At 64.5% G+C, this 401899-nt stretch carries 406 protein-coding genes, 9 tRNA genes, 2 pseudogenes and 2 riboswitches; of the genes and pseudogenes, 211 read left to right on the top strand and 206 right to left on the bottom strand.

The features are described 5' to 3' along the window. Positions 1-231: acyl-ACP desaturase (locus CH249_RS14590; protein ID WP_179273255.1), on the bottom strand; the 231-nt coding region annotated here is incomplete at its 3' end. Positions 232-765: 534 nt separating this feature from the next. Between CH249_RS14590 and CH249_RS14595 the strand changes: the two genes are divergently transcribed. Both CH249_RS14595 and CH249_RS14600 read left to right on the top strand, forming a co-directional pair. Next, entirely contained in the window at positions 766-1602 is an 837-nt protein-coding gene (locus tag CH249_RS14595) for a tyrosine-type recombinase/integrase (protein WP_094698958.1), read from the top strand. Between the two features lie 28 nt (positions 1603-1630). Then, on the top strand, positions 1631-1849 hold the full coding sequence (locus CH249_RS14600) for a hypothetical protein (protein ID WP_094698960.1): 219 nt from the start codon (positions 1631-1633) through the stop codon (positions 1847-1849). On the opposite strand, the gene CH249_RS28455 is transcribed toward CH249_RS14600, so the two are convergent. The 19 genes from CH249_RS28455 to CH249_RS14685 form a co-directional block, all read right to left on the bottom strand. Next, positions 1846-1977, bottom strand: coding sequence for a hypothetical protein (locus tag CH249_RS28455; RefSeq protein ID WP_256988321.1), 132 nt, complete (start codon positions 1975-1977; stop codon positions 1846-1848). The two genes, CH249_RS14600 and CH249_RS28455, sit on opposite strands and share 4 nt — an antisense overlap. Continuing rightward, positions 1970-3346 (bottom strand): hypothetical protein, encoded by a 1377-nt coding sequence (locus CH249_RS14605; protein ID WP_094698962.1) that lies wholly within the window; start codon positions 3344-3346, stop codon positions 1970-1972. Before CH249_RS14605 ends, CH249_RS28455 begins: the two co-directional genes overlap by 8 nt. Next, positions 3346-5457 (bottom strand): hypothetical protein, encoded by a 2112-nt coding sequence (locus tag CH249_RS14610; RefSeq protein WP_094698964.1) that lies wholly within the window; start codon positions 5455-5457, stop codon positions 3346-3348. The genes CH249_RS14605 and CH249_RS14610 overlap by 1 nt, the downstream gene beginning before the upstream one ends. Then, the gene (locus CH249_RS14615; RefSeq protein WP_094698966.1) at positions 5450-8224 is read right to left on the bottom strand and encodes a hypothetical protein; all 2775 of its coding nucleotides are present in this window, start codon (positions 8222-8224) and stop codon (positions 5450-5452) included. Before CH249_RS14615 ends, CH249_RS14610 begins: the two co-directional genes overlap by 8 nt. Continuing rightward, entirely contained in the window at positions 8217-8486 is a 270-nt protein-coding gene (locus CH249_RS14620) for a hypothetical protein (RefSeq protein WP_094698968.1), read from the bottom strand. The genes CH249_RS14615 and CH249_RS14620 overlap by 8 nt, the downstream gene beginning before the upstream one ends. After that, a complete protein-coding gene (locus CH249_RS14625) occupies positions 8486-8896 on the bottom strand; it encodes a hypothetical protein (protein ID WP_052070319.1) in 411 nt (136 codons plus the stop codon). Before CH249_RS14625 ends, CH249_RS14620 begins: the two co-directional genes overlap by 1 nt. Continuing rightward, complete coding sequence (locus CH249_RS14630; RefSeq protein ID WP_032377459.1) at positions 8896-9270, bottom strand: hypothetical protein; 375 nt, start codon at positions 9268-9270, stop codon at positions 8896-8898. Before CH249_RS14630 ends, CH249_RS14625 begins: the two co-directional genes overlap by 1 nt. After that, positions 9267-9395: a hypothetical protein gene (locus CH249_RS28460; protein WP_256988322.1), complete on the bottom strand. Its 129-nt coding sequence runs from the start codon at positions 9393-9395 to the stop codon at positions 9267-9269. Before CH249_RS28460 ends, CH249_RS14630 begins: the two co-directional genes overlap by 4 nt. Then, positions 9392-10129 (bottom strand): peptidoglycan-binding protein, encoded by a 738-nt coding sequence (locus tag CH249_RS28465; RefSeq protein WP_094698970.1) that lies wholly within the window; start codon positions 10127-10129, stop codon positions 9392-9394. The genes CH249_RS28460 and CH249_RS28465 overlap by 4 nt, the downstream gene beginning before the upstream one ends. A 133-nt stretch (positions 10130-10262) precedes the next feature. Further along, complete coding sequence (locus CH249_RS27960; RefSeq protein ID WP_032377458.1) at positions 10263-10556, bottom strand: hypothetical protein; 294 nt, start codon at positions 10554-10556, stop codon at positions 10263-10265. Beyond that, positions 10553-10954: a hypothetical protein gene (locus CH249_RS14645; protein WP_032377457.1), complete on the bottom strand. Its 402-nt coding sequence runs from the start codon at positions 10952-10954 to the stop codon at positions 10553-10555. The genes CH249_RS27960 and CH249_RS14645 overlap by 4 nt, the downstream gene beginning before the upstream one ends. A gap of 3 nt (positions 10955-10957) precedes the next feature. Next, positions 10958-11371 carry a hypothetical protein gene (locus CH249_RS14650; protein ID WP_094698972.1) on the bottom strand — a complete coding sequence of 138 codons (414 nt, stop codon included), beginning with the start codon at positions 11369-11371 and terminating at the stop codon, positions 10958-10960. 2 nt (positions 11372-11373) lie between these two features. Next, a complete protein-coding gene (locus CH249_RS14655; RefSeq protein WP_094698974.1) occupies positions 11374-11757 on the bottom strand; it encodes a hypothetical protein in 384 nt (127 codons plus the stop codon). Beyond that, on the bottom strand, positions 11757-12122 hold the full coding sequence (locus CH249_RS14660) for a hypothetical protein (RefSeq protein ID WP_143544481.1): 366 nt from the start codon (positions 12120-12122) through the stop codon (positions 11757-11759). The genes CH249_RS14655 and CH249_RS14660 overlap by 1 nt, the downstream gene beginning before the upstream one ends. After that, on the bottom strand, positions 12122-13819 hold the full coding sequence (locus CH249_RS14665; RefSeq protein WP_179273256.1) for an HK97 family phage prohead protease: 1698 nt from the start codon (positions 13817-13819) through the stop codon (positions 12122-12124). The genes CH249_RS14660 and CH249_RS14665 overlap by 1 nt, the downstream gene beginning before the upstream one ends. After that, positions 13816-14211 (bottom strand): hypothetical protein, encoded by a 396-nt coding sequence (locus CH249_RS14670; RefSeq protein ID WP_094698980.1) that lies wholly within the window; start codon positions 14209-14211, stop codon positions 13816-13818. Before CH249_RS14670 ends, CH249_RS14665 begins: the two co-directional genes overlap by 4 nt. Continuing rightward, the gene (locus CH249_RS14675) at positions 14208-15416 is read right to left on the bottom strand and encodes a phage portal protein (RefSeq protein ID WP_094698982.1); all 1209 of its coding nucleotides are present in this window, start codon (positions 15414-15416) and stop codon (positions 14208-14210) included. The genes CH249_RS14670 and CH249_RS14675 overlap by 4 nt, the downstream gene beginning before the upstream one ends. A gap of 33 nt (positions 15417-15449) precedes the next feature. Next, on the bottom strand, positions 15450-17000 hold the full coding sequence (locus CH249_RS14680) for a terminase large subunit domain-containing protein (protein ID WP_094698984.1): 1551 nt from the start codon (positions 16998-17000) through the stop codon (positions 15450-15452). Further along, entirely contained in the window at positions 17000-17329 is a 330-nt protein-coding gene (locus CH249_RS14685; RefSeq protein ID WP_143544483.1) for a hypothetical protein, read from the bottom strand. Before CH249_RS14685 ends, CH249_RS14680 begins: the two co-directional genes overlap by 1 nt. Before the next feature lie 219 nt (positions 17330-17548). Between CH249_RS14685 and CH249_RS14690 the strand changes: the two genes are divergently transcribed. Continuing rightward, positions 17549-17800, top strand: a complete 252-nt coding sequence (locus CH249_RS14690) for a hypothetical protein (RefSeq protein WP_218828424.1) — start codon at positions 17549-17551, stop codon at positions 17798-17800. Between the two features lie 102 nt (positions 17801-17902). On the opposite strand, the gene CH249_RS14695 is transcribed toward CH249_RS14690, so the two are convergent. The 11 genes from CH249_RS14695 to CH249_RS14730 form a co-directional block, all read right to left on the bottom strand. Next, a complete protein-coding gene (locus CH249_RS14695; protein ID WP_094698988.1) occupies positions 17903-18163 on the bottom strand; it encodes an HNH endonuclease in 261 nt (86 codons plus the stop codon). Then, the gene (locus CH249_RS28775) at positions 18150-18407 is read right to left on the bottom strand and encodes a WhiB family transcriptional regulator (protein ID WP_094698990.1); all 258 of its coding nucleotides are present in this window, start codon (positions 18405-18407) and stop codon (positions 18150-18152) included. Before CH249_RS28775 ends, CH249_RS14695 begins: the two co-directional genes overlap by 14 nt. Further along, complete coding sequence (locus tag CH249_RS14705; protein WP_094698992.1) at positions 18407-18676, bottom strand: hypothetical protein; 270 nt, start codon at positions 18674-18676, stop codon at positions 18407-18409. The genes CH249_RS28775 and CH249_RS14705 overlap by 1 nt, the downstream gene beginning before the upstream one ends. After that, positions 18676-19029 carry a hypothetical protein gene (locus CH249_RS14710; protein ID WP_143544485.1) on the bottom strand — a complete coding sequence of 118 codons (354 nt, stop codon included), beginning with the start codon at positions 19027-19029 and terminating at the stop codon, positions 18676-18678. Before CH249_RS14710 ends, CH249_RS14705 begins: the two co-directional genes overlap by 1 nt. Further along, positions 19029-19379, bottom strand: a complete 351-nt coding sequence (locus CH249_RS14715; protein ID WP_094698996.1) for a hypothetical protein — start codon at positions 19377-19379, stop codon at positions 19029-19031. Before CH249_RS14715 ends, CH249_RS14710 begins: the two co-directional genes overlap by 1 nt. Positions 19380-19383: 4 nt before the next feature. Continuing rightward, positions 19384-19617, bottom strand: coding sequence for a hypothetical protein (locus CH249_RS27620; RefSeq protein WP_143544487.1), 234 nt, complete (start codon positions 19615-19617; stop codon positions 19384-19386). Positions 19618-20282: 665 nt separating this feature from the next. Continuing rightward, positions 20283-20441 carry a hypothetical protein gene (locus CH249_RS27965; RefSeq protein WP_179273258.1) on the bottom strand — a complete coding sequence of 53 codons (159 nt, stop codon included), beginning with the start codon at positions 20439-20441 and terminating at the stop codon, positions 20283-20285. Beyond that, on the bottom strand, positions 20438-20746 hold the full coding sequence (locus CH249_RS14720; RefSeq protein ID WP_094698998.1) for a hypothetical protein: 309 nt from the start codon (positions 20744-20746) through the stop codon (positions 20438-20440). Before CH249_RS14720 ends, CH249_RS27965 begins: the two co-directional genes overlap by 4 nt. Beyond that, the gene (locus tag CH249_RS27970) at positions 20743-20913 is read right to left on the bottom strand and encodes a hypothetical protein (RefSeq protein ID WP_179273259.1); all 171 of its coding nucleotides are present in this window, start codon (positions 20911-20913) and stop codon (positions 20743-20745) included. The genes CH249_RS14720 and CH249_RS27970 overlap by 4 nt, the downstream gene beginning before the upstream one ends. Further along, entirely contained in the window at positions 20913-21173 is a 261-nt protein-coding gene (locus tag CH249_RS14725) for a hypothetical protein (protein WP_094699000.1), read from the bottom strand. Before CH249_RS14725 ends, CH249_RS27970 begins: the two co-directional genes overlap by 1 nt. Continuing rightward, positions 21170-21367, bottom strand: coding sequence for a helix-turn-helix domain-containing protein (locus tag CH249_RS14730; protein WP_094699002.1), 198 nt, complete (start codon positions 21365-21367; stop codon positions 21170-21172). The genes CH249_RS14725 and CH249_RS14730 overlap by 4 nt, the downstream gene beginning before the upstream one ends. Before the next feature lie 85 nt (positions 21368-21452). On the opposite strand from CH249_RS14730, the pseudogene CH249_RS14735 reads away from it, so the two are divergent. Next, positions 21453-21674: pseudogene (locus CH249_RS14735) on the top strand (helix-turn-helix domain-containing protein); the annotation flags it as partial. Between the two features lie 29 nt (positions 21675-21703). Here CH249_RS14735 and CH249_RS14740 read toward each other — a convergent pair. Both CH249_RS14740 and CH249_RS14745 read right to left on the bottom strand, forming a co-directional pair. Then, positions 21704-21779, bottom strand: a tRNA-Lys gene (locus tag CH249_RS14740). A 68-nt stretch (positions 21780-21847) separates the two neighbouring features. Next, positions 21848-23101, bottom strand: coding sequence for a lipase family protein (locus CH249_RS14745; protein ID WP_094683156.1), 1254 nt, complete (start codon positions 23099-23101; stop codon positions 21848-21850). Between the two features lie 665 nt (positions 23102-23766). On the opposite strand from CH249_RS14745, the gene CH249_RS14750 reads away from it, so the two are divergent. The 6 genes from CH249_RS14750 to CH249_RS28215 all read left to right on the top strand — a co-directional run bounded on the left by CH249_RS14750 (position 23767) and on the right by CH249_RS28215 (position 25958). Continuing rightward, positions 23767-24435 (top strand): TetR/AcrR family transcriptional regulator, encoded by a 669-nt coding sequence (locus CH249_RS14750; RefSeq protein ID WP_094612304.1) that lies wholly within the window; start codon positions 23767-23769, stop codon positions 24433-24435. Between the two features lie 79 nt (positions 24436-24514). After that, positions 24515-24587: transfer RNA gene (locus CH249_RS14755), tRNA-Glu, on the top strand. A 124-nt stretch (positions 24588-24711) separates the two neighbouring features. Then, positions 24712-24785, top strand: a tRNA-Asp gene (locus CH249_RS14760). Between the two features lie 56 nt (positions 24786-24841). Further along, positions 24842-24918: transfer RNA gene (locus tag CH249_RS14765), tRNA-Phe, on the top strand. An 84-nt stretch (positions 24919-25002) separates the two neighbouring features. Further along, positions 25003-25572: a DUF6584 family protein gene (locus CH249_RS14770; protein WP_094683157.1), complete on the top strand. Its 570-nt coding sequence runs from the start codon at positions 25003-25005 to the stop codon at positions 25570-25572. 83 nt (positions 25573-25655) lie between these two features. Next, a complete protein-coding gene (locus tag CH249_RS28215) occupies positions 25656-25958 on the top strand; it encodes a hypothetical protein (protein ID WP_032395870.1) in 303 nt (100 codons plus the stop codon). A gap of 21 nt (positions 25959-25979) precedes the next feature. Here CH249_RS28215 and CH249_RS14780 read toward each other — a convergent pair whose 3' ends face one another. Together CH249_RS14780 and CH249_RS14785 are read right to left on the bottom strand one after the other, a co-directional pair. Next, on the bottom strand, positions 25980-26279 hold the full coding sequence (locus CH249_RS14780; protein ID WP_141214673.1) for an ANTAR domain-containing protein: 300 nt from the start codon (positions 26277-26279) through the stop codon (positions 25980-25982). A gap of 91 nt (positions 26280-26370) precedes the next feature. After that, a complete protein-coding gene (locus tag CH249_RS14785) occupies positions 26371-26955 on the bottom strand; it encodes a helix-turn-helix domain-containing protein (RefSeq protein ID WP_094631133.1) in 585 nt (194 codons plus the stop codon). Positions 26956-27066: 111 nt separating this feature from the next. Between CH249_RS14785 and CH249_RS14790 the strand changes: the two genes are divergently transcribed. Then, positions 27067-28185: a hypothetical protein gene (locus tag CH249_RS14790; RefSeq protein WP_094683158.1), complete on the top strand. Its 1119-nt coding sequence runs from the start codon at positions 27067-27069 to the stop codon at positions 28183-28185. On the opposite strand, the gene CH249_RS14795 is transcribed toward CH249_RS14790, so the two are convergent. The 6 genes from CH249_RS14795 to metE all read right to left on the bottom strand — a co-directional run bounded on the left by CH249_RS14795 (position 28112) and on the right by metE (position 34509). Further along, positions 28112-29029: a pseudouridine synthase gene (locus CH249_RS14795; protein ID WP_094658435.1), complete on the bottom strand. Its 918-nt coding sequence runs from the start codon at positions 29027-29029 to the stop codon at positions 28112-28114. The genes CH249_RS14790 and CH249_RS14795 overlap by 74 nt on opposite strands. 90 nt (positions 29030-29119) lie before the next feature. Beyond that, entirely contained in the window at positions 29120-30115 is a 996-nt protein-coding gene (locus tag CH249_RS14800; RefSeq protein WP_094631136.1) for an NADP-dependent oxidoreductase, read from the bottom strand. 10 nt (positions 30116-30125) lie between these two features. Next, positions 30126-30551: an organic hydroperoxide resistance protein gene (locus CH249_RS14805; RefSeq protein WP_027495882.1), complete on the bottom strand. Its 426-nt coding sequence runs from the start codon at positions 30549-30551 to the stop codon at positions 30126-30128. After that, a complete protein-coding gene (locus CH249_RS14810) occupies positions 30548-31006 on the bottom strand; it encodes a MarR family winged helix-turn-helix transcriptional regulator (protein WP_032395865.1) in 459 nt (152 codons plus the stop codon). The genes CH249_RS14805 and CH249_RS14810 overlap by 4 nt, the downstream gene beginning before the upstream one ends. Before the next feature lie 97 nt (positions 31007-31103). After that, positions 31104-32147 (bottom strand): iron-siderophore ABC transporter substrate-binding protein, encoded by a 1044-nt coding sequence (locus CH249_RS14815; RefSeq protein WP_094683317.1) that lies wholly within the window; start codon positions 32145-32147, stop codon positions 31104-31106. A 106-nt stretch (positions 32148-32253) separates the two neighbouring features. After that, positions 32254-34509, bottom strand: a complete 2256-nt coding sequence (gene metE, locus CH249_RS14820) for a 5-methyltetrahydropteroyltriglutamate--homocysteine S-methyltransferase (RefSeq protein ID WP_094683159.1) — start codon at positions 34507-34509, stop codon at positions 32254-32256. Between the two features lie 129 nt (positions 34510-34638). Continuing rightward, a riboswitch (cobalamin riboswitch) is annotated at positions 34639-34837 on the bottom strand. 249 nt (positions 34838-35086) lie between these two features. Here metE and CH249_RS14825 point away from each other — a divergent pair. After that, the gene (locus tag CH249_RS14825; protein WP_094645833.1) at positions 35087-36178 is read left to right on the top strand and encodes a 3-deoxy-7-phosphoheptulonate synthase; all 1092 of its coding nucleotides are present in this window, start codon (positions 35087-35089) and stop codon (positions 36176-36178) included. A gap of 13 nt (positions 36179-36191) precedes the next feature. Here the strand turns inward: CH249_RS14825 and CH249_RS14830 are convergent, their stop codons facing one another. After that, entirely contained in the window at positions 36192-36812 is a 621-nt protein-coding gene (locus CH249_RS14830) for an alpha-ketoglutarate-dependent dioxygenase AlkB (protein ID WP_094683160.1), read from the bottom strand. A 58-nt stretch (positions 36813-36870) separates the two neighbouring features. On the opposite strand from CH249_RS14830, the gene CH249_RS14835 reads away from it, so the two are divergent. Further along, positions 36871-37296 carry a VOC family protein gene (locus CH249_RS14835; protein ID WP_094683318.1) on the top strand — a complete coding sequence of 142 codons (426 nt, stop codon included), beginning with the start codon at positions 36871-36873 and terminating at the stop codon, positions 37294-37296. On the opposite strand, the gene CH249_RS14840 is transcribed toward CH249_RS14835, so the two are convergent. Both CH249_RS14840 and CH249_RS14845 read right to left on the bottom strand, forming a co-directional pair. Next, positions 37289-38314, bottom strand: coding sequence for an AraC family transcriptional regulator (locus CH249_RS14840; protein ID WP_094699004.1), 1026 nt, complete (start codon positions 38312-38314; stop codon positions 37289-37291). The two genes, CH249_RS14835 and CH249_RS14840, sit on opposite strands and share 8 nt — an antisense overlap. After that, the gene (locus CH249_RS14845; protein ID WP_094683319.1) at positions 38311-39483 is read right to left on the bottom strand and encodes a pyridoxal phosphate-dependent aminotransferase; all 1173 of its coding nucleotides are present in this window, start codon (positions 39481-39483) and stop codon (positions 38311-38313) included. Before CH249_RS14845 ends, CH249_RS14840 begins: the two co-directional genes overlap by 4 nt. 62 nt (positions 39484-39545) lie before the next feature. On the opposite strand from CH249_RS14845, the gene CH249_RS14850 reads away from it, so the two are divergent. Next, positions 39546-40532, top strand: coding sequence for an LLM class F420-dependent oxidoreductase (locus CH249_RS14850; RefSeq protein ID WP_094683161.1), 987 nt, complete (start codon positions 39546-39548; stop codon positions 40530-40532). Positions 40533-40551: 19 nt separating this feature from the next. Here the strand turns inward: CH249_RS14850 and CH249_RS14855 are convergent, their stop codons facing one another. From CH249_RS14855 to CH249_RS14865, 3 genes are all read right to left on the bottom strand, one after another. Next, a complete protein-coding gene (locus tag CH249_RS14855) occupies positions 40552-41220 on the bottom strand; it encodes a DUF3239 domain-containing protein (RefSeq protein ID WP_032395859.1) in 669 nt (222 codons plus the stop codon). A gap of 39 nt (positions 41221-41259) precedes the next feature. Beyond that, positions 41260-42915 (bottom strand): DNA repair helicase XPB, encoded by a 1656-nt coding sequence (locus CH249_RS14860; RefSeq protein WP_032396285.1) that lies wholly within the window; start codon positions 42913-42915, stop codon positions 41260-41262. A gap of 88 nt (positions 42916-43003) precedes the next feature. Continuing rightward, positions 43004-45295 carry a helicase-associated domain-containing protein gene (locus CH249_RS14865; protein WP_094683162.1) on the bottom strand — a complete coding sequence of 764 codons (2292 nt, stop codon included), beginning with the start codon at positions 45293-45295 and terminating at the stop codon, positions 43004-43006. 61 nt (positions 45296-45356) lie between these two features. Here CH249_RS14865 and CH249_RS14870 point away from each other — a divergent pair, with 61 nt between their 5' ends. Further along, a complete protein-coding gene (locus CH249_RS14870; RefSeq protein ID WP_032395857.1) occupies positions 45357-45545 on the top strand; it encodes a hypothetical protein in 189 nt (62 codons plus the stop codon). 77 nt (positions 45546-45622) lie between these two features. Here CH249_RS14870 and CH249_RS14875 read toward each other — a convergent pair whose 3' ends face one another. From CH249_RS14875 to CH249_RS14885, 3 genes are all read right to left on the bottom strand, one after another. After that, complete coding sequence (locus CH249_RS14875) at positions 45623-46234, bottom strand: resuscitation-promoting factor Rpf1 domain-containing protein (protein WP_032395856.1); 612 nt, start codon at positions 46232-46234, stop codon at positions 45623-45625. Positions 46235-46242: 8 nt separating this feature from the next. Beyond that, positions 46243-46450, bottom strand: a riboswitch (cyclic di-AMP (ydaO/yuaA leader). Between the two features lie 269 nt (positions 46451-46719). After that, entirely contained in the window at positions 46720-47094 is a 375-nt protein-coding gene (locus CH249_RS14880) for a YccF domain-containing protein (protein WP_032395855.1), read from the bottom strand. A 2-nt stretch (positions 47095-47096) separates the two neighbouring features. Beyond that, complete coding sequence (locus tag CH249_RS14885; RefSeq protein ID WP_032395854.1) at positions 47097-47315, bottom strand: hypothetical protein; 219 nt, start codon at positions 47313-47315, stop codon at positions 47097-47099. A gap of 197 nt (positions 47316-47512) precedes the next feature. Between CH249_RS14885 and CH249_RS14890 the strand changes: the two genes are divergently transcribed. Beyond that, positions 47513-47929: a cold-shock protein gene (locus CH249_RS14890; protein ID WP_008719325.1), complete on the top strand. Its 417-nt coding sequence runs from the start codon at positions 47513-47515 to the stop codon at positions 47927-47929. Positions 47930-47942: 13 nt separating this feature from the next. On the opposite strand, the gene CH249_RS14895 is transcribed toward CH249_RS14890, so the two are convergent. The 3 genes from CH249_RS14895 to CH249_RS14905 are packed head-to-tail and all read right to left on the bottom strand — an operon-like array spanning position 47943 to position 51043. Next, positions 47943-48455 (bottom strand): DUF2771 domain-containing protein, encoded by a 513-nt coding sequence (locus CH249_RS14895; RefSeq protein WP_032395853.1) that lies wholly within the window; start codon positions 48453-48455, stop codon positions 47943-47945. Next, positions 48452-50209 carry an MFS transporter gene (locus CH249_RS14900; RefSeq protein ID WP_179273260.1) on the bottom strand — a complete coding sequence of 586 codons (1758 nt, stop codon included), beginning with the start codon at positions 50207-50209 and terminating at the stop codon, positions 48452-48454. The genes CH249_RS14895 and CH249_RS14900 overlap by 4 nt, the downstream gene beginning before the upstream one ends. 3 nt (positions 50210-50212) lie before the next feature. Continuing rightward, complete coding sequence (locus CH249_RS14905) at positions 50213-51043, bottom strand: glutaminyl-peptide cyclotransferase (protein WP_373453546.1); 831 nt, start codon at positions 51041-51043, stop codon at positions 50213-50215. Positions 51044-51084: 41 nt separating this feature from the next. On the opposite strand from CH249_RS14905, the gene CH249_RS14910 reads away from it, so the two are divergent. From CH249_RS14910 to CH249_RS14920, 3 genes are read left to right on the top strand one after another with little or no spacing between them, the layout of a single operon-like run. Then, positions 51085-52200: a DUF3027 domain-containing protein gene (locus CH249_RS14910; RefSeq protein WP_094683164.1), complete on the top strand. Its 1116-nt coding sequence runs from the start codon at positions 51085-51087 to the stop codon at positions 52198-52200. Between the two features lie 23 nt (positions 52201-52223). Continuing rightward, positions 52224-54926 carry a sacsin N-terminal ATP-binding-like domain-containing protein gene (locus tag CH249_RS14915; protein ID WP_256988327.1) on the top strand — a complete coding sequence of 901 codons (2703 nt, stop codon included), beginning with the start codon at positions 52224-52226 and terminating at the stop codon, positions 54924-54926. Further along, positions 54916-55467: a phosphatase PAP2 family protein gene (locus CH249_RS14920; protein ID WP_176459147.1), complete on the top strand. Its 552-nt coding sequence runs from the start codon at positions 54916-54918 to the stop codon at positions 55465-55467. The genes CH249_RS14915 and CH249_RS14920 overlap by 11 nt, the downstream gene beginning before the upstream one ends. Here the strand turns inward: CH249_RS14920 and CH249_RS27975 are convergent. Continuing rightward, positions 55436-55579 carry a hypothetical protein gene (locus tag CH249_RS27975; protein WP_155289340.1) on the bottom strand — a complete coding sequence of 48 codons (144 nt, stop codon included), beginning with the start codon at positions 55577-55579 and terminating at the stop codon, positions 55436-55438. The genes CH249_RS14920 and CH249_RS27975 overlap by 32 nt on opposite strands. Positions 55580-55720: 141 nt before the next feature. After that, positions 55721-55960: a DUF2530 domain-containing protein gene (locus tag CH249_RS14925; RefSeq protein WP_094631145.1), complete on the bottom strand. Its 240-nt coding sequence runs from the start codon at positions 55958-55960 to the stop codon at positions 55721-55723. 82 nt (positions 55961-56042) lie between these two features. Between CH249_RS14925 and CH249_RS14930 the strand changes: the two genes are divergently transcribed. The 3 genes from CH249_RS14930 to CH249_RS14940 are packed head-to-tail and all read left to right on the top strand — an operon-like array spanning position 56043 to position 59304. Further along, complete coding sequence (locus CH249_RS14930; RefSeq protein ID WP_032395850.1) at positions 56043-57494, top strand: NCS2 family permease; 1452 nt, start codon at positions 56043-56045, stop codon at positions 57492-57494. Positions 57495-57546: 52 nt separating this feature from the next. Further along, positions 57547-57975, top strand: coding sequence for a MarR family winged helix-turn-helix transcriptional regulator (locus CH249_RS14935; RefSeq protein WP_032396280.1), 429 nt, complete (start codon positions 57547-57549; stop codon positions 57973-57975). A gap of 57 nt (positions 57976-58032) precedes the next feature. Beyond that, positions 58033-59304, top strand: coding sequence for an MFS transporter (locus tag CH249_RS14940; protein ID WP_094631146.1), 1272 nt, complete (start codon positions 58033-58035; stop codon positions 59302-59304). Between the two features lie 5 nt (positions 59305-59309). Here CH249_RS14940 and CH249_RS14945 read toward each other — a convergent pair whose 3' ends face one another. From CH249_RS14945 to CH249_RS14965, 5 genes are read right to left on the bottom strand one after another with little or no spacing between them, the layout of a single operon-like run. Beyond that, a complete protein-coding gene (locus CH249_RS14945; RefSeq protein WP_032395848.1) occupies positions 59310-59915 on the bottom strand; it encodes a response regulator transcription factor in 606 nt (201 codons plus the stop codon). After that, on the bottom strand, positions 59912-61048 hold the full coding sequence (locus CH249_RS14950; RefSeq protein WP_094631147.1) for a sensor histidine kinase: 1137 nt from the start codon (positions 61046-61048) through the stop codon (positions 59912-59914). Before CH249_RS14950 ends, CH249_RS14945 begins: the two co-directional genes overlap by 4 nt. Positions 61049-61087: 39 nt before the next feature. After that, positions 61088-61861 (bottom strand): ABC transporter permease, encoded by a 774-nt coding sequence (locus tag CH249_RS14955; RefSeq protein WP_094631148.1) that lies wholly within the window; start codon positions 61859-61861, stop codon positions 61088-61090. After that, positions 61858-62784, bottom strand: coding sequence for an ABC transporter ATP-binding protein (locus CH249_RS14960; RefSeq protein ID WP_094683166.1), 927 nt, complete (start codon positions 62782-62784; stop codon positions 61858-61860). The genes CH249_RS14955 and CH249_RS14960 overlap by 4 nt, the downstream gene beginning before the upstream one ends. Continuing rightward, positions 62781-63008: a hypothetical protein gene (locus tag CH249_RS14965; RefSeq protein WP_082073783.1), complete on the bottom strand. Its 228-nt coding sequence runs from the start codon at positions 63006-63008 to the stop codon at positions 62781-62783. Before CH249_RS14965 ends, CH249_RS14960 begins: the two co-directional genes overlap by 4 nt. Positions 63009-63178: 170 nt before the next feature. Between CH249_RS14965 and CH249_RS14970 the strand changes: the two genes are divergently transcribed. Continuing rightward, a complete protein-coding gene (locus CH249_RS14970; RefSeq protein ID WP_179273261.1) occupies positions 63179-64504 on the top strand; it encodes an MFS transporter in 1326 nt (441 codons plus the stop codon). Here CH249_RS14970 and CH249_RS14975 read toward each other — a convergent pair. Continuing rightward, positions 64485-65684, bottom strand: a complete 1200-nt coding sequence (locus CH249_RS14975) for a GNAT family N-acetyltransferase (RefSeq protein WP_094683168.1) — start codon at positions 65682-65684, stop codon at positions 64485-64487. The two genes, CH249_RS14970 and CH249_RS14975, sit on opposite strands and share 20 nt — an antisense overlap. A gap of 117 nt (positions 65685-65801) precedes the next feature. Between CH249_RS14975 and CH249_RS14980 the strand changes: the two genes are divergently transcribed. Together CH249_RS14980 and CH249_RS14985 are read left to right on the top strand one after the other, a co-directional pair. Next, positions 65802-66605, top strand: a complete 804-nt coding sequence (locus CH249_RS14980) for an RNA methyltransferase (RefSeq protein WP_032395843.1) — start codon at positions 65802-65804, stop codon at positions 66603-66605. Continuing rightward, on the top strand, positions 66602-66871 hold the full coding sequence (locus CH249_RS14985; RefSeq protein ID WP_032395842.1) for a DUF2537 domain-containing protein: 270 nt from the start codon (positions 66602-66604) through the stop codon (positions 66869-66871). The genes CH249_RS14980 and CH249_RS14985 overlap by 4 nt, the downstream gene beginning before the upstream one ends. Positions 66872-66904: 33 nt before the next feature. Here the strand turns inward: CH249_RS14985 and CH249_RS14990 are convergent, their stop codons facing one another. From CH249_RS14990 to CH249_RS15010, 5 genes are all read right to left on the bottom strand, one after another. After that, on the bottom strand, positions 66905-67657 hold the full coding sequence (locus CH249_RS14990; protein WP_045196604.1) for a hypothetical protein: 753 nt from the start codon (positions 67655-67657) through the stop codon (positions 66905-66907). A gap of 93 nt (positions 67658-67750) precedes the next feature. Beyond that, on the bottom strand, positions 67751-68647 hold the full coding sequence (gene sepH / locus CH249_RS14995) for a septation protein SepH (protein ID WP_032395841.1): 897 nt from the start codon (positions 68645-68647) through the stop codon (positions 67751-67753). A 112-nt stretch (positions 68648-68759) separates the two neighbouring features. After that, on the bottom strand, positions 68760-69431 hold the full coding sequence (locus CH249_RS15000) for a rhomboid-like protein (RefSeq protein ID WP_094683169.1): 672 nt from the start codon (positions 69429-69431) through the stop codon (positions 68760-68762). A 126-nt stretch (positions 69432-69557) separates the two neighbouring features. Next, positions 69558-70679 (bottom strand): phosphoserine transaminase, encoded by a 1122-nt coding sequence (gene serC, locus CH249_RS15005; protein ID WP_032395839.1) that lies wholly within the window; start codon positions 70677-70679, stop codon positions 69558-69560. A 69-nt stretch (positions 70680-70748) separates the two neighbouring features. Continuing rightward, positions 70749-71867: a citrate synthase 2 gene (locus CH249_RS15010; RefSeq protein ID WP_032395838.1), complete on the bottom strand. Its 1119-nt coding sequence runs from the start codon at positions 71865-71867 to the stop codon at positions 70749-70751. A gap of 135 nt (positions 71868-72002) precedes the next feature. On the opposite strand from CH249_RS15010, the gene pdxH reads away from it, so the two are divergent. From pdxH to CH249_RS15035, 5 genes are all read left to right on the top strand, one after another. Beyond that, positions 72003-72620 (top strand): pyridoxamine 5'-phosphate oxidase, encoded by a 618-nt coding sequence (gene pdxH, locus CH249_RS15015; RefSeq protein ID WP_143544524.1) that lies wholly within the window; start codon positions 72003-72005, stop codon positions 72618-72620. Further along, positions 72617-73909, top strand: a complete 1293-nt coding sequence (locus CH249_RS15020) for an MFS transporter (protein ID WP_094645691.1) — start codon at positions 72617-72619, stop codon at positions 73907-73909. The genes pdxH and CH249_RS15020 overlap by 4 nt, the downstream gene beginning before the upstream one ends. Further along, entirely contained in the window at positions 73893-74822 is a 930-nt protein-coding gene (locus tag CH249_RS15025) for an aldose 1-epimerase family protein (protein WP_094683170.1), read from the top strand. The genes CH249_RS15020 and CH249_RS15025 overlap by 17 nt, the downstream gene beginning before the upstream one ends. Further along, positions 74819-75790 carry a carbohydrate kinase gene (locus tag CH249_RS15030; RefSeq protein ID WP_094645689.1) on the top strand — a complete coding sequence of 324 codons (972 nt, stop codon included), beginning with the start codon at positions 74819-74821 and terminating at the stop codon, positions 75788-75790. The genes CH249_RS15025 and CH249_RS15030 overlap by 4 nt, the downstream gene beginning before the upstream one ends. 70 nt (positions 75791-75860) lie before the next feature. Further along, positions 75861-77159, top strand: a complete 1299-nt coding sequence (locus CH249_RS15035) for a citrate synthase (protein ID WP_032395834.1) — start codon at positions 75861-75863, stop codon at positions 77157-77159. Between the two features lie 139 nt (positions 77160-77298). On the opposite strand, the gene CH249_RS15040 is transcribed toward CH249_RS15035, so the two are convergent. From CH249_RS15040 to CH249_RS15050, 4 genes are all read right to left on the bottom strand, one after another. Next, complete coding sequence (locus tag CH249_RS15040) at positions 77299-78708, bottom strand: hypothetical protein (RefSeq protein WP_094683171.1); 1410 nt, start codon at positions 78706-78708, stop codon at positions 77299-77301. A gap of 23 nt (positions 78709-78731) precedes the next feature. Beyond that, a complete protein-coding gene (locus tag CH249_RS15045) occupies positions 78732-79271 on the bottom strand; it encodes a hypothetical protein (RefSeq protein ID WP_094631159.1) in 540 nt (179 codons plus the stop codon). A gap of 67 nt (positions 79272-79338) precedes the next feature. Further along, a complete protein-coding gene (locus tag CH249_RS27630; RefSeq protein WP_143544488.1) occupies positions 79339-79536 on the bottom strand; it encodes a hypothetical protein in 198 nt (65 codons plus the stop codon). Between the two features lie 150 nt (positions 79537-79686). After that, the gene (locus tag CH249_RS15050) at positions 79687-80484 is read right to left on the bottom strand and encodes a carbon-nitrogen hydrolase family protein (protein ID WP_256988333.1); all 798 of its coding nucleotides are present in this window, start codon (positions 80482-80484) and stop codon (positions 79687-79689) included. 46 nt (positions 80485-80530) lie between these two features. On the opposite strand from CH249_RS15050, the gene CH249_RS15055 reads away from it, so the two are divergent. Continuing rightward, complete coding sequence (locus CH249_RS15055; protein ID WP_094631274.1) at positions 80531-81172, top strand: GntR family transcriptional regulator; 642 nt, start codon at positions 80531-80533, stop codon at positions 81170-81172. On the opposite strand, the gene CH249_RS15060 is transcribed toward CH249_RS15055, so the two are convergent. Continuing rightward, entirely contained in the window at positions 81144-82493 is a 1350-nt protein-coding gene (locus tag CH249_RS15060) for an MFS transporter (RefSeq protein ID WP_032395832.1), read from the bottom strand. The two genes, CH249_RS15055 and CH249_RS15060, sit on opposite strands and share 29 nt — an antisense overlap. Before the next feature lie 130 nt (positions 82494-82623). On the opposite strand from CH249_RS15060, the gene CH249_RS15065 reads away from it, so the two are divergent. Then, positions 82624-83298 carry a DUF2848 domain-containing protein gene (locus CH249_RS15065; RefSeq protein ID WP_094683172.1) on the top strand — a complete coding sequence of 225 codons (675 nt, stop codon included), beginning with the start codon at positions 82624-82626 and terminating at the stop codon, positions 83296-83298. 85 nt (positions 83299-83383) lie between these two features. Next, positions 83384-83743 carry an FKBP-type peptidyl-prolyl cis-trans isomerase gene (locus CH249_RS15070; protein WP_032377394.1) on the top strand — a complete coding sequence of 120 codons (360 nt, stop codon included), beginning with the start codon at positions 83384-83386 and terminating at the stop codon, positions 83741-83743. Positions 83744-83765: 22 nt separating this feature from the next. On the opposite strand, the gene CH249_RS15075 is transcribed toward CH249_RS15070, so the two are convergent. From CH249_RS15075 to CH249_RS15090, 4 genes are all read right to left on the bottom strand, one after another. After that, positions 83766-84788 carry an isopenicillin N synthase family oxygenase gene (locus CH249_RS15075; RefSeq protein ID WP_094683173.1) on the bottom strand — a complete coding sequence of 341 codons (1023 nt, stop codon included), beginning with the start codon at positions 84786-84788 and terminating at the stop codon, positions 83766-83768. Positions 84789-84850: 62 nt separating this feature from the next. Beyond that, the gene (locus tag CH249_RS15080; RefSeq protein ID WP_179273262.1) at positions 84851-86152 is read right to left on the bottom strand and encodes a sensor histidine kinase KdpD; all 1302 of its coding nucleotides are present in this window, start codon (positions 86150-86152) and stop codon (positions 84851-84853) included. Beyond that, the gene (locus CH249_RS15085) at positions 86149-86877 is read right to left on the bottom strand and encodes a response regulator transcription factor (protein ID WP_045196584.1); all 729 of its coding nucleotides are present in this window, start codon (positions 86875-86877) and stop codon (positions 86149-86151) included. Before CH249_RS15085 ends, CH249_RS15080 begins: the two co-directional genes overlap by 4 nt. Before the next feature lie 10 nt (positions 86878-86887). After that, positions 86888-87094: a hypothetical protein gene (locus CH249_RS15090; RefSeq protein WP_032395828.1), complete on the bottom strand. Its 207-nt coding sequence runs from the start codon at positions 87092-87094 to the stop codon at positions 86888-86890. A gap of 139 nt (positions 87095-87233) precedes the next feature. Between CH249_RS15090 and CH249_RS15095 the strand changes: the two genes are divergently transcribed. Continuing rightward, complete coding sequence (locus CH249_RS15095; RefSeq protein WP_094683322.1) at positions 87234-88562, top strand: deoxyribodipyrimidine photo-lyase; 1329 nt, start codon at positions 87234-87236, stop codon at positions 88560-88562. A 28-nt stretch (positions 88563-88590) separates the two neighbouring features. Here CH249_RS15095 and CH249_RS15100 read toward each other — a convergent pair whose 3' ends face one another. From CH249_RS15100 to CH249_RS15125, 6 genes are all read right to left on the bottom strand, one after another. Further along, a complete protein-coding gene (locus CH249_RS15100) occupies positions 88591-89493 on the bottom strand; it encodes a DMT family transporter (RefSeq protein WP_094683174.1) in 903 nt (300 codons plus the stop codon). Positions 89494-89566: 73 nt separating this feature from the next. Beyond that, on the bottom strand, positions 89567-91423 hold the full coding sequence (locus CH249_RS15105) for a propionyl-CoA synthetase (protein ID WP_094683175.1): 1857 nt from the start codon (positions 91421-91423) through the stop codon (positions 89567-89569). Positions 91424-91433: 10 nt separating this feature from the next. Then, a complete protein-coding gene (locus CH249_RS15110) occupies positions 91434-91931 on the bottom strand; it encodes a hypothetical protein (protein ID WP_179273263.1) in 498 nt (165 codons plus the stop codon). Then, the gene (locus tag CH249_RS15115; RefSeq protein WP_094683323.1) at positions 91928-93175 is read right to left on the bottom strand and encodes a molybdopterin-dependent oxidoreductase; all 1248 of its coding nucleotides are present in this window, start codon (positions 93173-93175) and stop codon (positions 91928-91930) included. Before CH249_RS15115 ends, CH249_RS15110 begins: the two co-directional genes overlap by 4 nt. A gap of 101 nt (positions 93176-93276) precedes the next feature. Next, the gene (locus tag CH249_RS15120; protein WP_256988335.1) at positions 93277-93879 is read right to left on the bottom strand and encodes a TetR/AcrR family transcriptional regulator; all 603 of its coding nucleotides are present in this window, start codon (positions 93877-93879) and stop codon (positions 93277-93279) included. Beyond that, positions 93876-94547: a methyltransferase domain-containing protein gene (locus CH249_RS15125; protein ID WP_032395822.1), complete on the bottom strand. Its 672-nt coding sequence runs from the start codon at positions 94545-94547 to the stop codon at positions 93876-93878. The genes CH249_RS15120 and CH249_RS15125 overlap by 4 nt, the downstream gene beginning before the upstream one ends. 131 nt (positions 94548-94678) lie before the next feature. Here CH249_RS15125 and CH249_RS15130 point away from each other — a divergent pair, with 131 nt between their 5' ends. Continuing rightward, a complete protein-coding gene (locus tag CH249_RS15130) occupies positions 94679-95110 on the top strand; it encodes a hypothetical protein (RefSeq protein WP_094683176.1) in 432 nt (143 codons plus the stop codon). Positions 95111-95147: 37 nt separating this feature from the next. Here CH249_RS15130 and CH249_RS15135 read toward each other — a convergent pair whose 3' ends face one another. From CH249_RS15135 to CH249_RS15165, 7 genes are all read right to left on the bottom strand, one after another. Next, positions 95148-96632, bottom strand: coding sequence for a carboxyl transferase domain-containing protein (locus CH249_RS15135; protein WP_094683177.1), 1485 nt, complete (start codon positions 96630-96632; stop codon positions 95148-95150). A gap of 24 nt (positions 96633-96656) precedes the next feature. Then, positions 96657-97856, bottom strand: coding sequence for an ABC transporter permease (locus tag CH249_RS15140; protein ID WP_094645681.1), 1200 nt, complete (start codon positions 97854-97856; stop codon positions 96657-96659). Continuing rightward, positions 97853-98746, bottom strand: coding sequence for an ABC transporter ATP-binding protein (locus CH249_RS15145; RefSeq protein ID WP_094631169.1), 894 nt, complete (start codon positions 98744-98746; stop codon positions 97853-97855). Before CH249_RS15145 ends, CH249_RS15140 begins: the two co-directional genes overlap by 4 nt. Before the next feature lie 16 nt (positions 98747-98762). Next, positions 98763-99314, bottom strand: coding sequence for a hypothetical protein (locus CH249_RS15150; protein ID WP_094645680.1), 552 nt, complete (start codon positions 99312-99314; stop codon positions 98763-98765). A 4-nt stretch (positions 99315-99318) separates the two neighbouring features. Beyond that, positions 99319-99849, bottom strand: a complete 531-nt coding sequence (locus CH249_RS15155) for a hypothetical protein (protein WP_094683178.1) — start codon at positions 99847-99849, stop codon at positions 99319-99321. Then, positions 99846-100118 (bottom strand): helix-turn-helix transcriptional regulator, encoded by a 273-nt coding sequence (locus CH249_RS15160; protein WP_032372936.1) that lies wholly within the window; start codon positions 100116-100118, stop codon positions 99846-99848. The genes CH249_RS15155 and CH249_RS15160 overlap by 4 nt, the downstream gene beginning before the upstream one ends. Before the next feature lie 64 nt (positions 100119-100182). Then, a complete protein-coding gene (locus tag CH249_RS15165; protein WP_094683179.1) occupies positions 100183-100638 on the bottom strand; it encodes a MarR family winged helix-turn-helix transcriptional regulator in 456 nt (151 codons plus the stop codon). An 81-nt stretch (positions 100639-100719) separates the two neighbouring features. Here CH249_RS15165 and CH249_RS15170 point away from each other — a divergent pair, with 81 nt between their 5' ends. Then, positions 100720-101550: an alpha/beta fold hydrolase gene (locus CH249_RS15170; protein ID WP_094683180.1), complete on the top strand. Its 831-nt coding sequence runs from the start codon at positions 100720-100722 to the stop codon at positions 101548-101550. 61 nt (positions 101551-101611) lie between these two features. Here CH249_RS15170 and CH249_RS15175 read toward each other — a convergent pair whose 3' ends face one another. Further along, complete coding sequence (locus tag CH249_RS15175) at positions 101612-103243, bottom strand: ABC-F family ATP-binding cassette domain-containing protein (RefSeq protein ID WP_094683181.1); 1632 nt, start codon at positions 103241-103243, stop codon at positions 101612-101614. A gap of 59 nt (positions 103244-103302) precedes the next feature. Between CH249_RS15175 and CH249_RS15180 the strand changes: the two genes are divergently transcribed. Together CH249_RS15180 and CH249_RS15185 are read left to right on the top strand one after the other, a co-directional pair. Further along, positions 103303-104151 carry an aldo/keto reductase gene (locus CH249_RS15180; RefSeq protein ID WP_045200257.1) on the top strand — a complete coding sequence of 283 codons (849 nt, stop codon included), beginning with the start codon at positions 103303-103305 and terminating at the stop codon, positions 104149-104151. A 96-nt stretch (positions 104152-104247) separates the two neighbouring features. Then, positions 104248-105075, top strand: coding sequence for a uroporphyrinogen-III synthase (locus CH249_RS15185; RefSeq protein ID WP_094683182.1), 828 nt, complete (start codon positions 104248-104250; stop codon positions 105073-105075). Positions 105076-105079: 4 nt separating this feature from the next. On the opposite strand, the gene CH249_RS15190 is transcribed toward CH249_RS15185, so the two are convergent. Then, positions 105080-106147 (bottom strand): NAD(P)-binding domain-containing protein, encoded by a 1068-nt coding sequence (locus CH249_RS15190; protein WP_094683183.1) that lies wholly within the window; start codon positions 106145-106147, stop codon positions 105080-105082. A gap of 62 nt (positions 106148-106209) precedes the next feature. Between CH249_RS15190 and CH249_RS15195 the strand changes: the two genes are divergently transcribed. From CH249_RS15195 to CH249_RS15205, 3 genes are all read left to right on the top strand, one after another. Further along, positions 106210-106941 (top strand): enoyl-CoA hydratase, encoded by a 732-nt coding sequence (locus CH249_RS15195; RefSeq protein ID WP_094683184.1) that lies wholly within the window; start codon positions 106210-106212, stop codon positions 106939-106941. Further along, positions 106938-108272: an ammonium transporter gene (locus CH249_RS15200; protein ID WP_094631177.1), complete on the top strand. Its 1335-nt coding sequence runs from the start codon at positions 106938-106940 to the stop codon at positions 108270-108272. Before CH249_RS15195 ends, CH249_RS15200 begins: the two co-directional genes overlap by 4 nt. A gap of 191 nt (positions 108273-108463) precedes the next feature. Continuing rightward, positions 108464-109138 carry a hypothetical protein gene (locus tag CH249_RS15205; protein WP_094683185.1) on the top strand — a complete coding sequence of 225 codons (675 nt, stop codon included), beginning with the start codon at positions 108464-108466 and terminating at the stop codon, positions 109136-109138. A 69-nt stretch (positions 109139-109207) separates the two neighbouring features. Here CH249_RS15205 and CH249_RS15210 read toward each other — a convergent pair whose 3' ends face one another. Beyond that, positions 109208-110155 carry an alpha/beta fold hydrolase gene (locus tag CH249_RS15210; protein WP_094683186.1) on the bottom strand — a complete coding sequence of 316 codons (948 nt, stop codon included), beginning with the start codon at positions 110153-110155 and terminating at the stop codon, positions 109208-109210. Positions 110156-110351: 196 nt separating this feature from the next. Between CH249_RS15210 and shbA the strand changes: the two genes are divergently transcribed. Continuing rightward, complete coding sequence (gene shbA, locus CH249_RS15215) at positions 110352-110933, top strand: RNA polymerase sigma factor ShbA (RefSeq protein WP_094683187.1); 582 nt, start codon at positions 110352-110354, stop codon at positions 110931-110933. A gap of 114 nt (positions 110934-111047) precedes the next feature. Further along, positions 111048-112694, top strand: a complete 1647-nt coding sequence (locus CH249_RS15220; protein WP_045196556.1) for a cytosine permease — start codon at positions 111048-111050, stop codon at positions 112692-112694. A 70-nt stretch (positions 112695-112764) separates the two neighbouring features. On the opposite strand, the gene htpG is transcribed toward CH249_RS15220, so the two are convergent. Further along, complete coding sequence (gene htpG, locus CH249_RS15225) at positions 112765-114690, bottom strand: molecular chaperone HtpG (protein ID WP_045196555.1); 1926 nt, start codon at positions 114688-114690, stop codon at positions 112765-112767. A gap of 85 nt (positions 114691-114775) precedes the next feature. On the opposite strand from htpG, the gene CH249_RS15230 reads away from it, so the two are divergent. The 14 genes from CH249_RS15230 to CH249_RS15295 all read left to right on the top strand — a co-directional run bounded on the left by CH249_RS15230 (position 114776) and on the right by CH249_RS15295 (position 131661). Continuing rightward, positions 114776-115900 (top strand): MBL fold metallo-hydrolase, encoded by a 1125-nt coding sequence (locus CH249_RS15230; protein ID WP_373453547.1) that lies wholly within the window; start codon positions 114776-114778, stop codon positions 115898-115900. 23 nt (positions 115901-115923) lie between these two features. Next, on the top strand, positions 115924-118338 hold the full coding sequence (locus CH249_RS15235) for an HAD-IC family P-type ATPase (protein WP_094683189.1): 2415 nt from the start codon (positions 115924-115926) through the stop codon (positions 118336-118338). Positions 118339-118378: 40 nt separating this feature from the next. Next, positions 118379-118567, top strand: a complete 189-nt coding sequence (locus CH249_RS15240) for an antitoxin (protein WP_032395803.1) — start codon at positions 118379-118381, stop codon at positions 118565-118567. A 78-nt stretch (positions 118568-118645) separates the two neighbouring features. Further along, a complete protein-coding gene (locus tag CH249_RS15245) occupies positions 118646-120274 on the top strand; it encodes a Na+/H+ antiporter (protein WP_094683325.1) in 1629 nt (542 codons plus the stop codon). A gap of 13 nt (positions 120275-120287) precedes the next feature. After that, positions 120288-121469: a lipase family protein gene (locus tag CH249_RS15250; RefSeq protein ID WP_094683190.1), complete on the top strand. Its 1182-nt coding sequence runs from the start codon at positions 120288-120290 to the stop codon at positions 121467-121469. Beyond that, positions 121466-122638: a sensor histidine kinase gene (locus CH249_RS15255; RefSeq protein ID WP_032396262.1), complete on the top strand. Its 1173-nt coding sequence runs from the start codon at positions 121466-121468 to the stop codon at positions 122636-122638. The genes CH249_RS15250 and CH249_RS15255 overlap by 4 nt, the downstream gene beginning before the upstream one ends. Next, entirely contained in the window at positions 122635-123438 is an 804-nt protein-coding gene (locus CH249_RS15260) for a LytTR family DNA-binding domain-containing protein (protein WP_094683191.1), read from the top strand. The genes CH249_RS15255 and CH249_RS15260 overlap by 4 nt, the downstream gene beginning before the upstream one ends. Before the next feature lie 13 nt (positions 123439-123451). Then, on the top strand, positions 123452-123811 hold the full coding sequence (locus tag CH249_RS15265) for a hypothetical protein (RefSeq protein ID WP_094683192.1): 360 nt from the start codon (positions 123452-123454) through the stop codon (positions 123809-123811). A gap of 6 nt (positions 123812-123817) precedes the next feature. Beyond that, positions 123818-125560 (top strand): cation acetate symporter, encoded by a 1743-nt coding sequence (locus CH249_RS15270; RefSeq protein WP_094631185.1) that lies wholly within the window; start codon positions 123818-123820, stop codon positions 125558-125560. A gap of 230 nt (positions 125561-125790) precedes the next feature. Next, on the top strand, positions 125791-126090 hold the full coding sequence (locus tag CH249_RS15275; protein WP_045200254.1) for a DUF485 domain-containing protein: 300 nt from the start codon (positions 125791-125793) through the stop codon (positions 126088-126090). Beyond that, a complete protein-coding gene (locus CH249_RS15280) occupies positions 126090-127757 on the top strand; it encodes a cation acetate symporter (RefSeq protein ID WP_045196546.1) in 1668 nt (555 codons plus the stop codon). Before CH249_RS15275 ends, CH249_RS15280 begins: the two co-directional genes overlap by 1 nt. 81 nt (positions 127758-127838) lie before the next feature. Beyond that, positions 127839-128270 carry an SRPBCC family protein gene (locus tag CH249_RS15285; RefSeq protein WP_032395799.1) on the top strand — a complete coding sequence of 144 codons (432 nt, stop codon included), beginning with the start codon at positions 127839-127841 and terminating at the stop codon, positions 128268-128270. 11 nt (positions 128271-128281) lie between these two features. Beyond that, entirely contained in the window at positions 128282-129913 is a 1632-nt protein-coding gene (locus CH249_RS15290) for a substrate-binding domain-containing protein (RefSeq protein WP_094683193.1), read from the top strand. Between the two features lie 92 nt (positions 129914-130005). Further along, complete coding sequence (locus tag CH249_RS15295) at positions 130006-131661, top strand: substrate-binding domain-containing protein (RefSeq protein WP_094645824.1); 1656 nt, start codon at positions 130006-130008, stop codon at positions 131659-131661. 1 nt (position 131662) lies between these two features. On the opposite strand, the gene CH249_RS15300 is transcribed toward CH249_RS15295, so the two are convergent. Continuing rightward, complete coding sequence (locus CH249_RS15300; RefSeq protein ID WP_094631188.1) at positions 131663-132400, bottom strand: energy-coupling factor transporter transmembrane protein EcfT; 738 nt, start codon at positions 132398-132400, stop codon at positions 131663-131665. Beyond that, positions 132397-134427, bottom strand: a complete 2031-nt coding sequence (locus tag CH249_RS15305) for an ATP-binding cassette domain-containing protein (protein WP_256988340.1) — start codon at positions 134425-134427, stop codon at positions 132397-132399. Before CH249_RS15305 ends, CH249_RS15300 begins: the two co-directional genes overlap by 4 nt. Before the next feature lie 39 nt (positions 134428-134466). On the opposite strand from CH249_RS15305, the gene CH249_RS15310 reads away from it, so the two are divergent. Further along, positions 134467-135732: an MFS transporter gene (locus tag CH249_RS15310; RefSeq protein WP_032396257.1), complete on the top strand. Its 1266-nt coding sequence runs from the start codon at positions 134467-134469 to the stop codon at positions 135730-135732. A 27-nt stretch (positions 135733-135759) separates the two neighbouring features. Here the strand turns inward: CH249_RS15310 and CH249_RS15315 are convergent, their stop codons facing one another. Together CH249_RS15315 and CH249_RS15320 are read right to left on the bottom strand one after the other, a co-directional pair. Then, positions 135760-137145: a DEAD/DEAH box helicase gene (locus CH249_RS15315; RefSeq protein WP_094613778.1), complete on the bottom strand. Its 1386-nt coding sequence runs from the start codon at positions 137143-137145 to the stop codon at positions 135760-135762. A 223-nt stretch (positions 137146-137368) separates the two neighbouring features. Next, on the bottom strand, positions 137369-138685 hold the full coding sequence (locus tag CH249_RS15320; RefSeq protein WP_094645823.1) for an HNH endonuclease: 1317 nt from the start codon (positions 138683-138685) through the stop codon (positions 137369-137371). A gap of 370 nt (positions 138686-139055) precedes the next feature. On the opposite strand from CH249_RS15320, the gene CH249_RS15325 reads away from it, so the two are divergent. The 11 genes from CH249_RS15325 to CH249_RS15380 all read left to right on the top strand — a co-directional run bounded on the left by CH249_RS15325 (position 139056) and on the right by CH249_RS15380 (position 146585). Then, positions 139056-140126, top strand: coding sequence for a site-specific integrase (locus tag CH249_RS15325; RefSeq protein WP_179273265.1), 1071 nt, complete (start codon positions 139056-139058; stop codon positions 140124-140126). A gap of 364 nt (positions 140127-140490) precedes the next feature. Next, positions 140491-140655, top strand: coding sequence for an excisionase family DNA-binding protein (locus CH249_RS15330; RefSeq protein WP_094683195.1), 165 nt, complete (start codon positions 140491-140493; stop codon positions 140653-140655). After that, on the top strand, positions 140655-140849 hold the full coding sequence (locus CH249_RS15335) for a helix-turn-helix domain-containing protein (protein ID WP_094683196.1): 195 nt from the start codon (positions 140655-140657) through the stop codon (positions 140847-140849). Before CH249_RS15330 ends, CH249_RS15335 begins: the two co-directional genes overlap by 1 nt. 478 nt (positions 140850-141327) lie before the next feature. After that, positions 141328-142050, top strand: coding sequence for a hypothetical protein (locus tag CH249_RS15345; protein ID WP_094683198.1), 723 nt, complete (start codon positions 141328-141330; stop codon positions 142048-142050). A 1-nt stretch (position 142051) separates the two neighbouring features. Further along, positions 142052-142381 (top strand): hypothetical protein, encoded by a 330-nt coding sequence (locus CH249_RS15350; protein ID WP_094683199.1) that lies wholly within the window; start codon positions 142052-142054, stop codon positions 142379-142381. 558 nt (positions 142382-142939) lie between these two features. After that, positions 142940-143185, top strand: a complete 246-nt coding sequence (locus CH249_RS15355) for a hypothetical protein (RefSeq protein ID WP_094683200.1) — start codon at positions 142940-142942, stop codon at positions 143183-143185. After that, on the top strand, positions 143182-143403 hold the full coding sequence (locus tag CH249_RS15360) for a hypothetical protein (RefSeq protein WP_094683201.1): 222 nt from the start codon (positions 143182-143184) through the stop codon (positions 143401-143403). The genes CH249_RS15355 and CH249_RS15360 overlap by 4 nt, the downstream gene beginning before the upstream one ends. Positions 143404-143653: 250 nt before the next feature. After that, entirely contained in the window at positions 143654-144220 is a 567-nt protein-coding gene (locus tag CH249_RS15365) for an HK97 family phage prohead protease (protein ID WP_094683202.1), read from the top strand. A gap of 13 nt (positions 144221-144233) precedes the next feature. After that, a complete protein-coding gene (locus tag CH249_RS15370) occupies positions 144234-145499 on the top strand; it encodes a phage major capsid protein (RefSeq protein ID WP_094683203.1) in 1266 nt (421 codons plus the stop codon). Then, positions 145499-145687 carry a hypothetical protein gene (locus CH249_RS15375; RefSeq protein WP_094683204.1) on the top strand — a complete coding sequence of 63 codons (189 nt, stop codon included), beginning with the start codon at positions 145499-145501 and terminating at the stop codon, positions 145685-145687. The genes CH249_RS15370 and CH249_RS15375 overlap by 1 nt, the downstream gene beginning before the upstream one ends. Positions 145688-146072: 385 nt before the next feature. Then, on the top strand, positions 146073-146585 hold the full coding sequence (locus CH249_RS15380) for an AAA family ATPase (protein ID WP_094683205.1): 513 nt from the start codon (positions 146073-146075) through the stop codon (positions 146583-146585). A 1006-nt stretch (positions 146586-147591) separates the two neighbouring features. On the opposite strand, the gene CH249_RS15390 is transcribed toward CH249_RS15380, so the two are convergent. Beyond that, positions 147592-147873 carry a hypothetical protein gene (locus CH249_RS15390; RefSeq protein WP_094683207.1) on the bottom strand — a complete coding sequence of 94 codons (282 nt, stop codon included), beginning with the start codon at positions 147871-147873 and terminating at the stop codon, positions 147592-147594. 100 nt (positions 147874-147973) lie between these two features. On the opposite strand from CH249_RS15390, the gene CH249_RS27635 reads away from it, so the two are divergent. After that, a complete protein-coding gene (locus CH249_RS27635) occupies positions 147974-148423 on the top strand; it encodes a hypothetical protein (protein ID WP_143544491.1) in 450 nt (149 codons plus the stop codon). A gap of 74 nt (positions 148424-148497) precedes the next feature. On the opposite strand, the gene CH249_RS27980 is transcribed toward CH249_RS27635, so the two are convergent. Next, positions 148498-148625 (bottom strand) — tRNA-Arg (locus CH249_RS27980). A 231-nt stretch (positions 148626-148856) separates the two neighbouring features. Here CH249_RS27980 and CH249_RS15405 point away from each other — a divergent pair. From CH249_RS15405 to CH249_RS15455, 11 genes are all read left to right on the top strand, one after another. Next, the gene (locus CH249_RS15405) at positions 148857-150065 is read left to right on the top strand and encodes a hypothetical protein (RefSeq protein ID WP_094683209.1); all 1209 of its coding nucleotides are present in this window, start codon (positions 148857-148859) and stop codon (positions 150063-150065) included. A gap of 180 nt (positions 150066-150245) precedes the next feature. Continuing rightward, positions 150246-150602 carry a hypothetical protein gene (locus CH249_RS15410; protein ID WP_094683210.1) on the top strand — a complete coding sequence of 119 codons (357 nt, stop codon included), beginning with the start codon at positions 150246-150248 and terminating at the stop codon, positions 150600-150602. Positions 150603-151208: 606 nt separating this feature from the next. Then, positions 151209-151505 carry a hypothetical protein gene (locus CH249_RS15415; RefSeq protein ID WP_143544493.1) on the top strand — a complete coding sequence of 99 codons (297 nt, stop codon included), beginning with the start codon at positions 151209-151211 and terminating at the stop codon, positions 151503-151505. Continuing rightward, positions 151502-152383 (top strand): hypothetical protein, encoded by an 882-nt coding sequence (locus CH249_RS15420; protein WP_094683212.1) that lies wholly within the window; start codon positions 151502-151504, stop codon positions 152381-152383. Before CH249_RS15415 ends, CH249_RS15420 begins: the two co-directional genes overlap by 4 nt. Positions 152384-152564: 181 nt before the next feature. Further along, positions 152565-154883 (top strand): bifunctional DNA primase/polymerase, encoded by a 2319-nt coding sequence (locus CH249_RS15425; protein WP_179273267.1) that lies wholly within the window; start codon positions 152565-152567, stop codon positions 154881-154883. Positions 154884-155138: 255 nt separating this feature from the next. Further along, positions 155139-155357: a hypothetical protein gene (locus CH249_RS15430; RefSeq protein ID WP_094683214.1), complete on the top strand. Its 219-nt coding sequence runs from the start codon at positions 155139-155141 to the stop codon at positions 155355-155357. An 89-nt stretch (positions 155358-155446) separates the two neighbouring features. Further along, complete coding sequence (locus CH249_RS15435) at positions 155447-156094, top strand: hypothetical protein (protein WP_179273268.1); 648 nt, start codon at positions 155447-155449, stop codon at positions 156092-156094. Between the two features lie 116 nt (positions 156095-156210). Continuing rightward, positions 156211-156447, top strand: a complete 237-nt coding sequence (locus tag CH249_RS15440; RefSeq protein WP_094683215.1) for a hypothetical protein — start codon at positions 156211-156213, stop codon at positions 156445-156447. 2 nt (positions 156448-156449) lie between these two features. Further along, positions 156450-157106, top strand: coding sequence for a recombinase family protein (locus CH249_RS15445; RefSeq protein WP_256988342.1), 657 nt, complete (start codon positions 156450-156452; stop codon positions 157104-157106). Next, entirely contained in the window at positions 157106-157297 is a 192-nt protein-coding gene (locus CH249_RS15450) for a hypothetical protein (RefSeq protein WP_094683216.1), read from the top strand. Before CH249_RS15445 ends, CH249_RS15450 begins: the two co-directional genes overlap by 1 nt. Beyond that, the gene (locus CH249_RS15455) at positions 157297-158733 is read left to right on the top strand and encodes a site-specific integrase (RefSeq protein WP_094683217.1); all 1437 of its coding nucleotides are present in this window, start codon (positions 157297-157299) and stop codon (positions 158731-158733) included. Before CH249_RS15450 ends, CH249_RS15455 begins: the two co-directional genes overlap by 1 nt. Here the strand turns inward: CH249_RS15455 and CH249_RS27640 are convergent, their stop codons facing one another. The 7 genes from CH249_RS27640 to CH249_RS15490 all read right to left on the bottom strand — a co-directional run bounded on the left by CH249_RS27640 (position 158734) and on the right by CH249_RS15490 (position 166088). Beyond that, positions 158734-159933 carry a hypothetical protein gene (locus CH249_RS27640; protein WP_143544495.1) on the bottom strand — a complete coding sequence of 400 codons (1200 nt, stop codon included), beginning with the start codon at positions 159931-159933 and terminating at the stop codon, positions 158734-158736. Beyond that, positions 159930-160421, bottom strand: coding sequence for a DUF4365 domain-containing protein (locus CH249_RS15465; protein ID WP_094683219.1), 492 nt, complete (start codon positions 160419-160421; stop codon positions 159930-159932). The genes CH249_RS27640 and CH249_RS15465 overlap by 4 nt, the downstream gene beginning before the upstream one ends. A gap of 264 nt (positions 160422-160685) precedes the next feature. Then, a tRNA-Arg gene (locus tag CH249_RS15470) sits at positions 160686-160761 on the bottom strand. A 116-nt stretch (positions 160762-160877) separates the two neighbouring features. Further along, on the bottom strand, positions 160878-161504 hold the full coding sequence (locus CH249_RS15475) for an isochorismatase family protein (RefSeq protein WP_179273269.1): 627 nt from the start codon (positions 161502-161504) through the stop codon (positions 160878-160880). A gap of 130 nt (positions 161505-161634) precedes the next feature. Continuing rightward, positions 161635-164052, bottom strand: a complete 2418-nt coding sequence (locus CH249_RS15480) for an FtsX-like permease family protein (RefSeq protein WP_143544497.1) — start codon at positions 164050-164052, stop codon at positions 161635-161637. A gap of 50 nt (positions 164053-164102) precedes the next feature. Next, positions 164103-164804 (bottom strand): ABC transporter ATP-binding protein, encoded by a 702-nt coding sequence (locus CH249_RS15485; protein WP_032396254.1) that lies wholly within the window; start codon positions 164802-164804, stop codon positions 164103-164105. Between the two features lie 84 nt (positions 164805-164888). Then, on the bottom strand, positions 164889-166088 hold the full coding sequence (locus CH249_RS15490) for a CdaR family transcriptional regulator (RefSeq protein WP_230596811.1): 1200 nt from the start codon (positions 166086-166088) through the stop codon (positions 164889-164891). A gap of 367 nt (positions 166089-166455) precedes the next feature. Here CH249_RS15490 and CH249_RS15495 point away from each other — a divergent pair, with 367 nt between their 5' ends. Together CH249_RS15495 and CH249_RS15500 are read left to right on the top strand one after the other, a co-directional pair. After that, positions 166456-167361 carry an acyl-ACP desaturase gene (locus CH249_RS15495; protein ID WP_094683222.1) on the top strand — a complete coding sequence of 302 codons (906 nt, stop codon included), beginning with the start codon at positions 166456-166458 and terminating at the stop codon, positions 167359-167361. Positions 167362-167514: 153 nt separating this feature from the next. Continuing rightward, positions 167515-168375, top strand: coding sequence for a universal stress protein (locus CH249_RS15500; protein WP_094683223.1), 861 nt, complete (start codon positions 167515-167517; stop codon positions 168373-168375). Here CH249_RS15500 and CH249_RS15505 read toward each other — a convergent pair. The 3 genes from CH249_RS15505 to CH249_RS15515 are packed head-to-tail and all read right to left on the bottom strand — an operon-like array spanning position 168368 to position 170052. Then, positions 168368-168694 (bottom strand): cupin domain-containing protein, encoded by a 327-nt coding sequence (locus tag CH249_RS15505; RefSeq protein ID WP_032395790.1) that lies wholly within the window; start codon positions 168692-168694, stop codon positions 168368-168370. The genes CH249_RS15500 and CH249_RS15505 overlap by 8 nt on opposite strands. Before the next feature lie 54 nt (positions 168695-168748). Beyond that, on the bottom strand, positions 168749-169255 hold the full coding sequence (locus CH249_RS15510) for a dihydrofolate reductase (protein ID WP_094645663.1): 507 nt from the start codon (positions 169253-169255) through the stop codon (positions 168749-168751). Beyond that, on the bottom strand, positions 169252-170052 hold the full coding sequence (locus CH249_RS15515; protein ID WP_094683328.1) for a thymidylate synthase: 801 nt from the start codon (positions 170050-170052) through the stop codon (positions 169252-169254). The genes CH249_RS15510 and CH249_RS15515 overlap by 4 nt, the downstream gene beginning before the upstream one ends. A gap of 29 nt (positions 170053-170081) precedes the next feature. Here CH249_RS15515 and CH249_RS15520 point away from each other — a divergent pair, with 29 nt between their 5' ends. Then, complete coding sequence (locus CH249_RS15520; RefSeq protein WP_094631198.1) at positions 170082-170948, top strand: DNA-formamidopyrimidine glycosylase family protein; 867 nt, start codon at positions 170082-170084, stop codon at positions 170946-170948. Here CH249_RS15520 and CH249_RS15525 read toward each other — a convergent pair. Beyond that, positions 170941-172485, bottom strand: coding sequence for a carboxylesterase/lipase family protein (locus CH249_RS15525; RefSeq protein WP_045196507.1), 1545 nt, complete (start codon positions 172483-172485; stop codon positions 170941-170943). The genes CH249_RS15520 and CH249_RS15525 overlap by 8 nt on opposite strands. Before the next feature lie 74 nt (positions 172486-172559). On the opposite strand from CH249_RS15525, the gene CH249_RS15530 reads away from it, so the two are divergent. From CH249_RS15530 to CH249_RS15550, 5 genes are all read left to right on the top strand, one after another. Next, positions 172560-173120 carry a molybdenum cofactor biosysynthesis protein gene (locus CH249_RS15530; RefSeq protein WP_032395786.1) on the top strand — a complete coding sequence of 187 codons (561 nt, stop codon included), beginning with the start codon at positions 172560-172562 and terminating at the stop codon, positions 173118-173120. Positions 173121-173272: 152 nt separating this feature from the next. Further along, positions 173273-174664, top strand: coding sequence for a GntP family permease (locus CH249_RS15535; RefSeq protein ID WP_094645821.1), 1392 nt, complete (start codon positions 173273-173275; stop codon positions 174662-174664). Between the two features lie 47 nt (positions 174665-174711). Continuing rightward, on the top strand, positions 174712-175932 hold the full coding sequence (locus CH249_RS15540) for a CaiB/BaiF CoA-transferase family protein (protein WP_032395785.1): 1221 nt from the start codon (positions 174712-174714) through the stop codon (positions 175930-175932). Beyond that, positions 175933-176856: a hydroxymethylglutaryl-CoA lyase gene (locus CH249_RS15545; protein WP_094683224.1), complete on the top strand. Its 924-nt coding sequence runs from the start codon at positions 175933-175935 to the stop codon at positions 176854-176856. After that, positions 176853-177842, top strand: a complete 990-nt coding sequence (locus tag CH249_RS15550; protein ID WP_094683225.1) for a D-glycerate dehydrogenase — start codon at positions 176853-176855, stop codon at positions 177840-177842. The genes CH249_RS15545 and CH249_RS15550 overlap by 4 nt, the downstream gene beginning before the upstream one ends. Here the strand turns inward: CH249_RS15550 and CH249_RS15555 are convergent. Both CH249_RS15555 and CH249_RS15560 read right to left on the bottom strand, forming a co-directional pair. Continuing rightward, on the bottom strand, positions 177830-178606 hold the full coding sequence (locus CH249_RS15555) for an IclR family transcriptional regulator (protein ID WP_032395782.1): 777 nt from the start codon (positions 178604-178606) through the stop codon (positions 177830-177832). The two genes, CH249_RS15550 and CH249_RS15555, sit on opposite strands and share 13 nt — an antisense overlap. Before the next feature lie 16 nt (positions 178607-178622). After that, on the bottom strand, positions 178623-179210 hold the full coding sequence (locus CH249_RS15560; protein ID WP_094683226.1) for a TMEM175 family protein: 588 nt from the start codon (positions 179208-179210) through the stop codon (positions 178623-178625). Between the two features lie 38 nt (positions 179211-179248). Here CH249_RS15560 and CH249_RS15565 point away from each other — a divergent pair, with 38 nt between their 5' ends. Continuing rightward, entirely contained in the window at positions 179249-180655 is a 1407-nt protein-coding gene (locus CH249_RS15565; protein WP_094683227.1) for an APC family permease, read from the top strand. Here CH249_RS15565 and CH249_RS15570 read toward each other — a convergent pair. Further along, a complete protein-coding gene (locus CH249_RS15570) occupies positions 180649-182091 on the bottom strand; it encodes an NAD(P)/FAD-dependent oxidoreductase (RefSeq protein WP_094683228.1) in 1443 nt (480 codons plus the stop codon). The genes CH249_RS15565 and CH249_RS15570 overlap by 7 nt on opposite strands. A gap of 29 nt (positions 182092-182120) precedes the next feature. Here CH249_RS15570 and CH249_RS15575 point away from each other — a divergent pair, with 29 nt between their 5' ends. Next, on the top strand, positions 182121-182879 hold the full coding sequence (locus CH249_RS15575) for an SDR family oxidoreductase (protein WP_032395778.1): 759 nt from the start codon (positions 182121-182123) through the stop codon (positions 182877-182879). Between the two features lie 15 nt (positions 182880-182894). Here CH249_RS15575 and CH249_RS15580 read toward each other — a convergent pair whose 3' ends face one another. The 3 genes from CH249_RS15580 to CH249_RS15590 are packed head-to-tail and all read right to left on the bottom strand — an operon-like array spanning position 182895 to position 185165. Further along, positions 182895-183140 (bottom strand): DUF2630 family protein, encoded by a 246-nt coding sequence (locus CH249_RS15580; protein WP_032395777.1) that lies wholly within the window; start codon positions 183138-183140, stop codon positions 182895-182897. Positions 183141-183156: 16 nt separating this feature from the next. Then, a complete protein-coding gene (locus CH249_RS15585; RefSeq protein WP_094683229.1) occupies positions 183157-184404 on the bottom strand; it encodes a hypothetical protein in 1248 nt (415 codons plus the stop codon). Next, the gene (locus CH249_RS15590; RefSeq protein ID WP_032395775.1) at positions 184401-185165 is read right to left on the bottom strand and encodes a crotonase/enoyl-CoA hydratase family protein; all 765 of its coding nucleotides are present in this window, start codon (positions 185163-185165) and stop codon (positions 184401-184403) included. The genes CH249_RS15585 and CH249_RS15590 overlap by 4 nt, the downstream gene beginning before the upstream one ends. 61 nt (positions 185166-185226) lie before the next feature. Between CH249_RS15590 and CH249_RS15595 the strand changes: the two genes are divergently transcribed. Beyond that, positions 185227-185829 carry a TetR/AcrR family transcriptional regulator gene (locus tag CH249_RS15595; protein ID WP_094683329.1) on the top strand — a complete coding sequence of 201 codons (603 nt, stop codon included), beginning with the start codon at positions 185227-185229 and terminating at the stop codon, positions 185827-185829. Beyond that, the gene (locus CH249_RS15600) at positions 185816-187432 is read left to right on the top strand and encodes an acyl-CoA dehydrogenase family protein (RefSeq protein ID WP_094683230.1); all 1617 of its coding nucleotides are present in this window, start codon (positions 185816-185818) and stop codon (positions 187430-187432) included. The genes CH249_RS15595 and CH249_RS15600 overlap by 14 nt, the downstream gene beginning before the upstream one ends. 67 nt (positions 187433-187499) lie before the next feature. On the opposite strand, the gene CH249_RS15605 is transcribed toward CH249_RS15600, so the two are convergent. Both CH249_RS15605 and pgi read right to left on the bottom strand, forming a co-directional pair. Then, positions 187500-188468, bottom strand: a complete 969-nt coding sequence (locus CH249_RS15605) for a type IV toxin-antitoxin system AbiEi family antitoxin domain-containing protein (protein WP_094683231.1) — start codon at positions 188466-188468, stop codon at positions 187500-187502. A 129-nt stretch (positions 188469-188597) separates the two neighbouring features. Continuing rightward, on the bottom strand, positions 188598-190247 hold the full coding sequence (gene pgi / locus CH249_RS15610; RefSeq protein ID WP_094683330.1) for a glucose-6-phosphate isomerase: 1650 nt from the start codon (positions 190245-190247) through the stop codon (positions 188598-188600). Between the two features lie 82 nt (positions 190248-190329). On the opposite strand from pgi, the gene CH249_RS15615 reads away from it, so the two are divergent. Next, positions 190330-191781 (top strand): NAD-dependent succinate-semialdehyde dehydrogenase, encoded by a 1452-nt coding sequence (locus tag CH249_RS15615; RefSeq protein WP_094683331.1) that lies wholly within the window; start codon positions 190330-190332, stop codon positions 191779-191781. 47 nt (positions 191782-191828) lie between these two features. On the opposite strand, the gene CH249_RS15620 is transcribed toward CH249_RS15615, so the two are convergent. Beyond that, entirely contained in the window at positions 191829-192119 is a 291-nt protein-coding gene (locus CH249_RS15620) for a chorismate mutase (protein WP_032396247.1), read from the bottom strand. Between the two features lie 296 nt (positions 192120-192415). Here CH249_RS15620 and CH249_RS15625 point away from each other — a divergent pair, with 296 nt between their 5' ends. Beyond that, positions 192416-194893, top strand: a complete 2478-nt coding sequence (locus CH249_RS15625; protein ID WP_032395773.1) for a UvrD-helicase domain-containing protein — start codon at positions 192416-192418, stop codon at positions 194891-194893. 71 nt (positions 194894-194964) lie between these two features. On the opposite strand, the gene CH249_RS15630 is transcribed toward CH249_RS15625, so the two are convergent. Then, on the bottom strand, positions 194965-195987 hold the full coding sequence (locus tag CH249_RS15630) for a M23 family metallopeptidase (protein WP_094683232.1): 1023 nt from the start codon (positions 195985-195987) through the stop codon (positions 194965-194967). 240 nt (positions 195988-196227) lie between these two features. On the opposite strand from CH249_RS15630, the gene CH249_RS15635 reads away from it, so the two are divergent. The 13 genes from CH249_RS15635 (at position 196228) to CH249_RS15695 (ending at position 212850) form a co-directional block, all read left to right on the top strand. Beyond that, positions 196228-198093 carry a hypothetical protein gene (locus tag CH249_RS15635; protein ID WP_094683233.1) on the top strand — a complete coding sequence of 622 codons (1866 nt, stop codon included), beginning with the start codon at positions 196228-196230 and terminating at the stop codon, positions 198091-198093. A gap of 147 nt (positions 198094-198240) precedes the next feature. Beyond that, the gene (sucC, locus tag CH249_RS15640; protein ID WP_032395771.1) at positions 198241-199404 is read left to right on the top strand and encodes an ADP-forming succinate--CoA ligase subunit beta; all 1164 of its coding nucleotides are present in this window, start codon (positions 198241-198243) and stop codon (positions 199402-199404) included. Positions 199405-199412: 8 nt separating this feature from the next. Beyond that, a complete protein-coding gene (gene sucD, locus CH249_RS15645; protein WP_032381720.1) occupies positions 199413-200324 on the top strand; it encodes a succinate--CoA ligase subunit alpha in 912 nt (303 codons plus the stop codon). Between the two features lie 137 nt (positions 200325-200461). Further along, on the top strand, positions 200462-200803 hold the full coding sequence (locus CH249_RS15650; RefSeq protein WP_094683234.1) for a DUF2200 domain-containing protein: 342 nt from the start codon (positions 200462-200464) through the stop codon (positions 200801-200803). A 77-nt stretch (positions 200804-200880) separates the two neighbouring features. After that, positions 200881-202104 (top strand): acyl-CoA dehydrogenase family protein, encoded by a 1224-nt coding sequence (locus tag CH249_RS15655; protein ID WP_179273272.1) that lies wholly within the window; start codon positions 200881-200883, stop codon positions 202102-202104. A gap of 108 nt (positions 202105-202212) precedes the next feature. After that, positions 202213-203337: a dimethylsulfone monooxygenase SfnG gene (gene sfnG / locus CH249_RS15660; RefSeq protein ID WP_094683235.1), complete on the top strand. Its 1125-nt coding sequence runs from the start codon at positions 202213-202215 to the stop codon at positions 203335-203337. Between the two features lie 94 nt (positions 203338-203431). After that, a complete protein-coding gene (locus CH249_RS15665; RefSeq protein ID WP_143544499.1) occupies positions 203432-204622 on the top strand; it encodes a DUF5336 domain-containing protein in 1191 nt (396 codons plus the stop codon). Positions 204623-204693: 71 nt separating this feature from the next. Further along, a complete protein-coding gene (locus tag CH249_RS15670; RefSeq protein WP_094683237.1) occupies positions 204694-206136 on the top strand; it encodes a DUF6350 family protein in 1443 nt (480 codons plus the stop codon). A gap of 71 nt (positions 206137-206207) precedes the next feature. Next, positions 206208-206831: a phosphoribosylglycinamide formyltransferase gene (purN, locus tag CH249_RS15675; protein ID WP_306436639.1), complete on the top strand. Its 624-nt coding sequence runs from the start codon at positions 206208-206210 to the stop codon at positions 206829-206831. After that, positions 206828-208384: a bifunctional phosphoribosylaminoimidazolecarboxamide formyltransferase/IMP cyclohydrolase gene (purH, locus tag CH249_RS15680; protein ID WP_094631221.1), complete on the top strand. Its 1557-nt coding sequence runs from the start codon at positions 206828-206830 to the stop codon at positions 208382-208384. The genes purN and purH overlap by 4 nt, the downstream gene beginning before the upstream one ends. A gap of 289 nt (positions 208385-208673) precedes the next feature. Beyond that, the gene (locus CH249_RS15685) at positions 208674-209402 is read left to right on the top strand and encodes a hypothetical protein (protein WP_256988343.1); all 729 of its coding nucleotides are present in this window, start codon (positions 208674-208676) and stop codon (positions 209400-209402) included. A gap of 116 nt (positions 209403-209518) precedes the next feature. Continuing rightward, positions 209519-210904 (top strand): ATP-binding protein, encoded by a 1386-nt coding sequence (locus tag CH249_RS15690; RefSeq protein WP_094613808.1) that lies wholly within the window; start codon positions 209519-209521, stop codon positions 210902-210904. Then, complete coding sequence (locus CH249_RS15695; RefSeq protein WP_094683240.1) at positions 210904-212850, top strand: VWA domain-containing protein; 1947 nt, start codon at positions 210904-210906, stop codon at positions 212848-212850. Before CH249_RS15690 ends, CH249_RS15695 begins: the two co-directional genes overlap by 1 nt. On the opposite strand, the gene CH249_RS15700 is transcribed toward CH249_RS15695, so the two are convergent. The 7 genes from CH249_RS15700 to rpmB all read right to left on the bottom strand — a co-directional run bounded on the left by CH249_RS15700 (position 212851) and on the right by rpmB (position 215955). Then, a complete protein-coding gene (locus CH249_RS15700; protein ID WP_094683241.1) occupies positions 212851-213423 on the bottom strand; it encodes a DUF1707 domain-containing protein in 573 nt (190 codons plus the stop codon). It lies immediately after the preceding gene. 25 nt (positions 213424-213448) lie between these two features. Beyond that, the gene (locus tag CH249_RS15705) at positions 213449-213913 is read right to left on the bottom strand and encodes a hypothetical protein (RefSeq protein WP_032395756.1); all 465 of its coding nucleotides are present in this window, start codon (positions 213911-213913) and stop codon (positions 213449-213451) included. Positions 213914-213959: 46 nt separating this feature from the next. Then, positions 213960-214886, bottom strand: coding sequence for an AEC family transporter (locus tag CH249_RS15710; protein WP_094683242.1), 927 nt, complete (start codon positions 214884-214886; stop codon positions 213960-213962). Between the two features lie 85 nt (positions 214887-214971). Further along, positions 214972-215226 carry a 30S ribosomal protein S18 gene (rpsR, locus tag CH249_RS15715; protein WP_008719028.1) on the bottom strand — a complete coding sequence of 85 codons (255 nt, stop codon included), beginning with the start codon at positions 215224-215226 and terminating at the stop codon, positions 214972-214974. Between the two features lie 16 nt (positions 215227-215242). Next, on the bottom strand, positions 215243-215548 hold the full coding sequence (gene rpsN / locus CH249_RS15720; RefSeq protein ID WP_045196459.1) for a 30S ribosomal protein S14: 306 nt from the start codon (positions 215546-215548) through the stop codon (positions 215243-215245). A 3-nt stretch (positions 215549-215551) separates the two neighbouring features. Then, complete coding sequence (rpmG, locus tag CH249_RS15725) at positions 215552-215722, bottom strand: 50S ribosomal protein L33 (protein ID WP_170944568.1); 171 nt, start codon at positions 215720-215722, stop codon at positions 215552-215554. Then, complete coding sequence (rpmB, locus tag CH249_RS15730; RefSeq protein WP_094631225.1) at positions 215719-215955, bottom strand: 50S ribosomal protein L28; 237 nt, start codon at positions 215953-215955, stop codon at positions 215719-215721. The genes rpmG and rpmB overlap by 4 nt, the downstream gene beginning before the upstream one ends. Before the next feature lie 137 nt (positions 215956-216092). Here rpmB and mrf point away from each other — a divergent pair, with 137 nt between their 5' ends. The 6 genes from mrf (at position 216093) to CH249_RS15760 (ending at position 222137) form a co-directional block, all read left to right on the top strand. Next, positions 216093-217325: a ribosome hibernation factor-recruiting GTPase MRF gene (gene mrf / locus CH249_RS15735; RefSeq protein ID WP_094631287.1), complete on the top strand. Its 1233-nt coding sequence runs from the start codon at positions 216093-216095 to the stop codon at positions 217323-217325. Further along, positions 217322-217582: a type B 50S ribosomal protein L31 gene (locus CH249_RS15740; protein WP_032395752.1), complete on the top strand. Its 261-nt coding sequence runs from the start codon at positions 217322-217324 to the stop codon at positions 217580-217582. Before mrf ends, CH249_RS15740 begins: the two co-directional genes overlap by 4 nt. Positions 217583-217585: 3 nt before the next feature. Continuing rightward, the gene (gene rpmF / locus CH249_RS15745) at positions 217586-217753 is read left to right on the top strand and encodes a 50S ribosomal protein L32 (protein ID WP_094631227.1); all 168 of its coding nucleotides are present in this window, start codon (positions 217586-217588) and stop codon (positions 217751-217753) included. A 26-nt stretch (positions 217754-217779) separates the two neighbouring features. Next, positions 217780-218838, top strand: a complete 1059-nt coding sequence (locus tag CH249_RS15750) for a VIT1/CCC1 family protein (protein WP_094683243.1) — start codon at positions 217780-217782, stop codon at positions 218836-218838. Positions 218839-219071: 233 nt separating this feature from the next. After that, a complete protein-coding gene (locus tag CH249_RS15755; protein ID WP_094683333.1) occupies positions 219072-220253 on the top strand; it encodes an RtcB family protein in 1182 nt (393 codons plus the stop codon). Positions 220254-220418: 165 nt separating this feature from the next. Continuing rightward, positions 220419-222137 (top strand): metallophosphoesterase, encoded by a 1719-nt coding sequence (locus CH249_RS15760; protein ID WP_094631229.1) that lies wholly within the window; start codon positions 220419-220421, stop codon positions 222135-222137. Positions 222138-222203: 66 nt separating this feature from the next. Here CH249_RS15760 and CH249_RS15765 read toward each other — a convergent pair whose 3' ends face one another. Further along, positions 222204-223220 carry a magnesium and cobalt transport protein CorA gene (locus tag CH249_RS15765; RefSeq protein ID WP_032396242.1) on the bottom strand — a complete coding sequence of 339 codons (1017 nt, stop codon included), beginning with the start codon at positions 223218-223220 and terminating at the stop codon, positions 222204-222206. A gap of 226 nt (positions 223221-223446) precedes the next feature. Further along, the gene (locus CH249_RS15770) at positions 223447-223764 is read right to left on the bottom strand and encodes a PASTA domain-containing protein (RefSeq protein WP_032395749.1); all 318 of its coding nucleotides are present in this window, start codon (positions 223762-223764) and stop codon (positions 223447-223449) included. Between the two features lie 77 nt (positions 223765-223841). On the opposite strand from CH249_RS15770, the gene CH249_RS15775 reads away from it, so the two are divergent. From CH249_RS15775 to CH249_RS15810, 8 genes are all read left to right on the top strand, one after another. Continuing rightward, positions 223842-224456 carry a trimeric intracellular cation channel family protein gene (locus CH249_RS15775; RefSeq protein WP_032395748.1) on the top strand — a complete coding sequence of 205 codons (615 nt, stop codon included), beginning with the start codon at positions 223842-223844 and terminating at the stop codon, positions 224454-224456. A 56-nt stretch (positions 224457-224512) separates the two neighbouring features. Then, positions 224513-225199, top strand: a complete 687-nt coding sequence (locus tag CH249_RS15780; protein WP_032395747.1) for a response regulator transcription factor — start codon at positions 224513-224515, stop codon at positions 225197-225199. Continuing rightward, positions 225199-226650, top strand: coding sequence for a HAMP domain-containing sensor histidine kinase (locus tag CH249_RS15785; RefSeq protein ID WP_032395746.1), 1452 nt, complete (start codon positions 225199-225201; stop codon positions 226648-226650). The genes CH249_RS15780 and CH249_RS15785 overlap by 1 nt, the downstream gene beginning before the upstream one ends. 102 nt (positions 226651-226752) lie before the next feature. Next, the gene (locus CH249_RS15790; protein WP_082322504.1) at positions 226753-228234 is read left to right on the top strand and encodes a trypsin-like peptidase domain-containing protein; all 1482 of its coding nucleotides are present in this window, start codon (positions 226753-226755) and stop codon (positions 228232-228234) included. An 89-nt stretch (positions 228235-228323) separates the two neighbouring features. Then, the gene (locus tag CH249_RS15795) at positions 228324-228821 is read left to right on the top strand and encodes a molybdenum cofactor biosynthesis protein B (protein ID WP_037191958.1); all 498 of its coding nucleotides are present in this window, start codon (positions 228324-228326) and stop codon (positions 228819-228821) included. An 8-nt stretch (positions 228822-228829) separates the two neighbouring features. Continuing rightward, entirely contained in the window at positions 228830-229033 is a 204-nt protein-coding gene (locus CH249_RS15800; RefSeq protein WP_032395744.1) for a hypothetical protein, read from the top strand. A 564-nt stretch (positions 229034-229597) separates the two neighbouring features. Then, positions 229598-230371, top strand: a complete 774-nt coding sequence (locus CH249_RS15805) for an MspA family porin (protein WP_094683244.1) — start codon at positions 229598-229600, stop codon at positions 230369-230371. A gap of 146 nt (positions 230372-230517) precedes the next feature. Beyond that, positions 230518-230961 carry a hypothetical protein gene (locus CH249_RS15810; protein WP_094683245.1) on the top strand — a complete coding sequence of 148 codons (444 nt, stop codon included), beginning with the start codon at positions 230518-230520 and terminating at the stop codon, positions 230959-230961. A gap of 119 nt (positions 230962-231080) precedes the next feature. Here the strand turns inward: CH249_RS15810 and mscL are convergent, their stop codons facing one another. From mscL to CH249_RS15830, 4 genes are all read right to left on the bottom strand, one after another. Next, positions 231081-231554, bottom strand: coding sequence for a large conductance mechanosensitive channel protein MscL (gene mscL, locus CH249_RS15815; protein ID WP_045196436.1), 474 nt, complete (start codon positions 231552-231554; stop codon positions 231081-231083). 43 nt (positions 231555-231597) lie between these two features. After that, positions 231598-232260: an SAF domain-containing protein gene (locus CH249_RS15820; protein ID WP_094645636.1), complete on the bottom strand. Its 663-nt coding sequence runs from the start codon at positions 232258-232260 to the stop codon at positions 231598-231600. Positions 232261-232349: 89 nt separating this feature from the next. Continuing rightward, the gene (locus CH249_RS15825) at positions 232350-232694 is read right to left on the bottom strand and encodes an FmdB family zinc ribbon protein (RefSeq protein WP_032396238.1); all 345 of its coding nucleotides are present in this window, start codon (positions 232692-232694) and stop codon (positions 232350-232352) included. A gap of 153 nt (positions 232695-232847) precedes the next feature. Next, positions 232848-233444 carry a 5-formyltetrahydrofolate cyclo-ligase gene (locus CH249_RS15830; RefSeq protein WP_094683246.1) on the bottom strand — a complete coding sequence of 199 codons (597 nt, stop codon included), beginning with the start codon at positions 233442-233444 and terminating at the stop codon, positions 232848-232850. Positions 233445-233551: 107 nt separating this feature from the next. Here CH249_RS15830 and CH249_RS15835 point away from each other — a divergent pair, with 107 nt between their 5' ends. The 13 genes from CH249_RS15835 (at position 233552) to CH249_RS15900 (ending at position 243859) form a co-directional block, all read left to right on the top strand. Continuing rightward, the gene (locus CH249_RS15835) at positions 233552-234505 is read left to right on the top strand and encodes a UTP--glucose-1-phosphate uridylyltransferase (RefSeq protein ID WP_032395738.1); all 954 of its coding nucleotides are present in this window, start codon (positions 233552-233554) and stop codon (positions 234503-234505) included. A gap of 33 nt (positions 234506-234538) precedes the next feature. Then, positions 234539-235798, top strand: coding sequence for a gephyrin-like molybdotransferase Glp (gene glp / locus CH249_RS15840; protein WP_032395737.1), 1260 nt, complete (start codon positions 234539-234541; stop codon positions 235796-235798). 72 nt (positions 235799-235870) lie between these two features. Continuing rightward, positions 235871-236518 carry a GNAT family N-acetyltransferase gene (locus tag CH249_RS15845; RefSeq protein ID WP_032395736.1) on the top strand — a complete coding sequence of 216 codons (648 nt, stop codon included), beginning with the start codon at positions 235871-235873 and terminating at the stop codon, positions 236516-236518. 150 nt (positions 236519-236668) lie between these two features. Beyond that, positions 236669-237538, top strand: a complete 870-nt coding sequence (gene glpR / locus CH249_RS15850; protein ID WP_094683247.1) for a gephyrin-like molybdotransferase receptor GlpR — start codon at positions 236669-236671, stop codon at positions 237536-237538. Between the two features lie 55 nt (positions 237539-237593). After that, positions 237594-237666, top strand: a tRNA-Ala gene (locus tag CH249_RS15855). A 353-nt stretch (positions 237667-238019) separates the two neighbouring features. Further along, a complete protein-coding gene (locus CH249_RS15860; RefSeq protein ID WP_052683774.1) occupies positions 238020-238862 on the top strand; it encodes a glycosyltransferase family 2 protein in 843 nt (280 codons plus the stop codon). Then, positions 238859-239503 (top strand): acyltransferase, encoded by a 645-nt coding sequence (locus tag CH249_RS15865; RefSeq protein ID WP_256988344.1) that lies wholly within the window; start codon positions 238859-238861, stop codon positions 239501-239503. The genes CH249_RS15860 and CH249_RS15865 overlap by 4 nt, the downstream gene beginning before the upstream one ends. 145 nt (positions 239504-239648) lie before the next feature. Continuing rightward, positions 239649-240533 (top strand): glycosyltransferase family 2 protein, encoded by an 885-nt coding sequence (locus CH249_RS15870; protein WP_179273273.1) that lies wholly within the window; start codon positions 239649-239651, stop codon positions 240531-240533. Between the two features lie 367 nt (positions 240534-240900). Further along, complete coding sequence (locus CH249_RS15880) at positions 240901-241353, top strand: GyrI-like domain-containing protein (RefSeq protein WP_032395733.1); 453 nt, start codon at positions 240901-240903, stop codon at positions 241351-241353. Positions 241354-241448: 95 nt separating this feature from the next. Continuing rightward, complete coding sequence (locus CH249_RS15885) at positions 241449-241787, top strand: effector binding domain-containing protein (RefSeq protein ID WP_254924311.1); 339 nt, start codon at positions 241449-241451, stop codon at positions 241785-241787. 189 nt (positions 241788-241976) lie between these two features. Then, complete coding sequence (locus CH249_RS15890) at positions 241977-242651, top strand: ScbR family autoregulator-binding transcription factor (protein ID WP_045196426.1); 675 nt, start codon at positions 241977-241979, stop codon at positions 242649-242651. Between the two features lie 59 nt (positions 242652-242710). Beyond that, positions 242711-242881, top strand: coding sequence for a hypothetical protein (locus CH249_RS27985; protein WP_155290802.1), 171 nt, complete (start codon positions 242711-242713; stop codon positions 242879-242881). A 75-nt stretch (positions 242882-242956) separates the two neighbouring features. Next, positions 242957-243859 carry an SDR family oxidoreductase gene (locus CH249_RS15900; RefSeq protein ID WP_045196424.1) on the top strand — a complete coding sequence of 301 codons (903 nt, stop codon included), beginning with the start codon at positions 242957-242959 and terminating at the stop codon, positions 243857-243859. On the opposite strand, the gene soxR is transcribed toward CH249_RS15900, so the two are convergent. Next, the gene (gene soxR, locus CH249_RS15905; protein ID WP_082073774.1) at positions 243775-244275 is read right to left on the bottom strand and encodes a redox-sensitive transcriptional activator SoxR; all 501 of its coding nucleotides are present in this window, start codon (positions 244273-244275) and stop codon (positions 243775-243777) included. The genes CH249_RS15900 and soxR overlap by 85 nt on opposite strands. A 64-nt stretch (positions 244276-244339) precedes the next feature. Here soxR and CH249_RS15910 point away from each other — a divergent pair, with 64 nt between their 5' ends. After that, a complete protein-coding gene (locus CH249_RS15910) occupies positions 244340-245578 on the top strand; it encodes an arginine deiminase (protein ID WP_094631237.1) in 1239 nt (412 codons plus the stop codon). A 4-nt stretch (positions 245579-245582) separates the two neighbouring features. Here CH249_RS15910 and arsC read toward each other — a convergent pair whose 3' ends face one another. Further along, a complete protein-coding gene (arsC, locus tag CH249_RS15915; protein WP_052049600.1) occupies positions 245583-245966 on the bottom strand; it encodes an arsenate reductase (glutaredoxin) in 384 nt (127 codons plus the stop codon). 64 nt (positions 245967-246030) lie between these two features. On the opposite strand from arsC, the gene CH249_RS15920 reads away from it, so the two are divergent. The 3 genes from CH249_RS15920 to CH249_RS15930 all read left to right on the top strand — a co-directional run bounded on the left by CH249_RS15920 (position 246031) and on the right by CH249_RS15930 (position 247567). Beyond that, positions 246031-246699 carry an SDR family oxidoreductase gene (locus tag CH249_RS15920; protein ID WP_094683250.1) on the top strand — a complete coding sequence of 223 codons (669 nt, stop codon included), beginning with the start codon at positions 246031-246033 and terminating at the stop codon, positions 246697-246699. A 10-nt stretch (positions 246700-246709) separates the two neighbouring features. Further along, positions 246710-247078: a GntR family transcriptional regulator gene (locus CH249_RS15925; protein WP_045196418.1), complete on the top strand. Its 369-nt coding sequence runs from the start codon at positions 246710-246712 to the stop codon at positions 247076-247078. A 66-nt stretch (positions 247079-247144) separates the two neighbouring features. Continuing rightward, positions 247145-247567: a DoxX family protein gene (locus tag CH249_RS15930; protein ID WP_094683251.1), complete on the top strand. Its 423-nt coding sequence runs from the start codon at positions 247145-247147 to the stop codon at positions 247565-247567. Positions 247568-247606: 39 nt separating this feature from the next. Here CH249_RS15930 and CH249_RS15935 read toward each other — a convergent pair whose 3' ends face one another. After that, positions 247607-249118, bottom strand: coding sequence for a dolichyl-phosphate-mannose--protein mannosyltransferase (locus CH249_RS15935; RefSeq protein ID WP_094683335.1), 1512 nt, complete (start codon positions 249116-249118; stop codon positions 247607-247609). A 107-nt stretch (positions 249119-249225) separates the two neighbouring features. On the opposite strand from CH249_RS15935, the gene rsmI reads away from it, so the two are divergent. Continuing rightward, on the top strand, positions 249226-250050 hold the full coding sequence (gene rsmI / locus CH249_RS15940) for a 16S rRNA (cytidine(1402)-2'-O)-methyltransferase (protein WP_256988345.1): 825 nt from the start codon (positions 249226-249228) through the stop codon (positions 250048-250050). A 4-nt stretch (positions 250051-250054) separates the two neighbouring features. Here rsmI and CH249_RS15945 read toward each other — a convergent pair whose 3' ends face one another. Both CH249_RS15945 and CH249_RS15950 read right to left on the bottom strand, forming a co-directional pair. Continuing rightward, the gene (locus CH249_RS15945) at positions 250055-250483 is read right to left on the bottom strand and encodes an SRPBCC family protein (RefSeq protein ID WP_032395725.1); all 429 of its coding nucleotides are present in this window, start codon (positions 250481-250483) and stop codon (positions 250055-250057) included. Between the two features lie 14 nt (positions 250484-250497). Then, on the bottom strand, positions 250498-251517 hold the full coding sequence (locus CH249_RS15950; protein WP_032395724.1) for an alpha/beta hydrolase: 1020 nt from the start codon (positions 251515-251517) through the stop codon (positions 250498-250500). A gap of 170 nt (positions 251518-251687) precedes the next feature. Here CH249_RS15950 and CH249_RS15955 point away from each other — a divergent pair, with 170 nt between their 5' ends. After that, positions 251688-253067: a wax ester/triacylglycerol synthase family O-acyltransferase gene (locus tag CH249_RS15955; RefSeq protein WP_094683337.1), complete on the top strand. Its 1380-nt coding sequence runs from the start codon at positions 251688-251690 to the stop codon at positions 253065-253067. A 71-nt stretch (positions 253068-253138) separates the two neighbouring features. Here the strand turns inward: CH249_RS15955 and metG are convergent, their stop codons facing one another. After that, entirely contained in the window at positions 253139-254683 is a 1545-nt protein-coding gene (gene metG, locus CH249_RS15960; protein ID WP_094631240.1) for a methionine--tRNA ligase, read from the bottom strand. A gap of 21 nt (positions 254684-254704) precedes the next feature. Between metG and CH249_RS15965 the strand changes: the two genes are divergently transcribed. The 3 genes from CH249_RS15965 (at position 254705) to rsmA (ending at position 257756) form a co-directional block, all read left to right on the top strand. Then, positions 254705-255532 carry a TatD family hydrolase gene (locus CH249_RS15965; protein WP_094683252.1) on the top strand — a complete coding sequence of 276 codons (828 nt, stop codon included), beginning with the start codon at positions 254705-254707 and terminating at the stop codon, positions 255530-255532. Between the two features lie 102 nt (positions 255533-255634). Beyond that, a complete protein-coding gene (locus CH249_RS15970) occupies positions 255635-256762 on the top strand; it encodes a resuscitation-promoting factor (protein WP_094683253.1) in 1128 nt (375 codons plus the stop codon). 118 nt (positions 256763-256880) lie between these two features. Then, a complete protein-coding gene (gene rsmA, locus CH249_RS15975; RefSeq protein ID WP_094631242.1) occupies positions 256881-257756 on the top strand; it encodes a 16S rRNA (adenine(1518)-N(6)/adenine(1519)-N(6))-dimethyltransferase RsmA in 876 nt (291 codons plus the stop codon). Between the two features lie 7 nt (positions 257757-257763). On the opposite strand, the gene CH249_RS15980 is transcribed toward rsmA, so the two are convergent. Both CH249_RS15980 and CH249_RS15985 read right to left on the bottom strand, forming a co-directional pair. Then, positions 257764-258579, bottom strand: coding sequence for a DNA/RNA non-specific endonuclease (locus CH249_RS15980; RefSeq protein ID WP_045196410.1), 816 nt, complete (start codon positions 258577-258579; stop codon positions 257764-257766). A gap of 12 nt (positions 258580-258591) precedes the next feature. Then, positions 258592-259581 carry a YafY family protein gene (locus tag CH249_RS15985; RefSeq protein ID WP_032395717.1) on the bottom strand — a complete coding sequence of 330 codons (990 nt, stop codon included), beginning with the start codon at positions 259579-259581 and terminating at the stop codon, positions 258592-258594. A 182-nt stretch (positions 259582-259763) separates the two neighbouring features. Here CH249_RS15985 and CH249_RS15990 point away from each other — a divergent pair, with 182 nt between their 5' ends. The 4 genes from CH249_RS15990 (at position 259764) to CH249_RS16005 (ending at position 264299) form a co-directional block, all read left to right on the top strand. Then, positions 259764-260699, top strand: a complete 936-nt coding sequence (locus tag CH249_RS15990; protein WP_032396229.1) for a 4-(cytidine 5'-diphospho)-2-C-methyl-D-erythritol kinase — start codon at positions 259764-259766, stop codon at positions 260697-260699. After that, the gene (locus CH249_RS15995) at positions 260699-262495 is read left to right on the top strand and encodes an ABC-F family ATP-binding cassette domain-containing protein (RefSeq protein WP_032395716.1); all 1797 of its coding nucleotides are present in this window, start codon (positions 260699-260701) and stop codon (positions 262493-262495) included. Before CH249_RS15990 ends, CH249_RS15995 begins: the two co-directional genes overlap by 1 nt. A 76-nt stretch (positions 262496-262571) precedes the next feature. Next, complete coding sequence (locus CH249_RS16000) at positions 262572-263255, top strand: DUF4166 domain-containing protein (protein ID WP_045196406.1); 684 nt, start codon at positions 262572-262574, stop codon at positions 263253-263255. A gap of 45 nt (positions 263256-263300) precedes the next feature. Continuing rightward, entirely contained in the window at positions 263301-264299 is a 999-nt protein-coding gene (locus CH249_RS16005; RefSeq protein ID WP_094683254.1) for an enoyl-CoA hydratase/isomerase family protein, read from the top strand. 10 nt (positions 264300-264309) lie between these two features. Here CH249_RS16005 and CH249_RS28470 read toward each other — a convergent pair whose 3' ends face one another. Then, entirely contained in the window at positions 264310-264657 is a 348-nt protein-coding gene (locus tag CH249_RS28470) for a hypothetical protein (protein ID WP_230596808.1), read from the bottom strand. 70 nt (positions 264658-264727) lie between these two features. Between CH249_RS28470 and CH249_RS28475 the strand changes: the two genes are divergently transcribed. Continuing rightward, positions 264728-264952, top strand: a complete 225-nt coding sequence (locus CH249_RS28475) for a hypothetical protein (RefSeq protein ID WP_230596806.1) — start codon at positions 264728-264730, stop codon at positions 264950-264952. 163 nt (positions 264953-265115) lie between these two features. Here CH249_RS28475 and pnuC read toward each other — a convergent pair whose 3' ends face one another. Then, entirely contained in the window at positions 265116-265769 is a 654-nt protein-coding gene (gene pnuC, locus CH249_RS16015) for a nicotinamide riboside transporter PnuC (protein ID WP_094683338.1), read from the bottom strand. A 7-nt stretch (positions 265770-265776) separates the two neighbouring features. Then, positions 265777-267432 carry a peptide chain release factor 3 gene (locus CH249_RS16020; protein WP_032396226.1) on the bottom strand — a complete coding sequence of 552 codons (1656 nt, stop codon included), beginning with the start codon at positions 267430-267432 and terminating at the stop codon, positions 265777-265779. A gap of 184 nt (positions 267433-267616) precedes the next feature. On the opposite strand from CH249_RS16020, the gene CH249_RS16025 reads away from it, so the two are divergent. After that, entirely contained in the window at positions 267617-269251 is a 1635-nt protein-coding gene (locus CH249_RS16025; RefSeq protein WP_094631247.1) for a fatty acyl-AMP ligase, read from the top strand. Between the two features lie 91 nt (positions 269252-269342). Here CH249_RS16025 and pth read toward each other — a convergent pair whose 3' ends face one another. The 3 genes from pth to CH249_RS16040 all read right to left on the bottom strand — a co-directional run bounded on the left by pth (position 269343) and on the right by CH249_RS16040 (position 271468). Next, the gene (gene pth, locus CH249_RS16030) at positions 269343-269930 is read right to left on the bottom strand and encodes an aminoacyl-tRNA hydrolase (protein WP_230596804.1); all 588 of its coding nucleotides are present in this window, start codon (positions 269928-269930) and stop codon (positions 269343-269345) included. 87 nt (positions 269931-270017) lie between these two features. Further along, a complete protein-coding gene (locus CH249_RS16035) occupies positions 270018-270680 on the bottom strand; it encodes a 50S ribosomal protein L25/general stress protein Ctc (RefSeq protein WP_094645621.1) in 663 nt (220 codons plus the stop codon). A 191-nt stretch (positions 270681-270871) separates the two neighbouring features. Further along, entirely contained in the window at positions 270872-271468 is a 597-nt protein-coding gene (locus CH249_RS16040; RefSeq protein ID WP_045196400.1) for a TetR/AcrR family transcriptional regulator, read from the bottom strand. Positions 271469-271541: 73 nt separating this feature from the next. Here CH249_RS16040 and CH249_RS16045 point away from each other — a divergent pair, with 73 nt between their 5' ends. Then, on the top strand, positions 271542-272522 hold the full coding sequence (locus tag CH249_RS16045) for a DMT family transporter (RefSeq protein ID WP_094683255.1): 981 nt from the start codon (positions 271542-271544) through the stop codon (positions 272520-272522). Here the strand turns inward: CH249_RS16045 and CH249_RS16050 are convergent. Further along, positions 272465-273634 (bottom strand): aminotransferase class V-fold PLP-dependent enzyme, encoded by a 1170-nt coding sequence (locus tag CH249_RS16050; protein ID WP_094683256.1) that lies wholly within the window; start codon positions 273632-273634, stop codon positions 272465-272467. The two genes, CH249_RS16045 and CH249_RS16050, sit on opposite strands and share 58 nt — an antisense overlap. A gap of 147 nt (positions 273635-273781) precedes the next feature. Here CH249_RS16050 and egtA point away from each other — a divergent pair, with 147 nt between their 5' ends. Genes egtA through egtD form a run of 4 tightly spaced genes read left to right on the top strand, consistent with a single transcriptional unit; the run spans position 273782 to position 278051 of the window. Further along, a complete protein-coding gene (gene egtA / locus CH249_RS16055) occupies positions 273782-275038 on the top strand; it encodes an ergothioneine biosynthesis glutamate--cysteine ligase EgtA (protein WP_094683257.1) in 1257 nt (418 codons plus the stop codon). Then, complete coding sequence (gene egtB / locus CH249_RS16060; protein ID WP_179273274.1) at positions 275035-276339, top strand: ergothioneine biosynthesis protein EgtB; 1305 nt, start codon at positions 275035-275037, stop codon at positions 276337-276339. Before egtA ends, egtB begins: the two co-directional genes overlap by 4 nt. After that, entirely contained in the window at positions 276340-277089 is a 750-nt protein-coding gene (gene egtC / locus CH249_RS16065) for an ergothioneine biosynthesis protein EgtC (RefSeq protein WP_094658585.1), read from the top strand. Further along, positions 277086-278051 (top strand): L-histidine N(alpha)-methyltransferase, encoded by a 966-nt coding sequence (gene egtD, locus CH249_RS16070; protein WP_094683259.1) that lies wholly within the window; start codon positions 277086-277088, stop codon positions 278049-278051. Before egtC ends, egtD begins: the two co-directional genes overlap by 4 nt. 12 nt (positions 278052-278063) lie before the next feature. Here the strand turns inward: egtD and CH249_RS16075 are convergent, their stop codons facing one another. Next, on the bottom strand, positions 278064-278915 hold the full coding sequence (locus tag CH249_RS16075; RefSeq protein ID WP_094683260.1) for a helix-turn-helix transcriptional regulator: 852 nt from the start codon (positions 278913-278915) through the stop codon (positions 278064-278066). 102 nt (positions 278916-279017) lie between these two features. Between CH249_RS16075 and CH249_RS16080 the strand changes: the two genes are divergently transcribed. Beyond that, the gene (locus CH249_RS16080) at positions 279018-280013 is read left to right on the top strand and encodes an aldo/keto reductase (RefSeq protein ID WP_094631297.1); all 996 of its coding nucleotides are present in this window, start codon (positions 279018-279020) and stop codon (positions 280011-280013) included. Between the two features lie 73 nt (positions 280014-280086). On the opposite strand, the gene CH249_RS16085 is transcribed toward CH249_RS16080, so the two are convergent. The 8 genes from CH249_RS16085 to CH249_RS16120 form a co-directional block, all read right to left on the bottom strand. Then, positions 280087-281466: an ABC transporter permease gene (locus CH249_RS16085; RefSeq protein ID WP_094631256.1), complete on the bottom strand. Its 1380-nt coding sequence runs from the start codon at positions 281464-281466 to the stop codon at positions 280087-280089. Further along, positions 281463-282215 carry an ABC transporter ATP-binding protein gene (locus tag CH249_RS16090; protein WP_094631257.1) on the bottom strand — a complete coding sequence of 251 codons (753 nt, stop codon included), beginning with the start codon at positions 282213-282215 and terminating at the stop codon, positions 281463-281465. The genes CH249_RS16085 and CH249_RS16090 overlap by 4 nt, the downstream gene beginning before the upstream one ends. 81 nt (positions 282216-282296) lie before the next feature. After that, positions 282297-282956, bottom strand: a complete 660-nt coding sequence (locus tag CH249_RS16095) for a response regulator transcription factor (RefSeq protein ID WP_094631258.1) — start codon at positions 282954-282956, stop codon at positions 282297-282299. Beyond that, a complete protein-coding gene (locus tag CH249_RS16100) occupies positions 282956-284152 on the bottom strand; it encodes a sensor histidine kinase (protein WP_094683261.1) in 1197 nt (398 codons plus the stop codon). Before CH249_RS16100 ends, CH249_RS16095 begins: the two co-directional genes overlap by 1 nt. 18 nt (positions 284153-284170) lie before the next feature. Beyond that, entirely contained in the window at positions 284171-284800 is a 630-nt protein-coding gene (locus tag CH249_RS16105) for a hypothetical protein (protein WP_230596802.1), read from the bottom strand. 137 nt (positions 284801-284937) lie between these two features. After that, complete coding sequence (locus tag CH249_RS16110; protein WP_032395699.1) at positions 284938-285921, bottom strand: ribose-phosphate diphosphokinase; 984 nt, start codon at positions 285919-285921, stop codon at positions 284938-284940. Then, entirely contained in the window at positions 285918-287390 is a 1473-nt protein-coding gene (gene glmU, locus CH249_RS16115; protein WP_094683262.1) for a bifunctional UDP-N-acetylglucosamine diphosphorylase/glucosamine-1-phosphate N-acetyltransferase GlmU, read from the bottom strand. The genes CH249_RS16110 and glmU overlap by 4 nt, the downstream gene beginning before the upstream one ends. 53 nt (positions 287391-287443) lie before the next feature. Continuing rightward, positions 287444-287514 (bottom strand) — tRNA-Gln (locus CH249_RS16120). 257 nt (positions 287515-287771) lie between these two features. Here CH249_RS16120 and CH249_RS16125 point away from each other — a divergent pair. Both CH249_RS16125 and CH249_RS16130 read left to right on the top strand, forming a co-directional pair. Next, the gene (locus CH249_RS16125) at positions 287772-288410 is read left to right on the top strand and encodes a TetR/AcrR family transcriptional regulator (RefSeq protein WP_082073772.1); all 639 of its coding nucleotides are present in this window, start codon (positions 287772-287774) and stop codon (positions 288408-288410) included. Positions 288411-288599: 189 nt separating this feature from the next. Then, the gene (locus tag CH249_RS16130) at positions 288600-289244 is read left to right on the top strand and encodes a ScbR family autoregulator-binding transcription factor (protein WP_032395696.1); all 645 of its coding nucleotides are present in this window, start codon (positions 288600-288602) and stop codon (positions 289242-289244) included. Here the strand turns inward: CH249_RS16130 and CH249_RS28480 are convergent, their stop codons facing one another. Beyond that, positions 289245-289442, bottom strand: coding sequence for an alpha/beta fold hydrolase (locus CH249_RS28480; RefSeq protein ID WP_256988346.1), 198 nt, complete (start codon positions 289440-289442; stop codon positions 289245-289247). It abuts the gene before it with no gap. A gap of 173 nt (positions 289443-289615) precedes the next feature. Between CH249_RS28480 and mfd the strand changes: the two genes are divergently transcribed. Beyond that, positions 289616-293194 carry a transcription-repair coupling factor gene (mfd, locus tag CH249_RS16140; RefSeq protein WP_256988352.1) on the top strand — a complete coding sequence of 1193 codons (3579 nt, stop codon included), beginning with the start codon at positions 289616-289618 and terminating at the stop codon, positions 293192-293194. A gap of 2 nt (positions 293195-293196) precedes the next feature. Further along, entirely contained in the window at positions 293197-294111 is a 915-nt protein-coding gene (locus CH249_RS16145) for a MazG family protein (protein WP_094645610.1), read from the top strand. Between the two features lie 38 nt (positions 294112-294149). On the opposite strand, the gene CH249_RS16150 is transcribed toward CH249_RS16145, so the two are convergent. The 4 genes from CH249_RS16150 to efeU form a co-directional block, all read right to left on the bottom strand. Further along, entirely contained in the window at positions 294150-294791 is a 642-nt protein-coding gene (locus tag CH249_RS16150) for a dihydrofolate reductase family protein (protein ID WP_094683263.1), read from the bottom strand. Between the two features lie 205 nt (positions 294792-294996). After that, positions 294997-296247, bottom strand: coding sequence for an iron uptake transporter deferrochelatase/peroxidase subunit (gene efeB / locus CH249_RS16155; protein WP_094683264.1), 1251 nt, complete (start codon positions 296245-296247; stop codon positions 294997-294999). Next, entirely contained in the window at positions 296228-297367 is a 1140-nt protein-coding gene (gene efeO, locus CH249_RS16160) for an iron uptake system protein EfeO (protein WP_094683265.1), read from the bottom strand. Before efeO ends, efeB begins: the two co-directional genes overlap by 20 nt. A 14-nt stretch (positions 297368-297381) precedes the next feature. Further along, positions 297382-298215, bottom strand: a complete 834-nt coding sequence (gene efeU, locus CH249_RS16165) for an iron uptake transporter permease EfeU (RefSeq protein WP_045200201.1) — start codon at positions 298213-298215, stop codon at positions 297382-297384. A 240-nt stretch (positions 298216-298455) separates the two neighbouring features. On the opposite strand from efeU, the gene CH249_RS16170 reads away from it, so the two are divergent. The 11 genes from CH249_RS16170 to glp (CH249_RS16225) all read left to right on the top strand — a co-directional run bounded on the left by CH249_RS16170 (position 298456) and on the right by glp (CH249_RS16225) (position 309664). Then, the gene (locus CH249_RS16170) at positions 298456-299166 is read left to right on the top strand and encodes a lytic transglycosylase domain-containing protein (protein WP_094683340.1); all 711 of its coding nucleotides are present in this window, start codon (positions 298456-298458) and stop codon (positions 299164-299166) included. A gap of 87 nt (positions 299167-299253) precedes the next feature. Then, on the top strand, positions 299254-300540 hold the full coding sequence (eno, locus tag CH249_RS16175) for a phosphopyruvate hydratase (RefSeq protein WP_008718800.1): 1287 nt from the start codon (positions 299254-299256) through the stop codon (positions 300538-300540). A gap of 34 nt (positions 300541-300574) precedes the next feature. Next, complete coding sequence (locus CH249_RS16180; protein ID WP_230596801.1) at positions 300575-301288, top strand: septum formation initiator family protein; 714 nt, start codon at positions 300575-300577, stop codon at positions 301286-301288. After that, positions 301285-301815, top strand: coding sequence for a DUF501 domain-containing protein (locus tag CH249_RS16185; RefSeq protein ID WP_032395686.1), 531 nt, complete (start codon positions 301285-301287; stop codon positions 301813-301815). The genes CH249_RS16180 and CH249_RS16185 overlap by 4 nt, the downstream gene beginning before the upstream one ends. Beyond that, positions 301812-302756 carry a Ppx/GppA phosphatase family protein gene (locus tag CH249_RS16190; protein ID WP_094683266.1) on the top strand — a complete coding sequence of 315 codons (945 nt, stop codon included), beginning with the start codon at positions 301812-301814 and terminating at the stop codon, positions 302754-302756. The genes CH249_RS16185 and CH249_RS16190 overlap by 4 nt, the downstream gene beginning before the upstream one ends. A 116-nt stretch (positions 302757-302872) precedes the next feature. Then, a complete protein-coding gene (locus tag CH249_RS16195; protein ID WP_045196370.1) occupies positions 302873-304324 on the top strand; it encodes a short-chain fatty acid transporter in 1452 nt (483 codons plus the stop codon). Between the two features lie 44 nt (positions 304325-304368). Then, positions 304369-304442 (top strand) — tRNA-Leu (locus CH249_RS16200). 665 nt (positions 304443-305107) lie between these two features. Next, positions 305108-305563, top strand: coding sequence for a PaaI family thioesterase (locus CH249_RS16210; RefSeq protein ID WP_094645603.1), 456 nt, complete (start codon positions 305108-305110; stop codon positions 305561-305563). A 290-nt stretch (positions 305564-305853) separates the two neighbouring features. Continuing rightward, positions 305854-308142, top strand: a complete 2289-nt coding sequence (locus CH249_RS16215; RefSeq protein WP_094683268.1) for a molybdopterin-dependent oxidoreductase — start codon at positions 305854-305856, stop codon at positions 308140-308142. Further along, positions 308139-308456, top strand: coding sequence for a ferredoxin (gene fdxA, locus CH249_RS16220; RefSeq protein WP_094645601.1), 318 nt, complete (start codon positions 308139-308141; stop codon positions 308454-308456). The genes CH249_RS16215 and fdxA overlap by 4 nt, the downstream gene beginning before the upstream one ends. After that, positions 308453-309664: a gephyrin-like molybdotransferase Glp gene (glp, locus tag CH249_RS16225; protein WP_179273275.1), complete on the top strand. Its 1212-nt coding sequence runs from the start codon at positions 308453-308455 to the stop codon at positions 309662-309664. Before fdxA ends, glp (CH249_RS16225) begins: the two co-directional genes overlap by 4 nt. 15 nt (positions 309665-309679) lie before the next feature. Here glp (CH249_RS16225) and moaA read toward each other — a convergent pair whose 3' ends face one another. The 5 genes from moaA to CH249_RS16250 all read right to left on the bottom strand — a co-directional run bounded on the left by moaA (position 309680) and on the right by CH249_RS16250 (position 314182). Beyond that, positions 309680-310759 (bottom strand): GTP 3',8-cyclase MoaA, encoded by a 1080-nt coding sequence (gene moaA / locus CH249_RS16230; RefSeq protein WP_094683270.1) that lies wholly within the window; start codon positions 310757-310759, stop codon positions 309680-309682. Beyond that, a complete protein-coding gene (locus tag CH249_RS16235; protein ID WP_094683341.1) occupies positions 310759-312165 on the bottom strand; it encodes an FAD-dependent oxidoreductase in 1407 nt (468 codons plus the stop codon). Before CH249_RS16235 ends, moaA begins: the two co-directional genes overlap by 1 nt. Positions 312166-312377: 212 nt before the next feature. Then, complete coding sequence (locus tag CH249_RS16240; RefSeq protein ID WP_094683271.1) at positions 312378-312869, bottom strand: hotdog fold domain-containing protein; 492 nt, start codon at positions 312867-312869, stop codon at positions 312378-312380. Next, positions 312866-313528: an enoyl-CoA hydratase/isomerase family protein gene (locus tag CH249_RS16245; protein ID WP_094645598.1), complete on the bottom strand. Its 663-nt coding sequence runs from the start codon at positions 313526-313528 to the stop codon at positions 312866-312868. Before CH249_RS16245 ends, CH249_RS16240 begins: the two co-directional genes overlap by 4 nt. 12 nt (positions 313529-313540) lie before the next feature. Beyond that, the gene (locus CH249_RS16250; protein WP_094645597.1) at positions 313541-314182 is read right to left on the bottom strand and encodes a TetR/AcrR family transcriptional regulator; all 642 of its coding nucleotides are present in this window, start codon (positions 314180-314182) and stop codon (positions 313541-313543) included. Positions 314183-315188: 1006 nt separating this feature from the next. On the opposite strand from CH249_RS16250, the gene CH249_RS16255 reads away from it, so the two are divergent. Beyond that, positions 315189-316106: a site-specific integrase gene (locus CH249_RS16255; protein ID WP_218828425.1), complete on the top strand. Its 918-nt coding sequence runs from the start codon at positions 315189-315191 to the stop codon at positions 316104-316106. A gap of 763 nt (positions 316107-316869) precedes the next feature. Here the strand turns inward: CH249_RS16255 and CH249_RS16265 are convergent. Beyond that, positions 316870-317729, bottom strand: a pseudogene (locus CH249_RS16265) (CHAD domain-containing protein). 215 nt (positions 317730-317944) lie between these two features. Between CH249_RS16265 and CH249_RS16270 the strand changes: the two are divergent. From CH249_RS16270 to CH249_RS16285, 4 genes are all read left to right on the top strand, one after another. After that, positions 317945-318217: a hypothetical protein gene (locus CH249_RS16270; RefSeq protein WP_256981017.1), complete on the top strand. Its 273-nt coding sequence runs from the start codon at positions 317945-317947 to the stop codon at positions 318215-318217. Positions 318218-318312: 95 nt separating this feature from the next. Continuing rightward, positions 318313-318603 (top strand): hypothetical protein, encoded by a 291-nt coding sequence (locus CH249_RS16275; protein ID WP_143544503.1) that lies wholly within the window; start codon positions 318313-318315, stop codon positions 318601-318603. Between the two features lie 76 nt (positions 318604-318679). Continuing rightward, positions 318680-318874 carry a three-helix bundle dimerization domain-containing protein gene (locus CH249_RS16280; RefSeq protein WP_094645594.1) on the top strand — a complete coding sequence of 65 codons (195 nt, stop codon included), beginning with the start codon at positions 318680-318682 and terminating at the stop codon, positions 318872-318874. A 539-nt stretch (positions 318875-319413) separates the two neighbouring features. Continuing rightward, complete coding sequence (locus CH249_RS16285) at positions 319414-319986, top strand: dihydrofolate reductase family protein (RefSeq protein ID WP_094645804.1); 573 nt, start codon at positions 319414-319416, stop codon at positions 319984-319986. On the opposite strand, the gene CH249_RS16290 is transcribed toward CH249_RS16285, so the two are convergent. The 3 genes from CH249_RS16290 to CH249_RS28490 form a co-directional block, all read right to left on the bottom strand. After that, positions 319924-320592 carry a helix-turn-helix domain-containing protein gene (locus tag CH249_RS16290; RefSeq protein WP_256981016.1) on the bottom strand — a complete coding sequence of 223 codons (669 nt, stop codon included), beginning with the start codon at positions 320590-320592 and terminating at the stop codon, positions 319924-319926. The two genes, CH249_RS16285 and CH249_RS16290, sit on opposite strands and share 63 nt — an antisense overlap. Positions 320593-321812: 1220 nt before the next feature. Further along, positions 321813-323480 (bottom strand): HEPN domain-containing protein, encoded by a 1668-nt coding sequence (locus tag CH249_RS16295; RefSeq protein WP_094645592.1) that lies wholly within the window; start codon positions 323478-323480, stop codon positions 321813-321815. A 1403-nt stretch (positions 323481-324883) separates the two neighbouring features. Beyond that, a complete protein-coding gene (locus CH249_RS28490) occupies positions 324884-325318 on the bottom strand; it encodes a hypothetical protein (protein WP_256988353.1) in 435 nt (144 codons plus the stop codon). On the opposite strand from CH249_RS28490, the gene CH249_RS16305 reads away from it, so the two are divergent. Beyond that, positions 325275-326093 carry an AMP-binding protein gene (locus CH249_RS16305; RefSeq protein WP_256988348.1) on the top strand — a complete coding sequence of 273 codons (819 nt, stop codon included), beginning with the start codon at positions 325275-325277 and terminating at the stop codon, positions 326091-326093. The two genes, CH249_RS28490 and CH249_RS16305, sit on opposite strands and share 44 nt — an antisense overlap. Positions 326094-326529: 436 nt before the next feature. Here CH249_RS16305 and CH249_RS16310 read toward each other — a convergent pair whose 3' ends face one another. Then, positions 326530-327441: a LysR family transcriptional regulator gene (locus CH249_RS16310; protein WP_094645588.1), complete on the bottom strand. Its 912-nt coding sequence runs from the start codon at positions 327439-327441 to the stop codon at positions 326530-326532. 159 nt (positions 327442-327600) lie between these two features. Between CH249_RS16310 and CH249_RS16315 the strand changes: the two genes are divergently transcribed. The 3 genes from CH249_RS16315 to CH249_RS16325 all read left to right on the top strand — a co-directional run bounded on the left by CH249_RS16315 (position 327601) and on the right by CH249_RS16325 (position 331015). Beyond that, complete coding sequence (locus tag CH249_RS16315; RefSeq protein WP_094645587.1) at positions 327601-329052, top strand: amidohydrolase family protein; 1452 nt, start codon at positions 327601-327603, stop codon at positions 329050-329052. Between the two features lie 73 nt (positions 329053-329125). Then, positions 329126-330070, top strand: coding sequence for a fumarylacetoacetate hydrolase family protein (locus tag CH249_RS16320; RefSeq protein ID WP_094683342.1), 945 nt, complete (start codon positions 329126-329128; stop codon positions 330068-330070). 162 nt (positions 330071-330232) lie between these two features. Next, positions 330233-331015, top strand: a complete 783-nt coding sequence (locus CH249_RS16325) for a cyclase family protein (protein WP_094645586.1) — start codon at positions 330233-330235, stop codon at positions 331013-331015. Positions 331016-331656: 641 nt separating this feature from the next. Here CH249_RS16325 and CH249_RS16330 read toward each other — a convergent pair. Further along, positions 331657-333006: an aminotransferase class I/II-fold pyridoxal phosphate-dependent enzyme gene (locus tag CH249_RS16330; protein WP_143544507.1), complete on the bottom strand. Its 1350-nt coding sequence runs from the start codon at positions 333004-333006 to the stop codon at positions 331657-331659. 94 nt (positions 333007-333100) lie between these two features. Here CH249_RS16330 and CH249_RS16335 point away from each other — a divergent pair, with 94 nt between their 5' ends. The 5 genes from CH249_RS16335 (at position 333101) to CH249_RS16355 (ending at position 338080) form a co-directional block, all read left to right on the top strand. Then, the gene (locus CH249_RS16335; RefSeq protein WP_143544509.1) at positions 333101-334078 is read left to right on the top strand and encodes a hypothetical protein; all 978 of its coding nucleotides are present in this window, start codon (positions 333101-333103) and stop codon (positions 334076-334078) included. 20 nt (positions 334079-334098) lie between these two features. Then, on the top strand, positions 334099-335004 hold the full coding sequence (locus CH249_RS16340; protein WP_218828426.1) for an ABC transporter substrate-binding protein: 906 nt from the start codon (positions 334099-334101) through the stop codon (positions 335002-335004). 65 nt (positions 335005-335069) lie between these two features. Beyond that, complete coding sequence (locus tag CH249_RS16345; protein WP_256981015.1) at positions 335070-335939, top strand: amino acid ABC transporter permease; 870 nt, start codon at positions 335070-335072, stop codon at positions 335937-335939. A 33-nt stretch (positions 335940-335972) separates the two neighbouring features. Continuing rightward, positions 335973-336782 (top strand): amino acid ABC transporter ATP-binding protein, encoded by an 810-nt coding sequence (locus CH249_RS16350; protein WP_094683277.1) that lies wholly within the window; start codon positions 335973-335975, stop codon positions 336780-336782. A 59-nt stretch (positions 336783-336841) separates the two neighbouring features. Next, positions 336842-338080: a M20 family metallopeptidase gene (locus CH249_RS16355; protein WP_094683278.1), complete on the top strand. Its 1239-nt coding sequence runs from the start codon at positions 336842-336844 to the stop codon at positions 338078-338080. A 101-nt stretch (positions 338081-338181) separates the two neighbouring features. Here CH249_RS16355 and CH249_RS16360 read toward each other — a convergent pair whose 3' ends face one another. From CH249_RS16360 to CH249_RS16385, 7 genes are all read right to left on the bottom strand, one after another. Further along, entirely contained in the window at positions 338182-338652 is a 471-nt protein-coding gene (locus CH249_RS16360) for a RidA family protein (RefSeq protein WP_094683279.1), read from the bottom strand. Positions 338653-338794: 142 nt separating this feature from the next. Beyond that, positions 338795-339631, bottom strand: a complete 837-nt coding sequence (locus CH249_RS16365) for a PhzF family phenazine biosynthesis protein (RefSeq protein ID WP_218828433.1) — start codon at positions 339629-339631, stop codon at positions 338795-338797. A 14-nt stretch (positions 339632-339645) separates the two neighbouring features. Further along, positions 339646-340875 carry a M20 family metallopeptidase gene (locus CH249_RS28220; protein WP_218828427.1) on the bottom strand — a complete coding sequence of 410 codons (1230 nt, stop codon included), beginning with the start codon at positions 340873-340875 and terminating at the stop codon, positions 339646-339648. Then, positions 340872-341909, bottom strand: a complete 1038-nt coding sequence (locus CH249_RS28225) for a ketopantoate reductase family protein (RefSeq protein ID WP_218828428.1) — start codon at positions 341907-341909, stop codon at positions 340872-340874. Before CH249_RS28225 ends, CH249_RS28220 begins: the two co-directional genes overlap by 4 nt. Before the next feature lie 47 nt (positions 341910-341956). Beyond that, a complete protein-coding gene (locus CH249_RS16375; RefSeq protein WP_094683280.1) occupies positions 341957-342721 on the bottom strand; it encodes an SDR family NAD(P)-dependent oxidoreductase in 765 nt (254 codons plus the stop codon). Beyond that, the gene (locus tag CH249_RS16380; RefSeq protein ID WP_094683281.1) at positions 342721-344040 is read right to left on the bottom strand and encodes an MFS transporter; all 1320 of its coding nucleotides are present in this window, start codon (positions 344038-344040) and stop codon (positions 342721-342723) included. Before CH249_RS16380 ends, CH249_RS16375 begins: the two co-directional genes overlap by 1 nt. Beyond that, a complete protein-coding gene (locus tag CH249_RS16385; protein ID WP_094645577.1) occupies positions 344037-344957 on the bottom strand; it encodes a polysaccharide deacetylase in 921 nt (306 codons plus the stop codon). Before CH249_RS16385 ends, CH249_RS16380 begins: the two co-directional genes overlap by 4 nt. Positions 344958-345129: 172 nt before the next feature. Here CH249_RS16385 and CH249_RS16390 point away from each other — a divergent pair, with 172 nt between their 5' ends. After that, positions 345130-346203, top strand: coding sequence for an Lrp/AsnC family transcriptional regulator (locus tag CH249_RS16390; RefSeq protein WP_094683282.1), 1074 nt, complete (start codon positions 345130-345132; stop codon positions 346201-346203). A 59-nt stretch (positions 346204-346262) separates the two neighbouring features. Here the strand turns inward: CH249_RS16390 and CH249_RS16395 are convergent, their stop codons facing one another. Further along, complete coding sequence (locus CH249_RS16395; protein ID WP_179272713.1) at positions 346263-346766, bottom strand: Lrp/AsnC family transcriptional regulator; 504 nt, start codon at positions 346764-346766, stop codon at positions 346263-346265. A 477-nt stretch (positions 346767-347243) separates the two neighbouring features. Between CH249_RS16395 and CH249_RS16400 the strand changes: the two genes are divergently transcribed. From CH249_RS16400 to CH249_RS16415, 4 genes are all read left to right on the top strand, one after another. Next, on the top strand, positions 347244-347441 hold the full coding sequence (locus CH249_RS16400; protein ID WP_094645573.1) for a hypothetical protein: 198 nt from the start codon (positions 347244-347246) through the stop codon (positions 347439-347441). 133 nt (positions 347442-347574) lie between these two features. Beyond that, entirely contained in the window at positions 347575-348696 is a 1122-nt protein-coding gene (locus CH249_RS16405) for a thiamine pyrophosphate-dependent enzyme (RefSeq protein WP_256981014.1), read from the top strand. Continuing rightward, on the top strand, positions 348696-349718 hold the full coding sequence (locus CH249_RS16410; protein WP_094645572.1) for an alpha-ketoacid dehydrogenase subunit beta: 1023 nt from the start codon (positions 348696-348698) through the stop codon (positions 349716-349718). Before CH249_RS16405 ends, CH249_RS16410 begins: the two co-directional genes overlap by 1 nt. Before the next feature lie 8 nt (positions 349719-349726). Further along, complete coding sequence (locus CH249_RS16415; RefSeq protein WP_094683283.1) at positions 349727-351109, top strand: dihydrolipoamide acetyltransferase family protein; 1383 nt, start codon at positions 349727-349729, stop codon at positions 351107-351109. 472 nt (positions 351110-351581) lie between these two features. Here CH249_RS16415 and CH249_RS16420 read toward each other — a convergent pair whose 3' ends face one another. The 5 genes from CH249_RS16420 to CH249_RS16440 all read right to left on the bottom strand — a co-directional run bounded on the left by CH249_RS16420 (position 351582) and on the right by CH249_RS16440 (position 355840). After that, positions 351582-352763: a lipase family protein gene (locus tag CH249_RS16420; protein WP_094683284.1), complete on the bottom strand. Its 1182-nt coding sequence runs from the start codon at positions 352761-352763 to the stop codon at positions 351582-351584. Positions 352764-352864: 101 nt separating this feature from the next. Beyond that, positions 352865-353092, bottom strand: a complete 228-nt coding sequence (locus CH249_RS16425) for a hypothetical protein (protein ID WP_094645537.1) — start codon at positions 353090-353092, stop codon at positions 352865-352867. Positions 353093-353228: 136 nt separating this feature from the next. Then, on the bottom strand, positions 353229-354413 hold the full coding sequence (locus tag CH249_RS16430) for a PrsW family intramembrane metalloprotease (RefSeq protein ID WP_094645536.1): 1185 nt from the start codon (positions 354411-354413) through the stop codon (positions 353229-353231). Further along, on the bottom strand, positions 354410-355036 hold the full coding sequence (locus CH249_RS16435; protein ID WP_143544513.1) for a hypothetical protein: 627 nt from the start codon (positions 355034-355036) through the stop codon (positions 354410-354412). The genes CH249_RS16430 and CH249_RS16435 overlap by 4 nt, the downstream gene beginning before the upstream one ends. A gap of 525 nt (positions 355037-355561) precedes the next feature. Then, the gene (locus CH249_RS16440) at positions 355562-355840 is read right to left on the bottom strand and encodes a hypothetical protein (protein ID WP_032394877.1); all 279 of its coding nucleotides are present in this window, start codon (positions 355838-355840) and stop codon (positions 355562-355564) included. Positions 355841-356001: 161 nt separating this feature from the next. Between CH249_RS16440 and uvrA the strand changes: the two genes are divergently transcribed. Both uvrA and CH249_RS27990 read left to right on the top strand, forming a co-directional pair. After that, a complete protein-coding gene (gene uvrA / locus CH249_RS16445; protein WP_094683285.1) occupies positions 356002-358452 on the top strand; it encodes an excinuclease ABC subunit UvrA in 2451 nt (816 codons plus the stop codon). 166 nt (positions 358453-358618) lie between these two features. Beyond that, entirely contained in the window at positions 358619-358783 is a 165-nt protein-coding gene (locus CH249_RS27990) for a hypothetical protein (RefSeq protein WP_155290795.1), read from the top strand. A 355-nt stretch (positions 358784-359138) separates the two neighbouring features. On the opposite strand, the gene CH249_RS16450 is transcribed toward CH249_RS27990, so the two are convergent. From CH249_RS16450 to CH249_RS16485, 8 genes are all read right to left on the bottom strand, one after another. Beyond that, a complete protein-coding gene (locus CH249_RS16450) occupies positions 359139-359612 on the bottom strand; it encodes an SPW repeat protein (protein WP_179273276.1) in 474 nt (157 codons plus the stop codon). Positions 359613-359726: 114 nt separating this feature from the next. Then, entirely contained in the window at positions 359727-360197 is a 471-nt protein-coding gene (locus CH249_RS16455; protein ID WP_045196189.1) for an Hsp20/alpha crystallin family protein, read from the bottom strand. A 257-nt stretch (positions 360198-360454) separates the two neighbouring features. Continuing rightward, positions 360455-361381, bottom strand: a complete 927-nt coding sequence (locus tag CH249_RS16460; protein ID WP_143544515.1) for a universal stress protein — start codon at positions 361379-361381, stop codon at positions 360455-360457. A 188-nt stretch (positions 361382-361569) separates the two neighbouring features. After that, positions 361570-362886 carry an MFS transporter gene (locus CH249_RS16465; RefSeq protein WP_094683287.1) on the bottom strand — a complete coding sequence of 439 codons (1317 nt, stop codon included), beginning with the start codon at positions 362884-362886 and terminating at the stop codon, positions 361570-361572. A 21-nt stretch (positions 362887-362907) separates the two neighbouring features. Further along, positions 362908-364137 (bottom strand): alpha/beta hydrolase, encoded by a 1230-nt coding sequence (locus CH249_RS16470; protein ID WP_094683288.1) that lies wholly within the window; start codon positions 364135-364137, stop codon positions 362908-362910. Beyond that, on the bottom strand, positions 364134-364379 hold the full coding sequence (locus CH249_RS16475; RefSeq protein ID WP_032394846.1) for a hypothetical protein: 246 nt from the start codon (positions 364377-364379) through the stop codon (positions 364134-364136). The genes CH249_RS16470 and CH249_RS16475 overlap by 4 nt, the downstream gene beginning before the upstream one ends. After that, positions 364376-365011, bottom strand: coding sequence for a VOC family protein (locus tag CH249_RS16480; protein ID WP_032394845.1), 636 nt, complete (start codon positions 365009-365011; stop codon positions 364376-364378). The genes CH249_RS16475 and CH249_RS16480 overlap by 4 nt, the downstream gene beginning before the upstream one ends. Before the next feature lie 28 nt (positions 365012-365039). Then, complete coding sequence (locus CH249_RS16485) at positions 365040-365792, bottom strand: maleate cis-trans isomerase (protein WP_032394844.1); 753 nt, start codon at positions 365790-365792, stop codon at positions 365040-365042. Between the two features lie 252 nt (positions 365793-366044). On the opposite strand from CH249_RS16485, the gene CH249_RS16490 reads away from it, so the two are divergent. Genes CH249_RS16490 through CH249_RS16510 form a run of 5 tightly spaced genes read left to right on the top strand, consistent with a single transcriptional unit; the run spans position 366045 to position 374436 of the window. Next, a complete protein-coding gene (locus tag CH249_RS16490) occupies positions 366045-368147 on the top strand; it encodes a hydantoinase/oxoprolinase family protein (RefSeq protein WP_032394843.1) in 2103 nt (700 codons plus the stop codon). Between the two features lie 20 nt (positions 368148-368167). Continuing rightward, positions 368168-370489 (top strand): hydantoinase B/oxoprolinase family protein, encoded by a 2322-nt coding sequence (locus tag CH249_RS16495; protein ID WP_094683289.1) that lies wholly within the window; start codon positions 368168-368170, stop codon positions 370487-370489. Beyond that, positions 370486-372165, top strand: a complete 1680-nt coding sequence (locus CH249_RS16500; protein WP_094683290.1) for a (2,3-dihydroxybenzoyl)adenylate synthase — start codon at positions 370486-370488, stop codon at positions 372163-372165. Before CH249_RS16495 ends, CH249_RS16500 begins: the two co-directional genes overlap by 4 nt. Beyond that, on the top strand, positions 372162-373691 hold the full coding sequence (locus CH249_RS16505; RefSeq protein WP_094683291.1) for an FAD-dependent monooxygenase: 1530 nt from the start codon (positions 372162-372164) through the stop codon (positions 373689-373691). Before CH249_RS16500 ends, CH249_RS16505 begins: the two co-directional genes overlap by 4 nt. A gap of 25 nt (positions 373692-373716) precedes the next feature. Next, positions 373717-374436, top strand: a complete 720-nt coding sequence (locus CH249_RS16510) for a TetR/AcrR family transcriptional regulator (RefSeq protein ID WP_045196172.1) — start codon at positions 373717-373719, stop codon at positions 374434-374436. 43 nt (positions 374437-374479) lie between these two features. On the opposite strand, the gene CH249_RS16515 is transcribed toward CH249_RS16510, so the two are convergent. Further along, entirely contained in the window at positions 374480-375316 is an 837-nt protein-coding gene (locus CH249_RS16515; protein ID WP_094683292.1) for an alpha/beta fold hydrolase, read from the bottom strand. Positions 375317-375480: 164 nt separating this feature from the next. On the opposite strand from CH249_RS16515, the gene CH249_RS16520 reads away from it, so the two are divergent. From CH249_RS16520 to CH249_RS16540, 5 genes are all read left to right on the top strand, one after another. Next, on the top strand, positions 375481-376473 hold the full coding sequence (locus CH249_RS16520) for an ABC transporter substrate-binding protein (protein ID WP_094645523.1): 993 nt from the start codon (positions 375481-375483) through the stop codon (positions 376471-376473). Then, on the top strand, positions 376470-377282 hold the full coding sequence (locus CH249_RS16525) for an ABC transporter permease (protein WP_094683293.1): 813 nt from the start codon (positions 376470-376472) through the stop codon (positions 377280-377282). The genes CH249_RS16520 and CH249_RS16525 overlap by 4 nt, the downstream gene beginning before the upstream one ends. Further along, positions 377279-378052, top strand: coding sequence for an ABC transporter permease (locus CH249_RS16530; protein WP_143537921.1), 774 nt, complete (start codon positions 377279-377281; stop codon positions 378050-378052). The genes CH249_RS16525 and CH249_RS16530 overlap by 4 nt, the downstream gene beginning before the upstream one ends. Further along, entirely contained in the window at positions 378013-378915 is a 903-nt protein-coding gene (locus CH249_RS16535) for an ABC transporter ATP-binding protein (protein WP_256988350.1), read from the top strand. The genes CH249_RS16530 and CH249_RS16535 overlap by 40 nt, the downstream gene beginning before the upstream one ends. A 106-nt stretch (positions 378916-379021) precedes the next feature. Continuing rightward, positions 379022-380182, top strand: a complete 1161-nt coding sequence (locus CH249_RS16540; RefSeq protein ID WP_256980310.1) for an alpha-hydroxy acid oxidase — start codon at positions 379022-379024, stop codon at positions 380180-380182. 3 nt (positions 380183-380185) lie between these two features. On the opposite strand, the gene CH249_RS16545 is transcribed toward CH249_RS16540, so the two are convergent. Continuing rightward, on the bottom strand, positions 380186-380761 hold the full coding sequence (locus CH249_RS16545) for a GNAT family N-acetyltransferase (RefSeq protein WP_094683295.1): 576 nt from the start codon (positions 380759-380761) through the stop codon (positions 380186-380188). Positions 380762-380870: 109 nt separating this feature from the next. Between CH249_RS16545 and CH249_RS16550 the strand changes: the two genes are divergently transcribed. Continuing rightward, positions 380871-381359: a nucleoside deaminase gene (locus CH249_RS16550; RefSeq protein WP_045196162.1), complete on the top strand. Its 489-nt coding sequence runs from the start codon at positions 380871-380873 to the stop codon at positions 381357-381359. 28 nt (positions 381360-381387) lie between these two features. After that, complete coding sequence (locus CH249_RS16555) at positions 381388-382770, top strand: alpha/beta hydrolase (RefSeq protein ID WP_143544517.1); 1383 nt, start codon at positions 381388-381390, stop codon at positions 382768-382770. A gap of 11 nt (positions 382771-382781) precedes the next feature. On the opposite strand, the gene CH249_RS16560 is transcribed toward CH249_RS16555, so the two are convergent. The 6 genes from CH249_RS16560 to CH249_RS16585 all read right to left on the bottom strand — a co-directional run bounded on the left by CH249_RS16560 (position 382782) and on the right by CH249_RS16585 (position 390274). Then, positions 382782-383534 (bottom strand): ferredoxin reductase, encoded by a 753-nt coding sequence (locus CH249_RS16560; protein WP_094645517.1) that lies wholly within the window; start codon positions 383532-383534, stop codon positions 382782-382784. A 1-nt stretch (position 383535) separates the two neighbouring features. Next, positions 383536-384135, bottom strand: coding sequence for a sulfite oxidase-like oxidoreductase (locus tag CH249_RS16565; protein ID WP_094683297.1), 600 nt, complete (start codon positions 384133-384135; stop codon positions 383536-383538). Positions 384136-384187: 52 nt separating this feature from the next. Continuing rightward, positions 384188-385060, bottom strand: a complete 873-nt coding sequence (locus CH249_RS16570; protein ID WP_094645515.1) for a helix-turn-helix domain-containing protein — start codon at positions 385058-385060, stop codon at positions 384188-384190. A gap of 156 nt (positions 385061-385216) precedes the next feature. After that, positions 385217-386263, bottom strand: a complete 1047-nt coding sequence (locus CH249_RS16575) for an NAD(P)-dependent alcohol dehydrogenase (RefSeq protein ID WP_094683298.1) — start codon at positions 386261-386263, stop codon at positions 385217-385219. 72 nt (positions 386264-386335) lie between these two features. Next, positions 386336-388912 (bottom strand): AMP-binding protein, encoded by a 2577-nt coding sequence (locus CH249_RS16580; protein WP_094683346.1) that lies wholly within the window; start codon positions 388910-388912, stop codon positions 386336-386338. Between the two features lie 69 nt (positions 388913-388981). Beyond that, entirely contained in the window at positions 388982-390274 is a 1293-nt protein-coding gene (locus tag CH249_RS16585) for a competence/damage-inducible protein A (RefSeq protein ID WP_094683299.1), read from the bottom strand. Between the two features lie 91 nt (positions 390275-390365). On the opposite strand from CH249_RS16585, the gene CH249_RS16590 reads away from it, so the two are divergent. Further along, the gene (locus tag CH249_RS16590) at positions 390366-390773 is read left to right on the top strand and encodes a DoxX family protein (protein ID WP_094683300.1); all 408 of its coding nucleotides are present in this window, start codon (positions 390366-390368) and stop codon (positions 390771-390773) included. 209 nt (positions 390774-390982) lie between these two features. Here the strand turns inward: CH249_RS16590 and CH249_RS16595 are convergent, their stop codons facing one another. Together CH249_RS16595 and CH249_RS27995 are read right to left on the bottom strand one after the other, a co-directional pair. Continuing rightward, complete coding sequence (locus tag CH249_RS16595; protein ID WP_094683301.1) at positions 390983-391741, bottom strand: hypothetical protein; 759 nt, start codon at positions 391739-391741, stop codon at positions 390983-390985. 27 nt (positions 391742-391768) lie between these two features. Beyond that, positions 391769-391924, bottom strand: coding sequence for a hypothetical protein (locus CH249_RS27995; protein ID WP_176459362.1), 156 nt, complete (start codon positions 391922-391924; stop codon positions 391769-391771). A 117-nt stretch (positions 391925-392041) separates the two neighbouring features. On the opposite strand from CH249_RS27995, the gene CH249_RS16600 reads away from it, so the two are divergent. The 5 genes from CH249_RS16600 to CH249_RS16620 all read left to right on the top strand — a co-directional run bounded on the left by CH249_RS16600 (position 392042) and on the right by CH249_RS16620 (position 397331). Continuing rightward, positions 392042-392689 (top strand): hypothetical protein, encoded by a 648-nt coding sequence (locus CH249_RS16600; RefSeq protein ID WP_143544518.1) that lies wholly within the window; start codon positions 392042-392044, stop codon positions 392687-392689. A gap of 127 nt (positions 392690-392816) precedes the next feature. Continuing rightward, positions 392817-393476, top strand: coding sequence for a response regulator transcription factor (locus CH249_RS16605; RefSeq protein WP_094683303.1), 660 nt, complete (start codon positions 392817-392819; stop codon positions 393474-393476). 1 nt (position 393477) lies between these two features. Continuing rightward, entirely contained in the window at positions 393478-394878 is a 1401-nt protein-coding gene (locus tag CH249_RS16610) for a HAMP domain-containing sensor histidine kinase (RefSeq protein WP_256988351.1), read from the top strand. Between the two features lie 124 nt (positions 394879-395002). Beyond that, positions 395003-396367 carry an MFS transporter gene (locus CH249_RS16615; RefSeq protein ID WP_094683348.1) on the top strand — a complete coding sequence of 455 codons (1365 nt, stop codon included), beginning with the start codon at positions 395003-395005 and terminating at the stop codon, positions 396365-396367. Positions 396368-396392: 25 nt separating this feature from the next. Next, a complete protein-coding gene (locus tag CH249_RS16620) occupies positions 396393-397331 on the top strand; it encodes a TAXI family TRAP transporter solute-binding subunit (RefSeq protein WP_094658805.1) in 939 nt (312 codons plus the stop codon). Positions 397332-397340: 9 nt separating this feature from the next. On the opposite strand, the gene araA is transcribed toward CH249_RS16620, so the two are convergent. Genes araA through araB form a run of 3 tightly spaced genes read right to left on the bottom strand, consistent with a single transcriptional unit; the run spans position 397341 to position 401210 of the window. After that, a complete protein-coding gene (araA, locus tag CH249_RS16625; RefSeq protein WP_094645508.1) occupies positions 397341-398825 on the bottom strand; it encodes an L-arabinose isomerase in 1485 nt (494 codons plus the stop codon). A 37-nt stretch (positions 398826-398862) separates the two neighbouring features. Next, on the bottom strand, positions 398863-399540 hold the full coding sequence (locus CH249_RS16630) for an L-ribulose-5-phosphate 4-epimerase (RefSeq protein ID WP_045196143.1): 678 nt from the start codon (positions 399538-399540) through the stop codon (positions 398863-398865). After that, positions 399537-401210: a ribulokinase gene (gene araB, locus CH249_RS16635; RefSeq protein ID WP_032394819.1), complete on the bottom strand. Its 1674-nt coding sequence runs from the start codon at positions 401208-401210 to the stop codon at positions 399537-399539. The genes CH249_RS16630 and araB overlap by 4 nt, the downstream gene beginning before the upstream one ends. Positions 401211-401482: 272 nt before the next feature. Here araB and CH249_RS16640 point away from each other — a divergent pair. Further along, positions 401483-401899 (top strand): alcohol dehydrogenase catalytic domain-containing protein (locus CH249_RS16640; protein WP_179274304.1); only part of this gene is annotated, 417 nt, incomplete at its 3' end.

Raw genomic sequence — 401899 nt, forward strand, 5'->3', positions numbered from 1 at the left:
GTCCTCGGTGAGCAGGTTGGTGATCATCGCGGCCTGTGCGACGTCGGAGAGCTTGGACTGCTCCGGGTCGTAGTCCTGGCCGCCGAGTGCGGCGAAGTTACGACCTTCGTCCCACGGCACGTAGTCGTGAGGGTGCCACTCCCGAGCCATCGAGATGTGACGGTTCACATTGTCCTCGGCAGTGGGCACCAGCTCTTGCAGAAGCTCGAGCTGTGTCAGATCCCTCGCCATTAGATCGCCTCCATAGATTGCGTACGACCGGTCCAGCTTACGGCACCGTAGGTTCGGTGTGAACCTCGTCGTGGCTGTTCACTTGCTGTTCCGGCGGTCGTGATGTTCGGTGTCGATCGGCGCGAAGTCTCCCCCGAGCGTCGATCTTGCGACCGGCCTTCGCGAGTGCACGACCGCTGCAGTTCCCCCAACACGTCGCTCGGTCTCGGCCGATCGTTACGCCCGAGTGTACGTTCCGGACAGGTGTGAGCACTGTTACTCGGACGGTGTGTGGTGCCCCCAGTAGGACTCGAACCTACGACCTGCGGATTAAAAGGTCCATGGTTCACCCTCTGCCACCGACTTTGAAGTCCGTCGCGTGATCGAGCCGTTCAGCAAGGGGGGCGAACGATGTCGACCTGTACTGCGCTGCCTGCGGTGGGTTCGTCGTGTCGGTCCATGGCTCACGGCCTCCGGTACCGGTTCGGCACCGAACGTGCATCGAGTCCGTAAACAATGCCGACCGACCTGCCCGCTTTGGGGTATTTGTGACGCATGAGCACTAACGCGACTATCGACCAGTGGGAGATCTTCCAGCACGGCCAACGCCGATCCGACCTGACGATGTACGAACGAATCAGGGTGCTGCGAACGTTCGAGCGCGAGGCCGGCCTCGATCCGACGTTCGCTCAGCCGCTCGACATCGTCCGCTGGTACGCCTCACACCCCGAGTGGTCACGCAGCACCCACTACTGCTATCACTCGTACCTCACGACGTGGTTCAAATGGCTTCAGGTGCAGGACATTCGAGTCGACAACCCAATGCTGAAAGTCGGCACTGTTCGGCAACCGAAGCGCAAGCCTCGGCCCGTGGCCGATGTCCACCTCATGAAGTTGCTGAAAACGAACATGCACCACCGCACCCGCGTGATGATTCTGCTTGCCACTCTGGCCGGCCTCCGCTGCATCGAGATCGCAGCATTCCGCGGCGAACACGTCGACGTTGCGCGCGGCCGAATGCTCATCCTAGGCAAGGGCGGCGATGAGAAGTGGGTGCCACTGCACCCGATTCTCGCGGCCACCGCCGAAACCATGCCACAGCGGGGCTGGTGGTTCCCCTCGAACAAGACACGGCCGGGGCAGCACGTGACCCGAAAGTCGGTGTCCCAGATCGTCGGTGACGCATTCCGTCGCGCGAACGTGCCCGGTTCGGCACACCCGCTGCGGCACTGGTACGGGACGACGCTGCTGGAGGACGGAGCCGATGTGCGGGTGGTGCAAGAATTGATGCGACACGGCTCCATCACGTCGACGCAGGGCTATACGGGCGTCAGCGATATACGAATGCGCGCCGCCATCGACAAGCTGGACCTGTTCCGCGCCGTCGCCTGATATGTCCGGTGTGTGCTAAGAATCACGCATGACGGTGTTTCAGGAGTCGGTGATTGTTCAGGTTCTGATCTTGCTTACCCTATGGGGGTTCGCAATCGACACGCTGGTTCGCCGGCGGCGTGAGCGCAAGCCAACGACGCCCCCCAACCCGAACGCGGCGCGCGCGACCGCCGTTCTGATTTGGATCTGTGCGGGCGTTGTCCTGTTCTTCGTTGTGATCGGATTCCTGGCTTCGGTCACCAGCTAGGCCAACCAGGGGAACGCTACGAGGTCCGGCTTCAGCGGGTCGGGCAGCTCTTGAGTGGCGTCGACGTCGGGACCGCCGACCACCTCGCTTGCGGCAGCGGACAGTTCGGCCTGTGTGGGTTCAGACATTCGTGGGTTCCTTTCGCAGTGCGGGCACGCGGACCTGACTCAGTAGCAGCGCAATCCAGTGCCCGTACAGCTCGTACAGGTACCAGTTGCCGTGGATGCCGTCCATGCCGACGAGCTTGGACTGAGCGTCGTAGACGTTCGGAGCCGCCTCGGTTCCCGTGCCGGCCCACCATTGCGCACCGGGCTTACCGGGGTCGAGATACACGATCAACCCGCCCTCGGCGCTGTGGTCGATCACGGCGTCAATGAGACCTTGACGGTTGAGATCGTGCAGCCCGTTGGCCGGCGGGTTGTTGATCGGCTCGGGGCCGACGACGACGATCAGGATGCCAGGATCCCAGTCGTGCAACGCTCGGTAGTTCGCGAGTGCCCGTGCCTTCATGGCGGCGCGGCCACCGGACAGCTCGCCGTCGTTGATGGTTCCGTTGACGATGTAGAGGTCGATGTTCCCGATGCCGTGGCGCTTGATGCCGGCGAGGCGGTCGGGGGAGAAGAACCGCGTCGAGCCACCGGGGGCCGGCGCTGCGGAGTCGGCCCCGGTGCCGTTGTTGAACTGCCCGGTACCTCCCTGTCCGTGCCGGCCGATGGCCCAGCCTGTCCTCTCCAGCAGGGCCTCACTGGGGCCGTGTGTCATAAACGATTTCGCGCTGCCCGCGACGTAGGCGCTCGACATGTCGAAGTACGAGTCGCCGTCCGTGATCGCCAGGACACGATCGGGGGAGCGACGGATGACAGCGTTGCCCTCGTGGAGGATCTGCACGAAGTACAGGAACGGCATGACGATGCGGACCCGACCGTGTATGCGCCGGGTGAACTTGACGTCACGGAAGACATAGCCCTCGTGAGACGTCCCCAACGGATCGGCGCGCAGTCGTTTCATCTTGCCGTCGTGCTCGATGTAGATCTGCGTATCGACGTACCCGAATGCTTGCAGGTGCGGTGCAAGCTTGTCGCCGTCGAAGTCGAATTCGAAGTCGATCATCGCACCCACGTTGCGGCTCGTGGGCTTGTTCACACACCCAGCAGCGGGCACGGCAGGGTTGACAGCTTCAATGAGCTGCCCCTGCATGTTGAAATTCGTTGAGTCCCAGCGCGTTCCGGTTATCGCGGCGTAGCCCGCAGGCGCGTTGTCGGGCAGGTATTGATCGACAGCGACCAACGCAGCAGGGAAGACCCCGTCGTAGGGCAGGTACGTCTCCCCCAGCGCAGCCGTCGTGGGGGACGCAGCGAGACTGGACCACCGGTCACTGCCGTTGCCAACCTTGAACACCTCCCGCTCGGTGTCGTAACCGGGCTCGCCAGGGGCGAGGACTGGATCGGCTGCTGCCCACACGGCTGTGGTGCCGCGCCGGACTTGTATGACTCCCATCAGGGTTTACCTCCATCGAGTGGCCTACTTGGACTTGGGTACACATCGCCGCCGTCAACGCCGACAGATGCAGGGGTGAGCGCCGGAACAATATCCGGCACTGGGGTATTGGGTAGCCAGTACACCTGCGAGCCGGTCACGTCGAACCGCAGCTTGACCGTCCACGAGCCCGGTTTGATGTTGTGTGAGATCCGGCGTATCCGTCGTACGTACGCGACACCGAGCCGGCGCACCACGATCGCGTCGAGCACGTTCAGTTTCGACACGAGGGCACGCTGCTCGGCAGTCACGATCGGCAGAGTGATCGCACGAGGGCCGGTCTGCTCACCGCTGTACTGGTCGAGAATCGCCGTCGCCCACGCTGCGAAGTTCGAGCCGTAGTTGCCGGCCGCGATGTCCACCCACGCACCCGACCCACGCACCACGGGGAACGTGCGGGACGACAGGCCCAGCGCCTCTATCGAGGCGTCACGCCGGTACTCGGCGGTCTGGGTGCGGCCGGCGATGAAGTCGAGCTTGGCCGGCGGGTCGTCCGAGCCGACATACCGGTCAGTGAAGTCCTCCGAGTCGAGCAGGTTCTCGGTCACCCGCACAGCGTTCACGAGATCTTTGGTGTCAGAACCGAACTCGGCATCGATCGAGTACGACATATCGGCTTCGCCGGGTTCGTCGGACAGGTCGAGCGCGACGGTGGCCGGCAGTGCGGACAGAACCTCGAGGCGATCCTCGCGGGTGATCCGCAAGTAACCCTTGCGGGCGTTGCGGGCCATCACGAGCGAAGTGAGGTAGGTCAGTCGATCGTCGGCGTACGACGGGTAGGCACCACCCCACGAGGGCAACGGGCGGGGCGGGCCGGACACGTCGACGCCGTCGATCGACACCGGGACACCGAGCCGATTCAGCGCCGGCGCGTACTTCGCGAACGTGTCGAACGCAGCAGGGCAAGGCTCGCCTAGTCGGCCGTGACTGTCGTGCACGCCGATCTCCACCTGTGGCACTGGGCCGATGCCGGGGACGATGCGCCTTGACCGGACGCGGCCGGACGCGATGACTGTCAGACCGACGCCGTCGGGGTGTAGGGCGATGATCCGAACACGTTTGCCGGCAGTGACTTTCGGGTCGACGGTGGCCGACGCGAACTTGATCGTCTGCACTCCGAGATCGGCCTCGATCTTCTCCGTCTTCACCTCCACCACATCGTCGGTGATCGTCTCGTAGGTGTAGCGATAGATCCGGTTCTGCTCCTGCGTACGCGTGTGCCACGTCGCCGCCGGCGCACCAGGATTGACTACCGGGGGTAGGACCGTGAGGGTGAGCGGGTTCGCATTGCTGAAGGTGAAGTAGTTCCACGTCATGCCGATGTATAGAACGCCGGCCTTTTTGGCTGCGTACTGCACTGCGATGGGCTTGCCGGTGGTGTTCGCTCGCAGCCAGATCACCAGGTGCACCTCACTGACGCCGGCAGGGACGACAGCCGGCGACACCGTGGGCAACGTGTGGGTGGTCTGCTGATACCCGACCGATGGCTGAAAGTTTCCGACGTACTCCAGCAGGGGTATCGCGACGGGGTCTGTGGTGCCGTACTCGTCCTCGGTGCGGCTGATGCCGAACAGGGTGCAGACCACCGAGACGCCCGTCTGATTGTCGTTCTCGTCCAGCGCCCACGATGTACCGCTGCGACGGATACCGAACCGGCCGGCGAAGTTCACACGATCGCCAGGCACGACCGGTGTGGGCATGCGGGTCTGCACGATCACCGGACCCAGACTCGTCTCCGACTCGGCACTCACGACGCTCGACGTGGTTCCGCTGATGTCCTTCACGACACGGCTCGATCCGGTGCCGGAGTAGTCGATGTTCAGGTTCAGCGATGTCGCCACGGTCGCGCCGGTCAGAGGCTTGTCGCGGCGGTCAGTGGCAAACATGCCCTTCCCTGCCAATGGTGTTGTGACGTTGCGTAGTTCGGCGTCCTCACGCTTGGCGAGCAGGTCGAGCAGAGCGATGCCGCCAGCAGGGTAGACGTTCGGCGTGATGCCGTCCTGCACCCACACCTGCTCGCGTGCCGTCTCGACCTGCACGGCCACCATCGTGGCGTCGGTGAACTTAGACATTGATCGTTGTCGATCCACCGGCAGCGGATACGTACGCACCGACCGCGTCAACGATCTCGCGGCCGATGATCACAGGGTCGGCCATGAGGCCGGCCTCGACCGTCACGTGCACGACCTGCTGCACGCCGATGCCGCCGGACAGTCCGATGTTCGGCACCAGCTCCTCGTCGAACGTCTTCGTCACAGCCTTCGCCAGAGCCGACGCCTCGGTGATCAGCTCACTCCGATTGCTGCCCAGCCCCTCGATGAAGCCCTTCACCATGGCCTGACCGTGCGGGATGAGCATGATCCGGTCGGCGGCAATTCCCTTGCGGCCCTTGTAGACACCCTTGTTGGCGGCAGCGGTTGCACCCAGCGCGGCGGCGGCGGCAGCGACGGCACCGGTCTGCGATGCGAGGCCGGCCGCGAAGCTGGCGCCCGCAGCAGCACCCTGGCCGGACAGGTTCACCGAGACACCCTCGGCGGCTGCTGCCATCGACGCGGCAGCAGCAGAGACCGCGCCAGCGGAGCCGGCGAGACCGGACGCGAACGATTGGCCGGCGGCAGCACCCTGACTGGACAGGTTCACCTTCGCGCCGGCGGTGTCGATCTGCACGCTCACCGGCACCGGGGCCGGCGCTGGAATGTTGATCGTCGGCAGCGTCACGTTGAACGTGATCGGCACCGGAGGCGGCGGTGTCAGCACCAGCTCCGGTTGGGTCACGTCGAACGTGATCGGCACCGGGGCCGGCGGGGGCACGGTGATCGCTTCGCCTTCAACTACCTCGACGTCGACCTGCACCGGTGGAGGTGGCAGCACCTCCGGGGCCGGCACCGGCGGTGCCGGCGTGACCTCGGGTGCCGGCACGACAGGCGCAGGAATGACCGGCGGCGCGATATTCTCCAGCGCCCCACCGATAGCCGACGTGTCCGGCGGCGTCACTGTCGGGGGCGGCAATACGGCCGCCGGGAGCATCGCGAACGGGTCGTTGATTGCCGATGCGTCCGGTGGGGTCACGATCGGGGGAGGCAGCACTGCCGGCGGCAGCATCGCGAACGGGTCGTTGATGGCTGACGTATCCGGTGGGGTGACCTCGGGTGCCGGGATCTTCGGCGGTTCTGCACCGGGAGGGAACAGTAGATCCGCCAGACCGCCGTCTGCGAAGTTCCCGATTCCATCGAGTACCGACTGCTTCAACCAGTCGGCGGCTTTCGCGCCCCACTCGACTGGACCACCGCCCATGTCCTGCTCATTGGACTGACGGAACGCCTCGTCCATCCGCTGATACTCCGACACCACCTTGTCCGCAACACCCGTCAGGTCCGCGACGAACTGCGTCATGCCTTCGATGTTCGTGGCAAGGTTCTGCGTGTCGATGTTCGCCATGAAGTCACCGAAGGCGTTGCCGGCGTCGGCCAGTCCCGCTGTGACGCCGGACCAGTCGGTGTTGCCCAGGTTCTCGAACAGCTTGCCGATGCCGTCTGTGAAGCCGGAGAGGTTGCCTTCATCGAGCCAGCCCATGATGCCGTTGAAGGCTTCGCCGGCACCGACCAGAGCGTCGCCGGCACCGTCGATGATGCCGGGCAGAGCACCGAAGACCCGTTGTGCGCCTTCGACTATGGCGGGATCTCCGAGCTTGCCGGCGAAGTCTCCGAACGCGCGCACGTACTCGGGAATGTTGCCGATCAGGTTTTTGATGTGAGGCTCTGCGCCGGCGAACATCTTCTCAAGGGCGGGGCCGACTTCGTTCGCGATGGCAGGCATGGAGCCGGACAGCTCACCGACCAGTCGGGCTGCGCCGGCGGTCACCACATCGAGGCTCGGACGGATGGAGTGAAACGCGGCACCGACCGACGTGGCGAGGTCGATCAGTGGCTGCTCGACCGGCTGTGCGATCTCCTTCATGGTGGAGACAACATCGTCGGCCATGAACGAAAAGTGCTCTTGCACTTTCTCGGACGCTGCTGCTGCTGCGATCGGGAGCGCTGCTGCGCCGAGACCGAATGCCACGGACATGCCGCCGGCGGCGGCGGTCACTGCACCGAGTGCTGCGGCAGTGCCGAGTATGCCGGCACCGGCCGCACCGGAGGCGAGTGGCGCGACGGCGAGGGCGAGGGCACCGAGCAGGGGTAGCGACGATCCGGCCGATGCGCCCATTCGTGCGATGCCCGACGCGGCGTTGCCGCCTGTGCTCGTACCGAGTCGGATCGAGTCGTCGTTGAGGGCGAGCATCGCGACACGGAAGGCTGCGAGTTCGGCTGCTGCGCCGGCGGTGTCCACGTCGAGGTTGATCGTCATCGAGCGGGGAACGGCCGCAATGAATGCTGCGAGTTCGCCTGCGGCGGCTGCGGTGTCGAGATCGAGGTTGATTCGTGCGTTCGCGCCGCCGAGCGTGGACGCGGCGAGGGCAGCGCGGAAGCCGGCAAGGTCGGAGTCGATGCCGACATTGATCGAGCGGTCACGGAGGCCGGCCAGTTCGGCCTTGAGAATGTTCAGCTCGGTCCGGTCGACATCGACGGTGACCTTGACTCGCGTGTTGCGGAGGGCGTCCATCTTCGCCCGCAACGCTGCGAGTTTCGCGTCGTTGACCGCAACGTCCACGGTCACGTCACCATCACGCATGGCGGCGAGCTTGGCCTTCAGTACAGTCAGCTCGCCGTCGTCCACGTCGACTGTGACGGTGGCTTTCGAGTCGCGTAGCGAGGCGATCGCGGACTTCGTGCGCTCGATGGCCTGGAGCAGGTCACGCTCGTGACCGTTGATGTAGATATCGACGGAATTACTCACCGCTCAAGTCCTCCCGTAGTTCGGCGGGAAGCGGCAAGGGCTCGATCCCGTTGTCTGCCAACTGCCCTCGCAGTCGAGCAATGTAGTAGCGGCCCGCGATCTTCCATTCGTCGAGTCGTGCGACCTGACTGTTCAGACTCTTGTTCGACTTCACCAGTGCCACAACGTTTTCGGTCTGTATTCGGCCCGTGACCGATACGACGGTGGCGACTGCCGTAGCGAGAGCGCCGATCGCGGCTACGACGATGGAGACGACGTCCATTACTTCACTCCGAGAGCCGCCCAGAGGCGCATAGTTCCGACGTTGGCTGCGAAGCAACAGGCGAAGGCGATGACGCCGACGATGATCGGTGTGGGTGGGACGCTGCGCAGTGGTGCGATGATGAGGCAGAGTCCCCAGAACGACCACGCGAACACCACGAGTCCGTGGGCCACGAGGATCTGTCGTTGCCGCCACGCGCACACCACGAGTACGGTGCCGCTGAGGCAGAACAGGAACGGCCAGACGGGGAACACCGATTCGATGAGGACCACGAGGGTTTCCTGGCCGGCGGGCAGTGGCCGGCGCACCAGGTTCTCAGGGCCGGCGTAGAGGAACCCGACTGCGATCGCGCCGAAGCCGAGCAGCGTCGACAACAGTCGAGCTGCTGCGAGCACGGCGCGTTCGTTCATCAGCGGCCGATCTTCCGTGCACCGAACGCGAGCACCGCCATGATGCCGGCGACGACTGCGCCGCTGCCGAGTCCTTTCCAATCGGTGAGGTCGAACAGCTCGAACTCGTCGCCGCCGATGGTCTCGGCGGCATAGGCGAGCACTGCCGAGAGTGGTAGCGCAATACCCGCTTGGATGGCTGTGCGGGCCGCTGCGGTCTTCGCGGGCACCGTGGCGGTGGGTGGGGGGATACGCACCTCATCGAGCGGCACGTTGTGATTGAGGGCCCGCGCGATGATCGGCGTCAGTTGCTCGAACCGGGCGTCGATCTCTGGACCCATCACGCGCATGATCTCGCGGCGTACCTGATCGAGGGGGCCTTGTGGTGCGGTCATGATTTCTCTTCCATGAGCTGTGCCTCGGTGGGCAGTTCGGTGCGGAGCAGGTAGGTCGCCGCTGCGGTGGTGCCGGCGACAACGCCGATCACCACCGCAGTGGCGAAGGTGTGGAGCGCCCTCACAGTCCGAGAGCCTTGAGCGTGGCCGGCCCAGCGATACCGTCCACAAGCAGATTCGAGCGGCGTTGGAACTCGCGCACGACGTGCTCGGTGGCCGGCCCGAAGTCGCCGTCGACCGCGAGGCGGGAGTACCGGGGGTAGTCCCGGTTGAGCCGTTCCTGTAGCCGGCGCACGCCCTCGCCGGAGGTGCCGCGCATGAGCAGTCCACCGAACGGGTTCAGTGCCGGCGGGACGACTACCGGATCGAGCGTCGGTGCGGTCGCGCCGTACAGGCCGAACTTGCCGGCGCGTAGCTCGTTGGCGAAGTCGACGTACGCCTGCATGGGTTTGCCCTTGGCGACCTGGTAGTGCATCTCGTCCACTGGGTTGCCGCCCCAGCAGTCGCGGCCCCAGTCGATCAAGCCGCGGAATCCTGCCTGGAGCTGCTTCACGCGGCGCACTCGCTCGGCCGGCATCGTCTCGCGCCGGAACGGGTACTTGTTCCAATTCAGGTCGATTGCGGTGCCGGACTTGTGGTTCGAGGTGTACACCGAGTTGGTCTCGGTGTAGCCGCCTTCATCGGATGCGCCACCGGTCAGCGGCTCGATGTCGCGGTTGTACATCGCCGCGAAGCTGATGAGCACGAATCCGCAGTCGTGCGGGTGCAGGGGGAGCACGATGTTCGTTCCGGTGATGCCACGTCGTACGACCTTGCTCGGGGGGATCGACTCCCATCCGTTCTCGGTGGTGACCATCATTTCCTCTTCTTCGCTCGCTTGTTGGCGATCTCGATGAAAGCGTTGCGTTCGAGCAACGTCAGGCGGTAGTAGACCTTGTCGGATTGGCCGGTCAGCATGCAGAATTCGGCCAACCGGCGGGCCTCGAACTTGGCTAGTTCGTGAGCTCGTCTTTTGGGTCGGTGTCCTCGTCCTCGACGCCGGCCGCGATACGTGCGTCGTGGTAGCTGGTGTTGTCGAGGTAGTCGTTCCACCCGTCGACTTCGTTCTTGCCCCAACCCTTGATCGCCTCGGGATGCAGACCGGAGACATAGGCGACGGCGAAGATCAGCTGAATGTTCTCGCTCGCAGCGATTTCCGCGCCGGTGAGCGACTGCACGCGCTTGAGGGCACGGCCGCTGAGCGACTGGAGCTTGTTCTGAAACGGGGTGGTGGGTGTGGCGCTCATAGTCCTGCGTCTCTCTTTCGTTGGATGACTTCGCGTTTGACTCGGAGTACTGCGAAGGGGGTGACTCGCTCTAGGGTGATGAACATGAAGGGGTAGGGCGCTTGCGGATCCCAGCGGGTGCCGGCGTGGTTCATGGCGACGTAGATGCCGCCACCGTGCGACTTCCGGCTAGCGCCACCGGCTTTCGCGTAGGCCCGCATGTTCGAGCCTTTGGCGCGGATCGACTTCTTCGTGCGACCGGAGTAGACCGGGGCGATGGTGTTCGCGATCAGGAATGTTCTCGCCGCGATCTGGTCGAACGCCGGCTTGAGCTGTCGAGCCGTCTTGTAGAAGACCGTCAGCTTGTCGAGCAAGGGTTTCTTACCCTCGATCGACAGCTCGATCTTCATCGTGGCCATGAGCTATGCGGTGACGCGCAGTGGTACGCCGTCGATCGGCCACTCGACCTCGAACTCGTGCTCTTCGTCCGCGTCGCCGCCGAAGCCGGCTTTGCTGACGATGGTGCACGTGCCGGTGAAGTGCGGCTGGTCTGCGGTGGCCACTTCGTTGCCGTACGGGCGGGCGATGAACGGGACGTTCTGGCCGGCGTTGAGCCAGATGTATGTCCAGAACGAGCTGGTCTGGAAGTCCTGAAAGCCGGTGCCGCGAATGAACCACGCTTTCGTATCGCCCTCTTTCATGCGGGCGAAGGTCTTGAACGCGATGTCTTCGCCGTCGTCGGGTTCGCATCGGAACGCCTTGAGGTCGGTGTTGTATTCGGTCCCGTCGATTTCGATCGACAGATCCTTACCCTTGGTGCCCTTGAACGGAGGCATGGTCACTCTTCTTTCTGCATGTCGATGGCGATCGACGCTGTGATTTCAGCGCCGAGATACTTCGGGTCACCCTCGGTGAATTTCGGGGACTCGACTTCGATGTCCCGCATGTACGGCCGCAGTGCGAGCAGAGCGCGGCCGATCATGTCGTTGAGGGCGTCGCGGACCACGACGTCGGTGCCTTTGCCCGCGAGGATCTGAACCGTCCAATTGGTCATGAACGGCTTGCCGTGGGTGACACCGGCCGCTGTGGTCTCCACGGACGGCAGTGCCGGGCAGACCACGACGACGGGAGGTTGCGGCTGCTTGACCTCCCAGCCCTGCACAGTGAGACCTTCCTCGCGCAGGGTGTCGATGATCGTGGTCTGCGTCTGAGTGAGGTCCATCAGAACGCCGGCACGTATCTGCGGACCTGACGAATGATCACGTGCATCGGGTCACGTGACGATCGTGTCTGTCGCGAGTTTCCGAACGCGTCGATACTGGTGGTCGGCCCGTTCGAGGCGTCGAAGATCTCGGACGCGACGAGCAGGTACCAGCGCTTGCGGAGCGCTGCGGGGATCGGGCGTACCGGCTGCCGGCAGAACTCATCGATCGTCGCTACGGCGATGTCGAGATCCTCTTTCAGCTTCGTGGCGTCGGCCGATGTTGCGTTGGCGAACTCCCGGAACTCTTCGACGGTGGGTACCACCGGCGAGTCGGCACTCTCGGGCGTTCCTCCGTCGACGCTTGTGGTTGCGGGAGTTGTCATTACGCGTCCCAGGTGATCCGCGTGATGCCCTTGGGCTGCTCGCTGTAGATGCCCTGGTAGCCGTACAGCGAGAAGTCCTTCGTCAGGTTGATGATGTTCTCGTCCTGGAGGCTGAACGGTGCGCCGGCCGATTCCATCGTCGTGACGGCTTCGCGCGATGCCATCGAGCAGTAGCCGGCCGGCAACTGCGGAATGCAGAAGACCGGACGCTTGGCGATCTCTCCGACCAGTTCGAGGGAGCCGAGATCGAACGAGCCGGCCCAGGTGTTCTGACCGTCGCCGGAGACGTTGAAGACCGGTCGTCCGGTGCTGTCCTCGATCAGGGCCATTCCCTTGGCCACGTCGCGACTGACGAGCACACCATCGGCCTTGAGGCCCTTGGAGTTGTCGTCGATCATCCACGCGGCGTCCATCAGGACAGAGATCCACTCGGGGGCGGTCTCGGGCTTGCCGGCCGCGCCGAGCGGTATGACGTTGGTACGTGCCAGCGGGTCGCCGTCGGTTGTGGGCAACGCAGCGCTGAAGGCGCGGACGTAGAGGTCGAACGCCTCGGCGTACTGGATGCCCATCCAGCGCAGGCCGGTGTCGAGGATCGGAACCTTGGATCGTTCGATCGCCTGCCGGCTGAAGCTGGTGTAGCCACCGACCGTGCGGACAGTGCCAGCTCCGACGCCGAGCTTGATCTCGAGGTACGCGAGGTCGTCGCCTTCGGCGGCCTGCACGGTCACTGCGCCGGTCTCGGCGATCACCTTGGCGTACTCGAAACTGTTGCCGTCCGCCGGCAGTGATTCGCGGCTGAAGAACGTCGACATCGGCCGGCTGCGGTTGGTGAGGCGTAGCTGCTTCTCCAGCCATGCGGGGCGCTCGACGCCGTCTGCGACGACCTGGCCGGTGTAGGCGCGCGTCTCGATCTGCTCGCCCTCGATACCGTCCATTGCTTCGCGGATCTCGGTGACCTTGTCGGCGTCGCCGGCGGCGAGTGCCTTGAGCAGTTCGCCACCGGAGCGGGTGTGGAACTCGCGACGGCCGCGGGTCTGCGTGCCGCCACCTTCTTCGAGTACTCCGATGCGGCGGATCATTTCGGCGTTGTCGGTACGAAGCTGTGTCACCTCGGGGTCGTCCTTGATGCCGGCGGCGACGAGGCGTGCGAGCTCTTCGGGGTCCATACGTGATTCCTGTTCTGTGTCAGCGTTTCTCACGCTTTCGATGACCGCGCCCTTGTAGGCGGGGATTTCTGTGATGGACACTTCAGCGAGTGCCGCTTTGGTGCGGACGAGCACGCCGTCGCGCGTCTCCTGGGTGCCGGGGCGGAAACCCACCGAGAAGTATTTGAGGACGCCGTCCCGTGCGAGTTCGAGCACTTCGTCACCGCGTACGGTGTTGGCGATGCGGCACTCGACGTAGTAGCCGTTGGGGCGGTTCTTGCCGGATATGACGGTGCCGATCGGGAGATCGCCGCGCGTCTTGTAGCTGTGGTTGGCGTGCACGGAGGCCGGCGCGTCGTCCTCGAACACACCCAGCGCGAACGATTCGAGGTAGCTGCCGTTCTTCGTGCGGATCTCGGTCGCCTGGCCGTAGGGGACGGCAATACCGGAGATGATGCGCGTCTGCTCGTCCACGGTACTGACGGGCGCGCTGCGGATTTCGACCTCGGTATCGACTGCGGCAGTGCGGGTTTCGAGCTGCGTGTGCGTCATGCGGTGATCCTCATTCGGTACCATCGTCGGATTTGTTCGGCGGTCCAGTCGGGGCGGTTGTCCTCGGTGGCGCGGGCGAGGCATTCCTCCATGCCGGGGTCGAGCAGGATGATGTTCGCGCCGGCGCGGCGGTACTGCGCTTGCATCATGCGTGTTGGGTCGGTGTCGATGACCCACGCGTTCTCGACGCGGCCCATGAGGATCTGGTGGATGGCTGCGTGCCGTGCGGCTTGGACGACGCGGCGTTGAGACAGTGGGGTGTCGTGGTGGCCGGTCGAGCCGAATGCTGTTGCGAGCTTGTCGAAGTCGACAATGGTGTCACCGGGTTCGGCGTTGTCGGTGATGTAGGTCGACTTGCCGGCGCAGGGCGGGCCGACGATGACGTTGATCATGCCTCGATCTCCTTCGGCTGGTCGGCTCGCTCGGACGGGATCTGCTTCGGTGGTGCCGGCTTTTCGTCGCCGTGGGGGAGCGGGTCCAGTCCGTCTCGGGCGCGCAGTTCGTTGATGGTGCGGGTGCCGTTCGTGACGTTGGCGGTGTCGACCTCGGAGCGTGTCTTGCTGTCCATGCGCAGCAGGCCGGTCTCGTCCAGCTCGACCTTGTTGCCGCGTGGGATGACCTCGGTGAGTCCGCTCTCGACGGCGTTCATGTATTTCGCCAGGGTGGTGGTGAGGTACTGCAGGGTGGACTGTTCGAGGTTCTGGTAGGTCCGAGATTCGGTGCCGCCAGGTACGAGTAGGTCGAAAGCTGGTGTGCCGCAAATTCGTACGATCTTGCGGTCGATGGCATCTTGCACTTCGAGCATCTGTGCATCGGCCGGCTTGAGCTGAATCGAGTCGTACGTGAGGCCGGCTGCGAGCACGACGGCTTGCCCTCGGTGCGATCGCAGGAAGTTGTTCCACCGCTCTTGGAGGTCGTCCTGCTCGATGTTCGACAGGTGCTGGTCGGTGGTGAGGATGCCGGAGGGGACCACGGCGGAGTCGAACCACTCGCGCTGAAACTCGGCCAGCGTGAGCGCGGCGCGTAGCTCGCTCTGTGCGAGCTGACGCGGGCCGATGCCGCGTGCCTCGCCGGTGATGGCGGTGTGCTTTTTGTGGACGACGCGGCTGCGGGGGATCTCACGGCCCAAGTGCCCGTAGCGAGTTCGGCCCCACGTACCATCGGGCAGACGCTCACGAACGATCGTCATCTCGCGAGGCGAGACCGGAATCAGGTTGACCGTCGGATCTCCGACGCGGAGCCACACGTATTCGCCGTGCAGGAACAGGTCGTTGACCGTCGACTGCACAAACTCTTCCCAGTCCATTTCGAGGTTCGGTTTGTTCACGATCGACGGGTACGCGCGATCATCGAACGGGATCAGGCGCTTGCGTGCATCGCGCACGGTGGCAGTCATCGAGGACATCATCGTGTTGGTCTGGTCCATCGACCGGGAGAACGCCGAGACTTTGAGGGCCTCTTCCCACGTGACGCCGAGTTGCATTCGGGGAGGGGGCATTACGGCCGGTCGCGGTGAGTCACCGCCTGCCGAGCCGACCGACCCGCTGCGTGTCTCCACGTCGGTGCCGAATCCGAACCACCTGCCGATTGCGTTCATTGCTGGGGAACGCTAATCCCACGCGTGTGATTCTCATGTAGAACTTTTCGAAAACATTCTCAGTTGCGACACGAACGGCTGCTGCTGTTCGGCCATGAAAACGCCCATGACCGTGGCATACATCGCGTCGATGTCGCCGAGAGATTTGTTCATGTCGATCAGCACACCTTGGCCCACGTTCACGGTCACAGTCTTCGTCAACTGAGTCTTGAGGTCTTTCTGACCGGCGTGCTTCGCGCGGCCATCCTTGATCATCGAGTGCACGGCAGATGTGGCGTTCGCGATGTTCCCTCGGGTCATGTATTCGGCCGGTAGGTGGTGCGTCTTGTCGAGCGCCAGGATCGTCGGCTTCATCGTCTCGGCGTCGGTCACGAACTTCTCCACACGCACCGTACGACTGAGCTGCACAAGCTTTTTCAGCAGCAGCTCGTCGTTGCCGTACGTGATCGTCGCGATGAGCTGCGTGTACACGACGCCGTCGTACTTGGTCGAGGCGACGATCGAGACGTAGTTCCACGTGCGCCGAGAGCGTGCGAACGAGATGATGAGCGGCTGCTTGCGGGCCGACGCGGGCATGGGGCCGTACTCGGCCGCCAGCCATGCCGGCACTGACATCCAGATGCTCTCGACGGACACGAATTCGTTGCGCCGGTAGCGCCGGTATGACGACTCCAGGCGGTTCTTCCCTTGGCGCACTTCGTCTTCGAGGTCGAGTCGGCCGGACGCGATCGCCGGGTTCGCCTGAACGAGGGCCTGCGGATCGTAGAGTTCGAGGTTGGGATCTGCCTCCCAGAGGAAGAATCCGAACCGTGGATCGTGGCCCTCTTCCTTCGCAGCGGCGGCACGGCCGATGCGGTAGAGCAGCTTCAGCAGCTCCGAGTTGTCGTCGCCGGCGGTGGTGAAGCCGGCCACGAGGGCCTTCGGCTGAGCCGACGCGCCCAGGGTAAGTGCGTCCCATGCCTCGGGTTTGAGCAGGTGCAGCTCATCGAGCAGCATCAGGCAGCCGGAGAAGCCCTGCAATCCGTCGCCGTCGCCGGCTGCTTTGACGACGTAGGTCGCCGGCTTCCGGAGGTTCCGCGACTTGATTCCGCTGCGGTCGGTGGTCTTGAACCGGCGTTTGAGCAGCGGCACGTTGTCGACGCAGTACCGGACCTTCGAGTACAAATTCTTCGCCTGGTCCACGACGGCCGCAATCGAGATCACCTCGGGTGCACGGGGCACCATGAGGATGAGCCCGTAAAGCGCCATGACGGCACCGAGCACGGTCTTGCCGTTCTGCCGCCCCATCGAGACGACGACCTGCTTGTACACGAGCTGGCCGCGCAGCTTCTCGACCGGATAGTCCTCGGGGTACTTCTGCAGGATCTCGCGAATGAGCCACTTCTGCCACATGTCCAGGCGCAGCTCGTCGCCCGCAGCGAACCGAAACACTTTCTCCGAGAGCCGAATCAGCTTGTCGGCCTCGGAGTAGTCTGGGTTTTCGATCGGCTGCGTGTAGACGCGAGGCAGCCACGGAGGGACTTCGTCAGTCCAGTTCTCCCGATACTCCTCAGGCAGAACGATCGTCGGGAGCGCCGCGTCCATCAGATATTGGCGATCTCATCATCGAAACCATCGTCGTCCGATAGCTCCTCGGGTGGTTTACGCTTGAGCAGTTCGGAGAACAGCATCCGAAATTCCATCGTGAGGCCCGCCGGAAGTGCGGTGTTGCCCTTCACTTTCACGTCCAGGAGCCGCGCAATGTGGAACAGCGACGCCAAATACGGGGCCTCCGAATCGCTCACCCACTCGTTCACGGACAGGAACGTCTCGAGCGATCCCTCATACGACTCGTTCGTCACGAAGCCCACAACGACCTCCATCCGGCCATGCATAAAATCCGACGAGCATCCAACAACCATCCACACCGCCATGCATATTCATGCATCGTTCTCGTCCCACTCTCTGGAACTAGACCTCTGGAGCCTCTGGGGGGTGTAAATCCAGGAAGCCCCTCGGTGTCACCCGTCCCCGTTACAAAAACCGGGGACCGGATGACACCACCGACCATGCATGACAGTGGATGATTATGCATGGATGAGTATGCACTGCGATGCATTGACTTGTCGACTACGTCAATGCATCCTTGACACGTGAAGCGACCAATGGACACAGCCGAATACATCGCCTTCGTGCGACGCATCGTGAGGGCAGCGGGGCGCAGAGCAGGCACCGACATCGAGTCACTGCCACACCTGATAGCGCTGCGCTCAGAGCTGGATGGGCAGATAGCACAGGCAGTCACCGCAGTACGTGGTGATGGATACAGTTGGGCCGATATAGCCAAGCGCACAGGTGGCACACGGCAAGCAGCACAGCAGCGATGGGGCCAGCTCACGACGTAGGCCCATCATGACCGAGCCACCTGTGACACACGTACAACTGCCACGGCAACAGCGTCGTGGGGTACAGGATGCGCACGATCAGGCGGCAGTACTCGCACTCGATCATAATGACGCACCGAAGAACTCAGGATCGAACCACGTCTTACGGCCATCGGCCTCCACCTTGCCGCCCTTACTGCGGTTGCACGGCAGACACAGCAGTTGGAGGTTGTCCAGCTCGTGCACCTTCACGATGTGCCAGGGCACCACGTGGTCTATCTCGCAGCGGTCGTCACTACCGCACTTGCGACACACATAGCCGTCACGCGCACGCACCGCCTTGGCCATGTCGTCCGGTATCGGAGGACGCCTATCGCTTGCCATACAGAGCCACCTCGGTGAGCAGTTGTCTTGCCTTGCTGGTGTTCCGGTCGTTGTGCTCGGGTGGTATCGGCACACCCGCCCACACCATGCCGAGAGCGTGCTGCTTCAGAGCGTCACGAGCACACCAGGACAGGACAGGACAACCAGCACATAGCTGCTCAGCAGCCACACGCTTCGTACGCCACTGCCCGCCAGGCACATTCGCATACTCGTACTCATCAGCACGCCCTCGACAACGGCTCATTACTCGTAGTACCCCGAGCCGCCTGGACCGCTTATGCGCTCCTCGGCATCGCCGGTTTCACCGTCATGGCCGTTGTCCTCCATGACTAGATCTGCGACAGCGGCTGGCTCTTCGATGATCTCCAACTCGCTGTAGCCCCACGACATCTCAGACATCAAATTGCCCTCGGCATCATCGACCTTGACCACAATCATCTTCCGCTCAGCGTCATACGACACCGACGCGAACCGACCCGGCAGGTTCTCCAGCGGCAACAACTGGCCCGCCATCAGACCTCTCCTACCGAGCCATGGCGTAGGAACTCGGCCATGCGCTTCTTAACCCCAGTCAGATCCTCACCGGGAGGACCTGTAACAGTGCCGCCGTCGACTTCGACTGCGAGCATGTCGGCACCGTCCTGGGCCACGACGTGCAGCAGTGTCTCGGCCGCCGACTGCAACGACTTGCGTGCCGCCACAATCGAACCGAGCGCCTGCGTCACACTCCACCGGTGCTCGTCGGTTTCGGGTAGGCGGGCGAGCAGGTGGTTCGCTGCGCCCTCTATCACGATGGCCGGTCCCACCAGATCCGCTACTTGGAACGACGTCGCATCGAGCAACGTTGCCAACTCCTTGTCCATCATCAGAACAGCACTCCTTCAGGTTCCTTGTTGCCGGGATCTTTACGCCGCACGTGGTCCGACCCGACGAGGGTGAGGCCCCGCGAATATCGAGCCGCCGCAGCCAGATACAGATCACCCTCGGGCAGGGTGATCACGTCGCAGCGCGACAGCGGAGTGCAGTACATGTTCGCGAGAATGACTGTGTCCCTGGTGTGGTCGGCGCACGTGACCACGAACGACGCCGTATCGGGACGGTCGCCCATGTTGATCGCCACCTCGAACTCATGGGTCTCGCAGAACTCCTTCACCGCCTTCATGATCGGTCGGCTACGCGTGTACAGCTTGCAGACGATCTTCTTCGGCTCGGCCATGCCGTCACACCCTCGGAGGCCAGGACCACTCGCCGTCGTCCCTGCCCTCGCACGCCGACACGGTGTACGTCGAACCACGCGGAGGGAAAACCACCAACTCAACCCACGCAACGGTCGGGTTGGCGAAGGTGACCAGTGCCGCGTGCGGTGTGCTGGGGTAGGCAGGGGGCAGACCGGCGTACCGAGCTTGTGTCTCGTGCGGGTGGTAGAGGACTACTCGTCCGACTGTCGGTTTCATTTCAATCTCCTTGGGGTTGTTCGGCTCTCAGCGTTGCGCTGAGAGCCGTTGTGACGCTTCGTAGAGGGAGCGGAGGGAGTTGGGAGGGCAGGGCGTACCCCGTACCGCAAAGGCACGGGATCACCCGATCTCGGTTCCTTCGCGTCGGTCGCGTCGGTCGTCGGTCGGTTGGTATGAACGCAAGCGCGGGAATTACTCGGCTTGCCGGGACTGGGATACTTCGAGCGCCTGATACACCAGCAACGGTGTTCCTGCCCGAGTCCGCCTTAACCAGGTCAGACACTCGAATCGGGATGGGTGCAGTGGCCCCTCTAACGGGCGACGACTACGCGGGCTAAGCGCATCACCCGTACGTGAAAGATCCACGGGCGCAGGGACAACGAGCAAGGCTCAGTCAGGGCGGCACGTCATCACCACCCTCATCGAAGAGAGTCGGCGGCACAGCGTCACGCTCAGCGCGCGCCCGCTCCTCCTGACACTCAGCGCAGATCTTGTCGACCGGCACCCACGCCCTCGGATGAAACGGGCGGGCACACTCAGCGCAATGCTCACGAGCGGCGTGCGGGTCGATCGGCCGGCCGCGACGCCAACGCACCTGCGAGGCATCGACACGGCCCGGTATCGGTTTCCACGGGCCACGCACGACGTCGCCCATCACACAGCGCTCACAGGAACTCGTCCTCGTGCGCGACGACGGGCAGGGTGGGCATATCCCCGAAATTCGCGACGACCGTGACGGCGTCCACCAGCGAGCCGACCAGATGAAAGTCAGTGCCGAACTCGGGGAAGCCCATCAGCTTGTAGCCCCACCGATCCGGCGTCACAGCACGCCGCCGGGAAAGCGGGGCTGATCGGTGGCCTTGCGCATCGGGACCAGGTGCGGGCCACGGACCCCGAGAACGACAGCTACGTCCTCGCAGCCGAGCCACCAGGAGTCAACGTCGATACCGTTGTCCATCGCCACCGAGAATGGGCACGTGCGTATATCGACGCCGCTTTCGATGCACCGCTGGGAATGCAGAATGTAGACGCGCTGGTCTGCCGACACAGCCCGACCGAGATGCAGATTGCGGGCACGGGGCGCGCCGACAATCTGCTCGATCTCATCGGCCGGCACGATCTCGCTCACCCCTGACCACCCGCCAGGACATAGCCGGCCAGTAGAGCGAGCAGGATGCACGCGACGCCACACGACGGCAACAGCCACCAGAAAAACAGCTTGCGTCCCAACTCACGCAACTGTGTCCCGGTGGGCCACTGGGGGCGAGCGGTCGGCGTCACATACCGGCCGGCCATCACCGAACAACCTCGGAGTCGGCATGAATGGCCTCGACAAGCGCCTTCGCTTGCCGGCACAGCTCGGGCTTGCCGGCACTGTCCATGATCAGCGCGACAGCCATCGCAGCGTCACGAGCGAACGTCCAGCCCGTGGTCTGGTCGTCGGACCCATCCGGCACGTCGGCGCTGAGGCCGATACCTGAATCGGTGATCGTGAACTCGTACTTCCGCCAGAACGCAGCACCATCGTGCGGTCCACCGATGATCGTCTCGCTCATTGCGACACCGCCGACTTCATCGCTTCGACCTCATCGCGATCGCACACGTACGAGCCCGTCTGGCCCTGGAGCTTGCCGACGATAGGGAGCCGACCATTGCGCGCCCATCGCTGTGCTGTGGAGAGCGGGAGCCCCAGAATCTCGGCTGCCTCGGTGACACTGCACAGGGACGGAATAACGTCCTTGGGATTCATGCGGTTCAGAATGAAGTAATTAATTCCAAATGGCAAGCCTGGTCACATATTGATGTAGTTGCCTTGATGAGGTAATCTCACCGCTATGACCGAATCAGTGGTTCCGTTTCGCGGGGTGATACCGGACTTCCCGCTGCCTTACCGAGCACGACGTGCACGCGAGTTGCGTGGGCTTAATCAGAAGCAGCTCGCAGACGAGCTGGGCGTAGGCCTGTCGACCGTCCAGAGGGTCGAGCAGGGATCTCGGGAGCCGAAGCGCGCAACTCTGATGGCGTGGGCGATGGCTACCGGCGTAGACGTGGACTGGCTGATCGGTGATGACCAGCCAGGCCCTGGTGGTGCCCCCAGTAGGACTCGAACCTACGACCTGCGGATTAAAAGTCCGTAGCTCTACCAACTGAGCTATAGGGGCGCGGCTCGAAAGTGTAATGGGCCGCGTAGCGCCAACGGGCAGTACCCCCGGCAGTGGGTTCCGACGGGTCAGCGCCCGAAGCTGCTGCATCCGCTCGGCACCGGAATGCCTGCCAGCCGGTCGTCGATCCAGGCGTACGCGCCGGGAATGCCGCTGAGGGCGACGATCAGGTGTTCGCCGAGATATTCCTCGAGTCTGACGTTCGCACCCTGGGCGCACCACTCGTCGTAGAGGGTCTCGGCTCCCTGTCGAGGAATCCAGAACTCCTGCTTGCCCTGATAGATCATGGCGGGGATGGTGGGCGCGAGATCGCCGCCGAGACGTGTCGCGGCGATGATGCTCTCGGCGATCTCGGTGCGATCGACATTCGGAACGTTCGAGAGCGCCTGTGCCGGGATCGGAGCCACCACGCCACCGGGGGCGAGCAGACCGACGCACATGTCCTTGGCGATCGTGGCCAGACGCAGTCCGTCGGCGTTCATCAGCGAGAACATCTCGGGGTACTCCCGTGCCACCCCGAGCGCCGCCGACAGGAAGAGCGTCGATGCGGCCGTGCCGTTCATCGACGTCAGCAGAATCCGGTAATCGGTCGGGGGACCACCGAACGCCGCGCCCACCAGATTCACATCGGGCGCGTACGTGGGGGCCAATTGTGCCGCCCATCCTGTGGCGATCGCCCCACCCGAGTACCCCGTCATGGCGATGGGAGAAGACGCAGGCACGCCGAGCTCGGGCAGTCGAACCATGGCTCGGAGGGCGTCGAGCACCGCGTGTGCGGCCATGCGTCCGGCGGCGTAGGCCTGCCGTGGCCCCTCGTGATCGGTGACGACGACGGCGTAGTTCTTGGCCAGAAACGCCTGAACGGCCGGTATCTCTCGGGCGAGGCCGCGAGGAAGCAGCCACGACGGCGCACAGGTGTTGCCGAGTGAATTGATGGCCATGTTGTATGCCACGACGGGTCGGCTCCCGGCTCCGGTCCACGGTGCGACCGGCACGATCACGGTGGTGGCCGCAGCGACGGGACGGTCCTTGGAATCGTTGGTGCGGAACAGGATCTGAGTCGAGGTGACCGGCGTGAACAACGGTCCGACGGTCACTTGTCTGGTTGCGAGTACGGTCCCGGGAGGTTGTTGTTCGTAGCCTGCAGGGGGATCGAACCAGGGCTCACCCAGTGGGGTGGGTAGATAGAGAGCCGGGTCGGCGACGGGGGCCACGAAGTTGCCAAGGGGGTCTGCAGGCGCCGTGCCGGTCGTCGACAGAGCGAGTACGACCACCGCGAACGACGTTGTGATGGAACGAAATACGCGAATCGACACTTTCATGGCATGCACTCGTTTCCGATCGGCCGAACTACTCCATGTGGTGCATGTCACAGTAATTCAGTGCAGGTGCGAGTTCGGTGCGAGTCCGGGAACGTATCGAAAACGTTACCGACCGGTCTTTCTCGTATCGACTACCGGGCAATGGATTTGACCGAGGGTCGACAGCGGTTTCGGCGTATTCGATTGCCGATCACTAGATTTGAAATGCTAACGAGCAACGTGAATCAGTTCTGGTCCGAGATCCGTTACCGTGAAATGTAATTCGGTTTTCAACCGAAAGTGCGTGGTGTGCTCTGAGCGACGTGAACGATACGTCGATCGTTCGTTTCACGGAACTCGGCTGTACCTCGGTCGCTGCCGCTGGCGAATCGGTCGAGCCGCAAGTCGGCACGGAGTCGGTAAGGGGGGCGGTCCGAACAAGGCCGCGTCGGCGACAGCGGTGGACCGAGTGGAAAGCGGCTCGAGTGCGCACCCCCTGCAGTGCACTCGAGCCGCGCAGATCATACCATCCGGCTTGTTTCGGACGCCTAACCGATTTTTCCGACGGATGTGTGTGGCGAAGCGAACCGTAGGTGAGTCGACTCACGTGTCGTTCGGGTGAAGTACTCTCTATATGTACTACCTGCGGATACGCAGGGCGCTTGGGGCTCGGAGGCACGGAATAAATGGCACAACAAGAGCGCGCACGGCGGACCCGGGCTGCCATCGTGGAGGCGGCGGCGGCGGAATTCGCCAAGCGTGGATACGCAGCGGCATCCGTCAACACCATCTTGGAGGGCTCCAACGCCACCAAGGGTGCGATGTATTTCCATTTCCAGTCGAAGGAAGATCTGGCCCGAGCCGTGCTCGGGGCCGGTCTGGATCGGTACGTCGCCATCACGGAGAAGTGGGCCGACACCACCGCACACCCGTTCTACGTCATCCGCGGGATCGTGGACGACATCGCGCAGAACTTCCAGAACGACGTGATCGTGCGCGCCGAGTTCCGGTTGATAGTCGAGCCGGAGTTCTACGCGGAGGTGCACTCCGGGGGCGGTCGCGTCTGGGGAGCTCAAGGCCACAAGCAAGCCGAGCGCGCTCTCGCGATGGGCGACCTCAAGCCGGAGTTCGACGCAGCCAAGTTCGTGCGGGTGCTTGCCGCGTCGATGGCCGGTCAGCGGTACATGTCGGATCTGGTTGCCGACAACGCAGATCTGCGCGAGCGGTTCGAGGAATCCGTCGAGGTCGTACTGCTCGCCATGGCGTCCGAGCGTTGGCTCGCCGAGTTCAAACTGCACGGGTGGGAGCACTACGGCGAAAACTGCGCGAAAACCACCTCTGACCTGCCGGTTTGAGATTTGCAGCGAAAGTGTCCTAAGCTATCCCAGCTCCCAACGGAACGCCGTTGAGGGTAACGTCAAAGCAGTTCGGCGGGCCCCCTTCGTCTAGCGGCCTAGGACGCCGCCCTTTCAAGGCGGTAGCGCGGGTTCGAATCCCGTAGGGGGTACGTAGGAAGAGATCGGATTGACAATCCGGTCGGCAGTACAGCATTCTTCGTCTCGCTTCCCGCGTGATGCGGATTTGCAGTTCGGAGAGTTGGTGCGCTAGAAATAGCGCGGCAACAACAGCAAGGCCCTGTGGCGCAGTTGGTTAGCGCGCCGCCCTGTCACGGCGGAGGTCGCGGGTTCGAGTCCCGTCAGGGTCGCAACGTCGGTACGAAGGTACCGACATTGCGATGGCATTGTTTCACCGGTGCCGCCCGGCCAGGTAGCTCAGTTGGTACGAGCGTCCGCCTGAAAAGCGGAAGGTCGCCGGTTCGATCCCGGCCCTGGCCACCACGGTGTTGGATCGACAAGCACGATGAAAGCCCCTTCCGGTCGTCCGGCAGGGGCTTTTTCGTTCCCAGGAGTTATTGTCGACGCGTGGACGTGATCGATCGAGCGCAGGAGGATCTGGCGCGCGGAGACAGTATCGCCGCTCGAGATCGGCTTCTCGTCGCACTGGTCCGGAACCCGACGTCGCCCGGCATTCTCGAATTGCTCGCGTACACGTATCTGGTACTCGGCGATCGTGCGGCGGCCGGAGCCGTCTGGTTCCTCACCGACAAGTCCGACGACGATCCGACGGCGTCCGCAGCGTTCGCCGCCCTGGAGAAGCAGTACCGGTCGCCTCTGATGATGGCGCGGGCCCTGCCCATCCACGCGCCCTCCGATTGGTATCCCACCCGCGCTCGGATACGGCTGGAGCGGCTGGGTGCCGCGATCGAAGCCAACGGTCAGCACTGGGTGCCGCCACGAGACGTCGTGTATTTCGACGAGGACGGGCTGAACTCGGACGACTTCTACGGCCGGGACGGCGATCAGGACGACTCGGAGTACGACCGCGCAGGGTCGAGTTACCGAACGGTGCGGCAGCGGGCGATCGCGGCGACCATCGTCATCGCGATCGCTGCCACCTCGGCATCGGTGGTGCTGGCACTCGTCTTCGGGTGACGCCGGTTCACGGACGAAGCGTGCGGCACCGAGCGTAGAGTCGCGAAAGAATTTCCGCCGACGATCGAGGGTGACGAGTTTCCATGGGCACAGCGAACGGTGCGGCGTCACCGGCTCCGCGAGACGACAACTATGCCGTCAACCTCGAGCAGGCGAGGGTGTTCGCGAGAGGGCTGGCCGAACATATCGAGACGTGCTCGGCATCCATCGAACTCGCGCAGTCCAAGGCATTTCGAGCTCGCGCGGATCGCGCCGAATCACGGGCCCGAGCGTTCGAGTCCGAAGCGTCGACGCTCCGAACCGAGCTCTACGAGATGTACCGACACATCGACGCGATGACGGCACGCTTTCCGGAGCTGCGCAGCGACCCATCCGTTCGCGGCTAGCTCTCCGGAGCGCTCGTTCGATCAGAGGGCAGCCGAATCGGTGACCAGGCCGAAGGTCGTCTCTGCGCCTCGACGGCCTAGTGCCGATCCCCAGACCTCGTACACCGCGTCGGTGGCGGAGGATCGCTCGATGTCGCGGCCTTCCGCGACGGTGATGAGCGTGCGAGAGAGCTCGAACAGACTGACCCGGTGATGTCTCGCGGTCGTGAACAGCTCGTCGATGGCGTCGGCAACGGATCCACCGTGGATCCCGATGAGCACTCCGGTTGCGATGTCCACGTGAGTGCGGGACGCAGGCGATTCGGGCAGTCTGTCGGTCATCTTTTTCCTCGAGATGGTGTGTGGTCGGTGCGGATGACCGAAGTGGATCCTGGCGTCGAGCGGCTTCACTGTCTCACACGGACGTGACATTTCATACCGTCGGTTTCGCCCGCACGTGCATCCGCTCGCCCTGGGGTCCGAACAGGCTCAGAAGCTCCACCGGTCGGTTTCCGACGGCACCGAACCAGTGCGGCACACGGGTGTCGAATTCGGCTGCCTCGCCTGCCTTCATCGTCAGATCGTGCTCGCCGAGAATCAGCCGCAGGGTGCCGTCGAGGACGTACAACCACTCGTACCCCTCGTGTGTCCGCGGACGCGGCTCCGAGCCTTCCGGGCGGACCAGGAGCTTGTACGCCTGAAGGCCGCCGGGACGCAGCGTCAGCGGCAGGATGGTCACGTGTTCGCGAACGGTGGCCGTGGTGCGCACCCGAGGGTCCGCCACGGGCGGAGCGGTCACCAGATCGTCGAGTTTCATCTGATGGGCACGAGCGATGGGCCACAGCAATTCGAGGCTGGGCTTGCGGTCACCGGACTCGAGTCGCGACAGTGTGCTGATCGAAATTCCCGTGGTGTCCGACAGCGATGCCAGGGTGGTGTTCTTCTCCATCCTGATGCGCTTGAGGCGGGGACCGAGGCCCGCGATGACCTCGTCCAGGCCAGAGATCGAATCTTCCATGACACCATTGCAGGTTCGGCAACGAGGTTTGTCAACCCAGGAAACATCGAGGCGCGAAAACGGCCCGCGAAAACGGCCCGCGGGCGACGGCAGGCGGCACATACTCGATCGATGACCGGTCGTCCGGGGACCACGTACCGCAGTGGCATGATCCGCGATGCCTACGGAAGCAGTGCATCCGAGGCGTTCATGGTCGTCGCCATCGTGACCATTCTGATCACAAGGGCTTACCTGGAGTTGACCGACTATCCCCAGGTCGGGGGCAAATCGTTGCACATCGCTCACGCCCTGTACGGCGGCGCTGCGATGATGCTCGCGTTGCTGATCGGGTGGATGTTCATCGGGTTCGGCGTTCGAGTGTTCACGGTGGTGCTCGGCGGAATCGGATTCGGGCTCTTTCTCGACGAAGTCGGCAAATTCGTCACCAAGGACAACGACTACTTCTACGGACCCTCGTCGGAGATCATGTACGTCCTGGTGGTGCTGCTGTTGGTGTTCAGCAGGATCGTTCGGGAGTTCCGCCGGCCCTCGGTCGACGAATCGCTGGCCAACGCGGCTGCGATCGCAGCCGACGGCGTCGCGCACGGCCTACCCGAGCATCGACGCGACTGGGCGCTACGCATGGTCGCGCGGGCCGAGGCCGAGGGTGCCGACGCGGACACCGTGGCCGGGATCCGACTGTTGCTCGGCCGCGCTCGACAGTCGACGTCGCGGACCCACTCGCTGAAAAATGTCGTTCCCCGGCTGATTCCCGCGTTCTTCACCAGCGCCCGGTGGATTCCCGTCGTCGGGTGGGGGTTGGTTCTGCTCTCCGGGGCGGGTGTGGTGTTCGGGATCGTCGAGCTCGTCATCGGGGACCTGCACATCGATCGACGCGACCTGACGATCGACGTCGACAGAATGGGAATCGCCAGCGGGATCCTGTTCGTCAGTGCCTGCCTCACCTTCGTCACGGCGCTGCCTGCGATGCTGTGCTTGCGTGCTCGGGGACCGCTCTGGCCGCTGCGAACCCTCCGGGTGTCCGCGTTGATCTTCACTCTTCTCAACGCCCTCGTGGACTTCGCTCAGGAGGGTTTCGCCGCGCTGGGGAATGTGGCGGTGGGACTGTTCGCGCTCGCGGTCATCTCGCATCGAATCACCGTCCGTACCGCCGAGCTCACGTCGGAAGCTGCTGCGACGCAGGCGGATCGAGACTCCGATTGCTCTCGAACCGTCGAATCAGGCCGCTGAGCGGATCGACGAATTCGATCGAACGCGCCAGTAAGCGAAGCGGATCTGAGTAGTCGTCGTCGGCGACCTCACGGAACGAGGGATAGAAATTGTCGCCGACGATCGGAATGCCCAACGAGCACAGATGAACTCGAAGTTGATGCGTCTTCCCGGTTCGCGGACGCAATCGATACAGGCCGTGGGCTCCGAACGTGTCGACGAGCTCGACGAGTGTTTCCGCGTTGGGCTCGCCCGGTACTTCTCGGGCCTGAAGAACGCCGCGCTCCTTGATGATTCGGCTGCGTACCGTCAGCGGGAAGTCGATGTCCCGGGAGCGTGGGGCAATCGCCTCGTACTGCTTGGTGATGGTGCGTTGAGCGAACAACTCCTGGTACGGCCGGCGGGCCTGCTGTCGCACGGTGAACACCAGAACCCCTGCGGTGAGCCTGTCCAGACGGTGCGCCGGGCTGAGCTCGGGCAGGTCGAATCGGCGGCGGAGCAGAACGAGGGCCGAGCGAGCGATGTATGCGCCGCGCGGAGTGGTGGCCAGAAAATGCGGCTTGTCGACGACGAGCAAGTTCTCGTCGCGATGGAGGACGTCGAGTGAGAACGGTACCGTCGGCTCCACCGGCGGGTCGCGGTAGAGGTAGATGTCCGCCCGCGGTCTCGCGACGGTCGTCGAATCGACGGGTACGCCTGCTGCGTCGACGATCTCGCCGCTCGCAACTTTCTCGGTCAGTCGGGCGGCGTCCTGCGGGAACCGGGCGCGCAGGTACTCGAGCACCGTCGCTCCGGTCGCGACCTCCGGCATCCGCACCCGAGTGGGATCGAGGCCGTCGCGCAACGGGAGGGGAGCGGCGGGCATGCACCGACTGTAATCGGTCTGGGCATGGAAACACCCCGGCCGGAAATTCCGGCCGGGGTGTGGTCTGCGGTGACACCGTTCGGGTTCTACCTAGATGGTGACAACCATCTTGCCGGTGTTCTCGCCCTTCATCAGGCCGATGAACGCCGAGGGGGCGTTGTTCAGACCGTCGACGACCGTCTCGTCGAATTCGACTGCGCCGCTGCCCAGCCACTCGGTCATCTTCGAGCGGAACTCTTCGGTCACGTGCGCGTAGGAGCCGACGATGAAGCCCTTGAGCGTCAGTTCCTTGCCGATGGCGAGGGCAAGGTTGCGCGGTGCCGGGGTCGGTTCGGTCGAGTTGTACTGAGCGATGGCTCCGCACATGGCAATTCGGCCGTACTTGTTCATCGAACCGATGGCGGCCTCGAGGTGCTCGCCGCCGACGTTGTCGAAGTACACGTCGATGCCGTCCGGTGCTGCCTGTCGCAACTGCTCGGCAACCGGGCCGTCGTGGTAATCGAACGCCGCGTCGAAGCCGAGCTCGAGCAGGCGAGCCACCTTCGCGGGGGAGCCGGCACTGCCGATGACCCGAGATGCGCCGAGGGCCTTGGCGATCTGTCCGACGAGCGAACCGACTGCGCCTGCAGCGCCGGAGACGAAGACGACGTCGCCCTCCTTGAACGAAGCGACTTCGGTCAGGCCTGCGTACGCCGTCGTGCCGGTCATTCCGAGCGCGCTGAGGTATGCGGACGCCTTCGCGGCCGAGAGATCGACCTTGCTTGCGCCCTTGGCGGGGACGACGGCGACATCGCGCCAGCCCTTACCGTGCAGAACGGCGTCGCCGACAGCGAAACCCTCGGCCTTGGATTCGATGATCTCGCCGACGGCACCGCCGTCGAGTGGGGCGTCGAGCTGGAACGGCGGGACGTACGACTTCACATCGTTCATCCGCCCACGCATGTACGGATCGACCGACATCACGATGTTGCGGACGAGGATCTGCCCGTCGGCGAGTTCGGGAAGGTCGACGACCTCCGCGCGAAAGTTGTCTTCCGTCGGCCAGCCTTCTGGGCGGGACGCGAGGTGAATTTCGTGTGCCTTCAAGGGATTTCCTCTACTCGTCTTCGGTGACTGTGACGGTGACGTCGATGTTGCCGCGGGTGGCGTTGGAGTACGGGCACACCTGGTGGGCCTTGTCGGCCAGGGCCTGGGCGTTCTCGCGGCTCAAATTGGGCAGGGTCACCTCGAGGGTGACGGCGAGCTGGAAGCCGCCCGCGTCGTTGGGGCCGATGTCGACACGAGCGCCGACGGCCGAATCGGTGACGTCGGCCTTGTCCTGACGAGCGACCATCTGCAGTGCGGAGTGGAAGCATGCGGCGTAGCCGGCGGCGAAGAGCTGCTCGGGGTTGGTGCCGTTGCCGCTGCCGCCCATGGCCTCCGGGATGGCGAGGTCGAGATCGAGCCGTCCGTCGGAAGTGCGGGCGTGGCCGTTTCGGCCTTCACCGGTGGCCAGTGCCTCGGCGGTGTAGATCGTCTTCATGATGCTCCTTCTGTCGTGCCGGAATCGGTGTGATGCAGAGCGCTCGTCAATGCGTCGAGCGACTCCTTGAGTTTGACGAGATCGTCGACGTTCATGCCGGTCTTCTCGGCCAGCTTTCGTGGAATGTCGAGTGCCTTTGCGCGCATGGCACTTCCGGTCTCGGTGAGGTGGATCTCGACCCGACGTTCGTCGGTGCTCAGGCGTCGGCGCTCGATGAAACCGAGGCCTTCGAGGCGCTTGAGCATCGGCGACAGCGTGCCGGTGTCGAGATCGAGTTCGGCGCAGATGTCCTTGACGCCGCGCCCGTCCCGTTCCCACAGCACCAGCAGTACGAGGTACTGCGGATACGTGACGCCGAGCTCGTCGAGCATCGGGCGATACACCGCGGTGGTAGCCCGCGATGCGGAGTACAGCGCGAAGCACACCTGACGGTCGAGTGCGAGTTCGTTGGTCACGTCAAGAACAGTAGTGCACGGTTAAGTTGTGCGCAACCTACCTGCTCGATGTGCATGGAACTTCGTAGTGGGCTACGAAGTCCCGTGCACATGGGGGTCAGCTCTGCAGGGCGCTCTTCAGGCCGTCGAGCACGATCGTTGCCGCCGTCGGGCCGGCATTGAGGTACCACGGGTCGTCGTCGACCCGCACGATGTGGTTCCCGGTTGCCGCGCTCATTCCGGTCCACAGCGGGTTGGTTGTGTACGACGCGGCGCTGGAATCGGCTCCGGCGTCCTGGCTCGATACGAACACCCAGTCCGCGTTCGCGAGCTGAATTTCCTCCTCGCTGAAATCCTGCGAGGTCTTGTCGAACTGCTGGCTTTCCGGGCGCGCCAGACCGGCATCCCAGGCGATGTAACCGGCAAACGACGGGACGCCGAACACTCGCGCTCGATCCGCGGTGAAGCGGACGAACGAGACCGTGGGTGCGCCGGTGTCGGCAAACGAATCACCCAGTGCCGCAGCGTCGGAGGCGAAGGTGTCGATGAAGGTCTGCGCCTGCTCGGTTCGGCCCAACGCGTCGGCGAGAAGGAGGAAGTCCTGCTTCCAGTTCACTCCAGTACCTTCGGTGAGCACGGTCGGCGCGATGGTCGAGAGCGTCGGGTAGATGTCCTCGGAGCCGGTCTTGTTCGCCAGGATGAGGTCGGGTTCGATGGCGGCGATGGCCTCGATGTCGACCTCCTGTCGGTTGCCGACATCGACGAACTGCGACATGCGATCCGCGTACTGCGGGAACGAGAAGCTGATGTAGTCCGGGACCAGTGCGGCGCCGTCCCCGTAGGCGACTCCGGTGGGTACGACGCCCAGGGTGAGAGCTGCGTCGAGCTGGCCGGTGGCGATCACGACGATCTTCTTCGGTTCGGCGGGGATTTCGGTCGAGCCTCCGAAGTGGCCGACCGTGCGGGGGAACACGCCGTCCGCGGCACCGGAACCCATGCCGTCGGGGATGCCGGTCGGGCCGGGGGCGTCGGTGGCCGCATCGGCTGTGACCGACGTCGACGCGGTGGAGGGAGTGGCCGTCTGCTCGGCGGTGCCGCCGCAGGCGACAGTGGTCAGTGCGGTGACCGCGGCGATCGTGGTGGCCAGGAGTAGACGTTTCACTTCGTTCTCTTTCACAGATCGGGCGTAGGCAGGTAAGCCTAGCCTGTACCTGGCGAACGAGGTGAGCGGAACTTCGTAGCAGGGGTCGAAGTTCCGCTCACCTGGGTCAGCGCAGCGCGGCCGCCGCCTGCACCATGTTTCTCAGCGACCGCTCGACCTCCGCCACGCCGCGGGTCTTGAGTCCACAGTCGGGGTTGACCCAGAGTCGTTCGGCAGGAACTGCTTTCAATGCCGCCCGCAGCGATTCGGTGATCTCGTCGACGCTCGGCACCCGCGGTGAATGGATGTCGTACACGCCGGGGCCGACACCGAGGTCGAATCCGATCGAGTTCAGGTCGTCGAGTACTTCCATGTGCGAGCGGGCCGCCTCGATCGACGTCACGTCGGCGTCGAGGTCGGCGATCGCGTCGATAATCTCACCGAACTCCGAGTAGCACAGATGCGTGTGAATCTGCGTGTGGTCGGACACGCCGGATGTCGAGATCTTGAACGATCGCACGGCCCAGTCCAGGTACGCCGCTGCGTCTTTCGAGCGCAGGGGGAGGAGCTCACGAAGGGCAGGTTCGTCCACCTGGACGATTCGAATACCCGCTGCCTCCAGATCGATCGTCTCGTCGCGAATCGCCAGGGCGATCTGGGCTGCGGATTCGGCCAACGGTAGGTCGTCTCGGACGAACGACCACGCCAGAATCGTCACCGGGCCGGTCAACATGCCTTTGACCGGCTTGTCGGTGAGCGACTGCGCGTACTCGGACCAGTGCACGGTCATCGGTTTCGGGCGCGAGACGTCGCCGTACAGAATCGGCGGCCGAACGCACCGAGATCCGTACGACTGGACCCAGCCGTTCGACGTGGCCGCGAAGCCACTGAGCTGCTCGGCGAAGTACTGCACCATGTCGTTTCGCTCGGGCTCGCCGTGGACCAGCACATCGAGGCCGATCTTCTCCTGCAGTGCAACGACATCGGCGATCTCGGATTGCATCCGGGATACGTATTCGGCGTCGTCGATCTCACCGGTGCGCAGGGCTGCCCGAGCGAGTCGAATCTGCGTGGTCTGCGGATACGAACCGATGGTGGTCGTCGGCAACGACGGCAAGTCCAGTCGCGCAGCCTGAGCCCGGCAGCGTTCCTCGGCCGGGGTGCGGTCGACGGAGATTCCCGCGTCGAGACGTGCCCGAACGGCCGCGTCGTGCAGACGAGGGTCGGTGCGACGAGTCTCGAGCGCGGCTCGGGCCTGCTCGAGCTCGGACGACACCGATTCGGTGCCCTCTCGCAGCGCCCTCGCGAGGACGGCCACCTCGGCAACCTTCTCGGTACCGAAGGCCAGCCAGGATCGGAGCGGATCGACGATGTCGGTCTCACCGTCGAGGGTGTACGGAACGTGCAGCAGAGAACACGAACTCGACACCGCGAGCGTGCCGGCACTACCCAACAGGCTCGCCAACGTTGCCAGCGCCTTGTCGAGATCCGTCCGCCAGATGTTGCGCCCGTCAACGACGCCCGCGACTATGTGCTTGCTCGCGAGCGCAGGTATCACGGCAACGTGCTCGACGGTGCCCGGCACCGTCAGATCGATCGACAATCCCTCGATACCGGTCGACGCGAGCACGGGCAGTACCGCACCGAGGTCACCGAAGTACGACGCCAGCAGTATGGCAGGCCTCGTCGACACTGCGCTCAGGTAGTCGTAAGCCTTCTTCGCACAGTCGATCTCGTGCTGCGTGCGGTCGGCCACGAGCGCAGGTTCGTCGAGCTGGACCCACTTCGCCCCGGCATCGGCGAGGTGTGTCAGCAGCTCCGCGTACAGCGGCAGAATCTCGTCGAGGCGGTCCAGTAGCGGGGCGCTGCTGCCGACTGCCTTTGACAGCAACAGGAACGTCACCGGTCCCAGGACGACCGGTCGAGCCGGGACATCGAGCGCGCGAGCTTCTTCGAGCTCGGCGAGCACCTTCTCGGGATGCAGTGAAAAGGTTGTCGCCGGGGAGATTTCGGGCACGAGGTAGTGGTAGTTGGTGTCGAACCACTTGGTCATCTCCAGTGGTGCGACGGTCTCGTTGCCTCGGGCGGCGGCGAAACAGCGGTCCAGCTCGCTGTTGATGCTCCGAACCCGCTCGGGTAGTGCGCCGAGCATGACCGCGGTGTCGAGCACGTGGTCGTAGTACGAAAAGGTGTTCACCGGAACGGAATCGAGTCCGGCAGCGACGAGTTCTCGCCAGGTGTTCTCGCGCAACGTCCGCGCGACGGATTCGAGTGCGGCTGCGTCGAGCGTTCCGGCCCAGTAGGATTCGACGGCTTTCTTCAGTTCTCGGTTCGGTCCGATACGGGCGGAACCGAGCACGGTGGCGGTGAATTCGATACTCACGGTAGTTCTCCAGGTGACTGCTGCATCGATGGCGCACCGCCTTCTCGGGCGCGCGAATCCCGGAGAGCCCCACGAGCAGCCGTACCAGGGTTACGCGCCCATTCCACGAGGCGGTGAACCGCTGCGCACGGCGTGCACAGCACAGACGGCAGGTATTCGGACTCGCGGGCACGTGGACGAACAGTCCACTCCTACTGGCCGTCGCTTCCCGAAGAGGCCTCTTCAGTGCTGTTGACGGCGGTCGTTCCTGCATACCGCTGCGGGACAGTCCCGGATTCTCACCGGGTTCCCTCTCACGACGCGCCGTACCGCACGCATCGCTTCGGCGCCGTGGTGAACTTCGGGGCTCCTCATGACCACCTGGCGAACCGACTGCAGGGACGAGCATAGATGCATCGACGAAGCGTCTGCTACGGTGCTCTCATGCAGCGCACGTATTTCTGGTTTAGCAGGCCGGCCCCGGGTGGGTCAGCCAGCGACGCCATGCGCTGAACTTCCACCCCACGAGCCGGATACAGACCGGCTCGAAGTGCGTGTGGAGCATGAGGAGCCGGCCTGGGAACAGGAACGCCCTCTCATGACACTCTCTCTCGACACCCCACCTCTCGACGATCAGCGGACCATCAGCATCAGTCCGTTGATCGCTCCGTCGGTGCTGCGCCGCGAGCATGCCGTCGACGACGCGATCTCGGCCACGGTCCGTACCGGCCGCGCCGGTGTGGTCGACGTGCTGGACGGCCGCGACGATCGGCTGATCGTCGTCGTCGGCCCGTGCTCGGTGCACGACACCGCCGCTGCTCTCGACTACGCCCGACGCCTCGCCGCCAAGGCATCCGAACTGGGCGATCGCCTGCACATCGTCATGCGCGTCTACTTCGAGAAGCCGCGAACGACGCTGGGCTGGAAGGGTTTGATCAACGATCCGCACCTCGACGGCAGCTTCGACATCAACGCCGGTCTGCGAGTGGGACGCCAACTGCTGCTCGACATTTCCGCGCTCGGTCTGCCGGTCGGGTGCGAGTTCCTCGACCCGATCACCCCGCAGTACATCGCAGACCTGGTCAGCTACGGCGCAATCGGTGCGCGAACGGCGGCCAGCCAGGTGCACCGGCAGCTGTGCAGCGCGTTGTCGATGCCGGTGGGGATCAAGAACTCCACCGAGGGGGACATCCAGGTTGCGGTCGACGGCACCCGCGCTGCCGCCGCGAGCCACGTCTTCCCCGGCACCGATCTCGACGGTCAGGCGGCTCTCATTCGCACCGTCGGGAACCCGGACTGCCACGTGATCCTGCGCGGCGGTGTCGACGGGCCGAACTACGACGCCGAATCGGTCGCCGATACCGTTGCGCGACTGCGTAAGTCGGGTCTGCCGGAGCGGGTGGTCATCGACGCCAGCCACGGCAACAGTCGTAAGGACCACAACAAGCAGGTCGACGTGGTCACCGACGTGGCCGCTCGGGTGGCGGCAGGCGAACACGGCATCGTCGGACTGATGCTGGAGAGCTTCCTGGTCGCGGGCCGTCAGGATCTCGAACTCGGCCACCGGGACGAGCTGGTGTACGGACAGTCGATCACCGACGCCTGCCTCGATTGGGACACGACGGCAACGCAATTGGACACGTTGGCCGCAGCGGTGGTGGAGCGACGGAACTCGATCACCGCTCGTTGACGAACCCGGCCCGTCAGCGAACCCCGCGCGGTCGGAACTGCACGCTGATGCGTGGGCCGATCGCGCGGGTCGACTTGGGAATCGCATGCTCCCAGGTGCGTTGGCACGAGCCGCCCATCACCACCAGGTCCCCGTGGGCCAGCGTGAACTTCAGCGACGTTCCGCCGCCACGCGGTCGAAGCATGAGTTGCCGTGTGGCACCCAGCGATACGATCGCGACCATGGTGTCCTCGGTGGCGCTGCGACCGATGTTGTCGCCGTGCCAGGCGACGCTGTCGGATCCGTCGCGGTAGTAGCACAGTCCGGCGGTGGCGAACGATTCACCGAGTTCGGTGCGGTAGTGATCGTCGAGCGCATCGCGCGCGTCGTACAGGGCTGCGTCGGGCCACCGTTCGCGCTCGGCGTAGAACCGAACCAGGCGCGGCACGTCGACCACGCGGTCGTACATCTGCCTACGTTCGGCTCGCCAATCGACGGCGTCCACCAGCGAATCGAACAGGTGGGTACCGGCCAACCAGCCCGGTCGAACGTCCACCCACGCCCCGAGCGTGAGTTCGCGGCGGGTGACGGATTGCAGCGATCCGACGCCACCGTCGTCGTCACCGAACAGGGAGCCTTGCATCGCGAGCGACATGGATCGACTGTATCGAACAGGTGTTCCCATTACCAGTGAGTGGCGGTATCGTGCCCGCATGGGATACGGAATTCAGGTTGTGGTCGACAGCTCGAACCCCCATGCGCTGGCGAAGTGGTGGGCGCAGACACTGGGCTGGCAGGTCGAACCCAGCAACGAGAGTTTCATCCGTGAGATGGTCGCCGCGGGTCACGCCCGCGAAGAGGACACGACCGTCTTCGAGGGCGTTCTGGTGTGGCGGGCGGGCGCCGGAATCTCGGATCCCGAGTCGCCCGGCAGTCCGCGGGTGTTGTTCCAATCGGTGCCCGAACCGAAAACGGTGAAGAACCGGTTGCACCTGGACATCCGCGTCGGCGACGAGCGCGAGACGGTAGTCACGCAACTGCAGGCCCGGGGTGCATCGGTACTGCATCGAGGACACCAAGGCCCCAGTGTCTGGATCACCATGACCGATCCGGAGGGCAACGAGTTCTGCGTCAGTTGAGCCGGTAAGCACCGGGAGTCTGGCCGGTCCATCGCTTGAAGGCCCGGCGGAAGGCACTGGGCTCGGAGAACCCCAGGCGGGTCGAGATGTCGTCGACGCCGTCGCCGCGACTGAGCCCGGAGATCGCCGCATCGCGCAGTACTTCTTCGCGCAGTTGGTTGATGGAGGTGCCCTCCTGCCGAAGAATTCGTCGCAGGTGCGGTGGGCTGATGTTGAGCATCGCCGCGATCTCGTCGGTTCCCGGTGCTCCACCTTTGAAACCGGTTTCCAGGGCGCGGCGGACCTGGCTCGACGCCGTGCTGTCGTAATCTCGAGACGAGAACAGTAGATTGGGCGACTCCGCGAGATAGTCCGCCAGCGTCGCCTCGGTCTGCACGATCGGTGCCCGCATCACTGCGCTGTCGAATTCCAGTGTGGCCAGATCGGTTCCGAACTCCACATGAGTGCCGAAGATGGCGTCGTACATCTTTCCCGCTTCGGGTCCCGGCAGCGGGTAGGGCAGCTGGACCGACAGAAGTTTGACCCGGTTGCCGATGAGCCACGCCGCGAATCGGTGCAGCAGAATCAACAGGAAGTCGGTCAGCAGTCGCTCGGCGAGTTCGTTTCCCTCCGGGCTCAGGTGGGTGGTGGGGGTGACGTGCACGGTCAACACCGTGGATTCCTCGGTTCGGTCCATCGTCATGGGGCGCACCGGAATCAGCACCCGCATGGTCTCGGACATCCGAACCAGCGCAGCCCACAGGTTCTCGGTGTGTATCAGCGTCTGGCACACCACGCGAAAGCTGCCGCGTCGCACCGGAACTGCGGCGAGGCCGAACAGTTCGTCGCCGGTCATCGCCCAGACCGCCTGGGTGAACGCGGTGACCTGCCGGGTGGTCAGGCGCTCCGCAGGATTGTCGAGGATGGTGGAACCGATGCCGGCCATCGACAGCGGGTAGGTCAGGTCCACCCCGCTCTTCGTCGCGAGGTCGACGGCCTGCCTGACGAAGTACGCCGGGATCGTCGGTTGCGCAGTCACAATTTTCGTAGCCTCTCGGCTGCGTCGGCGAGAACCTCGTCCTGCTTGCAGAAAGCGAAGCGCACCAATGATTTCCACGGACCCGGCTCGTCGACGAACGCGGTCACCGGAACCGCCGCCACGCCGACCAGGTCCGGGAGGGCACGGCAGAATTCGTAGGCGTCACCGCGCCCGATCGCCGCGATGTCGGCACAGACGAAATACGTTCCCGCGCTGTACTTCACATCTGCTCCTGCGGCGGCGAGCGCGGCCGAGAGCGTGTCCCGCTTGCGTTGCAGGCCGTCGCGCATCGTGGCTATCCAGGCCTGTTCGTGCTCGAGCGCGTAGGCCACGGCCGGTTGGAAGGGAGTACCGCCGACGAAACTCATGAACTGTTTGGCGGCGCGGACGGCGTCGATCAGTTCGGCAGGCCCCAACGCCCACCCCGTCTTCCACCCGGTGGCGTTGAAGGTCTTGGCGGCGCTCGACACGGTGACGGTTCGCTCGAACATCCCGGGCAGTGTCGCGATCGGCGTGTGTACGCGGCCGTCGAAGACGAGATGCTCGTAGACCTCGTCGGTGAGGACCAGCAGATCGTGTGCCACCGCGATCTCGGCGATGCGGATCATGGTGTCGCGGTCGAAGACCGTGCCGGTGGGATTGTGCGGGGAATTGACGATCAGCATGCGCGTGCGAGGCCCGATGGCGCGTTGGAGGGCGTCGGTGTCGACGGTCCACCCGTTGCCGTCGGCGACCAGCGACACGGCGGTCCGGGTGGCACCGGCGAGAGCGATGGCGGCGGCATAGGAGTCGTAGAACGGCTCGATCAGCAGGACGTCGTCGCCCGGCTCGATCAGACCGAGGAGGGACGCCGAGATCGCCTCGGTGGCACCGACGGTGACGAGTATCTGCGAATCGGGGTCGTAGCTCAGACCGAATCGCGCCGACCGGTCCTCGGCGATGGCAGCGCGCAGCACCGGCATGCCAGGGCCGGGGGAGTACTGATTGAGGCCACTGGCGATGGCCTGGCGCGCGGCTTCGAGCATGGCGGGTGGGCCGTCGGTGTCGGGGAAGCCCTGCCCGAGGTTGACGGCATTCTTCCGGACGGCGAGCGCGGTCATCTCGGCGAAGATCGTCGATGCGAACGGGCGCAACCGTGCCACTGTGCGCGAGGGGAACGACTCGGACATTCCTGCAGCGTAGTTCACAGACGGCAGCCGGTCGTTCGCCCTGCGTCTGTACTGTGCCTGTCATGCAATTCGGATTGTTCGTGCCACAGGGGTGGCGTCTCGATCTCGTCGGTATCGATCCTTCCCGGCAGTGGAGTGCGATGCGCGACCACGCGCTCGCCGCCGAGGCCGGTCCGTGGGAATCTCTGTGGGTCTACGACCACTTCCATACCGTTCCCACCGCGACCGACGAGGCCACGCACGAGGCCTGGTCGCTGATGTCCGCGTTGGCCGCGTCCACCTCGCGGATCAGGCTCGGGCAGATGTGCACGGCGATGGCGTACCGCAACCCGGCCTACCTGGCCAAAGTTGCTGCCACCGTGGACATCGTGTCGGGCGGCCGCGTCGAGATGGGCATCGGCGGCGGCTGGCACGAGCACGAGTTCCGAGCCTACGGCTACGGATTTCCCTCTGCCGGAGAACGATTGGGCAGGCTCGACGAGGGCGTGCAGATCTTCAAGCAGGCATGGACGGCCGGCGAGGTGTTCCTCGACGGAAAGTACTACGAGATCGACGGTGCAGTGGTGCGACCCCTGCCGTTGCAGGAGGGCGGCATCCCGCTGTGGATCGCGGGTGGCGGCGAGAAGGTCACCCTGAAGATCGCCGCGAAGTACGCCGACTACACCAACTTCGACGGAACCCCCACCGGTTTCGCCACCAAATCCGCTCTGTTGCGTGAACATTGTGCAACCGTGGGTACCGATTTCGACGCCATCGTCCGCTCGGCGAACTACAACGTCGCCATCGGTGCAACCGAGGCCGAGGTGGAAGACCGACTGTGCGCCCTCGAAAGCCGCCTGACCGAGTACGTGGGTGCCGAGAAGGCGCACAGTGCCCTCGACGCGTACCGCGGGATGCCCGCAGTGGGAACTCCTGAGCAGATCGTCGAGAATCTGACGGCGCTCCAGGAACAAGGGATGACGTACGGCATCTTCTACTTCCCCGAAGCGGCGTACGACCGGTCCGGTATCGAACTCTTCGAGCGCGAGGTGATCCCCGCCCTGGCCTAGGCCGGGGATGCGGTTCGATTCAGCGCAGGTCGTCGGGAAGATCCGCAGGATCGATGAGCAACTGTTGGTTCTTGGCGGTGCGGACCTTCTCCGACAGGCCGATGTTGGCGTGCAGCAACGCCCACTCGCCCTCGGTGATCTCCTCGACTGCCCGCGCGATGACCCCCGGATCGGTGGTTCCCCATGCGATGGGCATCGCCGTGGCCAACTGCCACGTTCGCCCACCGGTGTTGCGGCCACGGTCCGCGAGAACCGACACCGCAGGTACCTGAGCGCCCCGCTCGACGGCGTGGCCGGGAAGCGTGCGCACGACGCGGGTGATCAACACGTAGTGCGGCTCGTCCACCTCCGGCTTCGCGATGTCGATCAGAGCCAGCAGTATCGCTCCACTCGGTAGCTTCTCGGCCACCATCGCCGGCACCAGATCGCCTGCAGCATATTGCGATTCGATGGAACCCATCTTTCGGGGTGCCCACAGCATCACCCAGAGCGAGGTGGCCGCACCGATCAGGAACACCGCGCCGAGGATGTACGACCACGGAGCGGCGATCCAGATGAACCAGGCCCCGAGCGCGATGAGGAACACGGCGGTCAGCGCTGCGGAGGAACGCAGCCGACGAAGCTCGGTGAACGTCTCGTTGACCGACTTCGCGTGGGCTACGTCTACAGGGAACTCGAACTTGCGCACAGAGGTATTCCTAGCACGGTCCCGAGTGGACCCGACGTCTCAGATCGCCGGACCGAGCAGATCGTCCGCGTCGGTGATGCGGTAGGCGTAGCCCTGTTCGGCGAGGAAACGCTGACGGTGGGCTGCGTACTCGGCGTCGAGGGTGTCGCGGGAGACCACCGAGTAGAAATGCGCCTGACCGCCGTCGTGCTTCGGCCGGAGCAGTCGGCCGAGGCGCTGCGCCTCTTCTTGCCTGGAGCCGAACGTTCCCGAAACCTGAACTGCCACAGAGGCTTCCGGAAGGTCGATCGAGAAGTTCGCCACCTTGCTCACCACGAGCGTCTGGATCTCGCCCTTGCGGAACGCGTCGAACAGCACCTCACGCTCCTTGTTCTTGGTCGAGCCCTGAATGACCGGAGCGTTCAGCGCCTCACCGAGCTCGTTCAACTGATCGAGATACGCGCCGATGACCAACGTCGGAGCGTCCTGATGTTTGGCGAGGATCGACTTCACGACGGCGATCTTGGTGTGCGCCGTCGAGCACAGCTTGTAGCGCTCCTCGGGCTCGGCGACGGCATAGGACATGCGCTCGGCATCGGTGAGGGTGACGCGAACCTCGATGCACTCGGCAGGCGCGATCCAGCCCTGTGCCTCGATGTCCTTCCACGGAGCGTCGTACCGCTTGGGTCCGATCAGCGAGAAGACGTCGCCCTCGCGGCCGTCCTCGCGGACGAGGGTCGCGGTGAGGCCGAGGCGTCGACGGGACTGCAGATCGGCGGTCATGCGGAACACCGGCGCGGGGAGCAGGTGCACCTCGTCGTAGATCACCAATCCCCAGTCGCGGGAATCGAAGAGCTCCAGGTGCTTGTACTCACCCTTGGTGCGACGCGTGATCACCTGATACGTGGCGATTGTCACAGGGCGAATTTCCTTGCGCTCTCCCGAATACTCGCCGATCTCGTCCTCGGTGAGCGAGGTGCGTGCGATGAGTTCGCGCTTCCACTGCCGACCGGCGACGGTGTTGGTGACCAGAATCAGCGTGGTCGCCTTCGCTCGGGCCATCGCGGCTGCGCCGACCATCGTCTTGCCGGCACCACAGGGCAGTACCACCACTCCCGAGCCACCGGCCCAGAACGAATCGGCCGCCATCTCCTGGTAGTCGCGCAACGTCCAGTTGCCGCCCTCGGTGTCGAGCTCGATGGGGTGAGCTTCGCCGTCGACGTAGCCGGCGAGGTCCTCGGCAGGCCAGCCGATCTTGAGCAGCATCTGCTTGACGTGGCCGCGTTCGGACGGATGCACGATCACCGTGTCCTCGTCGACCATCGCGCCGAGCATGGGTGCAATCTTCTTGTGCCGCATCACCTCTGTGAGCACGGCGCGGTCCAGACTGATCAGGACCAGACCGTGTATCGGGCTCTTGACCAACTGCAACCGGCCGTAGCGCGCCATGGTGTCGACGATGTCGACCAGCAGCGGTTGCGGCACCGCGTAACGCGAGAAGTTCACCAGCGCGTCGACCACCTGCTCGGCGTCGTGGCCCGCGGCACGGGCGTTCCACAGGGCCAGCGGGGTGATGCGATAGGTGTGCACGTGCTCGGGGGCACGTTCGAGCTCCGCGAACGGTGCGATGGCCGCCCGCGCTGCGCCCGCGAGTTCGTGATCGACCTCGAGCAACAGCGTTTTGTCGGACTGGACGATCAGCGGGCCGTCGGTCACGGTTCCTCCTAGAGACATCTGCTGCGCCCGAAAGAGCGCAACTTCTCCATTGTCCACAGGTAGGGGCGCGCGTGCACGTGAGCCCGGTCTACTCGACCAGTGCGACCGAGGTGATGCGATGCAGGGTGAAGCGTCGAACCCCACCGGTTGCGGGGTCGAACGCGTCGAGTTGGCCGCCGCCGATGCTGATCGGATCGACGATGCGATGGGTGGCCACGCCCTGGGCGTCGACGTAGCCGATGCTCACGCTCCGTTTGACCTTCGCCGCGGTCTGCAGCAGCGTCATCGTCGCGGTGCTGCTGGCCCGAGATCCGTCGGCGCGCACCACCGCGCCGCCGTTGCCTGCCGCTCTGTCGGCTGCGCGCATTCCACGCACCAACGAACCCAGCTGTTCCTCGGTCGGGACGGCCGGAGTGCGGAACGTCTGGCGTGGCCGCCTGGCCGATACCCTCGACCCGCGGGCACGCAGATCGACGATGGTGCCGGACGAGTCCTCGCCCGCAGGCGCGAATCCCGCCCCGGCCAGGACCGTGAGCACCTCGGCGAGCGGGGCCTGTGAGATCGCGACGGTCGGAGCCAGTGCCCTCAGGGCCAGGGATTCGGCTGCCGGCGACGCCATCACCTCGGCCAGCAGGGCCGGGTCCTCGCATCGAACGAACGACGCGGCGACGCCCGCTCGTAGGCGGCCGTGCCGACGAGCCACGTCGTCGATCAGGTAGGTCAGGGCCTGGGGTACCGGCGTTCGCGAGTGGGTGGCGAACAACGAGTGCAGTTCGGAGGCGGTCAGTCCGACGTCGAGGGCGCGGCGCAGGCTGGTGTCGCTGATCCGGTACATCGTGGCTGCGCCCGCGGACTCCACGTCGGCGACCAGTTCGATTCGATCCTGTAGTTCGGGTTCGAGGGGTCCGGGTGCCACCAGGGTGAGGTCGGCCTGCACCAGGACGTAGTCGATGGGCTCGGGAAGCGTCGCGCGCATGTCGGCCTCGGCGTTGCCGTCGTGCAGCAGGGAGCGTCCCGGGGTCGAGATCGCCCCGCGGGCGACGATGCCGAGAGCCGTTGCTTCGGCGAGAACATGTCCGACGGGGGTGACGCCGAAGCGTCCCGACCACCGGGGTCGACGCCACGCCAGGGTGCGGGCGAGATCGGCGGGCTGCGCTGCGTGTCCGCTGCCGAGTTCGGCGAGCAACTCGAGAATCATCCGTCGATCCCGGGGCGCGGCCGGGGATCGGACTTCGTCGGACAGGGCGGCGATGGGCTTGTCGTTGGGGTCACGCATCCCGATGACCCACGGTGCCCGTGGCACTTCGAGCCAGGCGGAGGCGAGGGTGTGCCAGCGGGCAGCGGGGGCCGCGGTGAGCCACGCGTCGACGGCGGGTGTGGGTGCCCAGTAGTCGTCGCCGTTGTCGGACGCAGGCACCGGGTCCGGTGTTCCGCTCGAGATGAGATGGGCGGCGGCCAGCAACTCGACGAGGATGCTCACTCGATCGTCGTCGAGGCCGGTGGCCTTGGTGATCTTGCGGAGCTCGCGCACTCCGAGGCCGCCGGCCTTGAGGGCGGGTGCAGGCGAGGCCGACAACGCCTCGATCACGGCTACGCAGTGTCGGTTCAGCTCCAGTGCCTCTCCCGCGGCAGCGGCGTCGACATCGGTGAGCGAATAGGTGCTGGTGGCGAGCTTGGGTTCGGCGAGCGAGCGTGGGTCGGACATCGGTTCGCCGCGCAGGATCTGCCCGACCTGGACGGGAAGCTCGACGGTTTGCTCGTCCAACCAGATCAGTAGGCCTGCGGCGAGCAGCTTCTGGACGGGTCGATCGGGCGGTGTTCCCGGTGCGGCGTCTCGGGTGCGGCCGGTCGGGGACGATCTGGCGAGGGTGTCGAGAAGGCTGCGTTCGCCGTCGCCGAGCTCGGCCAGAGCCGCGGTGATGTGTGATTCGGTGAGGTTGTCGACCGGGTCGAGTGCGCGGCCGATGCGCCACGGCACCGCGTCCGCCGCGGTGGCGCTGATTCGGAAGCCGGCTGCATCGCCCCACACCAGCAGGCGTTCGCGCAGCTGGGCCAGTGCCCTGTCCACGCTCTTGGCCGGTGCGCGTTTGGCGACCACTGCCAGCAGCGCGGCGCGAGTGACGGGTCGTTCGTACGCTTCCTCGATGGCGAGGATCTCGAGGATCGTCAGGGCCAGGGTGTCGAGGGTGTCCGCGGTGTGCAGGATCGATCGGCGCTGCTCGGCCCGTCCGGCCAGCACGGCCAGGGATGCGGGCGGCGGCGCGGTCAGATCCGGACGCAGCGACATGGCCTTGATCAGCTCGGCGTCGCTGCGAGCTGCGATCCATTGCGGCAGATCAGGAGGCGTGTCGGTGTGTCGGTGCGCAGTCGTGTCGGTCATCGTCTATCAGATTAGAGACCTGGGCTGGTGCTCGCCGCAGGGCAGGTGTCAAAATGGGCCCATGGTGAACAAGTCGAAGAAGCCCTATGTCGATCCAGGCTGGCCGGACACCGCTCGCGGTGACCACGCGGTGACCGAACTCTCGTCCGCTCGATCGGGTGGCTTGTCACCCTTCGGCGAGGACACCGAGTTCCCGCTGCCCGTCGAAGACCTGCCCTATGCCCACCCGGTGACCGTGGTCAATCGCTGATTGCGGACCTCGAACACGAAAAAGCCCCCGACGATCGTCGGGGGCTTTTCTCGTACGAGCTCGAACTGCCGTGCAGCCTACTGGGGCAGGAATGCCTTGTTGGCCTGGTAGAAGTTCACGATCTGCGGATCGAGCTGGATGCCCTGAGCCGCGTTCTGCACGAACGCTGCGATCTGCGGATCGTTGGTGATGTTCTGGACGGCGGTGACGATGCCTTCGACGACCTCGGCCGAGCTGTCCACGGCCGGGATGGACGTCAGGTCGGGGAGAGCGGGAACCTCCGGTGCCTTCGGGGTGACCGGAACGCTGCGCTCGGTGGGCGCGCTGTTCAGGCCGAGGCTCGAGGAGCAGGACGGCCATGCGCCCCAGCCCTGCGAGTCGAGGACCTTCTCCGCCACTGCGATCTGCTCTTCGCGGCTGGCCTGGTTGGCCGTGGCCGCGTACTGCTGGCCGCCGTGTGCGTTCCAGGTGCTGGGGGAGAACTGCAGCCCGCCCTGGAAGCCGTTGCCGGTGTTGATGCCCCAATTGCCGCCGGCTTCACACTGTGCCAGGCGGTCCCAGTCGGAATCCGGTGCCGCGTTGGCGGTGCCGGTGAAGGCGATGCTCGCGGTGCCCATGATGGCTCCGGTGACTGCGACCTTCGCGACGGTTTTGCCAGTGGTGCTCGGCTTGCGATGACGTCCGCTCATACGAGTTGAAATCCTCTCCACACGCGCCTGCGAGGTCAGCTGTCGGGTTCGGGCTGAGAGGTAGCCCGGCCTTTTCGCTCACTCCTCGGAGTGAGCAATTGGGCTTAACCCCAAGGGAAGTCGGGGCGGCTTCGTGAGCCGCTACAACTTCCCGGTTGTCCGTGGAGGACGTGGGTCCCCCGTCCTCGTCCCCTGGGTGATCGTCGAGGGTGTTCCGGTTCCCGCGGGACGAGGTTTGGCGCTGCGGGTCGGAATTCGGCCGAACTTTCCGGCCGCTGCTGACCGTACTGAAATTCCCGCCTTACGTCACTATTTGGTAACTGTCGATTTCGGGGCGTCGTCGAGAGCGCATTTCGTACCTGTTTCGGGTCTCTCGAGTCGGCCCAGCTAGTGGACGTGCCGGGCATTGAACCCCTGTCCGTTGCCTGTCCGTTACCCGAGCGTGATGTGATGGAAGTCACATCGGTGTCGCCTCGTTCGAGAGGTCACCGAACGGCAACGATGTCCTTGCCGAGGGGCATGAGGGATACGGGAATCATCTTGAGGTTCGCGATCGCCAACGGGATGCCGATGATGGTGATCGCCATCGCGAGCGCAGTGAGCACGTGAGTCAGGGCCAACCACCAACCGGCCAGAATCAGCCAGAGCACGTTCCCGATGAGCGCGCCCGATCCGGACCCCGGCTTGTCGACGATCGTCGACCCGAACGGCCACAGCGCGTAGACGCCGATGCGGAACGACGCGATCCCGAACGGGATCGTCACGATGAGGATGCACAGCAGCAGTCCGGCGAGGAAGTAGCCGAGCGCCAGCCACAGGCCGCCGAAGACCAGCCAGATGATGTTCAGAATCAATCGCATGGTCAGCGCGCCCGTCGTCCGGATGCCAGCGCGTACACCAGTGCCAGCAGGAAGCCGGTCGGCGCGGAGAACATGGCCGTCAGATACAGCCCCAGTGGGGGCTTGGCGTCGGAGAAGATCGGAAACATCAGGATCGCGACGATGGCGACGAGGCCGATCGCGAACAGGGTCAGCGCGATGCGCAGCAGGGCGGTGCTGCTCTTACGGGTCGTTGTGTCCACGTACCCCACGGTAGTGCGAAGCGGGGCGCTGTGAGGAGCACGGTGCGGGAACAACTCGAATGCTCTATCCGGGCTCACCGCGCTAGACTGAAGTATTCGCGTCCTACGTTCTCGTGGGGCGCGAAACTTGTGCGGGCCGACCATCGGTCCCACGACCAACGCAACTAACGACAGCAACAGATGAACGGGTGAGCTCAGTGCCGACCGGCAAGGTGAAGTGGTACGACGTCGACAAGGGATTCGGATTCCTCTCGCAGGAGGAAGGCGAGGACGTCTACGTGCGTTCCTCGGCGCTGCCCGAGGGCGTCGAAGGCCTCAAAGCCGGCCAGCGGGTCGAGTTCGGGATGGCCGCGGGCCGCCGCGGACCGCAGGCACTGAGCCTGAAGGTTCTCGAGCCCGCACCGTCGGTGCGTCAGAACACCGGCAGCACCCGCCGCGAACCCGTCGAGCGCAAGCACACACCCGACGAACTGCACGGGATGGTCGAGGACATGATCACGCTGCTCGAAGCGACCGTGCAGCCCGAGCTCCGCAAGGGCAAGTACCCGGACCGCAAGATCGCGCAGCGCATCTCCGAGGTGGTCCGGGCCGTCGCCCGCGAGCTGGACAGCTGATCCCGGGAACGAACTACGGGCGCGTGCCGATCGACCAGATGGCGTGGCTGACGAAGCCCTCCTGATTGGTGTCGGTGTCGATGATGCCGGTGGGCAGACGAATTTCGATCCCCAGCAGGGTCCGGTCGCTGTCGTCCGTGGTGGGCACCGTGACGCTGAGCCTGGTTCCGGGTTCGTTGAACTCGCTGTCCTCGACGACGTTCCCGCTGTCGTCGCCGTAGACCCGGGCCAGCACCCACGGCGCCGAGTAGACGGCCTCGGGGAGTGAGAGCTGCACCGTCGGGGCCTTGCCGACCTCGATTTCGGTCGTCTCGCCGACATTGGTGCACAGCGGGTCGGTGACGGCGCAGTACAGGTACGGCTCGACCTCGACGGCCCGGCCGTTGGCGTAAGCGGAGACGGTCGGTTCCTTCTCCGGTGCGTTCCCGATCAACAGTGCGAGGACCGCGACGAACGCAGCGGCGACGACGAACAGACCAGCGACGGTCAGGGCGGCGATCTTCTTGGTACGGGGAGCGAGATTCACTTGGTCACGTTTTCGCCGAAGGAACCGTCGGACACTTCTTGTTCGACGTGGTCGGGGCGGTTGCCGCCGAAGCCGGGCAGAAGCGATCTGCCGCGGTAGGTGAGGAATGTCTGCACGAGCCCGATCGTAAGCAACACCGAGACCACCGTGAAACCGAGCCAGTACTCGGTGGGGAGCAGGACGCCGAGCGTGCCGCCGAGGACCCAGCACAGCTGCATGACGGTCTCCGAGCGGCCGAATCCCGACGCGATCGATTCCGGCGGCAGGTCGGCCTGCAGCGATGCGTCGAGGGAGACCTTGGCGAGTGCGCTGGCGCTCGACGCGACGAGCGCGGCCACCGCCGCGGTCAGCAGGCTGTCGGTGATGGCAGCGACCACGGCCACCACGGTCACGGCGATGGTGCATCGCAGGACGACCAGGGACGGCCGACCGAGCTTGATCCTGGCACCGAGCGCGTTGCCCGAGAAGTTGCCGAGACCGGCGGCGGCCCCGACGAGTCCGAGCATCGCAGCCTGCTGAAGCGGCTCGTGTTCGGTACGGGACTTGGCGACGAACGCGATGTAGAGCGTGAGGAACCCGGTGAGAACCCGGATGGTGCCGTTGCCCCACAGACCGACGATGACCGCGCGGCCGAGGGGCTGTCTGCGGTTCTTGGTGCTGCTCGACGTCGGCGGGGCCGAGACCGTGCGGCGGAGGTTCTCGGTCGGGGCACCGCTTCCGGCGTAATCGCGTCCACCGTGCTGATCGGCGTGGTAGCTCAGGGTCGCGGGCACTTCGCCCTCGGTGATCTCGACCCAGGACGGGATGCGCATGCTCAGATAAGCGCCGAGCACGGTGATCGCGGCGACGAACCACAGGGCTCCCGGTGAACCTGCGACGAACGCGATGCCGCCGGCGAGCGCGCCGGCAGCGATGGTGCCACCGAGCAGACCGAACACCGTCAGACGGGAGTTGACGCGAACGAGGTCGATCTCCGGCGGCAGTACTCGCGGCGTCACCGCGCTCTTGAGCACCGCAAAGGACTTGCTCAGGACGAGCATGCCGAGCGCGGCCGGATACAACACCCAGCTGTCGAAGTTGAACACCAGCACCACCGCCAACACGGTGCGCAACCCGAACGAGGTGGCCAGCGCGATGCGACGGCCGTGCTGCAATCGGTCGAGCAGTGGCCCGATGAGCGGCGCGATCAGCGCGAACGGTGCGATGGTGATGACGAGATACAGCGCGACCTTGGTCTTGTCCTCACCGGTGGCAGCCGAGAAGAAGAGCGTGTTGGCCAATGCGATCGCCAGGGCGGCGTCCGAAGCGAAGTTCGCCATGGTGGCGTAGGTGAGTGCGGTCAGACCGGACTTGTCGGCACCGTCCGCCTTCGCGGCTCGCTGGAAGGACGCGATGCCCTTGCCGGTCAGCTCGCGGCCGCGCATGGCGGCGACGCGGGTGACGGTCAGCTTCTTGGGCATCGGCGGCGGCTTGCGTGCGCCGGCCCTGCCACGCGCGGCAGTGATCTGCTCGGTCCGCGGCGGGTGCAACGGCGGCAACGGCTGACGCCGACTCGGCACATGGGTGGACGTCAGGGGAACAGCGGGTGGGTAGTTCGCCAGACCGGGGTGCTCGGTGGGGTCAGGAGCGGAGCCTGCGGAGTGACCGGTGGGGTCGGGAGCGGAGCCTGCGGAGTGACCGGTGGGGTCGGGAGCGCCGTTGCGCTCGGGGTCGTCCGCACCCGGTGGGGTGTGGGGGAGACGTGGATCGGTCACGGGTCAATTCTGTCCTACCGGCGCGGTATCGGTGAATCGCACCTCGAAGATCTTGGGCCAGTATTTGCCGGTCACGAGGAACCGGTCGGTGCCGGGGATCTGTGCGATGCCGTTGAACACGTCGGCACCGCCTCGTTCGGTGGCCGACATCGAATTCCACAGTGGGGTGCCGTCGATCACGGCGGTCACCGCGCCGGTCGCGGGATCGATGCGCATGATGTCGAACGTCTGCCACACGTTGGCGTACACCGATCCGTCGTCGGCGCATTCGAGTTCGTTCAGTCGCTCGACCGGATTGCCGTCGAGCGTGACGTTCACGGTGGACTCGACGTCGAACGACGTGGGATCGCGGAAGGTGAGGGTGGACGAGCCGTCGCTCATCACGAGGCGGTCGTCCGGTGTCTGCGTGCACAGCCCCCAGCCCTCGCCGTCGTAGTTCACCCGGCGTCGCTCGGCCAGAGTGTTCGGGTCTCGGGCGATCGCGACGCCGTCCTGCCAGGTGATCTGCCACAGGGTGTCGCCGTCGACGGTGATGCCTTCGCCGAACAGGTCGGCCGGCAGATCCACGCGATCGAGTTCGGTCATGGTCTCGAGCGAGGTCCGCCTGACGAACGAAGAGCCTTCCAGTCCGGTGCCCTCGTAGAGGACGTCGCCGTCGATCTCGAAGCCCTGGGTGAATGCGTCGTCGCCGCGGTCGTATTCGCGCACGATCTCTGTCGTCAGGGCCGGAACCGAGTCGGAGGTCACCGGGGCCGGCTGCGTCGACGACGAGCAGGCGGACACAGCCAGCAGCGAGGCGACGATGGCGGCGTAGGTGCGAGCGCTGGCGGTCATTGCACCCATGATGGCAGCCCGAACTGGGCGTCACCGAGTCGATGCGGCAAACTGAATGTGTGAGTTTCGTATCTTCTCCAGAGCTCGATTCCATCCGCCCCGTCTTGGCCGATGCCGTGGACCTCGCGCGGCAGGCTCTGCTCGACCTGGGAGAGGGCGGTGTCGGGGAGTACCTCGGGGTCACCGCTGAGGACGCCAGTGCGGCCACTCACCGGTTCGCCAGCGATCTCGAGGGGTACCGAGGATGGCAGTGGGCCGTCGTGGTCGCCGCCCCGGAGGACGCGGACCACGCCACGATCAGTGAGCTGGTTCTGCTTCCTGGCCCCGATGCTCTCGTGGCTCCGTCCTGGGTGCCGTGGGACGAGCGCATCCGTCCCGGCGACCTGGGACCGGGCGATCTGCTCTCTCCGCGTCAGAACGATCCGCGGCTCGTGCCGGGGTACATGGCATCCGGTGACCCTGCGATCGACGAGGTGGCAGGCGAGATCGGTCTGGGCCGAACACAGGTCACCAGCCTCGAGGGACGCCTCGACGCTGCCCAGCGGTGGCACGACGGTGATTACGGTCCCGATACCGAGATGGCCAAGGCCGCGCCGTCGACCTGCGGGCTCTGCGGCTTCTATCTCCCCATCGCCGGCTCGCTGTCGGCCGCATTCGGGGTGTGCGGCAACGAATTCGCCGCCGACGGACGCGTGGTGCACGCCGAGTACGGCTGCGGTGCGCACTCCGACACCGAACTCCCCACCGGGGCCGGATCGCCACAATTCGAGCCGTACGACGACGCAGCACTCGACGTCATCGCAACGCCGGTTCCCCCGGTGAAGCCGGCCGACAGCGTCGAGACAGCCGACAGCGTCGAGACAACGGACAGCGTCGAGACCGCCGACAGCGTCGAGACAACGGACAGCGTCGAGACCGCCGACAGCGTTGAGACCGCCGACAGCGTCGAGACAGCGGACTCTGTCGAGACAATTGAATCGGCCGATACGGTCGAGACGACCGACACCGTCGAGACGACGAAAGTCACCGAGGCTGCCCCGGTAGAGTCCGCGGCTGCCGATCTCGTTGCGTCCGACGAGGCCGACACAGTGGCCGATGATGCCACGACCAACACCGATCGCGCTGCGCAGGAAGAGGATTCGGCATCTCCGAGCTGATCGATCCGTTCGATACCGGGTCGTTGCGGGAGTCTGTTCTCGCGGCGTGGGGCTCGTCGCCCACCCGGCTTCGGGAGGATTCGGCGTCCGAGTCCGATCTGGTGCGCGGGGGCTACCGCGACCGGCTGTTGACCGAGCTCGCGCAGAACGCAGCGGATGCTGCCCGACGCGCCGGTGTCCCGGGTCGCATGGCGGTCTGGACCGATCACGCCGGTGCCGTCCATGTGGCCAACACCGGTGCTGCGCTGGATGTTTCGGGTGTGCATGCGTTGACCGCCTTGAGGGCGTCGGGCAAGACTGCTGCGGATTCGGGCGTCGGACAGTTCGGGGTCGGGTTCACCGCCGTGCGGTCGGTGTCCGACGAGATCGAGGTGCGATCCCGCAACGGCGGCGTGATGTTCAGCGCGCATCGCACGCTCGAGGCGCTGCGTGAGCGAGACATGCGTACGCCCGACACCGGCGTGCCGGTGCTGCGGCTCGCGTGGCCGGTCGCCGTCCCGCCCACCGATGGGTTCGACACCGAGATCGTGCTGACGGTGCGAGCCGACGCGGCAGCGAATTCTGTCGCCGCGGGCTTCGCGGACGAGGCGGTCGACCTGCTGCTCGAACTGGAGGCGCTGAACTCCATCGAGATCGATGGTGTCGTGATCGACTGCGTCAGAACGACACTCGATGACAGCAGCGCCGAGATCACGATCGGATCGCGAACTTGGCGGCAGTTCGTCACCCCGGCGGCGCGCTGGCTCGCTCCGGTCGTCGACGGTGTGCCCGTTCCCTCGCCGCCCGACGTCTTGCGCGCGCCGACTCGCTCGGACGAGCTGATGTCGTTGCCCGCGTTGGTCATTGCCGATGTGCCGATGCAGCCCGATCGGCGGCGCGTGTTGCCGGGTGTCTCGTTCGACGCGGTAGCGCACGGGTACCCGGACTTCGTGGCCTCGCTGCCTCCCGGGTCGAGGGCGTCGTTCGTACCCGAAGTCGGATTCGCGCGCAGTGAGGTCGACGGCGCACTGCGTGAACTGATCTTCCGTCGATTGTCCAGTGCGCCATGGCTTCCCGGTGCCGACGGACGTGACCTCGGGCCCGAGCAGGCGAACGTCATCGCGGACGCCACCGAGGAACTCGTCTCGGCGCTGGTCGACGTCGTACCGAATCCGGTCGACGCGTCGCTGTCGGGTGCGCGGCATGCATCGGCGCTGTCGGCGGTGGGTGTGCGCCGGATCGGGTTGGCGAGGCTGGCGGAGATGGTCGGTGGGCTCGATCGCGAGCCGAGTTGGTGGCGGCGAGTGTACGACGCCTTGACCCCGCTCGTGGTCGATGGCGTGGCTGCGGAAGAGCTTGCCGCGCTGCCTGTTCCGCTCGCAGACGGTCGTACGGTGACCGGCCCGCGCACGACGGTGATCGGCTCCGATGCCTCTGCCGCGGTCACCTGGGTCCGGCTGGTGCATCCGGACGCGGTGAGTTCGCTGCTCACACGCTTGGGTGCTCGGGAGGCGACTGCGACCGAACTGCTCAGCGACCCGGCACTCGAGGCGGCTCTGGACGATCTCGACTGGGACGAGAGCGAGGAGGTCGACCGGCTGGTCGATGCCGTGCTCGCGCTGGCGGGAGAGGCGGGTGAGCTACCGAGTTGGCTGGGCGGCCTGCCCCTCGCGGACGACGAGGGCGAATTGCGCAGCGCCGACGAATTGTTGCTTCCCGGAGCGCCGTTGGCGGATCTGCTGGTTCAGGACTCGCCGTTCGGTGTTCTCGCGTCCGCGGTGGTGGACAGGTTCGGTGAGCGTGCGCTGCGTGCAGTGGGAGTCGGGTGGGGATTCTCGGTGGTGCGTGACGAGCTGCCGACCGGGCCTGATCACGATCTCGACGACGAGGCGGCGTGGTGGTCGAGTCTGTCCGATGAGCCGGAGACACTTCTCGCGGTCCGGGATCTCGACCTCGTTCGATCTGACGCATGGACCGAGGCCCTGACGGTGCTACTCGACGATCCCGTTACCTGTGCGGCACTGGTCGATCGTGAGGGCTACACCGCGTGGTGGCTCAGGCGTCATGCACGACTGCACGATTCGCGTCCGATCGAGTTCCGAGCGCCTTCGGACGAGACGTTCGCCGGGTTGCTCGATCCGCTGGATCATCCGCGTGCCGACGAACTGCGGGCGGTGCTCAGTGCGTCGAACTGCGAGAACGCCGATACTGCCCGCGTGTTGCTGGCGGCGCTGTCGGATTCGCAGCGCACCCCGACTCCCGCGGTGATCGCGCGAACCCACACGCTCATCGCCACCGCTGTTGCAGAGCAACGCATCGAGGTCTCGGACATCGATCCACCGGATCGCGTCCGCACGCTCGGCGGCACAGTCGTGGACGCGTCGGATGCGCTGGTGATCGACGCTCCGTGGCTGGCGAGCGTGGTGCCGCCGGAGGTCGCCGTGCTCTCGGACATGGCAACCGCTGCCGCACTGGCCGATGTTCTGGACGTCGGGCAGGCGTCGGAGGCGATCGGCGGAGAAGTGATCGGCGTAGGACGCGTCAGCTCGTGGGATCGTGAACCGGGAGCCGTGTTGGCCTGTGCCGTAATGGGATTGCCGCTGCCGTCAGGAGGGGTGGTGGTCCATCACGAGCTGGTGGTTCGGCTGTCCGGTGACGTGAGCGGAGATCGAGAAGTGCCGTGGTGGGTGACCGCCGACGGAACGGTCCACTGCACGCAGAGTTGGGAGCGACCTCGTGGGGCTTGACGGTGTGATCCTGGACTGGATGGTCGAGCATCGAGTCGGTTGGGTCACGACGATGTTCTGGATCATCACCACGGTGGGCAACACGGTGTCGATGTTTCTGTTGTCCACGGTGATCGTGGGTGCGTTGCTTCGCGTCGGACGCAGATCGGATGCCGTTGTCGTCGCGGGCTCGATGCTGACCGGGTGGGGTCTGATGAATGCGCTCAAATTCGCGTTCGCGCGGGAGCGTCCACCGATTCCGGAGCGGCTGGTGGACATTGCGAGCCATTCGTTTCCGTCGGGCCACGCGATGGTGTCGATGGTGCTTGCCACGGTGGCGATCGCGGTGATGTTGCGATCGCCTGCTCCGTGGCTGCATCGGCCGGCCCTGCTCGTACTACCTGTGGTCGCGTCCCTGCTGATCGGATTCTCTCGGATCTACCTGGGTGCGCACTGGACCACGGACGTCCTGGCCGGCTGGGTGTTCGGTGCCCTGTGGGGGCTGGGGTCGATCTATGCCGTCAGGCTGATCAGCGCGAGAAATCGGAGCGCTGGGCGATGACGAGCAGCTCGTCGCGCATGGCCGGGCTGGAGACAGCGTTGGCGCGTGCGTAGAGGGCGCGGAGCGAGCGGACGTGGTTGCGGCGGTTGCGGTACTGAGAGACGAGCTTCATGGCCTGGCTTTCGTGGATCTAGTGGTTATCTGAACTGACATAACCCATGGTCCACGTTAACTTTGTGTTACTCAACCGGCTGACGGGTTAGTTTGCCCACGTCAGGGGCGGTGCGGTGACCGGGCTAACGTGATCCTGATCTCAATCGAGGCCTCGTTGGGCGGTTTTGCTTCCGCGACGTGACGCCGCTCTCTGCGCGAGGAAGATTCCGAACCCTACTGCACCCACGGCGATACCGGACCAACACGTCGCCAGTGCGTCGTCGGTGCGCTCTCCGGTGGCGGTGAACACCACCAGCGCGACGATCCAGCCGAGTATGCCGATCGTCAACACCGGCACCGGATCGGTGAGGCTGCGCGGAATCTGGGGGAGGTGGGCCACGAAATCACGCTACGCCACTGCGTTGGTCTCGGTTGCGTCGCTGCAGTTACCCAACTGCTTCGGTGTGCTTTATCGTTCGCTCATGCAATTGTCGTCGCGGCTACTCGACAACTACTTCAAGATCACCGAACGCGGCTCGACGGTCGGATCCGAGGTTCGAGGTGGCGTGGTCACGTTCGTGGCCATGGCGTACATCGTCGTCCTCAATCCGCTGATCCTGGGCAGCTTCTCCGCCGACGACGCAGCGGCCAAGACGGACGTACTCGGCAACATTCTGCCGGTCGCCCAGGTCGCCGCCGTCACGGCGCTCGTGGCCGGATTCATGAGCATCGCCTTCGGCATCATCGCCAATTACCCCTTCGGCATCGCAGCGGGCCTCGGCATCAACACCCTGCTCGCGGTGACAATCGCGCCGCAGGTGACGTGGCCCGAGGCGATGGGGCTCGTCGTCATCGACGGCATCATCATCGTGCTGCTGGCCGTCACCGGGTTCCGCACCGCGGTATTCAACGCGATCCCGCCGGAGCTGAAGGCGGCGATCGCCGCCGGTATCGGCGCGTTCATCGCGTTCATCGGATTGGTCGACTCGGGCTTCGTGCGTCGCATCCCCGACGCCGCAGGCACGACGGTTCCCGTCGGGCTCGGTATCGACGGGTCCATCGCGTCGTGGCCGACGGTGATCTTCGTGTTCGGGCTGCTGCTGATGGGTGTGCTCGTGGTGCGCAAGGTACGCGGCGGACTGCTGATCGGCATCGTCGTCACGACGATCTTCGCGGCGATCGTCGAGGCCGTCACCGATGTGGGGCCCTCCAACGGCGTCGACCCCAAGGGGTGGAATCTGTCGGTGCCGCAGTTGCCGAGCCAGTTGGTGCAGTCTCCCGATCTGTCGCTGGTCGGCAACGTCGATCTCTTCGGAGCGTTCACGCGCATCGGCGTGCTCGCCGCGAGCCTGCTGGTCTTCACGCTGGTGCTCGCGAATTTCTTCGATGCGATGGGCACGATGACCGGCTTGGGCAAGGAAGCGAAGCTGGACAAGGACGGGACCCTGCCGAACATCGGAAAGGCACTGGTCGTCGAGGGAGCAGGAGCGATCGTGGGAGGCGGTGCTTCGGCGTCGTCGAACACGGTGTTCGTGGAATCGGCGTCCGGAATCGCCGAGGGGGCGCGTACCGGACTGGCCAACGTCGTCACCGGACTGCTCTTCCTGCTGGCCATGTTCTTCACCCCGCTCACGGCCGTGGTTCCGATCGAGGCGGCTGCGCCTGCGCTGGTCGTGGTGGGTGCCCTGATGATCGGGCAGGTCCTCGACATCGACTTCCGCCGGTTCGACTACGCACTGCCCGCCTTCCTGACCATCGTGGTGATGCCCTTCACGTACTCCATCGCCAACGGGATCGGCGTCGGTTTCATCACCTGGGTCGTACTTGCGGTCGGTTCCGGTCGCGCGAAGTCGGTTCATCCCCTGTTGTGGATCGTCGCGTTGCTGTTCGTCGCATATTTCGCCGTCGGACCCATCACCGAGGCGGTTACATGACGCATGGTCGGTACCAGGGCGTATTCTCTGCGCTGTGACGTCGGGAAATGGTGTGAAGGACAATCGGAAATTGGCAAGCGACCTGTCGCTTGCGGTGGTGAGGCTGACTCGCCACCTTCGGGGTAGGCGAGTGGACTCGCAAGTCTCGCTCACTCAGCTGTCGGCTCTGGCCACGCTGAGTCGGGAGGGCGATATGACGCCGGGTGCACTGGCCGCGCGGGAGAAGGTCCAGCCGCCGTCGATGACACGGGTGATCGCATCGTTGGCCGAACTGGGCCTGGTGGCGCGCACCCCCCATCCCACCGACGGGCGGCAGGTGATCGTCTCGCTCTCACCGGCCGGTCGAGAACTGATCGCCGACGAGGCCAGTGCCCGCGAAGCATGGATGACGGCGCAGCTCGCAGGCCTCGGTCCCGAGCAACTCGACACACTCCGTGACGCGGTAGCGATCATCGGGGCCCTCGTCAGCGACTCCGAGTAGTTACCTAGGTTTATTATTTGAACGGTGGCCCCTGCTTCCCGTACCCCCGGCTCGACGATGTTCGCTGCTCTGAAGACCCACAACTACCGATTGTGGGCGTCGGGGCAGATCGTCTCGTTGGTCGGCACGTGGATGCAGAGGGTCGCCCAGGACTGGCTCGTTCTGACGCTGTCCGGCGGAAACGGCTTCGCTGTCGGCATCGTCATGGCCCTGCAGTTCGGACCGACACTGTTCCTCTCGGTCTGGGGTGGGGTCCTGGCAGACCGCTACGACAAGCGCAAGCTGCTGATGATCACCCAGGTCTTCGCCGCGGTCTGCGGTCTGGTTCTCGGCGTCCTCGACGTCGGGGGGATGGTCGAACTCTGGCACGTCTACGTCATCGCATTCGTCCTCGGCTGCTCGTCGGCGATCGACGCTCCGGTACGGCAATCGTTCACCATCGAGATGGTCGGCAAAGAGACCCTCGCCAATGCGATCGCGTTGAACTCGATGACCTTCAACATGGCGCGCATCGTCGGCCCTGCCGTGTCCGGAGTACTGATCACCCTCGTCGGCACCGGCTGGGTGTTTCTCATCAACGCCGTGTCGTTCGCGGCGGTCTTCGGTGCCCTCGTGGCGATGAACGTCGGTCAGCTCTTCCGCGTCGAACCCGCCCCACGCGCCAAAGGGCAGGTGCGAGAGGGCTTTCGATACGTCTGGGGGCGCGGTGACCTACGAGTACTGCTGGCCACGGTCTTCATGGTCTCGACGTTCGGCCTCAACTTTCCGCTGAGTCTGTCGGTGTTGGCGCGCAACACGTTCGGTAGCGGGGCGGACGCCTACGGTCTGCTCTCGACAACCCTGGCAGTGGGCACATTGGCCGGCGCGACCCTGGCGGCCCGGCGGGCGAGCGCGCCGCGCCTGCGGCTGTTCATCGGTGCCGTCATCGCATTCGGAGCCTTCGAGCTGATCGTCGGATTGATGCCCAACTACCTGCTCGTCGCACTTCTGCTGATACCCACCGGTGCCCTGACGTTGACGTTCACGACGTCGGCGATGAACATTCTGCAGATGTCGGTGCCGTCCGACATGCGCGGACGCGTGATGGGCATCTACATGCTGTGCTTCCTGGGCGGAACTCCGCTCGGCAGCCCGGTGCTCGGCTGGCTCGCCGACGTCCTCGATCCACGCGCACCACTGGTATTCGGCGGCGTCATCTCACTGGCGACGGGGCTGTTCGCGGCCGTGTATCTACTGCGGCACAACAATTTGCGGATCACCGTGGTGCCGCCCGCAGACGGGCACCGGCTGCCCACCCTCGACACCGTGGCCGCCACCGCGAAGGTGTGAGGCGTTCAGATCCAGCCGTGGCGTCGGGCGAGAGCGCAGGCCTCGTGCCGGTTCGCTGCACCCAGTTTCGCAGCCGCCGCAGACAGGTAGTTGCGAGTGGTGCCGGGCGAAAGATGGGCGCGGCGTGCGATCTCCGCGATCGACGCGCCGTCGGCGGCGAACTCGAGCACATCGGCCTCGCGCGGTGTCAGCGGCGAGTCTCCGGCCCCGATGGCTTCCGCGGCCAGCGTCGGGTCGACGTAGCGCCCGCCGCCGTGCACGGTGCGCACCACCTCGGCCAGAGTGGCGGCCGAGGTGGTCTTGGGGAGGAAACCGCGCACGCCTGCTTCGAGCGCCTTCTTGAGGTAGCCCGGCCGGCCGTGGCTGGTGACGATGATCGACGCGCAGGCGGGCAACGTCTCGGCGATCTTCTGGGCCGTCTCGATGCCGTCGATTCCGCCCATCTGCAGGTCCAGCACGGCCACATCGGGGGAGAGCGAGGCTGCGGCGGTCAGCGCCTTCTCCCCGGAGTCGGCCTGCCCGACGATCTCGATGTCGTCCTCGAGATCGAGCATGGTTGCCAGCGCAGCACGGATGAGATTCTCGTCGTCGGCCAAGAGAACTCGGATCATGGTGTGGTCCTTGCGTTCTGGGGCGAGGTCGGCAACGCCGCAGTGAGGGTGAATTCGTCGGTGGTCTGCTCGGTGTGCAGGGTACCGTCGACGGCAACCAGCCGTTCTCGCAGTCCGCTCAGGCCCGTGCCGTCGTCGCGGCCGGTCGATGGCTGCGGATGATCGTTGATCAGTCGAATACTGTTGTCGGTCAGCTCGATCCGGCAATAGGTGGCCTCGGAGTGACGCAGAATGTTCGTCACACCCTCACGGACCACCCACGCGGCGGCCTCGGCTGCGCGCTCGTCGAGCATCGAGGTTTCACCGACGAGCTCGGTGGCGATGCCCGCGGCGGACAGCAGGGATCGAGCGCCGTCGAGTTCCGAGGCCACATCGATCGATCGATAGCCGCGGACCAGCTTTCGGGCGTCGGCCATGGATTCCTGGGCCAGAATGCGAACCTCGTCCATCTGGGCCGCAGCTCGATCGTCACCTCGACGCGCCAGTGCCGCGGCGAGTTCGCTCTTGACCGCGATGGCCGAGAGTGCGCGGCCGACGACGTCGTGCAGATCTCGCGAGAATCGCAGACGCTCCTCGGCAACGGAGAGCGCGGCAGCAGCGTCGCGGGTGGCATCGAGTTCGGTGACGATACGCAGCAGCCACGCTGACAGTTGGACGGTGAAGGCCATGAAGGCGATGAGGAGACCGAGCACCAGTGTTTCCACTGCCGGCGTGCCGAGAGCTGCTGCAAGTCCAGCAGCGGCCACGGCCGCCGCCAGGCACCACCGCAACGGGATCAGCGTTGCGACCGCACTGGTGACGAGCACGACGGCCCACAATGCATTGTTCGTGGCCCCGCCGGCAACCAGCACCACAGCGGCGACTGCCATGATCGCCAGGGGAATTCGTGGGCTCGCCGTCGACTGGCCGCCGAGCGCGGGGGTGCGCTGAACGACCACGAAGGTCGCTGCGGCACAGACTGCCACGGCCGCCATCGACAGGTAGTCCTCGAACTGCAGTGACGTCAGCATCGCAGCGGCGGCAACACCGACGGTGATCAGCAGAAACGACTGGCGGGTGTAGACGCGCACCTTGTCCACTGCACTGCTGTCGTTCCAGCCGTGCAGTGGATTGAGGTACTGGTGCAACTTCATGATCTCCAGCCTTGCAGACGGTGCGGCGAAAGGGGCGATCTAGGACCGCGGTTCCCAACGGAAGTGCGTGCGGGCGATCAGCAGGCTGCCGACGATCCAGGCGAGCATCACCAGCAGCGGCATTCCGGCTTCGGTGAAGGTGGCAGCGAAGCCGATGGGCGCGTCGCCAGGCGTGGTGGTGCCGAACCAGCCGAGGTTCAGCAGGTCCGAGACCGCAGCCATCGGGGTCAGCTCGATGACCCGGCTGAACGAATCCGGGAGTACACCGCGAAGCAGTGACGAGCCGACCATGGCGATCAAAATGACCGGAAGACTGGTGATCTGCGCCGCTTCCGCATTGCGGGTGAAGGCAGACGTGATCAGTGCCAGTGCGGCGAACAGAGCCGCGCCGCCGAGCAGGGCCACCGCGACGAGCAGTGCGTTCGTAGGAACCGGGCCACCGAAGGCCAGAACCACGGCTCCGACGATCAGGCCCAGTGCCACGGTGAGGATGAACGAGGGTACGGCCGGCCCCAGCAGAATCTGTAGGTCCGAGCTCTCTCCGGTCCGAAGTCGCTTGAGTACCAACTCGTCTCGACGCGTGGCGTAGATCGAGAGCATGTTGTAGTAGACCATGAACACCAACAGGAACAGTACGAACATCTCGAGCGCCGCTCCGACGCCCACGTCGGTCAATCCGTCGTCGCCCCGACTGCCGATGATCAGCAACGCGATCGGCAGCACGAGGGGTATGACGGTTGCGTTGAACAGCAGTACTCGGTTGCGTCCGAGCAGCGTGAACTCTGCTCGTGACAGGGCGGTCATCGTGCTCATGCGCTCATCACCTCGTTGTTCTGGATAGCGGAATTGTCGAATTCGTCTGCAATGGAGAGGAATACGGTCTCGAGCGATGCCGCTCGGGCGTCGAGACCGTGGAGGGTCACTCCGTTGTCTCGCGCCCACAGCAGCAGATCGGTCAAGGTCTCCTGTACCGAGGACGTCTGGATCGAGATGGTGTCTCCCGAGACGTCGATCGACGTACCGGGCAAAGTCGGCAGTGCCGTACCGGGGGCCTGCAGTTCGATCTTCGCCGGATGGTCGGCGACCACCTCGTCGACCGTTCCGCTACGAACGACGCTGCCGCGGTGCATGATCGCCAGCCGATCGCACAGTGACTCGGCCTCGTCCAGGTAGTGCGTCGTCAACATGATCGTCACGCCGGAATTCTTCAGCTCCTGGATCAGACGCCACGTGTTGCGGCGAGATTCGGGATCGAGTCCGGTGGTCGGTTCGTCGAGGAACAGCACCCTCGGGCGGCTGATGATGGCGCACGCCAGATCCAACCTGCGCTGCTCGCCGCCCGAGAGAAACTTCACCCGCGTGTCGGCCAGGTCGACGCGCCCCAGCACCTCCGCCGTCGGCAGTGGATTGCTGCACGTGCCCGCCCACATCCGCAGGCTTTCCGCGGTGGTCAGATCCTGGGGCAGGCCGCCCTTCTGCAGCATGATGCCGAGAGACGGTCGAACCTTGCGGCGATCGGACACCGGATCCATTCCCATGATCCGCACCGTGCCCTCGCTCGGCCGTGAAAGTCCCTGAATCACTTCGAGAGTGGAGGTCTTGCCGGCACCGTTGGTGCCCAGCAAGCCGAACAGCTCACCCTCCGCGATCTCGAGATCGAGCGTCTTCACGGCCTCGAAAGCGGTTTTGCCCGAACCGTAGCGGCGAGTCATGCCGCTGACTTCGATGATGGTCATGATTGCTTCTCCCAGTTGCGGAGTCCGATGACGAACCGCACGCCCATGAAGGCGACGATGACGCCGAGTGCGACGAATGCCGGAAGGGACGTGCCGACGATCGCGAACAACACGGCGACGATCGCGAGACTGATGACGATGACGACGATCTCACGCGCCATCGTCGGAGCCGGCCCGAGCTCCATGAGATCGGTGAACAGGTTTCCCTCGTCTGGTTGCTTCATGACTACGAGTCTGCTGCGCCCGAACCACCGAAAACAGTGCGGCGCATCATGACCTGAAGTGACACCGTCACGGTCCGGCCATGACAAAAGTCATGAGCGCGCTCGTGGCGACGGCGGTTCTGTCGCTCGAACGGCGAGCGGTAGGGCCGCGGGCCGGGTACCTTCGCCTCGTGAATCGCACCGAGTCGGCGAGCCCCGGCCGTCGTCCGCAGATCCGCGTCATTCTGGCCGGTTCGGTGCCGAACCTGGTGCAGTGGTTCAACCTGTACCTCTACGCGACGTTCGCACCGTACTTTCGGACCGAGTTCTTCGATCCGGCCTCGACGAATTCGCTCGTGTACGTCTACGGACTGTTCGCACTGACCTTCGTCGTACGGCCACTCGGCTCGTGGCTGTTCGGCAGGCTCGCGGACGTGCGGGGCCGGCAGTTCGCGCTCGTCGCGGCGGTCACGCTGATGTCGGCCGGATCTGTTGCCCTTGCGGTCACTCCGACGGTCCACGACATCGGTGTCTGGGCGGCGGTGATCCTCGCGGTCGTGAGCATCGTGCAGGGCATCGCAACCGGTGGCGAGTACGCGGCGGCGACGGTGTTGCTCTCCGAATCGGGCACGCGCGGACACCGGGGATTGTTCGCCTCGTTCCAGGCCGCGACCATCGTCGGCGGTCTCGTGCTCGCGCAGGCCTGTCTGCTCGTGCTCCTCGCGGGTACGGATCGCGCGGCAATTTCCGAGTGGGGCTTTCGTCTCGCGTTCGCCGCGGGCGGCGCGGCGGGCATGGCGTCGTTGTGGTGGGCGCGTGGACTCGATCGCGTGCCCCGTGCACCGGGAGCGCCGCGGGCGGACCGAGACGCCACGATGGGGGCGCTCTTTCGCGATCACCGGCGTCCGCTCGTCTGGGTGTTCTTGCTGACCGCGGGAGGGAGTGCGGCGTTCTACACCTACACGGTCACCGTTCCCTCGATCGTTCGCGAGACGTTCTTCGCCGCGGACGGTGCCAGGGGCGAGCTCACCGCGACCGGCCTCGTGCTCGCGGCCTTCGTGGTGTTGATGGTGCTGCAGCCGGTCGGCGGCGCACTGAGCGACCGCATCGGGAGAAAGCCTCTTCTCGTCACGTTCGGGGCACTGGGCATACCGGCCACCGGCGCACTGGTGCTGGCCACCGACCGGCTGACGTCTCCGCCTGCGGTGTTCGTCATGCTGGTGAGCGCATTCGCCGTTCTCACCTGTTATCTGTCGGTGAACGGCATCGCCAAGGCCGAAGTGTTCCCCGCTCACATTCGTGCCCTCGGCGTCGGCTTCGGCTACGCCGTGGCGAACTCCCTGTTCGGGGGTACGGCACCGTTGATCTACCACGCCACCAGCGGCCGTGGCAGCACCGACTTCGTCGTCTACACGACGGTGCTGCTCTCGGTGACGCTCTGCGCAGCCCTGTGGATGCGGGGTGGCTCGGCCACCGCGCTCGATGCGTCGACCGGTCCTAGAAACCCCAGCCCATGACGGCCGGGCGCGCAGTTCCGAACGTCAGGTCGAGTGCGTGCAGCGACGCGTCGTTGCGGGCGGTGAGGCGGTTGGCCGCGGCGAACAAGCGGGCCCGATGGGTGCCGAAGTACATGCTGGCGAGCACGTCGATGTCGAGTTCGATGTCCGGTTCGGACTCCACCCGGGTGCAGGTGGCGCGGCCGTCGGTCACGGTCAGCGAGTAGGTGCCGCCCGCATCGAGGAAGGGATCTCGCACAGCGATGATCAGCGAGGTGTCGAGCGCGTAGGTGCGTGCCTCCAAAGCTGCCTCGACGTGCATGATGCGGCCCCACAGAGCGTCGTGGTGAGCCGTGACCTTCGGTAGCCGATTGTTGGTCAGCAGGAACGGCAGCGCTTCGTCCCGTGCCTGCCGTACCTCGATGGTGTCGACCAGGTCCACGCCGACGAGGATCTGCCACAGCGCGGCGTACGCGTCGTCGGTCACCGCGATGAATTCCTCCACCACCACTCGGCTCGGGTTGCGGCCGCGTCGGTAGGCGACGTATCCGTCGGGATGAACGACGAAGAACAGAGCCGTCAGTCCGCCGCGCCGGTTCTCGCGGTCGGCGAAGAACCGCTCCCAGCGGATCGGCGGCTTGGGCTGCGCGCCTGCGGTCTGCTGCTGCCAGCGGTGGTAGATGTCGGGGAGCAGTTCGGTGGCCTCGGCCGATTCGATCAGCCGGACGCCGGTGGCCGGGGGAGCGTCCTTGCGGAACTGCGCGAATCGACGATCGATCGAGACGCTGATCTCCTCGGTCACCGGCCCGTAGCCGAAGCGTCCGTAGATCGTCGCCTCGCTGGCCGTGAGCAGCGAGAGCGGTGCGCCCGCATCGTTCAGGGCGCGGTGCTGCTGGGTGAACATCGATCGCAGGATGCCGCGTCGACGATGCGTCGGCGCGACCGAGACCCAGGAGACTCCGGACGCCTCGACCTGCGCACCACCGGGAACGGTGACCGACATCGGGAAGTGCATGGCCACACCCACCGGGGTCTCGCCGTCCCAGGCCAGGTACACGTGCTCGGACTGGGTCAGGATCTGCGTCTCGGCCAGGTCCTCGGCGTTCTGGTGCTCGCCGAACGCGTGGGCGTCGAGCAGCGCGACGGCATCCCAGTCGTCGTCGGTGGCGGTGCGGATGGTGATCGATTCGTCGGTAGTCATCGGACTTTACTTTTCCATACAGGAGTGGAGCCCGCGGAACGACCCGAAAAATCTGCCATACGGAAGCAGGCCTTCGCCGAGGGAGTCTCGAAATCGGCCGGGTGACAAGATGAGCACGTGGTGCATGTACTCGACATCGACGACCCCTCGGACCCGCGACTGGACGATTTTCGCGATCTCAACTCGTCGGATCGGCGACCCGACCTGCCCGAGGGCAAGGGCCTGGTGATCGCCGAGGGTGTGTTGGTGGCGCAGCGGCTGCTGACCTCGCGGTTTCCGATGATCAGCCTGCTGGGCGTGGATCGACGGCTCGACGCCTTGCGCGACGATCTCGTCGATTCGGACGTTCCGTTCTACCGGACGTCCGCGGAGGTGATGGCCGAGGTCGTCGGCTTCCACCTCAATCGTGGTGTGTTGGCCGCGGCGAACAGGCCGCCGGCCCTCGATCTCGACGAGGTGTTGGACGGTGCCAGGACGGTGGCGATTCTCGAGGGCGTCAACGATCACGAGAATCTCGGGTCGATGTTCCGCAACGCGGCGGGCCTCGGGGTCGATGCCGTTCTGTTCGGGGCCGCGTGTGCTGATCCGCTCTATCGTCGTTCGGTGCGAGTGTCGATGGGACATGTGCTGCGGGTGCCGTTCGCCAAGGTGCCCGAGTGGCCCCGTGGCCTCGATCGTGTTCGCGCGCACGGGTTTCAGCTGATCTCGTTGACGCCCAACCCGGCGGCGGTGTCGTTGGCTACGGCGATGACGGGGGAGAAGGTTGCCCTGCTGCTGGGTGCCGAGGGGCCGGGTCTGACCGAACATGCCATGCGAGCAACGGACATTCGCGCGCGGATTCCGATGGCCCCTGGTACCGATTCGCTGAACGTGGCGACGGCCGCGGCGATGGGGTTCTACGAACGTGTGCGCCTGACGTGAACGACCACGACCCGAGCGTCCGCTGGACCGGAGTCCCGATCGCCGTCATCTCGGCGGCGCTGGTGGGTGTGGCACTGACGACGTTCGGTCTGGAGCTGGCCAGAATTCATCCACTGCTCGCACTCGGTCTGAACATCATCGTCGTCGCGGGTGCAGCTCCGACGGTCATGCGGTGGCTCGCGATACCGGTGTGGCGCTGGGCGGTGTACGGAGCCGGTATCGGTTCCATCCTCAGCTTCGTGGCACTGGCGGCGCTGGCGTTCTGACGTTCGCCGGCACCCAGGACGGCTCTGCCGCGTCTACTTGCGCGAGAACCAACGCTTCTTCGGACGCGGTGCCTGTTCGTCGGGGGCGTCGGGCATCGGTTCCTGTGCGCCACGGCCGTTCGCACTCCGGTTCGGTGGCGGCGGCTCCTGTCCGGGAACGTACATCGTGAAGCCGCAGACCGGCAGGGTGTCGGGATCGAATTCGTCCGCGTGCGGCGCGCCGGTGTAGCGGAATCCGAGCCACTCGGCGTTGGCCGCCTCGGCGAATTCCTGTGGGTGGAACGGCAGCGATTGTGGATCCGGCATCACTCCGGGCGGATAGATCAGCGGATGCTCACCGGCCCAGAACGATCGCTCCCACACCAGTGGCAGGCCGGCGTCCTCGTAGATGTACACCGGGGTGGCGCTGAACGATCGGCGGAATTCACCGCGCTCCCAGTACGCGAACGCACCCCAGGCGTGCTGGGGATCCGAGGCGACGAGGTAGGTGTGTTCGGACGCCAGAGGGCGGGTGAAGGATTCGGGAAGCGTCGACGGTGTCGGCACCGACAGGTTCGATCCGCAGACCACGGTGACGCCGGGGTAGCAACCGATGAAGACGTGATCGTCGTCGACGCCTGCCGATGTCGATATCGGACCCTGTCCGAGGGGCACTGCCGTCAGGTGGGGGTACAGACGTCCGACGAGTGCGCTCGCAGCATTCCAGTCCGAGGTGGTGGCTTCTCGGAGTACCGAAATGGGATCCGGTGCGTCCACGTACCAGATCGTTGATGCTTTGGCCCCCACTACCGGCACCTCTCTCTCCGTAAGCTCCGTCGAAAGCCTACGGTGTGAGCGTCGGCAATCTGTCACCGAGCGGCAAATCGGCCGTCGAAGAGATCAGTTGTGGCCGCTGCTGCGAACGCCGAGCAGCACGTCCTCCCACGACGGCATGGCCGGCTTGCCGCGCTTGTCCTTGCCGCCGGTGTGACCGGCGGCAGGCTTGGGTGCGGGCCTCGGCTCTCTGGCCACCGGTTCGCGTGGCTGCTCGGGCTCGGGAGTCGGCGCATCGTCCACCTCGACCTCGATGGTCTCGGCGTCGAGTTCGCTGTCGGCGGTGGTGCCGTAGTACTCGTCGAAGCTCTGCTGCGAGGCCTGGTCGTCATCCTCGGCGGACGTCAGTGCGCGCACCGGTGCGAGGCCGCGCAGTTGGCGTCCGAAGTCGGGATCGATCAGTTCGTGGGCGGTGTCGTCGAGCGGCGCGATGGTGCCGCCGTGGCCGTCGGGCAGGAACTGCCAGTGCGCCTTGTTGGTGGTGCGGCCCGCCTGCCACTTCAACTGTGCGACCCACTTGTTGTCCTCGTCGCGCCAGGCGTCCCACTCCGCGTCGTCGAGGTTGTGCCCGCGAGCACGGAAGGCGAGGGTGACGATCTCGAGCAGGGTCTGCACGGCCGGGCCGTCGTGGCGCAGCGGATGACCGGCCTGGGCCATCGACGCGGCCTGCGAACGTTCGAGCAGCACCGGGTGAGCGAACACCTCGACGCGACTGATGGCCATTCCGGAGTCGGCGGCAACCTGTTCGATGGTCGCTCCGCTGCGGATGCGGGCCTGAATTTCTTTCGGCCGAAGCAAGCTGTCCATTTCGATCTCAATCTGTCCTAGTCGAGCGATGTCACCGCGTGAGGCCGCGCGGAGCTTGTCGTCGGCTGGAAGCCGGAATCTGTCGCCGGTCTTGGGATCTGCGCACACGACGAACTTTCCGTCGGCCTCGAGACCCACCACACGTAAGTCTCGCACCTTGACCTCCTCATCGCGCCGGCTCGCGATACCGTCGAGTTCGAGCCTAGTTCACCTGCCGTATTCGGCGGGTGTTCGACACGCATCGCTTCTGCCGACGATCGTTTCCCTGTCAGAGGGTAGACAGCTGCGGGCTCGGCTGCACCCATTCGGTCGATCTTGCGTCGATTGCTTTGTGCGACAACGCCGATGCGTCCCTGCGCAGGTAGAGGGCACCCAGGCCGAAACCGATGGTCAGGGCAATCGCGTGCCCGACGGCGGTGAAGGACGGATCGGACACTCCACTGATCGTGACGACGCCGATCCACAGTGCGGCCCAGCCGACACGCCACGGCATCGGCAGGTACCGGATCATCGACCCTGCGACCGCTGCTGCCGCGTAGCTGACACCGACGTCGACGGCCATCGCCAGCGAGTCCGCGAGCCAGTCGTTGTGAATACCGATGAGCAGGCCGACTGCCACCAGAGCAGTGGCACCGACATGTCCGGCGCCGAAGGTGAGAAGGAAGCGTCGCCAGCCGGCGACCCATTCGGCGACGACGAACAGCACGGCGACCGCGGCCAACCACAGCCAGTTCACCCGACCCTCGGTGAGGAAGACGCTCGTGACGACAGTGGCGAGGTGACCGTCGGTCAGATTGTGCAGGTTGGTACTCGCCGCATGCAGCACGTGCCAGCGATCGTGCGGCCCGATCTGGCCGAGCGCTACCGTGCCTGCCACCGCGAGGGTGCAGTAGACCAGTGTCACGCGGATCCGCAGCGCGACGGTCAGGAGCCTGAACATACGAGCGCTCCCTCCGAGGTCGTTACGCTTGCTTACTTGATAGCAAGTGTAGGCCTCGAAGGGAGCGCCGGAGCTGTGAGCTTGCTGGGAATGGTCGTTCCGCAGGCTCCACTCCTGCCCTGCCAACTAGCTCAGTGTGGACACGACCCAGTCGATGCTCTTGGTCAGTGCGGTGATGTCGTCCGGCTCGATGGCCGGGAACATACCGACACGCAACTGGTTGCGGCCGAGCTTGCGGTACGGCTCGGTGTCGACGACGCCGTTGGCGCGCAGGATCTTCGCAACCTGGGCTGCGTCGACCTTCTCGTCGAAGTCGATGGTGCCGACGACCTGGCTGCGGTGATCCGGGTTCGTGACGAACGGCGTTGCGAATTCGCTGTTCTCGGCCCAGTCGTACAGGCGTGAGGACGAATCGGCGGTGCGCTTGGTGGCCCAGTCGAGGCCGCCCTGCGAATTGAGCCATTCGATCTGATCGGCGAAGAGCAACAGTGTCGCCACGGCCGGGGTGTTGTACGTCTGGTTCTTGCTGCTGTTGTCGACGGCGATCGGCAGTGACAGGAAGTCCGGGACCCACCGATCCGTGGCGGCGATCTCGCTGACGCGCTCGAGCGCGGCGGGGCTCATCAGCGCGACCCACAGGCCACCGTCGGCGGCGAAGCACTTCTGCGGAGCGAAGTAGTAGACGTCCGAGTCGGCGACGTTGACCGGGAGACCGCCTGCGCCGGAGGTGGCGTCGATCGCGATGAGGGCGTTCTCGGAGCCGGCCGGACGGCTGACCGGAATGGCCACGCCCGTCGAGGTCTCGTTGTGCGCCCAGCCGATCAGGTCGACGGACGGGTCGGAGGTGGGCTCGGGCGCGCTGCCCGGCTCTGCCTTGACGACGATCGGATCACCGATGAACGGGTTGTTCTTGGCCACCGAGGCGAACTTCGAGCTGAACTCGCCGTTGGTCAGGTGCAGCGACTTCTCGCGAATCAGGCCGAATGCAGCTGCGTCCCAGAATGCGGTGGTGCCGCCGTTGCCGAGGACGACCTCGTAACCCTCGGGGAGGGAGAACAGATCCTTCAAACCACTGCGCACACGTCCGACGACGTCCTTGACGGGCTTCTGGCGATGGCTGGTGCCGAACACGGAAGCGCCGACATCGACCAGGGATTGCAGCTGCTCGGGGCGAACCTTGGACGGGCCACAGCCGAAGCGTCCGTCGGCGGGCAGGAGATCGGCGGGAATGATCGGCAATTCGGCCATGGAGTAGCGCGTCCTAGCGTCGATGGAATATGGCCCTTACAGGGTAGTCGGGTGCCATACCAGCTTCGACTACCGGATCAGGTCCCAGCCTTCGACGGACTCGGGAGACCGCGGTTCGGGGCCGGTGTAGAGGGCAGCGGGTCGGACGAGCTTGCCCAGGCGCTTCTGCTCCAGGATGTGCGCGCACCAGCCCGCGGTACGTCCACAGGTGAACATGGCGGGCATCATGTGCGCCGGTACCTCGGCGAAGTCGAGGATCACCGCGGCCCAGAATTCGACGTTGGTTTCGATGGCTCGATCGGGGCGGCGTTCGCGCAGTTCGGTCAGCGCCGCCTGCTCGAGTGCTGCGGCGACCTCGTAGCGCGGTGCGTTCAGTCTCTTCGCCGTGGCGCGCAGAACACGGGCGCGCGGGTCCTCGGCGCGGTAGACGCGGTGCCCGAAGCCCATGAGCTTCTCTTTGCGGTCCAGGATTCCGGTGATCAGAGCCCGTGCGTCGCCGGTCTTCTCGACCTCTTCGATCATCGGCAGGACGCGGGCGGGTGCACCGCCGTGCAGCGGTCCGGACATCGCACCGATGGCACCGGAGAGGCAGGCGGCGACGTCTGCGCCGGTGGAGGCGATGACGCGTGCGGTGAACGTCGAGGCGTTCATGCCGTGCTCTGCAGCCGAGACCCAGTATGCGTCGATGGCGGCGACGTGAGCGGGATCCGGTTCGCCCTTCCACCGGACCATGAATCGCTCGGTGACGGTTGCGGCCTGATCGATGCGGGTCTGCGGAACTGCGGGCTGGTAGATACCGCGAGCGGACTGGGCGACGTAGGACAGGGCCATCACCGACGCGCGGGCGAGGTTGTCGCGAGCGGTGGAGTCGTCGATGTCGAGTATCGGCTGGTATCCCCAGATCGGAGCGAGCATCGCCAGACCCGCTTGGACGTCGACACGGACGTCGCCGGTGTGGATCGGCAGTGGGAAGGGTTCGGCCGGCGGGAGTCCTCGTCCGAACTCGCCGTCGACGAGCAGTGCCCAGACGTCGCCGAAAGTGACGTTCTGCGCGACGAGTTCCTCGATGTCGACGCCGCGGTAGCGCAATGCGCCGCCGTCCTTGTCGGGCTCGGCGATGTCGGAGGTGAACGCGACGACACCTTCGAGACCGGGGACGAAATCCTCGGGAACTCGTTGAACAGCCATGGCCTGTGGACTCCCTCGTCGCAACTGCACCCGGCTCTGCGCCGCATCCGGGCGTACTTCGTCAGAACCATAGCCGGGATCGACGCGGGAGTAGCGTCTGGGCTTGTGTCTGCAGATGAACAGCGCCTGGCGAACATGCGGGTGGACTACGGAGAGCCCGAGGACCTGGACGTCGATGCTCTGGCGGGCGGGTGGTGTTCGCTGGCGCAGCAGTGGTTGTCCGACGCGATAGCCGCGAATCTGCCCGAGCCCAACGCCATCGTGTTGGGGACGGTCGACGAGTCGGGTAGACCCGCCACCCGCACCGTGTTGTGCAAGGACTTCGACGCGTCCGGTGTGGTCTTCTACACCAACTACGACTCGGACAAGGGCCGTGCGCTCACCGCGACGCCGTATGCGTCGATCACGTTCCCGTGGATCGGAATTGCCCGCCAGCTCACCGTCCGCGGCCCGGTGGTCAAGGTCGATGCCGAGACCACCGAGGCGTATTGGCGCACGCGGCCCCGGGGCTCCCAGCTGGGGGCATGGGCGTCCGAGCAGTCGCGACCGGTCGGCTCGCGGGAGGATCTGGTTGCGCGACTGGCCGAGGTCACCGCGACGTTCGACGGAATCGACGTGCCGGTTCCGCCCAACTGGGGCGGTTTTCGCGTCGAGCCGGAGACGGTCGAGTTCTGGCAGGGCCGAACGAGCCGCATGCACAACCGAATTCGCCTGACGGTGGCAAGCGGTGTGATCGAGCGTCTGCAGCCGTGAGCCGATTGCGCGGCATTCTTGCCGATACGACTCCGCTGACGACTCCGGCCTACAAGCGGTTGTGGCTCGCGAACATCGTCACCGTCATCGGTGCCCAACTGTCCATTGTTGCTGTGCCGCAACAGGTTTTTCAGATCACGCTCAGCTCGGCCTACGTGGGCCTCACCGGTGTGTTCGCGTTGGTGCCGCTCATCGTCTTCGGCCTGTGGGGTGGAGCGTTGGCCGACGTGATGGACCGCCGCACCCTGTTGATGATCACCACCTGCGGCCTGATCGGTACGTCGGCGCTGTTCTGGTTGCAAGCGTTTCTCGACCTGAACAATGTGTGGATCATCCTGGTGCTGTTGGCCGTTCAGCAGGCATTCTTCGCGGTGAACCAGCCGACGCGCAGCGCGATTCTCCCGCGGATCCTGCCTGCCGAGCAGTTGCCCGCTGCGAATTCGCTGAACATGACGGTGATGAACTTCGGTGCCATCGCCGGACCGCTCAGCGCAGGCATCCTCATCTACTACATCGGACTCGAGACCCTCTATCTGATCGACACCGTCGCACTGTTCGCCACCCTGTGGGCGGTGATCCGGCTGCCGGGGATTCCGCCGGCGAAGTCGGGGCAGCGCGCCGGATTGCGTTCGGTGTTCGACGGTTTCGCCTACCTCGCGACGCAGAAGGTGCTGCTGGCCTCGTTCGTCGTCGACATCATCGCGATGGTGTTCGGTATGCCCCGCGCGCTGTTCCCGCAGATCGCGCACGAGAGCTTCGGCGATCCCGCGTCGGGCGGTCCGGTGCTCGGCATGCTGTTCGCCGCGATGTCCGCGGGCGCGGTGGTGGGAGGCGTGTTCTCCGGCTGGTTGCCCCGAGTACGCAGGCAGGGGCTGGCGGTGCTCATCTGCATCGTCGTGTGGGGCGCGGCGATGATCGGCTTCGGTCTGGCCGTCGGCGCGGCCACCGACGGGGCCACCACTGTCGCCCTGTGGTTCGCATTGGCGTTCCTGGCCCTCGGCGGTGGAGCCGACATGATCTCGGCGGCGTTCCGCAGCACGATGCTCCAACAGGTCGCAACCGACGAGATGCGCGGTCGACTGCAGGGTGTGTTCATCGTCGTCGTTGCGGGAGGTCCGCGCATCGGCGACGTACTGCACGGCGCAGCGGCCGCATCCGTCGGTACGGCGGCGGCTGCTGCCGGCGGCGGGGTTCTTGTCGTCATCGGCGTCTCGATCGCCGCGCTGGCTCTTCCTGCATTCATTCGGTATCGCGTGGGTGCGGTGGTGAAGAATGACTCTCATGGCTGACGCGCAGACGTACTCGTTGACGAGCGGCAAGTATCGGGCAGACATCGCTGCCGTCGGAGCGGGCCTTCGGGCGCTCGAATACGACGGCGCAGCGCTCACCGAGACGTGGGAGGCGGGCTCGAAGCCGCCGTTGTCGGCGGGGCTGGTGTTGGCCCCGTGGCCCAATCGGACGGCCGATGGGACGTTCACCTTCGAAGGCGTCGAGCATCGGATGGAGATCTCCGAGCCGGCTCGCAACAACGCCAGTCACGGATTCGTTCGACGCGTGGCGTGGACTCTCATGGAGCACACCGACTCTCGCGTCGAGCAGAGCGTGGACATCGGAACGCATCAGGGTTGGCCGTTCTCGATCACGGTGACCGTGGTGCACGAGCTATCGGAGGACGGTCTCACCGTCACCGCGTCGGCGAAGAACACCGGTGACTCGCCCGCGCCGTACGGGATGGGCTTTCACACCTTCGTCCGGGTGGGGGACGTGCCGCTCGACGAGTGCACCCTCGAGCTGTCCGCGGGAACCCGGCTGCCGCTCGATCCGGTACGCAATCTGCCCGTGGGCAACTCGGTGCCGACGGCCGATACCGAGTACGACTTCCGGCAGCCGAGAGCCCTGGAGGGCGTGCAGCTGGACACCCCGTTCAGCGCCTCGTTGCCCGAGGCCGACGGCCGAGCGAACCACGTACTGCGCGGCCCGGACGGCACTGCGACGGTGTTGTGGACCGACAGCAGCTTCGGATGGGTGCAGGTGTTCACTGCCGATCCCGCCAACGATCAGGCATATCCCGAGCGCGGCCGGGCGTTGGCGATCGAGCCGATGACGTGCCCGCCCGATGCGCTGAACTCCGAAATCGATCTGATCGTGCTCGATCCGGGACGAACCTGGTCCGGCACCTGGGGAATGAGGTACGAGAAGTGACCATTCTGGTGTGCGGCGAGGCGTTGGTCGATCTGGTCCCGGTGCACGAGGGGCCGCTGCTCTCGCCGAAACTCGGCGGCGGGCCGTTCAACGTCGCCGTCGCGATCGGTCGACTCGGTTCGCCCGTCGCGTATCTCTCCCGTATCTCCCGCGACCCGTTCGGCGAGCAGATCCTGGCGAGTCTGCGCGACGCGGGTGTGGACACCACGTGGGTGCAGCGCGGCGACGAGCCGACGACCTTGGCGATGACCACCCTCGCCGACGACGGCAGTGCCGAGTATTCGTTCTACGCCGACGGCACCGCCGATCGTCTCGTTGCCGATCCCGGCGATCTACCCGACGAGATCAGCGTGCTCTCGTTCGGCACGTTGTCACTGCTCTACGAACCCGGGGCGTCGATGTACGCGGGCCTGCTGCACCGCGCCCGGGCGGCGGGCAAGCTCACGATGCTCGACCCCAACATCCGGCCTGCCGCGATCGACAGCACCAGCGGAGACATCACCGCCGACGGGTTCCGCGACCGTTTCCGTTCGTGGTTGCCCAGCATCGACATCCTCAAGGTCTCCGAGGACGACTCGCATTGGTTGGGGCTCGGAACCCAGGGCACAACGGTGGACGACTGGCTCGCGTCGGGTGTCACCGCAGTGGTCATGACCCGCGGCGGCAACGGAATCTCGGTCTTCACCGCAGCCGAGGAGACGTCGGGTACAGGAATTGTCACAGCCGAGGAGATCTCGGTACCGGGAGTTGCGGTCGACGTCGTCGACACCATCGGCGCAGGTGACACCGTGCACGGGGCTCTGCTCAGCTTTCTGCAGAAGGAGAGCATTATCACATCGAACGCGGTGAAAGAGATGAGCAAGCAAGATTGGCGGGAAGCGCTCGATTTCGCCGCGAAAGCGGCGGCAATCACGGTTTCTCGACCCGGTGCCGACCCTCCGTGGGCGTCCGAGGCGTCGAGAGACTAGTTTCACTATCGACGTTAGAACTGTCCGCTTCAAGTACGTGTCCGTTACACGAGTTCGAGAGGGACCATTCGTGCCCGCTGAGAATGATGCCAAAGCCACCCTCACCTATCCCGGTGGCGAATACTCCATGTCGATTGCCGAGGCCTCCGAAGGCAACAACGGCATCGAGCTGGGAAAGTTGCTGGCCACCACCGGCTACACGACGTTGGACGGCGGGTTCGTCAACACCGCGTCGACCAAGTCGGCCATCACCTACATCGACGGTGACGCAGGCATCCTGCGCTACCGCGGATACCCGATCGAACAGCTTGCGGGCAAGTCTTCGTTCATCGAGGTCAGCTACCTGCTGATCTACGGGGAGCTGCCGTCCGAGGCTCAGCTCGAGAAGTTCACCGACAAGATCCGTCGGCACACTCTGCTGCACGAGGACCTCAAGCGGTTCTTCGACGGGTTCCCGCGCAACGCTCACCCGATGCCGGTGCTGTCGAGTGCCGTCAACGCGCTGTCGGCGTACTACCAGGACTCGCTCGACCCCAACGACCCGGAGCAGGTCGAGCTGTCGACCATCCGTCTGCTGGCCAAGTTGCCGACCATCGCGGCGTACGCCTACAAGAAGTCCGTCGGTCAGCCGTTCCTGTACCCGGACAACTCGAAGAGCCTGGTCGAGAACTTCCTGCGTCTGACGTTCGGCTTCCCGGCCGAGCCGTACGAGGTGGATCCCGAGATCGTCAAGGCACTCGACATGCTGCTCATCCTGCATGCCGACCACGAGCAGAACTGCTCCACCTCGACGGTGCGTCTCGTCGGATCCTCGCAGGCCAACCTGTTCACCTCGATCTCCGGCGGCATCAACGCGCTCTGGGGCCCGCTGCACGGCGGAGCCAACCAGGCCGTGCTCGAGATGCTGGACAAGATCAAGGCCGAGGGCGGCGACGCCACCGACTTCCTGCGTCGAGTCAAGAACAAGGAAGACGGCGTCAAGCTCATGGGCTTCGGGCACCGCGTGTACAAGAACTTCGATCCGCGCGCGACGCTGGTCAAGGAAACTGCGCACACGATCCTCGGCAAGCTCGGCAACGGCGACGAACTGCTCGAGATCGCTCTCAAGCTCGAGGAGACCGCGCTGACCGACGACTACTTCGTCGAGCGCAAGCTGTACCCCAACGTCGATTTCTACACCGGCCTGATCTACCGCGCGATGGGGTTCCCGCCGCGCATGTTCACGGTGTTGTTCGCGATGGGCCGTCTCCCGGGCTGGATCGCGCACTGGCGCGAGCAGAACGAGGACACGACCGGCAAGATCGGCCGTCCGCGCCAGATCTACACCGGCTACACCGAGCGCGACTACCAGGACGTCGGCTCCCGCTAGCTCCCGCTGTACAACGACGCCGCCGGCTCCCCTCGGGAGTCGGCGGCGTAGTCGTTGGTCCGGCTTCGCCGAACTCGAAGTGATGGACGGTTTTCCGCCGAATTCCATCCCCGACTTCGAGTTCGCGGCGGCGTGGCTGCTAGGTCATCGCCACCTCGCGCAGCACCTGTCCTGCACCGTCGCTCAGGCGCAAGGTGTCCGTATCCGTCGGGGCGACCACGAGGTTGCCGCCGACGGGTAGGTCGATGGTGCTGACGAATGCAGACCGTGACCCCCGAGCATCCTCGATGGCGACGGTGTAATCACTCGTGGTGGGGGCGTCGGTCGTGAGCGTCAACGATCGCTCGGTGGGGCTGACCTCGGCGACGATCGACGCGCCCGCAGGCAGGCGAAGGGAGGTCGATCGAACCACCCATCCGTCGGACAGGATGGAGATGTCGATCGACGCGTCGCGATCGTTGTCCGCGACGTCGGAGAGCGTGAGCCGCATCGGTGTGTCGGTCGAGGTCTCCAGTAACGCCGTGTTGTCGTTGTTGATGAACGCGGACCGTCGCACCCGGTCGGTGTCGGACACCGACAAGCTCCATTCGACATCGGTCGCATCGACGGGATCGTTGGTGTCGTCGGTGACCAGCACCAGGTAGTCCTGGCCCGGCTCACCGACCTCCGTGCAGGAGGGGCACCGATGAACGCCGGTCATCTCGGCCAGAGGAAACAACTTCAACTGATTGTCCGGAGTCCCGGAGAACAGGTAGCTGTCGTCGGCGGGGTCTGCCGAGGTGGTGTAGTACCACGTATCGGCGGCCGGATCGGTGACGATCATCTTCTCGACACCGGGATAGTTGTTGTCGTAGATGACAATTCCACGTTTGCTGTCTCCCAGATCGCGTATCGCGATCGGTGTCACGGCATGGCCGGACGTTCCGTCCTCGGTGTAGAAGGCGAGTAGATGGTCCTGCCCTTCGGCCCACGCGGACGTGAGTCGATCGATCACCTCGTCCACAGGTTCGGACATCTCGGAGTCGGCTGTCGGTTCGACCTCCTGAGTGTTGAAGTATCGCGCGATCACGGCATCGGTCGCGGGGGAGGGGCGTGCATCGAACAATGTCGCTCCGGGGGCGACGAAGGACGAGGTGTCGATCGAGTTGCGGTAGGCCAACCCTGCGACCGCGGCCATTCCGAAGCAGTGACCACCGTTCATTCCGTTCTCGAACACCTCCGAGGTCACCCGTCCCATCGGCGAGAGAACGCACTGGGCGCTCTCGGTTCCGGGAGTGCACACGGCATCTCCGAACAGCGATTGCATCGAGGCCGGTGTGAGCCCTCGGCCATGCTCCGCGGTCGGCGGTCCCCAGTTGGGGAACGAGAAGCCGTCCCGCCGGACGTCGAAGCCGGACGAGGCCACGAGCGTGCCCGAACCGGGGTCCATCTCGGTGAACCCTTCCTCGCTCCGGTCCTCGGACGAAGAACATGCCGTCAGGACGAGTACGACCGCGAGAGCCAACGTGGCCCAGCCTCGACCGGAGGTGGTGGCGGAGCGGAGAACCATGGCCGGCTCCTCCTTCTCGGTTGTCAGTGTTCGAGTACGACCTTGAGAACTGTGACGATCAAACCGACGACGATGGCAACCAGGCCACCGAGAATTGCCCCACGCCATTTCCTCCTGCTTGCGTGCCAGCCGCTGGCGGCTCCGAGGACGAGAAGGAACAGGAACGCAAGATCGGAAATGGTGTCGAGTGCGCCGTAGGCCGACCACAGACCGCTCACCCGTCCGAGCCCGATGATGATGAGAGGCACCACTGTCAGTAGCAGGAAATGCGCCGAGTGCCAGAGCAAATGGCGCCTGTCGGCACCGTCGGGCATGTGGTGGTGGCTGTTCACGTATCCCAGCCACGACGAGAAGAGGTGCGCGACGGCAGTCGCGACCATCGGCCCGAGGATCATTCCTGTCGCGTCACCGAAATCGACGTCCGTATCGTCCGCTCCCACCACCATCACGGTCATGATGATCACCGTCCCGTAGATCAACGGTTCTGCGTCGAACACCGACCACGACGGTCGGCTTCGTCTCCGGTCGTTGTGGCCGGTACTGGGACGCGTGCTTCCGGTCATGCCTGCTCACCGCAGATGGCATGATTCGGCGTCGATCCATCGAGGCAGGCCCGAAGTGGTAGTCGTTTCATGTCGAAAGTCCCTGTGCGAGAGAGGGAGCGGGGATGGCATCGTGGATGCGATTCGTGTTGCCGTTCACACGGCCTCGTGTTCTGCGGTCGATCGCGGAACGTTCGGCCTCGCGTGCCGTGGTCGCTGTCGAGCCGCCGAGCATCGCCGCGCTCAGCCCGAGTGCTACCGCATCCCGTCGGTTGACCTGCACCATCGTCGTCTCCTCGTGAAACGATGGAAGTGCCCCGCCACTTCTCCAGTTCGACAAGCGACATCACACCACGTTTTCACGGCGGAGGTGACCCGAAACCGCGTTCCCGCCCCAGATCTCGCGAAAAGCCGAACCTGCAACGAGCAGGATTCGTCACGCGAAATGGACTCGGTTCTCCAACACCGGCAGAGTCTTGCGTACGGCGTCGACCAGTCCTGTGTCGATGTCGATGGTCAGCATGCCCGGTGTCGCGTCGAGCTGACCGAGAATCTCGCCGGTGGGGGAGCAGACGATGCTGTGTCCCACGCCCAACGGCGCATTACCCTCGGCGGCAGCGGGTTCGGCTTGGTCGCAGGCTGCGATGAAGGTGGTCGAGTCCAACGCGCGTGCGCGAGCGAGCAGGGTCCATTGCTCGACCTTGCCGTCACCCGATCCCCACGACGCGGGAACCACGACGACCTCTGCTCCGAGGTCGCCGAGTTTCTGGAACAGCGAGGGGAATCGGATGTCGTAGCAGGTCGCGAAGCCCACTCGAACTCCGGCGATGTCCACCACGAGCGGATCCGAACCCGGTGCGACGGTATCGGATTCGGCGAATCCGAATGCGTCGAACAGATGGATCTTGTCGTAGCTCGCGTCGATGCCGGGCCCGGTGACGAGCAGGGTGTTCGTCACCCTGTCGTCCGGGGCTGGAGTGAACATTCCGGCCACGACGGTGATGCCGGCGTCGGAGGCGATGGAGCGCACGGCGTTCGCCCACTCGCCGTCGAGAGGCTCCGCGATTTTCCTGATGGGTCCGCCGAAGCATCGCATGGTCGCCTCGGGGAACACGACGACGTCCGAACCGGCGTGTGCGGCGGCACGGGCGTGGGTGTCGACGAGTTCGAGGTTTTCGGTGGGGTGTTCGCCACTGGTGATCTGGGCCAGGCTGATGCGGATAGTCGAGCTCACGGTCTGACTCCTGGTTTCGTCGGGGGAAGACAGGTATACATATCGTATGCAACCACTGTCGGGGAGGGACAAGGCATATCTGTTCGTACGCGATCAGGTGTTGTCGTCACCGGCGGCCACCGGCACGTTTCTCAACGAACAGGAGCTCGCGACGCGTATCGGAGTGTCGCGGACACCGGTGCGTGAGGCGCTGCTGATGTTGCAGTCCGAGGGACTGGTCGAGATGGTGCCCAAGCGCGGCGCGCATGTGCCGGCCATGTCCGGACGGCAGATCGCCGAACTGATGGATCTGCGCGGCGTTCTCGAACGGCATGCGGCCACCCGTGCGCTGCGCGCCGGGGACGCTCCGATCGCGGCGATGCAGCATGCGCTCGAACAGCAGGAATTGCTGATGAACTCCGACAGTGCCGATGCGCCGAAGGAGTTCATCGACTGGGACGGCACCTTCCATCAGAGTTTGATCGATTCGGCGGGCAGCGATCTCCTCTCCCGCACCTACGCGGGTCTGCGTGCTCGGCAGCTGCGGGTCGGTCTGAGCGCTCTGTTCACCGCGGCCAACCGGCAGCACCGCGTGTGCGCCGAGCACCAGGCCATCATCGACGCACTGAGTGTCGGCGACGAGGGCCTGGTGCACGAGAAGATCGACGCTCACCTCGAGGTCACACTTCAGACTCTGCTGCGCGCGTAGCCTTTTCGTGTTCCTGATTCAGTAGCACGTAATGCTCGTCCTCGGTGGGGTCGGGGTTGCGTCCCAGTGCCAGGCCGACCAGCGTCACCGCGCCGACGATGACGATGTATCCGGCGATCGGTACCCAACTGTCGGTCTTGTCGAGCAGGTACACGAAGATCAGCGGTGCCATCGCTCCACCGAACACTCCGGCGATCGTGTACGCCAACGAGCTGCCGGTCGAGCGGAGTCGAACGCTGAACTGCTCGGTGACGAAGGCGGCCTGCGGTCCGTACATGAACGAGTGGAACGCCAGGCCGACGACGACGCCGAGGATCAGCAGCGGCAGGGATCCACCGCCGATGACGAGGAAGAAGATCGCGCTCCAGGCAACGCCGCCCACGGCCGCGACGCCGTAGACCAGGCGTCGGTTGATGCGGTCGGAGACCGCTCCGGCCAGCGGGATCAAGCCGAGTTGGCAGGCCGATCCGACCAGAATTGCCGTCAACACCTCGCTGCGCTCGAAGCCCAGTTTCTGAGTTCCGTAGGTGATCGAGAAGACCGTGAACAGTGCGTAGATGACGTCGGGTGCGACGCGGGACATGATGCCTGCCACCAGTGGTCGCAGTTCCGTCTTGAACACTTCGCTGATCGGGGCTTCCGAGCGATCGCCGCTCTCCTGAAGTGCTTTGAACACCGGGGTGTCCTCGAGCTTCAAGCGGATCCACAGACCGAAACCGACGAGAACGGCCGAGAAGAGGAATGCAACACGCCAGCCCCAGGACTCGAACTGCTGGTCGGTGAGCGACAGAGTCAGGATTGCCAGTGCGCCGTTGGCGAGCAGGTTGCCCGCCGGTGGTCCGATCTGCGCTGCGGAGGACCAGAAGCCGCGCTTGCGGGGATCGCCGTATTCACTGGAGAGCAGAACGGCTCCGCCCCACTCGCCGCCGACGGCAACGCCCTGGCAGAAGCGCATGGTGACGAGGATGATCGGGGCCGCGATGCCGATGGTGTCGTATCCGGGGATCAGACCGATGGCGAACGTCGTGACGCCGATCAACAGCAGGGTGATGACGAGAAGTTGTTTTCGGCCGATGACGTCGCCGAGTCGCCCGAAGACGAATCCACCTACTGGACGGGCGATGTATCCGACCGCGTAGGTCGAGAAGGCAAGCAATGTGCCGGTCAGCGGATCGCTGTCGGGGAAGAAGACCAGCGGGAACACCAGCGCTGCTGCGGCCGAGTAGACGGCGAAGTCGTACCACTCCAACGCCGTTCCGGTCAGGCTGGCGGCAAAGGCCTTGGCCAGGCCTTTTCTATCCACCGAAACTGGTTCGGTCATGACGACTCCTTTGTGTGCCTGGGATCACTCTATCCGTTGTACGCGCTCCATACTTGCTGTATACAAGACGTATGCGCAAGGCTTTGAGCGCATCGGAAACAATTAATTTACGAGGAGAGGGTCCTTACTGATGCTCACATTCACGTTGCCCGACGGCACGACCGAGTCGGTAGAAGTGACCGCGCTGCTCAATGCGGGCTATGCCGGTCGCAACCAGGAAGAGGTGGCGTCGCACATCGCGGAGTTGGCCGAACTGGGCGTGCCGGCTCCCACGGTTACCCCGGCGCTGTACCCCATCTCGCCGTATCTGGCGCAGCAGACCGATGCCGTCGCCGTTCAACACGGACGCACCTCGGGCGAGGCCGAATGGGCTCTGGTGATCCTGGGCGAGACCATCGACGACGTGCTGCTCACGGTCGCATGCGACCACACCGACCGTGACCTTGAAGTGCACAGCGTCGCATGGAGCAAGAACGCCGCTCCCGACGTGCTCGGTACCGGTGCGTGGCGGTTGAGCGAGGTGGCCGACCGACTGGACGAGATCACCTTGACCGGTTGGGCCGACGGAGTTCTCATCCAGTCCGGAACTCTCGGTGATCTTCTCGCTCCGCAGTACTGGCTCGACGTACTCACCGAGCGCGGTCTGTTCGCGCGTGGAACGGTCTTGATCTCGGGCACCATCTCGATGCATCACGGGGTGAATCAGTTCTCCGACGCGTGGAAGGTCGAGATGGCCGACCCCGCAACCGGCAACACGCTGACCTGCGAATACCAGACGAATGTGATGCCAGCTCCGATCGGTTGACCATCACGACGTAAAGTCGAGGTGGAATATGCCCAGAGCTTCACAGCCGGCGTCGGCGGGCCGGCATCAACCGCAGGAGACTTCAGTGACGAAGCCAGTGATCGAATTTCAGGCCGGACCAGCACCATTGGACCTGGTGACGGTCGACCTCGTCGAGGGTGACGGCGCAGAGGCAGTCGCAGGCGGCACCGTGGAGGTGCATTACGTCGGAGTCGAGTTCGATTCGGGCGAAGAGTTCGACTCGTCCTGGAACCGCGGCGAATCCATCCAGTTCCCGTTGCGCGGACTCATTCAGGGTTGGCAGGACGGCATCCCCGGAATGAAGGTCGGCGGACGCCGTCAGCTCACCATTCCGCCGGAGCTCGCCTACGGCCCCGCCGGCGCAGGTCACCGCCTGTCCGGCAAGACGCTCGTGTTCGTCATCGACCTGCTCGACGTCAAATAACTGCACTCGAAGCACCAGCAGGTCAGGTGACAGCGCTGCGTACCCGCTCGGCCTCGCGGGTTGCCGAGGTGTTGGCCTTTCCCCCTCGGGAACCCGCGAGCTTGGCGGCAATGTGCTGGGCTACCGTCACCGGTTCGTACCGGGCCACGTCACCGGGCTCGATGCACGACGGCAACGGCGCGATCACCGCGTCGAGGTTGCCGTCGTGGAAGAAGGCGGCAGAGCGCCTGCGCTGAATCGTTCCGTCGGCAATCGGCGGACGCACGCGATGCAGCGTCGACACCCAGCGGTCGTTGGTCAGTCGGGCCGTCAGATCACCCAGGTTCACCAGCATCGCTCCCTCGACGGGTTGCACGTCGTGCCACCGTCGGTCGATGCCGAGAACCTGCAGACCGGGCACTCGATCGGCCCACAGCACCGTCACCAATCCGTAGTCGGTGTGCTCGCTCATCCCGGTGAGCTCGGTGTCCGGCACACGCAGGCCGGGGTCCAGCGCGTAGTTGTTCATCCGCAGGGTGTCGAGCGAGCGATCGGTGATGTCGGAGAACACGGTCGGGGCCACACCGAGTGCGTCGGCGAACACGGTGGTCAGCGTCCGGGCCACACGCGCTGCCTCGGCGAAGTATCGTTCGACGGCACGCTGGAACCCCGCGCACTCGGGCCAGGTGTTCGCCTCGCCCGTCCCGACGTTGAAGGCCTCGAACCAGTCGTTCGTGCCCGACGCCGATTCGACTCCCAGGCTCAGGCTCAGCGATTCGCTCTTCGGAGCGGTGTACCCGCGGTTGCGTTCGGGTGGGCAGATGTAGGCCCGCTTCGCCGCCGGTTCGAGTCCGAAGAACGAATCCATCGCCGACGCCAGGCCGTTCACGGTTTCCTCGGGGATCCCGTGTCCGAGAATCTGCATGAAACCGACTGTGCTGCAAGCGTAATCGATGTCCGACGCGACGCTGCGCCGGGCGGTCCCGTCGGCCGCCGCGGTGGCACCGTCCAGAACGTACGGTGAGATGTCGATGGTGGGGACGAAGAAGTCCGACGACGTGTGCATGGGTACATGATCCTCGGATCGGATGGACCCGCAGGTTTCCCCCGCGTAAAGACTGCCGTACTTCAGCTGTCCTGCAGCTCCAGCACCAATCTCGCTCCGCCCAATGGACTGTCGGTGAACCAGGCCCGCCCGCCGTGCAATTGGGCTTGCTGAGCCACCAGTGCCAGGCCGAGCCCCGAGCCGCCCTTGGCCGCTCGGGTGCCGCGCTCGAATCGGCCGAAGACCGTCTCGCGTTCATCGAGGGGAACGCCGGATCCGTTGTCGTCGACCAGGACGCGTACCGTCGTGCCCTCGCGCTCGGCGGTGATGACGATCGACGTCGCGTCGCCGTGCCGAACGGCGTTTCCGATCACGTTGTCGACGGCCAGCCGAAGGCCGGTCGGCAGGGCACGCATCGTGATCTCGCAGTCGGGGGCGGACTCGACCCGTATGTCGAGGCCCGGATGCAGTCGCTGCGCATCCTGGGCTGCGACGTCGCAGATGTCGATGATGTCGGTCTCGACTCTGTCGGCCTCGCTGGACAATTCACCCGACGCCAGTCGCTCCAAGGCTGTCAGCGTCGTCTCCACTCGTCCCTGTGTCCGTTCGAGGTCGCCCAGAATCTCCTGCTGCTGCGCGCGCTGGAGATCGAGGGTTCTGAGCACCTCGATGTCCGTGCGCATCGCGGTCAGCGGGGTGCGGAGCTCGTGCGCGGAGACGGCCGCGAAATCGCGGGCAGTGTCGAGCGCAGCATTGGTGCGTTCCTGAGCCTCGTTCAGCCTGGTCAGCATGCCCCCGATGGCGACGGCGAGTTCGTCGGCTTCGGTGACGCCCGTGCGGGTTTCGGGAGCGGTCGGTGGCTGGGCACTGACCTGACGTGTCAACGTCACCAGCGGTCTCACGGCCCGTCCACCGAAGAGCCAACCCAGGCCCGTGGACACGGCGATCGCGGCCAGTCCCAACAGAAGTACCTGCTTCTGTTGCTCGTCGGTCACTTGTTGAGCTTCGATGGCGGGCACACCGATCGAGATGGAGATGGACGAGACAACGGTCGATACTGCCGTGTAGACCCGGAACCGTTGACCGTCCACGTCGACGGTCTGGGATCCGGCCGCCAGCGCAGGCAGCCGCGTCGGGGTCGATGCGACCACGATGTCGCCGCTGCGAATCGTGACGGCGAACGCTCCGGAGAGCTGATCGATGAAGGCCTCCAACGTCGACGAGTTCGGGACCAGCACCTGCGAGGCCGTCGTCAGACGTTCGTCGAGCTGATTGACGTTGTTGCGGGAGATGGCGACCGAGGTGACCACCGCGAGGGCGGCCACCACCAGGGTGGCTCCGAGAGCGGTGGCCGCGGCCACTCGGGCGCGCAGCGAGAAGCTCATGGGGCGTCCCGGACGACGAAGCCGACCCCGCGGACCGTGTGCAGGATGCGCGGCGACCCGTCGGCCTCGAGTTTGCGTCGGAGGTACCCGACGAACACGTCGACGACGTTGGTGTCGGCAACGAAGTCGTAGCCCCAGACCAGTTCGAGCAGTCGTTCACGTGTGAGAACGACGCCCTTGTTGCGAGCCAGGATCGCCAGCAACTCGAATTCGCGCTTGGTCAGGTCGATGTCGGCTCCGCCGCGGTGGACGCGATAGCCGGGGATGTCGACCACCAGGGTGCCGATCGCGACGGCCGAGTTCGGTGCGCCCGAATCTGCCACCGGCACAACCGGACCGGTGCCGCGACGACGCAGCATGGCTCGGATCCGAGCGACGAGCTCGGCCAACACGAACGGTTTGGTGAGGTAGTCGTCGGCACCGGATTCGAGTCCGGCGATGCGATCGTCGACCGAGCTGCGGGCACTGAGTACGCAGATCGGGATGTCGTTTCCCATGGCGCGCAACGCGGTCACCACGCTGGCACCGTCGAGCACCGGCATGTTGATGTCGAGCACGATGGCGTGAGGCATCGATCGCGACACGACGCCGAGCGCCTCCGCACCGTCCGACGCGGTGATGACGGTGAACCCGGACAGGCGCAGGCCGCGTTGCAGTGACGACAACACGTCTGCGTCGTCGTCGACGACGAGAACGGTGGCGGGGGTGCTCGGCGATTCGGTCACCGGACCAATGCTATGCAACCCAGCTGTCGACGGTGGTGCGGCGTTCCTCGGGCGTCTTGGCGAAGAAGTCCTCGAGGGCACTGCGGCGGCCGGTGTCGGCATCGAGCGACCAGGCCAGTGCGGGTGCCTTTGCGTAGAGCTGCTCGTAGTACTTCTCGAAGGTGCAGGTGCTGTCGATCAGGGAGAGTGCACCGGGGAAGGGGCGTGTGTTCGTCATGATGTTCTCCTTGTCTGTTCGGTATATCCCAAGCTAGAGGTCGTTGTTGCGGCCTTGGTGAGTCGTGGTTGGCGGTTCTCTGAGAATCGAAGGGTCGAGCCGGGGATTGCTCGGGACCGCGGTGGGTAAGACTCAAAGCATGTCGATCGTCTGGTTTCGCCGTGATCTCCGTCTGGGGGATCTGCCCACCCTCACCGCCGCTGCCGAGTCGGGAGACCCGGTGCTCGGGCTCTTCGTGCTCGACGATCGGCTGCTGAAGCCGTCCGGCGGACCGCGCAAGGATTTTCTGTTCCGGTCGCTCGAAGCACTCGACCAGCAACTCGACGGCCGGTTGATGGTCGTCCACGGTGACCCCGCGACGGTGGTCCCGAAGGTGGCGAAGGCGATCGGCACCGAGGACGTGCACATCAGCGCCGACTACGGTCCGTACGGGCGCGAGCGAGACAAGCGTGTGGGCGAGAAGGTGACTCTGGTCGAGACCGGGTCTCCGTACGCGGTCGCCCCCGGGCGGATCGTCAAGAACGACGGGGAGCCGTACAAGGTGTTCACGCCGTACTCGCGCCAGTGGCTGGAACACGGGTGGCGCGGTCCGGCGGACACATCGGCCGACTCCGCCGACTGGATCGACCCGGACGAGGTGAAAGGCGTTCGGCGAGTGAAGATTCCCTCCGAGAAGGATGCATCCGACGCGGCGGCGGGTGAGGCAGCTGCGTCGAAGCAGTGGAAGGAATTCCTCGACGAGGTCTCGGCGTACGACGACGAGCGCAACCGTCCCGATCTCGACTCGACGAGCCGGATGTCGGTGCATCTGAAGTACGGAACCATTCATCCACGGACGATGTTGGCCGACCTGGGAAAGCTCCGCAGCGAGGGTGCGGCGTCGTACCGCAGACAGATCTGCTGGCGAGACTTCTACGCCGACATCCTCTTTCAGCGACCCGACAGTGCCAGGGAGAACTACGTCAAGAAGTTCGACGCCATCGAATTGGACTCGGGCAAGCACGCCGACGAGTTGTTCGACGCCTGGTGCAAGGGCGAAACGGGCTTTCCGATCGTCGATGCCGGTATGCGGCAGCTGAACTCCGAGAAGTGGATGCACAATCGAGTGCGGATGATCGTGGCGTCGTTCCTCGTCAAGGATCTGCATCTGCCGTGGTGGCGGGGAGCGCGCTACTTCATGCAGCACCTCGTCGACGGCGATCTGGCCAACAATCAGCACGGGTGGCAATGGACCGCCGGAACCGGTACCGACGCCTCGCCGTACTTTCGCGTGTTCAACCCGATCACTCAGGGCGAGAAGTTCGACCCCACCGGGGACTACGTCCGACGCTGGGTGCCGGAGCTGCGCGGCGAAGAAGGAAAAGCCGTGCACACGTTGAAGTTCGGTCGACCCAAGGACTACGTGGATCCGATCGTCGACCACAAGCACGAGCGTGAGGTGGCGATCGCCCGCTTCAAGGCGATCTAGCGCGGGAGCGGAGCCTGCGAAGTGACCCCTATCTCTTGCGGGACAACCCGACGCCCACCAGGCAGATCACTCCACCGACCACGGCGAGGTAATGCGGCACCTCACCCAACAGGAGCCAGGCCAGCGTGATCGTGATCGGTGGCACGGCGTACGTGGTGATTCCGAGCTTGCCGGCGTTCATCCGCGTCAGCGCGTAGGCCCAGGTGCTGAAGGCCAGTGCCGTCGGGACCAGGCCGAGGTAGATCAATCCGCCGGTGGCACCGGCCGAGGCAGCCCCGAGGTCGTCCAGCAGCGCCGGTGCGAAGGGCAGCGTGCACACCGCGCCGATGGTGCATGCCATCCACGTCACCTGAAGTCCGGGGATGGTGCGCAGCACCGGCTTCTGGCTGAGCACTCCGATGGCGTAGGTCACCGCGGACACCAGGCACAGAGCGATGCCGAGGAAATCGGCGTCGGTCTTGGTGGTCGACGTCGTGGTCACCGCCGTGACGACACCGACCATGACCGCGCCGGCGAACGCTATGCCCGCACCGATCACCAACCACTTCGGAAAGCCCTCGCCCAGAAGCAGACCCGCGAACAGGGCGACCAGAATCGGACCGATCTGAATGATCATCGACGTCGTACCGGCATCGACGCGTTGCTCGGCGGCATTGAGGGCGACGTTGTAGATGCCGAACCAGAACACGCCGATACTGACGATCTGCAGCCACTGTGTGCGGTTGGGCCTGACCCACTGTCTTCTGGCCACAACTATCGCGCCGAGTGCCACAGATCCGATCAGCAGCCGACCCAGCGCGAGCGGGCCCGCCCCAAAGGATTCGCCGACGCCGCGAATCGCGACGAAGGCCGAGGCCCACGAGATCACCGTGACGGTGACTGCACCGAGGGCGAGCCAATCGACGGCGGGACGGGTGTCGAGATCTGTCATGAGCACGACGCTATCTCGCGCGAACGACCCCTGGCGCGCGGGTTTCGGCCATCGTTGCGCGAATTGGTGCCGCCTATCTGCCGAGCAACTTCTCCAGCGCATCGAGTACGGCGGGATCCTCGATGGTCGACGGCACGCCGTACTCCTCGCCGGCGACGATCTGCCGCATTGTCTTCCGCAGGATCTTGCCCGAGCGGGTCTTCGGTAGGGCACCGACGATCGTCACGTCCCGGAACGTCGCGAGTGCACCGATCTGATCGCGGACCATGGCCACCAGTTCGGTACGCAGCTGATCCTCGGTGATGGTCTCCCCGGCCTTGAGCACCACGTAGCCGCTGGGGCGCTGGCCCTTGAGGTCGTCGTGGATTCCGATGACGGCGCATTCGGCGACGGCGGGGTGACCGGCCAGCACGGCCTCCATCGACCCGGTGGACAGGCGGTGGCCGGCCACGTTGATGACGTCGTCACTGCGGCCCAGCACGTAGACGTACCCGTCGGCGTCGATGTACCCGGAATCGCCGGTGAGGTAGTAGCCCGGGAACGTGTCCAGATACGAACGCTGGAACCGTGATTCGTCGTTCCAGAGTCCCACCAGCGCGCCCGGTGGCAGTGGCAGCTGCACGACGATGTTGCCCTCGGTGCCTGCGTCCACCGGCGCACCGGCCGCGTCGAGGATACCGACCTGGAAACCCGGCACCGGTACCGTCGGTGATCCGGGTTTGATCGGAAGTGGTTCGAGGCCACGAAGATTGGCGCAGATCGCCCAGCCGGTTTCGGTCTGCCACCAGTGGTCGACGACGGGGCGGTCCAGGGTTCGCGAAATCCACTCGTAGGTATCGGGATCGAGGCGTTCACCGGCGACGAACAGTGTCTCGAGCGACGAGGTGTCGTACTTCTCGAGCTCGGCGGCGTGTGGGTCGACCTTCCGGATGGCACGCAAGGCCGTCGGCGCGGTGAACAACGCGCGGACGCCGTGATCCTGGATCACCCGCCAGAACGCGCCTGCATCGGGAGTTCCGACGGGTTTGCCCTCGTAGAGAACCGTTGTGGCACCTGCGAACAGCGGTCCGTAGACGATGTAGGAGTGTCCGACGACCCAGCCGACATCGGACGCCGTCCACATCACCTGACCGGCACCGACGTCGTAGATGTTGCGCATCGACCACGTCAACGCAACCGCATGACCGCCGTTGTCGCGCACCACACCCTTGGGCTTACCGGTCGTGCCCGAGGTGTAGAGGATGTACAGCGGATCCGTCGCCTGCACCGAAACCGGTTGGGCGGCCGGGGCGTCGGCGATGAGGGTGTCCCAGTCCAGCCAGTCGTGGCTGCCTGCGATGCCGTCGCGGGCCTTGACGATCACCGCGGGGACGGTCGCCGTCGTGAGAGTCAGGGCGCGCTGCACCAAGGGGAGGTATTCGACGACTCGACCAGGCTCGAACCCGCCGGCGGCAGTGATCAGCAGGACCGGCTCGGCGTCGTCGATTCTCGCCGCCAGCTCCTTGGCCGCGAAGCCGCCGAACACCACCGAGTGCACCGCGCCGAGCCTGGCGCACGCGAGCATGGCGATCACTGCCTCGGGAATCATCGGCAGGTAGATCACCACGCGGTCGCCGGGGGAGACGCCGTTGCTGCTCAACACCCCGGCGAAACGAGCGACCCGATCGAGCAGTTCGGCGTAGGTGTAGCTGCGGGTCAGTCCGAGCATCGCCGAGTCGTAGATCAATGCGGTCCGGTCGCCGTGCCCGGCGTCGACATGCCGGTCGAGGGCATTGAAACAGGTGTTCAGGCGGGCACCGGGAAACCAGTGCGAGCCGTCGAACGCGGTGGTCGGTGGGGTGTCCCAGTCGACGTCTTCCGCCGCAGACAGCCAGAATTGCTCCCGGTTGTCGACGCTGTCTCCGAATGCCTGCCGATACTCGCCACTCATGCCACCGAGCCTAGTTGGGCACGTGCTGCCGTTTCGGGTTATCGACAACGGGGCGGGTGCGTAGCCTCCGAAGTACTTCGCGGCCGCCGTTTAACGCCGCGCTGGCCGCGAACATCCCCGCGACCAGCAACAGCCATCGCATCGCGTACGGCTCCTGGGTCTGACCCGTGGCGGCCTCGTATGTCTCGCTTCCGTGCGCGAAGATCCCCGGTGCGAACAGCAACAGGCTCAGTCCCGCTCCGAGCGCAGGAATGCGTACCGCGTTGACGAACCTGCCCAGTCGAGCAACCAGAGTTCTGTCGAGTACCGCGTACAGCGGGAACAGGATCGCATCGTGCACCACGGCCGCCCCGACGAACCACAGTCCGATGGACTGCCACCACTTGTCGGTGTTCCACAGGGCCGGAAAGCCGATCGTCAGGACCACCGCTCCGGACAGGGCGAGACAGAAGGCCGTGACCGCGAGATGCACGGGGCCTGCGCCGTACCTCGCCCGAAACGTACTCATGCTCCCTCCCCGAAGAATTCGACGGATTCGATCCATTTGGTGGCATGCACTCCGGGTATCGCCGGCATCATGATCCGAGCGGGATAGCCATGATCGAGGGACAGGTCGGCCCCGTTCACCTTCAGTGCGAGAAGCGAATCGGGATGCATCATCTGGTGTCCCCCGAAGGTGACTCGGTTGAACGAACCGACGGGTTCGAGCGAGCGCACCTCACCGGTATCGGCAGATTCGATGCCCACGAGCGCCGCCAGATCGCGCAGTGGAACACCGGTCCACGTCTGTACCGTCGACCAGCCTTCGACACAGGAGATCGGGAGTTCGACGGTATGCAGGTCCATCTGCTCGAGTTGAGCTCGAGCGAGTACTACGGCGGTACCGCCGGCCGATACGGTCAGCCGCCACGAATCTCCAGTCTGCGCATCGGTGACGCCCGCGGATCGTGCAGTGCGATTGATCTGGAAGTCGTTGGGGCCGTTGCCGTACGAACGCCCTCGGGGGAGCAGGAGCGCCGCCCCGCGCAGTGGCCCGCCGGTCGTCTGCCCGACACTCAGCACGGCGACGAACAATGCGCTGCCGCCCACGAGGGTGAGTGCTCCGCGGCGGCTGATCGTCGCCGGAGCGGGATCGGTTGCAGCAAGGCCTGATTCGTCGTCGCCGTCGGGCACCGTGTCCGCCACCCTGATGCGCATCAGCTCGAGGAACGGGCGGGTTCGCAGCGCGGTCACCATGGTCGGAAACTTCAACACCACATGGGCGACGAAGCCGGCGACGAACACCCAGGCTCCCCAGTAGTGCGCGGTGTAGAAGCTGAATCCGAAGATGTAGTCGTACTGAATGTTCAGCACACCGGTGATGATCTCGAAGAGTATGCCACCGACCAACGCCAGCAACGACACTCGTTCCAGCAGATGCGCCACGCTGCGAATCGGGGGCATCTCGATCAGCTTCGGAATCACCGACCACAGCTTGGCCAGCACGATCGGCACCATGACCAGACCGAGTCCCACGTGCAGGCCCTGGGTGAGCCGGTAGAGCCAGGCAGGTTCGGTCGGCCAGTCGAACGACGGTATCCGTAACCATCCGACGTCGCCGGGCATGGCCTGGCCGAACTGAGGACCGTATGCGGCCCAGGAAAAGAATCCGGTGATCGTCACGATCGGCAGGACGACGAGTAGGACGGATGCGAGGACCGACGTGAACCAGACGCCGCGGATCGGGCTTCGGAACGTGGGAATTCGTTGCATGCTGGTTCCCGTCTGCAAGATTGTACCCAGTAGTACAAATCAATGAGTCGAGGTTAGCGCACCGGGAGTCCTTTCGCCAGGGTGCGTCCCGGCGTCGCTTCTCAGGTCGCGCGTCGACGCAATGCGGCGACCGATGCGTTCAGCGTGTCGCGCAGTGGTTGCACATCGCCCGCGATGCGGGCGATCAGCATGCCCCCCTGCAGTGAGGCGATCAAGGTGGCGGCAGCGGCGGCCGGATCGGTCGCGACGTCGAGTTCGCCCCGGTCGATCATGCGACGAAGTCCCTGCTCGAGAGGTTGCTCCCAGCGCCGGAACGCGGCGTGCAGGGCGGGAACGAACGCCGCGTCGTTCTTCAGTTCTGCAGCGAGTGAACCGAGGGGGCACGAGAACGGACCACCCGGTTGTTCGTGATTTCGCACGATCTCGGCGGCCCAGGCGTCGATGTCGTCGAGGCTGTCGATGTGGGCCAGGCGTGGCTGAGCGGCGAGCACGCGCTCGAGTTGACGTGTGATGACGGCCTCGACCAGGTCCGACTTGTCGGAAAAGTAGTGGTAGAGCTGCGACTTCCCGGTCTCCGATGCGGCGAGAACGTCGTCGAGAGTGGTTCCCGCGACGCCGTGGTCGTACATCATCGATGCTGCGGCGTCGACGATCGCAGCTCTGGTGCGTCTGCCTTTGGCCGTTCTCGGCAGCTCCTTGCTCACGGGCCCTCGGCTCCTCGGTCGATGCGGTGAACAGCGAGTTCGATGAACACTCGGCCGTTCGATTCGATGGTTCGGCGGACCCGAAGCCCTGCAGCCACCGCCAGCGAGTACAGCGCACCCGCGCCGACACTGGCCCACGTGAACCACTCGCCCACCGAGTCGCCGGTCTCCCATCGAACCATTCGGTTCCGATCGTCCAGATCGGGGGTCGGCTCGACTTCGACGATGGCTGTTCCGCTCTCGTGCAGCAGTCTTCGTACGGTCGTCAACAGCGCGGCAGGATCGCCGCCGATACCGATGTTGCCGTCCGCGAGCAGTACGTGGGACCACTGCCCGGCCCTGGGGAGCGCTGAGAAGATGTCCTGTTCCACGGCGAACCCACCGCGGTGATTCGTCATCTCCACGGCGACCGAGGACGTGTCGACCCCCAGTGCGGGAACGCCGGCACGGGTCAGTGCCTCGGTCAACCGCCCTGGCCCACAGCCGAGATCGAGGGTGGGGCCGGTGCAGAACGCAATGGAGGCCTCGTCGGCCCGGATGTCGTCGACCGTCGAATGGGCTCCGCCCATCCAGCGTGCGATCGGCAGTTCGGTGCGTCGACCGTCGTAGTCGGAGATCCACGAGGGTAGGCCTGCGCGGCCGCGGCGATAGACGTCGTCTGCAATCACCCGATCGAATGTACCAGTGAGTACAGTCAGCGGCATCGCGGGACGGAAGCGCGTCAAATTTCCGTTGGGTGCCGTCAAGATTGCGTCAACACCTCTGTTCGACGCCACCGCGCGGCGTGAGACTTCCTCTCATGACACTTCTCGACATGCTTCCGTCCCTCGGTGCCGCATATGTTTCGCGGTGCGATCCAACGCTCTGGCCTGCAGATACGCATTGCGTCTGCGGCCGCATCACCGTCGACGGCGTTGCGCTGGAGGATCTTGCGGACGCGCAGGGCACTCCGGTGCAGTGGGGTTCGATTCTGGTGACTCGGGTGCGTTCGGTGATTGCCGGCGAGGTGGGCGTCGACGCCGAGTTCGCGGATCTGCGCCAGGCCGTGGTGGTCAACCGGCATTCGGTGGGTCCGGTGGTCAAGGTCGATGTGCACGGTCCGGGTCGACGCTGTGTCGGTCCGGTGGAGCTTCCCGCCGACCTGCGTGCGGGTGACGTATTGGCGCTCGTGACCTCGCAGGTGCACGGCGGAGCCTGCGGTCGTTCCGCAGGCTCCACTCCGGTCTCGTAGCAGGGGTCGAACTTCTGCTCACATGCGGCGGAGCCGCTCATCCCAGCGTGCGGTAGCGGCCGAGTCTGGATCGCGTGCGGGTGGCGGAGTCGACGGTGGACAACGTGCGCAGTTCTCGAACGATGGCATCGGCGACCCGGGCGGAAAAGGCGGCCGGTTCGTCGGCGGCGTCGGGGAGTTCGGGGACGATGGCGTCGACGATGCCGTCGCGCAGCAGATCGACCGAGCGGATGCCCTGCGCCTCGGCCATGTCCGGGGCGTGAGCGGTGTCCCGGTGCACGATGGCGCTGGCGCCCTCGGGCGGAAGCGGTGCGAGCCAGGCATTCTGGGCACACAGCACGCGATCGGCGGGCAGAAGTGCGAGCGCCCCGCCGCCGGTGCCCTGGCCGAGCAGCACCGACACCGTCGGGGTATCGACGGTCACCAGGTCGGAGATCGAGCGGGCTATCTCGGGTGCCAGGCCGCCTTCCTCGGCTTCCTTGGAGAGGGCAGCGCCGAAGGTGTCGATCACCAGTACCAGCGGGATGCGTAGTTCCTCGGCCAGGCGCATGCCGCGTCGTGCCTCACGTAGTGCCGCAGGACCCATCGTGGCGGTGGCGGCGCTGCTGCTCCGGTCGTTGCCGAACAGGACGCAGGAGGTTCCTCGTATTCGGCACAGTGACAACAGAATCGAGGTGTCGGCCTCGCCCTGTCCGGTGCCGCTGAGTGGAACGTGTTCGCTGGCTGCGTGTTCGATGAGTTGCCGAATACCCGGCCGGTCGGTGCGGCGAGACGACTGCACCGAATGCCAGGCCGACTGCTCCCGTATCTCGGCCGGCTGATCGTCGGTGAGGTCGGGCCACACGGCGGCGTCGACGATCACGCGAAGTGCGCGGATCAACAAGTGGCGCAGGTCAACCACCGGCACCACACCGTCGATGACGCCGTGCTGGTAGAGGTTCTCGGCGGTCTGGACGCCGTCCGGAAATGGCTTGTCGTACAACGCCTGATAGACGCGGGGCCCGAGGAACCCGATCAGTGCGCCGGGTTCGGCCACGGTGACGTGAGCAAGCGACCCCCAGGATGCGAACACGCCTCCGGTCGTCGGATTGCGGAGGTAGACCAGGTATGGCAGGTGCGCTGCCTTGTGCGCGGTGACGGCCGAGGCGATCTTGACCATCTGCACGAAGGCGAGTGTGCCTTCCTGCATTCGGGTGCCGCCCGAGGTGGGGGAGGCGATCAGGGGCAGCCTCTCGGCCGTTGCGCGTTCGATAGCGGAGGTGATGCGCTCGGCCGCGGCAACGCCGATCGATCCGGCGAGAAAAGCGAACTCGCACGCAATGATCACCACGCGGCGGCCGTCGATGGTGCCCTCGCCGGTAACAACCGATTCGTCGACGCCGCTCTTCTCCCGAGCTCTCGCCAGGTCCCGAAGATAGGACTCCCCAGGATGGACGTCCACTGGCGTGGAGTCCCAGGACACGAACGATCCGCCGTCGAGAACGGAGTCGAGAATCTCGGCGGCGGATGTCCGTTGGCTCATATCGGGGAGCCTACGCAGCGAACCCTAGCGAGCAAACGCTTCCTTCCACGAGACGGTCTTGCCGATCCGAAGAATGGAACGCTGGTAGATCTTCGCCGCGCCCATGGCCAGGATCGCGGTGGTGACCACCATCAGAACCGCCGAGCCGACGATCTGCACCGGCGAGGTCACGCCCGCTGCAATTCGCAGAGGCATCATGATCGCGGAGAACGGCGGGATCCAGCTCAGCGTGTTGGCCAGGGTGCTCTCCGGATCGCTGACGGAGTAGAAGGCCGCGAAGAACATCGCCATGATCAGGATCAACAGCGGCATGGTCGTCGAGTTGACGTCCTCCTGCCGCGAGACCATCGACCCGCCCGCAGCGTAGAGCACCGCGAAGAATGCGAACCCGAGAACGAACCACGCGAGGGTTGCGGCGAAGACGCTCACCGCAGCACCCGTGACCGTGAGGACGCCCGTACCCAATCCTGCCCCGACACCGGCTATTCCGTAGAGAGCAAGCTGCACGATGCCGACCGCGCCGATACCGAGGATCTTTCCCCACAGCAACTGCAGGGGGCGGACGGTGGAGAGCAGCAGTTCGACCACCCGAGAGGACTTCTCCTCGACGACGCCCATCGCGACGTACATGCCGAAGCCGATGATCTGGGCATAGAGCAGAAACACTGCCGACAGGGCAAGTGCGGTCCGCTGACCTGCCTCGGGATCCGGGGGATCGATGGCGTCGACGGTGACCGTTGCGGCGCTTGTCGCTGCTCCGAGCTCGTTCTGATCGACACCCTGTTGCGCCAGTGCAGCATTCGTGGCTTGCGTTGCAACACTGCCTTCGACGACGGCGCGCAACGTTCCGGTCAGGTCGGACTCGGTGACGGCGGTGTACGCACCGTCGGTTCCGTCCGGAACCAACGCCACGTCGAGATCCCCGGATTCGACGCCGCTGCGTGCGGCTGCCGCGTCGGCGATCTCACGGACCTCGACCGGTGACCCGACGGCGTCGCCGGTTGCTTCGACCACGGCCGCGATGGACTGGTCTCCGGCGATGCCGACGACGTCGCGCTCCTCGTCACCGCTGCCGGAGAAGATCGAGAACGCGACGATACCGCCGACGATGACGGCCAGGATGATCGCGTTGCTGATGACGAAGCTCTTCTTCATCACCTGAACGGTGAACTCGCGCTTGGCTATCAAGGACACAGCGCTGAAGGAGTTGAGTTGGGAGCTCATGCCACTACCGCCTCTCGGAACAGGTCGCTCAGGGAAGGTTTCTGGATGGAGAAGTCGTGTACCGGGCCGGTCGCCAGTGCCGCCCGCAGGATCTGCTGGTCGTCGGCCCCGGGTGCCAAGCCCAGGACGGTGACGCCGTCGCTGTGGCCGAGGGTGCTCACTCCGGTGATGCCCGACGCCCATCCGGGTGCGGCGTTCGGTGCGTGGACGCGTAGCTGCGAATCTCCCGACCCGCGTAGCTCGTCGACGGTGCCGACGGCCTTCATCGAGCCCGCGGCGATGATGCCGACGCGATCGCACAGGCGTTGCACCAGATCGAGCTGGTGGCTCGAGAACACCACCGGCACTCCGGCGGCGGCCTTTTCGCGCAGTACCTCACTCATCACGTCGACAGCGATCGGGTCGAGGCCGGAGAACGGCTCGTCCAGGACCAGCACCGCGGGGTCGTGCACCAGCGCGGCCGCCAACTGCACGCGCTGCTGGTTACCCAGGCTCAACGCGTCGACGGTGTCGTTGACGCGCTGGTCGATGCCGAGTCGTTCGGTCCAGCGGATCACCGCAGCCTTGGCGTCCTTGGACGACAGGCCGTGCAGCTCGGCCATGTAGGCCAACTGCGGGCCCACCTTCATCTTGGGATAGAGGCCGCGCTCCTCGGGCATGTAGCCGATGGTGCGTCGGACGTCGAGGTCGACGGGCTTACCGCCCAACAGAACCTGGCCGGAATCTGCCGACAGGACTCCCAGCGCGATGCGCATCGTGGTGGTCTTGCCTGCGCCGTTGCTGCCGACGAAGCCGAACAGCTCGCCCGGGCGGACGTCGAAACTCAGGTTGTCCAGGGCGATCTTGTCGCCGTATCTCTTGGAGACGGAGTCGATCGTGAGGGTGCTCATGGTGCCCTTTCGGTCGTTACTGCTGGTCGAAATTCGGGATGTCGTCGAGTTCGGGGTCTGGGGTGATCCACGCGAGAATCATTGCTGGAGAGCATATTCCGGTCATCAGTGCGGCCAGAGTCCAGCCGCCACCCGCATAGGCGAGCCGGGACATGTCCTCGAACGACACCGAGAGGAAGATGGACGCGAATGCGGCTGCCATCACCAGCGTCTGCGTGACGGTGAGGCCGATGGAGCGAGCTTCGTTGCGCTGCTGCACTTCCCATTCGTCCAGTGCTCCGACGGGTGCGTCGCCGTGCCGGCCGGAGACAATCTGTAATGCCGTCCAGATCGGAATGAACAGCAGTGCCGCCGGTATCCATCCGAGTGCGAACCACTCGGAGAACAGGCTGCCGATGCTGACGACGAAGAAGGCGAAGAGGAGTACGGCCACAGCTACCACGAGGATCTGGCGTCGACGCTGTGTGCGCCACTTCGGAAGCCAATGGCGAGTCTTGGCGTCGTTCTCCAGGAATCGGCGGGTGCGATAGGCCTGATAGCGGGTGAGGATGTCGGGTCGTTCGCTCATGGTCTCAGCCGTCCTGTGGGTCGTAGTCCGGAGTAGTCCACGCGAGAAGCATTGCGGGGGTAGCGCCTCCAGTGCTCAAAGCGGTCAGCATCAGCGCGCCGCCGGAGATCCCGAGATTTGTTGCCCCGAAAATCGATCCGAGGAACAGGTACGCCGCGGCTGCGGTGCCCAGCGCCTGAGTAACCGTCAGGCCGATGGATCGGGCCTGGTTCCGGAGCTGTATTTCGAGCTCGTCGAGCGCGTCCACCGGTGCTTCGGCGCGCCGATTGGACACGATGCCGAGGACGATGGTCGCGAACGCGAACACGATGTAGCAGATTCCCCAGTATCCGATCGCCCAGTCGAACAACGGTTCCGAGAGCGCGAATCCCGCAGATGCCGCGAGCAGCACCAAAAGGACGACAACGAAGGCTCGGCGACGTTTCTGGGCTCGCAATCCCGGCAGCCAGTTCGCATAGGTCTTGTCGTTCGCCAGAAACACTCTCGTCCGGGCTTCCTGATATCTGCTGAAGATGCTGGGACTGTGCGTGTTCATCGATCCTTCTCCCTTCGGAAGAGTTCGGCGGAGAGCGGTCCGAGTTCGGTGCGCGAGAAGACCGCTTCGATCGGCAGATCGAAGACGTCGCAGATGCGCATCGCAAGGTCGAGGCTCGGGTAGTGGTCGCCCCGTTCGAGGGCGCCCACTGTCTGGGGGTTCACTTCGACGAGTTCGGCCAGTTGCGCGCGGCTCATCTTTCGTTCTGCCCGCAGAACACCCACCCTGTTGAAGATCGGGAGCGCGGTACCGCGCTTGACGGGGCTCATGACAATGAAGTGTTGTATAAACCCAACGATGTGTCAACCAGTAATAACAGTTTTGTCGATGCGCCTACTGGCTCTGCTGTTCGCGAGCGGCCACGACCACCGCGTGCATGGTCGTCAGAAAGTCGTCGATCGTTGCCCGCTGCTCGGGTGTGAAACGTGCCAGCTCGTCGACTGCTCGGCCGATGACGGGGCCGAAGAACCTGGTGCCGAGTTCCGACGCGTGAGCGGTCACGCGCAGCAGTACTCGGCGGCGATCGGCTGGGTCTGCTTCGCGTGATACCAAGTTGCGCTTGCTCATTCGATCGACCAGGGCGGTGACGGATGCCGATTCGAGGCCCAGCTGTCCGCCGAGCCAGCCGGGTGTGGCACGCGTTCCGGCCCGGTCGGCATCGAGGAGGCAGATCAGCGCGCGGATGTCTGTCGGGTGAAGTGAGTGCTTCTGGGCGAAGTCTGCGCCGAGGAGATCGAGTTCGACGGTGAGCGCTCGCAACCGATGTACGGCGGCGACAGGTTCGGTCATGTGTCGATCCCTCGGGAGTTGCTGTACGAGTAGTCTCTCTATTGTCTACTATCTCGATCATCGAGAGAATAGAGGGTCGCAATGACGCTGGACGGATTCTTCACCGCCTACGATCGAGTGCTGCAGAAGTGGCCGGCTGATACCCAGGCCATCGACGCGAACACGGTGCACGGCACCACACGGATCAACGCCTGCGGACCCGTCGACGGCCCGCCCCTGGTGCTGCTCCCGGGGGCCGGTGCGACGTCGACCGTGTGGTTCGCCAACGTCGCGGCGTTCTCTCGGCACTATCGGGTGTACGCGGTGGACCTCATGGGCGACGTCGGGCGCAGCGTGCCCGGGGAACGCGCCATCGACTCTGTCGAGGAGCTACTGGGTTGGGTGACGGCCGTCCTTGATGAGCTGAACTTGCCAACCGCGGCGCTCTGCGGCCATTCCTACGGCGCGATGATCGCGCTGGCGTACGCCCTGCGCAACGACAGCCGCGTCGACGCGCTGACCCTGCTCGATCCCAATGCCTGCTTCGGCTCCATGAGTCCGCGGTACCTGCTGCACGCGATTCCGATTCTGCTTTCTCCCAACGAAAAGCGACAGCGACGCTTCGTAGCGTGGGAGACCGATGGCCAGGCTTTGGATTCCGACTGGCTCGACGTCCTCGCGCTCGGGGCCGCACATTTCCCGACGGCCAAGACCATCGTTCCGAAGCGGCCGAAGCCCGCTGCGTTCGAGGGATTCGATGTGCGCACCACCGTGGTCCTGGCAGGGAAGGGGAGGGTGCACAACGCCGCTCGGATCGAAGAGGCTGTGCATGCCGTTCTGCCGAGTGCGAGGACGGTGATACTCGGCAGCGCCACGCACCACGGGCTACCGATGCATCCCGCCGCCGAGGTGAACGAAATTCTGCTCAGCTGAGGTGAATCGGGTGCAGCTGTCCGCGCTCACCGCGGTCGGCTGCACCCGATTTCACTGCGACCTACAGTTCCGACAGCTGCCCGTCGGCCATCGTCCAGTGCCTCGTGCTGCGGACCGTGTCGAGCATTCTGCGGTCGTGCGTCACCAATAGCAGCGTGCCCTCGAAGTTCTCCATCGCGCGTTCCAGTTGTTCGATGGCAGGCAGGTCGAGGTGGTTGGTCGGCTCGTCCAAGACCAGCAGATTGACTCCGCGGGCCTGTAGCAACGCGAGCGCTGCGCGGGTTCGCTCACCGGGCGAGAGCGACGACGCCGGCCGCAGTGCATCGTCGCCGCGTAAACCGAACTTCGCCAGCAGTGTGCGGACATCGGCGTCCGGCCACTCGGGAACTGCAGCGCTCAAGGCGTCGGACACCGTGCCCTCGCCGACGAAATATGCCCGCGCCTGGTCGATTTCGCCGACGGCCACTCCGGATCCCAGTGAGGAAGTGCCCTCGTCCGGGCTGAGCCTGCCCAGTAGAACCGACAGCAACGTCGTCTTGCCGGATCCGTTGGGCCCGGTGATCAGAATGCGATCGCCCCAGTCGATCTGCGTCGTGACCGGTCCGAACGTGAACCCGGATCGCCGCACGAGTGCACCGCCCAACACCGACACAACGGTTCCGCTCCGGGGAGCCGCGGCGATCTCCATCCGCAGTTCCCACTCCTTGCGCGGTTCTTCCACCACCTCGAGGCGCTCGATTCGGCGCTGTGTCTGACGGGCTTTCGCGGCCTGCTTCTCGGTCGATTCGGCGCGTGTCTTGCGAGCGATCTTGTCGTTGTCGGTGGCCTTGCGTCGCGCATTGCGCACCCCCGACTCCATCCAGTTCCGCTGCATCTGCGCCCGTGACTCCAACGCGGACTTGGTGTCTGCGAACTCGTCGTACATCTCCCTGGCATGCTGGCGCGCAATCTCGCGCTCAGCCAGATACGACTGGTAGCTGCCGTCGTACACATCGATGCGACGCTGCGCTCGATCGAGCTCGACGACGCCCGTCACTGTGCGTGCCAAAAATTCGCGATCGTGACTGACGACAACGATGGCCGCCCGCGTCGCGACGACGAACTGCTCGAGTTGCTCGAGGCCGGCCAGATCGAGGTCGTTCGTGGGCTCGTCGAGCAGCAGGATGTCGTAGCGCGCGAGCAGAATCGCGGCGAGCCCGGCGCGGGCGGCCTGCCCACCCGACAGGTCCGTCATGAATGCGCTGCCGTCGACCTCGAGGCCGAGGTCCGCCAGCACCTTTGCTGTTCGCTCCGCCAGATCTGCGCCGCCGAGCGCCAGCCACTTCTCCAGCGCCGGGGTGTAGAGGTCCTCATCACTGGACCCCAACGCCTCGGCGGCCGCGTTCATCGACGATTCGGCCTCGGTCACCCCGGTCCGTCGACCGAGAAAGTCCAGCACCGTCTCCCCGGCGATGCGCTCGGGCTCCTGAGCCAGGTAGCCGACCGTGGCGTCGGGCGGGCTGGTGTGGATCTCGCCCTCGTGATCGGCGGTTCCCACCCCCGCGAGCAGCGTCAACAGGGTCGATTTGCCCGCACCGTTGGCCCCGACGAGCCCGATCACGTCACCCTCGGTCACCGTCAGATCGAGGCCGGAGAACAGGGTGCGATCGCCGTGGAAAGCGGCGAGATCATCGATACGAAGCGTTGCGGTCACCGAACAAGTATCTCCGGCGCAATGGGAACAGATTCACCGTGCCGCCCGTTGCCATTCGTATGACGTATTCAGCCGAGACCAGTACTGTCCCGACCATCGTGCTCAACGACGGCACGTCCATTCCCCAGCTGGGGTTCGGTGTGTGGCAGGTGCCCGACGACGGTGCCCAGGCCGCAGTGACCGAGGCACTGAAGGTCGGCTACCGCAGTATCGACACCGCCAAGGTGTACGAGAACGAAACCGGCACCGGCCGGGCCATCGCAGAATCCGGCATCGCCCGTGACGAGCTGTTCGTCACCACCAAGCTGTGGAACGACGATCAGGGTTACGACTCGACGTTGAAGGCGTTCGACGCCAGCATGGATCGCCTCGGGCTCGAGTACCTCGACCTGTACCTCATTCACTGGCAGCAGCTCGACCGCGACAAGTACATCGACACCTTCAAGGCATTCCAGAAGCTGAAGGCAGACGGCCGCATCGGATCCATCGGCGTCTCCAACTTCACCATCCCCACCCTGGAGAAGCTGATCGACGCCGTTGGTGAGACCCCGTCGGTCAACCAGATCGAGCTGCATCCGCGGCTGATCCAGGAAGAGCTGCGTGCGTTCCACACCTCGAAGGGCATCGCCACCGAGGCCTGGAGCCCACTGGGATCGGGCACCATCCTCGACGAGCCGGTGTTCGCGACCATCGGTGAGGCACACGGCGTCACCCCGGCCCAGGTCATCCTGCGCTGGCACATCCAGCTCGGCAACGTGGTGATCCCCAAGTCGGTCACTCCGAAGCGCATCGCCAGCAACTTCGACGTGTTCGGCTTCGAGCTCAGCAACGACGAAATTCAGCAGATCAACGCCTTGGACTCCGCAGACGGCCGCACCGGCCCCGACCCGGACAAGTTCAGCAGCTGATGTGAGCGGAACTTCGTAGTGGGCTACGAAGTCCGGAGTGGAGCCCGCGGAACGACCACGGGCACAGCGTGCACATAGGGGGCCTAGTCTGTACCCATGTCCGATTCGCTCGACGGCAGGACCGTTGCCCTCACCGCCGAGCGGCGTGCAGACGAATTGGCCACCATGCTCGAACGCCGCGGCGCGAACATCGTTCACGCCGCGGCGATTCACGTTCTGCCCCTGATCGACGACTCGGAGCTGAAGTCCGCCACCGTGGGCATCGTCGAACGACCGCCACAGATCGTGGTGATCAGTACCGGCATCGGTTTCCGGGGCTGGCTCGACGCGGCCGCGGATTGGGGTATCCGCGATGATCTCGTTGCTGCTCTGGCACATTCGCGAATCATTGCCCGAGGCCCCAAGGCGCGCGGTGCCATTCGCGGTGCCGGTCTGCGGGAGGAATGGTCCCCGGCCACCGAGGCCTCGCAGGAAGTGTCCGCTCATCTCGCCGCCGAAGGTGTTGCCGGCGTGGACATCGCGGTTCAGCTGCACGGGGTGATCACCGAGTGGGAACCGACGATCCATCTCGATGCCGCACTGAGCGAACTCGGGGCACATGTGCGGCCGGTTCCGGTGTACCGGTGGATCCGCCCTCTCGATCAGGCTCCGCTCCTCGATCTGTTGGGGCAGATCATCGACCGCCGCGTGGATGCGGTCACGTTCACCAGCGCCCCGGCGGTGGCCTCGCTTCTCTCGACAGCGAAGGACAACGGCGTGCTCGACGCTTTCCTCGACGCACTTCGCGGCCCTGTCGCCGCGATCTGTGTGGGGCCGGTGACGTCGGCACCGTTGGATGCTTTGGGTGTTCCGACGTCCATGCCGAGCCGGGCGCGGTTGGGCGCGCTGGCGAAGTTCGTGACCGAGCAGCTCGGCTCGCCGTGAACAGTCAGCCCAAGGTGTCGAGCAGCTCCGTCACCGCGGCTCGTCCCGCGCGATTGGCCCCGATCGTGCTTGCGGACGGCCCGTAGCCGAGCAGATGGACGCGATGGTTCGCGGCGACCCGGGTGGTGAGCCTGCCGTCCATGACGATTCCGCCGCCGTGCCCGCGCAGGCGCAGCGGAGCGAGGTGGTCGAGGGCGCTGCGAAAGCCGGTGGCCCACAGGATCACATCGGCGTGCTGACTCGACCCGTCCTCCCACACCACCGAATCTTCCGTGATGGACGAGAACATGGGCTTTCGATCGAGCGCGCCGCGTTTGCGAGCGGCGGCCAACGACGGCGTCAGCAGGAGCCCGGTCACCGAGACGACCGAACCGGGTGGCAGGCCGGCCCGCACCCGCTCCTCCACCATGGCGACGGCCTTGCGTCCGGCATCGTGATCGAATTCGCCGTCCCGGAACACCGGTGGTCGACGTGTCACCCAGGTCGTCGTGGTGACCTGGGAGATTTCGTCGAGCAGTTGGACGGCCGAGATGCCGCCGCCCACCACGACGACGTGCTTGCCCGTGAACTCGTCGGCGGTCCGGTAATCCTTGGTGTGCAGTTGCCTGCCCGTGAACGTCTCGGCACCGTCGTAGTGCGGAACGAACGGCTTCTCCCACGTCCCGGTCGCGTTGATCAGTCCCTCGGCCATGACGACGGTGTCGCCGGCTTCGACCCGGAATCGGGGTTCTCGGTCGCACACGACGGTCACCGTGACGGGGCGTCGAACATGCAGTTCGAAGCGTTCCTCGTACGCGCGGTAGTAGCGGGGGACGGCGTCGGCGGCGCGGATCGTCTCGGCAGGCTCGTCGCCGAGGGTGTCGGCGAAGGCCATACCGGGCAGGTCGTGCACCCCGTTGACGGTGCTCAACGTCAGCGAGGGCCATCGGAACTGCCACGCGCCACCCGGGCCGGGCGAACGGTCGAGCATCACGAACCCCTCACCGGCGGTCAGTCCCGCGCGATGGAGGTGATAGCCGGCCGAGAGTCCGGCTTGGCCGGCACCGATGACGGCGACCCGAGTGTCGATCATGCAGACCAGTAGATCAGGCCCCGCACTGTCGATTCCTGTACTGGTGGGTAACCTCTGCTGTCGTGATCGGACTTTCTCGTGACGGCGACGTCGTCACCATCGAACTGCAGCGGCCGGATCGACGGAACGCGTTGAACTCCGAGCTGTGCCTGGCGGTGCATCGCGGAGTCGAGCAAGCCGAGCACGACGGCGCGCGGGTCGTGGTCATCACCGGCCAGGGCACCAGCTTCTGCGCGGGCGCGGATCTGACCGGTGATGCGTTTCCCGAGCATTTCGGGCAGATCCTCGAGGAGATGCTGGTCGCCGTCGAGTCTGCGTCCATTCCGGTGGTCGCGGCCATCAACGGCCCGGCCGTGGGGGCAGGCACCCAGTTGGCCATCGCCTGCGATCTGCGGGTCGTCGCGCCGGGCAGCTTCTTCGAGATTCCGTCGACGCGGCTCGGTATCGCGGTGAGCAACTGGACCATCCGACGGCTGGCGGCGCTCGCGGGCGGGGGAGTGGCACGCACGATTCTGCTGGGCGGGGAGCGGGTGCACGCAGATCAGGCGTACACGTGCGGGTTGGCGAACAAACTCGGCGACGTCGATGTGGCCACGGAGTGGGCGCAGTCCATCACCGAGCTCGCTCCGTTGGCGCTCGAGCATCTCAAGCTGGTGTTCAACGACGATGGAGCACACGACGTTCCGACGCCGGAACAGGCCGCGGCGTTCGAGGCGGCGTGGAGCAGCGAGGACATGAGGGAAGCGCGACGGGCACGTACCGAGAAGCGCGCACCGAAGTTCGTGGGCAGGTGATCTTCGGCGCGCCCGACGCGGGCGATACTGCGTGGTTGCTGGCCAGTACTGCGCTGGTGCTGTTGATGACGCCCGGTCTGGCGTTCTTCTACGGCGGCATGGTGCGCTCGAAGAGCGTACTGAACATGATGATGATGAGTCTGTCGGCGATTGCGGTCGTGTGGTTGCTGTGGCTGGCGTTCGGATTCTCGATGGTGTTCGGCGACAACGTGATCGGCGGGTGGATCGGAAACCCGCTGCAGTACGCCGGTTTCGAGGGTCTGCTGGGCGGGGTGTACACCTCGGCCGGGGGAGCAGTGTCGATCCCGTTGGTGGGAACGGTTCCCGCGCTGGTGTTCGCGGCGTTCCAGGCGGGCTTCGCGATGGTGACGGTGGCGTTGATCTCGGGGGCCGTGGCAGACCGTATGCGCTTCGTCCCCTGGGTCCTGTTCGCGGCACTGTGGTCGACCCTGGTCTATTTCCCGGTGGCGCACTGGGTGTTTTCGCTCGACGGGCTGACGAGTGAGTTCGGTGGGTGGATCACCAACAGGCTCGGTGCCATCGACTTCGCCGGCGGCACAGCGGTGGAGATCAACGCCGGTGTGGCCGGGCTCGTGCTCGCCCTCGTGGTCGGTAAACGTCGGGGTTGGCCGCGAGATCCCATGCGCCCGCACAACCTTCCGGCCGTCATGCTCGGTGCCGGGTTGTTGTGGTTCGGTTGGTTCGGGTTCAACGCGGGATCGTCGCTCGCCGCGGACGGTGTCGCCGCAGTGGCTCTGGTGAACACCATGGGTGCGGGGGCGATGTCCATGGCGGCGTGGCTCGTGGTCGAGAAACTGCGGGACGGGCATGCGACCTCCTTCGGCGCTGCCTCGGGCGTCGTGGCCGGACTGGTCGCCATCACACCCTCGTGCGCGGCGGTCACTCCTGTCGGTGCCGCGGCGATCGGGATCGTGTCGGGTGCGCTGTGTGCTCTGGCCATCGGCCTCAAATACCGCTTCGGCTACGACGATTCGCTCGACGTCGTGGGTGTGCACCTCGTCGGCGGCATCGTCGGAACGCTGATGATCGGACTCGTGGCCAGTGCGCAGATGCCGGCGGGCGTGGACGGTCTGTTCTACGGCGGCGGGCTGCATCAGCTGTGGGTGCAGGCGATCGCGGTGGTGGCGGTGTTCGCGTACTGCGCCGTCGTCACCACCGCAATCGCGTTCGCGATCAAGGCGGTCATGGGAGTGCGCGCCGACGCGCAACACGAAGCCGACGGACTCGACGAGCACGAGCACGCCGAGTCCGCCTACGACTTCGGAGTGAGCCACGGCGGCAGCAACAAACCGGGTCTTTTCGGTAAGTAGGGACAACCCGCGCGAGTCGTTTACCAACGGATTGTACTTCGAAAGCCGTTCTGTCCCTTTTGAGTCGATGCGTCGGATCGTTGTTCGGTTCGACCCCGTTCGTTCATCTTCGGTTCGCCTGGCCCGCGTGTTCCACCCATAGTTTTTCGCTGCTCGCATCGAGTGATGGACACGACGAAAGACTGAGGAACATGAAGCTGACTCGATTCGCGGCAACGTCCGCATTGGTCATTGCAGCGATGACGACCGCCATGGGCACCGCCTACGCCGATCCGGCACCGGCCGTTGCCGCTCCGGTCGGTTGGAACGTCACCCAGGCCGGTAGCCAGGTAATCGTCGACACGACGGCCGGCACCCTGAGCAACGAGGACAACCACCTCGTCGTCCGCGACGCCAATGGTGTTCTGGTGGACTCCGTGCCCCTGGCCATTGCCGCAGACGGGTTCTCGCACCCGGTCGCCGCCGACATCGACGGAAACCACGCCACCCTGACCGCCGATGTCTCGCCCGCCGCGGCAACCCCGGTCTCTGCAGGCCTCCCCGGCCTGCAGCAGGTCGACCTGCCCGCCGCCGTCTCCGGCGTCAAGGACAACATCAGCCTCTCCGCATCGGTCGGCGGATTCCTCGGAGCCGCAACCGGTCTGGTCACCGGCTGCTTCCTCGGAGCCATCGCTGCGGGCACCGTCTCGGCTCCTGCACTGCTGCTCTTCGGTGCCGCACCGGTTGCCGGATGCGTCGGCGGCGCACTGCTTCTCGGCTCGGGTGCGTCCCTCGCCGGTACCGCCATCGGTGGCCTCGGTGCCATCGCAGGCAACGCAGGTCAGTTCATCCAGCTCCTCAACGCTCCCCCCGCTGCCAAGAAGTAGTTCTCGGTAGTGCTGTGGCCCGCAACGGACTTTCGTTGCGGGCCACAGTCGTCGGGACGTTTGTCGGTGCTAGCGGGCCAGCGCCAGGTCTGCCACATGCGCGCGTCGAGCCGCCGTCACGAGTTCGACGACAGCCTCGGCCACCTCGTGTGCTCGTTCGAGAATCACCATGTGCCCGGCCTGCGCGACCCGCACGAGGCGGGCGTCGGGCAGGTGGGCGGCAAGGGTTTCCGAGTGTCGCATCGGGGTCATCAGGTCGTCCGAGCCGCACAGCACCAGCGTGGGAATCGAGGCGAGTGCGGCCAGGCCGGCCACCTCGTCGAGTGCACAGAAGGCCCCGAGAAACCCCGCCATCGTCACGATGGACGTCTCACCGAGCATCGCCGTCGCCAGCATCACCACCCGGGGACTCACCTTGCGGGATCCGCATCCGGCCGTCCGCACTATCGGCGCACACACCCCGCGACTGAGCCTCTTGGCACCCGACATCAGTCGAGGGGCGCGTCGAACAGCGGCTCGAAATGCCGACACCGCGGGATGGGCGAGGCAACTGCCGAGTCCGTCGTCGGTGATCCCACCGGCCGACGTCGCGATCAGACCGACCCCGACCAGACGCGAGCCGATCGCCTCGGGGTTCTGACGCGCATAGGACAGTACTGTCATTCCGCCCATCGAATGCCCGACGACGACGAACGGGCCGGACGGAATCACCGCGCGGATGACGTCCGCCAGATCCTCTCCGAGTCGGTCCATGGTGCAGCTGTCCGGTGCGGCCGCGGTCGACTCGCCGTGACCCCGGTGGTCGTACATCACGATCCGAACGTCGTCTCCCCAGCTGCGCTCCACCTGTCGGCGCAGATCGGTCCACGACTGCATGCGTAGACAGTGCCCGTGCACGAACACCACGGTCAGGGGCGCATCGGGATGGCCGAACTCGCGCACTGCCAGCGCCGTCCCGTCGCCGGCGGCGACAGTACTGCGGCGACCGACCTGATGGGTCTGCTCGCTGGTGATCATGGGCGCTCCGTGGGTCGGGTGGCACGTGCTGCGAGGACGGTGTTGTCCGGTACTTCGTTTCCACGACACGCCGTGTTACCTGAATCACATTTTCTTTCGATGTGATAGCCGATCAGACCAAGCCGGGTGGCAATCTGCACCGAAGTACTGGTGAGCGTTCAGGAGAGGACGCGCGTTGCCAGTGAGGAGATCGGCCATGAGTTTCGGCATGGACAGGCTCGAGGATGTTGTGCCTCGCGCCGTTGCGGGAGATCGACTCGCTCTCGAACAGGTGCTGGTGCTGATCCAGCCACCGGTTCGGCGCTACTGCGCCGCCCGGATCGGGAATCTCGACGTGGCCGCCGACGATGTGGTGCAGGAGGTCTGCCTCGCACTGGTCACCGCCATTCCCAAGTACCGAGACATGGGCAAGCCGTTCATGGCCTTCGTGTACGGGATCGCCGCTCACAAGCTCGCCGACGCCGGCCGCAAATCGGCTCTGCGACAGTCGTTCTCGATCGACGAGATGCCCGAGGAGCAATCCACCGAAGCCGGGCCGGAGCAACTCGCCCTGGGCGACGAACTGCGTAGCCATACCCAGGCATTGATGGACACCCTGCCGACCAAGTACCGCAAGATCATTCTGATGCGAGTGGTGTGGGGCCTGACGGCACCGCAAACCGGTGAAGCACTGGGGATGACGGCCGGAGCTGTGCGGGTGGCCCAGCATCGGGCGATGAACATGTTGCGCGCCGAGCTGTCGAACTTCTCGCTGCTGGCAGCGCGCGCCGCCGCCTGATTTCCCGGCGCAGCGCACGCATTCGGGTCGGATGTCCGAATCGCCGGATTGAGTAACAGTAGCTACATCAACGCAAGACACCCTGGCAACGTGGCGGTTCTACGTTGTTGATCCATGACCGCCGTACAGCCAGCGCCGACAGACACCGCGCTCAAAGAGACGCTAGAGGACTACACGCTGCGCTTCGCGCCGCGTAGCTACCGTAAATGGGGAACCGGTGTTGTCGCGACGTCCGCGCTCGGCGGAATCGCGTATCTCGCGGACTTCGCCATCGGTGCCAACATCGGAATCTCCTACGGAACCGGCAACGCACTCTGGGGCATCCTGGTGTTCGCGGTCGTCATCTTCCTGACCGGGCTCCCGCTCGCCTACTACGCTGCTCGATACAACATCGACCTCGATCTGATCACCCGTGGAAGCGGATTCGGCTACTACGGATCGGTGGTCACCAACGTCATCTTCGCGACGTTCACGTTCATCTTCTTCGCGCTCGAGGGTTCGATCATGGCGCAGGGACTCGAACTCGGCTTGGGTGTCCCGTTGCCCATCGGGTACGCGGTGTCGACGATCATGGTTATTCCGTTGGTGATCTACGGCATGAAAGCCCTTGCCAAGCTTCAGGTCTGGACCACTCCGCTCTGGTTGGTGCTGATGGTGCTGCCGTTCGTCTACCTGGTGATCAGCAATCCCGATTCGGTCGGGGAGTTCTTCGCCTACGGCGGTCAGGACGGTGCCGACGGCAAGGGCGTCAACATCGGATCGGTGATGCTCGCGGCGGGCGTGTGTCTGTCGTTGATCGCGCAGATCGCCGAGCAGATCGACTACCTGCGGTTCATGCCGCCCAAGACTCCCGAGAACTCCCGACGCTGGTGGACGGCAGTGCTTCTCGCTGGACCGGGCTGGGTCATCTTCGGCGCACTCAAGCAGGTCGTCGGCCTGTTCCTCGCCGTGTACCTCATCGCCAACGTGGTCGACGGTTCGAGCATCGCCAACGAGCCGGTGCACCAGTTCCTCGAGATCTACGAGAACTTCATGCCGGGCTGGCTGGCGATGACCCTCGCGGTGATCCTGGTCGTCATCAGCCAGATCAAGATCAACGTCACCAACGCCTACTCCGGGTCACTGGCGTGGACCAACTCCTACACCCGCCTCACCAAGACGTACCCGGGCCGCATGGTGTTCGTGTTGTTCAACCTCGCAATTGCACTGATCCTGATGGAAGCCAACATGTTCGACTTCCTCAACAGCATTCTCGGCTTCTACGCCAACTGCGGTATCGCGTGGATCGCCGTGGTGGCGTCGGACATCGTGTTCAACAAATACATTCTGGGGCTCTCGCCCAAGGTGCCCGAGTTCCGACGCGGCATGCTCTACAACATCAACCCGGTCGGCTTCGGATCGATGGCGGTATCGGCGATCCTGTCGATTCTGGTGTTCTTCGGCGCATTCGGATCTGCGATCAAACCGTATTCGCCCATCGTGGCTCTCGTTCTCGCACTGGTTCTTCCGCCCATCCTGGCGGTGGCGACCAAGGGCAAGTACTACCTGCGTCGCACCGATGACGGCATCGATCTGCCGATGTTCGACGAGCACGGCAACCCGTCCGACGCGCTCGTGATGTGCCACGTCAGCGGCATGGAATTCGAGCGACCCGACATGATCGCGTCCAACGTGCCGGGGCCGAACGGGGAGAAGCAGTACATCAGTTCTCTGTCGCTGAGCACCGACAAGACGGGGGAGCACATCCTGCCCCCGCAGTGAGTGCGGCTGCGCCGCAGTGGTGTGGTTGTGCGCCGCCCAGGGCACATGACCACACCACTGCCGCAGGCACTCAGATCGTGCGGGTCAACCGATCGGCGAGCAGCTTGGAGAATTTCGCCGGGTCCTTGAGCTCGGTGCCTTCGGCCAACAAGGCCGTCGCGTAGAGCAATTCGGCGGTCTCGGCGAGATGCGGATCGTCGCTGCGATCCTCGCGGGCCTTCTTCAATCCCGTCACCAGATCATGGGTGGGGTTGAGTTCGAGGATCCGCTTGGAGGTCGGTACGAACTGGCCCGAGGCCTTGTACATCTTCTCGAGTTGCGGGGAGAAGCTGAACTCGTCGCCGACGACGCAGGCCGGTGACGTCGTCAGTCGTGTCGACAGACGTACCTCCTTCACGTCCTCGCCGAGGGTCTCGGTGAGCCAGGTCAGCAAGTCTGCGAATTCCTTGTCCTGCTCCTCGCGCTTGGCCTCGGACTCCTTCTTCTCCTCTTCGGTGTCGAGGTCCACCTCGCCCTTCGCGATGGACTGGAACGACTTTCCGTCGAAGTCGGTGACGTTGCCGACCCACACCTCGTCGACCGAATCGGTGAGCAGCAGCACCTCGAGCCCGCGAGCCTTGAACGCCTCCATGTGCGGCGAGCTCTCGATCTGCTGACGCGATTCGCCGGTCATGTAGTAGATCTGCTGCTGGCCGTCCTTCATCCGGTCCACGTACTCGGCGAGGGTGGTCACGCCCTCCTCGGAGTTGGTGGACGCGAACGACGCGATGCCCAACAGGGTTTCGCGGTTGTCGCTGTCGGAGATCAGGCCCTCCTTGAGGACCGTTCCGAACTGCGACCACAGCGTCTTGTACTTGTCGGGCTGCTCGCTCTGCAGCTCCTTGACCGTGGAGAGCACCTTCTTGGTGAGGCGTCGACGGATCGCGCGGATCTGCCGGTCCTGCTGCAGGATTTCGCGAGAGACGTTGAGCGAGAGGTCCGCTGCGTCGACGACACCCTTGACGAAGCGCAGGTACTCGGGCAGCAGTTCCTGCGAGTCGTCCATGATGAACACGCGCTTGACGTACAGGTGCACGCCGGCCTTGCTCTCGCGCATGAACAGGTCGAACGGCGCCTGCGACGGAATGAACAGCAGCGCTTGGTATTCGAACGTGCCCTCGGCCTTGAACGGGATGACCTCGAGCGGCTCGTCCCAGGCGTGGCTGACGTGCTTGTAGAACTCCTTGTACTCCTCCTCGGACACCTCGTCCTTGGAGCGGGTCCACAGCGCCTTCTGCGAGTTGATCGTTTCGGTCTCGATCGTGACGGTGTCCTCGCCGCCTTCCTCTTCGCTCTTGACGCGCTTCTCGACGTCGATGCGAATGGGCCAGGCGATGAAGTCGGAGTACTTCTTGACCAGTTCTTTGATCTTGCGCTCGGACGCGTAATCGTGGAGGTGGTCCTCCTCGTCGGCCGGCTTGAGGGCCAGCGTCACCGAGGAACCCTGCGGGGCGTCGTCGACGTCGGTGATCTCGTAGGTGCCCTCGCCGGTGGACTCCCACTTGGTGGCGGCGGCTTCGCCGGCCTTGCGGGTGAGCAGCGTGACCTTCTCGGCCACCATGAACGTCGAGTAGAAGCCGATGCCGAACTGGCCGATGAGCTCCTCGGAGGCGGCCGCGTCCTTGGCTTCCTTGAGCTTCTTGCGTACCTCGGCGGTGCCCGACTTGGCCAGTGTGCCGATGAGGTCGATGACCTCGGAGCGGGACATACCGATGCCGTTGTCCCGGATGGTGAGGGTACGAGCGGAGGAGTCGATGTCGATCTCGATGTGCAGATCCGAGACGTCGACGTCCAGGTCCTTGTTGCGGTACGACTCCAGGCGCAGCTTGTCCAGCGCGTCCGAGGAGTTCGAGATCAGTTCACGGAGAAAGCTGTCCTTGTTGGAGTAGATGGAGTGCACCATCAGATCCAGGAGCTGACGCGTCTCCGCCTGGAATTCGAGCTGTTCGGTACTCAATGTCTCCCCTTCTAGCAGCAAAACCGACGCGAATAATATACGGCAAGGCTACGGGTGAGCTGCGAAGACGTCGGCGCCGCCTACTCTGGGGACCGTGACGAAGACGAAGTTCGTACTGGGAGCCGCCGCAGCACTGAGCGGTGCATGGTTGGCACGCGCGACGTGGGGGCTGCCGTCGGCGATCGGTGCCAGGCGCGTGCACATCACCCCGTACGCCGCCGGCTCTCCGCGCTACCGCGATCGCCGGTTCCACAACTCCGACCCGAGCTCGAGCTACGTTCCCGGGCGCGGCGAGAAGGGGCAGCAGAACATGTTCGTCTCGCTCGTCACCGAACGTGGCAAGGGCAGGCCCCAGCGCCCGATTCCGCTGGCGCCGCCGATCGCGCCGGTGGACGCGGGCGAACTGGCGGTCACCTGGTACGGCCACTCGAGTGTGCTCATCGAGGTCGACGGTTACCGCGTTCTCGCCGATCCGGTGTGGAGCAACCGCGTGTCCCCGTCCTCGGTGGTGGGGCCGGCACGGCTGCATCCGACGCCGGTCGAGTTGGTCGATCTGCCGCGCGTCGACGCCATCGTGATCTCCCACGATCATTACGACCACCTCGACAAGGCGACGGTGCAGAAGCTGGCGAGCATTCAGTCGGCACCGTTCGTCGTGCCACTGGGAATCGGCGCGCATCTGCGCAAGTGGCGGGTGCCCGAGGCGCGCATCGTCGAACTGGACTGGGACGAGCAGACGAACATCGGCGGCCTCACCGTCACGTGCACAGAGGCTCGGCATTTCTCCGGCCGCGGTCTGACCCGGGACTCGACGCAGTGGGCGTCCTGGGCCTTCGCCGGCCCCGTTCGACGCGTCTTCTTCGGCGGCGACACCGGCTACACACCGAAGTTCGCCGAGATCGGCAGCAACTACGGCCCCTTCGATCTGACGCTGCTGCCCGTCGGGGCCTACGACGTGCGGTGGCCGGACATTCACATGAACCCCGAGGAAGCGGTCACGGCGCACATCGAATTGACGGCGTCGGGCATCTTCGTCCCGATTCACTGGGCCACGTTCAATCTGGCGTTTCATCCGTGGTCGGAGCCGATAGTGCGGCTGCACGCCGCCGCCGAGGACGTCGGAGTGCAGGTGGCGGTGCCGATGCCGGGGCAACGAATAGACGGCACGCGAACGCTGCACGACGATCGTTGGTGGTCTCGGCTGGGCTGACCGAACCCTACTAGGCTGCACCCATGTCTATCGACGCCGATGCGCAGCGGGACGCCGGGCTGACCGAGGCGGACGTCGCCAGGCTCAGGGCCGAGGGAAAGTCGAACGACGTTCCGGCCCGAGCTTCTCGGTCGGTCCGCGACATCGTCCGTGGCAACGTCTTCACTCGCATCAACGCGATTCTGGGTGTGCTGTTGATCATCGTGCTGTCCACCGGTTCGGTGATCGACGGCATGTTCGGGCTGTTGATCGTCGCCAACAGTGGCATCGGCATCGTGCAGGAGATCCGCGCCAAGCGCACCCTGGATCGGTTGGCCATCGTGGGGCAGAACAAGCCCCAGGTTCGACGCGACGGCGTCTCGAAGCAGATCCCGCCCGACGAGGTCGTACTCGGCGACATCGTCGAACTGGGTCCCGGTGATCAGATCGTCGTCGACGGTGAGGTGATCGAGACCGCGAGCCTCGAGGTCGACGAGTCGTTGCTCACCGGCGAGGCCGACACGGTGCACAAACTCGAAGCGGCGCAGGTGCTTTCGGGCAGCTTCGTCGTGTCGGGCAGCGGTGCGTACCGCGCGACGAAGGTCGGGCGTGACGCCTACGCGGCCAAGCTCGCCGAGGAGGCCAGCAAGTTCACCCTGGTCAAGTCCGAGTTGCGCAGCGGCATCGACAAGATCTTGAAGTTCATCACGTACCTGATGATTCCGGCCGGGGCGCTGATCATCTACAACCAATTGTTCTCCAGCGGGCAGGCTTTGGGTCCTGCGCTCAACGGCATGGTCGCCGCGCTCGTCCCGATGGTCCCCGAGGGCCTGGTGCTGATGACGTCGATCGCCTTCGCGGTGGGCGTCATCAGGCTCGGTCAACGGCAGTGCCTGGTGCAGGAGCTGCCCGCGATCGAGGGACTCGCCCGCGTCGACGTGGTGTGCGCCGACAAGACCGGAACCCTCACCGAGAACGGGATGCGGCTGTCGGAGTTGGTGCTGATCGACGACGACCACTCCGGCTCGGTGACAAGTGCATTGGCGTCGCTCGCCCACGACGACCCGCGGCCCAACGCCAGCGTGCAGGCCGTGGGCGAGGCGTATCCCGACGCGCCGGGGTGGACGCAGACGGCCGTTGCGCCGTTCTCCTCGGCCAAGAAGTGGAGTGGACTGTCGTACGGCGAGCACGGGCATTGGTTGCTCGGTGCCCCGGACGTGCTGCTCGACGCCTCCTCCGACATCGCCCGTCGCGCCGAGGAGACAGGCTCGCGTGGTCTACGGGTGTTGCTGCTCGCCAGCTCCGACCGCTCGGTCGACGACGGCGAAGCGCCCGGAGTCGTGACCCCGCGTGCACTGGTGATTCTCGAGCAGAAGGTGCGCGAGGATGCCCGAGACACGTTGGAGTACTTCGCCAGCCAGCACGTCCAGGTCAAGGTCATCTCCGGCGACAATGCCGTCTCGGTCGGCGCGGTCGCGGGATCGCTCGGCCTGCCCGGCGGCGACGCCCCGATCGACGCGCGCGATCTGCCCGAGGACGCCGAGAAACTGGCCGACACTCTCGCAAATTCCACCACCTTCGGCCGAGTCCGACCGGATCAGAAGCGGGCGATGGTGGGCGCGTTGCAATCTCGCGGCCACACGGTCGCGATGACCGGCGACGGTGTCAACGACGTGCTCGCGCTCAAGGACGCCGATATCGGTGTCTCGATGGGTTCGGGAAGCGCCGCCACCCGAGCCGTCGCGCAGATCGTGTTGTTGGACAACAAGTTCGCCACCCTGCCCTACGTGGTAGGGGAGGGGCGACGCGTCATCGGCAACATCGAACGCGTCTCCAATCTGTTCCTCACCAAGACGGTGTACTCGGTACTGCTGGCGTTCCTCATCGGGCTCTCGGGCGTGCTGTCGCAGATCTTCCACTTCGAGCCGATCCCGTATCCCTTCCTACCGCGGCACGTGACGATCGCAGCGTGGTTCACCATCGGCATCCCGGCCTTCGTGCTCTCGCTCGCGCCCAACAACGAGCGGGCTCGCAGTGGATTCGTCTCGCGGGTGATGCGGCTGGCCGTCCCGTCCGGATTGATCGTCGGCTCGTGCACGTTCGTCTCCTACCTGCTGGTTTATGCCGGCCCGAACGCCACCGAGACCCAGGTGACGCAGGCCAGTACCACCGCGCTGATCACCCTGATCATGATCGCGCTGTGGGTGTTGGCCGTCGTCGCGCGGCCCTACAACTGGTGGAAGATCGTGCTGCTCGGCGGGTCGGTCGGTGGCTACCTGCTGCTGTTCGCGATCCCGTTCTGCCGCACCTTCTTCAAACTCGATCCGTCCAATGCGGGGGCCACCACCAGTGCATTGATCATCGGCGGTATCGGAATCGCGCTCGTCGAGGTTGCCCATCGATTCGGATCGGCGCTGCGCAATCGAACATCACTACGCAACACGCAGTACAAAACGTAAGCTTCCGGATGTTCGATCATTCCAGCGACAGGAGACAGTCATGGGCTTCGCAGACAATCTGAAGGGCATCGTCGACAAGGGCAAGGATCTTGCGGCCGAGAACTCGGACAAGATCGACGACGTCGTGGAGAAGGCGGGGGACTTCATCGACAACAAGACCGGTGGCAAGTACTCCGATCAGATCGACAAGGTCCAGGAAGCAGCCAAGAAGGCCATTCCGGACAAGTAGGACCTTTCGGTCTCCTCGTGCAGGTGATCGTGGCCGTCGGTCGTGCCCCAGGGTGCGGCTGACGGCACAATCGTCGGGGTGGACGGACCGATTCTTCTTCTCGTAGTCATCTTCGCGATCGCAGTCGCCGGTTTCGCCAGGCGCATCGATCTGCAGGTTCCGCTCGTCCTGGTCACCGTCGGATCCATCGCCTCGTTCGTTCCCGGGGTCCCGCACGTCAGCCTGTCGCCGCAGCTGATCCTCGGCGTCGTGCTTCCGCCGCTGCTGTACTCCGCCGCGCTGGATTTCTCGTTCGTCAGCTTCCGACGCAATCTCGGCCAGATTCTCCGACTTGGTCTCGTCATGGTGATCGTGACGACATTGGTCGTCGGCTGGTTCGCCAATCTGTTGATCCCGGAGCTCACCCTCGGCGCGGCCCTGGTGCTCGGTGCCGTCGTGGCCCCGCCCGACGCGGTCTCCGCGATCGCCGTCGGGCGCAAGCTCGGTCTGCCCGCGCGGATGATGGCCATCCTCACCGGCGAGTCTCTGGTGAACGACGCGGCCGCGTTGACTCTGTTCACCCTGGCCGTGGCCTCGGTGACGGGCAGTCGGATCGAACTGGGCTCACCGGTGTTGTTCTTCCTGTACGAGATCGTGGGCGGCGTATTGGTGGGGTTGGTGCTGGCGCGCATCGTGCGGTTCGTCCGCAATCGGATCGCGGATTCGGCGCTGGAAACCGTGCTCGGTCTGGTCCTGCCGTTCACCGCGTATCTGGCGGCCGAGGAAATCCATGCGTCGGGAGTTCTCGCCGTCGTCACCGCCGGTTTCGTGCTAGGGCGCGTCACCGCCGACGTCTCGGTGTCCACCCGCGTTCAGGAACGGCAGGTGTGGCCGACGCTGGATCTCCTGCTCGAGGCATTCGTGTTCGCCTACATGGGTTTACAGCTGAAGTTCGTCATCTCGGAGGTGCAGCGCGAAGGGTTGCCCGTCCACCATGTGTTCGCCTATGCGCTGCTGGTGCTGGTGGTGGTCATGGCCGTCCGACCAGCTTGGATCTTCGCCAATTCCGGCCGAAACATGCTGCTTCGCAAGCTGTTCCGGCGATCACCGTCAGGCGAAGCAGGTCTGACGTGGCAGCAGAACCTGGTGCTGTCCTGGGCGGGCATGCGCGGGGTGGTGACGCTTGCGGCGGCGGCCGGTGTACCGCTGACCACGGTGCTCGGCGACGAATTTCCCGGGCGGGCCGTGATTCAGGCGGTGGCCTTCGTCGTCGCGGTCGGTACGTTGCTGCTGCAGGGTCTGACGCTTCCGTTGTTGATCCGCCGCCTCGACGTCGCAGATCCACTCGAGCAGCAGCGCAACGACAATCAGCGGCTGCTGTCGCAGGCCATTGCCCGGACTGCGGCGGAGGACTACCTCCAGCGCGCGGCGAAGGACGGAATCGACGGAGTGGACAGCGTTCGCGTCGACGAGGTCATCCAGCGCGTCCGACGCTCCGTGCGCGCTCGGTTGGATGCCGACGAGACCGAGGATCGCGAGAAGCGGATCGCGGCGGCCGGGGCGTTGTTCGACTCGCTGCGACACAACGTCCTGGTCGCGCAGCGGGCGGCGCTCATCGCGGCCCGCGACTCGGGGGAGCTGGAGGACGAAGCTCTGCGGGCAGTGTTGAATGGCTTGGACGTGGAAGAAATTGCGGCGGAGGCTCGCATCGCACGACGCACACCGTAGGAGCGCAGAGACAGTGAGGTCGACCCGGCTGGTCGCCGCCGCGGCACTGGTGTTCGCCGTTGCTGCGTGCAGCACTCCTGCCGAGGATCCGGCCACACCCGCCCCGGTGTCGATCGCGGCACCCGTGGGCTCGGAGCGAGGCGCGATCGTGTCGTCGATGCTGCTGGGGCAGGTCGACATCGGTGTCGCCTATCTCGGCGGGACCGCCACCAAAGTCGTGTACCGCACCACCGACGGGGTCACCGGGGGCGGGACCGAGGCATCGGGAACGGTGTTCGTGCCCAAGGGTTCTGCTCCGCCCGGCGGCTGGCCGATCGTCTCCGTCGGGCACGGCACCACCGGTGTCACCGACGAGTGCGCACCCTCGCTCTATCCGAACCTGTTGGGCACCATCGGATTGGTGACGCCGTTCCTCGAACGCGGCACCGTGGTCGTGGTGACGGACTACCAGGGTCTCGGAACTCCGGGAGATCCCGCCTACCTCGACCGGGACGCCGCGGCGTACGACGTGATCGACGCGGTGCGCGCGGCCCGCAACGTGGTTCCCGACGTCGGCACCAGGTGGGGCGCAGTGGGCACCTCCCAAGGCGGACATGCGGTCTGGGCGGCAGCCGAGCGCAGTGGCGACTACGGCGACGGTCTGCAACTGGTCGGTGCCGCGGCGCTGTCGCCCGCAGCCGATCTGACGCGGTTCTTCGCGCCCGAGACCGAGCAGACCGTGCCGCGTCAGCTGCTGGTGCCGTACCTCTACGAGGGTCTGCATGCCGCAGATCCGAGCGCCGAACGCGCGGACTACATCCGCGGCACGTTCGCAGACAACGTGACCGCGCTGACCGCCTGCAGTGACCTGCTCGGCTTCTCCAAGGCCGACGCCGGAGCCGTTCTCGATCCGGCCGACGCCCTCCCGGACTCCGCGGATGCATCGGATCGGATGACGCGGTGGCTCGAATCGGTTGCGGTACCGACTTCTCGCACCGAGGTGCCGCTGCTGGTCCTGGTCGGTGAACGCGACGACCTCATCGATCCCCGATGGACCCGGGACGCGGTAGCCGAGGCCTGCGCGCTGGGCGACGACGTCGAGCTTCGCTCCGAACCGGAGCAGGGCCATGCCGAACTGGCCGCAAACGGCATCGGAGTCGACTGGCTCGTCGAACGCTTCCTGAACGTGCCCACCTCGACCACGTGCGCGCGATGACCGCGGCACTGGCGTCGATGGCGGTGATCGTGGCCGTGATCGTCTCGGTCATCGCGGTGATCAGCCTGCGCGGTCGACGGGACCTCACCACGCCGGCCGAGCGAGCCGTCCACGCCACCCTGCACACCGCGTCGCTGGCGGCCAAGCCGTTGCGTGACGGTCTCGACACTCGTTCGGCCGCTGCGGCCGCGCCGCACCTGCGGGTACTGACCGGTGCGGACGCTTTGGGAATCTGCGACCCCGACGGTTCGCTGCTGGCCTGGGACGGCCCGTGGGACGAGCTGACACCGGCCTTCGTCGAGGCGGCGAAGCGGGCGGTGGACGGGCAGCGGCGCGTCCTGGTGCGTCTGCCGCTCGGTTCGATCCACGAGGTCAGGGCGTTGGTGGTGCAGCCGTTGGTCGTCGACGAGTCTCCGGTGGTCGGGGTGTTGGGGGCAGCCGTGGTCGCCGAGCCGGGACCGGGCATGCTCGGGGCCATCGCCGAGGTTGCGCGTTACGCCTGCGGTCAGATCGAGCTCGCCGAACTCGACGCGTCCCGGGCGCGGTTGGACCGCGCCGAGGTACGGGCGCTGCGCGCACAGATCAGCCCACACTTCATCTACAACGCACTCGGCACGATCGCCTCGTTCGTGCGCACCGACCCGGATCGAGCGCGTGAGCTGGTGCTCGAGTTCGCCGACTTCACCCGGTACTCGTTCCGCAACGCAGGCGAGTTCACGGTACTCGCGGACGAGCTACGCAACATCGATCGATACCTGACGCTCGAACGGGCCCGCTTCGGTGATTCTCTCCAGGTCACCTTGCAGGTCGCACCCGAGGTGTTGGGCGTCGCGCTGCCGTTTCTCGCGCTGCAGCCGCTCGTCGAGAACGCCGTCCGACACGGCCTGTCCGGCAAGGCCGACGGCGGCCGCGTGACGATCATCGCCGCCGACGAGGGCACCGACGCAGTGATCAGCATCGAGGACGACGGGGTGGGGATGGATCCGGACGTGCTGCGCTCGGGAAGCCTGCACACCGAGGACGCGGCCCATGTCGGATTGGCGAACGTGGACGATCGGCTGCGGGCAGCCTTCGGAAACGACTACGGTCTCGTAGTGGACACCGCACCGGGCGCAGGCACCAAAGTGAGTCTGCGGGTGCCGAAATTCAGGCCGGGTGTACGAGCATGACGCAGGCTGCCAACTCCGCCCCCGGCCGCGGGTTGATCGTTCTCGCCGTCGACGACGAGCGCCCGGCACTGGACGAACTCGCCTTTCTGCTGCGTCAGCAGGACACCGTCGCCGAGGTGTTCACCGCGCAGGACGCGACCACCGCGCTCCGCCAACTCAAGCAGACCTCGGGGCAGAATGTGGTGGACGCGGTGTTCCTCGACATCAATATGCCCGGACTCGACGGGCTCGAACTCGCCGGCATCCTGTCGGCATTCGCGCGACCACCCGCCGTCGTGTTCGTCACCGCCCACGACGACCGGGCGCTGGCTGCCTTCGATCTCGGTGCCGTCGACTACCTGCTCAAGCCCTTGCGCGAGGATCGGCTCACCGAGGCGCTGCGCCGGGTGCTGCTCGCGCGGCGTCGCCCCGCGGAGTCCGTGGACACCTCGGCGGACGAGGTCATTCCCGTCGAGCTCGGCGGAACCACCACCCTGGTGCACCGGTCGTCGGTGGCGTGGGTCGAGGCCGACGGCGACTACGCGAGATTGCACACCTCCAACGGCTCGCATCTGGTGCGGATCCCGATCTCGGCCCTCGAAAGTCGCTGGGCCGATGCCGGATTCCTGCGCGTGCACCGCTCCTACCTGGTCTCGCTGCGTCTGGTCACCGGGATCCGCAGCGTCGGTTCGGGACTGGTGGTGTGCCTGCGGGCCAGCGGAAACCTCGCGGCCTGCGAACTGCCGGTGAGCCGACGGCACGCGAGAGAACTCAAGGACAGACTGGTCCGCGGTCCGCTGCAATCGTGGTCCACCCGGTGACGAGGATCGAGCGATGACCCAGCCACACCGACAGCGGGTGGTGCTCTCGCAACGTCGCGGCGCGCGGATGGTGCGCACCCGCGTCGAAGTGCAGGAGCAAACCGAAGTGGGCGACGCCCTGGTCCGCAGCCTGGTTCGCGCGCAGCTTTTGCTGTCGGTGCGCCTGGCGGTGATGACGCTGTCGATTCTGTTCGCAATTCCGTTGCTGGGCATGCTCCTCGCACGTGTGACCGACGTCGCGCCGTCCGGCATCGGTCTGCCGTGGTTGGTGTTGGGGGTGGCGATCTATCCGTTGCTGTTCGGTGTCGGCTGGGCGTACGTGCGCCGAGCCGAGCGCAACGAGACCGAATTCGTCGGCCTGGTCGAGGACTAGGCGCACGTGAACGGATCCATTCCGATCGCCACCGTGATCGCGCTGATCCTGGCGGCCGTGGCCACGGTGGGCATCGGCATCTACGGAGTTCGGCTGGCCCGCACCACCTCCGACTTCCTGGTGGCCTCGCGCACCGTCGGGCCGCGGTGGAATGCTGCTGCCATCAGCGGCGAATACCTATCGGCTGCATCGTTTCTCGGGGTTGCAGGGCTCATCGCGAAGTACGGAGCCGATGCGCTGTGGTACCCGGTCGGCTTCACCGCGGGATACCTGGGACTGCTGCTGTTCGTCGCGGCTCCACTGCGCAGAAGTGGCGCGTACACGGTGCCCGATTTCGTCGAATTCCGGCTCGGCGCACCATGGTTGCGGACCGTGGCGATGCTGGTGGTTGTGGTCATCTGTGCGCTGTATCTGGTGCCGCAGTTCCAGGGCGCAGGCCTGACACTGAACATTCTGCTCGGAGTGCCCGGCTGGGTCGGTGCCCTGGCGGTGGGGCTGATCGTGATCGCGAACGTCGTCGGCGGTGGCATGCGCTCGATCACCTTCGTCCAAGCGTTCCAGTACTGGCTCAAGCTCACCGCGATCGCGATCCCGGCACTGGTGCTTGCCGTGCACTTCTTCGCCGACGACCGCAGCGTCGGCAGTCCTGCCCCACCGACGGTGACCGAGCAAACCGTCGTCGACATCACCACCGATGTTCTCGTGCAGGTGGATTCGCCGATCGTCGTCGCCGTGACGGGAACCCTCGACGACGAAAGCGTCGACGGGCGAGTCCTGCTGGACGCGGGCGAACATCGGCTCGCCTCGGGCACGTCGTTGACGCTCGACGCCGGATCACCCGTTCCCGTCGTCGCGGGAGCGCCGACCACCGACCGGGCGTGGGCGATGCCGGGCGGGGGACTGGGCGGGGCCCACCCGCTGTATCAGGTGTACTCGCTGATCCTGGCCACGTTCCTCGGAACCCTCGGCCTGCCGCACGTGCTCGTGCGCTTCTACACCAACCCGGACGGTCGAGCGGCCAGACTGACCTCGCTCACCGTCCTGGCGTTGCTCGGCATGTTCTACCTGTTCCCGACGGTGCTCGGCGTCTTCGCCCGGCTGTACGTGCCGCAACTGCTCATCACCGGAGCATCCGACGCAGCGGTGCTGCTGCTGCCCGGCTCGGTGCTGTCCGGAATACCGGGACAACTACTGGCCGCACTCGTGGCCGCGGGCGCCATCGCTGCCTTCCTGTCGACCTCATCCGGACTACTGGTCAGCATCGCAGGAGTGCTCAGTACCGACGTCCTCTCGGGCAAGGTCCGAGACTTCCGCGTCGCCGCGATCCTCGCCGGAGCCGTGCCGTTGGCGCTGTCGATCGGCGTCGTCTCACTCGACCTCTCGCGCACCGTCGGACTCGTCTTCGCCGTCGCCGCGTCCACCCTGTGCCCACTGCTGGTGCTGGGAATCTGGTGGCGCGGACTCACCGCAGCCGGAGCGGCAACCGGACTGCTCCTCGGCGGCGGCATCTCACTCGTCGCCGCGTCGATCTCCGTCGTCACCCCCATCTCCGACGGCGTCCTCGGCGGCTGGGCGGCGGCGATCCTCGGCTACCCCGCCGCCGTCAGCGTCCCCGTCGCCTTCGCCTCGATGATCGCCGTCAGCCTCGCCACCCGAAGAACGATCCCGTCGGACATCTCCCGCATCTTCGCGCGACTGCACCTGCCGGAAGGCCTCGACATGGGCAAAGACCGAGAGCGTGAACTCTGAGACACCTGGGTCATTCCCCAGGCTCCACTCCCGCCGCCACCGCTCGACTGCCATTCTCGACCGCTCGTCGCACACTCCCGCAGCCCATCGTGTGATCGACACCACCTCCTGATTTTGTGACCTGACTCTCATTACTGTTCCGAGTCAGCCAGAGCTCACATCAACTTCAGGAGTCCAAGGTGACCGCACCGGAAACCAATTCGCCACCGGACGCGCAAGCGTTCGTCGACATGCAGGCCAGTCCCGAGTTCCAGGAACTCCGGCGACGCCTGCGTAGCTTCGTGTTCCCGATGGCCGGGTTCTTCCTGGTCTGGTACATCCTCTACGTGCTGCTGAGCACCTACGCCGTGGACTTCATGTCGACCAAGGTGTGGGGCAACATCAACATCGGCCTGCTGCTCGGCCTCGGCCAGTTCGTCACGACGTTCGCCATCACCGGCATCTACGTGAAGTTCGCCAACCGTGAACTCGATCCTCGCGCCGCAGCCCTGCGCGCCGAGATGGAAGCCTCCCAGGGAGCGAAAAACTGATGATCGGTCATTCCGCAGGCTCCACTCCCGCCGTGAACGTATTGGCCCAGGCTGCCGACACCACCGTCGGTGAACCCCTCGTCAACATCGCGATCTTCGGCGCGTTCGTCATCATCACCATGGCCGTCGTCATTCGCGCCTCGAAGAAGAACGCGACCTCCGCGGAGTTCTTCACCGCAGGTGGCGGATTCTCCGGACCGCAGAACGGTGTCGCCATCGCCGGTGACTACCTCTCGGCGGCAAGCTTTCTCGGTATCGCCGGTGCCATTGCCGTCTACGGCTACGACGGCTTCCTGTACTCCATCGGCTTCCTCGTCGCCTGGCTCGTCGCCCTGCTCCTGGTCGCCGAACTGCTCAGGAACACCGGCAAATTCACCATGGCCGACGTGCTGAGCTTCCGGCTCAAGCAGGGCCCGGTTCGTACCGCAGCTGCGCTGTCGACGCTGACCGTCTCGCTGTTCTATCTGCTCGCGCAGATGGCAGGCGCAGGCGGACTCGTTGCACTGCTCCTCGACATCTCCGACCGCACCGGGCAGTCCATCGTCATCGCCATCGTCGGTGTGCTGATGATCGCGTACGTGCTCATCGGCGGCATGAAGGGCACCACCTGGGTGCAGATCATCAAGGCCGTTCTGCTTATCGCCGGTGCGGCGTTCATGACCGTTCTGGTTCTCGCCAAGTTCGGCCTCAACTTCTCCGAGCTGCTCGGCAGCGCGCAGACCATGGTGGCCGGATCGGCAAGCGACGCCGTCGCAGCGCGCGACGTCATCGAGCCCGGCGCCCAGTACGGCGGCAGCGCCACCTCCAAGATCAACTTCCTCTCGCTCGGCATCGCGCTGGTCCTCGGCACCGCGGGTCTGCCGCACGTGCTGATGCGCTTCTACACGGTGCCCACCGCCAAGGAAGCTCGTCGCAGCGTCGTGTGGGCCATCGCGCTCATCGGTGCGTTCTACCTGTTCACCCTGGTGCTCGGCTACGGTGCCGCAGCGATCGTCGGACCCGACCGCATCCTGGCCTCGGCCGGCGGTCAGAACTCCGCAGCTCCGCTGTTGGCCTTCGAACTCGGCGGCGTCATTCTGCTCGGCGTCATCTCGGCGGTCGCCTTCGCGACCATCCTGGCCGTGGTCGCCGGATTGACGATCACCGCGTCGGCGTCGTTCGCTCACGACATCTATGCGAGCGTCATCAAGAAGGGCAAGGTCGACGACAAGAAGCAGGTCAAGGTCTCGCGCATCACCGCCGTCGTCATCGGGATCCTGGCCATCGGCCTCGGCATCCTCGCCAACGGGCAGAACATCGCGTTCCTGGTCGCACTCGCGTTCGCAGTCGCTGCGGCCGCGAACCTGCCGACCATCCTGTACTCGCTGTTCTGGCGTCGCTTCACCACCACCGGCGCACTGTTCAGCATGTACGGCGGTCTGATCTCGACGATCGTGCTGATCGTCTTCTCCCCGGCCGTCTCCGGATCGCCGACGTCGATGATTCCCGGCTCGGACTTCGCCTGGTTCCCGTTGTCCAACCCCGGCATCGTCTCGATCCCGTTGGCATTCATCCTCGGCATCGTCGGAACCCTGATCTCGAAGGACACCGAGAGCACCGACAAGCAGGCCGAGATGGAGGTTCGCTCCCTCACCGGTATCGGTGCGGAGAAGGCCAGCGCTCACTGACCGATCCAGGCTCCATCGAAAGTGCCCGTGTGAGCAAGGCCTCACACGGGCATTTTTCGTTCAACGGTTACCATCCCTGCTGTGGCCAAGCTGAAGGTTTCCCTCGACGTCCCGCTGACCCCCGAGCAGACGTGGGCGCACGCGTCCGATCTGTCCGGCTACGAGCAGTGGCTCTCCATCCACGAAGCGTGGCGCGGTGAGCTGCCCGAGCAGCTGGCCGTCGGCACCACCCTGGACTCCGTCGCCAGCGTGAAGGGCATGCGCAACCGCGTGTCCTGGAAGATCGAGTCCTACGACCCGCCCAAGAAGCTCGAGCTCAAGGGCAACGGCAAGGGCGGGGTCAAGATCGGTCTGAACATGTCCGTGAAATCCAAGGGTGACGGTTCCGAGATCACCATCGACATCAACCTCGGCGGCGCGCCGCTGTTCGGTCCGATCGGCTCCGGCGTCGCGCGCGCTCTCAAGGGCGACATCGAGAACTCGTTGAAGACGTTCGTCAAGATCTACGCCTGACAGGTCGCGCCATGCCCGGTAGACACAGTGCCCCGTCGTCCACCTCGCGCAGTAGGGGCATGGCCAAGTACGGCATCGTGGCCGTTGTTCTGTTGCTGGTTCTCGGCGGCGGAGTGTTCGTCGGTCTGAAGGCCTTCGGTTCCGAGTGCGGTGATCCCGAGGCCTTGTCGCTTGCCGCGGATCCGGCGATCGCACCCGTGTTGCAGCAGATCGTCGACAAGACCTCGTCGGAGGAGTTGGGTTGCGCCGCCGTCGAGGTCACCGCCACCGAGTCGGGTCAAGTCTCGGCCGCGGTGGCCAAGGGCGACGACGTGCCCTCGCTCTGGGTTCCCGATTCGTCACTGTGGATCGGCAAGACGGTGCGGTCCACTGCGTCGTTGATCGACTTGGCGAGTCAATCGGTGGCGGCTACCCCCGCCGTGCTCGCGGCACGCAAGGACGAGGTGCCGTTCTTCGACACCTGGCTCACTGCCTTGAAGCTCGAAGGTCTGCGCATCGGTAATCCGTTGGCCAACACCACGTCCGACGCGGCCATCCTGGGCGCGGTGGCAGAGGCCGGATCGGACGAGACCGCGCTCGACTCGGTCTCGGCGGCGCTCGTCCCCATCGCTCAGGCTCAGGCCGCCACTCGCGGCGAGGCCGATCCGACGGTGCGCCTCGACGATCTGGTCGCCGACGGGGGAGTCGCGGTGGTGTCCGAGCAGGCCTACCTGGACTACCAGCAGGACAAGAACGTCGAACTCGGCGCGACGGCTCCGCCGACCGGTGCCTTCTTCCTGAACTTTCCGCTGGCGGTGACCGAACCCGCGGGCGATCGACACGAGACCGCGAAGTCCGTCGGGACGGCACTGGCCACGGCCATTCAATCCGAACAGGGGCAGCAGGCTCTGTCCGACGCCGGGTTCCGCTCCGCAGACATGGCCTCGCTCGATTCCGATCGCGGGATCGGGGACGTCACGCCCCTGACGATTGCCGATCAACAGGCCGCCGAATCGACGTTGCGTCAGTACCAGATCTTGGCGCTCCCGTCGCGGGCGTTGGTGATGGAGGATGTCTCCGGATCGATGAACTACAGCGCCGGGGCGAATTCACGTATCGCCATGACGGTGCAGGCCAGTGAGACCGGAAATCGGCTGTTCCCCGACAACGCGTCGATGGGGTTGTGGGCGTTCTCGATCGGACTCGGCGGTGGCGATCAGGACTACCGTGAGCTGGCACCGATCCGGCGAATGGACGAGCAGGTCGGCAACACCACTCAGCGTGAGGTGCTGTTGCAGCAGACCCGAACGCTGCCGTCCCTGGTCGGAGGTGGTACCGGGTTGTACGACACCACGTTGGCCGCGTTCCGCACCGTGCAGCAGGGCTACGACCCCGATGCGGTGAACAGCGTCATCATCCTCACCGACGGCACCAACGAGGACCCCGACAGCATCTCGCTCGACGAGCTGCTGTCGACTCTGCGAGCCGAGCAGGACCCGTCCAAGCCGGTCGTCATCGTCACCATCGGAATCACCGACGATGCGGATGCCGGTGTACTGCAACAAATTTCGGCGGCCACGGGCGGTACGAGCTTCGTCGCACGAAATCCTGCGGAGATCCCCAACGTGTTCGTCAATGCGCTCAGAAGTCGCTCCGGTCGCTGAGGAGGCTACTATGCTGTGCGTCGCGTCACTTCTGAGTGTGCGTGCGGTTGCATTCGTGAGTGCAGCTGGGGGCCGAGCAGGGGGTTGCATCGATGTCGGGACGTCACAGCGGTAGTCCGCGCCGGTTCGGTTCGGCCGCGACCTGGTCGGTGCTCGCGCTGGTGGCAGTCGTTGTCGTGGTCGGCAGTTGGTTCGGAGTGCAGGCCGTACGCGCATCCGGTGCGGACACCTGCGATTCCCTCGACACGGTCTCGCTGGCGGTGGACATGTCGATCGCCGAACCGGTGCAGCAGATCGTCTCGCAGGCAGGCGAGGTCGAGCGCGGCTGCGTGAACTTCGAGGTCCGCCCCGAACGCCCCACCGATACGGCCACCGAAATCGCCGGAACCGATGACGAGCGTCCGGATCTGTGGATCCCGGATTCGACGCTGTGGCTGCTCAAGACCCTGCGCTCGACCGGGGCACTTCCCGAGCTGGCCAAGGCCTCGGTCGCGAACACGCTGCCGGTCCTGGTCTCGAAATCCGATGCCGTGCCGGTGACCGATACCTGGCTCAGCGTGCTCCAACTTCCCGGTCAACGCATCGGTGACCCCCTGACCAGCAGCGCATCGAATGCCGCGATCCTCGGTGCACTGGCCGAATCCGAGGTGGCCATCTCCGACGCCAAGGCCGTGTCGGCGGCACTGGTGCCCATGGCGCAGGACTTCGGACGGATCGCGGACGCCCCACACGACACCCCGGATCTGGTGGCCCAGGTGGCCACGGACGGCGGCACCAGCGTGGCCACGGAGCAGGCGCTGCTGGCGTACGAGGCCGACAATCCGGGATCGGAGTTGACCGAGTCGGTTCCGCCGACCGGGAGCTACTTCCTCAACTACCCACTGGCCGTCACGGCACCGGCCGGACCCGAGTACGACCGCGTGAAGAAGGCAGGAGCGGCGTTGGCCTCGGTGCTCGCCACTACGTCGGCCACCGACATCTTGGTCGCAGCCGGGTTCCGAACGTCGAGTGGCACACCACTGTCCGACGGCCGAGGCGTCGGATCGGTGGCGTCGCTCGAGATCAAGAACCCGCTGTCCATCGAAACGACATTGCGAGACTGGGCCGTCCTGGCGCTGCCGCTGCGCACGCTCGTGGTCGAGGACGTCTCGGGTTCGATGGCGGCGAAGTCGGGCGACTCGACGCGTATCGCACTCACCGTCGACGCATCGGTCGGTGCCAACTCGCTGTTCAGCGACCAGACGGAAATGGGCCTCTGGGCTTTCTCGATCGGCCTCGGTGGCGGCAAGCAGGACTACCGCGAGTTGGTGCCGATGGGCAAGGCCGACGGTACCTTCAACGGAAAGTCGCAGCGCGACGCCATTCTCGATTCGATCCGAGGTCTTCCGGCTCTCGTCGGAGGCGGAACAGGGCTCTACGACACCACGTTGGCTGCGTTCCGGCGGGTCAAGGAGGGATACGACCCCGATTACGTCAACAGCGTCATCATCCTGACCGACGGAGCCAACGAAGACGAGGGCAGTATTTCCCTCGATCAGCTGCTGGCAACGCTGCAGAAGGAACAGGATCCGGTGCGGCCCATCGTGATCATCACCGTCGGCGTCACCGGTGACGCGGATCCTGTTGCACTGCAACAGATCTCGGCTGCAACCGGCGGAACGAGCTATGTTGCGGAGGATCCCCGAGACATCCCGGACGTGTTCGTCAAGGCCTTGAACTCGCGCACCGAGCGTCTCGCGGGCGGGTAGCTCAGCTCCACAGGACACTGATCGCGATGGCTGTGGCGCACGCGAGAGTCACCACGGTCAGCGTCACCGCGTCGGAGGCCTTGAACCGTGCCTCGGTGGCGGTGATCATTCCGGTGCCTCCGCGGGCGGTGATGGCCCCACCCATTTCGTCGGCCCGTCTGATGGCAACCGACATCACCGTCGTGACGATGTCGACCAGGGAATTGTCCGAGGCGCTGTTGACGACCGGCTTGGGGCGCAGGCGTCGAGCCGCGTTCAGGGTGCGCATCTCTTCGATCAGCAGCGGAAGCGACCGCAGGCTCAGAGCCACGGCGACGGCCCACTCGTCGACCGGCAACTTCAGCTTCTTCAGCGGCGTGCCCAGTTTGGAGACCGCAGGTGCGATGTCGCTCATCGAGGTAGTCCAGCCGATCATCATCGACGCGCCGAGCAGGACGAAGATGAAGAGCGTCGCGCGCAGATACACCAGTACTGCTGCGCCTCCGATCGGCAGGTTGATCAGTGCGCCCACTCCGAACAGTGCCCAGATCCACCATGGTGGACGCGGCACTGCGGTGATCGGGACGTGCGCGACGATCGCGGCGACGACCAACAGTGCGAACACGATTCCGAGGGCGGGCCACGTCGGTGCCACGACGAGAGTGATGCTCAGCAGCAGTACCGCGACGAGTTTGGTGCCGGCCCACAGGCGGTGGATCGGTGAGAATCGTGGGACCTGACGCAGTACGACGGTGGTCACGAGTGCACGCTCCCCAGGATCGAATCGGAGACGATGTGGCCGTCGGCCATCGTGATGGTGCGGCTGCAGACGGTGTCCATTCCGTCCACGTCGTGCGAGATCACGACGATGGCGACTCCGCGATCGCGTAGTCCGGCGAGAACACCGATGATGTCGTCGCGTCCGGGAGGGTCGAGCCCGGCCAGTGGCTCGTCGAGAACCAGCATTCGAGGTCGACGCGCAATGAGCCCCGCCAACACGACGCGTCGCATCTGACCACCACTGAGTGAATCGATGTCGCGAGCGGCCAAAGATCTGTCCAGGCCGACGGCGTCCATCGCGGCCGACACTGTGGCAGAGCCTGTTTCGGGGCCGGCGGCGGCCGCGATGTCCTCGGAGACGGTGCGCCGCTGCAACTGCAGGCGGGAGTGCTGAAACGCAAGCCCGACATCGCCGACGCGTGAGGTCATCGCCTTTCCGCCGAGCTGGGCGGTGCCGCCGGTCGGGCCGGTGAGGCCGGCCATGATCCAGGCGAGTGTGGATTTGCCCGAACCGTTGCCACCGAGAACCAGCACACCCTCACCACGTTTGACGGTGATGTCGACGCCGTTCAGTGCTACCTGCGCCCAGGGGGTGCGGCGGTTGTACGTGTGCTCGACCCCGCTCAGTTCGAGGAGTCGTTCACTCGAATTATCGTGCAGCGCAGTCGGATTGTCCGTTCGAGCGTGCATCCAGGCGGTGTCGTACTGCACCTGGTAGCCCTCGTGCAGATGTACGACTCGGTCCGCAGCGACGGTCTCCGAGACGTGATGGGTGACGAGCACGACGGACATCTCGTGCCTGCGTGGTAGTTCGGCGAGGAGCGAGACCAGATGTTCGCGCCCGGAGGCGTCGATCATCGCGGTTGCCTCGTCCGCGATGAGAAGTGCCGGACGGCGAGCGAGTGCGGCGGCGACGGCCAGTCGCTGCATTTCGCCGCCGGACAGGGAGGCAGTGTCGCGCGCCCCCATGCCGCCGAGGCCGACCTCGTCGAGCAGGGCCTCCACGTCGGGGCGTGAGTCGCCGGGAGGCAGTCCCCACACCACGTCGTCGGCGACGCGGGTGCCGAGGATCTGGCTTTCGGGGCGTTGCAGCACCACCGCGGTGCCGCCGTACCGTCCGAGACCGGTCGAGCCGGGCCTGTCCACGGTTCCCTCCGACGGTTCGAGGCCGGCGAGGATCCGAGTCAGCGTCGATTTGCCGGAACCGTTGTGGCCGACGATCGTCACGAATTCGCCGGTCTCGATGCGGAGGTCGACGCCGGTCAGCGCGGACGTCGTGCTTCCCGGGTAGCGGAATCCCACCGCGTTGAGCGTGACCGGCAGCGGCCCGATCTCGTCGTCGGTGCTGGGGGCCAGCGGCTCGGGGGTGGGAATGGTGGAGAGCCGGTCGAGGATCGCGGTGAGAATGAGCCATGCGAACAGCGTTCCGGTGACGATGCCGAAGGCGATCGATCCGCCTGCCCACCACCACCAGTTGTCGAGCACGGTCGTGGAGCCGGTGCGGATCACGTCGGCAACGCCTTGCAGTGCCGATGTGCGCTCGAGCAGTCGTGAAATGCCCTCGAACGTGTTGCGGAGAGTCTCGAGGAACAGCTCTCGCAGCGGAACGAGGATGAGGAGCATCAGCACGGTCAACGCTCCGAGTGCCGGCCCGACGACCATCGAGGTGACGAGAACGCCGAACAGTCCTTGCTTCTTGCGCTTGGCCCGCCCGACCAGGCCGCCCAGTAGAGCGGCGCTGGCGACGGTGATGGCCGTCTGGGTGCCGGCCGCGACGAAGCCGACGAGGGTGCCGGCGACCGCGGAGGTGACCAGTGCGCGAGTTCGATACCGGAGCGCGACCACCGACATGGGAATCGCCGCGACGACCTGAAGGATCGCCGCCATCGGCACCAACACACCGATCACCGTCAGGGCGACGGTGAAGCTGCTCATGACGGCAGCGGTCGCCATCTCCTGCGGACCGAGGGGCCCTGACTTGGTCGTGTGGGAAGAGCTGACGGTCACCGCTCCAGTGTGCCAGCCGACAAGGCGCACAATGTCACCGTGACTTCCGAGATCAGGACGCGCAGGCGGATTCACCCGGCCTGGATCGTTGCCGCCGTGGCATTCCTCGCTCTCGTCGGCGCCGCGGGCTTCCGGGCGGCACCGAGCGTGCTGATGGTGCCGCTGCAGGACGAGTTCGGCTGGCCGCGGTCGATGTTGTCGCTGGCGGTGGGCGTCAACCTCGTGCTGTTCGGATTGACTGCGCCGTTCGCTGCGGCCCTGATGGAACGCTTCGGAATCCGGGCGGTGACATCGACGGCGTTGATCGTCGTGGCGGCAGGCAGCGCTCTGAGTGTGTTCGTGACCCAGGCATGGCAGTTGGTACTGACCTGGGGCGTCATGATCGGCCTGGGTACCGGATCGATGGCCCTCGTCTTCGCGGCGGTGGTGACCAATCGGTGGTTCGTGCAGCGGCGTGGGCTCGTGTCGGGAATCCTGACGGCAGGCAGTGCGACGGGGCAGCTGATCTTTCTGCCCCTGATCGCTCAGCTCGTCGACAGGTCCGGCTGGCGCGCCGCCTCGTTCCTCATCGCAGGCGGGTCGCTGATCGTCGTGCCCTTCGTCCTGCGGTGGCTGCGCAACATGCCGGCGGACATCGGCGTGACCCCCTACGGAGCGCCGGAGGATTACACAGCGGTCGTCGTGGAGTCGACGGTGAACCCCGCCAGGGCCGCGATACAGGCGTTGCGCGACGCGAGCCGGGTCCGAACCTTCTGGGCTCTGGTGGTGGGCTTCGCGATCTGTGGCGCAACGACCAACGGCCTCATCGGAACTCACTTCATCCCGTCGGCGCACGACCACGGAATGCACGAGACCACCGCTGCAGGTCTGCTGGCGGTGGTCGGAATCTTCGACATCGTCGGAACGATCGCATCGGGGTGGTTGACCGATCGCGTCGACCCGCGCTACCTGTTGGCGGCGTACTACGGATTTCGCGGCGTGTCGTTGCTGTTCCTGCCGTGGTTGCTGTCCGCGACCATCCAGCCGTCGATCGTCATCTTCGTGGTGATCTACGGATTGGATTGGGTGGCAACGGTTCCGCCCACTATTGCGCTGTGTCGCGAGGTGTTCGGCGACCGAGGCTCGCTGGTGTTCGGCTGGGTGTTCGCCTCACATCAGATCGGTGCCGGCATCGCGTCGGTCGTCGCAGGCGTCGTGCGGGACGCGACCGGTGAGTACACGATGGCGTGGTTCGGCGCAGCTGGTCTCTGCGCGGTTGCGGCGGTGGTGAGTGTGAGAACAGCAAAGCGCGGAAAGCCCTCGTAGGGAGGGCTTTCCGCGCTCAGGCCGAGATCAGCGGCTGCGCTGGCTCGTGGCCGGTCCTGCTGCGCGACGGCTGTGGCCGCCACCACCGCTGCGCGGCTGACCACCACTGCGGGGCTGGCCACCACTGCGGGGCTGACCACCACTGCGGGCCGGGCCGCCGCGTCGCGCGTTGTTGCTGTTGCGAGGATTCGCGGTGCGAGCCGGTGCCTGCTCGGCCTTCGGCGCGGGCTGGACGTAACGAGCCTGCTCGCCGACGAGGTTCGCCACGGCGGGCGAGTCGGCGGTGACGCGAATGGGCGTGACCTTGATGTCGGCCTTGCGCAGCAGTACTGCGGTGTCCTTGCGCTGCTCGGGCAGAACGACGGTCACGACGTCTCCGGCGCTTCCCGCGCGTGCGGTGCGGCCGGAACGGTGCAGGTACGCCTTGTGCTCGGCCGGGGGATCGACGTGGACGACGAGCTGGACGTCGTCGACGTGAACGCCACGAGCTGCGACGTCGGTGGCAACGAGGACGCGAGCCTGGCCGGAGGAGAACGCGGCGAGGTTGCGGTCGCGTGCGGCCTGCGAGAGGTTGCCGTGCAGGTCGACGGACGGGATTCCGGCGTCGGTGAGCTGCTTGGCGAGCTTGCGGGCCTGGTGCTTGGTGCGCATGAACAGGATGCGGCGTCCGGTGCCGGAGGCGAGCTGGTGGACCAGCTTCTTCTTGGCTTCGACGCCGTCGACCTCGAACACGCTGTGCGTCATGGCCTCGACGTGCGAGGTGGCCTCGTCGACGGAGTGCGTGATCTGGTTGTGCAGGAAGCGCTTGACCAGCTTGTCGACGCCGTTGTCCAGGGTCGCGGAGAACAGCATGCGCTGGCCCTTGTCCGGGGTGGCAGCGAGGATGCGGGTGACGACCGGCAGGAACCCGAGGTCGGCCATGTGGTCGGCCTCGTCGAGGACGGTGATCTGAACGCCGTCGAGGGTGAGGTGACGCTGCTTCATCAAATCTTCGAGCCGGCCGGGGCAGGCGACGACGATGTCGACTCCACCCTTGAGCGCGGAGACCTGACGGACCTGCGAGACACCACCGAAGATCGTGGTGACCTTCAGCGAGTACGCGGAGGCGAGGGGTTCGATCGCGACGGCGATCTGGGTGGCGAGCTCACGCGTCGGCGCGAGGATCAGGCCACGGGGGCGGCCGGGCTTCCGGTTACCGGGGAGCTGGCCGGCGAGTCGAGCGACCATCGGGATGGAGAACGCGAGTGTCTTGCCGCTGCCGGTCTTTCCGCGTCCGAGCACGTCGCGTCCCTGCAGTGTGTCGGGAAGGGTGTCGGCCTGGATGGGGAATGCCTCGGTCTTGCCCTGGCTCGCGAGTACATCCGCGATGGCCTGGGGTACGCCGAGTGCAGCGAAAGTCTGTGGGGTCGTCATAGTGATGAAAAGTGCCTTTCGGGCAGGGTGTTGCACCTGCGGGCCTTCGGGCCGAGATGCAAGGTGGCGAGACTGCCGGTGGGCAGTTTCGATCGCCGTAAGAGAAGCCTGTGCTGGGTGCACATGGAGGTTCGGGAGCATTCCACGACGTCTGGCGTGCAGCTGGGCGCGCCGTTGACGAGTGTAACCGAGTCGGTGCTCGGTATCTTCCCGCCGCGACCTGTCATGCGGCGTCGTCGTCGAACAGACCGGTGATGATCACGTTCTCGATTCTCGAGTTGTAGACCTCGACCACCGGCATCGGCGGCGCGCTCGAGTCATAGGTGTGCCCGGTGGGTGAGATGAGCCGGTAGCGATGTCGAGCGCCCCGTTTGTCTCGTAGGGCCTCGGCCGTCCAGCCCACGCCCTCTTTCGCGTAATTGCATGCGGCACAAAGGCCTGCACCGTTCTCGGCGCTCGTTCTGCCGCCTGTGGAGTGCGGTCTGATGTGGTCGTGGTGACGGATCGGCGCGTCGCACCACGGAGTGCGGCAGGTGCGATCTCGCAGATCGATGAGGCGTCCAAGCGCGGTTGGAAATGCGCGTGATGTGGACTCCACCGCCGTCAATGCGCCGGATGTCGGATGCGCGTATAGGCGACGCAATGCGACGTGCGTCTCACTGTCGAGTGTGTGTCGGATGAGTTGCCGGGCGACGTCGGACGGAATGTCGCCATAGCCGTGCACGTACGCGGACGTGGAGCCGCCGGCCAGGAGGGCGGCGTCGGCGATGACGATGTCGACGGTCACCGGCGGGCTCTGTGCGGCGGCTGCGCCGGTGACACGCTCGAACACGAGGTCGGCCATGATCTGGTCGCGGGTCCGTGTCTCACCGCCGGAGTTGACGATGGTGTCGGCGTCTCGTCGCAAGGTCGCCCACATGCAGACCATCTTCTCCATCGAGGTGAGGACCGTGAAGAAGCCCATCGATTCGGGGGCTGGCCGGGTGCTCGTGCGTCGGGCGGCGTAGGCCTTGGCGCGGCGCTTCACCTGGGAGGCGGCGTCGAGTTCGTTGGCCAGGGCGCGGGCGCGGCCCTCGATGGTGCGGTCGCCCGCGCCGGCCAGTGTGGCGGGGTCCGCGCACAGTCGTTCGTCGATGGTGCGGCGGTCGTCGACGGTGAGGCATGCGGTTTCGCGGGCGAGGATCATGGCGCGCCACTCGTTGAGTTCTCCGGCTTTCAGGCGAGCCAGGGTATGCGGCATTTCGTGCACCAGGGCGCGAGCGAGGCCCAGATGAGTGCCGCCGCGGTTCGGTGATTCGCGTCGAGCCAGGCCGATCTGTGACGCAATACCTATGCGCCACTGAGCTTTCGGCTTGCCGCGCTCGCGGCGTACATTACTGATGTTCGTCGCCACGGCGTCGGTCACGATGGCTTGAACGGCCACGCTGGCGCACTTGATCGTCTCGAGGGCGGAGATCAGATCGATGCCTGCTGCTGCGTCGACATCGAACTCCGATGACTGAAGACGCGCGACGAAGCTCAGCACTTCATCGGACGTCAACGGCAAATCTTGTACAGCTGTGATCACGAGTTCCCCCCAGTACTCGAATGTATGTTCGATAGTAACGGGGATTTTCAGGCAGCGCAACAGCGGCACGCAACTGATGGAGGGCATAGATCGGACTCGTCTGGTGGTGCCCTCGGCAGGATTTGAATAAGCCGTGACCTGATTCTGTCACCGCTGGTCAGGTGGTCGATTGTGCCGCTGACCTGCAGTCGGTATCGTCGACACCGGCAGAACAGATCGGATCGAGTACGAACGAACCGGCTCTGTTATTCAACGCAGATGCAACGGAGCGTCCGAAATGTCGGCAGGATCACCGAGATCTGAGAAGCCCGCTAAGCCACGATCACGCCGAGGGTGGGGCAGAGTGGCCAAGCTCCCGAGCGGGCGCTACCGAGCGAGCTACTGGCACCAGATGACGGTATTCACCCCGACTCCTTCCGGTACGACGTTCGCGTCGAAGATCGACGCCGAGGGCTGGCTGGCCGACGAGCGCCGCAAGATCGACCGAGGGACGTGGACCCCGCCCGGCACCGAGGACAAGCGCGGCCAGACGTTGCGCGAGTATGCCGAGCTGACCATCTCGCAGCGCACACTCACTCCGAGGACGCGCAAGGGATACCAGGAGACTCTGGCCAACCACATCGTCCCAGTGCTCGGTAACGTGCCCTTGTCGAACCTGACCGTGACGATCGTTCGCGCCTGGTACTCGAATCTGTTGCTGAACAAGCCGACTGCCAGAGCGCACGCCTACGGGTTGCTGCACTCGATATGCCGAGATGCATTGCGCGAGAACCTGATCACCTCGAACCCGTGTGTCGAGCAGCGCGCCATGGTGGCCAAGCGGACCCGGAAGATTCGAGCCCTGACCGTCGCGCAACTGACCGCCGTCGCCGAGAACACCCCTATCGAGCTACGCGCTGCAGTGCTGATCGGCGGTTGGTGCGGACTGCGCCCCGGTGAACTCAAAGGCTTGCGCCGCCGAGATATCGCCGAGGACGCCTCTGTCGTGTCGATCAAGCGCGCCGTGACCTACCGGTCCGGTGTCTACTATCTCGGACCACCGAAGACCGAGGCCGGTATCCGTGATGTGCAGGTGCCCAAACGGATTAGGCCCGTGATCGTCGCGCACCTGCAGCAGCACACCGCGCCGGGGCCTGATTCGCTCGTGTTCCCTGGCGCTGGTGGCCCCGAGGGGTACCTGACCGATTGGACCTTACGTCGCGCGGTAGGGGCAGCAGGGGACGCCGCCGGTATCGAGGATCTGCGCCCGCACGAGCTACGGCACACAGCAGCAACGCTGGCCGCTCAGACCGGCGCGACGACCAAACAGCTGATGTCTCGGATCGGGCACGCCACGGTGGACGCTGCGCTGATCTACCAACACGCCGCCGCCGAACTCGACGCCGAGATCGCCCGCAAGCTCGACGAGATGTGAGTGAGTAAAAAGACTCAGCCTGAAACATTTGTTACGCCACCTGAAATTGGGTCCGGTAACACCGACCACCTCGACAGCCGAATCGCTCGGCTCCGTGGATCTCAGGGCTCGGAATGCGCGCTCTGACCAGCGTCGGCACGGACTCAAGGCAGAAGGGGTGCGGTAGTCGGATCGAGTCGGTAGAGTCGACTTTGACACCGAACGAACCCGAGCCAACCGGGTATTCGGTGAGCACCACGACCGGCGTAGTCGAGAGCCGGAACCCAGGACTGCCGAGGCACTCACTGGCGCATCGCGAGTATGGACGGGTTGGCGTCCACTTCACTCGGAGCCGCGCCGACACTCCACTCAGTGAGGCCTACCCATGTCTGAATTCCTTTCTCTCGCACAAGTTGCCGAGCTTGTCGACGTGCACCCCGATACCGTCCGTAAGGCGATAGCCGAGCGCAAGCTCAAGGCCGTTCGCGCCGGTCGCCAGATCCGCATTCGCAGAGCAGCCGTCGACTCGTGGTTAGAGCCGGTGAACTGATGACCGCCGCCTATCTCACGCCCGACGAAGTGGCACAGGAGCTTTCGGTGACATCGGCTACCGTTCTCAACTGGGTAAAGATCGGCACGTTGCGCGGGTTCAAACTCGGCAGCGGTCGCAATTCGCCGGTTCGCATCCTAAGGGGCGATGTCGACGCCCTGATCGCGGCCAGCGAGGTTCGGCCCGATGCGTAGCGCTGGTGTGGTCGCTGGCGCTCGGTATTCCAACGAGCTGACTTACAGCTCCGAACCTGCCGAGCTTGCTGCAGTCGAGCAGTATTCCGAGAACGGTAAACCGTTGTGTATCGAGCGATTGTGCGACCGAGAAGCGCGCTCACGTAACCGGTGCCAGAACCACTACATGCAACTACGCCGCAGGGAAGGGAAGTCGAAGTGATAAAGCGTGGACACCAGTCGGATATACCAGAATCACTACATCGCAATCCGGTATTGAATTCCATACTGAGAACCAGTCGCCTACTCGAAAGCCTCTCGGAATTCTGGGTCACAACGGCTGAGATCACCACCACGCTCGACGCCAGGAATAGAACGTCGATTCGAGCATCGCTGCAACTGTTGGCCGCACTCGGATACATCTCGGAAACTCGCCACCCCGAGACCGGCGGCATTTTGTATTCGCATCGAAAGACTTTCCGAATCGACGAGTCCGGCGGTGAGTGAGTACTGGTGGAAAGCGACTGATATGCGCGCAGTACGCGAAGAATTCGGGCTCACTTTCGCCGATGTCGGACTGTGGCACGAGCTGATGTCACGAGCCATGGACGACTTCCGAACCGACCTCAAGGCCGACCGCCGAGCACAGTTGTCCCTAGGGGACACGAACGCGAAATACGCCCCTTCCGAGAAGTTACGCGCGAGGTTCGACGATCTTAATCGTCTGTTGTTGCCGATGGCAGTGGCGAGAAGTGTCGCGAATTCGGGCGGTATTCGCCGGGTACCACCTGCCCTCGATCGGTTGAAAGCGGCCGGTTTGCTCGACTACGACACCGATTACGTGTACCTGAATTTCGAGGGACAGACCACTCTCGACCAGGCCGTTCAAGCGCTCGAACAAGATCGGAACAAGCCCAGCAAACGCCGCCGAGCCGTCCGATCCACCAAGGAGCAGAGCGAGTCTCGTCCCCAGGGGACACGGGTAGGGACAGAAAGCGCTTGTCCCCCCGGGGACCTATCGCGCGACAGAAGTAAGACTTCCCCTACAGGGGAAGGGAGTACTTCGTACTCCAGCGGCGCTGCCGCAGCGCTTACCGGTGAACCGGACGCTCGCTCTGCGCCGGAAAGCTCCAACACCGACCGAGGCGCACACCCAGAAAGCGCACACCCAAGAAAGCGCAAACGCGCGCTGATCGACCTCGGGAACGGAACAGTGATCTAGCATGAGCGAACCGATTTCGTTAAGTATTGATCCCACAACACCGGGCACGATTTCGCTCGGTTGGGCGGATTGCGATTGCGATTCACCGGAATGGACCGAGGAAGAATGGACCTACAATTTCGCAATCATCGCAATGGCTCAATTCAAACTGTTGAAAGCGCTTCAGGAAAATTCGATCCGTGTGGCCGATTTCGATTTGATATGGGACGACGGGACAGCGCTGGCATTCGTGGACCTCGCCAACGCCGAAGATGCCGAGAGAGCGCTGGATCTGGCTCGACAGGCGCTCGGACAGACTGCCGACGACTACGACAGGATCACCGGGCCGTGATTCCAACCGCCCAGGATCGCCACTGAGCGACTGGACCAGCTGGCCCTACACCCGAGGTACCCCAGGCACGAAAAAGCCCGCAGCGTTCGATTCAGGCGTAAGAACCGAAAGCTGCGGGCTGGGGGTATTTCGACTTACCGATTTCGCCAGACTCGGGCATAAACGCGATTGCCACGAATGTCGAATTCCGGAGTATCGACGATCTCGAATCGAATTCGGTCGTCGGTGGAGATTGAAGTGGGGTGCATGTAATTCCTCCAGTGTCTGCGCGGGACAAAGGCCATTCTACACCAGAAGCGTTATCAACGACCGAACAGAAGGACTCAAAAGCTATGAACAACAACAGGATTCAGCAGGCGCAACCATGACCCGCACCGAAGGGCTACTCATGCGCGTACGAACTCACGTCGCCGGGGAAACCCGAGAATCGTTGCACCGGGCCGGATATCACGACTGGGAGATCGACAGACAGATCGCCTACGGGCACCTACGGGAGGCACCGGATGGTCGAGTCAGGTACGTCCACGCTGATCCGTCTACCGAACTCGAAACCCGATAGTGGCGTTCAACGCGAAGTACAACGGGCATCTGGACTGCTCGAAGTGTGGAAACCCGATCGTGGCCGGACAACGGGTCGAGTTCGTGTGGATCGAGGGCAAACGCCGTACCGATCACGTCCACGAGGTCGGCGCATCCAAGCAAGCGCGCAAGTGGAACTCGGGCCACTGGGAGCACCAGACGGTGCAGGCCCGTATCGACCGCCACAAGCGGCAACAACCTTCGACCGAGAGTGAGAGACCATGACCGCCAACCGCAAGCTCTACGACGAACTGAGGGCCGGTCTCGACACACTCAGCGCCGACGACCGAGAGCGGATCAGGCTCGAACCCGGCACGACCGCGCATCACGTCGACGACTGGATCGAGTTCCGCGCCGCGGGGATCACGTACGCGAGCGTGGACCGCTCGTTCTTCGACTCCGAGGTGGAGTGGAACGAGTTCGTCGCCGCGCACACCGAGTAGGCCCGAGGGGGTATCGACCAATCCAAGGCGCGACGCTGGACAAGTCGATACCCCCCGTGGGTACCCTGGTGAGTAGCAGGTCGCCCCGACTTCAGCTCTCACGAGCCACGGGAATACGCCAGCGCCGCAGCAACGCTCACCAGCGAAGAAGCACCAGCCGGGGAAGGAAACCCACTGGTCGCAGCGCACCTAGGGCCGTTCTCGAAGGATACGTGTGTCCACGCCGCGCAGAACCTCGAACGGAAATCCCATGTCCCAGAACATCATTCGCCGCACTACCCCTCTACAGCTCGAACTCAGGTCCGACGCTGCAGACGAACGGATCATCGCCGGTATCGCCGCGCCCTTCGACTCGCCTGCCGAGATCAACAGCTGGGAAGGCACGTTCACCGAAGTGATCCGCAAGGGCGCTTTCGCGAAGACGATCAGGGAACGTGGTGATCGGGTCAAGTTGCTCGGACTCCACAACCGCTCGCAGATGCCCCTGGGCCGCGCCGTACTGCTCGAAGAGCGCACCGAGGGTCTCTATGCCGAGTTCCGAGTTTCACGCACTCAGGCAGGCGACGAGGCGCTCGAATTGGTACGGGACGGCTCGCTCGATCATCTCTCGATCGGGTTCCGCGCCATCACCGAGATCTGGGACCGGAAGTCGACACAGCGCACGCTCACAGAGGTAGCACTCTCCGAGGTCTCACTGGTCCTCGAAGGCGCATACGGAGACGCTGCAGCCGTTACGGGATCTCGCCACGCGGACACACAATCACTCAGTTCTGAAGCAGCGCAGCGACGTTTGCGTTTGCTCGACCTAGACAACTAGAGAAGGAATAATCATGGATATCTCGAAGATGAACAAGGAAGCTGTAATCAAGTTCCTGGCAGATTCCCGAGCCGAACTCACCGAGCTGGCGACCCGCGGAACCGATCTCGTAGGCGAGGACGCCGAGCGTTTCGACACGTTGGAGGCCCAGCACAAGGAAGCTCGCGAGCACCTGGCGAAGATCGAAGCTCGGATGGACGCGCTCAAGCAGTTCGGGGCCAACTCCGACTACACCGACGATCCGAAGCCCCAGAACCGGGACGACAAGTCGACCAACACACTTCGCGGAAAGCTGACCCTCTCGAAGGGTGAGAGCTTGCGCCAGTGGGAAGCTCAGAACGGCCACATCGAAGGCCGCGGAACGGGTCTCAGTCTCGACAAGCTCCTGCGGGGCATGGCTTCTGGCCGCTGGGAAGGCTCAGAGGCAGAGCGCGCTCTCGTGACGACCAACTCGACGGCGATCGTGCCGACACCACTCGGGTCCGAGGTGATCGACCTGGCGCGCGCGAAAGCCGTTGTGCTCAAGGCCGGTGCGACCGTTGTCCCGATGACCTCGAAGACTCTGCGGGTGCCGCGACTGACCGGCGAAGGCTCGCCAGCTTTCTACGCCGAGGGTGCCCAGCGTGTCGCTCAGGACCTCACGTTCGACAGCGTGACCCTCGACGCGAAGACGTTCGACCGGCTGATCCTGATCTCCAAGGAACTGCTCGAAGACTCGAACCCCGATATCGGCGACGTGATCTCGAATGCCTTTGCGGCACAGTATGCGCTGGGGATCGACAAGTTCGCGTTGTTCGGCGACGGGGTAGCTCCCAATCCGCTCGGTATCGTGAACGTGCCTGCAGTGCCCAAGGTCTCGCACGGGGCCAACGGTACCGCGGTCACGAACTACGACTGGCTGATCCAGGCCTACGGTAACGTGCTCTCCGAAAACTTCCTGCCTACCGCACAGATCGGATCGCCCCGTACGGCAACGTCGCTGGCGCTCCTGAAGAACTCGCAGGGTGACTACCTCACGCCTCCCGCCAATCTGCCTTCGGGACTGGTCAGTTCGGTCGTCCCGAACAACGTGCTGCAGGGCACCAGCACCGACACGAGCTACCTGATCACCGGTGACTTCACTCAGCTGTACATCGGTCTCCGGTCCGAGTTCACGATCAAGGTGCTCGAAGAGCGTTACGCCGATACCGGACAGGTCGCATTCCTGGCGTCCTCGCGTTGGGATGTCGCAGTTGCTCAGCCGAAGGCGTTCCAGGTCGATCTCGGACTCCGTGCGTAATGCCGAGCATCGTTGGCGGTAGTGCCGGGGGAGTCGACTGGCTCGCGTCCGAGTGGTCACAGGCTCAGCGTCTCCTGGCAGGCGCGGACGATCTGATCGGTGAACCACTGCGGGAGGGCATTCCGGTCTCTCAGTGGCGCTCACTGCCCGATTCACCCACCGCCGAGCCCGACAAGCTCAGGCAGTAGAACCACCTGCAGTGCGGTATTCGTCGGACGCGGCTACCGCACTGCAGGTCCCCAATCTTCCCCGAGTTCAATTGCAGGACTTGGGGGTCGAGTGTCCGCGTGGCGCTCGATAGCTCAGTAGTCCGATGTACGCCGAGGGGCTTGTGACTTCTTTCACCCCGGCGTAAGCGACTGGACGTGTTGGTCCGAGTTCGCCTACAGAGCAACACTTCCCGTTCGGTACTTTTAGCGGAGCCCACCGAGCGGGATCGACACCCTCGACCGATCTTTCGTCGAGCGCTCGGCTACCCCACCAAGCCGCAGACGCTCCGATGATCGGCCGGGGGTGTTCCAGTATCACCAGCGCCGCGAAACGCCGCCACAGATCGACTGAGAGCCGAGAATCATGATCCACGTCGTCACAGGACCACCAGCGTCGGGTAAGTCGACGTTCGTCGCCGATCATGCGCGGGCCGGTGTGGATCTCGTGATCGACTTCGACGTGATGGCCGACGCGTTCGGCGCGGGTGGATCTCGAATGTACGACCAGGCGTTCGCTCGGATGGTGCAGGCTTCACGACGCGCCGCGGTGGACTACGTTCTCAAGTCCGATCACTGGCGCGGGCTCGCTCTCGATGCCTACATCGTCCACACGAGTCCAAATGCCCACCAGCGCAAGCGATACACCGAAGTCGACGCACAGATCCACGTGCTCGATCCTGGCGAGGAAACTGTCATGGCTCGTATCGCTGCCGAGCGCCCGCCGCATCTGAAAGACGTTGCCCTCGATTACTACTACCCCGAGCGTCGAGAGATCCGCAGGGCGCAGAAGAAAGCCGCCGAGGCTCAGCAGTTCGTGTACACCTCCGAAGGCCGCAGAGTGCCGTTCAAGCCCCGTACCTCTCGCCAGTGGGGTTAGACCATCCACGCCGTGCGGGTCCACAACGTCTGCAGGTTGGTGGTGTTGAACCATGGTGTGGTCGGGTGGACCTGCAGCAGACGTGGTCGACGTGAGCACCGTGCTCCCTGTCCCGTTGCTGCACACCCAACGAACATGACCAACTGTGTTGTCCACCAACTGAATGACACTGTGTTGACCATCAGCTGCACAGTCCTTGGCAACACATGCACCAGCAGTGCAGCAGCGCACGCCATGCCGACGACGACGTAGACCACCAGCAGTCGCAGTGCCCAACGTGTGATCGTCTGTATCGTTCCTGTCTTCCACACTCTGACAACAGCATTCGTAATCGTTGTTGTGATTGTTGTTGTCTCAGTTGAACTGTCATCGTTCGTGTCGTCCTCGACGATGGTGTCCGTGGTCGGTGGTGCTGGCAGTAGTGGACTGCCTAGTCCGATGTCTGCGTACATGGAATGGCCTCTGTCTCAGTAGGTCTCGTGGGTTCGCTCCCACGTCCAGAGTGACAGGCTTGTAAGTCGTTGTCCACCAACGGTTGTCGAGAGAGCAGATTGCACAGTGCCCTCCGAGTGAGTGAGCCCTAAGAAGCGCTGGTCAGAGGCCTGCCGACAGGGTAGGGGGGGCTTACTTCCGCAGGTCAGGGACCTAGGCTGACCCCGCGACCAGTCAGCCGCGTCTCTCTCTGTCGATTTTTACCCCCTCTGACCAGGCGTTTTGTGCCTCTGAGCAGGTACGATATGAGTTTTTCGGAAAAAGCTGTATTTGACCCCCTGAATCGAGGGCAAAACTGCCTCGAAGTCTACCCCGATTCGACCTAAACCGTACAGCCGTACGGCTTGATTTCACGCGAGCACGCGCCGACGAACGCGGGTACCCTGGCGTACGGGAGAACGGAAGCCTCCCGATTCTGTTGATGAGTACCGTGCTGATTCGCTCCCAGCGCGACGAAAGCCCCGAACAGCCGGTTGCCGAATCCGGTTGGTCGGGGCTTTCGTATGTTTGTTGGTCAGGCGGGCGTGAAGCCGCCCAGGATGTTGCAGCGATTCTCGCGAAGTGCCTTGATTAGGTCTTGGTCGATCTGGATCTCTCCGGGCAGCATAGAGCGCGTGATTCCCTTGGCGAGCGCTACTTGAATCGTTGCGAGCCGCCACCGATCGACCCGCGCTAGTACCTCGTCGTCGCCGGGCTCGGGTCTGTGCCTCAGCGCCGCGGGGACCTCGGTCCAGATCGCAACAAGGTCCTGTAATTGTTCCTTGCTGGCGCTCTCCAAGAGCTGTTGGTCATCCATGCGCAAACCTCCGGTAGTCGGCCCGACCGTCACCCGATCATGCGCCTGCGGAGCGCTCAGCGTGCCGGAATTGTCGGGGCCGGGTGGTTGGATACGTGGCATGGATACCGTCGTAATTCTCGGAACCGTCGGCGCTGTTGCTGCTGCGATCTTTGGTGCTCCGGCTTTTATCCGGGAAGTAGCGGCTTGGCTACGCCGTCCAGAACCGTTCTCGCTGTCTGAACGTAAGCCGTCGGGTGTGGCGGTGCTGACGCGAACAGGCGGGAAGCCGGTTCAGCTACAAGCTGCGTGGGTGTTCAACCACGGCCAAATTCCATGCACTGACGCCCGTGTAGACGCCGATTGGCGCGTGATGCACAGGGGTGACTTCCTTGTGCTCGATGTCAACGACGTGGTGCCGGGAGACCACCTGCTGGTCGACTTCCGCGAGATATCGGGCGACGAAGTGAAGGAGATCGAGCAGTCGACTCAAAGTCGGCGACTCCGGCAGCGGCTTGAGATCGAACGCGAGGAGCGGACGTACGAGCGATGGAGTCATGCTGTGCTCTAGCGGCTCCGAGTGTGATCTATTCGATGTGTGTTCAACGACAACCCAATATCCCAGCGTATCCGCTGGTCAGAGAGTGCCCCCGGCAGGATTCGAACCTGCGACCTACCCTTTAGGAGAGGGTTGCTCTGGCGTTTTCCGAGAGGCGTTGGCCAGGGTGCTATCTCCCGCTCAAGCTCCAATCGCATTCCTGCGCAACGGATGCCGCTAGTTGGCGCTTGATCGGCGCTACTTTGCATCTACCTCAGATGCACCCCCGGCCACCGGGGTGGTGCCGGGGTGGCTGGGCACCTACAGTTGAGGTCAACCCGCTGGGTGCCGGTGCAGAGCGCCAGGCAAGTGGGCAACAGGTTCGTAGGCCAGGTGCCGCTCGGTTTGTCCGCAGTGCGCGGAAACGATCGCCCACTATTTCGCCTTGACCTGAAACGAGACCCAAATGAATTCCAGCACCCTGACCGACGCAGCACCGTTCGGCCCGCTCAATTTCGATCCACTGCTCCGGCCAATCTTTGGTGGTGATTCTGGAGGGCATCGCGGCATCGGCACCGAAGCGGATGCACTGGTAACCCGGACCGCTGACGGCACCGACATCAACGCCGTCTGGGACGAATTCCGCAGCGCTCTCGCGGCGTACAACTCGGAACGTTCCGCCCTCGTGAGCCTGCTGACGTTCTCCACAACGCTCTCCAACGACGTCGTCCCGCAGACCCTGCAAACTACTTCCGAGTTCGAAGTCGCTTCGGAATTCGGGGAGCCAGTGTCGGCGCGTGTACCGAGCGGCGTTCTCCGCCTCGGCTACACTCTCAACGACTACGACCTCGCTAGCCGTCTCACGTGGAAGTTTCTGCGCGACAGCGATATTCGTCAGGTCGAGGCTCAGTTCGCGGACATGCTCGCCGCTGACAACCGCCTGGTGAATCGAACCGTTCTCAAGCGCCTTTTCGACCCCACGCCGGGCGAGAACGAATGGGGCCACACCGTCTACGGCCTGTACACCGGCAACGACGGCTTCACGCCGCCCCCGTACGCCGGGCAGACGTTCCCGTCGACGACAAAGCACTTCATCGCTTCGCAAAGTGCGTTGATCGATTCGGCGGACATTGAGGATCTTTTAAATCTTTTAGGCCGCAAGGGATTTGGAAGCTCGGAAGGTCAGCAGTTGCTGATCCTCGCGCACCCGAACGAATCGGAGGTCATCCAGACCTGGCGTCGGGGCGTAGGCAACGGCACCGGTGGTGCAATCATCTCAAGGTTCGACTTTATCCCGAGCCAGTCGGCCCCGGCCTACATCGAGCCAGACGGCCAGATTATCGGCCAGGCTGCGCCCGGTGAATACAACGGCTTGAAAGTTGTTGGCTCGCTTGGCCCTTCGTGGCTCGTGGAGTCTAGTCACCTCCCAGCGGGCTACGTCGCCGTTGTCGCTACCGGTGGTCCGAATGCTCAGTCCAACGCGATTGGAGTGCGAGAGCACACAAACCCGCAATACCGCGGACTCAGATTGATTCCCGGTGCAGTGCCTGACTACCCGCTTCGAGAATCCTTTCTCGCCCGAACGTTCGGTGTGGGCGTCCGTCGCCGCGGAGCCGCAGCGGTAGCCCAAATCACAACCAACGCAACGTATTCGGCTCCGACGTGGGCGTGGTGACGTGACGAGTTACCGGAAAGTTCCGGGCATCTACACACGCGGGGTCACGCCCGGTGAGTCGGAATTTTGCTTCGGACCCGGCCTGGATGCGAAGGCCGTTGCCGATCTGCCTCCCTCGCAAGGCGGGCGATACCGCGGGACCACTCCTCGCGACACTGACGCAACCAAACGGCGCACCTGATGGGTCGCCGTCGCGGCAAGATCAAGCGGGATGCGCTCGGCCGCTTCGCTTCTACGGGAGGCGGAGCGGCTGCGGGCGCAGCAGCCGGGGCTGCAGTCGGCGCGGCACTCGGCAGCAAGACGGCGCGTTCGCGGTTGGTCGCCGGCTCAGTGAAGTCCGAGAGCTTCGTCGGAACATCGAAAGACGGATTCACCGGAGCCAAGGTGGGCGCTCGGTATAACATACCGGGTGGTCGACAGGTAGTCGTAAAGGCGATCGCGGGCGTTTCGCCCAAACCCAAGACGGCCGCGAAGAAGAAGCCCCGTGCCAAGGCTGCCAACAAGACGACCGCTGGCACGCCCGTACGTACGCGTTGACACGGGCCGATGTGGGCAGTTGCACCAGTTGGTGGCATCAGCCCGCCGTGCCGACGCTCAGGCATCAGGGACAGGCCACCCAGCGCATCCGACGGAATAAGCACCTGCAACGCCGATGCCGACCAAGAACCGTCAGAACCGGAGCCACGGCCGGAACTGATGAGAGGTGGCCCGCGACGGTCTCGCCCGTTCGTCGCGGGTCATCTCGACCTCTCGTTGACTTCAATTCTCGGCCGGAGTTGGTCGACCGTGCGGCGTTCGTGGCTCTCCGTTCAATTCAGGCGGTTTTGGTTTGGCGAATCGAGAAAATTACCCAAAGTTGTTGCAGCACTGACGATATTGTTGCACCAGTGCTTGCGGGTTAGCGCGCACTAGGCGTATAGTTGGCGCTGCCTTGGTTGGTGCATTGCCAGTAGCCGGGGCATGGCGAATGGCGCGGCTAAGTGTTAGACCGAGAGAATGCCAGGCGTGGAGCGAGTATTCACCACCGACTCCGACCTGGTCCGCGACTAGCTGAGCTTCGGCTCAAGGACTTGAACCGTCCTGAATACATCGGTAATCAAAGGTTCATGCCCAGCTTGTCCGCGCCACAAAGAGGATCCCCAGATGAGTGCCATTCCCTCGGTTCACGCGGTGCGATCACCGCGAACCAATCAACCACCGTTCGACCCTTCGACGTTGTCGCCGATGCCCACGATCAAGGGCCTCGACGCTGCCGTCGACTTTGTCCGAGCACCCGCCCCAGATGGGCTCGGCGTTCCGGCCGTCACCCGCACGCGGTTGCGGGCCGCATCCGAGCACCGTGAAGTGGAGGTGTTCCTCATCTCGGGTGCCTACTACTTCTCAGAGCGCGGCTTGTTCAACTGGCTGATGAGCCTGCGTCTGGGCGGTGACGCAGCATGAATGTACTAGGCGACCCGCACGAGTTTGTCGACCGCGTACTCGACGGCTGGCGAGACATCGCGCCGTTGGGGGAGCAGAACGAGACCGCGATGAGGGCGGACGAGGTGACGACCAAAGGTGAGGGCATCGTGTCATCCCCCGGGGTGCGGTCCCACCCAGCGACTTCTCGTTCGCTGGACCAGTGGATCGAAACACCGACGACGATGCCGGACATCAAGGCGCTGTTGCACAGCGGCCTGGACTTTCTGCATTCCAACCTTCCCAATCGGAAAGCGCAGCCGTACAACAGTTGCGGTTACAACTTGAAGGAGTTGTACCTCAACAGCGGGGCTGATCGGGTTGCTCGTCAGGCTCGGCTCGACCGTGAAGAAGCTCTGTACCGTCTCGCTTTGGAAGCGGCAACCACCGGTCCCACGGGTCTGCGAACAGTGGTGTTGCACGATCCGTCTGCGATGTTCTACGTGCCGAAGGTGCGAGTGTTGGGCGGGCGGGTCTTCCGCGATGCACGTGTGAGCGATGACGACCTGCGATGGATGCCGGGCGGCGGCGAAATAGTCGGTAACCCGACGTTGACCGAGTACCCGGTCCCGTACGGATGGTCGGCCAGGCGGGTGGCGCGGTTCATGTTTCAGTCCGCGTTGCCGCGTACGTGCCAGTTCTCCGACGTTCTCGTCGACGACAGCTACCAATGCCGGGCGGAGTGGGGACAGGCCGATATCGCGCTGATCGTAACGTGTAAGGCGCGAACGCACGTCGCTCCGATCTGCTTCGGATGCTGGGGAAAGCTGATGGACGAGACCCAGCCAGGTGCGCTCGACTTCACCTTCGCGGACGGCTCGGATCACGCAGCCGGTTACCCATCCGACCGTAATCGCTGAGATCGAGACGGCCACCTGACGGACTTGTCAGGTGGCCGCATTCCCCGAATCTTCTACGCCGAGACGCAACCTCGACGTGGCCACTGAAAGGCCCATGGGCGTGAGTAATACTACTTCCGAAACGACTGCGCGGCAACGCCAAAAACGGTTGCAGCACAATCGATTATCTCCTGGTGAATTCATGGATGCCGCCAGAACGCTGGTCGAGCGGGGATGGCATCCTGTCCCGATTGGTGGTCCGACCGGCAAGGCTCCGCTTCTACGCGGAGTGACCGGTTACAACGGCATCGACATCGACGACGTCGACGAACTGGTCGCGGGCGCAGCGCGTTGGGCGAGCCGGTCACCGGGCCTGAACATCGCCTCGCGTGCACCGATCGGTGTGATCGGGATCGATGCCGACTTCTACGGCCAGAAGAACGGCCGCAGAACACTGGCCGACGCCGAACAACGATGGGGTTCGCTTCCCCCGACGTGGATCACTACGGCGCGCACGGACGGGTCCGGGATCCGGTGGTACCGAATAGCAGCGTCGGCGAACCTCGAGGACGGCTGGCAATCGGCCAGTGTGTTGGGGGCGGGGGTGGAGATCGTGCAGCGGCACCACCGGGTCGGGGCGATGCCCCCGAGCATTCACCACACCGGTGAGCAGTACATCGTGGTCGGGCCGGACGGCGAACCGTGTTCTGCTCTCCCACGACCGGAATGCCTGCCCGAGTTGCCTCGACAGTGGGTGCACGGTCTGCGCCGCAACGCGCCGGACCGGCACAAGCGTGCTACTCGGCGTGCGGGACAGGCTCTGCTGGAACAGTTCTCGGACGGTGAGCTGACCGGTCAAGTGTTGGTTCTGTTCACCAGTTGCGTGGACGCGTTCGGTCATGATGGAGGTCGATATGACGCGATGAATTCGCACGTGATCCGCCTGGTGAGGGAAGGTGCATGCGGTGCGCCCGGCGTGCCGACCGCGCTACGGATACTCCGCGAGGAATACGTGCGAGCGGTGTCGTCGGCGCGTGGAGGCGAAGCGGCTGCGCATCGCGAGTTCGCAGTGGCCGAGGCCGACGCGGCACAGATTGTGGCCGGTGACGGCACAGCCGGGCCAGAGGCGTGGGCTGCGTTGCAGCCGGGCGGTTTGTGGCATCCGGCGACGCCGTTCCCCGGGCGCAACCGGGCGCATCTGCGGGTGCTCGGTGTGCTCGACGATGCCGGCGAGATCGCCGACGCGGGCGTTGCGCGGTCGTCGTGGGAGCCGGTGGATGTAGCGGCGGCGCTGAGCGGTGGAGGTCCGCCGCCTCCGGTGTTGCTGCGCCGAGACGACGGCGCGTATCTGTTCTACGCGGGCAAGGTTCATTCGGTTCATGGCGAGAGTGAATCGGGTAAGTCGTGGTTGGTGCAATGCGCTGCGGCGCAGGTTCTTCAAGCCGAGGGCGCTGTGCTGTACGTCGACTTCGAGGACGACGTTGATGGGGTCGCGGGCCGGTTGTTGCTGCTGGGCGTCGCCAAGGAGGTTCTGACCGATGTGCAGCGGTTCGTGTACGTGCGGCCGGAAGAATCGTTCGGAGCGAGCGCCGCGCTGGATGCCTTCCAACGGACGTTGTCTCGTCGGTTTGCACTGGCAGTGGTCGATGGCGTCACTGACAGCATGGGCACGTTCGGTTACTCGGTGACCAGCAACGACGATGTCGCCGCCTGGCAACGCGAAGTGCCCCGGCAGATATCCCGCAAGACCGGCGCGGCTGTGGTCTGCGTGGACCATGTCAGCCGCGACACCGAAGGTCGTGGCCGGTTCGCGCTGGGTGGGCAACACAAGCTCGCCGGACTGGACGGGGCGGCGTTCGTGGTGGAGATGGAGCAACCGTTCGGGGTGGGGATGGCGGGCACAGCGAGCGTTCGCGTCGGCAAAGATCGGCCCGGCCACATTCGCAATCTGGGTGGTGCGTGGCGCAAGAACGACCGCACCCAGCGGGTAGCCGACTTCCACCTGGACAGCACCGACCCGTCGGCTCCGGTGTGGTCGTTGGCGGCACCGACCGATGCAGGACGCGCCACCGATGTGATTGCGGGCCGCGCTCGCACTACGGGTGATCCCGCCGAGTTCCGGCCGACGTGGTTCATGGAGCAGATCAGCCGGTACTGGGAGACCACCGACGATGTTGCGTTGCGGTCGACCACGAAGACCGTCGAGGCGATGTGCGAGGAACGGAAGTCCGCCGGGAAAGAGCCCAAACGTGCGATGTGGAGACGAGCCGTGGACCTTCTGGTAACCGAGGGCTTTGCCCGCTGGGACGAAGGCCCACGCGGAACGCACCTGCATTCGGTAGTGACCGACTACCGCCAAGCCGACGATCCGCAGTCAGACAACTACGTGCCCGCTGCTGCCGATACCGCAACTGGTTCTGGTTCGGGTTTCCGATTGAAGGTGAACGGCACCACTATGAACGAGCCGTCGAGACCGGCGAAAGTGGGCGTCGGAACCACCGAAACGCCCCGTGCACCATGACCAGGCCCACCCGGCCAGCACCAGGCCGTGCACCCGGCCAGCCTGGTGGCCAGCACCCGGCCACGCACCAGGCCAAGGCCCGCCCCCCCGAAGGGGCGGCCTGGACGGTGCGGCCTGGTAGCGGTGGCTGTGGCGCGGTGAAGAAATTACGAAAGGTCCGGCCGGGTCAACAAGCGCACCCGCTGTCACAACCGTCCGGCGTCAGAACGCCAGGCTCGACGAACAGTTTTCAAACCAACACGAACGGAGAAGCGAATGACTGATCTCGACAAGCTGGACAAGGTGACGCGCGGCGTCACCGAAGCATGGGACTTCTGGCTGAGCCAGCATGAGGTAACCGCACCCGCCGCAGTGGAGAGCGGAGTCGAGGCTGCTTTCGGCGAATGGCTGACCAAGAACACCGCCACGCTGATCGCCGCGATTGCGGAGCGGGTCGCACAGAACGTCAACTCGAGCGCGGGAGAGCAGCCATGACAACGAAGAGCGAGCGGACAGCGGGCCTGGTTCCGGTGGTGACGTGCATTGCGCATCGGTCGAACGGACAGCCCTGTGCGAACAGACCCATGAAGGGGCAGAACGTCTGTAAAAACCATGGAGGGGCCGCGCCAGCGGCTCGTCAAAAGGCAGCCGAACGCATACTCATGGCGCAGGACCTCGCAGCGGCGAAGCTGATCGAGCTGATGAACGACCCCACCGTGCCGCCGAATGTTCAACGGTCGGCAGCGGCGGATCTGCTCGATCGCGGCGGTAACGTCGCTGCGCACGTGTTGGCGATACCCGGCATCGGCAACGACGCCCCATGGCTGCGGATTGTGGAGTCGGTCATCGCAGGCGGTAGTCGCGCTGAGAGCCGTGCAGCCCGCGGATTCGCCGGCGACGACCCGCTCGTGCTGGAAGCCGAGGTGGTCGACGGCGACGGAGTAGGCGCAGCGGGGATGCTCGACGGCGTTGGAAGCGGTACTGCTGCGCCGGTGCCTAACAGTGCAGCACCGCAACCGCATTCGCCGGTGGCTGCTGGCAATGCTGGCAGCACAACGGGGGCGGGCGGCGGTACTGGCACGCCTGCGCCGCGTCAACGGCGTACAGACGATCTGAGCGGCACTCCCATTGTGAGCCTTGCCGACGCGCACCCCGGCAGCGATGAGCCCCGGCGGAACCCGCACAAGAAGAATCGTGCGATCTCGCCGAAGCTGAAGCGTGAGCGTTTCTGAAGAACCTGAATAGTCAAGTGTCGCAACATAACTGAATTGTGAGCTGCGTCACCACGGCGTAAGTTGGGCGTTAGGCGCTTTCGGACGTTAACGCCTTAACTACGCAGGGAGACAACATGACCGAGTTCAACGGAGGGTGCGTTCCAACCGGCCGCGAGATATGGACAGCGTTCGTCGGGAAGCCGGGCGAGGGATGCAGCGAGGAGATAGACGTGCACGTCCCACGCGGCAGCAGCGATGCCCACATTCGCGCTGATGTGCAGGCCATCCTCGACGCCGACTACGTGCCCGGCCTCGTCATCGTCGGCATCACCGAGTTCACCGGAGCCGCCATCTACACGGCAGGAGCGTAGTGATGAACGAGCGACTGCACATGCTCGGATATGTAAGGGTCTCGACTGAGGAACAAGCTGACAGCCGCCTCGGCTTGGAGGCACAAGAGGCCGCACTCGTCGCCGAAGCGGACCGGCGAGGGTGGGACCTCACGATCCTGCGCGATGAGGGGCTGAGTGGCAGTCAAGTGAACCCCGGTCTGCGGGATGCATTGGAGCAGTTAGCCGCTGGCCTCGCTGACGGGCTGGTCGTGACCAAGCTCGACCGGATGAGTCGGTCGCTATTGCACGCGGTGGAAATCATGGAGCGCGCCCGCAGGCAGCAGTGGGCGCTGATAATGCTCGACGTGCAGGTGGACACCACCACAGCCAGTGGTGAGGCCATGGCCAACATGCTGGCCACGTTCGCTCAGTTCGAGCGGCGGCTGATCGGTGAGCGGACCAAGGCAGCACTCGCAGCGAAGAAGGCGCAAGGCGTTGCGCTCGGTCGGCCGCGTCAGATGCCCACGGCCGTAGCGCGGCGGATCGTCGAGATGCGTTCCACCGGCCAGACCTACGGCGCTATCGCGCGGACGCTCACCGACGAGCAGGTGCTGAGCCCAGCGGGTCGCCCGGTGTGGCACGAGAGCACCGTGCGTCGGTTCTGCCAGTCGGTGGAGCTGGCCAAGGCGGACGCCTGATGTCGAGGGTAAATCCGCACGACGGCTACCGCGAACGACGCGAGGCCGAACGCCGAGACGCCGAAGAACTGTTCTGGCGGGAGACCGGCGCGGACTACGCCGCACTGCAAGCAACTTCAGATAGCAACGGGCCGAACGCAATCGCGGTCCCACCGATCACTTTCACCGACGACGAACTCAAGGACTTCTGATGGCTTACATCCGCGCTCACGAGACAACTCAGCGCCGCAACGGCAAGGCGGTGAAACGTTATGAGGTGGTGTTCACCGAGCCCGTCCGTGACGAGATGGGTTTGCCGGTGCCGACAGACCCAACGAAGCCCACCGGCCGGAAGAAGACCCGCGCCCGGCAGGAGTCGTTCGCCACCCGCGAGGACGCGGAAGCGCGCCGCGACGAACTGAACGCAGCCAAGCATCACGTTAGTGCGCAGACGCCAAGCGAACAACGCCGCCTCGGCGACCAGTCGTTGACGGTGTTCGCGCACAGATACTTCGAGTCGTTGCAGGGAACTGTGAAGCCGCGCTACGCCAAGGAGGTGCAGGCGGTCTATCGGCGTTACGTCGAACCCGAGCTCGGACACAAAGCGGTAGCCGCAGTCTCAGCTGCGGACCTGCGCAGGTTCCGGGGTGCGCTGCTCAGCCCCCGTCCGAAGCGCAGCTACGACACTCGCAGTGCCGACCCCACACGGCCCGACGCGATGGTCACGTTGGCGCGGACGACTATCAAACCGGCGTGGGAGTGCTTGCAACGGATTCTGGACCTTGCGGTGGTCGACGGAGCCATCCCCAGCAACCCAATGGCGAGCGTGAAGCTGCCCCGCAACAACGGCACGGCCAACGCTGCGCCGGACGAAGAACCCTTCTCGGCGCATCCGCTGACCGCGCACCAGATCGGCGCGGTAGCCGAGCACATCCGCACTGAACTCCGCCGGCCGATTGACGCCCTGGCGGTGACGTTCGCGGCTTTCACCGGCTTGCGTGCGGGCGAGCTGCAGGGCCTCAACGTGCGGGATTTGGCGTTGCCGCCGATGACCGGGCAGAACGGAAGCGTGCGAGTGGCCCGCACTCGTCGCCCAGTAGGTGGTAGCTGGGAGACCGGCACACCCAAATCCAGGAAGTCGCGCCGCACCGTGCCGGTGGACGGGTGGCTGGCCGACGACCTGCGGACCTATCTGCGGGAACTGCACCCGCACGGCGACGAGCTAACCGCGGACTACGACCCCGATGCGCCACTGTTTCCAGGGCGGCACACCCGCGCCAGCGCGGTGGCCGCAGGCATCGACGTAAGCGACCCGGCTGCGATGTACCGGTGGGACGCGCCGCTGACGTGCGCCAATGTGTACCGGCGCTGCCTACAACCCGCCCTGGCCACATTCAAGTTGCCGCACAGCCGTTGGCATGATCTGCGCCACGCCTTCGCCGTGATGAGCCTGAGCGTGGGTGAGCACTACATGCAGGTGAGCAAGTGGCTCGGGCACGCGTCGTATGTAACAACCCTTACCGTCTACGCCGACTACATCGCCGAGAACGAAGGCGGAAAACAGGCTCCGCTGAGTCGCCCAGCCGTCCAGGCTCCGACGCAAGGGACGTCGAACGTTGTCCCACTCTTCGGCAAAAAATCAGGGTAGTCAGAAAAGCGTCTCTTCGGTGTGGGGCTCTTCGTCTTGGTCTTCGTCATCGTCGTCCGATAGGATGTCACCGAGCGAGACCGCAGTCGGTTCGCGTACCCAGTTGAATTTTTTTTCTTTTTCGAGCAAACCGGATACGACAAGCGCCAATTCGTCTCGGTGCGCCTCAATGGCTAGTTGATACTGCTCAGGTGTTAATTGAACACGAACTTTTCGGATGCCAGTTTGATTACTTACGTGCAGTCGAATTATGTGGTGTTCGGCGGTCGAGACATGGTCGAGCAGAGAAACCTCACCGACCAGTCGTGCCGTGCGGGGCTCTCGCGTCTCGGAAAAACGTTCAGCCACTTTGCTTAGTATTACCGATTCGGAAGCATTAAATTCAAACTCTCGGGCTGCGCCCGGACGTGCATCGCTTGCACGTTCTATCCGCAATTGGCCCACCCCTGAATTGCATAGATTCGACAAGGATGTTGCCATCTCGTGCGACAAGCCAAGATCAACCAAATCGTCAAACTGTTCGATTCGCGGTGTTGACCGATACGAATCGAGCGAGTCACGTACTGAACCCACGATCTCAGCGAGTTTATCTATGATGTCTGCACCGCTGCGGCTTTTAGATGCTAGAAGCTTTCCGCCTGCAGCCTCTTCTTCCGTCTTGCTGAAGAAGTAGCGACCACCGGCCGGGGTGTATGCAGTCACGACGAAACTGCCTACCTCCGTCTGGCCCATAAGAGTCTCGTCCAACAACCTTTTCGCAATATGTGGTGACGTATTGCCGAAGTAGCGTCGCGGCCCCTTGGAGGCCTTTGCCGCGGCTGTCAAAGCCATGCGCGCGGTCGCGTAGAGGCTTTCGCCAGTTCGCCAGTCGATGATGCCAGCCTCGACCGGAGTTTCCTTCGCCCACTTAGTGGTGTCTAGTAACGCCGCGGAACGTACGACCTCGGTAGCTAGAGCTTCGCTTGCCGCGTGACCATAACCGTGGGCCAATCGATTGCGCGCGCGCTTGAGCATCGCTTGGTAATCGCCCTTATTGGGATTCTCAGGAATGAGAAGTTCGTTCTCTCGATCACCATCGCGAGCCCACGCTGAGTATGTTCCAGGAGTACCGCCCACGCGCGTCCACCCCAGGTGGAGCAACAGGCTCTGAACAAAACGATGATCGAGAGCATCCGCCTGCCCATTAGCTGGCTTTGTCATGGCTGCCCACCCTGGCCAATTCGCTCCATCATCGCACACAGGGTGTGATCGGTGAAGATGTTGGACGTGTGCGCCGTTACCGTCACCGAGGCCTTGTCGGGGTCACCGTCCGGTTGTCCTGAGAGATTAACCCAATATGACAAATGGTGAAATTTGAGAGAGTCCTCGGTTTCACGGAGCCATTCGTCTTGTAGCCTCGGAACATGCATTAATACAACGATTTTCGGCACTGAGGCATCCAGAGTCCGATAGTAATCATAACGATCCATACTCAGCGATGCGCTGACTTTGGTTCCGTCCGCGGAAACGCGACCGCCGGTTGACTTTAGCTGAACTTCTAGCCGTGCCGTGAAGTCATCTTTTCCCGTATGGCGCTCGGACTTGTGGGTGAGCGTCACGTCTATGCCCTCGTCAATTTCCGGGGACGACACACCAACGCCAGATGCCGCTGCGACCCCGCGAATGTATGCGAGCTGGAATTGCTCCATGTGGTCCGTGTAGCGCGAAGGCGATCCCCGCAGGGGAGCTCTTGGCGGCCCGAACACCTGTGCGGCGGTCGTCGTTTGGTTACCCACCCATGAATCATAGTCATCCCCCCGGGTTTGTCAGAGACCCGACTCTGTCACCGGGGTCCGACATGTGCGGCTCCCGCGGGTGCAGATCCCGGTCCGCCGCGCACCGGGCTGGTGCCGGGGTTGGGGATGCGATTGGGGTTGAGGCGGTGAGTCGCAACGTCCCTACCAGGCTGAACGTGGTGCCCTCGGCAGGATTCGAACCTGCGACCTACCCTTTAGGAGAGGGTTGCTCTATCCCCTGAGCTACGAAGGCTGGTGATCGTTCTGCTCACCAAAAGCACTTGTCCAGCAACGGCTTTCGATCCATCGAACAATCGGTTGCGGATGGGTTCGCTGCCTCCGGTGCTCAGCTGGCCCACATCGCGCTCGCTAGTCTAGCGGCCCACCGTGTCGATCGTGAAGCAGGTTGCCGCTGCTCGTCACCGTCCCGGTCAGCGACGCAATCAGGTTCATGGCAGTGCGGTGCTGGTGAGCGGTGTAATCGGCGATCGATTCGATGCCGACGAAGCACTGGATGTCACGGGCGAATGCGTCGAATGTCGTCGCGAGAATTCCCGCCGAGGCGAACACTCCCACGATGATGAGCTGGTCACGGCCACGTCGGCGCAGTTCGACCTCCAGATCGGTGGCGTAGAAGGCGCTGTAGCTGCGCTTCGCGATCGGAACGAAGTCCGGCTCGGTGATCGCGCCCTCCTCGGCGGACGGACCCAACCCCCACATCGGTCCCAGCAGTCCGCGCTGCTCGATGGCACTCGCTGTTCGCGGACCACTCGCCAAGATGGGTATTCCAAGGGCCCGGGCACGCGAGACCACCTTCGACACCTCCGCAGCAACCCGCGTACACACAGACTGGGCAAGCACGTTCAGGTAGTACGGCTGCATGTCGTGCACCAGAACCGCGACGCGTTCGGGCTGCACCTCCCACTCAGGACCGCCCACGCAGTCGCGCAGACTCTCGACGTCGTACTCTTCGACTTCGGCGCTGAATGTGGCCACGCCGGTCATCCTCGTACAAACGCGCGCGCATTTGCCAGACGTGCGCAGAATCGCCGGCCTATCGCTGTCTATTCCGCTCGCACCTGACGAACGCGCGCGCGTTTGCGGATCCCGAGGCCCCGCAGAGCACCTAATCCGCCGCGATGGCGTCCACGATGTTCAGTCGCGATGCGTGTAGGGCAGGTGGAGCCGAACCCAGCAGTGACAACCCGAGGGCGACGAGTCCGTACAGCAGCACCGACCAGCTCGCGGTGTAAGCGACCGGAATCCCGATGCTGGCTCCGAGGATCAGGGTGCTCAGGTATTGCAGCCCTGCGCCGATGATCAGGCCGAGGACACCACCGACGATGCCGACCGACAGCGCCTCGGCGAGCACCATTCGCGCCAGGGTTCCTCGGCCACCGCCCATGGCGCGCAGCACTCCCAGTTCGCGGCGACGTTCGAGTACCGACAATGTCAAGGTGTTGAGCAAGGCGACGGCAGCAACCAGCGCGACGATCCACTGCAGCGCGATCGCCAATGCGCCGGACTGTCGGATTGCAGCGCTGGTGCCCTCGAGTGCCGCAGCGCCGGTGTAGACGAAGGCTTCGGGCGGCAGTGTCGAACGCAACGAATCCTGTACGGCGGCAACGTCTCCGTCGACGCCGATCTCCAGGTAGGTGGCCCCGGGTCGGTCGTACCACCGTTGCATCGAATCCAGCGAGATCGCCATCGTGCCGCCGGCGGCGTTGATGTAGTCGACCAGATCCAACACCCGCACGGTCTGCACACCGGTCGGCGTCGGCAGATCGATGGAGTCGCCCACCGAGACACCCAACGTTCTGCCGAATCCCCGGGACAGCACCACCCCGTCACCGGCGAGCACCTGGGAACGCACGTCTTCGGTGAGCGAGGTGAGAGTCACCGCGTTGCTGCCGTCGGCGACGCCCTGGATGGAGACCGTCTCGCCGTCGATCGTGGCGTACGCCCACTGTCCCTCGACGATGCGAGACACACCGGGCGTCGACGCTACGGCGTCCTCCACCTCGGCGGGAACGATCGGGCCCGACGGTATGGCGTCGGGCGAGGTCATCGACACGTACAGGTCGGTATCGGCCAACGACGACAACGACTCGGCCGCCGAGTCGGTCATGTTGGTCAGCGAACCCGACACTCCCACACTGACTCCCACCGCGATCACGATCGTCATCACGGTTGCCCAGATGCGGCGAGGGGCGCGTTCGATGGTGGCGGTCGCGAGGCGACCGGCACCACCCCAGCGGCGCGGGACCGCTGCGGTGATCGACACGATCGGTCCGGTCGCGCCGACACACAGTGCGACGACGCCGAACATGAACAGTGCGCCGGCCCCGAGGGTCAACTGCCCGTCGACGTTGACTGCGAACAGGAAGGATCCGGCCACGGCGAGCACGCCGAACACCGTCGCAGCCAGGGTGAATCGCAGACCGGGGCCACCCGAGGTTTCCCCGCCGCCGACGGCGAGTGCTTCGATCGGCGAGATGCGATACACCTGCACGGCGGCGACTGCCGAGGCACCCGCGCAGGCCAGTACACAGGCCACGATCGCCACCGGAATCGCGAAGCCGGGCAAGACGTATTCGATCCGCGCATCGAAAGCCTGCGAGAGGAACGGCGGCAGACTCTCGATCGCGATGCGGCCCATCACGATTCCCAGCGGAACGCCGACGGCACCGCCGACGAGCCCGACCAGAACGGACTCGAACAACAGGTCGCGGACGATATCGCCGCGGCGGCCACCGACTGCCCGGAGCAGAGAGATGGTGGGTCGACGCTTCGCGATGGCCATGTTCATGACGTTGAAGACGAGGAACGCCGCGACGACGAACGCGATGAGCGAGACCATCAGTGTGGCATTGCGAGTCAGGCTCATCGCCTGGTTCGCGCGGTCGGCCCTGAAGTCGGGATTCATCACCGACACCCGGCCCGCCAGTGCGGCGTCGAGGTCGGTACGCACAGTGTCGCCGCTGCCGAGGACGAAGATCGAATCGAGTTGATCGGGGCGGTCGGTGAGCGTCTGAGCCGTCGGGATGAGCGCGACGGCGAACATGCCCCCGCCGATCCGCTGCGTCCCCGGGCCGTCGACCACGCCGACCACCGTCGTCGGAACATCGTCGATGGTGACGGTGTCGCCCTGCGTCAAACCTGTTGCGGCTCCGACCAATACCCCGGCCGGGTCGGTGAGCAACCCGGCCGCGTTTCCGACTGCGCCTTCGAGATCGGATTGCAGTGCCGTGATGGACGAGTCGACACCGAGAATCGTCAGGTCTCCGACGTCGGACCGAACGGTGCTGCGCAGCAGTGGGACTGCGGTCTCGACACCGGGGACCGCGCGAACTGCGTCGAGCTCGCTCTGATCGAAGCCCGAGTCGGTGACACCGACGACCTCGTAGTCGGCGTTACCTGCGATCGACACCGCGAGACGCTCGACGGATCCGGTCAAGGACCCGTACGTGCCGAGGACGGCGATGAGCAACCCGGCCGCGACGGCGACGACGCCGGCCGAGACCAACGAACGCACCCAGTGCATGCGGAGGTCGCGCAGGCTGATGACTCGAAATCTGCTGAGCGCGGTGCCTATCACCGATCGAGGCCGGCCGTGGGAGTGTCGGTCTCGACGCGACCGTCGATCATGCTGACGATGCGATCGGTGGACCGTGCCGCCTCGAGGTCGTGGGTCGCCATCACCACCGCTCGACGCCCGTCACTGGCGTGCGCCACCTCGGCAAGAATCTCCAGGACGTTGTGGGAGGTCTTCGAGTCGAGATTGCCGGTCGGTTCGTCGGCGATCAGCAGTGCCGGATCCATCATCAACGCCCGTGCGATCGCGATGCGCTGGATCTGACCGCCCGACAACTGCGCCGGACGGTGCTCGGATCGGTTGGAGAGTCCGACCATGTCGAGCAGACGCATCGCGTCGGACTTGGCCTTCTTGATCGGGGTGCCGTCGAGCAGCTTGGGAACGGCGACGTTCTCCCATGCGGACATGGTCGGCAGCAGGTTGAAGAATTGGAAGACGAACCCCACCTGGTGGCGTCGAAAATCGGATTGGGCATTGTCGTCGAGGGTGGTGACCTCGACGTCGTCGAACCGGATGGAACCCGACGTGGGCGTGTCGAGTGCGCCGAGCATGTGCAGCAGCGTCGACTTGCCGGCACCGGACGGCGCGACGAGCGAGACGAACTGGCCACCCTCGATCGTGAGATCGATACCGTCCAACGCGCGTACCGGTTGCTCGCCGGTGGGGTACTCCTTGACCACACCGGACAGCTCGAGCTTCAACTTCGTCATCCAACAATCCCCTGCTCCTCGAATACTTCCGACGCTACCTGCCGTCGGGTCGAGAAACCGGTCGGAGTTCTCAGATCACGCTGCGCCGCGCGAGGATTCGAGGCGTCGGGCCACCAGGGCGGCCTGCAGGTGTCGGATACCCGAGGGACGGGTCGGGTCGAACCCGGTGAGCTGGGCGATCCGTTTGAGGCGGTAATCGACGGTGTTGGTGTGCAAATGGAGCTGGCGTGCGGACCGCTGACGGTTCAGATCGTGGGAGATGTGGATCTCGAGGGTCTCGAGCAGCTCCGGTGACGAGTCGAGTGGCTCGAGGATCTGGGTCAGGTGGCGACGGCCGGGTCCCGGTCGCGTGAGCTGGTATTCGAGCACCAGGTCGTCCATGCGGTACAGCCCGGACGGACGGTGCAGCTGGTGCGCCAACGACAGCAGTTCGTGGACCTGATCGGCTGCGGTGGGGATGTCGGCGGTAGCGGCCTGCTCGGCGGTGACGGTGACGGGAACCTCGGCGGCGGTACCGATGCGGTGCACCAGGGCCTCGACCCACTCTTCGTCGTGAACACCCGGGATCAGCACGGTGCCGCCTTCGGTGCTCAGCAGAGACAGGGGAGTGCGACCGCAGATCGTGGCCAATTCGGCCTGGACGCGGCGCAGCTTTCGACGGGCGGCGACGGTCTTCTGGATGTTGGGGTCGTTCTCGTCGGGGTGCGGCGGCACCGAGATGGCGAGCACGAGGTAACTGTCGGCGAGCTCGATGCCGGACTGACGGGCCATCGACACCGCATTGTGGCCGCTGAGCAGCGAGGTCACCAGGGTGTGCGCTGCCGTGTGATGCTCACTGGCCACCGATTGGAGCTCCTCGACGTAGCTCTTGCTGGCCGCGATGGACACCTTCTCCGACAGCAGCACGAACATCCGCGCGGCCTCGATCAGTTGGGCGGCGTCGCCTTCACCTGCCCGCTTGGACACGAGATTCCAGCCGATCTGGATGCCCTCGTGGTAGACGCTGAGGACGGACTCGAGGGGCACACCCTCGCGCGCCCACTGACTGGCCTTGGCGCGGAGTTCGGCCAGGTCGGACTCCGCCGGAGCACGTCTTTCGTCGAGCATCTGCACGGCGATACTGATGCACTTGACGGTGAATTCGGTGACGTCGCCGTGAAGCTGTTCGCCCGGCAACGACCCGCAGGGGGTGTTGGCGGCGAAGTGCCCCACGAGGAGCCGAGCCACCGCGCGGAAGTCGCGAAGAGGAGCCGACGCAGGCTGACCCGCGACCATGATTCCGAGGCTAGTCGAGTTGTGAACGGTCACAGATCAACCCTTCGTGTTGGATTCTTCAGGTCTCGAGAAAGCAAACTCACTCACGCGTATCGACGCGCTTCCACGGCTCAATGTATGCAATCCCCGACGAAACCGCGGCATTTTCGTACTTCAAGTTTGTTTCTGGGCCTCTAACAGGATCGATCATAGGTTGTTATCAACGCGTGATCCACCATTTCGGCAAAACTCGTTGTGACCTATCTCGAGCGCGTGCCGTGGGCGCTTGCGACTTGCCCTAAACAATCGCCAAGCCGTCCCGACGGACGGGCCGCGCATCTACGTTGATCACCGTCGGAGTGGGTGTGCGGGCGGCGAAGGGGTGGGTATGCGCAGTGACATCGGGCAGTTCGCGGTTCTGCGAGAACTGCTGCCGAGCATCGAGGCGAATCTCGTTCGTCATCGCGCCGAAGCCGTGCAGTGGGAACCGGCCGACTTCGTTCGGGCCGAGATGTACTGGGGTTCGCGTCCCTCCAGCCTGACCGAGGCCGCCAAAGCGGCATTGGTGACCACTCTGCTTGTCGAGCAGAACATTCCGCTGTACCGGCGCGACACCGCCGCCTCCGAGATCGGGGCCTGGCCGTCGTGGCTCACCGTGTGGAGCGAAGAACGAACCAGGCATGCAGTGGCGGTCACCGACTACCTGGTCGCCACCCGCAGCGTCGATCCGATCGCCCTCGGTCGCGCCCGAGCGCAGTGCATGACGGTGGGTTTCGACGCCCCGATGAACGGAGCGCACCTGCTTCGGTCGCTCGCTCAGGTCGCCCTGGACGAGTCGGTCGCGAGCATGTGCCACCGCAACACCGCCGCACAATGCCACGATCCGGTGGCCGATCGCCTGCTCGGACGCATCGTCGCCGACCAGGACCTGCACGTCCGCTTCTTTTCCGACCTGGTCTCCGCAGCGCTCGAGGTTGCGCCGTCGCTCACCGTCACCGCGATCACCGAGGTCGTCATGAACTTCCAACTGCCGGGCAGCAACCTGCCGGGGTTCGCGCGCAGTGCGATGCTCATCTCGCGTGACGGAATCTACGATCTACGCCGCCACCTCGACGAGGTCCTGCGTCCCTTGCTGGCACAGTGGCGCATCTTCGAGCGCACCGACCTCGGTGCCGGAGCCCGCAGTCGCGACCAACTGGCCGACTATCTCGATCATCTCGACGCGCAGGACACCGCTGTCGAGCTCAGCCGCACGCGAAGCCGAGAGTACGCAAACGCATTGCGCGCCAGCTGACACCACATACCCCGGGGGGTCCGTGGGACCGGCGCCTCTTCGATTCGATTCGAATCGAAGAGGCGCTTCGGCGGGGTCCATCGACTAGCCTGAACTCCTATTCGTCATACGCCCGAGGCCCCGGTTCTCGCGCAACGACCGGAGGCCCGAAACGTGACAGGCTCTCGACCGATCATCGTCGGCATCGACGGATCCGCTGCAGCGGACAAGGCCGTGATCTGGGCGGCGCTCTGTGCTCACCGACGCGATCGGCGATTGCACATCGTGACGGCCGTGGACATGCCGGGTGTGGTCGACCTGAGCGAATTCGCCGGAGAAGCAACCGAATTCGTGGCCACGGCCAAATCCAGATTGGTGGCGGCGGAAACTCTGGCGGCACTGGTGGTCGACGATCCGGCGTTCGAGGTGACCTCCAGTGCCGTCGAGGGCGGTGTGATGGACGTTCTCATCGGGGTCTCGGCTCAGGCCGAGCTCCTGGTGATCGGGGCGAGCGAAACCGGTGCTGTCACACTCTCGTTGGCTGCTCACAGCGTCTCTCCTGTCGCGGTGGTGCGAGGCCGTGACATCGACGGTCGGCCGGTCGCCGAGGGGCCGGTCGTCGTCGGTACCGACGGATCGGAGGTCAACCAGGCTGCGGTCGAGTGGGCGTTCGTCGAAGCATCGGCCCGCGGAGCCGTGCTGATCGCGGTGCACGTGTGGTCGGATGTCGATCTGACCCAGTCGTTCGGCCGTGCACCCAAGGACTGGCAGGCCATCGCCGACGGTGAGGAGGCTCTGCTGGCGGAGAGCCTCGCCGGCTGGCAGGAGAGGTTCCCGGACGTCGAGGTGCAGCGCATCGTCGCTCAGGACCGTCCGGTGAGGATTCTGAGCGGACTGTCCGAAACCGGAGCCTTGATCGTGGTGGGCAATCGGGGGCGCGGCGGATTCGGCGGAATGCTGTTGGGCTCCACGAGTTTCGCGCTCGTCAACACCGCGGACTGCCCGGTGCTGGTCGTGCGGAAGTCGCTCACATAGCGACGGTCAGAAGAAAGCTGACGTCTTCGAGGGCCTCGACGCTGTGGCGGGCGTCGGGGATGACGAGAAGGTCGCCGGTCGAACCCTTCCAGGAGCGTTCACCGGAGATCAGTTCCAGCTTGCCGCTGAGCACCAGGACGGTCGACTCGCCGGAGAGGTCGTGTTCGGCCAGTTTGTTACCGGCGGCCAGCGCCACGACCGTCTGCCGTAGGTGGCGTCGGTGACCGCCGTAGACCGTCTGCGAACTGCGGCCACTCGACGCGCCGACTGCAAGCTTGAGCTGTTGGCGGGCAAGGGCGGTGAGTGACTTCTTGTCCATGATCGTCAGTATGACGCACCACTCGTAGTCGCGACGGGGGAATCCTGAACGCGCTCAGGAAGGTTGGGTAGGCTTTCCGTACTCGACCCAGCGGAATCGAGTGCCGTCGACCCGGCTGCTCTGCCAGTCGCCTGCCCTGGCGACCCAGCCGTCGGGAATCTCCGGAGCACTCGTATCGCCCACGACGTCGAGATCGACCTCGGTCACCTCCAGGTGGGTCGCGATATCCATTGCACTGCGATAGATTTCGCCGCCCCCGATGACCCACACCGGGTCGGAGTCGGCGAGCGCGATCGCGTCGGCGACGCTGTGTGCCACCTCCGCGCCCTCGGCCGACCACGATGCGTTGCGCGTGACTACGATGTTCCGACGCCCGGGCAGCGGCCGGAACTTCGCGGGAAGTGAATCCCAGGTCTTGCGGCCCATGACGACGGCATGACCGCCCGTCACGGCGCGAAAGTGTGCCAGGTCCTCGGGAATGTGCCAGGGGATACCGCCCCCGTCCCCGATGGTTCCTGTGGTGCTCTGCGCCCAGATCGAGCCGACGAACGGAGCACTCACACCGCTACCGGGGCCTTGATCGCCGGGTGGTGCCGGTAGCCCACGATCTCGATGTCCTCGTAGGTGTAGTCGAAGATCGAATCCCGTTGCGCCAGTTTCAGAGTGGGGTAGGGGTACGCCTCGCGCGAGAGCTGCTCGGTGACCTGATCGCGGTGGTTATCGTAGACGTGGCAATCGCCGCCGGTCCAGACGAACTCGCCGACCTCGAGACCGGTCTGCGCCGCCACCATGTGCGTGAGCAGCGCATAGCTCGCGATGTTGAACGGCACTCCGAGGAACATGTCCGCGCTGCGCTGATACAGCTGGCACGAGAGCTTGCCGTCGGCCACGTAGAACTGGAAGAACGCGTGGCACGGCGGCAGCGCCATTCGCGGGATCTCGCCGACGTTCCAGGCCGAGACGATCATGCGCCGCGAATCCGGGTCGGTCTTCAAGGTCTCGATGACCTGGCTGATCTGGTCGATGTGCTCGCCCGCCGGGGTGGGCCACGATCGCCACTGCACTCCGTAGACGGGGCCGAGCTCGCCGTCGGGAGCAGCCCACTCGTCCCAGATGCTCACACCGTGTTCCTGCAGCCACGTGGCGTTCGAATCCCCACGCAGGAACCACAGCAATTCGTAGACGATGGATTTGAGATGGACCTTCTTGGTGGTGATCAGCGGGAAGCCCGCGGCCAGGTCGAAGCGCATCTGATGCCCGAACACGCTGGTGGTGCCGGTTCCGGTTCGGTCGGATTTCGCCGTCCCGGTATCGAGGATGTGGCGCAGCAGATCTTCGTACGGAGTCGGAACCATCACGACGGTCATCGTAGCTGCATACTGGGTACATGCCGGAATTACCCGAGGTGGAAGCCCTTGCCGGCTTTCTGCGCGAGCATGCCGTCGGTGCGGTGATCGGTCGCATCGACATCGCTGCACTGAGCGTTCTCAAGACGTTCGATCCGCCGATCACCGAGCTGCAGGGCAAGGACGTCACCGATGCCGCCCGCTTCGGGAAGCATTTGGCACTTCGCGCCGGTGACCTCTGGCTGATCACCCATCTCTCTCGCGGGGGATGGTTGCGGTGGGTGGACAATCCCAGCGTCGCTCCGCCAAAGCCGGGCAAAGGACCCTTGGCGCTGCGGATCCATTTCTTCACCCCCGAGGGAGCGACGCCCGCCATCGATCTCACCGAGGCGGGTACCAAGAAGCGGCTGGCGGTGTGGGTGGTGCGCGACCCGCAACAGGTTGCGAGCATCGCCCGGCTCGGTCCGGACGCGCTGACGGTCACCGAGCTCGAATTCGCCGAGATCCTCGCAGGCACCACCGCGCGACTGAAGACCTCGTTGGTGGATCAGTCGCTGTTGGCAGGCATCGGCAATGCCTACTCGGACGAGATACTGCACGTGGCAAAGCTCTCGCCCTTCGCGTCGTCGAGCAAGCTCGATCCCGAATCCGTCGCGACGCTCTACGCGGCGATGCGATCGGTTCTGTCCGACGCGGTGACCCGCTCGGCCGGGCAGGATGCGGCGCGTCTGAAGGGGGAGAAGCGATCGGGGATGCGTGTACACGCCAGGACCGGACTTCCGTGCCCGGTGTGCGGCGACCCGGTACGTGAAGTCGCCTACGTCGATCGCTCTTTTCAGTACTGCGCGACGTGCCAGACGGCCGGCAAGATTCTTGCCGACCGTCGCATGTCGCGACTGCTCAAGTGACGGGTTCGAGCTTCTGGCTGTCGTAGCCCCGGTAGCCTTCCCATGCCTTGCGCCGGTCGCTCCGTGGGTCCTTCTGTACCCGGGTGCGGGTGTCGAAGATCAGTGTCCGACGCGAGTCCTCGTCGTACGCCGGCCACGTGTCCAACGGTTTTCCGTTGGTGGCGAACGCAATCCAGTTCGACTGCACCTGCTCGGTGACCTCGGCGAAGGCCTTTCGTCCACCCGTGAGTGTGAGCGCCTTGCCGAAGAGGGTCTCGTTGATGCCGAACACGGCGAACAACTCGAATCCGTGGGTGGCGTCGAGGCCGAGCACCTTCATCGATCGCGGAGCGAAATCGAAGCGATAGAAGTACGTGGGTGCGTGACGCGAATGTCCCTCGGCCACTTCGAGAGACGGCTTCCAGAAGGTGAAGTCGCCGCCGAAGTCGATGGCCGACCGCTCACTGGGGTAGCCGCGATAGCCTGCGGTGACCACGGCCTCGGCGTCGGGATCGGTGAGCGAGAACAGCTTGCCGATGCGTTCGGGGTTGGTGGGCAGTGCGTCGAGGAACTTCGGAAACAGTGTTCCCTCACGGGCATTGGTGCCGATGATCAGCGGGACGCGGTGCGCGGTGCCCTTCGCGTAGGCCTCCACCGGGCTGACCGGCAGGAAGTCGCCGTCGATCACGGGTCCGAACGGAAGCAGTCCGGGAGTGCGGTGCAGGGTGGTCAGGCCAAGCTTGGTGCCGGCCCGCCCGAGCCGTAATACCTCGGCGTTCTCCAGGGTCTCGGCCGCGTTCTCCGCGGTGCCGCCCAGGTAGCCCACGTACTCGCGTGCCCATTGATCGGCACGCTCCTTGGTGGCCGTCATGCCGGGAGCAGAGCTCTCGGAAATGGCCTGTGCGAAAAGGCCTTTCGCAGCGGGAACCGTCATGAGTGTGGTGACCGCATTGCCGCCCGCGGATTCGCCGAAGATGGTGACGTTGTTCGGATCGCCGCCGAAGTTCGCGATGTTGCGCTGCACCCATTCCAGCGCTGCGACCTGATCCCGCAGGCCCAGGTTGGAGTCGAACGGCCGCTCGGGAGTGGAGAACTGGGACATGTCCAGGTAGCCCAGTGCGCCGAGTCGGTAGTTGACCGAGACGTAGATGATGCCGTCGCCGTCCTTCAGCGAGCGGCGCACCAGCGAGCCGCCGCCGTACAGCGGGGTCGCCGAGGTGCCGAGCGTGTAGGCACCACCGTGGATGAACACCATGACCGGGCGCGGGTTCTTGCTCGGTGCGCTCGGGGCCAACACGTTGAGCGTCAGGCAGTCCTCGCTCGACGGCTGGTACTTGCCGACGGCGAGCATCGTGCCGCGCTTGTGCTGAATGGAGGCGTTGCCCCATTCGGTGGCGTCGCGCACGCCCGACCACGGTTGGGTCGGTTGCGGCGCTCGGAAACGAAGCGGTCCGACGGGCGGGGCGGCGTACGGGATGCCGCGCCAGGTGGTCAGGTCGCCCACCGGCTTGCCCTCGATGATGCCGTCGGAGGTGGTCACGCGTGTCGTCACAGCCATGTCGCGAGTGTACTGATCAGTTCTTACCCGCGGGTAAGAACGGATGGAGATCGGTACCGGGCAGACTCGAGGGCATGCTTTTCGAGTATCGCGCCGAGATCGTGCAGTTACTGCGCTCGCCCACACACGCCTACTTCGGTAGATCCAAGGACGGCCCGGCCGAGTCGGCGACGGACCTGCCGACCAGCGTCGAGATCGTGGCGCACAAAGGCATTCGTGGAGATCGGTTCTTCGGCGTGAAGGCACACACCGAGGCGGCGGTGAGCTTTCTGGCCGTCGAGGCCTGGGAGGCCGTCGGCGACGTACTCGGGGTCGATGTGCCCGATCCGTCCGTGGCCAGGCGAAACGTCGTCGTACGCGGGCTGGAGCTCGACCCGTTGCGAGGGCTGGAATTCGAGCTCGATTCCGGTGACGGCTGGATTCGGTTCCGTGGTGGCCGGCCGGCCCATCCGTGCGCGTGGATGGACCGGATGGTGGTGGACGGTGCACGTAAGGCGCTGATCGGTCGCGGCGGACTGCGTGTCGAGCCGCTGTCCGACGGCATCCTGCGGGTCGGGGAACTGCTGGTCCGCTCGCCCGTCGAACTCGATCCCTCTCGGGCCGAGCTCTCGATAAGGCGCGCTCAGCCGATCTGACCTGGCTCTCGGCGGACCTTCGTGGTTCCGTGCTGCCCAGGCTCTTGCTCACGAAGTAAATCTGTGCCCATAATGTGGGTATTGGTGTGATGGATCACATCGAGCCGCATGCGATGGCAGCGGTCACTCTCATTCAGCGGGAAGAATTGCCGATGTCCGATATGTGGATTGTGATCAACACCGTCGTCGCCGTCCTGGCGGTGGTGGTCTTCATCGTTCGTTTTCACTTCAACCCGGTGATCTCGCTGGTACTCGGGGCCGCGTACCTGGGACTGGCGACGAAGCTCGGAGTCGGCACCACCGTCGACACCATCACCGGCGGCTTCGGCGAGATCATGGCCGAGGTGGGCCTGCTCATCGCCTTCGGTGTGCTGATGGGTTCGGTACTGCAGGAGATGAACGCCATCCAGCGACTCGTCGGCACGTTGCTGCGAACCTTCGGACCCAAGCGGCTGCCGTACGCACTCTCGCTGACCATCGCGACCCTGCTGCAGTCCATCTTCCTCGACGTGCTGCTCGTGATCTCCGCTCCGCTCGCCCGCAACCTCGCTCCGAAGATCGGCAAGTACGGCACAGCGCGAATGGCCACGGCGCTGGCGATCGCGCTCGAATGCGGCATCGTGTTCATGGTGCCCGGTGTCGCGACGCTCGCACTGGCCGGACTGCTCGGCGTGCCGCTGGGCAAGATGATGATCTACGGACTCATCCTGATCGTTCCGGTCGTCGTGCTGTCGGTGGCCGTCATGTCGTTCGTCTTTCGGCACGGATGGTGGAACGAGGAGAAGGACGAGCAGCAGATCGTCGTGGTCCCAGAGCCTGTGGTCCCGGAGCCTGCCGATTCCGACGACGAGCCTCTCGAAACCGGAGGTGGCGTAGCCCAGAAGGTGCGCACCGAGAAGCAGACGTCACTGCTGGTGTTGCTCTCGCCGCTGCTGCTCGCGCTCGTCCTCATTGCCATCGGAGCCGTACTCGAAGTCGCCGAGATCTCGATTCCCGTCGTCGAGTTCATTGCCAGCCCGGTCATCGCGCTGCTCATCGGCTTGGTGGGAACGTGCCTCATCGGTCGCTACCACGTCGGACAGGCTCGGGTGGAGAAGGCTCTCGCCCGTGGCTTCGCCGAGAGCGGCCAGATACTGATCCTCACCGGCGTCGGCGGATCGCTCGCGGCCGTCATCAACGAGGCGGGTCTCGGCGACATCCTCGGCCAGTACTTCACGGCGAGCACCGCAGCGCCGCTCCTGATGGTGTGGGTCATCGCAGCCGCATTGCACATCGCCGTGGGATCGGTGACGATCTCCGCCATCACCTCGGCCGGCATTCTCGCCCCGGTCGCTCCGCTGATCGGTCTCGACCCGGTGTTCATCGCACTCGCCGCCGGTGCCGGATCGTTGTTCGCCGTCCACGTCACCAGCAACACCTTCTGGCTCCTGCAGTCCTTGATGGGCCAGTCGACCCGAGGCACACTCAAGACGTGCTCGGTGGGCGTCTCGGTGGCATCGGTCATCGCCATCGCGTTGATCGTGCCGATGAGCTGGATCCTGTGAGCCCAGATTCCATGAACCCTGATTCCGGGAGTATCGAAAGGAACACGATGGCACTGCCGCTCAGCGGAGTTCGAGTTCTCGAACTCGGCAACTACATAGCCGCCCCTACTGCGGCGCGCATGCTCGCCGATTTCGGTGCCGAGGTCATCAAGGTCGAACGGCCGGGAACCGGCGACGAACTACGCAACTGGCGGCTCTACTCCGGCACAACGTCGATGCTCTATCGCACGATCAACCGCAACAAGAAATCGATCGTGCTGGACCTGCGTACCGAACAGGGCCGCAAGGACGTCGTCGACCTCGCAGCGAAATGCGACATCGTGCTCGAGAACTTCCGGCCCGGCACGCTGGAGAAATGGGGTATCTCGCCGGAAGTGCTCAGCGCAGCCAACCCCGAATTGATCATCACGCGCATCTCGGCCTTCGGCCAGACGGGCCCCATGTCGCAGCGACCCGGATTCGCCGCTGTCGCAGAGGCGTACGGCGGCTTTCGCAATCTCGTGGGTGACCCGGATCGGCCACCCGTCCGGGTCGGGGTCTCGATCGGGGACTCCATCGCCGGGCTGTACGCGGCGTTCGGATGCGTCATGGCCCTGTTCCAACGGCAGACCCAGCGCGCGGCGCAGGCCTCGGACGGGCAGTCTCCGCTGTCGCTGGCACAGCGTTCCATCGATGTGGCGCTGAACGAATCGATTCTGTCGATGATGGAATCGCTGATTCCGGACTACCTCGCCTACGGTGTCGAACGCGAGCGCACGGGCGGCCGAATGGAAGGCATCGCACCCTCGAACGCGTACCCGTGCAACGACGGACACTCGATCATCATCGCCGGCAACGGCGATGCGATCTTCCAGCGCTACATGGAGACCATCGATCGTCCCGATCTGGGAGCCGACCCGGACCTGGCGTCCAACGCCGGTCGGTGGCGTCGACGCGACGAGTTGGACGCCGCGATCTCGGCGTGGACCGGGTTGCACTCGCGCGAGCAGGCGTTGAAGATTCTCGACGCCGCCGGGGTGCCGTCGGGTCCGATCTACACCGCGGCGGACATCGTCGCCGACGAACAGTACGCCGCCCGCAACATGATTCAGCACTTCTCGGTCGACACCGGAGGTGACGAGCCCACCGACGTCGGATTTGTCGGCGTCGTCCCGGTGATCGGTGACGCGTCCCTGCCGATTCGTTCGGTCGGACCGGATCTGGGCGAACACACCAGGGAAGTACTGTCGACTCTGCTCGGCCGCACCGACGAAGAGATGAGCCTCTAGATGTACCGATTCGCTCCCGCCGCAGAGCTTCGCGACGTCACGATGCGCGACGGTCTGCAGCTCACCGGCAAGATGCTCGCCACCGAACGAAAGCTGGAGATCATCAGAGCGCTCATCGAACTCGGCGTGCCTTCGCTCGAGATCGGCTCGATGGCTCGGGGTGACAAGGTGCCGCCGATGGCCAACACGCTCGAGGTGATCGCTGAGCTCACCGCCGCCGAACTCGCTCGATGCTGGGTGTGGGTCGCCACTCCACGTCACATCGAGAAGGCCGCTGCCGCCGGAGCCCGCAACTTCCAGTACTGCTTCTCCGCCTCGGACTCGCACAATCAGGCCAACATCGGCCGTACCACCGAGGTGTCCCTGGCTGCGATGCCCGACGCCGTCGACATCACTCGATCGGTCGGCGGTGAGATAGAGCTCTGCATCGCGACCTCCTTCACCTGCCCCTTCGAGGGGCAGGTGCCGCCGGACCGGGTCATCGAGATCGCCAACGACGAACGAGCAACCGGTGCAACGGATATCGTCATCTGTGACACCCTCGGGCAGGCGGTACCGGTACAGGTGCAGTCGCTGATCTCGCGGGTCCGCGAGGAAACCCCCGACCGCAGAGTGGTGTTCCACGGACACGACACCTGGGGCCTGGGCGTCGCGAACACCCTCGCGGCGATCTCGGCCGGTGCCACGATGGTCGACGGTTCACTGGGCGGACTGGGCGGATGCCCCTTCGCTCCTGGCGCCAGCGGTAACACCTCGTCGGAGGACATTCTCTTCGCGACACGGCCGGACTGGTTCGAGCCGGCGACGCTTGCGTCCATGGCGTCTCTCTCGGAGGGGCTGCTCGCCGAGCTGGACGAGCCCATGCGATCGAAGGCCGTTCAGGGTGTGCGGTCCGAGGCGCGCGCCTTCGAGTGGGTCGCATGAGCCGCATCCTGGTCACCACCGAGATCCCGGCACCGGGGATGGACATTCTGCGGGCGGCGGGGGAGGTGGACCTGAGGGCGGTCGATCACGAGCAACTCGTCGCCGCCTGCTCCTCCGGTGAGTACTCGGTCGTCGTGTCCCAGTTACGTGACCGGTTCGATGCGGAGTTGCTGGAGACGGCGTCGATCGTCGGGATCTCCAACTACGCCGTCGGATTCGACAACATCGACATCGCCGCCGCGACGCAGCGCGGGATCACCGTCGCCAACACCCCAGGGGTTCTGACGAACTCGACCGCCGACATCGCGATGCTGTTGATACTGTCCACTGCTCGCCGCGCCGTGGAGGCCGATTCATTCGTCCGTTCCGGCTCGTTCACCGGGTGGGAGCCGGAACTGCTTCTCGGCAGCGATGTCTCGGATCGAGTACTGGGACTGGCCGGCTTCGGCCGCATTGCCCGCGCCACCGCTCGCCGGGCACTGGGGTTCGGCATGACGGTGAAGTTCTGTCCGCGCCCGCCCGGTGATCGAGAGGTCTCCGACGACGAGCTCGGTGAGTTCGCGGGTCGCGTCGAGCATGCGTCGTGGGACGAGATCGTCACGACCAGCGATTTTCTGTCCCTGCACGTTCCGCTGTCGGACTCCACCCACCATCTGGTGGACGCCGCGGTACTCGGGGCGATGAAGCCGTCGGCGATCGTGATCAACACCGCGCGAGGACCGGTGATCGACGAGGCCGCTCTGGTGACCGCGCTCCGCGAGGGGACCGTTGCCGCAGCAGGATTGGACGTCTACGAGCGCGAGCCGGCCCTCGAACCCGGCCTGGCCGATCTGCCCAACACGGTATTGCTCCCACATGTGGGGAGCGCGACGGTGTCGGTGCGTTCGGAGATGGCCCGGCTGTGCGCCACCAACGCAGCTGCGATGGTCGGCGGTTCGATGCCTGCGCATCCGGTGAATCCCGACGCCTGGTCTCACGCAGGGTAGCGGCCGCCGAGCGTCCTCGTGATCTGCTCGGCGTGGGAGATCAGCAGATCCACCCAGTCCTCGCACTGCGACTGCGGCATGCGCAGTGTCGGTCCGCTGATGGTGACGGCACCGACGATGTCCGCGGCCGAATCGAACACCGGTGCGGACAGTCCCGACGCGCCGGTCTCGCGCTCGCCGGTGGTGATCGCATAACCGTCGGCTCTGGTCTGCGCCAACAGGGTTCGCATCGTCTCGGCTTCGGTCACCGTCTGCTCGGTCATCGATTCGAGTTCACGGGACAGGACACGCTCGGCCAGGTCGTCGTCCCAGGCCAGCAGGACGCGGCTGGCCGATCCCGCGCTGAGCGGGATCACCTTGCCGACGTACATGTCCCGGCGCAAGGCGTGGCGGGTCTCGGCGATGGCGACGCACACGCGGTAGTTCTGTTCCGGCCGAAAGAAACACGCGGTCTCGGTCGTCAGATCGCGCATGTCCTTGAGCACGGGGTTGACGACCGACAGCACGTCGAGGTCCTTCGTCGCCGTCGCTGCCCAGTAGGCCATCCGCACTCCGATACGGATCCGATCGCCGCCCCGGTCCAGAAATCCTTGCTGCACAAGGTTGGTGACGAGACGCTGCACCGTCGAGGTGGGCAGGCCGGTGGTCTGTTGGATCTCACCGAGCGTCATCGAGGGGCGGTCGAACGAGAAGGCGTCGAGAATCTCGGTGATCTTGCCCAGCACGAGAAGCGGTTGCTGCTTCGACGCGCTCTCGGTACTCACCCGACCAATCTACTCGTCAGACACGGCCGAGGAGGCGGTTGATCGGCGCTGTCAGGAACAGGAGGAGCAGCGACCACAGGCCCAGCGGTGTGAACGCCAATCCCAGAGCGGCCAGGATGAGAACCGAGGTGATCGCGCCGTTGCGTACGCCGCCGTGACGCGGTGCGTCGTCGGCGACGATGTTCGGATGCCGGGAGACGATCACGTCGGCCGCGAACATCGAGACGACCGACACCGCGATGGTCGCGACGTACAACGGTGCCGCACTGGCGTCGTACCCGCTCTTCTCGGCGATCAACTTGGTGGGGAACGGCAGGAACACGATCGAGAGCAACCAGACGAAGTTCACCCACATCAAACCTTTGGTGTAGCCGACCAGGGCACGGAACACGCGATGATGGCTCAGCCACTGCGAGAAGATGACCAGAAAGCTGAGTACGAATGCGAACAGCTCGACACCGTGGTCACGCAGAATAACGACGAATTGTGCGCTTTCGTCCGGTTCGGCCAGTTCCACCAACGGCAGAATGAGCAGTGTCGCGGCAATCGCGACCACGGCGTCGCTGAAGTTGACGAGTCTGTCGAATCCACGTTCGTATTCCATGTCAGCATTGTGCACTTCGGACGAGTAGCGTCCGAACGATGTCCGATCGACGTACTCTCACCACCGGCCGAGTGGTATTTCTCGTGGTTGCTGCGGCGGCCCCGATGGCGGCCATGATCGGCAACGTGCCGCTGGCCCTCATACGCGGCAACGGTGCCGGTCTGCCTGCGGCCTACGCGATCAGTGCCGTTGTGCTGCTGTGCTTCTCGGTGGGTTTCGCGGCGATCAGTCAGCAGGTGTACAGCACAGGAGCCTTCTATACCTACATCGGTCTCGCACTGGGGAAGCCGCCGGGAGTTGCTGCCGCGTATGTCGCAGTTGTCGCGTATACCTCGCTCGCATGTGGACTTTCGGGTGCGTTCGGCTATTTCACTCACCTGGTGTTCGCCGATTCCGGTATCGACATTCCGTGGTACGTCTTCACGGCGGTCGCTGTCGTGATTGTCGCTTTCCTGGGTTTCAGGAATGCCGATCTTTCCGCAAAGGTGTTGGGAACGCTGATGGTTCTCGAATTCGCTTTTCTGACGGTGTTCAACGTCCTGGTGGTGGGTGAGAAGGGAACCGCGGCGATACCACTGGAATCGTTCACTCCCACACAGGTGTTCTCCGGATCGCTGGGGATAGCGATGATGTTCGCCTTCTCGAGTTTCATCGGTTTCGAGTCGGCCGCCCTCTACGGAGAGGAAACCAAGGACCCAAGACGCAGCATCCCACGCGCGACGTTCATCGCGGTGTCGCTCATCGCGGTCTTCTACGTGCTGACGAGTTGGATCATCGTCGGGGCCGCGGGCGGGGTCGATGCGCCGGTGCTGGCGCAGAGCGAACTGGGCAATCTTCTGTTCACGCTGGCGCAGCAGTACGGAGGAACGGTGCTGTACGACGGTACGGCAGTATTGTTGTGCACCAGCGTGCTCGCGTCGTATCTCGCCGTACACAACGCAGCGAGCCGATATCTGTTCGCCCTCGGGCGTGAGCACGTACTTCCGGCGCGGTTGGGCCGAATTCACCCGCATCACTCGAGCCCACACATCGGCAGCATCACCGCCTCACTGGTGGCTGCCGTGGCGCTGGCGGTGTTCGCGGTGACCGGTGCCGACCCGTACCTCATCTACGCCGCCGGGGCCATCGGACTCGGAACTCTGGGGGTGATCGCCCTGCAGGCCGCCGCAGCGCTGTCGGTGGTGGTGTTCTTCTTCGGCCACCCCGACCGTTCCGTGTGGCGCACCGCTGTCGCCCCCGGCATCGGCTTCGTCGGTTTCATGACCGGATTGATCCTCGCCGGAACGCATTACAGCGTTCTCACCGGTTCCGATTCTGTGGTCGTCAACGCGATACCCGTGGTGTTGATACTCGCCGCGATCCTCGGTGTCCTGGTGGCTCTGCGCATCAGGAAAGCGGACCCGAAGACCTACGAGGGAATCGCCGCGGCCTACATGCGTCAGTGATCGGCTGTTCTGCGAGCCTCGAGGAGCCTGAGCCAGATTTCGCTGACCGTCGGATACGACGGCACCGCATGCCACAGGTCGTCGATCGAAACCTTGCCGACCACAGCCACAGTGGCTGCGTGGACCAGCTCGGCGACTCCCGGACCGACGAAGGTGGCGCCCACTATCGTGTCGGCGGCGCGGTCGATCACCAGCTGCGCCCGTCCCGAGTAATCGTCCTGCTGCAGAGACGAACCCGCGACGGCGATGTCCTGCGCGACGATCTCGACGTCGATGCCCGCCTCCCTGGCCTTGGCCTCGGTCAGTCCGACGGAGGCCACCTCGAGTGGCGTGAACACCACCTGGGGAATTCGACCGTGATCTGCGATCGCACGGAATCTCTTGCTGTCCAAAGGCTTTCCCTCGGCCCTGGCGGCGATGACGTCGCCGGCCACCCGGCCCTGGTACTTGCCCATGTGCGTCAGCGGAGCTCGTCCGTTGACGTCGCCCACCGCGTAGAGCCACTCGTGGCCGGGAACGTTCAGATGATCGTCGACATCGATGTAGCGCCCCTCCTCGAGTCCGAGGCTCGACAACCCGAGGTCCGCACTCGCCGGAGTACGTCCCGCGGCGACGAGAACTTCGTCGACCGTGATCTCGCTGCCGTCGACGACGAGACCGACCGGGCCACCGTGAATCCGACCGATGCCGGTGTCGGCAGGGTTCTCTCGTGACACGGACTCGAGAGTGGCGTCGAGCATGATGGTGGCACCTCGCGCTGTCAGCGCGTTCGCGACGAGTTCGCCTGCGAACGGTTCGGAAGCGGCGAGCAGCGACGAGCCGCGCACGATCATCGTGACCTTCGCTCCGAGCGAGAGCAACCAGGTGGCCGCTTCCGTCGCGACGACGCCACCGCCGATGACGGCGACGTGGCCGGGGGTCTCGTGAATGTTGGTGGCATCGCGGGAGATCCACGGCCGGGCATCGCGCAGGCCTGGTGTGTTCGGTACCGAGGCAGTGGTTCCGGTGGCGAGGACGACGGCGTGCCGGGCGGTGAGCGTGCGCCCGTCGACCTCGACGGTTCTGTCCCCGGTCAGGCGTCCGTGACCGCGCACGACGGAGATCCCTGCTTTCTCCGCCCACGTCATCTGCGACGAATCGTCGAGGCCGTGGGTGAAGGATTCGCGTCGGGCCAGGACGGCGTCGGCATCGAGGGGCTGATCGCCGACCAGTTCCTTGACCCCCGGCATGTTTCGTGCGGTGTCGAGAACCTCGCTGGGGCGCAGCAGCGCCTTGCTCGGCATGCACGCCCAGTACGAGCATTCGCCGCCGAGCAGTTCGTGCTCGACGATCACGACCGTGCGGTCGCTGCCCTGTGTCGCATACTGAGCGGCGTTCTCGCCGACCGGGCCACCGCCGATGACGATGACATCGAATTCCGAGCTTTCTGAGGCCATTGCTCCACAGTGACATAGGCTCGCCGCTTATGGCGACCACTCGGAACAAGATTCTGATCACCGGAGCGAGCTCGGGGCTCGGCGAGGAAATGGCGCGACGGTTTGCAGGCATGGGCCGGGATCTGGCGCTCTGCGCCCGGCGGGTCGAGCGGCTGGACGACCTTCGTGCGGAGCTGATGCACCACAACCCGAACATCACCGTGGTGGTCCGAGCACTCGACGTCACCGATCACGACGCGGTGGGTGAGGTGTTCGGAAAACTGCGAGACGAATTGGGCGGCCTCGATCGAGTGATCGTCAACGCAGGTCTCGGCAAGGGCGCGAAGATCGGAACCGGCCGCGCCGACGCCAACCTGCAGACCGCGCACACGAACTTCATCGGAGCGCTGTCGCAGGCCGAGGCCGCACTGTCGATCTTCCGTGAGCAGAAACGCGGGCACCTGGTGTTCGTCTCGTCCATCAGCGCCGACCGGGGACTACCGGGGGCCAAGGCGACCTACTCGGCCAGCAAAGCGGCAGTGGCGTCGTTGGGTGAATCGTTGGCCACGGAACTGTCGCGAACCGACATCACCGTCACCACCCTGCTACCCGGGTTCATCGCCACCGACATGTCCGCCAATGCGGGCGACAGTGCCGCTCTCACAGCCACTCTGGACGAGGGGGTGTCGGCGATGGTCGACGCCATCGAGAGCGAGACCCGCCGCGCCGCGCTACCCGGACTCAAGTGGCGGGGCATCGACGCGGCGCTGAGGTTCCTGCCGAATGTGCTGACGGATCGACTGGTGTAGCTCCAGGGCCGGGGGTTACTGCAGGTACCCCTCGACCTGGTCGATGCTGTTGGCGGTTGCGGTGTCGGGGTTCTGGCCTGCGTCGATGCGCGCCCGGCGCTGGCGGAGCAGGTCCCAGCACTGGTCGAGGGCGTGCTCGAGGGATGCCAGTTGAGCCTTCTCGGTGTCCGGGTCGATATCGCCCGACTGGGTCTCGGTGCGAAGTTTGTGCTCGGTGGCGATGAGCTGCTGGATCTTGGTGTGGATATCGTGCTCGTTCATGGCGACAACGCTAGACCTACCAGGGTTCGGCGGCCAGGTTCCGTGTCGCCAGGGCTCGATGTACGGCCGCGGTGAGCTCGGCGGTCGATCCCGCCAGGGCGTTGTCGGTGCACACGAGCGAGAGTGTGTAGTTGCCGTCCAGTCGGGAGAGGTAGGTCGACATCCTGATCGTCGACAGCGCGCCCGACGGGTTCGGATGGATCGCGCGGGTCGCGAGTCCGCACGATCGGTGCGAGCCGAGTGCGGTGATGCCGTCGGGAATGTCGCCGATGTTGGAGCACAACACTTCTCCGCGGCCCGGGGTCGACGTCAGCTTCGCGGCGAGACGGTGGGGGAGCAGCTGGACGATCTCGGGTGGATAGCCTGCCGGGGCCCCGACAGGTTTGCCGAACGCCGCCTTGCACGCTGCTCGGATGGCCGCGGGCGAGTCGTCTCCACGGACGGCGACGGTGGCCATGCCGATGGCGTTGGCATCACCGGACCCGGTACGAAAAGGAATGTCGACGGTCACCGCGGGTGACCCGAGTTCGCTCATCGTGGCGGCGACGATGGAGACGAACAGCGAATTGGCCGATCCACCGACGCGTCGCGCCGTCGAATCCCATTCCGCAGCATCGATATCCACGATGACCGACTGCATCCCGTGCGCGTGGTGTGGCGCGATACCGCCGGGGTCGGCGGTGGTGAACGCCCGCAGTTCGGCTCGGGCCTTCCTGCTGACCCACAATCTGGCCGTCGCCGCGATGGATCGCAGGGCAACGGTGACGATCATCGAGATCGCGTCCTTCACATCCGAGCCCGGATGCAGCGCAGGCGCGGGTGCCGATCCGGAGAAGGCGCGAGCGGCAGAGTCGATCAGTTCCCTGGCATCGGCCAGCGCGTGCGAACACACCAGGGACAGCACGGTGCCGCCGTGTGCAACGGGCGCGGCCGTCAACCGCCAGCCGGGCCCGTACTGCGGGTCGAGTCGAACGTCTGCCTGCGTATCGGCCCATCCGATGATGTCGTCGACCGGGTCGGTGGCGTAGACGAGCGGAAGCGTCGCGGACGAGATGTCCCATCGAAGCCGTGCTCCGGGTATGCGGGGCTTGCCGACTCGACGGCCGAGCTGCCCGACGGCCAGCTCGTCGTGGATCCTGTCGAGTTCTGCTCGGCTCACCGACTCGGTGGTGCGCCAGATGCCTTGGAGTGCAATGGGAATTCCGTAGCCGCGGTGGGTCCGGAGAAAGATCTCGTCGATCACCGACAGGCGGGTCGATTTCACGGGCTCGCGGTGCCGTGTCGTCCCGCCCCCGAAGCGAACCTGCTCGCGCCGCTGAGCGCGTCGGCGTTGATCGAGATGGCACCGTGTCGGAATTCGTTCCTCAAGGCGGTCTCCTCGTCGAGACCGTCCTGTTCGAGCAGGGACAGTCGATCCTCTCGCATGCACGTCTGCGGCAGCAGGGCGAGTTGAGCAGCCAACGCCTCCGCTTCCGACCGGGCTCGACCCACCGGAACCCTTCTGGTGATCAGACCGATGTTCAACGCTTCCTCGGAGTCGACAGCGCGACCGGTGAGGATCATGTCCATCGCTCGGCCCGTGCCCACGATGCGCGGCAATCGCACTGTGCCGCCGTCGATCAACGGAACTCCCCAGCGTCGGCAGAAGACGCCGAACGTGGCGTCGTCCTCGGCGATGCGGAGGTCGCACCACAGCGCGAGTTCCAGTCCGCCCGCGACGGCGTATCCCGACACGGCGGCGATGACGGGCTTGGACAACCGCATTCGCGTCGGGCCCATCGGGCCGTCCCCGTGTTCGGTCGCGTGATTCGAGCGTGGAGTGCCCAGTGCTTTCAGGTCGGCTCCCGAGCAGAACGTGCCGCCCTCGCCCCACAGCACTGCCACCGAGGCTGATTCGTCGGCGTCGAACTCCTCGAACGCCTGGATCAACTCCTGGGCGGTGGGGCCGTCGACGGCATTGCGCGCCTCGGGGCGCGACAGGACGATGGTGGTGACGGGGCCTGAGCGCTCGATCCGTACCGACATGTCAGTGAACGTTACTCGAGTTCTCTTGCGTGAAGCAATGAAGCAATGCTTCAATCCTTGCGTGCCGTATCGACGAACCCCAGCAGTGCAGGCCAGGCTCGACGCCGGTCGCGACAAGCTGTTCGCCGCCGCCATCGAGATCCTCTCGACGCAGGGATATGCAGGCCTGTCGGTGGCCTCGGTCGCCGCGGCAGCAGGAGTGTCCTCGGGCAGCGTCTACACCCATTTCGAGGGAAAAGCAGATCTGGTGGTCGCGATCTTTCGCGAGGTCTGCAGTCGGGAGGTCGCCGCGGTGGTCACCGCGTGCGAGCACGGCAGCGCCGTCGAGCGAGTGACCGCAGTGGTGCAGACCTTCGCCGGACGCGCCCTGAAGAACCGGACGATGGCGTACGCCCTGCTGGCCGAACCGGTCGACCCGGCCGTGGACGCCGAGCGTCTGGTGTTCCGGCAGAAGTTCACCGACGCCTTCGCCGACGCGATCGTGGCGGGCATCGACGCCGGAGAGATCCCCGAGCAGGACGCGGCCATCTCGGCAGCAGCGCTGGTCGGTGCCGTCGGCGAAGTGATGGTCGGCCCGTTGTCCTCGCACGAATCGGTGGATCCAGTACCCAGTCTCGTCGCATTGTCGTTGCGCGCGTTAGGAGTTCGAGATGGACACGCATGAGGTATTCAACCAGGCCATCGACCTGACGCCCTACGACACCTCCGCGGACCCGTCGTTGCTCGACGGCGTGACGAGGGCAGGCGCAGGCTGGGCACTCGACGAGGTCGGCCGGCTCGGGGCGCTCGCCGGTGGCGTGCAAGCCCAGGAGTGGGGCAGGCTCGCCAACGAGAACCCGCCGGTGCTGAGAACCCACGATCGCTACGGGCACCGAATCGACGAGGTCGAATTCCACCCGCACTGGCACGATCTGATGACCGTTGCCGTCGAGCACGGACTGCACGCCACCCCATGGACCGACGACCGCGTCGGTGCACACGTCGCCCGTGCCGCCAAGTTCTACGTCTGGGGCCAGGCCGAGGCCGGGCACATGTGCCCCATTTCGATGACCTACGCCGTCGTTCCGGCGTTGCGGCACAATCCCTCTCTGGCTGCACAGTACGAACCTCTGCTGGCGTCGCGGGAATACGACTTCGGTCTGCGGACCCCGGCCGAGAAGCGTGGACTGATCGCGGGCATGTCCATGACGGAGAAGCAGGGCGGATCCGACGTTCGCGCGAACACCACCACGGCCACCCCGTCGTCGGACGGTACGTATTCGATCGTCGGTCACAAGTGGTTCACGTCTGCGCCGATGTCGGACATGTTCCTCACCTTGGCGCAGGCCCCCGGCGGGCTCTCGTGTTTCATGCTGCCGCGCGTGCTGCCCGACGGTACCCGCAACCGAATGATGCTGCAGCGCTTGAAGGACAAGCTGGGCAACAAGTCGAATGCATCCGGGGAGCTCGAATACCACGGGGCCACCGGCTGGCTCGTCGGCGAAGAGGGGCGCGGCGTCCGCACCATCATCGAGATGGTCAACATGACCAGGTTGGACTGCGTCATCGGGTCGGCGGCCGGAATCCGCAACGCCACCGTGCGCGCAGTTCATCACGCGCGTCATCGGTCTGCGTTCGGGGCGGCACTCGTCGATCAGCCGCTGATGCGAAACGTCCTGGCGGACCTGACCGTCGAATCCGAGGCCGCCACCGCCGCCATGATCCGCCTGGCTCAGGCCACCGACGGCTCGGCCCGCGGCGACGAGCAGGAGAGCGCACTGCGCCGAATCGCGTTGGCCGTCACCAAGTACTGGGTGTGCAAACGAGCTCCCGCCCACGCCGCCGAGGCCCTCGAATGTCTCGGTGGCAATGGCTACGTCGAGGAATCGGGAATGCCTCGGCTGTTCCGCGAATCGCCGCTGATGTCGATCTGGGAAGGATCGGGCAACGTCGCCGCACTCGATTCCCTGCGGGCACTGGCTCGTCAACCCGACAGTGTCGAGGCGTTCTTCGGTGAGATCGGCCAGGCGGCGGGCGTGGATTCTCGCCTGGACGACGCCATCGCGCGGGTCGGCAAAGAACTCTCCGACACCTCCGACATGGAATACCGGGCCCGCCGAGTCGTCGAACTGATGGCACTGACCTTTCAGGGCGCGCAACTGGTGATGCACGGGGATTCCGCTGTCGCCGACGCCTTCTGCGCCAGTCGACTCGACCGAGACTGGGGCATCGCTTTCGGCACCCTCCCGACAGGAGTCGATACGACGGCGGTGTTGGCTCGGGTGTGATGCTGGGGATTGGCTCTGCGGGGGATTGGCTCCCCACATTCGGAAATGTGACGCTGATCGGAGTCGGTTATCCGAAACTGGGGAGCTGATTGGGCACCAGCCGCTGGTCTCCGAACCACCCGGCCGGCGTAGGAAGGACTCCCGCGCGGGCGAAGGCCTGCTCGAAGCGGCGAAGTAGTGTCCGAGGATCGTCCAGGTCCCGCCAATTCCACCGCACGATCACCCACCCCAACTCGCGGAGACGGTCCTCTCGATACTTTTCGTCGAGCAGTACCCGCTTGGAGTCGTACTTCGATTCGCCGTCGAACTCACCGATCACGTTGAACTCCCAGAACAGAAAGTCGACCCGTCCGACGAAGCGGCCTGCACCGTCGTACACCCATTGATTGAGCAGCGGAGTCGGCAGGGGAAGCGTCTCGAAGAGCACCCGACTTCGAGATTCGCCGACGCTCTCGCTGCGCCCGCTCATCAGTGACACCGCTCGTCGGGCGACGGAGATGCCGGTGCGGAACCGTGCCGACTCCACCGCCGTCGACAGTGCGTCGGAATCGGTGTGGCCGGATCTCAGCGCGCTGTCGCCTACACACACGGACCGCTCGACGGTCGTAGTGCGTGCGATGTCGACGATGGTGCGGGCTGCCGTGGTGACCGGAAAGCCGTTGACAGTCGTCCGCTCGGTGGGTTCCAGCTTGGTGCCGTGGAGAATTCGGAGCGGGCGACGCTTGCTGGCGTAGTCGAGTCCGTGCGTCATGTGCACCCTGTCCAGCGGTAGCTGCCAGATGTCCATGCCCCAGGCGATGGCCGCCGAGACGTGGCTGAGCACGTGGTCCGCGGGCGCGGATGTCAGGTAAGACCGCGCCAGCAAGGAATGTCTTTCGGTCGGACTCGCTGATTGCAGAACCGCATTCGGCACGTAGAACCCCGGCCTCAGAACCGACAGTTCACCGGTGCGGCGCAGTCTTCGCAGGTCGTCGTCGGTCAAGCCGAACGCGAGCGCATCGGCTCGGGTGAACAGATCCGTCTGGGGTAATTCCATGACTGCTTGGACGCGCCGGGTGTCGAAACGGATCCATCAGCAACGGAAAAGCTCCCCACTTTTGGATATCCGCCTCCGATCGGCGTCGGAAATCCAAAAGTGGGGAGCTGATTCACGGCGGAGTGGCCCTCAGGCCGAACGACCCCGCTGTGATCGGTACCAGCGCACCAGTGCATCGGTGGATGAATCCGATTGTGCGGCAGGAGCTTCGGCGTCGGTGAGGACCGGCGTCAATTCGAGGGCCTGGGTCTTGCCCAGTTCGACGCCCCACTGGTCGTAGGAGTCGACTCCCCAGACGACACCTTCGACGAAGACCTGGTGTTCGTACAGGGCGATCAACTGACCGACCACCGACGGCGTGAGCTTGGGGGCGAGGATCGAGGTGGACGGGCGGTTGCCGGGCATCACCTTGTGCGGCACCACATCTGCCGGGGTGTCCTCGGCGGCGATCTCCTCGGCGGTCTTGCCGAACGCGAGCACCTTGGTTTGCGCGAAGAAGTTGCTCATCAGCAGATCGTGCATCGATCCGGTGCCGTCGCGGGTGGGCAGATCGTCGGTGGGTTCGGCGAATCCGATGAAGTCCGCGGGCACCAAACGTGTTCCCTGATGCAGCAATTGGTAGAAGGCATGCTGGCCGTTGGTACCGGGCTCGCCCCAGAAGATCTCGCCGGTCGGCGTGGTGACGGGGGAGCCGTCGGCCTTGACGGACTTGCCGTTGGACTCCATGGTCAGCTGCTGCAGGTATGCCGCGAAACGGGAGAGATCATTCGAATACGGCAGCACCGCACGGGTTTCCGCGCCGAAGAAGGAGCTGTACCACAGGCCGACGAGGCCGAGCAGAACCGGCGCGTTCTCGGCCAGCGGCGTCGACCGGAAGTGCTCGTCGATACGATGAAAGCCGTCGAGGAACTCGCCGAACGCCTCCTTGCCCACAACGGCCATGACCGACAACCCGATTGCCGAATCGACGGAGTAGCGTCCGCCGACCCAATCCCAGAAACCGAACATGTTGGCGGTGTCGATGCCGAAGTCCGCAACCCGCTCGGCGTTGGTGGACACGGCGACGAAGTGCTTGGCGACGGCATCTTCACCGAGAGCGTCGACGAGCCAGCGCCGGGCCGCGGTGGCGTTGGTCAGCGTTTCGAGGGTGGAGAACGTCTTGGACGCGATGATGAACAGCGTCGACGCGGGGTCGAGTCCGTCTAGCGCACCGACGAGATCCGCGGGGTCGACGTTGGAGACGAACTTCGCGGAAATACCCGCGTCGGCGTAGTGCCGGAGCGCGTTGTAGACCATGACCGGTCCGAGGTCGGATCCGCCGATGCCGATGTTGACGACGGTGGAGATCTTCTCGCCGGTGGCACCGACCCATTCGCCCGAACGCACTCGATCGGTGAATTCGCCCATGGCCGTGAGGACTTCGTGTACATCGGCGACGACATCCTGGCCGTCGACGGTCAACGACGCGTCGGCCGGCAGACGCAGCGCAGTGTGCAGCACGGCGCGGTCCTCGGAAGTATTGATGTGCTCGCCCGCGAACATGGCGTCGCGTTTGCCTTCGACATCGGCGGTGCGGGCCAGTTCGACCAGCAACTCGACGGTCTCACGTGTGATGCGGTGCTTGCTGTAGTCGATGTGCAGATCCGCGGCCTCGAGGGTGAACGTACGGCCTCGGTCGGCGTCATCGGCGAACAGTTGCCGAAGATGAGTTTCGGCGATCGCGGAATGGTGTTCGGTCAGCTTCTGCCAGGCATCCGTGCCGGTGATATCGACGCTCATACGAACCAACAGTAATCCCGTGCCCAGTCGCGCGCGCGTCGTTCTCGTTTGCGCCGGGCGCTGCGGAGGCATCATGGACGGTATGGACCAACGTGCATTGATCGAATCGATTCCGGCAAAACTGTGGATCGGCGGCAAGGCCGTCGACGCCGAAGGAGGTAAGACGTTCCCGGTGAACGATCCGGCCGCCGGGCGGCCCCTGACGGAGGTGGCCGACGCCTCGCCCGCCGACGCGATGAAAGCGCTCGACGCAGCTGCGGCGGCGCAGAAGAGCTGGGCGGCAACACCTGCCCGCGAGCGCAGTGAAATTCTGCGAGCGGCGTTCGAGAAGGTCACCGAACGTGCCGACGACATCGCGCTGCTGATGACCCTGGAGATGGGTAAGGCCCTCGCCGAATCCAAGGCCGAGGTGAAGTACGGTGCCGAGTTCTTCCGTTGGTTCGCCGAGGAAGCAGTCCGCATCGGCGGTCGCTACACCCCGGCCCCGGCGGGCAATGGACGCATCCTCGTCACCAAGGCTCCGGTGGGGCCGGTACTGGCGATCACTCCGTGGAACTTCCCGTTGGCGATGGGCACCAGAAAGATCGGGCCCGCTCTGGCCGCCGGCTGCACCATCGTCGTCAAGCCGGCTCGTGAGACCCCGCTGACGATGCTGCTGCTCGCTCAGATCTTCGACGAGGTCGGCCTGCCCGAAGGTGTGCTCTCGGTGCTGACGACGTCGAAGTCCGGCGACGTCACCGGACCCCTCATCGAGGATCCGCGGATGCGCAAACTCACCTTCACCGGTTCGACGGGTGTCGGCAAGTCTCTCGTCCAGAAGTCCGCGACTCGGCTGCTGCGCACCTCGATGGAGCTCGGTGGCAACGCGCCGTTCGTGGTGTTCGACGACGCGAACATCGACGACGCGGTGGACGGCGCAATGCTCGCCAAGATGCGCAACGGCGGCGAGGCCTGCACCGCGGCGAACCGTCTGCACGTGCACAACAGCGTGCGCGAGGAGTTCACCATCAAGCTCGTGGCGAAGATGGCCGAGATGAAGCTCGGCCCCGGCGTCGACCCCGATACGAAACTCGGACCGCTCATCAATGCCGACCAACTCGAAACCGTGCAGGAACTCGTCGACGACGCGGTGGCCAAGGGTGCGACGGTGGAACTCGGGGGCACTGCGCCGGGCGGCGACGGCTACTTCTACCCGGCGACCGTTCTCACCGACGTGCCTGCGGAGGCGAGAATCCTGAAGGAAGAGGTGTTCGGGCCGGTGGCTCCGATCGTCGGCTTCGACACCGAACAGGAAGGCATCGACGCTGCGAACAACACCGAGTACGGCCTGGCGTCGTACATCTACACCGAGAATCTCGATCGTGCGCTACGGGTGGCCGACGCCATCGACAGTGGCATGGTGGGCGTCAACCGCGGAGTGATCTCGGACGCGGCTGCGCCGTTCGGTGGCGTGAAGGAGTCGGGATTCGGCCGTGAAGGCGGATCGGAGGGAATCGAGGAGTACCTCGAGACCAAGTACATCGCTCTGAAGTGAACGAACGCAGGTCGGGTGCGCACGCGGCGCGCCCGACCTGGGGGGAATCAGTGGCCGAGACGACCGCGGCCGAGGCGGAGCAGGAGCATGGCCAGCGTGTGGCCTTCCTGGCCCAGGCTGCTGAAACGCTCGAGAACCTTCATCTCACGGCTGTGCACCAGGCGCGGTCCGCCGGAGGCCATGCGGGTGCGTCCGATGATCTGCGAGACCTCGGAGCGACGTCGAACCGCGGCGAGAATCTCGGCATCGAGGCGGTCGATTTCCTGGCGCAGGTCGTTGATCTCGGCTTCGCTGGTGGGCAATGCGGTCTCTGAGTCGATCTTCGTCGTCATGGCCATCGTCTCTCCTCGGGTCACATCTTGGATCGTTGCGTCGTCCGTCACCGTTACGCCTTTCGTATTCGGAACTGCATCGCCGATCGTTCGGTTCCCGTCCGGAACCGGGGGCGTTGCGTCTATCGACAGGCTCCTGCACGCGTGGCCGAACAGCGGCCGACCCGATGCAAGCGATGACGTACGGTTTTTTCGATCACCGATCCAGTGTGCCACGGGTCAACCCTCCTGAAAAGTCGTCGGTTCGGCCGACGACCACGGGATGTGGGTTTGTCGGTACGCGCCGGTAACCTGACCAGACGATGAACACATTCCTCCAGGGCCTCCAATCCCGACAGAACACCTCGTCCGACACACTGCTGGAAGGGCTCAATCCTCAGCAGCGTGAGGCCGTTGTGCACACCGGATCTCCGCTGCTCATCGTGGCCGGAGCCGGGTCGGGCAAGACGGCGGTACTGACGCGTCGCATCGCGTATCTGCTCGCCGAGCGTGGAGTGTCACCCGGCCAGGTTCTGGCCATCACGTTCACCAACAAGGCCGCTGCCGAGATGCGTGAGCGAGTCGCCGGACTCGTGGGGCCGCGAGCGAACGCCATGTGGGTGTCGACGTTCCACTCGAGTTGTGTGCGGATTCTGCGCGCGCAGGCTGCGTTGCTGCCCGGTCTGAACTCGAACTTCTCCATCTACGACGCGGACGACTCTCGGCGGCTGCTGACGATGATCTCCAAGGACCTGCAGATCGACACCAAGAAGTTCTCGGCGCGGCTGCTCTCGACGGCGATCTCGAACCTGAAGAACGAGCTGATCGGTCCCGACAAGGCGGCGGAGGACGCCGACGGCGATCCCGCCGAGCTGCCGCGGCTGGTGGCCAAGGTCTACGGCATCTACCAGCAGCGGCTGCGGGCGGCCAACGCCATGGACTTCGACGACCTCATCGGCGAAACGGTGGGCATTCTGCAGGCCTTCCCCCAGGTGGCGCAGTACTACCGACGCAGGTTCCGACACGTTCTGGTCGACGAGTACCAGGACACCAATCACGCCCAGTACATGTTGGTTCGTGAACTGGTCGGCACCCCCGACGCCGACGGCGCACTCGAGGGCACCGTTGCACCGGGCGAGCTGTGTGTTGTGGGTGACGCGGATCAGTCCATCTATGCATTCCGTGGTGCCACGATCCGCAACATCGAGGAATTCGAGCGCGACTATCCCGACGCTCGCACCATCCTGCTCGAGCAGAACTACCGGTCGACGCAGAACATCCTCTCGGCCGCCAACGCGGTGATCTCGCGCAACATCGGCCGACGCGAGAAGAAGCTGTGGACCGACACCGGCGAGGGCGAGTTGATCGTCGGTTACGTTGCCGACAACGAGCACGACGAGGCGTCGTTCGTTGCCTCGGAGATCGACCGACTCGTCGACGGCGGAGACGTGCGCTTCGACGAGGTGGCGGTCTTCTACCGAACCAACAACTCCTCGCGTGCGCTCGAAGAGATCTTCATCCGACTCGGTCTGCCGTACAAGGTCGTCGGTGGTGTTCGGTTCTACGAGCGCAAGGAAGTCCGTGACCTCGTCGCGTACCTGCGCGTGCTCTCCAACGAGGACGACACCGTCAGCATGCGGCGCATCCTCAACACTCCGCGCCGGGGGATCGGCGATCGCGCCGAGGCCTGTGTCGCCGTGCACGCCGAGCAGCGCGACATCAGCTTCTCGCGCGCTCTGCACGACGCGGCCGCAGGCAAGGTGGCTCTGCTCAACTCGCGTCAGCAGAAGTTGATCGCGCAGTTCATGGAGTTGCTCGACGAACTCCGTGCAGTGCTCACCGCGACCGACGGGGACGGCAACGACATCGCAGACATCGGCGATGTCGTCGAAGCCGTTCTCGACCGCACCGGCTACCGCGCCGAACTCGAAGCCAGCAGTGACCCGCAGGACGGTGCGCGCCTGGACAACCTCAACGAACTCGTCAGCGTTGCAAGAGAATTCACTTCCGAGGCGCGCAATCAGGCCGCGGTGGCGGCGGAGGCGCTCGAAACCGGGGACGACGAGAGCGGCGACGAGGACGGTGGCGTCGACGGGTTGGCCGAGCCGGGGTCGCTCGCGGCGTTCCTCGAACGGGTCTCACTGGTGGCCGACACCGATCAGATCCCCGATTCGGGCACCGGCGTCGTGACGCTGATGACGCTGCACACCGCGAAGGGTCTGGAGTTTCCGGTCGTCTTCGTGACCGGTTGGGAGGACGGCCAGTTCCCGCACATGCGGGCGCTCGGCGATCCCAACGAACTGTCCGAGGAACGACGCCTGGCGTACGTGGGCATCACCCGTGCGCGACAGCGGCTCTACCTCACGCGCGCGATCATGCGCTCGGCATGGGGCCAGCCCATCGCCAACCCGGAATCGCGCTTCCTGCAAGAAGTTCCGCAGCACCTGATCGACTGGCGACGAGAGGATCCGGGCACCGGGGGAGGCCGAGCCATCGGCGGCGGCAGATCCGGAGGTTACGGCTCGGGTGGCGGATACGGATCGAACAGTTACGGCTCGGGCGGGTACGGCGGATCGTCGAATCGCGGGCAGAGTTCGACTCCCAGTTTCGGTGCCGCCAAGGGCCGCAACTCCAATCTCGTTCTCGCTGTGGGCGATCGAGTCAGCCACGACAAGTACGGCCTGGGCACGGTGCTGGAATCGACCGGTGCCGGAGTCAAGGCGATGGTGTTGATCGACTTCGGTTCCGCCGGCCGCGTGAAGATGATGCTCATCGGCGGCGTCCCGATGACCAAGCTCTGAGTCTTTTCAGCACACGAAAAAGCCGGGCCCTGCGAAAGCGGGGTCCGGCTTGTTGTGCGACGAGCGAGAATTCAGTCCATCTCGGGGCCGAGGGAGATTCCTCGGGAAGCGAGCCACGGAAGCGGGTCGATCTTGACCTCGCCCGGAAGGTGTACCTCGAAGTGCAGGTGCGGTCCGGTGGAGAAGCCGCGGTTGCCCATGGTCGCGATCTGATCGCCTGCCATGACGTCCTGGCCGACAGTGACGGTCGAGGTGTCGATGTGGCCGTAGACGGTGATCGTGCCGTCGGCGTGCTGAATGCGAACCCACATGCCGAAGCCTGCGGCCGGACCGGAGTCGATCACCTTGCCGTCGGCGACGGCGTAGATCGGAGTTCCGATGGCATTGGCGACGTCGACGCCGGCGTGGAGTACGCCCCAGCGGGTGCCGAAGTTGGAGGTGTAGGTGCCCTGCGCGGGAAGTGCGAACAGGGGCCTGCGGGCAGCGGCTTCGCGTGCGGCACGCTCCTCGCTGAAGCGCTGGCCCTTGGCGAGCAGGTCGTTGAACTGGCTCAGATCCACCGGTGCAGCGATGCTGAGGATCTGCGGTGCCTCCGACGGCGTCGCGCTGGACGAGTCGACTTCGATCTCGGTGGTCTGCGGCGTGGTGGTGGCCGCGACTGCTGCGGCGGCGGGTGCTTCACCTGCGGCGAGGGCGTACTCGGAGGTGGCGACTGCGGCGGGTGAGTCGTCGTTGACGACGGCTTGGCCTGCTGCGACTACCGCACCTGCGGCGACTGCGAGAACGGCAGCTCGGCCCTTGAGTGCGGTGGGAGGAAGGGGGATACGGTGTGCGCCTCCGCGACGGGCCACGGGGGTGGCGTCTGCGGGGGTGGCGAACGAGGTGACGACGGTCGGAGACTCGTCGGCTGCGATGTACGGGGTCTCGGCGAACTCGGCCTCGGCGTACCGGTACGCGGGGTAGGAGTACGCGTCGTACGCGCTGTTGTCCTCGGCGGGTTCGGAGATGGGCTCGTAGCTGTAGACCGTGGTCGCGTCGTCGGCCGTGGGTCGAGAGAACCGGCTGGAAGTGAAGGACGCACGGTGTTGCTGCAAGACCTACAACCTCCGTTATCCGTGACCTGGCCGTTACTGAAAGACTCGGCAGACGGTAACGAAATGATTGCGGGGCGCGCAAGTTAACAGCCGAAACCGGCGGCATATGTGAGATGGCTCACAAGTCGACCAGCGGTTATGTCGTGACGGGCCACATTCGTAATCGGACACGAGAACCCGCGGACGGCACACGGCGACAGTAACGGTTCTCGCACCGATCGAGCCGATACCGTGATCCGAGTGCCGACTCCCACCTTCGACGACTCGTCCGCCCGCGGCTCCGAGCGAGCGGAACCGCAACGGATCCGACCTCAGGACGGAGAGTTCGGCCGAGCGGACGATCCGTCGCCCACCCCGCGCGGCGCGCTTGCCGTCGTACTCGCTCTGATCGCTGCGATTGCCACGGTCGCGGCCCAACTGATCGGCGTCGTCCGCAGCGCCGACGGTTCGCCGGTGGGTGACGGGGCAGTAGTGGCCGCGATCCTGGCCGGTGCCGTCCCCGTTCTCGTGGTGATCGGAGCCGCGGTGGGCCTTGCGGGCAAACGCGTCGAGCTTGCGGCGGCCCTGCTGGCCGGATACGGCGCGGTGGCACTCGGATTCACACTGCTCGACGTTGCTCTGTTGTCCGATCCCATCGACGCGAATCGGCTCGAGCTCTTCCGCCCGCTGAGCGCCGCGATGCTCGACGCCACCCCGGGCGCCTATGTTCTGCTCGTCGGTCACGCTGTGTCGGTTCTGGCGGGTGTTGCGGGGTGGTCCGCAGTGCATCGCGCCGGGCTCGGTGACGGGTACGGCCACTCGGTGTATTCCGAACATGTGGGGCGGGCGGCGGCGGGGCGCGTCGGGCCGATGCTCGCCGGGCTGCTCGGCGCGTTCGGTGTGCTTGCGGCCGTTGCAGCGTTCGCCTCGCTGTACCGCTCGTCCGATCCGGTCGTGATCGTGACGGCAGTGGTGGAGTCGCCGGTGTTCGTCGCGGTGGGCTCCGCAGTTGTCGGTATCGCGGCGCTCGTGGTGGCCGCATCGGCGTTGGCGGCACTGTCGCCGCAGGTGGCGTCGGGCGCATCCGTCGGAGCCGGGCTCGGGGTGCTCGGATTCGCCGGGGTCGGCCTGCTCGCGGGCCTCGGTACCGGTGACCGGGTGGATGCCGGACTCGGTGCATATCTGGGGACGGTCGCAGGGCTCGGACTGCTGATCTGTGGCGCACTGGTCGCGCCCGTCGCCGCGGCGCGTGACCGTCGAGCACTGGAGAGAGCGCAGCAGCGCGAGACGGGTTCGCGCGGTGTCCGCGGTGTCTCCGGTCCCGGAACGACGCGGTGGCATGCGGCAGCCGGAACTGCAGGCGTGCTGTCCGGTGTGCTGTTCGTTCTCGGATCGTTGCTGCCGATTCTGGAGACCGACTCGGGGATCGCCGCGCCGCAGATATTGGCCACTCGCGTGGTGTTGGTCGCCGGGTTCGTGATGATTCTGGGTTCGGTGCCGCTGCTGTTCTCCGAGTTCGCCTCGACCGCGCGACCGTTCGTGTCGATGTTCTGGCTCGGCGCGGTTGCCGCTGCGGCGGCGGTACTCCAGTCGGTGGTGCTCGCCGAGGACGTGGAGGGTGTGAGCACCGGCGTCGGCGCGCTGGGGATCATCGCAGGCGTCGTTGCCGCGGCTGCCGCCGGAGTGCTGGCTCTGTTCGCCGGATCTGCCGAGCGCGACGATGTCGACACGTCCCAGGACTCCGCGACCGATGGTGTGGTGCTCGGTACCGGATCGATCGGAGCCGTACTTCTGGCGGTGGGACTGGCGCTGCCCCTGTATCGCGGCAGCGACCTGACGGCCGCGACCGTCACCGAATTTCCGTGGGGCTGGGATACCTGGGGGCAGATGCTGCTCGCCGTCGGAGTGATCGTCGCTGCCGTCGTTGCTGCGCGTGCCAGGTCCGCTCGCGGTGCCGTCCTGCTCGCTGCCGCAGCCGTCGCGGGCATCGTGCATCTGTCGTCGTGGCCGCTGACATCCGCGCGCGCCACCGATCCCGAGATGGGACCCGGCGTGCTGCCGTCGGTGGCGGGAATCCTCGTTCTCGCTGTCGCGGCGGCACTTTCGGCCCGCCGCGCAGATCGGTGACGCCCGTTTCAACGAGCCGGTAGCGGTGAGATAGGCCACATAGCATGCATGCGCCCGATACGCCGTCGAGGCACCTGGATAAAGTCCATGCTCAGACCCGCTCACACCCGACGGAGCGGGCGTCAACGTAGACGAGACGGTGAGCTGATGGATCTCTTCGAATACCAGGCGAAGGAATTGTTCGCCAAGCATGGCGTACCCACCTCCGCAGGCCGTGTTACCGACACGGTCGCCGGAGCAACAGAGATTGCCGAAGAAATCGGCAAGCCAGTAATGGTCAAGGCACAGGTCAAGGTCGGCGGCCGCGGCAAGGCCGGCGGCGTCAAGTACTCCAAGGACGTCGCAGCAGCCACCGAGAACGCAGAAGCGATTCTCGGACTCGACATCAAGGGCCATGTCGTCAAGAAGCTTCTCGTTGCAGAAGCGTCCGACATCGCCGAGGAGTACTACATCTCCTTCCTGCTCGATCGCACCAACCGCACCTACCTCGCAATGTGTTCGGTCGAGGGTGGCGTCGAAATCGAGGTGACGGCGGAGGAGAACCCCGACGCACTCGCACGTATCCCGGTCGATGCCGTCAAGGGCGTCGACCTTGCTTTCGCTCGTGAAATCGCCGAAAAGGGCAAGCTTCCCGCCGAGGTGCTCGACGCCGCTGCGGTGACCATCCAGAAGCTGTGGGAGGTCTTCATCAACGAAGACGCTCTCCTGGTCGAGGTCAACCCGCTGGTTCGCACCCCGGACGATCAGATCCTCGCCCTCGACGGCAAGGTGACGCTCGACGCCAACGCAGACTTCCGTCAGGCCGGCCACGCCGAGTTCGAGGACAAGGACGCAGCCGATCCCCTCGAGGCCAAGGCCAAGGAGAACGACCTCAACTACGTCAAGCTCGACGGACAGGTCGGCATCATCGGAAACGGTGCCGGACTGGTCATGTCGACCCTCGACGTCGTCGCATACGCGGGCGAGGCACACGGCGGCGTCAAGCCCGCCAACTTCCTCGACATCGGCGGCGGCGCATCGGCCGAGGTCATGGCCGCAGGCCTCGACGTCATCCTCGGTGACGAGCAGGTCAAGAGCGTGTTCGTCAACGTCTTCGGCGGCATCACCGCCTGCGACGCAGTGGCCAACGGCATCGTCGGCGCGCTGAAGAAGCTGGGCGACGACGCCAACAAGCCGCTGGTCGTCCGTCTCGACGGCAACAAGGTCGAAGAGGGCCGCAAGATTCTCGCCGACGCTGCGCACCCTCTGGTGACGCTCGCCGGAACCATGGACGAGGGCGCCGACAAGGCCGCCGAGCTGGCAGCGAAGTAGAGGAAACAATGTCTATCTTTCTGAACAAGGACAACAAGGTCATCGTCCAGGGCATCACCGGCGGCGAAGGCACCAAGCACACCGCCCTGATGCTCAAGGCCGGCACCCAGGTCGTCGGCGGCGTCAACGCACGCAAGGCCGGAACCACGGTCAAGCACGTCGACGCACAGGGCAACGACATCGAATTGCCCGTCTTCGCTTCGGTTTCCGAGGCCATGGAGAAGACCGGAGCCGACGTGTCCATCGCGTTCGTGCCGCCGGCATTCTCCAAGGACGCCATCGTCGAGGCGATCGACGCGGAGATCCCGCTGCTCGTCGTCATCACCGAGGGCATCCCCGTGCAGGACTCCGCGTACGCGTGGGCCTACAACGTGGAGAAGGGCAAGAAGACCCGCATCATCGGGCCGAACTGCCCCGGAATCATCACTCCCGGTGAGGCTCTCGTCGGCATCACGCCCGCGAACATCTCGGGAACCGGCCCCATCGGCCTGGTCTCCAAGAGCGGCACGCTGACCTACCAGATGATGTTCGAGCTCCGCGACTTCGGATTCTCGACGGCCATCGGCATCGGCGGCGACCCGGTCATCGGAACCACCCACATCGACGCCATCGAGGCGTTCGAGGCGGACCCCGACACCAAGGTCATCGTCATGATCGGCGAGATCGGCGGCGACGCCGAAGAGCGTGCAGCCGACTACATCAAGGCCAACGTGACCAAGCCGGTCGTCGGCTACGTCGCGGGCTTCACCGCTCCCGAGGGCAAGACCATGGGCCACGCAGGTGCCATCGTCTCCGGCTCGCTGGGAACGGCGCAGGCGAAGAAGGACGCACTCGAGGCCGCAGGCGTCAAGGTCGGCAAGACGCCGTCCGAGACCGCTGCACTCGCACGCGAAATCCTGGAATCGCTGTCCGTCAAGTAGGACTCGCATCTGAAGAAGCCCGCCACCGATTTCGGTGGCGGGCTTTTTCGTGTGCCCCTGCTCCGCGTCAATGGACCACTGCATACGTCTGGGCGGTGCAATGTCACATTGACGCGGATGGGTCTAGATTGATCCGCGTGCACAGGATCTTCACCACAGCGTTCAGCTCGGTTTATCCGCACTACGTGAACAAAGCCGAACGCAAAGGTCGGACGAAAGCCGAGGTCGACGAGATCATCCGGTGGCTCACCGGGTTCGATCAGCCGACCCTCGATAGACATCTCGAGGCCGACACGACGTTCGACGACTTCTTCGCGGCGGCGGACCTCAACTCGAACTCGACGCTGATCACCGGAGTGGTCTGCGGCATCCGCGTCGAGAATGTCGAGGACCCTCTGATGCAGAAGATCCGCTACCTGGACAAGCTGATCGACGAGCTGGCCAAGGGTAAGAAAATGGAGAAGATCCTGCGCGAATGACCTCGGATACGGGGGTCTTAAAATCACGCTGAATCGAAGTGTGTTCATTGCTTCGGCGCAGGACTTCACTGTGCGTCATGACAACCACAGAAAATCGTGCTCTCACCAAGAACTGGCCCGACGCGCCCACCACTGCTGCCGGATGGATTTCCCGCGCGGGTGAGGTGGCTCAACTCCTCGCGGTCGATGCCGTCGCTCGCGACAAGGGCCGCGAGATTCCCACCGCCGAGGTGCAGCTGCTCAAGGACGCGGGTCTGGTCACGCTGCTCGGCCCCGTCGAGCATGGTGGCGGCGGCCAGGATTGGCCGACGGCGTATCAGGTGATTCGCACCGTCTCGAAGGCCGACGGCTCGATCGGCCAGCTGCTGGGCTATCACCTGTTGTGGTTCTGGGCCGCCCGGCTGGTCGGTACTCCCGAGCAGATCGAGGCGGTCGAGGCCGACGCCACGAAGAACAGGTGGTTCTTCGGCGGGGCCGTCAACCCGCGGGACAACGACGTTGTCGTCACCGACGAGGGCGAGACCATCGTGTTCGACGGTTCTAAGACCTTCTCCACCGGCAGCCGCGTCTCCGACGTCACCGTGCTCGAAGGAGCACTCGAGGGCAGTACCGATCACGTGTTCGCGATCGTGCCGTCGAACATCGAGGGCTTGTCCTTCCACGACGACTGGGACAACATCGGCCAGCGTCAGACCGAGAGCGGCAGCGTCACCATCGACAAGGTTCGTGTCGATTGGGCCAGCGCAGCAGGGTTCGTGGACAAGGCCTTTCAGCCGCGGGTCTACAACACCCTCAACGTCCCGACAATTCAACTGGTGTTCGCCAACTTCTACCTCGGGATCGCGAGAGGTGCCCTCGAAGAGGCGGCGTCGTACACCAAGGACAAGACCCGCGCGTGGCTGCACAGCACCGTGGACAAGGCCGTGGACGAGCCGTACATCATCGACATCTACGGCGATCTGACCTCCAAGCTCTGGGCCGTCGAAGCCCTCGCCGACGCAGTTGCGTTGGAAGGACAGAAGATTCACGACAACGCCTGGAACGTCACCGCCGAGGAGCGCGGTGAGCACGAGGTTCGGGTGGCCGCAGTCAAGGCTCGCGCCACCGAGGTCTCGCTCGAGATCACCTCGACGGTGTTCGAGGCGCTCGGCGCGCGTGCGACCGCCAGCAAGTACGGATTCGACCGCTTCTGGCGCAACGTGCGCACGCACACCCTGCACGACCCGGTGGCCTACAAGCGTCGCGAGGTGGGCCGCTGGGTTCTCACCGGCGAGCTGCCCGAGCCCACCTGGTACTCGTAATCCCTCTCTCTCCGGCCCCGATCCGACCCCCGATTTCCGGATGAATGTGCCATTCACGCCGTCTGAGCGCGTGGATGGCACATTGATCCGCCGAAGGATGACGCACACATGAGCACCGAAAAAATTACCGACGCAATCAAGTTCGCGTACTGGGTACCCAATGTCTCGGGTGGTCTGGTCACCAGCACCATCGAGCAGCGCACCAGTTGGGATTACGAATACAACAAGAAGCTGGCGCAGACGGCCGAGAACAACGGCTTCGAGTACGCCCTGAGTCAGGTTCGCTACGAAGCCAGCTACGGGGCCGAGTTCCAGCACGAATCCACCAGCTTCTCGCTTGCGCTGCTGCTGGCGACGGAGCGGCTGAAAGTCATTGCCGCAGTGCACCCCGGACTCTGGCAGCCGGCGGTCCTCGCCAAGCTCGGTGCCACTGCCGATCACCTTTCGAACGGCCGATTCGCCGTCAACGTCGTCAGTGGCTGGTTCAAGGACGAGTTCACCCACCTCGGTGAGCCATGGCTCGAGCACGACGAAAGATACCGTCGCAGCGCAGAATTCCTGCAGGTGCTGCGCAAGATCTGGACCGAGGACGACGTCGACTTCCGCGGTGACTTCTACCGGATCCACGACTTCACCCTCAAGCCCAAACCGCTGAACACTCCCGATCGGCCGAACCCCGAACTGTTTCAGGGCGGCAATTCGTCTGCAGCGCAGGAGAATGCCGGACGGTACTCGGACTGGTACTTCAGCAACGGCAAGGATTTCGACGGCGTCACCGAGCAACTCGACAACCTCCGACGCGTGGCACGTGATCACCGGCGTGAGGTGAAGTTCGGGCTCAACGGCTTCATCATCGCGCGAGACAGCGAGAAGGAAGCCCGAGACACGTTGCGCGAGATCATCGAGAAGGCGAACAAGCCCGCTGTCGAAGGTTTCAGGAGCGCGGTGCAGCAGGCGGGCAATGCGACGGGCGACAAGAAGGGAATGTGGGCGGACTCGACGTTCGAGGACCTCGTTCAGTACAACGACGGCTTCAAGACGCAGTTGATCGGCACGCCGGAGCAGGTGGCCGAGCGAATCGTCGCCTACCGTCGCCGCGGCGTCGACCTGATTCTCGGGGGCTTCCTGCACTTCCAGGAGGAGATCGAGTACTTCGGGGCGAAGGTGCTGCCGCTGGTTCGGGAGCTCGAGGCCGCCGAATCGAACGACACCGAGCTGGTTGCTTCGCGCTGACCTGGAGTTCCGTGATCGGTCGGGTCCGTGCAGTAGCGTGAGTTCTCGGACCCGACCGACCTGGGGTACGGACAATCTCAGATGAGGAGACGCGATGACCTACTCGCCCGGCAGCCCTGAAGCAGGGGGCTCCAACTCTGGTGGCTACGGCGGAGGTGGACCGTCCTACGGCCCGTCGTCCTCGCCGAATCAGCCGTCGTCCAACCCACAAGGTCATCCAGGCCAGAATCAGCCCTTCCATCAGCCGTCGGTGTCCAATCCCTTCGGCCCTCCGGTCCCCGGCACCTCGGCGCCGGGCCCGGCTTCCGCCGCACCGCAATCGAAGTCATCCGGATCAACGCTGTCGAACCTGCCGAAGGTTCTCACGTTCGTGATTCTCGGGCTCGGCATCGTCACCTTCCTGCTCGGACTGCTCGACCTCGTCACCGCCGAGGTCACCTCGGCTCAGGAACTGCCGAGCAGCATTCAGACGTCGTTCAGCACCACCTTCTTCGCGTCCGGTGGTAGTGCGGTGTCGATTGCGCTACTGCTGGCTGCGGGCCTGATCGCCGGTGCCTCGCTACTGCAGAAGGACGCGAGGAACCAGGCCGTGGTGGCCGCCCTGGCGATCGCCGGTTGGCTGGTGCTGGTCTTCCAGTCGTTCAGCCTGCCCAGCGCAGAGGGCAACGAGTTCGCCAGCACCACCAGTTCGCTCGGTATCGGTGCAATCCTGGTGCTCGTCCTGGGCTTCGTCCAAGCCGCCGCCGCGGTGGGGGCACTGCTGCTCGATGCGGGCATCGTCAAGGCTCCGGCTCCCAAGCCCGCGGGCTACGGCAATCAGAACCAGCAGCCCGGATACGGCCAGCAGAACCCGTACAACGCACCGACGACCTCGTTCGGTGGACCGTCGCAGCCCCAGAACTACGGCAATCCGCCGTCGTACGGTCAGCCCCAGGGAACCTCGTCCAACTTCGGTCAAGGCCTCAGCGGTCAAGCACCGAGCGGGCAGGCGTCGGGACAGCATTCCTACAACCCGGGTGCCCAGCCGCCGTACGGACAGTCCGCCCCCAACGCCCCGTCGCCCCAGGGCGGCTACACACCACCTCCTTACACCGGTCCCAGCGGCCCGGCCGCGGGGCAGGCCTACCCGCCGAATCAGTACCAGTACGGCCAGCCGTCCGGATACGGTCAGCCCCCGGCCAAGTCGGACGAGCCCGAATCGGGCGAACAGTCGACGCCGTACGGTGCGCCCACGCAATCGTTCGGTGCCACTCCCGCCATGGAAGACGACAACAAGCGCGACTGATTCAGGCATCACAATCGACTTCGCGGCGCGCCTGACCGGCGCGCCGCGAAGATGATGCGACTCTCGTTGCGATGAGCGATCTATTGAACCGAGAGACGCGACGCGCGGCCGCCCGGGCTCCCCGCGCAGGCACCGGACCGACGCCCGATCAGTCGCGCATGCTCGCCGCAGTGGCCTTCAAGACCTCCGGGCTGGTCGTGGTGATCGCGACGACCCTGGCTCTGATCACCCTCGTCTCCGTCAACAGCGACCTGACCGGAACCCTCGGGGCGATCGCCGGGTCGTGGTTCGCCGTACACCTGGTACCCCTGAGCATCGGCGGGACGTCCCTCGGCGTCGCACCGCTTCTGCCGACACTGATCATCGGCTGGTCCGTCGCCCGAACCGTCCACCACGCCGTCGACTCCGACACCGACCGTCGCATGCTTCGATGGGTGTTCGCGGCGTCGATGGCCGGCCCGCTCGCCGTCACCGCCATCGCCCTGGCCGTCGCCAAGGATGCGTCCACCGTCATCGTACTGTCCAGCCCCAACGCACTCGTCGCGTTCTCCTGGGTCGCAGGCGTGCACGCGGCCGCGTCCGGCACCGGTCTGCTTCTCGCGCGCTGGGACTCACTGGTGGTCCGCCGCGGACTCCCGGACTGGGTGCGCGCGCTGGTTGCTCCGTTCGTGCGGGCGATATCGCTTCTTGCCGCAGGCGGCGCCGCCGTCGTACTGCTGGCCCTGCTCGCCTCCTGGGAAAGTGCGGGAGCGCTGGTCGAGAGCGGTCGCGATGTCGTCGGCATGCTCGGGCTGACCGTGGTGTCGGTGCTCTACCTCCCCAATGTCGTCATCGGTGCCCTCGCGGTGGCCACCGGCTCTACTGCCGGGTTCGGCGAGGCGTCGGTCAGCCTGTTCTCCACGACGGGAGGACCGCTCCCGCCGCTGCCGATCCTCGCCGTTCTCCCCGAAGGACCGGCGCAGACGATCTGGGTCGTGATGCTCGTCGTCCCGATCGGTGCCGGCCTGCTGCTCGGCCGCGACTGTGCTATCCGCAGTGCCGACATCCAGGTCGCCGTGTCGTCCGTGTGGGTCGTCGCTGCGGCAACCGGCGTGCTGGCAGCGTTGTTCGGCTACGCCGCAGGCGGCAACCTCGGCACCTTCGGCACCGTCGAAGTCACCGTGTGGAGCTTCGGGCTGCTGACATTCGCGTGGTTGGCCGTCGTCGGGTCCGCCTCCGCGGCCCTCGTCGTGTGGCGTCGAGCAGAACCCGAGCCGGTCCAGGACGAGCCCGATCCGACTCCAGTACCCCCGGCGGCCGAGTTGGCGATCGAGGCCGCCCCACCCGAGACCGAGGATGACGAACAGGCCGAGGAGGTCGTCGAAGCGGAGGTCGTGGACGAGGTCGGGGACGACGTCCCTGCCGAGATGCCCCCGGCCGAAGAACCGGACGCACCCGTCGAGGCCGCTACCGACGAACCGTTGGATGCCGAGGTCGTCGCTCCGCCCGGAGACCAGGACGGACCTGCCCGGTAGGGCTCGGAGGCGCAGCGACTAGGCTTTCCGCTGGCTCGAACGATCCGCCTCGATACTTCAGGAGTAGTGCGCTGACTGCCTTGCGTGAGACACCCGCGCGGGTCGTCGTCCTCGCGTCGGGGACCGGCTCGCTCCTGCAGTCGCTCATAGCCGCGACTGCCACCGAGAACTATCCCGCTCGCATCGTCGCCGTCGGAGTCGATCGCGACTGCGACGCGGCCCGCCGTGCCGACGAGGCCGGAATCGCGAACTTCCGAATCGGGCTGAAGGACCATGCCGATCGGGCCCAGTGGGACGTCGCCCTCACCGAGGCCGTCCTGGGTCACCGGCCCGATCTGGTCGTCACTGCCGGGTTCATGAAGATACTCGGCCCGCAGTTCCTCGGGGCCTACACCGGACGCATCGTCAACACCCACCCTGCACTCCTGCCGTCGTTCCCTGGCGCACACGCCGTCCGCGACGCGCTCGACCACGGCGTCAAACTGACCGGTTCGACGGTTCATCTGGTCGATTCCGGTGTCGACACCGGGCCGATCCTGGCGCAGGAAGCCGTACCGGTTCTCGACGGCGACGACGAATCCGCGTTGCACGAACGCATCAAGATTGTGGAGCGACGGTTGCTGGTCGACGTGATCGCAGCCGTGGCCGCCAAAGGTGTCACCTCCGATGGACGAAAGGCTCAGATAATCCGATGAGTGAACGTAAAGCAGTGCGCCGCGCGCTGGTCAGCGTCTACGACAAGACCGGACTGATCGAACTGGCGACCGGCTTGCACAGCGCAGGCGTCGCTCTGGTGTCCACCGGATCGACGGCGAGCAAGATCGCCGACGCCGGAATCCCGGTCACCAAGGTCGAGGACCTCACCGGATTCCCCGAGACCCTGGAGGGGCGCGTCAAGACGCTGCACCCGCGGGTGCACGCGGGCGTGCTCGCCGATACCCGTAAGCCCGAGCATCTTTCGCAGCTCGAGGAATTGGGCATCGAGGCTTTCGAGCTCGTCGTGGTGAACCTCTACCCGTTCACCGAGACCGTCGCCAGTGGCGCGACGCCGGACGAATGCGTCGAGCAGATCGACATCGGCGGACCCTCGATGGTGCGCGCCGCGGCCAAGAATCATCCGTCGGTGGCCGTCGTCGTCGACCCGGCCCGCTACGAGGACGTGCTCACGGCCGTCTCCGGTGGCGGATTCACCCTCGCCGAGCGCACGTCGCTTGCGGCACAGGCCTTTCAGCACACGGCCGCCTACGACGTCGCGGTGGCATCGTGGATGAGCAGCGTTCTGACCCCCGACACCGAGACGGTGTTCCCGGAATGGATCGGCGGCACCTGGGACCGTTCGGCCGTGCTCCGTTACGGCGAGAACCCGCACCAGAAGGCTGCCCTGTACGTCGACTCCTCTGCTGCTGCAGGCATCGCGCAGGCCGAACAGTTGCACGGTAAAGAGATGTCGTACAACAACTTCACCGATTCCGATGCGGCCTGGCGGGCGGCGTTCGATCACGCCGATCCCACCGTCGCCATCATCAAGCACGCCAATCCGTGTGGCATCGCCGTCGGCAAGGACATCGCCGAGGCGCACCGCAAGGCCCATGCGTGTGATCCGGTGAGCGCATACGGCGGCGTCATCGCAGCCAACCGCGAAGTCACCGTCGAGATGGCCGAGCAGGTGGCCGAGATCTTCACCGAGGTCATCATCGCGCCGTCCTACGCCGACGGTGCGCTCGGAGTCTTGCAGCGCAAGAAGAACATTCGCGTGCTGCTCGCGGTAGCACCGCCCACCTCGGGCGTCGAACTCAAACCCATCTCCGGCGGCGCACTGTTGCAGCAGCGGGACGTGCTCGACGCGGACGGCGACAATCCGGCCAACTGGACCCTCGCAGCCGGCGAACCCGCCGACGAGGCGACGCTGAAGGATCTCGAATTTGCCTGGCGCGCAGGAAGGGCCGTGAAATCCAACGCGATCCTGCTCGCCCACGACGGTGCGTCCGTCGGTGTCGGAATGGGCCAGGTCAACCGCGTCGACGCCGCACATCTCGCCGTGCAGCGAGCCGGAGATCGCGTCGCCGGTTCGGTCGCTTCCTCCGATGCGTTCTTCCCGTTCCCCGACGGTCTGCAGGTGCTGATGAGCGCAGGCGTCAAAGCCGTTGTGCAGCCCGGTGGTTCGGTACGCGACAACGAAGTGATCGCCGCGGCACAGGACGCGGGAGTGACGCTGTATCTGACGGGATCGCGGCACTTCGCTCACTGATCGTGACGCCGAGTTCGCAGTTGTGCAGGCCTTTACCCCATTTATGGCCGCATAACTGCGAAGTCGACTATCTGTGGATGAATAAGAAGTTATCCACAGATTGCTGAGCAGGGCCTTTCCAGGGTGTCGCCCCTGCCAGGCTTGAGCCATGGGGATTCAGGCCGGGCCCTTTCGGGGTTCGCAAGCGGTGCGCTCGGGCGCTCTCAGCAGGTACGAGCTGAGCCGAAACTACGTGAGGGTCCTTCGCGACACGTATGTCGGTAGCGGGACTATCCTCGATGCGCGAACGATGGCCGTCGCGGCGTCGATCTGCGTCGGCCACGGTGCCGTGATTGCTGGGGTCTCCGCGGCAGCAGTCCACGGCGCGAAGTGGATCGACCCGGGCATTCCGCCGAGTGTTCTGGCGAACGGGAGATCACACCAGTTGCCGGGCCTGCGAATTCACCACGACGCGTTCGATATCGACGATGTGACGATCATCCAAGGCTTCGCGGTGTCCACTCCCGTGCGCACTGGATTCGATATCGGGCGTTGGGTCCCGACGCCGCTGTCCGTGGTCTTCCTCGACTCACTGTTGGCCGCAACCGGGGTCGACGGCGAGGCCATACGTGAGTATGCGTTGCAGCGGCCGGGCACCCGAGGAATCCGGCGGTTGATCGAGGCGCTGGACCTCGCCGATGGTGGCTCGGCGTCGCCACAAGAGACACGCACCCGGCTCTTACTGGTCGAGGCCGGGCTACCGCAGCCCGAGACACAAATCGTAATTCGTGACAGTTCGGGCAGGTTCGTGGCACGTATCGACTTGGGGTGGCGTCGTTGGCAGGTAGGGGTGGAGTACGAAGGCGTTCATCACTGGCTCGACGAGCGTCAGCGGACCCGGGACATCGAGCGGTTCGAAGATCTCGACCGAGCCGAGTGGCGGGTCGTCCGCGTCAATTCCGAGCAGATGCGGCTGCGAACCCACGAGGTTGTGGCACGGGTGAGGGCAACACTCCGGGCAGCGGGTGCCCCGGTATAGCGAGGTCGCACTTACGCGGGCGATTTGTCCAGTTCTAGAGGCATATGTGCAAACGCGGCGGCAGCGCTATTCTGCTCTCGATGGCAGCATCGGCCAAACGCTCGTAGCGTGGAGAAGTGACCTCTACCAAACCTGGCATCTCCACACTCGGCGAACTCAAGGCATCCGGACATCGGCAGCGGTCGATCAAGGAAGAGTTGCGGGAAAATCTTCTGAAGGCATTGCGTGACGGCACCGATCCGTGGCCGGGGATCGTCGGTTTCGGATCGACGGTATTGCCGCAGTTCGAGCGCGCGATTCTGGCCGGTCACGATGTTGTGCTGCTCGGCGAGCGTGGTCAGGGCAAGACGCGTCTGCTGCGCACCCTGAATCTTCTGCTCGACGAGTGGGTGCCGGTGATCGCCGGAGCGGAACTGGGCGAGCATCCGTACGAGCCGATCACCCCCGCCAGCATCAGAAAAGCGAAGGAACTCGGCGACGACCTGCCCGTCGAGTGGCGGCATCGCAGTGAGCGGTACGCCGAGAAGCTCGCGACCCCGGATACCTCGGTGGCCGACCTCGTCGGCGACGTCGATCCCGTCAAGGTGGCGGAGGGCCGCAGCCTCGGCGATCCCGAGACCATTCACTTCGGGCTCGTTCCGCGCAGCCATCGCGGCATCGTGGCGATCAACGAGCTCCCCGACCTCGCCGAGCGCATTCAGGTGTCGCTGCTCAACGTCATGGAGGAGCGCGACATCCAGGTCCGCGGCTACACCCTGCGTCTGCCGCTGGACGTGATGCTGGTGGCGAGCGCGAACCCCGAGGATTACACCAATCGCGGACGCATCATCACCCCGCTCAAGGACCGTTTCGGCGCGGAGATCAGGACGCACTACCCCCTCGAGCTCGACGCCGAGGTGGCCGTCATCGACCAGGAAGCGGAGCTGCAGGCCACCGTTCCCACTTATCTGCTCGAGGTGCTGGCTCGATTCACCCGACTGCTGCGCGAGTCGCCGTCGGTGGATCAGCGGTCCGGCGTCTCTGCTCGCTTCGCCATAGCAGCGGCCGAAACCATCGCTGCCGCAGCCGTTCACCGGGCAGCGATACTCGGAGAGGCCGAGCCCGTGGCCCGGCCGGTCGACCTCGGCACCATCATCGAGGTGCTCCGCGGCAAGGTCGAATTCGAGTCGGGTGAGGAAGGCCGCGAAATCGAAGTCCTCGAGCACATGTTGCGCCGGGCGACTGCCGATACCGTCCGAGCCCACCTCGGCGGCATCAACCTCGCCGCTCTGGTGACGGCGATCGAGACGGGCGAGCCCATCGTCACCGGCGATCGCATCACCGCCAAGGCGTTGCTCGACGAGCTTCCCGACGTCGAGGTCATCGGCGACATCCACGAGCGGCTCAACGCCACCTCGGACGGCGAGAAGGCCGCCGCGGTCGAACTCGCACTCGAGGGTCTCTACCTCGCGCGCCGGATCTCCAAGGACCCCGACGACGACGGTCAGACGGTGTACAGCTGATGCGTCGCTCCAGATACGGGCGGTATCACGACGGGCCGGATCCCCTTGCGCCACCGGTGGATCTGCGAGAGGCGCTCGACGCCATCGGCGAGGACGTGCTCGAGGGTGCGTCGCCGCGTCGGGCGCTGCAGGAGATGCTGCGCCGCGGGACCAAGAACATGCGCGGGCTCGACGACCTGGCAGCCCAGGCCGCGAAGCGTCGACGAGACCTGTTGAAGAAGAACAACCTCGACGGCACGTTGCAGGAAGTGCGTGAGCTGCTGGACAAGGCAGTGCTCGAGGAACGCAAAGCATTGGCGCGCGCGCTCGACGACGACGCGCGGTTCCAGGAGATGCAGATCGGTGACCTGTCACCGTCCACAGCGCAAGCAGTGCAGGAGCTTTCGGACTACGACTGGCGCTCGTCGGAGGCACGCGAGAACTACGAGAAGATCAAGGATCTGCTCGGACGCGAGATGCTGGACCAGCGTTTCGCGGGCATGAAGCAGGCCCTCGAAGGTGCAACCGACGAGGACCGTCAGGCCATCAGCGAGATGCTGAAAGACCTCAACGAGTTGCTCGACGCCCACAACAAGGGCGAGGACACCGATGAGCAGTTCGAGCAGTTCATGGACAAGCACGGACAGCACTTCCCGGAGAATCCGTCGAGCGTCGAGGAGCTGTTGGACTCCCTGGCCCAGCGAGCCGCGGCCGCCCAGCGGCTCCGTAATTCGCTGAGTCCCGAGCAGCGGGCAGAGCTCGATGCGTTGGCGCAGCAGGCCTTCGGTGACTCGAACCTGTTGAGCCAGCTCGATCAGCTCGATCAGAATCTGCAGCAGGCCCGGCCCGGTGAGGACTGGGGCGGCTCGCAGAACTTCCGCGGCGAGAACGGGATGGGACTCGGCGACGGCACCGGTGCACTCCAGGACATCGCGGACCTCGAGAACCTGGGGAATCAACTCTCACAGCAGTACAACGGGGCTGCCCTGGACGACATCGACGCCGATGCGTTGCTGAAGCAACTGGTCCCGGAAGCCGCGGCCGATGCGCGGATGCTCTCCGAGCTCGAAAAGGCGCTGCAGCAACAGGGTTTCATGGACAAGGGTGCCGACGGTCAATGGCGTCTGTCGCCGAAGGCGATGCGGCAGTTGGGGCAGTCGGCACTGAAGGATGTGGCGGGAAAGCTGTCCCGACGCGGCGGCGAGCGAGACACGCGCAAGGCAGGCGCGATGGGTGAGCCCACCGGTGCGTCGCGGGCGTGGGAGTTCGGTGACACCGAGCCGTGGGACGTCACTCGCACGGTCAACAATGCAGTACTGCGATCAGCGGCAACAGGATCCGGTTTCCCGGTGCAGTTGCAGGTGACCGATGTCGAGATCAGCGAGACCGAGACGCGAACGCAGGCTGCCGTGGCACTGCTGGTCGACACGTCGTTCTCGATGGTGATGGACGGTCGATGGGTGCCCATGAAGCGCACAGCACTTGCACTCAATCACCTGGTGAGCACTCGATTTCGCGGAGACGATCTGCAACTGATCGGATTCGGCAGGCACGCACAGACATTGACGGCCTCCGAGCTGGCCGGGTTGGACGGTGCCTACGACCAGGGCACCAATCTGCACCACGCTCTGATGCTTGCGGTTCGGCATCTGCGACGTCATCCCAATGCGCAACCGGTGGTGCTGATCGTGACCGACGGTGAGCCGACGGCGCACCTCGAGCCCGACGGCCACGCGTACTTCGACTATCCGCCGTCGTCGAAGACCCTCGGGTTGACCGTCCGCGAACTCGATACCGTCGCCAAACTGGGTGCGCAGGTGACGATCTTCCGGCTCGGCGACGATCCAGGCCTCGCGCGAGTGGTCGACAAGATGGCCGAGCGGGTGGGCGGACGCGTCATCGCGCCGGATCTCGACGGACTCGGTGCCGCGGTGGTGACCGACTACCTCAAGCGTCGGCGATCGTAGCTACTTCTCCGCTGCCTTGATCTCCACCGACACGCCACCCCAGAAGGCGAAACCGGTGATGATCACGCGCGGAGCGCCGGGGTGCGTCGCGCTGACGTGTTCGAAGCCGCCCATGATGCCCATGCCGCGGACTTCGACGCTCACTCCGGGTGGCACGGTGACCTCGATGCCGCCCATGATGGCGACGCAGTTGATGGTGGTTTCTTCGGCGGCGAACGACGCGCGGCGTAGGTCGAGTTCGATACCGCCCCAGAAGGCGAACGCGTCGATGCGCGCCGCGGGGGTCCACTGTCCTTTCCGCACGGCACCGCTCATGATCGCGATCACGCGGTCGTTCGAGGAGCCACCGGGCGGTGCGGCCGCAGGGGGAGGGGAGAGAACCAGGTCACCGGTCAGCAGGTCGAGTTCTCCGTAGGTCTTCGCCTGGTACACCGCGGCGGTGCGCTCGTCGTATTCGCTCATGGTCAGTTGGCCGTTCGCGAAAGCGTCGCTCAGCAACTGCGCGACGAGGTTCCTGTCCGCATCGGCTGCGCGAATCCGGCTCCGATCTCGGTCGGGGAGATGATCGCTCACTGGCCGGACACTACCGAAGCCTGGGTCAGGCCGCATTCAGGATGGTGCGGCTCCCGAGCGGTGACGCGAGAGTTATCTGCATGGTGGCGTAGACGGCAACCATGATGCAGGACTTGTCCGCGGCATCGGGCCGGGTGCCGGTACGCAGTTCGATGGTGACGGTGGTGTCGGTCTCGGTGACCGACGCGTCGGCTCCGTAGCACTCGGGAGTGCCGGTGACGAAGTGGACCGCGATGGTGTTGGGGGAGATCTGGCTCCACGACTCGAACGGGGTGGTGGTGGCGCGGATCAGATCGGCCGTCGGCTCGAACATCGTGCCGACGTCGCCGACGGGCACCTCGTGCGGAACCGGAGGGGCGCTGGGTTGCTGGGCGAACCCCACTGGGGAGGTGGAACCGACTGTCGGGGTTGTGTCCTCGTCGCCACCGGAGGCGGTGCTGCAGCCGACCAGCAGCAGGCACAACATGACACCTGCAGCGAGAAACCTCATGAATCCAACGTAGCGCCGGGAGCTGAGGAGAACCTTTGTGTTCGGCTCATGCGAGGAAGACCGTCACGAGCGCTATGGCGGGGATCGAGACGAGTGTGGTCACGAACGCGGTGTCTCGGGCGAGCACAACACCGCGCTGGTAGCGGCTGGCGAAGACGAACACGTTCTGCGCTGTCGGTAGTGCCGACACCACGACGATGGCGAACAGATCGTGCCCGTCCAGACCGAAGACGAACCGGGCCATGAGGTAGCCGAGCAGGGGCTGGAGTGCCATCTTGAAGACGGTGGCCAGAGCGACGTCCCGCCGCGGGCTGATGCCCTTCTGCAGCACCCGGGCACCGTAGAGGGACAGGCCGAAGGCGAGCAACGCGCCGGGGACCGACGCATTCCCGACGAGTTGGAACGGCTGCATCAGTGCCTCGGGCAGCTCGAGTCCGGTAATCGACAGCACCAGTCCCGCTGCGCCGGCCAACACGATCGGGTTCCGGAACGGCGTCGTGACGGTCTTGAACAGGGAAACCTCGTCGACCTTGGTGGAGATGTCGAGAATCGTCACCGCGATCGGGGTGTAGATCATGATCTGGAACAGCAGCAGAGGAGCCACGAAGTTCGCGTCGCCCAGTACGAACACGGCGATCGGGATGCCCAGGTTGGCGGCGTTGACGTACGAACTAGCCAGTGCGCCGACGGTCGCGTCGGGCACGGTCCGTTTCAGGGCGAGCTTGGCTATGACGAAATAGATCGCTCCGACGAGCAGTGCCGTGGAACCGGCGACGGCCAACACGGGCGAGAGGATGACCGACAGGTCCGAGTTCGCCAACGTGACGAACAGCAACGCAGGGGTCGCGACGAAGAAGACGAGACGGCTGAGGACGAACTGGCCGTGCTCGCCGAGCACCTTCAAGTGGGCGAGGAGGTAGCCCAGGGCGATGACGACGAAGATGACGGTGAAGCCCTCGAGGACGCCGGACATCTACGGACTGCTCATCTCTGGATCGGGAACGACAGAGAGGCCACGTAGCCGATGGCTACGTGGCCTCTCCGAAAGAAAGTGTGGATCAGCGGCTGGTGAACGGCAGCAATGCCATTTCACGAGCGTTCTTCACTGCGACAGCGACCTGGCGCTGCTGCTGCGGGGTGAGCCCGGTGACCCGACGGCTGCGGATTTTGCCGCGGTCCGAGATGAACTGACGAAGGAGGTTGATGTCCTTGTAGTCCACCGTGGTCACCTTGGCGGCGTTCAACGGGTTCTTCTTCGGTCGACGGCCTGCCTCTGCGCGGACCTTCTTCGACGGTGCTCTCTTGACTGCCATCTGAAACCTTTTCCCTTTACCAGCTCGACTTGTGGACGCCTGGCAGTTCCCCGCGGTGAGCCATCTCGCGCATTTTCACGCGGGACAGCCCGAATTTCCGAAGGTAACCGCGCGGACGTCCATCCGCAGCGTCACGATTGCGTAATCGTACCGGACTCGAATCGCGCGGCAGACGCTGCAGTGCTGCTCGAGCCTGCGCACGCTCGGAGTCGCTGCTCGAGGGCTTGCGGATGGTCTCTTTGAGCTCCGCTCGACGCGTTGCCCACCGGGCGACGACGATCTTGCGTTGCTCGTTCTTCGCGATCTTCGACTTCTTCGCCACTGTCTACCGCTCCTCTCGGAAATCCACGTGCTTGCGCACGACCGGGTCGTACTTCTTCATCACCAGTCGGTCGGGATCGTTGCGACGGTTCTTGCGGGTGACGTAGGTGTAGCCGGTACCGGCGGTCGACTTCAGCTTGACGATCGGACGAACGTCCGTGCTCTTGCCCATCAGATCTTCTCCCCGCGTGCGCGCAGTCTTGCCACCACGGCGTCGATGCCGTCGCGGTCGATGGTCTTGATGCCCTTGGTCGAGAGCGTGAGGGTGACGCGTCGGCCCAGGCTCGGCGCGTAGTAGGTCTTGCGCTGGATGTTCGGGTCCCACCTGCGGCTGGTTCGCACGTGAGAGTGCGAGACCGATTTTCCGAATCCGGGGGTGCGGCCGGTGACTTGGCAGTGCGCTGACATGAGCACTCCTTTCTTGCCGTTATGACAATCGTTTTCGACAAAGCGTGTTCTCGAATGTAGCGTGCATTCGCAGGTAATGACAATCGTTGTCGAGAAGAAGGGTGCTCGTGAACAACTCACCGGACGATCGAACCCCGATGGTCCTCGTCTCCGGCTGGACCGGAGCCATGGACGCGGTCGTGACATCACTGCTCGCGCCGGGCACCGTCGCGGTCCGCCACGATCTGAGCCGCGTCGCCGAAGGAGTCGTGCGTCGCACACTGTCCGTACTGGGGGAGGAACCGCGCGAGAGCATTCTGGAGCTGGCGCACGGCTGCGTCTCGTGCACCCTTCGGGAGGATCTACTGCCACTGTTGCGGGCACTGTCGACGCGCAGCAACGTCGATCGCATCGTGCTCGCCATGGACCCCGCGCTCGAGCCCGAGGCACTGTGCTGGGCCGTGGACAACGTCGTCGTTGCGGGTGTCGTCGGGCAGATCGACGGCCCGGCCTCGCGTGACGTCCGCATCGAGGCAGTGATCGACTGCCTCGACGCCGCAACCTGGTTGGCCGACGCCACCGGCGACGACGCGTTGGCCGACCGAGGCGTCGTCGCCAGTGGCGACGACGATCGAACCGTCGCGCAGTTGGTGGTCGGTCAGGTCGACTACGCCGATGCACTCGTCGTGACCGCAGGTTCCGACGTCGACGCGTGGGAACGCGCCCGACTCGCTGCAGTCCTGGCGCGGTTGGCCCCGAATGCTCCCGTCGTCTGGGTGTCCCAGGACGCACTGGTCGATGCCCCGGCACTTCTCGCGAGTGTCCCTGCCGATGCACGACGCGGTGCGATCAGCGACGCGCACTCACCGCTGTTGCGCGGACAGCCGCCACTGACCGTCGATTGCGGCATCACCCTGGTCGAGTTCACCGCCACGCGGCCGTTCCATCCCGAGCGGTTCCACGAGGCGATCGACGTATTGCTCGACGGCGTCGTCACCGCACGGGGGCGGGCGTGGGTGGCCACTCAGCCCGACGAAGCTCTGTGGATCGAATCGGCAGGCGGCGGCCTTCGCGTCGCCAGCGCCGGAAAGTGGCTTGCCGCAATGACTCCGGAGCAGCAGGACCGCGTCGACGCCACCCGTCGGGCAATGTCGGCGCTGCGGTGGGACGAGAAGTTCGGTGATCGAGACACGTCGCTGGTCATCCTCGTCCACGAGGCCGACCCCACCGAGATCGACCGAACCCTGCAGTGGGCGTTGGTGTCCGACGACGAAATGGCAGACCCTGCGGCCTGGTCCGCCTGGAACGACCCATTCGGTCAGTGGCACGAAGACCCCTGCGAGAGCAGCGAATCCCCGTACGCAGAACAATCACGAGAGGCAACAGAATGAAACCAGGAATCCACCCCGACTACCACCCGGTCGTGTTCCAGGACTCGAGTACCGGCAACAAGTTCCTCACCAGATCCACCGTCACGTCCGCCCGCGAGACCGAGTGGGAAGACGGCAACACCTACCCGCTGATCGTCGTCGACGTCTCGTCGGAATCACACCCGTTCTGGACCGGAGCCGCCCGCGTGATGGACACCCAGGGACGCGTCGAGAAGTTCGAGAAGCGATACGGCCGACGAAGCCGAAAGGACTCCTGAATCATGGCTGTTCCGAAGAGAAAGATGTCGCGCTCGAACACTCGGAGCCGTCGCGCGCAATGGAAAGCCGTTGCTCCTGATCTGGTGACCGTGCGTTTTCAGGGCCAAGAGTTCAGGGTGCCGCGGAGATTGGTCAAAGCAGTGCAGACCGGGGTGTACGACCCGAGCTGACTCGCTACGGGTCTATCTTCACTTTCATGAACGATGGACCCAGTGCGCGAGATGTGAAGCGGTGGCGCCAGTACCTCGCCGACGAGCGAGCCGAGGCCGCCGTCTATCGCGATCTGGCAGGCCGACGGACCGGCGAGGAGCGCGAGATCCTGCTCGCACTCGCCGATGCGGAGGGCCGCCACGAGCAGCATTGGCGAAATCTGCTCGGTGATCGGGTCGGAATGCCGCTCAAAGGTGACATCCGCACTCGCATCCTCGGGGTGTTGGCACGTCGCTTCGGTTCGGTGTTCGTACTCGCGCTGGCCCAACGAGCGGAAACCCGTTCGCCGTACGCCACCGACACCGACGCGACGGAGGCGATGACGGCCGACGAGCAGATCCACGCGGAGGTCATCAGGGCACTGGCGGCCCGCGGCCGCAATCGATTGTCCGGAACGTTCCGGGCCGCGGTGTTCGGTGCCAACGACGGACTGGTGAGCAACCTCGCTCTCGTTCTGGGTATCAGCGGCTCCGGGGTGTCCAATCAGATCGTCCTGGTCACCGGCCTCGCGGGACTGCTCGCCGGCGCGCTGTCGATGGGGGCGGGCGAATACGTCTCTGTCCGTTCACAACGCGAGTTGCTCGAGGCGTCGTCGCCGGACAGTGGGGCGCGCGATGCCGTTCAACACCTCGACGTGGACGCCAACGAACTGGCCCTGGTCTACCGAGCCCGAGGGATGACCCACCAGGAGGCCGACGCCAAAGCGGCGGAAGTGCTGCGGTCGCTTCCCGCCGAGGAGATGGCCCCCGAGGTGGACCAGCACGAGTCGATCGGTACGGGGCTGGGTGCGGCGGCAGCCAGCTTCTGCTTCTTCGCCTCCGGAGCCGTCATCCCGGTACTGCCGTACCTGTTCGGCCTCGAAGGCTATGTGGCCCTTGCTGTTGCGGCCGTCCTCGTCGGACTCGCGTTGATCTGCACCGGCCTGGTGGTGGGACTGCTCAGCGGTGGACCGCCCGTCAAACGTGCACTGCGCCAACTCGCCATCGGCTACGGCGCGGCCGGAGCGACGTATCTGTTGGGCTTGGCATTCGGTGGGGGTGTGTAGGGCCCGGCGTTCTGAGTAATTCGCTCGCGTGGACGAGGGATCGATCGATAGGGTTCCGGTCATGCGTGCAACCGTTCTGTCCGGTGCCGCTCTCGACACGAGAGTCGGTGTGAGCCTTGTGCTGCGCGCGCATTCACCGGAGCGATGCGCCGCTTTTTGCGGCAAACAAGCTCGGCTCGTGAATCGACCCATCGAATAGCGCCCTCTTGTGCAAGGGGGCAGGAAGGAACATCATGCCCCCGAACAAGGTGGGCTTGCGTTTGCTCAATTGGGCTTCACAGCTCGAGGACAAGACTCTCGAGCAGGCCCGTGAAACATCGTCGATGCCGTTCGTGCATCCGCACGTCGCGCTGATGCCCGACGCTCACAGCGGTATGGGAAGCGCAGTGGGAACGGTGATTCCTACGCTGGGCGCTGTCATTCCGGCCGCCGTCGGCGTCGACATAGGTTGCGGAATGATCGGCGTACGAACAGAATTCACACTCGACGACGTCGACGGCCGTAATCTGACTGACCTGCGACTCGCCATCGAGGCAAGCATCCCGCTGTCGCCGGGCAACTACAACGTCGGCGTCGACCGGTGGAATTTCACCGCTCCGAAGCTACTCGAACTCGAGGAGTTGGCGGCCACGGACGGTGTCGAGCTGAATCATTCACCGCAGTGGCGCGAGCAGCTCGGTTCGTTAGGCGGCGGCAACCATTACATCGAACTGTGCCTCGACGAAACCGATCGGGTATGGCTGTTTCTGCACAGTGGGTCGAGGGGCGTCGGCAACAAGATCGCCAAGAAGCACATCGCGATCGCACAGCGATTGTGCGCGCAGTGGTGGATTCCGTTGCCCAACACGGACCTGGCATACCTGCCCGAGAGCTCCCGTGAATTCGGGCAGTACCTCCGAGAATTGAAGTGGGCGCAGCGGTTCGCATACCTGAACAGGGCCGAGATGATGGACCGGTTCAGTGCGGTATTCGCCGAGTGGATGGGAACCGACGACCATCGCGAGGTCGAACGGATCAATTGCCATCACAACTACACGGTGAAGGAGAACCACTTTCAGAAGGACGTGTGGCTCACCCGAAAGGGCGCGGTCGACGCACACGAGGGTGTCAAGGCGATCATTCCCGGGTCGATGGGAACTCGTTCGTACGTGGTCGTCGGCAAGGGCTCGAAGGCGGGGTTGTGCTCGGCGCCTCACGGTGCCGGTCGACAGTTCTCTCGGACCGAGGCCAGGAAGCGGTTCACTCACGAGAACCTGCGGGAGCGGATGGTAGGGATCGAATTTCGCGACAGTGCAGACTTCATCGACGAGATTCCCGACGCCTACAAGCCGATCGATGTCGTGATGGAGGACGCCCGCGACCTGGTGAGCATCGAGCACGAACTGCGGCAGATCCTCAACGTCAAGGGGACCTAGATCGACCTCCCGTCGTGCATGGAAATTCGTAGTGGGTTACGAAGATCCGTGCACGACGGGATTGTCCGCGTTCGTCCCGTTGTGCATCGGTGTTCTCGTGTTGTTCACCCAACAACTTCGCTTGGTTAACGGATAGAGAGAGAGCGTCACCGTCACCATCGAGGAATGACGCTCAATCCCGCAGGCGAAACCGTCGCGACCGGAATCCCGGGCACGCTCGCCGAGAACATGACCATGGCCGAGCAGCACGATTGGCATCGGTCGTTCCTGCGGCGGCACCCCGTCAGCCGACGCAACTTCCTGGTGGGAGCCGCCGCGACGGCCGCCGCGGTAGGCGTCGGGAACTCAGTGTTCGCGCGAACCGCGTACGCGCAGGACGCCCCGCTGGCCGTGGCCGGACGGCACATGGGCTTCGGAAACGACCCGGCGACGCAACTGCGGTTCTCGGCACAGCTTTCGAGGAACCCAGGGCTCACCGGTGTCTTCCTCGATCACGGCCCCACGCCCGCACTCGGCGCTACGACGTCGGCCGAGGTGCGCAACCTGATCAGTCAGGTTCCGCAGACCGACGGCGGAATTCTGTCGGCGGAGCAGTACTACGTACATGTGCCGGTCGACAATCTGACGCCGAAGTTGCCGCACTACTACCGCTGGCGCACCGCCGACGGCTTCGTCAGTGACATTCGGAGTGCGTCCCCGGCCCTGCCGACCGGTCGCATCGCACCGTTCCGGTTCACGATGATGGGCGATCAGGGCGTAGACGAAACACCCTCGCAGCCGCCAGGTTTGGTTGCCGGCGACTACGACGACCAGTACTACAAGGCGGACAACGAGCCGTCGGTCAAGCATGCGCGCAACATCAATCGGCAGATCGAGGCCTCGCACCCGGACTTCCACATCCTCGCCGGCGACATCGCGTACGCGGACCCGTCGGGTGCCGGTCTGCCGCCGCAGTTCGCGAAGCACGGTCAGACCCCACCGAAGGGATTCGACAAATTCAACCCGTTCGTCTGGGACGGCTATTTCCAGGCGATCGAGGCCAGTGCATCGACCGCGCCGTGGTTGTTCGCCACCGGTAACCACGACATGGAAGCGCTGTACAGCCCCAACGGCTACGGCGGACATGCCGCGCGGCTCGATCAGCCGACCAACGGACCCAAGGGATGCCCGTCGGCGTACTCGTTCGTCTACGGCAACACTGCCGTTCTCTCGCTAGACGCGAACGACGTCAGCTACGAGATCAAGGCCAACACCGGTTACAGCGGTGGAGCCCAGAACACCTGGGTGGAACAGACATTGGCGAAGTACCGTGCAGATCCGAACATCGACTTCATCGTCTGCTTCTTCCACCACTGCGCGTATTCGACCACGTCGACGCACGCGAGCGACGGCGGCGTCCGCGACGCGTGGGTTGCGCTGTTCGACAAGTACCAGGTGGACGTAGTGCTTCAAGCCCACAATCACGTCTTCGAGCGCACCGATCCCATTCGTGGCAACCGTGCGACGCGGGTCGCCGGTGACAACGCCACGGTCAACGGAAAGACCGACGGCACCGTGTATTACACAGTCGGCGGTGGTGGTCGTCCACGCTATACGTTCCAGGACGGTGAGGGCGTGAGCTACCGCGGCAACGAGTTGCCCGACACGGCAGTTCCGAACAGTTACGTATGGGCGCCGGACGGCACCAAGTCGGCCGAGTCCATCACCTGGTCTCGGGTGCGATTCCTCAACTACTCGTTCGTCAGAGTCGATGTGGTGCCGGGTATTCCGGGCATCACCGCCAGCAGGATGACGATCGGTGCAATCGACGAATACGGTAACGAGTTCGACCGTCTGACGTTCGAGCGAGACATCCCTGTTGGTCCGGTGTTCGGTTCGTCCTAGTGCCGGCGGCAGTGGTGTGGCTGAGTGCCGTGGAGGGCACCTAACCGCACCACTGTGCGGAGCGCACTACAACCACTTCTGACGCTTGAACACCACGAACAGTGCAGTGGAGCAGATCACCATGGCGATCAGAGCCATCGGATAGCCGAGCTGCCACGTCAGTTCCGGCATGTCCTCGAAGTTCATACCGTAGATGGCGGCGATCAGCGAGGGCGCGAAAAGTATTGCGCCCCAGGATGAAATCCGTTTGACCTGTTCGTTCTGCTCCAGGCTGGCCACCGTCATGTTGCGCATCTCCTCGTTCTGCTGCTGCGCAACGATGGTCGAGTGCACGGTCAACGCATTCTGCAGGTTGGAGCGGAAGGACTCGATGCGGTCGGACACGCGGATCGCGTGATCGTGCACGTCGCGCAGGTATCGCTGCAGTTCCACGTCGACGTTGTACTTGTCCGAACCGCGCTTGAGTGATTCGATCATTTCGACGAGGGGCTTTGCGGCACGGTCGAATTCGGACACCTCACGGAGCAGTGAGTAGATGCGACGCGATACCGACGGGTCGCCGGTGAACAGCTGATCCTCGATCTCGTCGATGTCGTTCTGCAGTCCGGTCACCACCGGGACGTACTCGTCGACCACTTGATCGAGGATGCCGTAGAGAATTGCCTCGGGGCCGAGTTGGAGCAGTTCGGGAGATCCTTCGAGCCGCTTGCGCACCATTGCCAGATCGGGGGATTCGGCATGGCGAATGGTGACGACGAAATCGGGTCCGAGGAATATGTGCAATTCGCCGAATTCGACCTTTTCGGTCTCGTCGATGTATCGAGCGGGTCGGAGAACGACGAATAGTTGCTCGGCGTACCGTTCCAGTTTCGGTCGCTGATGGGCTGCAATGGCATCTTCCACGGCTAGGCGGTGCAGACCGAACTCGCCTGCTACAGCATTGATTTCGCTGATCTCGGGGCGGTACAGGCCGATCCAGGCCATGCCGTGCCGCTCGCGCATCAACTCGAACGTGATGTCGAGGCTCTCGGGATTGGCAGTGCGTTTGCCGTCGACGTAGACGGCATTGTCGATGATCGGCACCTATTCGTTCACCTCGGCTCGAGAAGGAAATGTGCCGGACGGCATCACGACCGAGACTATCTCCTGCGAAAATGGGGCGGTGTTTTTCGGCGCAGCCATCACCGCGGGTGCGACGCCGATCACGACGCCGCATCCCTCATCGGCCGCCGGTTGTCACGCTCAGGTGGCAGACCCCAACGGGGTGATCCGGGAATCTGCCACAACTCGAGGTGGCCGTGCGGCTGGTCTAGTCGCTTATGACGATCACTTTGATCTCCGCGTTCTCGCTGACCTTCACCCCGACCGGGAAGTTGAGGCCGATCACGCGGGCGTCGGGGCGGTCGTAATTGACGGTGACGTTGTCGAAGCCTGCGTCCTCCAGGGCCGCGATGGCCGCAGATTGGGACATTCCGATCACGTCTGGAATTCTTTCGCGATCCGGAGCAGCTTGAGCGACTGCGCCGCCACCGAGCGCGATGGCTCCCGTCAATGCAACAGTGGCGACGGCTTTCTTGAATTCGATACGCATGATGTTCTCCTCGGGTGAGCCGGAATCTTCGAACACGACGGTGCCCCTCAATTCTAGGTCCGACCTCGGGTTTTGCTGTGAGGTTTCTGTCAGCACCATGACATGCTGATCCGATGCTTCTCGACGTACTCGGATTGATCGGTATCGCGGCCTTTGCGGCGTCGGGGGCGTTGATCGGAGTGCATCGCCGGTTGGATCTGTTCGGGGTCTGCGTCGTCGGAATCACGACGGGCATCGGCGGCGGAATCATTCGCGATCTGCTGCTCGGCATCCACCCACCGACGTCACTGGACACGTGGCCGAACCTCACGGTCGGCTTGTTCGCCTCGCTGGTCGTGTTCGTTGCGCACCGACAGATGGGCAAGGTCCGGCGCGGTGTTCTGGTGCTCGACGCCTTCGGGATGGGACTGTTCGCATCGACCGGTGCGACGATCGCGTTGGCTGCCGGCGGTAGCGCGTTGGCGGGAGCTCTCATCGGCACCACGACGGCGGTGGCAGGCGGCGTGATCCGAGACGTGCTGGTCAACGAAGTTCCCCTGCTGCTGCATCGGGACCTGTATGCCCTGCCGGCCATGCTCGGTGCGACGGCCGTCGTGTTGGCCGATGCCGCGACCCTGCCGGAGAACGTGGGTCTGGTCGCGGGAACCCTGCTCGCGACGGGGTTGCGCCTGCTCGCGCTGTGGCGAAAGTGGAACCTCCCGCTGGCGAAGCACCTACCGACGCTCTAGGTCGCTATCCGCACCCCTCTCAGACATATCTCAGTCGACCAGGACAAACTGTACGAATGCGGATATTGGTGGTCGACGACGATCGGGCAGTGCGTGAGTCGCTGCGCAGGTCGCTGACATTCAACGGGTACACCGTGGACCTGGCGGTCGACGGGCTCGACGCGCTCGAGCAGGTCGCGGCGGCACGTCCCGACGCCCTGGTGCTCGACGTGATGATGCCTCGCCTCGACGGCCTGGAGGTGTGCCGTCGATTGCGCAGTGTCGGTGACGACCTGCCGATTCTGGTGTTGACGGCACGGGACTCGGTGTCCGAGCGTGTCGCCGGCCTCGACGCCGGTGCCGACGACTACCTGCCCAAGCCGTTCGCGCTCGAGGAGCTGCTGGCTCGCCTGCGCGCACTGCTTCGGCGTACCGCGATGGAAGCGGGCATCGACTCGGAGACCATGACGTTCGCGGACCTGTCGTTGGACCCGGTCACTCGTGAGGTCTCGCGCGCCGAACGCTCGATAAGCCTCACCCGGACCGAATTCTCGTTGCTCGAAATGCTGATGACCAATCCGCGTCGAGTCCTCACCAGAAGTCGCATCCTCGAGGAAGTCTGGGGTTACGACTTCCCGACGTCGGGCAACGCGCTCGAGGTGTACGTCGGGTACCTGCGGCGCAAGACCGAGGCGGAGGGGGAGTCGCGGCTGATCCACACCGTTCGCGGTGTCGGGTACGTCCTGCGCGAGACGCCCCCGTGATGGTCGCTTCGTTCGGGCGCAAGTCGGCCGACAATGTCGGCTCCTCGCCGACGGCGATGCGGCCACCGATGCCACTGACACGGTCGGTGTCGCTGCGGTGGCGAGTGACCTTGCTCGCGGCCTCCGTCGTCGCAATTGCGGTGGCGGTCATGGCCATTGCCGCGTACACGGTGGTATCCCGAGCACTGTACGGCGATGTGGACACTCAATTGCGTTCGCGTGCTTCGGCTCTGGCGGAGTCCAGTCTGGTGTCCTACGACCCGCGGTTCGTCGCTGGAGCAACGTTGTACAGCACCGATGTCAGTGTCGCGCTGATCTATCCGGACATGTCCAGCTACAACCCGCCCGGGCCCAAGGTGCCGATCGGCGATGCCGAACTCGCTGTGGTGAGCGGAGAGCAGGAATCGTCGCTACGCACACTCGACGATCAGCGGGTACTGGCACTACGCACCAAGGACGGCAGCACTCTCGTCGTCGCACAGAGACTACTGCCGACCGGAAAAGTACTCGACCGTCTGGCGTGGGTGCTGCTGATCGTCGGTGCCTGCGGCGTGGTGCTGGCGGCGGGAGCAGGTATGGCCGTGGGGCGCACCGGTTTACGTCCGATCGCCCGACTGACCGCGGCTGCCGAACGGGTGGCACGCACCGACGACCTGACGCCGATCCCGGTGACCGGCGACGACGAGTTGGCGCGTCTGACCGAGAGTTTCAACACGATGCTCCGGGCACTGGCCGAATCTCGCGGCAGGCAGAGCAGATTGGTCGCCGACGCGGGCCACGAACTTCGCACCCCGTTGACTTCGCTGCGGACCAACATGGAGTTGCTCATCGCGGCGGGACGCCCAGGAGCGCCGTCCATCCCGGACGAGGACATGGCCGAGTTGCGGACCGACGTGGTGGCGCAGATTCAGGAATTGTCCACCTTGGTCGGTGATTTGGTCGATCTGGCGCGAGAGGACGCGCCGGAGACGGTGTTCGAGCGAGTCGATCTAGCCGATGCCGTCGAACGCAGTCTCGAACGAGCACGCCGCCGTCGCAACGAGATCGACTTCGAAGCGACGTTGATGCCGTGGTTCGTCTACGGCGATCAAGCAGGACTCTCGAGAGCCGTGCTGAATGTGCTCGACAACGCGGCCAAATGGAGTCCCAGCGGTGGTGAGGTGCGAATCGCGATGCGGCAGATCGGCGATGGCCTGCTGGAATTGACGGTCGACGACGCGGGCCCCGGTATCCCCGAGGAAGATCGCGAGCTGGTGTTCGAGCGCTTCTATCGCTCGACGGCGTCGCGTTCGATGCCCGGATCCGGTCTGGGACTTGCCATCGTGCGGCAAGTGGTCGTCAAGCACGGCGGCACCATCGGAGTGGAGGTGTCCGAGCGGGGCGGCGCGCTGATACGAATCGTGTTGCCCGGCGAGGGTGCTCCTGATCCCACCACACTCTCGGCAAACTGATAGCCGGATCTCAGCGCGCTCTCAGTCCCGCCCTGCACAGTGAGTAGCAAGAAGGCGGGCGGACCTCGGATACCGAGGTCTCTACTGAAGGAAGCAGCAACGATGAGCGACGACCGTAACGAATCCGAACAGAGCGGACAGGGTGCCGGTGGCGAGCAGCATCCGGCGGACCGGGCTTCGCGCGGCGACGAGCAGAACTACTCGGCCCAGCAGCATCCGACTCAGCAGCATCCGACTCAGCAGTTCCCGCCGCAGCAGGGTTACCCCCAGCAGTACGCCGGCTACGGACAGGGGGCCTACCAGCCCGGCTACGGCCCGTACGGTCAGCAGGGCGATCCGCAGCACACCCAGGCTCATCACGCACAGCCCCAGCACGTTGCGCCGCAGTCCGATTCGGCACCGACTGCGGTGAAGTCCCGCCCGGGTAGGTCGGTACTGGTGGCCGGAGCCATCGCGCTCGTTCTGGTCGGTGGCGGAATCGGCGGTGCGGTCGGTGCGATCGCCACAAACAATGCCAACGGCAATGGCGGGGGAGTGACCAACTCACTGAACTCCACGGTCACTGCAGCTCAGCCTGCCGCCAATTTCCCCGACGGCTCGATCCAGGCAGTAGCGAACAAGGTTCTGCCGAGCGTCGTGCAGATTCAGGTGAAGGGCTCCCAGGAAGAGGGTGAGGGCTCTGGCGTCATTCTCAGCAGCGACGGCCTGATCCTGACCAACAATCACGTCGCGACGGGTGCGGGTGCCAACGGCAAGCTCACCGTCGCGTTCTCGGACGGATCGGTGGCCGACGCGACGATCGTCGGTGCCGACTCGGTCTCGGACATGGCCGTCATCAAGGCCGAGGGCAAGTCGAACCTGACGCCGATCGAACTCGGATCGTCCTCGAACCTCGAAGTGGGCCAGCAGGTCATCGCGATCGGCTCCCCTCTGGGCCTGGCCGGCACGGTCACTACGGGCATCGTCTCCTCGCTGAACCGGCCCGTGTCGACGTCCGGCGAGTCCGGCAATCAGAACTCGGTGATCGACGCCATCCAGACCGACGCTGCGATCAACCCGGGTAACTCCGGGGGCGCACTCGTCAACACCGACGGACAGCTGATCGGCATCAACACTGCGATAGCCACGCTCGGCGGAAGTCAGGGGTCCGCGCAGAGCGGCTCCATCGGGCTCGGGTTCGCCATCCCGGTGGATCAGGCCAAGCGCATCGCCGACGAATTGACCACGACGGGCAAGGCGACCCAGGCCATGATCGGCGTTCAGGTGCCGTCGCAGGACGACGCCAACGGAGCAACCGTCGTCGAGGTCACCGAGGGAGGACCGGCAGCAGCTGCGGGCATACCGAAGGGTGCGGTGATCACCAAGGTCGACGATCGCATCGTCGCCAGCGGTGACGCGTTGATCGCAGCGGTGCGGTCACACGCACCGGGCGATTCGGTCACCATCACCTACACCGACGGCGGCAGCGAGAAGACCGCGACCGTGACGCTCGGCACCGCCGAGCCCGCAGCGGCGCAGCCACAGACTCAGCAGCAGGAACAGCAATTGCCGTTCCAGGTCCCGTCGTTCCCCGGTGGTCGCTGATGTTCGGAGAAGCGGGCAGACAGAGCACGGTTGCAACGATTTACGCACAGCGTGAGCCGGGTGGAGGCCTTACTACTACGGTGAGCGGTATGGAACTCGACGCACCACTGGCAGGGCGCGCGTTGGTCGTCATCGTTGACGACCGAACAGCGCACAGCACCGAGAAGGATTCGAAGGGCCCACTCGTCACGGAGCTGCTGACCGAGGCAGGCTTTCTGGTCGACGGTGTCGTCGCAGTGACGGCGGACGAAGTGGACGTGCGCAACGCACTCAACACCGCGGTGATCGGCGGCGTCGATCTGGTGGTCTCCATCGGTGGCACGGGCGTCTCACCGCGCGATGTCACTCCGGACGTCACCGCGGAGGTCCTCGACCGTGAGATTCCGGGCATCAGTGAGGCACTGCGATCGTCGGGGCTGGCAGCAGGTTCGTTGGACGCAGGTCTGTCCCGCGGGCTGGTCGGTGTGTCCGGAAGCACCCTGGTGGTGAATCTGGCCTCGTCGCGGGCTGCGATTCGAGACGGAATGGCGACGCTGACGCCACTGGCGAGTCAGGTCATCGCCGAGCTGTCTGGATTGGACGCATAGCGATACCCATGAGCGACGAGCCGAACGACGATCGATCGGCCGAAGACGACGCGAGCCGGGCCCGAGCAGAACGGGCCCGGCTCGCTCGCATCTTCGGTGAGGTGCTGCCGGAGACGACCGGAGACGAACGGGGTGAGGGTTCGGGTGTCGAGAACGGCGGGTCGGCGTCGGACGAATGGTTGAAGCAACAGCGACCACCCCATTACTTCTGATGTGATCCACGACACATTTATTTGGCCTGAATGACAGGTCTGTTAGTTACTCGTTTACCTGCCGTTAGCGACGCGCGACCGGGGTACGGGTGGTTGGGGGACCGCACTGCTTCCGCTCAGTGTGGCGTGAGAAGTGACGATTCGCCCGTAACGGGCGGGCCGGTCCGAGCGTCTTCCCACATCAGAGCGGTTTTGCGGATTTGCGCAATGTGTAACGGTTTGGTCACGTAACCGGATAGTGTGACGCGCATTACCACCTAATGGGGTGTGAAAGTTGTTCACGCCGTTGAAACACATCACGCCGAGGCAACGATGTGGTCCCGATCGTAGGGATTGTCACGATCGGGCAACTCCTCTAATGTTCCCCTCAGCTTCCAGAGGCCAGAGCGTGGGACCAACCGGTTCCGCGCTCTTGACCTCGGAACAGTGTGATCAAGGATGTGGCCTTCGCGGCTACATCCGGCTCGGGCTCGCACACATCGTTGAGTGCGATCTAGTTCGAGGGTGAAAGCCACAAGCTTCCCCGTGCGACACCGCGCTGGGACTGAACATGATGAGGAATAAATGACGGAGATCCAGAAGTCGCGGCGCAGCCGGGGACTCAAGTCCATGAGCGTTGCAGTTGCTGCCAGCGCTTCGGTAGTCGGCCTGGTGCTCGGTACCGGAACGGCTTCCGCCGCAGTCGACAGCTCCAACTCGATCGTCGACGCCGACGGCAACACCGTGACGGTGACGCTGTCCGACACCTTCATCAACGGTGTTGCTCCGCTCGACGGCAGCCCGCTCACCCGTGAGTGGTTCGCCAACGGCCGGGCTTCCTACGACGTCCAGGGCCCCTCGGCCGACGACTTCGAAGGCACCCTCAAGATCGGTTACCAGATCGGCTACCCGCTGAGCCTCAACGGTGGAGTCACCGTCGAGTGGTCTTCGCCTTCGGCCGAGTTCAACCTCGGTTCGGGCAACGAGTCCTCCGTCACCGGCACGTTCCCGCTGGACGGCACTGCTCCGAGCGTCGGACCGCTCACCGGCACCGGCACCTCCACCAGCGGCCTCGACGTCGGCGTTCAGCTGATCCCGCAGGCCACCGGCACGATCGCACTGACCAACGGCCCCGGCGTCGTCCAGTCCGAGAGCGCATACGCAGTGCTCAACGAAGAGGCCGACATCACCTCTTCCGAGGGTGACGCAGCAGGCACCAGCGGATCCATCCAGGTCGCGAACCTGCACGGCACCGCTACCGGCATCCTGGGCAACGTCACGATCCGTCCGTACGTTTCGCTGACCAGCGCAACGGGCGACACGGCCATCACCTACGGCGTCCCGGTTCGCCTCAACTGATTTCCGAATCGGTTGTAGCTCGGTGACGTAACGTCACCTGCTGAAATTCGAGACAAGTTCAGGCCCGTACGGATAACTCCGTACGGGCCTGAACTATGTTCTGCACAGAAGTAGTTCGACGTACACAGAGAGGCACTGAACCGAAGATGCACTCGAAAGCCCGTTTCACGGTCGTCGCCGCGGGAGCGCTCGTTGCTCTCGGCCTCGCCGCCGGTTGTAGCAGCGACGAGTCCGCGGCCTCCGGCGAGAACACGGATGTCTGCAATACCTTTGCCGCCGACCACAACGCGTTCGTCGGACTGGCGGCAGCAGGACCCGGATCGGCCGAGAACATCGACAAGTGGACCGCCGACAAGCAGGCAGCTGTCGACAAGCTGAAGGCGCTGCCCGGCACCGCCTCCGGTGATGTCGCCAGTTCGTTGACGACATTCGTCGATGCGTTGCCCGCGGATACGCTGGAGCTCTCGACCACCGACAGTGAGTCCGGCAAGGCCTTCGTCGACAACGGGGCGGCAGTTGCCTCGGCGTGCGAGGCAGACGGCACGACGATCACGCTCGACGCGCTTCCGCTCTCGACGTTCACCAACTGAGTGGGGCCGGCCGTGTCTCGGCTCTCCCCCCTGAACGAATGAATGCGCCATTCACGCTGTCAGACAGCGTGAATGGCGCATTCATTCGATAGGGGACCCGACTGGCTCGGGTGCGCGAATCAGTCCTTGGAGTGCTTGCCGAGATCCGGTGCCGCGTCGATTGCCTCGCCGCTACCGCCGGTGGTGTCGGCTGAAGTCGAAAGCTTCTGTCCCGCTTCGGTTCCCCCCGCGAGGATGTCGCGAATCTGAACCAGCACGTCGACGTCGCTCAGTTCCTTCTCCGGCTGACTGACGAAGCGCTTCTTGGCCGTGTTCACCGGGAGAATCAGTACGAAGTAGACCACTGCCGCGATGATGACGAAATTGATGACCGCGGTGATGACTGCGCCGACGTTGACGAACGATTCCGGCGACGACGTGATCTGAAACCCGAAGCCGTATTCGTTGCTGCCACCGAGCGCTGCGACAAGGGGGTTGATGACGTTCGTCGTGAATGCGGTGACGATGGCGGTGAAAGCCGCGCCGACGACGACCGCGACTGCGAGATCCACGACATTGCCGCGGAGTAGAAAGTCCTTGAAGCCCTTCAGCATGAGCCCTTCTCCCAACGTTCGGTTTGTTCTGTCTCGACAGACGTTAGTGCAGGGTGACGGTGATTGCGCTGACCAACGAGGCGGCCGCAACCGTTGTTGCATCGTTCGTCGGTAGAGCCAGTAGTACGACGCGGTCTCGCTGCCTGCTGCCACCGGCGTCGGCGGAGACGAGCACGACCATCGCTCCCGACGCGAGAACCCGGGCCGCGGGGACTGCATCGGGGTTCTCCTGAGACTCGACCGTCAACACGTCGACGCGGTCGCCTTCCCGCAGCAGGTCGGTCACCGCGGCATCGGCCAGATGCACCGGTACGACGCGTGCCTCGGTCCCCAGGGCCGTCGTGGCGGTCCGAGATCCGAGTAGGCGTACGTCGGTGAGCAATTCACCCGACCGGACCGGTCCGGTGAGTGTTCGACCGTTCACGGCCTCGGACTCGACGAGTGCGCCCTCGGGGACGTTCGCCCGGTCCCACTCGGCCGCCGCCACATCGGCGGAGGTGAGTACGGTGCCGGGTGTCAGGTCGCGTCCGGCCGTGATCACTCGTACTCGGTCGTCACCGGCGGTGTCGTCGACGAACAGAACGGCGGCAACGGCGACCAGAACTCCCGCTGCGATCCGTCTGAATTTCGTGGATCCGACCCACGCCGGACGCACGGTGATGCGATCGAGCAGCGTCGAGTCGAGTCGATTCTTGCCGGCAGCCATGGCCGAAACGCTATCGGTGGCCGTTCCGGTACAGGCACCGAAAAGGCCGGGCTGTGGATAACGGCCCGGCCTGTGGATGAAGCGGAAAGCTACTGGCTGGCAGCAGCTTTCGTGGTGGACGAGGAAGACGAAGAGTTCGACGACGACGAATCGGAAGATTTCTTCTCCGCGGGCTTGGACTCGGACTTCGAGTCCGACTTCGCAGCGGCCGCATCGGACTTCTTCTCGCCCGCGCCCTCGCTGGAGGTGCCCCCGCCGCCGCGGCTGTCGGTGCGGTAGAAGCCGCTGCCCTTGAAGACGATGCCGACGGAGTTGAACAGCTTGCGGAGCTTGCCCGAGCACGCGGGGCACACCGTCAGTGTGTCGTCGGTGAAGGACTGAACGATGTCGAAGCGGTTGTCGCACTCGGTGCATGCGTATGAGTAAGTGGGCATCGTGTTTCCTCCGCGCTGGTCACCGAGGAAATTCGCCACTCTGCTGGCCGAGGCCGAACACCGCCGGTGTCTTGTCTGTTCGTCGAAACTGTCGAAACTGGGGAGAGCATTAGCACTCTACAGTCAGGAGTGCCAACGAATCGAATCGTAGCGTTATTCCGTACCCAAGCGTAGGAGTCCGCTGCCGGGGGTCAACACGTGCGTCACCGGTCTGTCGTGCGGCTCGGCGGGTAGGCGATCGACCACTTCGCTCTCGCGCACCACCGCGACCAGCATTGCGTCGGGTCTGCACAGGTCGAGGGTGCGGTCGTAGAAGCCCGCGCCTCGGCCCAACCTGGTTCCGCGCCGGTCCACGGCCAGCGCGGGGATCAACACCAGTGAGCAACCCGACACCGCGTCGGGATCGAGCGTCGGCCCCGACGGTTCCAACAGCCCGAACGGGGCCGTCACCAACGACTCACGTCCGGCGTACCGAGCCCAGCGCAACGGACCCGGCTCGTGCGCACTCGGAAGCAGAACGGTCGACCCGGCCGCGGCCATCGCGTCGAGCATCTCGACCGAACCGGGCTCCCGGCCGACGGGAACGTATGCGGCGACCACCGAGTGTTCGGCCGCCAATTCGCCCAGGACGTGACAGAGTGCAGAGGACTCCATTGCGCGTTGCGCACCGTCGAGCAGTCGGCGTTCGGCGAGAACATACTTTCGCCATCGATCCTTGGACGTGTTCTCCGTGAAATCGGGAACGGTCACAACGATTCGTCCTCCCTTCCTGTGCTGTCGTTCAACGATATGCACTCGGGGGTAAAACGCGGCACACGGCAAGCAGATCACCAGAAACCATGGATAGGGTGAGCACCATGACAGAAGCCGTTACAGCGACGACCGCCGCCACGCCCGTGCATTTCCGCACGGCCATCGTTCCCGCAGCGGGCATGGGTACCCGGTTCCTGCCGGCCACGAAAACCGTTCCGAAAGAACTGCTTCCGGTGGTCGACACTCCCGGTATCGAGCTCGTCGCAGGCGAAGCAGCAGATTCCGGCGCGCAGCGACTCGTGATCGTCACGTCCCCCGGCAAGGACGGCGTCGTCGCCCACTTCGTCGAGGACCTCGTCCTCGAGAACAAGCTCGAGGCCAGCGGCAAGCTCGAGATGCTCGAGAAGGTTCGAGTTGCCCCCGGTCTGCTCGACGTCCAATCGGTCATTCAGCACGAGCCGCTCGGACTCGGACATGCCGTCGCCTGTGCCGAAGAAGTCCTCGACGACGACGAGGATTCCGTTGCCGTTCTGCTTCCCGACGATCTCGTGATGCCCCGCGGTGTGCTCGACGTCATGGCCCGCGTGCGCGCCAAGCGCGGAGGCTCGGTGCTGTGCGCCATCGAGGTCCCCGACGACAAGGTCTCCTCCTACGGCGTCTTCTCTGTCGAGATCGTGCCCGACGCGGTCAACCCGAACGTCCTCAAGGTCACCGGTATGGTCGAGAAGCCCAAGCGGGAGGACGCCCCGTCCAACCTCGCTGCCGCGGGCCGCTATCTGCTCGACCGCGCGATCTTCGACGCCCTGCGCCGGATAAAGCCCGGTGCAGGCGGCGAGCTGCAGCTGACCGACGCCATTGCGCTGCTCATCGAAGAAGGCCATCCCGTGCACGTGGTGGTGCACCGTGGATCGAGACACGACCTCGGAAATCCCGGGGGATACCTGCGCGCTGCGGTTGACTTTGCTCTACAACGTGACGACTACGGTCCGGCGCTGCGCGAATGGCTGAACGAACGCTTGAGCGACAGCTGGGCACCGGAACTGACCACGTACGAATAGCATCGCGGGTCGATGCCATAGAGGAAGGGCCAGATGCGCTCGGTCGAAGATCAGCAGACCAGGGTGACCGCCGCGGCGGTGGCTCCACGGCCTGTCCGGGTCGCCATCTCGGAAGCACAGGGCCTGCTGTGTGCAGAAGAAGTGGTCACCGAGCGTCCCCTTCCCGGTTTCGACCAGGCAGCGATCGACGGCTACGCGGTACGGAGCGTCGATGTGGCGGCCGCGGGCACCGACCTGCGCAACGAGGACGACGAACGCATCGATCTGACGCTTCCCGTCGTCGGCGAGGTGTCCGCCGGATCGCGTCAACCCATCCGGTTGCAACCGCGTCAGGCGGTACGAGTCGACACCGGCGCGCCGCTGCCCACACTGGCCGACGCCGTGTTGCCCCTGGATCGAACCGACAGCGGTCGTGCCCGCGTCAAGGTGTTCCGTCCGGTGCGGTCGGGTGACTACGTCCGCAAGATCGGCGACGACGTGCAGCCCGGTGACGTCGCGGTTCGCGCAGGCACGATCATCGGCGCGGCTCAGGTGGGGCTGCTCGCCGCCGTCGGGCGCGACAAGGTGCTGGTGCATCCTCGGCCGCGACTGTCGGTGATCTCCGTCGGTGGGGAACTGGTCGACACCGATCGGACCCCAGGGCCCGGTCAGGTGTACGACGTCAACTCCTACGCGCTCGCCGCCGCAGCGCGCGACGCTGGAGCCGACGTCAACCGGGTCGGGATCGTCAGCACCGATCCCAAGCGACTACGCGAGGTGGTCGAGGGCCAGCTCATTCGATCCGAGATCGTCGTCATCGCCGGAGCGGTGGGCGGCGGCGCATCGGACGGTGTGCGCGAGGCGCTCGGCGAACTCGGCGACATGGAGGTGGAACGAGTTGCCATGCACCCCGGGTCCGTCCAGGGCTTCGGTCAACTCGGACGCGACGAAGTACCCACCTTCCTGTTGCCTGCCAACCCCGTCAGCGCGTTGGTGGTGTTCGAGGTTATGGTGCGTCCGCTGATTCGGATCGCTCTGGGCCGACGGCAGCCGATGCGACGGACCGTGACCGCTCGAACCGTCGCGCCGATCACCTCGATCGAGGACCGTAAAGGATTTCTGCGCGGCCAGCTCATGCGCGACGAGGGAACCGGTGAATACCTGGTGCAGGCGCTCGGCGGCGCACCAGGATCGTCCTCGCACCTACTCGCGACACTTGCCGAGGCGAATTGCCTGGTCGTCATCGATCCCGAGGTCACCGAAATCCGCACCGGCGAAGAAGTGAAGGTCTCGTTCCTCGCTCAGAGAGGCTGACGCCATGTGAGCGGTAGTTCGTAGTGGGCTACGAGTTTCCGCTCACCTGCGCGTAGCGCATAACATCGACGGATGCCGCGAACGTGGTCGAGCCACCCAGGTTGGCCGGCGAAATTGGGTCCAGTGAGAGTCGCCGCCGGAACCGTCACCGTGCGGCCGGTACGGATGCGCGACGCGGCCGCGTGGAGCCGGATTCGCACGGAGGATCGCGCCCACCTCGAACCCTGGGAGCCCAGCGGAGAGGGTAGCTGGAATTCGCGGCATCACATCTCCTCGTGGCCGACGCTGTGCTCGGGCCTGAAGTCCGAGGCGCGCAAGGGGCACATGCTGCCGATGGTGATCGAAGTCGACGGTGAATTCTGTGGCCAGATCACCACCGGAAACATCGTGCGGGGAGCACTTCGATCGGCCTGGATCGGGTACTGGGTGTCCAAGGAGGTCAATGGCAAGGGTGTGGCCACCGCGGCCTTGGCGCTCGGGCTCGACCACTGCTTCGGTCCGGTCGGACTGCATCGCGTCGAAGCGACGGTGCGACCGGAGAACCTGGCCAGTCAGGCAGTGCTGCGCAACGTCGGCTTTCGTGAAGAGGGGCTGCTCTACAAGTACCTCGATGTCGACGGCGAATGGCGCGATCACAAGCTCGTCGCGATCACCTCGGGTGAGGTGCAGGGAACCGTCGTCGAGCGGTTGGTTCGCGCGGGCCGGGCTGCGTGGGCGTGATCTTCGCGGCCGCGGCGCGAGTACTCGTGTTGTCAAAGTGACAGGAGTGTAATTCGGGTCGGCGCGTCTGCGTCGTTCTCGTTCTTCCTCCGCATAGCCTGAGGACGTCTTTCACTGTCGCCGTCGTCCAAGGGGAGGAGAACAACGCCGATGCCGAACTCGATCATCTGGATCGGTCTCGTAGCCGTCTGGCTCTTCGTTCTTCTGCCCATGCTCATGACCAAGCGTCCGCAGATCATGCAGACCACGGACGCTGCCCTCGCCACCCGCGTGCTGCATCGGGGTGGCACCAAGCGAAAGCAGCGCGGCCCCGCGACCGGGCATCGCAGCGATCCCGACTGGCGACCGGAAGACGACCTGCGAGTCTCCGCGCCGGCCCGAGAGATCTTCGGTGCCGCGATCGCGACCGTTCGTCCAGACTCACCCGATCTACCCGGTACCGCGGAGGACCCGATGGACACTCACGCTGCAGACAGCGACCTCGACAGCGAGGCACCGGACACGGAAACACCGCGCGGAGGTTCGCCCGCGCACGAACCCGGTGTCGTCGACGACGATTTCGTCCCTCGCCGACGCGGACGCGGTGGTTTCGATCCCGAGGCCGATGCGATCGCCCGGGCCGCGCGGTACGCATTCCGACAGCGAGCCGTCCTCGGCCTGGTCTTCGCGGCGATCACCACCGCAGCCCTGGCCTTCATCATCTCCCCGGCGGTCTGGTGGCTGTGTGGACTGTCCGTCGCTGTCCTCGTCGGTTACCTGTACTACCTGCGTCGTCAGGTGCAGATCGAGGAAGAGGTGCGCAGGCGTCGGCTCACTCGGATGGGCCGATCACGTCTCGGCGTGGAATCGGAAACCGACGAAGAGTTGGAGCTCGTCCCGCAGCGACTGCGTCGCCCCGGCGCGGTGGTGCTCGAGATCGACGACGAGGATCCCGAATTCGAGCACCTCGACCACTACGAGGAGCCGTTCCAGGCCCGTCGTGACGACGACCGGGACCTGCGCAGAGCCCAGGGCGCGTAACCGACACCCGAAGCGGCTTTGCTAGAGTTACCCAGCCGGTCGACATGACGGCAAAGGGGCTGTGGCGCAGTTGGTAGCGCGTCTCGTTCGCATCGAGAAGGTCAGGGGTTCGATTCCCCTCAGCTCCACCGACACGAAGAACCGTCACTCACGCGAGTGGCGGTTTTTTCGTGGTCCCGGCAACTGCGGAGGCACGTGTTACCGCGAAGTGAATTCGAGATGGATTCATATCGAACGAATTGGGTGATCGGTTCGGGATTCGACTTCAGAAGGCGTGTTTCGCAAACTGCAGTTGCACAATTGCCCGCATAAAACCGTCGATTCGATTGTTTGTAGCGAATCGACCCGACCGAAAGAATCTTTCGAGCCGCTGAACTGCGGATATGCAATTCGGGCGGCTTTAGGAAATTCCTGGAACATGTCGTAGGTTCGAATTCGTAGCTGAGCTGTATTCAATGTCCGAATTTGTCAGGGGATCGCGATGAACACTCTCAGTGTGGTAATTCCGGTGCTCGACGAGGTCGATCATCTGGGTGAATGTCTGACGCTGCTGCTCGATCAGGGCGACGACATCGATCGCATCGTCGTGGTGGACAACGGGTCGACCGACGGCACACTTCGGTTGGTGAACGACATCCGCGCGGTCACGAACAAGGTCATGTTGGTCCACGAGCCCAACCGCGGCGTGGTCCACGCTCGCAACACCGGATTCGACCTGGTGGACTCGTCGATCATCGGTCGAATCGACGCCGATACCCGTGTTCGGCCCGGGTGGGCGCGCTCGATCGTCGACTTCTTCGACGAGCATGCCTCCGTCGCCGCCACCGGTGGACGGACGTTCCTCTACGAATCACCCTGGGCTCGGCCCCTGGCGTGGATGCATTCGCGCGCCGAACGACGTGAGCCGGCGGTGCGCGCCGCCCTGGCGGTATCGGGCAACAACTTCGCGATTCGCGCATCAGCCTGGCGCACGGTTCGCGATGCGGTCAGTGAGCGAACCTGTGTCCACGAAGACATCGATCTGTGCCTGTGCCTGGCTGCCGAGCGCTTGCCTGTTGCCCAGAACGGGTCGATGAAGGCCGCAGTGTCCGGTAGGCGCGCAACGACATCGCCGGTGAAATACGTCCACTATGCGTTGGCGGGCTACCGCTCCTACCAGGAGCACGGTCTGGCGTCGCGCAAGCTCGGACGCATCGTGGCGATGGATTGGCTGATGCACACACTGCGGTGGCCGATCTCGCGACTGTTCGCCGCAGTACCGTGCCGGGCATTGCCGGTCGACGATCGTGCCGAGTCCGACGAACGGATGCGAGCCGCCGCGTGACGGCCGGTTCGCGTATCCGCGACTGGATGCGCAACCCATCGGACGTCCGCTGGGCCCTCGCTCAGATGCGTCAGGCGACTGTCGTCTCGCTGGCGAATGCGCCCTTCCTGCCTGCTGTGCTGCGCGCATCCGCCCTGCGTCCTGCGGGTCTGCGGACAACCGGTCCGTGCCTGATGTACGGCGGTTCCATGATTCAAGGACTGGCGTCGGTTCGATTGGGCACCGGCGTGTTCGTGAACTTCGGCTGCTACTTCGACACCGTTGCCGACATCGTGATCGGTGATCACGTCTTCATCGCGGATCACGTTCGCATTCTCACCAGTACTCACGAGACCGGGCCGTCGCATCATCGCGCAGGTGCATTGCGGGGAGAGTCGGTGGTGATCGGACCGGGAGCGTGGATCGGATCGGGCGTGGTCGTGATGCCGGGCGTGCACGTCGGGGCCGGCTGCATCATCGGGGCGAACTCGCTGGTGACGGCAGATTGCGAACCGGACGGGGTGTACGTCGGGTCTCCGGCGCGCCGTCGCCGAGAGTTGAACGACCTTCCCGCAGCGCAGCAGTGGATCGGGGAGAAGGCCGATTTTCGTGATCGGGAAGCAATGCACAGATTGGTAATTCCTCCGAATTCCGAATTCTGATTCATAAAGTCCGAATAATTCGACGGGTTCTTTTCTTGAAGTAATGATGTAGCATCGTCAACGTCAGCGGCTCGAATTCAAATGCGTTCAGCGCCAATGGGTATCGAGCTACACGATTGCCAAAAATATGTCAGGGGTTGGCGTTGTGAATACTCTTTCCATTGTTGTGCCTGCGTTCGACGAGTCGGCTCACATGCGCGAATGCCTGGATGCATTGCTCGTTCAACGCGAACGCATTCACGAAATCATTGTCGTCGACAACAATTCGACCGACGACACCGCGGCCATCGTCGCGGAATACGCGCGGCGATTTCCGCAGGTGGTGCTGCTGCGGGAGTCCGAGCGCGGCGTCGTGCACGCACGCAACACCGGTTTCGATCACGCCCACGGATCGGTCATCGGCCGCATCGACGCCGATACCCGTGTCCAGGCCGGCTGGGTCGACGCGGTACTGGATTTCTTCGATCGCCGACTCGACTATGTCGCAGTCACCGGCCCGATCTACCTCTACGACTCTCCGTGGGCGCGCCCGTACCGGGCATTCGTCAACCGTTCCGTGCGGAACAGGCCTGCTGAGCAGTGGGTTTCTGCCGCATCGGGCAACAACTTCGCTATCCGCAGATCCGCGTGGGAAGCCGTTCGCGACAGTACGAGCCTGCGAACCGACCTGCACGAGGACATCGATCTGTCGCTGTGTCTGAACAAGGTCGGTCTGCGGATCGCGCAGATCGAGCCGATGCGCGTCGAGGTGTCCGGCCGTCGGTTACTGACGCCGCCGCTCGAGTATCGGCATTACGTCCGGAGTTCGTATCGCACGTGGGCCCATCACGGTCTGGCCAGTGGCTGGTTGCGCAGATTACTGATTTCGGACCTGGTTCTGCACACGGTGCACTGGCCCCTGACGCGAATTCTGTCGTCGTGCGAATCTCGGATTCTCCCGGTCTCGCATTCCGGAGCGAGCAACACGCCTGTGCGTGATCTGTCGGATATTCACGGCGAGAGTTACGTTGCCGCAGCGCACGGAAAGTAGATACTTCGGCGCTGTGTTCGTCCTCCTTCTTGCGTGAGGAATGCGGGCAGGGTCGCCGAAGCAGGTCCTTCGAGTACGGACGGTCCGTGCCGGATTCGTGTCGGCGATCGACCGGAGCCGGCGCGGCCCGCAGAACCGGGGGATCGAGCACGCACGGGTGGGCCGCAGTGACCGATGCGATGCAGGGGGTCCTGAGCTTCGAGGCAGAAACTGTCGGCAGCTGTTGCGGCGATCGAGACGGGTGCGAAGTTCGGTTGATCGTTCGACGATCCACCTACCAGTCGCGCCGGTAGATTGACGGGCGATATTGTGATCGGGCCGGTTCCGAACACAGGATCTGCCCCTGCAACTTCTCTACGGAGTGTGAATGTCGTTCGAGATCGTCGACCTTGACGAAACGTGGGTCGCTGGTCTTCCAGTTCGCAGCCCCAAACGGGCGCTCGGTCGCCTCAACGACCCGGCGCTCGATCAAGCATGGTCCGCTGTTCTCAATCAGGAGACCTCCGGTCCGCTCGCTTCCATTTATACGGACTACGCCCCCGGTATCGGTTCGTACAATACGCAGGTAGTCGGTTATCTGTGTTCTTCACTCGGTCAGGTCGAGCGTGGACATCTGGTTGCGAAAGTGCCCGCGGCCAAATACGCGCGTTTTTCTGCGGTGGGGTATTTCCCCGAGGTTCTCACTCGATTGTGGACTCAGATCGATCATGCCGAAGAGCAGGGCGAGATCGTGCGATCGTTCACCGGCGACTACGAGTGCTATCCGCACGCGTACAAGATCGATCTCTATCTGGCGATCACTGCGCCCGGCGGTTCGTGATGACCTTCCGTGTCACGGCACGCAGCGCGGAGCTGTTCAGTGGGTTGGTGGCACCGCGGGTGGAGCCCGGCGCGGAATCGAGCGGTAGCGAGTGGATGCGATTCCTGCGAGATCGTGTGCGCGAGAAGCACATCGACGCAACCCAGGTGAGCACGGTGTACGTTCCGGATCCGCACGGCACGGTCAATGCGGTGGTCGCGGTCTCGGTGGACTCGCCGAGTGATGTGGCTGTGGGCGATGTGTTCGTTTCGATACCGACCGGTGTGTTCGCAGTATTCACGCCCAGTGGCGCACTGGCGGATCCGATCGAGGACGTATGGGCTCAGGTCGACGAGTGCGTTTTGTCCGGATCGATATTTCGCGCCTACAAAGAGGAAGTCGAAGTCGTTACAAATGCCGGAGAGGTGGAACTTTTCATTTCAATCGTTTTGTAAACGAGCCGTTTTTCATGTAATTGTCACTTTCGAATCACAAAGTCGCCACCGGACCGGTTACTATTGTCCAGCGCTGGCAGCTCGATATGGCGAAGTGAATTCCACGTTCACCTCGATCGGCCGACGGGCAGGCAGCGCGCACAGAGCGTCGATGTCATGGCAAGGTCGACAGAGCAGGGGTGTTCCAACATGGTGAGACAACTCAGAGCAGAAGCCACACGAGCGGCCGCACTGCGCGCTGCAGCAGACCTCTTTCTCGAGGTGGGGCACGCGAATGCCACGCTGAGTCAGGTGTCGGCGCAGTCGGGCGTGACCAAGGGCGCGCTGTATTTCCACTTCGCATCGAAGGAGGAACTGGCCCGCGCGATCGTCGACGAGGGTCATGAGCGCGTGTCCACGGCGTGCGCGGGCATGGTCGACAGCCGCAGTCCGGCTCTCGAGTCGGTCATCGGAATCTCGTACTCGGTACTCGAGCTGGCCGCCTCGGACCCTCTGGTGCGCGTCATGTACCGGTTGCAGATGGAGATCGACGGATCCGACACCGCCCGCGGCAGCGTGTTCGGTACCTGGGGAAACATCTTCGAGCATCTCTTCGAGCGAGCCATCGAGCACGGTGATGTCGCCGACCATCTGGATGCGGGCAACGCGGCGCTGTTGATCTGCGAGATGCTGGCCGGTGTTCTGATGGTGTCCGAGGCGCAATCCCGTCTCGAAGACGCGCCGTCGCGCATGGAGAAGGTTTGGAACACGGTCCTTCCCTCGCTGGTGCCGGTCGACAAGCTCGCCTACTTCCGTGAGTTCGCGGCGCGAAGTCTGTCCAGTTTCGTACGCGAGAACATCACGTCGGGGTCCGTCACCGTCTGATCGTGTTCGTGATCCCGATGTGCTTGCCGCGCTTCGGGCCGCCGGGCACACTGTGTGACATGGAACACATCACGCACGATCGAAAGATGTCGGACAACGAGCTCCGGAAAGCGATCGGCACCCTGCAGCAACGCGCGGACGATGCCCGCAAGCGGGGTGCCGCCGATGACGCTGCTCGCATAGAGCGCACCATCGCGGACTACCGAGACGAGATGTCGCAAAGATTGTGACGCCCCTCTCGGTCGTCACCGCGTAGGGTCGAAATCGAACTGACACGTGTCGACCGGTGGGGGATACAGGTTTCGATGGCTACATACGATCTGCGCGGCAAGAAGACGTTGATCACCGGAGCGGGCAGCGGAATCGGTCGGGCAACGGCCGTCGCTGCCGCCGAGGTGGGAGCCGAGCTCTTCCTCACCGACATCAACGCCACCGGTTTGGCGGAGACGGTGGACATGGTGGGTCGAGCGGGCGGCACCGTCAGCCACTCGTTGCCGTTCGATGTGTCCGACTTCGAGGCGGTCACCGCCTTCGCGGACGACATCCATGCCGAGTTCGGCAGTCTCGACGTCGTGATGAACGTCGCGGGAATTTCCGCCTGGGGAACCGTCGAGAACCTCGAGCATCGGCACTGGAAGTCGATGGTCGACGTCAACCTGATGGGTCCGATCCACGTCATCGAGAAGTTTCTGCCGCCGATGATCGAGGCCGGTCGCGGTGGTCATCTGGTCAATGTCTCGTCTGCTGCCGGTCTGATCCCACTGCCGTGGCACGCTGCCTACAGCGCCAGCAAGTACGGGCTGCGCGGAGTGTCCGAGGTACTCAAGTACGACCTCAAGCGCCACGGAATCGGTGTCAGTCTCGTGGTGCCCGGTGGCGTGAAGACCGGACTGGTGCAGACGCTTCAGATCGCCGGCATCGATCGTGACGACCCGCGCGTACAGAAGTTGCAACACCGATTCGAAAAGCGCGCCGTGGAACCGTCGGTCGTCGCCGATGCCATTCTCGCCGGAATCGCCAAACGCAAATACCTCGTCTACTCCTCCAACGACATTCGCTTCGGGTACTGGGTCGCGCGAAAGTTCGCCCCGCCCTACGAGTTCGTGCTGCAGAAGGCGAACGATCAGTTCTCCAAACTGCTCGAGCCGCGTCGAGTCGAGGGTTCGTCGAAATCGACATCCAGCGTGCGAGCACCCGGCCCCGAATAGGACAGCTCGTCGTGCGGATTGGCCAGCGCACAGCCGGCCAACGAAAGACAACCGCACCCGATGCACCCGGTCAAGTTGTCCCGAAGTCGGATCAATTGTTCTATCCGAGAATCGAGTTCGCGATGCCACCGCGTCGAGAGCCTGGCCCAGTCCTCACGCGTCGGCGTCCGCTCGTCCGGTAGTTCGCTCAATGCCTGACGTATGGTCGCCAGCGGGATCCCCACCTTCTGCGAGATCCGGATGAAGGCGACCCGTCGCAGAGTTTCGCGATGGAATCTGCGTTGGTTACCCGAGGTGCGGCGACTGCTGATCAGCCCCTGCTTCTCGTAGAAGTGCAACGCCGAGACCGCAACTCCACTGCGCTCGGACAGCTGGCCGGGGGTCAATTCGCGGACGTTCCACTCGGGCATCGGCACGACCTCGACAATACTTCAGGTCCTGATGCCGGCGGCGACCGGCGAATGGGTTTACCGTTCGTTCATGAGTGTCGATGCGGCTGCAGGCCCGTTGGGTGCCGACTCGGAGGTGGGGGTGCTGCGCACCGTCATGCTGCACCGGCCGGGCGACGAGCTTCGACGCCTCACGCCGCGAAACAACGACCAGCTGCTGTTCGACGGTCTGCCGTGGGTCGATCGCGCACAGGACGAGCACGACGCGTTCGCCGATCTGTTGCGTGGTCGCGGGGTGACGGTGCTCCTCCTCGGCGAGCTTCTCACCGAGGCCATGACGGTCAGCGGCGCAGCGCGAATGCAAGGTATCTCCGCCGCTGTCGATGCCCGACGGCTCGGCCGGTCGCTCGCCGAGGACCTCGCCCAACACCTGCGGGGTGTCCCCGCGGCCGAATTGGCGCAGATCCTGATGGCGGGCATGACATTCGACGAACTGCTCGAGGCGGAGACGGGGGAGCCGCAGCTCAGTGGGGCATCGCTGGTTCGGCGGATGCATCACGGTGGGGACTTCGTCATCGATCCGCTGCCGAACCTGTTGTTCACTCGCGACTCGTCGTTCTGGATAGACGATCGAGTGGCGATCACCTCGTTGGCTCTGCCTGCCCGGGTGCGGGAGACATCGCTGACCGATCTGATCTACGCGTTCCATCCGATGTTTCGGGGTGTGCGGCGCGCGTACGAGTCGCGGACCGCACCGGTCGAGGGTGGTGACGTGTTGCTGCTCGCTCCCGGTGTGGTGGCTGTCGGAGTGGGTGAGCGCACCACGCCCGCCGGTGCAGAAGCGCTGGCGCGCAGCCTGTTCGAGGACGGTCTGGCGCACAGTGTGTTGGTGGTGCCGATCGCGCAGGAGCGCGCGTCGATGCATCTGGACACGGTGTGCACCATGGTCGATACCGATGCGGTGGTGATGTATCCGGCCATTCAGGACACGTTGTCCGCCTTCACCATTCGCCGCGAGGACACGGGAGTCAGTATTCGCGGTGCCGACCCGTTTCTCGAGGCGGCCGCCGCTGCGATGGGAATCGGCAAGCTGCGGTTGATCGATACCGGACTCGACCACGTCACCGCCGAGCGCGAACAATGGGACGACGGTAACAACACGCTGGCCATCGCGCCGGGAGTCGTCGTCGCGTACGAGCGCAACGTCGAAACGAACGCACGACTCGAGGCGTCGGGCATCGAGGTGTTGCGGATTTCCGGATCGGAACTCGGCTCGGGACGCGGCGGTCCGCGGTGTATGTCGTGCCCGGTGTCCCGCGAGAGGTTGTAGCGCTCTACAGGACGGTGTTCACCTTGTCGGCCGGTCGGGCGAGCACAGTGCCCTTGTCGGTCACCACGATCGGGCGTTCGATGAGAATCGGATGCTCGGTCATCGCGGCGATCAACGTGTCGGCGTCCGCGCCCGCGAGACCCAGTTCCTTGTAGATGCTCTCGCGAGTCCGGATGGCCTGCCGGGGTTCGAGACCGGCATCGGCGAGAAGTGTGCGGAGTTCGTCCTCGGTAGGAGGCGACTCGAGGTACCGGATCACACGTGGAACCACACCGGCTTCCTCGATCAGTTTCAGCGCTGTGCGAGAGGTGTTGCACCGCGGATTGTGGTAGATGGTCGCCGAGCCCGATGGGTCGTTCCGCAGGCTCCTCTCCCCAGGGACGGTCATGTTTGCAATCCTGCCACGCGGGTAGCCAACCCGACAGATTCACGTCAGGAACGGAGTAGTCGATATGACCGACAAGCGCATTGTCATTGCAGGTGGCCACGGCCAGATCGCCCAACATCTGACTCAGGTGCTCACCGCCCACGGAGACCGCGCGGTGTCGCTGATTCGCAACAGCGACCACGTCGATGCCGTCACTGCGCTCGGCGCGTTGCCGCAGGTGATCGATCTCGAATCGGCTTCGGTCGACGATGTGGCCGCGGTGTTGGCCGGTGCCGACGCCGTCGTGTTCGCGGCGGGTGCGGGCCCCAACAGCGGTCCCGAGCGCAAGGACACGGTGGACCGCGCGGGCGCGGTGCTGCTGGCCGATGCCGCCGAGAAGGCCGGTGTCCGCCGCTACGTGCTGATCAGCTCGTTCGGTGCGGGCGAGCCGGTCGCCGAGGATCTCGACGATGGTTGGAAGGCCTACATCAAGGCCAAAACTGCTGCAGAAGAAGATGTTTCGGCCCGGCATGGACTGGACTGGACGATTCTGCGTCCGGGCAAGTTGACCGACGAGGACCCGACGAACTCGGTGGCACTGACCGAACCGCCGATGGACTCGGGTGAGGTCACCCGGGCCGACGTGGCCGCAGTGATCGCGCAGTTGCTCGACACCGGCGCGGCTGTACGCAAGACTTTGATGCTCACGTCCGGTTCGACGTCGATCGTCGACGCAGTCGACGCTCTCGGATAAGGCACCTACTGTGCGCGTGCATATCGATTCGTCGAACACGACCCCCGTGTTCGAGCAACTGCGGATGCAGATTCTCGGGCTGGTGCGATCGGGCGATCTCATTGCCGGGACCAAGATCCCGACGGTTCGCGGCTTGGCCGAGGAGCTGAAGATCGCGCCGAACACGGTCGCGAAGACCTACCGCGAGCTCGAGCAGCAGGGCATTATCGAGACGCGAGGTCGGTCCGGGTCGTTCGTCGCGTCGGGCGGTGACCCGTCGCGTGACATCGCGGCCCGGGCGGCGACGGAGTTCGTCAGGACCGTGCGATCCATCGGCCTGGACGACGACCAGGCCCGTTCGTTTCTCGAATCCGCGCTCAAGGGTGCCAGCGGCAACTGAGTTGACGCTTCAACCTACTTCTGTCAGGGTGGTGCTGCCCGTACCGCCCTGTCAGAAGGATGTGTCATGAATTCCACCGTCGTCCGCGACGCCGTCGCCCTCGTTGCTCGAATCGGACTGGGAGTCGTCTTCATCGCCCACGGGTGGCAGAAGCTCAACACCTACGGCCTCGACGGTGCCGCCGCGAGCTTCGAGGCGATGAACATTCCGCTGCCCACCGCGTCCGCGTACTTCGCGACGTTCGTCGAACTCATCGGTGGCGGAGCGCTCGTGCTCGGGATCTTCACCCCGATCGCTGGGCTGCTGCTGCTCCTGGACATGCTCGGTGCTGCCGTCTTCGTCCACTTCGAGAACGGCGTCTTCGCTGCGGACAACGGTTACGAACTGGTCGTCGCGCTCGGCGTCGGTTCGCTCCTGCTCGCCGCGTTCGGTGCCGGACGCATCAGCATCGACGGCGTCACCAAGGGCAAGACGGCACTGCTTGCGTGAGTCGTTCCGCAGGCTCTGCTTCGTCCTGGCACGACCGCCCTACCGCCAACTCGGTAACCACAACTGTTCCTGCCACATCTGTGGCGTGATCGGCATTGCGGTGAGAATCGGCCAGAGCCAGACGAAGTTCGCTATCACCACGGCGAGGTACAGGGACACCAGCAGGAGTCCGGTACCTCGCCGTTCGGCCGATGCGGTGGCCTTGCCGATGATGTCGCCCAACACCAACGCGAAGCCCATCACCATGAACGGTGCCAGTGCCACCGCGTAGAAGTAGTACATCTGCCGGTCGAGCGTGGTGAACCAAGGCAACAAGGCTGCGCAATAGCCGACGAGCACGGTGGCGTAACGCCAATCGCGTCGGACGAACACCGACCAGATCACCCAGGCCAGCATCGGCAGTGCCAACCACCACATCGCGGGAGTGCCGATCAGCATGATCGCCTTCACGCACGAGGACGCCGAGCACCCGGATACGCTCTCGCCGTCGGCGAAGTAGTACAGCATCGGCCGAAGGCCCATCGGCCAGGTCCACGGCTTCGATTCCCACGGGTGCCGGTTGCCTGCCGAATTGGTCAGGCCCTCATGGAATTCCAGCACGTTGCCGCTGTAGTACCAGAGCGAACGCAGTGCTTCCGGAAGGAACGAGAACGGCCCGCCTGCACCGATTCCGTTGCCGACCTCGTGCCGGTCCACGCCGGTCTCGGAGGTGAACCACGCCCAGTAGGTCATCAGATACACCGCGATCGGGACGACCACCAGCGCGTACAGCGCAGGGCCGATGTCGCGCAACGCCGTTCCCCGCCACGGGCGTCCGACGCCGTACGAGCGCCGCGCCGCCACATCGAATGCCACGCTCAGCAATCCGAAGAACGCGATGAAGTACAGACCCGACCACTTGGTGCCGCAGGCGAGACCCAGCATCACGCCCGCCCCGAATCTCCACCAGCGCACCCCCATTCGCGGCCCCAGAACACTGGCGTCCATTCGGCCGTCGGCGCGTACTCTCGACAGTCGCCGCCGCATGTCGTCGCGGTCGACTACCAAGCAGCCCAGTGCCGCGGTGACGAACAGTGCGAGAAAGATGTCCAGCATGCCGATCCGGCTGCTGACGAACGTCACGCCGTCGACGGTCAGCAGAATTCCCGCGATCGCACCGACGAGTGTCGAGCGAGCGAGCCGGCGCACGATCCGGATGACCAGCAGTACCAACAGGGTTCCGGCCACGGCCGAGGAGAAACGCCAACCCCACCCGTTGTAGCCGAACAACGCCTCTCCGACGGCGATCAGCTGCTTGCCGACCGGTGGATGCACCACCAGCCCGTACGCCGGATTGTCCTCGAGCCCGCCGCCGGTGAAAACCTGATACCCCTGAGGCGCGTAGTGCTTCTCGTCGAAGACCGGGGTTCCTGCATCGGTGGGGTACCGCAACATCGTGAAGCGCGTGATGGCGCAGATGACGGTGATGACGACGGTGACGATCCAACCGCGGCGGACATCGGTGTCGTGGAACCAGTCGCGCGCGGCAACGGTCGGCCCGGGACTGACCATCGACCGGTCGCCGGAGCGCTCAGAGGTCAGCAAGGTCACGTACCGATCGTAGGCGTTGATCGGTAGTGCCCGACAAACCGATGCACCGCGTACGGGACACTGGAGTCATGCTCATCCTTGCCGCCACCCCGATGGGCGACGTCGGTGACGCCTCGCAGCGCCTGCGCGACGCACTCGGCAGTGCCGATATCGTCGCCGCCGAGGACACCCGGCGCACCAAGCAACTCGCCTCCGCGCTCGGCGTGGTGATCTCGGGCAGGGTCGTCAGTTTCTACGATCAGGTCGAGACGGCTCGCCTGCCGGCGCTGGTCGAGGCCGTGGCAGAGGGCAAGACGGTGCTGTTGGTCACCGACGCCGGGATGCCGTCGGTCAGCGATCCCGGCTACCGCCTCGTCGCGGCGTGCGTCGACGCCGATCTGCCGGTGACCTGTCTGCCCGGTCCGTCCGCCGTGACGACCGCACTCGCACTGTCCGGTCTGCCCGTCGAACGGTTCTGCTTCGACGGGTTCGCGCCACGCAAGCAGGGGCAGCGTCGCAGCTACTTCCAGTCGGTGCGCGCCGAACCACGCGCCATCGTCTTCTTCGAGGCACCGCACCGCCTCGTCGCATGCCTCGAGGACGCCGTCCACGTGCTCGGTTCCGACCGCCGCGCCGCGGTGTGCCGGGAGCTGACCAAGACCTACGAGGAAGTCCGACGCGGTGGCCTCGGCGAGTTGCTCGAATGGTCGAGGGCAGGCGTGCGCGGCGAGATCACCGTCGTGCTCGAAGGAGCCGTCGCCGTTGCCGAGGAGCCCGAGGATCTCGTTGCCGACGTGGAAGCGCTGGTGGCGTCGGGCATGCGGTTGAAGGACGCCTGTGCTCAGGTGGCGGTCGACGGCGTCTCCAAGCGTGAGGTCTACGAGGCAGTGCTCGCTGCGCGCAAGGAGCAGTAGCGCGTCAGCCGACGACCTGCTGACGCAGGCCCTCCGTGGCGGCCTCGAGGATCGTCTTGGTTCCCTTCTTCACCAGGAAGCCGGGAAGCGGGACCTTCGGGTCGACGGTCAGCTCGAATTCGACGTGGGTGGCGTCGCCCTTCGGAGTCAGGGTGTACCGGCCGTCCTGGGCCTTCTGTTGGGTGCTCTCCACGAGAGTCCAGGACACCTCGTTGTCCGACCACGTGTACTCGACGAGCTGTTCGTCGTTGACTCCGATGATCGAGACCTGCATCTTCACGTGGTGCGGCTTGCCGTCGTCGAACCGATCGACGACCTCGCACTTCTTGTGTACCGGGGACCACGAGGGAATGCCCTCGACGTCGGCGAGAACCTCGAGTACTGCCGCTGCATCCGCGTCGATGTCGACGGACTTGTTCACTGTGACTGCCATGGGGAGAACGTATCTCAGCTTTCTCTGCGGGGGCTGACGTTCCGCGCGAACTCGCCGATGGCTCTGAGCGCGCGGCGGGCCTCGGGGACGAAATCGGCTGCCTGGAACACGTGGACCTGGTCCTCGTACACCTGCAACTCGCAGTCCACTCCGGCGACGGCGAGTCGCTGAGCCATGAGTTCGGCGTCGGCATAGACCATTTCGGTCGAACCGACCTGGATCAGCACCGGCGGAAGGCCGGTCAGATCTCCGTCGACCGGTGACACCCGCGGACCCACGTCGCCGTCGACCACGATGCGCGCATCGACACGATCGGCCAGTGCAGTGAGTGCGGGAACCGCATTGGACGGGAAGACCGAACACTTCGACGCGTTCTCGTGGTCGAGTTTGCGGGTGGGGTCCATGTCGGTCAAGGGGGACATGGTGAAGATTCCTCCGGGCGCGGGCAAGTCGACGGTACGCAGCGCCAGGGTGACCATGAACGCGAGGTATCCGCCTGCCGAGTCGCCGCCCAGGATGATCTGCTCCGGCCGGTATCCGGAATCGAGGAGGAAGCGGTACGCGTCGACACCGTCCTCGACCGCATGGCTGATCGGATTGCGCGGCATCATGCGGTAGTTCACCGACAGCACCGCTCCGTCGACGTGTTTCGACACTCGCGAGGTCATTCGGCGATGGGTGCGCAGCCCGCAGCAGACGAAGGCACCGCCGTGCAGGTAGAGCACCACGCGATCGGACCCGGTGCCCTCGGCTCTGATCCATTCGGCGTCGCACTCGGCGAGCATGACGCGGCTGCGGGTGGTGCCGCTGATCTGGGGGACGAGCAGTCCGGCGTAATCGACCAACCCCATGGGCCACGGAAGTGACGGTGTCTGCGCCCAGATCGTCAGGAACGGTCGGACAGTGAGCTGTAGGCCCTTGGACAGAATCTGCGACTGCAGGCTTGCGCCGCGGACGTAATGCCTGCGTGCGGTGACTGCTGGGTCGGTCGATTTCACTACGGTGAGCGCCGGATTCATAGCCGTCGCCTCCATCCCCGTCGTCGGTGCACGGCGCATCTGCGCCGTGCGTCGGAACCCCGCTCTTCTTGGAACCCCTGGTAACGGACAATAGCGGGTAGCTTTTCGTGACCGGACGTAAGGTCGTGTTCTGAGTCACATTCGGTGCCGTACCGTGACCGAAACGAATGGAAAAGGGACAGCTCATGGCACTCATGCCCATCACGGAATCGATGTTTCTGATCGCCGAGTCACGGGAGCACCCGATGCACGTGGGCGGTCTGGAGTTGTTCGTCCCGCCCGGTGATCCGCACGACTTCGCCGAGGAGGTACACCGCAAGTTCACCACCGGTGAGGTACACGAGCTCTTCCGTAAGCGCCCTGCGCGTCCCGTGCAGATCATGGGAAATCTGGCCTGGGCCTTCGATCAGGACGTGGATTTCGAGTACCACGTTCGCCGCACGGTGCTGCCTGCTCCCGGCCGGATTCGCGAGCTGTTCCAATTCCTCTCGCTCAACCACAGCGCACCGCTCGATCGGTATCGACCGATGTGGGAGCTGCACATCATCGAGGGTCTGGCGGACGGCCGAATCGCGTTGTACACCAAGGTGCATCACTCGCTGGTCGACGGCGTCAGTGCATTGAAACTCATGCAGCGCACGCTCTCGACCGATCCCGACGACCGAAGCGGAGTCGCCACCTGGGACCCGTCACTGTTCGGTAAGCGCAAGAAGCAGGGCGTCGAGGAGCAGCCGGGACGGCTTGCTCAGCTGGGCAGTGGGCTCTCGCTGGGACGCAAGATCGCGGGCGACCTCGTCGATTTCGCTCCGGCCTCAGCACGAATCGGATTGCGCGCGTTGAAGAAAGAAGGGGCTCAGCTGCCGTTGCAGGCACCGCGCACCATGTTCAACGTGCCCATCGGCGGCGCGCGCCGCTTCGCTGCCGAGAGCTGGTCGATCGAGCGGATCCGCACGGTCGGAACGGCTCTGGACGCCACGCTCAACGACATGGTGCTCGCGATGTGCGCCGGGGCTCTGCGCGCGTACCTCATCGATCGCAACGCGCTACCCGAGGAACCGCTGATCGCGATGGTTCCGGTGTCGTTACGCAAGGAGGGGGACGGCAAGGACGCCGGGAATTCGGTGACGACCATCCTGTGCAACCTCGCCACGGACGAATCCGATCCGCTCGTGCGGCTGGAACGAATCAAGGATTCGACCGTCAAGGGCAAGCAGATGATGAGCGAGCTCAACACCCTCGAAGCGCTCGCCGTGGGAGCAGTCACCATGGCTCCGTTGCTGTTCGGGCCGGTGCCGGGATTCGTCGACTACACCCCGCCGCCCTTCAACGTCATCATCTCCAACGTTCCTGGATCCAAGGAGGATCTGTACTGGAACGGCGCGAAACTGGACGGCATCTACCCGGCGTCCATCGTGGCCGACGGGCAGGCTCTCAACATCACCGTCGCCAGCAACGGCGACTCGCTGAACTTCGGACTCATCGGATGCCGACGCAGTGTGCCGCACCTGCAGCGAATGCTGACGCATCTGGAGAACACGTTGGAGGAACTCGAGAAGACCTTGTGAGTGCGGCTTCGCCGCATGTGAGCGAAACTTCGTAGCCCACTACGAAGTTTCGCTCACATGCGTGGAGCGCTCTACTCGTACTTGGGGAACACCGGCGTCGGGGTCGGTAGTGCAGTGCCGGGCACCGAACGTGTTGCGATGTCGGTGAATTCGCGGTTCTGTGCGCCGAGCAGGTCGAGGATGCGCGACGCGGAATCGGGCATGACGGGCTGCGTCAGGATGCTCACGATGCGCAGCACCTCGATCGTCACGTACAGCACGGTGGCCATGCGATCGGGATCGGTCTTGCGCAGTACCCACGGCTGCTGCAGCGAGAAGTAGCGGTTGGTCTCACCGAGCACCGACCAGATCGCTTCGAGCGCGGAATGGATTGCCTGCACATCGAATTCGCGTCGGCAAAGCTCGAGGAGTGCATCGGCGCGGGCCAGCATCGCGTCGTCCTCGGCGGTGAATTCTCCCGGTGTCGGGAGAGCTCCGTCGAGGTTCTTGGCGACCATCGTCAGCGAACGCTGCGCGAGGTTGCCGAGTTCGTTGGACAGGTCGGCGTTGACGCGGGCGACGATTGCCTCGTGGCTGTAGCTGCCGTCCTGACCGAACGAGACCTCGCGGAGGAAGAAGAAGCGCACCGGGTCGAGGCCGTAGTTCTCCACCAACGATTTAGGGTCCAGAACGTTGCCGAGAGACTTGGACATCTTCTCGCCCTTGACGTTCAGGAACCCGTGCACGAACACTCGCTTGGGCAGTTCGATGCCCGCGGACATCAGGAACGCCGGCCAGTAGACGGTGTGGAAGCGGGTGATGTCCTTGCCGATGATGTGCAGATCGGCAGGCCAGAATTTCCGGAACGACTCCGACTCGACGTCGGGATAGCCGGCACCGGTGAGGTAGTTGGTGAGCGCGTCGACCCACACGTACATCACGTGCGCCGGATCGCCGGGCACCGGCACGCCCCAGTCGAACGTCGTTCGGGAGATCGACAGGTCGCGCAGGCCGCCCTTGACGAAGTTCACGATCTCGTTGCGACGGGTGCCGGGCGCGATGAAGTCCGGCGACGCGTCGTACAGCTCGAGCAGTTTGTCCTGGTACTGCGACAGCTTGAAGAAGTACGACGACTCCTCGGTCCACTCGACCGGAGTGTTCGTCTCCGTCGCGACGCGCGAGCCGTCCTCGGCGAGGGTGGTCTCGGCCTCGGTGTAGAACGCCTCGTCTCGTACCGAGTACCAGCCGGAGTAGGAGTCGAGATAGATGTCGCCGTTCGCTTCCATCCGCTTCCACAGTTCTTGGCTGGCGGCATGGTGATCGGCGTCGGTGGTGCGGATGAAGCGTCCGTAGGAGATCTTCAGCAGGTCCTGAGCGGTCTGGAATGCGTCGGAGTTGCGCGCGGCGAGCTCACGCACGTCCACGCCCTCGGTCTGGGCGGTCTGCTGCATCTTCAGGCCGTGCTCGTCGGTACCCGTCAGGAATCGCACGTCGTAGCCGTCGAGGCGTTTGAAGCGCGCGATGGTGTCGGTGGCGATGTACTCGTAGGCGTGTCCGATGTGCGGAGCGCCGTTGGGGTACGCAATCGCCGTGGTGACGTAGAACGGTGGCCGTGGGGCATCAGCTGGCGCAGTCATGGTGCGCCTACTCTAACCAGCGTGAGCAGAGACCGTCCCGCACCACCGTTGCCCGAGTCCGTCGGCACTCTCGTCGACGCGCACACCCACCTCGATGCGTGTGGGGCGACCGACGCGGCGAGTGTGGCCGCGATCGTGGACAAGGCCGAGTCCGTCGGTGTCACGCGGGTGGTCACGATCGCCGACGACCTCGATGCCGCGCGCTTCGCCGTCGACGCGGCGTCCTGGGATCCGCGGGTATGGGCCGCGGTGGCGATTCATCCCACCCGCGCGAACGTGCTCGACGACGACGCCAGGGCCGAGATCGAGCGGTTGGCGTCCGATCCTCGCGTGGTGGCGGTCGGGGAGACCGGACTGGACTACTACTGGCCGGGCAAGCTCGACGGGTGCGCCACGGTGGCCGAGCAACACGAGGGATTTCGCTGGCACATCGACCTCGCGAAGCGCCTGGGCAAGCCGTTGATGATTCACAATCGCGAGGCCGACGAGGATCTGCTGGCCGTTCTGACGGCGGAAGGTGCGCCCGAGACGGTGATCTTCCACTGCTTTTCCGGTGGTCTCGAGACCGCGAAGGCCTGCGTCGACGCCGGCTACGTTCTCAGCTTTTCGGGGACCGTCAGTTTCAAGAACGCGCACGCGTTGCGGGAGGCCGCGGTTCTGGTACCGGACGAGCTCGTGCTGGTGGAGACCGACGCGCCGTTCCTGACGCCGCATCCGTATCGAGGTGCACCCAACGAGCCGTACTGCCTGCCGTACACCGCGCGGGCGTTGGCCGAGGTTCGCGGTCAGGATCCGGCAGCGCTCGCTGCTCACGCCACAGCCAATGCGGAGCGGGTGTACGGCCTCTAGCTGCCGAAGTTGCGACGTGGGTGCTAATTCGTTACCGTACCGTGACCGAACTCGGGCGTTTCGACGCCGAAGTCACGCTCGCAACCGCCAGGAATACGAAACTTGTCGACTATCAGACGCCTCAACTCCGCCCGCTCGACCACTCTCTACCTGGTCATCGCGGCCCTGTTGATGACGCTCGTCGCCGGTGGTGTGATGGCCGTGAGCCGTCACAAGACCGTGACCATCGACGTCGACGGCGACATGATCTCGCTGAGCACGATGAAAACCGACGTCAGCAGTGCGTTGGCCGACGCCGGTTATGCCCCGTCGGACAAGGATCTGGTCGTTCCCGCTCCCGACTCCGGCCTGAGCGACGGCGACACCGTTGTCCTTCGCCGCGCCCGCGAGATCACACTGAACGTCGACGGCAAGCCCGAGGAGATCTGGACCACCGCACTGACCGTCGAGGAAGCACTGCAGCAGACCGGCCTCGCCGAGGACGTGCACGTCTCCGCCTCGCGCTCGGAGCGACTGCCGCTCGACGGCACCGAGTTGGACGTCGCACTGCCCAAGCAGGTCTCGCTCGTCGACGGCGGAGCCCCCGCCACCCCGATCACCCTGGCCGCACCGACCGTGCGCGAATTCCTCGAAGCAGCAGGCGCGCCGCTCGAAGAAGCCGACACCGTCAGCCCCGATCCCGACGCGACCGTGACCGACGGCGCCGAGATCGTCGTCACGCGTGACCGCACCGTCACCAAGACCGAGACCACCGATACCGATGCGCCGGAGCAGCGGATCGAAGATCCGACGATGAACATGAGCCGCACCGTCGTCGAGAACCCCGGTGCCCCGGGCGTCTCCGACATCACCTGGAAGATCAACATGATCAACGGCGTCGAGGTCGGTCGCGAGAAGGTCGACGAGAAGGTGCAGGTACCCGCGCAGCCGAAGACCGTCCGCGTCGGAGCAAAGCCCGGCACCGAGGTGCCGCCGGTGGAGAACGGTGCGATCTGGGACGCGCTCGCACAGTGCGAGGCAACCGGCAACTGGGCGATCAACACGGGTAACGGCTTCTACGGTGGCGTGCAGTTCGACCAGAACACCTGGGAACGTCAGGGCGGCCTCAAGTACGCACCGCGCGCCGACCTCGCCACCCGCGAAGAGCAGATCGCAATCGCATCGGTGACGCAGAAATCGCAGGGCTGGGGCGCATGGCCCGCCTGCACCTCGCGCCTGGGTTATCGCTGACTGCCTTGGGTCATTCCGCAGGCTCCACTCCTGCCTTCCTGGGTCATTCCGCAGGCTCCACTCCTGCCTTCCTGGGTCATTCCGCAGGCTCCACTCCTGCCCACGTAGAGTTTCCGCCGTGTCCGAACATGTGAGGGGATCCGCGGCTCTGCTCGGTCCCGCCGAGGTCCGCTCCCTCGCAGCCGAGCTCGACGTGCGGCCCACCAAGCAGCTCGGACAGAACTTCGTGCACGACGCAAACACTGTTCGACGCATCGTCGCCTCCGCGGGAGTGGGCCCTCAGGACACGGTCCTCGAGGTCGGCCCCGGCCTCGGTTCGCTGACTCTGGCGTTGCTCGACGTGGCCGAATCCGTCATCGCCGTCGAGATCGATCCCAAGCTCGCGAACCGTTTGCCCACCACGGTGGCCGACCGAGCCCCGACCCTGGCCGATCGGCTGACGGTGATCGAGGCCGACGCGCTTCGCGTCCGAGCGGCGGACATCGCGGGGGAGCCGACTGCACTGGTGGCCAACCTCCCCTACAACGTCGCCGTTCCCGTGCTGATTCATCTGTTCTCGGAATTGCCGAGCCTCCGTGTCGCGGTGGTGATGGTCCAAGCCGAGGTGGCCGATCGACTCGCCGCGGTACCGGGCAGCAAGATCTACGGCATCCCCAGCGTCAAGGCCAGGTTCTTCGGTGACGTCAAAAGGGCCGGCGCGGTGGGCCGTTCGGTGTTCTGGCCGGTGCCCAAGGTCGAGTCGGGCCTGGTGCGTATCGATCGGTACGCCGAGCCGCCGTGGCCCACCGACACCGCGCATCGCAAGGCCGTCTTCGCGGTGATCGATGCCGCATTCGCGCAGCGACGAAAGACCCTGCGAGCGGCCCTCGCCGGCTGGGCCGGCTCCCCGGTGGCGGCCGAACGCCGGTTGCGTGAGGCCGGAATCGACCCGACGGCGCGAGGCGAAACCATCGACGCCGCAGCCTTCGTCCGCTTGGCCGCTACCGAAGCCTGAGGCCCCTCTACAGGTGGATGTCCGACAGTCGCGTCAGCTCGGTCCACTTCGACGCCTCCGCACGAGCGGCAGCCACCGGTGCATAGCGATCGGCTTCGATCAACACACCCAGCTCCAGGCCGGTCATCGACGCGATGTCGGCCACCGGAACCTGGTACGTCCGATACGGGCCGAGGGGCGGGGGATCGGTCTCGAGTCGTAACGGCTTGTCGAGGATCGGATCGAGGGACGGCGACTGGTCGAGAACGTATCCGGTGCATGCGGGAGTCGAATCCTGCGACCATGCCGCGATCTTGAAGAACTGCCGCGGAATGGCGACACCGCGGTAGATCGGATCGTCGTCGGCGAAGATGCAACCGCTGAACACCGAGAGCTTTCGGTCGTACTGCTCGGCGTTTCCCAGCACGTAGTCCTCCAGCCCCAGCCACAGCGTCTTCGACTGATTCAGGGTGGCCGTCTGTGGCGCGCACACGGTGTAATGGAACGTGTCCTCGTTGGCGCGCTCGGCCACCGCACGCTCACCCCACACCGGATCTCGCCTGCGAACCAGATGCCCGCGATCGAGGTCGTTGTTCTTGTACAGCTCGTTGCCGGCCTGCTGCGCAGCCGGTAGCCGATCGTCGAGTCGCCAGTTGTCTCCCCGCCCGACATCCTGCAGGCTCGCGCCGTCGATGTTCACGCCGGTGACCGCGGCGAGGCGTCGGGCAGGGTCGATGGACACCGAGAAGTGCGTGTACGCAAGCACCACCACGTCGGCGCGATCGGGCAACGGAACGTCGATGTCGGCCAGGAATTTCGGGTCGAAACCGAGTGGTGTCGTCATCTGCCCATTGACTCACGGACCGGTTACCGGAGGGTGAACCGCCGCGAGGTATCGCTCGTTCAGCCTCGCGTGCCGCTCGGCCACGATGCGGCATTCCTCGCGCAGTTCCGGTGGATCGAGCACCGTGAAATCGGTGTCGAACGCCGCCAGCCACCGTGCGATCGAGGGCAGCGAATCCCCGGCCAACACCACCGCGCAGGTGCGGTCGTCGATGGATTCGAGTGTGCCCCACTGCTCGTCGATCATCGGCGCGATCGTCTCGATCGGGGCGTGCAACGCGATCCGCGCCTGAACTCTGGCGAACGCACGATCGATTCCCTTCGAGACGAACGACGCCGCGCCGCCCGGCGGCAGCGCCCGGGGCGTGAACCGCGGACCCGTCGGAATCTTCGGAGTCAGACGATCAACCCGATACGACCGCCAATCCTCCCGCAGTACATCCCAACCCAGCAGGTACCAGCGCGCTCCCGCCCGCACCAGGCTGTACGGCTCCACCTCGCGCCTGGACTCGGAACCGTCGTGCTTGCGGTAATCGAACCGCAACCGCTCGTGTCCGTGGCACACCGCTGCCACCGTGGACAGCACCGACGCATCCACCGCCGAACGGGGTGTCTTCTCCACCACGTCGATGCGCAACGCGTCGAGCCGATGCTGGATGCGCGAGGGCATCACCTGCCGCAACTTCGTCAACGCCCGCAACGACGCCTCCCCGATACCCGCGACCGAGCCCCCGGCGGCGGACTGCAACCCGAAGGCCACCGCCAGCGCCTCGTCGTCGTCGAGCAGCAGCGGAGGCATCTCCGCGCCGGGACCGAGCTGGTACCCACCGCCGACACCCGGCGTCGCATTGACCGGATAACCGATGTCGCGCAGCTTGTCCACGTCGCGCCGCAACGTGCGAGGAGTGACGTCGAGTCGCTCTGCCAATTCCGCGCCCGCCCAATCACGACGCGTCTGCAGCAGAGACAACAGCCGCAACAACCGAGCCGATGTTTCCTTCATGGGCCCACGATGCCACCGAATGCGGACATATTCGGTCCGCATCGCCCGATCATCCCCGCCCCCGAAGTCCACTGAATGTGACATCGACCGCCCAAAAGTCCACTGAACGTCACATCGAGTACCCACCGGAGGCCGCCCTGGTGGTGAACTCGGGCGTTGTTTCTCCACTACTGTGGTTACTCGTGCTGTCTGTCGTTCCCACACCCGTCGTCGTTCGGGCCCCGTCGAAGGTGAATCTGCATCTGTCGGTCGGTGACCTGCGTCCCGACGGCTTTCACGAGCTGACGACGGTGTTCCAGGCGCTCTCGCTCTCGGACGAACTGTCGGTGATTCCGGCCAAGACACTTTCGGTTCGGGTGCGCGGCGACGACGCGAGGGTGGTTCCCACCGATTCACGGAATCTGGTGTGGAAGGCCGCCGAGTTGCTGGGGCGTCGGGTCGGGCGCGAGCCGTCGGTGGAGATCACCATCGACAAGGGAATTCCGGTGGCCGGCGGGATGGCAGGCGGAAGTGCCGATGCTGCCGCGACCCTGGTGGCACTGAACGCGATGTGGCATCTCGATCTCTCGCGTGACGAGCTCGACGAGGTGGCGGCCCAGCTCGGGAGCGACGTGCCCTTCTCGTTGCACGGCGGAACCGCGGTCGGAACCGGTCGCGGGGAGAAGCTGCTTCCGGTGCTCTCGCGCAACAGTTTTCACTGGGTGCTGGCGTTGGCGAAGGGTGGTCTGCAAACGCCTGCCGTGTACAACGAACTCGACGAGTTGCGGGCCAAGGGCGATCCGCCTCGCCTCGGCGGCACCGAGGATCTGATGCATGCGCTGGCGTCCGGCGATGCGCGTGCACTCGCGCCGTTGCTCGGCAACGACCTGCAGGCCGCTGCGGTCTCGCTGATGCCGCAGTTGCGTCGCACGCTGCGCGCGGGAGTCACCGCCGGGGCATTGGCGGGCATCGTGTCCGGCTCGGGCCCCACCTGCGCGTTTCTGTGCGCCGACGCCGACGCGGCGGTGTCGGTGAGCGCTGAATTGTCCGGTGCCGGTGTGTGCCGCACCGTCCGTGTTGCGAGTGGACCGGTTCCCGGTGCTCGTGTTGTCACTAGTGAATCGATTGGTTTTTCCTGATGGTCAATCTCGTCAATCTCGAAAACGTCAGCAAGTCCTTCGGCGTCAAGCCACTGCTCGACGGCGTCTCGCTCGGCGTGCAGGAGGGCGAACGCATCGGCATGGTCGGTCTCAACGGCGGCGGTAAGACCACCACCCTCGAGGTTCTCGCCGGCATCGAACCGCCCGATTCGGGACGTGTCAGCCGGGTCAACGGCCTGCGCATGGCCGTCGTCACCCAGCGCGGCGTGTTGCCTCCGGGGTCGACCGTCGGCCAGGTGGTCCTCGACCCACTCGGAATGGCCGAGCACGAGTGGGCGGGTGACTCTCGGGTGCGAAACATCTTGACCGGCATCGGTATTGCCGATCTCGGGCCTGCGGGGAGTTCGGGACTCGACGCGTCGATCGACAACCTCTCGGGCGGCGAGCGTCGACGAGTTGCGTTGGCAGCGGCTCTGGTTCAGGATCTCGATCTGCTGGTGCTCGACGAGCCGACCAACCACCTCGACGTCGAGGGCGTGCAGTGGTTGGCCGCGCACCTGGTCAGCCGTCGCAGTGCGCTGGTGGTCGTCACCCACGATCGCTGGTTCCTCGACACGGTCGCCAATCGCACGTGGGAAGTGGTCGGCGGCGGCGTCGAGGCCTACGAGGGCGGCTACAACGACTGGGTGTTCGCGCGCGCCGAGCGGTCCCGTCAGGCCGACGCGTCCGAGGAGCGTCGACGCAACCTCGCGCGCAAGGAGTTGGCGTGGCTGCGCCGCGGTGCCCCGGCTCGTACCTCCAAGCCGAAGTACCGCATCGAGGCGGCCGAGGCTCTGATCGCCGACGTTCCGGCACCGCGTGACTCCGTCGCGTTGTCCTCGTTCGCTCAGCGTCGTCTCGGCAAGGTCGTCATCGAACTCGAGGACGCGCGCCTGGAGACTCCCGACGGCCGAGAACTGGTGAAGGACTTCACCTGGCGTCTGGCTCCCGGTGAGCGCGTCGGCCTGGTCGGCGTCAACGGTTCGGGCAAGACCACGATGCTCCGCACGCTCGCCGGTGAACTGCAGCCTGCTGCGGGTAAGCGCATCCAGGGCCAGACGGTCAAGATCGGTTGGCTCAAGCAGGAATTGGACGACCTACCCAAGAAGCTGCGTGTTCTCGATGCGGTCAAGGAAGTGGCCGAGCGGATCACGTTGGGTGACCGCGAGATCTCGGCCGGGCAGCTCGCGGAGCGGCTCGGCTTCACCCCGGCGCGTCAGCGCACCCCCGTCGGAGATCTCTCCGGCGGTGAGCGTCGTCGGCTCCAGCTCACGCGCGTGTTGATGGCCGAGCCGAACGTGCTGTTGCTCGACGAGCCCACCAACGATCTCGACATCGACACCCTGCAGCAGCTCGAGGACATCCTCGACGGCTGGGCGGGCACCCTCGTCGTCATCAGTCACGATCGGTACCTGATCGAGCGCATCTGTGATTCCACCTGGGCACTGTTCGGCGACGGCAAGCTCACCAATCTGCCCGGCGGGATCGACGAGTACCTGCGTCGCCGGTCGGTTCTCGCGGCCGAGGCCACTCCGGATTCGTTGACCACCGGCGCGGTGCCGAAGAAGGCGACCCGGGATGCGGCGTCCGAGCGCGCGGCCCGTAAGGAACTGAGCAAGCTCGAAAAGCTCGTCCTTCGGCTCTCCAAGCGTGAGGTCGAGTTGCATGCCGAACTCGTCGACGCGTCCACCGAGCAGGGCAAGCTCGTCGCCCTCGACACCGAGCTCAAGCAGGTCCTCGCGGACAAGGATGTCGCCGAGGAACGCTGGATGGAGTTGGCCGCCGAGTTGGAGTAGAGCCTGCGGCACGTGAACGGTAATTCGTAATCTGCTACGAAGTTTCGCTCACCTGCGCGCAGCGCATACTGGAGTCATGACATCGGTCGTCGCGGAAGTACTCGGTTCGGACTTCGCCCGTCTGCATCCCAAGGTTCAGTGGCGCTTCGGATTGCAGTCCTCGGACGATCTCGCCCAGTTCGGGGTGGGCGTGATGGAGGAGATGACGCACTCTCGGCTCGTGCCGCCGCCGTTGCTGTGGGCCGGACGCAAGCGTGGGCTCTTTCCTGCGGGTGTGGGCAAGGACGTGCCGTTCACCATCGCCAACTATGCGTATGTCGACGAACTGGGCCGCGAGACAATGTCTTTCGTGCGGCGTTTCGCTTTCGCCGGTCGCCCGCAGGGAATGAACTCGGTGATGGTGTCCTCCGCCGAGTCCGACGCGTATGCCTTGGACTACCTGGGTTTCTCGTCGGACATGGTGGTGCACACCAGGTGTGAGGTCGATGCCGATGGTGGACTGGTGCTCGAGAGCGAGGTGCCGCGATTCCTGCTCGGCCCTCTTGCGCCGAAGTTGCCGAAGCCGGCGTCGGCGGTGACGATCGGTCGCGAGTGGTGGGATGCGGCCGAGGAGCGGCATCGCATCGAGATCGAGGTGAAGAGCCCGGTGCTCGGGCAGCTGTTTCTCTATCGTGGATGGTTCACTGCCGAGGAGCGGCCGTGTCCTCCCGCCGACATTCCCGCTGACGCGCGTCCACGGTCGGTCGAGTCTCGCGAATAGCGCTACTGTTACGCGTCGAACGATGTGCGTGTGAAGGAGTCAACAGTGGCCGTTGTCGAAGCCGAGACCGTGGGCGGAGTGGGGCATATCGTCCTGAACCGGCCGGAGGCTCTGAACTCGTTGAACGGTGCGATGATCGACGGGATCCGCGCCGCACTCGATGCGTGGCGAGACGACGATGAGGTCACTTCTGTTCTCGTGACGAGCAGTTCACCTCGGGCGTTCTGCGCCGGCGGTGACATCAAGGCGATTCGGCAGGCCGTCGTCGACGGTGACCACGAGGCGGGCCCGGCGTACTTCGCGGCGGAGTACGACCTCGACGAGGTGATTGCCGGCTACCCCAAGCCGTACGTCGCCGTCATCGAAGCGGCGGCTTTCGGTGGTGGCCTGGGAATTTCGATTCACGGCAGCGTCCGCATCGTCACCGAGAACGCCGTGTTGGCGATGCCGGAGACGGCGATCGGTTTCGTGCCGGATGTGGGGTCGAGCTACTTTCTCTCGCGCCTGCCGGGCCATGCCGGACGGTACCTGGCGCTGACGGGAACTCGTATCACCGGAACCGATGCGCTCGCACTGGGATTGGCGACGCATTTCTGCCCGAGCGAGGTCGTGTCCGATCTGAAGGCGGACATTCTCGCAGGCATGGATCTGGACGAGGTGTTGGATCGATACACCACTACGCCGTCGACCACCGAACTCTCGTTCGACGCGGAGGCGGTGGCTGCAGTGTTCGAGAGGAGCTCACTCGTCGACATCATCGATGCGCTGGTGTGCGACACGCCCTGGTCGCGGACGACGAAGACTCAGTTGGCGACGCTGTCGCCCACGTCCCTGATGGCAACCGACGCGCTAATCACACGGGGGGCCGACAGCACGTTGCGTGAATGTCTCGATCGGGAGTTGCGGATGGCGACGTGGATCATCACCGAACCGGACTTCGCCGAGGGTGTTCGTGCAGTGCTGGTCGACAAGGACCGAGCGCCGCAATGGAAGCCTCTGGTACTCGAGATGGTGCGACCAGAGGCATTCCAGCAGCTGTTGTGACCGGCAGGGGTCAGCGGTAGCCCTTGGCGGGGTTCTGCAGGTCCAGCACGATGGTCTGGCCGTTGGAGCGAACGTGGATCTCGGGGTTCTGCAGGCCACCCGAGACGAGGTATTCGCCGAGGAGCTGGAGCAGCTCGTCGGGACCGACGGAGGTGTCGGGGGTGCGGATGTCGCCGGTGCGGCTGCCGAGCTCGTTCTGGGTCAGGCGGCCTGCGATGCGTACCGAGGCGACGCCCATGGCGGTACGACGGTCCGGTCCCTGGCCGCGACCGAGCGACGGCGAGGAGCTGGAGCCGTGAGACGTGGAGCGGCCGTTGGTGGGCAGGCCGTGTTCTGAGATCTGATCGCTTGTAGTCACTTCAACCTCGTTCGATTCCGTGGCGGGCTTCTCTGGACGACGTCGATCCGCGCGGGGGGTCGTTGAATCCGTGACGGACGACGTTGCTGGTGCAGGCGTTGTTGCGGACGCCTTATCGGTGGACGTGGCCACTGCCTCCGAATTCTCGGTGGTAGAGGTCTCGGCCGCCTTCTCGGCGGGCGCTGCCGCCGAAGAATCGGTGCGGCCACCGGCGGGTGAAGTGGAGTCGGACTTCGGCGGCGTCGCCAAACGATGCGCAGGAACGCCACCGACCTTGATCCCGGCCAATGGGTAGTTCGATCCCTTAGTCATGTCGTTTTCCACTTCATCGTGATCCCAGGTGGTTCCGCGCCGAGATGTCACGATCGGGCATCGATCAGGACGGGCTACTCGGCGTCGAGCACGCAGAAACGTACTCGAAGTTTGTTCGGACACGCTGAGAGTATCATCACGATTGTTTACGACGCCATTTTTTGACCGAAGTTCTTGTTCTGAACTCTGAACCACACGGCAAAACCCCAGGCCACGAACGCGGCATACACCAGGTAGAGAACCGCGGAGGGATAGAACCCGGCGACGATCAGCAGCGGAACGCCCACGATGTCCACCGCGATCCAGATCAGCCAGAACTCGGTGAGTCCACGCGCCATTCCGAAGGTCGCCAGCATGGATCCGGTGAAGATCCACGCGTCGGCCCACTTGCCGAACGAGCCGAGGTAGCCGAACAGTTGCGCGAACAGCACCGTGCCGACGATCGCGACGACGATCATCGCGGTCCGCTCCCGCGCCGTGCCCCACCGCGGTAGAACCGCTGCCCCCGACCGTTTGGAGTCCCGCAGCCAACGCATCAACCCGTAGACGCTCACCGCGATGAACATCAGTTGTCGCCCGGCCTGGCCGTACAGATCGAGAGCCTGCGGAGTGTGGAACACGCCGCCGAGGAAGACAGTGAATAGCAGCGCATTGCCGATGATCCCCACCGGCCACGCCCATACGACGCGCCGCATCCCGCCGATCGCCGAGAGCAAGCCGAAACCGTTGCCGACCACCTCACGCCACAGAATCGGGTGCCCCAGTACGGAGAACTTTGCGTCGAGCAGATCGATCAGCACGCCGGTGCTACTGATCACCCGCGGCGACGAGTGGTTCGAGAGTCAGCTCGGGCATCTCCTTCTGGATGTACTGCAGACGCCACTTGTCGCTCACCAGTGCCAGCAGCGCACCGTCGGTGCGGGTGAAGACCTCGACACCGCGCTGGCGACCCAACTCGACGGCCGAGGCCGCGTCGGTGCGTCGGGCAAGGGAGTATCCGAGCGGTTCCATTCGGGCGTCGACGCCGAACTCGGTCTTCATTCGTGCGGTGACCACCTCGAACTGCATGGGTCCGACGGCGGCGAGCACGGGGGAGGCGTCGCCGCGAATGTCGTTGCGCAGCACCTGAACCACGCCTTCGGAGTCGAGTTGCTCGACGGCCCGGCGGAACTTCTTGTACTTGTCGGCGCTGTCGACGCGCAGTGCCGAGAAGTGCTCGGGCGCGAACGACGGGATGGGCGGGAACTCGACCTTCTTGTCGGTGTAGAGCGTGTGCCCGGGGGCGAGTGCGGTCGCGTTGACGAGGCCGACGATGTCTCCCGGATAGGCGTTCTCGACGGTCGTACGATCGCGACCGAACACCGTCAACGCGTACTTGGTGGTGAACGGCTTCTTGGTTTGGGAGTGGGTGACGACCATGCCGCGCTCGAACACTCCGGAGACCACGCGCATGAACGCCAGGCGGTCGCGGTGCGCGGTGTCCATGCCTGCCTGCACCTTGAACACGACGGCGCTGAACGGATCGGTGACCTCGCGTACCCCGCCCGAGACGTCGTCGCGCGCGCCGGGGGCGGGTGCCAGAGCGACGAGGGTGTCGAGAATCTGCCGGACGCCGAAGTTGAGCATCGCGGAGCCGAAGATCACCGGCGACGTCTGACCGGCCAGGAACATCTCCTGATCGTGCTGCTGACCGCTCGAGATCAGCAGATCACTTTCCTCGACGGCGGTGTCCCAGTCGACGCCCTCACGTTCGGCGGCGGCCTCGGCCGTCATGAATTCCTCGGGTGCGATGGTGGCACCACCGGCGGTACGGGTGAACCGGATGTAGCTGCCGTCCTGTACGTCGAGCAGGCCGCGGAAGTCGCCGGCGATCCCAACGGGCCAGTAGAGAGGCGTCGGAGTCAGGCCGATCCGCGACTCGATCTCGTCGAGCAGCTCGAGCGGCGACTGGCCCGGGCGGTCCCACTTGTTGATGACGGTGATGACCGGGATGCCGAACTGGCGGCACACCTGGAACAGCTTGAGGGTCTGCGGCTCCAGACCCTTGGCGGCGTCGATCAACATCACGGCCGCGTCGACGGCGGTGAGCACGCGGTAGGTGTCCTCGGAGAAGTCGGCGTGGCCGGGGGTGTCGACGAGGTTGATGACGTTGGTGATCTCCGCGTCGGGGGAGGTCTGGTAATTGAACTGCAGCGCAGTCGAACTCACCGAGATGCCACGGGCCTTCTCCATCTCCATCCAGTCGGAGACGGTGGAGCGGCGGCCGGCTTTGCCGTGGATGGCTCCGGCCTCGGAGATGACGCGTGCATGCAGGGCGAGGGCCTCGGTGAGCGTCGACTTGCCGGCGTCGGGGTGCGAGATCACCGCAAATGTTCGACGCCTCGCGACCTCGGTCTCGAGTTCTTTGGCCCGGCTGCGGGTGGTTCCGGACTCGTCGAGCGCTGCCGGTCCGGACCCGTCGATCGTGGCGTCGACGTCGGGGGTACTGGACGGGGTGCTCACGAAAACCTCATTCTCCTAGCAAGGGCGGCACCGAATCGGGTGCCGGGGCAGAAATCAAGGATACGCGGCCTGTTGCACCCTTCGGTCGGGGCGGGACTGCCTACTGTGGACGGTGGGCCGGGATTCCCTCACGAGGAGACGCGCGTTGAGCAAGTTCACCGAAGAGATGTTCGAGACCGCGAGCACCAGCAAGCACGGTCTGATCACCGGCGAGCCCGACGAGGCATTGCGACAGTCCTGGGGTGAAATCCACGAGCAGGCGCGTCGGATGGCCGGTGCGTTGGCCGACGCAGGCGTCGAACACGGGGATGCGATCGGCATCCTGGCCGGTCAGCCGGTCGACATCGCTCCTGCGTGCCAGGCGACCTGGATGCGCGGGGGATCGGTGACGATGCTGCATCAGCCCACACCGCGGACCGACCTCGCCGTCTGGGGTGAGGACACCGAGACCGTCGTGCGGATGATCGAGGCCAAGGCCGTGATCCTCGGGGCTCCGTTCGACATCGCCGCACCCGTGCTCGAGGAGCGCGGCATCACCGTGCTGAAGATCGAGGACATGAAGACCGGTCGCGACATCGATCCGGTGCCCACGTCCGAGTCCGATATCGCGCTGCAGCAGCTCACCTCCGGATCGACCGGTTCGCCGAAGGCCGTACGGATCACGCACGAGAACTTCTACGTCAATGCCTACGCGATGATCGACCGCATCGAATTCGATGTCGAAACCGACGTGATGGTCAGTTGGCTGCCGTTGTTCCACGACATGGGCATGGTGGGCTTCCTGTCGGTGCCCATGCAGGTCGGTGCCGAGGTCGTCAGTATCACTCCGCTGGACTTTCTGCGCTCGCCGCTGTTGTGGGCCAAGCTGATTCACAAGTACCGCGGAACCGTCACGGCAGCACCCAATTTCGCCTATTCGCTGCTGGCGCGGCGGCTCGGTCAGGCGGAGGACGACCTGGATCTCGACCTGTCGACTCTGCGCTACGCCTGGAACGGAGCCGAGCCGGTCGATCCGGACACCATGATCGCCCTCGCCGAGGCCGGAGCCCGGTACAAGCTGAACCCCCTCGCACTGGCTCCGGTCTACGGAATGGCGGAAACGACTCTGGCCGTGTCGATTCCGAACCCCGATCAGGGGCAGGTGATCGACGTGGTCGACGCGGACCTGCTCGAGACCCTCGGTCGTGCCGTCCCGTCCACTCGCGGCAACACCCGCTCGCTGGCGACGCTCGGCAAATTCGTTCCCGGGTTGGAGGGCCGTGTCGTGGACAAGGAGGGGCAGGTGCTCACCGCACGGGGCGTCGGCATCATCGAGGTGCGAGGCAAGGCCGTCACGCCCGGATACATCACCGTCGACGGCCCGGTGTCGACGCTCGACGCGGACGGCTGGCTCGACACCGGCGACGTCGGTTACATCACCGAGGACGAACTGGTGGTCGTCTGCGGGCGAATCAAGGACGTCATCATCATGGGTGGTCGCAACATCTATCCCACCGACATCGAACGGGCCGCGGGCACCGTCGCCGGTGTGCGGCCGGGCAATGCCGTGGCCATTCGGCTCGATGCCGGTGACAAACGCGAAAGTTTCGCGGTGGCTGTGGAAACCAACGACATCGACAAGCCGGACGAGGTCAGGCGCATCGAACGTGAAGTGATCCATGCCGTGCATTCGGAGGTCGGAGTGCGGCCGCGAACCGTCGCGGTATTGGGGCCGGGCAGCATCCCGAAGACGTCGAGCGGCAAACTGCGGCGGGCGAATTCGGCGTCGCTGCTGAACTGAACCCGCAGGAGACCTCACGCCGTTTTTACGGGGTGCGCGCGTGCGTCAGGAAGCGAGAACGGGCGCGCACCTCAGAACAGGGGTGTGAGGATCAGCGCGGGTGCACCGTATTCTGTGCGGCCTCGAGTCCGGCCGAGAGCAGGAGCTCGGCGGCGTCGGCTGCTTCCTCGACCACGACGCCGAGGTCCTTGCGCTCGGCAGCGGAGAACGGCTTGAGCACGAAAGACGCCGGATCCATCCGTCCCGGTGGTCGCCCGACGCCGACGCGCACCCGCAGATAGTCCTTGGTGCTCAGGTGCTGCGAGATCGAGCGGAGGCCGTTGTGGCCACCTTCGCCGCCGCCGAGTTTGAGTCGTAGAGCACCGAAGTCGATGTCCAACTCGTCGTGCACCACGACGATGTTCGCAGGCTCGATCGAGAAGAAGCGCGCCAACGCAGCCACTGGTTGGCCCGAGAGATTCATGAAGGTGCGCGGCTTGGCGATGACCACCGAGCGACTGCCGAGACGGGCCTGCACGATGTCGGAGTTGGACTTCTTGTGCGAGGAGAACGCGGAACCGATGCGTCCGGCCAGGGCGTCGGCCACCATGAATCCCACGTTGTGACGGGTCTTTTCGTACTGCGGGCCGGGATTGCCGAGGCCGACGATCAGGGCCGGCGCTGCGGGATCAACACTCACGGTCGTCATTGTCTCATCAGGCCTTCGAAACGAACGACGCGCTGCTCCCGAGGGAAGCAGCGCGCCGTCGAGCGTGCAGGTGGAGAATCAGCTCTCGTCGGAGCTGTCCTCGTCCGAGGACTCGGCTTCTTCCTGAGTCTCGGCGTCGCCCTCTTCGGAGATGGGCTCGGTGCCTTCGCCGTCGGCCTCGAGGTCTTCCTCGGACGGAGCCTCGACGACGTTCACGAGCAGCGTCTCGCCGTCGGACACCAGCGTGACGCCGGACGGAAGGGCGAGGTCGGCTGCGGTGATCTGAGTACCGATCTGAGCCTCTTCGACGGAGACGACGAAGTTCTCCGGGATCTCCAGTGCGTCGGCCTCGATCTCGACCGCGGTCGAGTCGGTGGTGACCAGGGTGCCCGGTGCGGCGTCGCCCTCGACGATGATGTTGACCTCGACGGTGACGCGCTCGCCCTTCTTCAGGACGAGGAGGTCGGCGTGCTCGATGCTGCGACGGATCGGGTGCACGACGATCGACTTGGTCAGCGCCAGCTGCGATTTGCCGTCGATGTCGAGGGTCAGCACGGCGTTGGTGCCGTCGTTACGCAGCACGGCTGCGAACGCGCGAGCGTCCAGTGCGAGGTGCTGGGGGTCGGTGGCGTGTCCGTACAGAACTGCGGGAACGAGGCCGTCGCGACGGGTGCGGCGGGCGGCTCCCTTGCCGAATTCGGTGCGGACCTGTGCGGTGAGGTTGTTTACCTTCGATGCCATGGTGCTGGATGCTCCTGATAACTGTGGTTCGTGCGGCGTACTTCGTCGGGCGGTCAAGCTCGTCGGGGCGGACACGAACGAGCGCGGCCAACGGGGCCGAGCCGCGTCGATAACGGTGGATCCTGGGAATCTGGATCTACCCTCGCCGAGACAACCTGGGAAACAATACACGATGCCGCGCAGTGGCTTGGCTATGCGCCCCCTGGGGCACCTGTCCGCACCACTGCGAGCGCAGCGAGCAGATCGAACGCGATGCCCCGCGCGACCACGATCGCGTCATCGCGAGCTCCCGCTGTGCCCATCACCACCGCGCCCTCGTGCAGTACCGACAGTCGGGTTCCGAGCTGCTCGGCATCGGGGTAACCGGCTTCGGTGGCCAAACGCGCGAACAACGATCTCGTCCATTCCTTCTCGGACTCGATGATCGCGAGCACCGGGCTGCCGGTACCGCCGAACTCCGCGAAGGCGTTGACGAATCCGCAGCCGCGATGGTTGTCGCGCATCCACAGATCGAGGGCGTCGTACACCCCGAGGATGCGCGCGTCGCCGGATTCGAGGGATTCGACGTACCGGGTCACGTGATCGCACCACAGGCCGTATCGGCGGGTGAGGTACCGCTGCACCAGGCCGTCCTTGGAGCCGAATCGGTCGTACAGCGTTTTCTTCGTGGTGCCGGCCTCCTCCGCGATGAGGTCGACTCCGACGGCGCGAATCCCGCGGGCGTAGAACAGGTCGCTGGCGACGGTCAGGATGCGTTCTCCGGCGGGGGTGAGCGGCTTGTCGAGCATGGTTGCCTTTCGAAAGCGCTGGTGAGCGGCAGGTGCACCGCGAGTATACAGACCTGTATGTTTACATCGCTTCATGAGATCGAGAGTCGACGTCATTGCGGGTACAGCACTGGTGGTGTTGTGGAGTTCGGGCTTCATCGGAGCAGAGCTCGGAACCGCCGAAGCCCCGGCCCACACGCTTCTGGCCTGGCGCTACCTCGCCGCGGCGGCGTTGCTGATCGCGTGGTGCCGGTTCCGGAAACTGACCCCCACCTGGCATGCCATCCGAATCCATGCCGTCCTGGGCCTGTTCTGCCAGTTCCTCTACCTCGGTGCGACCATCACCGGCATCGGGATGGGCGTGCCACCCGGCGTCGCCGCCTTGATCGCCGCGTTGCAGCCACTGGTGGTCGCGATGGCGTCGAGCAGGATCTTCGGCGAACGCGTGGGACGACGGCAGATTCTGGGACTCGTCGTCGGGATCGCGGGTGTCTCGCTGGTGGTGGTCGGAGACCTGTCCGGTGCCGACCTCTTCTGGCCGGTCTACCTGCTACCGGCTGCCGGAATGCTGGCACTGTCGGTGGGCACGATCGGCCAACGCGTGCTGGCACCGAAGGAGCCGATCGCGCTGGCGATGGCGATTCAATGTTCCATCAGCGCAGTCGGATTCATGACGTGGAGTGCTCTGGCCGGGGACGTCGCGCCGCCGATGACGACCGGCTTTATCGCCGCCGTGGCCTGGACGGTGGTGCTCTCCACCTTCGGGGCATACGGCGCGTACCTGTTCGTGGTGCGTCGCAACGGTCCGACGCGCGCCAGCGTGCTGCTCTACCTGACACCGCCGACGACCATGCTGTGGGCCTTGCTGATGTTCGGCGACGAGATCACCTGGCTCGGGCTCGGCGGACTCGTGGTCTCCGCAATCGGCGTGGCTGCCTACCTCCGCGGAACCCATGTGAGCGACGGTTCGACGGGTCGTTCCGCCGGCTCCACTCCTGCCGACCCTGCTACGAAGTGTCACTCACCTGCGAGCGCAGCGAGCATCGCGTCCAGTTCGGCGAACGCGACGAAATAGTGCGGAGATGCACGCACGACGGCGTCGAGTCCCCGGCCCGTCATGTCCAGACGCGTGGAACCGCGATGGCTGACGGTGACCGTCACGTTTCGTTCGGCCAGTCGGTCACGCACTGCCACGGGATCCTCGCCGTCGACGGTGAAGGATACGATGCCGCTCTTACGGTCGCCGAGGTCGCGCACGGTCACCCCGGGAACCTTCCGAAGCCCCGAGCGGAGGTAGTCGGCACGTTCGACGACGGCGTCTTCGACTCGGTCGATACCGAGTTCGAGCAGGTAGTCGACGGCCGCACCGAGCGCGAGCCTGGCCGCGACGTCGCATTCCCAGAATTCGAAACGCGTGGCGTCGTCTGCCATCCGGTACGTCCGTCCATCGGTCCACTCTGCGCTGTGCAGGTCCAGGGCCGGCGGATGCAGCGTCGACGCCAATCCCGGACGCAGGTAGAGGAAGCCCGTTCCGCGTGGGCCGCGCAACCATTTGCGGCCGGTGGCCGAGAGGGCGTCGACTCCCAACTCCTCGACGTCGACGCGTAGCTGCCCGATGGACTGGCAGGCGTCGAGCAGGACCAGTGCACCGTGCTGGTGGGCGAGATCGGCCACGGCACGGGCGGGATTGATCAGGCCGCCGTTCGTGGGGGCGTGCACCACCGAGATCAGTTTCACGCGGTCGTCGAGCATCGATTCCAGCGCGTCCAGATCGATGCGTCCCGATGCGTCGCTCGGCATGACCTGGACGGTCGCTCCGGTGACTTCGGCGCGGTGGAGGGCGGAGATGGCATTGCTGGCGTACTCGGCCTCGCACAGCAGGATTCGGTCGCCGGCCGAGAGCGGCACCGAGTAGAAGAAGTCCGTCCAGGCCCGCGTCGCGGAATCGCTCAGTGCAATGCTCGACGCCTGCGCGCCGATCAATGTTGCAATCGAGGTCTTGACCGCGGCGAGGTCGTCGAGTCGTTCGTTCGCGGCCCGGTAGCCGCCGATCTCCGCTTCGCGGCGTAGATGCGCGATCGCGGTGTCGAGGACGACGGTCGGGGGCAACGAGGATCCGGCGCTGTCGAGAAACACGCGGCCCGACGCACCTGGGGTGTCGCGTCGAATGCGGTCGTGATCGAGCATCGGTCGTCCTTTCGGTTGCGAACTCTCGGGCACCAGAGTTCCACAATCGGTAGCCTCGACCGGACGAGGGATCGCGGCGTTTTCGATCCTCGCAGCTGGGTACGTTCTCCGAGCGGAGAACGTGTTGAGTGCGGAAAGAAGGAATGAGTGTCGTCCAACGAGAAGTCTCTCGGGCTGAGCTCGCGCCCGGCAGCAGAGGCATACGTGTCGAAGGTGTGTTTCAAGCTGGGGCCACCGGCACTCGTCGGTGCCGAACTCGAGTGGCTCACCGCCCTCGACGACGGAACCCGTCCGACCCTCTCGGCTCTGGCCGATGCGCTCGGTGTTCACTCCCCGCGCAGTATCGATCCCGAATCACCCGCCCTGTCGTTGCCGGGCGGAAGCATCGTCACCGTCGAACCCGGTGGTCAGGTCGAATTGTCCAGTTCGCCTTATGTATCCGTTTCTCGACTCGCACCGATGCTCGACGCCGATGCCCAGCGGCTGCGGAACATCCTCGGTGATGCCGGCATCGACATGGCGTCCGTTCCGGCCGATACCGCTCGGGCACCGGAACGCCTCCTCGTCCTCCCGCGGTACTGTGCGATGGAGAATCGGTTCACCACCATCGGCCCCTTCGGGAAGTTGATGATGTGCAACACCGCTGCGGCTCAGGTGAGCGTCGACGCCGGACGTGATCGCGCCGAGGTCGCCGCGCGCTGGCACATGCTCCACGTCATCGGTCCCGCCTTTGTGTCCGCGTTTGCCCGCTCTCCTGAACTCGCCGGAGCACCTGCCGGGGACTGGGCATCGCAGCGGATGCGAACCTGGCTCGAACTCGACTCCAGCAGAACCGATTCCAGCAGAACTGCGGTTCCGAACACCGGTGACCCGATTGCCGACTACGCACGCTGGGCACTCGACGTTCCATTGCTCTGCATCCAGGGCATCACGCAGAACTGGGAAGCACCTGCGGGCACCACGTTCGCTCAGTGGATGGACGATCCCGGCATCGTCGGACGCGCGCCGACCTACAGTGACCTCGATTATCACCTGACCACCCTGTTCCCCAAGGTGCGCGCATGTGGGCACTTCGAGATTCGCTATCTCGATGCGCAGCCGGACGGTCAGTGGGTGGTTCCGGCCGCGGCGTTCGAGGCGCTGTTGTCCACACCCGAACTGGTGGCTCGCGCCACCGAGATCGGCGGCGGAACGGCGGGACGGTGGCTCGACGCGGCCCGCTTCGGGTTGGCCGACGACGACCTCCTTGCGGCGGCAACCGAATTGCTCCAACTCGCCGCGGAGGTCGGCGGCGAGTACTCCGAGTTGCTGTCGGCGGCATCTCGCCGATGCGGTGCGGGCGAGCCCCCCAGTGAATTCGACACGGCGACACGGGAATTTCGGACTCGAAAGGAATCGGTGTGAGCGCCGAACAACTCAGGAACAGAATCGAAACGGTCCTCACTCGCAGTCGTGCCCGCAGCGGCGCACTCACCGACTGTGTGGACGAGACCGAACTGATGGCGCAGCATTCGCCGTTGATGAGCCCGCTGGTGTGGGATCTCGCGCACATCGGTAGTCAAGAGGAACTCTGGCTCGTACGCGACGTCGGTGGCCGCGATCCCGTCCGTCCGGACATCGACGAGCTGTACGACGCGTTCAAGCACTCGCGGTCTTCGCGTACGTCGCTTCCCTTGCTCACTCCGGACGAGGCGCGCGTCTACGTCCGGACCGTGCGCGACAAGGCCTGGGATGTGCTCGATCACAGCACTTTCGAGGGTCGACCGGTCGAGAAGCACGGTTTCGCGTTCGGCATGATCGCCCAGCACGAACAGCAGCACGACGAGACCATGCTCGCGACCCATCAATTGCGTTCGGGGCCCGCGGTTCTCACGGCTCCTGCGCCACCGGCCTCGGTGGTGCCGGTGTCGGGTGAGGCCGTCATCGCGGGTGGCCCGTTCTCGATGGGGACCTCGCTCGACCCGTGGGCACTGGACAACGAGCGACCGGCTCATTCGGTGCACGTGCCCACCTTCGCCATCGACCGGGCACCGATCACCAACGCGCAGTTCATGGATTTCATCGCCGACGGCGGTTACCGACGCCGCGAACTGTGGACCGAGAAGGGTTGGCAGCATCGCGTCGACGCGAACCTGACCGCGCCACAGTTCTGGGAGTCCGACTCCGACGGAACGTGGTGGCGTCGCAGTTTCGGGGTGTCCAAGAAGGTTCGCCCGCAGCAGCCCGTGGTGCACGTGTGCTGGTTCGAGGCCGACGCCTACGCCCGCTGGGCAGGCAAGCGACTGCCGACGGAGGCCGAGTGGGAGAAGGCCGCGCGTTTCGACGCCGACACTCGCACCAGTAACGCGTACCCGTGGGGCGATGCCGAACCCACTGCAGCAGGTGCCAATCTGAATCAGCGGCATCTGGAACCGGCGGACGTCGGCGCGTATCCCGACGGTGCCTCCTCGGCAGGTGTGCATCACCTCATCGGTGACGTATGGGAGTGGACTTCCTCGGATTTCGAGCCGTACCCCGGATTCGAGGCGTTTCCGTACGCCGAGTACTCCGAGGTGTTTCTTCGTGGCGACTACAAGGTGTTGCGCGGCGGCTCGTTCGGCACCGACGAGGTGGCATGTCGGGGCACGTTCCGCAACTGGGATCACCCGATCCGACGCCAGATCTTCAGCGGATTCCGGTTGGCCCGCGACGTCGAGCCCAGCTGAATGTGCCGACATCTCGGGTATCTCGGCCCTCTCACGTCGGTCGGGGGAGTGCTCACCGGCGGCGATCACAGTTTGCGGGTGCAGTCGTATGCCCCCGACGACATGCGCGGCGGGGGCACCATCAATGCCGACGGCTTCGGGGTCGCATGGTGGCAGGCCGGTTCGGTTCGCAGCTACCGCAACGCCATGCCGATCTGGACCGACCCCGCGGTCGACGATGTTCTGCCGCAGCTCGATTCGACGTCGGTGATCGCCGCCGTGCGATCGGCAACGGTGGGAATGCCGGTGGAGCGATCGGCCTGCGCACCGTTCACCGACGGCCGTTGGGCATTCAGTCACAACGGAGTGGTCCGCGGCTGGCCCCACTCACTGACCGACCTGTGGTCCGAGGTGCCGCCCGAAGATGCACTCACGTTGCCGGCTCCGACCGACGCGGCCGCAGTCTGGATCGTTCTGCGGCAGTTGCTCGCAACCCTCGAACCGCCGGCAGCGCTTGCCGCATTGGTTCGGCGTATCGAGGCGCGCGCACCGGGGTCCAGGCTCAACTTTCTCCTCGGCGACGGGGAGAATTTGTACGCCACCGCAGTGCATCACGCACTGTCCGTCCGCAGTTCCGGTGACGCCGTCACGATCGCGTCCGAACCCACCGACGACAATTCCGACTGGACGCCCGTCGACGACCGCAGTCTCGTCGTTGCCACGGCGTCCGAGTTGACCGTTTCCCGTCTCGACGAAGAGGAGCACACATGAGCACTGTCGAGGTACACCTCGCCGACACGGCACTGGTGGACGAATTGCGTAAGGACGTGCGAGACGGGTTGACGTCCACGCCGAAGTGGCTCTCGCCCAAATACTTCTACGACGCCGTGGGCAGCGAGCTGTTCGAGCGGATCACCGAGCTGCCCGAGTACTTTCCGACCCGCACCGAACGTGCCCTGCTCGAAGAGCATGCCCTCGACATCGCCGAGGCGACCGAATCCACCATGTTGATCGAGCTCGGGTCGGGCTCGTCGGAGAAGACGAAGATCCTGCTCGCTGCAGGGGCCAAGCACGGTTCGTTGAAGACCTATGTGCCGCAGGATGTGTCGGTCACGGCGCTCGAGGGAGCCATCGAGCAGATCGCCCAGGAGTTTCCCGCTCTCGAGGTGCACGGCATCGTCAGCGACTTCACCGATACTCTGCACAATCTGCCCGGTGGGGGCGCGCGCACCATCGCGTTTCTCGGTGGCACCCTGGGCAACCTCATCCCCGAGGAGCGCGAGGACTTTCTGAAGGCGATCGCAGGCGCGCTCGATCCAGGGGAGCACTTGCTCCTCGGCGTCGGACTGGTCATCGACCCGGACGTGCTGGTTCCGGCGTACGACGACGCGGCGGGGGTGACGGCGCAGTTCAATCGAAACGTGCTGTCGGTGATCAACTCTCGCCTGGGTGGCACTTTCGATCCCGATGCGTTCGAGCACGTCGCGCTGTGGAACGCCGAGCAGGAGTGGATCGAGATGCGACTGCGGGCGACATCGACGCAGGAGGTGTATATCGCCGATCTCGATCTGCACGTGCATTTCGAGGCGGGCGAGGAATTGCGCACCGAGATCTCGGCGAAGTTCCGACCCGACGGCATCACCGAAGAACTGGCTGCAGCGGGATTCGGCGTCGAGCATCTGTGGTCCGACTCCGATTCCCGGTTCGCGCTGATTCTTGCGGGTCGAGTGTGAACGAGCCCTCGACTACTCGGAGGCAGTGACGCCCAGGTGCTGAGTACCGATGACCCCGAGCAGATTCAATTTCTCGCGGGCGTCGGTTCCCGGCTGCGGCGAATAGACCAGGAGATGCTGGCCCTCTCTCTGGGTCACGAGGGTCTCGCAATGAACGGCGATCACGCCGAGTTCGGGATGCACGAAGCGTTTGGACGCCGACGTCTTGTATGCGACTCGGTGCTCGCTCCAAATCGTCTCGAACTCGGAGCTGGCGGCGCGTAGACGCTCGACCAGTACAGCGACCTCGGGATCGCCCGCTCGCCTGGCCGACACTGCTCGGAGATCGGCTACGTGTTTGTGGCCCATCCGATCCCAGTCCTCGCGGACGAAGTTGCGGCGCGTGCCGGCATCGGTGAACCACCGCCACACCACGTACCTGTCGAGCCCGGTGTACGTGCGCGGGTCCTCGGCCAGCGCGAGGTACATCGCGTTGTGCGCCAGGATCTCGCCGAGGTCTGTCACGACGCAGGCCGGAGTGTCGTCGAGCTTGGTCAGCAGGTGCATCAGGCCGGGCCCGACGTGCTTGTCCGCGCCGACACGGGTGGGCGGTGCCTGGCCGGCGAGGATGTAGAGATGGTCGCGCTCGTCGTCGTCCAATCTCAGCGCGCGGGCGAGCGAACCGAGAATCTGCGTGGACGGATGCGGCCCACGACGCTGTTCGAGGCGGGTGTAGTAATCGGTGGACATCCCGGCCAGCAGTGCCACTTCGTCGCGGCGCAGCCCCGGCGTGCGGCGGCGCGGTCCGGGTGACACACCGACGTCCTCGGGCGTCAGCAGCGCCCGTCGTCGTCGGAGAAAGTCGGCCAGTTCGTCACGTTCCACTCGCTCAGTGTCCACCGAATCGTCGAGCCGAACCAGGGACGGGCAGTCCCCTGACAACCGCTCTCTGGCGCGACAATCGCCACAGAGCACACAGTGGACGGCATGAACAGAACACGATTGGGAAATACCGGACCCACGGTGTCGCGCATCGGTCTCGGTGCCATGGGTATGTCCGGCGCATACGGCGATTCCAGCGACGGCGAATCGATCCGCACCATCCACGCTGCGCTCGACGCCGGCGTCGACCTGGTCGACACAGGCGACTTCTACGGTGCCGGCCACAACGAGATGCTCATCGGGCGGGCACTGAGCGAGCGCAACCGCGACGAGGTCGTGCTGTCGGTGAAGTTCGGGGCACTACGTGGACCCGACGGAAGCTGGCTCGGATTCGACGGCAGGCCGAACGCCGTCAAGAGCGCGCTGGGCTACACACTCGCACGGCTCGGCGTCGATCACATCGACATCTACCGACCCGCCCGACTGGATCCGCAGGTGCCGATCGAGGACACCGTCGGTGCCATAGCCGAGATGGTGGACGCGGGATACGTGCGACACATCGGCTTGTCCGAGATCGGGAGTGCGACGCTGCGTCGTGCCGCGGCGGTACACCCGATCTGCGACCTGCAGATCGAATACTCCATCGTCTCGCGTGGAATCGAGGACGACATTCTCGACACGGCCCGCGAGCTCGGTGTCGGTACCACCGCGTACGGCGTGCTTTCACGTGGGTTGCTGAGCGACACGTTCCGCACGTCCACTGTGTTGGCCGACAACGACTTCCGTGCACACAGCCCCCGATTCCAAGGGGAGAACCTGACGAGGAATCGCGAACTCGTGGAGTTGCTGGCCGAGCTCGCGGACGAGCGCAACGTCTCGGTCGCGCAACTGGCCATTGCCTGGGTCCTCTCCCGGGGTGACGACATCGTGCCCGTCGTCGGCGCACGAACCGTCGAGCGTTTGGCGGAAACCATTGCTGCATCGGAGATCTCGTTGACCTCCGAGGAGGTGTCGCGGATCGAGAGTACCGTGCCGAAAGATGCGGTAGCGGGCGAGCGCTACGCCGAGGCGCAGATGGCGCAACTCGACAGCGAAGCCTGAGCAGAGGCGTCGGCCGGCACGATGGTCTGTACCGCCGGGCCCTGGCAATCGCCGAGCGGTACAGACCTCGAGGTCAGACGTCCGCCAATGCAAGCACCGGTGAGATCTGATTGGCACGTCGCGCCGGAGTCAGTGACGCACCGAGGGCGAGGAGTCCACCGCACAGCACGGTTCCGGCGATGACGACCCACGGCAGCGTGGGGGCGGTGAGTCCGCGCGAATCCAGCGAGCCCAGCAGCGATTGTGCTGCGGCCCAGCCGTAACCGATGCCGAGAATCAGACCGAAACCCATCGACGCGACCACCATCTGACTGCTCTCCGAGACGATCATCGTCCGAATCTGCTTGCGGGTGAATCCGAGTGCCCGCAGCAGACCGATCTCTCGGGTGCGCTGCAGAATGCTCAGCAGCAGATTGTTCACCATCCCGACTGCCGCGATCACAGCCGAGAACCCGATCAGTCCGGTCATGATTCCCACCGTCACGGTGAGTACCTGGTCGACGGAGGCCTCGTCGTATTCGTCGACGAGCATCGACCGGTAGCTGTACATCGCGACGGCGAACGTGGTCACCAGCGTCACGCCGATCAGCAGTCCCACAGCGGTACGGGTACTGCGATCCGGGTAGCGAATTGCGTTGGCCGCAGCCAATCTTGCCGCGGGCCCCCGACCGAACAGTCTTCCGACCAGCCTCAGCGTCGCGGGCAGTATTCGATAGGCACCGACCATGATTCCGGTGAACGACGCAACACCGCCGAGGAACGCCACCAGAACACCGGCCGGGTTCACCATCCCGACCAGGATCCCCAGCCCCAGCAGCGCCACTCCGCCTGCGATCAGCACGATCGACAGTGCCGTCCTGATACGGCGCGACCGCGGAGCCTCCACTCCCGTGTCAACGGCACCGCCGGTCGCCTGAACGGGTGTCACATCCAGCACCTTTCGTGACCCGACATACGACGCGAGGGTCGTCGTCAGTACCACGATGACCACCGGCAGGATCACCAGCGGTTGAACGGACGTGTACTCCACATCGGGCAGCTGACCGGCCGAGACGGCGACCGCACGGGCCAGATGGCTGGCACCGACTCCGAGAACCGAACCGACCGCACCACCGAACAATCCGACGAGGAAGCCTTCCCTGGCCACCGATCGACGTAGGTCACGGGCCCGGGCACCCAGGAGTCGCAGAAGAGCAATGGTGCGCGTGCGTCCCGCGACGATCGTTGCGAACGTGTTCGAGGTGACCACCGCCGCGACATACAGCGCGAGACCGATGAACACCAGCGCCACGCTGTAGAGCGCCGTGACGGCGGCACCTTCCATGTCCCCGAAGATATCGACCAGGAACGCCGTCGCCTGAATCAACACCACACCGAAGAACGACGCCAGCGACGTCACCAGAAGACTGGCGCCGTGCTCCTTCGACGCCCGAGCAGAAGTCACACCGTTCATGATGCGTGCTCCATTCCCAGCATGTAGCTCGAGATCTGCTCCGGCGTCGAACGTGGCAGTTCGTCGGCGATGCGGCCGTCGGCGAGGAAGACGATGCGATCGGCGTAGCTGGCCGCGATGGGGTCGTGGGTGACCATGACGATCGACTGACCGTACTCGCGCACCGCTGCGGCGAGTAGGCCGAGAACCTCACGGCCGGTTCGGGAATCGAGGTTGCCGGTGGGTTCGTCGGCGAAGATGAGGTGCGGCCGCGTACCGAGTGCGCGGGCGATCGCGACGCGCTGCTGCTGTCCACCCGAGAGCTGATGCGGGCGGTGGTTCACTCGCCCTCGCAATCCCAGAGTGTCGATGAGCTGCTCTGTCCATGCCGCCTCTTCGGCGGTGGGGGCGCGGCCGTCGAGCTCGAACGGCAGCAGGATGTTGCCCCGAACATCGAGGGTGGGAACGAGATTGAACGACTGGAAGATGAACCCGACCTGCGTGCGGCGCAACGTCGTCAGTGCGTCGTCGTTCGCCTCGGTGATGTCGGCACCGGCCAACATCAGATGTCCGGTGCTGGCGTTGTCCAAGCCCGCCATCACGTGCATCAGAGTCGACTTGCCGGAACCGGACGGTCCCATGATGGCGGTGAACTGGCCGCCGTGAATGTCGAGAGAGACGTTGTCGAGGGCGCTGACCGGGTTGGACGAGTCACCGAAATACTTGCTGACCTGGAATGCCCGGGCGACCGGGGGGAGTGTTGTTGTCATGCCCACAACGCTATGAAGTGGGCGGACAGGAGTAATCAGGCGCGAGTCTTCGCCTCGTACATCGAGAGGATGACTTCGGTGTCAGTCTCCGGTGAGTCCGTGCTCGAATGCGTAGACCACCAACTGCACTCGGTCGCGCAACGCGAGTTTGGCGAAGATTCGACTGATGTGTGTCTTCACCGTCGCCTCGCTCAAGAATTCCATCGCGGCGATCTCGGAATTGCTCAGCCCACGGGCGGTGAGTCGAAACAGGTCCTTCTCCCGTGCGGTGAGGGTGGCGAACTCGGCGGGAACCTTCGGTACCTCGGGCGTAGGTGTGAAGTGCGCCAGCAGCCCCGTCGTGGCCGACGCGGCGATCACAGAGTTACCCGCATGGACCGTCCGGATCGCGGCGAGCAGAAATTCCGGGTCGGCGTCCTTGAGCACGAAACCGCTTGCTCCGGAGCGGATCGCTCGCGCGGCGCTCTCATCGAGATCGAAAGTGGTGAGCACCAGAATCCGCGGTGGAGTATCGGACGCGGCCACGATCTGCTCGGTGGCGGCGATACCGTCGAGCACCGGCATCCGGACGTCCATGAGCATCACATCGGGCTTCGCCGACGCGGCGAGCTCCACGGCCTCTCGCCCGTTGCCCGCTTCCCCGACGAACTCCAGGTCCGGCTGCGAGGAGATGAGCATACGAATACCTGCTCGGAACAGCTGCTGGTCGTCGACCAGAGCCACCTCGATTCGATCTGCCATCAGTCGATTCCCTTCGTGGACGAGCCGGCAGCAGGAAGCCAGGCAGTCACGGTCCACGACGAGCCGTTGCCGGACGCGGTGCACATGCCGCCGGCGAGGCTGGCGCGCTCCTTCATACCGGCGATTCCGTGCCCGCCCGATTCCGATGCCGAACGCACCGAACGCACGGTGTTGCGCACCGTCAATTCGATGCCCGCCGAGTCGGATTCGATCGTGACGCTGACGGGCTTGTCGGGATCACCGTGACGTAGGGCATTGGTCAGCGATTCCTGCGCGATGCGATAGAGCGCGAGGTGTGCACCGGCACCCAACGAGACCGACGTGGTGTCGATCGAGGAGTCGATGGTCAGTCCGGTCGCGCGCACCTGGTCGAAGAGACGCTCGAGATCGTCGGGTGTCGGGTTCGGTAGATCGCCCTGACTGTGCCGAAGCTGTCCGAGCAACACCCGAACGTCGGTCAGTGCATCGCGCGCAGTGTCGGAGATGGTCGTCAGCGCGGTGTCGACGGCTGCGGGATCGATGGCGCGTACGTAGCGTGCACCGTCGGCCTGCGCGATCACCACGGCGAGCGAATGCGCCACGATGTCGTGCATGTCGCGAGCAATTCTGTTGCGCTCCTGCTCGATTGCCACTTCGTGTTCGGCGCGGGCCTGATGTACCTCGGCGAGCTCGCGTGCGTGTGCGGATTCGATGGCGGTGCGCCGGGCGTAGGCGAGACGGCCCAGTGCCCAGGACAATCCGAGCATGGCCCACAGGCCGGCGAGGAGCAGGGCGAACTGCGCGATTCGGGGTTCTTGGTAGCCCTCCTCCGTGGGCGGGCCGAAGGGATTGCCGTCCACGTACGCCAGGTACAGCGCGGCGATCACTCCGCCGCCGACGGCCGACGCGAGCCCGAAGCGTCGAACGACGCTGTCGCCGTAAGCGGCCGAGCAGTACAGAATCGCGAAGATTGCGGTGTCCGCGGAGAGGGGGAGCACCCCGCCGACCATCTGCACGACGGCCAGCAGCCAGGCCAGTGCCAGCGATAGTTGCGGTGAGCGGCGCCTGATGGCCAGCGCTACGCCGAAACCGACCAGCACACCCGCGCCGGAAGAACCGTACGGGCCGCTCAGCGTCGACGGCAGCAGGAGCAGAACGAAGACGACGGCGTAGGTGGCATCGAGCACCTGCCGTGAGATCGAACGCTTGCGCAGCACTCGATCAGACTACGTGGATCAGTTGGTGCGGCGACGAGCCTTCTCGAGCGCGGCCAGCGTCGACAGGACTGTGGTGCGTTGCCGTTCGAGATCCTTCATGCGTGCACGTGCCGGCAGGCCCTGTACGCCGTCGAGTGCGCTGATCTGCTCGTCGACGGAGGTGAGCTGGCCGAGCAGCTTCTGCACACGTGACTGCAGTTCGATCGCGTCGATTCCGGTGACACCGGCCTGCGACTTCTTCGTCGGTGCCTTCGCAGGCGCTCCGGACGTCGTCGAGGCCGGTGTGTTTCCCGCAGCAGCGGCCCTGGGACGCAACGCTTTGCGGACGGCAGCCGGATCGGGCAGCTTCTCGAGCCGAATACGGTTGAGCACCTCACGGGCATCCCGAGCCGTGACGCGGTACTCGCGCTCCTCCTCGTCCTCGGACGCCAGCGTGCCGCCCAGGGGCCGCAGACCGTACATCCCGATGAAGTGCTTGGCCTCGTCGATGACCGCTTCCTTCTCGCGGCACAGCCCGCAGCGCGGCTCGTTTCGGAAGTCCTCGACGCTGTCGGTACTACCGCACCAGACGCACCCGCCCGGCGTCCATCGGGCAATTCTGACCGTAGTAGTTCCAGCCGGGCCGTGGGGAGAGTCTGCGTCGATCACGACGAGTCATCTTAGGTGACAACGAAACCCGCCCCGCACACCCCCGCCTCGCGAGCTGCATGTTCCGGTCACGGACGTGACGTAGTTCATGCGACGCGGACGGAGAGTGGGCGGGGCGGGGTGAAACAGACTGACTGTTATGCGCTGCCGTTGAAAAGGCTGGTGACGGAACCGTTTTCGAAGACCTCGCGAATGGTGCGAGCCAGCAGCGGCGCGATCGAGAGCTCGGTCAGCGTTGCGAAGCGCTTCTCGTCGCTGATCGGCAGCGTGTTGGTGACGACCACTTCCTTGGCACCGCAGTTCGCGAGGCGCTCGGCGGCGGGGTTGGACAGAACGCCGTGGGTGGCGGCGATGACGACGTCACCGGCTCCGGCCTCCTTGAGCACCTTCACGGCGCCGGCGATGGTGCCGCCGGTGTCGATCATGTCGTCGATGAGGATGCAGGTGCGGCCTTCGACGTCACCGACGACGCGATTGGACTTGACCTGGTTGGGCACCAACGGGTCACGCGTCTTGTGGATGAACGCCAGCGGCGCGCCGTCGAACGAGTCGGCCCACTTCTCGGCGACGCGCACACGGCCGGAGTCGGGGGAGACCACGGTGATGTGCTCGAGGCTGTAGGTCGCCCGAATGTGGTCGGCGAGCTGGCTGTGTGCGTGCATGTGATCGACGGGCCCGTCGAAGAAGCCCTGGATCTGATCGGTGTGCAGGTCGACGGTGATGATGCGGTCGGCACCGGCGGTCTTGAGCAGATCCGCGACCAGACGAGCGGAGATGGGCTCGCGTCCCCGGTGCTTCTTGTCCTGGCGGGCGTACGGGTAGAACGGCAGGATCGCGGTGATGCGCTTGGCCGATCCGCGCTTGAGCGCGTCGATCATGATGAGCTGTTCCATCAGCCACGTGTTGAGCGGGAACGGATGCGACTGCAGCACGAAGGCGTCCGACCCGCGGACCGACTCCTCGAAGCGCACGAAGATCTCGCCGTTGGCGAAGTCACGCGCGGTCTGCGGGGTGACGTCGATTCCGAGTTCCTTGGCGACCTGCTCGGCCAACTCCGGATGTGCTCGACCAGAAAACAACATCAGGTTCTTCTGGTTGTCGATCCAATTAGGGGTGGTCACTGCTCTTCGCCGTCCTTTTGTTCTTGCCGATCACGATCTGCGAGCGCCGCTGCTTTCGCAGCTTCGGTTCCGGGCCTGTTGTCCATGACCCAGCCTTCGATATTGCGTTGCTTACCACCGGAGACGGCCAATGCGCCGGGAGGAACATCGTCCCGAACCACTGTTCCTGCACCGGTGTAAGCGCCGTCGCCCACATGTACGGGAGCGACGAACGTCGAGTCGGAACCGGTCCGTACGTGGGATCCGATTTCCGTGCGGCTCTTGTTGACGCCGTCGTAGTTGGCGAAGACGTTGGAGCAACCGATGTTGCTGTGGTCACCGATCGTGGCATCGCCGACGTAGGTGAGGTGCGGGACCTTGGTGTTGCGGCCGATCGTCGCGTTCTTGGTCTCGACGTAGGCACCGAGTTTGCCGCCTGCGCCCAGCACCGTGCCCGGACGCAGATAGGTGAACGGTCCGACGGTGGCATCCGGTCCGATCACGGCCTGCTCGGCGTGGGTCCGCACGACCGACGCGCGCTCGCCGATCTCGACGTCACGCAGCGTCGAGTCGGGCCCGACGATGGCGTCGTCGGCGACGTGGGTCTTGCCGTGGAGTTGGACGCCGGGTTCGATGCGGACGTCCGCGCCGAGGGTGACGTCGATGTCGATCCAGGTGGTCGACGGGTCCACGACGGTGACGCCGGCCCGCATGTGCCGTTCGATGATGTGGCGGTTGAGCACGGACGTGACGTGCGCCAGCTGGACGCGGTCGTTGACGCCCACCACCAGATCGGGATCGGCGAGCTGAGTGCCGTACACGGCTTTACCGTCCGCCTTGCTGATCTTGACGACGTCGGTCAGGTACAGCTCGTGCTGAGCGTTGGCGGTGCTGAGCTTGCCCAGGGCGGTACGAAGCGCAACGGCGTCGAACGCGTAGACGCCGGAGTTGACCTCGCCGATGAGGACCTGAGCGGGCGTGGCGTCGGCATGCTCGACGATCTCGGCCACCTCGCCGTCGTCGGTGCGGACGATGCGGCCGTATCCGTTGGCGTCGTCGGGCAGGAATGTCAGAACCGTGGCCGCGGCGGGCCGGGGGGCGCTCAGATGCTCGTCGAGCAGAGCTTTGAGAGTGTGGCCGTCGAGCAGCGGGACGTCGGCTGCGGTGACGAGGATCGTGCCCTCGAAGTCGTCCGGGAGTGCAGCGAGGCCGCACTGGACGGCGTGCCCGGTGCCGAGCTGGCGATCCTGGACGGCAGTGTGAATCGTGCGACCGAAGGTGGCTGCGAGGTCCTGGACGGCGTCCGTGACTCGTTCGCGATCGTGTCCGACGACCGTCACCAGATGGTCGGGGCCCAGGTCGGCGGCTGCGTGGAGGGCGTGCGCAAGCATGGTGCGACCGGCCAGGGGGTGCAGAACTTTCGGAGTCTTCGATCGCATTCGGGTACCTGCACCCGCAGCGAGAACGACCACGGCGGTCTGCACAGGCATTGAGCTCCTCAGGCGGTAACGCGAATGACGGCATGCGTGAATGATGTTGCTCGCTCCGCCGCCAGGACTCGAACCTGAACTATCTGAACCAAAATCAGAGGTGCTGCCATTACACCACGGCGGATAAACGGCCAGCGGTTTCATCAGTGGCCGACGAATCGAACGACGCCTTCGTCTGCCGCTGCGCTCCCACTGAGCGCAACGATCCTCGCACGCGAGGTAGTGGTGAGTCGAACCGCGGCGCACATGAGACCGTTCGAGTTGTTCTTGTCCCTGCACTCGCGACGTTCGAAACCGGATGGTTCGGACATGGTTAGGGTGAGGGAGACGTCGAGGGTGGCGTCTGACAATGCACACGGTCGGTGACGGAAGCGGTTTTCCATGACAGGCGCAGCCTCCGAGCAGGAACGCTCACCTCGGGTCCGGATGACGGGGACGCAACGGCGCGAGCAGTTGATCGAGGTGGGTCGGACGCTGTTCGCCGAACGCGGGTACGAGGCCGCGTCCGTCGAGGAGATCGCGGGACGCGCGAACGTGTCCAAGCCGGTCGTCTACGAGCACTTCGGCGGTAAGGAAGGTCTCTACGCCGTCATCGTCGACCGCGAGATGTCGACTCTGCTGGGAATGATCACCAGTTCCCTCGATCTCAACAGGTCGCGGATCCGTGTCGAGCGGGTTGCGCTGGCGCTGCTCACCTATATCGAGGACCGCACCGACGGCTTCCGCATCCTCGTTCGTGACTCTCCGGTCTCCGCCGAGGACGGCAAGTACTCGTCGCTGCTCAACGAGGCCGTCGGTCGCGTCGGGCACATGCTGGCCGGAGATTTCTCGCGCCGAGGCCTCGATCCCGAGTTCGCGCCGATGTACGCCCAGGCCCTCGTCGGAATGGTGTCGATGACCGCGCAATGGTGGCTCGATGTGCGTACCCCGTCGAAGGAAGTGGTGGCGGCGCACGTGGTCAACCTGTGCTGGAACGGGCTGACGAATCTGGAAGCGGACCCTCGATTGACCGAGGAATGAGTACACGGTTCGGTCTCTCCGCGGCGTATGAGGGGGTATCGTCCCCTTTGTCGGCCATGAGAGCTGTGTAACCTACGGCACAGTGCTTCAATCGGACCGATGCATGTTGGCACGAGACGTAAAGCCACTCAGTGGTACCGTTCGGGCGTAATTTGCGCAGTGGCAGTTCTTATTGCGAAGGCGGATCCCATGGTCAGGCAGGCCCGCGCTGAAATCACTCGCGACACCGTGCTGGCTGGCGCAGCGAACGTATTTCTGCGCCTCGGGTACGCGAACGCGAGCCTCAGCGAGATCATTTCTCAGTCCCAGGTCACCAAGGGCGCTCTGTACTTCCATTTCGGCTCCAAGGAAGAACTGGCACGTGCGGTCATCGACGAGGGCAACGCTCGTCTGACGACGGCCTGCTCGCAGTTCAACGACGGTCGAATCCCCGCACTCGAAGCGGCGATCGGTATTTCCTACATCGTCGTCGACCTCTCGGTCAGCGACCCCATGGTCTCTGCCATGCTTCGGCTGAGCCATCAGATCGGCGATTACCGCGGCACCGAGGGCAACGTCATGGCCGGGTGGAGCGAGTCGTTCGACAGGCTCGCCGCCAAGGCCATCGCGCAGGGGGACATCGACCCCAACTCGGATTCGCGCACCATCGGATCTCTGGTCCTGGAAATCCTCACCGGCGTACACATGGTGGCAGTTGCCACCTCCACCACCGAGGAATTGCCGTCGCGCATGGAGCGCCTCTGGTACTACCTTCTCCCGGCGTTGGTTCCCGCCAACAAGCTCGACTACTTCCGCGAATTCGCAGCGCGTCGCGTCATCCGCTTCGGCCCGTAACTAGCGGTGCCGGCCCACGAAGTCGGCGATGTCGTCGCGCAATCGTTCCGGATACTCGCCGTTGACGGCATGTGAGGCGTCCGGGTAGAGCCGGACGGTCCCGTCGGGCAGTGCTGCCGAGTCTCTCTCGACGATGCTCGACGCTGCTCTGACGTAGCCCGTCGTCTCCCGCTCGCCGGGCTGTCGGTGTGCTCCCATAGACTCGGTGGTGACTGTGTGTGAGCAGCCATCGCCTCGACTCGCTTGTAGGAGCATTGCTGTTGTCTTCCGATTCTCTGCCTGCCATTTCTTCATCCGGGCCGGCCCCGATCGTTCCCGACGCGGCGCTGCAACTCTCGGGTCTGGCCAGCGTCGCGCTGACCGATTCGGCCATGGTGGCCGTCGCCGACGCGATCGGAACCGCCGAACACACACTCATCGGACCGCACTCGGTTCGCCCGTTCGTCGCCGCCGCGATCGCGCAGCACACGCAACTGTTGATCGTCACCGCCACCGGGCGTGAAGCGGACGATCTCACCGACGAACTCCGCCAGATCCTCGGCGGCGGCGTGGTCATGTTCCCGTCGTGGGAGACGCTTCCGCACGAGCGACTCTCGCCGAGCGCCGATACCGTCGGTAAGCGGCTCGACGTGCTCCGACGGCTCGCTCGCCCCGGCGACACCGATTACGGCGATCCTCTGCGCGTCATCGTCACCACCGTCCGCTCGCTGGTGCAACCGATGGCACCCGGTCTCGGCGAAATCGAACCCGTGACCCTCAAGGTCGGCCTCGACATCGACTTCGACGGCTTGATCCACCGACTCGTCGAGTTCGGCTACCTGCGCGTGGACATGGTAGGCAAGCGCGGCGAGTTCGCCGTCCGCGGCGGCATCCTCGACCTCTTCTCGCCGACGGCAGATCACCCGGTCCGCGTGGAATTCTGGGGCGACGAGATCACCGAGCTCCGCGCGTTCGCGGTCTCCGATCAGCGTTCGTTGCCCGATCACAAGGTCGATCTCGTCATCGCTCCGCCGTGCCGCGAACTGCTGCTCACCCAGGAGGTCCGCGACCGCGCCGCGGTCCTCGCAGCCGACAACGCCGGCGACACCGCGTTGGTGGAGATGCTCGACAAGCTGTCCGCAGGCGTCCCGGTGGAGGGCATGGAGGCGCTGCTGCCGCTGCTGCAACCGGGTGAGTTGCAGTTGCTCGCGGACACCCTCCCCGCGGGAACACACGTATTGCTCTGCGATCCCGAGCGAATCCGAACGCGCGCAACAGATCTGGTCCGCACCGGGCAGGAGTTCCTCGAAGCATCCTGGACGGCGGCGTCGATCGGAGGAGCTGCGCCGCTCGATACCTCCACTCTCGATACGTCCAGCCTCGAAGGTGCGTCTCTCGATCTCGGTGCCTCGGCCTACCGTTCACTTCGACAGGTTCGCGAATCGGCGCAGGTGCACGGTCGTCCGTGGTGGACCATCAGTCCGTTGGCATCCGGCAACGGTGAAGAAGTCGAACTCGCCGTCGATTCGGTCCCGGAGGTGCGGGGATCCGAGGAGGCGCTGACGGCCCTGTTCGCAACGTTGCGGGCGCACATCGCCACCGGTGGTCGTGCGGTCATCTCCGTCGCGGGTGCAGGTACCGCCTCCCGCATCATCGAACGCCTCGCCGAGGCCGAAGTGCCTGCGGCACATCTCGATTCCGGTGCGGTCCCCGTCGCCGACGTCGTGAACGTCCTGTGCGGATCGTTGCACGACGGCCTGGTCTTTCCCGATGCGAAACTCGTGGTCGTCACCGAGAGCGATCTGACCGGCAACCGCGTGGCCGCAGCGGGCGAGGGGCGCAAGCTCCCGGCGAAGCGTCGCAACCAGGTCGATCCGCTCGCCCTCGTCGCCGGCGACAGCGTCGTGCACGATCAGCACGGCATCGGTCGATTCGTCGAGATGGTCGAACGCACCATCGGCGGCGCCCGACGCGAATACCTCGTGGTCGAATACGCACCGAGCAAGCGGGGCCATCCAGGCGACCGACTCTTCGTCCCGATGGACTCGCTCGATCAGCTCTCGCGTTACGTCGGCGGCGAGCTGCCGGCTCTGAGCAAGCTCGGCGGGTCCGATTGGGCCAACACCAAACGCAAGGCGCGCAAGGCAGTTCGCGAGATCGCCGGCGAACTCGTGCAGCTGTACGCTGCTCGTCAGGCAGCGCCCGGGCACGCTTTCGGCCCCGACACCCCGTGGCAGCTCGAAATGGAAGATGCGTTCGGGTTCACCGAGACCGTCGACCAGATGACGGCCATCACCGACGTCAAGGCCGACATGGAGAAGGCGGTTCCGATGGACCGCGTCATCCTCGGTGACGTCGGGTACGGCAAGACCGAGATCGCGGTTCGCGCGGCGTTCAAGGCGGTGCAGGACGGCAAGCAGGTCGCCGTGCTGGTCCCGACAACGCTTCTGGCACAACAACATCTGCAGACCTTCACCGCTCGGATGGCGTCGTTCCCGGTGACGGTGAAGGGGCTCTCCCGCTTCACTCACGGCTCCGAATCCAAAGAGGTCATGGCCGGGCTGGCCGACGGAACGGTCGACATCGTCGTCGGTACGCACCGCTTGTTGCAGACCGGTGTGGCCTGGAAGGACCTCGGTCTGGTCATCGTCGACGAGGAGCAGCGCTTCGGCGTCGAGCACAAGGAGCACATCAAGTCGCTCCGGACCCACGTCGACGTGCTGACGATGTCTGCAACGCCGATTCCGCGAACGCTCGAGATGAGCCTGGCCGGAATCCGGGAGATGTCGACCATCCTCACTCCGCCGGAGGAGCGGCACCCGGTGCTTACGTACGTGGGTGCGTACAACGACAAGCAGGTGGCCGCGGCCATCAGGCGTGAGCTGCTGCGCGACGGTCAGGTGTTCTTCGTGCACAACCGAGTCAGCTCGATCGACAAGGCCGCCAAGAAGATTCGTGATCTGGTGCCCGAGGCGCGGGTGGCGACGGCGCACGGTCAGATGAACGAGGAAACACTCGAACGCACCGTGCAGGGCTTCTGGCAGCGCGAGACCGACGTGCTGGTGTGTACCACCATCATCGAGACCGGTCTCGACATCTCCAATGCCAACACGCTGATCGTCGAGCGATCCGATTCACTGGGCCTCTCTCAGTTGCACCAGCTGCGAGGCCGAGTGGGCCGTAGTCGCGAGCGCGGTTACGCATATTTCCTGTATCCGCCGGAGAAGCCGCTCACCGAGACCGCATACGACCGGCTGGCGACCATCTCGCAGAACTCCGATCTCGGTGCCGGTATGGCCGTGGCGATGAAGGACCTCGAAATCCGTGGTGCCGGAAACGTTCTGGGCGCGGAGCAGTCCGGTCACGTCGCAGGCGTCGGCTTCGACCTGTACGTGCGGCTCGTCGGTGAAGCGGTCGAGGCGTACCGCGCGGCCGCCGACGGCAAGCCCATCACCACCGACGAGGCACCCAAGGAAGTGCGCATCGACCTGCCCGTCGACGCCAACATCCCACCCGACTACGTCACCAGCGATCGATTGCGGCTCGAGGGCTATCGAAAGCTCGCTGCGGCAGCAGATTCCGAGGGCATCGACGCCGTCATCGACGAACTCGTCGACCGGTACGGTCCGCTGCCCGAGGAGGTCGGCCGCCTGGTCTCCATCGCCAAGCTGCGCCTGATCGCCAAGGAATACGGTCTGACCGACGTCAACGTCGCCGGAACGCAGGTGAAGCTGGCCCCCATGGATCTGCCCGATTCCAAGCAGATCCGCCTCAAGCGGCTGTACCCGAATGCTGCGTACCGGGCCACCACCGGTGTGGTGCAGTTGCCGCTGCCGCGCGTCGAGGGCGGCGGCGTGGGGGCGGCGCGCGTACGCGACGTCGAATTGGTCCAGTTCATCGCCGATCTCATCCTATCCTTGGACGGGAAACCATCTCGGTCGGTGTTGCTGGAGCAAACAGTGGGGGTGTAGCGGTGACGGTAGTTCTGCTCGACCCGGTCCGTCCCACGCAGGTCCCGGTGGACGCCGTCGAATTTCTGGGCGAGCCCGTGCAATTCACCGAAGAAGTGCCGGTGCGAGTGCGGTGGCTGTTCTCCGGAACCGCTGCGCCCGACGCCGTCGACGCTGTTCTGGTGAGCACCGACCCGGCCAACCCCGACGTTCAGGAACGGATCGGGCTCGGCGAACGGATCATCGCCGCCGAGAAGCTCCCCGGTGACGACCTCATCGCGGCGGTCCGGTTGATGGATCGCCTGCGCACACTCGGCGGCTGGGAAGCGCAGCAGACCCACGAGTCGTTGCGCGGGTACCTGCTGGAAGAAACGTACGAGCTGCTCGACGCCATCGCAGCGGGCAACTTGGTGGACCTGCGCGAAGAACTCGGAGACCTGTTGCTGCAGGTGCTCTTTCATTCCAGAATTGCTCAGGATGCTGCCGAGAACGCATTCGACGTCGACGACGTCGCTGCGGGACTCGTCGCCAAGCTCACCCACCGCAGCCCGCACCTCGGTCGAACGGGCAACGGCCCCATCGACATCGCCGAGCAGGAGCGAGCCTGGGAAGAGCAGAAGGCTTCGGAGAAGGCGCGCGGATCCTGCGTCGACGGAATCGCACTGTCTCAGCCGTCATTGGCACTGGCACAAAAGGTGATCGGCCGCGCCACCAAGGCAGGCCTGCCCGACGAACTGATTCCCGACGGCCTTCGCGTCGTACACATCGGAGTCGATCACTCGCACGGCGGAGACAGTGCCGAGGACCTGCTTCGGCGTCGGGTATTGGATTTTGCATCCCTGATCCGCAACGCCGAAGCCTCGGCCCGCAACGCCGGCATCGCGCCCGGGGAGATGTCTGCACTCGACTGGATCGAGCACTGGGGTCTGCGGGGCTGAGGGTTCCCATCCACCCCTCGTACCTCGATCCGGACCTGCTACCTGCGCCAGAACAAATGATGCGTGACGCCGCTGCTGCTGGGGATCACCTCGTGTTCGAATCTGTCGTTCAGTTCGTCGGGTGAATCCCACAGCTTCAGGCCCGAGCCGAATTCGATGGGCGAGACGGCGATGTGCAGGGTGTCGACGAGGTCGGCGTCGAGGAATTCTCGGATGCTGGTGACGCCACCGCCGAGCCGCACGTCCTTACCGCCCGCGGCCTCCTTTGCCTGCTTCAGAACCTCGGCGGGCTCGCCGTCGACGAAGTGGAACGTGGTGTCGGACAGTGTGATCGATGGTCGCGCGTGGTGGGTGAGGACGAAGACGGGGGTGTGGAACGGTGGTTCCTCGCCCCACCAGCCCTGCCATTCGTGGTCGGTCCACGGTCCGCGTTGGGGTCCGAACTTGTTCCGGCCCATGATCTCGGCACCGATGTTGTTGGAGAAGTCGCGGGCGAGGTAATCGTCTAGTCCGCGACTGCCGCCCGAACCGGCGTTTCCAGGAAAGCTGGCGGTGGCGAAGTACCACCTCATCAGTGCCAGATGGTCCAGACCGAACGGGTTCTCGAAGCTTTGGTCCGGCCCCGCAGCAATTCCGTCGCTCGAAACGGTGAAATTCTGTACCCGAACCAGCTGTCCCATGTGTGCTCCCGAAGTCGATGACGATGATGTACGACGTATGGACCGAGCCGACCGTACTAACTCACCGCCCGCCTGTGTCAATGGACCCTTGCAGCGGTCAGACGTGTGCAATGCGCCATCGACGCAGGCCGGGGTCGTGCGTGAATGGACCATTGCAGCGGCCAGACGCATGCAAGGGTCCATTGACGCCGACGCGGGGACCGGTCTACTCGAACAGCGTCGAACCCCAGTAGTCCGATTCTCCGACGCCGGGAGGGCAGGCGAATACCGCGGATCCTACGTGTTGGATGTATTCGTTCAATGCGTCCTTGCGGGAGAGGGCCAGTTGCATCGGGACGAATTGGGTCAGTGGGTCGCGGCAGTAGGCGATGAAGAACAGTCCGGCGTCGAGGTGGCCGAAGCCGTCGGATCCGTCGGTGAAGTTGTATCCCCGACGCAGGAGCTGGACGCCGCCGAGGTTTTCCTTGGACGCCAGGCGCACGTGGGCGGTCTTGTCGATGAAGGTGCCCTCGGGCCCCTGGGATTCGAAGTCGAGTGCGTCGAACTCGTCCTTCTGACCCAGCGGTGCGCCGGTTCCCTTGCTGCGCCCGATCACTCGTTCTTGTTCCTTGAGCGTGGTGCGGTCCCAGGATTCGATGAGCATGCGGATGCGTCGGGCCACGAGGTAGGAGCCGCCTGCCATCCATTCCTGATCGTCCTCGGAAGCGACCCACACGTTCTCGTCGAGCAGCGTCGGGTCCTCGGCCTTGAGGTTGGCGGTTCCGTCCTTGAAGCCGAACAGGTTTCGCGGGGTGGCCTGGGTGGTCGAGGTGGACGAGGTGCGTCCGAAGCCGAGTTGCGACCACTTCACCGACACCGTGCCGAAGCCGACGCGGGCGAGGTTGCGAATGGCGTGTACGGCAACCTGCGGGTCGTCGGCGCAGGCCTGGATGCACAGGTCACCGCCGGAGCGGCGGGGGTCGAGATCATCGGCCGGAAAGTGTTGCAGATCGGCAAGCGACGCAGGCCTTTTCGAGGCCAGGTCGAAGCGATCGAACATGCTCGGTCCGAAACCGATCGTCAACGTGAGCGAGGACGCGCTCAGGCCGAGCGCCTCGCCGGTGTCCGACGGCGGGTTGTACTGGCCACCGTCGACCGCGCCGCCGTCGAACGTTTCCTCGCCCTTGGTGAGGCGTTCGGCCATCAGTGTCCACTTCTTCAGCAGCGCAACGAAGTCGTCGCGGGAGTCGGTGGTGATGTCGAACGCGACGAAGTGCATGCGATCCTGCGCCGGGGTGACGATTCCGGCCTGGTGGTCTCCACGAAATTCGACGACATCCGAGGTGGGCACCTCGGCACCCGACGCCGTCGCATGTCCTGCGATTGCCCCGACTCCGACGAGCGCAGCACCGGTCCCGACGGCGCCGAAGAGGCGCCGCCGGGAGAACTGTCCGGTCTTATTGTCCGGCAACGACACCCTGCACCTGGCTCACTTCGGCGGACAATGCATCGATCTTGTTGGACAGTTCCTGACGCTGCGGTTCGGTCACGGTGTCGTAGAAGACGAAACCGTCGCCGCTGCGGTACTTGGCGAGTTCGGCATCGAGTTCGGCGAAGCGCGCGTCGATGGCAGTGCCCAGTTCGGCGTTGCGCTCGTCGAGGATCGGACGAACGGCGGCGATGGCGGCCTGCGAGCCGTCGACGTTGGCCTGGAAGTCCCACAGGTCGGTGTGCGAGAAGAAGTCCTCTTCACCGCTGATCTTGGTCTTGGCGACCTCGTCGAGCAATCCCTGCGCGCCGCCTGCCACCTGGATGGGGTCGATGGTGAAGTCGTCGGCCTTGATCTTGTCGGCGAGCTCGGTGATGTCGGCCTCGAGCTGATCGGCCATCGCGTTCGTGTCGGGCTGCAGGCCCTGCGTCCACAGATCCTTTTCGATGCGGTGGAAGCCGGTCCATTCGGCTCCGGGCTCCACGTCGGGCTCACGCAGGTCGATTCGTGGGTCGAGATCGTCGGGGAAGCTCTCGGCGACGGGCTCGATGCGCTCGTAATAGCTACGCGCAATGGGGAACTGCGCCTTGGCCGCGGCCACATCTCCGCTCTTGACGGCGGTGACGAACGAGGTGGTGGTGTCCTGCAGTGCGTCGATCTGGCTGACGACGTAGCGCTTGTAGCCCGCGGCGGCCTCGGCGAGCAGCCCGTCCTCGCCCGCCGAGCGGACCGACTCGCCGGTCACCACGAAGTCCGCGCGCACACCGTCGCCCACCATGCCTGCCTTGCATGCGGTTTGGTACGTGCCCGGGTCGGGAAGGGCGACGATGAGCTGACGCGTCAGGCCGGGTCCGATGTTCTCCACCTCACCCATGACGCGGTCACCCTCGCCGTAGACGTAGAACTCGGTGACCTTGCTGCCGTTGTTGGTGATCTGGAAGGTCGAGTTGCCGGTGGTGCCCTCGGATGCGCTCACATCGCAGGAGGAGTCCGTCGCGGTGACGGCGATATCGCCCGATGCGGCCTCGGTGGCGGACTTTTCGGTGCATCCGGCCAATGCCATCGGTAGAACCGCGACTGCGGCCAGGGCGAAGGTGGAACGACGCATGGTGGTGGTGCCTTTCAGGAGTTCTGAAGTACAGGCTCGGGAGCCGCGGGAACGCGGACCGGGCGGAGGAAGAGGAACAACACGATCACGATGTAGAGCACCCACGCGATCGCCTGGAAAACAGTGGGCTCGGGACGGAAGTTGAAGATGCCGCCGAGCACGGTGCCGTACCAGCTCGAGGCGTCGAAGTGAGCGCTGATGTCGAAGGCGACTGCGCTGCCGCCGGGCAGAATGCCGCCGATCTGTAGTGCGCGGATGCCGTAGGCGAGGATTCCGGCGGCGACCACGATCAGGAAGATGCCGGTGTACTTGAAGAACACGGCGAAGTTGATGCGGACGGCACCGAAGTACAGGAACACCGTCAGCACGGCGGCGACGACGATGCCGAGCAGGAGTCCGAGCAGTGGCCACAGGCTGCCGTTGGTGTTCTCGGCGTAGCCGACCATGAGCAATGCGGTTTCGACGCCTTCGCGCCCGACGGCGAAGAAGGACAGCGTGAGTACTGCGGCGGGGCCGACGGTGAGTGCTTTCTCCATGTTCGCCCGCAGTTCGCCGGAGATGTTCTTGGCGGCGGTGCGCATCCACAGCACCATCGCGGTCACGATGACGACGGCCACGAGCGAGGCGGCTCCGGCGATTATTTCGGCGGTCAGTCCGGTGACGGTGGAGGTGCCGTAGTGGATCACGAAGAAGATGGCGGCGACCATGGCGACGGCCAGGCCGACTCCGAGCCAGACCCACTTGAGCGCGTCGCGTCGTTCGGCTTTGACGAGGAACGCGACGAGGATCATCACGACGATGCCGGTCTCGAGCCCTTCGCGCAGGCCGATCAAGCCACTACCGAACATCTGGGTGGCGATCGACGGCGCTGAACCGGCGGCGAGAACGACTGTGGACACGGGTGATGCTCCTGTGATGCGTCGAACATTGGTACGCCTTCCCTCGCAAAGGGTAGGCGACCCTCATGAATGAAGGCTGCCCAGAACATACACCCTGCAACCCAACCCGAACACGCGTTGACCAGGGGTTATCTCGGCCTTTAGCTTTCTATTACCTTGCGTGTGCAGGATGGAGTGGTGATCTCCCGTATCTGCGTGTTCGCCACAGCGTCGCTCCTTCTTGCATTGACGGCGTGCGGCACCGGCGAACCGAAACGCGAGATTCCCGAGGGCATCCCGCCCGGACCCGGCACGGAAGTACCGGCCATCGACTTCAACGCGCCCGGACGCACGGCCGACTTGTTGCTCGCGTGGGCCGAACCCCAGACCGACGCGTTGGGCATCTCGGTGACCGCCCTGGCGTCGTACGGGCACGCTGCGGCGATCATGACCGAGACGGACGCCGACTGCGGAATCGCGTGGACGACACTCGCCGGCATCGGCTACATCGAGAGTCGCCACGGCACGTACCAGGGCTCGTCGGTGGCACCCGACGGTCTCGTCGCACCGCCGATTCGCGGAATCCCGCTCGACGGCGGACCGGGCGTCGCCGAAATTCCGGACACCGACGGTGGCGTCATGGACGGCGACACCGAGTTCGATCGGGCCATGGGCCCCATGCAGTTCATTCCCGAGACCTGGAAGAAGTGGGGCGTCGATGCCAACGGCGACGGCGTCGCCGATCCGGACAACATCGACGACGCCGCGCTGACGGCGGCGCGTTACCTCTGCGCCCGCGGCGGTGATCTGCGGACGGCGCAGGGCTGGGAGAGCGCGCTGATGGCGTACAACCTGTCGGGTCAGTATCTGCGGGACGTGCGCGATCGAGCGGCCGCGTACTCGGTGGGCACCAGGCCGTAGATCTCCGTGCATCGCGGGAGGCACCGGGAAGCGGCTAGTCTTGCACCCGGCACAGTCCGCCGGTCCCCGTTACTAGGAGAAGCATTCGTGGCCATCATTGAGCAGGTCGGAGCTCGCGAGATCCTCGATTCCCGTGGCAACCCCACGGTTGAGGTCGAGGTCGCATTGGACGACGGGACGTTGACCCGTGCAGCCGTTCCCTCCGGCGCATCCACCGGTGAGCACGAGGCCGTCGAGCTTCGTGACGGCGGAGACCGCTACGGCGGCAAGGGCGTCGAGAAGGCAGTCAACGCGGTCCTCGACGAGATCGCACCGGCGGTCATCGGCCTCGACGCCATCGAGCAGCGCACCGTCGACCAGGCCCTGCTGGATCTGGACGGCACGCCCGACAAGTCTCGCCTCGGCGCGAACTCCCTGCTGGGTGTCTCGCTCGCCGTCGCCAAGGCCGCGGCCGAGTCCACCGGCCTCGAGCTCTTCCGCTACCTCGGCGGCCCGAACGCCCACATCCTGCCGGTCCCGATGATGAACATCATCAACGGTGGCGCACACGCAGACAGTGGCGTCGACGTGCAGGAATTCATGATCGCGCCGATCGGTGCGCCCACGTTCAAGGAATCGCTGCGCTGGGGTGCCGAGGTCTACCACGCACTCAAGTCCGTACTCAAGGCCAAGGGTCTGTCCACCGGCCTCGGTGACGAGGGTGGCTTCGCTCCCGACCTCGCCGGCACCAAGGCTGCCCTCGACCTGATCCTCGAGGCGATCGGCAAGACCGGCCTCAAGCCCGGACAGGACGTCGCCCTCGCGCTCGACGTTGCGGCCACCGAGTTCTACACCGCGGGCACCGGCTACGCCTTCGAGCGCGAGACCAAGTCCGCCGAGCAGATGTCGGCCTTCTACGGTGAGCTCGTCGACGCCTACCCGCTGGTCTCCATCGAGGATCCGCTCGACGAGAACGACTGGGACGGCTGGGTTGCCCTCACCGAGTCGATCGGCGACAAGGTTCAGCTCGTCGGCGACGATCTGTTCGTCACCAACCCCGAGCGTCTCGAAGACGGCATCGTCAAGGGTGCGGCCAACGCGCTGCTGGTCAAGGTCAACCAGATCGGCACGCTCACCGAGACCCTCGACGCCGTCGATCTCGCGCACCGTAACGGCTACAAGACGATGATGAGCCACCGGTCCGGTGAGACCGAGGACACCACCATCGCTGACCTGGCAGTTGCTGTCGGCAGCGGCCAGATCAAGACCGGTGCTCCGGCTCGAAGCGAGCGCGTGGCCAAGTACAACCAGTTGCTGCGTATCGAAGAAGCTCTGGGCGACGCGGCGCGTTACGCCGGCGAGTTGTCTTTCCCCCGGTTCAATTACGAGGGATAGCGAACAGGCACGTATGGCACGAAGTGGAGAGTGAATGATGGCACGGCGCGGCAGGTCCGGGACCAGTCCAGGTGGACGTGATCCCCGACCCCGCGGCCGGTCCTCCACATCGAGTCGGTCCAAGGCCGGGGGCGTCTCTCGCGAGGAGAACGCCTCCGGCCGGCAGGCCACCCCACCGGAACCCTCGGATCAGGCGCGCGACGCCGTGGTCGGCGGCAAGGCCGCGCCCCGGCGCGTCGGTGTTCGTCGACCCAAGATGCCCGAGCGGACGTTCTTCGGACTGTCCACCGGCCGAGCCGTCATCCTCGGCGTCGTGGTGTGCGCGCTGGCGTTGACGCTGGCCGTGCCGCTGCGCACGTATTTCTCGCAACGCAGTGAACTCGAGTCCGTGTTGGCCGAGCGTCAGACCCTGCAGGACGAGGTGGACGCGCTCCAGACGCAGAAGTCGCAGCTCGACGAGCCGTCGCGCATTGCGGCCGACGCTCGCGAACGGCTGCGTTTCGTCATGCCGGGGGAGACGCCGTATCAGGTGCAGTTGCCCGGCGATTACTCGCCGAGCTCCGCGGACCTCGCCGTGGACAACACGCCGACGGGACCGTGGTTCACCGAACTGTGGAACACCGCCGTCCAGCCGCAGGGATCGAACGAACCCCCGGAGCCGACGTCCGCACCCATGCCACTCGTACAGCCAGAACCTGCACCGGCCGCGCCGGCGGTGCCAGAACCAGAAGGAGGACCGGTCGGGTGAATTCCTCGGCAGTCTCGCAGGAAGATCTCGATGCGGTCGCAGCGCAGCTCGGACGTGAACCGCGTGGCGTACTCGAGATCGCGTACCGATCTCCGGACGGCAGGCCGGGTGTGGTGAAAACCGCCCCGAAGTTGCCCGACGGCACGCCTTTTCCCACTCTGTTCTATCTGACGGATCCGCGGCTGACGGCCGAGGCCAGTCGACAGGAATCGGCCGGGGTGATGCGGGAGATGACCGAGCGTCTCGGTACCGATCCCGAACTGGCCGCGGCATACTTGCGCGCCCATCAGTCGTATCTGGCCGAGCGTGACGAGATCGAATCTCTCGGAACGGATTTCACCGGCGGCGGTATGCCCGATCGCGTCAAGTGCCTGCACGTGCTCATCGCGCATTCGTTGGCCAAGGGCCCGGGCGTCAACCCGCTGGGTGACGAGTCGGTTGCGTTGGCAGCGGAGAACTCGTTGCGCGGCAAGGCAATTCCGGCCGATTGGCCGACCATCGAAGAACTACGTGCGGAGAAGCAATGACCAGGGTTGCAGCAATCGATTGCGGCACCAACTCGATCCGCCTGCTCGTCGCAGACAACAACGGTAAGTCGCTCGCCGACGTCGCTCGCGAGATGCGAGTGGTACGGCTCGGGCAAGGCGTCGATGCCACCGGAGCATTCGTACCCGAGGCGATCGAGCGCACCCGCGTGGCATTGGTCGAGTACGCGGAGATCATTCGCAAGACCGGGGCCACAGCAGTGCGGATGGTCGCCACCTCGGCCACTCGGGATGCATCCAATCGAGAGGACTTCTTCTCGATGGTGCGTGAGGTGCTCGGCAACGTCATCCCCGGTGCCGAGGCCGAAGTGATCACCGGCGACGAGGAAGCGCGACTGTCGTTCGCCGGTGCAGTCGGTGAACTCGACCCTGCGGCAGGGCCTTTCCTGGTCGTCGATCTGGGTGGCGGTTCCACCGAGCTCGTGCTGGGCGACGCCAAGGGCGTCAAGTCCGCGTTCTCGGCCAACATCGGCTGCGTACGCCTCACCGAACGGTTCCTGCACAGTGACCCACCCACTGTCGACGAGATCAACGGTGCGCGTGAGTACGCCCGCGAGAAGTTGGCGGAGGCGTTCGAGGAAGTGTCGATCGGTGACGCGTCGAGCTGGGTGGGGGTGGCCGGCACGATGACGACCATCGCGGCCATCGCCAAGGAACTGCCCGAGTACGACGCCGACGCCGTGCATCTTTCGCGAGTGCCGTTCGATCAGCTCTTCGAGGTGTGCGAGCGACTGATCGGCATGACGCATACGCAGCGAAGCGCGTTGGGCCCCATGCACCCCGGACGGGTCGACGTCATCGGCGGCGGTGCAATTGTGTGCAGCGTCTTGGCTGAGGAGTTCGAGCGACGCGGTGCCGTGAGCTCGTTGACGGTCAGTGAGCACGACATCCTCGACGGCATCGCGATGTCCATCAAGATCTGATCTGCATTTCTGCAGAGGCGGTCTGCGGCGATGTCGGTTGCATCGCTGCGTCATTCGGTGAAGCCTTACAGGTGCTGTGGCCCACGTCACGGCTCCCTTCGAGGTGAGGACCACCGATGACGTCACCCGCCGAACAGGCTGCGGCCGACCAGGCACCGGCCGAGAAAGGGCTGGCCCGCGTAGCGCAAGCGCTCGCCAAGGGGACCGAGAAGTGGTTTCCCGACGCGTACATCTTCGCTCTGGTCGGTGTGGTGGTCGTGGCTGTCGCTGCGTTCGCGAACGGGTCGTCTCCGCAGAATGTGGTCGACGCGTTCGGAAACGGCTTCTGGGACCTGACCGCCTTCACCCTGCAGATGGCGATGGTCGTTCTCACCGGCTACGTCGTGGCCACCTCTCCACCGGTCGCCAGATTGATCACGCGGTTGGCGCAGGTGCCCAAGAGCTCAAGCAGCGCAGTCAGTTTCGTGGCACTGCTGTCCTGCTCGGTGTCGTTCCTGAACTGGGGTCTGAGCTTGGTGTTCGCCGGTCTGCTCGCCCGAGCCATCGCGCGGCGGGACGATCTGAGGACGGACTACCGAGCACTGGGGGCTGCGGCGTTCATGGGACTCGGGGCCGTGTGGGCGCTGGGAATGTCTTCCTCGGCCGCGCAGTTGCAGGCGACGGCAAGTTCGCTTCCGGCGACGCTGCTTTCGGTCACCGGTGTACTCGACTTCGGAACCACCATCTTCACGTGGCAGTCGTTGCTGATGTGCGTGATCATCATCGTTCTGACGGTCGTCATCGCGCACGTGTCCGCCCCAAAGGGTGCCGCGATCAAGACTGCCGCAGACATGAAGGTCGATCTCGACGACACCGTCGCCGAGCCCGCTCCGCGCAGTCGACCGGGCGAGTGGCTCGAGTACAGCAGAGTTCTTCCGCTCTTCGTCGGCGCAATGACCCTGGGATGGCTTGTCTCCCAGCTGTTGACGCTGCCAGTGCTGTCTGTGGTGAGCAGCCTCAACGGATATTTGTTGGTGTTCCTCATGCTCGGGTTGGTGCTGCACGGCACCCCGCGTCGCTTCCTCGATTCGGTCAGCAAGGCAGTTCCCGCGACCGCTGGGATCCTGGTGCAGTTCCCGCTCTACGCCGCGATGGCGGCCATGCTGACCAAAGCGGAGGGCAGGGGAGGCGTCACGATCTCCGAGCACCTCGCGAATTTCTTCACCGACATCGGCAGTGGCGGCGGATTCGCTGTGGTCATCGCGATCTATACCGTCGTACTCGGACTGTTCGTTCCCTCCGGTGGCGGGAAGTGGCTCGTCGAAGCGCCGTACGTGATGCAATCGGCCACCGACGTGCAGATGAACCTCGGCTGGACCGTCCAGATCTACAACGTGGCCGAGGCCCTGCCGAACCTGATCAATCCGTTCTTCATGCTGCCGCTGCTGGCGGTTCTGGGTCTGCGAGCGCGCGACCTGATCGGATTCACGTTCTTGCAGTTCATCTTTCACTTTCCGGTGGTCCTGCTGCTCGTGTGGCTCCTCGGTATGACCTTCGACTTCGTGCCGCCGGTCATTCCGGCCCAGTAGCAGCCCGATATGATCGTCACCGCTGGAGCGATAGTTCAGCGGTGGCCCCTATAGCCCAATTGGCAGAGGCAGCGGACTTAAAATCCGCACAGTGTCGGTTCGAGTCCGACTGGGGGCACCGGAGTCCATATGGATCCAGATTTCTGGACCAGGACAGTGCTTTTCAGGTGGTAGCGTGGACTTCGGTGGTCTACCACGGATTTGAGTGGACAACCGAGACAGCGGATTTCAGATCCGCGCGGGATGCGCTTTATTCGGCGAAGCACCTTCGTATTCTTGCAGCTCAGGGCTGGGTTTCGTGTCGATTGGTGGTCTCGCAGGTGTCTCGTTGTCACGAGGCTGTCACAACTGGGGCTGTCCAACCTGTTCGAGACAAGCGACCTCTCAATTCCTCTTATCGAAAACATTGTGCTGAAACAGGTTTGGCAGGTAGGCGGGTGATATGACGAGAGCTACGCCCTGACGAAGCATTCTCGGAAGTCGCCTACGTAAATTGCGTTTCGCGCACCGACTCGTTGGAAACGCCAGCTCAGCGCAGTTCGACGCTGCGGCCATGTCGGCGACCTGCTCCATGTTGCCGCTTATGGACATGCGACCAGCCCGACCACCGCAAGCAACCAGAACGCCCTACTGGACCGAGTGAACGAGATCGGGTCGTCCCCCTGGGTGTTCGGTGCGTCACGGCTGCCATTTCAGAGCGATCGCTCTGATATGTTCGGGGTGTAATCCGGGTCTGGTAAACACAGGGGTATCGACTCGTCCGACTCGTCATCTGAGGTAGGCATGACTACTACGAACTTCGCGGAACTAACGGGGCTCGAGCTCCTACGGTGGGCCAGAGACCAACGGACCGAGGACATTCCGTCGATCGGACGCCTGTTGGGCATGACCTTTATCGATATCGAACACGGTCGAGTCTCGATGGAGCTGACCACGCAACCGGACTTCGCAAATCCTCTCGGCACCGTGCACGGGGGAATCGCTGCGACGCTCTTGGATTCGGTGATGGGCTGCGCCGTCCACACCACACTCGCTGCAGGGGTCGGCTACACCACCCTAGAACTCAAGGTGAACTACATCCGCTCGGTATCCACCGACCATCGAGCGCTCACGGCCCGTGGGTCGGTCATTCACGCCGGTAGGACAACGGCGACTGCCGAGGGGTCGGTCCGCGATGACCGGGACCGCCTGATCGCGCATGCGACCACAACCTGCCTGATCCTGGGCAACACGGGTTAGGTCTGCGCAGGCATGTCGGCAGAGCCGGAGCGAAACACCGCCGGACGATTGCCGCGCAGGTCGAACGGAATCCCGGTTCTGGCTGCCTGAACGCGCCGCAGTTGCCGGGGTCGCCCACGGTCGCGAGCGGCCGGTGCCGTGTTCGACGGTGCTCTGCCTGCACGCTGACCATGTGAAGTGGGCGCTACCATTGTTACAGAGCGAGCGCTCTGCTACCGTCGAGACGCGGACCACTCACCGGCACGCGGCGGGGAATCGGAACGGACGCTCTAACAACGAATGGGAAGCGCATGGCAATCAACACCAGCACCGAGACCGGCACCTGGCACAAGACGGCGTGCATCCTGTGCGAAAACAACTGCGGTGTACAGATTCTCACAGACCCCGCCCAAGGTGATCGAAAGTTCCTCAAGATACGGGGCGACAAAGACCACGTCTCGACGCACGGTTACACCTGCAACAAGGCGCTCAAGCTCGATCACTATCAGAACGGAAGCAGGCGTCTGACCACTCCGCTGCGGCGCGAGTCGGATGGGTCGTTCACCGAAATCGACTGGGACACTGCTATTCGTGAGGTGGCGCAGCGTTTCGCCGCAATCCGCGACACCCACGGCGGCGACAAGATCTTCTTCCAAGGAGGGGGAGGGCAGGGCAACCACCTCGGTGGGGCATACGCAGGACCGTTCCTGCGCGCCCTCGGATCCAAGTATCGCTCGAACCCACTCGCTCAGGAAAAGACCGGCGAAGCGTGGGTCGATGCGCACTTCACCGGTGGACACACCCACGGCGATTTCGAGCACGCTGAGGTCTCGATCTTCATGGGCAAGAATCCCTTTCAAAGCCACGGAGTCTCGCGGGCGCGCACCATTCTGAAAGAAATCAACAAGGACCCGGCTCGTAGCATGATCGTCGTCGATCCGATCCGCACCGAAACCGCCGACCTCGCAGACTTCCACCTGCAGGTCAAGCCTGGCACCGACGCATGGTGTCTGGCCGCGCTGCTGGCGATCCTGGTCGAAGAAGATCTACTCGATCAGGCCTTCATCACCGACCACACCCGCGATTTCGGGCAGCTCGCACCAAGTCTGAACGCTATCGACATCGCCGAGTACGCGACCGTGTGCGGCGTCGAGGAAGACTTACTGCGCCGAGCAGCCCGTCGCATCGGCGCAGCCGAGAGCGTCTCGACCTACGAAGACCTCGGTGTGCAGCAGAGCCCGAACAGCACTCTCATCTCGTATCTGAACAAACTGATCTGGCTGTTGACCGGGAACTTCGCGAAAAAAGGTGCGATGCAACCACATTCCGCGATGTTCCCGCTCGGTCAATACACCACGTCCGTCAGGACCACTCCGGTCACCGGTGCCCGCATGCCCGCCGGGTTGGTACCGGCGAACGTCATCGCCGAGGAGATCCTCACCGATCACCCCGATCGCTTCCGGGCGATGTTGATCGAATCGTCGAACCCGGCGCATTCGCTGGCCGACTCCAAGACCTTCCGCGAGGCATTGGATGCGTTGGATCTCGTCGTCGTCATCGACGTGACCCTCACCGAGACAGGTCGCTACGCCGACTACGTGCTTCCTGCTGCCTCACAGTACGAGAAGTACGAGGCCACCTTCTTCAACTTCCATTTCCCCTCCAACTCCTTCCACCTGCGGGCCCCTGTCCTCGATCCCTTGCCAGGAACGTTGCCCGAACCGGAAATCTATGCCCGCCTCACTCGCGCACTCGGCGCGGTCGACGCGCGCAGTCTCGCGGTGCTGCGCGTCGCCGCCAAACTGGGCCGAACGCCGTTCAAACTCGCATTCGCCGCCCTCGCAGCGATCGACAAGAACACCGTCCGCATGGCCCCGTATCTGCTGTACGAGACGCTCGGCCCGACACTGCCGGACGGTGCCAAAGCCGCCGCGGTGCTGTGGGCACTGGCTCAAGGCACCGCTCGATCGCACCCGGAAGCGATGAAGCGGGCCGGTCACGCCAATGCCGATGCACTGTTCGACGCGATCGTCGCAGGCCGGTCCGGTGACGTATTCACCGAGAACACCCAAGCCGAAGCGTGGGGCTATCTTCCACACGAGGACAAGCGCTTTCCCTTGCTGATCCCGGAGCTACTCGGCATACTCGACGGCCTCGACGCCGCAGACGCACTGCAGACGAGTGAGGACTATCCGTTCGTTCTGGCCGCCGGACAGCGCCGAGCGTTCACCGCCAACACCATCATTCACGACGACAGCTGGCGGATGAAGGACAAGAAGGGTGCACTGCGCATCTGTTCCGTCGACGCCTCGAACCTCGGATTGGACACCGGATCGCTCGCGCGCATAGTGACCGCACGGGGAACCGCAACGGCGGAGATCGAGATCGACGATCGGATGCAGTCCGGGCATGCCGCGCTGCCGAACGGTTTCGGTTTGGACACCACCGGTGATCCATCCGGCGATGGCGGCGAACCGGTCACCGGGGTCCCGCTCAACCAGCTCACCGATGCCCGGCGGCGTGACCCGATCGCCGGCACACCATGGCACAAGAACGTGCCCGCCCGTATCGAATCGGTCGCCGAGGGCGCGGCCCGATGACGTACATCATCGCCGAGCCGTGCGTGGACGTCCTCGACAAAGCATGCATCGAAGAATGCCCCGTGGACTGCATCTACGAAGGCAATCGGATGCTCTACATCCACCCCGACGAATGCGTCGATTGCGGAGCCTGCGAACCGGTCTGCCCAGTCGAAGCGATCTTCTTCGAAGACGACGTTCCCGCGGAGTGGACCGGATACGTCAGCGCCAACGTCGACTTCTTCGACCAGATGGGCTCGCCCGGCGGAGCAGCGAAGCTCGGTGCCACCGGCACCGATGCACCGTTCGTCGCCGCACTGCCGCCGCGCCGGTGACAGCACAGCCGACGTTAGCGTCGGTTGACGATCACCGCCGACTCGTCGCCGGACTCGTCACCGACACACCGAATGTTCAGGCCACCCTGGCAGCCGCGGAAGGGTTGGTCCTGGCGGGAGCGGTGGATGCGCCGAACCCGTTGCCGCGCTTCGACAATTCGGCCGTCGACGGATATGCAGTGCATGCGGCAGATATCTCCGGTGCCCGCCGCGGCCAACCGGTCTCGCTGCCGGTCCGCCGCCACATCGCTGCGGGCAACTCGGCACCGACGACGTTGGCCCCGGGAACCACGGACAAGATCATGACCGGCGCGCCGCTCCCGGCGGGCGCAACGGGCGTGGTGCCCGTCGAGCTGGTCGACCGTTGCGGCCAGAACGCGCTCTTCGCGCACCTTGCCCGTGCCGGCGTCAACATACGTCGGCTCGGTGAGGACATCGAAGCCGGTCGCCGCCTGCTCGAACCAGGGACGACCCTACGGCCGCTGCACACCGGGATGCTGGCCGCTGTGGGGGTAGACCGCGTTCCGGTGCGGCGCCGGATTCGGGTCGCACTCGTGTCCACAGGTACGGAAATTGCGCACACGTCGGGCACCCTGGGTTTCGGTCAGATCTACGAGTCCAATTCGGTGATGCTCGCGTCCGCTGTCCGCCACTGCGGCGCGGACGTCGTTGCGTGCGAGTCGGTGTCGGACTCGGTTCACCGGTTCCGCCTCGTCCTGGACCGAGTCTGCGCGGCGGCCGACGTGGTGATCACCACCGGCGGAATCAGCGCCGGCGACCACGAAGTCGTCAAGCACGCGTTGCAGTCCCGCGAGGGGATGCACTTCGGAGGCGTCGCCCTCTCGCCGGGCAAACCCCAAGGTGCCGGACGGATCCTGGGCGCAACCGTACTGGCTTTTCCTGGCAACCCCCTTGCTGCGTATGTCTCCTTCGAGCTGTTCGCCCGCCCGCTGCTGCGCCGGGCAATGGGCATGATCGACGACGAGCGCCCCACTGTCACAGCTCCGTTGGCGCACCCGGTCACCGCGACGACCGGACGAACCAGTATCTACCTGGCCCGCCGCGATACCGCCGGAACGATCACCCTCGCGACTGGACCGGCCCGACACGGTCTCCGCGGTGTCCTCGACGCCGACTGCCTCGTCCGGATCGATCGGGACACCACCGAGCTACCCGAGGGGCATCCCATCACCGCGAGATTGCTGTGACAGCCCGGTGACCGGTCATCCGCCGATTGCGCTCATCGGCCGCGCCGGCTGAAGGAACGTCGGATCGTCGATACCGTGCCCAGGTTGCTTCTCCCACATCGCCTCTCGCCACCGACTCGCGATCTCTGCGTCTGTGACCGAAGGACTCGACGAAGGATGCCGCAGCAGCGTCGCGAGGTCGGTCTCTTGCGCGGCGAACAGGCAGTTTCGCACTCGACCGTCGGCGGTCAGACGGCTTCGGTCGCAGTCACCGCAGAACGGCTGGGTGACCGAGGCGATGATGCCGACCGCGGCGGGCCCACCGTCGACGAGCCATCGCCGCGCCGGAGCAGCGCCACGTGGAGCAGGATCTACCGTCAGGTCGTGATGGGCTCGAAGCAGCCGGTGGATCTCGTCCGCCGTGATCATCTCCGAGCGCCGCCAGCGGTGATCGGCATCGAGCGGCATCTGCTCGATGATGCGAAGCTCGAAGTCCGACTCCAAGCAGTAATCCAGAAGATCACCGACACCGATGTCGTTGATGCCCCGGATCAACACGGCGTTGATCTTGATCGGTGTCAGACCGGCTTCCCGTGCTGCGCGCAATCCGGCCAGTACGTCGTCGAGACGGTCACGGCGCGTGATCGCGGCGTAGATGTCTCGATCGATACTGTCTAGCGAGACGTTGATCCTGTCCAGCCCGGCGTCGGCGAGCATCTGCGCTTTGCGGTGGAGCCCGAGGCCGTTGGTGGTCAACGACAACGACGGTCTCGGCTCCAGCGCCGCTGCGAAGGCGACGAGTTCGGGCAGGTCCGCGCGGAGCAGGGGCTCACCTCCGGTGAACCGAATCTCTCGGACACCGAGATGCTCGACGGCGATCCGCATCAACCGCTGCATCTCCGAGGTGGACAGAAGCTCGTCGGTGGGTTGCCAATCGAGGCCCGCCTCGGGCATGCAATACGTACACCGCAGATTGCATCGATCGGTCAGCGAGATCCTCAGATCGGTGGCAACGCGGCCGAAGCGGTCGATCAACCCATCGGCTGCAGGCCTGTCGGACCCCGGCGCAGTCTTGGCACCCCTGAGGGTCGGCAGTCCCAGAGACGTCGGCGGCATCAGACGCGCGGTGACGTAGAAGCATCACCCGAGGCCCGGGATGCGGCCAGTATGTCCTCGCGTTCGACGACCTTCACGCGCTCGCGGCCCTCGGGCTCACCGAGTGAACGCTCGTGCGCGTCGAGGCGGTACCAGCCGTCCCACGTGGTGAAGGGCACCTGCTTGCCTTCGAGGAACGAGGTGACGGCGTCGAGGTCCGGTTCGGCCGCACCGACGAAGCTCGGCGCATCCTCGAGCAGATTCGCGACGGTCTCGTTGGCGTCGCCCTTGGTGTGACCGATGAGGCCGACGGGTCCGCGCTTGATCCAGCCGGTGACGTACGTGGCCGGAACGGGCGTGGTGGACGACGGGGACTCGACGACGCGTCCGGCCTCGTTGGGGAGAGTGCCTGCCTGCTCGTCGAACGGGAGCTGGCTGATGTTCTGGCTGAGGTAGCCGACCGCGCGGTAGACGGCCTGAACGTCCCAGTCGTTGTACTTGCCGGTGCCCTTGACGTTGCCGGTGCCGTCGAGCTCGGTGCGCTCGGTACGCAGACCGACGACCTTGCCGTCCTCACCGAGTACCTCGCTGGGCGACTCGAAGAAGTGCAGGAACAGCTTGTGCGGGCGGCTGCCGACGTCACGAATGGCCCAGTCCTGCAGGGTGTTGGCGACCATGTCGATCTGCTTCGAGCTACGCCGGGCCTGCTCGGAGCCTTCGTCGTAGTCGATGTCCTCGGGGGAGACGATGACCTCGATGTTCGGTGAGTGGTCGAGCTCGCGCAGCTCCAACGGGGTGAACTTGGCCTGAGCCGGTCCGCGGCGGCCGAAGACATGCACCTCGAGGGCCTTGTTGGCCTTGAGGCCCTCGTAGACGTTGGCGGGGATCTCGGTGGGGAGCAGTTCGTCGCCGGTCTTGGCGAGCACGCGTGCGACGTCGAGGGCGACGTTTCCGACGCCGAGGACGGCGACCTTCTCGGCCTCGAGCGGCCAGGTGCGCGGCACGTCGGGGTGGCCGTCGTACCAGGAGACGAAGTCGGCGGCGCCGTAGCTGCCGTCGAGGTCGATGCCGGGGATGTCCAGTGCGCGGTCTGCGTTGGCTCCGGTGGAGAAGATGACGGCGTCGTAGAAGCGGCGCAGGTCATCGAGGTTGATGTCGGTGCCGTAGTCGATGTTGCCGAGCAGCCGGACCTGTGGCTTGTCGAGGACCTTGTGCAGGGCGGTGATGATGCCCTTGATGCGCGGGTGGTCGGGGGCCACGCCGTAGCGAATGAGCCCGAACGGTGCAGGCATCCGCTCGAAGAGGTCGATGCTCACGCCCGGTCCGCTGACATTGTGGTCGGACTTCATGAGCGCGTCGGCGGCATAGATGCCTGCCGGTCCGGCACCGACGATGGCGACGCGGACTGGTCTCGGTGGACTGAACATGGGTGGGGCCTTCGTCTCGGTGATGCGCACGCCGAAAGTGGAACTGCTCAGCGGCAGAGGGGAGTGCAGCTCAGATACGTCGCGCTCGTGCGTGACACGCGGTGCCACTGTTGTGGACAGCGATGCCCGGGGGCAGGTAGTGAATTCACTCGATGATGTGCGAGCCGCTATGCGGAATCAGGCGGCGGCAGTCGTGATTGCGACGGTATTGGCTACGGTGCAGGCTTTTTCGATACCCGCATGGTGATGCGGGCAGTGACGAACGCGGCGCCGTCGGAGTCGAGTACGTCCACTGGCACAACCAGTTCTGTTGGTGCATCGGCGAACTCGGGGATTCGGTCCAGTCGCGCGACGGAGGTGACAGCCGTGGTGGCTTTTGCTTTGTATTCGACGGTCATACCCACAGGAATCCAGCGGTGAGTGGAGGGCACGGTGGCGTCGGTCATCATGCCAGCGGCCAGTTCTGCCATGTTGCACGAGGCGATGGCATGGTAGCTCCCGAGGTGGTTGCGGACTCCACGGCGGTTCGGGGCCTGCACGCGGCACAGTCCAGGTCGCATTTCAAGCACCAACGGATGGACGGTTCGGAAGTACGGTGCCTTGAAGCACAGGGCCTGGGTGAAGAGCCAGTTCCCGAAAGGAATGCGCTGCAAAGAGTTCCAGATCCGAAAATTGGCCCCGATGTGCTCGGTCACGGTGCTCATGCCGTGCGGCCCTGGCTCAATGCAGTCGACACCGAGGCGTACATGGTGGTCTTGATCGCGCCCAGTGTGCCGCGGTCCTTTCCGGCTATCGGGGTCAGGCGATCGAGAGCAGAGGCGATCAGTTCGCTCTCGGGGGCGGTGCCGTCGACAAGGCCGGCAGCAACGGCCTCGTCGGCACCGTAACGGTGTCCGGTAGTCATTGCCGTCGTTGCTGTTTGCGGGGAGAGTTTGGCTTGGATCAGCGCTGCCATGCCGGGAGTGAAGGGGATATTGATGTCGACTTCGGGGAAGCAGTAGTAGCCGCGGTCCTCGCGCATGAGGCGGTAGTCGTGCGCGATGGCGAACATTGCTCCCGCACCGAAGGTGTGTCCGTTCACGGCAGCGAGAGTGGGAAGGGGAAAGGTCAGGATCCGGTTGAACAACGCTTGCACCTGTCCGACATACCATTCGGCGCGATCGCCGTGGGACATGAGCCATTCCAGGTCGAGTCCGTTGGAGTAGAACTTGCCGGACCCGACCGTGATGAGCCCCCGGGCGTTGGACTCGATGTCGGTCAGGTGGGTGTCGACGGTCTCGAGCCATTCCGGCGAGAAACGGTTTTCGTCGTCACCGAGAGTGAGTACTGCGATGTCGTTGCTGATGTCCACTGTTGCGGTCATGTCGAATGTTCCTTACTTGTTTGCCGTCTGTGACGGTGTGTACGGAGGAAGGGGGACTGCCAGGACGGCACGGACAGCGGCAGCCAAACGTTCTCTGACGGCCGGATCAGGTGTGCGTTCACCGCGCAGCAGCATCGCGCCGGGCAACTCGACGATGCATTCGCGGATGACCGCGACCGCGACTCGGTCGGATCGGTCCCACACTGCGCGCGAGAGCCGAATGAGCAGGTCCGTTATCGAGGTGTCGAGTGCTCGTAGACTTTCGGCGATTTGCTCTGGTATGTCGTCGGAGCCGATCAGCTCGCTGCGCCGAACGGCCAACAGGAATCGTCCCGACTGCGGGTATTCGAGCAGGAAGGCTGCTGGGGCATCGGCCGCCGCGACAACAGCGTCCGAGGCGTCACGCGGCGGATGAGTGTCGAAAACGGAACCGACTGACGTGCTCTGTAGCGCGAGAAATCGTTGAGCGGCTCGTAGCCAGACACTCCCGACGAGGCCGGCCCGGGAACCGTACGCGTGGTAGATCGCTCCGTTCGACACCGACGTCGCCTCCGACAGTGCGCGCACAGTTACCGACGCCGCACCGGACTCGACAGCGAGCTGCTCGGCAGCATCGAGAAGTAGGTCGAGGTCATGAATTCTTGGACGCGGCATACGCCCACTTTAACAGAGCGGGTGCTCCAAAAGGAAGTGGTGTGTGGTGTGTCCAGGCGGCAGTTCCAAGCGCTTCGGGACCGAAAGCGCGAACAGCCCCCTTGTGCGCGTGCCGTGCGACAGCCTTTCGAACTCGTAGTACGGGCGACCTGTGAGCCGACAGGTGGCGTCACTGAGTATCACCGCGACGGCTTTCTCGGCCGGCTCCGCAAAACGAAGACGGACCAAGCGGGTCGCCGGGTGGCGAAATTCAGGCTGCGCAACGACAGCGACGAAACACGCCCGCTCGACACCGAATTGCGGTTGGGTCGCACAGACGCACCTGGCTACTGACCCAGGCCGATGTCGGTTTGCGACGAATGAGTCTCGTTGCCACGAGTCCGCACAGTCTGTCGATGCGGCATGGCGCTTTCCGTCCACCCGATACCGTGGCTGTCCGGCACCGATCGGGACTGTCCGGTGTCGGAGAGGCGGCGGTAGTTCGGTGTCACGAGAGTGTCACAAGTCGGTACGTTCGGGCATGGACTGGCCCGGACGGTGATGTACGAAAAGTGTTGCAAATAAACAAATATCGACTCCAACGTAGTTCAGGTGAATCCACTTCTAGGGACTTAAAATTCGCACAGTGTCGGTTCGAGTCCGACTGGGGGCACCAGAGTCCATATGGATCCAGATTTCTGGACCGAGACAGTGCTTTTCGGGTGGTAGCGTGGACTTCAGCGGCCTACCACGGATTTGAGTGGACAACCGAGACAGCGGATTTCAGATCCGCGGCGGATGGCTCCTCTCGTCCGTTGCATCTCGCATTCGTGCAGCTCAGGGCCGATTTTCGCGTTGAATCGTTGTCTCTGCATGCGGCTCGGTGTCACGAGGCTGTCACAACTAGTGCCCGTTCACCGGTACTCGCCGAGGTCCTCGACACCGGCGAGATCATCGAAATCGAAATAGAAGAGCACGACGCATTCTGGGCGTGGGCGGTCATCGAGACGTTCCCACAGAGGAATTCGTGTGGGAGGAACTCCTCGAACTCACCTACCTCGCAGTCGTGTCCTACGCGCTGCCATCGACCGGCGAGATCGTGCCCATGCTCCAAATCGTCCCGTCCAAGACCGGCGAAGAACGCCTGCTGCTGGTCAGCCCGGAACTCGCGAGCGTGCTCGCAACGATCATCGCGCGCCGCCGAACCGCCAACGACGGCGCAGTGCCCCTGACCGCGCGATACGACGGCCACGAACGCATCGCCGATCCTCCGCGACCGGATCTGTTCCAGCATCGAATGGAATGGCAATGGGCGGTCCCGGCACGGACGTTGATTCAAAAGTGGCTCAACCAAAACTTCTCCGCCACAGCGATAATCGACAACGAGGGCAAACCGCTCAGTTACACCGCGCACGATTTCCGTCGCATGTTTGCCACCGAGTCGGTCGGCAGCGGACTACCCATCCACATCGCCGCAAAACTGCTCGGGCGCAAGCATCTTTCCACAACTCAGATTGACACCGCCGTCTTCGGCGAGGAGCTCGTTCGCTCCTATCGAACGTTGCTCGACGCCCGCCGTGCGCAACGACCGGACGACGAACACCGCAGCCCCACCGACGCGGAGTGGAACGACCTTCAACAGCACTTCGAGCATCGCGAGCTCGAACTCGGAACCTGCGGTCGCCCCTACAACACTCAGTGCAAACACGAACATGCCTGCATCCGATGCCCCAGCCAGCAGGTCGACCCGACCGCTCGAACGAGGCTGACCGCCATCTTCGCAAACCTCCGCGACCGCATCGCCGAGGTACGAAACATTCGCTGGACCGGTCAAGCCGAAGGCCTCCAAACCAGCCTCACCGCGGCAGCGGCGAAGCTCGTCGGGCTCGACCGAACGGCACGCCCCAACGCCACGACATACCTCGGAAACCCTGCCGTGCCTTGACGGAGCTCCATCAGTTCCTACTCGCGCCGAAGACCGCCGACTCATCTGTTTGCGGCATCAACCGCTATCAGGTCATCGGTTCGCGGCACCATCCGGCGAAGGTGGTCGAGGGCTTCGGTGTCGGGTCTACCGCAATGATTCTTCGGAAATGGTGTCCGGTAGCCGGCTCCGGACGCGTCGATCAGCCACACCACCGGTGGGGGGGAGGTAATCACCCGAACACGAGTAGAGGATCGACACCCGGAACCGGTACGACGTGGCCGCGAAAGCTTCCGCCACCTCATCGATGCCGTCACCGGAATATGTCAATTGGCGCACCGCGTAGAACGGCACCTCGACCAACTGTTCACCAGGATTTCCACACACCATCACCGACGCGACCGTGAAGCCAGCGGGTCGGGAACCGAACTCAGGGCGAGGCGGAATGCTCAGCGTTGCCCCCGACAACACACCGCTCGACACTTCGCGGTCATCGACACACGACGGCACCGTCGCAATTGCCGCCTTCGGGGAGGGCTCAGGCCAGAAGTAGACAGACAAACCCACGACCAGAACTGCCACCACAGGCAGCACGATCAACCATCTCCGTCGGGTCACATCAGCTCTCCTCGGTGCGAGACCTTGTGGTGCAGTGCGTTTCGCTACGGGCATCGAAGGCAGCGGTCACAGCCGTCGTAGAGTCAGGGACAAACCCCACCGTCGAGGCCGAGACCCACCAGCACACCGTACGACCCGAACCACAATCTTCGGCTCGGCGAGTACCTCAAAGCTTCAGTGTGCGAGCTCGACGTCGTGCGGCTCCGGCCGCTTGCTGCTCGTGGGCGAACAGCAGGCCGTACGTGAAACCGTTCTCTGCGGGTCGGGTTCCTGCGGCAGCTCCGAGGCGGCGAAGAAACTCCGCGGCGACCAAGCTGTCTTGGTGTTCGCCGAGCACTTCCTGCACGTGTTTGTAGCGCCGGACCGTCTTCTTGGTGTGCTTCTTGCCGAGCAGCGGTGTCGCCAGTCCGCGGCGTACCGCGCACGCTTGAACGCTTTACGGGCTCTGTGCAGAGCTTCGTCATCGCCGGTCTCGCCTGCGATCGCAGCTTTCAGCCGGGTGCGGGCCTTCTTGCCGGCCTTGTTCGACAGTGACGTCACGTTCCTGCGTGAGAGTGACCGCACCGCGGTGTCGAGAGTGGCGAGGGCGCTGATCAAGGCGGCATACCGATCACCGGTGAGAACGGTATCGACGTCGGCTCGGTAGGTGCGCTGTTCGGCAGCAAGGGTGGTCTCGATGTCAGCAGCCACGGGACCGAGCACCCACTCGTCGGGGAGATCGGCCACGGCCTGCGCGAAGCGGGCACGCTGCACTTCGTGGTCGCGGACATGGCCGAGGATCCCGGCGTACCAGGACAGTTCCTCGTCCAGACCGGTGGCGACGCCCGGGTCGAAGGCGTCGGCGAACGCCCGTAGGGTGCTGCGGAGCCGCCGGATCGCCACACGTGTGGCGTGGATCGGATCTTCGCCGCGCCGAAGCGCGGCATCTCCTTCTCGGATGGCACTGATCTGCGCACGCACATAGGCGACGACGGGTGCTACGCCCGCATCTGGAGCTGATCGCGAAGATTTGGTCGGTGTAGTCATCGGTGTGGATGCCCCGAGTGCGTGCCGGTCGAAACCATCACAGTCGATCCGTCCACCCGATGATCGGTCCGTGGGTGTAGTTGGCTCGGTGTCCGTCGGCGTTCCGTGCCAGGGGTGTAGGCCCGTTCAGGGTGTTTGTTAGAGTTCACCTTTCGGTTGCCTTACGGTTGCTTGCGGCGAGTGCGACGGTCGACGGGCCGGGTGATACTGCAGTCATGCCGCCGACACCCGACACCCCGCACGAGCGCGATCGGATGCTGGCGTTCGCTCTTCAGTGGATGCCGTACGGGGGTGGCGACGCCGAGGACATCATGGTCGCATTCGGGGTCCCGTCGGAGATGTATTTCCGCAGGCTGCGGCACCTGCTGGCCGACCCGAAGCAGCCGGTTGATCTCGATGCCCGGACCGTGGACGCGTTGTTGCATGTGTGCCGTCGACGCCTCGAACACAGCGCAGCATCCGTCGGCCGACCACAGGTCGGGCAATGACCACCACGAGCGCAGTGGGCACAGCCACGGGATCGGCGCAGTTCATCGCACATTCACCTGGAGCGGGACACTCTGTACGTTTCGGTGACCGGAAGATGAACGCACCCAGCACGAAGCCGACGTCACCGGCCGCATCCCGGAGACAGCCCGACAGCTCCGATCATGCGCAGGCACAGGTTTTCGCCGCAATGTTGACCGTCGAGATCGACGCCGTCTCAGCGCTCGTCGACGACGCCGAACAACTCGCCCACACAGCCGGGCGTATCGGCCAGGGCACCGCCCGGCTTTGGCACAACGAAGAAGCCCGGTCGCAGCGAAAAATGTTATACGAGCTGCACCGCCAACTCGACGCACTCCACACGCGGTTTCCCGATATGTCGGGGTAGGCACCGACGGCACGACCCCGAGACAGCGCAGGAACTCCTGTTGACCTCACCCCGAGAAGAGCGGATCGTTGGAACAATGACAACCACCACCGAACACGAGCACATCGATGCCGTCCGCGATCGCCTCGCAGCGCTGTTCCCCGATGTACCGGCATCGGTCATCGACGGCACCATCGCCGCCGAGCACGCCCGCTTCGAGGGCAACTCCATCCGCGACTTCGTCCCTCTGTTCGTCGAGCGCAAAGCCCGCAAAGCCCTCCAGACGAAATAGCTTGCACAGCAACGCTTTTCATTCTGCGCGAGCCGATTCGCTTGTTCGCAAGACGAATGCCGACTGTGAACTGCACCCAGCCTTGCACGGCCGACCGGTGGCCTAGCCATAGATGTGGTCGGCTCCCGTTCGCCTCGATTTTTCCAGCCATGCTCGGAACTGGCCTTGAGGGAGACCCTGCGGGGGAGCCCGTGCGGGAGCCAACCATGTTGCCATAGTCGCCGAACTGCAGCCCGCTGACGAGACAACTGCGAATCCCCATAATGTCCGTGAAATGAGAAGTATTGCGGTGCAACAATATGCGGTAGTTTGCTGGTGACTTTGAGTATTAACGTTCGCCGTGTTGCCTCCTGTCTGCATGGGTGGGCGAAACGCGTGTGATCTGTCGCCCGGCAGGTCGATGCCTGCAAACTTTGTCGCGCGTGATGTCGTTTTCGTCCAAGACCGTGGCCTTCTTTGCTTCTACAGTGATTCCGGCCCGAACGAAGTGTCCGGGCGGCCGATCAGCGGCCTTATCCGCACAGGAAGTGGAGAGCAAGATGCGCGAGTTGGTATGGACGGGTTTCGTGTCGGTCGACGGCGTGCTGGATTCTCCCGGCGGTGAAGCCGAGGGCCACCCGAGCGGGGGTTGGGTTGCCCGCACGGACTTCGTTCCCGAGGCATTCGCCCTGAAGGGTGAGGAGCTCTCGGAGACGACCGCGTTGATGTTCGGTCGACGCAGCTACGAGGCGTTCGCGCCGATCTGGGTGAACTCCGAAGACCACGCCGGCTACCGAGACCTTCCCAAGTACGTGGTGTCCTCGACGCTCGATGACGACGCTCTCGTCGAGGGGTGGGGCGAGACCACTGTTCTTCGTTCGGCTCAGGACGTAGCCGATCTCAAGAAAACCGACGGTGGTGCAATTTTCATCCACGGCAGCGGCGAACTGGCCCGCAGCCTTGCTGATTCAGGCTTGATCGATCGATACAACCTGCTTGTGTTCCCCGTCGTCCTCGGTGCGGGCAAGAATCTGTTCGCCCACTCACGCCGCCCTGAACAGCGGCTGGAACTACGCGAGTCCGCCGCGTACGCCAACGGGGTCATGAAGGTCGTCTACGACGTCGTTCGCTGACCCTTCGAGCGCGATCGGGCCACCGATTCCGTCGCGGAGTTGCCCCGCGGTGCGGCCGACGAAACGGCGCAGACCTCGTGCGAGGTGCGGTTCGTCGTAATAGCCGAGCGCTGCAACCACGCCGGCGACGTCGCTGCGTCCTGCGAGCATCTCGGCTGCGCGTCGCGCACGTCGGATCTGTTCGAGGCCGCCCCGAGTGAGACCTGTGGCGGCGCGGAATCGGCGTTCGAGTGTGCGACTGGCAACAAAGGTTGGGTTCCCGGCCAGGTATGCGGACACCAGTGAGTCGGCAATGACAACTCCGTCTCGGACCAGGCGCGCCACAAACGCTTCCGCGTCGTCGGGGCCAGGAATTTGCCACCGAGTGCCATCGAGCCAAAACCGTGCCGTAGTGGTGTCGGGCAACTCAATACCGGAATCGACGAGCATTGGTGTTGGTGCCATGCGCAAAGATGTGCCCACAGTGAACTGGATACCGGTGAACCGCGCGCCTTCGGGTACCGCGGCCGTGCTTGTTCGGGTTTCGGGGCCGACAACCGCTGCCGATCGTGTTCCGTCCTGCTCCCAGAACACCAGCCCCCACGTCTCGCATGCGACAGCCGTCATGTCGCTGACGTTGTCGCTGCGACTAGTCCACACCGACGAGATCCACGGCGAGTCCGACCAGCGTGTCTCATTGAGCAACCCCACGGTCCCCATCGTAGAGGCTCGAACTGCCCGGTTCTCTCTGGAGTGTGTCGAAGCGGCGCATCTCGCCAACCTGCACTGGGCAAGGTCGGATCGATTCCTCGAACCGTTGCAGGAGAACCGTTTCCGCTGGCGCTGGCATTTGCTGCACATCGAGGCTGGTGGGATTTGCACAGCTGGCCCGAATGCGGCTGTGTCACGGCTTCGACATGGCATGTCAGTCGGATGGGACACCAGCATCGACGAGGCTCATCGGGGCTGCTGCCATCACCGCGGCGAAATCCCTTCTCGGACAACGCTTCCTAGCTTCGACCTGACATAAGATCTGTTATCAGCAATGATTGTCGTTGTTAACAGGGGTGCCCGGAGAACGCGTCATGCTCGATGTGACAACAGTCGGTCATGGTGACGCCTCCCGTTGCAAATGCAGGCTTTACCGATATTTCTGCACGATCCCCAAGGCCTGCGGGCAGGGTTGCGGCTGGCCACAAATGGTCGCTCCTTCAGGATGAGTACTGGCATGGGCGTCCCAGTGCTCGAGCAGCGTTGTGCGGTCGCCAAACAGCCCGGAGAGACGCTTGTCGATCTGACTTTCAGATAGCGCCGAGTGGCCCGGCCCAGCAGCCGGGGCCCCACTCGACAGGGAGGCAATCTGTAGGTCGATGGTCTTGAGCGCTGAGTCGTGGGCTGTACTTCTTGGTGCAGTCATGGGTCGACGGTAGTGGCATTGACCGTGCTGCATCGGTAGATTCCCGTGTCGAGTTCGTAGCGCCGACAACTGCGCCGTTGCCGGTGGTAGACAACAGCCCAGCTCACCTCACGAGCTGAGCTGAGCTGGGCTGGGCTGGGACGACTCCACGCTCTGGCCCGTGCAACGGCGTCTGCGTCGCTTGTTACGAATTTGCGTCCACAACAGGTGCAAATCCTTCGGGTGGATGCTCGTAGACGAGGACGTCGTTGTCGACGCCGGTGACGATGGTGAGATAGATCTTGCTGACGCCGTCGACCGAAACGAACGAGTTTACTGTTAGCCCTTGACGTCTAGGCACCCGAGGGAAGGGCGTCCGGCCGCCCTCGACTACGGCGTTCGGATGCAGCGCCCGTACTGTGTCGAGCACGGAGCTGACCCGGTGCCAGAGTTAGAACCCGAGGAGAACCTTCTGAGCACGAAGCCTCGACTCCTGGATTTCCGCTAGATCGGGCCGAAGCAAGACTTCTTTGAACGCTCTCAAGCCCAACGAAACCGCCTGGGATGCGTGATGCGCGACGGTGTCGATCGCCATCTTCTTGTCACCGACCTGGACTGCTCCATGGACGAAGCTGCTGCGCATGTCGTAGATTTTTCCGAGCTTTCGTTTCAGCTCAGCACGGTTGTCCATGTCATCTTTTTCGAGGAGTACGCACACGGCACCGGTCACTTGGAACTTGATTTCCGGATTTGCGCCGAACAGGCCTTCCCACGCTACGACTGCGTCGATCAGGCTATCGACGAGATCGCTTCGTTCGGCTGCAGCTCGCAGAAGCCTCCTCATGGAAAGAACAAGCTGGTCAGGCATGGCTTTTACCCTCGGCAACCAGGTATTGAGCTCTTCAGATACGCCCTCGGACAGTTCGACGGCGGAGGCGTTGTGGGGCAGATCGAATGGCTGGCCAGCCGATGCACCCACCATCGGATTGGAGACAACGCGGAACACCTCCGTCGTGACGATCTCCTCGTCCGGACCCGACGAAAGCAGGAATGCGAACCGCAGCCGCTCCATGAGATCGTCCTGTGCGCGTAGAGACTCCATGATCACCTCTGTGTCTTCCTCGCGCTGAGGCGTAAAGCCCGGGAATCCCGACTCATCTGTGGCGCTGTCCTGAATATCGTTGCGCAAGTGGCGAAACGGAGTATCGACTTCGAGCACAGTCCACACCTGTGTGGTCGCATTCAAGCACCCTGGATCGAGGGGAGTGCTGCGGCGCAACCTCATTCCCTCGAGTCCGATGACATCGTTTCCGTCACTGAGACGCACCCCGGCTAGACCTACATAGGTCGGAACAGATACCACTTCACCTGCAGATAGGGCTCGTGCGAGGCGAAGGTCAGCGACAGCAGCAGCTTGTACCTGCCCGATGCAATCATTGGCAGCGTATTTGGACACGCGCGCGTTGGTTACGAAGACACCGATCAAATCGTGAAACTGAAGTGTCTGCGACGTTCCGTCCGACCACAGGGGCAGCAGGGTCGCGTGCCACGGATGCGATACGAAAGGATCAGCGTCACTCTCTGGGAGACCCGCGAGAGCCTCCTCGAAGATGGCGACTAGCGATTTGTCACCCGCAAGCCGGTCCGCGAGCACCGAGTAACCGGGATGGCTGTCGAGCACAGCGTTTATATGAGTGTGAGTAGGCAGAAGTCGAAAGCCCAGAAGATCTCCAGCCAGCAGCTGCAGCGCCGACTCGGCACTCCCGTCGTCGATCAGATCGGGGACCGTCCCGCCGCATGATCGGTGCCAAGCTGTCGACCGCGTACTAGCGAGCTCGTCGACGTACCCTCCGAGCTCTCGTGCTGTGGCAATCCGGCGTTCATGGTGGTCGGCAATCTCGGCCAAAGCTTCCGAGCGCCGGTAGATCTCGGCGACGACAGTTCGCTGCTGCTCCGTGGGGACGACATTATGGAAGCCGTACTCGTAGTCGCATGCGCAGACGAAGTGCAGAAAGTCCGAGCCGTACCGTCGATCGAGCTCGTGAGCCTGGGTGCGGTATTCCACCCCCTGCTCTTCGACGAAGCTGTCCCAGTTCTCGAAGTCCTCCTGCGTTCTCATAGGACTACCTCTACAGGATGGCGCACAGGCAACTGCATTCACTCATCCATGCAAAAGAGTCCGTGGCTCTGACGCCGCCGCGACCCGTTGACGTGAACACAGTCTGCAGATGTTCGGATTGAAGCTTCTGCCCGACTCTTTGCGATCTCCGACGGCTACTGACGGCCCGTTGCCGGCCGTCAGGATGCGTCTCACGAGATCGACGGTTGGTTCCTAATCGGTGGCCAAACGTTCTCTGCACCGCGCGTGTCAGAGCCCTGGCAGCAATGGCTCACACCCAGTTCCGGGGTCTGGGCGCAACGCTCACACGGATGGGGATACGCCAGTACATCGGCCAACAGTGCCCAGCCGCCCACAACGCCGCCATCCGTCTTCATCGCGAAATACGTACGCGGAGAGGGTAACGAGCACTGGCTCGCCTCCCCTGCCCTTGCTTGCCGCAGGAATCTCCGGCTACTCTGTGGGCAGAGCCACGCCGTGTGGCTGACCCCGAGCCACTTGAGCGCCCGCATCGCTCTTCGGCACTCGAGGGCTAGGTCCTCTGGATCCGCGGCATACCTTCACCGTTGACGGCGGTGTGTGCGGGACATTGCCGATTGATCGGTAGAGGACGAACGATGACGAAAAACAATGCTCAGAAGAAGGCCGCACGCCTGCACCAGGCCGCCAATCGAGGTACGCCGTTCCCCTCCGCGATGCGGGCCGTAGACACCAGGCTCCCCGCGGCAGTGCCTGGAACTCCCTGGTTCCGAGAGCGGAAGCGTCGACTTGTCTGTTACTGCTGTGGCCACCCGAATCTCATCGCCTCTTTCGGCGATGAACGGGAGGACACTGCTCGGTTCGAACTGTACTGCGAGAACAGTGGCTGCGATGCCCGCGAGATCGCGGTGATTGCACTGAGCGGGAACATGATCGGCACATCCAGCAGAGCCGATGTCCGCACGCTCACACATTTCCCGCAGAGTGCCACGAGCCACCGCACAGTCAATGGAAGGTACGACGACTGGCTCGCCGGTTCTGAGCCATGGGTCCGAACCCAACGCGGAGAGGACTTTCCGTGCCTTTGGTGCGGTGAGATGGACAGCCGACTTTCGCAAAACGACGTCGCCACTGATCGTTCACGTTTTCACCTTCGTTGCCTGAACACCAGCTGCGTAGTCCGCGAGTACGCAGTGTTGATCGTCCGTGACGGAACACTGGGCACAGCTGATCGCCCTGATGTCATGGCCATCCAGTACATCGACACGCCACCCAGCTCCCGGCGAACGCCAGGCGACGCGAGTTACGACTTCGTGGCCATGCAGCGGGTCCTGGACGAAGACGACAAATTGGCTCGGCGACGATCCACTGGCCCCATCGACTGGTCCGCCGCTACCCGCATCCGCTAGGTTGCGTCGTCTGGCCTAAGGCGCGTCGTCGAATGGCCCGAATGTCGCTTCGTCCCAATGCTGTTCGAGCGCGTCGTTCCATTCGTCGATGTCCGAGGCAGAGAACAGGTGCATGTTGTGTTCGGTGAGTAAGAATCCGGTGTCGCGCCATGCTTGGAAGTAGGCGGGGTTCTCCCCTGCCGCGATGGCCTTGTCGATCAGGGAGTCCACGTCGGTCAACAGGGTCTCCTCGCTGATCCCCTGCGGCGTGTCGGCATCTGGGTCGAAGAACAACGGATCGTTGGGCCCGAGGTCTCGGCCGAATTTGTTCCGAAACGCCTGTCGCTGCTCTTCGAGAGAGTCGTTGAGCTCCGCACCACCCACCGTGTCATTGCTCCACGACAGGGTGCGCCCACCGTCGGCGTTGGTGCGCTGTTGCACAAACGAGGGATCGCCGCTGCGCTCGAGCACCAGCGCAGCATGCTGCTCACGTGAGACGCCTTGCGATCTGACTGCTCTGCGACGGATCGTGGTGGCGGCGGCACCAGTTCCTCCGCGGACTCTGCGCGCGTATTCCGAGCGTGGTATCAAGATGTGTCAGGGCTATGGTCTCACCGAAAGTGGTCCTGGAGCAACGATTCTCACCTCGGTCGACGCCGAACGGAAGATGGGAACGGCAGGCGTACCGCACACGTTCACCGACGTCAGAATCGTCGACGCCACCTCGCGCACGGTGGCACCCGGTGAACGAGGCGAGATTCAGATTCATGGCCCGAACGTGATGAAGGAGTACTGGGGTCGGCCCGATTCGACCGCGGACGTGTTCGACGACGGCTGGCTCCGCACCGGTGACATCGGTGTCGCGGACGACGAAGGGTTCGTCACGATCGTCGATCGCCTCAAGGATCTGATCATCTCCGGAGGAGAGAACATCTATCCAGCGGAAGTCGAGGCAGCGATACTCGAGCTGCCGGGTATCGAGGGCTGCGCGGTGTTCGGTGTGCCCGACGAGAAATGGGGCGAGTCGGCGTTGGCCGCAATCACGGTCTCGGCGGGCTCCACCGTCGACCCCGAATCACTCGCCTCAGCGCTCGGTGTCAACCTCGCCCGGTACAAGATCCCGAAGCGATATATTGTGTTCGAAGAAATCCCGCGTAACCCGACCGGAAAGATCCGCAAAGACGTACTCCGGGCTCAGTTCGCAAACGCTAATGTCGAGGTAGTAGCGCAGCAACCCGGCGAATGATCGAAGTAAGGCCCACCATCGACGCATGTGCCCAGTCACCGTCTCGGCTGGTCCCCGATAGTCTTCGCCCACGAGGTGGACATCGCAGCAGTTCCAACCAGCTATCAACTCGCCTACTTGCCGTCGCCGAGCTCGCTGGAGCGCCTGCGCACCGATACCTCCGACACTTTCATGCAATAGCTGCGAGGGGTTGCCAGAAGTACCCGCGGTCGCTCGTGCGACCACTCTCGGTACATTTCCTGATCGTCTGCGTGCTATGGCCGGTTGAAAACTCCGTTCGAAGTGCCGCTGTGCGTGGCTCAGTCAGGTGCCTCTCACTCTGTCGCGCAGGGCAATTCGTCGTCGATAGCTCGTCGAGCCCAATGCATCGGTGACCAGGAGATTCTGAAAGCTCGGGTGGCATTGACGCTTCGGCTCGGACTCCTGAAGAAGGCGATTAAAGCGTCGCATGTGCTGTGCTCGTGTCATCGGGCGGCTCGGTTGTACTGGCCAGGTCGTAGAGCGTGGTTGTTGCTTGCACGGCGCGGCGGAATGCGGCGGTGCCCTCTCGGTGGTCTTGCCGTCGTGATGCCAGGGCGATGATTGCGGGTGGCCCGTCGAGCGCGATGTAGCGGACGTCGGGGTTCGGAAGGTAGCGCCGTGCGGGCTCGGCGTACACCCCGATCGTTCCCGACATCGCTACTGCCGATGGGATGTTCAGTGGCGAGCGCACTTCGGCCCCGTGCAGTGGGTAGCGGCCCGCTGCCCACGCAGTGAGGCCGGGTTGTCCTATCGGTCTGATGCACGGCCGGTCGCGGATCTCATCGGGTGTGAGACGGGTTGCGTCTGCGAGTTCCGATTCGGTGGGAACGACGGCGCATCGTTCGATCCCCATCACTTGCTCGACTCGGAGGTCCTCGGCCCCCCCGACATCGTGCAGGATTGCCACGTCGACTTCTCCGGTTCGTACTGCGTCGTACTGGTTTTCCCAATCGAGCTCGACATAGGACAGCTGTAGCTGGGGGTGGTGCCGTTCGAGTAGTTGACGAGTCGCCGACCAGCTATCGGCCAGCCCGAATCCCAGGACGCCGACGCGCAGCACCGAATCTGCACGCTCACCCTCACGCACCGACATCAGGGCGTCGAGATCTGCGAGCACTCGATTCGCACGCGGAAGGAATCTCCGGCCGGCTGCAGTGAGTTCCACCTTGCGACTGGTGCGCAGAAACAGATCCGTCCCGAGTTCGCGTTCGAGTTCCTGGATGCGTCGACCGAACGGTTGCGCGCCGATGAAGTGAGCTTGGGCGGCGCGCCCGAAGTGCAGTTCCTCGGCCAGGGTCAGCGCATATCGAAGGGACCGTATGTCCACAGATGTTCACCGCCGAGTCCGTACCGTCGTGCGCCCTTCCGAGCCCAGGAGATCGCAACCTTTTTGCCTGATGATCTTCGCTGGTGCTGGTCAGCATACTTCGATGAAGACGCGCAATGCCGCAGATCACAATATCCACCAACTTCGCCGGAGGTCACAATGAGCACGCACCGCACCCTGATCCGCAACGGACGAGTCCTGACCATGGACCCCGCGCTCGGCGACTTCGACTCGGCAGACGTGCTGATCGAGGACGACACGATCGTCGCAATCGGACCGAACCTCGGGGTCGTCGACGCCGAGGTCATCGATGCCTCGAACCACATCGTGCTGCCCGGTTTCATCGATACTCATCGGCACACATGGCAGTCACTCTTCCGCGGCGTCTGCAGTGACTGGACCCTCGGCGATTACTACTTCGGTATGCGACTGGGGATCTCTCCGGCCTACACAGCCGACGACGTCCGGTTGGGCAACTTCTACGGCGCAGTCGACGCACTCAACAGCGGTGTCACCACTTTGCTGGACTTCTCGCACTGCAACAACACCCCCGACCACTCCGACGGTGCCGTTCAGGGCCTGCTGCAAGCAGGCATACGCGCATCGTTCTGCTACGGATTCTTCGAAAGTTCCCCCGCACAATCGCAATTCGGAGATCACACTGCACGTCTCGCAGACTTCCACCGCATCGCCGATACGTACTTCGCGTCCGACGGGCGACTCACACTGGGCGTCTCGTTGTCGGAGATCTTCGGCCTCCCATGGGCGGATACGGTCTCGGAACTGGCAGCCGCCCGTGAGCGAAAAGCCCTGCTGGTCAACCACGCCGGGTGCGTATTCGGCAGCGCCTTGTGCAACGGGATCCTCGAAATGGATCAACTGGGCTTGCTGGGCCCGGACATGGTCCACGTTCATTGCTGCAGCTTCGGCGACGACGAATGGGAAGCCCTGGCACGCAGCGGCGGCAAAGTGTCGATCTCGTCGCAGACGGAAATGAACATGGGCTTCGGTCGACCGGTCTTCCAGCGCTGCGAGCAACATGGGATCGCCCCCACACTCTCGGCCGACGTGATCTCCCTCAACAGCGGCGACCTGTGGCACGAACTACGATTCGGTCTCTCGTGCGCACGCGCGGACGCAGCCGACCCGATCAACGCAGCAGGACAGATGCCCGATGCAGTCGCGCTTCCCGCGCGGGAAGCGCTGAAATGGACCACCGTCAACGCCGCCGAGGCCATGGGACTCGGTGACCGCATCGGTTCATTGACGCCAGGCAAACGTGCCGATCTGCAGATCATCGGTGGGCCCGCTCTCGAACAGCATCCTGTGCTCGATCCTTATGCCACGCTGGTGTTTCAGACCTCTGCAGCTGATGTGCGCACGGTCATCGTCGACGGTCGGGTGGTCAAACGTGACGGGATCCTGACAGTGACCGATCGGACGTCGCTGACAGCGGAAGTCGATGCAGCGTCCGAACGTATCCTCGGCCGACTCAGGGATGCAGGTCGCGAACTTCCCGGGACCCCACCGGGTGCGTTCACCGCTATCGAGCCGCTCACGCGCAGTTTCCACGAACAGGCAATCCAAGCAACGGCAGTGGTGGCGCGGTGATGACAGAACAATGGCACTGCTCACCCGTGCATCGCTGCATCGATGCGGTGAATTCGACAGGGAGGGGGAGCCGGTGAAGTTCGTGACTTACGACGCCGGCAGTGGCCCGCGAACCGGAATCATCGACGGAGAGACCGTGCGCGGTCTCCGCGCCGGTGTCAGTTTGCTCTCGATTCTGAACTCCGGCGGCGATGCCCTCACCGAAGCCGGCGAGTCGGCGAGACGATCCCCCGACGAAACCCGCGTGCTGGATCAGGTGCGATTGTTGGCACCGCTACCACGGCCTCCGTCGGTGCGAGACGGACTGTGTTTCCTCGACCACCTTCGCGGCTGTTATCGCGCGATGGGACGCAGCCCAGAACTGCACGAGGCGTGGTCGCAGATCCCGGCGTTCTACTTCTCCAACGCCGAATCTGTCCTTGGCCCTTACGACGACGTGCCGGTCGCCCCTGGCAGCACCATGTTCGATCTCGAACTCGAAGTAGGAGCGGTCATCGGCCGCGGTGGCCGCGACCTCGATCCGCACACCGCCGAAAAACACATCGTCGGGTACACATTGTTCAACGACTGGACCGCACGAGACCACCAGCTCCGCGATCTCGCCCTCGGCATCGGAATGGGAAAGAGCAAGGACAGTGCGCTCACCCTCGGGCCCGCTCTGGTCACCGTCGACGAGCTCGAGGATTATCGGCGCGACGGCCGGATCGCTCTCGAGCTGACCGCCGCGGTCAACGGTGACGAGATCACCCGCGGCACCCTCGATGAAATGGATTGGGACTTCGGCGAACTCGTGTCCTTCGTCTCGCGCGGGGTCGATCTGCGCCCGGGTGAGGTGGTCGGCTCGGGAACCGTCCCCGGCGGATGTCTGCTCGAACACGTCGGCACCCCCGAGCTCGCCGATTTCGGACGTTGGCTACGCCCCGGTGACGTCGTCACCCTGACCGGTCAAGGACTCGGGCAAGTGCGCCAGACGATTGTTCCCGGTGTCGACGTCCAACCGCTGTCATCGGGGTTCTGACGTGAAGACACCTCTGACACAACCGAACAGCGAGAAGTCCGGGAGAACGCCACCGACAGCGTCACCTCACGGTGCACGACCCACGTGGACCACTGATCGGCAGTGCCCACAGTGAATGAAAAGTCCGCAACTCATGATCTCGTGAACAATAAGGAACGACCGATGCGAAAACTGATCGACATCTCCGCGCCGCTTCAAACCGGAATAGCGTCCGATCCTCCTGGCTTCGGACCCCACATCGACTATTACACCCACGCAGACACCGTCAAGGACCTACTCGCGTTCTTTCCCGACGCGAGCAAGGAGGATCTGCCGGACGGCGAGGGGTGGGCATACGAATGGGTGCGCGCAACCACCCACAACGGAACCCACCTCGACGCGCCGTACCACTACTCCGCGGTGATGGACGGTGGGAAGCCGGCAGCGACCATCGACGAAGTGCCCCTCGACTGGTGCCTGCAACCCGGAGTCAAACTCGACTTCCGGCACTTCCCCGATGGATACGTCGCCACAGCGACCGACGTCGAGAACGAACTGACCCGCATCGGGCACGAACTGTCGCCGCTCGAAATTGTCGTCGTGAACACTTCGGCCGGCGCGCGCTACGGCCAAGACGACTACGTCGCCTCCGGTTGCGGTATGGGCCGCGATGCCACGCTCTACCTCTTGGAGAGGGGAGTACGCCTTACCGGGACCGATGCGTGGAGCTGGGATGCCCCCTTCGTGCACACCGCCGTCCGGTACGCCGCCGAACACGACCCGTCCATCATCTGGGAAGGCCATCGTGTCGGACGCGAAATCGGCTACTGCCATCTCGAAAAGCTCAACGGGCTCGAGCAACTACCTCACACCGGGTTCGAGATCTCGTGCTTCCCAGTCAAAATACAAGCTGCCTCGGCGGGATGGACGCGAGCAGTTGCCATCTTCGACTCTCCATCCGACTGAATGCATCGGAGGTAGATCCGATGTACAGCCGGGAGGCGGGTCTACCCGAGGCGTCCCAAGCTCGCATCGGCTGTTGGGGATTGTGACCGGGTGTTTTTCTGGATCGGGAATCACGAACGCTCGTCAGACGCGGGTGTCAGTAGGGAAGGAGCATTCCCGGTTGCGAGGCGATCGTGAGGCCTTGCCAGCGGCCGTCACGCGCGCTCGGCATTCGCGTCGCTGCGGACGAGCGCCACGACGTCCCCGCCCTGAGCGACGAGGGACGCTGGTCAGTCGAGCAGATGTGACCAGTTGCTCCGGTAAGAAGTACAGACATACACTTGCCAGCTCGGCGCGTTCCGCATCCGCGGCCGTGAGCGGCTGATCCCCGGATACTGGGGCGGCTTCGATCCGCCGACGTTCGTCGTCGACCCAACAGTCGAACAGTCCTCCGCCGATGCCCAGTTCACGGATGACCTCGGCGACGATGCGGCCGGAATCGATTGCCCTGCGTTCGGGCTCGGCCCTAACAAATCGGTGTCCGCCATCCGGCGTGAAACTCAGCATTGGCAACGGCGTGCTCTCGGCCCTCGAATGACGTCGGCGTTCCAGGGGTGCTAGAGGGGACATCTATCGGCGCTGCTCAGTGAGCTGAAATGACGTCACCGACCTGCACCGGATGCCGCCGCGTACGCGGCCACGATCTGATCGCGCAGTTCCCAACTGGCTCCTACGGCGAGGCGGAGAGACGGTTCGATTCTGCGGATCGAACTACCCGACGAACCATTCGCTGCGATGCCGTGAGAAGCCAGGGCGAGCAGCGAGGCGCGTTCGTTGAATACGGGCACGTTGACGCTCAATCCGTCGCCGGGGGAGACTGTGATGCCTTCGCGTGCAAACATCGCGGCCAACGTCTCGCGTCGTGCTCTGTACTCAGTTCTGGCTTCCGCGATCAGCTTTCGAGTATCACCGTCGGTCAGCATCCACGCGAGCGCGTTCTGTAGGAGTCGCGAGGTCCATCGATCGCCGAACTGCCGCAGATCGTGGGCGCGTCCGACCAGTTCACCGGCACCTCCGACAATCGCGAGGCGCAGGTCCGGTCCGTGCGATTTCGAGTAGGTACGGATCAGCACCGTCCGCTCGGGAAAAACCGGTCCGAGGCCGTTGTACATCGCGTCGGACACTTCCCCCATGTCGTCCTGCTCGATGATCGTCAGGTCCGTCTTCCTCAATATGCCGGCGAGCTCGTCTCTTCGCGCCGCGTTCACCGACACTCCCATTCGTGAACTCGCGCGGGGCTCGTACAGGAACGCAACCGGACGCCGTTCCAATGCCCGGCTCAGTGCCACCGGATCCGGCCCATGGCTATCGCACGGAATCGGGATCATCCGAGCACCGAGGTGGTCGAGTATGTCGAGAACTCTGGGCGCGGATGGATCTGCAACGGCGACGTAGTCGCCGGCCACCACGGTGGCACTGGTGACGAGCAGGAGGCCATGATATCCCCCGTTCACCGACACCAATGCGCTTGTCTCCCAGGGCCAACTGGGCGAGACCGCGTCTCGGAGTCGATCGGTGATCGACTCTTTTCTGTACGAGTTGAGACCCGGTTCGGTTCCAGACCGGTGCACGGCCGTCGCCAGATCCGGTAGCAACGCCGGATCCGGTGGGGCAAGCGTCAGATCCAGCACCCCGGCACGCCACTCTTTGCCCACTGTTTCGTAGCGGGGCGGACCCACTTTGAAATGCCCGTCGACGACCCATGTTCCCTGCCGTCCGGATCCGTCGATCACGTTCTGGCGTCGCAATATTCCCCATGCCGTCGAGATAGTTGCGGGGCTAACGTGCATCCGGGAGGCGAGCGCGCGCACCGTCGGTAATGCGCTCCCTCGCGGAATGTCACCGGTTTTGACCAACCTGTGCACACAGGACGCGAGTTCGGGTGCGGACATCTCGGTCAGCTGCGCGCACAACCAGGCTGCGGAAACTGCGGGCTCATGTCCAGTCGGCACAGCGCTTCTCCTTTTTGATCAGTAACAAAACAGGCCTTTGTCATCGGACGTAACCTACCTTCATCAATCGAAGTTCAGCATTAAAGGAGGCCCGGTGCCCACAGTGAACCTTGCGTCACGGAGGTGGGATCACGTTGTTCCCGTCGCGCTCGGAGACGTGTCGATCGAGGGCGTTCGCCTCGTCCTCCAGGATCAGACGCCCGATCTCTGGCTCGATCCGACGATCGACGGCGGGGAGGCATCGTTGAGCAGATACATTCGGGCACGAGCGCTGGGCGACCACTCGATCACTGCACTCCCCATCTTCCTGATGACCGGCTTTCGCCATCGATGCATCATCACGTCGAAGTCGTCGCGCTTGGAATCGGCATCCGAACTGCGTAATGGGCGCATTGGACTCACCGGTTGGGCAGACACCGGGAACGTGTGGACGCGAGCGATCGTGCGGTCGGACGGCGTGGACATGTCCGAGGCCGAGTGGACGCTGGGGCGTCTCACCGCGGACCACCCGATTTTCGACCGTACAGGTGGCGTCGCCCTGCCCGCGAACGTGACGCACTCGATCGACGACGAGTCGCTGATGTCGCAGCTCGCTCGAGGGAAATTGGACGCAGTGATGACTCCGTTCATGCCCGGTGGCTTCTTCTCACGATCGTCGCAATTTCGGACCCTCTATCGAGACGTGGACGATGAAGAGGCCAACTATTACGCTGGAACAGGATTCGTTCCCGGAATCCATGTCCTCGGCATCAAGACCGAGATTCTGGACAGTCGACCTGGGTTTGCGCAGCAATTGGTGAACCTGTTCGAGCGTGCAAAACTGCTCAGCTTCGAGAGAAGGCACAAACTACAGGATGTGTTGCCGTTGCAGAATCAGGCGATCGCTCGATCCGTACAGACATTCGGCGAGGACTGGATGCCCTATGGCATATCGAGATCGCGAACCATGATCGACGCACTTCAGCGCGAATTGGTAGCTCAACAGTTGATGCCCGAACCGCTCGACATCAGCGAACTGTTTCCCTATGCACTCGATCCAGAACTGCAATCATCCAACCTCGAAGGACAATGATGAAAAGAATAGTCTCTGTATTGGCCGCACCGGTCGTGGGCGTTGCACTCTTGACCGGCTGCACTCAGCCTACTGGAGCAGAAAACGTGAACTTCACTTCCGGAACGAACGAGTCGGTCACCGTTTCCGTTGCCGAGTTCGATCAGAAACTGCACGACCAGTTGCCGGAGAATGTGCAGGCCTCCGGTCGACTTGTGTCGGTCAACACGGGTTCCTTTCCCCCTTACGTGATAATCGACGGTACGAATGTCACCGGCGCTACGGCAGATATGCAGACCGCGCTGGGGCAGGTGCTCGGAATTCAGATAGATCACCAAACGGTGGACGGAATAGCAACAGTTCTCGCCGGGTTGCAGGCAAATCGTTACGACATCGACCTCGGTCCTCAGGGGGATTTCGTGGAGCGGCAGAAGCAGGGCACCTTCATCGACTGGATCGAAGAACACGTTGTATTCGCTGTGAAGGCCGGAAACCCGGAAGGCATCACCGATCTCGACACGTCCTGCGGTAAGCGTATCGCGGTGCAGGCTGCGGGCTCCGCCGAGAAGGTGATCAATGGACAGTCGGTGAAATGCACCGATTCCGGCAAGAACGCCATCGAAGTGCAGTCCTACAAGGATCAGCCCAGTTCGATTCTGGCCGTTCAGTCCGGACGGGCCGACGCATTCTTTTCCTCTCAGGCACCGTTGACGTACTTCGTGGACCAGGCCGGTGGCCAGTTGGAGCTGGCGGGTGTCGGAAAGGGAAACGGATTCGACAGCTTGTATCAGGGTGCGATCACGCCGAAAGACTCGCCTCTGGCAAATGTCTTTGCTCAGGCCTTCGAGGTCCTGAAGGAAAACGGGATCTACGACGCGATCATGACCAAATGGAATCTGCAGGAAAACGCTGTAGAGAATATCGAGATAAATAGGGCCGTGAAATGATGGGCAGTCTGACGGACCGCAAGTCTTCACCGGGAATCGATTCGCCGCTCGATATTGTACACGCTGTGCCGCGAAGACACCCGTGGCGATGGGTCAGCGCAGCAGTCGTGGCTGTGCTGCTTGCACAGTTCATCCATTTCATCGTGACCAACCCGAATTTCGCCTGGTCGACGGTGGGGTTGTATGTCCGAAGCGAGGCCATTGTCAAGGGACTGGGCATCACCCTGGGTCTGACCGTCATCGCCATGATCATCGGCGTGGTGCTCGGCGTACTTCTGGCTGTCTGCCGAATATCCGAAAATGTTCTGCTCAAGTCCGTTGCCGGCGCGTTCATCTGGTTCTTCAGGGGAACTCCGACTCTTGTGCAGTTGATCTTCTTCTACAATCTGTCGGCTCTGCTGCCGAGAATTTCGATCGGTATTCCCTTCGGTCCCGAGTTCGCCGCGTTCGATACCAACTCCCTCATCACCCCGCTGTTCGCCGCGATCCTCGGGTTGGGCCTGAACGAAGGCGCGTACATGGCGGAGATCATCAGAGGCGGCATCCTTTCTGTGGGCCCGGGACAGTTGGAAGCCGGCCATGCCATAGGTATGACGCCGTCCAAGACGATGCGACGGATCATCCTTCCGCAGGCGATGAAGTTCATCGTTCCGCCGACCGGAAATCAAATAATCAGCATGGTCAAAGCGACGTCGCTCGTCAGCGTCATCGCACTGGCCGATCTGCTGTATACCGCTCAGTCCATATACAACAGAACATTCCAGACCATTCCCTTGCTCATCGTGGCCTGCGTTTGGTACTTGATCATCACATCGGTGTTGTACGTCGGCCAATCCTTCCTCGAAAAGCGTTACGGGCGCAGCGATGCCAGGACGTCGTCCAGCTGGTTCGATTTTCTCCGAATACGACCCAAGCGGTCTCGAGGTCGGGTCTAGTGTGCAATCGCAAAAAGCCAAGGGAGATATGCAATGTCGACTCATGAAGTGAGCCTCGAGCCCGCAGTGTCGCATCCAGGCGCGCCCGTGCTGGTAGCCAACTCGGTGCGCAAGCACTTCGGTGGCGTCGAGGTCCTGAAGGACATCAGTCTGTCGGTTCGTACCGGCGAAACCGTAGTGATTCTAGGGCCATCGGGGTCCGGAAAGTCCACTCTGCTTCGTTGTATCAACATGCTGGAGAAACCCACAGGTGGTCGAATCACGGTCGATGGAGTCGACGTGGGTTTCGAAGTGACCTCCAAAGGCGGCATGCAGGAGCGGTCGGACCGATCGAGAGCGCTGCAGATCAGCAAGATCGGAATGGTGTTCCAGCAATTCAATCTGTTCTCCCACATGACGGTCCTCGAGAACATCATCGAAGGGCCGGTCCATGTCAAACACATGAAACGCAAAGAGGCATCGATCATTGCGCGAGAGCTCCTCCAGCGGGTAGGTCTGGAAGGACGCGAAAACGCTTATCCGAGGCAGCTGTCCGGCGGTCAACAGCAGCGAGTGGCCATCGCCCGAGCTCTTGCGATGGAGCCCAAGTTGATGTTGTTCGACGAGCCGACCTCGGCCCTGGACCCGGAACTGGTGGGCGAGGTGCTGTCGACCATGAAGTCCCTTGCGCTGGAGGGCCTGACGATGATCGTTGTCACTCACGAAATCTCGTTTGCACGTGAAGTGGCCGATCGGGTGGTGTTCATGGATGGCGGAGTCATCGTGGAGCAGGGAACACCGTCGCAGGTCATCGACCATCCGTCCGAGCAACGAACTCAGATGTTCTTGTCCCGAGTCCGATGAATCGGCCTCTCAGGGTCCACCATGCGTAATCAGTAGACAAGAGTACGGGAGTAGTTTTCATGTCAGTGCCGGACCTGCAGAGGCTTCGCCGTTCGATTCACCACGAACCTGAGGTCGGTCTACACCTGCCCAACACTCAGAGGCTCATTCTGGACGCGTTGTCCGACCTCGATCTCGATATCGAGGTCGGGGCCGCCCTTTCATCGATCAGTGCTGTTCTCCGAGGGGGGAACATCGCAGCCGGGGCAGGTCGGCCGTCGGTTCTTCTCCGGGCCGACATGGATGCGCTGCCCCTCGTCGAGAAAAGTGGGGAGCCGTTTTCCGCTGACAACGGCGCGATGCACGCGTGCGGCCACGATATGCACAGTGCTGCCCTGGTCGGTGCAGCACACCTGCTGAGCGAGAACCAACACGAACTCGCAGGTGACGTGGTGTTCATGTTCCAACCCGGAGAGGAAGGAGGTGATGGGGCGCAACTGATGCTGGACGAGGGCATACTCGAACGGACTGGCTCGAGACCGGTGGCGGCGTATGGACTGCATATGGCACCGGACTCGCCGGCTGGAACGTTTCTCAGTCGTCCCGGATCCTATATGGCAGCGTTCACCAAGTTCGATGTCGTGGTCACCGGGGCGGGGGGACACGGTTCTCGGCCGTACCAGGCGCTGGATCCCATCGTCGTTGCAGCTGAAATGGTGACTTCCCTGCAGGTATTCGTGACTCGAAGGTTCAATGTCTTCGACCCAGTGATCGCTACTGTCGGAGAATTTCATGCCGGCTCGGCGCCCAATGTCATACCGGATCATGCACGGTTCTCCGCCGTCGTCCGATCCTTCTCGCCGAATGTACTCGAATCGGTGAATGATGATGTGCCGCAATTATTTCAGAACATCGCCCGAGCCCACGGACTGACTGCGGAGGTCACACGTGCGCTGGAGCTTCCGCCGGTGGTCAACGATGTCGCAAGCGCTGCGCATTGGCGACACACTGCGACGTCGCTCTTCGGTGAATCACGGTTCGAGGAATTGGAGAACCCACGCACCGGGTCCGAGGACTTCGCCAAAATTCTGGCGCAGGTCCCGGGTGCATTCGGACATGTCGGCGCGGGGGCACCGGAGACCAACGGGTCGAATTGGGCTCCGTTGCACTCGCCCGAGGCTCGCTTCGACGACAGAATATTGCCCGATGTGTCGAGGTTTCTGGCGAGCCTGGCCGACACACGCCTGAGAGACGAAGTGCCGCAGTCGGGCTCAGGTCCTGCCCGCGAGATGGGCCGGGAGCTCGTCGATCTGGACTGATCGGCGATCGACGCCGCCGCTGCTTCTGCAACAACGCGTCGCCCTGTCTCCGCGCACGCAGACCGGGACTCGATGGCACATCGCCATCGAGTCCCGGTCTGTCATTCGAAGGTCAGGATCATTTCGACTTCCACCGGTGCATCGAAGGGGAGAACGGCCACTCCGACGGCGGAGCGCGCATGGACGCCTCGGTCGCCGAACAGATCTGCGAGCAGCTCCGAGGCACCGTTGATCACGTCGGCTTGGGCGGTGAAACTCGGATCGGAGGCGACGAAACCGACCACTTTGACCACCTGGGTGATCCGGTCGAGCGAGTCGACGGCGTTCTGGACCGCAGCGAGGGCGTTGAGAGCACAAATGCCTGCGTACCGTCGAGCATCCGCAGGGCTGACCAGACCCGGGGCGTCGCCGACCTTCCCTGTTGCAGGTAGGGCCCCGTCGACCATGGGCACCTGACCGGAGACATAGAGGTGGGTGCCATCGATGACGACCGGGGTGTAGGCGGCCAGCGGGGGTACCGCAGACGGCAACGACAGTCCGAGTTCGGCGAGCCGCGTACGAATCGAGTTCATAGGGATTGCTCCAATGTGTGTGAGTCGAGGAGAGCCAACCGTGCTTGGGTAGGTTGTCTCTCGAGGTGCTGGGCTGCAAAGGATTCCGGCGCACTTACGTCGATCATGCTGTGCGAGAAAGTATTCGCTGCACGGTGGCGTGTCACAGACTCACGTTGCCGTCGATGCACGTCACGCTCTCCCCTCCGACCCATAGTCCGTCGGACGAATCGGCCACCGAAATGATCCCGTGTCGACCCAGTACCGTCCCCTGCCGTGCCCGGTAGGAGGAGGGTGCCACCCCGCTGCGGATCAGCCATTGGCCGATGCCGGCGTTGAGGCTGCCGGTCACGGGGTCCTCGGGGATGCCGAGCGGTAGCGCGAAGCTGCGTACCTCGAATTGCTGGGCAAAACCATCGGGGTGAGGTCCGACGACGCCCAGTATCAGGTCCTTCATCAGCGTCTCGTCGGGTTCGAGTTCGAGTACTTCGGAGGCGGAGGACAGACGCACGGCAGCCCATCCGGGGCCGTTGTCCACCCACTGGTGATCGAGAATGCTGTCGCGGTGAATTCTCAAGGCAGCACAGATGTGTTCGAGGTATTCCTCGTCCAGCGGGCCGGACTTGACCGGGTTCGGCGCTCGAAACGACAATGCCGATCCGTCGCGCTTGACGGTCACCAACCCGACTCCACATTCTTGCACGATCTGACTTCGGTTCGACGAGTCGTCCGCGGACGCAAGCCAGGCGTGTGCGCTACCCAGAGTCGGATGGCCTGCGAACGGAATCTCCCCGCCGGGTGTGAAGATACGAAGTTTGTAGTCTGCGTCGCGCGTCGTCGCTGTCTGGACGAATGTCGTCTCGGACAGGTTCGTCCATTTGGCGAAACGCGCCATGGTGTCGTCGTCCACACCGTCCCCTTCGAGCACCACAGCTACCGGGTTACCGCGGTAGGGCTCGCTGGTGAAGACATCGACCTGCGCGAAGCGTCTCGTTCCCATCGTCATGGACACACTCACTTTCCGTTTCGTGACAGGCCGGGGTGGTGCCGGTCGTTGTCGGCATTCCGCGCTCGCGATGGGCTCGGGTCGGAATCCAGCAAGCTGTCCAGCAACACAGCGGTCAGTGCTGCACGTTCGATCATGCCGTTCAGGCTGACCCATTCCTCGCGCGCATGAGCTCCACCGCCGACCGCGCCCAGACCGTCTAGTACCGGCAGGCCCTGTGCAGCAGCGAAGTTGCCGTCGCTTGCACCACCCACGGCGGCCTCTCGCAATTCGAATCCCAACTCGGCCGCGGCCTTGCGCGCTTCGTCGTACAGTAGCGCGGTTCCCGCGGTTCGAGCCATGACGGGCCTGTTCCATTCGCCGCTCACGGTGATGCGGGCGGACGGCCTGGACGGGGCCAACGCGCTCAGTAGCTCGTCCACGCGGCGCGCCTCCTCGTTGCTGTCCACGCGCACGTCGATGTCGGCAGTCGCCGAACCAGCCGTCACGTTCGCGCGGCTGCCGCCGCTGATGGTCCCGACGTTCACGGTCGTTTCGGACCCCGCATCGTTGACATCGTGCAAGGCGCGCACGACCCTGGCCATCTCGTCGATGGCGCTCACACCCTTACCCGGATCCAGGCCGGCATGAGCTTCCACGCCATCCACCGTGATCGTGAACAGTCCGACGCCTTTCCTGGATGTCTTGACCGCCCCGTCGACGCTTGCCTCGAAGACCAGAACGGCCTCGGATCCGGCGACTTCCTCTTCGATCAACGACCTCGAGGTCGGGCTGCCGATTTCTTCGTCGCCGGTCAGGATCAGCCGCACGTTGGGGCGAGCCAGACCGCAGGTGTCGGCGCATTTGATCGCCCACACCAGTTGCACCAAGCCGGCCTTCATGTCGAACGCGCCTGGCCCGGTCAACATGTCGCCGTCGATTCGAACGGGCCACATCAGCCCGGTGCCGCGCGGCCAGACGGTGTCGTAGTGGCACAGCGCACTCACGAATCGATCCGTGAGTGTGGGCGACGGGATGTCTACGATGACAGCGTCGCCGAATTCTGCGCCATCCACGAACCGAATTTCGCTCGCGTCGGGTAGTCGCTCGGCAATCCATTCACGGACCCACGTCAGGCCCTCGTCGAGCAATTGCTTGTCATCCGAGGGAGTTTCGTGTTCCACGTACAGACGAAGATCGTCGACCATGTCGGTTCGTCGCTCTTCGAGCCAGGCAGACGCCGACGATGCGGAACTCACTGAGCGCCCTGTGGTTGCGTTGCGACAAGCGAATCCAGATCTGCAAGATGCTGTTCGGACATCTCGAGAGTGCCGTTCTCCAACTGGTCGATCAGAGACAGCAGACGCCGCAGAGCAGGCGCAGCGATGCCCTCACGATCGGCGATCGCAAGCACCGGTTCGTATTGTGGCCGTACTTCGGTGGGCCGCTTCTTCACAGCGATATCGCGCCAGACTCCCGACCGAGTCTTGGACTGACGCGAAAGCCATTGCACGAGTGCATCCGTGGCCTTCTTGTTGGCGGAGTGGGACGCATCGCGTCGGTAGGCGCTCGGGTCGAAAGCATCGAAGCTCTCCAGCGTGACCTCTTGCGTGCGCGCGATGTCGAACACTTCGGCGACCAGCGCGTTCATGGCCGGCCGGTGTCGGTCGACGAGCTCGCTCATGTCGACATCGGCAACTGCGGTCGCGATGAGCATTGCTGCGAAACCGAGTTTGGACCAGAGGTAGCCGTTGACATTGGTGCTGACGATGGGTTCGCCCCACAGTCTGAGATCGTGCGCGAGTCCTTGCACACGGTCGTTGCTCGCGGTCGTCATGTACTCGCCCAGTGCGATTGCCCCGGCTCCGCCGTCGACGACAACTCCTGGTTCGACAACGTCGGCGAACAGGTCGACGAACGCTGCGACTGTGCGCTCGGGCCCGACGATCGAGGCAATCAGCTCCTCGTTCATCCCGTTCTGCATCGATACGACGAATCCCTCGTGGGACAGCCGCGGGGCGATCCAGTTCACTGCACCGGCGGTGGCCTGCGTCTTGACGGCCAAGAGCACGGCACCGAGTTCCTCGGGTGCGTCGTCGAGGGTGAATGCAGGAATTTCGGTCCGTCTGGTGCCCTGTGGAGTTCGAAGTTCGAGACCCCTCGCGCGAATGGCCTCCACGTGGGCCACGTCGGCGTCGACGAGTTGAACCGGGCAGCCGGCGTCGTGCAGGTACGTGGCGAGAGTGCCGCCGATGGCACCTGCGCCGACGACGGTGTAGCGATGTGCGGTCACAGCTGAGTTACCTTCCATGGTGATGAATGCATTGTGATGAGAAGCGATCAATTCCAGTGCAGCGGTAGGTCGACAGCTCCGGTGGACGCACCACCGTCGACGCGCAGCACTTCACCGGTGATCCACTCGGCGTGCTGTCCGGAAATCCAGACGACCGCGTGTGCGATGTCTTCGGGGGTTCCGCTTCGGCCGAGAGGATTTCTCGAGACGGCGTCGGCGTAACGCCCACTGACAGGATTGACGTCGCTGGCGACGGCAACGAATCCAGGAGCCACGGCATTGACGCGAATACCATGCGGTCCGAGTTCGAGTGCCGATGCACGGGTGAGCATTTCGAGTGCCGCTTTGGAGCTGCAGTAGGGTGCTGCGCCGGGTCGTGCACGCAGCGCCGCGCCCGAAGAGATGTTCACGATCGAGGCGTGGGTCGATGCGGCGACGGCGTTCCGTGCCAGCGCCACAGTGGTGAGCATCGGAGCGCGAACGTTGAGTGCCTGCACCGAATCCCATGTGTCGGCGTCGAGATCGAGAAATGGGGTCGCCGGATAGATGCCCGCACAGTTGACGAGAACGTCGATCGCTCGATCCGTGAAGACGCCGTCGACGGTTCGGGTACACGCGGCGGCATCGGTGAGATCGACGCCGATCGTCCGGGTGTGCGCAGTGCCTGTCTCCGAACCGATGTCGGCGGCAGCGTCGGCGAGGGCACTGGTGGGTCGGTCGACCATCGTCACGAATGCTCCGTCGCGCGCGAACCGCGTCGCGATGCTGCGACCGATTCCGTTCGCCGCGCCCGTCACGAGAACGTGTCGCATCAGTCGAGTTCCTTTCCGGCTGTCTCGGGCATGGTGAGATAGACGAACAGGCCGACGGCGGCCGCGCACATGCAGTAGATCCAGATGTAGTTCTGTAGTTCGTTGGATCGGAACCATGTGATGACATACGGTGCTGTGCCACCGAATACCGCAACCGCGAGGGCATAGGGGACACCGATTCCGGTGGCCCTGATCGATACCGGGAACTGTTCGGACATGATGACGGCCGCGTTCGCGGAGTACCCCAGGAGGAAGAACGCTCCGATGAGCTCGATGATGAGCAGGTTCCAGAACTCACCGTTCAGGAAATGAAATGCGGGCCAGGAGAAGACGACGAACCCTGCTGCAAAGAAGGACATCGTGGGCTTGCGGCCGAGTTTGTCCGAGACGATGCCAGCGAAGGGGAGGCAGACGATGAAGGCTGTCAACGCGATGACGTTGGCAGTCAGTGCTCGGCTCAGAGGAATGTCGTAGTTGACCGAGACGTATACGGGGAGATAGGACATCCACAGGTAGTAGAGCAGCGTGCCGGCGATGGTGATGCCGAAGACCCGTGCTGTCGCGCGGGGGTGTTCTGCGAACATGGCGAATACGGCGCTGCGACGGGGGGCTTCCTTGGCTGCGTCGGCTTCGGCAGCGCGCTCGAATGTTTCGGTCTCCTCGGCCGTCGATCGCAACCACAGCCCTGCCAAGCCGAACAGTCCGGCCAGGACAAAAGCCAGTCGCCATCCCCAGGACGTCACTGCCTCCGGCGACATCGTCGAGGTGATGATCGCCCCCATCCCGGATGCGGTCAGCACGCCCAGCCCCACGGATGCCTGCTGCCAGGAGCCGGCGAACGCACGTCTCTTCGGTGCCGCCGACTCGACGAGATACGCAGAGGAGGAACCGAACTCGCCCCCGGCGGAGAAACCTTGAATCAGCCTGGCCACGACGAGAATGATCGGCGCAAAGATCCCGATGTGTTCGTAGCTCGGCGTCACTCCGATGACGATCGACGAGCCTGCCATCATGCCGATGGTGAGGACCAGGCCCTTCTTTCGGCCGTACTTGTCGGCATACGGTCCGAGAACCATCGCGCCGATCGGGCGCATGACGAACCCCACCGCGAAGACCGCCAGTGCGAACAACAGTGCGGCAGTGTCATTGCCGGGCGGAAAGAACAACGGCGCGAATATGGAGGCCAACGTCGCGTACAAGGTCCAGTCGAGCCACTCGACGGTATTACCCACCACTCCTGCGACGATTGCCTTCTTGCCTCGCCTGGTGAGTTTGGTGCTCTGCACTGCAGGGGCCGTGGCCGAATGCTGTTCGGTCATCGCGGGATTCCTTCGTTCGAGAGGTTGGGGGCGAGGTGATCGACCAGCCCACTGTGAGTTGTGAACCAGACGTTGCTTGTGGCAACGATGTGTTCGACGAGTTGCGCGACTGCCCGCATGCGGGAACGGTGCCCGCTGATATGGGGATGCAGCGTCAATTGGAAGACCCCGTGCGACTGGTATGCCGCGTCGAACTCGTCGATCCAGATCTGTGCGACGTCGCGAGGAGAGGTGTAGGGCCGCAGGGCGGAGAATCGGTCCATCAGCAGGTACGGCGCGTCGTCTCGGATCCATTCCACCGGCACTTCGGCAATGCCTGTGGCTCGGCCCTCCGCGACGAGTTCGTACGGTTCGTCGTCCGCCATCAACGATGAGTCGTAACGAAATTCGAGCTCCTGCAGCACCCGCATCGTCGAATCGGAGAAGTCCCAGGACGGTGTGCGCATGCCGACCGGCCTGCTTCCGCTCTGGCGCTCGAGTACGTCGACAGCACGTGCGGTCAGGTCGAGTTCTTGCTCGAAAGTGAGCATTGTGGTGCGCTCGTGTATCCAACCGTGCACTGCTACTTCATGCCCGTGCTCCACGTAGCGGGGCACCTCCGAAGGTCGAAGCAGTGCACAGACGGCGGGGATGAAGAAGGTCGCCGGTATGTCGTACCGCTGCAGTAACTGCAGTATTCGGGGAACCCCGACACGCGCTCCGAACTCGCCCTGGGCCATCGATCCGGGAGTGGTCATGCCATCTCGAAGGTAAGGCGTCTCGTGGTCGGAATCGAACGAGAGCGCGACGGCGCACGTTGCGCCGCCCGGCCAACGTGGGTGTGTATCGGCGTCGAGAAGCGAAGCGCCGGCTCGGACTTTTTCGACGTGGGATCGCCACACCGACTCCGGCCACTCGAATGGTTGCTGATCGGTCATGAGTAACTTTCTCTCGCTGTTCCGCTGAGCCTGTCCAGCGACGGGATTACCGCCTGAAACTGTGGCTTGGACCATAGTAAGCACGCGTGTCGGCGTTTGTGGTCGATTCGTGCGTAAAAATCTGATTACGTGAACCGTTCGCGCATGGTCTGATTCTGGGTAGTGTCAGAGCATGGTCGTACCGCACGCGCAGATTCCACCGGCAGACACCGCACAGTCGCTGCTGACCCCAACCCAGCTCGACATCATCGCCGCGCTACAGGTGGCCCCACGTGCGCCACACAGTGCGCTCGCCGAGGTGCTCGACATCCCGCGCAGCACCCTCACACGACAGATACTGCACTTGATCGACAGCAAGCTGGTGCGCTTGATCGGACGCTACGACTGGCCCTTGGTGACCGACGGTATGCCCAGTCAACTGTGGATTCGATGCCATCCCGGGTGCACCCGCAAGGTGCTCGACGAGCTTCGTCGGTTCAACGAGATTCAGTTCCTGATTCTCACCACCGGCAGTATCGACATCTACGCCGACATCTACCCGCTTCGGGGTTCGGACATACAGAACCTGACGACGTCGGTCATTCCTGCCATCCCTGGTATCTCGTCGATTCAAACTCACCTCGTCCTGAAGACGACCAAGGTCGGTCAATCGTGGAGATTGAACAGGCTGAGCGAGGCGCAGGTGACGAAATTGGAGCAATTCTGCGAGCCTGTCGTTCGTGAACCGTTTGCCGACATTTCCGAACTGTCCGGTCTCGAGTATCGGATTCTGCGCCGGCTCGGCTCGGATATCCGGGTGTCGTCAGGGGAGTTGGCTCGGACCCTGTCGGTCAGCTCGTCCACGGTATACCGAACGATCCAGACGCTGTTGCAATCGGGTGCCGTCTCGCCACGGGTCGAGATCGAGCCGGCGGCACTGGGTTACGGCCTGAACGTCATCATCGCCATGCAAGTGGATCCGAGGGCCATCCCCGCGGTTCTGGAAGGCTTGACCGCGCATCCGTCCTCCCGCATGGTGTCCATGGTCACCGGGTCCGCGTCGGTGGTCTACAGCGGCGTCTTCCGAAACGAGAACGAGCTGGCGCAGTTCATCGTCGTCGGCTTGGGCGAACTCGACGGGATACGTGCCCTCGACGTCAGTGTGGGCCGGGACGTAGTGCGTCGCTACTGGATGGACAGGTCCGGAGTGCGGCTGGGCGAGCAGAAGATGATCTTGCCCCCGCATTCCGAAGAGCATTCGAACTGAGCGGTACCCGCGATCGGAAGGTGACGAACGTCGAATCGGAGCGGCTTCGGGTATTTCCGTCAGCGCACAGCCGGCGTCGAGCGTCCCCAACCGGACTGTGCCGTGATGTGTTCGAGCAGCGGTTGGACTCGGTACGGGGTCGGTGTCGCCACCGAGAATTCCGAAGTCGTCTTTCGCACGCCGTCGATATCGACGATGGATGCGGTCAGCACCTGTAGTGCTGCAAGCGAACTGATGGCAACGTGTGCCACCACGTCTTCGCGACCTGCTTGGATCTTGACCTCGAGAACTTCCGGCAGCTCGGTGAGTCCCTCGACCACCGTCGCCAGCTTGCGCTGATCGATCTCCAGGCTGATGGACGCCTGGACCGGCACCCCCACTGCGGACAGATTCACGATGGGACGAAATCCCGTCAGAATGTCGTGTTCCTCGAGCCTTCGCAGACGCGTGTGTACCGTCGCCCGGCTGATACCCAGCTCGGTCGCAATGTCCGCCACGCCCGCCCGGGCATTGGTGGTCAACATCCCGATGATTTCGACGTCGAGACGATCGATGCTGTTCACCTTGACAACCTCCCTGTGCGCTATACCTGAAGTAGCTATCCGAAAAGCTATGTTACTCCGTAATGGCTTGACCACAGCGCGTCCAATCAGCATGATCGCAGTATCAAAGTGCAAACCTACCCGGTCAGCACTGACCCGCCACACCGCACCACGGGAGGCGCGTCGACAGAAAGGATCGTCGTGACCCACGACAGTGAAACCCAGCTCGTGTCGCGTCGGAAGGCCTCGTCGGGACGAATGTTCTCGATGCGGCAGACAGCGAAAGAATTACGGTTCTCCGAACCATGTTCTCCCTCGCCGCGTTCGTGGCCGATCACCGCCTCATCTCCCGGGGTCAGGGCGCCGTCGATCGCAGGCCAGACGGCGTGTAGCGCCCTCGCGCCGCGATCTCTGAATTGACGCCTGATGTCCAGCCACCGGACCTTTACGATCTCTGTCGAAATCTATTCCGACAGAACGAAATCTGATCTTCTATCGATGGCCTCGGTACTGCATCGGCGCGCGATCTCGCCGGACGAGGCTCATCTATCCGCGCTCAGCGGCCCGCAGCGCATCTTCACGGCGACGTTCACGGCCGAGCGCTGCCAAGCCGACGTCGTGGCCAGAACGTTCCAGAGCATGCCATCGGTATGGTCGGTTTCCTTGTCGGAGATCGAACCTGTGGTGGCGGCGTGAGCACACACGTTCTGTGCCGCAACGGTTCCTGACGACTGTCCCGTCAGGGCGACAGGCCCCGAAACGGCCGCACGGCCGAACCTTCTTCGCATCATCTCCGATCCCGCACCTGCCAGTACGTTAGGACCATTCGATGAGTGACATCATCTCGACCGAGGACCGTCGTGAGTTAGAGGTCGAAACCCGGCCGAATACCGCGACGATGACGCAATTCGTTCGCGCTGACGGCAGCCTGACCAAGGCCGGTGTTCGCCACGCTGTCGATCCAGAAGTGGCGCGAAAGATGTACCGCGACATGGCAAGAGCGCGGAGGTTCGATCAGGAAGCGCTCGCCCTTCAGCGGCAGGGCGAGCTTGGACTGTGGCTGCAGAGCTGGGGTCAGGAAGCCGCACAGGTTGCATCGATGTACGCACTCGACGATCGAGACTTCGTCTTCCCGTCCTATCGGGAACATGCCGCCGCCATGGTTCGAGGGATAACACCGACCGAAATCCTCAGCCAATGGCGAGGAGCGACGCACGCAGGCTGGGACCCCGAACGATACAACTTCCATTACAACTCGTTGGTTCTGGGCACTCAGACCCTGCACGCCAACGGATATGCGCTCGGATGCAAGCTGTCCGGCGGAAACTCGATCGTCGCAACATATTTCGGTGACGGCGCGGCAAGCCAGGGCGATGTGAGCGAGGCATTCAACTGGGCCGCCGCCCGCAGCCTTCCCGTCCTGTTCATCTGCCAGAACAATCAGTGGGCCATCTCCACCCCAACCGACCTCCAGTACGCAGCCCCCGTGCACCAGCGGGCAGCAGGTTTCGGACTGCGTACCTTTTTCGTCGACGGTAACGACGCGCTTGCGGTTTTGGAAGTGACTCGGGCCGCCGCGGACATCGTGCGTTCGGGCACGGGCCCGGCATTGATCGAGGCCGTCACCTACAGAATGGCAGGACATTCGACGTCCGACGACCCCCGGAAGTACCGCGAGGCAGCAGAACTCGACCTGTGGACCAGCCGAGACCCGTTGCATCGGCTCGGAGTTGTTGTGGCCGAACAGGGTGCCACCTCGGAATTCTTCAGCGAACTGGACGAAGAGCTTGACGCGCTGGCCATCGAGGTACGTGCAGCGTGCCGCGCGATCCGAGCGCCGGAGCTCGACAGCATCTTCGACAATGCCTATGCCGAACCTCATCCCGGCGTCCGAGCAGAGAAGCAAGCCCTCCGCAAGTACAACACCATGATGGCTGGAGAAACCTCCTGATGACCGCGACACTCGAAAGCAATCACCTGAGCCGGACACAGCCCGGCACGAGTACGACCACCCTCGGCAAGGCGTTGAACGCAGGACTACGGCGAGCCATGCTCGACGACGAACGCGTGATTTTGCTCGGCGAGGACATCGGCGTACTGGGCGGAGTCTTCAGGGTCACAGAGGGATTGCACAAGGAGTTCGGTGACGACCGCGTCATCGATACCCCACTGGCCGAATCCGCGATCGTCGGAACAGCGATCGGACTTGCCCTGCGGGGCTACCGGCCGGTGGTCGAAATCCAGTTCGACGGTTTCGTGTACCCGGCCTTCGATCAGATCGTCAGCCAACTGGCCAAGATGCGGGCTCGATCCGGCGGCCGGACGTCCCTGCCCATCGTGATCCGTATCCCGGTCGGTGGCGGTATCGGTGCGGTCGAACATCACAGTGAATCCAACGAGGCGTACTTCGCGCACACCGCGGGTCTGAGGGTGGTCTCCTGCTCCAGCCCGGCCGACGGCTATCGAATGCTTCGAGCAGCAATAGCCAGCGACGATCCGGTCATCTTCTACGAGCCCAAACGGCGCTACTGGGACAAAGGCGAGATCGACCTCGGTGCAGAACCCGCCTCGCTCGACCGAGCCCGCGTCTGGCGTACCGGCACCGATCTGACCTTGGTCGCCCACGGTCCGACCGTCAAGACGGCGCTCGCAGCGGCCGAGGCCGCAGCCGAGGACGGATACTCCATCGGCGTCGTCGATCTCCGTACCATCTCACCCCTCGACCTCGAAACGTTGAAGCGGTGCGCCGAATCGACAGGGCATCTGGTGGTGGTGCACGAAGCATCGACCTTTCTCGGAATCGGTGCCGAAATCGCCGCTGCCGTCACCGAGACCTGCTTCTATGCCCTCGAAGCCCCCGTCCTGCGGGTCGGTGCGTACAACCTTCCGTATCCGCCCGCAAAGGTCGAGGACGAGTTCCTTCCCGACGTCGACCGCATCCTCGACGCCATCGACACATCACTGAAATTCTGAGGCCAGGCATGAACAACATCCAGCAGTTCGCGCTCCCCGACGTAGGGGAGGGGCTCACCGAAGCCGACATCGGCACCTGGCACGTGAAGGTCGGTGACGCGGTCGAGATCAACGACGTACTGGTAGAAATTGAGACCGCAAAGTCCGCGGTCGAGTTGCCGTCACCCTATGCCGGGGTGGTGAAACGGCTACTGGCCGACGAAGGCGACACCGTCGCAGTCGGGACCGTCGTGATCGAAATCGGTTCGGAGGTAGATCGATCGGGCACCCCGGGGGATCGCGAAATCGTCGTGCAGTCGCCGGATCGCGAACCACAGACGTCGGTCGACGACGACAAGCCACAGGTTCTGGTCGGTCCGGGGCCCCACGAGCCGGCCGCCCGGCGACGAAGAATTGCGCCGCCGACGGCACCGGCGAATTCGGCTGCGTCGGGACCGTCGCACACTGCAGCCTCAACGGTTGACTTCCAGTCTCCGGTGGAAACCGACGATCTTCCAGACCGAAGTTCGGTTGCAGTACAACGCAGTCGAGCCAGGGCCACACCGGCCGTCCGACTGCTCGCCAAAAAACTGAACGTCGACATCGATTCGCTCGCAGTCGAGGGCGAACTCGTGACGGCGGAGCAGGTCCGATCCGCGGCGACTCCGCAACAGAACCAGAATCCAGTTCGTCCCACGGAGTCCGCCATACCTCGGGAAACACGGATCCCCATCAGGGGTGTACGCAAGATGACAGCGGAGGCGATGTGCAGTTCGGCCTTCACCGCCCCGCACGTCACCGAGTGGCTGACCGTCGACGTCACGGCGACGATGGATCTGCTTGCGCACATCAAGACCGACAAGTCGTGGGCCGGAGTCCGAGTCAACCCACTGGTGCTGGTGGCCAAGGCCTTCCTCCTGGCCGTGCAAGCGCATCCCGACATCAATGCAACGTGGGACGATGCAGCGCAGGAGATCGTGCTCAAGCACTACGTCAATCTTGGCATCGCAGCTGCGACGCCTCGGGGTTTGATCGTTCCGAACATCAAGGATGCGCATACCCTTGATGTACGTCGCTTGGCCGATGCGGTTGCCGATCTGGTCGCGGTAGCTCGGAGCGGAAAGACGCCGCCGGCCGACATGTCCGGCGGCACACTGACGATCACGAACATCGGGGCGCTCGGCGTCGACGCCGGCACGCCCATCCTGAACCCGGGCGAAGCGGCGATTCTCGCGTTCGGTGCCATCCGTCCTCAACCGTGGGTCGTCGACGGCCGAATCGAGATACGACAGGTTACGCAACTGGCGATGTCTTTCGACCACCGACTCGTCGACGGGGAACTCGGCTCCAAGGTGTTGACTCGAACCGCGGCAATTCTCTCCAACCCGGCGTCGGCATTGTTGACCGTGTGATCGAAGTTCACCGGAACGACAACCAACGAACGGTGCGCCCCCTGGACCACTGCCGGGGATGCACTGTCTCTCAAACGACATGGCGTTTTTCTGATTAACGGGCCACACCTGTGAGACGAGGGCGATTTGGGTTCGCGACGAATAAGTTTCGTTGTCACGAGTCCGCACAGAGCGTCGGTGCGCCGGACGCTCTCCGTCCATCCGATACCGTGGCTGTCCGACACCGATCAGGACCGTCCGGCGTCGGAGGATCGGCGGCAGTTCGGTGTCACGATAGTGTCACAAGTCGGTACGATCGTGCATGGACTCGTCCGGACGACGATGCACGAAAACTGTTGCAAATAAACAAATATTGAGTCCTTTGAAATTCATGCGAATCCACTTAAAGGACCTGAATCCGCACAGTGTCGGTTCGAGTCCGACTGGGGGCACCGCATTTCCGTAGGTCACAGCGCTATGTTGCTTCGGCGAGCTAACCCGAACCGTTGGCCGCGAATTGCTCTGCGGTCCAACGTAACACGAATGGCAGCCCAGTCATGGCGCCGATGAAGTGGTCGCCTGCCACGGGCTCGTAGTGCACGTTGGCACCCTTGCTGCGCCACTGTTCGATCAGGGCAGTCACGCCGGCCTCGGGGATGAAGCGATCGCCGATCCACTTGCTCGCGGAACCGTGGAAGAACGCGACCGGCGTCGTCGGCGCGTCGGCACCCGGACGGTTCGCGGCGATCACCCGCCGCGCGATGTCGGAGTCGAACGGGTCGGGTTCGGACGCCAAGTCCTCGATTCGCATGCGTACCAACCCACCCAGGGCCAGGGGGAGGACGGACATGTCCTTCACCCAGGACGCCAACAGCAGCGCCTTCGGACCGAACAGTTCCACCATCTCGGGGTGCTCACGCGCGAGACCCATGCTCGCCGCGCCCAGCAGGCCGGCCGCGATGGTGCCGTTCATGGTGTCCAGCAGCATCGAGAAGTCGGTGGGGGTTCCACCGGCGACGGCACCGGCCAACTTCACGTCCGGCGCGTACCTCGGGTGCAGCTGCGCGGTCCATGTGGTGGCGATCGCGCCGCCGCTGTAGCCGTAGGCGACCACTGGGCTGTCGGCGAGCTCCGGGGCGACGACTGTCATCCCGCGTAGCGAGTCCAGGACGGCATGCCCGGCCATCGTGCCTTCGGAGTACGACATCCGCGGGCCCTGGTGATCGGCGACGAGGACGGCGTATCCGCGGGCGAGCCAGAGCGGCATCACCGGCGGGAGGTCGGCACCGACACCGTGCACGAGCCGGTACGACGGCGTGCTCTTGGCTCCGAGGGAATCGATGGCTACGTTGTGGGCGACGACCGGCCGTGGTCCGCGCCCGGTCCACGGCCGCTTCGGGATCAGCAGCGAGGCGGTGACGCCGGCGGGTAGACCTCGCGCGTTGGTCGATCGAACCATGAACTGATGCAGGGCGGTTCGCGGCCTGGGCACCAGACCGCGGGTCGTGCGCTGCCGGATCACCGCGCCGTGTGCGAGGTCCTCGATGCCGGGAGGGGTGAGGAAGAAGGCGTCGTTGTCGATCGGGGTCGGGAGGATCGCGGCATGGGGATCGTCCGGAGGCTCCAGGGGCAGTCGTCGAGTCAATACGCGATCGAGCACACCGAACAGAGTCATGATCCCCCCGACATTCTTCTACAGCCGCACCCATCCCCGCGGTCACCGTACAGTGCGCGGCGGTCGGTGAACGCAATATTGGATAAGTCCGACAACAGGTGTCAGTGCCGGGCGCTCAGAAGCACGGCACCGAGCTCCCCGGCCGACAGCATCGGCAGCATGTGGTGACTGCAGCCGGTCAGGACGACGGTGTGTGCGTTCGGGAGAACCTTCCCGACAGCGTCGGCAGCACGAGAACTGTTGTGCACCTTGCTCTCGCAGGCAGAGACGACAATGACGCGCGCGGACAGCGTCGACCATCGATCTGAATTGGGGCGCCGTGGAACCACCTGGCTTCGCCTTCACGGCGACGGCGGCAGCACTCGTGTTGCTCGGGATGAACCGGGGGGCGGGCGAGTCGTGGCGGACCTCCAGGCCCGGAGGCACAGTGACGACCTGCAGGCCGTGCTTTCGGTCGGCGGTGGGTCAGCCGGCCTTGACGCGCAACCGCTCGACTTCCGAGCGAGAGTGGCGCACGGCCTCGGTGTCCGATCCCTTGTCATGGGCCAAGTCATGCGCGAGGTCGAGAATTGCCCGACGTAGGTGCTTGCGTGCTCGACGGGACTTGTGGTGGGGCGCGGACTTGATGAACGCCTTGCGCGCTTTCTTGTCCAGGATGCCGTCGACCTCGGCGTCGGTCACGGTTCCTGCTTCGACTTCGGGGGCGAGGATGTCGCGGACGAACTGGTACTCGCGCGGTGCTGCTCGCCGGAACGCGATCGTCAAGACCGTGAACCCGAGCACGATGGAGCCGAGCATGACGGGGAAGGTGAGGATGCCGCCTCGGCCGAGACCGCCGGCGTCGTCCCAGGTGAAGTGCAGAAACATTCCGACCAATACGAATGCCACACCGCGGCCGATCCGGCGTGGCTGGGCCGCCGTGCCGAGGATGTAGATGACACCGGTGCAGACGAGGGCGCTGAACAGCGGGTGGGAAACGAAGCTGACCGCTATGCGCGTGAACGACATCTGTACGGCGTGGTCGACCGGATCGGTACCGAAGGCCTGAGCTGTGGAGTTGGCGGCGTAGAGGAAGTCCTCGAAGATCGCGAATCCGAGCCCGATGAACGCGCCGACTATCAGACCGTCGTTCGCGGTCCGAATCAACCGCGGCGCAAGGCTCATGAGGAGTATGAATCCGCACAGCTTCGCGGCCTCTTCGGTGATCGGTGCGGTGGCTCCGGCTGCCCAGTTGGCACTCCACACTTGACCGAAAAGCTTGTTGTAAATGCTGATCATTGCGTTGTTCGCGGTGAGGGCGAATGCAAAGGTGGCCGGAATTGCGCCCCACAGGAGCGCGGCGAGGATGAGTCGGCCCGGTTGGCGTTCCCATCGGTCGATATGACGGAACCAAGCGAACCACGCCAGCCCGCACAATCCGCACAGCACTGCCGAGATCGCGAAGGCGTCGGCGTACAACCCGGTTTTGGGTGCGAAGTACGCCCACACCTGGAACGCGCCGATGCCGGTCAGCACGACGAACACCCAGAAACACAGATTGTGGGGTTGCACGAAGTGGAAGCGTTCACCCCAGCCGGAGATCTCCATTGCTCTGGCCTGCCGTTGGCGGGCCTCGGAGCTGTGTGTGGTGTCGGTGCCGGTCTCGCTCATGAGTTGTTCCTGTCGACGGTCCGGATGCTGGCGATCATGGTCTGGATGTTGTCGACGGCCGCGGTCATCTGAGCGGGAGGCCCGTAGGCGGTGATCTTCAGCCCCCTGCCGGCGATGACGAATGCTGCAACCACACCGTCCCCGGTCACGCTGCTGTATGGCTGTGCGACACCGCTCTCGCCTGACGTCGTGGTGAGAGTGGTCCTGTCGCCGTCGACTCTGAAGGTCGGGTCGTCGGTGCGGGAGGTGACTTTCTCCACTTGATCCAGCAATTCATCCGGTGTGCCCTCGAACGTGTCCGACGAGACCTGGAACGTGACGCCCTTCCCGGCGACGGTGGCGTCACCGGAACGACGGCTTTCGTCGTCGACACGAAAGCCGGCCTCGACATCCCAGCCGGTGGTCGGTGTGAAGACGATGGAGTCCGTCAGCGCGAGTTGCTCACCGGCGAGAACCGGGTCGTCCCAGCCGATGGCCGCGTCGACACGGGGAAGGATCACGGTCAAGACGACGAAGATCGCGACGACGAAGAGTGCCGGTGGAAACGTGCGACGGTCGAGACCGAGCACACGGTGCTCGGCCGGGACCCGATGTCGTTGTCTCGCAGCAAGAATTTGTGCCACAGTTACTCCTCGGCCCTCGGTGTCGATCACGGCGTGACGCGTACCTCGGGGGCGGAGCAATTCGAAAACAGTTCGACGAGCAAAGCAAGGCCGTAGAGGTGCGATGGCTTGTTTCGGTTGCGCGGCATCCTGATAAGCCCAACACGTATTACTTCTGGGTCGATGATATTCGGAGTCGGCCTGTCTTCTTGCCGTTAATCAGCTAAAAAGACCGAAACCGGATTCTCCGCGATCAAACCGGAAGATTGCTCGATCACGGCGCGAATTCGGGATGGGGCGTCGGCATCGTCTCTTGCAAAGCTGTTCCGGGACCGTCGGATCCGAAATTCGTTGCGCGGTTGTGGAGTCCGGCGGCACAGGGCACCGAATTCACATCGATGGTGACGAATGTCGATGCGGTTCGTCGATGGACGCTCCAGTGCCTCGACTCTTCGGTCCGGCGTGATCGGCACGCTGATATGAGGTCGGTGGCCAGGCCTGCAAGCAACGAATCTGTTCGTGGCACTACTCGCCTTCCGTCACCGTTCACACGACGGTGGCAGCGTATGCCACGAACACCACGAACATGGCCGCGCCGCCGAGAGCTGCGCCGATCATTGCCTCGCGGCCGTTGGTCGCCATGCCCTTCTCGTCCCGGCTCACCCCGACCCACCCGCACACGACGGCGGCGACACCTGTTGGGACAGCGACGAAGTCGCCGATGAAAGGTACGAACGCGCAGACCAGGGCCACGATGCCCAGGATCATCGCGGCGCTGCCGGCACCGTTGCGAAACAGCGGCCGTGTGCTGTATTCCTCGGCCATGCCGCCTCCCTCTGTGCGGTCTTCGTACTCGTCGCATACGGCGCGACGAGCACACCTACCGAAAAGATACCCTCGATATACGCTGAGGCACGATGGCACCGATGCACTGCATCTCGTCGCTTCTGTGCTCTCGGGCCGAGCGAGCCAGCTAGGCTCGTTCGGTGACGGACTCAACGTGGGACGGGTACGTCCGTGTGCGCGGCGCTACCGAGCACAACCTGGCAGCTGTCGATGTCGACATACCCCGCAATGCCTTTGTCGCGTTCACGGGGGTGTCGGGGTCAGGAAAGTCGTCACTGGCCTTCAGCACCCTGTACGCCGAAGCGCAGCGACGCTATTTCGAGTCGGTGGCCCCCTACGCCCGCCGCCTGCTTCAGCAAGTGGGCGCACCTCATGTCGCGTCCATCACCGGCCTTCCCCCGGCCGTTGCGCTGCAGCAACGCCGGGGGTCGCCCAGCTCGCGCTCCAGCGTCGGCACCATCACTACGATGTCGAACCTGCTGCGCATGCTCTACTCCCGGGCCGGTACCTATCCCGACGGTGCGCCCATGCTCCCGGCGGAAGCGTTCTCACCCAACACCGTCGCCGGTGCCTGCCCGAGATGCGGCGGTTTGGGCGAGTTCCACGATGTGACAACGGAATTGCTGGTTCCCGACCCGTCGCTGAGCATTCGGGAGGGCGCGATCGCGGCGTGGCCGGGTGCCTGGCAGGGGGCGAACCTGCGCAGCATCGTCGCCGGCATGGGGATCGACATCGACGTGCCGTGGCGCACGCTGAAGAAGAAGGACCGGGAGTGGCTCCTGTTCACCGACGAGCACCCCAAGGTGTGGATCGAACCGGAGGAGGGACGAGTCGACCACAGTTACGAAGGCAAGTTCTGGAGCGCCCGCAGCCATGTCATGCACGTTCTGACCGACTCGAACAGCGAGCGCATGCGAGAACGCGCTCTGCAATTCACCGAGACCGTTCGCTGCCCGATGTGCTCCGGCAGCGGACTGCGTGCCGACGCGTTGGCCGTCACCATTGCCGGCCGGTCGATCGCCGAGATCAATGCGCTCTCGCTGACAGAACTTGCCGCATTACTGCGCCCCATTGCCGAACAGTCGGGGGAGACCACGGAGGTGGCGGTACGCATCACCGCAGATCTGCTGGCCAGGATCGACGTGTTGCTCGATTTGGGCTTGGGATATCTGGCGCTCGGGCGTAGCTCGACGACTCTGTCGCCCGGCGAGACGCAGCGGTTGCGAATTGCCACTCAGCTCCGTTCGGGTCTGTTCGGGGTGGTGTACGTGTTGGACGAACCGTCCGCCGGACTGCATCCCGCGGATGCCGAGCCGCTGCTCGACGTCCTGGACCAGCTGAAGGCGTCGGGAAACAGCTTGTTCGTGGTCGAACACGACATGGACGTGGTCCGGCGCGCCGATTGGGTGGTCGATATCGGACCCGCGGCCGGTGAGGGCGGCGGACGGGTGCTGTACAGCGGCCCCGTCGCAGGCTTGGAGGAGATCGAGGAGTCGGTCACCAGCAGGCACCTCTTCGGTCGAGCGGAATCCGTGCAGCGGCAGGCGCGCCCCACCCAGGGCTGGCTCACGCTGGCCGGGGTCACCCGGCACAATCTGCGGGAGTTGACGGCGCAGTTCCCACGCGCGGTCCTGACGGCGGTGACGGGTGTGTCGGGCTCCGGTAAGTCGACACTGGTCAGCCAGGTCCTGTTCGAGGTGGCGCGCCACCGACTCGAGACCGCGGCAGACGACGATGACGCACAGATCGAGGTCGACGTGGCCGAGGTCTCCGGAATCGAGTCGTTCACCCGCCTGGTCCGGGTGGATCAACGCCCTATCGGCCGAACCCCCCGATCGACTCTGGCCACCTACGTCGGAATGTTCGACGTCGTCCGCAAACTGTTCGCCGCCACCGACGAGGCCAAGGCCCGCGGATGGGCACCCGGACGGTTCTCCTTCAACGTCGCGGAGGGACGATGCCCCACGTGCCAGGGCGACGGTTTCGTCGAGGTGGAGCTGCTGTTCCTCCCCGGCACCTATGGCCCCTGCCCCACCTGCCGCGGTGACCGGTACAACCCGGAAACTCTCGAAATAACCTGGCGCAAAAAGACAATTGCCGAGGTACTGCACATGTCGGTGGACGAGGCAGCGATGTTCTTCGCCGATATCGCGGCAGTGTCCCGCAGTCTGGAGACGTTGCACGACATCGGGCTCGGCTACCTTCGACTCGGTCAACCCGCCACCGAGCTGAGCGGCGGCGAGGCGCAGCGCATCAAGATCGCGACCGAATTGCAGCGCACCCGTCGCGGTACTGCCCTCTATCTACTGGACGAACCGACCGCAGGGCTCCATCCCGCCGACGTCGCCCTGCTCATGCGCCAGCTGCACTTGCTTGTCGATGCAGGCAACACCGTGGTGATGGTGGAACACGACCTGGATGCCATAGCCTCCGCCGACTGGGTCATCGATCTCGGTCCCGGCGGCGGCGACAACGGGGGCACTGTCGTTGCTACCGGAACGCCCGCCGAAGTCGCGTCGTCCCCGGACAGCATCACGGGACCGTATCTGGCCCGACGGCTCCGATCCGGGACTGTTGCCGCGTCGCGTTGAGCCCGAGCAGCAGCCTCACCGCTGAGTCTCGGGGCGTGGTTTGTCTACGCGTTGTGCCACGGGCGAGTCGAGCCCATGAATGGTCTTTGTGCTCTCTACAAACCGCAGTGTGGATGCCATCGTGGTTTGTCACAGTGAGACGCAGAATCGACCGTTGGGGAATGCCATGGAACCGCCGCCTTCGCTCGTCAAGTTGGTCGTGGTCTCCGGACTGTTCGTGACCTGCCTGTTCGTGGGCGCGCCGCTGCTGTTGATCGTCGCTTTCGGACTGTTGGCGGCCGCACAGTGTGTGCTGGTTCTGACCGATGTCGGTTCGGGATGGCAACAGTGAGCGGGCGACTCGGACCGGTCTGACACCGCAGCGGGTGGGACGGTCCATGCCCGGACCTCCGCGAATGGGGACTTTGTGCTCTTTTTCCTCCTGCCGGCCCGGACCATCCTGTGGATACACCAGTCTTCGCCGCCCGATCTTTCGACGGAGGTGCCCGATGCACAACTCTGGATCGTTCGATTCTGTGCGAGCCGATCCCGTACCGGACGTCGTCTGGCGCGACCCTAGTCCGCTCGAGCCGTGGTGGGAGAGCGTCATCGGTCCCGCGCGCTCCCGTCGGCCGACACCACCCGCGCAGGAAGCCGATGATCGCGATGGGTACAAATGTCGATTCGGTGCCTCCGCGCGCGGACGGCTACCGTCCGCTGCGATGCATACCCGTGAAGCGTCCTGTGCCCATGGCCGTTGCAACTGCGCCGAGCCCGAGCACGACGATTCCGACCAGTACGTTGGACCAGATCATGCCGTTCGTGCGCTCGAGATCAGCGATGATCCACGGGGACACGATCAGCCAGATCCCCAGGAGCGGCACCACGAAGGACACCCCGTGGATTCGTCCGTACGCGGCTCCGAGTGCAAGCGCGAGGACTGCGATCGCAGAACCGGTGATCAGGTTGGTCATGGCGAACGCGGCACGGCCGTCGGCGGCTGTACTCGACAGCGGTGCCAGGCCGAGAATCCAGGCCGAGCTCGCCGCGTACAGACCGGCCAGCAGTAGCAGCCCATCTGTCACTTGTCCCACGGGCCTGTTGAACACCGCGTCGTAGCGATCGCGCAGTGCAGCGATGTCGGGATGTGCGTGCATGGACTCACTGGTCGTTGTGGACATTGTTCGAGTCCTTTCGAGTGAGTAGGTGAGTGTCGATGTTCAGGGGCCGCGGTGCTCGCCTGTAGGCCGCGGTTCATCCGACTACACGGTTCGGGCCGACGGACGGCGGCGCCCTCAGTTGGTTCCGACCCCGTTGGGTTGGACCCCGTTGCTCCTGACCTCGATGTGGCGGACAGGCGTGTCCGGCTCGGATCCGGCAAGTGTCACATCGACCGTCAGAATCCCGTTGTCGTAGGTGGCTTCGATTGCGTCGTCCTTCGCTCCGGCAGGGAGATCGATCGTGCGGTGGAAGCTGCCGTAGCGGAACTCCGATCGCGTGCCCTCCGTCTTCTGCTCTGCACGTTCGGCTTTGATGAAGAGCTTGCCGTCGTGCACGCTGATGTCCACGTCCCGTTCCGGATCGATACCGGGCAGCTCCGCCCGGAGCACGTATCGGTCGTCCTCCAGGGTTTCTTCGACCCGAATCATGTGACCTTCCAGCGCACTCCACGGCGGCATGGCCTCGAATCGTGCCATCAGGTCCGACCAGTCCGGTAGCGCCGGCCACGACGGAATCAGTGGCGTGCGGTTGGCGAGAACGGTCATCGTACATCCTCCTCGTGTTCGTGAATGTGTACTCGATCGACCCGTCGGGCCGACCCACTGACAACTACAACACCGTGACGAACTGCCGGGTAGAGCCCAAAGTCACTGACCGACAAAGCGAAAGACGAACGGGAACGGATCGCGCCCACCTCGGGACTTCGAAGAGCGAGCCGTTGCGATTGCGCCCCGAGTTCGCCGCCTTCTCGGCTGCACCGGTTTCACGAGCGAAGGATGCGCCCAGGTGAGTCGGGATGCCGTTATCCAGGTTGTCCGGCGTTCGCAGGCACGAAGACGACCGGGACTTCGGCGCGACGAAGCACCGTACGGCTGGTCGATCCGACGAACAGCGGCGAGGTCGCACCGCGGCTGCATGCACCCACCACGACGAGCTGTGTATCGATCGCGTTCTCGAGCAGCGCGTGTGACGGGCGGTCGTGTGCCGCATGAGTCGTGACCACGACGTCGGGGTACTTCTCGGACCACGAGGCAACGAGGCGATCGATCCAACGCTGTGGGGCAGAACTCCGACGAATGCGTGGACCGAGATCGATGTGTCGGACGAACCCGGCGCGTGGTTCGGTGGCCTCGTACGCGTGCACCGCGTGCAGCGGGACCCCGAGTCGTGCAGCCTGGTCGAAAGCGACGGCGAGGACTGCGTCGTCCTTCGGGGAACCGTTCACACCCACCACCACAGCTGCGGCAGCGTCGGGCACGGTCGTTGCTCGGGTGAATCCGTGCGGAACGACAACAACGGGGCACCGGGCGCGAGTGACGACATCGGTACTGACCGAACCGTGTACTGCGCGTGCGACGCTTCCCTTCCGACGCGACCCGAGGACGAGCATCCGGGCAGTGTCGGCGTACTCGTTCAGGACCTCGTCCGGTGGTCCGGGTTCGAGTACTGTCTCGACGTCTGCGTCGTCACCCAGAACGGACTCTGCGACAACTCGCGCGGCGGCCAACGCAGACCGTGCGCGAGCGCGAGCACCCGACGCGGTACCGCCGTGCGCATTGGCTGCTCCGGCTCGTGCGATGTCTCGATCCACGCCTGCACAGACGAGGAGCAGCGTGGTGTTTCGACCGACCGCGTCGGCGGCGGCCCATCCCAGAGCATTTCGCGACGATACAGAGCCGTCGATACCGACGACCGTCAGATTCCTTCGATTGTCGACAGAGCTGGTCATGCATCGATTCTCGGTGGTCGGATCGACCGGAAACAGGGCCTTCGGACCCTGTTCACACTGCACAGGGCTCGAATTGGGCACGGGTTACGGCCGGCACCGAGGCGCTCGAAGGCCAGGTGATCGAGAACAGAATGCTCTGGCAGACCGAGTTGTCATCGGATGCAATCGGTTGGATTGCTGCGCGGAGTTCACGATCGTGGACGCGACCGATCGGACGACCTGGTGGAGGAGACGTCCGCTGCGGGAGTGTCACGGCGGCCCGCCGGAATCAGAATCGTAACCGCGGCTCCGATGATTGCGGGCAGGGCGAAAGCCAACAGCTGAGTGCTGGTACCTGCACCGGCGGCGACGAACATTCCACCGTAGGTGGGGCCGACGATCGCGCCGAGTCGCCCCACCGCGAGTGCGACGCCCAATCCTGTTGTCCGGCAGGCCACGGGGTAGTAGCCACCGATGAAGGTGTTCAGCAGGATCTGCGTCCCCGTCGTACCCATGCCTGCGACCAGCACCAGAACGTACACGATGCCGATCGGGGGAGTGGTCGCGATCAGAGCCAACGATACTGCTGCACAGAGGAATCCGAGAGTGGTCACCGGTTTGATGCCGTAACGATCGGCCAGGTGAGCACCGCCGAGAGCGCCTACTGCACCGCCCACATTGAGCACCAGCAAAAAGGACAGCGCGGCGCCGAGTGGGTATCCGGCCGACCTCATGACAGCGGGCAACCAGGTCGCGACACCGAACAACACGAGCAGGCACAGCAGGGTCATCACCCAGAAGGACAACGTCACTCGCGCACGGTTCGCGGTGAACAGCGCGCCGATTCCGCGATCCGTCGATGTCGGGTCGCCACCGGCACCCTCCGATGCTTCCTCGAGTCCGTAATGGGTCGAGATCCTCTGTGCTGCATCCGTCCTGCCTCGCGAGTTGAGGAACGCGGGTGATTCGGGAAGATGTCTGAGCATTGCCGGCAGAATCAACAACGCTGGGATCATCCCTGCTGCGAACATCGCTCGGAAGCCGAACGCCGGGACGAGCCACAGCGACAGGATCCCCGCCGCGATACCGCCGACACTGGTGCCCACGAATCCCAGTGCGACCGTTCGTGCTCTCGTGTCCAGTCGGGAGAATTCGATCAGCATCGATGCAGCGGTCGGCATCAACACTCCTGCTCCGACGCCGACGACGAATCGCGCTGCTCCGAAGATCTCGGGTGAGGGTGCAATCGCACAGCATCCCATCGCGGCCGAGAACAACGCGACTGCGGCGATCAAGGCGCGTCGCCTACCCCAGCGATCCGCGATGCTGCCCGCGGCGAGTGCCCCGGCGAGCATGCCGACTCCCACCACGGATCCGAGTACCCCGACGGTCGCCGGATCCAGATCCCACGGCTCGTACGCCAGGAGCGACGGAACCACCGTGCCGTACATCAGAAGGTCGTACCCTTCCAGCGTCAGCGCCGCCAGACAGAGTGCGACCACGGGAGAAAAAGTGTTACGTGACATGTGTTTCCGCTCGCAAGAGGGTCAGATGAAGTGGTCGGACAACCAGGCACCGATATCGGCGGCGGCCAGAGAAGCGCCGGTGGGCGCCCCGTCGCGAATGGGGCCGCCGAAGTGGGTGCCCTCGATCGCCACACGAGACTTGTCGATCGAGCCCAGAGCCTCGACCATCCTCGACGCGTCCTCCGGGAAACACGCCTGATCGCCGGTCAGTTCGACGAACAACGACGGGACCGTCACCGACGGTGCGCACCGAACGAAGTCGGCGTTGGAGCTCAGACCGGACCACGTCGACAACCAGGCATCGGGCGTGGACAGGCGCGCGAAACCGACGAGCCCGTAGTTCGTCAGATCCGGCCGTCGGCCGAACAACGAACCGTACGGTCGAGCGTTCGGACTGAGCGAGAGATCGGTGAATCTCAGGTCCGCGTCGGTACGATAAACGGTCAATATGCGCGGCGCCAACGCATCTCGACGGTCGGCAGGATCACCGCTTGTCTTGAAACGCCGTCGGGCCTCGGATGCTTCGGCGACCCGTGACCGCGCGAGCGCGTCCAGCCGAGCGACGCGCTCGTGCTGCGCGGCGCGATACCGATGAACGAAGTCCTCCGGATACGACGAACTTTCCGGTGCGTCGACGAATCCGTTGGCTGCATCGAAGGGATCGAGCGACGGGTCGATGGACATGGGGTCGGATTCGTCGACGACGGAAGGATCGATCAGTCGCAGCAGCAGCGCACCCTGTCCGGGGTGCGGAGCCATGAAGATCGCACCGTCCGGCACCGGCATCTCCGCCGACGCGAGATCGATCGGCCGACCGGACGGGGTGGCCGTCAGTCGATGCTCCGGCGCAAGACCGGCCTGCTCGTGGTAGAACGCGAACAGGGTGCCGCCACCGGAGTGTCCCAGCGTCACAACGTGATCGAACGACCGTGAACGCAGGAATACCTGCCCGGCGGCTGCGTCGAGCAATGCCTGCTCGTGTACCAGGGAGATGTCGTTGTTCACCGAACGCGTGCCCTGGGTCCAGACCGCGTATCCGCGGGCGAGGAGTTCGGGCACCAGTACGTGGTGCGTCAGATCCTGTCTCGGGTGCATCAACGCCACGACGACGTCGGCACCGGGAACCGTTCTCAGCACTCCGCTGACCTTGGCGCCGTCTGCGGTGGTCAGCTCGTGCGTCGAGGTGACGGTGTTGCTCGGTGCCTCGGCGGCGTCGATGTAGCGACCGGCCCCGAGACGGGCCGCAGTCATGATCCCTCGACGCGCAAAGCGTCTTTGTCCCACTGTGTGATTCGAGAGTCGGACAGGCCCGAGACACTGCTGTACCAGACTGCGTGCCTGCATCCGGTCGCCCGACGATCGATCACGATGTCCCCGTCCGAGACTATGCGGAAGTACGGGCCGACATGGTCCACGCGCACGGCCGGATCGATGTCCGCAACCGACGCGATCGTCGTGTTCTCCGGAATGTCGAGGACGTACAACGTGGTCACGACACCCCCACCTCGTTCTCGGCCGACCAGTCGGCCGCACGCTCGACGATCAACTCGGCCTTGCGGGTCAACAGGTTCGCCATACTCGGGTCGGGTCCGCGAACGACGTCGATCAGGGCGTCGATCGTCAGATTCGCGTCGAGGTCCTCCTGCGGCGTGACCGGACGCATCGCGCGGGTGAGCTCGATCATGTAGCCGTTGGGATCGTGGGTGTAGATGGACTCGATCGTCTCGTGCTGGATCTGCATCTCCACGGGCCAGTCGCTGCCGTCGAGCCGTCGTCGATACTCCATCAGGTCTTCTTCGCTGTCGACGTGAATCGCCAGGTGACGCGAGCGGATGAAGAAGATCGGTACGTCGTCGGCGAAGCGTGAATACGCGTCACCCTGTGGTCCACCGTCGAACGGCTCGAGACCGAAATAGTAGAAGAATGCGAGGCGATCATCGTTGCCGATGTCGAAGAAGAAGTGGATGAAGTCCGGATGCTTCTCCGGTCCCCACCCCGCTGCGCAGATGGAATGGACGACGGGGAACCCGAGCACGTCGCGGTAGAACTCGACCGTTGCTGCCGGATCGAACGTGGGATAGGCGACGTGGTCGACGCCCCGAACCTTGTGTGGCAAGTCGGACATGGAGATTTCCTCTCTACGAAGTGACGATCTACGACGCGACGACGGCGTCCGCGCGGAGCAACGAGCCGGCATCCGGTAGATCGACGGACAGGTCGAGCGCACGGAGCAGGCTGTAGGCACCTGCCGTGGCGGCCGAGAGCACGGGAATCCCGAACTCGTCCTCGGCAGCCTGGACGAGAGGCAGGGACGGCATCTGTACGCACGCGGAGATCACCAGTGCGTCGGCACCGGTGAGATCCAAAGATCTGGCCGCGTCCATGACCCGTTCGCCAGGGATGCAGCCGACTTCGGCGTTGTCGGAGACTTCGAGGGCACGCCAATCGAGTACGCGAATACCTTCGGCCTCGATGTACTCGACCACCTTCTCCGCTAGTGGTCGCATGTACGGCGTCACGAGAACGATGTTGCTCGCGTCCAGAGCGCGCAGGCCTTCCACGAGGGCTCCCGCGCTCGACCGGACGGCTGCATCGGATCCGCCCGTGGCGAGTTGCTCGGCCACCAACCCCTCGACACGTTGGTGTTCCCCGGGCCCGGCGACCATCAGGGCGACGAGGCAGGCATAGAGAACGGCGTCGATCCCGGCATCACCCAATTCGAGGATGCACCGCTCTCGCTGGGCGTTCATCGCTCGCAGTTGCTCCGGTGACACGGCCTGCATGCGCATTCGCGAGGAGTGGAACGAGAACCGCGCCTGTCGATGTCGCGCCAACAGGGCCGGCATCTCCGTTTCCACGGTGACGTTGGAGCTCGGAACGACCAAGCCCACACGGTGAATATTCATGCACTGCCTTCCGGTATTTGACGTTGATGACGAGTATTCGACGTTTGCGATGATTCGTCAAGTGGCGTCCACCAGTGGAAGTGAACGGCAGTATCGAGTCGGACGGAATCGAGGGAGGTGACAGCACTCACATTCGTGCTTGACATGTCGTCGGTCACGTCGAATACTCGACGCAGACGTAAGCAGTGTTCGAGGGTGTCTCGCTCTCACATGCCAGAACGTCTTCGACTCGGACCTAAGGAGCACACCGGCATGACCTATGTGATCGGAGTGGACGTCGGCGGAACGTTCACGGATGCAGTACTCGACGACAGTTCCGGCACCGTGGTCGCGGCCAAGGCGCCCTCGACTCCACCCGACTATTCCCAGGGCGTCATCGACGTTCTCGAAGCGTTGGCCGAGCAGCTCGGATGCCCGGTGCAGGAGATGCTCGCGAACACCCACCACATCGCGCACGGCACCACGTCCTCGCTCAATGCTCTGGTGATGGGCAATGTCCCGCCGGTCGGGTTTCTGACCACCAAGGGGCATCGGGATTCGATCTACATCATGAACGTCGAGGGCCGTTACCTCGGTGGTTCGCCCGAGCAACTGCAGAACGTCTTGGGGCAGAGCAAGTCCCACGGTCTGGTTCCCAAGCGGCATGCACTCGAGGTCACCGAACGGCTCGATCGAGACGGCAATGTCGTCGTTGCCCTCGACGAGGAGTCCGCGCGCGTCGCCATCCGAAGCCTCGTCGACGACGGCGTCTCCGGCATTGCGGTCTCGCTGCTCTGGTCGTTCCGTAACCCGGTGCACGAGCAGCGTATTCGTGAACTGGTGCACGAGATCGCGCCCGACATGTTCGTCTCGCTGTCCTCCGAGGTGAGCCCGCGCATCCGTGAGTTCGCCCGCAACGCGACCACGATCATGAGCACTCAGATCGGTCCGGGACTGCGCGACTACCTCGGTTCGTTGGAGAAGAAGCTGCGTGCCCTCGACCTCGCCGGCCCACTGCTGGTGATGCAGAGCAACGGCGGTGCCGTTGCCGCAGCCGAGGCCCCGAAGAACGCCATCAGCACAGTCGGTTCCGTGTTGACCGGCGGCGTGGTCGGTGCCGTGTCGCTCGGAAAGCAGCTGGGACACGAGAACATCATCGCCACCGACGTCGGCGGAACCACGTTCCTCGTCGGCTTGGTCGTCGACGGTGAACCGGTACGCGCGTCGAGCACCATCATCAATCACCACCCGATCAACGTGCCCACCCTCCAGGTACACGCCATCGGCTCCGGCGGCGGCGCCATCGCCTGGGTGGATGCAGGCGGCAATCTTCAGATCGGACCGCACAGCGCGCAAGCCGTACCCGGTCCCGCCTGTTACGGGCAGGGCGGAACCGAACCCACCAATGCCGATGCCAACCTCGTCCTCGGCATCCTCCCCGAACGCGGATTGCTCGGCGGTCGCAAACCACTCGACAAAGAGCTTGCGCGCGAGGCCATTCGACGCCGAATCGCGGAACCGCTCGGTCTGTCGATCGAGGATGCGGCGGCTGCGATCTACGCCGTGCAGAACGCGCAGACCGGCGATCTCCTGCGCAAGACCGTCGTCGAAGCCGGACACGATCCGCGCAACTTCGTCCTCTACGCATTCGGCGGAGCCGGACCGTCGCACTGCGCCGCGTATGCCGCCGAGGTCGGCGTCAAGGAGGTCATCGTTCCGCTCGGGCAGGTGGCGTCGGCGTTCTCGGCTTACGGTCTTGCGTCGTCGAACATCGTGCTCGCGGCCGAGCTGTCCGACCCGGCCGCGATGCCCCTCGATCCGGCCCGCGCCGAGGCCAATTTCGAGAGCCTCGAGAAGCGGGTGCGCGACGCCCTCGGTCGGCAGGGTCTCAATTTCACATCCGTCGAGGTCGAACGTGAAATCGACATGCGGTACACGATGCAGCTGGCCGAGGTGGCCACGACCGTTCCAGGAGGCTCGCTGGACTCGGCGAGTGTCGCCCATGCCTCGGACCTCTTCGAGCAGCGGTACGCAGATCTGTACGGCAAGGACAGTGGATTCCGCGAAGCCGGCATTCAGGCGATCACCTATCGCGTTCGCGCGACGGGCGTGCTGCCGTTCTCGCCGACTCTGCCCGAATTGAAGTCGGCCGACTCCGCCGACGCATCGGCCGCCCGCATCGGCTCCCGAAAAGTCAACCTGGACGGTCGAATCGGCTACGTCGACACCGATATCTACGACTACAGCAAGCTCGCTGCCGGGCACGTCCTCGCCGGCCCCGCCATCGTCGAAGTCCCTACGACGACCGTCGTCGTCCCGCACGGCACCACCGGAACTGTCGACCGCCTCGGCAACCTCAACATCGTCGCCGGCTGAGACCACAGGAGAACCGCACCATGACATCAGCAATTCCCGGGTCCGAGATCTTCTCGTCCCGCCCCGTCGATCCCGACGCTCTCGCGCGCACCCTCCCACCGACCCTGCCGGTGCACACCGTCACGCAGCAGCAGATCGACGACCTCGATCCGTTGACCTACGAGGTCATCCGGCACCGACTCTGGTCGGTCACCGACGAGATGGGCGAGGCACTCAAACGAATGTCGGGCTCACCCATCGTCACCGACGCGAACGATTTCGACTTCGCGATCAGTGACGAACTGGGACAAGAGGTTCAGGTCGGCCTCTACAACACCATGCTCGTCGGAGCCGTGGACCTGGCGATCTACTGGACGCTGCAACATCGCGCCGTCAACCCCGGAATCGCGCCGGGTGACATGTTCCTGTGCAACGACCCATGGGTCGGCGGGGGACTGCACCAGAGCGACGTCATCGTCTACCAACCCATCTTCCACGAGGGCAAGCTGTTCGCCTGGACCAGCGCGATCTGCCACGAACCCGACCTCGGCGGTTCCGGACTCGGGTCGTTCGACCCGTCCGCGAAAGATGTTTTCTCCGAATCGCTTCCGACTCCACCGGTCAAGGTCGTCCGCGACTACGAACTCCAACGCGACATCGCCGATCTCTGGGTGCGACGCTCCCGAGTTCCGATGCTGGTCGGGCTCGACCTGCGGGCGAAGATCGGTGCGAACACCGTCGGACGCAATCGTATGCTCGCCGTCATCGAGCAGTACGGTGCCGACACCGTCAAGGCCGTCATGAAGCGCATGATGACCGACGCCGAAGGCCGACTGCGCAGCAAACTCTCGTCGCTGCCCGACGGGACCTGGAAGGCCACCGGCTACCAGGACCAGTCGCACACCGGTGATCGCGACGTGCACAAGATCACCGTCGCGATGAGCAAGACCGCCGACCATCTCACGTTCGACTTCACCGGCACCGACAAGCAGACGGGCGTCATCAACTGCACCTACGCAGGAATGCGCGGCGGCGTCATGCTCGCCTTGCTTCCGATCCTCGCGGGTGACATTCCCTGGTCCGCAGGCGGATTGATGCGATGCTTCGACCTGGTCTCCGAAGAGGGCACCATCAACAACGCGAGCTTCCCGGCGGCGGTCAGCCGTGGTCCCATCGGACCGGCGTGGCTGACCGGAACCCTCATCGCCGAATGTCTGTCGCAGATGCTCGACCGATCGGTCGACCTCGGCAAGAGCGTGCAGGCTGCATGTTGCGGCACCTGGGACACCGCCGTGATCGCGGGCCTCGACGAACGCGGAGAACAACCCGTTCCGTTCCTCAACATCATGATGGAACCGATGGCAGGCGGTTACGGCGCACGCCCGACCGCAGACGGCATGGATACCGGCGGACTCTTCTGTATTCCGATGGGGCGCATCCCCGATACGGAAATGACCGAGTTCCTCTACCCGCTGCTCACGCTGTGGCGTCGTGAAGAGCCGGACTCCGGTGGACCCGGTCGTCAACGAGGTGGCGTCAGTGCATCGCTCGCTGTCACGCCGTACGGCACCTCGCTCCCGATGGGCCTCGTGCTTGCGTCTGCGGGTAAAGCCGTGGCGCAGAACAACGGTCTCGCCGGCGGATACCCAGGTAACACCGGACTCGAAATCCTGGCACGCAGTACCGACGTCATCGAGCAGTTCGCAGCGGGAAAGATTCCCGGCGCCCTCGAAGAGCTCGGCGGCGGAAAGGAATTCGGCGCGTGCTACGCCGAAAGCTACGTCGCTCCCGGTGAAGTGCTGTACATGCACTGGCAGGGCGGCGGCGGTTACGGAGATCCGTTGCATCGCGATCCGGAGGCCGTCGTGGTGGACCTACGCGAAGGCAAGGTCACCGCGGAGGGCGCGAACATCGTCTACGGCGTGGTGATCGACGGGGGAAAGGTGGACGAGGCAGCAACTACGCGACGACGTCGGGACATGATCGACGAACGGCGCACGCGTTCCACCCAGCATTCCGACGCCCCCATCATGGATCTTTCGCTGGCCAGGCGGCTCGACGACAACCTGTCCGAGGTGACCGTCGGGGACGTTCGGGTCATCGCCTGCGCACAGTGCGGGCGACTGCTCGGTGACGAGAAGAACAGCGGTGTACTGGATCTGGCTCGCTACGAGGGCCCGTCCTCGGCGGCCGGACCGCAGGTGACCTCGGATCCGGCCGAGTACGTCGACACTCCCATCGTCTTTCGCCAACTGTGCTGCCCCGGATGCTGGACGGCCGTCTACTCGGGAATCGTCCCGGCCGACCACCCCGATCATTCGTTGGAGATCTCTCGATTGCTTCCCGCGGTGGCTCAGCGATGACGGTGACCACCGAGGCGACCCACTCGGACTGGGACGGCAGGCTGGTGCGATACCCGCAGGACCGAGCACAGCACTATCTGCAGAGCGGTTCGTGGAGTTCGCTACCTACCAGCCGACGGTTCCGCGACATCGCTGTCCGGTATCCCGACCGGCCCGCCGTCATCAGCGCAGAGGGGTCGATGACCTTCGCCGAACTCGACCGTCGTACCGACGCCATCGCCGCCGGATTGGTTCGACTGGGTCTGCTGCGCCTCGATCCGGTGCTGTTCCAACTGACGAACCGGCTGGAGACGGTGCTGGCGTGGTACGGCTGTCTCAAGGCCGGGCTCGTTCCGGTCGCCACACTGGCCGCGCACCGGATGCACGAGATCGCGCACATCGGTGCCGCGGTGGGTGCGGTCGCGCACGTGGTGGAGGCCGGTCTGCCGTCGTTCGATCTGGTCTCGTTCGCCCACGAGCATGCCGCGGGCAGCCAGACCGTTCGCCATGTTGTGACCGTCGGAGGAGCGGAGGGTGGCGAGCTGCGCCTCGAGGACCTCGGGCAGGGCATCGACCCCACCGAGGCCCGAGCAGTCGTCGAAGCCATCGAGGCCGAGACCGATCCCGAGGACGTCGTTGCCTTCCAATTGTCCGGCGGGACAACGGGAGTACCGAAGGTCATTCCGCGGATCCATGCCGAGTACTGGAACAACGCACTCATGTACGCGCAGCGGCTCGAGTGGACATCGGACAGCCGCGTCGCCCATCTGATTCCAATCGTCCACAACGCAGGGATTGCCTGCGGTCTGCACGCCTCGCACTCGGTCGGCGCGTGTCTCGTACTCGCGACAGCCGACGTCCGATCGGCGTTCGACCTCATGGAACGCGCGGAAGCCACCGAGGTGTTGATCGGCCACGGTCACTACCAGGCCGTGTCGAGTCCCGAGTTCGATCGCGTGCGTGAGCGTCTGCGGCACGTGATCCTGTCCGGTGCCAAAGTGTCACCGGCACTGATGGACCGCGTCGACGACGGTCGAGATCATTGGGCGGGTCAGTTGTTCGGAATGTCCGAGGGGTTGCTCACCGTCACCCCGGTCGCCGCTCCCCGCGACGCGCGGATCGCCACCGTCGGCACCCCGGTCTGCGCGGAGGACGAGGTGCGCATCCTCGATCCCGGTACGGAGATCGAGCTGCCCGACGGGGAAGTCGGGGAACTGTGCTGCCGTGGTCCGTACACGATCACCGGGTATTTCGGTGCCCCCGAGCACAATCGAACTGCCTTCACCTCCGACGGTTTCTACCGGACCGGCGATCTGGCGTCGATCTCCGTCGTCGCAGGCGAGCGGTACGTCACGATCGAGGGGCGGATCAAGGACCTCATCAACCGCGGCGGCGAGAAGATCAACGCCGAGGAGGTGGAGCTGCTGCTGCTCGATCACCCTGCCGTTCGTTCCGCGGCCGTGGTCGCGATGCCCGACCCTCGGCTCGGCGAGAAGACGTGCGCGTATCTCGTCACCGACGGGGTGCCATTGACGATGGCCGACGTACAGGAACACCTCACGGGGCTCGGCGTGGCCAAGTTCAAGTGGCCCGAACGTCTCGAATGGGTGGACGAGCTTCCCCGAACCAACGTCAACAAGATCGACAAGAAGCGTCTGCGGCTCGACATCGCCGCGAAGCTCGAGAGGCAACGATGAAACTCGACCGCGTCGTAGTCATCGGCGGAGGCCCGGGCGGGCTCTACGCCGCACGGCTGTTGAAACTGTCCAATCCCGACGCGGAGATCACGGTCTACGAACAGAGTTCACCGGATACCACGTTCGGTTTCGGAGTGGGGCTGGCGTCACGGACGCAACGCAACCTTCGGCAGGCCGACGCCAGATCCCTCGATGCGATTGTGGCCGAATCCTATTCGCACGAGATGTCCATGCAGGTCGGCGACAGCACGGCCCGCTTGGCCCACGGCGATCTTCTCGCGATCGGCCGCGCCCGACTGCTGTCCGTGCTGCAGCAGCAAGCACACGACGCCGGGGTTCGACTCGTGTTCGGCGAACGTCACCGAGCGCACGAATTCGATGCCGACCTCGTGATCGCATCGGACGGGATCAACAGCGCGACACGCACGGCCGACGACCGATTCGGTGCGGACATCACCACCGGAACCGGGCTCTACCTCTGGTGCGGAACGGATTTCGCACTGCCGAGTGCCATCTTCGTGCCCGTCACCACCGAGCACGGCACGTTCGTCGCTCACGCGTATCCCTATGCGGCAGATCGCAGTACGTTTCTGATCGAGACCGATCTCGACACGTGGCATCGGGCGGGCTTCGACGTCACGACAGCTGCCACGGATCCGGCCGATAGCGACGAGACGTCGTTGCGCTACCTCGAGAAGGCATTCTCCGAGACACTCCAGGATCACAGCCTCATCGGCAACCGGACCAGGTGGATGCAGTTCCGAACCGTCAAGTGCCGAAAGTGGGCGGTGGACAACACAGTTCTTCTCGGAGACGCCGCCCACACAGCCCACTACTCGATCGGATCGGGAACGAAGCTCGCCATGGAGGACGCCATCGCCCTCGATGCCGCACTGGCGTCGGCTGCGACGGTCGACGAAGCCCTCACCGAGTACGAACGGGTGCGTCGCCCTGCGGTGGACCACCTCCAGCAGATCGCGGTGCGCAGTGAACAGTGGTGGGAGTCCTTCCCGCAGCGGATGGATCTACCCGTGGACCAGCTCATGGTTGCGTACATGACGCGAGCCGGGAAGGTCGGTCTCGAGCGGTTTCTCGACTCCGCCCCCGAGGTGGCGTGGAAGGGAATTGCCGGCTACGCACAGGTCCCGGCCGACTCGGAGGTTCCCGTCGACGTATCTCGGTGGATCCTCTCGCGGCCCATCGATCACGGTGGGCGGTCGTTCCCCGACCGATTCGCCCCGTCCGATCTTCGCGACGATCCGACGACGACGGTGGTCTCCGTGGACGTCGAGTCAGCGTGGAACGAGAAGGCGACGGCCGTCGTCGACGAGGCCAAGGCGAGCTCAACGGTGTGGTTGACCGGGTCCGAGGAGCGTGATCACGTCCTCACCCGTCTCGATGTCGCGGAGCGAATGATGCGCAACACCAGCGCACTCGTCGTCGTCGATGTGCCGAAGGAGTGCATGCCCGACGCGGTGGCAGGTCTCGTCGGTGCGCGCACCCACCTGGTGTCTGTCGGTCCTTGACGAGAGCGACGGTTATTCTTCGGTCATGACACGCGAGGACTCACCACGGGGATCGGCGCGCAACCCGCGTCGGGAGCTGGTCGAGAAGCAGATTCTCGACCAGGCCACGCGGTTGTTCGCCGAGAAGGGATTTGCCAGTACCACCCTGCAGGACATCGCGGACGCCACCGGTCTCACTCGGCCAGCGCTGTACCACTACGTAGCGAACAAGGACGAGTTGCTCTCGCGACTCATCAGCGAGAGCACCGAGACGCCGGCCGCTGTTCTGCACGAGATCAACGAGCGATCCGACCTCGGTCCCACGGAGAAGCTACGGAAGATGGCGACCGCGATCGCGTTGAATCAGGCCCAGAGCGCCGATCGCTTCAAGCTCATCATCAGATCGGAAGCCGATCTCCCCGAGGAGATGTCGCACACCTACCAGCAGAGTCGCCGGCACGTGCTCAAGGAGTTCGTGACGGTCGTCGAAAGTGGTGTCAAGGCAGGGGAATTCCGGCCGGTCGATCCGCGCACTGCGGCACTCGGCATCATCGGCATGCTCAACTGGGTCGCGTGGTGGCACCAGAGCGGTGACCCCGACGCCGATCGGAGCGTAGCCACTCAACTCGCCGACATGGCACTGCGCACCGTTGCTCAGGACAGCGGCAAGCCCGTCGTACCCGAGGGGCCCGAGCGGGCCATCTCGATGCTCCGCGAGGATCTCGACTACCTCGAACGCATCCTGGCTCGGGATCGAACCCAGTAGAGCGTGAGGAGGCCGTTTCGTGTCGACGGCTCGAATCGGGCAGTCATTCGCCTCGTAGAGCCTGATCGACGGTCGCTCCGACGGCCGCGGCACCGATCGAGGTCATGATCGTTCCGGCGTGATCGAGTCCCGGCATCGCGGTGATGGACGTCAGGTCGAGCGCGTCGACGATCTGGCTCGAGTACATCGGCGCGGAATCGGCGCCAACGCTCCACTGCGCGTGCAGGAATCGAATCGGCATCGTCAGTTCCCGGAACCGCGAGGCACCGAAGAAGACGTCCGTGGCGTCCGCGACGACCGCATCGGACGACAGCCGGACCGATCCGTCGACCAGATCGTGTTCGGCGTACGTCCGCAAGAGCGGATCGGCGGGGTCGAGTAGCGGCAACGACGTCGAGACCAGGAATTCGATGTAGTCGCCGATGTCGTTCCAGTGCTGCTGAGTTCGAGCGATTCTGTCCGCGAAGACCGCGGCAACGTTCTCCTGCGTGAGGCCGGCGGGCGGTGCCACCGGCACGCCCCCGTCGACGAGGACGAGACTCTTCACCCTGGACGGGTACCGGGCCGCGAACTCGACCGCCACGAATCCGCCCATCGACATTCCGCAGACGTGCACCGCGTCGAGCCCCAATGCGTCCAGGACGGCGTCGAGGTCGTCTGCGTGCTGGGCCAACGAGGACGGTCCCGCGACCTCGACGCTGTCACCTCTGCCGCGAAGGTCCGGGGCGACGAGTGTCAGGTGCGGCGACTCCGCGCGCAGCCAGCTCCAGAGCATGCGCTGGCTGGAAACACCGTGCACCACGAGGATGGGCTCGCTGGTGCCGGTGTGTATTTCGACGGCGAGGTGCCCGCCGGATACCGGTACTCGATCGATGGTCATGGTGCCGACAGTATGGGAAGCAGGCTTCGGACGGGATGGATTGGATCCCCACTGTGCACGTCGAAATGTGGATGGATCATCTGTATCGCAGTGTGGTCTCCGTCACTATCGTCACCTTTCGACGCTGCAGTAGGCAGCGGGACCGAGCCAACCGAAGGTGATCGATGATGACTCCACTGCGCCGACATGTCCGAACGCGATCGATTGCCGCGACCGCGGGGGTCCTCCTGGCGCTGACCGCGACCGCATGCGGTGGAACACAAGCCGCGCCTGCGGCGTCGGAGAACGGACTGACCACCGTCCGTCTCGGCAACGTGCAGTTGTCCGACTACGCCGCGGTGTTGCTGGGCGTGGACCAGGGCATCTTCGAGCGCAACGGATTGAACATCGAACTCGTCGACATCACGCCGGCGGACCTGGTCGGTGGTCTCCTCAGCGGTCAGGTCGACATGAATCCCAATACCGGTCCCGGCACCGTGATGGCGGCCGGAAAGGGGATACCCCTGGCTGTCGTCGGCGGCGTCTCCACCTTCGAAGCAGGCCCGGACGGACGCACCGGATCGACCCTGCTGGTCGAGGCGGGGAGTCCGATTCGCACTGCTGCCGACCTCGAAGGCAAGACGGTCGGAGTGAACCTGCTGGCATCGGCATCCGAGTACGGGGTCCGCGGTGTCGTCGACCAAGCCGGCGGCGACGGCAGCGACGTGTCGGTCATCGAGGTTCCGTTCTCCGCCATGGGCGAGTCACTCACCGCCGATCGGATCGACGCGGCGCTGGTCGGCGATCCCTACGCCAGCCTGCTGTTGAAGACCGGACAGTTCGAGGCACCGATGGGCGACCCCATTGAGCAGGTCTTCGGCCCCGCGCCCCGGGTCGTCGTCACCGGCACCCGCGACTACGTCGAGACCAACCCCGAGGTGGTCGACAAATTCCAGACCGCACTCGACGAGTCCGTGGAGTACGCCGACTCGCACCCCGACGACATGCGGGCCGCCATGGTCGAACATTTCGGCACGCCGGCCGACACCGTCGGGGACACGGGGTACCCGGCACTCGAAAGTCGCGTCGACGCAGCGGGACTGGACGACATCGCCACGATTCTCCGGGAGAACGGGGCGCTCGATTCCTCGGCCGACATCAGTGGGCTCACCCGATGACCAGTGCGGCGCTGCGCACCGCGCCGGTGCTCCGAGTGCGACCGGCGATGCCCTCCGCGGCGCAGAAGGCCATCGCTCCGGTGCTGCTGATACTCGGCTGGGCCGCCCTGTCGTCGTCCGGCATGTTCGCCGCGGACACGATTCCCGGGCCCGTTCCGGTGGCCGCGAGAGTGCTGGACATGGCGACGACGGCGACGTTCTGGACCGATATCGCGTCGACCGTGACCGGCTGGGCCTTGGGCCTGCTGTACTCGACCATCATCGCGGTGCCGTTGGGAATTCTGCTCGGGACGAGTGACTTCGCCTACCGCAGTTGCCGATTCGTCATCGAGTTCCTTCGATCGATTCCGACGTTGGGGATCATCCCTCTCGTCGCGCTCATCTACGGAACCACCCGTCAGACCGAGCTGACGGTGGTGGTGGCAGCCTGCGTGTGGCCGATCCTGCTCCAGACGATGTACGGGGTCCGGGACGTCGACGGTGCAGCACTCGAAGCGGCTCGGTCGTATCGCCTGAGCAGATTCCAGGTCATCCGCTTCGTCATCGTGCCGTCCGCTACTCCGTTCGTGGCCACCGGCTTTCGTATCGCCGCAGTGATGGCGATGCTCCTCGCGATAGGAATCGAGCTGTTGGCCGCAGTACCGGGAATCGGAAAGACGCTCGCGCAGGCTCAGATGAACGCGCAGATGGTCGATGTCTTTGCCCTGACTCTGGTGACCGCCCTCATGGGTGTCGCCGTGCTGTATCTGTTCGCCGCGGCCGAGCGCCGGCTGTGCCGCTGGCACCCATCGCAGAGGATTCCGTCGTGACCCGTATTCGTTCTATCGCCGTCGAGGCCTGGCTTCCGGTTCTTCTCGTCGGACTGTGGTGGTTCGTGTCGAGCAGTAGTTCCTCGTTCTACTTTCCACCGCTGCGCGAGATCATGACGCGGTTCGCAGACCTGTGGTTCTCCGATCAGTTCGCCGTCCACGTGGTGCCGAGCCTCCGAAACTTCGGCATCGGGTTCCTCCTCGGCGTGACAATCGGAATTCTGTGCGGGCTGGCGCTGGGTTCGATGCCGCAGACGCATCGTGCGCTGTCCCCGACACTCGAATTCATCCGAGCCACACCGGTTATCGCCCTGGTTCCGCTGACGATCGTGTTACTCGGCACGGACGTCGTGCAGAAGGTCGCCATCATCGCCTTCGCCTGCATGTGGCCGACGTTGCTCAACACCGTCGACGGAGTTCGCGCGGTCGATCCTTTGGTACGCGATGTCGCGAGGAGTTACCGTCTCGGCCGGTGGGATTCGAGCATGCGCGTGTTCCTGCGTTCCGCCACACCTCAGATCATCGCGGGAATGCGAACCAGCGTTGCCGTTGCAGTCGTGGCCATGGTGGGCAGCGAGCTGTTCGCCTCGTCCGAGGGGATCGGCTACTTCGTCCTGCAATCTCAGCGCACCTACGCCATGACGGACATGTGGGCAGGACTCATCATGCTCGGACTGCTGGGCTACGGACTCAATCTACTGTTCGCTCTATTGGAGAGAAGGACCCTTCGGTGGCATCGTCTACGACTCGAAACGACCGCAGCGCAGTGAACGAACACAGCGCAGTGAACGAACACAGCGCAGTGAACGAACACAGCGCAGTGAACGAACACAGCGCAGTGAACGACCGACCCGCGCCCGCGGTGGCCGTTCGGAAGCTGTGCAAGACCTACGCCGGTGCAACCAGGCCCGTGCTGGAAGACGTCGACTTCACGGTCGACGAACGTGAATTGGTCTGCATCGTCGGCCATTCGGGCACAGGCAAGTCGACGTTGCTTCGCGCCGTGGCCGGACTGACATCCGCAACGGGTGAGGTGTCGATCAACGGCACGAAGGTCGACGGCCCACCGACTGATCTGGCGGTCGTCTTCCAGGACTACGGTCGCTCGTTGTTGCCGTGGATGCGTGTCAGAGAGAACGTGGAACTTCCGTTGCGTCGGACCACGGGAAAGTCGGAGCGGCGTCGACGCGCCGAATCCGCCCTCGAATCGGTCGGACTCGAAGGCCGCGGTGACCTGTACCCGTGGGAGATGTCGGGCGGAATGCAGCAGCGCGCGGCCATCGCGAGGGCGCTCGCATTCGAGCCCCGGGTCCTGCTGATGGACGAGCCGTTCGCGTCCGTCGACGCTCAGACCCGTGCCGATCTCGAAGACCTGACGATGAAAGTGCAACGCGAGTTCGGGATGACGGTCATCATCGTGACCCATGACGTCGACGAAGCGGTCTACATGTCCAACAAGGTGATCGTTCTCGGCGGAGCCCCGGCATCGGTGACGGCTACCGTTCCAGTGCCACTGCCGGATGCGCGAGATCAGTTGAGCACCAAGAGTTCGGAACTCTTCGGTGCTCTGCGCATGGACGTACTTCGGCGCATTCGTCCCGACCTTGCCGGTCCGGCGATCTCGGTGGCCTGACCAGAACCGAACGAAAGGCGAATCGATGACGGACTCTGCCGACACGAACGGACCGCGGACACATCGGAGGCTTCCTCGTTGGCGAGAGGTGGCACCGTTTCTCGAAATGCGTGCGACGAGAGGCGATCCCGTCGACAGGCGTCTTTCCCGAGCGCACACCATCGGTGACCTCGCCGAGATCGCTCGTCGGCGCACCCCGCGTTCGGTCTTCGAGTACGTCTCCGGCGGTGCCGAGGGCGAGGTCGGCATCGAGCGCGCTCGGGCGGCGTACGAACGAATCGAGTTCAGACCGCACGTGTTTCGAGACGTGAGCGCAGTCGATACCTCGACGTCGATTCTGGGTCGGACAGCGACGCTACCGTTGATCCTTGCCCCCACCGGTTTCACCAGAATGATGCAGCACGAGGGCGAAACTGCGGTGGCACGCGCGGCAGCGGCGGCCGGTGTGCCGTACGCGCTCTCGACGATGGGTACCGCAACGATCGAGGATGTGACGAGTTCGGCACCGACCGGTGCCAACTGGTTTCAGCTGTACCTGTGGAAAGACAGGGCGGCCAGCCGGGACCTCGTCGAACGGGCGGCGCAGGCGGGGGTCGACGTACTCGTTCTCACCGTGGACACACCCGTTCCCGGCAACCGTCTGCGCGACGTGCGCAACGGTATGACGATCCCGCCGACTCTGAACGTGCGAACCCTGGCCGACATGACACGGCACCCCAGCTGGTGGCTGAATCTGCTGACCACCCAACCGCTCGAGTTCGCAAACCTGACGTCCTTCGAGGGTACCGTCGGTGAGCTGGTCAAGAGTATGTTCGACCCCGCACTCACGCTGGCCGATCTCGAATGGTTGCGCTCCGAATGGCCGGGAAAGCTTGTGGTGAAGGGAATTCAGGACGTCGCCGACGCGCGTGACGTCGTCGACGCAGGCGCCGATGCGCTGGTGGTGTCCAATCACGGAGGTCGCCAGCTGGACCGCGCACCGACGCCTCTCGAACTTCTCCCCGAGGTGGTCGATGCGGTCGGGTCCGGCGTCGAGGTCTACGTCGACACCGGAATAACGACCGGTTCCGATCTGATAGCCGCGGTGGGGTTGGGAGCCACGGCTGGGATGGTGGGGCGCGCGTATCTGTACGGGCTCATGGCCGGCGGACAGAGAGGTGTGACATCCGCCCTCGACATCTTCCGATCGGAGGCAACCCGGACGATGCAGTTGATGGGTGCACAGACGCTGACGGACCTTCGGGGGCGGGTGACACTGCGGAGGTAGGCCTCAGCGGCGAAGATCTTTTCGCATGATCACCCGTGGGATACCGCCGGATACAGACGTCGTCTCGGCTGCGAACTCGAAGCCCGCCGACTCGAACAACCCGCGGGTGCCGACGTAGGCCATCGTGAGGTCGACTTTCGCACCCTTGTTGTCCACCGGATAGCCCTCGATCGCGGGAGCGCCGTGATCGGCTGCGAACCGAACCGCGCCGTCCAGCAACGCATGCGCAATCCCGCGTCGGCGGTGTCCGGCCTTGACTCGGAAGCACCAGACCGTCCAGACCGGTAGATCGTCGAAGTGCGGAATCTTGTTGGACCGCGCGAACGGTAACTCCGAGCGTGGCGCAACCGCAGCCCAGCCGACTACCTCGTCTCCGTCGTAGGCCAGCACGCCCGGCGCGACTTTTCGACGGGTCAGCTTCTCGACGTACGCGGCGCGTTCCGGGCCGACGAGTGACCTGTTGGTCGCGGAATCGATGCGGTGACTCAGGCACCAACACACCGACGAGGTCGGATTCTTCGGGCCGAGAATCGCACGCACGTCCGCGAACGACGTCGCAGGCCGTACCGAGAAGCTCACCCGCCGACCATACCCAGCGGCGGTGCTGTACTACTGGTCCAGCAGGCGGTGCGTTTCGAGACGGTACGGTCGAGGGCGTGAAAACGTCGATCGTCGGCACCGGTGCCGTGTGAACATCTCCGCGAGCGACCGTGCATTCCTGGCCCGGGCCGTGGATCTGGCAACGGACGCAGTGCGAACGGGCAACGATCCGTTCGGCTCGCTGTTGGTGTCGGACAGTGGTGAAGTGTTGGCCGAGGACAGGAACAGGGTCGGCGACCTGAACGATCCCACCCAGCACCCCGAGATCGCACTGTCGCGGTGGGCTGCGACCAACCTGGACGCCGATCAGCGTCGATCCTCGACGGTCTACACCTCCGGTGAGCATTGCGTGATGTGTGCTGCGAGCCACGGAATCGTCGGACTCGGTCGCATCGTCTACGCCACATCGACGGCTCAATTGCTCACGTGGCTCGAAGAATTCGGTGCTGCACCACTGGCAATCACGGCGTCGCCCATCGAACAAATCGTGCCGGGCATAGTTGTGGACGGTCCGGTGGCCGAGTTCGGCGACACCGTTCGCGAACTGCACAGGCAACGTCACGCGTCTGCTCGGTAGCGCACTCGCGAACGAAGAGGGGAAGACTGTGCCGGACGGCATCGAGGGCGGATCAGCGCGTCGTCCGAGAGCGATGACGACTGCGCTCGCGGCCACCGGCGGCGTCGGCGTCGTACTCGCGTGGCTCGAGTTCGTCCTCATCCGGCGGCAGCTCGCGGTGGGATTGTGGGTCATCGCCGTGGCTGTCGTGTCGATCGCTCTGGTGCGCGTGTCCTGCGCCGGTAAGCCCGCCGCGCTGGGAACCGCGCTCGGCGGTGTCGTCGTGGTCGCTCAGGCGGCATGGTTGGTGACGGGCCTTCACGCACTGTGGGTCACGACCTTGACCGCGGCAACGGCGCTCGGCTTCTTCATGCTCGCGTCGGCATGGGCAGGCCGTTCGAGGGCCTCCAGGCGGAGGGTGGCCACCGCAATCCCGGTCGGCGTCGCTTCAGCTGTTGCATTGCTGGTCTCGGCGGTGGTCGTCGGCACGGCGGCCAGTCCGGCTCCGCTGATTCGATCCCTGCATGCAGTGGGGCAGAGCAATTCCTTCGAGGCCGACGCCCGGACTGCGACGACAGTGGTCGACGGTGCGCGCCTCACCAACGACGTCGAATACGGCTCGACGCTTCCGAATTCGTTCCTCGACATCTACATCGCCGACAACGATCCATCGGTCAGCCGGCCCACATACATCACGATTCACGGTGGTGGCTGGATCGTCGGCGACAAAACCGATGGTGCTCCCAGCGCAGATTCCGGCGGTGCGTCGTGGGCCGGCCCCATGCTCGACGCCGGCTACAACGTGGTGTCGGTGAACTACGCGTTCGCACCGAGTTACCGATTCCCCACGCAGACAATACAACTGGGCCAGGCCATACAGTTCCTGGAAACGAACGCCGACCGTTACGGACTCGACATGAATCGCGTCGTGCTCGCCGGAACCAGCGCGGGTGGTCACATCGTGGGCAATTACGCCACCGTGCAGACCAACTCCGAGTACGCGCGAGCACTGGGTATCGAACCCACCATGGACCGAAGCGCTCTGAAGGCGATCGTGTTCGAGAGTGCAGCCCTCGATGTCGCTAGAGCGGGCGCACCGCAATCACCGAGCCCGTCGAACGGCTTCTTCTTCGACATCGCCGCCCGAAGCTATCTCGACACCACCGACACCGCACTGCTGGCGGAGGCGAACGTCATCGACAATGTCACCGCCGACTTTCCACCGAGTTTCATCTCCGACGGCAACACCGGGACTTTTCCCGACCAGGCAGCCGAACTGAGCGCCCAGCTCGACAGAATGGGCGTCGCCAATCGCCTGAACCTGTACAGCAAGAATCAGGCGAGACTCGACCACTCGTTCATGTCGGTTGATTCACAGTGGACCGACGACTACAGCCGCCTCAAGATCGAGTTCCTCCGCGGCATCGTCTGATTCATCGCCCTTCAGCTCGGTCCGAAACGTTCCGTTCGGATGTTCGCGGCCGAGTGGCCGCGCTCCACCAGCATGTCGGCCACGGTGTCGACGAAGCTCGTGGGACCGCAGATGTAGCAGCGTGGTTCGAACTCCGCCGGCCATCCGTGGGCGTCGAGGTCTTCGATCGTGATGCGGCCGAGGGGGCGTGCGTTACCTGCAGGAGCGCGCCGCGTGTGGATCATGGTGATGTCCACGCCCGCCGGAGGGCGAGCCCACTCGTCCGCGAAGTAGACCTCCGCGGGCTCGCGCACCGAATACAGCACCCGGAACGGCACCCGTCCACCCGTTGCGGACGCCTGCGCGCGGACCATCGCGCGGAGCGGGACGATGCCGGAACCGCCACCCACCAACAGGATCGGCGGGGACGGTCTCTCGGAGGGCTGGGACGGCCGCCAGACGAACCATCGGCCCACCGGACCGCGGATTTCGATGCGATCACCGGCTTCGACGACGTCGACCAGGTAGGGCGACACCTCGCCGTCCGCGACGTTCTGCACCGCGATCTCGATGCGCGACGTGCCGTCGGGTGCCGACGCCAAGGAGTAGCTTCGCTGTGCGCTGTAGCCGTCCTCGGCGGTGAGCTTGACGTCCACATGCTGCCCGGCAAGGTGGCCGGGCCAACCGTCGACGTCGAGAACGAGGGTGGACGCAGTGGGTGTCTCACGCCGCACGGCCGCCACCGTGGCAACGAGCCAGGGTTTCGCCCCGGCCGCCGATGTCACGTCAGTCGCCCTGGTATCGCTGCTCGCGCCACGGATCTCCGTAGTCGTGGTATCCACCACGCTCCCAGAAGCCTTGCTCGTTCTCCACCGTGAGCTCGATGCGTGAGATCCATTTCGCGGATTTCCAGAAGTACAGATGCGGAACGAGAAGCCGTGCGGGACCGCCGTGTTCGCGAGCCAGGGGAGCGCCGTCGAACTCGGTGACCAGCCAGGCCTTCCCATCCCTGAGGTCTTCGAGCGGGAGGTTGGTGGTGTAGCCGTCGAAGCCGTGCACCACGACGTACCCGGCATCGGTGTCGAGTCCGTCCAACAGAACGTCCAGGCTCACGCCATTCCACGTCGTATCGAGCTTCGACCACTTGGTGACGCAGTGGATGTCGACGGTCGGGCTCTCGTGCGGAAGTGCCGCGAATTCGTCCCAGGTCCAGCTGCGAGTGTCGCCGCGTTCGGTGGCGATCGAGAAGGACCACGTGTCGGTCGCGACCACCGGCGCGGGCCCGATCGCGAGGACGGGAAAGTCCTTGGTCAGGTACTGACCGGGGGGAGTGCGCCCGTCGTCGCCGCGTCGTCGGCCCACGAAGCCCTTCGAGATCAATGCCATGGTGCCAAATTGTGCGCTCGTGGTCGGGAGTCTGACAAGTCGAAGCACCGAACTACGTCTGCGCTTTTGTATGTTCTGCTGCCCATGATCCAAGGAGGCGAATGCGCTCCGCGCTCGGCGAGCCTGGCTCCGCGGTATAGATCATGAGGAAGGATCCGGGATCAGCGGTGATCGCAAGCGCCTCGTACGCGAGGTGGACCTCGCCGACGACCGGGTGGTTGAAGCGCTTCATGCCCGCCCCGTGGGTCCGAACGTTGTGGGCACCCCACAACTTTCGGAATGTCTCGTCGCGCGTGGAGAGTTCACCGACGAGGTCTTGGAGTCCTTTGTCATGGGGGTCGCGGCCTGCTTCGGCGCGCATGATGGCCACGCACATTTCTGCGAAGGTATCCCAGTCGGGGTAGAACTCTCTGGACGACGGATCCAGAAACTGGAATCGGGCGAGATTGGGTGTTCGTCCACCGTCCCCGATCAACGGAGCATAGAACGCTTTTGCGAGTTCGTTGGTCGCCAAAAGGTCTTGACGTTGATTGCGAACGAAGGCAATTCCGTCCGTTATCGAGTCGAGGGCCCACTGGAGGCTGATCCTCTGAGTTGCAGGGCGCGCAGCCTTCCGTCGCGGACGTCCTGAGGTCGGGACGCCGTCCACGGCTCGGGCGAGGTCGAGAAGGTGTGTGTGCTCGGTGTCGTCGAGTTGTAGTGCGCGCGAGAGTGCGTCGAGTACGGACGCCGATGCACCCCCGATGGCACCGCGCTCGATGCGCGCGTAGTACTCGACGGACAGTCCTGCGAGTGCTGCGACTTCACTTCGTCGTAGTCCGGGGACTCTGCGACGGTTGCCTCCGCCCGTGATCCCGGCCGCATCCGGGGTGAGCCTGGCTCGACGCGTCATGAGGAACTCGCGCACCTCGGCCTTGGTGTCCATGCGTTCAAGGGTAGGACTGTCCGACGAATCGAGCGATGCCCTGCTGATACACCCTTCAGGACGACAGGCCGGCCGAATCCCGATGCAGAAAGACCGCCGTTGCCAGCACATCGCGTGCGTGCAACGGCGGGCTAGTTCTGCCCTGTCCTGCGGTGATCAGACCAGGGTCGAGGTATCGATGACGAAGCGGTAGCGAACGTCGGAGGCGAGCACCCGCTCCCACGCGTCGTTGATCTTGTCGGCAGAGATCACTTCGATGTCGGCACCGAGATGATGCTCGGCGCAGAAGTCGAGCATTTCCTGAGTTTCGGCGATCGAACCGATGGCCGAGCCGGCAAAAGTCCTGCGGTGGGGGATGAGCGAGAAGATCTGCACCGGAAGCGGTTCCGCAGGAGCACCGACGTTGACCATTGCGCCGTCGACGGCGAGCAAAGACAAGTGGGCGTTCAGGTCGATCGAAGCGCTGACGGTGTTGATGATCAGATCGAATGTGGACGCGAGTTTCTCGAACGTATTGAGGTCGCTGGTTGCGTAATAGTGGTCCGCTCCCAGTCGGAGTCCGTCCTCTTGCTTCTTCAGCGACTGCGACAGCACGGTCACCTCGGCTTCCATGGCGTGGGCGATCTTGACGGCCATGTGGCCCAGTCCGCCCATGCCGACGATAGCGACCTTCTTGCCGGGTCCGGCTCCCCAGTGGCGGAGGGGTGAATAGGTGGTGATGCCGGCGCACAGCAGGGGTGCGGCGGCGTCGAGCGCGATGCCGTCGGGGATCTTGACGACGAAGTGTTCGGTGACGACGACCTGCTGGGAGTAGCCGCCCTGGGTGGTCGTGCCGTCGCGGTCGGTGCCGCCGTAGGTCTGGATGTTGCCGACGAGGCAGTACTGTTCGAGTCCCTTGACGCACTGGGCGCATTCGCCACACGAGTTGACCATGCAGCCGACTCCTACTCGATCGCCGACGGCGTGCTTGGTGACGGCGGATCCGACCTCGGCCACTGTTCCTGCGATTTCGTGGCCGACGACCAGCGGGTATGGCACCGGGCCCCACTCGCCTCGTGCGGTGTGTATGTCGGAGTGACAGATTCCCGCGAACTTGATGTCGATCCGGACGTCGTGCGGTCCGACATCGCGGCGCTCGATGGTGGAAGGAGACAGGGGCTGATCAGCTGCGGTTGCGGCGTATGCCTTTACAGAAGTTGTCATGACTCGATCCAACATGGGCAGACCGGGCCGAAACAGTCTCTGGTGAGAGGTGTACCGAAAAGGCACCCCTCGTCAGACCTCGTCGTCGAACGTCAGAATACGCGCCCGCCCTCGTGCTACCGGCGGGGTCCGATCGTATCGTCGAACCCGAGACGCGATTCGACGGCGGAGGGAGAATACGAATTCGACCGCCTGCCAGTACAGAATCCCGACGACGATCGACAGGGCGAATGCCATCCAGGGATGGTCGTCGCGCAGCGGCAGATAGACCTGGAAATGGGTGAGGTAGATGAAGAGGGAGGCGCTCGCCAGAACTCCTGCCACTCGGCCCAGCAACGCGGGGAACGGAACCGACGACAGCCATACCACCATGCACAGGCCGATGGTGACGATGATTTCTCGTTGCGTGTCTCCGAAGAAGAACCCGGGAACCGTGGCCGCGATGGCTACCGTCACCCACAGTCGTTGCCGAATCGTATTTGCCTGCGCCGCAGCCCAACCCAACGCGAACAACCAGAAGACCACCGACGCGGTCAGGATGCGGTTGGGGCTGTCGTCGATGTCGACCAGCCCGTACCGGGTGAGGAGTCCGAGGCCCACGAGACCCATCGGGAACCAGAACGCGTGACGACGTTCGAGCCGATCGAGCCACGGAACGGACAGTGTCGCGGCAGCGGCGAGCACGATGTACACGATCGCCTCGACGAACCAGTATCGCCATTCCGCGGACCACCCGTCCGGGCCGAGGATCCCGTTGAGCAGAAATGCACTGGTGATTCGATAGTCCCCGGTGAGGGCAATGACGAGTCCGATCCACACCATGCTGGGGATTGCTATCCGCGCGACGCTTCGGAGCACACGTCGTGTTCGTTCGGTGCGATCTGCGGCCCCGAGGTGAAAGCGGGCGAAGTTGTAGCCAGCAATGCCGAGTAGCACGTGAGCCCCGCCGAGTACCGCGAACAGGTGAATGTGCGAGCCGACGATCAGCAGGATCGCGAGGGCGCGCAGTAGAACGTTCGTCTCCACTCGGTGCCAGCCTCGGCGTGAGCGCGGACCTCGATCGAAGTCTCGCACCGGTGTGGTGTGCCAGTTCTCGGGCAGATGGCCGAGCATGGCCTCCAGCCGCAGGGACATTCGGACGTACGACAGCGAGTCACCGCCGAGACTCACGAACGTGCTGTCGTCCTCCACCTGTGAGCAGTGCAGGATCTCGGCGAACAGAGCCTTCACATCGGCGGTAGGTGGGACGGTGTCCGATGTGACGAGATCCTGCCGGGCAGCGATGTCCGCCACCGCTCGCAGATCGGGTTTGCCGGTGGGCGTTCGCGGCACTCGGTCGACGAGACACACCCGAACCGCTGCAGCGGGAAGACCACTGGTGTCCGCGGCTGTGCGGCGGACGGCGTCGATGTCTCCGCCCTCCATGACGACGACCAGCTCGTCGACACCACCGGCGCAGCATGCCGTGAACCCATGTTGCGCGAGCGCTGACTCGACGCGCTGCAGGTCGATACGCAGGCCGAAGACCTTCGCGAATCGACTTCGGCGGCCCACCACCTCGTAGAATCCGTCGTCCGTGAGTCGCGCGAGATCGCCGGTGTGCAGTTCGCCGGCGAGGGTGTCACCGAGGCGAAGGTCGTCGGGACTCTCGGCGTAGCCGAGCATGACGTTCGGCCCCGAGTAGACGAGTTCGCCTGTCCCACTGGGACAGTCGTCGACCGTCTCCAGTCGGAAGGCTCCCCCGGGAATCGGACGGCCGATGGTGTGTGGGTGAGTGACGGCCAGATCGGATGGCAGATAGGCCATTCGGGCCGTTGCCTCGGTCTGCCCGTACATGACGAAGAGGTCCCATCCCCGACGTCGACCGAGCTCTGCGTATTTTCGGACGCGGTCCGGCGGCATCTTGCCGCCGGCCTGCGTGATGTAGCGCAGATCGGGCAGATCCAGCTGATCGAACCCCATCCGGTCGAGCAGATCGAAGGTGTACGGCACACCCGCGAACGTCGTTCCGCGCTGAGTCCGCACGAGGGTCCAGAAGTCGGGATCGGTGACGGACGAATCGGTCAGAATCAACGCGGCACCGCGTAGGAGGTGGCTGTGCACGACCGACAATCCGTAGCAGTAGTGCATGGGCAGGGTCGTCACTGCTCGGTCGGTGCCGCGGATGCCGAGATATTCGGCGATCGACTCGGCGTTGGACTGCACGTTTCGGTGTGAGAGTCGGACGAGTTTGGGTGAACCGGTGGAGCCGGACGTGCTCAGAAGCAACGCGAGGTCGGGGTGCAGGTGGCGCGCGGGCCGTCGGTCGTCCTTGTCGACGACGCTGCGGCCGTCGAGGGTGCGCACCACCACATCGGGCCGGTAGGCGTCGATCAGGCCGTCGAAGTGGGCGGGATTCTCGCCTGGAGCCATCAGCACCGGATGCCCGGCCCGCAGCGCCGCCAGATACGTGACGAGAACGTCGACGTCGTTGGAACCGGCGATCACCACGAGACGACGCGTCGTTCCGAGTTCCGATGCCCGATGCTCGACGCGTTCGTCGAGGTCACGGTAGGTGAGCGTCTCGTCGGTCGTGATCAGAGCGGGGGCGTCACCGAAGCGGCCGAGGTCGCGCGCGAAGCGCACGCCGGGGCGGTCGAGGTAGGTCATCTCGCTGAGCACCGACGGAGTCTATATAAGGAATGCCGAACCTAACTAGACGGCAGTGCGCAGCATGCTTCAGGCGTCGGTCGCCGGCTCCAATGCGTCGGCGAGCATGTGCATTGCCGCGGTGGTGGACAGTGCACGCACACTTGCCCGGTCGCCGGGGAGATGAAGGGTGCGGGTGACAGTCGGTTGGCCGGTGGAGGCGATGGCAAAACAGACGGTGCCGACCGGTTTTGCCTCGGTGCCCCCGCCCGGGCCTGCGACGCCACTGGTCGATACCGCGATGTCGACATTCAGTCGGTTCAGCGCTCCCTCGGCCATCAGCGCAGCCACCGGCTCGCTCACGGCTCCGTGTTGCTCGATGACCTCTGCGGGGACGTCGAGCAGGCCGGTCTTGGCCTCGTTGGCGTAGGACACCACCGCGCCGATGACGTACGCCGACGATCCTGCGCGATCGGTGAGACGTGCGGCGATCATCCCTCCGGTGCACGATTCTGCCGTGGCGATGCGATGCCCGGACAGACGGTGTGCCACGATGTCGTCGATTGTGGAACCGTCGGTCGAAAAGACCTGTGTGCCATGGATTTTTTCGATGAGACGTTCGAGATCGGCGTAGGCAGTTCTCGCCGACTCGGTATAGCGGGTCACCATTTCGAGCTCGCCGAGGCTCAGACAGGTGGTGATCTCGAGATCGTCGAATCCCGTGATCTCGCTTTCGGCTGTCCGCAGCGTTGCGGCGAGGTCGGCCTCGGACAGTCGATAGCCGCGAATGGTGTCCTGACGCATGTGCGTGCGGCGTGCGAGAACCTCGGCGACGGGTGCGCTGTCGAGTGCCTCCGGCCACATCGCCTGCAGTTCGCGAGGTGGGCCGGGCAGGATGAGGACGGCGGGCAGTGATCTGGCGTCGTCGGCGGGTATCGCGACCCCGGGTGCGGTTCCGGTCGGTGAAATCGACTGCGCGCCGAGGGGAACCATCGCCTGCTTTCGGATACCGGCGCGCAGCGGCTCGGAGTCGGCTGCAGAACTCATTCGGCTTCGCCACCGCTGCACGATCGCGTGGATGCGATCTTCGAGCTCGGTGTCCAGTGTCAATTCGCGACCGTACAGCGCGGCGACGGTCGGGACGGTGAGGTCGTCGGCAGTCGGACCCAAACCGCCGGTGGTGACGATCAAGTCGACGCGTTGATCGGCCAGGAACCGAACCTGCGCCGTCAGATCGTCCGGCCGATCACCGCAGACGGTGATGTGTGCGACGTCGACCCCCATCTCCAGAAGTCGCTGGGCCACCCACGGGCCGTTCCGGTCTGTGACGCGACCGGCCAGAACTTCGGTTCCCGTGACCACCACACCTGCTCGCACAGTCATCCCTCGACCTTACTGACTGGGGCGCGGGCGATGACTTTTGCGGTTGGCCCGGGTCCAACACGTGACATCTACCGCTACCGAGGAGACAGCCATGACCACCACCCACACCCCGGCACCGGGGAAGATCGCCCCGCGGATCGGCCTCGTTCTACAGATCCTCGTGATCGTCTTTCTTCTGTTCGACGCGATCAGCCACATTCTGAATCTGCAGGTAGTGAAGGACGCGTCGGTCGACCTCGGCCTGCGCGACGAGATGGCGCCGATCACCGGCATCGTCATGCTCGTCATCTTGGTTCTCTACGCCGTTCCCGTGACGTCGATTCTGGGTGCCATCGTGCTCACCGGCTATCTCGGCGGTGCGGTGCTGACCAATTGGCGTGTCGAGAAGCCGCTGCTGAGCACGGTGTTCTTTGCGATTTACGTGGGTATTGCGGCGTGGGGAGCGCTGTACCTACGGGACGAGCGGGTTCGCAGCATCATTCCGTTGCGCCGAACCTAGAGCTCTCCGCAAACGCGCGCGCGTTCGCTCGGGTGGCCGAGCTTCTCCCTGTTCGCCGCAAAAGCGCGCGCGTTCGCCGAATGCTCGCGGAATCGTCGACGAACTTGCGCGCGCCTGGCGAATGCGCGCGCGTTTGCCGCGACTTCGTTGTCCACGAGTCGAACTCGGGCAAGCCGGCCGTGCAATTCGAGCTCGAGTCCGGCCACCGGTCAGGTTCTTTCTTCCGCGCGGCCACCGCCCGTGAACAGATGGTCGTCCATCCGAGCGTCGACGGCGATGATCGCCAGGTCGAGGTCCGGTGCTGTGGTCGATCCGTCGCCAGGAGAGCCGACGTAGGCGCAGATGCCGGTTTGGACGTCCAGTCGCACGGTTTCCGGTGGTCCCGGGACCCAGTGGTCCGCCTCGAAGTCGTAGCGCCCGCTCAGCAGAGCACAGCACTCGCATCGGGCGTCGTATCGGTTCGTCGTGACGACAGTCGCCTGCCAGGCCGGTCGGCCGTGATGCTCGACGGCCCTCACCTCGGACAATTCCGTCACCGTCTCGGTGGACGAATGATCGTGAGCAGAGCGGGTGAGTTCGATCGGGTTGAGCATGGCGATCCACTGGTAGTTCTCGTAGAACGGATCGTCGTAATCCACGAGCCATGAATCGGTGATGGACGGTAGAGCAGACACTAGGCCGTCGGAGTCGAACGTCGGTGAAGTGTCCGACGGCCAACGCCCCTCCGCCGGACTACATGCACCGTTCGAGTACTGCACGACCGTGTCGGCGAACGGCACGCCAGCGCACACTCTTTCGACAACCTTGCCCTTGGCGTCCTCCACGCGCATATTTCCAGGACGACGAATCCATGCGTGAACCGGCAGTGTGTGGCGAGAAGGTAGGAGCTCGAACTCGACGGTCTTCCACCGCCACGGTGACGACTGCGCCAACCTGCGGAACTGTTCGACGGACGGGTTCGTGATCACGTACCGATCATGCCGTCGACTCGCGGTTCAGTTCTGCACGTTTCCGTTCTCGGGAGGGTGTGGCACGTTCTCGTCGTCCACGTGTGCGCCCTCGACCGCGTCTGTTTCGGCGGTGTGCTCGCGTGGGCCGTCGTTGCTGCCTTCGGACGGAACTGCATCGCTTGCGTCGGTCGGCATTGTCATGAAGTCTCCACAGGGTCGGGGCGAGGAGTCGCCATAGGTTGGACAATGTGGGTGTGCCCCAGTGAGCACAGAATTACACCCCGCGACACGCATCGTTCCGAAAATGACAAGGACCGTATGACATCGACAGGCGTACGGGGCTCGGTATGGTCGACGGTTGCAGTGATCGTCGGGATTGTTGCTGTCGGCACGGTTGTTGCCGGACTGCTGCACGAACCGCAGCCCGACCCGATCACGATTCCAGGTTGCGCGGAGGTCGTTCAGCCCGAGGACTCGGTGCGAGTGAACTACGCATTCGCCATCGAGGGCGACGCCGACAACTCCGAAGTGCCGTGGAGATTCGACTCCAAAGCACAGTCGATGACCGATGCCCTGATCGCGACACTTCCCACCGGAGCGACCGTCGAACCCGAACCGTTCGCACCGACCTTCGGCTTCGACGCGGGCGCAGTACGGCAGTCGCTCGACGGCGAGGCCGACGCGCTCGGAACGGTCACCGTCGGCAACCGGACCGGCACGCTGACAGTCACCGTCGGATTGTCCGATCAGCCCGCTGGTCCGTGCTTCGCGGGCTTCGTCGACCAGCGGTCGACGCAATCAGACGGAACTGTGCTCGACATCCAGGACAGCACGCACACGACTCGCGTCGTTGCGAGCGCGATCGACGGCACCCGAATCGATGTGAACGCCAAGGGTGTACTGACGCTCGAGCAAGTCATCGATATCGCTCTGGCACCCGGCCTTCGCGCAAGCACACCTGCCTGACGAACTGGGTGCTCCCACGGGCCGCAGCCGTGCGTCCACTACCGTCACTCACCGGCGGCATCCCGCGGATGACACCCGATGGTGAACAGTCACGTCCGCGCGCGTCCAGTGGCCTATCTTGAGTTCGATGCGAATAGCTGTGGTGGAGGACGACGACGGACTCGGTGATGCGTTGGTGGACGCGTTGACCGAGGTGGGGCACACGCCTGTCCGCATGCGCCGCGGTGCCGACGCCCTGCTCGGCTATCACGAGATGGATGTCGTGCTGCTGGATCTCGGACTGCCCGACATGGATGGCCTCGACGTTCTTCGAAAGCTCAGGACGCTGAGTTCGGTTCCGGTGGTGGTGCTGACGGCGCGAGACGACGAGCGCTCGGTGGTGCGGGCCCTGCGCGGCGGTGCCGACGACTACGTCGTCAAGCCGGCTCGATTGGGTGAATTGCACGCGAGACTCGAGGTGGCCGCGCATCGCCGAAGCGCGGCCACCGAACCCACGGCCGACAGGCTGACGCTCGGTGACATCGTCGTCGATCTCTCCGGCCGTGCCGTCGAAGTCGGCGGACGCGCTGTTGCGCTGACCACCAAGGAGTTCGACCTGTTGGCTCATCTCGTGACGCGACGCGGTGAAGCAGTGAGCCGGGAACAGTTGATGGACGCCATCTGGGGTGACGCCTACGTCGCGATCTCACGAACGCTCGACGTACACATGACGGCGTTGCGTTCCAAGCTTTCTCGCCCGGGTGCCATCGTCACGATCCGCGGCTTCGGCTACCGCTGGGATACCTGACGTGCGGCGGCGTGTCCTTTTGGTGTTGATGATCTACTCCACCGTGGTCGTGCTTGCTCTGTCGGTTCCCCTCGCGCTGTTGGTCGGTCGCGAACGAGCCCAACGATTCGGCGAGAATCGGGCCGCCGCAGCATCGTTCTTTGCGGAACTCAGCTCGCGAGAAGACGAATCCGGTGTAGCCCGTATCCGAGAATCGGTGCAGCGCTACAACAGTCTGTACGACGAGGGAGTTGCCGTCGTCGATCGCACCGGAGGGGTGCGGGCGGAATCAGGCCTGGACGTGCAGCGTGTCGACGTCCAGCAGTCGGTGGCAGGAGCGCTGCGCAATCAGCGCGGCGACCTACCGTCGAGTCTGACGCCGTGGTCGGATTCCTCGGTGTTGATTGCCGCCCCGGTCGGTGGGGGAACGCAAGTGGACGGCGCAGTGGTGCTAGAGGCGTCCACCGATTCTGCGCGCAGGGACGTCGCGATTGCCTGGGTGGTCATCGCTGTCGGTGCCATGCTGATCCTCGCGACGGTCGCGGTGATCGCTGTTGCGTTGTCACGCTGGGTCGTTCGTCCGCTGTGCGCATTGTCCTCGCGAGTCCATTCGTTCGGCGACAAGTTCCACGATCAGGTGTCGGTCGAGGGGTCGCACCGACTCGAGCCGGTGCCCTACGTCGGGCCACCGGAGGTGCGTGAGCTGTCCAGTGCCTTCGAGGCCATGGCCGACGACGTCGAGGCCGCCACCGCTGCGCAACGTCGATTGGTGGCCGACACCGCCCACGCTCTCCGGAACCCACTGGCAGCATTGCGAATTCGGATGGACGTGCTGGGAATGCGGGTGCCGGATTCGGCGACCGATGCGCACCGGCGGACCACACTCGAGGTGGATCGTTTGAGCTCCGTGGTGGAAGGTCTGCTCGTTCTCGCAGCTGCCGAAACCCCGGCGAGCACCCGGTCTCCCGGCTGCGATCTCGGTGCGGTTGTCGCAGATCGAGTCGAATTCTGGTTCAGCACGATAGTCGTGGCGGGAATGACCGTTCACGTCTCGGAGCCGGCTGCCGATGCGGATTGTCGCGTTGCGATGTCGGAGGACGACCTGACTCGAATTCTCGACGCTCTGCTGAGCAATGCAACCAAGTACGCCGGCTCCGGCTCCGGCATCGAGATCGACTATCGAAGCAGTGATGCGGACGTCACGATGTGGTTGTCCGACAACGGACCGGGCGTGCCCACTGACGAACTCGGCAAGGTCGTCGATCGGTTCTATCGAGCGTCCGGTTCGCACGGCGACGGTACCGGTCTGGGTCTGTCGATCGTCCACGCCCTGACCGAGCGAGCCGGCGGATCCCTTCGGGTCATGGAGCGTCGGCCAGTGGGACTGCGGATCGAACTGCGCCTTCCGAAAGTCGTTTCCTAAGGGAGTGTTAGGAATTCCGAAACGGCTTGGTTCCGGGCTGTGCTTGCCGTCACAGTAGGGAGGCTTCGGTTGCCGATCGTTGACCGGCAGCCCAATTGTCCGCTGAATGTGGAAGGACCAAACCATGGCCAACGAGGCCACCTCGATCACCGGTTCGACGCTCCCGAGTCCACCCGTTTCCTCTCGCGCTGCCACCCGCCGTGCCGTCTTCAACACGCTGCGGGGGTCGTCCGGAAATCTGGTCGAGTGGTACGACGTGTACGTCTACACCGTCTTCGCGACGTATTTCGAGAATCAGTTCTTCGACTCCGCCGACAAGAACTCCACCATCTACGTGTACGGGATCTTTGCGGTCACGTTCTTGATGCGACCGGTCGGGTCGTGGTTCTTCGGCCGCTACGCGGACCGCAACGGGCGCAGGGCTGCACTGACGTTCAGCGTCTCGATGATGGCGGCGTGCTCGCTGGTCATCGCGCTCACTCCCGGACGGGAGAGCATCGGCGTATGGGCCGCCGTGATCCTGATCCTGTGCCGGCTGGTTCAGGGCTTCGCCACCGGTGGTGAGTACGGTGCGTCGGCGACGTACATGTCCGAGGCCGCCACGCGCGAGCGTCGAGGATTCTTCTCGTCGTTCCAATACGTCACCCTCGTCGGTGGGCATGTGCTCGCACAGGTGACTCTGCTGCTGATGCAGGTGTTCCTCGAGCGCGAACAGATCGAGGACTTCGGTTGGCGCATAGCCTTCTTCATCGGCGGAGTCGCGGCAGTGGTGGTCTTCTGGCTGCGCCGCAGCATGGACGAATCCTTGACCGAGGATCGACTCGACGCCGTTCGCAGCGGTGCGGACAAAGCCTCCGGTTCCTTGAAGGAATTGGTCGCCAATCACTGGCGGGCGTTGCTGATCTGCTTCATGGTGACGGCCGGTGGCACCATTGCGTTCTACACCTACAGCGTCAACGCACCCTCGATGGTCAAGACCGCGTACGAGGACCGGGGGATGACCGGTACCTGGATCAACCTCGCCGGCCTGGTCTTCCTCATGCTGCTGCAGCCCATCGGCGGAATGATCAGCGACAAGGTGGGCCGCAAGCCGCTGCTCGTCTTCTTCGGTATCGGAGGCGTGCTGTACACCTACGTACTCATCACGTACCTGCCGACGGCGACGTCGGTGGTGCAGTCGCTCGCCCTGGTGTGCGTCGGCTACGTCATCCTCACCGGCTACACCTCGATCAATGCGATCGTCAAAGCAGAGCTGTTCCCCTCTCACGTCCGCGCACTCGGCGTCGGCTTGGGATACGCGCTCGCCAACTCGGCCTTCGGCGGCACAGCACCATTGATCTACCAAGCCGCGAAGAACGGCGGGCACGTGGGTTGGTTCATCCTCTACGTGACGGTCGTGATCGCCATCTCGCTGCTTGTGTACATCTTCGTACTGCGCAACAAGTCCGAGACCGTACTCGACCGAGAGCAGGGTCGAGCGTTCCAGTGACCTGTGACGCCCTACAGTGACTGACATGGCCGAGCATGCAGCGTCGTTCTCGCGTAGAACGGCGCTGCAGGCCGGTCTGTTGGCACTGAGCGCTGCTTTCGCGGGTGCCTGCGCCTCGGATCCGCCGATGCAGCTGCGCCTCGCTGCAGGCGAGGTCGGTGGCTTCTTCTGGGAGTTCGCCGGACTGCTGTCCGAATCTGTCGCGAAAACCGCTTTAGCACAGATCGTTCCGCTCACCTCTGCCGGCTCCGTCGACAACCTCGAGGCATTGGGTTCTCGGCAGGCCGAGCTGGCACTGACGCTCATGGACGCTGCTTACAGTCATCCGAGCGGAGAGCTGGCGGCAGTCGGGTGCGTCTACGAGAACTACTTCCAAGTGGCCGTGCGAGCAGACTCGACTATCGAGTCCGTGGACGATCTGCGAGGACGAAACGTGAGCATCGGTGCCCCGGGATCCGGTGCCACCGAAGTATCTCAGCGAGTCCTCCGTGCAGCGGGTGTTTCGGAAGACGGTGCTGTCGAACAGGTTCAGCTCTCGATGAGCTCAGCGGCAGATGCCCTGACGGCCAACGAAGTCGACGCCGTGATGTGGGCGGGCGGGTTGCCGACACCGGCATTTGCCCAGCCTCGAGCCGCGATTCGTCTACTCGATCTGGGTACCGTCGTCGCTGATCTCAGACGCGAATTCGGTACCGCATACGAGGCTGTGCTGGTACCGGCAAACGTGTACGGCGAACATCCGGAGGTGACCTCCGTGGGCATTCCGAATCTTCTCCTGGCACATCCGGACGTGCCGGACCGCGTTGTCGCTGCACTGGTGGGTGTGCTTCTCGATCAGTCGTCCGGGCTGGTTCCCAGCCAGGCGATCGGCAGCCAATTTCTCGATGCGCGGTCGCTGGTCATGACCGGCAGCATCCCCCTCCACCCCGGAGCCGAACAGGAATATCGCAGACGACATGGATGATCGCCGACCTCACAACCTCGCTGCGAGTCGGTGATACGCCGCGTTCCATCGCAGTGTCTGTTGGAATCCACGCGTGGTGGTGCCCGCATCGATGGTGAGCAGTTCGACGCCGATCATGTCCGAGAATGCCTCCAGCACAGGCAGACCGATGGCGGTGCTCAGAACCGTGTGGTGGGGCGCACCGGCCGTCAGCCAGGATTCCGCCGACACCGCGAGTGAGGGCTGCGGTTCCCACACAGCGCACGCCACGGGTAGTTTCGGCAGCGCCTCGTCGGGCTCGACGACGTCGATCACGTTGGCTGTCAATCTGAATCGTTCACCGACATCCGAGAGTCCGACGACTACGCCGGGTCCTGGATCGGCGGTGAATCGCAGTCGCACCGGGTCTTCGCGGCCACCGATGGACAGTGGATGGATCTCCAGGGTGGGCCGCGAGGCGGTGATCGACGGGCACACCTCGAGCATGTGTGCGCCGAGGATCTTCTCCGCACCGGGAACGAGGTTGTAGGTGTAGTCCTCCATGAACGACGTTCCACCGTCGAGTCCCTCGGCCATCACCTTCATGCCGCGCAACAACATCGAGGTCTTCCAGTCACCCTCGCCGCCGAAGCCGTATCCGTCGGCCATGAGGCGCTGCACTGCGAGCCCGGGCAACTGACGAAGTCCGCCGAGATCCTCGAAGTTGGTGGTGAAGGCCTTGAATCCGCCGTCGGTCAGGAACTGCCGCAGCCCGGCTTCGACACGAGCACCGTAGCGGAGGGATTCGTGGCGGTCACCGCCCTTGTCGAGGCTCGGTGCGATGTCGTAGGACGAGCGGTATTCGTCGATCAGGTCCGAGATCGCCGAGTCGCTCACTCCGTCCACCACCTCGACCAGATCGTTGACGCCGTAGGTGTTGACGGAGACTCCGAATCGCAACTGCGCTTCGACCTTGTCGCCTTCCGTCACTGCGACGTCGCGCATGTTGTCGCCGAAACGTGCCAGGCGCAGTGACCTCAGCTCCGCTCGGCCGAGGGCCGCTCGCACCCACTGCTCCGCACGCTCCACAACCGCGGGATTGTCGACGTGGCCCGCCACGATCGTGCGCAGAACCCCCACCCGGGACTCGACGTGCCCGAACTCGCGATCACCGTGGGCGGCCTGATTGAGGTTCATGAACTCCATGTCGATCGTGGACCAGGGCAACGACATTCCCGCCTGCGTATGCAGGTGCAGCAGCGGAACGTCCAACGCATCGAGGCCGGCAATCCACATCTTGGCGGGGGAGAAGGTGTGCATCCACGTCACCACGCCCACGCATTCATCGGCGGCATTGGCCTCGCGCATGGTGCCGAGGATGGACGACGCGTCGAGCAGAACCGGCTTCCAGACCACCGAGACAGGAAGTGCCGCATCGAGTTTGTCCGCGATCTCGCGAGACTGGGCTGCGACTTGTTCGAGGGTCTCGGGCCCGTAGAGGCTTTGACTACCGGTGAGAAACCATACTTCGGACATGGGAGTACCTCCGTGGAGAGAAGATTCGGCGCGCCGGTCAGCGCTGGCCGTAGACGTTCTGATAGCGGTCGTAGAGCGCGTCGACCGATGCGCTCGGAATGCGAAGTGGCTGTCCCAGTTGGTAGGACAGATGTACCGATCGCGCGACGTCCTCGCACATGACAGCCGCCTTCACCGCCGATCGAGCGGTGGGTCCCACCGCGAACACACCGTGGTTCTGCATCAGCACGGCGGGAGATCGACTGTCCGCGAGGGTGTCGACGATGCCGCGTCCGATCGAGTCGTCGCCGATCGTGGCGAAGGGTCCGACCGGGATGTCTCCGCCGAACTCGTCCGCGCACATCGTGGTCACCACGGGAATCGGTTCTCCTCGGGCCGCCCACGCTACCGCGTACGGCGAATGTGTGTGCACCACACCGCCGATGTGATCGAGGTGTCGGTAGACGTAGGCCTGCGCTTCGGTGTCCGATGACGGCGCATGGTCACCCTCGACCACCTTGCCGTACAGATCGCACACCACCATGTTGCCGGGCGTGAGATCGTCGTACGAGACGCCACTGGGTTTGATGACCATCAGATCCCGGCCCGGAACCCGCGCCGAGACGTTGCCTGCCGTCCACACGACCAGTCCGTACCGCATCAATTCGGCGTGCAGGGTGCAGACGTCGCGGCGGATCTGCTCGATGGCCTCGCGCACGTCGTCGACGACGGTCATCGTGCATCCACCCTTCGGGTCAGCGCGTCACGTCGCAGTGCTCGCAGACGGCGCATGGTCGGCACGTCCCGGCCGAACCGGTCGTGCAATTCCAGATAGATCTCGAACAGGGAGTCGTAGGCTTTCGATCGCGATTCGTCGGGCACGAAAGCGGCCCGGTGTACCTTGCCCATCGACTTCGAGGCGACGGGCACGTCCGGGTAGCACCCGGCCGCCACCGCCGCGTGGATGGCAGATCCCAGAGCAGGTCCCTGTGCGGAGGCGATGACCGACAACGGCATTCGCAGCACATCGGCGTAGATCTGCATGAGCAGCGCGTTGCGTGCCAACCCGCCGGCGACGACGAACTCCTCGACCGGGACGCCACTGTTGCGGAAGGTTTCCACGATGACGCGGGTTCCGAATGCGGTTGCTTCGAGCAGCGCACGGTAGGTGTCCTCGGGACGCGTGGCCAGCGTGGTCCCGACGACCAGGCCGGAGAGCTCGTGATCGACCAGAACCGACCGGTTCCCGCTGTGCCAATCGAGCGCGACGAGTCCGTGCTCGCCCACGTCCTGCGCCTGCGCGAGGCGGGTCAGGTGCTCGTGCACCGACTCACCTGCCGCAGCAGCCGCCTCGCTGTACGCCGCGGGAACCGATGTGCGCGTGAACCATCCGAAAATGTCGCCGACGCCGCTCTGCCCTGCCTCGTAGCCGAACGATCCGGCGACGATTCCGCCGTCCACCACCCCGCACATGCCGGGAACTTCCTTCAGGACGGTCGAGCTCATCACGTGGCAGGTCGAGGTCCCCATGATGGCGACCATTCGGCCCGGTTCCACCGCTCCGGCCGCGGGTGCCGTCACGTGCGCATCGACGTTGCCGACGGCGACGGCTATGCCCTCGGGAAGTCCGGTCCATCGCGCAGCCTCGGCGGTCAACGTACCTGCACGAGAACCCAACTCGCCCAAAGGCTGATCGAGCTTGTCGGCGACGAAGGAACCGAAGCCCGGTGCCAGTTCGGTGAGGAAGTCCACGGACGGGTAGTGCCCGTCCTGATAGATGCCCTTGTAACCGGCGGTACAGGCGTTGCGTACGTAGTGTCCGCACAGTTGCCACACGATCCAATCGGCGGCTTCGACCCATCGGTCCATCGCGTCGTAGATCTCGGAATCTTCCTCGTGAATCTGCAGTGCCTTGGCGAACTCCCATTCCGAGGAGATCAGTCCGCCGTAACGAGGCAGCCAACTCTCGCCGCGACGCGCGGCGAGTTCGTTGATGCGGTCCGCCTGCCCCTGTGCCGCATGGTGTTTCCACAATTTCACGTACGAGTGCGGTCGATCGGCGAAGCGCGGATCTTCGCACAGCGGAGTGCCGTCGGCGTAGGTGGGCACCATGGTGCACGCGGTGAAGTCGGTGGCGATGCCGACCACCTGCTCGGCCTCGATGCCCGCAGCGGCCAGCGCGGCGGGTACTGCACGACGCAGAACGTCTCGATAGTCGTCCGGTACCTGCAGGGCCCATGCGTCGGGCAATCGGACCGTGCCGTCGGGCAGCGTCTCCTCGAGCACTGCGTGTCGGTAATCATGTACTGCCGAGGCGATTTCGGTGCCGTCGGACACCCGAACGACGACGGCGCGTCCGGACAGGGTGCCGAAGTCGACCCCAACCGTGTATCGGTCAACCGGCATTCAGATCTCCTTCGTGGGTCACCGACTGTGACGTGTGCAACACAGTGTGAGCGCTAACATCCTGTCGAGTCAAGTGCCTGCACCGCGAAGTGGGCGGATCCGACACGATGCGTTCGTCTCGGGTGGTCCTTGCCGCCTATGTCCGGATCGGAGTTACTCGCAGCGATCGCATGCGCGCCTGTGCATACTGGTGTGATGCGGGCCACATGCGCGATCAGTTCGATGATCTCGGCCCGCCGGTCGCGCAACTCACTCACCGAAGAGGAGAACTCATGGCAGACAACAGAGCAGTAACGTACGCAGGACCGGGCAAGGTAGAGGTGCAGGACATCGCTTTTCCGGGCCTGGAGTTGACCGACGGCCCTGGCGTGAATCCGGCCAACGTCGGACGCAAGTGCGAGCACGGAGTGATTCTGAAGGTCGTCTCGACCAACATCTGCGGCAGTGACCAGCACATGGTTCGTGGGCGCACGACCGCGCCCGAGGGGCTGGTGCTCGGCCACGAGATCACCGGCGAAATCGTCGAGGTCGGACGCGACGTCGAGTTCCTGAAGGTGGGGGACATCTGCTCGGTTCCGTTCAACATCGCCTGCGGGCGGTGTCGAAACTGCAAGGAGCGCAAGACCGGAATCTGTCTCAACGTCAACCCCGATCGACCTGGCTCGGCCTTCGGCTACGTCGACATGGGC

Origin of the sequence: Rhodococcus sp. 05-2255-3B1, from assembly GCF_002258545.1 — a bacterium.
Lineage (GTDB): Bacteria > Actinomycetota > Actinomycetes > Mycobacteriales > Mycobacteriaceae > Rhodococcoides.

Excerpts from the sequence above, each read along its gene's own strand:
- CH249_RS14595 (WP_094698958.1), top strand. The coding sequence starts at position 766 with ATGAGCACTAACGCGACTATCGACCAGTGGGAGATCTTCCAGCACGGC.
- CH249_RS14600 (WP_094698960.1), top strand. The coding sequence starts at position 1,631 with ATGACGGTGTTTCAGGAGTCGGTGATTGTTCAGGTTCTGATCTTGCTT.
- CH249_RS28455 (WP_256988321.1), bottom strand. The coding sequence starts at position 1,977 with ATGTCTGAACCCACACAGGCCGAACTGTCCGCTGCCGCAAGCGAGGTG.
- CH249_RS14605 (WP_094698962.1), bottom strand. The coding sequence starts at position 3,346 with ATGGGAGTCATACAAGTCCGGCGCGGCACCACAGCCGTGTGGGCAGCA.
- CH249_RS14610 (WP_094698964.1), bottom strand. The coding sequence starts at position 5,457 with ATGTCTAAGTTCACCGACGCCACGATGGTGGCCGTGCAGGTCGAGACG.
- CH249_RS14620 (WP_094698968.1), bottom strand. The coding sequence starts at position 8,486 with ATGGACGTCGTCTCCATCGTCGTAGCCGCGATCGGCGCTCTCGCTACG.
- CH249_RS14625 (WP_052070319.1), bottom strand. The coding sequence starts at position 8,896 with ATGAACGAACGCGCCGTGCTCGCAGCAGCTCGACTGTTGTCGACGCTG.
- CH249_RS14630 (WP_032377459.1), bottom strand. The coding sequence starts at position 9,270 with ATGACCGCACCACAAGGCCCCCTCGATCAGGTACGCCGCGAGATCATG.
- CH249_RS28465 (WP_094698970.1), bottom strand. The coding sequence starts at position 10,129 with ATGATGGTCACCACCGAGAACGGATGGGAGTCGATCCCCCCGAGCAAG.
- CH249_RS27960 (WP_032377458.1), bottom strand. The coding sequence starts at position 10,556 with ATGAGCGCCACACCCACCACCCCGTTTCAGAACAAGCTCCAGTCGCTC.
- CH249_RS14645 (WP_032377457.1), bottom strand. The coding sequence starts at position 10,954 with ATGGCCACGATGAAGATCGAGCTGTCGATCGAGGGTAAGAAACCCTTG.
- CH249_RS14650 (WP_094698972.1), bottom strand. The coding sequence starts at position 11,371 with ATGCCTCCGTTCAAGGGCACCAAGGGTAAGGATCTGTCGATCGAAATC.
- CH249_RS14655 (WP_094698974.1), bottom strand. The coding sequence starts at position 11,757 with ATGGACCTCACTCAGACGCAGACCACGATCATCGACACCCTGCGCGAG.
- CH249_RS14660 (WP_143544481.1), bottom strand. The coding sequence starts at position 12,122 with ATGACAACTCCCGCAACCACAAGCGTCGACGGAGGAACGCCCGAGAGT.
- CH249_RS14665 (WP_179273256.1), bottom strand. The coding sequence starts at position 13,819 with ATGACGCACACGCAGCTCGAAACCCGCACTGCCGCAGTCGATACCGAG.
- CH249_RS14670 (WP_094698980.1), bottom strand. The coding sequence starts at position 14,211 with ATGATCAACGTCATCGTCGGCCCGCCCTGCGCCGGCAAGTCGACCTAC.
- CH249_RS14675 (WP_094698982.1), bottom strand. The coding sequence starts at position 15,416 with ATGAACGCAATCGGCAGGTGGTTCGGATTCGGCACCGACGTGGAGACA.
- CH249_RS14680 (WP_094698984.1), bottom strand. The coding sequence starts at position 17,000 with ATGGACGCGGCGCTCCCGACGATCGTTCTGCCTGAGGAGTATCGGGAG.
- CH249_RS14685 (WP_143544483.1), bottom strand. The coding sequence starts at position 17,329 with ATGGCGGTGTGGATGGTTGTTGGATGCTCGTCGGATTTTATGCATGGC.
- CH249_RS14695 (WP_094698988.1), bottom strand. The coding sequence starts at position 18,163 with ATGGCAAGCGATAGGCGTCCTCCGATACCGGACGACATGGCCAAGGCG.
- CH249_RS28775 (WP_094698990.1), bottom strand. The coding sequence starts at position 18,407 with ATGAGCCGTTGTCGAGGGCGTGCTGATGAGTACGAGTATGCGAATGTG.
- CH249_RS14705 (WP_094698992.1), bottom strand. The coding sequence starts at position 18,676 with ATGGCGGGCCAGTTGTTGCCGCTGGAGAACCTGCCGGGTCGGTTCGCG.
- CH249_RS14710 (WP_143544485.1), bottom strand. The coding sequence starts at position 19,029 with ATGATGGACAAGGAGTTGGCAACGTTGCTCGATGCGACGTCGTTCCAA.
- CH249_RS14715 (WP_094698996.1), bottom strand. The coding sequence starts at position 19,379 with ATGGCCGAGCCGAAGAAGATCGTCTGCAAGCTGTACACGCGTAGCCGA.
- CH249_RS27620 (WP_143544487.1), bottom strand. The coding sequence starts at position 19,617 with ATGAAACCGACAGTCGGACGAGTAGTCCTCTACCACCCGCACGAGACA.
- CH249_RS27970 (WP_179273259.1), bottom strand. The coding sequence starts at position 20,913 with ATGGCCGGCCGGTATGTGACGCCGACCGCTCGCCCCCAGTGGCCCACC.
- CH249_RS14725 (WP_094699000.1), bottom strand. The coding sequence starts at position 21,173 with ATGAGCGAGACGATCATCGGTGGACCGCACGATGGTGCTGCGTTCTGG.
- CH249_RS14730 (WP_094699002.1), bottom strand. The coding sequence starts at position 21,367 with ATGAATCCCAAGGACGTTATTCCGTCCCTGTGCAGTGTCACCGAGGCA.
- CH249_RS14745 (WP_094683156.1), bottom strand. The coding sequence starts at position 23,101 with ATGAAAGTGTCGATTCGCGTATTTCGTTCCATCACAACGTCGTTCGCG.
- CH249_RS14750 (WP_094612304.1), top strand. The coding sequence starts at position 23,767 with ATGGCACAACAAGAGCGCGCACGGCGGACCCGGGCTGCCATCGTGGAG.
- CH249_RS28215 (WP_032395870.1), top strand. The coding sequence starts at position 25,656 with ATGGGCACAGCGAACGGTGCGGCGTCACCGGCTCCGCGAGACGACAAC.
- CH249_RS14780 (WP_141214673.1), bottom strand. The coding sequence starts at position 26,279 with ATGACCGACAGACTGCCCGAATCGCCTGCGTCCCGCACTCACGTGGAC.
- CH249_RS14785 (WP_094631133.1), bottom strand. The coding sequence starts at position 26,955 with ATGGAAGATTCGATCTCTGGCCTGGACGAGGTCATCGCGGGCCTCGGT.
- CH249_RS14790 (WP_094683158.1), top strand. The coding sequence starts at position 27,067 with ATGACCGGTCGTCCGGGGACCACGTACCGCAGTGGCATGATCCGCGAT.
- CH249_RS14795 (WP_094658435.1), bottom strand. The coding sequence starts at position 29,029 with ATGCCCGCCGCTCCCCTCCCGTTGCGCGACGGCCTCGATCCCACTCGG.
- CH249_RS14805 (WP_027495882.1), bottom strand. The coding sequence starts at position 30,551 with ATGAAGACGATCTACACCGCCGAGGCACTGGCCACCGGTGAAGGCCGA.
- CH249_RS14825 (WP_094645833.1), top strand. The coding sequence starts at position 35,087 with ATGACACTCTCTCTCGACACCCCACCTCTCGACGATCAGCGGACCATC.
- CH249_RS14830 (WP_094683160.1), bottom strand. The coding sequence starts at position 36,812 with ATGTCGCTCGCGATGCAAGGCTCCCTGTTCGGTGACGACGACGGTGGC.
- CH249_RS14835 (WP_094683318.1), top strand. The coding sequence starts at position 36,871 with ATGGGATACGGAATTCAGGTTGTGGTCGACAGCTCGAACCCCCATGCG.
- CH249_RS14845 (WP_094683319.1), bottom strand. The coding sequence starts at position 39,483 with ATGTCCGAGTCGTTCCCCTCGCGCACAGTGGCACGGTTGCGCCCGTTC.
- CH249_RS14850 (WP_094683161.1), top strand. The coding sequence starts at position 39,546 with ATGCAATTCGGATTGTTCGTGCCACAGGGGTGGCGTCTCGATCTCGTC.
- CH249_RS14865 (WP_094683162.1), bottom strand. The coding sequence starts at position 45,295 with ATGACCGACACGACTGCGCACCGACACACCGACACGCCTCCTGATCTG.
- CH249_RS14870 (WP_032395857.1), top strand. The coding sequence starts at position 45,357 with ATGGTGAACAAGTCGAAGAAGCCCTATGTCGATCCAGGCTGGCCGGAC.
- CH249_RS14875 (WP_032395856.1), bottom strand. The coding sequence starts at position 46,234 with ATGAGCGGACGTCATCGCAAGCCGAGCACCACTGGCAAAACCGTCGCG.
- CH249_RS14880 (WP_032395855.1), bottom strand. The coding sequence starts at position 47,094 with ATGCGATTGATTCTGAACATCATCTGGCTGGTCTTCGGCGGCCTGTGG.
- CH249_RS14905 (WP_373453546.1), bottom strand. The coding sequence starts at position 51,043 with ATGACCGCCAGCGCTCGCACCTACGCCGCCATCGTCGCCTCGCTGCTG.
- CH249_RS14910 (WP_094683164.1), top strand. The coding sequence starts at position 51,085 with ATGCGGCAAACTGAATGTGTGAGTTTCGTATCTTCTCCAGAGCTCGAT.
- CH249_RS27975 (WP_155289340.1), bottom strand. The coding sequence starts at position 55,579 with ATGAAGCTCGTCTCTCAGTACCGCAACCGCCGCAACCACGTCCGCTCG.
- CH249_RS14930 (WP_032395850.1), top strand. The coding sequence starts at position 56,043 with ATGCAATTGTCGTCGCGGCTACTCGACAACTACTTCAAGATCACCGAA.
- CH249_RS14940 (WP_094631146.1), top strand. The coding sequence starts at position 58,033 with ATGTTCGCTGCTCTGAAGACCCACAACTACCGATTGTGGGCGTCGGGG.
- CH249_RS14945 (WP_032395848.1), bottom strand. The coding sequence starts at position 59,915 with ATGATCCGAGTTCTCTTGGCCGACGACGAGAATCTCATCCGTGCTGCG.
- CH249_RS14950 (WP_094631147.1), bottom strand. The coding sequence starts at position 61,048 with ATGAAGTTGCACCAGTACCTCAATCCACTGCACGGCTGGAACGACAGC.
- CH249_RS14955 (WP_094631148.1), bottom strand. The coding sequence starts at position 61,861 with ATGAGCACGATGACCGCCCTGTCACGAGCAGAGTTCACGCTGCTCGGA.
- CH249_RS14960 (WP_094683166.1), bottom strand. The coding sequence starts at position 62,784 with ATGACCATCATCGAAGTCAGCGGCATGACTCGCCGCTACGGTTCGGGC.
- CH249_RS14965 (WP_082073783.1), bottom strand. The coding sequence starts at position 63,008 with ATGAAGCAACCAGACGAGGGAAACCTGTTCACCGATCTCATGGAGCTC.
- CH249_RS14975 (WP_094683168.1), bottom strand. The coding sequence starts at position 65,684 with ATGACTACCGACGAATCGATCACCATCCGCACCGCCACCGACGACGAC.
- CH249_RS15000 (WP_094683169.1), bottom strand. The coding sequence starts at position 69,431 with ATGTTCAGGCTCCTGACCGTCGCGCTGCGGATCCGCGTGACACTGGTC.
- serC (WP_032395839.1), bottom strand. The coding sequence starts at position 70,679 with ATGGCCGAATTGCCGATCATTCCCGCCGATCTCCTGCCCGCCGACGGA.
- CH249_RS15010 (WP_032395838.1), bottom strand. The coding sequence starts at position 71,867 with ATGGCTGTTCAACGAGTTCCCGAGGATTTCGTCCCCGGTCTCGAAGGT.
- pdxH (WP_143544524.1), top strand. The coding sequence starts at position 72,003 with ATGCGGGTGGACTACGGAGAGCCCGAGGACCTGGACGTCGATGCTCTG.
- CH249_RS15025 (WP_094683170.1), top strand. The coding sequence starts at position 73,893 with ATGACTCTCATGGCTGACGCGCAGACGTACTCGTTGACGAGCGGCAAG.
- CH249_RS15040 (WP_094683171.1), bottom strand. The coding sequence starts at position 78,708 with ATGGTTCTCCGCTCCGCCACCACCTCCGGTCGAGGCTGGGCCACGTTG.
- CH249_RS15045 (WP_094631159.1), bottom strand. The coding sequence starts at position 79,271 with ATGACCGGAAGCACGCGTCCCAGTACCGGCCACAACGACCGGAGACGA.
- CH249_RS27630 (WP_143544488.1), bottom strand. The coding sequence starts at position 79,536 with ATGGTGCAGGTCAACCGACGGGATGCGGTAGCACTCGGGCTGAGCGCG.
- CH249_RS15055 (WP_094631274.1), top strand. The coding sequence starts at position 80,531 with ATGCAACCACTGTCGGGGAGGGACAAGGCATATCTGTTCGTACGCGAT.
- CH249_RS15060 (WP_032395832.1), bottom strand. The coding sequence starts at position 82,493 with ATGACCGAACCAGTTTCGGTGGATAGAAAAGGCCTGGCCAAGGCCTTT.
- CH249_RS15065 (WP_094683172.1), top strand. The coding sequence starts at position 82,624 with ATGCTCACATTCACGTTGCCCGACGGCACGACCGAGTCGGTAGAAGTG.
- CH249_RS15075 (WP_094683173.1), bottom strand. The coding sequence starts at position 84,788 with ATGCACACGTCGTCGGACTTCTTCGTCCCCACCATCGACATCTCACCG.
- CH249_RS15080 (WP_179273262.1), bottom strand. The coding sequence starts at position 86,152 with ATGAGCTTCTCGCTGCGCGCCCGAGTGGCCGCGGCCACCGCTCTCGGA.
- CH249_RS15090 (WP_032395828.1), bottom strand. The coding sequence starts at position 87,094 with ATGACGAACACACGCCCCTTCCCCGGTGCACTCTCCCTGATCGACAGC.
- CH249_RS15095 (WP_094683322.1), top strand. The coding sequence starts at position 87,234 with ATGTCGATCGTCTGGTTTCGCCGTGATCTCCGTCTGGGGGATCTGCCC.
- CH249_RS15100 (WP_094683174.1), bottom strand. The coding sequence starts at position 89,493 with ATGACAGATCTCGACACCCGTCCCGCCGTCGATTGGCTCGCCCTCGGT.
- CH249_RS15105 (WP_094683175.1), bottom strand. The coding sequence starts at position 91,423 with ATGAGTGGCGAGTATCGGCAGGCATTCGGAGACAGCGTCGACAACCGG.
- CH249_RS15110 (WP_179273263.1), bottom strand. The coding sequence starts at position 91,931 with ATGAGTACGTTTCGGGCGAGGTACGGCGCAGGCCCCGTGCATCTCGCG.
- CH249_RS15115 (WP_094683323.1), bottom strand. The coding sequence starts at position 93,175 with ATGCAACGAATTCCCACGTTCCGAAGCCCGATCCGCGGCGTCTGGTTC.
- CH249_RS15130 (WP_094683176.1), top strand. The coding sequence starts at position 94,679 with ATGACACTTCTCGACATGCTTCCGTCCCTCGGTGCCGCATATGTTTCG.
- CH249_RS15135 (WP_094683177.1), bottom strand. The coding sequence starts at position 96,632 with ATGAGCCAACGGACATCCGCCGCCGAGATTCTCGACTCCGTTCTCGAC.
- CH249_RS15140 (WP_094645681.1), bottom strand. The coding sequence starts at position 97,856 with ATGAGCTCCCAACTCAACTCCTTCAGCGCTGTGTCCTTGATAGCCAAG.
- CH249_RS15145 (WP_094631169.1), bottom strand. The coding sequence starts at position 98,746 with ATGAGCACCCTCACGATCGACTCCGTCTCCAAGAGATACGGCGACAAG.
- CH249_RS15150 (WP_094645680.1), bottom strand. The coding sequence starts at position 99,314 with ATGAGCGAACGACCCGACATCCTCACCCGCTATCAGGCCTATCGCACC.
- CH249_RS15155 (WP_094683178.1), bottom strand. The coding sequence starts at position 99,849 with ATGAACACGCACAGTCCCAGCATCTTCAGCAGATATCAGGAAGCCCGG.
- CH249_RS15160 (WP_032372936.1), bottom strand. The coding sequence starts at position 100,118 with ATGAGCCCCGTCAAGCGCGGTACCGCGCTCCCGATCTTCAACAGGGTG.
- CH249_RS15165 (WP_094683179.1), bottom strand. The coding sequence starts at position 100,638 with ATGACCGAACCTGTCGCCGCCGTACATCGGTTGCGAGCGCTCACCGTC.
- CH249_RS15170 (WP_094683180.1), top strand. The coding sequence starts at position 100,720 with ATGACGCTGGACGGATTCTTCACCGCCTACGATCGAGTGCTGCAGAAG.
- CH249_RS15180 (WP_045200257.1), top strand. The coding sequence starts at position 103,303 with ATGACGTATTCAGCCGAGACCAGTACTGTCCCGACCATCGTGCTCAAC.
- CH249_RS15185 (WP_094683182.1), top strand. The coding sequence starts at position 104,248 with ATGTCCGATTCGCTCGACGGCAGGACCGTTGCCCTCACCGCCGAGCGG.
- CH249_RS15190 (WP_094683183.1), bottom strand. The coding sequence starts at position 106,147 with ATGATCGACACTCGGGTCGCCGTCATCGGTGCCGGCCAAGCCGGACTC.
- CH249_RS15205 (WP_094683185.1), top strand. The coding sequence starts at position 108,464 with ATGAAGCTGACTCGATTCGCGGCAACGTCCGCATTGGTCATTGCAGCG.
- CH249_RS15210 (WP_094683186.1), bottom strand. The coding sequence starts at position 110,155 with ATGATCACCAGCGAGCAGACCCATCAGGTCGGTCGCCGCAGTACTGTC.
- shbA (WP_094683187.1), top strand. The coding sequence starts at position 110,352 with ATGAGTTTCGGCATGGACAGGCTCGAGGATGTTGTGCCTCGCGCCGTT.
- CH249_RS15220 (WP_045196556.1), top strand. The coding sequence starts at position 111,048 with ATGACCGCCGTACAGCCAGCGCCGACAGACACCGCGCTCAAAGAGACG.
- CH249_RS15235 (WP_094683189.1), top strand. The coding sequence starts at position 115,924 with ATGTCTATCGACGCCGATGCGCAGCGGGACGCCGGGCTGACCGAGGCG.
- CH249_RS15240 (WP_032395803.1), top strand. The coding sequence starts at position 118,379 with ATGGGCTTCGCAGACAATCTGAAGGGCATCGTCGACAAGGGCAAGGAT.
- CH249_RS15255 (WP_032396262.1), top strand. The coding sequence starts at position 121,466 with ATGACCGCGGCACTGGCGTCGATGGCGGTGATCGTGGCCGTGATCGTC.
- CH249_RS15260 (WP_094683191.1), top strand. The coding sequence starts at position 122,635 with ATGACGCAGGCTGCCAACTCCGCCCCCGGCCGCGGGTTGATCGTTCTC.
- CH249_RS15265 (WP_094683192.1), top strand. The coding sequence starts at position 123,452 with ATGACCCAGCCACACCGACAGCGGGTGGTGCTCTCGCAACGTCGCGGC.
- CH249_RS15275 (WP_045200254.1), top strand. The coding sequence starts at position 125,791 with ATGCAGGCCAGTCCCGAGTTCCAGGAACTCCGGCGACGCCTGCGTAGC.
- CH249_RS15280 (WP_045196546.1), top strand. The coding sequence starts at position 126,090 with ATGATCGGTCATTCCGCAGGCTCCACTCCCGCCGTGAACGTATTGGCC.
- CH249_RS15290 (WP_094683193.1), top strand. The coding sequence starts at position 128,282 with ATGCCCGGTAGACACAGTGCCCCGTCGTCCACCTCGCGCAGTAGGGGC.
- CH249_RS15295 (WP_094645824.1), top strand. The coding sequence starts at position 130,006 with ATGTCGGGACGTCACAGCGGTAGTCCGCGCCGGTTCGGTTCGGCCGCG.
- CH249_RS15315 (WP_094613778.1), bottom strand. The coding sequence starts at position 137,145 with ATGACGACCCCACAGACTTTCGCTGCACTCGGCGTACCCCAGGCCATC.
- CH249_RS15330 (WP_094683195.1), top strand. The coding sequence starts at position 140,491 with ATGTCTGAATTCCTTTCTCTCGCACAAGTTGCCGAGCTTGTCGACGTG.
- CH249_RS15335 (WP_094683196.1), top strand. The coding sequence starts at position 140,655 with ATGACCGCCGCCTATCTCACGCCCGACGAAGTGGCACAGGAGCTTTCG.
- CH249_RS15350 (WP_094683199.1), top strand. The coding sequence starts at position 142,052 with ATGAGCGAACCGATTTCGTTAAGTATTGATCCCACAACACCGGGCACG.
- CH249_RS15360 (WP_094683201.1), top strand. The coding sequence starts at position 143,182 with ATGACCGCCAACCGCAAGCTCTACGACGAACTGAGGGCCGGTCTCGAC.
- CH249_RS15365 (WP_094683202.1), top strand. The coding sequence starts at position 143,654 with ATGTCCCAGAACATCATTCGCCGCACTACCCCTCTACAGCTCGAACTC.
- CH249_RS15370 (WP_094683203.1), top strand. The coding sequence starts at position 144,234 with ATGGATATCTCGAAGATGAACAAGGAAGCTGTAATCAAGTTCCTGGCA.
- CH249_RS15375 (WP_094683204.1), top strand. The coding sequence starts at position 145,499 with ATGCCGAGCATCGTTGGCGGTAGTGCCGGGGGAGTCGACTGGCTCGCG.
- CH249_RS15380 (WP_094683205.1), top strand. The coding sequence starts at position 146,073 with ATGATCCACGTCGTCACAGGACCACCAGCGTCGGGTAAGTCGACGTTC.
- CH249_RS15390 (WP_094683207.1), bottom strand. The coding sequence starts at position 147,873 with ATGGATGACCAACAGCTCTTGGAGAGCGCCAGCAAGGAACAATTACAG.
- CH249_RS27635 (WP_143544491.1), top strand. The coding sequence starts at position 147,974 with ATGGATACCGTCGTAATTCTCGGAACCGTCGGCGCTGTTGCTGCTGCG.
- CH249_RS15405 (WP_094683209.1), top strand. The coding sequence starts at position 148,857 with ATGAATTCCAGCACCCTGACCGACGCAGCACCGTTCGGCCCGCTCAAT.
- CH249_RS15410 (WP_094683210.1), top strand. The coding sequence starts at position 150,246 with ATGGGTCGCCGTCGCGGCAAGATCAAGCGGGATGCGCTCGGCCGCTTC.
- CH249_RS15415 (WP_143544493.1), top strand. The coding sequence starts at position 151,209 with ATGAGTGCCATTCCCTCGGTTCACGCGGTGCGATCACCGCGAACCAAT.
- CH249_RS15420 (WP_094683212.1), top strand. The coding sequence starts at position 151,502 with ATGAATGTACTAGGCGACCCGCACGAGTTTGTCGACCGCGTACTCGAC.
- CH249_RS15425 (WP_179273267.1), top strand. The coding sequence starts at position 152,565 with ATGGATGCCGCCAGAACGCTGGTCGAGCGGGGATGGCATCCTGTCCCG.
- CH249_RS15430 (WP_094683214.1), top strand. The coding sequence starts at position 155,139 with ATGACTGATCTCGACAAGCTGGACAAGGTGACGCGCGGCGTCACCGAA.
- CH249_RS15435 (WP_179273268.1), top strand. The coding sequence starts at position 155,447 with ATGAAGGGGCAGAACGTCTGTAAAAACCATGGAGGGGCCGCGCCAGCG.
- CH249_RS15440 (WP_094683215.1), top strand. The coding sequence starts at position 156,211 with ATGACCGAGTTCAACGGAGGGTGCGTTCCAACCGGCCGCGAGATATGG.
- CH249_RS15445 (WP_256988342.1), top strand. The coding sequence starts at position 156,450 with ATGAACGAGCGACTGCACATGCTCGGATATGTAAGGGTCTCGACTGAG.
- CH249_RS15450 (WP_094683216.1), top strand. The coding sequence starts at position 157,106 with ATGTCGAGGGTAAATCCGCACGACGGCTACCGCGAACGACGCGAGGCC.
- CH249_RS15455 (WP_094683217.1), top strand. The coding sequence starts at position 157,297 with ATGGCTTACATCCGCGCTCACGAGACAACTCAGCGCCGCAACGGCAAG.
- CH249_RS27640 (WP_143544495.1), bottom strand. The coding sequence starts at position 159,933 with ATGACAAAGCCAGCTAATGGGCAGGCGGATGCTCTCGATCATCGTTTT.
- CH249_RS15465 (WP_094683219.1), bottom strand. The coding sequence starts at position 160,421 with ATGGAGCAATTCCAGCTCGCATACATTCGCGGGGTCGCAGCGGCATCT.
- CH249_RS15480 (WP_143544497.1), bottom strand. The coding sequence starts at position 164,052 with ATGCACTGGGTGCGTTCGTTGGTCTCGGCCGGCGTCGTCGCCGTCGCG.
- CH249_RS15490 (WP_230596811.1), bottom strand. The coding sequence starts at position 166,088 with ATGGTCGCGGGTCAGCCTGCGTCGGCTCCTCTTCGCGACTTCCGCGCG.
- CH249_RS15495 (WP_094683222.1), top strand. The coding sequence starts at position 166,456 with ATGCGCAGTGACATCGGGCAGTTCGCGGTTCTGCGAGAACTGCTGCCG.
- CH249_RS15505 (WP_032395790.1), bottom strand. The coding sequence starts at position 168,694 with ATGGACAAGAAGTCACTCACCGCCCTTGCCCGCCAACAGCTCAAGCTT.
- CH249_RS15520 (WP_094631198.1), top strand. The coding sequence starts at position 170,082 with ATGCCGGAATTACCCGAGGTGGAAGCCCTTGCCGGCTTTCTGCGCGAG.
- CH249_RS15525 (WP_045196507.1), bottom strand. The coding sequence starts at position 172,485 with ATGGCTGTGACGACACGCGTGACCACCTCCGACGGCATCATCGAGGGC.
- CH249_RS15530 (WP_032395786.1), top strand. The coding sequence starts at position 172,560 with ATGCTTTTCGAGTATCGCGCCGAGATCGTGCAGTTACTGCGCTCGCCC.
- CH249_RS15535 (WP_094645821.1), top strand. The coding sequence starts at position 173,273 with ATGTCCGATATGTGGATTGTGATCAACACCGTCGTCGCCGTCCTGGCG.
- CH249_RS15540 (WP_032395785.1), top strand. The coding sequence starts at position 174,712 with ATGGCACTGCCGCTCAGCGGAGTTCGAGTTCTCGAACTCGGCAACTAC.
- CH249_RS15545 (WP_094683224.1), top strand. The coding sequence starts at position 175,933 with ATGTACCGATTCGCTCCCGCCGCAGAGCTTCGCGACGTCACGATGCGC.
- CH249_RS15550 (WP_094683225.1), top strand. The coding sequence starts at position 176,853 with ATGAGCCGCATCCTGGTCACCACCGAGATCCCGGCACCGGGGATGGAC.
- CH249_RS15560 (WP_094683226.1), bottom strand. The coding sequence starts at position 179,210 with ATGGAATACGAACGTGGATTCGACAGACTCGTCAACTTCAGCGACGCC.
- CH249_RS15565 (WP_094683227.1), top strand. The coding sequence starts at position 179,249 with ATGTCCGATCGACGTACTCTCACCACCGGCCGAGTGGTATTTCTCGTG.
- CH249_RS15570 (WP_094683228.1), bottom strand. The coding sequence starts at position 182,091 with ATGGCCTCAGAAAGCTCGGAATTCGATGTCATCGTCATCGGCGGTGGC.
- CH249_RS15575 (WP_032395778.1), top strand. The coding sequence starts at position 182,121 with ATGGCGACCACTCGGAACAAGATTCTGATCACCGGAGCGAGCTCGGGG.
- CH249_RS15580 (WP_032395777.1), bottom strand. The coding sequence starts at position 183,140 with ATGAACGAGCACGATATCCACACCAAGATCCAGCAGCTCATCGCCACC.
- CH249_RS15590 (WP_032395775.1), bottom strand. The coding sequence starts at position 185,165 with ATGTCGGTACGGATCGAGCGCTCAGGCCCCGTCACCACCATCGTCCTG.
- CH249_RS15600 (WP_094683230.1), top strand. The coding sequence starts at position 185,816 with ATGGACACGCATGAGGTATTCAACCAGGCCATCGACCTGACGCCCTAC.
- CH249_RS15605 (WP_094683231.1), bottom strand. The coding sequence starts at position 188,468 with ATGGAATTACCCCAGACGGATCTGTTCACCCGAGCCGATGCGCTCGCG.
- pgi (WP_094683330.1), bottom strand. The coding sequence starts at position 190,247 with ATGAGCGTCGATATCACCGGCACGGATGCCTGGCAGAAGCTGACCGAA.
- CH249_RS15615 (WP_094683331.1), top strand. The coding sequence starts at position 190,330 with ATGGACCAACGTGCATTGATCGAATCGATTCCGGCAAAACTGTGGATC.
- CH249_RS15620 (WP_032396247.1), bottom strand. The coding sequence starts at position 192,119 with ATGGCCATGACGACGAAGATCGACTCAGAGACCGCATTGCCCACCAGC.
- CH249_RS15625 (WP_032395773.1), top strand. The coding sequence starts at position 192,416 with ATGAACACATTCCTCCAGGGCCTCCAATCCCGACAGAACACCTCGTCC.
- sucC (WP_032395771.1), top strand. The coding sequence starts at position 198,241 with ATGGATCTCTTCGAATACCAGGCGAAGGAATTGTTCGCCAAGCATGGC.
- sucD (WP_032381720.1), top strand. The coding sequence starts at position 199,413 with ATGTCTATCTTTCTGAACAAGGACAACAAGGTCATCGTCCAGGGCATC.
- CH249_RS15655 (WP_179273272.1), top strand. The coding sequence starts at position 200,881 with ATGACAACCACAGAAAATCGTGCTCTCACCAAGAACTGGCCCGACGCG.
- sfnG (WP_094683235.1), top strand. The coding sequence starts at position 202,213 with ATGAGCACCGAAAAAATTACCGACGCAATCAAGTTCGCGTACTGGGTA.
- CH249_RS15665 (WP_143544499.1), top strand. The coding sequence starts at position 203,432 with ATGACCTACTCGCCCGGCAGCCCTGAAGCAGGGGGCTCCAACTCTGGT.
- CH249_RS15670 (WP_094683237.1), top strand. The coding sequence starts at position 204,694 with ATGAGCGATCTATTGAACCGAGAGACGCGACGCGCGGCCGCCCGGGCT.
- purH (WP_094631221.1), top strand. The coding sequence starts at position 206,828 with ATGAGTGAACGTAAAGCAGTGCGCCGCGCGCTGGTCAGCGTCTACGAC.
- CH249_RS15685 (WP_256988343.1), top strand. The coding sequence starts at position 208,674 with ATGGCCGTCGCGGCGTCGATCTGCGTCGGCCACGGTGCCGTGATTGCT.
- CH249_RS15695 (WP_094683240.1), top strand. The coding sequence starts at position 210,904 with ATGCGTCGCTCCAGATACGGGCGGTATCACGACGGGCCGGATCCCCTT.
- CH249_RS15705 (WP_032395756.1), bottom strand. The coding sequence starts at position 213,913 with ATGAGGTTTCTCGCTGCAGGTGTCATGTTGTGCCTGCTGCTGGTCGGC.
- CH249_RS15710 (WP_094683242.1), bottom strand. The coding sequence starts at position 214,886 with ATGTCCGGCGTCCTCGAGGGCTTCACCGTCATCTTCGTCGTCATCGCC.
- rpsR (WP_008719028.1), bottom strand. The coding sequence starts at position 215,226 with ATGGCAGTCAAGAGAGCACCGTCGAAGAAGGTCCGCGCAGAGGCAGGC.
- rpmB (WP_094631225.1), bottom strand. The coding sequence starts at position 215,955 with ATGTCAGCGCACTGCCAAGTCACCGGCCGCACCCCCGGATTCGGAAAA.
- mrf (WP_094631287.1), top strand. The coding sequence starts at position 216,093 with ATGGTCCTCGTCTCCGGCTGGACCGGAGCCATGGACGCGGTCGTGACA.
- CH249_RS15740 (WP_032395752.1), top strand. The coding sequence starts at position 217,322 with ATGAAACCAGGAATCCACCCCGACTACCACCCGGTCGTGTTCCAGGAC.
- rpmF (WP_094631227.1), top strand. The coding sequence starts at position 217,586 with ATGGCTGTTCCGAAGAGAAAGATGTCGCGCTCGAACACTCGGAGCCGT.
- CH249_RS15750 (WP_094683243.1), top strand. The coding sequence starts at position 217,780 with ATGAACGATGGACCCAGTGCGCGAGATGTGAAGCGGTGGCGCCAGTAC.
- CH249_RS15755 (WP_094683333.1), top strand. The coding sequence starts at position 219,072 with ATGCCCCCGAACAAGGTGGGCTTGCGTTTGCTCAATTGGGCTTCACAG.
- CH249_RS15760 (WP_094631229.1), top strand. The coding sequence starts at position 220,419 with ATGACGCTCAATCCCGCAGGCGAAACCGTCGCGACCGGAATCCCGGGC.
- CH249_RS15775 (WP_032395748.1), top strand. The coding sequence starts at position 223,842 with ATGCTTCTCGACGTACTCGGATTGATCGGTATCGCGGCCTTTGCGGCG.
- CH249_RS15780 (WP_032395747.1), top strand. The coding sequence starts at position 224,513 with ATGCGGATATTGGTGGTCGACGACGATCGGGCAGTGCGTGAGTCGCTG.
- CH249_RS15785 (WP_032395746.1), top strand. The coding sequence starts at position 225,199 with ATGGTCGCTTCGTTCGGGCGCAAGTCGGCCGACAATGTCGGCTCCTCG.
- CH249_RS15790 (WP_082322504.1), top strand. The coding sequence starts at position 226,753 with ATGAGCGACGACCGTAACGAATCCGAACAGAGCGGACAGGGTGCCGGT.
- CH249_RS15795 (WP_037191958.1), top strand. The coding sequence starts at position 228,324 with ATGGAACTCGACGCACCACTGGCAGGGCGCGCGTTGGTCGTCATCGTT.
- CH249_RS15800 (WP_032395744.1), top strand. The coding sequence starts at position 228,830 with ATGAGCGACGAGCCGAACGACGATCGATCGGCCGAAGACGACGCGAGC.
- CH249_RS15805 (WP_094683244.1), top strand. The coding sequence starts at position 229,598 with ATGACGGAGATCCAGAAGTCGCGGCGCAGCCGGGGACTCAAGTCCATG.
- CH249_RS15810 (WP_094683245.1), top strand. The coding sequence starts at position 230,518 with ATGCACTCGAAAGCCCGTTTCACGGTCGTCGCCGCGGGAGCGCTCGTT.
- mscL (WP_045196436.1), bottom strand. The coding sequence starts at position 231,554 with ATGCTGAAGGGCTTCAAGGACTTTCTACTCCGCGGCAATGTCGTGGAT.
- CH249_RS15820 (WP_094645636.1), bottom strand. The coding sequence starts at position 232,260 with ATGGCTGCCGGCAAGAATCGACTCGACTCGACGCTGCTCGATCGCATC.
- CH249_RS15825 (WP_032396238.1), bottom strand. The coding sequence starts at position 232,694 with ATGCCCACTTACTCATACGCATGCACCGAGTGCGACAACCGCTTCGAC.
- CH249_RS15835 (WP_032395738.1), top strand. The coding sequence starts at position 233,552 with ATGACAGAAGCCGTTACAGCGACGACCGCCGCCACGCCCGTGCATTTC.
- glp (WP_032395737.1), top strand. The coding sequence starts at position 234,539 with ATGCGCTCGGTCGAAGATCAGCAGACCAGGGTGACCGCCGCGGCGGTG.
- CH249_RS15845 (WP_032395736.1), top strand. The coding sequence starts at position 235,871 with ATGCCGCGAACGTGGTCGAGCCACCCAGGTTGGCCGGCGAAATTGGGT.
- glpR (WP_094683247.1), top strand. The coding sequence starts at position 236,669 with ATGCCGAACTCGATCATCTGGATCGGTCTCGTAGCCGTCTGGCTCTTC.
- CH249_RS15860 (WP_052683774.1), top strand. The coding sequence starts at position 238,020 with ATGAACACTCTCAGTGTGGTAATTCCGGTGCTCGACGAGGTCGATCAT.
- CH249_RS15880 (WP_032395733.1), top strand. The coding sequence starts at position 240,901 with ATGTCGTTCGAGATCGTCGACCTTGACGAAACGTGGGTCGCTGGTCTT.
- CH249_RS15885 (WP_254924311.1), top strand. The coding sequence starts at position 241,449 with ATGCGATTCCTGCGAGATCGTGTGCGCGAGAAGCACATCGACGCAACC.
- CH249_RS15890 (WP_045196426.1), top strand. The coding sequence starts at position 241,977 with ATGGTGAGACAACTCAGAGCAGAAGCCACACGAGCGGCCGCACTGCGC.
- CH249_RS27985 (WP_155290802.1), top strand. The coding sequence starts at position 242,711 with ATGGAACACATCACGCACGATCGAAAGATGTCGGACAACGAGCTCCGG.
- CH249_RS15900 (WP_045196424.1), top strand. The coding sequence starts at position 242,957 with ATGGCTACATACGATCTGCGCGGCAAGAAGACGTTGATCACCGGAGCG.
- CH249_RS15910 (WP_094631237.1), top strand. The coding sequence starts at position 244,340 with ATGAGTGTCGATGCGGCTGCAGGCCCGTTGGGTGCCGACTCGGAGGTG.
- arsC (WP_052049600.1), bottom strand. The coding sequence starts at position 245,966 with ATGACCGTCCCTGGGGAGAGGAGCCTGCGGAACGACCCATCGGGCTCG.
- CH249_RS15920 (WP_094683250.1), top strand. The coding sequence starts at position 246,031 with ATGACCGACAAGCGCATTGTCATTGCAGGTGGCCACGGCCAGATCGCC.
- CH249_RS15930 (WP_094683251.1), top strand. The coding sequence starts at position 247,145 with ATGAATTCCACCGTCGTCCGCGACGCCGTCGCCCTCGTTGCTCGAATC.
- CH249_RS15935 (WP_094683335.1), bottom strand. The coding sequence starts at position 249,118 with ATGGTCAGTCCCGGGCCGACCGTTGCCGCGCGCGACTGGTTCCACGAC.
- rsmI (WP_256988345.1), top strand. The coding sequence starts at position 249,226 with ATGCTCATCCTTGCCGCCACCCCGATGGGCGACGTCGGTGACGCCTCG.
- CH249_RS15945 (WP_032395725.1), bottom strand. The coding sequence starts at position 250,483 with ATGGCAGTCACAGTGAACAAGTCCGTCGACATCGACGCGGATGCAGCG.
- CH249_RS15950 (WP_032395724.1), bottom strand. The coding sequence starts at position 251,517 with ATGGAGGCGACGGCTATGAATCCGGCGCTCACCGTAGTGAAATCGACC.
- CH249_RS15955 (WP_094683337.1), top strand. The coding sequence starts at position 251,688 with ATGGCACTCATGCCCATCACGGAATCGATGTTTCTGATCGCCGAGTCA.
- metG (WP_094631240.1), bottom strand. The coding sequence starts at position 254,683 with ATGACTGCGCCAGCTGATGCCCCACGGCCACCGTTCTACGTCACCACG.
- CH249_RS15980 (WP_045196410.1), bottom strand. The coding sequence starts at position 258,579 with ATGACGACACCACTCGGTTTCGACCCGAAATTCCTGGCCGACATCGAC.
- CH249_RS15985 (WP_032395717.1), bottom strand. The coding sequence starts at position 259,581 with ATGAAGGAAACATCGGCTCGGTTGTTGCGGCTGTTGTCTCTGCTGCAG.
- CH249_RS15995 (WP_032395716.1), top strand. The coding sequence starts at position 260,699 with ATGGTCAATCTCGTCAATCTCGAAAACGTCAGCAAGTCCTTCGGCGTC.
- CH249_RS16000 (WP_045196406.1), top strand. The coding sequence starts at position 262,572 with ATGACATCGGTCGTCGCGGAAGTACTCGGTTCGGACTTCGCCCGTCTG.
- CH249_RS16035 (WP_094645621.1), bottom strand. The coding sequence starts at position 270,680 with ATGGCATCGAAGGTAAACAACCTCACCGCACAGGTCCGCACCGAATTC.
- CH249_RS16040 (WP_045196400.1), bottom strand. The coding sequence starts at position 271,468 with ATGCTCGACAAGCCGCTCACCCCCGCCGGAGAACGCATCCTGACCGTC.
- CH249_RS16045 (WP_094683255.1), top strand. The coding sequence starts at position 271,542 with ATGAGATCGAGAGTCGACGTCATTGCGGGTACAGCACTGGTGGTGTTG.
- CH249_RS16050 (WP_094683256.1), bottom strand. The coding sequence starts at position 273,634 with ATGCTCGATCACGACCGCATTCGACGCGACACCCCAGGTGCGTCGGGC.
- egtC (WP_094658585.1), top strand. The coding sequence starts at position 276,340 with ATGTGCCGACATCTCGGGTATCTCGGCCCTCTCACGTCGGTCGGGGGA.
- egtD (WP_094683259.1), top strand. The coding sequence starts at position 277,086 with ATGAGCACTGTCGAGGTACACCTCGCCGACACGGCACTGGTGGACGAA.
- CH249_RS16080 (WP_094631297.1), top strand. The coding sequence starts at position 279,018 with ATGAACAGAACACGATTGGGAAATACCGGACCCACGGTGTCGCGCATC.
- CH249_RS16085 (WP_094631256.1), bottom strand. The coding sequence starts at position 281,466 with ATGAACGGTGTGACTTCTGCTCGGGCGTCGAAGGAGCACGGCGCCAGT.
- CH249_RS16090 (WP_094631257.1), bottom strand. The coding sequence starts at position 282,215 with ATGACAACAACACTCCCCCCGGTCGCCCGGGCATTCCAGGTCAGCAAG.
- CH249_RS16095 (WP_094631258.1), bottom strand. The coding sequence starts at position 282,956 with ATGGCAGATCGAATCGAGGTGGCTCTGGTCGACGACCAGCAGCTGTTC.
- glmU (WP_094683262.1), bottom strand. The coding sequence starts at position 287,390 with ATGCCTGTGCAGACCGCCGTGGTCGTTCTCGCTGCGGGTGCAGGTACC.
- CH249_RS16125 (WP_082073772.1), top strand. The coding sequence starts at position 287,772 with ATGACAGGCGCAGCCTCCGAGCAGGAACGCTCACCTCGGGTCCGGATG.
- CH249_RS16130 (WP_032395696.1), top strand. The coding sequence starts at position 288,600 with ATGGTCAGGCAGGCCCGCGCTGAAATCACTCGCGACACCGTGCTGGCT.
- CH249_RS28480 (WP_256988346.1), bottom strand. The coding sequence starts at position 289,442 with ATGGGAGCACACCGACAGCCCGGCGAGCGGGAGACGACGGGCTACGTC.
- mfd (WP_256988352.1), top strand. The coding sequence starts at position 289,616 with ATGGTGGCCGTCGCCGACGCGATCGGAACCGCCGAACACACACTCATC.
- CH249_RS16150 (WP_094683263.1), bottom strand. The coding sequence starts at position 294,791 with ATGGGACAGCTGGTTCGGGTACAGAATTTCACCGTTTCGAGCGACGGA.
- efeO (WP_094683265.1), bottom strand. The coding sequence starts at position 297,367 with ATGCGTCGTTCCACCTTCGCCCTGGCCGCAGTCGCGGTTCTACCGATG.
- efeU (WP_045200201.1), bottom strand. The coding sequence starts at position 298,215 with ATGTTCGGTAGTGGCTTGATCGGCCTGCGCGAAGGGCTCGAGACCGGC.
- CH249_RS16180 (WP_230596801.1), top strand. The coding sequence starts at position 300,575 with ATGATGGCACGGCGCGGCAGGTCCGGGACCAGTCCAGGTGGACGTGAT.
- CH249_RS16190 (WP_094683266.1), top strand. The coding sequence starts at position 301,812 with ATGACCAGGGTTGCAGCAATCGATTGCGGCACCAACTCGATCCGCCTG.
- CH249_RS16195 (WP_045196370.1), top strand. The coding sequence starts at position 302,873 with ATGACGTCACCCGCCGAACAGGCTGCGGCCGACCAGGCACCGGCCGAG.
- CH249_RS16210 (WP_094645603.1), top strand. The coding sequence starts at position 305,108 with ATGACTACTACGAACTTCGCGGAACTAACGGGGCTCGAGCTCCTACGG.
- CH249_RS16215 (WP_094683268.1), top strand. The coding sequence starts at position 305,854 with ATGGCAATCAACACCAGCACCGAGACCGGCACCTGGCACAAGACGGCG.
- fdxA (WP_094645601.1), top strand. The coding sequence starts at position 308,139 with ATGACGTACATCATCGCCGAGCCGTGCGTGGACGTCCTCGACAAAGCA.
- moaA (WP_094683270.1), bottom strand. The coding sequence starts at position 310,759 with ATGCCGCCGACGTCTCTGGGACTGCCGACCCTCAGGGGTGCCAAGACT.
- CH249_RS16235 (WP_094683341.1), bottom strand. The coding sequence starts at position 312,165 with ATGTTCAGTCCACCGAGACCAGTCCGCGTCGCCATCGTCGGTGCCGGA.
- CH249_RS16240 (WP_094683271.1), bottom strand. The coding sequence starts at position 312,869 with ATGAGCACCGTGACCGAGCACATCGGGGCCAATTTTCGGATCTGGAAC.
- CH249_RS16245 (WP_094645598.1), bottom strand. The coding sequence starts at position 313,528 with ATGACCGCAACAGTGGACATCAGCAACGACATCGCAGTACTCACTCTC.
- CH249_RS16250 (WP_094645597.1), bottom strand. The coding sequence starts at position 314,182 with ATGCCGCGTCCAAGAATTCATGACCTCGACCTACTTCTCGATGCTGCC.
- CH249_RS16270 (WP_256981017.1), top strand. The coding sequence starts at position 317,945 with ATGCCGCCGACACCCGACACCCCGCACGAGCGCGATCGGATGCTGGCG.
- CH249_RS16275 (WP_143544503.1), top strand. The coding sequence starts at position 318,313 with ATGAACGCACCCAGCACGAAGCCGACGTCACCGGCCGCATCCCGGAGA.
- CH249_RS16280 (WP_094645594.1), top strand. The coding sequence starts at position 318,680 with ATGACAACCACCACCGAACACGAGCACATCGATGCCGTCCGCGATCGC.
- CH249_RS16285 (WP_094645804.1), top strand. The coding sequence starts at position 319,414 with ATGCGCGAGTTGGTATGGACGGGTTTCGTGTCGGTCGACGGCGTGCTG.
- CH249_RS16290 (WP_256981016.1), bottom strand. The coding sequence starts at position 320,592 with ATGACGGCTGTCGCATGCGAGACGTGGGGGCTGGTGTTCTGGGAGCAG.
- CH249_RS16295 (WP_094645592.1), bottom strand. The coding sequence starts at position 323,480 with ATGAGAACGCAGGAGGACTTCGAGAACTGGGACAGCTTCGTCGAAGAG.
- CH249_RS16315 (WP_094645587.1), top strand. The coding sequence starts at position 327,601 with ATGAGCACGCACCGCACCCTGATCCGCAACGGACGAGTCCTGACCATG.
- CH249_RS16325 (WP_094645586.1), top strand. The coding sequence starts at position 330,233 with ATGCGAAAACTGATCGACATCTCCGCGCCGCTTCAAACCGGAATAGCG.
- CH249_RS16350 (WP_094683277.1), top strand. The coding sequence starts at position 335,973 with ATGTCGACTCATGAAGTGAGCCTCGAGCCCGCAGTGTCGCATCCAGGC.
- CH249_RS16355 (WP_094683278.1), top strand. The coding sequence starts at position 336,842 with ATGTCAGTGCCGGACCTGCAGAGGCTTCGCCGTTCGATTCACCACGAA.
- CH249_RS16360 (WP_094683279.1), bottom strand. The coding sequence starts at position 338,652 with ATGAACTCGATTCGTACGCGGCTCGCCGAACTCGGACTGTCGTTGCCG.
- CH249_RS16365 (WP_218828433.1), bottom strand. The coding sequence starts at position 339,631 with ATGGGAACGAGACGCTTCGCGCAGGTCGATGTCTTCACCAGCGAGCCC.
- CH249_RS16375 (WP_094683280.1), bottom strand. The coding sequence starts at position 342,721 with ATGCGACACGTTCTCGTGACGGGCGCGGCGAACGGAATCGGTCGCAGC.
- CH249_RS16380 (WP_094683281.1), bottom strand. The coding sequence starts at position 344,040 with ATGACCGAACAGCATTCGGCCACGGCCCCTGCAGTGCAGAGCACCAAA.
- CH249_RS16385 (WP_094645577.1), bottom strand. The coding sequence starts at position 344,957 with ATGACCGATCAGCAACCATTCGAGTGGCCGGAGTCGGTGTGGCGATCC.
- CH249_RS16390 (WP_094683282.1), top strand. The coding sequence starts at position 345,130 with ATGGTCGTACCGCACGCGCAGATTCCACCGGCAGACACCGCACAGTCG.
- CH249_RS16400 (WP_094645573.1), top strand. The coding sequence starts at position 347,244 with ATGGCCTCGGTACTGCATCGGCGCGCGATCTCGCCGGACGAGGCTCAT.
- CH249_RS16405 (WP_256981014.1), top strand. The coding sequence starts at position 347,575 with ATGAGTGACATCATCTCGACCGAGGACCGTCGTGAGTTAGAGGTCGAA.
- CH249_RS16410 (WP_094645572.1), top strand. The coding sequence starts at position 348,696 with ATGACCGCGACACTCGAAAGCAATCACCTGAGCCGGACACAGCCCGGC.
- CH249_RS16415 (WP_094683283.1), top strand. The coding sequence starts at position 349,727 with ATGAACAACATCCAGCAGTTCGCGCTCCCCGACGTAGGGGAGGGGCTC.
- CH249_RS16420 (WP_094683284.1), bottom strand. The coding sequence starts at position 352,763 with ATGACTCTGTTCGGTGTGCTCGATCGCGTATTGACTCGACGACTGCCC.
- CH249_RS16430 (WP_094645536.1), bottom strand. The coding sequence starts at position 354,413 with ATGAGCGAGACCGGCACCGACACCACACACAGCTCCGAGGCCCGCCAA.
- CH249_RS16440 (WP_032394877.1), bottom strand. The coding sequence starts at position 355,840 with ATGGCCGAGGAATACAGCACACGGCCGCTGTTTCGCAACGGTGCCGGC.
- CH249_RS27990 (WP_155290795.1), top strand. The coding sequence starts at position 358,619 with ATGGAACCGCCGCCTTCGCTCGTCAAGTTGGTCGTGGTCTCCGGACTG.
- CH249_RS16450 (WP_179273276.1), bottom strand. The coding sequence starts at position 359,612 with ATGTCCACAACGACCAGTGAGTCCATGCACGCACATCCCGACATCGCT.
- CH249_RS16455 (WP_045196189.1), bottom strand. The coding sequence starts at position 360,197 with ATGACCGTTCTCGCCAACCGCACGCCACTGATTCCGTCGTGGCCGGCG.
- CH249_RS16460 (WP_143544515.1), bottom strand. The coding sequence starts at position 361,381 with ATGACCAGCTCTGTCGACAATCGAAGGAATCTGACGGTCGTCGGTATC.
- CH249_RS16465 (WP_094683287.1), bottom strand. The coding sequence starts at position 362,886 with ATGTCACGTAACACTTTTTCTCCCGTGGTCGCACTCTGTCTGGCGGCG.
- CH249_RS16470 (WP_094683288.1), bottom strand. The coding sequence starts at position 364,137 with ATGACTGCGGCCCGTCTCGGGGCCGGTCGCTACATCGACGCCGCCGAG.
- CH249_RS16480 (WP_032394845.1), bottom strand. The coding sequence starts at position 365,011 with ATGTCCGACTTGCCACACAAGGTTCGGGGCGTCGACCACGTCGCCTAT.
- CH249_RS16485 (WP_032394844.1), bottom strand. The coding sequence starts at position 365,792 with ATGAATATTCACCGTGTGGGCTTGGTCGTTCCGAGCTCCAACGTCACC.
- CH249_RS16490 (WP_032394843.1), top strand. The coding sequence starts at position 366,045 with ATGACCTATGTGATCGGAGTGGACGTCGGCGGAACGTTCACGGATGCA.
- CH249_RS16495 (WP_094683289.1), top strand. The coding sequence starts at position 368,168 with ATGACATCAGCAATTCCCGGGTCCGAGATCTTCTCGTCCCGCCCCGTC.
- CH249_RS16500 (WP_094683290.1), top strand. The coding sequence starts at position 370,486 with ATGACGGTGACCACCGAGGCGACCCACTCGGACTGGGACGGCAGGCTG.
- CH249_RS16505 (WP_094683291.1), top strand. The coding sequence starts at position 372,162 with ATGAAACTCGACCGCGTCGTAGTCATCGGCGGAGGCCCGGGCGGGCTC.
- CH249_RS16510 (WP_045196172.1), top strand. The coding sequence starts at position 373,717 with ATGACACGCGAGGACTCACCACGGGGATCGGCGCGCAACCCGCGTCGG.
- CH249_RS16515 (WP_094683292.1), bottom strand. The coding sequence starts at position 375,316 with ATGACCATCGATCGAGTACCGGTATCCGGCGGGCACCTCGCCGTCGAA.
- CH249_RS16520 (WP_094645523.1), top strand. The coding sequence starts at position 375,481 with ATGATGACTCCACTGCGCCGACATGTCCGAACGCGATCGATTGCCGCG.
- CH249_RS16525 (WP_094683293.1), top strand. The coding sequence starts at position 376,470 with ATGACCAGTGCGGCGCTGCGCACCGCGCCGGTGCTCCGAGTGCGACCG.
- CH249_RS16540 (WP_256980310.1), top strand. The coding sequence starts at position 379,022 with ATGCGTGCGACGAGAGGCGATCCCGTCGACAGGCGTCTTTCCCGAGCG.
- CH249_RS16565 (WP_094683297.1), bottom strand. The coding sequence starts at position 384,135 with ATGGCATTGATCTCGAAGGGCTTCGTGGGCCGACGACGCGGCGACGAC.
- CH249_RS16570 (WP_094645515.1), bottom strand. The coding sequence starts at position 385,060 with ATGGACACCAAGGCCGAGGTGCGCGAGTTCCTCATGACGCGTCGAGCC.
- CH249_RS16575 (WP_094683298.1), bottom strand. The coding sequence starts at position 386,263 with ATGACAACTTCTGTAAAGGCATACGCCGCAACCGCAGCTGATCAGCCC.
- CH249_RS16580 (WP_094683346.1), bottom strand. The coding sequence starts at position 388,912 with ATGACCTACCTCGACCGCCCCGGCGTGCGCTTCGCGCGCGACCTCGGC.
- CH249_RS16585 (WP_094683299.1), bottom strand. The coding sequence starts at position 390,274 with ATGACTGTGCGAGCAGGTGTGGTGGTCACGGGAACCGAAGTTCTGGCC.
- CH249_RS16590 (WP_094683300.1), top strand. The coding sequence starts at position 390,366 with ATGACCACCACCCACACCCCGGCACCGGGGAAGATCGCCCCGCGGATC.
- CH249_RS27995 (WP_176459362.1), bottom strand. The coding sequence starts at position 391,924 with ATGACAATGCCGACCGACGCAAGCGATGCAGTTCCGTCCGAAGGCAGC.
- CH249_RS16600 (WP_143544518.1), top strand. The coding sequence starts at position 392,042 with ATGACATCGACAGGCGTACGGGGCTCGGTATGGTCGACGGTTGCAGTG.
- CH249_RS16605 (WP_094683303.1), top strand. The coding sequence starts at position 392,817 with ATGCGAATAGCTGTGGTGGAGGACGACGACGGACTCGGTGATGCGTTG.
- CH249_RS16615 (WP_094683348.1), top strand. The coding sequence starts at position 395,003 with ATGGCCAACGAGGCCACCTCGATCACCGGTTCGACGCTCCCGAGTCCA.
- CH249_RS16620 (WP_094658805.1), top strand. The coding sequence starts at position 396,393 with ATGGCCGAGCATGCAGCGTCGTTCTCGCGTAGAACGGCGCTGCAGGCC.
- araA (WP_094645508.1), bottom strand. The coding sequence starts at position 398,825 with ATGTCCGAAGTATGGTTTCTCACCGGTAGTCAAAGCCTCTACGGGCCC.
- CH249_RS16630 (WP_045196143.1), bottom strand. The coding sequence starts at position 399,540 with ATGACCGTCGTCGACGACGTGCGCGAGGCCATCGAGCAGATCCGCCGC.
- araB (WP_032394819.1), bottom strand. The coding sequence starts at position 401,210 with ATGCCGGTTGACCGATACACGGTTGGGGTCGACTTCGGCACCCTGTCC.